The sequence below is a fragment of the Bacillus sp. 1735sda2 genome, from assembly GCF_024159245.1.
In the GTDB taxonomy this organism is placed as follows: Bacteria; Bacillota; Bacilli; order Bacillales; family Bacillaceae; genus Bacillus; species Bacillus pumilus_O.
The window spans coordinates 3,615,414-4,035,936 of the sequence record NZ_JAMYWZ010000001.1 but is presented as its reverse complement, the minus strand read 5'-3'; the positions used below and the strand labels follow the sequence as shown (position 1 = coordinate 4,035,936).

At 40.8% G+C, this 420,523-nt stretch carries 410 protein-coding genes, 4 tRNA genes, 5 pseudogenes, 4 riboswitches and 1 other annotated feature (1 of these 424 running past the window's edge); of the genes and pseudogenes, 298 read left to right on the top strand and 121 right to left on the bottom strand.

All coding sequences use genetic code 11. The features are described from left to right. Positions 1-620: 620 nt before the first annotated feature. From rpmH to NKR21_RS20975, 11 genes are all read left to right on the top strand, one after another. The gene (rpmH, locus tag NKR21_RS21025; RefSeq protein WP_008360908.1) at positions 621-755 is read left to right on the top strand and encodes a 50S ribosomal protein L34; all 135 of its coding nucleotides are present in this window, start codon (positions 621-623) and stop codon (positions 753-755) included. A 78-nt stretch (positions 756-833) separates the two neighbouring features. Then, entirely contained in the window at positions 834-1,193 is a 360-nt protein-coding gene (rnpA, locus tag NKR21_RS21020) for a ribonuclease P protein component (RefSeq protein ID WP_003214983.1), read from the top strand. A gap of 158 nt (positions 1,194-1,351) precedes the next feature. Then, positions 1,352-2,134 (top strand): YidC family membrane integrase SpoIIIJ, encoded by a 783-nt coding sequence (gene spoIIIJ / locus NKR21_RS21015; RefSeq protein WP_095117972.1) that lies wholly within the window; start codon positions 1,352-1,354, stop codon positions 2,132-2,134. After that, positions 2,131-2,754: an RNA-binding cell elongation regulator Jag/EloR gene (jag, locus tag NKR21_RS21010; protein ID WP_012011922.1), complete on the top strand. Its 624-nt coding sequence runs from the start codon at positions 2,131-2,133 to the stop codon at positions 2,752-2,754. The genes spoIIIJ and jag overlap by 4 nt, the downstream gene beginning before the upstream one ends. A 403-nt stretch (positions 2,755-3,157) precedes the next feature. Beyond that, positions 3,158-4,537, top strand: coding sequence for a tRNA uridine-5-carboxymethylaminomethyl(34) synthesis GTPase MnmE (mnmE, locus tag NKR21_RS21005; protein WP_144457386.1), 1,380 nt, complete (start codon positions 3,158-3,160; stop codon positions 4,535-4,537). Between the two features lie 17 nt (positions 4,538-4,554). Beyond that, positions 4,555-6,441, top strand: a complete 1,887-nt coding sequence (gene mnmG / locus NKR21_RS21000) for a tRNA uridine-5-carboxymethylaminomethyl(34) synthesis enzyme MnmG (RefSeq protein WP_144457384.1) — start codon at positions 4,555-4,557, stop codon at positions 6,439-6,441. 13 nt (positions 6,442-6,454) lie between these two features. After that, positions 6,455-7,174: a 16S rRNA (guanine(527)-N(7))-methyltransferase RsmG gene (gene rsmG, locus NKR21_RS20995; RefSeq protein WP_144457382.1), complete on the top strand. Its 720-nt coding sequence runs from the start codon at positions 6,455-6,457 to the stop codon at positions 7,172-7,174. 105 nt (positions 7,175-7,279) lie between these two features. Continuing rightward, positions 7,280-8,155 carry a nucleoid occlusion protein gene (gene noc, locus NKR21_RS20990; protein ID WP_034660661.1) on the top strand — a complete coding sequence of 292 codons (876 nt, stop codon included), beginning with the start codon at positions 7,280-7,282 and terminating at the stop codon, positions 8,153-8,155. 118 nt (positions 8,156-8,273) lie between these two features. Then, positions 8,274-9,098, top strand: a complete 825-nt coding sequence (locus NKR21_RS20985) for an orthopoxovirus pf05708 family protein (RefSeq protein ID WP_144457380.1) — start codon at positions 8,274-8,276, stop codon at positions 9,096-9,098. Positions 9,099-9,332: 234 nt separating this feature from the next. Then, the gene (soj, locus tag NKR21_RS20980) at positions 9,333-10,094 is read left to right on the top strand and encodes a sporulation initiation inhibitor protein Soj (protein ID WP_034620351.1); all 762 of its coding nucleotides are present in this window, start codon (positions 9,333-9,335) and stop codon (positions 10,092-10,094) included. Next, positions 10,087-10,941 carry a ParB/RepB/Spo0J family partition protein gene (locus NKR21_RS20975; protein WP_041816105.1) on the top strand — a complete coding sequence of 285 codons (855 nt, stop codon included), beginning with the start codon at positions 10,087-10,089 and terminating at the stop codon, positions 10,939-10,941. Before soj ends, NKR21_RS20975 begins: the two co-directional genes overlap by 8 nt. A 25-nt stretch (positions 10,942-10,966) precedes the next feature. Here the strand turns inward: NKR21_RS20975 and yyaC are convergent, their stop codons facing one another. Then, the gene (yyaC, locus tag NKR21_RS20970) at positions 10,967-11,593 is read right to left on the bottom strand and encodes a spore protease YyaC (protein ID WP_003215235.1); all 627 of its coding nucleotides are present in this window, start codon (positions 11,591-11,593) and stop codon (positions 10,967-10,969) included. A gap of 72 nt (positions 11,594-11,665) precedes the next feature. Here yyaC and NKR21_RS20965 point away from each other — a divergent pair, with 72 nt between their 5' ends. Continuing rightward, positions 11,666-12,721: a YkvI family membrane protein gene (locus tag NKR21_RS20965; RefSeq protein WP_144457378.1), complete on the top strand. Its 1,056-nt coding sequence runs from the start codon at positions 11,666-11,668 to the stop codon at positions 12,719-12,721. Between the two features lie 25 nt (positions 12,722-12,746). On the opposite strand, the gene NKR21_RS20960 is transcribed toward NKR21_RS20965, so the two are convergent. Further along, a complete protein-coding gene (locus tag NKR21_RS20960) occupies positions 12,747-13,157 on the bottom strand; it encodes a hypothetical protein (protein ID WP_144457376.1) in 411 nt (136 codons plus the stop codon). Positions 13,158-13,172: 15 nt separating this feature from the next. Continuing rightward, positions 13,173-14,492 (bottom strand): hydrolase, encoded by a 1,320-nt coding sequence (locus NKR21_RS20955; protein WP_144457374.1) that lies wholly within the window; start codon positions 14,490-14,492, stop codon positions 13,173-13,175. Positions 14,493-14,777: 285 nt separating this feature from the next. Here NKR21_RS20955 and NKR21_RS20950 point away from each other — a divergent pair, with 285 nt between their 5' ends. From NKR21_RS20950 to wrbA, 10 genes are all read left to right on the top strand, one after another. Then, positions 14,778-14,984, top strand: coding sequence for a DUF951 domain-containing protein (locus tag NKR21_RS20950; protein WP_012011910.1), 207 nt, complete (start codon positions 14,778-14,780; stop codon positions 14,982-14,984). Positions 14,985-15,200: 216 nt separating this feature from the next. Then, entirely contained in the window at positions 15,201-16,301 is a 1,101-nt protein-coding gene (gene ychF, locus NKR21_RS20945; RefSeq protein WP_012011909.1) for a redox-regulated ATPase YchF, read from the top strand. Between the two features lie 108 nt (positions 16,302-16,409). Then, entirely contained in the window at positions 16,410-16,697 is a 288-nt protein-coding gene (gene rpsF, locus NKR21_RS20940) for a 30S ribosomal protein S6 (RefSeq protein WP_003215073.1), read from the top strand. A 36-nt stretch (positions 16,698-16,733) separates the two neighbouring features. Beyond that, positions 16,734-17,279: a single-stranded DNA-binding protein SsbA gene (gene ssbA / locus NKR21_RS20935; RefSeq protein ID WP_003215157.1), complete on the top strand. Its 546-nt coding sequence runs from the start codon at positions 16,734-16,736 to the stop codon at positions 17,277-17,279. 43 nt (positions 17,280-17,322) lie between these two features. After that, positions 17,323-17,562 carry a 30S ribosomal protein S18 gene (gene rpsR / locus NKR21_RS20930; protein ID WP_008347556.1) on the top strand — a complete coding sequence of 80 codons (240 nt, stop codon included), beginning with the start codon at positions 17,323-17,325 and terminating at the stop codon, positions 17,560-17,562. A gap of 202 nt (positions 17,563-17,764) precedes the next feature. Beyond that, positions 17,765-18,730: an ABC transporter ATP-binding protein gene (locus NKR21_RS20925; protein ID WP_144457372.1), complete on the top strand. Its 966-nt coding sequence runs from the start codon at positions 17,765-17,767 to the stop codon at positions 18,728-18,730. Further along, positions 18,723-20,240 (top strand): ABC transporter permease/substrate-binding protein, encoded by a 1,518-nt coding sequence (locus NKR21_RS20920; protein ID WP_088002918.1) that lies wholly within the window; start codon positions 18,723-18,725, stop codon positions 20,238-20,240. The genes NKR21_RS20925 and NKR21_RS20920 overlap by 8 nt, the downstream gene beginning before the upstream one ends. 169 nt (positions 20,241-20,409) lie before the next feature. After that, positions 20,410-21,402, top strand: a complete 993-nt coding sequence (locus tag NKR21_RS20915; protein WP_186299656.1) for a ring-cleaving dioxygenase — start codon at positions 20,410-20,412, stop codon at positions 21,400-21,402. Then, positions 21,399-22,007 carry an alpha/beta hydrolase gene (locus NKR21_RS20910; RefSeq protein ID WP_144457368.1) on the top strand — a complete coding sequence of 203 codons (609 nt, stop codon included), beginning with the start codon at positions 21,399-21,401 and terminating at the stop codon, positions 22,005-22,007. The genes NKR21_RS20915 and NKR21_RS20910 overlap by 4 nt, the downstream gene beginning before the upstream one ends. A gap of 72 nt (positions 22,008-22,079) precedes the next feature. After that, positions 22,080-22,694 carry an NAD(P)H:quinone oxidoreductase gene (wrbA, locus tag NKR21_RS20905; RefSeq protein ID WP_186299398.1) on the top strand — a complete coding sequence of 205 codons (615 nt, stop codon included), beginning with the start codon at positions 22,080-22,082 and terminating at the stop codon, positions 22,692-22,694. A 44-nt stretch (positions 22,695-22,738) separates the two neighbouring features. Here wrbA and katX read toward each other — a convergent pair whose 3' ends face one another. Continuing rightward, complete coding sequence (katX, locus tag NKR21_RS20900; RefSeq protein ID WP_391509303.1) at positions 22,739-24,349, bottom strand: catalase KatX; 1,611 nt, start codon at positions 24,347-24,349, stop codon at positions 22,739-22,741. An 84-nt stretch (positions 24,350-24,433) separates the two neighbouring features. On the opposite strand from katX, the gene NKR21_RS20895 reads away from it, so the two are divergent. The 3 genes from NKR21_RS20895 (at position 24,434) to rsiV (ending at position 26,591) form a co-directional block, all read left to right on the top strand. After that, entirely contained in the window at positions 24,434-25,090 is a 657-nt protein-coding gene (locus NKR21_RS20895) for a hypothetical protein (RefSeq protein ID WP_144457362.1), read from the top strand. 148 nt (positions 25,091-25,238) lie between these two features. After that, complete coding sequence (locus tag NKR21_RS20890; RefSeq protein ID WP_144457360.1) at positions 25,239-25,733, top strand: RNA polymerase sigma factor SigV; 495 nt, start codon at positions 25,239-25,241, stop codon at positions 25,731-25,733. After that, on the top strand, positions 25,734-26,591 hold the full coding sequence (gene rsiV, locus NKR21_RS20885) for an anti-sigma-V factor RsiV (protein ID WP_144457358.1): 858 nt from the start codon (positions 25,734-25,736) through the stop codon (positions 26,589-26,591). Positions 26,592-26,638: 47 nt separating this feature from the next. On the opposite strand, the gene NKR21_RS20880 is transcribed toward rsiV, so the two are convergent. Then, positions 26,639-27,565, bottom strand: coding sequence for a manganese-dependent inorganic pyrophosphatase (locus tag NKR21_RS20880; RefSeq protein WP_144457356.1), 927 nt, complete (start codon positions 27,563-27,565; stop codon positions 26,639-26,641). A 302-nt stretch (positions 27,566-27,867) separates the two neighbouring features. Here NKR21_RS20880 and NKR21_RS20875 point away from each other — a divergent pair, with 302 nt between their 5' ends. Genes NKR21_RS20875 through rplI form a run of 3 tightly spaced genes read left to right on the top strand, consistent with a single transcriptional unit; the run spans position 27,868 to position 31,262 of the window. Next, positions 27,868-28,806: a YybS family protein gene (locus NKR21_RS20875; protein WP_041816396.1), complete on the top strand. Its 939-nt coding sequence runs from the start codon at positions 27,868-27,870 to the stop codon at positions 28,804-28,806. A gap of 30 nt (positions 28,807-28,836) precedes the next feature. Continuing rightward, positions 28,837-30,816 carry a DHH family phosphoesterase gene (locus NKR21_RS20870; protein ID WP_041816092.1) on the top strand — a complete coding sequence of 660 codons (1,980 nt, stop codon included), beginning with the start codon at positions 28,837-28,839 and terminating at the stop codon, positions 30,814-30,816. Then, positions 30,813-31,262: a 50S ribosomal protein L9 gene (rplI, locus tag NKR21_RS20865; RefSeq protein WP_012011896.1), complete on the top strand. Its 450-nt coding sequence runs from the start codon at positions 30,813-30,815 to the stop codon at positions 31,260-31,262. The genes NKR21_RS20870 and rplI overlap by 4 nt, the downstream gene beginning before the upstream one ends. 45 nt (positions 31,263-31,307) lie before the next feature. Here the strand turns inward: rplI and NKR21_RS20860 are convergent, their stop codons facing one another. From NKR21_RS20860 to NKR21_RS20800, 13 genes and pseudogenes are all read right to left on the bottom strand, one after another. Next, on the bottom strand, positions 31,308-32,516 hold the full coding sequence (locus tag NKR21_RS20860) for a CynX/NimT family MFS transporter (RefSeq protein ID WP_012011895.1): 1,209 nt from the start codon (positions 32,514-32,516) through the stop codon (positions 31,308-31,310). 21 nt (positions 32,517-32,537) lie between these two features. After that, positions 32,538-32,684 (bottom strand): YycC family protein, encoded by a 147-nt coding sequence (locus NKR21_RS20855; protein ID WP_144457354.1) that lies wholly within the window; start codon positions 32,682-32,684, stop codon positions 32,538-32,540. Positions 32,685-32,758: 74 nt separating this feature from the next. Further along, positions 32,759-33,493 carry an alpha/beta hydrolase gene (locus NKR21_RS20850; protein WP_144457352.1) on the bottom strand — a complete coding sequence of 245 codons (735 nt, stop codon included), beginning with the start codon at positions 33,491-33,493 and terminating at the stop codon, positions 32,759-32,761. A gap of 78 nt (positions 33,494-33,571) precedes the next feature. Continuing rightward, positions 33,572-34,537 carry an iron-hydroxamate ABC transporter substrate-binding protein gene (locus tag NKR21_RS20845; protein WP_144457350.1) on the bottom strand — a complete coding sequence of 322 codons (966 nt, stop codon included), beginning with the start codon at positions 34,535-34,537 and terminating at the stop codon, positions 33,572-33,574. 98 nt (positions 34,538-34,635) lie between these two features. Beyond that, positions 34,636-36,261: a helix-turn-helix domain-containing protein gene (locus NKR21_RS20840; RefSeq protein ID WP_119125657.1), complete on the bottom strand. Its 1,626-nt coding sequence runs from the start codon at positions 36,259-36,261 to the stop codon at positions 34,636-34,638. Between the two features lie 124 nt (positions 36,262-36,385). Beyond that, on the bottom strand, positions 36,386-36,613 hold the full coding sequence (locus NKR21_RS20835) for an MbtH family protein (protein WP_119125656.1): 228 nt from the start codon (positions 36,611-36,613) through the stop codon (positions 36,386-36,388). Then, a pseudogene (locus NKR21_RS20830) lies at positions 36,597-43,780 on the bottom strand (amino acid adenylation domain-containing protein). Before NKR21_RS20830 ends, NKR21_RS20835 begins: the two are co-directional and overlap by 17 nt. Positions 43,781-43,795: 15 nt before the next feature. Beyond that, positions 43,796-44,704: an isochorismatase family protein gene (locus NKR21_RS20825; RefSeq protein WP_119125654.1), complete on the bottom strand. Its 909-nt coding sequence runs from the start codon at positions 44,702-44,704 to the stop codon at positions 43,796-43,798. Positions 44,705-44,724: 20 nt separating this feature from the next. Next, a complete protein-coding gene (locus NKR21_RS20820) occupies positions 44,725-46,344 on the bottom strand; it encodes a (2,3-dihydroxybenzoyl)adenylate synthase (RefSeq protein ID WP_119125653.1) in 1,620 nt (539 codons plus the stop codon). Positions 46,345-46,368: 24 nt separating this feature from the next. Continuing rightward, entirely contained in the window at positions 46,369-47,550 is a 1,182-nt protein-coding gene (dhbC, locus tag NKR21_RS20815; protein ID WP_119125652.1) for an isochorismate synthase DhbC, read from the bottom strand. Positions 47,551-47,576: 26 nt separating this feature from the next. After that, positions 47,577-48,362: a 2,3-dihydro-2,3-dihydroxybenzoate dehydrogenase gene (locus NKR21_RS20810; protein ID WP_119125651.1), complete on the bottom strand. Its 786-nt coding sequence runs from the start codon at positions 48,360-48,362 to the stop codon at positions 47,577-47,579. 4 nt (positions 48,363-48,366) lie between these two features. Next, on the bottom strand, positions 48,367-49,251 hold the full coding sequence (locus tag NKR21_RS20805) for an alpha/beta hydrolase (RefSeq protein ID WP_144457348.1): 885 nt from the start codon (positions 49,249-49,251) through the stop codon (positions 48,367-48,369). Between the two features lie 578 nt (positions 49,252-49,829). Further along, a complete protein-coding gene (locus tag NKR21_RS20800; RefSeq protein ID WP_012011890.1) occupies positions 49,830-50,687 on the bottom strand; it encodes a hypothetical protein in 858 nt (285 codons plus the stop codon). Positions 50,688-50,796: 109 nt separating this feature from the next. Between NKR21_RS20800 and NKR21_RS20795 the strand changes: the two genes are divergently transcribed. The 3 genes from NKR21_RS20795 to NKR21_RS20785 all read left to right on the top strand — a co-directional run bounded on the left by NKR21_RS20795 (position 50,797) and on the right by NKR21_RS20785 (position 53,880). Next, positions 50,797-51,762, top strand: a complete 966-nt coding sequence (locus NKR21_RS20795; protein ID WP_144457346.1) for a DUF4885 family protein — start codon at positions 50,797-50,799, stop codon at positions 51,760-51,762. A gap of 210 nt (positions 51,763-51,972) precedes the next feature. Beyond that, complete coding sequence (dnaB, locus tag NKR21_RS20790) at positions 51,973-53,337, top strand: replicative DNA helicase (RefSeq protein ID WP_012011888.1); 1,365 nt, start codon at positions 51,973-51,975, stop codon at positions 53,335-53,337. A gap of 129 nt (positions 53,338-53,466) precedes the next feature. Next, positions 53,467-53,880: a VOC family protein gene (locus NKR21_RS20785; protein WP_012011887.1), complete on the top strand. Its 414-nt coding sequence runs from the start codon at positions 53,467-53,469 to the stop codon at positions 53,878-53,880. A gap of 30 nt (positions 53,881-53,910) precedes the next feature. Here NKR21_RS20785 and NKR21_RS20780 read toward each other — a convergent pair whose 3' ends face one another. Then, positions 53,911-55,116, bottom strand: a complete 1,206-nt coding sequence (locus tag NKR21_RS20780; RefSeq protein ID WP_144457344.1) for a cytochrome P450 — start codon at positions 55,114-55,116, stop codon at positions 53,911-53,913. A 106-nt stretch (positions 55,117-55,222) separates the two neighbouring features. On the opposite strand from NKR21_RS20780, the gene NKR21_RS20775 reads away from it, so the two are divergent. The 4 genes from NKR21_RS20775 (at position 55,223) to NKR21_RS20760 (ending at position 58,835) form a co-directional block, all read left to right on the top strand. Next, positions 55,223-55,834, top strand: coding sequence for a TetR/AcrR family transcriptional regulator (locus tag NKR21_RS20775; protein WP_012011885.1), 612 nt, complete (start codon positions 55,223-55,225; stop codon positions 55,832-55,834). 216 nt (positions 55,835-56,050) lie between these two features. Beyond that, positions 56,051-57,340 (top strand): adenylosuccinate synthase, encoded by a 1,290-nt coding sequence (locus NKR21_RS20770; RefSeq protein ID WP_144457342.1) that lies wholly within the window; start codon positions 56,051-56,053, stop codon positions 57,338-57,340. Between the two features lie 136 nt (positions 57,341-57,476). Continuing rightward, positions 57,477-58,610, top strand: a complete 1,134-nt coding sequence (locus tag NKR21_RS20765) for a DUF418 domain-containing protein (protein ID WP_144457340.1) — start codon at positions 57,477-57,479, stop codon at positions 58,608-58,610. 15 nt (positions 58,611-58,625) lie between these two features. Continuing rightward, positions 58,626-58,835, top strand: coding sequence for a hypothetical protein (locus NKR21_RS20760; protein WP_012011882.1), 210 nt, complete (start codon positions 58,626-58,628; stop codon positions 58,833-58,835). 230 nt (positions 58,836-59,065) lie between these two features. Here NKR21_RS20760 and NKR21_RS20755 read toward each other — a convergent pair whose 3' ends face one another. After that, entirely contained in the window at positions 59,066-59,590 is a 525-nt protein-coding gene (locus tag NKR21_RS20755) for a peroxiredoxin family protein (protein WP_144457338.1), read from the bottom strand. Between the two features lie 342 nt (positions 59,591-59,932). Between NKR21_RS20755 and NKR21_RS20750 the strand changes: the two genes are divergently transcribed. The 11 genes from NKR21_RS20750 to NKR21_RS20700 all read left to right on the top strand — a co-directional run bounded on the left by NKR21_RS20750 (position 59,933) and on the right by NKR21_RS20700 (position 68,068). Next, positions 59,933-60,008: transfer RNA gene (locus NKR21_RS20750), tRNA-Lys, on the top strand. Positions 60,009-60,014: 6 nt separating this feature from the next. Further along, positions 60,015-60,086: transfer RNA gene (locus NKR21_RS20745), tRNA-Glu, on the top strand. Between the two features lie 81 nt (positions 60,087-60,167). Continuing rightward, positions 60,168-60,244 (top strand) — tRNA-Asp (locus tag NKR21_RS20740). 27 nt (positions 60,245-60,271) lie between these two features. Continuing rightward, positions 60,272-60,344, top strand: a tRNA-Phe gene (locus tag NKR21_RS20735). Positions 60,345-60,692: 348 nt separating this feature from the next. After that, positions 60,693-61,400: a response regulator YycF gene (yycF, locus tag NKR21_RS20730; protein ID WP_003215017.1), complete on the top strand. Its 708-nt coding sequence runs from the start codon at positions 60,693-60,695 to the stop codon at positions 61,398-61,400. Positions 61,401-61,407: 7 nt separating this feature from the next. Beyond that, positions 61,408-63,246, top strand: coding sequence for a cell wall metabolism sensor histidine kinase WalK (gene walK, locus NKR21_RS20725; RefSeq protein WP_012011880.1), 1,839 nt, complete (start codon positions 61,408-61,410; stop codon positions 63,244-63,246). Then, entirely contained in the window at positions 63,236-64,615 is a 1,380-nt protein-coding gene (gene yycH / locus NKR21_RS20720) for a two-component system activity regulator YycH (RefSeq protein ID WP_144457336.1), read from the top strand. Before walK ends, yycH begins: the two co-directional genes overlap by 11 nt. Then, complete coding sequence (locus tag NKR21_RS20715) at positions 64,602-65,465, top strand: two-component system regulatory protein YycI (protein WP_144457333.1); 864 nt, start codon at positions 64,602-64,604, stop codon at positions 65,463-65,465. The genes yycH and NKR21_RS20715 overlap by 14 nt, the downstream gene beginning before the upstream one ends. Positions 65,466-65,471: 6 nt before the next feature. Next, positions 65,472-66,266, top strand: a complete 795-nt coding sequence (locus NKR21_RS20710) for an MBL fold metallo-hydrolase (RefSeq protein WP_012011877.1) — start codon at positions 65,472-65,474, stop codon at positions 66,264-66,266. A gap of 78 nt (positions 66,267-66,344) precedes the next feature. Beyond that, entirely contained in the window at positions 66,345-67,535 is a 1,191-nt protein-coding gene (locus NKR21_RS20705) for a S1C family serine protease (protein ID WP_391509408.1), read from the top strand. Between the two features lie 68 nt (positions 67,536-67,603). Then, positions 67,604-68,068, top strand: a complete 465-nt coding sequence (locus NKR21_RS20700) for a GNAT family N-acetyltransferase (protein WP_144457331.1) — start codon at positions 67,604-67,606, stop codon at positions 68,066-68,068. A gap of 42 nt (positions 68,069-68,110) precedes the next feature. On the opposite strand, the gene NKR21_RS20695 is transcribed toward NKR21_RS20700, so the two are convergent. Both NKR21_RS20695 and NKR21_RS20690 read right to left on the bottom strand, forming a co-directional pair. Beyond that, a complete protein-coding gene (locus NKR21_RS20695) occupies positions 68,111-68,989 on the bottom strand; it encodes an ABC transporter ATP-binding protein (RefSeq protein WP_144457329.1) in 879 nt (292 codons plus the stop codon). Further along, positions 68,990-69,679: an ABC transporter permease subunit gene (locus NKR21_RS20690; RefSeq protein ID WP_119125643.1), complete on the bottom strand. Its 690-nt coding sequence runs from the start codon at positions 69,677-69,679 to the stop codon at positions 68,990-68,992. It lies immediately after the preceding gene. A 192-nt stretch (positions 69,680-69,871) separates the two neighbouring features. Further along, positions 69,872-70,142, top strand: a binding site (T-box leader). 110 nt (positions 70,143-70,252) lie between these two features. On the opposite strand from NKR21_RS20690, the gene NKR21_RS20685 reads away from it, so the two are divergent. The 7 genes from NKR21_RS20685 to NKR21_RS20655 all read left to right on the top strand — a co-directional run bounded on the left by NKR21_RS20685 (position 70,253) and on the right by NKR21_RS20655 (position 76,948). Further along, complete coding sequence (locus NKR21_RS20685) at positions 70,253-71,113, top strand: SAM hydrolase/SAM-dependent halogenase family protein (RefSeq protein WP_012011872.1); 861 nt, start codon at positions 70,253-70,255, stop codon at positions 71,111-71,113. Positions 71,114-71,127: 14 nt separating this feature from the next. Next, positions 71,128-71,685 carry an ECF-type riboflavin transporter substrate-binding protein gene (locus NKR21_RS20680; protein WP_012011871.1) on the top strand — a complete coding sequence of 186 codons (558 nt, stop codon included), beginning with the start codon at positions 71,128-71,130 and terminating at the stop codon, positions 71,683-71,685. Positions 71,686-71,704: 19 nt separating this feature from the next. Beyond that, positions 71,705-73,420 carry an ABC transporter ATP-binding protein gene (locus NKR21_RS20675; protein WP_012011870.1) on the top strand — a complete coding sequence of 572 codons (1,716 nt, stop codon included), beginning with the start codon at positions 71,705-71,707 and terminating at the stop codon, positions 73,418-73,420. Then, complete coding sequence (locus tag NKR21_RS20670) at positions 73,411-74,241, top strand: energy-coupling factor transporter transmembrane component T family protein (protein ID WP_012011869.1); 831 nt, start codon at positions 73,411-73,413, stop codon at positions 74,239-74,241. Before NKR21_RS20675 ends, NKR21_RS20670 begins: the two co-directional genes overlap by 10 nt. A gap of 161 nt (positions 74,242-74,402) precedes the next feature. After that, on the top strand, positions 74,403-74,573 hold the full coding sequence (locus NKR21_RS20665) for a CxxH/CxxC protein (protein WP_008360116.1): 171 nt from the start codon (positions 74,403-74,405) through the stop codon (positions 74,571-74,573). A gap of 80 nt (positions 74,574-74,653) precedes the next feature. Next, complete coding sequence (gene rlmH, locus NKR21_RS20660; RefSeq protein ID WP_012011868.1) at positions 74,654-75,133, top strand: 23S rRNA (pseudouridine(1915)-N(3))-methyltransferase RlmH; 480 nt, start codon at positions 74,654-74,656, stop codon at positions 75,131-75,133. A 210-nt stretch (positions 75,134-75,343) separates the two neighbouring features. Then, the gene (locus NKR21_RS20655; protein ID WP_144457327.1) at positions 75,344-76,948 is read left to right on the top strand and encodes a DNA cytosine methyltransferase; all 1,605 of its coding nucleotides are present in this window, start codon (positions 75,344-75,346) and stop codon (positions 76,946-76,948) included. Positions 76,949-77,005: 57 nt separating this feature from the next. Here the strand turns inward: NKR21_RS20655 and NKR21_RS20650 are convergent, their stop codons facing one another. The 3 genes from NKR21_RS20650 to NKR21_RS20640 all read right to left on the bottom strand — a co-directional run bounded on the left by NKR21_RS20650 (position 77,006) and on the right by NKR21_RS20640 (position 80,251). Further along, complete coding sequence (locus NKR21_RS20650; protein ID WP_144457325.1) at positions 77,006-78,160, bottom strand: DUF262 domain-containing protein; 1,155 nt, start codon at positions 78,158-78,160, stop codon at positions 77,006-77,008. After that, positions 78,147-78,776: a hypothetical protein gene (locus tag NKR21_RS20645; RefSeq protein WP_144457323.1), complete on the bottom strand. Its 630-nt coding sequence runs from the start codon at positions 78,774-78,776 to the stop codon at positions 78,147-78,149. The genes NKR21_RS20650 and NKR21_RS20645 overlap by 14 nt, the downstream gene beginning before the upstream one ends. Before the next feature lie 293 nt (positions 78,777-79,069). After that, positions 79,070-80,251 carry an MvaI/BcnI family restriction endonuclease gene (locus tag NKR21_RS20640; protein WP_144457321.1) on the bottom strand — a complete coding sequence of 394 codons (1,182 nt, stop codon included), beginning with the start codon at positions 80,249-80,251 and terminating at the stop codon, positions 79,070-79,072. A 246-nt stretch (positions 80,252-80,497) separates the two neighbouring features. On the opposite strand from NKR21_RS20640, the gene radC reads away from it, so the two are divergent. The 17 genes from radC to NKR21_RS20560 all read left to right on the top strand — a co-directional run bounded on the left by radC (position 80,498) and on the right by NKR21_RS20560 (position 98,223). Then, positions 80,498-80,977, top strand: coding sequence for a RadC family protein (gene radC / locus NKR21_RS20635; RefSeq protein ID WP_234935774.1), 480 nt, complete (start codon positions 80,498-80,500; stop codon positions 80,975-80,977). Positions 80,978-80,993: 16 nt separating this feature from the next. Next, positions 80,994-81,503 carry a DUF1643 domain-containing protein gene (locus NKR21_RS20630; protein ID WP_144457317.1) on the top strand — a complete coding sequence of 170 codons (510 nt, stop codon included), beginning with the start codon at positions 80,994-80,996 and terminating at the stop codon, positions 81,501-81,503. A 4-nt stretch (positions 81,504-81,507) separates the two neighbouring features. Further along, on the top strand, positions 81,508-81,807 hold the full coding sequence (locus tag NKR21_RS20625; RefSeq protein WP_144457315.1) for a hypothetical protein: 300 nt from the start codon (positions 81,508-81,510) through the stop codon (positions 81,805-81,807). Positions 81,808-81,947: 140 nt separating this feature from the next. Continuing rightward, positions 81,948-82,634 carry a hypothetical protein gene (locus NKR21_RS20620; RefSeq protein WP_144457313.1) on the top strand — a complete coding sequence of 229 codons (687 nt, stop codon included), beginning with the start codon at positions 81,948-81,950 and terminating at the stop codon, positions 82,632-82,634. 138 nt (positions 82,635-82,772) lie between these two features. Further along, positions 82,773-84,485: a DUF927 domain-containing protein gene (locus NKR21_RS20615; RefSeq protein ID WP_144457311.1), complete on the top strand. Its 1,713-nt coding sequence runs from the start codon at positions 82,773-82,775 to the stop codon at positions 84,483-84,485. A 96-nt stretch (positions 84,486-84,581) separates the two neighbouring features. Beyond that, positions 84,582-84,707, top strand: coding sequence for a hypothetical protein (locus tag NKR21_RS21235; RefSeq protein WP_260858189.1), 126 nt, complete (start codon positions 84,582-84,584; stop codon positions 84,705-84,707). Further along, the gene (locus NKR21_RS20610) at positions 84,704-86,392 is read left to right on the top strand and encodes a recombinase family protein (RefSeq protein WP_234935773.1); all 1,689 of its coding nucleotides are present in this window, start codon (positions 84,704-84,706) and stop codon (positions 86,390-86,392) included. Before NKR21_RS21235 ends, NKR21_RS20610 begins: the two co-directional genes overlap by 4 nt. A gap of 151 nt (positions 86,393-86,543) precedes the next feature. Next, positions 86,544-87,242 carry a helix-turn-helix transcriptional regulator gene (locus NKR21_RS20605; protein WP_144457309.1) on the top strand — a complete coding sequence of 233 codons (699 nt, stop codon included), beginning with the start codon at positions 86,544-86,546 and terminating at the stop codon, positions 87,240-87,242. A gap of 21 nt (positions 87,243-87,263) precedes the next feature. After that, complete coding sequence (locus NKR21_RS20600; protein ID WP_144457307.1) at positions 87,264-87,929, top strand: EcsC family protein; 666 nt, start codon at positions 87,264-87,266, stop codon at positions 87,927-87,929. Further along, entirely contained in the window at positions 87,923-88,789 is an 867-nt protein-coding gene (locus NKR21_RS20595; protein WP_144457305.1) for a flagellar hook-basal body complex protein, read from the top strand. Before NKR21_RS20600 ends, NKR21_RS20595 begins: the two co-directional genes overlap by 7 nt. A gap of 210 nt (positions 88,790-88,999) precedes the next feature. After that, entirely contained in the window at positions 89,000-90,553 is a 1,554-nt protein-coding gene (locus NKR21_RS20590; protein WP_234935772.1) for a ribonuclease YeeF family protein, read from the top strand. Between the two features lie 15 nt (positions 90,554-90,568). Then, the gene (locus tag NKR21_RS20585) at positions 90,569-91,075 is read left to right on the top strand and encodes a DNA polymerase III (RefSeq protein WP_144457301.1); all 507 of its coding nucleotides are present in this window, start codon (positions 90,569-90,571) and stop codon (positions 91,073-91,075) included. Positions 91,076-91,688: 613 nt separating this feature from the next. Next, positions 91,689-92,498: a S8 family serine peptidase gene (locus NKR21_RS20580; protein ID WP_144457299.1), complete on the top strand. Its 810-nt coding sequence runs from the start codon at positions 91,689-91,691 to the stop codon at positions 92,496-92,498. Position 92,499: 1 nt separating this feature from the next. Continuing rightward, positions 92,500-93,360, top strand: a complete 861-nt coding sequence (locus NKR21_RS20575) for an SAR2788 family putative toxin (protein WP_024424012.1) — start codon at positions 92,500-92,502, stop codon at positions 93,358-93,360. Between the two features lie 6 nt (positions 93,361-93,366). Continuing rightward, complete coding sequence (locus tag NKR21_RS20570; RefSeq protein ID WP_144457297.1) at positions 93,367-93,948, top strand: Imm64 family immunity protein; 582 nt, start codon at positions 93,367-93,369, stop codon at positions 93,946-93,948. A 245-nt stretch (positions 93,949-94,193) separates the two neighbouring features. Continuing rightward, positions 94,194-97,286 carry an AAA domain-containing protein gene (locus tag NKR21_RS20565; protein ID WP_144457295.1) on the top strand — a complete coding sequence of 1,031 codons (3,093 nt, stop codon included), beginning with the start codon at positions 94,194-94,196 and terminating at the stop codon, positions 97,284-97,286. An 88-nt stretch (positions 97,287-97,374) separates the two neighbouring features. Further along, positions 97,375-98,223 (top strand): MBL fold metallo-hydrolase, encoded by an 849-nt coding sequence (locus tag NKR21_RS20560; RefSeq protein WP_144457293.1) that lies wholly within the window; start codon positions 97,375-97,377, stop codon positions 98,221-98,223. A 57-nt stretch (positions 98,224-98,280) separates the two neighbouring features. Here the strand turns inward: NKR21_RS20560 and NKR21_RS20555 are convergent, their stop codons facing one another. After that, positions 98,281-98,523, bottom strand: a complete 243-nt coding sequence (locus tag NKR21_RS20555; protein ID WP_144457291.1) for a hypothetical protein — start codon at positions 98,521-98,523, stop codon at positions 98,281-98,283. Between the two features lie 17 nt (positions 98,524-98,540). Further along, positions 98,541-98,789 (bottom strand): hypothetical protein, encoded by a 249-nt coding sequence (locus NKR21_RS20550; RefSeq protein ID WP_144457289.1) that lies wholly within the window; start codon positions 98,787-98,789, stop codon positions 98,541-98,543. A 392-nt stretch (positions 98,790-99,181) separates the two neighbouring features. Here NKR21_RS20550 and NKR21_RS20545 point away from each other — a divergent pair, with 392 nt between their 5' ends. Further along, a complete protein-coding gene (locus tag NKR21_RS20545) occupies positions 99,182-99,688 on the top strand; it encodes an LURP-one-related/scramblase family protein (RefSeq protein WP_144457287.1) in 507 nt (168 codons plus the stop codon). A gap of 88 nt (positions 99,689-99,776) precedes the next feature. Here NKR21_RS20545 and NKR21_RS20540 read toward each other — a convergent pair whose 3' ends face one another. Both NKR21_RS20540 and NKR21_RS20535 read right to left on the bottom strand, forming a co-directional pair. Beyond that, positions 99,777-100,082 (bottom strand): nucleotide pyrophosphohydrolase, encoded by a 306-nt coding sequence (locus NKR21_RS20540; RefSeq protein WP_144457285.1) that lies wholly within the window; start codon positions 100,080-100,082, stop codon positions 99,777-99,779. Further along, positions 100,075-101,721 carry a DUF2075 domain-containing protein gene (locus NKR21_RS20535; protein WP_144457283.1) on the bottom strand — a complete coding sequence of 549 codons (1,647 nt, stop codon included), beginning with the start codon at positions 101,719-101,721 and terminating at the stop codon, positions 100,075-100,077. Before NKR21_RS20535 ends, NKR21_RS20540 begins: the two co-directional genes overlap by 8 nt. A gap of 141 nt (positions 101,722-101,862) precedes the next feature. On the opposite strand from NKR21_RS20535, the gene NKR21_RS20530 reads away from it, so the two are divergent. Beyond that, positions 101,863-102,735 carry a LysR family transcriptional regulator gene (locus NKR21_RS20530; protein ID WP_253602564.1) on the top strand — a complete coding sequence of 291 codons (873 nt, stop codon included), beginning with the start codon at positions 101,863-101,865 and terminating at the stop codon, positions 102,733-102,735. Positions 102,736-102,778: 43 nt separating this feature from the next. On the opposite strand, the gene NKR21_RS20525 is transcribed toward NKR21_RS20530, so the two are convergent. Next, positions 102,779-103,675 carry a PhzF family phenazine biosynthesis protein gene (locus NKR21_RS20525; RefSeq protein WP_144457281.1) on the bottom strand — a complete coding sequence of 299 codons (897 nt, stop codon included), beginning with the start codon at positions 103,673-103,675 and terminating at the stop codon, positions 102,779-102,781. A gap of 242 nt (positions 103,676-103,917) precedes the next feature. On the opposite strand from NKR21_RS20525, the gene NKR21_RS20520 reads away from it, so the two are divergent. Both NKR21_RS20520 and NKR21_RS20515 read left to right on the top strand, forming a co-directional pair. Beyond that, positions 103,918-106,101, top strand: coding sequence for an Ig-like domain-containing protein (locus NKR21_RS20520; RefSeq protein WP_144457279.1), 2,184 nt, complete (start codon positions 103,918-103,920; stop codon positions 106,099-106,101). A gap of 81 nt (positions 106,102-106,182) precedes the next feature. Then, positions 106,183-107,193, top strand: a complete 1,011-nt coding sequence (locus tag NKR21_RS20515) for a hypothetical protein (protein ID WP_186299655.1) — start codon at positions 106,183-106,185, stop codon at positions 107,191-107,193. 49 nt (positions 107,194-107,242) lie between these two features. On the opposite strand, the gene NKR21_RS20510 is transcribed toward NKR21_RS20515, so the two are convergent. Then, positions 107,243-107,953, bottom strand: coding sequence for a GntR family transcriptional regulator (locus NKR21_RS20510; protein ID WP_144457277.1), 711 nt, complete (start codon positions 107,951-107,953; stop codon positions 107,243-107,245). Positions 107,954-108,138: 185 nt separating this feature from the next. Between NKR21_RS20510 and bglA the strand changes: the two genes are divergently transcribed. Both bglA and NKR21_RS20500 read left to right on the top strand, forming a co-directional pair. Continuing rightward, entirely contained in the window at positions 108,139-109,578 is a 1,440-nt protein-coding gene (gene bglA, locus NKR21_RS20505; protein WP_119125629.1) for a 6-phospho-beta-glucosidase BglA, read from the top strand. A 155-nt stretch (positions 109,579-109,733) separates the two neighbouring features. Next, the gene (locus NKR21_RS20500) at positions 109,734-110,714 is read left to right on the top strand and encodes a restriction endonuclease (protein ID WP_012011853.1); all 981 of its coding nucleotides are present in this window, start codon (positions 109,734-109,736) and stop codon (positions 110,712-110,714) included. A 4-nt stretch (positions 110,715-110,718) separates the two neighbouring features. Here NKR21_RS20500 and NKR21_RS20495 read toward each other — a convergent pair whose 3' ends face one another. Beyond that, the gene (locus NKR21_RS20495) at positions 110,719-110,880 is read right to left on the bottom strand and encodes a hypothetical protein (RefSeq protein WP_012011852.1); all 162 of its coding nucleotides are present in this window, start codon (positions 110,878-110,880) and stop codon (positions 110,719-110,721) included. Between the two features lie 161 nt (positions 110,881-111,041). On the opposite strand from NKR21_RS20495, the gene NKR21_RS20490 reads away from it, so the two are divergent. The 3 genes from NKR21_RS20490 to NKR21_RS20480 all read left to right on the top strand — a co-directional run bounded on the left by NKR21_RS20490 (position 111,042) and on the right by NKR21_RS20480 (position 114,856). Beyond that, positions 111,042-112,277, top strand: coding sequence for a TerD family protein (locus NKR21_RS20490; protein WP_144457275.1), 1,236 nt, complete (start codon positions 111,042-111,044; stop codon positions 112,275-112,277). Positions 112,278-112,715: 438 nt separating this feature from the next. Beyond that, the gene (locus NKR21_RS20485; protein WP_119125627.1) at positions 112,716-113,330 is read left to right on the top strand and encodes a hypothetical protein; all 615 of its coding nucleotides are present in this window, start codon (positions 112,716-112,718) and stop codon (positions 113,328-113,330) included. Between the two features lie 332 nt (positions 113,331-113,662). Continuing rightward, a complete protein-coding gene (locus tag NKR21_RS20480) occupies positions 113,663-114,856 on the top strand; it encodes an MFS transporter (RefSeq protein ID WP_012011849.1) in 1,194 nt (397 codons plus the stop codon). 222 nt (positions 114,857-115,078) lie between these two features. On the opposite strand, the gene NKR21_RS20475 is transcribed toward NKR21_RS20480, so the two are convergent. The 3 genes from NKR21_RS20475 to NKR21_RS20465 all read right to left on the bottom strand — a co-directional run bounded on the left by NKR21_RS20475 (position 115,079) and on the right by NKR21_RS20465 (position 118,640). Then, positions 115,079-115,981, bottom strand: a complete 903-nt coding sequence (locus NKR21_RS20475; RefSeq protein WP_144457273.1) for a quinate/shikimate dehydrogenase — start codon at positions 115,979-115,981, stop codon at positions 115,079-115,081. Between the two features lie 18 nt (positions 115,982-115,999). Then, the gene (locus NKR21_RS20470) at positions 116,000-117,181 is read right to left on the bottom strand and encodes an MFS transporter (protein WP_144457271.1); all 1,182 of its coding nucleotides are present in this window, start codon (positions 117,179-117,181) and stop codon (positions 116,000-116,002) included. A gap of 436 nt (positions 117,182-117,617) precedes the next feature. Continuing rightward, a complete protein-coding gene (locus tag NKR21_RS20465; protein WP_088001884.1) occupies positions 117,618-118,640 on the bottom strand; it encodes a LacI family DNA-binding transcriptional regulator in 1,023 nt (340 codons plus the stop codon). A gap of 216 nt (positions 118,641-118,856) precedes the next feature. Then, a riboswitch (glycine riboswitch) is annotated at positions 118,857-118,936 on the top strand. A 161-nt stretch (positions 118,937-119,097) separates the two neighbouring features. Between NKR21_RS20465 and NKR21_RS20460 the strand changes: the two genes are divergently transcribed. Then, positions 119,098-120,444, top strand: coding sequence for an amino acid permease (locus NKR21_RS20460; protein WP_144457269.1), 1,347 nt, complete (start codon positions 119,098-119,100; stop codon positions 120,442-120,444). A 116-nt stretch (positions 120,445-120,560) separates the two neighbouring features. On the opposite strand, the gene NKR21_RS20455 is transcribed toward NKR21_RS20460, so the two are convergent. The 3 genes from NKR21_RS20455 to NKR21_RS20445 form a co-directional block, all read right to left on the bottom strand. Next, positions 120,561-121,916: an IS1182-like element ISBpu1 family transposase gene (locus tag NKR21_RS20455; protein WP_253602405.1), complete on the bottom strand. Its 1,356-nt coding sequence runs from the start codon at positions 121,914-121,916 to the stop codon at positions 120,561-120,563. Between the two features lie 107 nt (positions 121,917-122,023). After that, positions 122,024-122,704, bottom strand: a complete 681-nt coding sequence (locus NKR21_RS20450; protein ID WP_144458516.1) for a DUF3169 family protein — start codon at positions 122,702-122,704, stop codon at positions 122,024-122,026. Then, positions 122,701-122,907, bottom strand: coding sequence for a helix-turn-helix transcriptional regulator (locus NKR21_RS20445; RefSeq protein ID WP_012011842.1), 207 nt, complete (start codon positions 122,905-122,907; stop codon positions 122,701-122,703). Before NKR21_RS20445 ends, NKR21_RS20450 begins: the two co-directional genes overlap by 4 nt. A 170-nt stretch (positions 122,908-123,077) precedes the next feature. Here NKR21_RS20445 and NKR21_RS20440 point away from each other — a divergent pair, with 170 nt between their 5' ends. Beyond that, a complete protein-coding gene (locus tag NKR21_RS20440; protein ID WP_144458517.1) occupies positions 123,078-123,701 on the top strand; it encodes an NUDIX hydrolase in 624 nt (207 codons plus the stop codon). Positions 123,702-123,712: 11 nt separating this feature from the next. Here the strand turns inward: NKR21_RS20440 and NKR21_RS20435 are convergent, their stop codons facing one another. Both NKR21_RS20435 and NKR21_RS20430 read right to left on the bottom strand, forming a co-directional pair. Further along, positions 123,713-124,195, bottom strand: a complete 483-nt coding sequence (locus tag NKR21_RS20435) for a DUF4188 domain-containing protein (protein WP_144458518.1) — start codon at positions 124,193-124,195, stop codon at positions 123,713-123,715. 4 nt (positions 124,196-124,199) lie between these two features. Beyond that, positions 124,200-124,751: a PadR family transcriptional regulator gene (locus NKR21_RS20430; protein ID WP_144458519.1), complete on the bottom strand. Its 552-nt coding sequence runs from the start codon at positions 124,749-124,751 to the stop codon at positions 124,200-124,202. 179 nt (positions 124,752-124,930) lie between these two features. On the opposite strand from NKR21_RS20430, the gene NKR21_RS20425 reads away from it, so the two are divergent. The 5 genes from NKR21_RS20425 to NKR21_RS20405 all read left to right on the top strand — a co-directional run bounded on the left by NKR21_RS20425 (position 124,931) and on the right by NKR21_RS20405 (position 131,379). Beyond that, a complete protein-coding gene (locus NKR21_RS20425; protein ID WP_144458520.1) occupies positions 124,931-125,824 on the top strand; it encodes a hypothetical protein in 894 nt (297 codons plus the stop codon). Between the two features lie 115 nt (positions 125,825-125,939). Then, positions 125,940-126,818 carry a hypothetical protein gene (locus NKR21_RS20420; protein WP_144458521.1) on the top strand — a complete coding sequence of 293 codons (879 nt, stop codon included), beginning with the start codon at positions 125,940-125,942 and terminating at the stop codon, positions 126,816-126,818. 348 nt (positions 126,819-127,166) lie between these two features. Next, entirely contained in the window at positions 127,167-129,029 is a 1,863-nt protein-coding gene (locus NKR21_RS20415) for a beta-glucoside-specific PTS transporter subunit IIABC (protein WP_144458522.1), read from the top strand. A gap of 4 nt (positions 129,030-129,033) precedes the next feature. Further along, positions 129,034-130,500, top strand: a complete 1,467-nt coding sequence (locus NKR21_RS20410; RefSeq protein ID WP_144458523.1) for a glycoside hydrolase family 1 protein — start codon at positions 129,034-129,036, stop codon at positions 130,498-130,500. A 30-nt stretch (positions 130,501-130,530) separates the two neighbouring features. Further along, positions 130,531-131,379: a PRD domain-containing protein gene (locus NKR21_RS20405; protein WP_144458524.1), complete on the top strand. Its 849-nt coding sequence runs from the start codon at positions 130,531-130,533 to the stop codon at positions 131,377-131,379. A 99-nt stretch (positions 131,380-131,478) separates the two neighbouring features. Here NKR21_RS20405 and NKR21_RS20400 read toward each other — a convergent pair whose 3' ends face one another. The 6 genes from NKR21_RS20400 to NKR21_RS20375 form a co-directional block, all read right to left on the bottom strand. Beyond that, positions 131,479-132,657, bottom strand: coding sequence for a response regulator aspartate phosphatase (locus tag NKR21_RS20400; RefSeq protein ID WP_144458525.1), 1,179 nt, complete (start codon positions 132,655-132,657; stop codon positions 131,479-131,481). 658 nt (positions 132,658-133,315) lie between these two features. After that, positions 133,316-134,077, bottom strand: a complete 762-nt coding sequence (locus tag NKR21_RS20395) for an ABC transporter ATP-binding protein (RefSeq protein WP_088001868.1) — start codon at positions 134,075-134,077, stop codon at positions 133,316-133,318. A gap of 13 nt (positions 134,078-134,090) precedes the next feature. Then, on the bottom strand, positions 134,091-134,537 hold the full coding sequence (locus NKR21_RS20390) for an FtsX-like permease family protein (protein ID WP_253602563.1): 447 nt from the start codon (positions 134,535-134,537) through the stop codon (positions 134,091-134,093). Between the two features lie 93 nt (positions 134,538-134,630). Next, positions 134,631-136,418 (bottom strand): ABC transporter permease, encoded by a 1,788-nt coding sequence (locus tag NKR21_RS20385; RefSeq protein WP_253602562.1) that lies wholly within the window; start codon positions 136,416-136,418, stop codon positions 134,631-134,633. Beyond that, on the bottom strand, positions 136,415-137,668 hold the full coding sequence (locus tag NKR21_RS20380) for an MFS transporter (RefSeq protein ID WP_144458526.1): 1,254 nt from the start codon (positions 137,666-137,668) through the stop codon (positions 136,415-136,417). The genes NKR21_RS20385 and NKR21_RS20380 overlap by 4 nt, the downstream gene beginning before the upstream one ends. Positions 137,669-137,737: 69 nt before the next feature. Beyond that, on the bottom strand, positions 137,738-138,388 hold the full coding sequence (locus NKR21_RS20375) for a TetR/AcrR family transcriptional regulator (RefSeq protein WP_012011826.1): 651 nt from the start codon (positions 138,386-138,388) through the stop codon (positions 137,738-137,740). Positions 138,389-138,549: 161 nt separating this feature from the next. Here NKR21_RS20375 and NKR21_RS20370 point away from each other — a divergent pair, with 161 nt between their 5' ends. The 4 genes from NKR21_RS20370 (at position 138,550) to NKR21_RS20355 (ending at position 142,653) form a co-directional block, all read left to right on the top strand. Next, positions 138,550-139,662 carry a CdaR family transcriptional regulator gene (locus tag NKR21_RS20370; protein WP_012011825.1) on the top strand — a complete coding sequence of 371 codons (1,113 nt, stop codon included), beginning with the start codon at positions 138,550-138,552 and terminating at the stop codon, positions 139,660-139,662. 117 nt (positions 139,663-139,779) lie between these two features. Then, positions 139,780-141,051 (top strand): GntP family permease, encoded by a 1,272-nt coding sequence (locus NKR21_RS20365; protein WP_144458527.1) that lies wholly within the window; start codon positions 139,780-139,782, stop codon positions 141,049-141,051. Positions 141,052-141,082: 31 nt separating this feature from the next. Beyond that, positions 141,083-142,222 carry a glycerate kinase gene (locus tag NKR21_RS20360; protein ID WP_144458528.1) on the top strand — a complete coding sequence of 380 codons (1,140 nt, stop codon included), beginning with the start codon at positions 141,083-141,085 and terminating at the stop codon, positions 142,220-142,222. A gap of 92 nt (positions 142,223-142,314) precedes the next feature. Beyond that, positions 142,315-142,653 carry a zinc ribbon domain-containing protein YjdM gene (locus NKR21_RS20355; protein ID WP_012011822.1) on the top strand — a complete coding sequence of 113 codons (339 nt, stop codon included), beginning with the start codon at positions 142,315-142,317 and terminating at the stop codon, positions 142,651-142,653. A 199-nt stretch (positions 142,654-142,852) separates the two neighbouring features. On the opposite strand, the gene NKR21_RS20350 is transcribed toward NKR21_RS20355, so the two are convergent. Then, a protein-coding gene (locus NKR21_RS20350) for an IS3 family transposase (protein WP_253602561.1) occupies positions 142,853-144,003 on the bottom strand; the annotation gives its coding sequence in 2 pieces (ribosomal slippage) (positions 142,853-143,730 and positions 143,730-144,003; 1,152 coding nt in all). A 134-nt stretch (positions 144,004-144,137) separates the two neighbouring features. Then, a complete protein-coding gene (locus NKR21_RS20345) occupies positions 144,138-144,422 on the bottom strand; it encodes a hypothetical protein (protein WP_012011821.1) in 285 nt (94 codons plus the stop codon). Positions 144,423-144,661: 239 nt separating this feature from the next. Here NKR21_RS20345 and NKR21_RS20340 point away from each other — a divergent pair, with 239 nt between their 5' ends. From NKR21_RS20340 to NKR21_RS20300, 9 genes are all read left to right on the top strand, one after another. Continuing rightward, positions 144,662-144,883, top strand: a complete 222-nt coding sequence (locus NKR21_RS20340; RefSeq protein WP_012011820.1) for a DUF6677 family protein — start codon at positions 144,662-144,664, stop codon at positions 144,881-144,883. A gap of 18 nt (positions 144,884-144,901) precedes the next feature. Next, the gene (locus NKR21_RS20335; RefSeq protein ID WP_012011819.1) at positions 144,902-145,426 is read left to right on the top strand and encodes a hypothetical protein; all 525 of its coding nucleotides are present in this window, start codon (positions 144,902-144,904) and stop codon (positions 145,424-145,426) included. A gap of 2 nt (positions 145,427-145,428) precedes the next feature. Beyond that, entirely contained in the window at positions 145,429-145,950 is a 522-nt protein-coding gene (locus tag NKR21_RS20330; RefSeq protein ID WP_012011818.1) for a tubby C-terminal domain-like protein, read from the top strand. A gap of 9 nt (positions 145,951-145,959) precedes the next feature. Continuing rightward, entirely contained in the window at positions 145,960-146,310 is a 351-nt protein-coding gene (locus NKR21_RS20325; protein ID WP_012011817.1) for a LytTR family DNA-binding domain-containing protein, read from the top strand. Continuing rightward, positions 146,303-147,196, top strand: coding sequence for an ABC transporter ATP-binding protein (locus NKR21_RS20320; RefSeq protein ID WP_144458316.1), 894 nt, complete (start codon positions 146,303-146,305; stop codon positions 147,194-147,196). The genes NKR21_RS20325 and NKR21_RS20320 overlap by 8 nt, the downstream gene beginning before the upstream one ends. Positions 147,197-147,198: 2 nt before the next feature. Next, positions 147,199-148,119, top strand: coding sequence for an ABC transporter permease subunit (locus NKR21_RS20315; RefSeq protein ID WP_144458314.1), 921 nt, complete (start codon positions 147,199-147,201; stop codon positions 148,117-148,119). A gap of 190 nt (positions 148,120-148,309) precedes the next feature. Further along, positions 148,310-149,239, top strand: a complete 930-nt coding sequence (locus tag NKR21_RS20310; RefSeq protein WP_144458312.1) for an ABC transporter ATP-binding protein — start codon at positions 148,310-148,312, stop codon at positions 149,237-149,239. After that, positions 149,236-150,189, top strand: a complete 954-nt coding sequence (locus tag NKR21_RS20305; protein ID WP_144458310.1) for an ABC transporter permease — start codon at positions 149,236-149,238, stop codon at positions 150,187-150,189. The genes NKR21_RS20310 and NKR21_RS20305 overlap by 4 nt, the downstream gene beginning before the upstream one ends. 27 nt (positions 150,190-150,216) lie before the next feature. Continuing rightward, a complete protein-coding gene (locus NKR21_RS20300) occupies positions 150,217-150,648 on the top strand; it encodes a DUF4064 domain-containing protein (protein ID WP_144458308.1) in 432 nt (143 codons plus the stop codon). A 245-nt stretch (positions 150,649-150,893) separates the two neighbouring features. On the opposite strand, the gene NKR21_RS20295 is transcribed toward NKR21_RS20300, so the two are convergent. The 7 genes from NKR21_RS20295 to NKR21_RS20265 all read right to left on the bottom strand — a co-directional run bounded on the left by NKR21_RS20295 (position 150,894) and on the right by NKR21_RS20265 (position 160,479). Further along, positions 150,894-152,222 carry a CitMHS family transporter gene (locus NKR21_RS20295; RefSeq protein ID WP_144458306.1) on the bottom strand — a complete coding sequence of 443 codons (1,329 nt, stop codon included), beginning with the start codon at positions 152,220-152,222 and terminating at the stop codon, positions 150,894-150,896. A gap of 294 nt (positions 152,223-152,516) precedes the next feature. After that, a complete protein-coding gene (locus NKR21_RS20290) occupies positions 152,517-154,583 on the bottom strand; it encodes a beta-galactosidase (RefSeq protein WP_144458304.1) in 2,067 nt (688 codons plus the stop codon). A gap of 23 nt (positions 154,584-154,606) precedes the next feature. After that, complete coding sequence (locus NKR21_RS20285; protein WP_119125608.1) at positions 154,607-155,815, bottom strand: glycoside hydrolase family 53 protein; 1,209 nt, start codon at positions 155,813-155,815, stop codon at positions 154,607-154,609. A gap of 11 nt (positions 155,816-155,826) precedes the next feature. Then, entirely contained in the window at positions 155,827-156,669 is an 843-nt protein-coding gene (locus tag NKR21_RS20280; protein ID WP_012011808.1) for a sugar ABC transporter permease, read from the bottom strand. 1 nt (position 156,670) lies between these two features. Further along, on the bottom strand, positions 156,671-157,909 hold the full coding sequence (gene ganP / locus NKR21_RS20275) for a carbohydrate ABC transporter permease (RefSeq protein WP_003214698.1): 1,239 nt from the start codon (positions 157,907-157,909) through the stop codon (positions 156,671-156,673). A 138-nt stretch (positions 157,910-158,047) separates the two neighbouring features. Beyond that, positions 158,048-159,313: a galactooligosaccharide ABC transporter substrate-binding protein GanS gene (gene ganS / locus NKR21_RS20270; RefSeq protein ID WP_012011806.1), complete on the bottom strand. Its 1,266-nt coding sequence runs from the start codon at positions 159,311-159,313 to the stop codon at positions 158,048-158,050. 170 nt (positions 159,314-159,483) lie between these two features. Further along, on the bottom strand, positions 159,484-160,479 hold the full coding sequence (locus NKR21_RS20265; protein WP_088004034.1) for a LacI family DNA-binding transcriptional regulator: 996 nt from the start codon (positions 160,477-160,479) through the stop codon (positions 159,484-159,486). Positions 160,480-160,651: 172 nt separating this feature from the next. Between NKR21_RS20265 and NKR21_RS20260 the strand changes: the two genes are divergently transcribed. After that, complete coding sequence (locus NKR21_RS20260; protein WP_144458302.1) at positions 160,652-161,551, top strand: LysR family transcriptional regulator; 900 nt, start codon at positions 160,652-160,654, stop codon at positions 161,549-161,551. 15 nt (positions 161,552-161,566) lie between these two features. On the opposite strand, the gene NKR21_RS20255 is transcribed toward NKR21_RS20260, so the two are convergent. From NKR21_RS20255 to NKR21_RS20245, 3 genes are all read right to left on the bottom strand, one after another. Then, complete coding sequence (locus tag NKR21_RS20255; protein ID WP_119125605.1) at positions 161,567-163,243, bottom strand: hypothetical protein; 1,677 nt, start codon at positions 163,241-163,243, stop codon at positions 161,567-161,569. A gap of 82 nt (positions 163,244-163,325) precedes the next feature. Next, a complete protein-coding gene (locus tag NKR21_RS20250) occupies positions 163,326-163,736 on the bottom strand; it encodes a hypothetical protein (protein ID WP_119125604.1) in 411 nt (136 codons plus the stop codon). Positions 163,737-163,748: 12 nt separating this feature from the next. Then, positions 163,749-165,233 carry a lipase family protein gene (locus tag NKR21_RS20245; RefSeq protein ID WP_144458300.1) on the bottom strand — a complete coding sequence of 495 codons (1,485 nt, stop codon included), beginning with the start codon at positions 165,231-165,233 and terminating at the stop codon, positions 163,749-163,751. Positions 165,234-165,362: 129 nt separating this feature from the next. Between NKR21_RS20245 and NKR21_RS20240 the strand changes: the two genes are divergently transcribed. The 6 genes from NKR21_RS20240 to NKR21_RS20215 all read left to right on the top strand — a co-directional run bounded on the left by NKR21_RS20240 (position 165,363) and on the right by NKR21_RS20215 (position 172,130). After that, positions 165,363-165,869, top strand: a complete 507-nt coding sequence (locus tag NKR21_RS20240) for a DUF1433 domain-containing protein (protein ID WP_144458298.1) — start codon at positions 165,363-165,365, stop codon at positions 165,867-165,869. Between the two features lie 98 nt (positions 165,870-165,967). After that, positions 165,968-166,903, top strand: a complete 936-nt coding sequence (locus NKR21_RS20235; RefSeq protein WP_144458296.1) for a nucleoside hydrolase — start codon at positions 165,968-165,970, stop codon at positions 166,901-166,903. 91 nt (positions 166,904-166,994) lie between these two features. Beyond that, positions 166,995-167,852 carry a MurR/RpiR family transcriptional regulator gene (locus tag NKR21_RS20230; protein ID WP_144458294.1) on the top strand — a complete coding sequence of 286 codons (858 nt, stop codon included), beginning with the start codon at positions 166,995-166,997 and terminating at the stop codon, positions 167,850-167,852. A gap of 184 nt (positions 167,853-168,036) precedes the next feature. Then, positions 168,037-169,581 (top strand): gluconokinase, encoded by a 1,545-nt coding sequence (gene gntK, locus NKR21_RS20225; RefSeq protein WP_012011796.1) that lies wholly within the window; start codon positions 168,037-168,039, stop codon positions 169,579-169,581. A 24-nt stretch (positions 169,582-169,605) separates the two neighbouring features. Next, positions 169,606-170,934 carry a GntP family permease gene (locus tag NKR21_RS20220; protein ID WP_144458292.1) on the top strand — a complete coding sequence of 443 codons (1,329 nt, stop codon included), beginning with the start codon at positions 169,606-169,608 and terminating at the stop codon, positions 170,932-170,934. Between the two features lie 89 nt (positions 170,935-171,023). Next, positions 171,024-172,130: a DNA alkylation repair protein gene (locus tag NKR21_RS20215; protein WP_144458290.1), complete on the top strand. Its 1,107-nt coding sequence runs from the start codon at positions 171,024-171,026 to the stop codon at positions 172,128-172,130. 33 nt (positions 172,131-172,163) lie between these two features. On the opposite strand, the gene NKR21_RS20210 is transcribed toward NKR21_RS20215, so the two are convergent. Next, on the bottom strand, positions 172,164-173,501 hold the full coding sequence (locus NKR21_RS20210; protein ID WP_012011793.1) for an amino acid permease: 1,338 nt from the start codon (positions 173,499-173,501) through the stop codon (positions 172,164-172,166). A 319-nt stretch (positions 173,502-173,820) separates the two neighbouring features. On the opposite strand from NKR21_RS20210, the gene NKR21_RS20205 reads away from it, so the two are divergent. Continuing rightward, positions 173,821-175,335 carry a methyl-accepting chemotaxis protein gene (locus tag NKR21_RS20205; protein WP_012011792.1) on the top strand — a complete coding sequence of 505 codons (1,515 nt, stop codon included), beginning with the start codon at positions 173,821-173,823 and terminating at the stop codon, positions 175,333-175,335. A 40-nt stretch (positions 175,336-175,375) separates the two neighbouring features. Here NKR21_RS20205 and NKR21_RS20200 read toward each other — a convergent pair whose 3' ends face one another. After that, on the bottom strand, positions 175,376-176,359 hold the full coding sequence (locus NKR21_RS20200; RefSeq protein WP_144458318.1) for a Gfo/Idh/MocA family protein: 984 nt from the start codon (positions 176,357-176,359) through the stop codon (positions 175,376-175,378). A gap of 144 nt (positions 176,360-176,503) precedes the next feature. Next, entirely contained in the window at positions 176,504-176,863 is a 360-nt protein-coding gene (locus tag NKR21_RS20195; RefSeq protein ID WP_012011790.1) for a MerR family transcriptional regulator, read from the bottom strand. Between the two features lie 309 nt (positions 176,864-177,172). Between NKR21_RS20195 and yidA the strand changes: the two genes are divergently transcribed. Then, entirely contained in the window at positions 177,173-177,985 is an 813-nt protein-coding gene (gene yidA / locus NKR21_RS20190; RefSeq protein ID WP_144458288.1) for a sugar-phosphatase, read from the top strand. Positions 177,986-178,050: 65 nt separating this feature from the next. Here yidA and NKR21_RS20185 read toward each other — a convergent pair. Next, positions 178,051-179,201 (bottom strand): IS3 family transposase gene (locus NKR21_RS20185; RefSeq protein ID WP_253602559.1). Its coding sequence is split into 2 segments (ribosomal slippage): positions 178,051-178,928 and positions 178,928-179,201, totalling 1,152 coding nucleotides; the frame shifts between segments, so codons are not numbered across the junction. Positions 179,202-179,393: 192 nt separating this feature from the next. Next, a complete protein-coding gene (locus tag NKR21_RS21315) occupies positions 179,394-180,314 on the bottom strand; it encodes a helix-turn-helix transcriptional regulator (protein ID WP_253602558.1) in 921 nt (306 codons plus the stop codon). 129 nt (positions 180,315-180,443) lie between these two features. On the opposite strand from NKR21_RS21315, the gene NKR21_RS20175 reads away from it, so the two are divergent. The 3 genes from NKR21_RS20175 to NKR21_RS20165 all read left to right on the top strand — a co-directional run bounded on the left by NKR21_RS20175 (position 180,444) and on the right by NKR21_RS20165 (position 183,761). Further along, positions 180,444-181,151: a class I SAM-dependent methyltransferase gene (locus NKR21_RS20175; RefSeq protein ID WP_144458155.1), complete on the top strand. Its 708-nt coding sequence runs from the start codon at positions 180,444-180,446 to the stop codon at positions 181,149-181,151. Continuing rightward, positions 181,148-182,245, top strand: a complete 1,098-nt coding sequence (locus tag NKR21_RS20170) for a saccharopine dehydrogenase family protein (RefSeq protein ID WP_144458153.1) — start codon at positions 181,148-181,150, stop codon at positions 182,243-182,245. The genes NKR21_RS20175 and NKR21_RS20170 overlap by 4 nt, the downstream gene beginning before the upstream one ends. A gap of 268 nt (positions 182,246-182,513) precedes the next feature. Beyond that, positions 182,514-183,761 carry an MFS transporter gene (locus NKR21_RS20165; protein ID WP_254109682.1) on the top strand — a complete coding sequence of 416 codons (1,248 nt, stop codon included), beginning with the start codon at positions 182,514-182,516 and terminating at the stop codon, positions 183,759-183,761. A gap of 141 nt (positions 183,762-183,902) precedes the next feature. On the opposite strand, the gene NKR21_RS20160 is transcribed toward NKR21_RS20165, so the two are convergent. Next, entirely contained in the window at positions 183,903-185,726 is a 1,824-nt protein-coding gene (locus tag NKR21_RS20160; protein WP_119125595.1) for an acyltransferase family protein, read from the bottom strand. 257 nt (positions 185,727-185,983) lie between these two features. Here NKR21_RS20160 and NKR21_RS20155 point away from each other — a divergent pair, with 257 nt between their 5' ends. The 6 genes from NKR21_RS20155 (at position 185,984) to NKR21_RS20130 (ending at position 191,873) form a co-directional block, all read left to right on the top strand. Next, positions 185,984-186,445 carry a stage III sporulation protein AH gene (locus NKR21_RS20155; RefSeq protein WP_144458149.1) on the top strand — a complete coding sequence of 154 codons (462 nt, stop codon included), beginning with the start codon at positions 185,984-185,986 and terminating at the stop codon, positions 186,443-186,445. A 117-nt stretch (positions 186,446-186,562) separates the two neighbouring features. Beyond that, the gene (locus NKR21_RS20150; protein ID WP_144458147.1) at positions 186,563-187,438 is read left to right on the top strand and encodes an aldose 1-epimerase family protein; all 876 of its coding nucleotides are present in this window, start codon (positions 186,563-186,565) and stop codon (positions 187,436-187,438) included. Between the two features lie 60 nt (positions 187,439-187,498). Continuing rightward, on the top strand, positions 187,499-188,443 hold the full coding sequence (locus tag NKR21_RS20145; RefSeq protein WP_144458145.1) for a DNA-binding transcriptional repressor DeoR: 945 nt from the start codon (positions 187,499-187,501) through the stop codon (positions 188,441-188,443). An 83-nt stretch (positions 188,444-188,526) separates the two neighbouring features. After that, the gene (deoC, locus tag NKR21_RS20140) at positions 188,527-189,198 is read left to right on the top strand and encodes a deoxyribose-phosphate aldolase (protein ID WP_119125591.1); all 672 of its coding nucleotides are present in this window, start codon (positions 188,527-188,529) and stop codon (positions 189,196-189,198) included. 166 nt (positions 189,199-189,364) lie between these two features. Continuing rightward, the gene (locus NKR21_RS20135) at positions 189,365-190,546 is read left to right on the top strand and encodes a NupC/NupG family nucleoside CNT transporter (RefSeq protein ID WP_144458143.1); all 1,182 of its coding nucleotides are present in this window, start codon (positions 189,365-189,367) and stop codon (positions 190,544-190,546) included. Between the two features lie 25 nt (positions 190,547-190,571). Further along, on the top strand, positions 190,572-191,873 hold the full coding sequence (locus tag NKR21_RS20130) for a pyrimidine-nucleoside phosphorylase (RefSeq protein WP_144458141.1): 1,302 nt from the start codon (positions 190,572-190,574) through the stop codon (positions 191,871-191,873). 52 nt (positions 191,874-191,925) lie between these two features. Here the strand turns inward: NKR21_RS20130 and NKR21_RS20125 are convergent, their stop codons facing one another. Then, positions 191,926-192,483, bottom strand: a complete 558-nt coding sequence (locus NKR21_RS20125) for a VanZ family protein (protein WP_144468100.1) — start codon at positions 192,481-192,483, stop codon at positions 191,926-191,928. A gap of 27 nt (positions 192,484-192,510) precedes the next feature. Next, positions 192,511-192,906: a hypothetical protein gene (locus NKR21_RS20120; RefSeq protein ID WP_144458137.1), complete on the bottom strand. Its 396-nt coding sequence runs from the start codon at positions 192,904-192,906 to the stop codon at positions 192,511-192,513. Between the two features lie 235 nt (positions 192,907-193,141). Between NKR21_RS20120 and NKR21_RS20115 the strand changes: the two genes are divergently transcribed. From NKR21_RS20115 to NKR21_RS20090, 6 genes are all read left to right on the top strand, one after another. Then, a complete protein-coding gene (locus NKR21_RS20115) occupies positions 193,142-193,585 on the top strand; it encodes a MarR family winged helix-turn-helix transcriptional regulator (protein ID WP_012011777.1) in 444 nt (147 codons plus the stop codon). Between the two features lie 14 nt (positions 193,586-193,599). Then, positions 193,600-194,238 (top strand): nitroreductase family protein, encoded by a 639-nt coding sequence (locus NKR21_RS20110; protein ID WP_012011776.1) that lies wholly within the window; start codon positions 193,600-193,602, stop codon positions 194,236-194,238. 25 nt (positions 194,239-194,263) lie between these two features. Further along, complete coding sequence (locus NKR21_RS20105) at positions 194,264-194,557, top strand: putative quinol monooxygenase (RefSeq protein WP_012011775.1); 294 nt, start codon at positions 194,264-194,266, stop codon at positions 194,555-194,557. 189 nt (positions 194,558-194,746) lie between these two features. Further along, positions 194,747-197,128 carry an immune inhibitor A domain-containing protein gene (locus NKR21_RS20100; RefSeq protein WP_088002684.1) on the top strand — a complete coding sequence of 794 codons (2,382 nt, stop codon included), beginning with the start codon at positions 194,747-194,749 and terminating at the stop codon, positions 197,126-197,128. Positions 197,129-197,334: 206 nt separating this feature from the next. Continuing rightward, positions 197,335-197,589: an ORF6C domain-containing protein gene (locus NKR21_RS20095; RefSeq protein ID WP_012011773.1), complete on the top strand. Its 255-nt coding sequence runs from the start codon at positions 197,335-197,337 to the stop codon at positions 197,587-197,589. A gap of 5 nt (positions 197,590-197,594) precedes the next feature. Further along, on the top strand, positions 197,595-197,966 hold the full coding sequence (locus NKR21_RS20090) for a DUF1304 domain-containing protein (protein WP_003215243.1): 372 nt from the start codon (positions 197,595-197,597) through the stop codon (positions 197,964-197,966). Between the two features lie 34 nt (positions 197,967-198,000). On the opposite strand, the gene NKR21_RS20085 is transcribed toward NKR21_RS20090, so the two are convergent. After that, positions 198,001-198,165 (bottom strand): hypothetical protein, encoded by a 165-nt coding sequence (locus tag NKR21_RS20085; protein WP_186299675.1) that lies wholly within the window; start codon positions 198,163-198,165, stop codon positions 198,001-198,003. Between the two features lie 254 nt (positions 198,166-198,419). On the opposite strand from NKR21_RS20085, the gene NKR21_RS20080 reads away from it, so the two are divergent. The 11 genes from NKR21_RS20080 (at position 198,420) to bglH (ending at position 210,845) form a co-directional block, all read left to right on the top strand. Continuing rightward, entirely contained in the window at positions 198,420-199,076 is a 657-nt protein-coding gene (locus NKR21_RS20080) for a type 1 glutamine amidotransferase domain-containing protein (RefSeq protein WP_012011771.1), read from the top strand. Positions 199,077-199,217: 141 nt separating this feature from the next. Next, positions 199,218-200,345: a hypothetical protein gene (locus NKR21_RS20075; RefSeq protein WP_144458135.1), complete on the top strand. Its 1,128-nt coding sequence runs from the start codon at positions 199,218-199,220 to the stop codon at positions 200,343-200,345. A gap of 56 nt (positions 200,346-200,401) precedes the next feature. Continuing rightward, a riboswitch (TPP riboswitch) is annotated at positions 200,402-200,505 on the top strand. Positions 200,506-200,592: 87 nt separating this feature from the next. After that, positions 200,593-201,279: a thiaminase II gene (gene tenA, locus NKR21_RS20070; protein WP_088002676.1), complete on the top strand. Its 687-nt coding sequence runs from the start codon at positions 200,593-200,595 to the stop codon at positions 201,277-201,279. Continuing rightward, complete coding sequence (locus tag NKR21_RS20065) at positions 201,276-201,875, top strand: ECF transporter S component (RefSeq protein WP_144458133.1); 600 nt, start codon at positions 201,276-201,278, stop codon at positions 201,873-201,875. Before tenA ends, NKR21_RS20065 begins: the two co-directional genes overlap by 4 nt. After that, the gene (locus NKR21_RS20060) at positions 201,850-203,448 is read left to right on the top strand and encodes an ABC transporter ATP-binding protein (RefSeq protein ID WP_144458131.1); all 1,599 of its coding nucleotides are present in this window, start codon (positions 201,850-201,852) and stop codon (positions 203,446-203,448) included. The genes NKR21_RS20065 and NKR21_RS20060 overlap by 26 nt, the downstream gene beginning before the upstream one ends. Next, positions 203,438-204,172 carry an energy-coupling factor transporter transmembrane component T family protein gene (locus tag NKR21_RS20055; protein WP_144458129.1) on the top strand — a complete coding sequence of 245 codons (735 nt, stop codon included), beginning with the start codon at positions 203,438-203,440 and terminating at the stop codon, positions 204,170-204,172. The genes NKR21_RS20060 and NKR21_RS20055 overlap by 11 nt, the downstream gene beginning before the upstream one ends. Before the next feature lie 151 nt (positions 204,173-204,323). After that, positions 204,324-205,163 carry a methyl-accepting chemotaxis protein gene (locus NKR21_RS20050; protein ID WP_012011765.1) on the top strand — a complete coding sequence of 280 codons (840 nt, stop codon included), beginning with the start codon at positions 204,324-204,326 and terminating at the stop codon, positions 205,161-205,163. A 172-nt stretch (positions 205,164-205,335) separates the two neighbouring features. Beyond that, complete coding sequence (locus NKR21_RS20045) at positions 205,336-206,151, top strand: YwqG family protein (protein ID WP_144458127.1); 816 nt, start codon at positions 205,336-205,338, stop codon at positions 206,149-206,151. Positions 206,152-206,386: 235 nt separating this feature from the next. Beyond that, the gene (gene licT / locus NKR21_RS20040) at positions 206,387-207,220 is read left to right on the top strand and encodes a BglG family transcription antiterminator LicT (RefSeq protein ID WP_012011762.1); all 834 of its coding nucleotides are present in this window, start codon (positions 206,387-206,389) and stop codon (positions 207,218-207,220) included. Positions 207,221-207,547: 327 nt separating this feature from the next. Continuing rightward, positions 207,548-209,455 carry a beta-glucoside-specific PTS transporter subunit IIABC gene (locus tag NKR21_RS20035; protein WP_012011761.1) on the top strand — a complete coding sequence of 636 codons (1,908 nt, stop codon included), beginning with the start codon at positions 207,548-207,550 and terminating at the stop codon, positions 209,453-209,455. Beyond that, positions 209,427-210,845: an aryl-phospho-beta-d-glucosidase gene (gene bglH / locus NKR21_RS20030; RefSeq protein WP_144458125.1), complete on the top strand. Its 1,419-nt coding sequence runs from the start codon at positions 209,427-209,429 to the stop codon at positions 210,843-210,845. The genes NKR21_RS20035 and bglH overlap by 29 nt, the downstream gene beginning before the upstream one ends. Before the next feature lie 54 nt (positions 210,846-210,899). Here the strand turns inward: bglH and NKR21_RS20025 are convergent, their stop codons facing one another. The 5 genes from NKR21_RS20025 to NKR21_RS21310 form a co-directional block, all read right to left on the bottom strand. After that, positions 210,900-212,024, bottom strand: a complete 1,125-nt coding sequence (locus NKR21_RS20025) for a 5-methyltetrahydropteroyltriglutamate--homocysteine S-methyltransferase (RefSeq protein ID WP_144458123.1) — start codon at positions 212,022-212,024, stop codon at positions 210,900-210,902. Between the two features lie 87 nt (positions 212,025-212,111). Next, positions 212,112-212,224: riboswitch (SAM riboswitch) on the bottom strand. Between the two features lie 80 nt (positions 212,225-212,304). Further along, the gene (locus tag NKR21_RS20020) at positions 212,305-213,624 is read right to left on the bottom strand and encodes a gluconate:H+ symporter (RefSeq protein ID WP_144458121.1); all 1,320 of its coding nucleotides are present in this window, start codon (positions 213,622-213,624) and stop codon (positions 212,305-212,307) included. A gap of 51 nt (positions 213,625-213,675) precedes the next feature. Further along, positions 213,676-215,097 carry a four-carbon acid sugar kinase family protein gene (locus tag NKR21_RS20015; protein ID WP_144458119.1) on the bottom strand — a complete coding sequence of 474 codons (1,422 nt, stop codon included), beginning with the start codon at positions 215,095-215,097 and terminating at the stop codon, positions 213,676-213,678. A gap of 7 nt (positions 215,098-215,104) precedes the next feature. Then, positions 215,105-215,998 (bottom strand): 2-hydroxy-3-oxopropionate reductase, encoded by an 894-nt coding sequence (garR, locus tag NKR21_RS20010; protein ID WP_012011754.1) that lies wholly within the window; start codon positions 215,996-215,998, stop codon positions 215,105-215,107. A gap of 198 nt (positions 215,999-216,196) precedes the next feature. Further along, positions 216,197-217,054, bottom strand: coding sequence for a MurR/RpiR family transcriptional regulator (locus NKR21_RS21310; RefSeq protein ID WP_176372673.1), 858 nt, complete (start codon positions 217,052-217,054; stop codon positions 216,197-216,199). A gap of 161 nt (positions 217,055-217,215) precedes the next feature. On the opposite strand from NKR21_RS21310, the gene NKR21_RS20000 reads away from it, so the two are divergent. Beyond that, positions 217,216-217,893, top strand: coding sequence for a DUF3298 and DUF4163 domain-containing protein (locus tag NKR21_RS20000; RefSeq protein ID WP_041816056.1), 678 nt, complete (start codon positions 217,216-217,218; stop codon positions 217,891-217,893). Between the two features lie 85 nt (positions 217,894-217,978). On the opposite strand, the gene NKR21_RS19995 is transcribed toward NKR21_RS20000, so the two are convergent. Then, a complete protein-coding gene (locus NKR21_RS19995) occupies positions 217,979-218,158 on the bottom strand; it encodes a hypothetical protein (RefSeq protein ID WP_041816054.1) in 180 nt (59 codons plus the stop codon). 288 nt (positions 218,159-218,446) lie between these two features. Continuing rightward, complete coding sequence (gene pepT / locus NKR21_RS19990) at positions 218,447-219,679, bottom strand: peptidase T (protein WP_012011750.1); 1,233 nt, start codon at positions 219,677-219,679, stop codon at positions 218,447-218,449. A gap of 226 nt (positions 219,680-219,905) precedes the next feature. Here pepT and NKR21_RS19985 point away from each other — a divergent pair, with 226 nt between their 5' ends. From NKR21_RS19985 to NKR21_RS19965, 5 genes are all read left to right on the top strand, one after another. Next, positions 219,906-220,229 (top strand): WXG100 family type VII secretion target, encoded by a 324-nt coding sequence (locus tag NKR21_RS19985; protein ID WP_041816052.1) that lies wholly within the window; start codon positions 219,906-219,908, stop codon positions 220,227-220,229. 4 nt (positions 220,230-220,233) lie between these two features. Further along, a complete protein-coding gene (locus tag NKR21_RS19980) occupies positions 220,234-221,430 on the top strand; it encodes a DUF6861 domain-containing protein (protein WP_144458117.1) in 1,197 nt (398 codons plus the stop codon). Positions 221,431-221,442: 12 nt separating this feature from the next. After that, on the top strand, positions 221,443-222,201 hold the full coding sequence (locus tag NKR21_RS19975) for a hypothetical protein (protein ID WP_144458115.1): 759 nt from the start codon (positions 221,443-221,445) through the stop codon (positions 222,199-222,201). 21 nt (positions 222,202-222,222) lie between these two features. After that, positions 222,223-222,750 (top strand): YfjD family protein, encoded by a 528-nt coding sequence (locus NKR21_RS19970; protein ID WP_144458113.1) that lies wholly within the window; start codon positions 222,223-222,225, stop codon positions 222,748-222,750. Between the two features lie 98 nt (positions 222,751-222,848). After that, positions 222,849-223,316: a helix-turn-helix domain-containing protein gene (locus NKR21_RS19965; protein WP_253602557.1), complete on the top strand. Its 468-nt coding sequence runs from the start codon at positions 222,849-222,851 to the stop codon at positions 223,314-223,316. A gap of 59 nt (positions 223,317-223,375) precedes the next feature. Here the strand turns inward: NKR21_RS19965 and NKR21_RS19960 are convergent, their stop codons facing one another. Then, positions 223,376-223,723 (bottom strand): helix-turn-helix domain-containing protein, encoded by a 348-nt coding sequence (locus NKR21_RS19960; RefSeq protein ID WP_003214932.1) that lies wholly within the window; start codon positions 223,721-223,723, stop codon positions 223,376-223,378. Between the two features lie 207 nt (positions 223,724-223,930). On the opposite strand from NKR21_RS19960, the gene NKR21_RS19955 reads away from it, so the two are divergent. The 6 genes from NKR21_RS19955 (at position 223,931) to NKR21_RS19930 (ending at position 229,663) form a co-directional block, all read left to right on the top strand. Further along, the gene (locus NKR21_RS19955; RefSeq protein WP_003215391.1) at positions 223,931-224,920 is read left to right on the top strand and encodes an asparaginase; all 990 of its coding nucleotides are present in this window, start codon (positions 223,931-223,933) and stop codon (positions 224,918-224,920) included. A gap of 28 nt (positions 224,921-224,948) precedes the next feature. Beyond that, positions 224,949-226,370: an aspartate ammonia-lyase gene (gene aspA / locus NKR21_RS19950; RefSeq protein ID WP_144458111.1), complete on the top strand. Its 1,422-nt coding sequence runs from the start codon at positions 224,949-224,951 to the stop codon at positions 226,368-226,370. A 143-nt stretch (positions 226,371-226,513) separates the two neighbouring features. Beyond that, positions 226,514-227,923 carry a Na+/H+ antiporter NhaC gene (nhaC, locus tag NKR21_RS19945; RefSeq protein ID WP_144458109.1) on the top strand — a complete coding sequence of 470 codons (1,410 nt, stop codon included), beginning with the start codon at positions 226,514-226,516 and terminating at the stop codon, positions 227,921-227,923. Between the two features lie 298 nt (positions 227,924-228,221). Further along, positions 228,222-228,647: a YwqH-like family protein gene (locus NKR21_RS19940; protein ID WP_050944558.1), complete on the top strand. Its 426-nt coding sequence runs from the start codon at positions 228,222-228,224 to the stop codon at positions 228,645-228,647. Between the two features lie 37 nt (positions 228,648-228,684). Beyond that, entirely contained in the window at positions 228,685-228,948 is a 264-nt protein-coding gene (locus tag NKR21_RS19935) for a YwqI/YxiC family protein (protein WP_012011741.1), read from the top strand. 289 nt (positions 228,949-229,237) lie between these two features. Beyond that, a complete protein-coding gene (locus NKR21_RS19930) occupies positions 229,238-229,663 on the top strand; it encodes a YwqH-like family protein (RefSeq protein WP_012011740.1) in 426 nt (141 codons plus the stop codon). A gap of 44 nt (positions 229,664-229,707) precedes the next feature. On the opposite strand, the gene NKR21_RS19925 is transcribed toward NKR21_RS19930, so the two are convergent. Beyond that, on the bottom strand, positions 229,708-229,911 hold the full coding sequence (locus tag NKR21_RS19925) for a hypothetical protein (RefSeq protein WP_041816389.1): 204 nt from the start codon (positions 229,909-229,911) through the stop codon (positions 229,708-229,710). A gap of 126 nt (positions 229,912-230,037) precedes the next feature. Here NKR21_RS19925 and NKR21_RS19920 point away from each other — a divergent pair. From NKR21_RS19920 to NKR21_RS19885, 8 genes and pseudogenes are all read left to right on the top strand, one after another. Beyond that, positions 230,038-230,676: pseudogene (locus NKR21_RS19920) on the top strand (IS3 family transposase); the annotation flags it as partial. Positions 230,677-230,850: 174 nt separating this feature from the next. Continuing rightward, positions 230,851-232,809 carry a BglG family transcription antiterminator gene (locus NKR21_RS19915; protein WP_144455228.1) on the top strand — a complete coding sequence of 653 codons (1,959 nt, stop codon included), beginning with the start codon at positions 230,851-230,853 and terminating at the stop codon, positions 232,807-232,809. 89 nt (positions 232,810-232,898) lie between these two features. Beyond that, the gene (locus NKR21_RS19910; protein ID WP_144455230.1) at positions 232,899-234,209 is read left to right on the top strand and encodes a PTS sugar transporter subunit IIC; all 1,311 of its coding nucleotides are present in this window, start codon (positions 232,899-232,901) and stop codon (positions 234,207-234,209) included. Between the two features lie 150 nt (positions 234,210-234,359). Further along, entirely contained in the window at positions 234,360-234,782 is a 423-nt protein-coding gene (locus NKR21_RS19905) for a mannonate dehydratase (RefSeq protein ID WP_238389126.1), read from the top strand. Continuing rightward, a pseudogene (locus tag NKR21_RS19900) lies at positions 234,779-236,195 on the top strand (glycoside hydrolase family 1 protein). Before NKR21_RS19905 ends, NKR21_RS19900 begins: the two are co-directional and overlap by 4 nt. A gap of 12 nt (positions 236,196-236,207) precedes the next feature. Then, on the top strand, positions 236,208-236,531 hold the full coding sequence (locus tag NKR21_RS19895) for a PTS sugar transporter subunit IIB (RefSeq protein ID WP_012011735.1): 324 nt from the start codon (positions 236,208-236,210) through the stop codon (positions 236,529-236,531). A gap of 19 nt (positions 236,532-236,550) precedes the next feature. After that, a complete protein-coding gene (locus NKR21_RS19890) occupies positions 236,551-236,880 on the top strand; it encodes a PTS sugar transporter subunit IIA (RefSeq protein WP_041816049.1) in 330 nt (109 codons plus the stop codon). Positions 236,881-236,945: 65 nt separating this feature from the next. Continuing rightward, positions 236,946-237,806 (top strand): polysaccharide deacetylase family protein, encoded by an 861-nt coding sequence (locus NKR21_RS19885; protein WP_144455232.1) that lies wholly within the window; start codon positions 236,946-236,948, stop codon positions 237,804-237,806. Positions 237,807-237,918: 112 nt separating this feature from the next. Here NKR21_RS19885 and NKR21_RS19880 read toward each other — a convergent pair. The 4 genes and pseudogenes from NKR21_RS19880 to NKR21_RS19865 form a co-directional block, all read right to left on the bottom strand. Beyond that, a pseudogene (locus NKR21_RS19880) lies at positions 237,919-238,166 on the bottom strand (VOC family protein). Positions 238,167-238,240: 74 nt separating this feature from the next. Continuing rightward, positions 238,241-239,332 (bottom strand): bifunctional diaminohydroxyphosphoribosylaminopyrimidine deaminase/5-amino-6-(5-phosphoribosylamino)uracil reductase RibD, encoded by a 1,092-nt coding sequence (gene ribD / locus NKR21_RS19875; protein WP_144455234.1) that lies wholly within the window; start codon positions 239,330-239,332, stop codon positions 238,241-238,243. Further along, a complete protein-coding gene (locus NKR21_RS19870) occupies positions 239,319-240,080 on the bottom strand; it encodes a GTP cyclohydrolase II (RefSeq protein WP_012011730.1) in 762 nt (253 codons plus the stop codon). The genes ribD and NKR21_RS19870 overlap by 14 nt, the downstream gene beginning before the upstream one ends. A 114-nt stretch (positions 240,081-240,194) precedes the next feature. Next, positions 240,195-240,947 carry a VOC family protein gene (locus NKR21_RS19865; RefSeq protein WP_253602556.1) on the bottom strand — a complete coding sequence of 251 codons (753 nt, stop codon included), beginning with the start codon at positions 240,945-240,947 and terminating at the stop codon, positions 240,195-240,197. A gap of 176 nt (positions 240,948-241,123) precedes the next feature. On the opposite strand from NKR21_RS19865, the gene NKR21_RS19860 reads away from it, so the two are divergent. The 15 genes from NKR21_RS19860 to cydC all read left to right on the top strand — a co-directional run bounded on the left by NKR21_RS19860 (position 241,124) and on the right by cydC (position 257,570). After that, positions 241,124-241,456: a winged helix-turn-helix transcriptional regulator gene (locus tag NKR21_RS19860; RefSeq protein ID WP_144455236.1), complete on the top strand. Its 333-nt coding sequence runs from the start codon at positions 241,124-241,126 to the stop codon at positions 241,454-241,456. Between the two features lie 370 nt (positions 241,457-241,826). Continuing rightward, a complete protein-coding gene (locus NKR21_RS19855; protein WP_041816047.1) occupies positions 241,827-242,285 on the top strand; it encodes an NEAT domain-containing protein in 459 nt (152 codons plus the stop codon). A gap of 20 nt (positions 242,286-242,305) precedes the next feature. Continuing rightward, positions 242,306-242,959: a heme uptake protein IsdC gene (isdC, locus tag NKR21_RS19850; protein ID WP_144455238.1), complete on the top strand. Its 654-nt coding sequence runs from the start codon at positions 242,306-242,308 to the stop codon at positions 242,957-242,959. Positions 242,960-242,977: 18 nt separating this feature from the next. Continuing rightward, positions 242,978-244,753, top strand: coding sequence for an NEAT domain-containing protein (locus NKR21_RS19845; RefSeq protein ID WP_144455240.1), 1,776 nt, complete (start codon positions 242,978-242,980; stop codon positions 244,751-244,753). A gap of 74 nt (positions 244,754-244,827) precedes the next feature. Further along, positions 244,828-245,715, top strand: coding sequence for a heme ABC transporter substrate-binding protein IsdE (isdE, locus tag NKR21_RS19840; protein WP_144455242.1), 888 nt, complete (start codon positions 244,828-244,830; stop codon positions 245,713-245,715). Between the two features lie 33 nt (positions 245,716-245,748). After that, positions 245,749-246,735, top strand: a complete 987-nt coding sequence (locus NKR21_RS19835; protein WP_144455244.1) for a FecCD family ABC transporter permease — start codon at positions 245,749-245,751, stop codon at positions 246,733-246,735. Continuing rightward, the gene (locus tag NKR21_RS19830) at positions 246,722-247,492 is read left to right on the top strand and encodes an ABC transporter ATP-binding protein (protein ID WP_144455246.1); all 771 of its coding nucleotides are present in this window, start codon (positions 246,722-246,724) and stop codon (positions 247,490-247,492) included. The genes NKR21_RS19835 and NKR21_RS19830 overlap by 14 nt, the downstream gene beginning before the upstream one ends. 26 nt (positions 247,493-247,518) lie before the next feature. Then, a complete protein-coding gene (gene srtB / locus NKR21_RS19825; RefSeq protein WP_144455248.1) occupies positions 247,519-248,271 on the top strand; it encodes a class B sortase in 753 nt (250 codons plus the stop codon). An 18-nt stretch (positions 248,272-248,289) separates the two neighbouring features. After that, complete coding sequence (locus tag NKR21_RS19820; RefSeq protein WP_144455250.1) at positions 248,290-249,228, top strand: ABC transporter substrate-binding protein; 939 nt, start codon at positions 248,290-248,292, stop codon at positions 249,226-249,228. Continuing rightward, positions 249,225-250,238 carry a FecCD family ABC transporter permease gene (locus tag NKR21_RS19815; RefSeq protein ID WP_144455253.1) on the top strand — a complete coding sequence of 338 codons (1,014 nt, stop codon included), beginning with the start codon at positions 249,225-249,227 and terminating at the stop codon, positions 250,236-250,238. Before NKR21_RS19820 ends, NKR21_RS19815 begins: the two co-directional genes overlap by 4 nt. A 7-nt stretch (positions 250,239-250,245) precedes the next feature. Further along, the gene (isdG, locus tag NKR21_RS21215) at positions 250,246-251,361 is read left to right on the top strand and encodes a heme oxygenase (RefSeq protein WP_391509401.1); all 1,116 of its coding nucleotides are present in this window, start codon (positions 250,246-250,248) and stop codon (positions 251,359-251,361) included. Positions 251,362-251,692: 331 nt separating this feature from the next. Beyond that, the gene (locus NKR21_RS19800) at positions 251,693-253,108 is read left to right on the top strand and encodes a cytochrome ubiquinol oxidase subunit I (protein ID WP_088002588.1); all 1,416 of its coding nucleotides are present in this window, start codon (positions 251,693-251,695) and stop codon (positions 253,106-253,108) included. Further along, positions 253,095-254,111, top strand: a complete 1,017-nt coding sequence (gene cydB, locus NKR21_RS19795; protein ID WP_012011719.1) for a cytochrome d ubiquinol oxidase subunit II — start codon at positions 253,095-253,097, stop codon at positions 254,109-254,111. The genes NKR21_RS19800 and cydB overlap by 14 nt, the downstream gene beginning before the upstream one ends. Further along, complete coding sequence (cydD, locus tag NKR21_RS19790; protein WP_144455257.1) at positions 254,111-255,847, top strand: thiol reductant ABC exporter subunit CydD; 1,737 nt, start codon at positions 254,111-254,113, stop codon at positions 255,845-255,847. Before cydB ends, cydD begins: the two co-directional genes overlap by 1 nt. Beyond that, positions 255,837-257,570, top strand: a complete 1,734-nt coding sequence (gene cydC, locus NKR21_RS19785; protein ID WP_144455259.1) for a thiol reductant ABC exporter subunit CydC — start codon at positions 255,837-255,839, stop codon at positions 257,568-257,570. Before cydD ends, cydC begins: the two co-directional genes overlap by 11 nt. Positions 257,571-257,627: 57 nt before the next feature. On the opposite strand, the gene NKR21_RS19780 is transcribed toward cydC, so the two are convergent. After that, on the bottom strand, positions 257,628-258,665 hold the full coding sequence (locus NKR21_RS19780) for a pectate lyase family protein (protein WP_253602555.1): 1,038 nt from the start codon (positions 258,663-258,665) through the stop codon (positions 257,628-257,630). Positions 258,666-259,139: 474 nt separating this feature from the next. On the opposite strand from NKR21_RS19780, the gene sigY reads away from it, so the two are divergent. The 13 genes from sigY to NKR21_RS19715 all read left to right on the top strand — a co-directional run bounded on the left by sigY (position 259,140) and on the right by NKR21_RS19715 (position 270,432). After that, positions 259,140-259,670, top strand: a complete 531-nt coding sequence (gene sigY / locus NKR21_RS19775; RefSeq protein WP_119125555.1) for an RNA polymerase sigma factor SigY — start codon at positions 259,140-259,142, stop codon at positions 259,668-259,670. After that, the gene (locus NKR21_RS19770; RefSeq protein WP_012011714.1) at positions 259,670-259,981 is read left to right on the top strand and encodes a YxlC family protein; all 312 of its coding nucleotides are present in this window, start codon (positions 259,670-259,672) and stop codon (positions 259,979-259,981) included. Before sigY ends, NKR21_RS19770 begins: the two co-directional genes overlap by 1 nt. Further along, positions 259,978-260,190 carry a transcriptional regulator gene (locus NKR21_RS19765; protein WP_088002567.1) on the top strand — a complete coding sequence of 71 codons (213 nt, stop codon included), beginning with the start codon at positions 259,978-259,980 and terminating at the stop codon, positions 260,188-260,190. The genes NKR21_RS19770 and NKR21_RS19765 overlap by 4 nt, the downstream gene beginning before the upstream one ends. Positions 260,191-260,504: 314 nt before the next feature. Then, on the top strand, positions 260,505-261,875 hold the full coding sequence (gdhA, locus tag NKR21_RS19760; protein ID WP_144455264.1) for an NADP-specific glutamate dehydrogenase: 1,371 nt from the start codon (positions 260,505-260,507) through the stop codon (positions 261,873-261,875). 83 nt (positions 261,876-261,958) lie between these two features. Beyond that, complete coding sequence (locus NKR21_RS19755; protein WP_003214702.1) at positions 261,959-262,072, top strand: hypothetical protein; 114 nt, start codon at positions 261,959-261,961, stop codon at positions 262,070-262,072. Positions 262,073-262,197: 125 nt separating this feature from the next. Then, positions 262,198-263,580: a copper amine oxidase gene (locus tag NKR21_RS19750; RefSeq protein ID WP_144455266.1), complete on the top strand. Its 1,383-nt coding sequence runs from the start codon at positions 262,198-262,200 to the stop codon at positions 263,578-263,580. A 69-nt stretch (positions 263,581-263,649) separates the two neighbouring features. Continuing rightward, the gene (locus NKR21_RS19745; protein ID WP_012011710.1) at positions 263,650-264,264 is read left to right on the top strand and encodes a class F sortase; all 615 of its coding nucleotides are present in this window, start codon (positions 263,650-263,652) and stop codon (positions 264,262-264,264) included. A gap of 237 nt (positions 264,265-264,501) precedes the next feature. Next, on the top strand, positions 264,502-266,448 hold the full coding sequence (locus tag NKR21_RS19740; protein WP_144455268.1) for a BglG family transcription antiterminator: 1,947 nt from the start codon (positions 264,502-264,504) through the stop codon (positions 266,446-266,448). Positions 266,449-266,567: 119 nt separating this feature from the next. After that, complete coding sequence (locus tag NKR21_RS19735; RefSeq protein ID WP_012011708.1) at positions 266,568-266,873, top strand: PTS sugar transporter subunit IIB; 306 nt, start codon at positions 266,568-266,570, stop codon at positions 266,871-266,873. Between the two features lie 14 nt (positions 266,874-266,887). Then, positions 266,888-268,237, top strand: coding sequence for a PTS cellobiose transporter subunit IIC (celB, locus tag NKR21_RS19730; protein WP_012011707.1), 1,350 nt, complete (start codon positions 266,888-266,890; stop codon positions 268,235-268,237). A 26-nt stretch (positions 268,238-268,263) separates the two neighbouring features. Further along, positions 268,264-268,590, top strand: a complete 327-nt coding sequence (locus NKR21_RS19725) for a PTS lactose/cellobiose transporter subunit IIA (RefSeq protein ID WP_012011706.1) — start codon at positions 268,264-268,266, stop codon at positions 268,588-268,590. Beyond that, positions 268,587-269,915 carry a 6-phospho-beta-glucosidase gene (locus tag NKR21_RS19720; protein ID WP_144455270.1) on the top strand — a complete coding sequence of 443 codons (1,329 nt, stop codon included), beginning with the start codon at positions 268,587-268,589 and terminating at the stop codon, positions 269,913-269,915. Before NKR21_RS19725 ends, NKR21_RS19720 begins: the two co-directional genes overlap by 4 nt. Positions 269,916-270,033: 118 nt before the next feature. Next, the gene (locus NKR21_RS19715; RefSeq protein WP_088002550.1) at positions 270,034-270,432 is read left to right on the top strand and encodes a hypothetical protein; all 399 of its coding nucleotides are present in this window, start codon (positions 270,034-270,036) and stop codon (positions 270,430-270,432) included. A gap of 318 nt (positions 270,433-270,750) precedes the next feature. Here the strand turns inward: NKR21_RS19715 and NKR21_RS19710 are convergent, their stop codons facing one another. Then, the gene (locus tag NKR21_RS19710; protein ID WP_003215056.1) at positions 270,751-271,842 is read right to left on the bottom strand and encodes a branched-chain amino acid aminotransferase; all 1,092 of its coding nucleotides are present in this window, start codon (positions 271,840-271,842) and stop codon (positions 270,751-270,753) included. A 366-nt stretch (positions 271,843-272,208) separates the two neighbouring features. Here NKR21_RS19710 and NKR21_RS19705 point away from each other — a divergent pair, with 366 nt between their 5' ends. The 5 genes from NKR21_RS19705 (at position 272,209) to ywaC (ending at position 278,452) form a co-directional block, all read left to right on the top strand. Continuing rightward, entirely contained in the window at positions 272,209-273,636 is a 1,428-nt protein-coding gene (locus tag NKR21_RS19705; protein WP_144455272.1) for a right-handed parallel beta-helix repeat-containing protein, read from the top strand. 115 nt (positions 273,637-273,751) lie between these two features. Further along, a riboswitch (SAM riboswitch) is annotated at positions 273,752-273,861 on the top strand. Positions 273,862-274,030: 169 nt separating this feature from the next. After that, the gene (locus tag NKR21_RS19700; protein WP_012011701.1) at positions 274,031-275,149 is read left to right on the top strand and encodes a sugar ABC transporter substrate-binding protein; all 1,119 of its coding nucleotides are present in this window, start codon (positions 274,031-274,033) and stop codon (positions 275,147-275,149) included. 69 nt (positions 275,150-275,218) lie between these two features. Further along, positions 275,219-276,715, top strand: coding sequence for a sugar ABC transporter ATP-binding protein (locus NKR21_RS19695; RefSeq protein WP_144455274.1), 1,497 nt, complete (start codon positions 275,219-275,221; stop codon positions 276,713-276,715). After that, complete coding sequence (locus tag NKR21_RS19690; RefSeq protein ID WP_012011699.1) at positions 276,712-277,725, top strand: ABC transporter permease; 1,014 nt, start codon at positions 276,712-276,714, stop codon at positions 277,723-277,725. Before NKR21_RS19695 ends, NKR21_RS19690 begins: the two co-directional genes overlap by 4 nt. A 94-nt stretch (positions 277,726-277,819) precedes the next feature. Next, on the top strand, positions 277,820-278,452 hold the full coding sequence (ywaC, locus tag NKR21_RS19685) for a GTP pyrophosphokinase YwaC (RefSeq protein ID WP_065097768.1): 633 nt from the start codon (positions 277,820-277,822) through the stop codon (positions 278,450-278,452). Between the two features lie 48 nt (positions 278,453-278,500). On the opposite strand, the gene NKR21_RS19680 is transcribed toward ywaC, so the two are convergent. Both NKR21_RS19680 and NKR21_RS19675 read right to left on the bottom strand, forming a co-directional pair. Further along, complete coding sequence (locus tag NKR21_RS19680; RefSeq protein WP_162900864.1) at positions 278,501-278,641, bottom strand: hypothetical protein; 141 nt, start codon at positions 278,639-278,641, stop codon at positions 278,501-278,503. A 19-nt stretch (positions 278,642-278,660) separates the two neighbouring features. After that, on the bottom strand, positions 278,661-279,746 hold the full coding sequence (locus NKR21_RS19675) for a Rap family tetratricopeptide repeat protein (protein ID WP_088002537.1): 1,086 nt from the start codon (positions 279,744-279,746) through the stop codon (positions 278,661-278,663). A gap of 527 nt (positions 279,747-280,273) precedes the next feature. Between NKR21_RS19675 and NKR21_RS19670 the strand changes: the two genes are divergently transcribed. The 3 genes from NKR21_RS19670 (at position 280,274) to NKR21_RS19660 (ending at position 282,477) form a co-directional block, all read left to right on the top strand. Continuing rightward, complete coding sequence (locus tag NKR21_RS19670) at positions 280,274-281,038, top strand: transporter substrate-binding domain-containing protein (protein WP_058013371.1); 765 nt, start codon at positions 280,274-280,276, stop codon at positions 281,036-281,038. Positions 281,039-281,107: 69 nt separating this feature from the next. Further along, the gene (locus NKR21_RS19665) at positions 281,108-281,752 is read left to right on the top strand and encodes an amino acid ABC transporter permease (RefSeq protein WP_041816038.1); all 645 of its coding nucleotides are present in this window, start codon (positions 281,108-281,110) and stop codon (positions 281,750-281,752) included. After that, entirely contained in the window at positions 281,749-282,477 is a 729-nt protein-coding gene (locus tag NKR21_RS19660; protein ID WP_088002532.1) for an amino acid ABC transporter ATP-binding protein, read from the top strand. The genes NKR21_RS19665 and NKR21_RS19660 overlap by 4 nt, the downstream gene beginning before the upstream one ends. A 79-nt stretch (positions 282,478-282,556) precedes the next feature. Here NKR21_RS19660 and NKR21_RS19655 read toward each other — a convergent pair whose 3' ends face one another. Beyond that, positions 282,557-282,940 (bottom strand): glyoxalase GlxA, encoded by a 384-nt coding sequence (locus tag NKR21_RS19655; RefSeq protein ID WP_012011694.1) that lies wholly within the window; start codon positions 282,938-282,940, stop codon positions 282,557-282,559. Between the two features lie 117 nt (positions 282,941-283,057). On the opposite strand from NKR21_RS19655, the gene NKR21_RS19650 reads away from it, so the two are divergent. Further along, a complete protein-coding gene (locus NKR21_RS19650; RefSeq protein ID WP_144455277.1) occupies positions 283,058-284,239 on the top strand; it encodes a class I SAM-dependent rRNA methyltransferase in 1,182 nt (393 codons plus the stop codon). 37 nt (positions 284,240-284,276) lie between these two features. Here NKR21_RS19650 and NKR21_RS19645 read toward each other — a convergent pair whose 3' ends face one another. After that, entirely contained in the window at positions 284,277-284,957 is a 681-nt protein-coding gene (locus NKR21_RS19645) for a CidB/LrgB family autolysis modulator (RefSeq protein WP_012011692.1), read from the bottom strand. Beyond that, positions 284,951-285,334 carry a CidA/LrgA family holin-like protein gene (locus tag NKR21_RS19640; protein WP_012011691.1) on the bottom strand — a complete coding sequence of 128 codons (384 nt, stop codon included), beginning with the start codon at positions 285,332-285,334 and terminating at the stop codon, positions 284,951-284,953. Before NKR21_RS19640 ends, NKR21_RS19645 begins: the two co-directional genes overlap by 7 nt. Positions 285,335-285,499: 165 nt before the next feature. Between NKR21_RS19640 and cidR the strand changes: the two genes are divergently transcribed. The 4 genes from cidR to NKR21_RS19620 all read left to right on the top strand — a co-directional run bounded on the left by cidR (position 285,500) and on the right by NKR21_RS19620 (position 288,393). Then, the gene (gene cidR / locus NKR21_RS19635; RefSeq protein WP_012011690.1) at positions 285,500-286,387 is read left to right on the top strand and encodes a cidABC operon transcriptional activator CidR; all 888 of its coding nucleotides are present in this window, start codon (positions 285,500-285,502) and stop codon (positions 286,385-286,387) included. A gap of 17 nt (positions 286,388-286,404) precedes the next feature. Next, a complete protein-coding gene (thiM, locus tag NKR21_RS19630; protein ID WP_012011689.1) occupies positions 286,405-287,220 on the top strand; it encodes a hydroxyethylthiazole kinase in 816 nt (271 codons plus the stop codon). Beyond that, complete coding sequence (gene thiE / locus NKR21_RS19625; RefSeq protein WP_012011688.1) at positions 287,217-287,885, top strand: thiamine phosphate synthase; 669 nt, start codon at positions 287,217-287,219, stop codon at positions 287,883-287,885. The genes thiM and thiE overlap by 4 nt, the downstream gene beginning before the upstream one ends. Positions 287,886-288,012: 127 nt before the next feature. Then, positions 288,013-288,393 carry a nuclear transport factor 2 family protein gene (locus NKR21_RS19620; protein WP_253602554.1) on the top strand — a complete coding sequence of 127 codons (381 nt, stop codon included), beginning with the start codon at positions 288,013-288,015 and terminating at the stop codon, positions 288,391-288,393. A 25-nt stretch (positions 288,394-288,418) separates the two neighbouring features. Here NKR21_RS19620 and NKR21_RS19615 read toward each other — a convergent pair whose 3' ends face one another. From NKR21_RS19615 to NKR21_RS19600, 4 genes are all read right to left on the bottom strand, one after another. Then, positions 288,419-288,757 carry a DUF4288 domain-containing protein gene (locus NKR21_RS19615; RefSeq protein WP_012011686.1) on the bottom strand — a complete coding sequence of 113 codons (339 nt, stop codon included), beginning with the start codon at positions 288,755-288,757 and terminating at the stop codon, positions 288,419-288,421. 491 nt (positions 288,758-289,248) lie between these two features. After that, positions 289,249-290,790, bottom strand: coding sequence for a solute symporter family protein (locus tag NKR21_RS19610; protein WP_012011684.1), 1,542 nt, complete (start codon positions 290,788-290,790; stop codon positions 289,249-289,251). Further along, on the bottom strand, positions 290,787-291,101 hold the full coding sequence (locus tag NKR21_RS19605; protein WP_012011683.1) for a DUF485 domain-containing protein: 315 nt from the start codon (positions 291,099-291,101) through the stop codon (positions 290,787-290,789). The genes NKR21_RS19610 and NKR21_RS19605 overlap by 4 nt, the downstream gene beginning before the upstream one ends. Before the next feature lie 425 nt (positions 291,102-291,526). Beyond that, a complete protein-coding gene (locus NKR21_RS19600; protein WP_012011682.1) occupies positions 291,527-292,195 on the bottom strand; it encodes a hypothetical protein in 669 nt (222 codons plus the stop codon). Between the two features lie 740 nt (positions 292,196-292,935). On the opposite strand from NKR21_RS19600, the pseudogene NKR21_RS19595 reads away from it, so the two are divergent. Both NKR21_RS19595 and NKR21_RS19590 read left to right on the top strand, forming a co-directional pair. After that, a pseudogene (locus NKR21_RS19595) lies at positions 292,936-294,063 on the top strand (response regulator aspartate phosphatase). After that, positions 294,053-294,298: a hypothetical protein gene (locus NKR21_RS19590; protein WP_144455279.1), complete on the top strand. Its 246-nt coding sequence runs from the start codon at positions 294,053-294,055 to the stop codon at positions 294,296-294,298. Before NKR21_RS19595 ends, NKR21_RS19590 begins: the two are co-directional and overlap by 11 nt. Before the next feature lie 279 nt (positions 294,299-294,577). Here the strand turns inward: NKR21_RS19590 and NKR21_RS19585 are convergent, their stop codons facing one another. The 3 genes from NKR21_RS19585 to NKR21_RS19575 form a co-directional block, all read right to left on the bottom strand. Beyond that, a complete protein-coding gene (locus NKR21_RS19585) occupies positions 294,578-295,246 on the bottom strand; it encodes a glycosyltransferase family protein (RefSeq protein WP_012011678.1) in 669 nt (222 codons plus the stop codon). Beyond that, positions 295,239-295,928: a class I SAM-dependent methyltransferase gene (locus NKR21_RS19580; RefSeq protein ID WP_012011677.1), complete on the bottom strand. Its 690-nt coding sequence runs from the start codon at positions 295,926-295,928 to the stop codon at positions 295,239-295,241. Before NKR21_RS19580 ends, NKR21_RS19585 begins: the two co-directional genes overlap by 8 nt. Positions 295,929-296,226: 298 nt before the next feature. After that, entirely contained in the window at positions 296,227-296,367 is a 141-nt protein-coding gene (locus tag NKR21_RS19575; RefSeq protein WP_003215413.1) for an anti-repressor SinI family protein, read from the bottom strand. A 456-nt stretch (positions 296,368-296,823) separates the two neighbouring features. Here NKR21_RS19575 and NKR21_RS19570 point away from each other — a divergent pair, with 456 nt between their 5' ends. Both NKR21_RS19570 and NKR21_RS19565 read left to right on the top strand, forming a co-directional pair. After that, positions 296,824-297,207: a GtrA family protein gene (locus tag NKR21_RS19570; RefSeq protein ID WP_012011676.1), complete on the top strand. Its 384-nt coding sequence runs from the start codon at positions 296,824-296,826 to the stop codon at positions 297,205-297,207. A 27-nt stretch (positions 297,208-297,234) separates the two neighbouring features. Beyond that, positions 297,235-297,492, top strand: a complete 258-nt coding sequence (locus tag NKR21_RS19565; RefSeq protein WP_012011675.1) for a hypothetical protein — start codon at positions 297,235-297,237, stop codon at positions 297,490-297,492. Positions 297,493-297,527: 35 nt separating this feature from the next. Here NKR21_RS19565 and NKR21_RS19560 read toward each other — a convergent pair whose 3' ends face one another. Then, entirely contained in the window at positions 297,528-298,373 is an 846-nt protein-coding gene (locus NKR21_RS19560; protein ID WP_012011674.1) for an AraC family transcriptional regulator, read from the bottom strand. A 176-nt stretch (positions 298,374-298,549) separates the two neighbouring features. Here NKR21_RS19560 and NKR21_RS19555 point away from each other — a divergent pair, with 176 nt between their 5' ends. The 8 genes from NKR21_RS19555 to qoxD all read left to right on the top strand — a co-directional run bounded on the left by NKR21_RS19555 (position 298,550) and on the right by qoxD (position 307,826). Next, a complete protein-coding gene (locus NKR21_RS19555) occupies positions 298,550-299,734 on the top strand; it encodes a galactokinase (RefSeq protein ID WP_012011673.1) in 1,185 nt (394 codons plus the stop codon). Further along, on the top strand, positions 299,734-300,726 hold the full coding sequence (galE, locus tag NKR21_RS19550; protein ID WP_012011672.1) for a UDP-glucose 4-epimerase GalE: 993 nt from the start codon (positions 299,734-299,736) through the stop codon (positions 300,724-300,726). Before NKR21_RS19555 ends, galE begins: the two co-directional genes overlap by 1 nt. Positions 300,727-300,760: 34 nt before the next feature. Then, on the top strand, positions 300,761-302,281 hold the full coding sequence (galT, locus tag NKR21_RS19545) for a UDP-glucose--hexose-1-phosphate uridylyltransferase (RefSeq protein WP_012011671.1): 1,521 nt from the start codon (positions 300,761-300,763) through the stop codon (positions 302,279-302,281). Positions 302,282-302,285: 4 nt separating this feature from the next. Further along, positions 302,286-303,368 carry a M24 family metallopeptidase gene (locus tag NKR21_RS19540; RefSeq protein WP_012011670.1) on the top strand — a complete coding sequence of 361 codons (1,083 nt, stop codon included), beginning with the start codon at positions 302,286-302,288 and terminating at the stop codon, positions 303,366-303,368. Between the two features lie 516 nt (positions 303,369-303,884). Continuing rightward, positions 303,885-304,841: a cytochrome aa3 quinol oxidase subunit II gene (gene qoxA / locus NKR21_RS19535; protein ID WP_088002709.1), complete on the top strand. Its 957-nt coding sequence runs from the start codon at positions 303,885-303,887 to the stop codon at positions 304,839-304,841. A 27-nt stretch (positions 304,842-304,868) separates the two neighbouring features. Next, positions 304,869-306,827: a cytochrome aa3 quinol oxidase subunit I gene (qoxB, locus tag NKR21_RS19530; RefSeq protein ID WP_144455281.1), complete on the top strand. Its 1,959-nt coding sequence runs from the start codon at positions 304,869-304,871 to the stop codon at positions 306,825-306,827. Then, positions 306,827-307,444 carry a cytochrome aa3 quinol oxidase subunit III gene (gene qoxC / locus NKR21_RS19525; RefSeq protein ID WP_012011668.1) on the top strand — a complete coding sequence of 206 codons (618 nt, stop codon included), beginning with the start codon at positions 306,827-306,829 and terminating at the stop codon, positions 307,442-307,444. The genes qoxB and qoxC overlap by 1 nt, the downstream gene beginning before the upstream one ends. 1 nt (position 307,445) lies before the next feature. Continuing rightward, on the top strand, positions 307,446-307,826 hold the full coding sequence (qoxD, locus tag NKR21_RS19520; protein WP_012011667.1) for a cytochrome aa3 quinol oxidase subunit IV: 381 nt from the start codon (positions 307,446-307,448) through the stop codon (positions 307,824-307,826). Positions 307,827-307,904: 78 nt separating this feature from the next. On the opposite strand, the gene NKR21_RS19515 is transcribed toward qoxD, so the two are convergent. Continuing rightward, positions 307,905-308,171, bottom strand: coding sequence for a spore morphogenesis/germination protein YwcE (locus NKR21_RS19515; protein WP_003215279.1), 267 nt, complete (start codon positions 308,169-308,171; stop codon positions 307,905-307,907). Positions 308,172-308,647: 476 nt separating this feature from the next. Between NKR21_RS19515 and NKR21_RS19510 the strand changes: the two genes are divergently transcribed. The 3 genes from NKR21_RS19510 to NKR21_RS19500 all read left to right on the top strand — a co-directional run bounded on the left by NKR21_RS19510 (position 308,648) and on the right by NKR21_RS19500 (position 311,776). Beyond that, positions 308,648-309,859: an FtsW/RodA/SpoVE family cell cycle protein gene (locus NKR21_RS19510; protein ID WP_012011666.1), complete on the top strand. Its 1,212-nt coding sequence runs from the start codon at positions 308,648-308,650 to the stop codon at positions 309,857-309,859. 110 nt (positions 309,860-309,969) lie between these two features. After that, on the top strand, positions 309,970-310,719 hold the full coding sequence (gene nfsA / locus NKR21_RS19505) for an oxygen-insensitive NADPH nitroreductase (RefSeq protein ID WP_012011665.1): 750 nt from the start codon (positions 309,970-309,972) through the stop codon (positions 310,717-310,719). Between the two features lie 55 nt (positions 310,720-310,774). After that, positions 310,775-311,776 carry an LLM class flavin-dependent oxidoreductase gene (locus NKR21_RS19500; protein ID WP_144455283.1) on the top strand — a complete coding sequence of 334 codons (1,002 nt, stop codon included), beginning with the start codon at positions 310,775-310,777 and terminating at the stop codon, positions 311,774-311,776. Between the two features lie 324 nt (positions 311,777-312,100). Here NKR21_RS19500 and NKR21_RS19495 read toward each other — a convergent pair whose 3' ends face one another. Next, entirely contained in the window at positions 312,101-314,527 is a 2,427-nt protein-coding gene (locus NKR21_RS19495; protein ID WP_012011662.1) for a S8 family peptidase, read from the bottom strand. A 500-nt stretch (positions 314,528-315,027) separates the two neighbouring features. Here NKR21_RS19495 and NKR21_RS19490 point away from each other — a divergent pair, with 500 nt between their 5' ends. From NKR21_RS19490 to NKR21_RS19465, 6 genes are all read left to right on the top strand, one after another. Further along, positions 315,028-315,306 (top strand): hypothetical protein, encoded by a 279-nt coding sequence (locus tag NKR21_RS19490; protein ID WP_012011661.1) that lies wholly within the window; start codon positions 315,028-315,030, stop codon positions 315,304-315,306. 52 nt (positions 315,307-315,358) lie between these two features. Continuing rightward, positions 315,359-316,192 carry a PRD domain-containing protein gene (locus NKR21_RS19485; protein ID WP_144455285.1) on the top strand — a complete coding sequence of 278 codons (834 nt, stop codon included), beginning with the start codon at positions 315,359-315,361 and terminating at the stop codon, positions 316,190-316,192. A gap of 254 nt (positions 316,193-316,446) precedes the next feature. Continuing rightward, complete coding sequence (locus tag NKR21_RS19480) at positions 316,447-317,835, top strand: sucrose-specific PTS transporter subunit IIBC (RefSeq protein ID WP_012011659.1); 1,389 nt, start codon at positions 316,447-316,449, stop codon at positions 317,833-317,835. A 19-nt stretch (positions 317,836-317,854) separates the two neighbouring features. After that, positions 317,855-319,312, top strand: a complete 1,458-nt coding sequence (locus tag NKR21_RS19475) for a glycoside hydrolase family 32 protein (protein ID WP_144455287.1) — start codon at positions 317,855-317,857, stop codon at positions 319,310-319,312. 188 nt (positions 319,313-319,500) lie between these two features. Then, complete coding sequence (locus NKR21_RS19470; protein ID WP_008359596.1) at positions 319,501-319,755, top strand: hypothetical protein; 255 nt, start codon at positions 319,501-319,503, stop codon at positions 319,753-319,755. A 148-nt stretch (positions 319,756-319,903) separates the two neighbouring features. After that, positions 319,904-320,980, top strand: a complete 1,077-nt coding sequence (locus NKR21_RS19465) for a chitobiase/beta-hexosaminidase C-terminal domain-containing protein (protein WP_144455289.1) — start codon at positions 319,904-319,906, stop codon at positions 320,978-320,980. A gap of 45 nt (positions 320,981-321,025) precedes the next feature. Here NKR21_RS19465 and NKR21_RS19460 read toward each other — a convergent pair whose 3' ends face one another. Both NKR21_RS19460 and NKR21_RS19455 read right to left on the bottom strand, forming a co-directional pair. Continuing rightward, a complete protein-coding gene (locus NKR21_RS19460; protein WP_012011655.1) occupies positions 321,026-321,835 on the bottom strand; it encodes a bifunctional hydroxymethylpyrimidine kinase/phosphomethylpyrimidine kinase in 810 nt (269 codons plus the stop codon). Positions 321,836-321,961: 126 nt separating this feature from the next. Then, positions 321,962-322,267, bottom strand: a complete 306-nt coding sequence (locus NKR21_RS19455; RefSeq protein WP_119125538.1) for a YflT domain-containing protein — start codon at positions 322,265-322,267, stop codon at positions 321,962-321,964. Between the two features lie 128 nt (positions 322,268-322,395). On the opposite strand from NKR21_RS19455, the gene NKR21_RS19450 reads away from it, so the two are divergent. Next, complete coding sequence (locus tag NKR21_RS19450; protein ID WP_012011652.1) at positions 322,396-323,223, top strand: glycosyltransferase family 2 protein; 828 nt, start codon at positions 322,396-322,398, stop codon at positions 323,221-323,223. Beyond that, positions 323,220-323,900 carry a uracil-DNA glycosylase gene (locus tag NKR21_RS19445; protein ID WP_012011651.1) on the top strand — a complete coding sequence of 227 codons (681 nt, stop codon included), beginning with the start codon at positions 323,220-323,222 and terminating at the stop codon, positions 323,898-323,900. The genes NKR21_RS19450 and NKR21_RS19445 overlap by 4 nt, the downstream gene beginning before the upstream one ends. A gap of 33 nt (positions 323,901-323,933) precedes the next feature. On the opposite strand, the gene NKR21_RS19440 is transcribed toward NKR21_RS19445, so the two are convergent. Next, positions 323,934-325,292, bottom strand: coding sequence for an aldehyde dehydrogenase (locus tag NKR21_RS19440; protein ID WP_119125537.1), 1,359 nt, complete (start codon positions 325,290-325,292; stop codon positions 323,934-323,936). Positions 325,293-325,462: 170 nt separating this feature from the next. Here NKR21_RS19440 and NKR21_RS19435 point away from each other — a divergent pair, with 170 nt between their 5' ends. The 3 genes from NKR21_RS19435 (at position 325,463) to NKR21_RS19425 (ending at position 327,578) form a co-directional block, all read left to right on the top strand. After that, entirely contained in the window at positions 325,463-325,795 is a 333-nt protein-coding gene (locus tag NKR21_RS19435; protein ID WP_012011650.1) for a YwdI family protein, read from the top strand. A gap of 33 nt (positions 325,796-325,828) precedes the next feature. After that, the gene (locus tag NKR21_RS19430) at positions 325,829-327,136 is read left to right on the top strand and encodes a purine/pyrimidine permease (protein ID WP_012011649.1); all 1,308 of its coding nucleotides are present in this window, start codon (positions 325,829-325,831) and stop codon (positions 327,134-327,136) included. Positions 327,137-327,206: 70 nt separating this feature from the next. After that, the gene (locus NKR21_RS19425) at positions 327,207-327,578 is read left to right on the top strand and encodes a DUF423 domain-containing protein (RefSeq protein ID WP_012011648.1); all 372 of its coding nucleotides are present in this window, start codon (positions 327,207-327,209) and stop codon (positions 327,576-327,578) included. 40 nt (positions 327,579-327,618) lie between these two features. Here the strand turns inward: NKR21_RS19425 and NKR21_RS19420 are convergent, their stop codons facing one another. The 3 genes from NKR21_RS19420 to NKR21_RS19410 form a co-directional block, all read right to left on the bottom strand. After that, positions 327,619-328,236, bottom strand: coding sequence for a cupin domain-containing protein (locus tag NKR21_RS19420; protein ID WP_012011647.1), 618 nt, complete (start codon positions 328,234-328,236; stop codon positions 327,619-327,621). A 129-nt stretch (positions 328,237-328,365) separates the two neighbouring features. After that, positions 328,366-328,908: a spore coat protein GerQ gene (gene gerQ / locus NKR21_RS19415; RefSeq protein WP_012011646.1), complete on the bottom strand. Its 543-nt coding sequence runs from the start codon at positions 328,906-328,908 to the stop codon at positions 328,366-328,368. Positions 328,909-329,131: 223 nt separating this feature from the next. Next, on the bottom strand, positions 329,132-329,806 hold the full coding sequence (locus NKR21_RS19410; RefSeq protein WP_012011645.1) for a YIP1 family protein: 675 nt from the start codon (positions 329,804-329,806) through the stop codon (positions 329,132-329,134). Between the two features lie 175 nt (positions 329,807-329,981). On the opposite strand from NKR21_RS19410, the gene NKR21_RS19405 reads away from it, so the two are divergent. From NKR21_RS19405 to NKR21_RS19350, 12 genes are all read left to right on the top strand, one after another. Further along, on the top strand, positions 329,982-330,752 hold the full coding sequence (locus tag NKR21_RS19405) for a glycosyltransferase family 2 protein (RefSeq protein ID WP_162900863.1): 771 nt from the start codon (positions 329,982-329,984) through the stop codon (positions 330,750-330,752). 6 nt (positions 330,753-330,758) lie between these two features. Further along, positions 330,759-332,171, top strand: a complete 1,413-nt coding sequence (locus NKR21_RS19400) for a capsular polysaccharide export protein, LipB/KpsS family (protein WP_119125536.1) — start codon at positions 330,759-330,761, stop codon at positions 332,169-332,171. Positions 332,172-332,192: 21 nt separating this feature from the next. Next, on the top strand, positions 332,193-333,371 hold the full coding sequence (locus NKR21_RS19395) for a DegT/DnrJ/EryC1/StrS family aminotransferase (protein WP_119125535.1): 1,179 nt from the start codon (positions 332,193-332,195) through the stop codon (positions 333,369-333,371). Next, positions 333,368-334,243: a GNAT family N-acetyltransferase gene (locus tag NKR21_RS19390; RefSeq protein WP_012011641.1), complete on the top strand. Its 876-nt coding sequence runs from the start codon at positions 333,368-333,370 to the stop codon at positions 334,241-334,243. Before NKR21_RS19395 ends, NKR21_RS19390 begins: the two co-directional genes overlap by 4 nt. A gap of 1 nt (position 334,244) precedes the next feature. Next, positions 334,245-335,369 carry an N-acetylneuraminate synthase family protein gene (locus NKR21_RS19385; protein ID WP_012011640.1) on the top strand — a complete coding sequence of 375 codons (1,125 nt, stop codon included), beginning with the start codon at positions 334,245-334,247 and terminating at the stop codon, positions 335,367-335,369. Continuing rightward, positions 335,359-336,099 (top strand): cytidylyltransferase domain-containing protein, encoded by a 741-nt coding sequence (locus NKR21_RS19380; RefSeq protein ID WP_012011639.1) that lies wholly within the window; start codon positions 335,359-335,361, stop codon positions 336,097-336,099. The genes NKR21_RS19385 and NKR21_RS19380 overlap by 11 nt, the downstream gene beginning before the upstream one ends. Continuing rightward, the gene (locus NKR21_RS19375) at positions 336,096-337,124 is read left to right on the top strand and encodes a PseG/SpsG family protein (protein ID WP_012011638.1); all 1,029 of its coding nucleotides are present in this window, start codon (positions 336,096-336,098) and stop codon (positions 337,122-337,124) included. Before NKR21_RS19380 ends, NKR21_RS19375 begins: the two co-directional genes overlap by 4 nt. Before the next feature lie 2 nt (positions 337,125-337,126). Further along, positions 337,127-337,867: a sugar phosphate nucleotidyltransferase gene (locus NKR21_RS19370; protein WP_012011637.1), complete on the top strand. Its 741-nt coding sequence runs from the start codon at positions 337,127-337,129 to the stop codon at positions 337,865-337,867. Next, positions 337,864-338,829, top strand: coding sequence for a dTDP-glucose 4,6-dehydratase (rfbB, locus tag NKR21_RS19365; RefSeq protein ID WP_106029496.1), 966 nt, complete (start codon positions 337,864-337,866; stop codon positions 338,827-338,829). Before NKR21_RS19370 ends, rfbB begins: the two co-directional genes overlap by 4 nt. Positions 338,830-338,832: 3 nt before the next feature. Next, on the top strand, positions 338,833-339,687 hold the full coding sequence (gene rfbD, locus NKR21_RS19360; RefSeq protein WP_144455291.1) for a dTDP-4-dehydrorhamnose reductase: 855 nt from the start codon (positions 338,833-338,835) through the stop codon (positions 339,685-339,687). Then, on the top strand, positions 339,680-340,135 hold the full coding sequence (locus NKR21_RS19355) for a dTDP-4-dehydrorhamnose 3,5-epimerase family protein (protein WP_088002438.1): 456 nt from the start codon (positions 339,680-339,682) through the stop codon (positions 340,133-340,135). Before rfbD ends, NKR21_RS19355 begins: the two co-directional genes overlap by 8 nt. Positions 340,136-340,237: 102 nt before the next feature. After that, positions 340,238-341,029 carry an SDR family oxidoreductase gene (locus tag NKR21_RS19350; protein WP_301287579.1) on the top strand — a complete coding sequence of 264 codons (792 nt, stop codon included), beginning with the start codon at positions 340,238-340,240 and terminating at the stop codon, positions 341,027-341,029. Between the two features lie 14 nt (positions 341,030-341,043). Here NKR21_RS19350 and NKR21_RS19345 read toward each other — a convergent pair whose 3' ends face one another. The 6 genes from NKR21_RS19345 to NKR21_RS19320 form a co-directional block, all read right to left on the bottom strand. After that, positions 341,044-342,237 carry a pyridoxal phosphate-dependent aminotransferase gene (locus NKR21_RS19345; protein WP_186299613.1) on the bottom strand — a complete coding sequence of 398 codons (1,194 nt, stop codon included), beginning with the start codon at positions 342,235-342,237 and terminating at the stop codon, positions 341,044-341,046. An 18-nt stretch (positions 342,238-342,255) separates the two neighbouring features. Beyond that, positions 342,256-343,677: an alanine--anticapsin ligase gene (bacD, locus tag NKR21_RS19340; RefSeq protein ID WP_144455297.1), complete on the bottom strand. Its 1,422-nt coding sequence runs from the start codon at positions 343,675-343,677 to the stop codon at positions 342,256-342,258. A 15-nt stretch (positions 343,678-343,692) separates the two neighbouring features. Then, positions 343,693-344,454 carry an SDR family NAD(P)-dependent oxidoreductase gene (locus tag NKR21_RS19335; RefSeq protein ID WP_012011630.1) on the bottom strand — a complete coding sequence of 254 codons (762 nt, stop codon included), beginning with the start codon at positions 344,452-344,454 and terminating at the stop codon, positions 343,693-343,695. After that, the gene (gene bacB, locus NKR21_RS19330; protein ID WP_144455299.1) at positions 344,451-345,158 is read right to left on the bottom strand and encodes a 3-((4R)-4-hydroxycyclohexa-1,5-dien-1-yl)-2-oxopropanoate isomerase; all 708 of its coding nucleotides are present in this window, start codon (positions 345,156-345,158) and stop codon (positions 344,451-344,453) included. The genes NKR21_RS19335 and bacB overlap by 4 nt, the downstream gene beginning before the upstream one ends. A 1-nt stretch (position 345,159) precedes the next feature. Further along, positions 345,160-345,762 carry a bacilysin biosynthesis protein BacA gene (locus NKR21_RS19325; protein WP_088002983.1) on the bottom strand — a complete coding sequence of 201 codons (603 nt, stop codon included), beginning with the start codon at positions 345,760-345,762 and terminating at the stop codon, positions 345,160-345,162. Between the two features lie 149 nt (positions 345,763-345,911). Continuing rightward, positions 345,912-347,144 (bottom strand): MFS transporter, encoded by a 1,233-nt coding sequence (locus tag NKR21_RS19320; protein ID WP_088002986.1) that lies wholly within the window; start codon positions 347,142-347,144, stop codon positions 345,912-345,914. A gap of 145 nt (positions 347,145-347,289) precedes the next feature. On the opposite strand from NKR21_RS19320, the gene NKR21_RS19315 reads away from it, so the two are divergent. Beyond that, positions 347,290-347,769, top strand: coding sequence for an Lrp/AsnC family transcriptional regulator (locus tag NKR21_RS19315; RefSeq protein ID WP_041816025.1), 480 nt, complete (start codon positions 347,290-347,292; stop codon positions 347,767-347,769). 12 nt (positions 347,770-347,781) lie between these two features. On the opposite strand, the gene NKR21_RS19310 is transcribed toward NKR21_RS19315, so the two are convergent. Both NKR21_RS19310 and hemQ read right to left on the bottom strand, forming a co-directional pair. Next, a complete protein-coding gene (locus NKR21_RS19310) occupies positions 347,782-348,942 on the bottom strand; it encodes an MFS transporter (RefSeq protein ID WP_144455302.1) in 1,161 nt (386 codons plus the stop codon). A 67-nt stretch (positions 348,943-349,009) separates the two neighbouring features. Next, positions 349,010-349,780: a hydrogen peroxide-dependent heme synthase gene (hemQ, locus tag NKR21_RS19305; RefSeq protein ID WP_012011624.1), complete on the bottom strand. Its 771-nt coding sequence runs from the start codon at positions 349,778-349,780 to the stop codon at positions 349,010-349,012. Between the two features lie 240 nt (positions 349,781-350,020). Between hemQ and pta the strand changes: the two genes are divergently transcribed. The 16 genes from pta (at position 350,021) to NKR21_RS19225 (ending at position 363,310) form a co-directional block, all read left to right on the top strand. Next, complete coding sequence (pta, locus tag NKR21_RS19300) at positions 350,021-350,992, top strand: phosphate acetyltransferase (protein WP_144455304.1); 972 nt, start codon at positions 350,021-350,023, stop codon at positions 350,990-350,992. A 115-nt stretch (positions 350,993-351,107) separates the two neighbouring features. Further along, a complete protein-coding gene (locus NKR21_RS19295; protein ID WP_088002994.1) occupies positions 351,108-351,959 on the top strand; it encodes a MurR/RpiR family transcriptional regulator in 852 nt (283 codons plus the stop codon). A gap of 144 nt (positions 351,960-352,103) precedes the next feature. After that, positions 352,104-352,775, top strand: coding sequence for an RraA family protein (locus tag NKR21_RS19290; protein WP_144455306.1), 672 nt, complete (start codon positions 352,104-352,106; stop codon positions 352,773-352,775). Positions 352,776-352,787: 12 nt separating this feature from the next. Next, entirely contained in the window at positions 352,788-353,663 is an 876-nt protein-coding gene (locus tag NKR21_RS19285) for a prephenate dehydrogenase/arogenate dehydrogenase family protein (protein ID WP_088002999.1), read from the top strand. Between the two features lie 41 nt (positions 353,664-353,704). Continuing rightward, a complete protein-coding gene (locus NKR21_RS19280; protein WP_144455308.1) occupies positions 353,705-355,039 on the top strand; it encodes a TRAP transporter large permease subunit in 1,335 nt (444 codons plus the stop codon). A 13-nt stretch (positions 355,040-355,052) separates the two neighbouring features. Beyond that, positions 355,053-355,319, top strand: coding sequence for a hypothetical protein (locus NKR21_RS19275; protein WP_144455310.1), 267 nt, complete (start codon positions 355,053-355,055; stop codon positions 355,317-355,319). Between the two features lie 174 nt (positions 355,320-355,493). Further along, positions 355,494-355,892: a YwqH-like family protein gene (locus tag NKR21_RS19270; RefSeq protein WP_144455312.1), complete on the top strand. Its 399-nt coding sequence runs from the start codon at positions 355,494-355,496 to the stop codon at positions 355,890-355,892. Between the two features lie 4 nt (positions 355,893-355,896). Further along, the gene (locus NKR21_RS19265; protein WP_144455314.1) at positions 355,897-356,175 is read left to right on the top strand and encodes a YwqI/YxiC family protein; all 279 of its coding nucleotides are present in this window, start codon (positions 355,897-355,899) and stop codon (positions 356,173-356,175) included. An 11-nt stretch (positions 356,176-356,186) separates the two neighbouring features. Next, positions 356,187-357,722, top strand: a complete 1,536-nt coding sequence (locus NKR21_RS19260; RefSeq protein ID WP_119125520.1) for a T7SS effector LXG polymorphic toxin — start codon at positions 356,187-356,189, stop codon at positions 357,720-357,722. Between the two features lie 11 nt (positions 357,723-357,733). Then, the gene (locus NKR21_RS19255; protein ID WP_119125519.1) at positions 357,734-358,129 is read left to right on the top strand and encodes a CDI toxin immunity protein; all 396 of its coding nucleotides are present in this window, start codon (positions 357,734-357,736) and stop codon (positions 358,127-358,129) included. 244 nt (positions 358,130-358,373) lie between these two features. Further along, positions 358,374-358,736, top strand: coding sequence for a hypothetical protein (locus NKR21_RS19250; protein ID WP_119125518.1), 363 nt, complete (start codon positions 358,374-358,376; stop codon positions 358,734-358,736). Between the two features lie 40 nt (positions 358,737-358,776). Continuing rightward, entirely contained in the window at positions 358,777-359,169 is a 393-nt protein-coding gene (locus tag NKR21_RS19245) for an SMI1/KNR4 family protein (RefSeq protein ID WP_119125517.1), read from the top strand. 156 nt (positions 359,170-359,325) lie between these two features. After that, entirely contained in the window at positions 359,326-360,171 is an 846-nt protein-coding gene (lipL, locus tag NKR21_RS19240; RefSeq protein ID WP_144455316.1) for an octanoyl-[GcvH]:protein N-octanoyltransferase, read from the top strand. 28 nt (positions 360,172-360,199) lie between these two features. Beyond that, positions 360,200-360,685: a tetratricopeptide repeat protein gene (locus NKR21_RS19235; protein WP_144455318.1), complete on the top strand. Its 486-nt coding sequence runs from the start codon at positions 360,200-360,202 to the stop codon at positions 360,683-360,685. Between the two features lie 118 nt (positions 360,686-360,803). After that, positions 360,804-363,080, top strand: a complete 2,277-nt coding sequence (locus NKR21_RS19230; RefSeq protein WP_144455320.1) for a glycosyltransferase — start codon at positions 360,804-360,806, stop codon at positions 363,078-363,080. Then, entirely contained in the window at positions 363,077-363,310 is a 234-nt protein-coding gene (locus NKR21_RS19225) for a DUF5970 family protein (protein WP_119125513.1), read from the top strand. Before NKR21_RS19230 ends, NKR21_RS19225 begins: the two co-directional genes overlap by 4 nt. Before the next feature lie 34 nt (positions 363,311-363,344). On the opposite strand, the gene NKR21_RS19220 is transcribed toward NKR21_RS19225, so the two are convergent. Further along, on the bottom strand, positions 363,345-364,145 hold the full coding sequence (locus tag NKR21_RS19220; RefSeq protein ID WP_144455322.1) for an RsfA family transcriptional regulator: 801 nt from the start codon (positions 364,143-364,145) through the stop codon (positions 363,345-363,347). Between the two features lie 238 nt (positions 364,146-364,383). On the opposite strand from NKR21_RS19220, the gene NKR21_RS19215 reads away from it, so the two are divergent. From NKR21_RS19215 to NKR21_RS19180, 8 genes are all read left to right on the top strand, one after another. Beyond that, on the top strand, positions 364,384-364,605 hold the full coding sequence (locus NKR21_RS19215; protein ID WP_003215259.1) for a YuzB family protein: 222 nt from the start codon (positions 364,384-364,386) through the stop codon (positions 364,603-364,605). A 170-nt stretch (positions 364,606-364,775) separates the two neighbouring features. Then, on the top strand, positions 364,776-366,077 hold the full coding sequence (locus NKR21_RS19210; RefSeq protein WP_007497716.1) for an HD domain-containing protein: 1,302 nt from the start codon (positions 364,776-364,778) through the stop codon (positions 366,075-366,077). A gap of 30 nt (positions 366,078-366,107) precedes the next feature. Continuing rightward, entirely contained in the window at positions 366,108-366,608 is a 501-nt protein-coding gene (locus NKR21_RS19205; protein WP_144455325.1) for a YwgA family protein, read from the top strand. Positions 366,609-366,834: 226 nt separating this feature from the next. After that, positions 366,835-367,641 (top strand): zinc-dependent metalloprotease, encoded by an 807-nt coding sequence (locus NKR21_RS19200; protein ID WP_144455327.1) that lies wholly within the window; start codon positions 366,835-366,837, stop codon positions 367,639-367,641. Between the two features lie 323 nt (positions 367,642-367,964). Beyond that, positions 367,965-368,282 carry an uberolysin/carnocyclin family circular bacteriocin gene (locus NKR21_RS19195; protein WP_107162921.1) on the top strand — a complete coding sequence of 106 codons (318 nt, stop codon included), beginning with the start codon at positions 367,965-367,967 and terminating at the stop codon, positions 368,280-368,282. Between the two features lie 85 nt (positions 368,283-368,367). Beyond that, positions 368,368-370,107: a hypothetical protein gene (locus NKR21_RS19190; RefSeq protein WP_144455329.1), complete on the top strand. Its 1,740-nt coding sequence runs from the start codon at positions 368,368-368,370 to the stop codon at positions 370,105-370,107. Continuing rightward, entirely contained in the window at positions 370,104-370,625 is a 522-nt protein-coding gene (locus tag NKR21_RS19185; RefSeq protein ID WP_144455331.1) for a stage II sporulation protein M, read from the top strand. The genes NKR21_RS19190 and NKR21_RS19185 overlap by 4 nt, the downstream gene beginning before the upstream one ends. Before the next feature lie 582 nt (positions 370,626-371,207). Continuing rightward, the gene (locus tag NKR21_RS19180; RefSeq protein WP_144455333.1) at positions 371,208-371,867 is read left to right on the top strand and encodes an ATP-binding cassette domain-containing protein; all 660 of its coding nucleotides are present in this window, start codon (positions 371,208-371,210) and stop codon (positions 371,865-371,867) included. A gap of 320 nt (positions 371,868-372,187) precedes the next feature. Here NKR21_RS19180 and NKR21_RS19175 read toward each other — a convergent pair whose 3' ends face one another. Then, complete coding sequence (locus tag NKR21_RS19175; RefSeq protein WP_003214939.1) at positions 372,188-372,373, bottom strand: 2-hydroxymuconate tautomerase; 186 nt, start codon at positions 372,371-372,373, stop codon at positions 372,188-372,190. A gap of 107 nt (positions 372,374-372,480) precedes the next feature. On the opposite strand from NKR21_RS19175, the gene NKR21_RS19170 reads away from it, so the two are divergent. Next, positions 372,481-373,143, top strand: a complete 663-nt coding sequence (locus tag NKR21_RS19170; RefSeq protein WP_012011600.1) for a site-2 protease family protein — start codon at positions 372,481-372,483, stop codon at positions 373,141-373,143. Between the two features lie 12 nt (positions 373,144-373,155). After that, positions 373,156-373,674 carry a YwhD family protein gene (locus NKR21_RS19165; RefSeq protein WP_012011599.1) on the top strand — a complete coding sequence of 173 codons (519 nt, stop codon included), beginning with the start codon at positions 373,156-373,158 and terminating at the stop codon, positions 373,672-373,674. 133 nt (positions 373,675-373,807) lie between these two features. On the opposite strand, the gene NKR21_RS19160 is transcribed toward NKR21_RS19165, so the two are convergent. Continuing rightward, positions 373,808-375,877, bottom strand: coding sequence for a transglycosylase domain-containing protein (locus tag NKR21_RS19160; RefSeq protein ID WP_144455335.1), 2,070 nt, complete (start codon positions 375,875-375,877; stop codon positions 373,808-373,810). Positions 375,878-376,101: 224 nt separating this feature from the next. Here NKR21_RS19160 and speE point away from each other — a divergent pair, with 224 nt between their 5' ends. The 5 genes from speE to argS all read left to right on the top strand — a co-directional run bounded on the left by speE (position 376,102) and on the right by argS (position 380,517). Further along, entirely contained in the window at positions 376,102-376,932 is an 831-nt protein-coding gene (gene speE, locus NKR21_RS19155) for a spermidine synthase (protein WP_012011597.1), read from the top strand. Positions 376,933-377,001: 69 nt separating this feature from the next. Further along, positions 377,002-377,874, top strand: a complete 873-nt coding sequence (speB, locus tag NKR21_RS19150) for an agmatinase (protein ID WP_088003052.1) — start codon at positions 377,002-377,004, stop codon at positions 377,872-377,874. 78 nt (positions 377,875-377,952) lie between these two features. Further along, positions 377,953-378,300, top strand: a complete 348-nt coding sequence (locus tag NKR21_RS19145; RefSeq protein ID WP_144455338.1) for a hypothetical protein — start codon at positions 377,953-377,955, stop codon at positions 378,298-378,300. A 124-nt stretch (positions 378,301-378,424) separates the two neighbouring features. Beyond that, a complete protein-coding gene (locus NKR21_RS19140) occupies positions 378,425-378,847 on the top strand; it encodes a YwiB family protein (RefSeq protein WP_012011594.1) in 423 nt (140 codons plus the stop codon). Next, positions 378,844-380,517 (top strand): arginine--tRNA ligase, encoded by a 1,674-nt coding sequence (gene argS / locus NKR21_RS19135; protein ID WP_144455340.1) that lies wholly within the window; start codon positions 378,844-378,846, stop codon positions 380,515-380,517. The genes NKR21_RS19140 and argS overlap by 4 nt, the downstream gene beginning before the upstream one ends. 50 nt (positions 380,518-380,567) lie before the next feature. Here the strand turns inward: argS and NKR21_RS19130 are convergent, their stop codons facing one another. Both NKR21_RS19130 and NKR21_RS19125 read right to left on the bottom strand, forming a co-directional pair. Next, the gene (locus NKR21_RS19130; protein ID WP_012011592.1) at positions 380,568-380,846 is read right to left on the bottom strand and encodes a YolC/YozM family protein; all 279 of its coding nucleotides are present in this window, start codon (positions 380,844-380,846) and stop codon (positions 380,568-380,570) included. 390 nt (positions 380,847-381,236) lie between these two features. Continuing rightward, positions 381,237-382,208, bottom strand: a complete 972-nt coding sequence (locus tag NKR21_RS19125) for a S66 family peptidase (protein ID WP_012011591.1) — start codon at positions 382,206-382,208, stop codon at positions 381,237-381,239. 156 nt (positions 382,209-382,364) lie between these two features. Here NKR21_RS19125 and cls (NKR21_RS19120) point away from each other — a divergent pair, with 156 nt between their 5' ends. From cls (NKR21_RS19120) to NKR21_RS19110, 3 genes are all read left to right on the top strand, one after another. Continuing rightward, the gene (gene cls / locus NKR21_RS19120) at positions 382,365-383,867 is read left to right on the top strand and encodes a cardiolipin synthase (protein ID WP_251183776.1); all 1,503 of its coding nucleotides are present in this window, start codon (positions 382,365-382,367) and stop codon (positions 383,865-383,867) included. Positions 383,868-383,977: 110 nt separating this feature from the next. Further along, the gene (locus NKR21_RS19115) at positions 383,978-385,693 is read left to right on the top strand and encodes an ABC transporter ATP-binding protein (protein ID WP_144455342.1); all 1,716 of its coding nucleotides are present in this window, start codon (positions 383,978-383,980) and stop codon (positions 385,691-385,693) included. Positions 385,694-385,963: 270 nt separating this feature from the next. Further along, positions 385,964-386,962 carry a S66 family peptidase gene (locus tag NKR21_RS19110; RefSeq protein WP_012011588.1) on the top strand — a complete coding sequence of 333 codons (999 nt, stop codon included), beginning with the start codon at positions 385,964-385,966 and terminating at the stop codon, positions 386,960-386,962. A gap of 26 nt (positions 386,963-386,988) precedes the next feature. Here NKR21_RS19110 and NKR21_RS19105 read toward each other — a convergent pair whose 3' ends face one another. The 3 genes from NKR21_RS19105 to cls (NKR21_RS19095) all read right to left on the bottom strand — a co-directional run bounded on the left by NKR21_RS19105 (position 386,989) and on the right by cls (NKR21_RS19095) (position 389,488). Further along, positions 386,989-387,243: a hypothetical protein gene (locus NKR21_RS19105; protein WP_003215306.1), complete on the bottom strand. Its 255-nt coding sequence runs from the start codon at positions 387,241-387,243 to the stop codon at positions 386,989-386,991. Positions 387,244-387,316: 73 nt separating this feature from the next. After that, on the bottom strand, positions 387,317-388,279 hold the full coding sequence (uvsE, locus tag NKR21_RS19100; protein ID WP_012011587.1) for a UV DNA damage repair endonuclease UvsE: 963 nt from the start codon (positions 388,277-388,279) through the stop codon (positions 387,317-387,319). 12 nt (positions 388,280-388,291) lie between these two features. Continuing rightward, a complete protein-coding gene (gene cls, locus NKR21_RS19095; protein WP_144455344.1) occupies positions 388,292-389,488 on the bottom strand; it encodes a cardiolipin synthase in 1,197 nt (398 codons plus the stop codon). 143 nt (positions 389,489-389,631) lie between these two features. Between cls (NKR21_RS19095) and NKR21_RS19090 the strand changes: the two genes are divergently transcribed. The 14 genes from NKR21_RS19090 to pyrG all read left to right on the top strand — a co-directional run bounded on the left by NKR21_RS19090 (position 389,632) and on the right by pyrG (position 403,944). After that, positions 389,632-391,743, top strand: coding sequence for a (Fe-S)-binding protein (locus NKR21_RS19090; RefSeq protein ID WP_144455346.1), 2,112 nt, complete (start codon positions 389,632-389,634; stop codon positions 391,741-391,743). A 102-nt stretch (positions 391,744-391,845) separates the two neighbouring features. Next, entirely contained in the window at positions 391,846-393,021 is a 1,176-nt protein-coding gene (locus NKR21_RS19085; RefSeq protein WP_144455348.1) for an acetyl-CoA C-acetyltransferase, read from the top strand. Positions 393,022-393,040: 19 nt separating this feature from the next. Then, entirely contained in the window at positions 393,041-393,904 is an 864-nt protein-coding gene (locus NKR21_RS19080) for a 3-hydroxybutyryl-CoA dehydrogenase (protein ID WP_012011583.1), read from the top strand. An 11-nt stretch (positions 393,905-393,915) separates the two neighbouring features. Then, the gene (locus NKR21_RS19075) at positions 393,916-395,028 is read left to right on the top strand and encodes an acyl-CoA dehydrogenase family protein (RefSeq protein WP_012011582.1); all 1,113 of its coding nucleotides are present in this window, start codon (positions 393,916-393,918) and stop codon (positions 395,026-395,028) included. A 16-nt stretch (positions 395,029-395,044) separates the two neighbouring features. Continuing rightward, positions 395,045-396,187: an acyl-CoA dehydrogenase gene (locus NKR21_RS19070; protein WP_088003341.1), complete on the top strand. Its 1,143-nt coding sequence runs from the start codon at positions 395,045-395,047 to the stop codon at positions 396,185-396,187. A 307-nt stretch (positions 396,188-396,494) separates the two neighbouring features. After that, positions 396,495-396,686, top strand: a complete 192-nt coding sequence (locus NKR21_RS19065) for a hypothetical protein (protein ID WP_012011580.1) — start codon at positions 396,495-396,497, stop codon at positions 396,684-396,686. A gap of 1,001 nt (positions 396,687-397,687) precedes the next feature. Beyond that, the gene (locus NKR21_RS19060; protein ID WP_025093875.1) at positions 397,688-397,978 is read left to right on the top strand and encodes an uberolysin/carnocyclin family circular bacteriocin; all 291 of its coding nucleotides are present in this window, start codon (positions 397,688-397,690) and stop codon (positions 397,976-397,978) included. A 151-nt stretch (positions 397,979-398,129) separates the two neighbouring features. Next, positions 398,130-398,306 (top strand): hypothetical protein, encoded by a 177-nt coding sequence (locus NKR21_RS19055; RefSeq protein ID WP_012011577.1) that lies wholly within the window; start codon positions 398,130-398,132, stop codon positions 398,304-398,306. Positions 398,307-399,001: 695 nt separating this feature from the next. Then, on the top strand, positions 399,002-399,448 hold the full coding sequence (locus tag NKR21_RS19050) for a hypothetical protein (protein ID WP_224925559.1): 447 nt from the start codon (positions 399,002-399,004) through the stop codon (positions 399,446-399,448). A 13-nt stretch (positions 399,449-399,461) separates the two neighbouring features. Beyond that, positions 399,462-399,992: a stage II sporulation protein M gene (locus NKR21_RS19045; RefSeq protein ID WP_012011575.1), complete on the top strand. Its 531-nt coding sequence runs from the start codon at positions 399,462-399,464 to the stop codon at positions 399,990-399,992. 30 nt (positions 399,993-400,022) lie between these two features. Then, complete coding sequence (locus NKR21_RS19040) at positions 400,023-400,637, top strand: ATP-binding cassette domain-containing protein (RefSeq protein ID WP_012011574.1); 615 nt, start codon at positions 400,023-400,025, stop codon at positions 400,635-400,637. Then, complete coding sequence (locus NKR21_RS19035) at positions 400,616-401,119, top strand: hypothetical protein (protein ID WP_012011573.1); 504 nt, start codon at positions 400,616-400,618, stop codon at positions 401,117-401,119. Before NKR21_RS19040 ends, NKR21_RS19035 begins: the two co-directional genes overlap by 22 nt. A 439-nt stretch (positions 401,120-401,558) precedes the next feature. Next, positions 401,559-402,098 carry a DNA-directed RNA polymerase subunit delta gene (rpoE, locus tag NKR21_RS19030; RefSeq protein WP_012011572.1) on the top strand — a complete coding sequence of 180 codons (540 nt, stop codon included), beginning with the start codon at positions 401,559-401,561 and terminating at the stop codon, positions 402,096-402,098. Between the two features lie 238 nt (positions 402,099-402,336). Next, complete coding sequence (gene pyrG, locus NKR21_RS19025; RefSeq protein WP_003215143.1) at positions 402,337-403,944, top strand: glutamine hydrolyzing CTP synthase; 1,608 nt, start codon at positions 402,337-402,339, stop codon at positions 403,942-403,944. A 42-nt stretch (positions 403,945-403,986) separates the two neighbouring features. On the opposite strand, the gene NKR21_RS19020 is transcribed toward pyrG, so the two are convergent. Then, positions 403,987-404,517, bottom strand: coding sequence for a DUF2529 domain-containing protein (locus NKR21_RS19020; RefSeq protein WP_012011571.1), 531 nt, complete (start codon positions 404,515-404,517; stop codon positions 403,987-403,989). A 180-nt stretch (positions 404,518-404,697) separates the two neighbouring features. Between NKR21_RS19020 and NKR21_RS19015 the strand changes: the two genes are divergently transcribed. The 10 genes from NKR21_RS19015 (at position 404,698) to NKR21_RS18970 (ending at position 415,090) form a co-directional block, all read left to right on the top strand. Beyond that, positions 404,698-405,072, top strand: a complete 375-nt coding sequence (locus NKR21_RS19015) for a response regulator (protein ID WP_003214681.1) — start codon at positions 404,698-404,700, stop codon at positions 405,070-405,072. Positions 405,073-405,250: 178 nt separating this feature from the next. Beyond that, positions 405,251-406,108 (top strand): class II fructose-bisphosphate aldolase, encoded by an 858-nt coding sequence (locus NKR21_RS19010; protein WP_012011570.1) that lies wholly within the window; start codon positions 405,251-405,253, stop codon positions 406,106-406,108. Between the two features lie 111 nt (positions 406,109-406,219). Further along, positions 406,220-406,858, top strand: coding sequence for a fructose-6-phosphate aldolase (fsa, locus tag NKR21_RS19005; RefSeq protein ID WP_003215343.1), 639 nt, complete (start codon positions 406,220-406,222; stop codon positions 406,856-406,858). A 247-nt stretch (positions 406,859-407,105) separates the two neighbouring features. Next, positions 407,106-408,395: a UDP-N-acetylglucosamine 1-carboxyvinyltransferase gene (locus NKR21_RS19000; protein WP_012011568.1), complete on the top strand. Its 1,290-nt coding sequence runs from the start codon at positions 407,106-407,108 to the stop codon at positions 408,393-408,395. A 32-nt stretch (positions 408,396-408,427) separates the two neighbouring features. Beyond that, entirely contained in the window at positions 408,428-409,393 is a 966-nt protein-coding gene (gene glpX / locus NKR21_RS18995; RefSeq protein WP_012011567.1) for a class II fructose-bisphosphatase, read from the top strand. A 363-nt stretch (positions 409,394-409,756) separates the two neighbouring features. After that, on the top strand, positions 409,757-411,040 hold the full coding sequence (rho, locus tag NKR21_RS18990) for a transcription termination factor Rho (RefSeq protein ID WP_003215202.1): 1,284 nt from the start codon (positions 409,757-409,759) through the stop codon (positions 411,038-411,040). A gap of 130 nt (positions 411,041-411,170) precedes the next feature. Next, complete coding sequence (gene rpmE / locus NKR21_RS18985) at positions 411,171-411,371, top strand: 50S ribosomal protein L31 (RefSeq protein WP_003215407.1); 201 nt, start codon at positions 411,171-411,173, stop codon at positions 411,369-411,371. Positions 411,372-411,458: 87 nt separating this feature from the next. Then, positions 411,459-412,061, top strand: a complete 603-nt coding sequence (locus NKR21_RS18980) for a thymidine kinase (RefSeq protein WP_003214626.1) — start codon at positions 411,459-411,461, stop codon at positions 412,059-412,061. 279 nt (positions 412,062-412,340) lie between these two features. After that, a complete protein-coding gene (gene malS, locus NKR21_RS18975; RefSeq protein WP_144455352.1) occupies positions 412,341-414,041 on the top strand; it encodes an oxaloacetate-decarboxylating malate dehydrogenase in 1,701 nt (566 codons plus the stop codon). A gap of 92 nt (positions 414,042-414,133) precedes the next feature. Beyond that, entirely contained in the window at positions 414,134-415,090 is a 957-nt protein-coding gene (locus tag NKR21_RS18970) for an AEC family transporter (protein WP_012011564.1), read from the top strand. Positions 415,091-415,124: 34 nt separating this feature from the next. On the opposite strand, the gene racA is transcribed toward NKR21_RS18970, so the two are convergent. Further along, a complete protein-coding gene (gene racA, locus NKR21_RS18965) occupies positions 415,125-415,673 on the bottom strand; it encodes a chromosome-anchoring protein RacA (RefSeq protein ID WP_012011563.1) in 549 nt (182 codons plus the stop codon). Between the two features lie 210 nt (positions 415,674-415,883). Here racA and prfA point away from each other — a divergent pair, with 210 nt between their 5' ends. The 6 genes from prfA to NKR21_RS18935 all read left to right on the top strand — a co-directional run. Beyond that, positions 415,884-416,951, top strand: coding sequence for a peptide chain release factor 1 (gene prfA / locus NKR21_RS18960; protein ID WP_144455354.1), 1,068 nt, complete (start codon positions 415,884-415,886; stop codon positions 416,949-416,951). Then, a complete protein-coding gene (prmC, locus tag NKR21_RS18955) occupies positions 416,941-417,828 on the top strand; it encodes a peptide chain release factor N(5)-glutamine methyltransferase (protein ID WP_144455356.1) in 888 nt (295 codons plus the stop codon). Before prfA ends, prmC begins: the two co-directional genes overlap by 11 nt. Before the next feature lie 138 nt (positions 417,829-417,966). Further along, positions 417,967-418,446 carry a hypothetical protein gene (locus NKR21_RS18950; protein ID WP_012011560.1) on the top strand — a complete coding sequence of 160 codons (480 nt, stop codon included), beginning with the start codon at positions 417,967-417,969 and terminating at the stop codon, positions 418,444-418,446. 119 nt (positions 418,447-418,565) lie between these two features. Then, positions 418,566-419,222, top strand: coding sequence for a stage II sporulation protein R (spoIIR, locus tag NKR21_RS18945; RefSeq protein ID WP_144455358.1), 657 nt, complete (start codon positions 418,566-418,568; stop codon positions 419,220-419,222). A 63-nt stretch (positions 419,223-419,285) separates the two neighbouring features. Continuing rightward, complete coding sequence (locus NKR21_RS18940) at positions 419,286-419,729, top strand: GNAT family N-acetyltransferase (protein WP_012011558.1); 444 nt, start codon at positions 419,286-419,288, stop codon at positions 419,727-419,729. Positions 419,730-419,890: 161 nt separating this feature from the next. Beyond that, a protein-coding gene (locus NKR21_RS18935; protein WP_144455360.1) for an L-threonylcarbamoyladenylate synthase crosses the window boundary here: on the top strand, positions 419,891-420,523 show its 5' portion. It continues 420 nt past the right edge of the window; 633 of the gene's 1,053 nt are visible here — the first part of the coding sequence; its start codon is at positions 419,891-419,893; the stop codon falls past the right edge of the window.

Sequence of the window (420,523 nt, the reverse complement as noted above, 5' to 3'; positions counted from 1 at the left end):
AAGGCTTCTCCCCCCTCCTTTTCTTTTTAAAATGACCAGTATCAAACTGTTATAGAACACGAAAAAGAGCAAATGGTCATCACCATTCGTGCACATACATTGTTGAAAACAAATAATATAGTAGAAAAACGTCTTTTCGACAAATCACACAGTCTGTGGATAAACAATTCAACAAGCTGTGTAATATCTTTCCACAGGTTGTCCACAATTTGTGGATAACATAAATAGGTCAGATAAGTAATTAAGAGTTAAAACACAAATATAATATCAAAATAAACAAGATGGCGCAATGGGTGTCACAAACTTATCCACACACTTTACATCCTGTTGAAAAATAATTATCCACATCAGTTATTTGTGTGAAAAAAATGTCGATAATGAATGTGGATAGTCTAAATATGCCGAAAACATATCCACATCCTTGTTTTGGAGACCTTTTAGCAGGAAAAAGAGAAGAAAATGTTAGAAACTAAAAAAGAAGGTTTCTTCGTTTGATAAATTATGTTATGCTTATAAGGTTGATAATAAGAGTTTTATCATTGATATTGACAATCGATGGGTTACACAAATATAATGAGTTAGACTGTCTTAAACAGCTATTCCTCAGGGAGGTGTCATACATGAAAAGAACGTTTCAACCAAATAACCGTAAGCGTAGTAAAGTTCATGGCTTCCGCAGCCGTATGAGTTCTAAGAACGGACGTCTAGTTTTAAAGCGACGCCGCAGCAAAGGTAGAAAAAAATTATCAGCTTAGGCCACTGAATAATGTCAGTGGTCTTTTTTACATAAAATCGTAAATGAACTGTCAGTTTTTATCGGAGTGGAAGAAAACATGAAGAAGCGAAACAGGCTAAAAAAAAATGAAGAGTTTCAAAAAGTGTTTAAAAAAGGTCAATCGATGGCGAATCGTCAATTCGTTATTTACCAGCTGGATCAACCAAATCAAGATGAACTGCGTTTAGGATTGTCTGTGAGTAAGAAGATTGGTAATGCAGTGATGAGAAATCGAATTAAACGACTGATCCGTCAGGTGTTTTTAGAGGAAGGTCATAAGTTAAAGCAAGAAAAAGACTACATTGTCATTGCGAGAAAACCAGCAAGTGAATTGACCTTTGAAGAAACAAAGAAGTCTCTCCAACATTTATTTAGAAAATCCGCTGTTTATCAACAACAACCGAAAAAGTCTTCGTAATAGAAACTTTCGTTGAATCAATTTTTAAAAGCGCTTCCTTCATCTAGTGAATTAAAATGAAACCACCACTTTGTAATGAAAAAATGTTACCATACTGATTAGGTGAGTCACTTTCGTAATCAATTCCAACTTAAATAAAGTTTGAAATAATGGGAGGAATCTTGTTGAAAAGGCGATTATTACTAATATTTAGCTTGATTGGCGCATTGGTTCTATTGGCAGGATGTACACAAATTAATGAACCAATCACATCAGATAGTAAGGGATTCTGGAACTCTTATATTGTTTACCCGCTATCTCAATTAATCACGTACATGGCAAATTTGACTGGTGAAAACTACGGAGTTGCGATTATTATTGTGACACTGTTAATCCGCTTGCTCATTTTACCATTAATGATTAAGCAGTTAAGAAGTACAAAAGCAATGCAAGCATTGCAGCCTGAATTGAAAAAGCTTCGTGAAAAATATAGCTCTAAAGACCAAAAAACTCAGCAGCAGCTTCAGCAGGAAACAATGGCTCTTTTCCAAAAAAATGGCGTCAATCCATTAGCCGGATGTTTCCCGATTTTAATTCAGATGCCAATCCTAATCGGATTCTATCATGCGATTATGAGAACAGCTGAAATTAAAAAGCATACTTTCTTATGGTTTGACTTAGGCAGTCCAGATCCATTATTCCTATTACCGATCATTGCGGGGGTAGCTACTTTCATTCAGCAAAAACTGATGATGGCTGGAAATCCTTCGGACAACCCTCAAATGGCGATCATGTTATGGGTTATGCCGATTATGATCATTGTATTTGCTATTAGTTTCCCAGCAGCACTTTCATTGTACTGGGTTGTAGGTAACATTTTCATGATCATCCAAACATTAGTGATTAAAACTCCTCAAGTAAAATTAGATACAAAAGAAAAAGCTGGCGGGAATAAAAAATGAAGGAAATAACTGCTGTCGGTCGCACAATCGAAGAAGCAGTAGATTCCGGACTTAAACAAATTCAGCTTCTAAAAGAAGAAGTAGACATCACAATTGTGGATGAAGGAAATAAAGGGTTTTTAGGATTATTTGGTAAAAGACAAGCTGTAGTCAAATTGGTAGAAAAGAGAAATGCTCTTAAATTAGCTACACAATATTTAGATAATATTGTTAAATCCATTGATCCTAAAGCGAAGATTGTGTCCAAACAGGAGCCGAAAAAGATTTCTTTCCACATTGATGGAGATAAAACGTCATTAATGATTGGAAAAAGAGGACAAACTTTGTACTCTTTAGAAACTTTGGTACAGTTAGTGTTTAATCGCTATTCTGATCAGTATCATCATATTACCATTGATATTGGAGATTATAGGAAGAAGCGACAAGAAGCACTTGAACAATATGCCGTCAAGACGGCAAACAAAGTTTTAAAAACGAAGAGAAAAGTTCACTTAGAACCAATGCCTTCGAACGAACGAAAAGTAATTCATGATACGATCGCTACTTTTTCTAAAGAACTAGCAACGGCATCGGAAGATACAGGTAGTAAGCGTCATGTAGTGGTGCTGTATAAAAAATAACAGAAAGACTAGAATTCAGCAAAGCTGGATTTTAGTCTTTTTTTATTGAAAAATTGTGTTTCTATAGAAGAATCATCCTTTATTTCTAAAAAGTTAGGGTGTAAGTTGAGTCGAAAATGCCATTTTTACAAGTAAACAAAGGCATCGGGGCGTTTAAATTTATCGGGTTTCGGTGTAAGATGTGAAGATAAGTTTAGAACGTCGTTATTCACATGTGGATAAGTTAAGTGTTAAAATAGATAGGATGCAAAGCTGTGGATAATTGGATAGAGGATACTTTCACTTCGCTTTCATTTATGGTATCTTTAAATTTTGGATTAAGCGTTTTTGATATAGAGATGGACAATGTCCATTTAATAGATAAAAGACTGTCTATTAAAGTAGAGAAAGAGGTGATTGAGCGATGGATACAATTGCAGCCATTTCGACACCGATGGGTGAAGGAGCAATTGCGATTATTCGTTTAAGTGGGCCTGAAGCGGTGCAGATCGCTGATAGGATGTATAAAGGACCTAAGGAGAAAAAACTTGTATCAGTGGATTCTCATACCATCCATTATGGTCATATTGTGGATGCAAGAACTGATCAAGTAATAGAAGAGGTCATGGTGTCAGTACTTCGAGCGCCAAAAACATTTACGAGAGAAGACGTTATTGAGATTAACTGCCATGGCGGAATTGTAACGGTCAATAAAGTATTGCAGCTTGCTTTAAGAGAAGGAGCAAGATTAGCGGAGCCAGGTGAGTTCACAAAGCGTGCTTTCTTAAATGGAAGAATAGATCTATCGCAAGCAGAGGCTGTCATGGACTTGATTCGGGCAAAGACGGATCGGGCGATGAATGTAGCGATCACTCAAATGGAGGGACGTCTCTCCGGTTTGGTTCAGCGACTGCGCGGCGAGATCCTAGAAACACTGGCGCATATTGAAGTCAATATTGACTACCCTGAGTATGACGATGTTGAAGAAATGACACATCGCGTCTTAGTGGAAAAAGCGACATCGGTCAAAAAAGAAATTGAGTCGCTACTCTCGACTTCTCAGCAAGGGAAAATCCTCCGTGAGGGCTTATCCACTGTCATTATAGGAAGGCCGAATGTTGGAAAATCTTCTTTGCTAAATAGCCTTGTACAGGAAACAAAGGCCATTGTCACAGATATTCCTGGAACTACGAGAGACGTTATTGAGGAATATGTGAATGTACGAGGCGTACCTCTCCGTCTAGTCGATACTGCGGGTATACGTGAGACAGAGGACATTGTTGAGCGTATAGGGGTTGAACGATCTAGACAGGTCTTAAAAGAAGCTGACTTGATTTTACTTGTGCTCAATTATAGCGAAGAATTATCGGAAGAAGATATTAAACTTTTTGAGGCTGTCTCAGGTATGGATATCATCGTGATTGTGAATAAGACAGACCTTGAGCCTAAGCTTGATGTAGAAAAGGTCAAGCAGTTAGCAAAGGATCGTCCGGTGGTCACTACATCATTATTACAAGAAAAGGGCATTGATGAGCTTGAAATGTCAATTCAATCACTGTTCTTCACTGGATCAATTGAAAGTGGAGATTTAACGTATGTAAGTAATACAAGGCATATTGCTCTTCTTCAGGCAGCAAAACAATCAATTGAAGATGCTCTTGAAGGAATTGAAATGGATGTACCAATCGACATTGTTCAAATAGATTTAACACGCTGCTGGGAACAGCTCGGTGAAATTATAGGAGATGCTGTTCATGAAAGCTTGATTGATCAGTTATTCTCTCAATTCTGTTTAGGAAAGTAAAGGGAGGAACATAAGAAATGGGTTATGAAGCTGGCAATTATGACGTCATCGTCGTGGGTGCCGGTCATGCTGGGGTTGAGGCTGCTCTTGCTTCTGCAAGACAGGGCGCTAAAACACTTGTATTGACTATCAACCTCGATATGGTTGCTTTTATGCCATGTAATCCGTCCGTAGGCGGTCCTGCAAAAGGGATTGTCGTTAGAGAAATTGATGCACTGGGCGGAGAAATGGCACGAAATATAGATAAGACGCATATTCAAATGCGCATGCTGAATACGGGGAAAGGACCTGCTGTTCGTGCTTTAAGAGCGCAAGCAGACAAGTTCCAATATCAGCATGAAATGAAAAAAACAATGGAAAATGAACCGAACCTGACAATGCTGCAAGGTATGGTGGATCATTTAATTGTAGAAGATGATGAATGTAAAGGTGTTGTTACACAAACAGGGGCAAACTATCGTGCGAAGTCTGTTGTATTAACGACGGGAACTTTCTTAAAAGGTCGCATTATTTTAGGGGATCTATCGTATTCAAGTGGTCCTAATAACCAGCAGCCATCTATCAAATTATCGGATCACCTAGCATATTTAGGATTCGATTTGGTTCGCTTTAAAACAGGAACACCTCCTCGAGTGAATAGTCACTCGATTGACTATAGTAAAACAGAAATTCAACCAGGTGATGACGTTCCGCGGGCGTTTTCCTATGAAACGGTTGAATATATTACAGACCAACTCCCATGCTGGTTAACATATACAAGTTTAGAAACACATCAAATTATTGATGAGAATCTTCACCGTTCTCCAATGTATTCAGGTATGATTAAAGGAACTGGTCCTAGATACTGCCCTTCCATTGAAGACAAAGTGGTTCGTTTCAATGACAAACCGAGACATCAAATTTTCTTAGAGCCAGAAGGTCGTAATACGCAGGAAGTGTATGTTCAAGGATTATCTACAAGTCTTCCAGAGGATGTACAGCAGCGCATGCTTTCTACCATCCCTGGGCTCGAAAATGTCCAAATGATGAGAGCGGGTTATGCCATTGAGTATGATGCAATTGTGCCTACTCAGTTGTGGCCTACACTCGAGACGAAGAAAATTTCTGGATTATATACAGCTGGCCAAATTAATGGTACGTCTGGCTATGAGGAAGCAGCAGGTCAAGGAATTATGGCAGGTATTAATGCAGGAAGAAAAGCATTGGGTAAAGAAGAAGTCATTTTAAGCCGATCTGATGCATATATCGGTGTTCTCATTGATGATCTTGTCACAAAGGGAACAAATGAACCTTACCGTCTTTTAACATCCCGTGCAGAGTATCGTTTGCTTCTTCGTCATGACAATGCGGATTTAAGATTAACTGAACTTGGCTATCATATTGGATTAATATCTCAAGAAAGATTCCAAGCATTCCAGCAGAAAAAAGAAGCCATTGAAGCAGAGAAAAAACGTTTATATTCAGTCATCATCAAACCTACAGCTGAGACACAAGAGTTTATTCGTTCACTTGGTGGAAGTGAGCTGAAGGACGGTATTCGTGCTAGTGATTTGATGAAGCGTCCAGAAATGAACTATGAATCAGTTGTGAGGTTAGCTCCTGCTGAAACACCGCTTCCTTCTGATGTGTGTGAGCAGGTAGAGATTCAAATTAAATACGAAGGTTATATCGAAAAGTCACTCCAACAAGTTGAAAAGCTGAAAAAGATGGAGAACAAAAAGATTCCTGATCGTATTGATTATGATGCCATCAAAGGAATTGCAACTGAAGCGAAACAAAAGTTGAAAGAAGTCCGACCGCTTTCTGTTGCACAGGCTTCTCGTATTTCAGGCGTTAACCCTGCTGATATTTCTATCCTTTTAGTATATTTAGAGCAGGGACGTATTGCGAAGATAGCAGAATAGAAAGGATGTCGGCATGAACATTGAACAATTTACAGCAGCACTAGAGGAGAAAGGGATCACTCTTTCTCCTGTGCAGCTTGAACAATTTGAAACTTACTTCCGCATGCTTGTAGAATGGAACGAGAAAATGAATTTGACGTCCATTACTGAAAAGGAAGAAGTGTATTTAAAGCATTTTTATGATTCCATTTCCGCATCATTTTTCATTGATTTTCACAAAGTGACGACGATTTGCGATATTGGAGCTGGTGCTGGTTTCCCGAGCATTCCTCTTAAAATTTGCTTCCCTCATCTACATGTGACCATTGTTGATTCTCTTCAGAAACGAATTACGTTTCTTAATGAGTTAGCAAAAGGGTTAAACTTACAAGATACTACTTTTTATCATGATCGTGCGGAGACGTTTGGACAACGTAAGGAAAAGCGTGAAAGCTATGATCTTGTCACTGCTAGAGCAGTTGCGCGTTTATCTGTCTTGAGCGAACTATGTCTCCCCCTTGTAAAAAAGGAAGGGCTGTTTGTGGCATTAAAAGCATCTGCTGCTGATGAAGAAATGCAAGCAGGGAAGAAAGCCGTTACTGTCCTTGGAGGAGAGGTTGTTGAAAAGCATTCCTTTGTTCTTCCTTTAGAAGAAAGCGAACGGAACATTATTGTCATTAAAAAGAAAAAGCAAACACCAAAAAAATATCCTAGAAAACCAGGAACACCTAATAAATCACCAATAGAAGGTTGATCATGTAAAAGGTCGGTTTTTCTTCAATATTTAAGATTTTACAGAAGGAAAAAACATGAGAAAATAGAATTATAAAAAGGTAGTTTTTAAAGGTGGTGTAGGTTCATGAAGCATTCACTCTCACGCTTCTTCGGGCTTGGTGACAAAGAACATCCTGAGCGTGAAACCGAAATAGAGGCAGAGATTGCTGAGCATGATACATTAAAGGAAGAGATACAGGAGCTCCCGGTTGACACAATTATGCCAAACCGTTTTCAGCCACGCACCATTTTTTCAGAAGAAAAGATACATGAGCTGGCCACGACGATTCATACCCATGGCATTATTCAACCTATTGTCGTCAGACCGACAGAAGAAGAAGGAAAATATGAACTGATCGCCGGTGAAAGACGATGGAGAGCGGTACAGACTCTTCAATGGGAGAAAATCCCCGCTATTATAAAAGATTTTACTGATACGGAAACGGCATCTGTCGCATTGATTGAAAATTTGCAAAGAGAAGAGCTGTCTGCTATTGAAGAGGCTCATGCCTATGCACGTCTTTTAGAGCTTCATGATTTAACACAGGAAGCGCTTGCTCAGCGTTTAGGTAAGGGACAATCTACTGTTGCAAACAAACTTAGACTTTTAAAGTTGCCTGAAGAGGTACAACAAGCCATTTTAGAGAAAAAAATCTCTGAAAGGCATGCACGTTCACTTGTACCCCTAAAGCTTCCAGAATTACAAATCGCACTCTTGCAGGAAATCATCGAAAAGCAGCTGAATGTAAAACAGACTGAAGAGCGTGTAGTGAAAATGCTTGAACAAAAAACAGATCGCAAACCGAAGCCAAAACGTAAGGCGTTTAGTCGTGATACACGAATTGCGATGAATACCATTCGTCAGTCTCTCCATATGGTAGAAGACAGCGGGCTTAAAATAAATACCGAGGAAGAAGAATTTGAGGAATATATCCAATTAACAATTCGGATTCCTAAATAGAAAAAAGCTGATGAGAGCCACTCGTCAGCTTTTTTTATTGATTCTACATTATATTTACTTATTATTCATAAATTGGTAGAATATGATTTTCGTAGAGGGAAGGAGGTGACATAACTCGATGAAAATGAAAAAGATGCATCTTGTTATTATTTGTTATTTACTGTTTTCTTTTTCTCTTTTTACAAATGAAACAACCATATTTGCTGTGAACTCGCCAACGGTTGCTCCAGATGAAAGCCCACTGACCAAAAAAGAACTGAACGTTCTGAAGAAACAAGGTGTTGTTTCAAAAGAGATCACGTTAGATCAATTAAATCATGAACATGAGTCTCAGGATGACACAATTGACTTGATTTCAGCTGGCGATCATTTGAAAGATTATGGCTTACAACAAAACAAGCAGGATGAGTTTGTGACGGATGAAAAGCCTCACACCATCAAGCACCTTTTAGGAAGGCCGTATCCTGGTACCAATATTATGCCTAAAAAAGGGGATATCTTGGTGACAAACACTGATGCTGTGAAGGGTATCGTTGGACATGCAGGTATCGTCATTAATGAGGAAAGTTTTGCTTATATTCCCTGGTTTCGACAGCATCCTCAGCTTGATTCCATTCTTAACTGGTTTCGCTATAATGCCAACACAAAGGTCATTCGGATTAATCAAAAGGAAACAGCAGACCTGGCAGGGGAATGGGCGCGCGATTATGTGAAAGCTCATCCAACCGCTCGATACTCCATCACTATGTCCATTCAATCACTGGACCCGACCTATTGTTCAAAGATTGTGTGGCAGGCCTATGCCAAAACAGGCGATGCTGTAGGTCATGCGACATTTACCATTAAGACACCCTATGGATTCTTAAAAAAGAGAAGCTACAAAACGGTGACCCCTAAGATCATTGTGAACGAAGGCCGTACAATCGGTGGATTACAATTTTGATAGATGCCCTCACTTTTGATGCAAGTGAGGATTTTTTATGTTGATTTTTTTCTTTAATAGTTATATTGATATATTTTTTACTGTGTTTAAATTCGTTTTTTCATGTGCGAAAATAGACATTTGCCGACGAATATATAATGGAGAAACAAAAAAAGCAAACGTTTCATACTTTTTTTGATAGAATAGGAAGTATGAATGAATGAGAAACTTGTTAAGTTGAAAGTGGGTGTCATCGTGGGAAAAATCATAGCGATTACCAACCAGAAGGGCGGCGTCGGGAAGACGACAACTTCTGTTAATTTGAGTGCGTGTTTAGCATACATAGGTAAACGAGTGTTGTTAGTTGATATTGATCCGCAGGGTAATGCCACGAGTGGTATTGGGATTGAGAAGGCCGACGTAGAAAAGTGCGTGTACGATATTTTAGTTGATGATGCAGATGTTCTTGATGTGATTAAGACGACAGAGGTCGAAAATCTCGATGTCATTCCTGCGACGATACAACTTGCAGGGGCTGAAATAGAGCTTGTGCCTACGATTTCACGAGAAGTGAGATTGAAGAGAGCACTTGAGTCTGTTAAGCAAAATTATGATTATATGATTATTGACTGCCCGCCATCACTCGGATTACTGACGATTAATGCGTTAACCGCATCCGATTCCGTTTTAATTCCGGTACAGTGTGAATATTATGCGCTTGAAGGATTGAGCCAATTATTAAACACTGTTCGTCTCGTGCAGAAACATTTAAATACGGATCTTGCCATTGAAGGTGTATTGCTGACAATGCTTGATGCACGAACAAATCTTGGGATTCAAGTCATCGAAGAGGTGAAGAAATACTTCAGAGATAAGGTCTATCAGACCGTGATTCCGCGAAATGTAAGACTGAGTGAAGCGCCTAGTCATGGGAAACCGATTATCTTGTATGATCCACGTTCAAGAGGTGCAGATGTCTATTTAGACTTAGCAAAGGAAGTGGATGCGAATGGCTAAAGGTCTTGGAAAGGGTATTAATGCACTATTTAACACTGTAGATTCAAATGAAGAAACGGTTGAAGAAATCAAAATAAAGGATTTGCGTCCGAACCCGTATCAGCCAAGGAAAACGTTTGATGAAGATGCATTGTCTGATCTGAAAGAATCTATTCAGCAACATGGTGTGTTACAGCCGATCATTGTCCGCAAATCGATTAAAGGATATGACATTGTAGCAGGTGAACGTCGTTTCCGTGCAGCTCAACAAGCTGGTCTGACAACGATTCCTGCGATCGTCCGAGAATTTTCAGAAACGCTGATGAGAGAAATTGCACTTTTAGAAAACTTGCAACGAGAGGATTTATCTCCATTAGAAGAAGCGGAAGCCTATGCTTCCTTGCTAGATCACCTAAGTGTGACGCAAGAAGAATTAGCGAAGCGATTAGGGAAGAGCAGACCGCATATTGCGAATCATCTCCGCCTTTTGACTTTACCGGATGAAGTACAAAAGCTGATTGCAGATGGTACGTTATCGATGGGACATGGAAGAACCTTGCTTAGCTTGAAAAACAAAAATAAGCTGGCGCCATTGGTAAAGAAAATCGTGGACGAGGGATTAAACGTACGTCAGGTTGAGAAACTTGTTCAGCAGTTAAACGAAAATGTTCCACGTGAAACAAAGAAAAAAGAAGCACCAAAGGATCGAGTTTTGAAAGAAAGAGAGTCTTTCTTACAAAACTACTTTGGCACTTCAGTGTCGATCAAGAAACAGAAGAAAAAAGGGAAAATAGAGATTGAATTTCTCTCCAACGAAGATTTAGAAAGAATCCTCGAATTGCTTTCTACGAGAGAATCATCAGAGTGACCATCTTGATACGAGATGGTCTTTTTTATATTCTCCCAGTGATATTTTGAATAGGAGCAAAGAGAGAACGACTTTTTTCTCTTGTCCAATCCATTTGATCAATATGAGATAGACTTTCAGAAAGTGTATTGGCCATAGACATGACAAGATGAAGGCGTGTGTTTTGGAGAACGAAGTATTCCATAAATCCGCTCACATTGACGATCCCATTAATATGAATATCTCCTACCTCTGGCAGCTCTTTTTGTACACCCGCTCCAGGCTTTAACGGTCCATCGCCAATTTGGAAGGAGCCTACACTTTTCACTCTTCCTAAACAGGCATCAATCGCTACAATAAATGGATGTTTATGAGCCTGTTCAATTTCAGCAAGCTTTTCTTTTAAATTAACCGCATGAACTGGGTCAGAGAGCGTTCCATATACATGCAGCTTTTTCAAATCAAGACCTGAAAGCTTTGTACCAACAAGTGGACCTAGAGAGTCGCCAGTTGAGCGGTCTGTTCCAATACAAACGATGGCAACGGGTCTTTTTCCTGCTTTCTGAAGATGCGAGAATAAAATACTTTTAAGCTGTTGAATGGCGTTTGTATCCGTATGGGACACGTATTCTTTCACCCTATTTCTAAAAAAAAGACCGTTCTTGCTATTCATAGGTCTCACTTCCTTGTCATAGTAGTTAGTAACAGTATACGGAAACAAGCTTAATTCTATACCTATGAGGTGATGATTGTGTGGAAGGCTGGTTCAAGGTGGACGCTTTTAATTTTAGGAAGCTTAATAGGAGCGGGGTATGCTTCCGGCCAAGAAATTTGGCAGTTTTTTGGCATTGATAGTGGACTAGCCATTCTACTGTTTACATTGATGTTCATGCTGTCTACCTATGTTGTGTTAAAAATTAGTTATGAGGTACGTGCCGATCACTTTGTGCCAGTGCTAGAGCGGCTTGTCGGTCCATGGCTGGCTAAAGTGTATGACGTTTTAATTGTCCTTTATTTATTCACGACAACGACAGTCATGATTGCCGGTGGTGGGGTGACGCTAGAGATGTATCATGTGCCATTTTGGGTGGGTATCGGTGCCTTTTGTCTATTTTCATTTATGATTTTTTTCTGGGATGTGAAAGGGCTCTTGTCTGTGAATGCTTTCATTATACCAATTTTGGTGGCGGGGCTCATCTATGCGTTTGTTTTTTATTATATGAACCATGATCATATGTGGCGGATTGATTTTGGACAGCAGTACAATTGGCCTGCCAGTATTGTCTTTGCTTCTTTGAATATATTATCTGTGGTCGCAGTGCTGTCTTCGGTGGGGAAAGAAATGAAGGGGCTTGGAGAGGCAAAAGTGGCGAGTATATTAAGTGGCCTGATTTTTGGGGTTATCTCGTACGTGTATAACGAAATACTGGTTGATATTTCTGGGAGCCTATCAGCAGAAGGCATTCCCTTGTTTACAGTATTAGAAGGAGCGCCAACATCATTGTTTGTATTTATGACCGTTGTCCTTTGTCTAGCCATTTATACGACGACAGCGGCAGGTTTATTTGGTTTATCCAGCCGAATGCTCTCTTTTGTACCATTGCCTCGCTGGTTGGTTGTGCTCGTAATGCTTCTGTTAATGGCGCCTTTGACATCTCTTGGGTTTGCCGATTTGATTGCTTTTTTGTATCCAATATATAGCTTGCTGAATCTGTATTTGCTTGTCTGTTTAATGCTATATCCGATTTTAAGTAAAAAGATATTTTCTCACCCTAAAAATTATATTGATAAAATAAAATAAGCACCTCTCTTTGGCAGAGCTGTGCTTATTTTATACGAATAGAATCAATGGCTTCTTTGATATCATCATAGACTGGCATTTGCTTAAGACGCTGAAAGCGTTCCTCTAGTTCTGAAATGGCTTGTCCTTTTAAGTGCTGAGAGATGTGTTGTTTGACAATGGTTGTCTGGTTGATCATGTCTTCTGTTTTAGACAATTGATACTCCAAGTGCACGCGAGTGTTTGCTAATTCGTCATGCAGTCGCATTTTGAGCAGCCGTTTTAGATCCTTTCGCTGTCCTTCTCTTCGTATGGCCTGAATGGCGGCTATCTCTTCTGGGGACTGCGTTTGTGTTTGTGGTGCTGATTGATTTTCAAATACAGACATGGAGCGGCGGGCACTCACATTTTGCAAGAAACGCTGGGCGTCACTAGGAGGTTTATTTTGATTGATCATGCGGCGACTCCTTTCTTAATGAATACCCATTTGCATCGCAAGGCGCCTATCTGCCTTGGCGTAATCATCACCCATTGTGTACATATGTCTTGAAAGGGTAGAAAGTTCTTGTTCGTAATCTCTCAAGGTGTACAGGGCATTCAGTTGTTTTTCATGTGAATAAAAGGAGGAATGAGGTTGTTCCATCCTCACTTCTTCTACTAGTGCTTCCACATCACTTGGACTTAATAAATCATAGTGACCAAAGCCGACGAGTCCTTTGAGCTCTTGTTTTACATGCTGGACGGCGTCTTTTACACTTTCATCGATCCCATCAATTTTATCAAATATAGTGTGTACTTCATGATCAATCACACTTTGGAGATCGTAGGATGAATTTTTTAGTAAATGGGATTTTATGATAATTTCTAGACCGCTTTGTGCATATGCACGTCCAGAATGGATTTCTTGCAACAGCATGGCTGTAAAACTTGTATTATGATCAAGTTGTTCATCTAAAACCCGGGCAGATCCATCTTTGTGGAATGAATACCCATTTTCTTTTAAGCTCCCAGAAATTAGAGCTAAAAAAGCATTTGTATCAAAGGATTCGTTCCATTCTATATTCATAGACGCAAAAGCTGATTTTAAAAAGGTGTCAATTTCTCTTTGTTTATATTTAACCGATTCTTGGACGGCGCCTTGTCGCTGTGGCGGCACGGTGTACTTAACTTGACCAACTCCATGATCATGACGATTGAGTAAACCTACATAATGACTAGGTTGGATATATTCAGTCAAGACCCGTGTATATTGATCTTGCTGCGCTTTATGCTGAATCGAAGGTGCCAGACTGCTCCAAATATTGGGGCTATCAAAGGTGACGGCTTTTTTGACAGCTGGTTGTTCTGTTGCAACATAAGCACAAACAGCACCGGCAAGGGCTTGTCCAGTGAGATAAATACCTGCATTGGGGTGCTTCTGACTGATTTGCTCTATGTATTTCTTCCCTTTATAAAAGACATGATCTTGATTGCTTTCAAAGGACTTCCTTTGAATGGGATAGGCATAATCTGTTTTAAGCAATGACTGTGCCGCGATGTGTACATCTTGTGGCGAGGTCACCGGCATTTGATTCGGCATCGGACAGTGAAAAGCGACGATGAACTCATCTGTTTTCTCCGGCTGCATCGTTAAACCATATAATTGATGATCGACCTTGAGAAAATCATGGACAGTGAGCGTTTGTTGACCTATTTCTATCGTATGGTGCTGCTGGTAATGATCTATGTTTCCAGCATGATCGGATATGATTTTATATTCTTTATCAGTTAATCTATCCTTTCGATTGACCATCGTACCTGCTCCCTCATATAACATTTATGCAGATATCATAAATCAAAAAATATGGAAAAACCACAGCGTTCTACCAAGAAAAACCTTTTGGCCTACAGTGTTTGTGACAATATTGAAAAAAAGCGGAGTTTAAGTAACTATTGGTCACAAATAAAATGATCTAAAAGAAGGGTTTTTTCTATAAACAAGAATAGGAGAAAAAGGGTCTTTGCTTTGTGCATTGCTCTTCATCGCCGTTTTTTTGTACAATAGATTCAATGAAGTGAGCAAGAGAGGTGAAAGCTGATGGCAGACAAAGCGTTTGGGTTACATGACGTCGTTGAAATGAAGAAACCCCATCCATGTGGTGTCAATCGGTGGAAAGTGATTCGATTGGGCATGGATATTCGTATTAAATGTGAAGGCTGCGGACATAGCGTCATGATCCCAAGGAGAGACTTTGAACGAAAAATGAAGAAAATTCTCGTCAAGCATGAGGAGCCAACTGCTTAAGTAGGCCTCATGCTTTTTTGATGAAATTTGTCTTTTGTATAGAAGAATTAGATGCAAATTCCCGTTTTAAAGGATTGATTTATTCTTTTTGGCAATGTTTCTTCTATTGATAATGCGTAACGGTTAGCTTGTCTTTTCATGTAAACCTACTTATAATTGCTCTAGGTTCATATTACGCAGTATAACGAGCACGTTTGATATAGAGGAGATGAAAGAATGGCTTTAACAGCTGGTATTGTTGGCTTACCTAACGTCGGGAAGTCAACGCTATTTAATGCAATTACACAGGCTGGAGCGGAGTCTGCTAACTATCCGTTTTGTACCATTGATCCAAACGTCGGAATTGTAGAAGTTCCAGACGAGCGTTTGCAAAAACTAACAGAATTGGTGCAGCCGAAAAAGACAGTTCCTACTGCTTTTGAATTCACTGATATTGCCGGTATTGTCAAAGGGGCTTCAAAAGGTGAAGGTTTAGGGAATAAATTCCTTTCTCACATTCGTCAAGTAGATGCGATCTGTCACGTGGTGAGAGCTTTTGCTGATGATAACATCACGCACGTATCAGGTAAGGTTGACCCTGTGTCAGATATCGAAACCATTAATTTAGAGTTGATTTTGGCTGATTTAGAAACAGTTGAAAAACGTTTGGCTCGTGTGAGTAAGCTTGCAAAACAAAAGGATAAGGAAGCGGTAGCTGAATTTGATATTTTGTCGAAGCTAATGCATGCATTTGAAGCTGGGAAATCGGCAAGATCTGTAGAATTTACAGAGGAGCAACAGAAACTTGTGAAACAGCTTCATTTACTCACATCTAAACCAGTTCTTTATGTAGCAAATGTGAGTGAGGATGAAGTAGCAGATCATGACGGCAACGAGTATGTGCAGCAAATCCGTGAGTTTGCTTCTGGTGAAAATGCTGAAGTCATCGTCGTATGTGCGAAGATCGAGTCTGAAATTGCAGAGCTTGAAGGGGAAGAGAAGCAGATGTTCCTTGAAGAGCTTGGCATCAAAGAGTCAGGTCTAGATCAGCTGATTCAAGCATCTTATTCACTTCTTGGTTTAGCTACTTATTTCACAGCAGGTGAGCAGGAAGTACGAGCTTGGACGTTTAAAAAGGGAATGAAGGCACCGGAATGTGCTGGAATCATTCATACAGACTTTGAGCGTGGGTTCATTCGTGCTGAAACGGTTGCATATGAAGATTTACTTGCTGGCGGGAGCATGTCTGCTGCAAAAGAGGCTGGAAAAGTCCGTCTAGAAGGTAAAGAATATGTAGTGAAAGATGGAGACGTTATTCATTTCCGTTTTAATGTATAGGTTCTTGTCATAGGCCAAGTAATTTGTTATAATATACAATTGTGAGTAATATAATTTATTGCTCCTTGCCCGTTTAGGGCCGCTTAGACCAAAAGGAGGTGCAATCAGATGAGAAAGTACGAAGTTATGTACATCATCCGCCCAACAGTTGACGATGAGGCTAAAAAAGCAGTTATCGAGCGTTTCAATAACGTGTTAACTTCTAACGGTGCGGAGATCACTGGAACAAAGGATTGGGGTAAACGTCGTCTTGCATACGAAATCAACGATTTCCGTGAAGGCTTCTACCAAATCGTAAATGTTCAATCTGACGCTGCAGCAGTTCAAGAATTTGACCGCTTAGCTAAGATCAGTGACGATATCATTCGCCACATTGTTGTTAAAGAAGAAGTATAAATCATTGAAATATATATTTAAAGGTGGTCTTTCAATATGCTAAACCGTGTTGTATTGGTCGGAAGACTAACAAAAGACCCTGAGCTTCGCTACACGCCTAATGGTGCGGCTGTAGCCACGTTTACTCTAGCTGTGAATCGTACGTTTACGAATCAATCTGGAGAGCGTGAAGCCGATTTCATTAACTGTGTTACTTGGAGAAGACAAGCCGAGAATGTGGCTAATTTCTTGAAAAAAGGAAGTCTTGCCGGTGTAGACGGTCGTTTGCAGACAAGAAACTATGAAAATCAGCAAGGACAGCGTGTCTTCGTGACAGAGGTTCAAGCTGAGAGTGTTCAATTTCTTGAGCCTAAGAGCGGCGGTGCTGGTTCAGGTGGATACAGCGGCGGTGGCAATAGCGGAGGCCAGTATTATGGCGGTAGCCAAAACGATCAGAATCCATTTGGAAATGAACCAAGTCAAAATCCATATGGCAATCAAAGCAACCAACAAAATCGTAATCAGGGAAATAGCTTCAATGATGACCCATTTGCGAATGACGGTAAACCGATTGACATCTCCGATGATGATTTGCCATTCTAATTGATCTGAAAAAACAATGACTAAAGGAAAGGTGTGAAAACAAATGGCAGGTGGACGCAGAGGCGGTCGTGCGAAACGTCGTAAAGTATGTTTCTTTACTTCTAACGGTATCACGCACATCGATTACAAAGATGTTGATCTTCTTAGAAAGTTTGTTTCTGAGCGTGGTAAAATTTTACCTCGTCGTGTAACAGGAACTAGCGCTAAGTATCAACGTAAATTGACATTAGCGATTAAAAAATCACGTCAAATGGCATTACTTCCATACGTTACTGGTGAGTAAGTCGTTGACTTAAAAGCGGAGAGCCTCGAGCTCTCCGCTTTTTTTTTATTGTCTCAAGAAGATCTCACCTGAACTGGCTAGAGCTGATTTTGGCGGGTATCCTAGGAGAAGTATGTAAAATAGACAGTTTGTTCTATACAAATATGGGGTCGATCTGTCATATTGGTAGTCAAGAAAATAATTGCAGTCAGGGCGTGGAAAGATGATTGAATTTAGGAAGGTATCAATGCAATTTTCAGATGAGCGTTATGCTGTTGAATCGGTTGATTTAGAGATTCAGAAGGGCGAGTTCTTTGTTTTCATTGGACCTAGTGGAAGCGGGAAAACGACGACATTGAAAATGATCAATCGTCTCATTTCTTCTACAGAAGGTGAGATTTACATAAAGGGTCAAAAAATAAATGATTATGATATGTACGAGCTGCGATGGGATATTGGGTATGTTCTGCAGCAAATTGCTCTTTTTCCTCATATGACCATTGAAGAAAATATTGCTGTGGTTCCAGAGCTCAAACGATGGAGCCGTCACGAGATCAATAAGCGAGTGGAGGAATTGATGCAGATGGTTGGACTTGATCCTGCTATGTATCGACATCGGAAGCCGTCAGAGCTATCTGGTGGACAGCAGCAGCGTATTGGTGTGGCACGTGCACTTGCAGCTGATCCTGAGATTATCTTGATGGATGAACCCTTTAGTGCGTTAGATCCACTAACGAGGGAGAAATTGCAGGATGATCTGCTTGATTTGCAGCGCCGTATTCAAAAGACCATTGTCTTCGTGACGCATGATATGCAGGAGGCGATGAGACTCGGTGATCGGGTTTGTATCATGAAGGAAGGGAAAGTGGTGCAGATTGGTCGTCCAGAGGAATTGGTTCAACACCCGGTCAATGCTTTTGTTCGAGAGTTTGTCTCAGGTGCTACTCGCCATGTAGGACAACAAGCGTTTGAGCTAGAGACCATGGCTAGACCAATGCCTCATGAGTCTCTTTTAGGCTATGAAGCAATCACAACACATGCCACGCTGAATGAGGTCTTATCCGAATTGGCAAAGCATGAGGAATTGGCTGTGGAAAAGGACGGGGAGCGAATTGGACTAGTGAATCGTCAAGCGGTGATTCAGTTTTTAGCTGATTCTCCTAAAGAGAGGGGCGAATCACATGAATGACTGGATCAATGTGTTATTGGATCGAAAAGAACAATTGGGTCATGCTTTACTTGAACATATTCAAATTTCGTTTATTGCTTTATTTTTAGCCATATTGATTGCCATTCCATTAGGTATCTATTTAACGAGGGTGCCAAAGCTTGCAGAATGGGTGATTGGGGTGACGGCGGTCTTGCAAACAATCCCGTCTCTTGCGCTGCTTGGCTTGCTGATTCCTCTTGTTGGGATTGGGCAAGTGCCTGCGATTATTGCGCTTGTCGTTTATGCCCTCCTCCCGATTTTAAGGAATACATATACAGGCATTCAGGAGGTCGATCCTTCGCTGAGAGAAGCGGCGCTTGCTATGGGAATGAATCACCGCAAACGATTATTAAAGGTAGAGCTGCCTCTAGCTATGCCAGTTATCATGGCAGGTATCCGAACCGGGATGGTTCTCATCGTGGGAACTGCCACTCTTGCCGCACTGATCGGAGCTGGGGGATTAGGAAGCCTCATTTTGTTAGGAATTGACCGAAATGATATGGCACTCATTGTCATTGGTGCTATACCAGCTGCCTTACTCGCACTCTTATTTGATGTGGTACTGCGCACGTTTGAGAGAATCTCTTTTAAAAAGACTGTGATCTCTGTGACGGTTTTTGCTGTGATTGCAGGAGCTATTGTCGCGGGCCCATCATTGTTTCAACAAGAAAAAAAAGAAATCACCATCGGTGGAAAGTTAGGATCAGAGCCTGAAATTCTAATCTCGATGTATAAACTTTTAATTGAACAGGATACGGATATTCAAGTCAATCTTAAGCCTGGTCTTGGCAAGACGTCTTTTGTTTTTCAAGCTTTACGGTCTGGTGATATTGACATTTATCCTGAGTTTACGGGTACTGCAATTTCTGAGTTCCTCAAACAAACAGCGAAAAGCACAGATAAAGAAAAAGTGTATGAGCAAGCGCGGCGCGGTTTGGAATCATCCTTTCAGCTCCGCCTTCTTGAGCCGATGGCTTACAACAATACGTATGCTTTAGCCGTGCCTCAGTCGTTGGCTGATCAATATGATGTATCCAATATTTCAGATCTAGGCAAGATCAAGAATCGCATAAAGGCTGGATTTACCTTAGAATTTTCTGATCGACAGGATGGGTATCGAGGTATTCAAAAGACCTATCAGTTTTCCTTTGATGATGTAGTGACGATGGAACCGAAGCTTCGGTATCGAGCGATTCAAAAAGGAGATATCAATTTAGTCGATGCCTATTCGACAGACAGTGAATTGAGGCAATACAAGTTAAAGGTGCTTAATGATGATCAGCATGTTTTCCCGCCATATCAAGGAGCACCGCTGTTAAGGCAAGAGACATTAACGGAGTACCCTGAGATTGAGACCTCTCTCAATAAGCTCGGGGGTCAAATTACAGACGATGAGATGAGAGAAATGAATTATGAAGTGAATGTGCAAGGTAAGGATGCATTTCAGGTAGCGAAAGCCTATTTAAAAAAGAAAAAATTACTGCATTAATCAAGGAAGAGCAGGTCTGTTATGTAAAAGCAGATCTGCTTTTTTAAAAGGAAAAACAAAAATCGTTGACTTTTATTTAAAAACATCATATCCTTAATTCGAGATAAATATATTTTTTTAATTTAATATCTCGAATTCGAGATAATATAAAGACAGCAGTCAAGACATAATGAATAGAGGCTTGTTACTTCATGATAGGAGGTCATTAGAAGTGAAGAAAACAGAAGGAATTCACCATATCACAGCAATTGTAGGGCATCCTCAGGAGAACGTTGATTTTTATGCAGGTGTTTTAGGACTTCGTCTCGTGAAGAAGACCGTGAATTTTGATGATCCAGGTACTTACCATTTATATTTTGGAAATGAAGGAGGATCTCCGGGAACGATTATTACGTTTTTCCCTTGGCCAGGTGCTCAAAAGGGACAAATTGGCGCGGGTCAAGTGGGGGTGACGACATATGTTGTACCACCAGGCGCTTTCTCTTTCTGGAAGGAACGTCTTGAGCAGTTTGATATTTCTTATGAAATGGTTGAACGCTTTGATGAAGCCTTTCTCTCATTTGAAGATCCACACGGCTTGTTGATAGAGCTAGTAGAACGTGCGGAGGGAAAACAAAATGATTGGACATTTAACGGAGTTACACCAGATGTAGCGATAAAAGGGTTTGGGGGAGCTGTTTTATTAACATCACAGCCAGAGCAAACGATGCAGCTGCTAGAACAAACAATGGGATTCGAACGAGTTGGAGCAGAAGAGGATTATGTAAGATTCCGTTCATTTGGTGAGATAGGCAATGTTATTGATGTGAACAAGACACCTGTTGCACGCGGACGTATGGGTGTTGGGGTGGTGCATCATATTGCATGGAGAGCGACCGATGATCAGGATCAGTTAGGTTGGCAAAGACATATTGCACAAAGCGGGTATCAAGTGACACCTGTGCAAGATCGAAATTACTTCAATGCGATTTATTTTAGAGAGCTTGGCGGCATATTATTTGAAATTGCAACTGATCCTCCAGGGTTTGCACACGATGAATCAGTGGAAACTATGGGTGAAGCATTGAAACTTCCACCACAATATGAAGCGCAGCGCAGTCAGATTGAACAAATTGTGCTACCGATAGAAGTGAGAGAGTTGAAAGGGAAAGGAGACGCATGATGAAACATCTTTTTCGTAAAGGAAAGAATGATCAAAGACCTGTTTTGTTATTACTGCATGGTACTGGCGGGACAGAAGAAGATTTATTGCCGCTTGCCGATTTGGTTGATGCTGACGCTTCTGTTCTTAGTGTGAGAGGAAACGTGTTGGAAAACGGTATGCCGCGATTTTTCAGACGTTTAGCAGAGGGTATTTTCGATGAGCAGGATTTAATTGAGCGGACAGAGGAACTGTATACATTTATCGGAGACGCAGCAGATAAATATGGATTCGATCGTCATAATGTCGTCGCTCTCGGATATTCCAATGGGGCGAACATTGCAGGAAGTCTTTTATTCCATTACGAGGATGTGTTAAAAGGAGCGATCCTGCATCATCCAATGGTTCCAAGACGCGGTGTTTCATTGCCTTCATTGGCGGGGAAACAAGTCTTTATCGCAGCTGGTGAAAATGACCCAATGTGCCGACCAGAGGAATCACAAGAACTCGAGCAATTGCTGCAAGGCGCAGGCGCTTCGGTCACACTACATTGGGAAAATCGCGGACATCAGTTAACGAGAGAAGAAGTCGATGCTGCGGCATTATGGTATCGTCGTCAATTTTAATGAAGGTAGGGAAAATAGGTGGGATTTTTACAGAAGCTTTTTGGACAAACCAAACAAAAGGAGATGGAACAAATGGAAAACGTAAAATTAGCAGTTATTTATTATAGTTCAACAGGTACAAACTATCAGATGGCAAAATGGGCAGAGGCTGGAGCGAAAGAAGCTGGCGCCGAAGTGAAAGTATTAAAGGTTGCTGAATTGGCACCAGAAGCAGTTGTAGCATCAAATCCAGCATGGAAAGCACATTTAGACGAAACAAAGGATGTTCCAGAGGTTCAATTAAGTGATTTAGAGTGGGCAGATGCGATCATCTTTAGCATGCCAACACGTTTTGGTAACTTACCGGCTCAAATGAAGCAATTTTTAGACACAACTGGTGGCCTATGGTTCCAAGGGAAATTGGCAAACAAAGCGGTAAGTGCAATGACATCTGCACAAAATCCAAATGGTGGGCAGGAGCAGACCATTCTTAGCCTTTACACAACAATGTTCCACTGGGGAGCGATTATTGCCGCTCCTGGTTACACAGATGACTCATTGTACGGCGCAGGGGGCAACCCATACGGCGTGAGTGTCACTGTTGACCAAAACGGAAAGATCCAAGAGGATGCAGAAGCTGCTGCAAAACATCAAGCAAAACGTACGGTCAATGTAGCAGAATGGATCAAAAAGGGTCAAAACGCTTAATGAATACAAAAAGAATGCAGCCTAGGCGCTGCATTCTTTTTTATTTAATAAGGATCTGATGGTGTGCTGTTGTTAATCGCATCATCCACGGCTTGAGCGGCGCCTGTAGAGCCTATAGGTCCGCTTGGCTGTTCTTGTTTGAAGGCTTTTAAGCCGTCAGCGACACGCTTTCCGTAGTCAGGGTCTGCCTTTGTAAAGTTTTCGATCATTTGCTCTTGAATGTCCTTTTGACAAGTCGCAAGAGTGTTGACTAAGTTCTTAATCAATTCCTCACGTTCCCAATCATTGAAGCGGCGATACGTTTCTCCGGCTTGTCCGAAGTTGTTTGGGCGGTCAATGGCTTCCCGTTTGACGTCACCCTCTACAAAAGGCGTATGATCCTTCCCGTCCTGCTTAGCTTCTTTTAGTCCGCCGAGGATCGATGGTTCATAATTTACATGGGGGTTTTGCCCTTTGCCTTGATCGACCTGGTATTCCATTTGCCCATCTCTTTGGTTCGTGGCGACATGCTTTTTCGGAGCATTGATCGGCAGCTGTAAATAGTTCGGTCCCACTCGATATCGCTGCGTGTCAGAGTAAGAGAAGGTGCGTCCTTGAAGTAATTTATCATCTGAGAAATCCAAGCCGTCTACAAGAACGCCAGTCCCAAAGGCAACTTGCTCAACTTCTGCGAAATAATTTTCTGGATTTTTGTTTAATACCATTCGTCCAATAGGCTTCCATGGATAGTCATCCTTGTACCATAGCTTGGTTGGATCAAGCGGGTCAAAATCAAGGTGAGGGTGGGCATCATCTTCCATGATCTGCGCATAGACCTCCCATTCAGGATGATCTCCTTGCTCAATGGCTTCATATAAATCCTGTGTGGCATGATTAAAGTTTTCACCTTGTATCGCTTGAGCCTGTTCTTGTGTCAGGTTGCGAATGCCTTGCTTCGGTTCAAAGTGATATTTGACCAGTACCGCTTTTCCTTCATGGTTCACCCATTTGTAGGCATGGACACCTGAGCATTGCATGTGCCGATAGGTTGCTGGGATGCCCCATGGTGAAAAGAGATATGTCACCATATGTGTCGCTTCAGGAGATTGCGAGACGAAGTCAAAAATACGTTCGCCGTCCTGACGGTTGGTGACAGGGTCTGGCTTAAACGCATGAACCAAATCGGGAAATTTCAAAGCATCTCGGATAAAGAAAATTTTCAGGTTGTTTCCAACGAGATCCCAGTTGCCTTCTTCTGTATAAAATTTAATCGCAAACCCTCTCGGATCGCGCAATGTTTCTGGAGAATGACCGCCGTGAATGACAGAAGAAAAACGGACGAAAACAGGTGTCTTTTTTCCTTTTTCCTGAAATAATTTCGCTCTTGTATAAGTAGAAATAGGTTCATAACCGAATGTGCCATAGGCTTCAAAATAACCGTGAGCTCCGGCACCGCGTGCATGGACGACACGTTCAGGAATACGTTCGCGGTCAAAATGACTGATTTTTTCTAGGAAATCGTAGTTTTCAAGCGTAGTCGGGCCTCTATTTCCGACGGTTCTCATATTTTGATTGTCTGTTACGGGGTGACCTTGCCGATTTGTCAAAGTGTCTTCTGGCTCTGAAGATGATTTAGGGTGTTGATCTTCTTTCAATTCGAATCCCTCCTTCAATATCTCCCTAACAATATGGTCATCTTTCTCCCTATTTCATACAAGGATTGATATAATGATTGAAAACTTTCACGAGGAGCGAACCTGATGATTCGATTACACTGCCTTCATGCCCATCCGTCTAATCAGTCTTATATAGAAGACGTGTTTGATGATCCAGATATTGAGTTGCATCACACGGTCGATTCATCATTTATAGAACGTGCCACACAAGATCCAGATTTTCATCCTCACAAGCAACAAGCCTATGCCATCAACAAACTGATGAAAGAAGATGAAGCTGACATCATTCTGCTCACGTGTACACAATACATTGCCGCATTAGGTGATCAAAAGCATCTCTTTAAACAACCAATTGTTCCTATCGATGAACCTTTATTTGAGCTGATTTGTCAGAGAAAAGGGCCGCTTCAACTGGTGTTTTCAAACCCGGATACAGTGGAGGGGACAATGGAGCGGCTTGAATCATATGCAAAAAAGCACGGCAAACAGATGGATGCAGAAGTTATGGTGATGGAGGGTGTCTTTCACCTTTGCCTAAACGGTGAATTGCACGCTTATGAGGAGGAAATTAAAAAGCAGCTCAGAAGATGTATGAAAGAAGATGGGGACATTTGCGTGATGCAGTTATCGATGGTTCATGCGGCACAGCAGATGGTAGAAGAGACAGGTGTTCCGATCATTCATCCGCTTTCTCCACTTAAACAGTATGTCCATCAAACAATATCTGCTTTGAAAGAGTGAACCTGCCTGGTTCGCTCTTTTTGTATAGAAACGGAAATGGAATGACATGATAAAAAATAATTAAGTGCAAACTATTTTTAAAAGGAGCGCGTCTATCCATTGTAAGAAATAACCGATGCGCATTTAAGATAAAGGAGCTCTTTGCAAAATGAAGAAACGAAAAATTGAGGATCAATTTGCTGATTACGTAATGGAGCATAAACACAGTTTTTATCGATTGTCCTATAGTTATGTCAAAAATCCAGAAGATGCGATGGATGTCGTTCAAGAGGCGATTCATAAAGCACTCAAATCTGTTCACAGATTAGAGGATGCGACCAAGATGCATAGCTGGTTTTATAAAATCGTGGTGAACGCTGCCCTAGACTTTTTACGAAAGAAGAAGCGGGTGCAAGTGACAGATGATGACACGCTTGAGTTCTTATCACAGGGTGAATCAGATGTTTATGAAGATCAAGATGTCAGACGAGCCATAGAGGATTTACCCGACATGTACCGGGTCATCATTATCTTGAGATTCTTTGAAGATTTAAAACTAGAGGACATCGCCCACATTCTCGAAGAAAACGAAAACACCATCAAAACAAGATTATATAAGGCGTTGCGGCTTTTAAAAGTAGAATTATCGCAGGAGGAATTATAAATGGATAAGCATTTGGAACAGTTAAAAGAGGAATATTTAGAAATCCCTATTCCGCCGGAATTTGATGCTATGGTTGAACGAACATTAAAACGAAAAAACAAAAAAACTCATTTTCAGCAATGGACGATCGGACTTGTTGCTGCGGCTGCTTTATTTGTCACGACTGTGAATGTCAGTCCACAGGCGGCAAGAGCGATTTCAGAGGTACCGATCATTGGCGAGCTGGTGAAAGTTGTGACATTCACTGAATTTAAAAAGAGCGACCAAGGAACGAATATTGACCTTAAAACACCACACGTTTCAGGGCTTGGGGACGGAAAATTACAAGACAGCCTGAATCAAAAATATTTAGCTGAAAACAAAAAGCTGTATCAAGATTTCGAAAAGGAAACAAAGGGTTATAAAAATGGTCATTTGAGTGTAGAGAGCGGATATGAAGTGAAAACAAACAATGACCAAATCCTTTCACTAGGTCGATACAAGGTAACGACTCAGGCTTCTGCGGCAGAGGAAATGACATATGATACGATCGATAAGAAAAACCATGTACTCATTACATTGCCAAGTCTGTTTAAAGATGATCGGTATATTGATGTGATTAGTGAAAATATTAAAGAACAAATGAAGAAACAGATGAAAGAGGATTCAAATAAGATTTACTGGATTACCAAGCAAGATACGGTTGATCCGTTTAAGAAGATTCAGCCAGACCAAAGTTTCTATATCAATTCAAAAGGCAAACTGGTGATTTCTTTTAATGAATATGATGTGGCGCCTGGTTACATGGGCGTAGTTGAATTTACGATTCCAACAAGTGTGCTAAAGGATATTCTTGTCAGCGATATGTACATTCATTAAAAGAAGAAAAAAGACTGCTGAACTTGTCAGCAGTCTTTTAATGTTTATTATGAAAGTGCGTCTGTCAGTGCAGGTACAACTTGTTTCTTTCTTGATACGACACCTTTTAGTAAAGCAGTGTTGTTTTCAAGTGTGACATGAAATGCTTTTTCTACTTTTGCCGCTTCTGCACCGAGAGCAAGTGCAAGAGAGTCATTTTCTAGGATGTCTGTGATCACTAGAACGAATAGATCAAGACCTTTCGCTGCGATGACTTCATTGATTTTCGCTTCAATATCAGTCTGTCTTGCTGTCACTTCTGCGATATCTACTGTATTGACTTGCGCAATTTCCACTTTGCTATTGCCTAGTTCGAATTCTTTTGCATCGATTGTAATTAATTCTTGAACCGTTTTTTGGCTTAGGTCAGCACCAGCTTTTAGCATGTCTAGGCCGTAAACTTCTGGATCTACCCCTGCGATTTCAGCTAGCTCATGCGCAGCATCAATATCCTGCTGTGTGCATGTTGGGGATTTGAATAGCAAGGAATCAGAAATGATTGCAGATAAAAGCAAACCAGCGATTTCTTTTTCAATCTTCACTTGGTTCTCTTTGTACATTTTGTTTAAGATTGTTGCTGTACAGCCAACAGGCTCAGCGCGATAGTATAGAGGTTCACTTGTTTCAAAGTTGGCAATACGGTGATGGTCAATGACTTCAGTCACTTGTACTTGATCAATATCGCTTACACTTTGTTGGAATTCGTTATGATCGACAAGAATGACTTGCTTTGTTTCATTTGCAGCCGTTTCAATGAAACGAGGTGCTTCTTGTTTAAAGAAGTCTAATGCGAATTGTGTTTCTCCGTTGATTTCTCCAAGTCTGACCGCTTCTGCTTCGACGCCGATTTTATTTTTTAGATCAGCGTAAGCGATAGCAGAGCAAATCGTGTCTGTGTCAGGATTTTTGTGTCCGAATACGAGTGTTTTTCCCATGTGAATTCTCCTTCTTACATTTATTGATGATGTTTCTATTCTAACAGCTTTTGTCCTTGAATTCAGGGTTTATAGCTAAGAATAATTTAAAAAATTGTAACATGCTGTTTGAAAAGTTGCATGTACGATTCTGTATCAGTGTTCCACGTGAAACGCTCTTAAGATAGCCTGCATTTTACTTGCGATTTACCGCTATGGTAAAATAAAGGTTGGGGTAAGACATGGAGTAGCTTACATCGTACGTATACATAGAAGGACACATTGAGCAAGATATAGTAAAAGGATTGGATAGAGGTGAAGGTGTGAAACAAACAAAAGCGTTAGTAGAGGGCGCTATCATGATCAGTATTTTCTCTGTCATGACGCTGTTTTATTTGTATGTGCCGCTATTATCCATTATTTTCTTTCTAGCTGCTCCGATTCCGATCATCCTCTATACAATCAGGCACGGCTTGAAAAAAGGAATTGCTGCTGGCGCTATCGGGATAGTGATCAGCTTTTTAATTGGGTCTATTAATGGACTCATGACTGCGCCCGTTCTGATTGCTGTCGGATTAGGCATGGGTGTTTTCTACAGCAGACGGCAGCCCGGGAATGCCATCATTGCAGGTGGGCTGATTTATTTATTCAGTTTTCTTATCTCCTTTATTGTCAGTGTTCAGCTTTTTCAAATCGATATCATGAATATTGCGAAAGAGTCGATTGAGCAAATGATGCCGATGGTAGAGAGTACTTTAAAGCAATCCGGCGCGTCTGAAAAGGAGATTGCCAAACAGCTCAAACAGTTTAAAGAGTTGCAGGATACAGCATTAAACGCTTTACCTGTAGCGCTTTTGATCACTGCTACTTTGATGGCTTTTGTGAATCATTGGTTCGTGCGGCCCTTGATCAAACGGTTTGTATCAGACATGCCAGTCCTTAAGAAATTTAAGGATTTGCGGCTGCCAAAAAGCATGGTATGGTATTATTTACTCACACTGCTTTTGATGCTGATTCAGACAGAAAAAGGCAGCTTTTTATGGCTCGTTCAATCGAGTGCGTTTAAAATTTTATTTATACTGGTGCTTATTCAGGGATTTTCTTTTATCTTCTATTATTGCCACGAAAAAGGCATCTCAAAAGCAGTCCCCATTTTCGCTATCGTGTTAGGGGTTCTCTATCCGCCAGTCGGTGTGGTTGTGCGTATCATAGGGATTGCTGACATAGGCTTTGATTTAAGAGAAAAAGTGAAAAACAAATAATTCACTCTGAATGTTGAGGAGTTGATATCAGTGCCAAGCTTCTATAGAAAACCTGTCATCAAGTATCCGATCATCGCTTTAATTGTCCTTGCGGTGGTCACAGTTCTCCTCAACCTTTATTATAATTGGATCATAGGAGCTGTTGGTCTTTTAGTCCTTGCAGGTGTGCTCTACTTCTTAAAGTGGGCAGATACGCAAGTTCAAAAAGAGATTGATTCATATATTTCAACATTATCCTATCGAGTCAAAAAGGTTGGAGAAGAAGCATTAATGGAAATGCCAATTGGTATTATGCTGTTTAATGACCAGTATTATATCGAATGGACAAATCCATTTCTCGCTTCGTGTTTTCATGAAAGCACGCTTGTCGGCAGATCCTTGTATGATACATTCGAGTCCATTGTGCCTCTTATTAAACAAGAGGTCGAGACAGAAAATGTGACGCTGAATGATCGGAAATTCAAAGTCATTATTAAACGGTCAGAACGCCTTTTATATTTCTTTGATGTCACAGAACAGGTACAGATTGAAAGACAGTACGAAAATGAACGAACGGTGTTATCTTATATCTTTTTAGACAATTATGATGATGTCACGCAGGGTCTTGATGATCAGGTGCGCAGCGCCATTAATAGTGAAGTGACGTCACTTTTAAACAACTGGGCACAGGAATATGGTATTTTCCTGAAGCGAATTTCGTCCGAACGATTTATGGCAGTTCTAAATGAAAGCATTTTAGCAGAGCTGGAAGCGTCGAAATTCTCTATTTTAGATGAGGTCCGTGAGAAAACAGGAGCGCATAGTGCGACGCTGACCTTGAGTATCGGGATCGGTGCATCCGTACCTTCTTTAAAAGAACTTGGGGCACTTGCTCAGTCGAGTCTTGATCTTGCCCTCGGACGAGGCGGGGATCAAGTAGCCATTAAGCAGCCGAATGGAAAAGTGAAATTCTACGGCGGGAAAACGAATCCAATGGAGAAACGGACACGTGTACGCGCACGAGTCATTTCTCATGCTTTAAAAGAAATTGTATCTGAAAGCGGCAATGTCATGATCATGGGGCATAAGTTCCCAGACATGGACTCTATCGGTGCATCCATTGGGATTTTAAAGGTCGCCCAGGCCAATGGGAAAGAAGGTTATATTGTCATTGATGCCAACCAAATTGGTGACAGTGTTCAACGCTTGATTAGTGAAATTAAGAATTATGAAGATCTATGGTCACGTTTTATCACCCCAGAGGAAGCCATGGAGCTTGCAAAGGATGACACGCTGCTTGTGGTCGTGGATACACATAAACCGTCTCTCGTCATGGAAGAACGACTACTCAATAAAATTGAACATGTCGTGGTCATTGACCATCATAGACGCGGCGAGGAGTTTATCCGTGATCCATTACTTGTCTATATGGAGCCGTATGCTTCATCCACAGCAGAGCTTGTGACAGAGCTTTTAGAGTATCAGCCGAAGAAATTGCGCATTAACATGATCGAAGCGACTGCGCTTCTCGCAGGGATCATCGTTGATACAAAGAGTTTCTCGCTGAGAACGGGATCAAGAACGTTTGATGCAGCCTCTTACCTTCGTGCGAAGGGGGCAGATCCTGTCCTTGTGCAAAAGTTCCTAAAAGAGACCGTGGATCATTACATCAAACGGGCAAAGCTCATTCAGCATACAGATTTGTATCAAAATCAGGTGGCGATTGCTTCATTACCGTCCGACAGCTCGGAGTATTATGATCAAATTACGATTGCCCAGACGGCTGATTCCCTGTTGTCAATGAGTGAGGTAGAAGCGTCATTTGCTGTCGCTAGGCGAGATGACAATACGGTGTGCATTAGTGCGAGATCATTAGGGGATATCAACGTTCAAATTATCATGGAAGCGTTAGATGGCGGCGGTCATTTGACTAACGCTGCAACCCAAATGTATGGTATAACCATTGAAGAAGCGGTAGAGCAGTTAAAAGCTGCCATTGATGAATATTTCGAAGGAGGGGTTCAAAGATGAAAGTCATCTTTCTAAAAGACGTAAAAGGCAAAGGGAAAAAAGGCGAAGTCAAGAATGTCGCTGACGGATACGCTCACAACTTTCTCATTAAACAAGGGTTAGCGGTTGAAGCAAACCCAACGAACCTAAGTGCATTGGAAGGGCAGAAGAACAAAGAGAAAAAGAATGCCGTCCAAGAGCTTGAACAAGCGAAACAACTAAAGGAAACACTTGAGGCGCTAACAGTGGAACTAACAGCAAAATCAGGTGAAGGCGGTCGTCTGTTTGGATCAATTACAAGCAAACAAATCGCTGATAAATTGCAAAAAGATCATCAAATCAAAGTCGATAAGCGCAAAATCGAGCTGAATGACGCCATCCGTGCATTAGGTTACACAAATGTACCGGTGAAGCTTCATCCAGAGGTACAAGCAACGTTAAAGGTACACGTGACAGAACAAGCATAAACAGAAAAGAACCCGTCTCACGAGGAGGCGGGTTCTTTTTTATGATCAATCTGAAATATAGACGCTTCGTCCAGCACGCATACCGGATAAAAACATGAAAAATAGAACGATGATAAAGATGATAATGGATGGCGTCCATGTATGTGTGACATCAAAAAGGATACCAATCATGAGTGGACCAACGGCGGCTAATAAATAACCGATAGACTGCGCCATTCCAGAAAGCGCAGCGGCTTGCTCCATATTGGTTGTCCGTAATCCGATAAATGTGAGGGCAAGACTGATGCTTGCACCTTGTCCAATACCGATCAATAAAACAGAGATCACCAGAATAGGCGTCGATCCTCCGAGAAGAAGTCCGATCATCCCAAGTAAATACACAAGGACAAGCCCGAAGACAAGCGGTCTTTGTGTTTTTAATTTTTCTGCAAAAACAGGTGCTAGAAAGGTGGATGGCAGCCCAACAAACTGCATAATGGACAGCATCCAACCGGCTGTTGATAGATTCATTCCATGTGATGTTAAGATATCAGGAAACCAAGCGATGCTGCTATAGAAAAGGAATGACTGCAGCCCCATAAATAAAGTTACCTGCCATGCGACACGTGAACGCCATATTGGCTGCTCTGTGAGCGAAATGCTTTTGACAGCCGCTGTGTTCTGATGAAGAAGCTGCGGAGCCCAGACCATCATCGCAAGAAGTGCAAGGCCAGCCCATACGAGGAATGATGTATTCCAGCCGCCAGGCATTGCATGGCTAAGCGGAACACTGACACCTGATGCAAGTGCCGCAAAGACGGACATCGAGGTCGTATAGACACTTGTCATTAAACCAGCATGTGCAGGAAATTTATGCTTCACGAGCCCCGGTAAGAGCACATTACATATCGCAATCCCGACACCGATAAGTGCGGTTCCGATCATTAAGAAGGTGATTGAACCAAACGAGCGAATCACAATCCCAAACAGAAGGACAGCGAGCCCTAGCCAAAGGGTTCGTTCGTTGCCCAGACGCTTTCCGATTTTAGGTGTAATGGGAGAAAGCAATGCGAATGAGAGCAGTGGTAACGTCGTAAGAAAACCTGCAAGTCCGTTAGACAACTGCAAATCGGAACGAATGGCACCGATGAGAGGGCCAACAGACGTAATGGCAGGTCGTAGGTTAAATGCAATAAGTAAAATCCCAGCAATCAGCAGGATGGTTTGTCCTTTACTGCGGGGATGTAAGGTTGATTGTTCTAGTTGTTGTTCCATGAATGTATACTCCTTTATTCTTTAAGAAGAACGATCTTTCTTCTGTTCAAGTTCTGCTAGTTTAGCGATTAAGATATGTTGCGGCATATGCATGATTTGTTCAATGGGTACATTGAGTGATGCCGCAAGTTTTTGTGCCGTTTCGGCTGAGATTTGTAAAGGTCTCATACGCAAATCTCCCTCCTCTTTCAATCTATAAGTTCCAATATATCATAACGGCTTTATGCCTTGCAGATAAAAAATTAGCGTTCTCTTTTATAAAACCACTTTAGGGCTGATAAGAAATTTTTTTGAAATTGTTTCGGATGATGGCCCTCTCCTTGTTCGATGTGATAGTGCAGCTGCCATTCCTGCATCCCTTTGTGTAATAAAAGGTCATGTAGTTGTCTATTGAATAAAGGCATGTGCTGTTGCGCAGATGTTTTGTCTTTACCTTCTTCACTGCCTACAGACAAATAAATAAGGTGATCCACATACTGAATACTTTGTTGTTTAGCAAAAGGTAGAAAATCTTGATACCAAAATGACCCGGAGATCGATGCGATGTTTTTAAAAAGAGCAGGGTGCATCAATAAAGTATAAATTGTAAATAGCCCACCTAATGAAGCACCTACGTGACTATGTTCTTGACAGGTCTGTTTGACTGGATATTCTCTTTTGATATATGGGAGCAAGTCATTTGCTAAAAACGACACATACGTCTGTGCCTCGCCTTTAAAGTCAGGAAACCCAGATCGCAGTGATGACGCCTTCCATGGTGTATATTCATTAAGTCGATTGAAGGGGTGGATGCCGACAATGATGATTGGAGAGATGGTTTTGGCTTCGATCAGTCTTTCGATCTCTAGCAGGTGTGTTCTAAACAAAGAAGAGCCATCTTGTACAAAGACAGCTGGAACATTAACATAGGTGTTCTGTGGAACGTAAATATCAAGCTGACGCCCGTTAAACTCGTCATATAGAAACGTTCCGTTCATATGTATTTCACTCCTCAAAATTCTCAACTACGCTGAAAAGAAGACAAAGGGCTAAACATTAACCCTTTGTCTTCTTTTTTAGTTGTTTTTCTCTAACCATTTGACAGCCTTATCAAGGAAGGTTGTTTTGCTTAGTGCAGTTCCTCCTTGGAGCATAGGATCAACGACATTTTCATTGATGTGCCCATTTTTCACAGCTTTTAGGCTTGTCCAAATTTTATTTTCCTCTAAGTCCTTTAATGCGTTAGGATTCGATGAGTTTTCCTCTTTAGAGAACTGAACAAAAATATAGTCAGGATTGAGTTCGCCCAGTCGCTCCAATGAGATCATTGCTTGTGCTTTGGCTTTTTTGATATCACTTGGTGCTGTAAATCCTAAGTCTCCATATAAGGTGGAGTTGAAGTATACGTCTTCAGGATACACGTACAGATCGCCTTGTCTAATGCGTAAAATGACAGCTGTTTTGTTGTTGCTTTTGTCTTTCAGGGTTTCTTTCGCTTGTGTGAGATCTTTCTGATAATCGGAAATGATGTTTTTGGCTTCTTTACTCTTTCCAGTTAGTTCACCGAGCAATAAAAGATTGCTTTCCCAGTCGGAAGAGACATGGGATACTGGGATCGTCGTTTGGACTTTTTCTAGTTTTTTAATTGTTGCAGGCGGGAACTTGGTTGATCCGAGTATCACGTCTGGTTTTAGTTTTAAGATTTTTTCTAGGTTCGGTTCTGTTTTTTCACCGATGCCTTCTGTTTTTGTTGTGATGTCTTTAAATAATTCAGGGAAAGTGCCACCTACAGTAGAAGCACCAATAGGCTCGATATCAAGTAATTTTGCATCTTCCATTGATTCTAGGCTTCCAGCTATGACGATTCGTTTCACAGGTGTTTTGAGTTTATACGTTTGATCTAAGTATTTGATGTTTGTTTCTGCTGCTTCAGCTGACTTGCTTTTGGTTGTGTTTGAAGCAGGTTTATTTTCTGCGGCACCACAGGCTGCTGCGATGATCGTCATGATACAAAGGATAAGCAATGCAAACCATTTTTTCATTTGTTTTCTCCTTTAACTGATAATTGTTCTCAATTAAAGATTGTAGTAGTCTTTCGTCCTTTTATCCATAGACAATGATCTGTCATATGATGGACTTTTTACGGAAAGAAAGATAAAAGGTCCTGAATGACTCGTTGATGACTGGCTGCTGTGTATTCACGCCAAGGGTCAGAAGTGAGCGGATAGACTGCTTGCTGCGTCACAGCCTTGAGATTTTGCCAAGCGTCTTGTTGCTTTAATTTTTGATAAAAAGCAATGGTTTTTGGCTCCTTATGTAACAAGAGGAAGATGGCATCTGGGTCTAACTGTTGTATGGAGCGAATGCTGATTTTTTTTTCTAATAGCTGACCATCATTCTGAAAAGCTGGCAGAAGGCCAATGTCCTGAAAAATTACTTCTGACATGGTGCGATTTACAGACAAGTAGAGCTGATCTTGAAAGATACGAAGAGGCAGGACGGTTTTTGGTCGATGATCAATAAGGCATGCCTTTTTCGCTTGAATGACTAGTTCCTCGTAATGAAGCAGCCATTCTTCTGCTTCCCTCGTTTCGTTTAAGAACATAGCTGTTTGTTTGAATTGAGCGCGCCAATCCAATTGTGTGAATGGAACAAAGTGAACAGGACAGATCGTTTTCAACACTTGTTTTTCTTCCTCTGTCACATGATCATTGGCAATGATCAGCTCAGGTTTTGTCTCCTTTAATAGCCGTAAATTGGCTTCAGCGTGCTCGTTGATCCGATGTGCACTCAGATGAATCGGAATTTCTTCTGCATGATGTTCAAAGTCATGTGCTGTCCATTTAGGGTGAAGAGGGGCAGCATACGGGATGATATGAATGGGTGTGAGCTGACCGAGTATAGAATGGCCATAGGCTGCAATTTTCCGCTGACGGCTTTTCATATAAGTAGAAGGAGTCATGCCCGTTTTTTTCTTAAAGATGCGGCTAAAGTAATAGGGATCTTGATAGCCAGTTTCCAGTGCAATGTCTTTGAGTTTTGCGTTGCCTTTTGCCATTAACTGTTTGGCTCTAGCCATCCTTTTCTTGGTGATATAATCGGTGACACTCACATTAAAATGCTTTTTAAATAGCTCACTGTAATGGCTGGCGCTGATGCCAGCCATTTGAGATAGACTTGTCAGGCTGAGGGGTTCTTCGGAATGTTGATCGATATATTGTTTTGTTTTGAAAAGGGCATGTGCTGTGTCACAAATATCTTCTTTATGCAGTGTGAAAAGCTGCATAATAAGCTGTTGAAAAAGAGTTTGGCTTCTAAAAAAGCTAATGGCTTCAGGTCTTTTCCATTCCTCTGTCATTTCTGGCAGTAAAGAATGAATCTGTTCAATTGAGCTAATATCGATAAATTGCCATACATTCAGTAAAGAACGGGCATGTTCAGTTGATACTTCCCGTATGTTTTGATCTTGCAGCATGTAAAGCTGAAAGCGAAACAGATAAAGCTCTTGTTTTTGATAAGGCTCTGTTTTCAACATAAATGTTTCTCCAGGAAGGATCGTATAGAGTGTCAGATGTTTCAATCGCCATTTTTGATCGTTCAATATGAGTAGACCTCTGCCGCTAATGCTGAAGAGGAAGCAGAATGTATCTGATAGCTGCTGCTCCGTATGCGGAAGCTCTGTATTATTTATTTTTTCAGTATATGTTAATCGATAGATGAATTGTTCGGCATTTGCCTTTGTACGTAATTGATTGTTGTTTTCCATTTAAACCACCTGATCTCTTATTGATTGATAAACATTCTCAATTAAATTGTAGCAGAATGAGCTGAAAGATGGTGATGTTTATTCTGTCAAAAAAGCACCCTGATCTCCATCAGGGTGCGATGATTTATTCCGTTTTTCCGTGCGCTAGTGCAGGTTCCTTTGCTAAGCTTAATGGCCGCAAGTCCTGCCAGTGTGTCTGGATATAATCGATGCAGGCATTTCTAGTGTCTTCACCAAAGACCTTTTCCCATCCATCTGGCACTGGTGCAAATGATGGCCAAAGTGAATGCTGTCCTTGTTCATTGACCAGCACAAGAAATACACCGTCTTCACGATCAAAGGGATTTGTCATTTGTCATCTCTCCTTTATTCTTAGTGCTTTGTTTGACCCGATGCAGTGCGTTGTCTAAGATGACACCAATTTCTGCTAAGGGTTTAGGCTGGCACATGTCTTTGTGCCGGCAATGAATGTCGTGCTGTTCGATTGTTCCGTTGATATAAGGTGCCCATGCTTCGGGATCAATTGGTGTAAACCAATCTGGGATAATGGTAGATCTAAAGAATAATATGTCTCCCTGATAAGTTTTTGGCTGATATTCTCCGAGCAATCGAACTGAATTCACATAGGTTTCTTTTAGATTTCTAATGGCATCTTCACTTAAGCTTGCTAGTGCACTGCCATCTTTTTTCAAAATGTCGACGGCACTTTTCATTGTGAGCGGTTCACCTGTTAAGGTATCTGGATCATAACCGCCGAGCGCAAGAAGAGCGATTAGTGCCTCTTCTTCATCAGGTGCTGCTTTAATCGGTAAGAAATGGTTTGGATAGGCATCCAGCATCGCAACGAGTGCAATTTCTTCACCTTGCTGCTGGAGCTGTGTAGCCATTGCTTGTACAACGTTTCCACCTAGTGACCAGCCAAGAAGATGATAAGGGCCTTTTGGTTGAATCGTTTGGATGTGCTTGATGTAATCCGCAGCCATATCATCTATTGTGTGCGGGTAGTTATCTTTTCTTGCGATTCCCCGTGCTTGTAATCCATAAATAGGGATGTCTTTTTCTAATGTATTCAAGAGACCGGCATAGCACCAGCTAAGACCACCTGCTGGGTGAACACAGAAGAGAGGATACCTTTCTCCATTTGTTCGCAGCGACAGCAAGATGTCTAGTGCGTTTTCATCGCTTCCTGTTTCTAGTTTCTCTGTCAAACTTGCCACATTTGGTGCTTCAAACAATGTTCCGATGCTTAGTTTGACACCAAGTGCATCACGAATGCGGCTGATTAAACGAACTGCAAGTAATGAATGCCCACCAATGTCAAAAAAACGATCGTCAATGCTGATTTTAGGCAAATCAAGAACCTCTTCAAAGAGATGACATAGGATCTCCTCTTTCGGGTTTCTTGGGCCGCGGCCATCCGCTTGCTGTAAATGCAATTGAGGGGCTGGCAGTGATTTTTGATCAAGCTTCCCATTTGCTGTAAGCGGCATGGCGTCAATCTGTACATATGCTGCGGGCACCATGTAATCAGGAAGACTGGCTGCTGCAAAATGACGAAGTGTCTCTGTATCGAAACGGATTTCTTCAGTTGGGACGATATATGCGACTAGACGTTTGTCGCCAGGCTGATCCTCTCGCATCATGACGGTCACTTGTGCAACTGCATCATGGCGTGCCAGAACGGCTTCGATTTCTCCTAATTCAATGCGGAAGCCGCGTATTTTTATTTGATGATCAGCTCTGCCAATGTAATCAAGAGCCCCTTCTTCTGTCCAGCGCGCAAGGTCGCCTGTACGATACATCCTTGTGCCAGGTGCTCCATAAGGATCGGCAGGAAATCGATCTGATGTCAGGTCAGGTCTGCCTAGATAACCTCTTGCAAGGCCAGCTCCAGCTACATACATTTCACCTGTTGTCCCAGGGGGAACAGGCTGCAGGTATTCATCTAGTACGTAAACGTGTAAATCAGGAATCGGTTCACCTATTAAACTGCTGGAGTTCTTTGTGATTATGTCTCGATTGAGTTCATTGTACGTAACGTGTACGGTGGTTTCTGTAATGCCGTACATGTTAATTAGCTTTGGCTTACAGTCTGAGTGACGGCTGTACCAATCTTCTAATCTGCTAAGCTCTAATGCTTCACCGCCAAAGATGACATAGCGGAGTGATAATGCTTGACCTAGTGTTTGTTGTTCCTTGTCTATCTGCATGAGCTGATAGAAGGCAGAAGGTGTTTGATTAAGCACAGTCACACCTTCCTCGACTAGAAGCTGCAGCATCTCTTCAGGAGAGCGAGAGATGGTATGAGGTACAATGACAAGCCTGCCGCCATATAAAAGTGGTCCCCATATTTCCCATACTGAAAAATCAAAGGCATATGAATGGAACATTGTCCAAACATCTTCTTCATCATAATGGAACCAATGTTCAGTAGATGTCAGAAGACGGATGACATTTTGATGTGGGATGACCACTCCTTTTGGTTTCCCTGTAGAACCGGATGTATAAATAATATAGGCTGGATGCAGAGAACATAGCGGTTCGATTCTGTCTATATCAGCCGGATTATGATTTGGCATAGTCAGCAATTGATCGCTCGTTTCTTTTTCGTCTAACAAAATCAAATCGCAATCAGCAGGGAGATGCACTGCATTTACTTTTGTTGTGATGCTGCAAACTGGTTTGGCATCTTGTATCATGTATGCCAGCCTGTCTGCTGGATAGTCAGGATCAAGCGGAACATAGGCTGCGCCTGCTTTATGAACGGCTAACAAGCTTACGAGCATGTCGATTGATCTAGGCAGGGCAAGTGCAACGAACTGTTCTGGTCCAACGCCTCTTTGTATTAATAAATGAGCAAGACGATTGGATTTGTTGTTTAACTCACCATAGGTAAGTTGCCTATTGCCATACGTTACAGCCACTCGATCAGGATATTGCTGCGCTGTTTTTTCAAATAAAGCTGGGAGACTATGTGCTTGATCTAACTGAGCGAATGTCTTTTTATCAGGGAGAAATGTTTGCCGCTCTTTATCTGATAAAATGTTCACTTGACCAATCGGCACATGTGGGCGCTCAGCTACCTCTGTTAAAAAGCGCTTCATTCTGTCAGCGATTGCTCGAATGGTGCTTTGTTTAAATACATCTGTGCTGAATTCAAACAAACCTGTTAATCCTGCTGCTGATCCAGTTTCAGTTCTTTGTTCTGTCAATTCGATGGTCAGATCAAATTTAGCTGACCCTACTGGTTTCACGTAAAGATCTGAGTCAAGTTGTGTCAGCTTCATTTCCGCCTTCGGTGTATTTTGGAAGGCAAGCATGACCTGGAACAATGGATTTCGTGATCTGGAGCGTGTTGGATTTAGGATTTCGACTAATCGTTCAAATGGCAGGTCCTGATGCTCATAGGCTGCTAAGTCAACGTCTCGCACTCGCTTCAATAGCTCACTAAAGGTTGGATTGTCAGCTGTGTTGGTACGCAATACTAGTGTGTTCACAAACAAGCCCACAATGTCATCAAGTGCATCGTCATTCCGCCCAGCAATCGGACTGCCAATTGGGATATCTGTCCCCGCCCCAAGGCGTGTCATTAACGCTGCAAGTGATGCTTGAAGCACCATGAACAAACTCACCTGTTGCTGCTTTGCAAGCTCAAGGAGGTTCTGATGTAAAGCGGGTTCAATCGTAAAGTCTATCGTCGCACCATTGAAGCTTCCTTCCTGTGGACGCGGGAAGTCATAAGGCAACTCAAGTTCTTCAGGCAGGTCATGTAAGGCACCTTTCCAATAGCTGAGCTGCTTGGCAAATAGACTATCGTTCTCTTCTTCACTGCCCAACAGCTTCTGCTGCCAAATAGCATAGTCAGCATATTGAACAGGTTCTGCTGGCAAGGAGATGGATTTTCCTTGTATACGGGCTTCGTAAGCAGCAGCTAAGTCTCGCGTCAATGGTGCAAGTGACCAGCCATCACCAGCGATATGATGTAGCAATAGAAGCAGTACGGTTCGGTTTGCATCAAGCGTGAATAATTCTGCTCGCAGTGCAGGTTCTTCTTCAATTTTAAAGCTATAGCGAATGGCTTCGTTTAACTGATTCTCAATATGTTGATCGGTTGAAGCTGTGACATGGAGTTCAGGCTGGACACTTTTCTGATGTAAAATGACCTGTCTTGGCATGCCGTTCTTATTTGGAAAAATGGTTCTAAGGGTTTCGTGTTTTTCAGTGATATCTGCCAAAGCACCAATGAGAGCTGTTTGATCTAGTGTACCTGTCAGTTGAATGACAAGTGGAATATTGTAAGTTGGACTGGGCCCCTCAAGGCAATGAAGGAACCAGAGCCGTTTTTGGGCAAATGATAACGGAATCTCATCTGGCTTGTCTTCAACCTGAAGTGGCGGCCGAATGTCCTTCGCTTTGTCAATGTGCTGTGCAAGCTCAGCGACTCGAGGAAATTCGAAAATGGTACTCATGCTTAGGTCTGCACCAAGTGTATCGCGTATACGTCTAAGCAGACGAGCGGCGAGTAAGGAGTGTCCTCCTAAGTCAAAGAAACTATCATCTATGCCAATTTGAGATAGGCCAAGGGTTTCTGCAAACAAACTACATAACATGTCTTCTTGTGGTGTTCTAGGGGTCCGCTCAGAACTAACTAAAGACATATTTGGTATTGGTAATGCTTTGCGATCGATTTTGCCGTTTGGTGTAAGTGGAAGTTCTGGCAAAACGACAACAGCAGAAGGCACCATGTAATCAGGAAGTAATGAAGCCACAAACTGTCTGAGCTCTGAAGGGTGCAGAGAAGAGCCGTCTGTGAGTACAACATATGCACAAAGAAGCTGCTGCCCAGGTTGATCCTCACGAACGATAACAGACGTATGCTTTATGGATTGGTGCTGCATCATCACGGTTTCGATTTCACCTAGTTCAATACGGAAGCCGCGGATTTTAATTTGATGATCGGCACGGCTGATATAATCAATTGAACCATCTTCACGCCATCTGGCTAAATCACCAGTACGATACATTCTCGTACCTTTTGTGCCGAATGGATCAGCGACAAAACGTTCAGCCGTTAAATCATATCGCCCAAGATACCCTCTGGATACTCCTTCACCTGCAATATAAAGTTCACCGATTGATCCTGCTGGGACTGGGTTTAGTCCTTCATCTAAAATGTAAATGCTCGTATTCCAAATGGGTTTACCGATTGCCGGCCCGCTATTCTCTCGATGTGCTGTGACATTTTCCATCGTAGACCAGATCGTCGTTTCTGTAGGTCCGTACAAATTAGTAATGTCGCATTGAAGAGATTGCAATGTGTGCAAAAGGGAAGCAGGGAGTGCTTCTCCTCCAACAAGAACACGCATACCTGTTATCACGTCAGGGTATTCATCTGCCAACGCATGCCACAACGTTGGTGTTGCCTGCATGATTGTGACGTGATGAGAACGAATCATGTCTGAAAGCTTTGCTGGTTCTTGTATGGTTTCTTTTTTTGCCAATAAAATAGCAGCCCCATGTAAAAGCGGGAGGAACATTTCTAGCCCGGAAATATCAAAGGCAATGGTCGTTACCGCTAAAAGCTGGTCTTCTTGATCTAATAAAAATGAATCTTGCATGGACAATATAAAGTTGATCACATTTCGTTTTGTTACAACAACACCTTTTGGTTTTCCTGTCGATCCTGATGTGTAGAGGATGTAAGCCGGGTGATGCGGGGAGCCTTCGCTCCAGGTCGGATTGAGATGCGGACTGCCTGCTATCTCCTGATGAACAGTTGCATCATCCAGTTGAACGATGTGCGGATGGTCCAAACCGTCTGCTCTCTCTTTGATTGTGAGCAAACACGCCGGTTTCGCATCCTCTAGCATATAAGTGACACGATCGTTAGGATAATCAGGGTCTAGTGGCAGATATGCGGCTCCCGTTTTGACGACGGCTAATAGACTGACGATCATATCGATGGACCGAGGCAGAGCAATTGCGACAAATTGTTCTGGTCCAATGCCGTGTTTTTTCAAATAATGAGCTAATTGATTAGCCCGCTGATTTAGCTCTTCGTAAGTCAAAGTGATTCCTTCAAACTGTAATGCTTGTGCTTGTGGTGTATTGCTCACCTGTTTTTCAAATAGTTCCCGTAAAGATTCCTTTGGTAATTCTCGTTTTGTATCATTCCAGTGCTTGAGGATGTTCTCTTTTTCTTTAGACAAAAGAAGATTGAATTGACTGATCGTCTGATCGTGCTCTAGTCCGGTTATTTCCTCCAGCAATTGAAGAAAACGCTGCTGATGAGCGTCAACTGCTTGCTCTTTGTAAACGGCAGGGTTTGCATCAAAGTCGATTTGAAATCCGTTCCCATCCGCGCGGTCGTATATGTTGATCGATATATCATCCACGGGTCCTGCTGAGAGGTTATGGGCTTGACCCATGCTCTGATCGAACATGAGATCATAATCAAATGGCATGATATTGATCTGCGGGCCAAATAATCGCTGATTTCTTCCGATAAGTTTAAAGTCTCTCCGCATGTCCTCGTGACGATATCTTTGATGAGGGCGAATGGCTTTTAGTTCATCAGATACTTGGCGAACAAGTGATAATAGTGTCATTTCTGGTTTGCATGTTAAACGAAGCGGTACCAGATTCATAACCATTCCGGGTGTTTGTAAGGCGCACGATCCAAGGCGCATCATAACAGGTAATCCTAAAACAATATCATGTGCACCAGTCATACGATGCATATATAAAGCGGATGCAGCAAGGATCATTTCATGCCACGTACCACCGAAGGTTGAAGCATTTTTTTTCATTTTGCTTACCTTTGCGGCATCGTAGCTCGCCGTTTTTCGGATAAAATGATCCGACTTCTTGGGGCAAGCTCAGCAAGGCTGACAATTTCCGGTTGATCAGCAAAGCGACTTTTCCAAAACGCTTGATCATCTTCATATCGATTGGACTGTTGATAGGTGAGCTCCTCTTGGACTACGTCATGTAAGGATCCAAATGTTTGAGGGGGCATAGGTGTCCCTTTCGATAGAGCTGAATAGATCTCAGCAACACGACGCGCAATGAGCGAAAAGGCGAATCCATCAATGGCAATGTGATGAATGCGCTGATACCAGATAAATCGATCGTCAGCAAGTTGAAAAAGTACTTCACGGAATAATACATCTTTCTCTAAAGAGACTGGCGTTGAAAGATCTGCCCTCATCCATGCTATAGCCGCATCAAGCGGCTGTTTTTCATTTTGTAAATTGATTGATTGGAATGGAATTTCTTTCTTAGATGTCAACCATTGCTTTGGACCGTCAGTATCCTCAACGAATCGCATATACAAAGAATCTGTTTCTAAGACAGTTTTTCTAATGGCTGCTTCAAAGTGTATGGGATCAATAGGACCTTTAATATCTATATACTCTGCTGTATTGAAAATAGGATTAGATGGATCAAGCTGCTGCGCATACCAAATGCCTGCTTGGGCACCGGTTAGTGGGAATGAATCGACTGACTGGATCGACAAGGGTCTATACCTCCTTTACAAGTAATCGATATTTGGAATAGATGGCTGTTTTTCTGGGAAAAGAAGAGTCCGCCAATGAGCGAGCGTTGGATTTGCTGCAAGCTCAACGAAATTGACTGTCGCTCCTTGCTGTCTCCACTTTTCCGCTAGGCTCATCATTCTAATAGAATCAAGTCCAAGGTAGACGAGATTCTCGTCAAGCGGTATTTCATTCGGCTGAATTTGAAGATGCTCAGCTACTTGCTGAAGAATGGCTTCAAAGGATAGATCATCACTTTCTGCTTCCAATCCTGATAAACGACGAATGAGTTGATTTGTTGTTGTGGTGACCGCACAGCGTTCAGCTGCATAGGTCATGGCCATTTTGTGATGTTTCAATGAAAAGTCAGCGACGGCATCTGCGACAAAGAAGGTTTCAATATCGAGCATGAATGCTTCTGCGGCTGTCAACATACAGCCAATATGTGCATATACGCCAGTAATGATCAATTGATCACGCCCGCCCTCTTGAAGAATATCCAAAAAATTAGATTTTTTGAATGCGCTATAACGCCATTTTGTCAGCATTGTATCTGCCTCAGATGGAGCAAGCTGATCAATGATTTTTGTCAATGCTTCATCATCACCAAGTCCAGGTCCCCAAAAATCTGTTAATAGGGCACGATCCTTCGGGTCTTGGTCACCAGGCTGAGCTGTATAAACGACTGGAATGCCAAGTTCATTGCATGTGTCACGTAATTGTTCAATATGCTGAACTAACTCTGTGATCGGTGATGTATCTTGTTGAAAAGCATTTAAAAAATATTGCTGCATGTCATGTATCAGCAGAACAGCACGTTTCGGATCCGGTATCCAGTTCACTTTATTTTCAGGTAAATCATGTGTGCTTGGCATTGGATATGCAGGAATAGTAGGGATTGCCATGGTTTTCACTCCTCTTTTTTTTATACGTTGGCAGTATGGATTGCAGCTAATTCTCTTAATGCTTTTTTACTGACTTTGCCTACACCTGTTTGTGGGAACGCATCGATCCATTCAATGCGGTCAGGAATTTTATAGGCTGCGAGCCCTCGTTCTCTTAGAAATGATTTTAAGACATGCGGTGCTGGTTTGTTGTTTCCTTTCGCGATAACAAAGGCACATGAGCGTTCGCCAAGAAATGGATCCGGCATGGATACCATGGCGGCATCATGAATGTCAGCATGCGCAAGTAAATGGTTTTCAACTTCTTCAGCAGCAACCTTTTCACCGCCACGGTTGATTTGATCCTTGTCTCTACCTTCTACAACAACATTTCCTTCTTTGGTTAATCGTACGATGTCACCTGTTCTATAAAAGCCATCGGGTGTAAATGCTTTTTTATTTTGTTCATCGGCTTTATAGTAGCCGCGAATCGTGTAAGGTCCTCTTGTTAAAAGATGTCCAGCCACTTCATGCGGGACGGGCTTGTCCTCATCATCAACCACTAGTACCTCATCATATTCAGACATCGGGCGTCCTTGTGTATGAATAATGACATGTTCAGGATCACCTAATCTGGTATAGTTGACCAGACCTTCTGCCATGCCAAAAACTTGCTGTAACTTACATCCAAGGGCAGGCATCACTCGTTTTGCTGCCTCAGCACTGAATTTAGCACCACCGACTTGTAAGACTTCAAGACTCGATAAGTCATCTGATCGATGAGGAGCGGCTTCTAGCCAAATCAATGCGATAGGTGGGACGACAGCGGTAATGGTCGCCCGTTCTTTTTCAATGAGTGGAAAGACGACATCAGGGCTTGATCCAGGTGCAAGAACGACTCTTCCGCCTGCGTATAACGTCCCAAGGACTCCAGGCGAGCTTAATGGATAGTTGTGCGCAACTGGAAGTACAGCTAGATACACACTTTCTTGTGTGAGCTCGCACACCTCATTGCTTTTCCAAAGACTATAAATATAGTCATCATGCGTGCGAGGAATAAGCTTAGAAAGGCCTGTGCTGCCTCCAGATAACTGAAGAAATGCAATATCGCTTGCCTCTACATGAATTTGGGGATCAAGTGCTGGGTCCTTGCGCAAATCATCTAAGCCAAGGAATTCCTCAGCTTCCCCTGCAACAATGACATGAGGTAATGAGGGAAGCTTTTCTTTCACTTGACGTGCGAGCGTTCGATAATCAAAGCCGCCATCGATATCTGGTATGACATATGCGTCTGCTTCGGCAAACTCAATAAAATAAGTGATTTCACTGCTTCTATGAGACGGCAGAGAGAAGACGGGTAAAGCACCGATACGAAATAAAGCGAAAATGACCTCAAAAAAAGCAGGAATGTTCGGAAGCTGCACGACAACTCGACTTCCTTTTTGAATTCCAAGCTGATGAAAACCGGCGGCAAGACTGCTGACGCGCTCATTAAGTTCTTGGTAGCTCATGTGCGTATCAGCGTATGTAATCGCTGTTTTATTTCCTAATGATGCGGCGCGTTCACGAAGCATACCGCCAAAGGTTTCCCCACGCCAACAGCCGTTTTCACGGTAGCGTTTTGCAAATTCTTTTGGCCATGTAGGTGGTTGAACAAACATGTTTTTGTCATCTCCTATGTATTTTTATAGCTGATGGATGCCCATCGCACGAAGCATCGTGTTAAATTTTGCAGATGTTTCGGCTAGCTCATCCTCTGCTTTTGATCCTTTGACCACTCCTGCACCAGCAAAGAGGCGAAGGGAGTGACCCTCAGCTTCTGCACAACGAATGGTGACAATCCAATCACCATCACCATTATTATCTGCCCAGCCGATCATTCCTGTAAAAAATCCTCGATCGAAGGGTTCAATCGCACGAATGGCTTCACGTGCATCTGCTGTAGGTGTTCCGCATACTGCAGGTGTAGGATGAAGGCTAATCGCTAAATCAATAGAGGACACACTAGAATCTGTTAATTCACCTTTGACCACAGTAGACAAATGCCACATCGTTTCTGTTTGTATGACGGATGGTGATGCTGGCACATCTAATGTATGACAATAAGGAGTAAGCGCTTTAGTGACAGCTTCGACAACCACTGCGTGCTCGTGTAAATCCTTCGCTGAAGTAAGGAGTTCATCATGACGACGCTGGTCTTCTACTGGATCTGAACTGCGCGGCCGAGAACCAGCGAGTGGATTGGAAATCACAGATGAACCAGTTTTTGAAAGAAGCAGCTCAGGGCTTGCCCCAAGAAGTATGCGCTTTTGGGAAGCCTTCGGGTCAGCTATATTTGCAGCAAACGTATAGCCAGTCGTATTATGACGAGCCAGTCGTTCGAGTATTGTTTTCGTATGAATATCTCGATTTGCTTTGAGATGGAGAGATCGAGAGAGTACGATTTTGCTAAGCTCTCCGTTCTCAATTTTAGCTAATCCTTCGTTCACACCTTCCATGTAGACATCTGGAGCAGGGACAGGTGTCACCTCATAGGATGGCGATACCGCTTCTGACTCCTCATCACCTTGTTGAAATTCGAGTGGATCACTAAACTGTACATGGACTGGTACATTTAAACGAACGGGCTGCGCCGGATCAAATGGGACAGCACCAGCCACAATCGGTGTTTGAATTCCAGCTTGTTTGGCATCGTCAAATACATGCGCTACCCTTGTGGATAGTTCATTTAGCTGATTGGTTTCAATATGCTGGAAAATCCCTTCTGCAAGTATCGTGCGTTTAGGGGAAGCAAGGAAAAAAGCACCTGGCTGATAGTCTTGAAGCAACTGTACTTTTTCTTCTGACGACAATAATGAATGTTTCATGAAAAGGCCTCCTTTTGAATGAAATGCTAGATTCCGAGTGTTGCGCCGCCATCAATTGTGAGATTCTGCATCGTAATATGATTGGATTGCTCAGATGCAAAGAAAATGACTGCATCAGCGATGTTTTGAGGATTAGCGATTTTTTGTAAAGGAATACCGGTTTTATACGTCTCTAATGAGCCTTTAATCACCTGATCTTCTCCTTGTTCATCAGCCCATAAAGCCCATTGCATAGGTGTTGCGGTAGAGCCGGGAGAGACGACGTTGCACCTGATCCCGTAGGCTGCCAGCTCTAATCCAAGCGTTTTTGTAAAGGAAGTAGCTGCTGCTTTTGAAGCGGCATAGGCAGCCATATTCATTCTAGGAATGGCACCTGCGTTAGAGCTGACAGTCACAATGACCCCTTCTGATCTTTTCATCATGTATTTGGAGACAGCTTGAGATACGTAAAAGACACCGTGTGTGTTAACTGCGAAAGTTTGTTGCCAGTCGTCTGCACTAAGCTGGTCGATAGAACCCATTCGAAGAATGCCTGCTACATTGACCAGTAAATAAATGGGTCCAAGCTGCTTTTCAATTTGATCAACAATGTGCTGAACAGAAGTTTGATCGGTGATGTCACCTGGATAGGCAAAGGCACGTATGCCTTCATCATTCATTTGCCTGACGGTGCTTTGCAGCTGATCTTCATTTGCGTCAACTGCTGCAATAATCGCACCTTCCTCGGTTAGTCTTTTTGCGACTGCTTGTCCAATACCTTGTCCTGCGCCTGTGACCAGGGCTATTTTTTGAGATAGACCACTGTTTTTCATGTGTTCACTGCCTTTCCTTCATGTCTGTGGGTGTGAAAGGATCATCATGATAGAGTGCAAAACGAAAAGCGTCATTCATCAGCACCGGTAAAACGGACGTATGTCCTTCTTTAGGGAACTCGTGATAGGCTGTATGCAAGCCATATGAGGATAAAGGCAGCATACGATTTGCTAGTGCATGTGCATGATCATTCATTTGACATGGATGATGTTTTTCTAACTCACCTACACCTACAAGCAGCCTGACATCGATAGGCACCTGACGTATATGATTGATGAATTGGTGTTCTTTTTCTAAAAATAATTTTTTGTTCCAGTGGATAGAAGGACTGCCTGCAATATATGTCTGATAAGCATCAGGGTGCTCAAATAGTGTGTGTAATACAAAAAGACCGCCAAGAGAGTGCCCAAACAGTGTTTGACGACTCTGGTTGATCGGAAAGCGCTGCTCGATATAAGGCTTTACAACCTTTTCTAAAAAAGAAAAGAACGCAGATGCGCCGCCATATGTATGGGTGGAGAAATCCTTTCTTTTGCCACCAATGGAAGCGTCAGGGCCGGTTAGAGTGAGATCATAATGCCTGAGCGGATGATAGGGCGCGTCTGTCTGATAGCCAATTCCAACAATGATGGCAGGTACAACACCTGTTTTTTCGGGTTTTCTTGACTGTAAACGAATGGCTTCGAACATTGTGCCAAAAATTGAATTCCCATCAAGCACGTACATGACTGGAAAACCAGCCGCTGGAGGAGTAGTATTCGGTTTAAATATAAAAAGTCTGTATGGGTGTGCTGTGATATCCAGTTGCTCCGTCCCAGGTATAAAAAAAGGACGGCTTTCTCCGAAAAATGAATCCTCAGTACCCATTCCTTCGGGGCTTTTGGACATAAGTGACAAGTCTCCTTCCTCAAATTCGACTCTCATTCGATGATAAAAGTAGGCTTACGGATATTGATGAGTGTAGAAATTAAAGAATGGTTTCTTCAAATGAAAATGATTCTCAACTATCCGCAAGCAAAACAAATGATAATGGTTATCAATTATGAAGTCAAATGTTCATAATGTTGTGTATTTGATTTTTTTACCATAATATTCAGAAAATAAAGGGCTAAATTACTAACAAATGATTTGAAAAAGGGAATATCGGACCTTGTCATTTAAAAATAGGAGAAATGTCAAAAGACCTTGACTGCCTCGGATTTTTTACCATTTTCTTCTGTTTGATACAGGAATATATATAGGTTTTTCTTCTTGAAAAGATTTTAAGGAAAAATAAGTCTATAGACCTAATTGTATTTTTGGAGAAAAAGAGGAGAATTTTGAGAAAAGTTGGTGATCCCATATCTCAAAACTTATTCAATATTATGCGTAGCTTTTTTAGAGTGGAAAATTATACAATTAAAAAAGTAAGGGCTGTACCCTTACTTTTTGGTCAATTGGTGTACATGTCTGGAAACACCATTAAATTAGAATCCATCTGTGACATCATATTCGTAACGGATATCGGCTTTGACATTGCTCATAGTAGATCTTGCTGTAGCCTTTGCATTGTACTTAAAGCTCCATTTTTGAGCGACTTTTAATTGATTTTCCAGAGAAATACGGTAAGAACCACTTGTTGCAGATGAAACAATGGATTCGTTCCAAATCTTGTTTGCATCAGCCATCAGCTTGTGAGTGACATTTCCTTGGTTAGGCGATTGGGTACTAGTTGTTGAAATGGATTTAACGATTGCATTTTTAGGGATAGAAGAGTTCTTCGTTAAATCCATTGAAATGACAGAAGAATCAACTCCTAAAAAATTCAAAGAAGTATTCCCCATGTTGGTGGCGGCTCCCGTAAAATTGAATGTTCCATTTCCAGATTTGATGCGATCTTGAATGGAGACAGTAAAATACATATTTCCTGTATATGTACCACGGGTCACTTTCACAAAATAAGTTTCTGAAGTAGAAGTAACGTCACCAGTATTTGCAAAAATAAAGGGCGTTACCGAATCTGGATTAATCACTTCTGTTTTTACATCAGTATATTTCGAGTTATACACCTCGATTTTCATCCCAGTATATTGCTTATTATACGAACTTCTGACATAAACTCTTTCACCTTTATTGATCGTAAATTGATAATACGCTTCATTTTCACCTTCAGGTAAGATTGTCGTATCTGGACGACTATATTTCCAATATCCCATTGAGCTTGCTGTGTTAGGACTGTTATTCCCCGTGATCGCTGCTTCTGCTGAATTAGATGCAAAAAAACTAGTAACAAGCATTAATAATAACGCAGGTAATAAAAAACGTTTGAAGATAGTATTTGTCATATTTTAACCCTCCTTGTAATAATTACTATATCGGATCAAAACTAACAAATTTTAACTTAATTGCCGATATATTTAATAATCACAAATTTTTTTAAAAAGGAGAATCAAAATGAATATTAATACGTCGTACACAGCAGGTGCTTCAAACAATCAGAACCGAATAGACTATAAAGGTCAATCAGCTATTAAAAGTACAAATGAGGTGATGACCGAAGCTGATAGACGAATGAAAATATTAGATGAAAAATACGAAAAAATTAATGAACAAAATAAACGATTCCAAGACCCTCATGGTCATATATTTGATAAGTATCGAAATCCACATTCCCCTTATTATAGAAATGATTTAACCAAACCAGAAAGAGAAGCTGCTTACTCTATGGAAATTGGTTGGGCTAACCACGGGAGAGGGGGGTATTATAATTTTAATGACGCCATCTTCCGTAACGAAAAACGGTACGATCCTACCCAAGAAAGTGTAGAAAAGAAATTATTCAACCGACAAAAGGTCAACGAACAATTACAAGATTTGTTCTCTAAAAATGGTATAACCATTCCTAAAAACATGAATTTCACTTTTACCATCGACCCAAATCATTTCAAATTAGTGGTGGGTGGTTCAACAGATGAATCGCTGACTAAACAAATAGAAGACCTATTAAATACAAGCAACAATACAAGAGAATTATTTTTCCATATTATGAAAAGTAGAAATGATGATTCGACTCAATTCACGCCTGATTCTCTTGCTAAATTCCACCTTGTGAATCAAATCAAAACGGTGACAGGCTACAATTTAAAAGACTTAAATATTGTAAACGGTCAATTTGTAACGGATAAAGGGGTCAATATTTTTGATATATACAAAGAAGATCTCCTGAAAAACCCATACACAGCAGAACATGCACGAATTGCCGCTTCACATTACGGAGCACAGCTATTTGATCTAGCCAAAAACGGGTTTGATTCTATTCCCGATTTGGTGTTATCTATTGGTTATCAAAACGGGTCGTTACATGACATTGGGCAAAAAGAAAATTATGGAGTGAAGAAAACGGTAGAGAACAAAAGGTGAACGTCAACAGATACAAATCCCATTAGCGACAATGAAGGACTCTATAACAATTGATGTTACAGAGTCTTTTCTATTGAGATGCGTTGGTTGGCTGTTCAACGAAACCTCCTCATGGTAATTTTGACTATAGACGATGTTTTTCACTTTTTTATTGGTGAAAATGTTAAAATGATGAGTAGCGTATTTTTTTATGAAAGGACGGTGCTTGGCATGACGGAACTTCTCGATGACCGGCTGCCGCCGCAAAATATAGAAGCCGAGCAGGCCGTATTAGGTGCTGTTTTTTTAGAACCATCTGCGCTCACGCTCGCTTCTGAGGTATTAATTCCAGAGGATTTCTATAGAATGTCGCATCAAAAGATTTATAATGCGATGCTTGTACTTGGTGATAGAGGGGAACCGGTCGATCTTGTTACGGTGACATCTGAACTGGCCAATACAGATTTACTAGAAGAGGTAGGCGGGATTTCGTATTTAACCGATATTGCGAACTCTGTCCCAACTGCCGCAAACATAGAATACTATGCAAAAATTGTAGAAGAGAAATCCATTTTAAGACGTCTGATCCGCACGGCGACAACCATTGCACAGGATGGATACACGCGTGAGGATGAAGTAGAGGATCTGTTGAGTGATGCTGAAAAGACCATTATGGAAGTGGCGCAGCGTAAAAACTCAGGAGCTTTCCAAAACATTAAGGACGTGCTTGTTCAGACATATGATAATATTGAACAGCTTCATAACCGAAAAGGCGATATCACAGGGATTCCAACAGGTTTCTCCGAGCTTGATCGGATGACAGCTGGATTCCAGCGAAATGACTTAATTATTGTAGCAGCTCGTCCATCAGTAGGGAAAACGGCTTTCGCATTGAACATCGCACAGAATGTTGCGACCAAAACGGACGAAAGTGTCGCCATCTTTAGTTTAGAGATGGGATCTGAGCAGCTAGTTATGCGTATGCTATGTGCTGAGGGGAATATCAATGCACAAAACCTAAGAACCGGTAATCTGACAGAAGAGGACTGGGGCAAGCTGACAATGGCAATGGGCTCGCTATCTAATAGTGGGATTTTCATTGATGATACACCAGGAATCAGAGTAAGTGAAATTCGCTCAAAATGCCGCCGCTTGAAGCAAGAAAACGGTCTTGGAATGATCTTGATTGACTACTTACAGCTTATTCAAGGGAGCGGACGATCAAGCGATAACCGTCAGCAAGAGGTTTCTGAAATCTCTCGGGCATTAAAATCGCTGGCAAGGGAGCTTGAAGTTCCAGTTATTGCTTTGTCTCAGCTTTCACGTGGAGTAGAGCAGCGTCAGGACAAACGTCCGATGATGTCTGATATTCGTGAATCAGGAAGTATCGAGCAGGATGCCGATATCGTGGCATTCCTTTATCGTGATGATTACTACGATAAAGAATCAGAGAATAAGAACATTATTGAAATCATCATTGCCAAACAGCGTAACGGCCCAGTGGGTACAGTATCACTGGCGTTCGTCAAAGAATATAACAAATTCGTCAACCTGGAAAGAAGGTTTGACGATGCGGGTGTTCCGCCCGGTGCTTAAAGCCCAGCTCAAGAAGCTGGGCTTTTTTTAATGGATCTACATCGAAAGAATGATTGAAAAACGATCGAAATGAGGAGGAGAGAAAGATTGAGAAATCGTATACTAAAAGAAGAAAAGGAGTGATGACTGATGAAATTTCAACAGTTCGAAGCCGCTCAATTACGCATCGCACGCCCAACCGTCAACATGGAAGAGGTTGTGTCCTTTTATGAAGAAGGCTTAGGGCTCAAACGAATAGGCTCGTTTGATCAGCATGAAGGATATGATGGTGTCATGCTGGGGCTCCCTCATCAGCATGTTCATTTAGAAATCACAAAGCATGAAGAAGAAGAAAGTTTGCCCGCCCCGCATCCAGAACAGCTTCTTGTGTTCTATATTCCGGATGCTGAGGAATTTCAGCAAATGAAAGAGAGGTTGCTCTCATTTGGCGGACGGCAAGTCACCTCTACAAATCCATATTGGGAACGGGGTGGAGCAACCATTGAAGATCCAGATGGGTATCGCATTGTGCTCATGAACACAGATGGCATCACCCCTGTTTAAAAAGACTCCCATGCCCGGGAGTCTTTTCTGTTATGAACGAGGTGTGACACGCAGTTTCAGCTCTTTCAGTCCATACATGCTGCTGCTTGTCATCGGAACATAAGAAAGGAGCTCTAGCGCCTCATATCGTTCTATGAAAATCTTTATAGCTGTACATGCTTCAAGACGTGCTAGTGGTGCGCCAAGGCAGAAATGGATACCGTGCCCGAAACCAATATGAGGATTAGGATGGCGGTGTATATCGTATTCATGTGCGTTTGAAAATTGACGCTCATCTCGGTTGGCGGAAGCAAGAAACACAATCACATTGTCGCCCCTTTTCAACACTTTCTCTCCAAGTTCTGTATCTTTTGTGACATAACGAACAATCGCAGGAGCTGGTGCACGAAAACGGACAGCCTCTTCCACCGCACGTGGGATGAGTTCAGGAGATTGGGCGAGCGCTTCATACGCACCAGGCTGTTCTAACAAGCTGAACATCATATTGGAGATCAAGTTGGTGGTTGTTTCGTTGCCGGCTAAAAGAAGAAGATTACAAAATGGAATGAGTTCATCTGCTGACAGTTTGTCTCCATTCTCCTCCGCTTGAATGATGAGGGAAATTAAATCATCACCAAGGTTGTGATGTTTCTTTTCAATGGTGTCTGCAAAAAATGCCATCATGTCAGCTTCCCCTTTGTCACGTGTTTTCTGCCATTCAGCTACATCCTTCTCACTTTCACTTTTAGGCATGCTGACGAGAATATCTGACCATTCTTTAAAAGATTGTTTATGCTCTGAGGGCACACCTAAAAGCTCTGCAATGACAATGACAGGAAGCGGATAGGAAATGTCTTGCACTAGGTCAATCTCTTTTTTTCCTTCAAGTTGTGCCATCAGTTCATCCATTAATTCATGAATACGAGGCTCCCACAATTTCATGACTCGAGGGGTAAAGGCTTTGCTGACAATGGAGCGGATGCGAGTGTGATTGGGAGGGTCCATCATCACCATTGTTTTCATCAGTGAATGCTTCCGCTGGTTTTTAGGAGGCTGACTCGAAAAGGTATCTTTATCGATTGTCACGCGCCTTGCTTCCTCGTAGGTGAATACACTCCACGTTCGGCTGGCTTCGTCAAAATGAACAGGTGATGTCTTGCGCATGTTGGCATACCAATCAAATGGGTGATACGGGTCCTGCTTGTTTTTTCCTCTTAATAACGTTTTTTGCACGGCACTTGGGGACGTTGTTTCCATGATCATCACTCCTTATAGTTTGTCAGATGCTTCCTTTTTTTCGTTGTGTTAGATTAAAGTTAATTCATCAGCCTGGAGGATTCAACCAACAGAAAAGCGAAATCTGTTGAAGAAAGTAGGAAGGGGAGAGCGGCTTGTGGCGGATTGCTACAGAGGGGATAAGCGCGCAACGGAATCAAAGCAGCAATTAAGAAAAGCATTATTTCAATTATTAAGCGAGAAAGAATGGGGGAAGATTTCTGTACAGGATTTGACGAAAGTGGCAGGCATCCACCGCACAACCTTTTATCAGCATTATGAGGATAAATTTGATCTTGCCCAGCAGGTGATGGATGAGATGTTTGATGTGATGAAGTGCGCCATTTTTGCGCCTGTACAAGAAGATGATTTAGAAAAAGAGCATCCGGCATATGTATATATTTTTCGATTTTATCAGCATTTGCAAGAGCATGAAAAGGAGTATCAAATTCTCTTGAAACGAGGGCGAGAGCTTAATATTCATGAAACGGTTCGGGCTTTTTTTGAAGAAAGTTTTTCTTTGGGAAAAGAGGGGGTTGCAGGCTCAAAGCCTGATCCGCAACTCGTTCCTATCGACATGCAGAAGCAATTCGTTATTTCTGCTTACATTGGAACGGCTGAATGGTGGCTGAGGACAGGTAGACCGTATTCACCAGAATTTATGGCAAATTCGATGATTCATTTAATTGAAAATCAATAGAAAGTAAGAACTATCAAAAACATTGGTTTTACTCAAAATCTCCCTTTTTAAGCGCTGAAGAAGTGAGTAAAGCGCTTTTTCTCATATTTAAAACGAACAAAATTTGATTTCGAGATATTAATGTTCGGCTTTCACGTTGACTTTTTCGGTTTGCATTGATAAAATAAATGTGTTTGAAAGAGATAACGTTTTGAAAGGTTAACGGAGGTGCACGATATGTCTTCAGTAGTCGTAGTAGGTACGCAGTGGGGTGACGAAGGGAAAGGGAAAATTACCGATTTCCTTTCAGAAAATGCAGAGGTGATTGCCCGTTATCAAGGGGGAAACAATGCAGGTCACACGATCAAATTTGATGGAGTGACTTACAAGCTACACCTCATTCCGTCCGGTATTTTTTATAAAGAGAAAACTTGTGTCATCGGTAATGGAATGGTAGTTGATCCTAAAGCGTTGGTCACTGAGCTTGCGTATCTTCACGAACGGAATGTGAGTACAAATAACCTCAGAATCAGCAATAGAGCCCATGTGATTTTACCTTACCATTTAAAATTGGACGAGGTAGAAGAAGAGCGGAAAGGGGCTAACAAGATCGGTACGACGAAAAAAGGAATCGGACCAGCTTATATGGACAAAGCAGCTCGTATCGGTATCCGTGTCGCAGATCTATTAGATCGTGAAGTATTTGAAGAGAAGCTTGCTCGTAATCTAGAAGAGAAAAATCGTCTTTTAGAGAAAATGTACGAAGCAGAAGGCTTCAAGATTGAAGATATTTTAGATGAGTATTATGAATATGGCCAGCAAGTGAAAAAATATGTCGTAGATACATCTGTTGTCTTGAATGACGCACTAGATGAAGGCCGCCGCGTGCTATTTGAAGGTGCACAAGGTGTTATGCTTGATATCGATCAAGGGACATATCCATTTGTTACGTCATCTAACCCAGTGGCTGGGGGAGTGACGATTGGTTCTGGTGTAGGACCAACGAAGATTCAACATGTGGTCGGCGTGTCAAAAGCGTACACAACACGTGTTGGAGATGGCCCATTCCCGACAGAACTCCATGATGAAATTGGTGATCAAATCCGTGAGGTTGGCCGTGAATACGGTACAACAACTGGACGCCCGCGCCGTGTTGGCTGGTTTGACAGTGTTGTTGTCCGCCATGCTCGTCGTGTGAGCGGGATTACAGATCTATCTCTTAACTCAATTGATGTACTGACAGGGATTGAAACATTGAAAATCTGTGTCGCTTATAAATTGAACGGAGAAATCACAGAAGAATTCCCAGCAAGTCTAAATGAACTAGCGAAATGTGAGCCTGTCTACGAAGAAATGCCAGGATGGACAGAGGATATTACAGGCGTGAAGAATTTAAGCGAACTGCCTGAAAATGCCCGTCATTATTTAGAGCGCATTTCACAATTAACAGGTATTCCACTTTCCATTTTCTCAGTCGGACCAGATCGTTCTCAAACGAATGTTGTCCGCAGCGTGTACCGTCCATAATCATAGACTGATCAAACACCAGTAAAATTGCACATTTTACTGGTGTTTTTTTGTTTAAATATTTCTTAATTTCTGTAGAACAGGCTTCCGATCATTACCAAAATATGATAACTGTATAGGGGAAAGGGGCGTTCTAGTGAAAGAAAGAATAAGATTATTAGATATTTTAAGAGGTTTCGCCATATTAGGCACATTGGGGACGAACGTCTGGTTTTTTGCGTATGCAGGGGATACCTTTGCGACAGATCAGATTGCAGATGAATATGAGAATGGCAGTTTTTTAGAAAGCCTTGTTTCCATGTTCGTCTATGGGAAAATGCTCTCGCTGCTCACCATCATGTTCGGTGTAGGACTAGAGCTCAAATACCAGCAGGCCAAAAGAAAAAATACGCTTTGGCCGGGTACATATTTATGGATTCTTTTATTTTTATTTATCGAAGGCTTTGTCCATTTTGCACTTGTGATGGAATATGATGTGCTCATGAGTTATGCTGTCACCGGTTTGCTTGTGGCATTTATTTTACGAGGAGGGAGCAAGCGTATCAAAAGAGGCATGATCTTCTCTGGAGTCATTCATCTGCTTGTTCTGTCCAGTCTGATGGTGTTCGCCCTCTCTGAAATGGAAACAGCATCGTATGATCAAGGGAGTGAACCCGCGCTGGAAGAGCAGATGCCAGAGACATGGATCTCGCAGGTTCAAGAACGATTGCAACACTTTTTCATGTACCGGGGGGAAGCGATCTTTATCATTCCAATGAACACATTTTTGTTTTTATTAGGTGTGCGGATGATGAGAGCCGGTGTATTTTCTGCAAATGAACGCGGGCAGTCTCTACGGAAAAGACTATTCCGAGTCGGTCTGTGGGTGGGGTTGCCGCTGAATGCACTTGTCTTCGTTCCGAACGAACTAGTGGAATTCGTGGTGCGCTATGCGTTTTCGCCATTCCTTTCTCTTTTCTATATTGCTGTTATTGCGAAGCTCCTGGCTCACACAGAGTCATGGTTCATGTGGAATTGGCTTGAATATGTAGGGAAAATGGCGCTTAGTTGTTACATCCTGCAAAATGTCATCTGCTCGGTTCTTTTTTATAGCTGGGGATTGGGTCTTGGCGGACAAATCAACGCTCCTCTTATCGTATTGGTATGGCTGTTGATTTCTCTTCTGCAAATTACCATATCAGCGTTTTGTCTAAAGGTTTGGAGAATCGGTCCAATGGAATATATTCGTTCGCGGGCACTTCGCCGGGTGACGATGAAGAAAGCAGGATAAAGGGGAATCGTGACAATGTTTTTCAAAAAAAGTACGAAAAGAGAACAAGCGAATGCGCGTAAAGCAGCTGTGTCAGCATTTATCTTTTATCTTCTCGCATTAGGAGGACATGCGCTGTACTCTTATTTCCAGGATGATAAACCGCCAGTCACCTTTGTGATTCTCATGGCGGGTCTCCTTGTATTTTTCACCTCAGATTGGCTATACAATAAGAGACGTTCATAAAAGAAGCACTCATGACGAGGGCTTCACAGCGTGTAGACAAACCCTCGCATTCTTTGTCAGTCCTGCGCGTTGGTGCTCACGAATGTCAAATTCGCTCCGCGCCACTGCTCGTCCTTCCTAGACTGCAAAGGTTTTCAGACCACGCTGAAAAGAAGACAAAGGGCTAAAATAAAGATCATTTTAGCCCTTTGTCAACAATCTGAGAAGCCCTCATGACGAGGGCTTCTTTCTTATTTCACGCTTTTATATTGACCTTTTAAGTTTTTGCGGATGTACTGAATGATTTTGCGCAATTCGTTGGCATGCGGTCTGCCAAACGGACTTGTTTGCCTTTGCTGATAGAGGACTTGGCCCTTTTCGTTTAGTAAGAAATAGGCTGGTTCTCCGTGCACTCCGTGATCATCATAAGGAGCATCTTCCCCGTGATAGTGGACTTCATATGCTTTTAATGAAGTGAGCTCCTTGTCAGACATGATGGGGAAGGATAGTCCTTCTTTATCGGCAAATTCCTTCAAGTCATCAGAATGATCTGTTGAAATCGCCATTAAGTGGATATCCTTGTCTTGAAAGTATGATTGCTGCTGTTCGAGCTCTTTTAATTCTTCTACACATACTGGGCACCATGAGCCTCTAAAGAAGACAATCAGGTGCCAGCTTTGATGCTCCTCTAAATGTTTGTGAAAATCAATATGTTCGCCCTGAATGGTTGGGAGTGAAAAATTGGGCATTTTATCTCCTAATTTAAATGAACTCATACTGCTTCCTCCTTTTTCAATCACAATGTCACTTGTTTCATGTATAACCAATTTCGATCGGTCTAAAACGTTTCTATGTGCTTGAATAGGCAGAGGTCATAAAAAGAGGCAGTGAAAATGAAGGCGGTTGCATGTATAAGGGATTTGGCAGGAGATTTCAAATCCGACACTTTTTTTAAAAAAATGTCGAAAAACGTATTGCCATATGTAATTACTCTATGATATTATAAATCTCGTTGTTGCAAAGGTCTCTGAAACTTGTTAGGATGCGATGTTCCAGCTTTTTTAAAGCGATTGGTTTGACGCAATACAACTTCTTCAGAATTACTTTTCACAAACCGAGAGCCATTAGCTCAGTTGGTAGAGCATCTGACTTTTAATCAGAGGGTCGAAGGTTCGAGTCCTTCATGGCTCACCATGTATTGGCCCGTTGGTCAAGCGGTTAAGACACCGCCCTTTCACGGCGGTAACACGGGTTCGAATCCCGTACGGGTCATTGATTTACTTTAGCGTTAAGCTAATTTTTCCTCACTTGCTTGGAAGAGCACCACGATTGCTTTTTCGGGCAAGTTACTGAGGTCCGGTAGTTCAGTTGGTTAGAATGCCTGCCTGTCACGCAGGAGGTCGCGGGTTCGAGTCCCGTCCGGACCGCCATTTATATTTATTCATCTTTTTGATGATGGCTCGGTAGCTCAGTTGGTAGAGCAACGGACTGAAAATCCGTGTGTCGGCGGTTCGATTCCGTCCCGAGCCACTTCCAAACGCATCTGCAATCGCAGGTGCGTTTTTCTTATGAAAAGAAGGCATAAAAAGGGAGAAGCCGGACCTAGGTAGGGCCCGGCTCCATAAGAAGAAGACGTTACATTTATATAGACGATCGGTGACTGGAAAAGTTTCAATAAAAAAGGAAAAAAACCATCATTTTTTTGAGCATCGTCTTCCTATCCAACGATTGCTAGAAAAGAAAGCCGTTATTATTTTTATCTTTGCCACGTAAAACGTTATAATAGACAGTGAGCCTTTTTTGCTCAAATGAAAAAGGTCTGATGAAACATGCAAAAATGGAATGACATAGATGCTAAAAATGCAGGAGGAAATCACAATGGAAAAAAAGATTCTTGTCGTAGATGATGAAAAGCCGATTGCTGATATATTGGAGTTTAACTTAAGAAAAGAGGGCTATGAGGTTCATTGTGCATATGACGGCAATGAAGCCCTTGAAATGGTAGAAGAAATCAAACCAGACATTATTTTGCTAGATATCATGCTACCGAATAAAGATGGCGTTGAAGTATGCCGTGAAGTGAGAAAGAAATATGACATGCCGATTATCATGCTGACAGCAAAAGACTCTGAAATTGATAAAGTCATCGGTCTTGAGCTTGGCGCAGATGATTATGTGACGAAGCCATTTAGCACGCGCGAGCTGCTTGCCCGTGTGAAGGCGAATTTAAGAAGACAAATTGCTACGCCGCAGACAGAGGAAGAATCTGAATCAAATGATATTGAAATTGGATCACTTGTCATTTATCCAGATGCGTATGTGGTGTCTAAGCGCGAGGAAACGATTGAATTGACGCACCGTGAGTTCGAATTGCTTCATTATTTAGCGAAACATATCGGACAAGTGATGACACGTGAGCACTTGCTGCAAACCGTATGGGGCTACGATTACTTCGGAGATGTCCGTACAGTAGACGTCACCGTCCGCCGTCTTCGTGAGAAAATTGAAGACAATCCTAGTCATCCGAGCTGGATCGTGACAAGACGAGGCGTCGGCTACTATTTAAGAAACCCAGAGCAGGACTAAGATTCTTATGAGTAAAGTAGGTTTTTTTCGCTCGATTCACTTTAAATTGACCTTAATTTACGTGCTGCTGATCATCGTCGCCATGCAGATCATTGGCGTGTACTTTGTGAAGCAGCTAGAGCAGTCCTTAATTAATTCATATGATAATTCCTTGAATCAGCGAATCTACTCGTTATCGTATTATCTAGAACAAGATTCATCGAAAAGTAAGGCAGAATTAAAAGAGGATGCTCAAAAGATATTAAACGACTTTAACAACAAAGATGAGTCTAATGAAATTTCTGAAGTCAGCTATATTGACGAAAGCAGAGAGGTGATTGCCTCTGTGAATAACGGCAGTCAAGAGATTGCCGGCAAGAAAATCACAGATCAAATCATTAGCCGGATTTTCGCAGTAGGCAAAGACTACGAAAAGAAATTCTATGACCCGGAATCCAATAAACGGGTGCGTATTTCTGCGACAGCCGTGAAAAATGAAAACCAAGAAACTGTCGGTGTGATTTATGTTGTGTCTTCGATGGAGAGCGTGTTTAACCAAATGCGAACCATTAACACCATTTTGGCGACGGGTACACTGATCGCCCTTGGGACGACCGCACTACTTGGGATTTTCATCTTTAGAACCATCACTCATCCTATTTCGGATATGAGGAAGCAAGCAATTGAGCTCGCCAAAGGGAACTTTTCCAGGAAGGTTCGAAAGTATGGACATGACGAGATTGGCCAGCTTGCGACAACCTTTAACCATCTGACGAGAGAGCTGGAAGAAGCGCAGCTCATGACAGAGGGAGAGCGGAAAAAGCTATCTTCTGTCATTGCCTATATGACAGATGGCGTCATCGCTACGAATCAAAATGGTGCTATTATTCTATTAAACAGCCCGGCATTAGAGCTGTTAAATGTTTCACGTGAAACAGCACTAGAGATGCCGATTACGTCCTTACTGGGCCTAGAGGACACGCATACCTTTGAAGATTTAGTCGAAAATCAAGATTCCATGCTGCTAGAAATCGAACGCGAAGATCAGCTGTCTGTTTTGCGTGTGAATTTCTCAGTGATTCAGAAAGAGCACGGGAAAATTGATGGATTAATTGCAGTCATTTACGACGTCACGGAGCAGGAGAAAATTGATGCAGAACGCCGCGAATTCGTTGCGAACGTATCGCATGAGCTACGCACACCGCTAACGACGATGCGAAGCTATCTTGAGGCGCTGGCTGAAGGCGCAATTGGAGATAAAGAGCTTGCACCAAGGTTCCTTAGTGTGACGCAAAATGAAACAGAACGCATGATCCGACTTGTCAATGACTTGCTACAGCTATCTAAGTTCGACAGCAAGGATTATCAATTCAACCGTGAGTGGACGAATTTTATCAGATTTATCTCATTGGTCATCGATCGTTTTGAAATGACAAAAGAGCAGCATGTTGAGTTTATCCGCAATCTTCCACAGCGTGAAATATATGTGGAAATCGATCAAGATAAAATCACACAAGTGCTCGATAATATCATTTCTAATGCGATGAAATACTCTCCAGAGGGTGGACATATCACGTTTACCGTTGATTTGGATGAGGAGAAGAGTCTTGTATTATTCAGCGTCAAAGATGAAGGAATCGGTATTCCGAAGAAGGATATGGATAAAATCTTTGAACGTTTTTATCGAGTGGATAAGGCGAGAACAAGAAAGCTTGGCGGAACCGGCCTTGGCCTTGCGATTGCAAAAGAAATGGTTCAGGCTCATGGCGGAGACATTTGGGCTGACAGCATTGAAGGAAAAGGAACCACAGTGACCTTTACCCTTCCGTACAATGAAGAACAAGAGGATGATTGGGATGAAGCGTGAGACCTTTAAAACCATAATATTGACAATCCTAATTGCGATCAGTCTTGTGTTTACGTGGAATATTTGGATGTTCCAGCCCGTCATGCAGGACCAGGCAGATGCCGGCACTCAGGTCGTAGAAACAAAGAAGATATCAAGCGATGAGCCTAGAAGCCTCATTGATGTCGTGAAGCCGCGGGAGATGTTCATCCATTCAAATGGGGAGCATTTGAAAGTGGATCAAAAGGAACTCTTTCAAAACTTCTGGAATGATGTGAGCCTTTGGGATGTGAAAGAGATTTCGGATGTGTCAGATCAATATTCGGAGCAGAAATTTAAGAATTTCTTCTATGGAAACGGAGGACAGGGGAAGACATTGGATCTTGTGTTCAATGACCCGATTCCGATTGATATATTCCAAGCGCTGTTTAAATGGCCGAACAAGTCCATCGAATACAACTCGTTTGATCGGATGATTGTGCCGTTCTCCCAGCAGGATAAGGCCAATAAGAAAGTTTATTTGGTTTCATACAGCAAGAAAACGGTGCTTGAGCTGACAATAGAGTCTGCTAACTATCGAAATCTCATGGACAGTATCGCAGCCGCTCAAAACGAGATGCCGCGCTACGATCTCTATACGTTCTCTGCGAATTCGAAACGAGATTTCCTCCTTCCGAGAAAGCAAGAGCAGCTTGAATCGAAAATGTTCTTTATCGAAACGATTAAGACAAGCAAATTCAAGGACGCTCTGTTTACGGACCCGAGTCTTGTTGGTGAGGAGTCTAATTTAAACCGAACGGTGTACACAGATGGCACAAGCCGTCTTGAAGCCAATCAAAAAGACCACCGCATCCAATATCAGCACCGCAACATCAACAGCAGCACCGTTTTCCAAACGGGCGATCTGATTAAGCGAAGTGTGAAGTATTTCAATGATACGGGGAGCTTTACCGATGACTATCAATACTTTGGTATTAATAGTAACCAACAGCTTTCCTTTAATATGTTTATGGATGGTCTGCCGATCGTCAACAGTACAAAGCACCCATTTGGGATGACCTCGCTTGAAGTACAGTGGGCGAATGACGACATCTTAAATTACAAGCGTCCAAACTATATTCTAGGCAACAAGGCGAGTCAAAGTGAACAGGTCAAGCTGATGAACGGGACAGAGTTGAAAGACTTAATCGTCAAGCAGACGAAATATGATGACCTTGAGAAAATTGAACAAATTTTCCCAGCCTATCAAGCTGTTTCCACCGCATCAGATCAAGATCAAGCGATGTTTGTCTGGCTGGAGCCAGTATGGTGCATGAAATACAACGGCAAAACCGTGATTCTATCGCATGATTTGTTGACAGAGGGGAGCGAGAATCATGGAGTGGAATAAGACCAAAACGATCTTTATCCTAGCCTTTCTCGTTCTCGATATCTTTCTAGGTTTTCAATACTTTGAAAAGCGATCAACTGATCATTTTGCGATTATCGAAAAAACGGATACGCTGGAAGAAATGAAGGCAGACGGGATCAAATATGGCAATCTATCAGATGAAGCGAAGATTGGCTACCGCATTACAGCTGAAAAGAAGCAATTTACGAAAAAGGATGTCGACGAATTAGCTGATCAAAAGGCGAAAAGCACATTCCCGAAAACAGACAAAGATGATCCTGTCACGCTACTTGAAATGACCTTCAATAAACCAGTGGCTTTGCCGAAAAAAGATATGAAAACAGCGGCGGCAAACCTGGTGAACCAGCGTTTGCTAGATGGGAAGAATTATAAGCTGTGGAGTATTGATGAAGAGACAGGGAAAATCGTCTTTTTCCAAACGTATAAAGGGAAATACATTTTCCAAGAGGGGCTTGATGACTCCGAAACCATCGGAAAAATCACCCTAGATCTAAATGATAAAAATGAGGTCGTATCATATCAGCAGTCGATGGTGATATCGATTAATGAAGTGAGAAAAGAAACCCTTGTGCCAGCGCTTGAAACTGTGAAGGACTTATATACGCAAAACATGCTGAGCCAAAACACGACCGTGAAAAAGGTAGAGCTAGGCTACTATACGCAATATCCAGGTGCAAGCACGCAGGTTATGGTGCCTGTATGGCGAGTCGAGCTTGAGGGCGTATCAACTGGTTCAAAGAAAAAGACAGAAGAAGAATATTTGATCAATGCCATTGATGGCTCAACACTTGATCATATAGAGAAAGATGACAAATCTTCAATGGAGTGAGAGAACATGAGCTTGCAGTTCAGTGTACTAGCGAGCGGAAGTACGGGGAACGCTTTTTATTTAGAAACAGGCGAGCATGCCTTTTTAGTGGATGCTGGTTTAAGCGGCAAACAAATGGTCGAGCTTTTGAGTCAAATCGACCGAAAGCCCGAAGACTTGGACGGCATTTTTGTGACACACGAGCACTCAGATCATATTAAAGGGCTCGGTGTCATGGCAAGAAAGTACAAGCTCCCTGTCTATGCAAATGCGAAAACATGGAAGGCGATGGAGTCCCACATTGGGAAGATTGATACAGAGCAAAAATTCCATTTTGATATGGAAACTGTCCAATCCTTTGGCGGCCTCGATGTTGAGTCCTTTGGCGTCTCACATGATGCGGCTGAGCCCATGTTTTACGTGTTCCATTATGGAGGGCGCAAACTTGCCCTAATGACGGATACAGGCTATGTGAGTGATCGTATGAAAGGCATCATACAGTCAGCCAATACATTTGTATTTGAGAGCAATCATGATGTCGGTATGCTGCAAATGGGTAGATACCCGTGGAGCATTAAGCGCAGAATTCTGAGCGATGTCGGACATGTTTCAAATGAAGATGCCGCTCTTGCGATGACAGATGTCATTGGAGATGCCACCTCACGCATTTACTTGGCTCACTTGAGTCAAGACAACAACATGAAGGATTTAGCCCGTATGGCGGTCCAGCAAACGCTTGAGATGAAAGGCTTTGTTGTCGGGGATGGTTTTGATTTATATGATACGGACCCGAAAAAAGCAACCCCGCTTTGCGCCGTATGATTTTTACAATCGTATGATTAAGATAAGAGCTTCTTACCAACACTATATACATCATCTATTCACTGAAAGGAAGGAAACATAGTGGATTATCGCGATGTAGAGTGGAAGCCGAGACGAAGCAGAAAAGGATATTTCCTATCTGGTCTGATCGGTGTATTGGTAGGAGCTTTTTTAATGGGATTCTTTTTCCCCTATGTATCAGGACAGAGCGGCAGTCCCTTTGGGTGGCAGCAGAACGGAGATGGGCAAGCAGCACAGGGCCCTTTAAAGACCGTCAATGTGAATGTCAATGATGCGGTCACAAAAGTCGTATCGAATATGTCAGATACGGTTGTCGGCGTTATTAATATCCAAAAGTCGAGCTTTTGGGAAGAAGGCGGAGAGGCAGGCAGCGGGTCAGGTGTGATTTATAAGAAAAAGGGTGACACCTTTTATATCGTGACCAACCATCATGTCATCAAAGGTGCCAACCAGCTTGAAGTGAGTCTTCAGGATGGGACAAGAATTGGCGCCAATCTTGTCGGAAGCGATCAGCTCATGGATTTAGCGGTTCTCACCGTCAAAAGTGATAAGATCAAACAAACCGCAGCCTTCGGTAATTCAGACCATGTGAAGCCCGGTGAGCCAGTGATCGCCATTGGAAATCCATTAGGGCTTGAATTCGCAGGCTCTGTCACACAAGGTGTCATTTCAGGAACGGAACGTGCGATTCCTGTAGACTCGAATGGAGACGGACAGGCGGATTGGAATGCGGAGGTACTGCAAACAGATGCCGCCATCAATCCAGGGAACAGCGGTGGTGCCCTGATCAATATGGACGGAAAAGTGATCGGTATCAACTCAATGAAGATTGCCGAATCAGAAGTAGAAGGCATCGGACTGTCTATCCCAGCGAACCTCGTCATCCCTGTCATAGAGGATTTAGAGCGCTACGGAGAGGTGAAACGTCCGTACCTAGGTGTTGGCATGAAATCATTAGCAGATATTGCGAGCTACCACTGGGAGGAAACATTGAAGCTGCCATCTAACGTCACATCAGGCGTTGTCGTGATGAGTGTCGAGCCTCTGTCTCCAGCAGGAAAAGCAGGGCTAAAAGAGCTGGATGTCGTCACCTCCTTTGATGGCAAGAGTGTACAGAATATCGTAGACCTTCGTAAGTATTTATATCAAAAGAAAGTCGGCGACAAGGTAAAGGTACAGTTTTACCGAAGCGGAAAGAAAAAATCAGTAGAAATCAAACTTTCTCAAACCGACCGATTCGGCGGATGACCAGTTCCTTGAGGGGACTGGTTTTTTTTGCATGCTCATCATATGATGGAGAAAAGGGGGCGATACGATTGGTTACACTACAGCCAATGTCACAGACGGATTACGATGTATTGATGGAGAAGGCCATTCAGCGGTACGCAGAAGAAAAGGTACGCGCAGGGACTTGGGAAGAGGAAGAATCACTTGCAAACGCCGAAGAACAATTTGATCGGCTCCTTCCTGAAGGTCTACTGACAGAGCATCATGAGCTATGGAATCTCTTGAATGGAGAAGAGGCGATTGGCTGGGTTTGGCTTTGTTATGACCCCAACCACCCACAGAAGGAAGGATTCATTTATAACTTTTTCTTATTCGAAACGTATCGAGGAAAAGGCTTTGCAAAGCAGGCCATTGCAGCATTAGAAGAGGAGGCAAGGTCATTAGGAGTGCAAAAACTCTCGCTTCATGTCTTTGCACATAATCAAATTGCCCGTTCTCTGTATGAGAAGACAGGATTTGAAGAAACCGGAATCTATATGAGTAAACCTTTATGAAAAAGAAGAAGCACCGTGCGGATCGCATGCGGTGCTTTTTTATCAGGAGCTCATGGCATCTTCAGCCGTGACTCTGTATATATCGACTTTGCATTTCACGAAAGCGCGAATGATCGCTGGAACTTGAGCTTCTGAACGAATTAACAATGAGGTCTCGTCATCACTGATCACAAGATCTGTTCCGACAGTTTGTAAGTACTGCGTGAGAACAGGCTTCACCTCATCATCAATCCACGCATGCTTGAAGGTTGCACGTATGTTTGAGGATGTGATGGTTTTCTCTTGAGGATGTGTATGGGGGGACACTAATTTTCCTTCAGAAATAAAAGCCGTTTTGGTACAAATACTATTTGTGAACCTTGGGCGGTCAGCCGTTAAAAAGACGGTTTTCCCTTCATGTTTTAACGTGTCAATGACCTGCTGAATGTGCAAGATCGAATCTGCGTCAATATCGGCAAAAGGCTCGTCGAGTAAAACAAATTCAGGTCGATGGGCGATAGCCTGCGCCATGCCGAGTCGTTTCTTCATACCAGGTGTGAAGGAACCGACCTTTTCCTGATGATAGTGATCTAAGCCGACAAATTCGAGCAGCCCTTCATAATCACTCGTTTTCTGGCGCGTACCGGTGATTTTTGATAAGTAGGCAAGATGTTCAAGTGCCGTCAGCCCTTCATATAAATCCGTATATTCAGGCAGAACACCGATATGCTGCCTCACCTTTTTTAAAGAAGGCATATCCATCATCGTAAACGTTCCAGAGGTTGGCCGGCAAATTCCCGTAATGATATTGAAAAACGTCGTCTTTCCAGACCCCTTCGGTCCAATGAGTCCGAAGATATCGCCTCGATTGACATCAAGAGTAATGTGATCTATCGCGACTTTTGTCCGATATTTTTTTGTGAGTTCTTTTGTATGTAGCATTTAGACATCCCTCCTTTGAAATAGGAGTGCTGTTCCAATAAGTAATACAACGGTTAAAGCTGCATTCATGAGTACATAAGTCAGCGGTTCACTCAAGCGCGCATAATAATAAGGCGTCATATATTGGAACCAATGAATCAATCGTTCTGAAGAAAGAACAGATATCATACTGACGATCGGGAAAAGAAAGGAAAACAACATCCCAACAAACATTGATTTCTGAGGGGTTGGAAAGAGCATGGACAAAAATAAAGCACATGAGATACCGACACTGATAAAGGTTAAGATTTTTAACGCATCAGAGAACAAAAAACGATGTGAAATCACCATATTCAGTACGTATGTTGTCATAATACAGCTGAGCCAAAATAGCATCAGTCCAAGATATTTACCGATAATAATGTTCAAACGGGTGGTTTTACTAACGAGAAAACGAATGGTTTTCAAATGGATTTCTCGGCTCAAAATATCATGAGACAATAAGAAAATAAGGAAGAAACCAAATAGAGACATCACCAGTTCATTCCCAATGGAATAAGGATCCTTTGCCTGCTCCCATTTGTCCTGATGAGCAGCAATAAACGGTAGAGTTGAAACAAAAGTAGATAAAATGAAAATAATAACAATTGTTAAAATAGATTTTGTGCTTTTGAAGAGCTGCTTAAACTCATTCATACAGATGGTCCACACACGCTGTACCTCCCTTCATCTTTATTATACCGCTAGAAAAGAAAGACACCATATCTTGCTCTTTAACATTTGCTTAAATTTTATAAAAAGCAGACTCTTCCAGCAACAGTTGACTAACTTTTGAAAATGTTCAGAAAAATATCTTGATTTATCAAAAAACATCATGTATGATAGCTTTAATTCAAGATAGTTAAACAGGCAATGACGAGAGAAAGTACAATCATCAATTTTTCCACAGAGAGCTTCGGTAGCTGAAAAGAAGCAAAAATAATGATTCGAAAAATGGTCTCTGAGCCTCGTGCTGAACATATCTATGATATTAGTAGGACACGACGAGAGTTGGTACTCGTTATCAAAACCACAGTATATGAGCCAGATTGGAGCTTTGTACTTGTAGAGGCTGTTTAGCGCGAGCAAACAGTAAATAAAGGTGGTACCACGAGACAAATACCTCGTCCTTATGATTCAAAGATAAGGATGGGGTATTTTTTATTGTCCACTTTTTTCATACAAATGTTCAAATGTTCCACGTGAAACACCACATCCATTTTTTCAAATGAAAGGGAGATTGACATGAGTGAACATGCATTGGTTTTACAATCAGATTTCGGCATTGATGATGGAGCGGTCAGCGCTATGTACGGAGTGGCAAATACGGTCAGCAGCAGCATCCGCCTTTTTGATTTAACACACAATATTCCGCAATATGACATTTGGGAGGCATCCTACCGCTTGCTCCAAACCGTCACGTACTGGCCGGAAGAGACGGTATTCGTATCCGTCGTTGACCCAGGCGTTGGGTCAGAAAGAAAGAGTCTTGTCGTCAAAACCACAAGCTCGCACTACATCATTACCCCAGATAACGGGACACTCACACACGTCGCACAGGATATAGGCATTGTAGAAGCCCGTTATTTAGATGAAACCATTAACAGACTGCCGAAGTCGGGAAAATCACATACATTCCATGGGAGAGACATTTACGCATATACAGGTGCGAGAATTGCTTCAGGAGTGATTTCTTTTGAAGAGGTTGGGCCAAAGGCGAATATTGATGATATTATTCACCTTCCAGTCGTACAGGCTTATGCGAAAGAAGAAGTGATCACAGGGACAATTGATATTTTAGACGTGCGGTTCGGAAACCTATGGACAAACATTCATCACACGCTATTTGAACAGCTTTCAATCAATTATGGGGATGCAATAGAAGTTACCATTGCCAACGGGCCAAAAAATGTGTATAAAAATATCATGACCTATGGACGATCTTTTGCCGATTTAAAGGTAGGCGAACCACTCGTATATGTCAATTCACTCGATCATTTAGGCGTGGCGATCAATCAAGGGTCATTTGCAAAGGCTTATAACATCGGTACAGGCACAGGCTGGCGCCTTTCGATTCGCAAAGCTCCGCGCATTATATACGAATAAGAGGAGGATACATCATGGCAGGTAAACAACTTTCAACGAAAACTGTCGTTGCCATCGGAATTGGCGCAGCCGTCTTTGTCATTTTAGGACGCTTCGTCTCCATTCCAACTGGGATTCCGAATACACAAATTGAGACATCGTATGCATTCCTTGCATTAATGGCCGTGCTATTTGGTCCTGTTGCAGGTGCACTGATTGGATTTATTGGTCATCTCATTAAAGATGCGACCACATTCGGCCCTTGGTGGAGCTGGATTATCGTTTCAGGTGTTGTTGGGTTATTGATCGGCTTCATTTCGAACCGTTTAAAAGTAGAAGAGGGCGACTTTGGCTGGAAAAAGATCACGCTCTTCAACGCCGTACAAGCAGGCGCACAGGCATTGGGCTGGTTTGTCATTGCCCCAGTACTCGACATTGTGATCTATGCAGAACCTGCGAACAAAGTATTTGTTCAAGGCATCGTGGCAGGAATCTCAAACATCATCACAGTTGGTGTACTAGGCACCATCATCATTGCGGCTTATGCGAAAACAAGAAGCAAAAGCGGCAGTCTATCGAAAGAAACATCATGAAGCAAGGTGGAACACATAAATGAAGAAACCGATGATTCAATTCGAACATTTCGGATTCCAATATCGCAGTCAGGCAGAACCGACATTGAAAGATATCAACCTGACCATCTATGAAGGTGAAAAAGTCCTCATCGCAGGCCCGTCTGGTTCGGGAAAAAGCACACTAGCCCATTGCATCAATGGGCTAGTTCCTGCGTCTTATAAAGGCTCTATGGAAGGAAGTCTTCACATCGGCGGGAAAAATGCAGAGAAAGAGAACATTTTCTCTCTTTCACAGCTCGTCGGAACGGTGCTTCAGGACCCTGATGGACAATTCATCGGGCTGACCGTTGGAGAGGACATCGCATTTACACTTGAAAATGATCAAGTCACACGTGTAGAAATGAAAACACGTGTCGAAGAAGCGGCAAAATTAACAGAGGTAGACGGCAAGCTGTCATCGTCTGTACATGAGCTGTCAGGCGGTCAAAAACAACGTGTCGCCATCGCAGGCGTCCTTGTCAATGATGTCGACATTTTGCTGTTTGACGAACCACTTGCAAGCCTTGATCCCGCTACAGGTAAAGAAGTGATCGATCTCATTGATCGACTACAAAAACAAACAAAAAAAACGGTCGTGATGGTCGAGCACCGATTAGAGGATGTTCTTTTCCGCCAAGTCGACCGCATCATCGTCGTCAATGATGGCACGATTGCAGCAGACATGACACCAAATGAATTGCTCGCCTCAAATGTATTAGAAGCGGCTTATTTACGTGAGCCTTTATATGTAAAAGCCATGAAATATGCAGGCATTCCGATTGAAGCAGGAGATCAAATTGCGAATTTACAGCATCTCACTTTAAATGATGAGGAAAAAATGAAAATCGAGCAGTGGATGGAAGAGTCTGAGCCATCAGCCGAGCAGAATGAAGCGCAGGATTTACTAGAAGTGCGTGAGCTTAGTTTTGACTATCCGACAAGACCCAACACACTGAACAACATCTCTTTTACCGTCAAAAAAGGAGAAATGGTCAGCATCGCTGGAGCCAATGGCGCAGGCAAGACGACACTATCCAAGGTGCTCTGCGCGTTCGAAAAGCCAACAAATGGGACCATTCATCTGTATGGCGATGACATCACAGGAGATACCATTAAACAGCGCTCCGAACGAATCGGCGTCGTCATGCAAAACCCGAATCAAATGATTTCTAAACAAATGATTTTTGATGAAGTTGCATTTGGTCTCGTTTTAAGAGGCGTAAAGGAAGACGATATCAAGGAACGGGTGGAGCGAGTTCTAAAAGTATGCGGCTTATATCCATTTCGGAACTGGCCGATTTCAGCCCTCAGCTTTGGACAAAAAAAGCGCGTCACCATCGCATCTATTCTTGTATTAGAGCCAGAAATCATCATTTTAGATGAGCCAACCGCAGGGCAGGATTTTAGACATTACACAGAGATGATGACGTTTTTAGAGCAATTAAATCAGCAGGGCGTCACGATCTTGATGATCACCCATGACATGCATTTGATGCTCGAATACACAACAAGAACCATTGTCATATCAGATGGAGAAAAAATCGCAGATGATACACCTGCCAAAGTACTGACAGATCAGCTACTTGTTCAAAAGGCGAGCTTAAAGGAAACGTCGCTATATGAACTGGCGCTGAAAGCAGACTGGCCAAATCCAAATGAACTCGTGGAACGCTTCATTGAGGTGGACAGAAAGGAACGAATGACATGGCTGTAGACATGCTGTCTTATATTGATCGCCCGTCGCCGATTCACCGGCTGACAGGGGCAACCAAACTCATTTGCTTTATCCTCTGGTCATCCGCAGCGATGCTCACATATGATACAGGCGTATTAGTGTTTATGCTAGTTGCCAGTATCGTGTTCTTTCAATTATCGAACGTACAATTTCGTGATATCTCTTTCGTAGTGATTGTCCTGGCGGTTTTCCTTGTCATCAACAACATCGCCATTTACATCTTTGCGCCTCAGCAAGGTGTCGCCATCTATGGAGCGAAGCACGAGCTGTTTCATATTGCAGGCTGGTACAATGTCACACTTGAACAGCTTTTCTATCAGTTGAACATTACACTGAAATACGTGACTGTGATGCCAGCAGCGCTTTTATTTATTGTGACAACAAATCCAAGTGAATTTGCCTCATCGCTCAGCCGAATCGGGGTCAGCTACCGGATTTCGTATGCGGTAGCGATTGCTCTGCGCTATATTCCAGATATTCAGCGTGATTTTCGAACGATCGCGATTTCTCAACAAGCAAGAGGTATTGATTTATCGAAGAATGAAAAACTGGGAAAACGGATTAAAAATGCGCTGTCGATTGTGATGCCGTTGATTTTTTCTAGCCTAGAGCGGATTGAGACCATCAGCAATGCAATGGAGCTGCGCGGATTTGGAAAGCATAAAAAGCGCACATGGTTTACGGCGAAAGACTTTCAAAAAGCAGATTATGTGGCGTTCATATTTGTTGGTGTGGTACTGATCGTATCACTAGTGATTACATTTGTGAGAGGAACGAGATTTTATAACCCGTTTCTATAGAAGGAAGCCTTCACAAGAGTGGAGGCTTTTTTATTTGGTTTGTGGATAAAAGGTGTGGAAAATGGTAAAAGACTATTAACATGTGAATAAATCGGTTATATTGAACAATGAGCGAAACACTTGTGAATAACGAGACAACATATTGGAGGAATTAGAAACTTATGAACAAATCACTTTATGCTTGCGCAGAACATATAGAAACCGTACTAGACATGTACATAGATGATCACGAAACGCCACCAGAATTCAGAAAAATCGAACATACACACAGTTTATCCACAACCTGTGAATTGTGCGATGAACCTGCAATATATATAGTGGGGAACGAATGATCGGACACAAAATACACAAATTTTATCCAAAATTGTTGATAACTTATATGAATAACTTGTTCTTAAGGTGGGGATGACCTGTGAATATATCAATTATCACAGTAGGAAAATTAAAAGAGAAATATTTAAAGCAAGGCATAGCCGAATACACAAAACGATTACAGGCTTATGCGAAAATCGACATCATTGAACTCGCAGACGAAAAAGCACCAGAACACCTCAGTGAGCAAGACATGAAAATCATCAAAGACAAAGAAGGCGAACGCATCCTAAGCAAAATCAACCCAGACGCCCACGTCATCGCACTCGCCATCGAAGGAAAAATGAAAACTTCCGAAGAATTAGCCGATACAATAGATAAGCTGGCAACATACGGAAAAAGCAAGGTGTGTTTTGTGATAGGCGGGTCGCTTGGATTAAGCGATGCTGTCATGCAGCGTGCGAATGAGAAGTTGTCGTTTTCGAGGATGACGTTCCCGCATCAGTTGATGAGGTTGGTGTTGGTGGAGCAGGTTTATCGAGCGTTTCGGATTGTGCGGGGGGAGCCTTATCATAAGTAAATGAGGTTTTTATTTAAAACAATCAAAGAAAGAAAACATACAAAATGTACATTTTGTATGTTTTCTTTTTTTTACGCAATTTTTGTATGAGAAATGGAAACTTCCTAAAAGTAATTCTCTATTTTTAACAAATATTGATATTGAAAAGTCAATATTTAATCCTGGAAATTTTTTCGACAATATGATACATTATATCAGAGGTGAAAAACCATGTATGCAATAGACTTATTTTGTGGAGCTGGTGGATTTAGTGAAGGAATTCTACAAGCTGGATTCCACATCGTTTTTTCAAGTGATAGAAGTGCACACGTTATGGAAACGTATAAAAATAGGCATAAACAATTAGGGTTAATTCAAGGGAAGAATACACATTTTGAGTTGGCTGATATAAGAGAACTAGAAGGAGAATATATTTTAAAAAGAATTAATGAACTTTCTGATTTTAAAGATAAGAAACAAAGCTTTAAAAAGGGGGATATTGATGCTATTTTCGGGGGACCACCATGCCAAGGATTTAGTATAGCAGGAAAAAGGGACAAGTCTGACCCAAGGAATATGTTATTTAGAGAGTATCTAAGAGTAATTAAAGATATACAACCCAAATATATAGTGATGGAGAATGTTACTGGATTTATGAGTATGCAAGTTAATCCAGATTTCAAAAGCTTTAATAATGTTAAATATAGAGATGATGAATTAGTGAGTACAGTTGTTCAAACAGAGCTAGAAGGGTTCGGTTATACTGTCTTAAAGCCTAAAATTTTAGATGCATCCGATTTTGGAGTACCTCAACGAAGATTAAGAGTAATAGTACTTGCTTATAGAAAAGATGTTACGCCAATAGAATACCCTATTCCTACTACTATTAATGAAAACGAAAAAATAACAGTTGAAGAAGCATTGGCAGGAGTAAGTATTAGAACAAATAAAATGAATTATGCAATTGCATCAAGTAATGGACGTACACCACATTTTGAGAGTTTAGAGCCAGTTCCTAATTTTGTAAAACACTTTAATGTGGAGGAATCCAAACATAATGCGGTGATACAAGAGCGTTTCTCATTGTTTCATCAAGGTGAGTCTGTAATTAATCTGAAAAGTAGGCTTTTGAAGAAGAAAAATAATGGGGAATTGATTTTAGATTTACGTAATTATCCGAACCTTCTTATTGAGACAGTATTCACGATTAATAAAGAATTTAATTTAAACATTTTGAGACGAGAATTGAATAATAATAAAATGAAAATGGAGAAGAATTTAATCGTAAGTTTATATAAAAGGATTATAAAACTATGGGATATAGAAGTAGATTCTAATTTATTTTTAATTGAAGCTAAGAAGCCAATTGGTAAAATGAAAATGGAGAAGGACGCTTTTACTTCAATTTTTAATGTTGCAAAGAAGGAATTTAATAGGATTTTTACTAAAGAGGAATTGGTAACGTTGTTCCTAAATGATTCATTAAACACTAAGACTATTAATATTGACTGGAATGAAATATTGAATGCTCTTTTGACCAATAAGAACACTAGGACTAGACTAGATTCTCAAAAGACTGGACCGACAATGGTAACTTTGCCAGATGACTTTATTCATCCTACATTGAATAAAATATTGAATGTAAGAGAGATGGCAAGAATACAATCCTTTGATGATAGTTTTGAATTCTTAGGAAAACGAACAACTGGTGGAGATAAGAGAAAAGATGAGGTACCACAGTTTACGCAAGTAGGTAATGCTGTTCCACCACTTTTGGCTTTTGCTATAGCACAATCAGTACGAAATGCTCTAGAAGCGAAAAAACAATTAATATAAATAAAATAAACGATTTGCTTGCAATTTAAGAGGTGAAGCAAATCGTTTATTAAAATATTATAAAATACAATTTTTGATGATAGAATCTAAATATTCATTTCTAAGCTTTCTTTGTTTTTTATCCATGGTACTATTTTTAGCTGCTGAAATATAGTCATCTGGTAAGTCTGAACAAAAAGTTTCGAGTTTCTCGTTAAATTTATCAATATCAAGATGGTCCAAATATTCATAATTGAGAAGTAAAGTTAAAAAAAGTGAAAAAGCATTACTTCTAAGGTAAAAGTATTTCTTTTTGCGAAAACCAGATACTTCAGGTATTTCTATATTATTGAATACATCAATAGCCTTAACAAATTTTATATAAATTAGATTTTTTTGTTTTAAAACTGTATCTGTGAGAATTTCAATTTCTTCATCTTCTAATACTCTTCCATGAAACTCTTTATTTATTAAAATTCCTATTAGGTCAATAACATCTTTAGTGTTAACGTTTCTCTTGATTTGTTGAATAGAATATATTTCTTCATTTAAGAAAAAGGTCTTGAATTTGGTGAACTCTTTTTTTTCAGCCCAATCTTTAAAGTCCCTTATAATAAAAGGATTTTCTCTGAAATGAATCGAATTCTCATTAGCAATTTCGTCTTCATCTAAATCATCGCTTAAGCCTTCCACGTCTTCAGAAGCTAAAATCTTATCGTTACTGATTAATCTAGCTAAGAAGACAAATTCATTATCAGAGAACTTTGATAATGTTTTTTCTGTGCTCGTTAGTTCATAGTTTCCTATGTTTAACCTTTGAAAAATCTTACTTATTTCAGTTATATCTTGTTCAGGATTATATTTTAATCTAACTGTTCCAATTTGATATTTAGAAAAATTTATCTTTTCCCTTTCTTCTAAATCTTTATATAATTTGTTATCTACTTCCAAATTATTTGATAAAAATTTCTCAACAGTTCTCATTCGTTGCTGCCCATCAATAATATGTAGATATTTAATATGGGTTTCTAAATCAATCTCGCCTTCTGCTACAAATATCATAGGACACGGTAATCCTAGCAGTATAGTTCTAATAAATTCCTTTTGATGTTCAGTATCCCATACGAAGTTACGTTGGTAGTATGGGTCATAAACTAAAGTTTTATTTCTCATTTTGACAAACAGTTCACCTAAAGATTCAGATTTAATTTCAAATTTTTCATTTAAGTCCATCTTGAATTACCCTCATCTCATAAAATTGACGTATTTGTTTATCTAAACGCATTATGAAACTTATTTCGTTTAGGTAAACAGCAGCACTTATTTTAATATCATATTCACTTTTCATATCTTCTGAAAAATCTTTAAATAATTTCCTGTCCCTGTAGCATCCAAGACTGTCAGGTCTTATAAAACCAGATATTAAATTTTTTCTATAGTAACTAAAATAATTTAATACATTTTTTTTGCCCATAAATTTATCAGGTTTAAATTTGGTTTTATCCTGAAAATTATTAGTTTCTATCAGAGTATTTGTTGAAAGCTTATTAAACAAGTAAGAATCTATAATTGCTAAATCAATATCAGAATCATCTTGAACGTATTTAATTTCCCCATCACCATTTTTATCCATAAAACTAAATCCTTGATGTTTAGAACCAATTACTTTTATACGATGAAAAGAGGTGTTAAATCTTTTTTGGGCTTCATTTATAATATCACCCAACTCTTCATGATTAACATGTAAGGTAGGATAAATAAAATAAAGGCGTTTTAAGTAATCTTCTAGATTGTTTGTTTCGTTTATTTTGAAATGTTCCAAAGTTTTGTCAACATAAGAGTCTATCAAAACTTTTCCCCCTTTAACAATGTCCAGTAGTACTTATAGGTTATACCTTAATTAAACCACAAAAATAAAGTTAAGTTAAATTATTCTGTAAATTGTAAATAAAAGTACAGATGATTATATAAGAATTGTATTTCGATTTCAGAAAAGGCGGGCATGCTTATACTCCTATTATTTACATAGCCATATTTACAGGTTACTGGGAGCATGCCCAGAGATATAAGCTCAAGTTGTACTATAATTATTTAATTGGGAATGATGTATCAGTAGATAAAGTTATTGATACATCATTCCCTTTATAGTTTAACTGTTTCTATTTCATTAAAGAGTAAGTGCCGGTACTTTGGTAAAACTCTAAAGCAATGACCTTTGTCTTTATAACCAGTTCCGTCTTCCCTTACTCGTCCACGCCAATCATAAGTTACTTTGCCTTGAGAAATAAGCATTAAAAATGAACTGAAAACTGGTGTTTTGGTGTAACTGGCTTGTTTATAGTGAAAATGGATTTTACCATCTATGACTAACTCTTCTGCTATTAACCAAACTGTTTCAGGATGCTTTGCATACAACCTCTTTCTAATTTCATCCAATTTCCACGAACATGTGACTCTTTTCTTACCAGTTTCCATATTAATATAGTGTTGGTGAAGAAAACCATTTTCTTCATCCAATTCAAGGTACAATCCTTGATTATTTTTCTCGTGGTTTACTGTTACGAAAAGGTCAACATACCCTTCGTACTTATTAGAAGGATAACCATAAGTTAATAACATTTCAGGGGAAGAAGAAACTGAACTAATAGACCAGTCTGGCACCATTGAAAATAAAGTATCTTTTGATTTCATACCCTCTCTTTTTGCCTTTAACTCAATTTTAGATTTGAAATCAGCTAGCTTATCACTATTAGGGAGAATCCCTAATTCCCGTTCTAAGGTTCTTCCTACATCTTTTGCTGCACGAGAGTATGGAGATTCACTAATAACAGGTCCCTTTGCTTTTAAGGCTGCAACTAATTCAAATAGTTCTTCTTTTATTTTAAGATTTTCCTCGATGCCAAAGAAATCTTCAATGATATCTTGTTGGAATCCTGATTGTGTTAATGGGATAACCACTAGCGTATTATTGAAAACTGTCAGCAGTATCATGTCGCCTTCATTTACATATTTTTTTAGACCATACACCCAAAATCGTGGGTCACCTTTTTTGGTGTGCGGACGATAAAAACTTACCTGTTCTGTCTTGGCATCAGATGAAAGCAGAATAACATCTTTCATAATTTTACTATCCGGACCACGTCCAACATGGGCATAATCAACTATTCCGCCTTCTTTGAGAATGCCTCTGATTAAGGCTGATGCATCAATAATTGACTTATGAAGCATTGTTCCAGTAAGTCTAACTAATGCATACTCCTCTGAATGTACTTTTAATATCTTCTGAATCAACAATTGTTCTCTAGGATTCGGGTTGAATTCCATTTTACTCCCACCTTTGTAATGTTGGTTTTTTCGTGTTGGTTAAATAAATAAAAATCATGTGGGTTATTTATTAATAATCATTTCTTTTATTTGTTATTATATATAGGTTTTTATCTGTTGTAAAGTGAAAAATGTAAAAAATACCTGTGGTAAAATATGAATTCTGTTGGTGGTGAAATATGCGTATTTAATTAGCGCTTCAAATATATATTATTTTTTCGATAATATATAAGGATGGTGTATAAAATGGAGTATGTGGATAAGGGAAAGAAGGATAAGTGTGAACCAGCAAAAAGAGTTAATATTATTTCATTAAAATTAGTAAAGGAATCAAGTCTGCTTTACAAAGAAAGGTCAGTTAGGTCTCCTGAAGATGGGTACCAATTAATGAAGTTGCTCCTTGCAGATAAAGACCGTGAGTATTTCATTGTCGCTTCCCTTGATACTAAAAACCAGCCAGTATCAATCAATGTCTGTCACATTGGAAGCTTAAACGCTAGCATAGTACATCCTAGAGAGGTAATGAAGTCAGCGATCCTAAGTAATGCTGCATCAATAATTGTTGGACACAATCATCCATCGGGGGAAGCCGAACCAAGCAAAGAAGATATAGAGGTTACTAAGAGGTTAGGTGAAGCAGGAAAAATTATTGGTATAGACGTTCTTGACCACATTATTGTTGGTGACGATACATTCGTTTCATTGAAAGAAAAAGGCTATATCTGAAAGGAGTAAAAAAGCAGTGAGAACAACAAAAAGCACGGTAAAAACAGAAGTCATCTACGATGACGAAATGAAAAACAAGTTTTTGATTAGAAAGGAATGGAATCTCGATGAGAAAAGAGCTCTCGTCATCATGAAAAGGGTCGGACAAGCGGATGAAATCGTCTTAGATAACACAACGATGTATGTTATGAATAATATCTCCAATTTGGGGTATGGTGCTGTGGAAATTGTAAATGTTTTCTCTACAATTAAAGGGAAAGAAACAAAAGAAGCTATTAATGCCAATTTAAAATGCATACAAAAAGCAGTCCAAAATTCGGATGATGTAATTATCGCGATTGGGAAAGGTGCCGATATCAATAAGAGAGCGATGAAAAGACTAGATATGATTTTAGCTTTATTACTTGATAACAAAGCAAATGTTTTAGAGATAGAATCTAGTTCTGGAAGGAGAGGTTTTCATCCTCTATATCCAGCATTAAAGAATCAATGGAAGTTAGTTCCCTATAGTAGAGAGAAGGTGTGAGTAATTGGAAATAGAGCAATTACTTCATTTATTTAAAAAGAGGTTTGGAGTAACAATAGAATTGAACAATTTAGGAAACGAGACAGTATTGCTGTATCATGACGAACTTGATAATGCCCTTTTTCCAAGTCATGTTTTAGAATCACTTCCGAATCCTGTTTTAATTCACACATACATTTATAAAGAAGAATCAGAGTGGTTGATAGGTATTGCTTCCAAGGCAATAACGAATCAACCACTCTATTTAGTTTGCTTAAAAGATGGGAGAAGAATATACGATAAAAAAATAGCTGTTATTTTATGAGCAATCAAAAAATAACTAGAGATGATGGTTTGTGATTAATGCATAAGAAGAAGCAAACCATCTCATTCTTTAAATTAAAAATAAGATCTTTGATTTTTTGTGTTACTATAGTCACAGTATATTTAAAGGAGAGAGAATTTTTGGTGGCCTATGGTATTACTGAGTTGACTAAAGAGATATATAAAGAAGATTATTCAAAAGAGAATCATTTAAGAAGTTTAGAAGCAGATCGGAAAAAAATTGAACGGTTTATAATTAAGATCGAGTTTTTTATGGGGAGACAACGAAAAAAAGGGGAAAAATTACGAATAAACAAAGAAAATTTTAAGATATATGCTGAGGTTATTAAAGTATTTTTTAAGCCTGAAAATGAAAGAGTCTTCAACTTTTTCAAGAAAGTATTGAAGATGCAAATGGATAGCACTCTATCTGGAAAAGATAAATTCAACAAATATGAAGAAGATAATTATCAAGATTTATTTTATCAAGTGCATGAAATTATTGGGAATGCACAAGAAAAGTTCACACACAAAGCATTTATAGATACTAACAAGGAACATAAAGAAAATTTACGTTCTAATAAATACACTTCTAAAGCTAGAAACAAAATTAAGGAATTTGAAGCAACTATGTTTACAGACCTCTTTACTGAATTAAATATGAAGATAGATTATATTGAGCCTAAGATAAACTTGCTTGAGTTATATGAACATGAATTTAATGAGGCGAGAAAAAGATTTTATGAAAGTTTAGAAGAAACTCGATTAATGGAAATAGATATGAAAAAAGCAGCAGGAATAATGCAAGACATAAAAAGACAATCATAATAGGGTTGTCTTTTTTTGCTGTATAGTTACCTGTCAAGGACAATTTTTGATCAAAAACCTATAAAAAAAACGTCCGTGTCATTTTTTTTGTTTGATTATACAATCAGCTATACAGTCAAACATTAGGAGGAAACGTTAATGATACGTAAAAGTTGTGAACCAGCTATACTAGTACCACCCAGTGAGGACATTGAATTATTCCCTTATCGTGTTCAAGGGAATCAGTTATTTAAATTTGATAAAAAAACGGAGGAATACAGATATATCTCCAAAGCAGCTAAAATTAAATCCATAGAACGCTGTTTAGAGACAGGCGAATTAAAAATGAAAATCAGTTTTTGGTCAATTGATTGTTGGATCATAATGGATATTGAAAGATCGGATTTAGATGGAAAAAACACAAAGAAATTTTTGAATCAAGGCATGGATATTATTGGTGATAAAAAGACAAAAGAAGTCTTTTCATTCCTTAGTGAGCACGAGAAGAGCATTCATCCAAGATATTTCCATACAGGATTAGGATGGGATCGAATAAACGGATTTATGAACTATAAAAGCCATTCACTTATCGATAATAATGGAATTGAATCAAGGTATTCGGGTGAAATCAATTTACAACCAAAGGGATCTCTTGAAGGGTACGAAGATTTATTAAAAGAGTACGTTTTAGGACATGCTCCTCTCGAGCTAATGTTTTGCATAGGTCTCTCTGCTTCATTGTTAGGATTTCTTAATCAGTCAGGTGAATCATTATGGGATTGGTCGCTCATGTGTCACATCCATGGGTTCTCATCTACTGGCAAGACTACCGCTAGTATGCTTGCAGTATCACCTTTTGGTAATCCTAACAATAATCATCAAGGTCTTATCCGTTCTTTTAATGGAACAAAAAATGCTCTCATCTCCTCGTTGACTGGCAACTTTGGAATGCCAATCGTCTTCGATGAAACAACGATGAATGAGATGGAAAGCAAGAAATTAAGCTCCCTTATTTATGAATTTTCACAAAATCAAGAGCGAACACGCCTTAATCAAGATTCCACCATGAAGAAAAGTGGCACGTGGTGTACAACGATTATAACCACTGGAGAGCAATCCATTATTAATAGAGCAGAAAAAAATGCTGGGCTTCGGGTTCGATTGTTTGAATTTGATGGGATCAACTGGTTTAAAGATGCCAATCATGCAGAAAATGTGAAAAAGGCAGTGAAACAAAACTATGGATTCTTTGGAGAAGCATTTGCAAGACTCCTTAATCGTTATCCATCTAGGGAATTGGAAGAGTTGCTAGAAAGAAATAAAGAAGAATTAAAAAAAGAGATGCCTGTTAGTCATTTAGTTGACCGTATTTCTGGAAAAATGTCTCTTATATTAACAACTGTTGATCTTTTAGAAAAAGGATTTGGATATAAATTATGTCGTGATCAGATTAAGAGTATGCTAATTGATCAAGAGAATAAATCTTGTGCAGATCGAAATATTGGTGAAAATTTTCATAGACAGTTTATGGACCATGTCATTCAACATAGTAGAAAATATTATCAAAAAGGGTCTAGTGGAGGTGTCTCTGAAGTTTGGGGCACAATTGAATACGAAAAAGGTAAAACATACGTATACACTTTGTCCAACGTATTTAAAGAAGCTGTAACTCAATTGGGGTATCCAAATGACAAATTGGTACTACATGCATTAAAAGAAAAAGGTGTGCTACATCACGAAAATAACAAACTGAAAATTCGGAAAAATATAAAGGGAGCGAGTAATCAATCAAAAAATGGTGTTTATACGATCTGTATTGTTTTTTCTGAGGATATTTTATCTTTAGAAAAGCCATATGAGAATTTTATATGAGAAGCAGCAGGGGGGATTTTCCCCCATTCCCCCTTTTATTTAACTGAATGAATTAATATATTGTTCAAATATATATCATAAAAAAGGATGAGGATAATGGATTTATTTTACGAAGATAAGAATAAAGATTTTGATATTGTTATAGAAATGATGACTCATGTTGTAAGAGAAGCGATTAGTGATATTGACAAAGAATCAACGAAAAGTGAGGAAGGAAGATGAATAATTCGACAAGACCAATAATGGATCTAAATACGACATTAGAACGGAAAAAGGCTGCGTTATATGTGAGAGTATCAACAACAGAACAAGCTGAGGAAGGGTATAGCATTGAAGAACAGATTAGAGTTTTGAAAGAAATGTGTGATCGTGAAGGATATGAGGTATTCAAAATTTATGATGATAGAGGTATAAGTGGCAAATCAATAAAAGGCAGACCTGCATTACAGCAATTACTTAGAGATGCAAATGAACATGCCTTTGATATGGTTCTTGTTTGGAAAATGAATCGATTTTCAAGGAAAACGTTAGATTTGTTAACTATCGTTGATTTGTTAAAGAAGAAGCATATTTCATTTCGTTCTTTAACAGAGCGTCATGAAACCGAAACGCCATCTGGTGTTATGCAATTCCAAATGATGGCGATTATAGCCGAGTTTGAAAGAGCGAACATAGCAGAGAACGTAAAGATGGGAATGATTGCAAGAGCAAGAGAAGGATCATGGAACGGTGGACAGGTTCTTGGCTACGATGTGGTTGGTCATTTTGATGATAACCGTAAAAGAAAACAATCTAAATTGGTCATTAATGAGGAAGAAGCGTCAATAGTAAGAGAAATATTTCACATGTATAACACAGGTCATGGCTATAAATCTATTGCTAATCATTTGAATAAAAAAGGTTTCACAACTAAAAAGAATAAATCATTTTCAATATCAGCGATAAAAACAATTTTAACAAATCCATTATATGTAGGCATGATTCGTTTTAATGTAAGAAGAGATTGGGAAGAAAAGAGACGCAATAATATTAATCCTCATCCAGTCATAGAGAAAGGCAAACATCAGCCAATCATTACCGAAGAAACATGGGAAAAGACAAAATCTATTATGAAAAGTAAATCGGGAAAACCAAATCGAATCCATAATGGCAAATTCCCTTTAACGGGCATTATGAAATGTCCTGTTTGCGGGTCAGGAATGGTTATAGGAAGAACAACCAATAAGAGAAAAGATGGAACAAAAAGAATATTAGAATATTATGTTTGTGGTGCGTGGAAGAATAAAGGGTCTACTGTATGTCAATCAAATGGAGTGCGTGCTGATTATGCAGACAAATATGTTTTGAATCAGATTTCTAAAGTGGCGAATAATGAGAAGGTTATTAATGCTATTCTTTCTAAACTCAATAATAGTGAAAAGAATGAAATGCCTGAATTAGAGAAACAATATAGACAGTTGAAAATTGATCTATCAAACCTGCAATCAAAGAAACAAAAAGTAATTGGGATTTACGAGGACGGGACAATTACTAAATTAGATTTGCAAAATCGATTGAAAAACATCAATTCTGATCAAGAAAAGCTAGAGGAAAGAATGCGCCTCATTACAGAGAAGTTAGGTGAAAGTCACACGAAACCAATAGATTATAATGTTGTATCAGCCATAATGAAAGAGTTTCATACGAGATTAAAAAAACAATTGACCAACGAACAAATGAAACAGTTAATGAGGTTGATGATTGATCAAATCACAATATCTGATAAAAGGGAAATTGAAAGTATTCAAATAACGTTGAATCATCGAGTCTTAAAATATTTTCATAACGAAAAAGGAGTAGCGGAGTCATCCAATGAGGATGATTTTGCTACTCCTTTTTCTATTTGTTTTGATATCTGTCATTTGTGAGAGGAAGTGATGTTTGAAGGTATGTTTCAGAATCATAGGGGGAATGGGGGAATTTTAAACAGTCTAATGATTTTTTGGAATGGACATGTTGTGTCCATGTATTTGGTTATAGTAAAAAACAACCAACATAATTGCAGAAAAGGTGTATGTGTTGAAATTTGAAAGAAACAAAACTAATCGGATGCTGTTCTTGTATGAAAAACTTTTAAACAAAGAAGTGATTAAAAAGCAAGTTGAATCAGATCGTTTTCAAGTGACGCTCAAGACGATACAAAGAGACGTTGCTGATCTGAAATATTATATTGAAAGGTTTCATTATCAATTAGAACTCATCTATGATCGGCGTTTAGGAGGCTATACTCTATCAATAAACGAGAGTATGCAATTACATAAAGGTGAAATGATGGCTCTCTTTAAAATTGTGTTAGACAGTAGCAGCTTAACATCAAATGAATCAAGAAAATTATTAGAAAAGATTCTCTTCTCAATCCCTATCCAAGATCAACAAACAACTCAATTTTTTTCAAGGTACTTGCATGAATGTGATACTGAAAAAGATGCAACGTCAGTATTGAACACCTTAAAATTGTTGACTGAGGCAATTGAAAAGAAAAAATGGATACAATTATTAAGCTCAGAAAAGGGAAAGATAGTCTTTGCACCAGTAGATATTCTATTACACCAAAACTCTTTCTATCTTACAGGATTTTTGAAAGAAAAAATAACAAAAGAGCGTTTACCAAATGTTTTTCTCATACAGAAGGAGATGAAGATTGATGTATTATCGGAAAAATTTCAGGTTCCTTCTCATTTTAGAGTTGATGGGGAAATGCTAAAGAAAATGATTTAGATATAGAAAGGTGTAAATTCTATGGGGAAAGAATTAACTCAACACAAAATGGTGCAGCTACTTGACTGGTGTTTTGAGAAATCATTGAATGGTTTTTCAACCTCACTTTCTGCAAAGCAGTTAGCGGAAGATTATTTGAAAAAGCATCGATCTAGAGAAGATGCAGTAAGCGCTTTAATACGTTGGCAGACCGCAAAAGTCGGTGCAACTGGGTTTTTAACTGGTGTGGGTGGTGTAATGACTCTGCCTGTTGCTGTCCCAACAGATATGGTAACTAATTTATATAATCAAATTCGTATGATTGCGTGTATTGCTTATTTAAGAGGATACGACTTGCAAGACGATAAAGTGAAAACATTTGTATACATTTGTTTAATTGGAAAAAGTGGAATAGAACTAATCGAAAAATTGAGTTTAACTATAGGAGGAAAATTGGTTGTAACTACAATACACAAAGTCCCTAGACAACTACTAGTGAAGATTAATCAAAAAGTTGGTTTTAGACTTGTAACAAAGTTCGGATCAAAAGGTGCTGTTAACTTAATTAAACTTGTCCCAATTGCTGGTGGTGTGATTAATGGTTCGTTTAATGCTAGTGGAAATATGATCATTGCAAAGGTAGCAAAAGAAGTATTTGTTCCTTTTGACACATTACGAGAAAAAGCAGAGGGGGAAGAGACGTGTTAAGGTCAATGTATTCTGGTGTTTCTGGTTTAAAAGCCTTTCAAACAAAACTTGATGTTATAAGTAATAATGTTGCCAATGTAAACACTGTATCTTATAAGAAAGATCAGGTTACTTTTAAAGATATGATGAGCCAAACACTGGAAACTGCTTCATTAAACAAGAATTCTAAACAAGTTGGATTAGGTGTATCTGTAGGTGCAATTCATACTAAACATGCTCCAAACAGTCTTGAAACCACGGGAAGAACACTAGATGTATCTATCCAAGGGGAAGGGTATTTTATAGTTCAAAAAGGAGCGGATGATACAAGAACATTTACAAGAGCAGGTAACTTCTATATTGGAGCTGATGGTGTACTTGTGAATCAAGATGGTGTTCCGATTAAAGGATTAGCTAGAAATAATCAAACAGGTGAAATATTGCCACCATTTAATAACACGATTCTTCTAGAATCTATTATAATTCCAAAGCCATCTGATTGGGATGCTACTTCTGGAGAGGAACGCCCAAATGTTAATATTCAATCAATTGGGAAAGATGGAACGGTTTATTATACGATTGTCGGTGATGAAGGTACATTAAGAGAAGCAGGACCTATTGTTCTAGCAACCTTCAATAATCCAGCAGGACTGGACAAGATCGGTGGAAACCTATATCGTAAAACTGCAAGTTCTGGTGATGAGCAATATGATCCAAATGATGATAGCAAATTGAGATCAGGTACATTAGAAATGTCTAATGTAGATTTATCGGATGAGATGACCGAGATGATTATCTCTCAACGGGGGTTTCAATCAAACGCAAGAACACTGACAACCTCTGATGATGTATTGGCTGAACTTATGCAGCTTAAGAGATGATGTGAAGTAGGAAAAAGTCGAATCCAGTGAAAACCTAAAAGTCACAAAAGGCTGCACAGCTTTAGCGTGTGGCTTTTTGCTATTTTTGTTAATGAACTCGAAATATTTCCAATTAATAGATAGAGATAGTAAAATAATACATGTGAATTAAATAAAGGGTGGTGACTTTCCCTGAATAAAATACTTGATGCAAAAGCACTTACAAAAGCCATGGATACAAGAGCAAAACACTATCAGGAACTTCGCGAACAAATGGTCGATTTAAAAAAGGCATTACAAGGTGTCGCAAACCTCGGTGATGACTTCACTGGGAAAGGTGCAGATAACATTAAAAGCTTTTATAAAGAGCTGTCTGGAAATGTAGACATGTTTATTAGCTTTATCGATAAGCAAAAAGCCTTTCATGAGGGTGTTTCTGGGACACTAGATGATACAAACTTTGGCGGCGATACCTTTGTAGAAGAACACTTTTTAGACAACGCAGTACATATGGGCATCAAGAATGCCAAAAGCATTGTAAAGGATCAGAAAAAGGCACTCAAAACAATTTTTGAAGACATTGATGATCTCATTTCTCTAGAGGTATTTGATAGCCAAACCTTTGATGAAAAGATTGCAGATGCGGAAGACGAGCGAAAAAAGACGGTTAAGGATTTAATAGAGCTTGATCAAAATTTAAAAGATGAATATGCTTTGTCAGAAACGGAACAGCAGGCTACAATGGCATTGTACGCTAAAATGATCAATGCGACAAATGACGGAAAAGCGATTTCGCCTATGAATTTTGACAAAAAAGCGTTTCAAGATAGTGAAATCTACAAGGCAAAAAGCGATATTGAAAAGCAAACTTCTGAATATCTGAAAATCAAAAAAGAACAAGGAGAAGCACGCAAGATAGCAAAGGAACAAGAAGCACTCGCCAACCGTCCTTGGTATGAAAAAGCCCTGGACTATGGAGGAAACATCGTGAATGAACTGACTGGCGTGAACGATGCAAAACGTGCCGCAACAGGCGTTGACCCAATCACAGGTGAAGAGCTCACCGCAGGACAGCGAGTCGCTGCAGGCGGCATGGCAGCAGCGGGTTATATCCCAATCGTCGGTTGGGCAGGACGCATTTTCAAAGGCGGGAAAGCTGTCTATAAAACCACCCAAGCCACATCAGCCGCAGTTAGGGCAGTCGACATCTACAAGACGTCCCAAAAGTCCTTTGATACCTTAAAAACATCTCAAAAAGGTTTATATGGCCTTACCGCCACGAACGGCTTCAGCGAAGCTATTACGGGCCGAGATATGTTTGGAAACAAGGTTTCAAAAGAACAGCAGGAAGCGAGTATGAATGCAGCACTTGCAAGGGTTTTGCCGTTTGGGGTGAATGGGTTTCAGGGGAAAATGGGGATTAAGGGGAGTGCTCCAGTACCTACAAAGCCAAATGGTGGTACTAACCCTAAAGATTTTGTTAGTCCACATTCTGAAAAACATATGTATGACTCAAGTAGACCGTCAACTCCTAATAGGTCTCAATATGGTAAAGATGTAGATGTTTCTAAGTTAAGGGAAGAAACAATGGCTAACCCTGATAAGGCTTATTCAAACTGGCCAAATCCTAATAATCCGAATCCCAATAAAATAACCAAGTATTATAAAGAATTTGATGGGAATATCAGTACACCTGATACACCAACTGGGAGTCATAGGGTATTTGAAAACTTAGATGATCCAACAAGAAGTTCACACTTCCCTTACGTTCCAAGAAATAAATAGAGAGAAGGTGATTACATGAGTGACTTACTATACCATGCATATTTTCCCGAGAGTCATGAGTTTCATGTTTCACAGCAGGAAGTCATGAACAGTGGCATTAAATATTCTACGAAGTCAAATCATAGATATAGTAATGGTGGAAGAGTGAAATTAGAGAGAACAGAAAACTTAAGACCTTCGGATATTCCTAAATGGATTAATTTCAAAGAAGCAATAGGCGCTGATATAATCAATCGTTTTTCCGAGTCTTTTTGTTTCCCTATATTTACGGACAAGATATTTGTATTTGATAGTGAAATTTCACTTTCTATTTATGATCAAGCATTCTATGAAGATATGAAAGAGTTTGATGAGGAAGCTTTAAATTTTGATACTGGAGAAACGATTGATTATTGGATTGAGCAGTACTGGAAAAGTATGATCCCACTTAAAGATTATTTGAAAAAAAGACCTTATCCAAAGCCAGAGATATTAATATTTGAACCTGTACCGAAGGAAATCATTAGTTTTTGTGAAGAGTGATAAGCACTTTCTAATTTAAGTGTAGTTCTAGAGATCTTCTAACATAAAATAATTTTAGAACCTTGGTAGAGGTTAGTCTCCACCAAGGTTTTTTAATAACCTCATTTAAAGGCATCACGGTGAGCCTTATCATAAGTGAGTGAATTTTATTAGTTTTTAATATGCTTATGTCTATTCCTTCAAAAGAATTATCTCAATAATCAAAGGAAAAAGTTTTAAATAAACTATAAAAGATGTTCAGGAGTTTTTCAAAGCTTCTGAACATCTTTTTATGTTTGATTAACGACAGCTACAAACAAAGGAAATTGTCCAAAATCTTTGTTTGAAATTAAAAGTAATTAAGTTAATAATTACGTTCATTAAATAACTAATTATGGATAAAAATATTGAATTTGCCATTATGTTAAGTTATCATATATTTGAAGTTAAGTGATTCTTAAGTCATGAATAGGAGGTTTTATATATAAGAATAAAAATTCACACGTTTATAATTAGTATAATAGTTTTAGTTTTCTTAATTGTTTTTTTTGTATTTAATAATTTAAACAATACGAATAACGAGAGTGAGAAAGCTAACTTCAGTGAAGACATAAAAGTCCAATGGAATATTAAGTTGCTCGATCCATATATGAACAGTGGAAGAAGCGAAGGAAGAACTAAAGTTAAAATAGCTATCTTAGACAGTGGTATTAATCAACAACATCAGGATTTAAAAGGTATTGTTAAAAAGGAATATAATGCTGTTACTCCCAAAAGACCTGTCACCGATGATTTTGGTCATGGCACTGCCGTGGCAGGAATCATTGGAGCAAGACAATCTAATAAAGGTATAACAAGTTACAATCATTCAGGTGTGAAGCTTTATGATGTTAAGGTTTTAAATCAACAAGGTAAAGGAGATGTTGATTCTTTAATAAAGGGTATTGAATGGAGCATAAAAGAAGGTGTACATATAATCAATATCAGTTCAGGTGTAGTTACTAATAAAGCTAAATTAAAGTCATCCATTGATAAAGCAGTGTCACATGGAATAATTATAGTAGCTGCAGCAGGTAATACATATGGAACTGGTGTAGAGTATCCAGCGAAATACACAAATGTGATATCAGTTAATTCTATTAAAAAAAATCTTAAAAGGCCAAGCTCAGCAGCAAGAGGAAAGATAGATTATATTGCACCAGGAGTTGATATACTCTCTACTAATCTTAGGGGGGAATATAGTTTGTTTACTGGAACCTCCTTTGCAACCGCACATGTTACTGGTGTAATTTCACTGTATGTTCAGGATTACTTGAGTAAATCTAAGAAGTTAAATGTTGATGAACTTATGAAAAAGTTGAAACAAGAATCCCGAAAAGTTCAATCTTTAAATGATGATGAGCAAGGGAACGGATTAATAATCTATAATCATAAAGGAGCCTAAAATGAATTATAAAAAAATAATAACTATATTAATAGTGACTGCGATGGTAATTGTAAATTTACCAATAAATCAAGCCGAAGCAATTAGTGAAAGTAATGAAGTAAATAATCAATTGTTAGAAAATCAGTTTGATGAGATTAAGCAGGAAGTCTATGATGAATTAAATATTGATTATACTGATGAGTTGGATATTAATTTAATTGACTTAGAAGAAGAATCACTTCATATTGAAACTACCTTTAACTCAGAAGATCTTGAAGTTAAGGGTGACCTTGAAATGAGCTTAGAAACGGAAGAAATGAACTTTACGTCATCTATTATTGATGAAAATGGTAAACTTATTAACAAAGAATATGACATTGCCGTTGAAGAGGCGGATAATGAAACGTTTAAAGCTACCTTAACAGATAAAGACTCTGGTGAAAAATACACTGTTAATTCTGAAGAAATTGAGGCTTCTATTTTACCAGCTATTATTTTAGGTGTGATTATCAGAACTTCTGCTAAGATTGCTTTTAAGATGTATACAAGAAGTCAAATTTTAAGAGCTGTTACTGCAGTTACGTTTAAATCTGTGCAGCTACAAAAGAAATTTAAACATGCTGTTGATTTTGGTGTAAAAGGATCTTATAGCAAGGCAAATGCAAAAAAATTTGAAACAGCTCTAAGAAACCACGTAAGTCGTTCAAGTCATGTATATAGAACAAAGCATAGTGGACAATCAGGTTACGTTATGATGCATTTAAAGGGGAATAAAGCTGCATTTTTCAAGCAGAATGGTGAATTTATTACTGGTTATAAGCTCTCAACGAAACAAAAAAATAACTATGTTAGAATCGGTGAGTTAATAGTTAAGAGGTGATTAATAATGAGTATAGGTGGATCTGTAAATATTGGTGTTGTTTTTCGTGAAAATGATCATATTCAAATCTTTCAGTCTTTCGTAAATTCCTTAAAAAAAATGGACGTGTCCTTTAAAAAAGTAAAGTATAGTATAGATACAGATGGAAAAAATTGGATTGAACAAAGTATTAGTAAAAATATCATCGAAGATTCATATTTGTCTGGTCACTATACAGAATTTGAAGTATTAAATCTATTAAATAGTTCTAAACCAGTAAGATTAACAATTCATATAGAAGATGGATACTTTGGTTTCTTACTAGATTTTAACTGGGAAGAAGTAGCCTCTCAAGAAGTATTTATTCTTCAAAATCAAATGATACAGTTTTTAATCGAACTTTATCAGGATCTCTCTTATCATCATGCGTTCATTGGTCACGAAATTGAAGTTGATGTCCATCCAGATGATTTTGAAGATTTCATTGGAGAAGCTAATTATCCAGTTGGGATTATTGGTAAAACGGATAGATTAGCTATTTATTATGGTTCTGTTGGAATGGATGGTTTATCTGCTCAAAAAAAGAGAACAGAATTAGTTAATTTATAGATCAAGCAAGCGTCATTCAATTCTATTGAATGACGCTTTATTTATTTAATGGCGTTAATAAAACCATCTATAGAAAGGTTATTATAAAAAATTTGAAATATATTTAGTTTATATTTTGCTGGTTCATATAACTGCAATATGGAATTGAGCGACACTGGAAAAGTATGTTATTATTTAATATTAAAGAGTCAAAAACTATTCAAAAGTATAATTATTTAAATATGCTCGATAACAGGAGATATAGCATGAATAAAAAGGAAGATATTCTAAATGCATGGATTACAATAGAGCAGTTAGCAGAAGGTTCAATTAATAAAAATGGTAAATTATTAAAGACATTTCATCGTATTGAAAAAGATTGGCAACAATTCTTTATGAATTTTTTATATTATCAAAAACAACATAATAATATGTCAGATAAAGCCTTTAAAAAGTCTGGAATCGTATTTTACTTTGGTATTTTCAATTTCCAAGAAGTTGTTGATATTTTGAGAGAAAAATATAATATTGAGAAAACTTATGAGGAAATAAGTAATTCGGAAAAATTTACTTTCGCTTTATATTTTGATCATCAACTAAATCTGGTGGCTGATAAAGTGTTTTTAACAATGAGCGGTTATATTCGCGAACATGACCATTTACCTGATGATTTTTTAAAAGTTGAAACTTTATTTAGAGAAGAATTAGATCGAAAATTTGAAGAGGGTTTTCATAATGTGTTCTCTGAACTTATACAAAAGTATCATGTATCAATAGATAATTTCCGTTATAAATTCATACGACATCTGGATAATGAGGATATAAATCTACATTCATTCTTTATTGAAGATTTAAAAATGGCAAAGTTAATTGATACTGAAAATATAAACAGATATTTTAACGGGTTTACTGGAAATAGAAGAAATCTAGACAGTCATAAAGAGTCTGAACATTTTAACGCTTATATTTTTGAGGAAATTGCTTTAAAACCAAAAAATTATCCGTTAGGACGTTTTCCATCAAACCCTGATTATGCACTCTATTTTATGCAACAAGCAGCTGTCAATTTAGCTTTAAACGACAAAAACGATATCCGAAGTATTAACGGCCCACCAGGAACAGGCAAGACAACATTGTTGAAGGATATTTTTGCTGATTTAGTCGTACAACAGGCTCTAGCTATTTCAAATCTTTCTAATAAAGTGATTCAAGGCAGTCTGGCCTATTGGCAAAATGCTAAACTTGGCGTGTTACCACGATCTATTTCTGATAAGAATATTATTGTGGCAAGTTCAAATAATGGAGCAGTCCAAAATATCGTTAATGAATTACCGGTGAAAGAAGAGATTCCTAAATGTTTTCAAGATCAATTAGAGAAAGCAAATTATTTCAAAGATATTTCTAATTCTCAACTAAAAGGAGAAGGATTTGGGAAAGATCGATACATTATAAGTGAACTGCTCAATGATAAAAATTGGGGTGTTTTTTCATTAGAAGGTGGAAATTCAATCAACATGAATAAATTGTTTCTCAATATAGAGGCAATTGAAAAAGATTTAGAGGAAGATGATCAATCGAATACTGGAGTATATCAGGAATTCAAACGGCTTTATAATAAATTAAAAGTTGAAAGAGACAAAGTAGAAAAATATAGCCAAAAATTATATAAAATACGAAAACTAAAGATCAAATATATAAATCAAGTTAAAGAATTTGAAAATGAGAAAACAGAAAAACATAAAGTTTTGACTAGTAATGAAAAAGAAGCAAAAGCTGAATTAGAGAGACTTAGAGAAGAGGAATTAAAATTTCAAAAAGTTTTATCTAATGTTTCTGTTGAACTTGAAAATTTATCAAGGGCAGAAGTACAAGCTGAACGAAATTATCATGTTCTTACTTCACAAAAGCCTAGTTTTTTATGGTTTCAGAAAATATTTAATAAATCTAAAATCGAACATTATTTCAAAAAGCTAAGCAGCGTGAATAAACACTTAAATGATCTAACTCAACAAAAAACAACGCTTACAAATGATTATAGACAGCTTGAAAAGCATCTAGCTAAAAATGCTGTTAAAAAAGAGTATACTCAAAAACAAATGATGGAAAGAAAATCTACCTACGAACGATGGGTGAATGCTAAGAATAATGATTTGGGAAAAATGAAAAAAGAAATTGATGCATTTGAAAAGAACAAGTCACAAAATGAAATTAAGGAAATAGACTTTTCTTTATCATACGAAGAACTCCAAAAGTCTAATCCTTGGTTTACAAAGGAGTTTCGTATTTTACAATCAGAATTATTTATTTCGGCTTTAAAAGTTAGAAAGCAATTCCTCAATGAGAATGTAAGAAATTTAAAAGCAGCAAGGATTATCTGGAATAAACAATCAAATTACATTGCGAAAGAGAATGGCCATGAGATAATTTCAGAAGCATGGCAATGGATCAATTTCGCTGTGCCAGTTATCAGTACTACTTTTGCAAGTTTTGGTCGAATGTTTAAAAACCTCAAGGAAAATTCAATAGGCAACTTATTTATTGACGAGGCTGGTCAAGCATTACCGCAGGCTAGTGTAGGAGCCATTTTTAGAAGTAAAAAAGTAATGGTTGTTGGAGACCCCTCACAAATAAGGCCCGTATTAAATTTAGATCCAAATGTTTTAACTTTGATTGGAAGACACTATAACGTAGACGAAAAATTTGTATCTGCTAATGCATCCACTCAAACAATAGTAGATGATACTAGTCAGTATGGATTCCAAAAAAACGAAGACGAATGGATTGGAATTCCACTGTGGGTACATAGACGTTCAAACTATCCAATGTTCACGATTTCTAATGAAATTTCTTATGATGGTTTAATGGTACAAGGAAAAAATGAAGATGAGGTGCAGGGGAGATCAGAGTGGCTTCATTGTGTGGGAAAGGCGAATGACAAATATGTTAAAGAACAAGCTGAGTTACTAAAAAATCAAATTACTAAGCAGTTACAAGCAAATACAGATTTAGCTGATGATATCTATGTAATATCTCCCTTTAGAAATGTTGCTTATCAAATTACAAGAGTTTTAGATGAAATTTGCTTTACTAAACGAAAAGACGGTAAACCAACAAATGTAGGTACTGTTCATACTTTTCAAGGAAAAGAAGCGAAAATTGTCTATTTTGTCCTAGGAACAGATTCAAATAGCAGTGGAGCAGCAAAATGGGCTGTTTCAGAGCCTAATATAATGAATGTGGCGGCCACTCGAGCTAAAGAAGAATTTTATATTATTGGTGATAAGAAATTGTATGCATCTCTTGGAAGTGACGTTGCAAACAAGACTATTTCAATTATTAATGACTATAATAATAAGTGAATTTCAAACTTATAACAATACGTACAACTGGCTTGTAACCGGATGCGTAAGTATACTTCAATATACAATCTAAGAAAGCAGGCACACCATGCACACAATCAAAAAAATAGGCCAAACCTTTGCCTACATCACACCAGTATCACTTACCGACCGCCCCATCCTAGGCATGGTCGTAGGCAATAACAAAACATTAATGATCGATGCTGGTAACTCGGAAGATCATGCGAACTATTTTATCCAAAAAACTTTAAAACACGAGAACGCCACGCCCGATATGGTGGTCCTCACGCATTGGCATTGGGATCATATTTTTGGTCTGCCAGCGCTGCCTGATACGGTTTCAATTGCTTCTGCAAAGACCAGAAAGGAAATGGAGAAGCTTCTTCCGTTTTCGTGGTCTGATGAGGCGATTGATGAGCGGGTGAGGGAAGGAACGGAGATTGAGTTTTGCGCGAAGGCGATAAAAGAAGAGTATCAGGGTCATCGAGATATTCAGGTGGTTTTACCGGATGTGACGTTTGATCGTCGGATGGAGATTGATCTTGGCGGGGTCACTTGTGTTGTGCAGCATGTTGGGGGCGATCATGCCGCAGATTCAGTGATTGTGTATGTGAAAGAAGAGAAAATCCTGTTTCTTGCTGATTGTATTTATCCGAAAATGTATGCCGAAAAAGTACATTATACGGTGAAAGAAATCTTGCGTCTTTTAGATGAGTTAGATGCTTTTGATGCCGAAACGTATATTCCTTCACACCAAAGACTGTGGTCAAAAGAGGAGTTTCGTCAGGAAACAGACAAGCTTCGGATGATGGCGAATTACACTGATCTATTTAGTGGAGATCAGCAGAAAATCACGAATGAATATCAAAAGTACGTGAACAGAGAACTGAAAGAAGATGAATTAGAAACTATAGAGTACTTTGTAGATGGGTATTAAATAATAAATAAAAAAGTCTCATTTGAGTGATTTTCCTCAAACGAGACTTTTTTATTTCTATGGTAACCCTACAAAGTCTTCTGCATCACGAACTGTGACAGACATATTTTTAGCATTAATAATAATGACACAATCCCAAGTTGGCTTAATTTGCAGTTCATCATTTTCATCAATACGGATAATCCCTTTAAATTCAACAGTCTGTTCTATAAAGACCATTTTCTTTTCTGTATCATCTTTGACAGCTGTTACATGTTCAGGATAGTGAACTGTCCAATCATAAAAAGTGGTTTTCTTCATAGTTCCTCCTGCTTTTTTCATTCGTACACTTCTCCGAATACTTCTTCTGTTTGCCGGATTGTTAGAGATTTGTTGGTTGGATCAATTGAAATGACACAATCCCAAGTCGGTTTGATTTGTAGCTCGTTGTTGTCATCCATCCAAATGATGCTATTTAGTTCAATGGATGGCTCTAAAATGACCATCTTCTTTTCATGATGATCTGTTATTGCCGTTAAGTCTGCTTGTAATTGAATGGTCCAATCAAAAAAAGTGATCTTTTTCATTGTATCTCCTCTCATCATCGCTTATATTTCCATTATAACTTGAGTGTCTTCTGATACAATTTTTTATCAAATCTTCTAATACTAGAGAGGTAACTTACAGATGGACAAAATACCTGACCCATACGCCACCTTCAAAACCAAAATATCCAACTATCCAATCGAACAAAATCATTGGCAAGCCTTCAAAGATGGAACAAAGATTAAACAATTAAAAGCAGGCACATGCATGATCAAAGCTGGCGATCCAGTGAAGCATGAAAAAGAATCTCTGACATGGTTCAGTAATCGAAAACCACCTGCTATTAGGTGGTTTTTTTTGTACATTCTATTTTTTGGTATAATCAGGGGTAAGGGAAGAACGGATAAATTTTTGAACTGAATCGGAGGTATTTATGAAGCAGCTTTATATGAAGCAAAAGGTATTTAGTCTGAGCGGTAGGTTTACGGTAAAGGATCAACAGGAGAACGATGTGTATGTGGTCGAAGGTAGCTTTATGAAGATGCCGAAGACGTTTACCATTCTGAATACAGAACGAGAAGAAATTGCTGTAATTACGAAGAAAATGTTTAGCTTTTTACCGAAGTTTTTAGTAGAAGTTGGTGGTCAAGAGGTATTGACGATCAAAAAAGAGTTTACATTCTTTAAAACAAAATATTCAATTGATGCCGCGGGTGTAGAAGTACAAGGTAACTGGTGGGATATGAATTTCCAAGTGCTCCAGAACGGCGAAGTGATCGGTCAGGTGAAGAAGGAATGGTTTACATGGGGTGACAGCTATAAGGTTGATATTTTAAAAGAAGAGATGGAGCCTATGATGATTGCACTCGTTGTTGCAATTGATTGTGTGAAGGCGGATGAAGCGGCGTCTAGGTCTTCGTCGTCGGCAACAACGAATTAGACAAATATGTTCTTAAAGTATAATGAAATGAAGAAGAGAGGTAGGGCATTACTCTTCTTCATTAATTAGTAGAACGAATCATGTTTCTTTACTTTTCAATGGGGTACTTCTCTCCATTTTTTATTAATTTTCCTTCAATTATTTCTTTCACATTTAGATGAAGATCTGAACAAAGCATAAGAGAATATATTAAGATATCTGCTATTTCCTCTTTGATATTTTCTTCGTTGGCCTCAAGGGCTTCTTCATTACTTTTCCATTGGAAGTCTTCAAGCAGTTCAGCTGCTTCTATCGAAATTGAGATGGCCAAGTCTTTTGGATTATGATATTGTCTCCAGTTTCGATCATCTCTAAATTGGTTAATCGAATGTATTAATTCTTTGATCTCAGTCATATTTGCCTCCCTCATTTAACTCTTGTAATTTCCTTCTCAATTTTTCATCTGTTGCATAAATGTAAAGACCGTAGATGCCTCTTTTCATCAGAACGTTAATTGAGTTTAGTATAATCTTTTCTTTTGCCTGTTTGATTTCCTCTTCTGACATGTCACTTCTGGATGTGAATGCACCTGTATCTTTATAATTTGACGTGTCAATGAGAAGTTCATCCTTTTCTTCATCATAGCTGATAGAAGGGCCAAGTATGACGCCGACATAATTTAAATCAAATCCTTGAACTGTATAGATTGAGCCCACTTCTCTAACTGAATCTGCATGTTCAGCCCATGTCCATTTATCATTTGTAAAATTCCATGGCATATTGATACCGTCTTCATCTACAATATAGGCAGCTCCATCTTTTTTATGTAAAAAGTCAAAGGTAGATACAATGCGGGATAAGCCTACTTCATTATCTTTTTCTTGAATGGCAGTTTTAAATTGATTAGGATTCTCAAAAATTTTGAGTTCGAAAGATTCTTGTTTTTTAGGCAGAGTTAATAATCGTTTTGAGACAAACTGATCAATCCATTTCAACGTTTCAGTATCAGCATGCATACGCATCTGTTCTGTAAGTTTCACAGTCTTGGCATGGTATCTGTTTGTTATTTCCTCGAGTAATTTTTCATTCCAGTAGCTCTTAATTTTGAGTACCTGTTTTGGATCAAAAATGACAATGGTAATTTTACTTCGTTTGATAATCTCCTCTAGTTGGTTTTGATAATGGAAGTTATTGTACTTATCATCTTTTGTTAATAAAAGGTGGGCTTCATCAATTAATACGATGTCAGCCATATCACCTGACTTTGTCATCTGATTGATAAACGAGGTTGGTCTCATAATTTGTTTCTTCTTCAGATTTGGCAGACTTTTTGCGATATTTTGATATGTTTTAAGCATTTCCGCATGATTCACAAGTAAATAATTATTCTTTTTGTTTAAGACAGATTCCATATCATTTGATAAGTCTTGAATCGTATTAAAGAGAGAACTTAGTAAAACACTCTTCCCAGTTCCTGCATCACCCTCTATCGAAATCACATGGTGACCGGACTGTTTGATATGTTCTTTACAAAAAGATAAGATTTCATTTTTAATTTCTACTTGTTGAGGTGATAATTCTTTATAGGGAGATAGTTTATAAATATCTCTATTTTTTAATGCATCAATTGAATGAGTAACGATCTCCTCTTTTTGAAGTTGCGTCCATATCTCATTAAAGACAGATTCATTGTAAAAGTCTTTCTGATAATAATGGTGCATCTCCCTCGATCGCGTCTGGCTAACATTTTTTAATTGAAAACGATTTTCCGCAATAAAGTAGTTTATGAGATTTGTCTCAATATTATAAGAGGCAGATTGATGAAAGCGTTCATGTCCGATCAGAAGGGTTTTGGTTAGTTTATTCTTATTCTGGTCTTTCAAATGATCTTTCAAACGCCTGCTAGCTTGGACTGACTGACCTATATAAGCAGATGGTCTCTTCTTTTCATCATAAAGAATATAGACAATAGGTTGATTATGAAATACGGTGGTTCGTAAAGATTGAATTTGATCTGTCATAAAATCGCGTTTTTCAATAAAAAGTTCACTCATTTAGCAAGCCCCTGTAGTCTTTTTGCCTATTATCGTATCATAAATTTAGCAAAATATCTCAGTGATTATAGGTGGATATTGAATTCCTCGACAAATTAGACATGTTGAGTTATTTTTCAATTTACAATATGAAAATACGAGGTGAGCACACTGATCACATTCCAATACAAAGTATTTCTAACAGTCGTCGAGTGCGGCAGTTTTACAAAAGCCGGGGAAAAGCTTGGTTTGACGCAGTCTGGAGTCAGTCATAATATTGCGAAGCTTGAGTCGGAATTAGGGGTTGTGCTGCTTCGGCGAAATCGAAACGGGTTGTCGTTAACGGATGCAGGTGAGCGGGTGATGCCGCATATTCGGCAAATCATTCATCATGCGTCATTACTTGAGCAGGAGGCGGCGCTAATTCAAGGGATGGAAGTGGGGAGTATCAAGATCGGAACGTTCTCTAGTTTTTCTTCAAAAATGCTTCCGCAGCTGATCCACCTTTTTATCAAAAGGTATCCCAATATCCAAGTAGAGTTATATGAAGGTGGTTATGAGGAGATTGAGGAATGGATTGCGTCTGGCACGATTGATGTTGGTTTTTTAACGCAGCCATCGAGAGAATTCGAAACCATTCCACTTTTCCAAGATGAATTGGTGGTGCTCATGCAAGAGGATCATCGCTTCAATACGAAGAAAGTGATAGAAGTTGACTCGTTACATGATGAATCATTCATTATGCCCAAGGCAGGTTGTGACCTGCTCATTAAGAAACTATTAAAAGAAAGAGGCGTGAAGCCTCATGTTTTATTTGAAATTGGAGACAACAATACGCTCATTTCGATGGTTCAAGAAGGGCTCGGAGTGACCATCATTCCGACATTAATTTTGCCGCCGCAGATGTCTCATACGAAAGTGATTCCACTTGAGACAAGCGTATATCGTGAAATCAACTTGGCGTTCAAGTCATTTAAAGTAGCATCGCCATCGGCCAAAAGATGGATCGAAGTCGTCAAAGATCATTTTAAGTAAATTCAGCTTGAACGAGATGTCTCCCATTCAAGCTGATGATTTATTATATGGTCAACACGCCGCGAATAGTGATAACCGCTGATCCTGCCACTTTGATCACAGGTTTTGATTCGTTCGGAATAACCGTAATGCGAAGGATGCCGGGTCTGCCAATGGCATCCCCTTGAGCAATGTTCAGACGAGTGGTTTCTTGCTGAGAAATGATACCCTCTACATAAAGATAACCAGCCAATGCCCCGTTTGCTGCCCCCGTCACCGGATCTTCGGGTATCCCAATCCCAGGTGCAAAATCCCTCGTGTAAAGATCAATTTCTTTTGCGGTATGAAATGTATAAAGGTGAGTCGTTGTGATATTCTGCTCTTTATTCATTTTCCCTAAAGCCGCTAAGTTCGGTGCCGCTTGGTCAATGTCCTGTTGGTGCTTCATCGGAACGAGAAGATGCCAGTTTCCGGTGTTTGCTAATTTGATAGGATAAGATGGATCAATGCGATCACTGCTCACACCAATCATGTCACTAAGCTCTTCTAAATCGATCATAAAATCTCGCGTTTTCGGCGTCACCTGCGACATTTCCACATCGATGACTTTGCCATTTTCTTCGTGCCATACAACAGGAACATGGCCAATCTTCGTTTCTAACACGACCCCTGTTTTCTCTTTTGCCAGCCCAAGCTCCGTCGCTAAAAGCCAAGTCAATCCAACAGTCGCATGCCCGCAGAAATTGACCACCTCTGTCGGTGTGAAGTATTTGACCCGATAATCAGCTTCTTTATCATGTGCAGGCAGCAAGAAGACAGATTCAGGTAAGTTCAACTCTTTGGCGATATTCTGCATCTCATCCTCCGTTAAAAGATCACCATCCAACACGACCCCAGCAGCATTCCCTCCAAATTTTTCAGTTGTAAACGCATCGACATGATACACCCTAATGTCTCTCATATAATGAATCCTCCTATAGAATCTTGTTACGTTTATCATAAGTTTGATCATTCCATTCGTAAAATGAATCTTTTTGATACTTTAAATCGGAAGTGTTCATGTAAGGGAGCGAAATTCACAGTATCTATTAAAATAGTAATTAGATAAGCCTTTAGTCACATTATTAACTCTTGTGCCTACATTGGATGAAATGTATAATATTTGTATATTAAAACATTAATAGGAAAAGAGAGGATATCTTTATGAAAATAGTCCTGAAAATAGTAGTTTCTATTCTTTGTATGATGATGTTAACTTTCAATATACAAGAAAATGTGAGTGCCGCAGAGGGTGGAACGAAAACAACAGTTGATCGTTATCAATATGGTGATAATTATCTGACAGGTAAAACAGCGCCAAACGCAATCGTTGCATTCGTAGATTGGGGTGTTCCGAGTAACTGGAAATCTAAATATATGCACTATGCAAAAGCAGATAGTAACGGAAACTTTAAGTTGTTTTCTTGGAACATTAGTTCAGGCCAAACGGTGGGGTTAGATACGTACGACCAAAATGGGACAAAGCTTTCTTCAAACAAAGTGTATGTATTCAAGGAATCGTTTACCTCATTAGATCCGATATATGATACTTCTCAGGAGCTAACTGGGAAAACTGTGAAGAACACAAAAGTAGAGGTCATGAAAGATGGCAAAGTGATTGCATCAGGCACATTCAATGATGCCATTCAATTAAAGCTGCCTGCCCTAAATGCAGGCACATTCCTAACAGTGAAAATGACGACTGGCAGCAATATCGACGTTTACAAAAAAATTGTGAATCCTAAGAAAATCTCACTTATTCCTACGACGAAATGGTCGAAATCAGTGAAAGGCCAAACGGGAATTCCTTATGCAAAGATCGTCTTTAAAAATCAAAAATCAGGTGACATCATTCAATCGATGACTGCAGATGGTGATGGCAATTTTGAATTGAGTGTGGACAATAACACAATAAAAGCATTGGATCAAAGTGAATTTCAAGTGATGGAACCCTCTTATGATAATGCTTTGTATGAGACCACTTTCCGACTTAGATCAACCGCTCCGACGATTGATCCATTTACTCAGCTTTCTACTTCAGTAGCTGGGACCGCAACTCCTAAAAGTATGATCAATATTTTAGATGGAGAGGGGAGAGTCATTGGGGAAGGTCAGACAGACGCTAATGGCGTCTATGATGTTCCTGTTTCAAAGTTAATCGGTGGTGACTTAATTACAGTCAAGTCGTTCATGGCAGATAACCCGAATGAAACGAATCAATCTCAGGAAGATGTACAGAAAGTTTTTGTGGAGGAAATCGATGACTCAAGTGATACCATTAACGGCATCAGTACGTTTGGTGATCAAGCTGTTGTAGAGGTGCAAACTGATTCAGCGAATAACACAATAAGAGCAATGTCAAAACTCAGTTCAAGTATAACGAAAAAGAAATATGGACCGTTTGCCATTACTCCGGGGAAAAACTTCAAATTAAAAACAGGGAAATTAATGAAAGGATCTAAAGTAACCATCACGTTGCAAAGTGGAAAGAGAAAGGTTGCCCTGCCAGCTGTTACCGTTAAAAAAGTTGTCACATCCCCACTTCTATCATCTCAAGTGAAGGTGACAAACAACAAAGGCAAAAACGATACAGTGACGATAAAAGGAATCAAAAAACAATCCGTCATTAAAATCTTTAAACAAGCTTCTGGTGGAAAAGCAATTGCTCAACAGACTGCATCTAGCTCGAACGTGACGATTTCCTTGAAGCAATTAGGCCAAACAAATGGAACACTTTATATCAGTATGAAAGAGCCTAGTTTAAAAGAGAGCAATCGAGTATCGATTCGTTATCAGGGTGAAAAATCAGATGTTTTAAAAGCCAACCAAGTCAAAATCAATAATCTTAAAAATAAAAAAGACGTCATTACAGTGAGTAAGATCAAGAAAAAAGATGTCATCAAAGTTTATTCAACAAATGGAAAACTACTTGCCACATCAAAACCAGCGAACAGTTCATCTATCAAGCTGTACGTTAAACAAGTAGGGGCTAAGAGCGGTAAAGTGTATGTGACTCGTAGCGGAGATAAGATGCTGGAAAGCGGAAAGCAAGCCATTTCTTTTAAGGGTGAACCATCTGCTGCGCTAAAAAGCAATCAAATCAAAATCGTGAACAACAAGAAGAAAAAAGACGTTGTCACGATCAGTCAATTAGCGAAACAAGATGTGGTCAAAATCTATCATTCATCAGGGAAGCTGATTGGAAAATCAACGGTTTCTAAAGGCAAGACTGTGAAAGTCACTTTTAAACAACTTGGTGCCAAGGGTGGAAAGCTTTACTTCACCGTCACTGGGAAAGGCATGTCAGAAAGTAATAAGACAGTAAAGAAGTTTCAAGCTGAAAAGTAGTGTGCTCAATCGCCATTCATTTAGGGTGGCGATTTTTAAAAAGCTAAATGATACAAATTTCATTGATAGGAGCGTGTTTTTTTGAAAAAAATAAAGATTATCATTTCAATGGCTGTCATCTTTTTCTGCAGTATATGGTCTACTACTGTACAGGCTCAATCAGGATATTTCAATACGTATACAACGTATTCTGCAATGTCTGGTTCTGGGTTTTACACTTCTATGCAAGGGATGGCTGTAGATCGTAATAATAATACGATTTATTCAGCAAAAATAAATACGTCAAATCATCTGACACAATTGTACTCGACAAAAATGAACGGCTCGTCCAGCAAAAGAATGGTTAAGCTTCTTAAAAACTCTGACACCAACAGTACTATCAATGATTTAGGACATGCGAATGACCTAGCTGTGAAAGCTAAGAAAGGTGATGAACAAGTTAGCTTGTATGTAGCGCCGATGACCGATGGTGTAAAGTATGTAAAAAAAATAGTGAAGTTAAGTGTGAACACGAAGAAAAATACGTACAAAGTGGCTAAATCCTATGTCCTGCAGTACCAAGGGGCGAATTTATCAATTAGTGGCATCACATATTCTGTAGGAACCGATAAGTTTATTGTAAGGTCTGGCAATCGCTTTTTTATTGGGAATTTTAATGACAAAAAAGGACAGTTTGAATATGAGGCAACATTTGCATTAAATTATACAAAAGCTGTCGTAAACCGATCAGTGGTCGATGTGTCCAAATACATTCTTCAAGGAATCTCATTCTACCAAGGAACATTATATGTGCCTTTATCTAAACCGGATACTAACGGAGGAGCTTCTAATGTGAGTGTTATTCTCACATATCCGCTAAATATTAATCAAATGATCAAAGAGCAAAAGGAGACAGCTACAAAGGATTTTTCAAAAGAATTGTTTACGAGAAAAGATCTTTCATTCCGAATTACGAGCAGTGCATTTACTCTTTTTGAAATAGAAGCTGTCGATTTTGATGACGGAACATTATATTTTAATACGAATCGTGGTAAAAAAGGAACACAAGAAGATATGATAGCAACGTTTAATGACTATAACTATTACAAATAAATTGTCCACTTTAAAAGACCCCTTAGCCATGAGGGGTCTTTTCCATCCATCACCCATAATAATTATTCGCCTGAATAAAAAACTGGGATTGCATGTAGTTATATGTGATTTTTGAGAAGTCGAAAGGCTGGCCGTTTGTGAGATGAAAGACGGTTTCGACGCGGAGAGCGGGGTCGTCTTGTTTAAGGCCGAGGTGTTTTGCTTCGGTTTCATTCAGTTTTCCTACTTGTAAGTACATATCCGAGAAGCCGACTTTGAGCCCGAGGCCTTCACTGATAAATTTAAAAACAGAATCGGCGGCAATTTCTGTGTTGAGATAGGGAATGATGGTTTTTCGGTAATAGGATTCTTCTAGACATAAGGTTTGTCCATTGATATAACGGGTGCGTTTGAGATAAAAAACATCCTCATCTTCTTCAATATTCAAATTAAGCGCTGCTTCTTCGGGCGGTTTGATGGTGTCTAGCATTAAAAGCTCTGAAGTCAGTTGAAATTCCTCTAAATCTTTTTTAAACCCTTGGTTGGATAAAAGACTGATGTAGCCTTTGCGTCTGTGTCTTCGAACAAAGATGCCGCTGCCCCTCACTTGATAGATAATTCCTTTTCTTTCGAGTAAGTCTAATGATTTAATAATGGTGCTTTTGCTCACAGCAAATTGGCTCATGAGGGTTTCGAGTACAGGAAGCTTGTCTCCTTGCTGTAGCTCATGGGTGACAATATATTTTTCAATATCGCTCGCAATTTGTTGATACTTTAACATAGCTATTCCTCTTTGTTTTCACGATTTATTGTCTTTGATTATAGCACATACCGATTTTTCTTTGATATGCTAAATGAAATTATATATGTATTGATAAATTGTACCGGTATAATTATAATGTACATATACTAGTAGTGATACAGCCAATGGACGTCATGATAACAATTGTGAAATAGGAGGAATAGATAATGACATTACCAAAAGATTTCCTATGGGGCGGCGCATTAGCTGCACATCAATTTGAAGGTGGATGGAATGAAGCAGGAAAAGGTCCAAGTGTTGTGGATGTAATGACAGCCGGAGCCCATGGAGTGCCGAGACAAATTACGGAGACGATAGAAGAAAGCAAATTTTATCCGAACCATGAAGCAATCGATTTCTACCATCGTTACAAGGAAGATATCGCGATGTTTGCCGAAATGGGCTTAAAATGCCTTCGTACATCCATTGGCTGGAGCCGGATTTTCCCAAAGGGAGATGAAGCGGAACCGAATGAAGCTGGTTTACAATTCTATGATGATGTATTCGATGAACTGCTCAAGCATGGCATCGAGCCTGTAATTACACTGTCTCACTTTGAGATGCCGCTTCATTTGGCAAGAGAATACGGCGGATTCAGAAGTCGAAAAGTGGCGGAATACTTCGCGAAATTCGCTGAAGTGTGCTTCAATCGTTACAAGGACAAGGTCACGTACTGGATGACATTTAATGAAATCAATAACAAAATGGATGTCAACAACCCGCTGTTCCTATGGACAAACTCAGGAGTATCTATCAAAGAAGGCGAAAATGCCAAAGAAATTATGTATCAAGCAGGACATCATGAATTACTAGCAAGTGCATGGGCAGTAGCAAAAGGCAAAGAAATCAATCCTGCTTTTCAAATTGGTGCAATGGTATCTCACGTACCAATCTATCCGTATTCCTCAAATCCAGAGGACGTCATGCTTGCTGAAGAATATATGAGACAACGCTATTTCTTCCCAGACGTACAAGTTCGGGGCTACTATCCAAGCTATGCACTCAAAGAATTCGAACGCGAAGGCTATCAAATTCCGTTTGAAGAAGGCGATGAAGAAAGCTTAAGAAAAGGGAAAGTAGATTATCTTGGCTTTAGCTACTACATGTCGACGACGGTTAAAAGTGATGCAGTGTCTGATAACGACGGAGACATTGTCAACGGAGCCCTTCCGCATGGAGTAGACAATCCTTATATCAAATCAAGTGACTGGGGCTGGTCCATTGACCCGACAGGCTTAAGATATACGCTGAATCGTTTTTACGATCGCTATCAAATCCCGCTCTTTATTGTTGAAAATGGATTTGGTGCCATTGATCAAGTGGAGGATGACGGTTCCATTCATGACCCAGAACGAATTCAATATCTCGCTTCTCATATCGAAGCACTGAAAAAAGCCATCGAATACGACGGTGTTGACCTGATTGGCTACACACCTTGGGGTATCATTGACATCGTGTCTTTCACAACAGGTGAAATGAAAAAACGCTACGGCATGATCTACGTTGACCGCGACAACGAAGGCAACGGCTCAATGGAGAGACTCAAAAAAGATTCGTTTACTTGGTATCAAAACGTCATTGCCACGAATGGTGAAGAAGTGTAATAAAGGAAAAAATAGAAACCCGAATGAGCGTGGTATATGCTTGTTCGGGTTTTTGCACTCTTTCGGAAAAATTGGTGTGTCTATCCTTTTTTTCACTAGATAAAAGTCTTATAATTTAGTAAGAAAGAAGAAGAGTGGAATAGGAGAGATCATAAATGACGAAATGGTGGATGATTCGTGCAGGCGACCAGAATGATTTAATTCCGATGTGGGAAGAAAAAGGCTTAGCATCAATCGGTTGGCCGAAATTAGGTAATCCAAAACAATATCAAACAAAGCAAGAGATGAATGCCCGAGCTGATGTCATCTTTGCCGAGAGCAAACCTTTTACGAGGAGAAGCTGGGTTAGTCAGGTATGGAGGTTTAGTAGAGAAATTCAAAAGGGAGATCGAATTATTACATACATAAAAGAAAGCCGTGAATACCGAGTTGGTACGGTGACTGCTCCACATTTTTTTGATGAAGCAGCAGGGGATAAAATGTATCCAAATCATATTCAAGTCAACTGGGAACCAATCGCAGTGAAACGAGATTCTCTTAGCCAATCAGCTAAAAACAGCCTCGGTTCTATATCCACAGTTTTTCGTGTAGATGATTGGGGAGAAGAAATTGAACGCCTACTGAAAAACCCTACTTCTATACCGGCATCCGAAGATGAAACCGAAGAAGATGAAATTATTGAAGATTTAGTCAGCAAAGCAACTGTGATGATTGCAGATAAGGTGGATAAATTAGACCCGTGGAAGATGCAAGACTTAGTCGGGGGCCTACTGCAAGCCATGTCATACAATGTTCGTGTAAGTCCAAAAGGTCCTGACGGCGGTGTAGATGTATTAGCTTATAAAGATGCATTTGGGTTTGAAAAACCTATTATTAAAGTACAAGTCAAGCATCGAAAAACTTCAGCTAGTGCACCAGAAGTGCAACAACTATTAGGAGCCAACCCCATGAATGCAAATAGTTTATTTGTTTCTACTGGCGGATTTACCTCTCATGCAAAAGCTGTTGCAAAACATAATGAAGTTCATCTATTGGACTTAGAAGAACTCGTCAATCTTATTGTACATTGGTATGAGGAAATGCCAACAGAGACAAGATCTTTATTACCTTTGAAAAAAGTGTATGTGCCAGAGTAATTTTTTATTGTTTAAGTTTTATTAATGCCTGAATACAAAGAAAAAAGAGAGTAATGACGACAAAATAGTTCATTGGATTTTGAAAGATCTCCATGTTCAAGGATATTTGAAGAAGAATCCAAAGGACGAATATGACCATAACAACAGGAATGATTTTTTTATACATATTGATTCTCCTTTTGAGAGTGGTTTGTTTTTAGTTAGCATTGTCTCATATCGCTGCAGTGGTTGAAAAGAGATAAAGAAATGAATAGGTTTCATTACATTATTTGGTATAATTGATCTATAAAAACGTTAAATGGTAGATAAAGAATAGGAGTTGTTGTAATGAATCACACTCTGCAAATGGGAGCCAATACCGTACTAAACTCTCCAAAGGGGCAGGTATCCATCAGCTATGAAGGATCATCTGACATTGATATTTCTTTAACGGCATTTCTTTTAACAGATTCGGATCAGGTTGAAGGAGATCATGGCATTATTTTTTACAATCAACCAGAGAGTGCTTCAGGTGCAGCGGCACTTTTACCAGCAGATGTATCAGGTCAGTTGAAAAGGCATCAATTGAATTTTGATATGAGCAAAGTGCCAGCTGGAATCACAAAGATGGCTATTACATTAACAGAAGATCAAGGAACAGGCTTTTCTCAAGTGAAGCAATTGCAAGCAGAAATTCGAACAGACGACGAAGTGTTTTATCTAACACCAGTAAACTTTACGAATGAAAAGGGCATTGTCGTAGTGGAGCTGTATATAAGAAATGGTGATACGAAGGCACGATCAATCTGGCGGGGATTCGATTCTGGGCTGGAAGGGCTATGCAAGCTTTATGGTGTGGAGGTTGAGCCAGATGAACAGGAGATGTCTACACCACTAATGGCTCCTGAAAAACAACCAATTGATGATCCTGCTCAAACGAAGGCAACAGCTAAAGAGCAAGTCGCTGCACCTATCAGTTTAGAAAAAGTTCAAGGTAAAATAAGTCTAGACAAAGGTCATAAACCGATCATCATTGAGAAAACGCCTGAGATCACAGCGACAGTATCTTGGGAGTCTGGCACCGATTATGATATTTATGCATTGGTCTACACAAAGTCAGGAAAGCAAGTAGATGTGGCTATGTTTGGTGCGAAAGGAATTCCTGCTCTCAAAAGTTACGGCAACGGAGCTGTTGAGCATATGGGAGATGTCGGTAGAGACCATGAATCAATGAAAACAGAAGTGATTAAACTTCGGTTAAATGATGATATCCTTGCTGTCGTTCCAGTCGTTTATTCTGCTCAATCAAACGGGACAGGTTCTTTTTATAGATATAGAGTATCTATGAGTATCGATAATCATCAAGGAACGTCTGTGACGATTCATTCCAAACATGCCAATGACAATGATCGTATTTATTCTTGTGTGCCAGGTATGCTTCAAAATACAAATGATGGTGTAATCATCCGCCCACTTGAGCTTTACAGCAAACCAAACTCTGAGCGCAGACCGAAATTAAAAATGAAGTCTTCTAATGAAATTGAGGTATTGATGGATAAAGGACCTGTCAATGATTACAAATAAAACGGATGTATGGCTATCTCCAAAAAGGTGACTTCTATGAATAATAAGTCTAAAAAAATTGAAACTCTAAAAAGAAAAAGCAGAAGAAAGCACTTCATGAATGAAGCTATATGACACTTCCAGAAAACGCATTTTTATTGGATTATGCATAGAACGAACGGAATATTATCATGAGCTAAGTATTTGGGGTGTGTAAGAAATAACAAATTTGGGTGCACAGTTTGCATAAACCATAGCTTTTTTATTTAACTTTTGCTTGAATAGTCCCAAAGTTATATTTTTTGGTTCGATTAAACAATTATTTGAGTACAAATATCTAATTTTTTGTTAAAAATTTCTTCTGCCAACCGATATAGATATTATCATCCAAAAATGTTCGTTTCAGGAAATTGAATTTGTGATGAAACACTATATCGTTATGAGGGAAGGAAGTTTAAAATGAAGTTTTTAAAGAAAAGTTGGAAGTATATTGTAGTAGCCATTGTTGCTATGTTTATCGGATCGGCAATGTCTGGTTCCTCACCATCAAAAGCAAGTGAAAAACTAAAGAAAGAAAACGAAACTCTGCAGAAAAAAGTAGATGAGTTAGCTCCATATGCAAAGTTAGCCGAAGCTGATGCAAAAGAAAAAATGGAGAAAATAGAAAAGAAAAAAGAAGAAGAAGCAAAAGCTAAAAAAGAAGAAGAGAAAAAGAAAGAAGAATTAGCAAAGAAAAAAGCTGAGGAACAAGAGAAAAAGGGTTACGATACTGGTATCACTTACGATCAATTGGCTAGAACACCTGAAAAATATAAAGGAAAAAAAGTGAAATTTAAAGGTGAAGTTGTCCAAGTCATGGAAGGTGACGGTACGACAGAAATAAGAGTAGCTGTAGATGAATATTACAATGATATTGTTTATGGCGCTTATCAAGCTGATCTCGTTAAATCGCGAGTCTTAGAAGGAGACGTAATTACTTTTATGGGTACTTCTGAGGGTGTCATTACATATGAATCCACGACAGATGGTAATATTACAATTCCAAGCGTAAATATTGAGAAAATCGAGAATTAAGGTTTTCTATCGAACACTTAAAAAGTTTTTACTTGGATTAAGAGTCAACCGTCAAAGTTGGTAGACGATCAAAAAGGAGTGGACACCTGCCACTCCTTTTTTTGTATCAATTCCTCTCAAATTTAAGCAATTCACTATCATTACCTTTCACATTCATATAAAATAAGATCAGTGAAAAATTGAAGAAATGCTTGATACATGAAGGGCATGTAAGCGGTGAGCTGCATGACATGATGAGATGTATGAACGTGAAGGCTGTAAAGCTGTTCTTCCTCACATATAAGATCTATAAATGGTCACTTCATTGCGATGGTGTTGAGGGGTGTGTCAGGATGAGGAATCCGTATGTGAGAACGGCTTCTAGTCTATATATGAATTACTTTTTATTAGGTATGGTCAATATCATTTTGGCTTCCAATATGCCATTTTTAATCAAACAGTTAGATACAAATAGTGCAGGAATTAGTTATATGATTTCGGCTCTTGGCATTGGTAGGGTGCTCACGTATGGTTTATCGGGTGTTCTATCAGATCGTTTTGGGCGAAAGCCTGTCATTTTGGTTTCGGGTGTGCTGATGGCTGTGTTCCTCATCGGAATTCCGTTGTCTCCAAATTATCAAATCGCGTTTGCATTTGCCATTTTGGCAGGGGTCGCGAATTCGGCAATGGACGCAGGAACGTATCCTGCATTAATGGAGGCTTTTCCGCAAAACTCGGGATCTGCGAATGTGATGGTGAAGGCCTTTATATCCATTGGGGCAACTATTTTGCCACTTGCGATTTTCTTTTTGGCAGAGCATGATTTGTTTTATGGAATGGCATTTTTTGTTCCTGCTCTGATCTATCTTGTGAATGTCTTGATGCTATGGACCTTGCCATTTCCAAATCATCGCAAGGTGGAACAAGTCCAGGTAACGGAGCAGGACGGACTTCCGCGCTTCTCGACAGAGCCTACATTTTGGAGAGAAGGGGTGGCGCTCATTATGATCAGCTTTACGTCAAATGGGTTATATGCGTTGCCGCAAATATGGCTTCCTACTTACGGTGAGGCCATATTGGGTATGACATCGGGCAGTGCTGTGAAACTGCTCAGTTACTATAGCATGGGCGGGCTGCTGTCTGTCGTGATGCTCGCATTTCTGTTGCGCCGTTTTGTCCGTCCGGTCACTGTGCTGCTGATCTATCCAATCATTACACTAGTTTCTATTTGTGTACTCTTGGTCGTGAAATCCCCGGTCATCGGAACCGTCAATGCTTTTATATTGGGATTTTCAACAGCAGGAGTTTTTCAGCTGACGTTAACTGTGATGGCTGAATTTTTCTGGAAAAACAAAGGGACGATGACAGGGATTATTTCCACAGCGGGTGGCGTGTCGGCTATCGTCATCCCAGTCGTAACAGGCTTAATTCAGAGTCACTCGTCCATTTTACAAATCTTTATGTTCGATGCAGTTGTGGCTGTTGCGGCCATTATCGGCGCATTGTATATCCTGTATCGATACCGTCAAATCATGGTACATGATTAAAAAAAGACGACCCCTGTCGGAAATCGTCTCAGCGTGAAGACAAACCCTCGCATTCGTTGTCAGGGTTGTCGACGGTGCGAATGTCAAATTCGCTCCGCTCTTCCTAGACTGCAAAGGTTTTCTCTCACGCTGAAAAGAAGACAAGGGCTAAAATGATCTTCATTTTAGCCCTTTGTCAATAATGTAAGACGACCTCCGCATAGGAAGTCGTCTTTTTTTGTTTTAGAAACGGTCATTTTCAAAAAGAATTTGTTTTACTTGATCAACTGGCATATCTTCACCAGTAAAGAGTTTGTAAGCAAGAGCACCTTGCCATAGCATCATTCCAAGACCGTTAATGGTTTTGGCGCCAGCTTCCTGTGCTTGCGCAAGAAGCTTTGTTTTTTGCGGGTTGTATACGACATCTGTCACGATCAAATCTTCACGAAGTACATCAAGTGTATCATCGATAATGCTGAGTTGATCTAGTGGTTTCATGCCAAGGCTTGTCCCATTTGCCAGGATTGCACTTTCTGCTACTTCACGACGGAACGCGTCTTTGTCTTCAAGTGGGAAAATGTTAGCTTTCACGCCAAAGGATTTCATTTCATTGTTGATGTAATTTACATTTTCTTCGGCTTGAACAAAGTATTGATCTTGGCGAGCAAAAATACTAATTTCACGAATACCAGATTGTGCAAGCTGAATCGCAATCGGAGTCGCCGCACCACCAGAGCCAACGAGAGTGACCTTTTTACCGGCTAATTCAACGCCATGTTCAACCAAGTTTCTCACATATCCAAGACCGTCTGTGTTGTAACCGATGAGCTTACCATCCTTGTTGACAACGGTGTTACTTGCACGTGTGTATTTTGCAGAATCGTCTAGTTCGTCTAAGTAATCTAGTACTTTCATTTTGTTCGGCATTGAGACGTTAAATCCAGCTGCACCCATTGCTTTCATACCATATACGGCTGCTTCTAGTTCATCATTCCCTACTTCAAATGCAAGATAAGCATAGTTGATACCTGTTAGTGTATAGCCAAGGTTATGCATCCGTGGTGAAAGGCTGTGCCCGATTGGTGTAGCTAGAAGACCGACTAATTTTGTTTTTCCATCAATATTACGTTCATGTATGTTTGTCATGATTGACATCTCCTTCAATTATCTAAATAATTTTTTCATGCGCCCAAGAACAAAGACCGCTAGCAATACGCTCATAACCGCAATGATCATATCGAAAAATAACGTCATTTTAATATCGTACGTGCTGACCAATCCACTTGTAATGAGCGGCACGAGGATAAACGCAGAGCTTGCCGCAATGTTGACATAGGATGAAGCCGTTGCTTTGTTTGTCGGGAATAGTTTCATCATGATACTCATCGCTAGCTGGAAGATTCCCGCTGTAAATAGCCCTAAGAAAAAGGTGCTGACAATGACAATGCTGTATGTTTCGATTTGGAAAAGTGAAACCATTGCAAGGAACGCCCCAATTGGATAAATGATCGCTACCATAATCGGTGAAATGAATTTATCTAAAACGATCGACAGCAAGAGAACAGATACCAGTGCACCGATACTAAAATAAGATAGAAGCTGTGTGGCTTGTTCTGTGCCAAGTCCGATTAGTTTTGACCCGAGCTGCGGAAGCCATGTCTGCCATACGACAAACAATGCAGTCGACGTGAATCCCATGAGTACAACAGCTAAGCCTTCGCCAAGCATTTTTGGTTCTTCCTTCAGCTGCTCCTGTACTGGAAGAGCGTCTTGTGAAGAAACTTGCTTATGATTCGGGAAGGGCATAAAGATTAAGTAAATCCCAACAAGTAAATAAAGAAGCCCTAGTCCAAAGAACGCCCAGCCCCAGAAGATGTCATGTGCCACTAGGAACGCCAAGATAAATGGAAGAACTGTCGCCCCAATGGATACAGACGCTTTCACTAAAACAGACGCAGAACTTGCTTTTTTCGGAAATGACTCAGTCAAAGCAGGATAGGTTCCTGAATCAAGCAGTGAATTTGCAATACCTGCTGAAATCGCAAGGATAAATGCCAGTGTATAACTCGTTGTCGTTGGAATACCGATTAAGAATAATAAGTAAAGAAAATTCCCTGTAATAATGACAGGCTTACGTCCCCAGCTGTCGGCTAACCGGCCTGAGAAAAAGAGTGCAATGAGTTTACCAATTCCGATCGCCGATACAAGCAAGCTAATTTTCGGAATATCTACATGGTAGCGTCCAGATAAGCTGTCCATGTTGGAAGCTATAATAATATTGATCATGCCAAGCATGAAGTAGTTTAAGTACATACCAATTGATGATTTAATATAAGGATTTTTCATGTTCCCACTCCTATATTTGAAACCCCTTTAAGGTCAAATTCTTTGTCTACCCTTTGTTATTTCCTTACATGTACATAAGTCCATCACAACACCCCTTGTGTGATTGATGAGAGTAAATTAATGAATATTCATCTCTTCTTTCATTAAGTACATCGTTCTACTAAAGTGTAAAAAATAATAACAGTCTTGATTAGAAAGTGAAACTTCATGATTTGATCAGAATCATAAAATATCGTTCTCAACTGTTTTTTGATAGAAATAACGATATGATGAATTAGGTATAACGATATACTAAAAGAAGCAACGAGATAAATATACTCCTGTGTTTTAAATGTGTCAAGTTTATGACTTTGTGATTTAAAAAAAGAAAAATGAAACAAAGAAATCGTTGACTTGATCAATAAAAAAAGAGAATTGCTGCACACAATTCTCTTTTTCATGATGAGGGAGCGGTTTCTCTAATATGAAGTTGAGGCTTTAAGATCAATCTTTGCAGCTCTTCATCCTGTTCGTTCATTTTATGATATAAAAGGTTCGCTGCTTTTACCCCGATGGATCGGGGGAAGGAGGAAACAGTGGTGAGCGGCGGATGGTACATCTCCGCTTCAGGAACATTATCGAATCCAACCACATCGATATCTTCACCAGGCTTAATGTCCCGTGCTGATAATTCTTGAATGACTCCAAATGCGACTAGATCACTAAAACAAAAAATAGCAGTAGGAGGCTCAGGCTGATCCATCACTTGGGCAAGTGCTTCTTTCCCGCCTTCACGAGTAGGTTCTATGTCTATAATAAGAGAATCATCAATCGTCAGATTTTCTTCGTCATGGGCTTTTTTGAAACCTTTCATCCGCTCAATCCAAGTTGATGAGGTCTTGATGCCGCCTAAGAAGGCGATACGCCGATGCCCCTTTTGAAGAAGATGACGAATCGCCATCCAAGCACCTTGTTCATAATCAACACCGACATAGTCACATTGCACATCTGATAATTCTCGATTTGCCAGTACTTTTGGGGTGCGAATTTGATTTAATTGTTTGACCGTGCGTGCAGAGCTTTTTGAAGCTGGGTTTAAAATAATTCCACCCACTCGGTGCTCTACCATTGTGGAAATGAGCCGCTCCTGCTTATCGACACTGTCAAAGGTCGTACCAAGTAGAACAGTATAGCCCAGTGATTCAAGCGTGGTTTGCACGCCAATTAAAAACTCAGACATAAAGGTATTAGAAATATCCGTGACAATCACACCCACGATATTTGAGCTTTTTGATCGCATGTTGGCAGCAACACGGTCGTAAACGTATCCTAAGTCCTCCATGGATTGCAGTACTTTTTTTCGAGTGGCTTCAGAGATTCTAGGATTATTTCGAACAACAAGTGATGCCGTTGAAGTCGAAACACCGGCATGCTTGGCGACTTCCTGTAATGTGACGCGCTGTTTGTTCATTTTCTTCATTTGATTACACCAACTTCCTTCGCCGAACATCTTTTGATTTATTATACATGAATCAAGAGGGATTGATGAAGTGAAGTTATATGGCTACAACCGTTACTCATAAAAAATTTCCATTGACAGGTTTCTTTTAGAGGCGTAAAATATGAAATTATTCAGAAATAGCAACATTTTAATAAAATAACGAAGGCTATGATTGCTGTGGGTCACACTATAGCAGGAGCAGCTTCTGGAGAGACCGCATGTATGTGCGGCGCCGAAGGGTTCACAATCTCAGGCAAAAGGACAGAAGAGTACGAAATATTGTATTTGTAATGCATGGATGATGCCGTGTATTGCTTTTCTCTATTTTGCTATTCTTTTATGACCGTGAGATTGGAGCGCATCCAATCTCTTTTTTTATGGACTTTTTGAGAGTTCATTATTTCAGTATAAGATCGTGTCGTAGGAGGCGTTAGCGTTGGAACAACAAGAATTAAAACGAGATTTATCAAACCGCCATGTTCAGTTGATTGCAATTGGTGGAACCATTGGAACTGGGCTGTTTTTAGGCTCTGGAAAGGCCATTCAATTGGCAGGTCCATCGATCATTTTTGCTTATTTAATTGTCGGAATGGCGATCTTTTTCGTCATGAGGGCACTTGGTGAATTGCTTTTATCGAAGACAGGCTATCAGTCATTAACCGATATTGCAGAGGACTACCTTGGTCCGTGGGCTTCCTTCGTGACAGGGTGGACGTATTGGTTTTGCTGGATTATGACCGCGATGGCGGATGTGATTGCGGTCGGAGTGTATGTGCAGTATTGGTTTGACATCCCGCAATGGATTCCTGCTATCATTTGTTTGTTGATTTTACTAGGGTTTAATTTATTAACGGTGAAGCTTTTCGGAGAAATGGAATTTTGGTTTGCACTTATTAAAGTGATTACGATTCTATTGCTGATCGGCGTTGGAATTGTTCTTTTAATCATTGGTTTTCAAACAGATACAGGGCCGGTGACGGTAACGAATCTTTGGTCACACGGCGGACTATTCCCGCATGGTGTCACAGGCTTCTTACTGTCATTCCAAATGGTCATCTTTGCATATGTGGGAGTGGAACTGGTCGGTGTGTCCGCAGCAGAAACAGCCAATCCGCAAAAAAACATCCCGTCTGCGATTAATAAAATTCCATTAAGAATTCTTTTTTTCTATGTGGGCGCCATTTTTGTCTTACTATGTATCAATCCATGGACTGAGCTCAGTGCATCAGAAAGTCCTTTTGTAAAAACCTTTGGTCTGATTGGAATTCCAGTAGCAGCGGGACTTATTAATTTTGTTGTCCTAACGTCTGCGGCTTCTGCTTGTAATAGCGGTATGTTCTCGACGAGCCGAATTTTGTATAATCTCAGTCATCAAAAACAAGGCCCATCTTCCTTTGGCCGTCTGAACAAGCACGCTGTACCAAGTAATGCACTATTCGTTTCAACGATTGTAGTTTCGGTCGGTGCTCTTTTAAGCAAGCTGATTCCAGAGCAAGCCTTTGGTATTGTTACAACCATCAGTGCCATTTGTTTCATTTGGGTATGGAGTATTATTTTAATTTGCCATTTGAAATATAAGAAGACACGTCCTGAACTGCATAAGGAGTCTACCTTTAAAGCACCGTTCACACCTTTTGTAAACATTTGTGTTCTTGTCCTTTTTGCTGCCATTTTAGTGATCATGCTGTTTGCGGATGCAACACGTCCGGCGCTCTTGTTAACACCAGTTTGGTTTGGTTTCTTATTATTGATTTATGCACGAAAGAAACGCCGTGCGTCATAATAGATAGAAAAAAGCACAGCCTTTGCAGTAGGCTGTGCTCAGACCGTAGACAAACCCCACCTTTACTTCAAGTAAAAGTGGGGTTTTCACATTTTTTTTGAAAAACATCATGTGTTTTACGCTGGACATGGTACTTTCCATGTCCAGTTTGCTAGTTTTTTAAGGTTCATGGCAGCGAAAGTAAGCATCGCTTGCATTGAAACTTTTTTTAGTCCACGAAGTTTCGTCCAACGCATACCATGCTTTTCTTTTGCATCCGCAAAAACGCGTTCAATCGTTTCTTTCCGTTTTGCGTAGATGCTCTTATTTATTTCAGTGAGTCTCAGATTGTCTGCTTCATCTAGATAATCCTGCCAAATATGCCGATGAATTTGTTTGGTGTGGTTTTGACTTTGGGTACAGTTATCTAAAAACGAACAGGACTCACATACTTCTGAATCGGATGCATATTGCTTATAGCCTTCTCTAGTCGTTGTACGATAAGAGAGAATTTGCCCGTTGGGGCAAATGTAACAATCAAAATATGCATCATATACGTATTCATTCTTTTTCAAATAACCAGCTTTTGTTCTTGGACGAGTGTAGGGCATGACAGGTCTTATCTCTTGATCCATTAAGAACTTAGCGATGTAAGGTGTTTTATATCCAGCATCTACTGCGACTACATTTGGTTTTCCGACTTTCTCTGTCACTTTTGATACGAGTGAATCCAACATACGACTATCATGAACATTTCCGCCTGTGACCAGCGAGCCTAAAATAAATCCTTTTGAATCACAAGCCGTATGAAATGAATAAGCAAATGACTTTTCACGTTCATCCTTTACATAATAGCCACTCTCTGGGTCAGTTGTACTGACCTTAATTTCTTTTGTTTCTTCTTTATTCTGTAGGGGTAAGGGCTTTTTTCCATGTTCCTCACGATCAATATTGATCTCTTCATGAAGCTGATTTTGATAACTTCTTGTCTCAACTCGAACGATTTTCTTTTCAAGTTTTTTCTTATTGGCGTTCGCTTTGACATGAGTCGAATCAATGAAGGCGATAGACGGGTCAACGAGCCCTTTTTTCATCGCTTCTCTTAAGATTCGATAAAAAATTTGTTCGAATAAATCTGTATCGTGGAAGCGTCTCACGTAGTTTTTACCGAAGGTAGAAAAGTGCGGAATTTTCTCCGAAAACCCATATCCAATAAACCAACGATAAGCCACGTTGGTTTCAATTTCTTTAATGGTTTGACGCATAGAGCGAATACCAAATAGATATTGGATTAAGACCATCTTAATGAGAACAACAGGATCAACACTTGGTCTACCATTATTAGAACTATAATGATCTTTGACAAGATCATAAATGAAATCGAAATCGATTGCTTGTTCAATTTTCCGCACAAGATGATCTTCAGGCACTAATTCATCTAAAGCCACTACTTCTAATTGATTTCTTCTTTCTTCTTCACGTTTCGATAACATGTTTATCCCCCACAGATTATTGTTATTACCCTTATTATACAAAAAAGCTTGTAGACTTTGTCTACAAGCTGAGCACAGCCTTTGCAGTAGGCTGTGCTTTTGTTCATTCAACGATTTCTAATCCTGAACATATAATTGGCATTCAAAAGGATTAAAACAATTCCAATCACGATGATTGAGAAGAGCTGAGAGTGATTGGCTCCAAGGGAATACACAATCAAAATAAACATGGCACCGGTCAATAAGATGTTCATCATTTGATACGTGTGAAACAGTCCGCCAAGCATCACATGCTTTTCACCTTCATCAGAAATAGCAAGCAGTTTTTTATTATAATCTTTGTCAGTCGGGCTTGGGAGATTGCGATTAGGGTAGACAAGTTTTAGAACGGATAACGCTACATAAGAACTGATAATGGTAATGATAAATAAAGCAACATTGACGAGAATCAGCCAAATAGGAAGTTCGGTAACGATAGCCATACCGATGGCAATAATGGATAAAATGGTACTCACTGTATTGGCTAAAGTCGAATCAGTAAAGGTACGATACTGTTTTGCTTCGAGTTCATCCTCTTCATCTCCAGAGACCGAAAGTGATACTCTTTTCTTCATACGTGAAATCCCTGAAAAACAATAAACAATCAATACAATCGTCAAGCCGCTGATGACAAGAGTCGCTTCAAATGCGACATCAAGAAGGGTCATCTCAAATTCAGCTGCCAGCAGACAGTAAGCGCCGAGAAAGCCAAGGAGAGCACCTAATAGCATTTTGTATACAGTTTTCATGATAGTTCATCCTCCTCGAATAGAAAAATACGTTCAATGGGTTCCTGAAAAATTCGTGAAAGCTTAACAGCGAGCAAGAGAGACGGCATTAATTCATCTCGTTCCATTAAGCTGATGGTCTGACGAGAAACCTTTGCACGATTGGCAAGTTCAGTTTGGTTCAAACCATCACGCGCACGAAGCTCTTTTAATCGATTTTTCATTCTGTCACCTCAATTTTGATCTGAATCTTTCTTTGATTGTAAAGCATCTTATTCAATTTGACAAGTAAAGTTGTCAAATTGATAAAAATAATTGTCAGAAAGATCATCTTTCTTCAAAAGATGAACCATGATACGCTAAAAGAAAGAGAAACAGAAAATAGGTGATGTCCGTGTTCATTGACCAATTAAAAAATGACTTACATCAATCTCAACCTTTATTTATTGGAGAAGAAACAGCGTTCAAAGCTGCAGTCCTTGTCCCTTTGGTGCAAGTAAACGGAGAATGGCATATTTTATTTGAGGTGCGATCGCTCATCATGAGAAAACAGCCGGGTGATATTAGCTTCCCTGGTGGCAAGCTCGACGGCAGCGAAACAGCACAGCAGGCTGCATTGCGAGAAACACATGAAGAGCTTGGCATTCCGCCAGAATCGGTGGAGATTCTTGGACAGCTCAGCCCTTACATTGCATCTCCGTCCTTCGTGGTCTATCCATATGTCGGGATCATTGATGAACAAAAATTAAAACACTCCTTCAATCAAGAAGAAGTAGAAGAGACCTTTACCGTGCCTTTATCATGGTTAAGTCAATATGAGCCATACTTACATCATGTATCCGTTCAGCCAACACCAGCTGAGGATTTCCCTTATGAAAAAATCATGAATGGTGAGAAGTACCGCTGGGGGAGTCGTTCGATAGAGGAATGGTTTTATGATTATGAAGACTACACCATTTGGGGATTAACAGCCCGCATATTAAAACATTTTGTGACCGTCGCAAAAAGAAATTCCTAGAGGTTCGCTCTCTAGGAATTTGTTGTTTTCAGCCGTTCTTTTGCTGTTTGTTTTCCTTTACCAATTGGGATAGGCGCTCTCGCTTGGCTCAGTCCATAAGAAGGCATGTTCACATAGACGGATTCATATGAGCCGGCTTGAATTTGATAAGTTTCATGATAAATACCCACTGCGTCATTGTTCTGAGCCCTCTGATGGAAGTTCTTCCAAGCTGCCAAATGTTTTTCCATCTTTGCATAAGCCAGAAGGTCATCTGTTGATCTCCAATATTGGATCATCGCTGTCGTGCGTAAGCCCAAGTAATTCTCTGTCCCGAGGAAACCAAGCTCTTCTTGATGGGTATACAGCTCTTTGATCATACCAGGCATTGACATGAACACAGGCATCCATTGATGAACCGCCCAGCGTTTATTGATCCGCATGCCGATAATAAACACAACAATCGAGTCAGAATTCTCCGTTGTAAACCTGCCAGTACGTATGTCTTTTTTCATACATTTACCCTTCCTTCTTCATCAAATGGGATGTCTCCACACACCAATCAATTCCTGCTTGAGCCACTCTTTTTCCGTAATCTAATGTAAACAGCCAATACTTCGCATCTGCTTCATCGGGATAAAGCTCTTGAATGTTTTCTTCAATCGAAACATAGGTCTCATAACGGATACGAAGCTGTCTTTCATAATCCTGCAGAAGCACCAGTTTTTTCTCAATCGAAAGATATTGACCGAAGAATAACTTTAATAACACTTCATTTCGTTCTGTTGGTAACTGATCAAGAGGCTTTGCCAGCCATTGCCTTAACGTCTCCAGCCCTTTTTCAGTCAGATGATATTCCCGCTTGTCAGAGCGACCTGACGAAGAAGCAGGTGAAACCTCAGCAAGCCCTTCCTCGACTATTAACTTTAAAGCTGGATAAATTTGTCCATAACTAATTTTCCAAAAATGATGCAAGCTTCTATCAATTAATTGCTTCACTTCGTACCCTGACTTACAATCTGTCGTTAAAATACCTAAAATTGCATACGTCGTATCATTGTATTTTTTCATTTCAGCACACCTATCTAAAAGATATATCATTTAGATATATAATAAACGATGTATAGCTGCAGACACAAGATGTATAAGAGAAAAAAATGCTAGAAAGGAGGTGAAAAGATCACTGATTTGTTAATCCATGAAATGAATCATTCATATTGATTGAACGATGATAGTTTGGAGGGGGATATATGAGTAAATCGAAAATTTGGCTCATGGCTATTCTGGCGGTACTCATGATTGGTGGAGGCGGCTTTATAGCATATCAAGCAATCGCAAAAAAGAGTGGTTTAAATCACCCCTACGCCTTTGCATATAAGACAAATGATCGTGTGAACTGGTTCAAGGTAACAGAGAGAAACGGAAAAGTAACAGGTCATCTGAATGAAACCATTTTAGAGGAAAATCCGAAAAGGCATTATGATCCCAATATATTTATCAACAAATATCAATTAACCGGAAAATCAATTGAAAACGGTTACGAATTTCATGTAAAGCAAGGGGAAGAAATGGTCACATATGAAGTTCACCTTGCCGAAAAGGATCTTTCTGTGAAAAAACAAGGTGAAAAGCAAAGCATCACATACAAAGCAGTTGATCAAAAAAAACTACGTGCTGTTCAACAGGACATTCATGATCGATATGAGAAACTGATGGATGACACGGAAAATAGATTTCATGATTATGTAAGAAACTTCATTAAGAAAGTAACAGGCGCTTATGGTTATCTGTATACGGCGGAGGATGGTTCATACCAACTATTTCTAAAGGTAAAACGAATGTATATGCAGTCTGAATGGGCAGGTTCTTTTCTGATGAGAAAGGTTCCAGGAGATGGTGGTGAACCTTATAAAGAAACGAAACATACAGCCGGTGGAGTTTCAGATGGGATGATGTTTGATTTGAGTACTTATCCTGCAATTGAAAAGGGTTTTATTTTAGGGGAAACTGACCGAGATGCAACATCAATTAAATTTCCTTTTAAAATGGCAGGCGGGACAATAGAATTTAAAGCGGTCACGAAAGAGGAATATCAAGAACAAACGGAAGCATTCAAAAAGCAGGCGAAAGAATGGCAAAAGTAGATCGTGTTGGAACAGATGAATGTTGTGAATGGCATTTCAGGGCGATAAGAATTTAGTTGAATATATTAATAGGGATAATGAATATTTTTTAAATCATATATTAGTGGAGGTACGTATGAGTAAATTGAAAATGTGGATCGTGTCTATCCTAACAGTGCTAGTCATTGGTGGAGGCGGCTGGACAGCATATCAAGCAATCGCACAAAAAAATTCATTGAACCATTCCTATGCATTTGCGTATAAAACGAAGGATAGAATGAGCTGGTTTAAGGTATCTGAGAGCAAAGGGAAAGTAACAGGGCATTTAAATGAAAAGTATGTAGAAGAAGTGAGATGGGATCCGCATATCTATAAAAAACAATTTGTCGTAGCCGGCAGCTCAAAAGAAAATGGATATGAATTCAAAGTCACACAAGGTAAAGAAACGATCGTATACGAAGTTCATTTTTCAGGAAAAGGCCTTTCAGTGAAAAAACAAGGCGAAAAGAAAAGCACGATTTATCAGGCGATCAATCAAAAAAAGCTAGATAAATATCAGAAAGATATTCAAAAACGGTATGATTATCTATTCGATACCGCGGAGGATAGGTTTTATGATAGTATGAGAAACTTCAAGGAGAAAGTGGCAAAGGTATATGGCTTTCTCTATACGGCAAAGGACAAACAATTATTTTTACAGGTGAAAACCATGCATATTGAGATTGGATGGACCGGCTCCCTTCTAATCACAACTGTTCCTGAAGAAGACTGTAAGCCTTATAAAGAAATGAGATTAGAAGTCTCGGGTGAAACGGATGGAAGAAGTTTCGTAATGGGCCATGAGCCATCAATTGAAGATGGGATCATTAAAGGTTCCACTGATCGAGATGTAAAATCAATCAAACTTCCATTTAAAATGACAGGCGGTACCGTAGAGTTAAAAGCGGTCACGAAGAAGGAATATCAAAAACAAGCGAAAGCATTCAAAAAGCAGGCGGAAGAACAGAAAAAATAATAAATGGTGAAAACCAGATGAGTAAACTTATCTGGTTTTTTATAATAGAGATAGTTCTTATTGATGATAAATGGATATCGTTGTACAAGGAAGCGAGAAAGGTTGCTTCAATTAAATCAAAGAAAATCAATTTAGGTATATAGACCTTAATAAATTTCAGAAAAATAAATGTTGACGCTTTCATATAATCGATATATACTAAAAATAAATCCAATATAAATAAATTAGACATGTGACTGGTCATGCAGGCAGGATCTAAAAACGATGAATTTCTTTAATTTGTCGTTTTAGATCCTTTTTTTATTGCCAAAATATAGGTCTCATGTACGAGAAAAGGAGGAGAAAAAAATGGATTACACACAAGTCGCCAAAGACGTTTTACAGCATGTAGGTGGTAAAGAAAACATTGCGCACCTTGAGCACTGCTCAACAAGACTTCGCTTCACACTAATTGATCAGAAAAAAGCAGATGTACCAGCATTAGAAAAAACACCAGGTGTCATAGCTGTCAGAATGTCAGGACAATGCCAAGTGGTCATTGGGAATGACGTGATTGAAGTGTATCAAGAGGTAACAAGAATAATGGGCAGCAGCAGCTCATCGGGGCAAGTCGTGCCATCCAATCAGCCAAAAGAAAAAAGAAAAGTAGGCACAGTTCTATTAGATTTCATTGTGGGTGTCTTCCAGCCGCTTGTTCCAGCTATCGCAGGCGGAGGGATTTTAAAATCATTTCTTCTCCTTTTCTCTCTATTAGGCTGGATGGATGCAAAAGGCCAAACCTATCAAATATTGAACATGGTAGGGGACGCGCCGCTTTACTTCCTGCCATTACTAGTCGCTGTAACAACGGCAAATAAACTAAAAGTAAACCCACTGGTCGCATTATCAGCAGTCGGTGCGCTTCTTCTTCCGAACATGACGGCTATGCTTACTGAAGGTGCGCAATTGTTGTCGTTCGACGTGAAAAATATAGCTTATGCGTATCAAGTATTCCCAGCAATTCTTTCTGTATTGCTTTACGCTCAAATGGAAAAATTCTTCACACGATTTTCACCAAAACCAATTCGGATTTTCTTTGTCCCAATGATGTCATTAGTCATTACTGTACCAGTTACGTTACTGTTATTAGGACCACTTGGTTTTACAGCAGGACAAGGGTTTTCATCCGTTATTCTTGCGATGTTTAATACAGTAGGCTGGGTAGCTGTCGCGATTTTAGCAGCAGTCCTTCCATTCATGGTCGCATCAGGTATGCACAAAGCAATGGTCCCTTATGCAGTCACAACGATGGGTACCCTTGGGAAAGAAGCACTTTATCTGCCAGCATCACTTGCGCATAATATTGCGGAAAGTGGAGCGTGTTTTGCTGTAGCACTACGCACAAAAGACAAGGTACTCAGATCAACAGCTATTTCGGCAGGGATTTCAGCATTTTTTGGTATCACAGAGCCTGCTTTGTATGGTGTCACACTTCAAAATAAGCGAGTCCTTGGAAGTGTCATGATTGGTTCGTTTGTTGGTGGGACCTTCATTGGATTAATTGGGATACAAGCCTTTGTACTTGTTGGTCCTGGATTAGCAAGTATGTCGATGTTTATATCAGATGAGCTCCCACGAAATCTAATGTTTGCTGTCATTGGAGCAGTCATTTCCTTTATTGTCGCTTTTATCGCTGCTTTTGTATTAGGTAAGGATAAAAAGGTAGAAGAAAAGACAAATGATCAAGCTGCATTTGCTGAACAAATTGGAGCAGGTGAGACATTCAAAAGTCCTGTGATTGGTCAAATGATCTCTCTATCTGAAGTAAAAGATGATATTTTTTCTTCAAAGGTCATGGGAGACGGAATTGCCATTGTCCCTTCAGAAGGAGCGCTTTACGCACCAGTAGATGGTGAGGTGACCATGCTGTTCGAAACAAATCATGCACTTGGTATGAAAACGGACCAAGGCGTTGAAGTATTATTCCATATCGGCATTGATACCGTGCAATTGGAAGGACAGTTTTTTCAGCCAAAAGTTCAGGCAGGAGAACGTGTTCAAGCAGGAGATTTACTGATTGAATTTGATGTAGAAAAAATCATAGCAGCAGGTTATGATCCAGTTACACTTGCTGTCATCACAAATACAGATCAATATGAAATAAAGGTACAGCCATTACAAGAGGTCAATCGTCAAGATACATTGATGGTTGTTACACAATTAGGAGGCTAAATATATGACAACAATTAAAGGTTTTCCAAAAGGGTTTTTATGGGGCGGCGCCATTGCCGCCAACCAGGCAGAAGGCGCCTGGAATATAGATGGAAAGGGACCATCAGTTGCAGATATTGCAATGTATCGTTCCAACTTAAGTGTAGAAGATTATGAAGGACATCTTGCTGTGACTTCTGAAAATATAGAACGTGCAATAAATGACCCAGATGATAAAAAATACCCTAAACGCAGAGGTGTTGATTTCTATCACCACTATAAAGAGGATTTGGCTCTATTTGCTGAAATGGGCTTTAAAACACTTCGCATTTCTATTGCGTGGAGTCGTATCTTCCCTACTGGAGAAGAAGCTGAACCAAATGAAAAAGGTCTGCAATTCTATGAGCGTGTATTTGCCGAAATGAAAAAACTTAATATAGAACCGATTGTGACACTCTCTCATTATGAAATGCCTTTAGCCCTTAGTGTGAAATATAACGGCTGGGTGGAAAGAAAAGTGGTCGATCTCTTCGTAAAATTCGCTAATGTTTGTTTCGAACGCTATCAACATGATGTGAAATATTGGCTCACCTTTAATGAAATTGATAGTATTCACCGCCACTCATTCATTACAGCAGGAATTATTCCTGATCGTTGCCCAGAAGGTAAAGTAGAAGAGACCGTGTATCAAGCACTCCATCATCAATTTGTTGCGTCTGCTCTTGTAACAGCTGATTGCCATCGTATTATTCCAGGTAGCCAGGTTGGGTGTATGCTGACAAAATTGACAACGTATCCGCATACGTGTCATCCGAATGATGTGGAACAAGCTTTAAAACAAAACTTAGAAAACTATTTCTATGCAGATGTTCAGGTGTTTGGCGAATATCCACCACTGATTACACGGATGCTTGAGAGAAAAAATATTCATATTCAAATGGAAGCAGATGATCTCAACATTCTAAAAGAAAATACAGTCGATTTCATCTCATTTAGCTACTATATGTCTTTAACTGAATCAGCTCAAGAAGGGTTAGAGCAGACAGAAGGGAATACGATTCGTGGAGTCAAAAACCCTTATCTGCCTTCAACTGACTGGGGCTGGCAAATTGATCCGGTTGGTCTGAAAATTTCTTTAATCGAACTGTACGATCGCTATCAAAAACCTCTTATCATTGTCGAAAATGGAATGGGAGCTAAGGATGTAGTTGAAAGTGATGGCTCTATCCATGACGACTATCGGATTAACTATTTTAAAGAGCATTTCCGTCAGATGAGAGAAGCGATTGAAGAAGGCGTCGATCTTTTTGGATATACGAGCTGGGGCTCAATTGATATTATTAGTGCAGGTACATCACAAATGTCAAAACGCTATGGCTTTATTCACGTAGATCAAGATGATGATGGGAACGGCACATTAAAACGATCTCGAAAAGACTCATTTTATTGGTACCAAAAAGTCATTGAGACAAATGGTGAATCGCTTGATTGAACACCACAATCATGAAAACAGGTGATGACGATGTTTAAAATCAAAAAAGTTTTAAACTCGAGTGTGGTCCTGGCTGAAGATCAGAACCAACAGGAGATGGTTTTGTTTGGCCGTGGGATTGGCTATGGACAGAAACCGGGTCAAATGATAGAAGAGAAAAAAGCGGACCAAGTCTTTATGTCAGTCGATAACATGAGAGCAAAGGAATTTCTTCAATTGTTAGATTCAATGCCTCAAGAGTTTATCGATTTAACTCAGCGCATCGTCCAATATGCAGAAAAACGGTTAAATTCAAATCTAAATTCAGGTGTTTATTTTACCTTAATGGATCATTTGAATTTTGCTGTTGAACGACATAAAAAGAATATTAATATTACGAATCGTGTGTACTGGGAAATCAAAAATTACTATACTGAAGAATTTGAAGTAGGGAAGTACGCTCTTGAATTAGTTAATGATACATTGAGCATACAATTACCAAAAGAAGAAGCAGCAAATATTGCCTTTCACTTAATCAATGCATTAGGTGAAGAATCCGATTCAAAAGATAGCATGAAATATGCCAAAATGATCGGAAGCATTGTCAATCTTGTGCGCTATACATTGAATATGAAAATGGATCAGGAGAATATTCATTACAGTCGATTCATTACACATGTGAAGTTCTTTGTAGAGAGATTTTATGCAAATAAATTACTCTCGGATCAAGAAAATGAGTTGTTTGAACAAATTGCACACTTGTATCCTCAAGCGATGGATGTTGCTTTTAAAATCAAAGATTATATTAAACAGGTGCATAGTATCGTGATTCCGAATGATGAGCTTACGTATCTTGCGGTACATATACACCGCCTCATGTCTTATCAGCAATTGAAATAATGGTGGAACCACTTGCCTTTTGACCAGGCAAGTGGTTCTTTGCTGTGATCAGTTTTATATTAAGTTCCGATAGGTCGTTCTGTTGTGCCAGGATTCGTGTCATTTAACGAATTGAAAGACACTGTTTGTCCGAAAACGACAATGGTTAAAGCGATGAACAATAAACTCATTTTTTTCATTAGAATTCCTCCATTCAAATATAGGATGGTTCATGTGATAGGCTTCCTTCAAAAAGAGATAGGCTTGATGAATGGCACCTAAATCTTCAAAGTGTTTTGCAGCCAGTGCACTTAATTCACATGCACCTTCAGCATCCTTTAATTCTTTTAGAATGCTGATTTCCTCGAAACAGGCTTGAGCTTTTTGAGACATATCCTCAGTAAAATATAGATGGTAAAGCAAATTCATTTTTGCTGTATAGATGGGGCATTTCTCTGATTCGTGTTTTTGGTTGACTAATTCGAAGTAATAGAGAGCTTGTGTTCTTTCATCAATAGATAAAAGTTCTTTGACTAACATAAACATGGTGTGATGGAAATAGCATGATGAGAGGTAGTTTTCATCACTTAGAGCCTGTTCTAGGGCATCGATACATTTTTTCGATTCTCCAGCTTCAGCATACAGAATACTGATATTATGAAAAAGCTGTGAAGCTAGAAAACGATCATTTAGACTGTCAGCGATGTGTAATGCTTTTTTATAGTAGTTTTCTGCTCTTGTGAAGTCGCCAATATCCATATAATTAGCAGCGGAGATGACAAAGGCTGACGCTAGTCTTCTTTCATATCCCTCATGACTTTTGAAAATATCTACAGCATTCTGAATATAGTGAAGAGAAATTAGGCTTTGACGAAGTAGCATATATAAGTTTGCGATTTTCGTATGGAATTCAGCTACTTCTATTTCATCCGGAATGTTTTGTAGTTTTTTCTCAGCAATTTTAAACAGTCCAATGGCTGATGCATAGTCTCTGTTATATGAAGCGTAAAGGGCTTTGTATAGGTAAAAATAGTATTCAATTAAGTCGTTTGTTTTAGATGGGCAATCTAGCTCTGTCTGTTCTTTCAGTGTTTTACCTCTGCGTTCATATATCATGAGTTTATACTTGCCTTCTAGCAATGAATAATAAGTCAATACCTCCTGATTTTCTTCCATTTCTTGAAGCAATTGCTTTAATTCTGTGTACATTGCGTTAGCACTTTGTACATCATGTTTGCGAATCGCAATTCGCCAATCATTTAAACGGTTCCCCACCTGTTCAGCAGAAATGATAGTCATGAAATTTCACCTCTTTAAGATCCTTTCACCTGTTTCACTAAAAAACGATATCACAATTTTTGGAAGAATATAATCGTTTCTGTGAGGTGATTGCCAAGAGGTAATAAAAAGGACCAATGGTCATGTGATGAACGAAATTGTAATGGTGATTGAATGTTTTTACAAATGATTAAAATCTTTTTTTAATTGTCTAAAAGAGGAGTATATACAATAGGTTTTATGATTATGATCGAAAATATTATTGGTATATTGAAAATAAAGGGATTTTAGGTGATCGGTGGGTAAGTTGGGAGGTCGATCTATCAAAGAAAATCAGTTATGATGATGCTAGATCAAATTTGGAATAGAAACTGATAGAAGCAGACAAAAGTAGCTATTAATCACAAAAATTCGTCTGCTTGAAAGGATGTTGATATGAAAAAAAGATTTAAAATCCTAAACTGGCAAATCACATTGGTCATTGCGACGCTGTTACTCGTTTTAGTGACTCTGTATGTGTCAAAGAGATACTTTTATAGCAAAGAAATAGAATTACTGACAGAATCTTGTCAACAAGTAGGCGGTAAAATCATACTAGAAACTAATAGTTTATCTATGGATTATTCATTTGAGTGCCAGGAAAAGTAAAACAGGCGAAAAATGCCTGTTTTACTACAACTTAAAACCCCAAACCTTGGAGCCATTGATTTAATCGGGTCTCCCGTTTCTCGGCACTTGCCGCATCAAATTTCCCTAAATGTAAGCTGGCTGTTATTTCTCCGTCATTCATAAACATGATTCTTTCAGAACGAAGAGCAACCTTTGGGTCATGTGTGACAAGCAGTAATGTCGCCCCTTCAGAATGGATTTTCGAAAAGATATTCATCACTTCCTTCGTTGCATGGGAGTTAAGAGCACCTGTTGGTTCATCAGCGAAAAGAATGTCTGGTTCATTCATCAGCGCTCGACAGATAGATGCTCTTTGAAGCTGACCTCCTGAAACTTCTGACAAATATCTATCTGCTAAATGGTCAATATCAAGTTTCTCCATTAAATATCTAGCTCGTTCATTTACTTCTTTTCTTGGCTTTTTCTTTGTTAAGTAAGCTGCAGTAATGATGTTATCAAATAGATTAAGGTTTTTTAGTAAGTGGCTGTGTTGAAAGACAAATCCCATTTCTGTTAAACGCAGAGCAGATAACTGTTTATCTGTCATTTCTGATAGTAAATGGCCCTTATATTTGATCTCTCCTGTTGAGGCTGTTTCTATCCCACTAAGCTGATAAAGCAAGGAGGTTTTCCCGCATCCGGAAGGTCCCATAATCGTCACAAATTCCCCAGGATTTATCGATAAATGGATATCTTTAAGGATGATTTGTTTCTGTCCTTTTAAAGAATCAATTTGCAAAGACAATCGCTTTGTTTCAATCAAATGTTCCATGTGAAACATCTCCTTATGAAAGTGTATGACGTGAAGTTTGACTAGTAAAAAATGTCTTCAATAACGAAGCGCTTAAAGCTAAGCTGACAATCAACAGTGTGATGGGGTATACAACTGAGACCCATTGTGGTGCCAGCCATTGAAGGCTTGATGCCCCTAAGGATGCTCCACCTATACTCATTAAAGCTGGTCCAATCGTGTGGACAGCGATAGTGCCAATCAATGCGCCCAAAAAGATAACGGCAATAAAACTTGTCATATACTGCCCTATTACATCTTTTTTAGAAAATCCAATCGTTCTTAACAAATGGTTTCGACTGGAATCTTTTGCTTTTAACATGTGTAGGAACATGATTAACATCAAACTTGCGGTGCCAAAAGCAGCTAATGTAGATAAAAATGCAATGACTTTTACTAAAGATGCTGTACTGCCGATTGTTTGATGAACGTATTCTTTCATATCTGTCACTTTTGCAGGGGATATCTCTTTTTCAAGTACTGTTTTTTTCTCTTCAATTTCTACTTCTTGGTTTAGTTGGATTTGAATGGTTTTCTAAAGGGCTGATTGAGGAAATGGCTGTGATATTGCTTTTGCTGTTTTCCCACCGTTCGTGACATCCTGATAAATGCCAGTCACAGTCTTTTCAATTTCATGCCCGTTTGATACAAGAGTAATTTTTTCTCCTACCTTTTTCTGAAGTGAATCTGAACTGAGCACTGATAAGGCAATGTCTTTCTTCTTTAAAGGCTGTCGCCCTTGTAAATAGGTAAGAGGAAATGCAGAGAGATTACCTGTTTCTAAATAGAGTGTTTCTAATGAATTCTCCTTTGATTTTGCCTGGAGAGAAGTTGTTTCATATATGGCTGATGCATGAATATCTCGATCTTCAAGAATCATTGATTCTATTACATTTGTTTTTTCCTTTAAATGACTTCCTTGTCGTATATCGATTCGGAGGTCACTTTGACCAGAGCCAAGATATGTGATGAAATCCGGCGATTGTAATGTATGCCATAGCTGAATAGGTAGCAGCATCAAAAATGTACAAAGGGCGATAATACAAGTAATCGTTGTATACAACTTCTTTCGTGATAACAGATCTTTTAAACCAAGCCACATATTGACTGGTATGAACCTATTTTTCTTGAGATGCAAGGGTATTTGTTTTTTATCATTCGTTGAAATAACGTTGCCTTGAAGTGCTTGAGCGGCTGATACTCGACCAAACTTTCTTAGGACATTATAGCTGCCAGAAATGATGATCGTTGCTATGACAATAGAAACACAAAGCGGAATGAACCAAGTAGTAAAAGAAGGCTGAATTCCCATGTAACGCTGAATATTGGCTGTAAATATATCACCAAATATAAGCGTTAATCCATATCCTGCTATACACCCTACACAAGCAAGCAAGGCATACTTTCCAACGTATAATTGCTTGATTCTTCTTAAGGGAATCCCAAGCACCTTCAATATTCCAAATTCACGTTCGTCTTCTTCTATAGAAGCCGTCATAGCAAGGTGGAGAGAGAGAAGAGCTATTCCGATGAGCAGCATGCAAACAAGTAGGAGAATGGCGATCACCATTCCATCTGTTAATGCGTTTAGCATACGCAGCAAAGGTAAAGTAACAGCTGGACCTTGTTGTGGAAGCTGGGATGACTGGTAGATTGCTTGAAAAGCATCTGCCTGGGCGGCATCATGCAATAAAAATTCAATCAAATATTCCTTTTTATGAAACACTTGATTCATTGCGTCCCAATCTTTGTGATGAAGAAGGAATCTTTTCGAACTAACAAGACTGGGGTTCATTTGTGCATCACGCAAGAATGCTTTGATGCGGAAAGAGAATTGATTAGCCCCTTTCCCGATCAGTAACGTTTCTCCTATTTTCAGATGATACCTTTGCTGAAAGTAAATAGGCACTGCGACTTCACCTTTACTGATAGTGAGCTTTTCATTTTGTTCATTTAAAAGAAAATCAAAATAACGATTCTGTTTCACAAATAAATGATCCATCACACCTGCTTTGGCGGGTTCGTTTCCGAACTTGATATTTGCATGTTCAATTGGAATCATTGGGACGATTTGATGTGCCTTAACCATATTCTGCTTGCTTGAAAAAGTCTCAATATCGTTTTCCTTTAGGCTGCCTTCATGCATTTGGACAAAGTCTGGTGCCTTGGCTGAATGGAGCAGATTAGAAATGGAACCATTCAGCTGTACTGTCATTTGAGCGGCACTTGTTGCTAGAAATGATGTCATCATAATGCATATTGTTAAACCGATGGAAATGAGACGGTGGCGGGTTAAGTCCTTCTTTATAAACGTCAGTCTCATGAGGCTGATTCCCCTTCATGTTGCAACATATTTTTTGTTAAATAGGCAAGGACAAACATGAAAGTACTGACTATTAGAACTGTCACATACATGTTTGCTGAAAACGTATTGAACAAGAAACCATACATCATTTGACCAAGTGGAGCAGCACATTGAGAAACCATTGTCAGATTGGCCATCACTTTTCCTAATTGATTATTTGGCGTTTTCTTTTGAACATGTGAAATCACAACGATTGAGATCATTGTAAGAAGCATAGCAATCGGAAGACATCCTGCTAGAAAGAGAAAATAAGCTGGATAAGTGCCAAAGTGAAGAGCTGTGTTCGATGTTGAGAATGCGACAGGTAGCAAAATGATCGCGATGACGATCAGCCAGCGATATAAAGTAGAGATACGCCAATGCTTTGCTACAATTCCAACTAGCAGAGCCCCTGCGATGACGGCGAACTCAATCAAGCCCATGCCTACTCCATACATGATGTCACTGCTTTTCATTGTGACCCTTAAAATAATCGGACCACCTACGATAAAAAATGGTGTGAGGATGAAATTTAACATTGCAGCAAGCAACATGGCTCTTTTTAAAAATGACTGCCTGCCAATATAGAAAAATCCTTGTTTCATATCTTTTAAGAGCACTTTGCCCATAGGTTCCGTTAAGGGGCTAGGTGAGAAGGATATGTTTAACCGTAAAAGCATGCATGCTGATAGAAAGAACACGATGGCACTGGCACCTATGATGGATTGACTTCCAACCAGTCCGTACAGTACCCCACCGATAATAGGAGCGAGGACACCTGAAAGTGCCTGCACGCCATTGACAATCCCGTTTGCTTGTTCTAATTGTTCCTGTTTTACTAACTGTGGAATGCTGGACATCACAGCGGGAGCATAGAACGTACTCATCACACCAAGAAGCACCATGACCGCTCCGATCATAATGAGTGAATCATTGCCTGAGAATAACCAAAAATAAAAAGCCACAATCATGATGCCAGTGAGAACATCAAATAAAATCATCAAGTTCCTTCTGTTAAACCGGTCAGCAATTGCGCCTGCTAAGGGCGAAAGAAGGAGTGGTACATTGGATAAAGCGAATAGTAAGGCATATAAGTCAACACGCTGAGTCATATCTAGCACGTGTAAAGATAGAACAAACCGAATTAAGGAAGACCCAAAAACGGAAATAATCTGTCCGAGCACGAGGTAAATAAAGTGGGATGAGCCTCTTTTAGATAATAAAGACAAGGGTATCACTCTCCTGTTAGACCGACCGTCAGTCTATAATGTATGCAGGATTGGTATTGAAGTGACCAATCACTGATTATGTTCATCAAGTTCTCCAGTTAAACGTTTCAGAAGAAAGGAGAAACTCCCTTTTTCTGCATGTAATGAGGATTCGAGGATATCGATAAAAGCTAGTGCGCGCTGCATACTCTCTTCGGCTGTCCATTGAAAAAGGCCCTCATCAAATATGACTTGTGCAGAAGCAAGAAGGAATTCCACCGTTTCTTGAGGGTACTTTGTATTAAATGTTCCATCTTCCACACCTTGCTGAATGACATCAGCTAAAACGGGTGAGAGTTCTTTAATCGCTTTAATTAAGCTTTTTTGGTGCATCTCTGCATTAGAAGGCTGGTGAAATTGTTCGATCATGCCCTGTTTATTGCTTCCTTGCTTTGGCGATTGCGACATGATAATGCGAAATAGTTTGTCGACCACTGGAAGGTCTGGATCAGCTGCAATACGTTTTGCCACGATGATATCTGCTTTAATGATCCTGTCAATAATGGCATCCATCACTTCTTCTTTGGATGAAAAGTAATAATAAAAAGTGCCTTTTGCAATGCCAACAGCTTTCAGAATATCGATAATCGTTGTTTGCTGATAGCCTTTGGTAGAAAAAAGCTCTTCGGCTGCGTTTAAGATGTCATTTTTACGTTCTTCAGGATGTTTAACGGTTCTCATAAAGCCATCCTTTCTTTTGACTAGACTGTCAGTCGGTCCTTTGATTTGATTAAACACTTTTCAAAGTACCTTTGTCAATGACTTATTTTTAAACACTTTGCATTTATTGTGCAATGACACTATGATACATTGAATGAAAACACCCTCAGGAGAGATGCCTCATGCAATTTTTAACCACTGAATTGGCACAAGAAATGGTTGAACGTACGATGCGTATTTTAGATAAAAATATCAATGTAATGAATGCGGATGGTGTCATCATTGGTTCTGGTGAACGAAACAGGATTGGTCAGAAACATGATGGTGCACGACTTGTGCTAACAAGCGGGAACAGTATGGAAATTGACTACAAGGCGTCCTTACAATTAGAAGGAGTCAGACCAGGAATCAATTTGCCCATTTGCTTTCGTGAACAAGTAGTTGGTGTGATCGGCATTACAGGTGAGCCGGAGAATATTCGGCATCATGCTGAGCTGGTGAAAATGGCAGCTGAGCTAGTGTTAGAGCAGTCTTTTCTGCTCGAACGAGTGCAGTGGCGGCAGCGAATAGAGAGTGAAATTGTCAATCAGTTAATTTCTGATTCGGACGTTGGTGATTATCAGCTAAAGAACCGAGCTGCATGGCTAGGAATGGATTTAGATAAGCGCCGGATGGCCATCATTTTTCAGCCAGTTCCCTCCTCAGAAGACGCTGTGCATAAAATGATGCATGCGATTCAATACGATAAGAATGCAGATGATTTGCTTGGTATGACTTTTCGTCATGAATTGGTTCTTTTAAGGGAGCCGATCTCTGATCATCGTTTAAAGCATGTGGTTGTGCAGTTGCAAAGAACAATGGAAAATGCAGTAGGGGGCCAGGTGCTTGTGGGGATAGGGACTGTCGCCGCTGACATAAGCCGGCTGTCATTGTCCTTTGAGCACGCAAGAGATTCCTTGCGATTGGGGAAGGCTCTTGATCCGGAGGAAAGTATTTATTTTTTTGAATCTTATCAGTTGGAAAGACTATTCATCACTGCAGGAGTTGTTGAAGAAAACGTTAGTTGGACTGACTTTTACAAGCCATTAACGCAAGAAGTGGAGCTTGCCCACACATTAAGCATTTACATTGAAGAGGGTGGTGATTTACAAAGAATTGTTGATCGATTATATATTCACCGGAATACATTGAGATATCGTTTAGATAAGATACAAGCTTTGACCGGAAAAGATCCCCGTCATGTAAAACAGTTGATGGAGCTTTATATGGCGCAGTTGATGAATCAATTATCTTGATTGTGCATTTGCACAATAAGATGAAGTGATAAATGAAAAAAGTTCATCTAGATTCACAACCCGATTCCATATAGTAAACGCTTACAATGAAAGAAAGACATTTTGGGGGGATCGAGGATGAATGGAGATGTGACTGTAAGTACACTGGGAGCCATTATGGCACTGGTTATTGCGATTGTTCTTATTTTAAGAAAAGTATCACCTGCGTATGGAATGCTGGCAGGTGCATTTATAGGCGGTTTAATTGGCGGCGTAGATATTGCTCAGACTGTGAATGTCATGATGGAAGGTGCTAAGGGCATGATTCCGGCTGTCCTTAGAATTATGGCGGCAGGGGTGCTGGCTGGCGTTTTAATTGAGTCGGGTGCAGCTTTATCTATCGCTGAGACGATCGTGAAAAAGCTTGGAGAGGCGAGGGCGTTATTAGCACTGGCGCTGGCAACCATGATTTTAACGACAGTGGGCGTTTTTGTAGATGTAGCCGTTATCACTGTAGCACCTATTGCACTTGCGATTGCCAAACGGGCAAAGCTCTCAAAAACGGGAATTCTACTTGCTATGATTGGAGGCGGGAAAGCAGGGAATATCATGTCCCCCAATCCGAACGCCATTGCCGCTTCTGATGCGTTTGGTGTACCGCTTACTTCATTGATGGCAGCAGGTATCATTCCGGCTATATTCGGCTTAGCTGTCACATACGTGTTGTCCAAAAAGCTTGCTAAGAAAGGATCGCCTGTACTTGAAGAAGAAGTTAATCAAAGCCAGTTTCAAGTACCTGCCTTTTTACCAGCGGTGGTCGGTCCACTTGTCACCATTTTATTGTTGGCTTTAAGACCGCTTTTTCAAATGAATATAGACCCAATGATCGCCTTACCGATCGGAGGCATTGTAGGCGCTCTTTTCATGAAAAAAGGGAAATTTATTAATGATTATGCGATGTCCGGGCTGAACAAAATGTCGGGTGTAGCGATTATGTTATTAGGGACAGGCACATTAGCAGGCATTGTATCGAATTCTTCCTTAAAAGATGTGTTTATTCAAGCACTTGATGCATCGGGATTACCTCCGTATTTGCTTGCACCAGCTTCAGGGATTTTTATGTCAGCCGCCACTGCTTCGACAACAGCAGGAACAGCAGTAGCGAGTGGCGTATTCAGCGGTACATTACTTGGCCTCGGCGTATCGGCTCTTTCAGGGGCAGCGATGATTCATGCTGGTTCAACTGTGCTTGATCATATGCCGCACGGAAGCTTTTTCCACGCAACAGCAGGAAGTGTTCAAATGGATATCAAAGAGCGCTTGAAGCTCATGCCATTTGAATCGTTAATTGGTTTGACATTAGCCGTCGTATCGACCATTATATTCGGCGTTTTCAAGTTGTTTGGCTGATGACATTTGATAAGAAACGAGGGGCTTTAGGATGAAAATTGTGATTGCACCAGATTCATTTAAAGAAAGTTTATCTGCATATGAGACAGCATGTGCCATCGAGCGAGGATGTCAAGCGATTTTGCCAGATGCTGAATATATCAAACTTCCCATGGCAGATGGAGGAGAGGGAACTGTTCAATCGCTAGTTGATGCGACGGGTGGGCACATAATCAATCATGTGGTCACAGGCCCGCTTGGTGACCCCGTCGATGCCTTTTTTGGCATGTTAGGAGACGATGAGACGGCTGTTATAGAGATGGCCGCAGCCTCTGGGTTACACCTTGTTCCACAAGAAAAACGCAATCCATTACTCACGACATCGAGGGGAACTGGGGAATTAATGCTTGCGGCGCTAGATCAAGGAGCAAAGCATGTCATCATTGGGCTTGGCGGAAGTGCAACAAATGATGGCGGCGTAGGGATGATGCAAGGATTAGGTGCGGCTTTTCTTGATCAAGCAGGACAGGAGCTGTCGCCAGGCGGTGGGACCCTTCATCAATTAGCTTCAATTGATCTAACTGGACTTGACCCTAGACTGCAATCCGTTCGGCTGGAGGCAGCCTGTGATGTGGATAATCCTTTAACGGGTGAGAGAGGAGCGTCTGCTGTATTTGGTCCTCAAAAAGGTGCTGATGAAGAAATGGTTCAAGTGCTAGACAAGAATTTAACTCATTTTGCCCAAATAGCAGAAAAGCAGTTTAATGTATCTTTTGAATATGCAGAAGGGGCAGGAGCGGCAGGAGGACTTGGTGCGAGTTTATTAGGCTTTTTACACGCTGATTTGCAGCGAGGAATTGATATTGTGCTCAAGGCAGTTCAGTTTGATGATGTCATCAAGGGGGCAGACCTAGTGATTACTGGGGAAGGCCGAATTGACCAGCAAACCATTTATGGAAAAACCCCAATTGGTGTAGCCAAAGCAGCAAAGCAGTATCACCTGCCTGTGATCGGCATCGCGGGCTCTCTCTCAAAAGATAGTGCAGTCGTACATGAGCATGGCATTGATGCCCTTTTTAGTATCGTTCCAGGTGTAACTTCTCTTTCTGAGGCGATGAGAGATGGGGCTATTCATGTAGAGAGAACCGCTCGAAATATTGCGGCTACTATCTCAATTGGAAGAAATAAGTAAGCGGTGAAAAATGTTTCCTTTTCTATCACATTCTTTCTATCGAAATGTGGTAAAATTGTATGAAATGAAATAGAAAGTTGGAGGAAACACAAATGTCTAATCTACCAAATTGTCCTTCATGCAGCTCAACGTATACTTATGAGGATGGCAGTCTGCTAGTTTGTCCTGAATGTGCGCATGAATGGTCACTTGAACAAGAACAAGCGGCAGAGGAGCAGCTTGTGGTCAAAGATGCGAATGGAAATCTGTTAAGTGATGGGGATACAGTCTCTGTCATTAAAGATTTAAAAGTAAAAGGTTCTTCTTCCGTTTTAAAAATAGGGACGAAGGTCAAAGGCATTCGGTTAGTTGAAGGCGATCATAACATTGATTGTAAAATTCCTAGCTTTGGTGCAATGAAGTTAAAATCAGAGTTTGTGAAAAAAGTATAATGACAAAACAGTAAGTTTATCTGCATTTTATAAATGTTATTTCGTTCATGAAAAGCAAAAATTTCAGTATAAGAACGGAAGGTCTATTTTATTTGTGAGTCAATTATTTAAAAATAAAGATATGTTTGCTGTTAGCGAACAAAAAAACACCTAAGTTGTGGGACTGATCCCCGTTTTTGAGACAGGAATCAAAACACCTTTATACAGCCAATTGCCGATAGTTTATCGGTGATTGGTTGTTTAGTTTCGTTTGAATACGAATGTTGTTATAATAATAAATGTATTCTTTGACAGTGCGTTCTACGATGGTGGTCGTAGTGCGATCAATCCTGTTAAGATAGAACGTTTCAGACTTTAGTGAGGAATGAAACGATTCGATGGAGGCATTATCAGCGGGCGTCCCTTTACGGGACATGCTCATGGTAATGCCTTTTATATGAACAGCTTTTTGATACTCGTAAGATGTATACACAGAACCTTGATCGCTATGTAACACGCAATTCTCAGGTAGTGCTGGGAGCTGATTAAGTGTGTTTAAGATAAAGTCTGTGTCCAGCTTATCACCAATCGTAAAAGCAATCACTTCTCCATTATATAAATCCAATATACTGGAAAGGTACAATTGTTTCTGTCCATAAGGCAAATACGTGATGTCCGTTACTAATTTTTCAAGAGGGCGATCAGACTGAAAATTCCGATCCAGTATATTACCGACTACGGCATAAGGCTGCCCATTCTTCTTACGCTTTTTCATTTTAACCCGGCATTGCCACTGGTTTTTCTGCATGATACGTTGAACAGTTTTATGGTTAATACGCATTCTCATTTTTAGTATGGCTGTGATTTTCCGATAAACATATCGATATTTGTGCTTTCGGCACAACGTGCCGACCTGTTTCTCTAGTTGTCTTTTAGAATGAGTCTGAGTCAAATCCTTTTTCCATCTATAATACGAAGTACGTAAGATACCTAAATGGACACAGATGTCCTGTACCGTCATCGTTTTGCACAATTCTTCTACCAGTTTGATTGACGTTTCCTTATCAACTTCCTTTCCAATTCGTTGTACTTTTTTAAAACTTCATTCTGTTGACTCAAATAGCGATTTTCTGCCTGTAGTCTCTCTAATTCAGAAGAGTACTCCGGACCCTTTCCATAGGTATATTGTTTTCCAACAGGTTGTTCGAACCTGTGTGTATCCCCAGCTTTATGCCATCTCACCCATGTCTGAACCTGCGTCTTATTCTTGGTATTCAATTCCTGCATGATCTCTTTCATAGGTACGCCTGCCAACCTCATTTCCACAGCCTTCTGTATGACTTCAACCGGATAACTCACTCTTGTCCCCATAGAAAAAACACCTCCATGTTTTATTTCGGATCACAACGATCCGTTTTCAAACTTGAAGGTGTTTTTTATTTGTCTCATCTTATGGGGTCAGTTCCTGTTAAACAATTTAGGTGTTTATGCTTTTCTTTAAAATATTATAATAAAGTAGAAACTTCCCATAATGCTTCTATAACTTTAGTGAATTTTGCGCCAGGGACAAAAGTGAGAATTAAATTACCAATATCTAGAATAGCTCCACCTAAGTCTGCCCATGAGAATTTGCCATCAAATGACCTATAGATGATTTTAAGTTTTGTGGTTAAACTGTCTAATAATCTACTAACATCCCCAACAATATTAAACTTCCTCTTCAGTACTGCAACGATGCTGTTTGCTAACCCCGCGGCACCTGTACCAGACACAAAAAAATTATAAAACATCTTAAACCCCTCCTTAATATTTATTTGCAAATCTATTATATACACAATAAAAGAAGGAAAAGGATAATATTCCCGAAAGCCCTTTAAAAACCTCTGAAATGCCCTTATTTACTGATGTAAAGTAAATTTAAGCTTTAAAGTTTAAAACATTCTTAAAAATTTCAGAAAATATTGATTATGTATTGAATACACATTTATTATAAAAAATGTAAAATATATTTATGTGAAGGAGTTATGAAATGAAAAATGTATGGGTTGCAGGATTTTTATCTCTTTTGATGCCAGGTATCGGTCACCTTTATCTAGGAAAAGTTTTAAAGGGTGTGGTGTTAATCATACTAAATATTGTATTTATCACGACTATGTCAACTCTAGTAGGGTTACTCTTTTTTCTTGCGAATTGGATTTATGCCATTATCAATTCAGTTAGGATGGTGAGGTTCATCAATAATAAAAGTTAACATATGGAGTGTGTGAAAATGGATATTAAAAGATATATATCACTATATTTTATTTTAAGTATAACTATTATCTTTATTATTAATATTTTTATAGATCATAATACGGAAATTAGTGATATAGCAGAGTTGAGTTTTATGGATGTATTTTATATAGCTATGAATAATATTTTTTTCACAATTTTTGCGTTTATTCTATCTCTATTCGGATTATCATTTATTTTCATTTTTAAAATTATATTTTTAATTGGTTATGGACCTTCAATAGCTGGTATTAACCCTATAATATATTATTTCTCTTCAATATCTCATGGTTTACTAGAACTTTTTGTAGGGTGTTTACTCTTTTGTTTTTCAATACAGTTTTTGAAAATAATTATTGACTATACAAAGGGATATGTAATGGTAGAAACTATTAAGTATTTTCTAATCAAAACAGTAAAATATACAATCCCGTTTGTATGCCTTGTTATTTTTATGGGGGCATTGGTTGAAGTCTATATTTCTAATAAATTAATTAAGTTTATATTATCAATAGGGGGATAAGAATGGAATTTGGATATTTTAAAAAGCCGGTTATGAAAAAAACGACCAAGTGTATACCTGTTTTTAATAACGAAGATATCAAAATAGGATTAATACAAAGGTTTTATAAAAATAAAGCTGAGAGAATTTTTGATCATATATTGGATGAATTCTTTGTGAATGTTGAGGTAATGGATGCAAACTCAAATACTATTGTAAAAGCTACTGAAAATATCTCCCTAAAATCAATGTATCGTTCAAGTTGGATCATTGATTGTAAGGATAAAGGAAGGTTAGTTTTAGAAGATAGAACTAAAATTAAAACAAATCCAATGATGAAATTAATAATAAATAACGATATTTATTATTTAAAAAAAGATTTCGCAGATAAACGTGTTAGATTAGAAGACTCAAATCAAATTATAGCTGAAATTACATATGATAAAATTCTGCCTCCTGCAACAGTTAGTATTGAAAAAAAACATAGTGACTTATCTGTACATCTTATTGCATGCCTCTATTATATTTTTATGTTAAGAGAGTAGGGTTAATTAATGATTAAGATTGTTGATAAAAAACTTATTATAAAAAAGAAAAGAAATATCCATTTTATCCCTCTTGGGGAAGTGTTATATTTCGAGAAATTTAATCATAAGACATATGTGCACGTAGAAAACAAGAATGAAATTTCATTAAATATGTCTTTAAAAGAATTAGAAATTATTTTACCAAGTAATTTCAAAAGAACTCATAGATCGTTTCTTATTAACAAGGAATTATTAGAGGGGTTAATATTTTTAAATGAAAAGTCATATGAGGCAATTTTTCCGAATAATAAAACAGCTCTAGTTGTTAAAGATTGTTTGAGTATGGTAATGCCTGAAGGAGTTATCAATCATGATTGAGGTAGAAAAAGTTACAAAAAACATTAAATCAACTGAAATACTAAAAGGCATATCTTTTAGTTTAAGAAGTGGAGAGATATTAGGTTTACTAGGTCCAAACGGAGCTGGGAAAACCACTTTGATGAGGACTATTTTGGGCCTTACATCAATAAGTAAAGGAGACATAAAATTTAAAGGTAATAGTATTATGAAGAATAATAATTTTTTTTTAAGAGAAGTAGGTGCTTTAATTGAGACCCCTAAATTTTATCCTGATTTATCTGGATATGAAAACTTATCTTATTACAATATATTAAATAATAGAAAAGCTGATGTACACGAAATAATGAACTCTCTTGGATTAGGAGATTATAAGTACCTTAAAGTAAAAAAATACTCTTTAGGTATGAAGCAAAGGCTTGGAATAGCCCAAGCAATTATGCATAAGCCGCAAGTTTTAATTTTGGATGAACCAATGAATGCGCTCGATCCATCAGGAATAAAATTCTTAAAAAAATACATAAAAAAATTTGTTGAAAATAAGGGATCAGTTATTATATCGAGTCATCTAATTTCTGAAATTGAATCCATATGTGATAAAGTCCTTATAATTGATAAAGGAGATGTGAAAAAAAGTATAATCATAGATGGGGATTTTTCTCAATCCGGGATTTTTTCTATTCAAGTTGGAAAACTGGATTTAAATGAGGCTTATGATTTATTAAAAGAATTTACTAATAAAGCCATAATAAATAAGAGACGATCAACTTTAGAGCTTAGCTGCTCTAAGGATAGAATACCTAAGTTAATTTATACGTTATTAAGAAAAGATATCCCAGTTTATGAAGTAAGGAAGTTAAGAACACCTTTGGAAGAAGTTTATTTCAATAGTATAGTGGGAAGTTAGATATGATATTAATTTTAAAGGCAGAGTTTTATAAACATTATAAAATTAAATACAATTTTCTTTTTCTTATTTTCATCATTCTTTGTGTAGCTGTTAGCGGGTTAGAGCTATTTAATCAGCCTTCAATGGATTGGAAACAAGATCTAAAAGAAAATATAGAATTAGATGAGAATCTCCTAAGATCTTTAGAGAATAAAGATTCTAATTATTATTTAGAGATTGATAAAAAAATTAAATTAAATAAATATGCTTTAAAAAATAATATTCCTCCGTTTAAAGACCATAATTTTTTAGGTTTTATAATGAAAAATATTAATATATGCCTTTTGATAGGGGTATATTCTATATATTTTTCAAGTATTTTATTTTCTAAGGAATTTCAATTGGGAACTTTTGAATATCTCTTTATTAGGCCATATAATCAAAAGAAAATACTCGTCGGTAAATTCCTTTTTATTCTGATTTATTCATTGTTTCTTTTCTTTTTTCTATTTATCTGTTCAATATTGGTTGGTTTAATCATACATGGTGTTGATTTTAATAATCTGATATATTTAAGTTTTGAAAATGAAAAAATAATAGAGAAGAACGGTTTAACAATTTTAATTTTTACATATACTATGTTTTATCTGAGTTCTATCTCTTATACAAGTTTAGCTTTTATGCTAACAAACGTTTTTAAGACAGGTGGCCTACCTTTTAGTATTACTATATTAAGTATGCTTTTTGGACAAAATATAATAAATTCATTACCAAAATGGATATCTGATTTATCCTTATTTTCAAATGCAAATATTTTAACTCATTCGGATACTCTAAATGATACGACTAATTCCACAATAATTATAATTTTATATATAATAGTTTTTTTATCAATATCTATCTATTTCTTTGGAAAGAACAAAGATTCAATTAATAAATAGTTTTTTCCTTGAAATGATTACCTTAACCCTACCTTAAAAAAGGCAGATGATTCGCTAAATTTTGGTTCATCCCCTTCACAACTTTTGGGCATTGCTGTACCATATGGAAGTGTTCTTCTATTTTTAACGAATCATGGTGTTATCAGGAAATAGATGATAGATGATACTTAGACAAAGAAGGAGAGGTAACGTGACGAACGTTTTAGAACTGCATAATGTATCTAGGCATATTCACGGGAAAAAGATCGTTCAAGACTTGAGCTTTTCTGTCCAAGCGGGCGAAGTCTTTGGCTTCTTAGGACCAAACGGCGCAGGGAAAACGACAACCATTCGTATGATGGTCGGTCTTTCTCCAATTACATCTGGTGACATTCTGATTAATGGTCATAGTATTCAATCTTCATATCAGCATGCCATCCAAGATGTTGGTGCTATTATTGAAAACCCAGAAATGTATAATCATTTAACAGCTAGACAAAATCTTGTTCACTTTGCCAGAATGAATGGGAAAGTGGATGAAGGGCGAATTGATGAGCTGCTAAAACTAGTCAGCTTACAGCACGTGAAACATAAGCGTGTCCGAACATTTTCATTAGGAATGAAGCAGCGTTTAGGCATTGCGCAAGCACTGATACATAGACCGAAACTGCTGATATTAGATGAGCCGACCAATGGACTTGATCCAGAGGGAATTCGCATGATACGAGATTACTTGAGAAGGCTTGCAAAGGAAGAAGGGCTAGCTGTCATTGTTTCAAGTCACCTCATGTCAGAAATGGAATTGATGTGTGATCGTTTTGCGATTATCCAAAAAGGCAAACTGATTGCGATTGAGGATCAGCGTGCAGAGACGAACCAGGACGAATTGGTCAATTATCGAATGAAGGTTGCATCTGGTGAGCTGGAAGAAGCGAAGAAGCTCATTGGTATATTTGAGGAAGGCACGACTGTAAGAGAAGAGGAGCAGTATTTATTCTTCTCCTTGGCAGAAGAGAAAATGCCGGAATTGATTCGTCACTTGAGCGGCGCGTCCATTCATTTGTACGAAGTCAAAATAGAAAAACAAACCTTAGAAGATAAGTTCTTAAGCTTAACAGGTAAAAAGGAGGCAGACGTATGATTCGCCTCATTCAAAACGAGTGGATGAAGATCAGTTATCGTATTGGAACTTGGATTATGGTTGGACTTCTTATTTTAGGTATGATTGCTACACTGATCTTTGTTGTGAAAACAAATGACAAAGATCAAGCTTCAGGTGATTGGAAAACCCAGCTAGAAATGATGAATAAGGAAAACAAGAGGGAGCTCAACGAGACAGAGAATGGTTTCTTTAAAAGAGAGCTTGAAAAAGAGATCGCTATTAATGATTATCGAATCAAGCAAAACTTGCCGCCAGCTGATCAGTTTAGCCACAGTGTGTGGGATTATGTGAAAACAAACGCCAATTTACTCCAGCTTGTAGGTGTGTTTGTGATCATTATTGCTTCCACTATTGTGTCGGCTGAATACAAGCATGGTACAATCAAATTATTATTGATTCGTCCACCATCAAGGCTAAAGATCCTATTATCTAAATATATTACAGTACAGCTGTATGCTCTTTTACTTGTTGTAGTGCTATTTATCTTGTCCTTCATATTGGGTGCTATTTTCTTTGGACTTAATACTGATTATGTGAATTTGGTCTATCAAAATGGTGAAGTGATTGAACGTTCGCAGTTTGCCAATATGGTCTTTTATTATCTTGCTCATTGTGCAATGTTTGTCGTTTTGGGAACCCTTTCGTTCGCCATTTCTACAGTATTTAGAAGTGAAGCTATCTCCATAGCCATTAGTGTGTTAGCTTATATTGTGGGTGGATCAGTTACAGGTATTTTAATGCTCTTCTTTGATTGGTCAAAATATTTGTTATTTGCAAACGATCCATCGCAATACTTTATGGAACAGGTTACTCTTATCGAAGGTATGTCTCTAGGATTCTCACTAATCGTCCTAGTCATCTATTGGGCTATTTTCTTAGCCATTGCCTTAATTGTCTTCCAGAAACGAGAAGTGAAAACAGGTAGTTAAATTTTAAAATTTTTAGGAGGTTTACACATGATTAGACGTAAAGGTGAAAAGATTATGGGGATTATCAGTATTGTCCTCAATGTCATTGGTGTTGGAATTGGAGCATTATTCCTCTCCATAGGTCCATCAGTGTATGATCAAATCAATGAAGTGTTACAAGAGGAAGGAGAAACATTACCAATTGAAACGCTTCAGGCTTCGGTTAATGCATTTGGTACTCAGTACATGGTTGTTTCCGCAATTGCAGCAGTGCTATCGATTGTCGGTGTGATTCTCTTGAAAACAGACCGCCGTGCCGTGATTTCAGGTGTTCTTTTCTTGGTGTCTGCTGTGACTCTTTTGATTGGAACAGTTGGCCTTGCATTCGTTCCAATGGTTCTATTGTTTATCATTGGATTGATGTCTCTTATTAGAAAGCCGAAAACAGAAGACATTCACACAAATGAATATCCTTCATAATACAAAGAAAAAGACATGCGTCGTTGTACGCATGTCTCAGCGTGTAGACAAACCCTCGCATTCGGTGTCAGTCCTGCGTGCTGGTGCTCACGAATGTCAATTCGCTCCGCGCCAGTACTCGTCCTTCCTAGACTGCAAAGGTTTTCTATCACGTTGAAAAGGAGACAAAGGGCTAAAATCAAGATCATTTTAGCCCTTTGTCAACAATCTGAGACATGCGTCGTTGTACGCATGTCTTTCTTTTTTTAAATGATACCGATCAGCATCGCCACAAACAGAAGGATAATACTGAATCCCCACATCCAAAAGAAGGAGTAGCGGATATGTTTCCCAATATCGACCCCTGCCAGGCCTACAGCGAGCCAAACAGCAGGCGCAAGAGGACTGACAAAGGTTCCGATAATATTCCCAATCATCATGGCATAAGCCGCTGAAGTACCAGATACGCCAACCTCAGATGTAATAGATTCAACAATTGGCAAAAGGGCGTAATAATAGGCATCTGTACTAGTCAGCATATCGAGCGGTACCCCAAGCATTCCGACGATAATATGTAAAAATGGCAGTAAGAAAGCTGGTAAAATGTGAATACTGTCGACCGCAATGGCTTTCAGCATCCCTGTACCTTCAAGAATTCCTAAAAATGAACCTGCGGAGAAAATAACAGCCGCCATCATTAGAGCACTAGGTGCGTGCGCCTTAATTCTTTCCATCTGTAAATTCACATTCGGAAAGTTAATCAACAGTGCCAGTGACAGGCCAATCATAAACATATAACTAGCAGGAATCACGTTGAACACGAGAAGTACTACAACACACACAAATAGAATAAGGTTCACCCAGATGAGATGATAACGCTTTAAAGAAGCGTCTCCTGTTTCGCTAATAGACTGAATGGCACGATCCCAATCGGCGCCTTCTAGTTGAACAGCAGCTACTTCGTTTGCAGCAATTTTCACCCGAATTCGTTTTTCTTCCCTCTTTCCTAAAATGAACGCCATTCCTAACACGAGCACCACCCCAATGAGCTGAATCGGAATAAGCGGCACCCAAAGTTCAGATGGATCCATATTCAAGACGCTTGCTGCCCGTCCAGTCGGACCAGCCCAAGGAATCATATTGGTTAATCCAGCACTCGTCCCAATTAATAACAGAAGCAAATAAGGACTCATATGTAATTTTTTATAAAGCGGTAGCAGTGCAGGTACAGTTAATAAAAAGGTTGTAGCCCCTGCTCCATCTAAGTGAGCAATGATCCCAATTAAAGCTGTTCCCATTGCCACTGTGACAACATTTCCTTTTGTCAGCTTGATTAATGCTTTAATTACAGGTTCAAAGAACCCTGTATCTTGTAAAATGCCGAAAAATAAAATGGCGAAGATAAACATGGTCGCCACCGGCAATACTTTGATAATTCCTTCTTCAAAAAAGGTTTGAATGTCATTTATCCCAAATCCCGCAATCAGTGCTCCTATTAAAGGCACCATGACCATAGCGACAATTGGACTTGCTTTCCCCCAAATCAGCAATACAACAATCGTTAAAATAATCAACAATCCAACAAACGTTAACATAAGACCCTCCCCCTACAATAAACCGTTTACATTTGTTTGCTCTTTTTATCACAATGCAGTCCCACAGCTGCATTGAAAAAAAGGGTATCAAAAATATGAGCATTAGGCAACCGCTTTCATACCTATACAATGGTAAAAAAGGATGGTGAATCCATTCGTGACGCGGTGTCAAACATGTCAAAAAATTTAGATAAAATATAACGCTTCAAATACATTTCTACTAATAAATATAATTATATGGGTATTTAAGATCATTAAAAAAGAAGCGTCCAATGAATGAACACTTCTTTTAAATTATTTTTTCAAGATGAGGTACTCATAAGGGTCAAGCTGAAGCTTCTCTGGCACTTGCTCGTCAGTCAGCATATTTTCATAGCTTTCCGCTGAATCTAGTGATATGTTCTGCTGCTCTTCTGTAAAATTCATCATAAATACATAGTCCTGCGACCCATCTGTTCGTTTTTGGACACTGACTCCCTCTGGAATCACCGCTGATAGGACGGGCTGTATATCCATTCCTACGATGAGGTCCTCGTAAAACTCATCATAAAAAGCTTGCTCATTTTCGGAAGCCATATAGTATGCCTTTCCATCTCCAAAAGAATGAACAGTCAGGGCTGGCTGTCCTTCGTAGCATCCATTCTCAAAATGCCCTAACACAGAGGCTGTTTCAGGATGTATGGATTCGCAATATTGCCCGACATGATAGGTGCGTCCATTCCCTGTGGTCATTAATACATGTTCATCTGGCATCAATGTGTTGATTTCTTCCGCCCAAATGCCAAGTACATGGCGGAGAGGACCCGGGAAACCGCCGAGGAAACAGAGGTCATTTTCGTCGACCATACCGCTCCAATAGGTTGCGATAAAAATACCGCCCGTTTTAACAAAGGCTTCGATTTTTTCTGCAACGCCTGGTTTGATCATGTAAAGCATTGGACCAATGAGCACACGATAGGACGAGAAATCCTTTTCCATGCCGACAATGTCAACAGGGATGCCTTTTTTCCAAAAGCTTCGATAGTGAGTTTGACAAGCCTCTACGTAGCGTTTGTTTGTATTATTTAAGCCTTGTGCATCATCAATGGCCCAGTGGTTTTCCCAATCGTATATGATGGCGACTTCTGGTTGAACGGAAGTCCCTGCGATGGGCTGCAAATGCTCCAGTTGTTTCCCTAGATCAGCGACCTCTTGAAACACGCGCGTATGTTCATGTCCAGAATGATCAACTACCGCACCATGGAATTTCTCAGATGCACCACGCCCTTGGCGCCACTGGAAGTAAAGCACGGAGTCTGATCCGTGAGCAATCGCCTGTATAGCAGAAAGATGTGCCATGCCTTTGTGTTTGACCTTATTCACTTCATGCCAGTTCACAAGGCTCGGTGTACTCTCCATCACGAGAAATGGCTGACCGTCCTTTAATGAACGATATAAGTCGTGAACGAAGGCAACGTTTGACGCCAATTCAGCCGTTGTTTCCCTGCCGCTATGCCATGCTGGGTAGCTATCCCATGAAATCACGTCGACTTCTTTGGCAAATTGATGATAATCCAGTCCAAGAAATGGTCGCATATGCGGGTAGTCGCCCATAAAGTTGGTGGTCACTGGGATGTGAGGCGTCAATTCCCGCAGCGGTTCAATTTCATTTTGATAAAAATTGATCGTTTGCGCTGTGACAAAGCGTTTCCAGTCTAGATTCATCCCGTGTATCATGTGCTCTCCGTGCGGTGCAGGTGACTCAATTTGTGACCAATCACTATACGTGTGGCTCCAAAACCCCGTCCACCATGCCTGGTTTAAAGCTTCAAGGTCATGATTGTACTTGTCTTTCAAATACCCTCGAAATGCTTCTTGGCAGAGGTCGCAATGACATTCGCCGCCGTATTCATTCGAAATGTGCCACATGATCAGTGCTGGGTGATCCTTGTAGCGTTCAGCGAGCAAACGATTGAGTGTATTCGTTTTTTCTCGATAAACCGGTGAGGTAAAGCAATGATTATGGCGAAGTCCATGTAAATTACGCTGACGGTTCGCTTCGACGCGCAATACCTCAGGATATGTTTGTGACAGCCAAGCAGGTCTCGCCCCGCTTGGCGTTGCAAGAATGGCATGTGTCCCCTGTGCTGCCAAGCGGTCCATGATGTCATCCAGCCATGCAAAATCATACTGACCTTCTTCTGGCTCTAGCTTACTCCATCCGAAAATGTTGATGGAGAATGTTTGACAGTGTGCAAGCTTCATTAATCGAAAATCTTCGTCAATGATCTCCGGCATATGAAGCCATTGATCTGGATTATAATCGCCACCATGCAAAAAGCCTTTCACATTTGGGTGAACGAGTGGGTAACGCTTTCCCATTTTGTCACGTCCTATCCTTATAATTACGGTGTCATTTGTTTAAATACATCTAGTGAAGGCAGTGCTTTTCCGTTGAAATCAAACATCGCTTGATTTTCCCAAGCATTTCCGACTGTACCGGTCGTTTGAATATAAGCTAGCCCATATTGACTTGACCACGGGGCGCCTTTCGCTGGAATCCAAAGCGGTTCCCAATAAAAGAATCCTTTCCCGCGATTGTTTTTCACTTGTGAAATTTTTTCTGATAGATCTCGTATAAAAGATGCCTGGCCTTGAGGTGAAGCTGGGTAGCCAGCAGTATTGACTGAATCTTGATTAAATGAGTTTTCTAGGTTGTCACCATTTGCTGTTGTAAAACCGTAGGCGGTTTCTACCACGATGACGTCTTTTTGATAGCGGGCGCCCATGTCATTCATATTGTTAGTAAGACCGCTAAATCCCCCGTCCCAATACGGGTAGTAAGATAAACCGATCGTATCGAATGAGACACCTCTTTTGGTGATTTCATCAAACCACCAGCGGGAGGCTCCGTTGTCCCCACCATGAGCAAGGTGAAGCATGATGTTGATATTTGAATCGACAGAACGGACAGCATTTGTACCAGCCTTTAGCAAAGCGGCGAGCCGGTCAAATTCACCGCCGCCTTCACCCCAGCTTTTGCCGTTCGGCCACAACATGCCTGAGTTCAATTCATTCCCGACCTGTACCATGTTCGGCAGCGCATTTTGGGCTTTCATCGTTTTGAGTACATCCCCTGTGTAAGTGCCAACCGCTTTTACTAAATCGTTTTGTGAAAGAGATGCCCAAGCTTTTGGTTTGAACTGTTTACCAGGATCGGTCCAGAAATCACTGTAATGAAAATCAAGCAACACTTTCATATTTTGTGCTTTTGCGCGTTTTGATAAAGCGATGGCTGTATTAAGATCATTTGTCCCGCCATTATAGGCACGACCTTGGTTGTCGTATGGATGGTTCCACAGTCTAATGCGCACATAGTTGACGCCTTTTTCCTTTAATAGCTTGAGCGGGTCAACCTGTTTTCCGTTCTGGTCGAAGTATCTGCCGCCGCTTCTCTCCACTTCCGCAAGCATGGAGATATCTGCTCCTTTAGTGAAATCACCTTGCAGTCCATTGATTGGCTGAACTGAAATGGCATCCGCTTTTGCTTCAGGTAAAATTCCTAACCCCATTAAAAAGAAAACGACAACCGTCACAAGCATCCATTTCTTCATCAAATCTCCCCTTATCCTTTTGTCCCACCTTGTGTGAGGCCGGACACAAATTGTTTTTGTAACACAAGAAACAATAAAGCGACTGGAATCGCAATGAGTAAAGCCCCGGCTGCAAAGGTCGTGTAGCTGGCCCCCATTTTGTCTGACACTAGATTGTACAGACCGATCGGGAGCGTATACATTTCGGGTGAGCGAACAATGACACTGGAGATAATGAAATCACCCAGTGGTCCTGTAAATGAGTTGATGGCGACAACCGCCAAAATGGGCTTAGCAAGCGGCATAATAATTTGGATGAAAATTCGAAAGTGCCCTGCGCCATCCATTCTGGCTGATTCATCGAGATCCTTCGGAATGGCATCAAGATAGCCTTTCATTAAATACGTATTCATCGGAATTTGTCCGCCTGCATAAATCAAAATCAGTGCAAGATGGCTGTTAATCAGTCCAAGCATTTGAGCCAAAACGAAAATCGCAATCAGCGCTGAAAATTGAGGAATCATTTGCAGCAGCAAAAAGAGCATCAGCCCATTTTTCCGTCCTTTGAAACGGAATCTAGAAAAGGCATAGCCTGTAAAACTAACAAGAATCAGCGTTAACAACATTGTGGCAATACTGATCTTCATGGAGTTCCAATACCATTTTGCATAAAGTGCACCTTGACCGAAGAAGAGCTCGGTAAAGTGACTGAACGTTGGATTCTTCGGAAACATACTTGTGCTCATCAGGCTGTTTCCAGGATTAAAGGAAGCACCGATTGTCCAAAGCAGTGGATATAGAATACAAATGGAGGCAATGAAAAGGATAAAATAAGTAATGCTCAGGCGAATGAGCTTGTTTTGTTTTGATCCCATATCACATCATGTCCTCCTCTTTGAATGAATTCGTTCTCTTAAACTGCCAGAGTGCAATGGCAATGACAAAGATTGAAAGTAAAATCGTGACAGCCGCAGCGAGTGCATATTGAGAGGACTGCATCGTGAGTTTATAAATCCAAGACACCAAGATGTCCGTTCCCCCAGCGGTTGATCCTGCAACAGGCGGTCCCCCGCCATTAAATAAATAGATGATATTAAAGTTGTTAAAGTTAAACGTATATTGTGTGATGAGGATGGGAGCAATGGAATAGAGAACAAGCGGTAATGTGATGGACCGGAATTTCTGAAAAAAATTGGCTCCATCAATGGTCGCTGCCTCATATAAGTCCTCGGGAATCGCCTGCAACACGCCTGTTGTCATAATGAAAACGAAAGGAAATCCAAGCCAAGTCTGCATCGCAATGAGGGCAATTTTGCTCCAAAATGGATCTGTCAGCCATGGTTTTGGATCAATCCCTATCGATGCAAAAAGTGTATTGTTAATGGCCCCAAATGTATCATTGAACAATCCAGCAAACACCAAAATCGTCACAAAACCTGGAACAGCCCATGGAAGAATCAAAATGGTTCTAAAAAACCGTTTTCCCTTTAAATCCTTCTGATTGAGCAGAACCGCTAAAAAGATGCCGAGGGCACATTGAAGGGTCGACGCAGCCAAGGTCCATACGACGGTCCAGCCAAGTACATCAATGAAGGTGTCTCTCCAAATATCAATGGAAAAGATATTTTGAAAGTTCTTAATCCCTACCCAGTCAATCAGATTGGCAGGAGGCGAGTGGTATAAATCATAGTTTGTAAAGGCAAGCGCAAAGCTGAACATAATAGGAAAGACAACAGAAAATAGAAGTAAAAAGAAAGCAGGAGTGCTCATTAAGTAAGGGAAGCCTTGATCGATGAGCTGATGATATTGAGCACGGATGGAATGAAGTGGTACCCCTTGATCCCGTTTCTTTCCATTCATAAAAGCATCACGCATCATGAGGACGTAAAAGCCGATACCAAAACCAGCTGTTAACAGCGCAATGATCCCCTTCGCTAAAAGAAAAACAGAGTTGTCACGAGGCAGCATCGTCCCCAGTGTGAACAGTCCCCAGAAGCCAATATTGAATAAATCATAAAATACAATCAAAAAAGAGACGCCGAACAGGAAAAAGAGTGCCCCTTTGCCGTACTGTTTGTTGTATATCTGCCCCATTCCGGGTATAAAGGAGAACATTAGCGCCCGTCTCCGGTGTGTCTTTGATTCCACTATGTGTGTGCGGTCTAGTTCAAGGTTACCCGTCACGTCTAACACCTACTTCATATGAAATTAGATCAACTACGGGCAGTTTGATAGACTACCCGCATTTGATGGTTATTTGGAGTGATTTGCTTTAATTTGAGAGTCGATTTGATTGACCGCATCATCAAATGCCTTTTTCACATCTGTACGACCAGTTGCAATGAGTCCTAAAGCACTATCAATCGGTTTCCACACTTCTGCCATTTCAGGATTGTTCGGTGTCAGTGTGGCATATTTCGTTTGTTTTGAAATTGCATCTGCGTTGGCATTTTCTGTGATGACTGGATCTTTCATCAGCTTTTTCACTGGTGGAATTTCCTCTGTCACTTCAAAGCGCTTCTTCGCATTTTTTTCGTTCGTGATAAATTCAACAAATTTCTCAGCAAGTTCTTTATTTTTAGAATAAGAGGAGACGTTGTAGCTCTTGACACCTAAGAATGAGCTCATATGTTTTCCGTTAGGGAGTGTTGGCAGTTCGGTCACACCGTAATCAATCCCAGCTTCCTTATATGGACCGAATGACCATGGACCAGAAATGACAGCAGCGGCCTTTTTCTCTGTGAATAAGGAGTTGAGGACATTGATTCCTTGTTCCCCAATGATGCCTTTCGGGAAAAGTCCTTCGCTAAAGAATTTTTGAACATATTCTCCACCTTGGACAGCACCATCGTTGTTCAAACCAATATCATTCACATCATAAGAGCCGTCGCTTTTCTGCTTGAAAATATAGCCCCCAGATCCGCCTAAAACACTTTGTGCGTAGTAAATCTCATCCCATTTTGCAACAAAGCCGTACTTTCCGTCTTTTGTCAGCTTTTTCGAAAGATCATACCAGCCATCAAGTGTCGTTGGTGCCTTTTTGACAATATCTTTATTATAAAAAAGCACCGTCGTTTCAACGGATTTAGGAAGACCATACAGCTTGCCGTCTACCGTTTGTGATTGAATCGATTCGTCTGTGAAGGAGTCGATCACTTTTTGATCTGGCTTCATTTCCTGTAATAGCCCCTCAGTGACAGCTGATCCAATTTGATCGTGAGGCATCGTGATGACGTCTGGACCTGTCCCAGCTGCTCCATCTAGACGCAGAGCTTCAATTTGATCGGCATAAGCTTTTTCGACCACTTTGATTTTCACATCATGTTGTTTTTCGAATTCTTTTACAGCGTCTTGAATCCCATCAGATTTTTTGACGTCTTCCCACACTAGCAAGGTCTTTGTACCTGTAGATGCTGGCTGTGATCCGCTTGAATTGTCATCTCCTGGTCCGCAAGCCGAAAGCAGAAGTACAGCAGTCCCAACGACTGCTGATAATGTCGCCCATTTTCCCTTTTTCATGAATAATCCCCTCTCGTTCTTTTTTCACAGATGATAAGAAAACGCTTTCTTAATGTGAGAATATCAACTTAAGTAAAAAAAGTAAACATATTTTATTAAATTTATTAAGTAAAATTTTTTACTCACATAAAGAAAAGAAGCCCTCGACATTGGACGGGGCTTCCAGTTGTTTATATCGTACTTTTTCGAAAGACTGGTTCTGAGGCAATCAGTACAGTTTTCGGTAATGTTCTGCCGTCTACAAGTCTTTCTAACAGTAAATCGATTGCTGTTTCACAAAGCAAAGACGTGTGGATATGATACGTGGTGAGCGGTGGTGACACATATTGAGACACATGAATATCGTTGATACTAAAGACGCTCACGCGGTTCGGAAGAGGAAATCCCCGTTCGTTTAATGCTTGTAAACAGCCGATGGCAAGAGGGTCACTAGCGACACAGAATGCGGATGGCAAGTCATCGCCAAGCTCATCAATCGCCTTCATCATCAGCGCATAACCTTCATCCACTGAGAAATGGTGACCGACATAGACCAATCGCTCATCAAGAACATTGTGAGCCTTCATATAATCACGGAAGGTTGTTTCGCGAATATCAGGAATATGCATATTCGTATTCAGGTCTAAGTCTGTGCCGCCAACGAATCCAATGGATGTGTGTTCTTTTTCAATAAAAGAATCGATGATCTTTTCAACAATTCTTTTCAGGTTGGGCTTTACTGAATCAAAACGATCTTCATCTGGTGACGTATCAATAAAAACGATATGTTGGGTGATTGCATATAATTGATCAAGCTCTGACTTTTTAAATCGGCCGATGGCGATGATTCCTTCTGTAGAAGGATCAATGGAGTGAAGCCCATCAGATGGATTGTAAGCGGTGACATTTAAACTCCGAGTATTCGTAAGTTCCTCGATGCCTAGACGAATGGATTTAAAATAAATATCTTCAAGCTCTTCCTTTTCGGTCATCCAATAGAGAAAGGCGATTTTTTTTAATGAATGTTTGAATGTTTTCTTTTGATAGGACAAAGCTTCAGCGGCGGCGTATACTTTCTCACGTGTTTGATCCGTGACAGATAGGTTAGGATCTTGGTTCAGTACGCGAGATACAGTTGCAATGGATAATCCAGCTTTTTCAGCAATGTCCTTTATTTTAGCTGCCAAATCAGCACCTCCTATAGAAAATATCTCCTTCTAGTATAGAGTCTTTAAAAAAATTAGTAAATATTTTTATTAAATTGTTTTCAGTTAAGCGCTTCTTTACGCACTGGGAAGGAATTAGTAAGATATATATATGAAAGGTTTTGGATTAAGATTTCTGATAGGAGAGGGACCGATGTATTACGATGCACTGAAGACATTTGTGACAGTTGTGGAAGAGAAAAACTTTACAAAGGCAGCCCAAAAGCTGCGAATTTCTCAGCCAAGTGTCAGTCTTCATATTAAGAACTTGGAGCAGGAATTCCAGACCGTTCTGCTGAATCGTTCGCCAAAGCAATTAACTGTTACACCAACTGGGGATATGCTGTACCATCGATCAAAACAAATCATTCGTTTATATGAACAGGCGAAGCAGGATATTTATGAGCATCATCATCTAGCAAGAGGGAAGCTGACAATCGGGGCGAGTTTTACGATTGGAGAGTACGTGCTGCCGCAAATATTGGCAGAGTTTCATCAGCTCTATCCGCATGTGGACATTGAGGTGGTCATTGATAACACAGAGGCGATCGCCAGTCACGTCCGCTTATTCCATGTCGACATCGGTTTAATCGAAGGACAGACGAATGACAAAGAATTGACAGTAGAAACTTTTCTAGAAGACGAGCTTTATATCGTTGCACCATTAGATCATGCCTTTGCTAAGAAAAAGGATGTCACGATTGATCAATTGCAAAACGAAACATGGATCACGAGAGAAGAAGGATCAGGCACCGGAGAATACTTGCAGCACGTCTTGAAATCAAATGGACTGAAAGCACGGACGTTTGTGACGTTTAGCAGCAATCAAGCGATTAAAGAAGCTGTGATTCATGGAATGGGGCTTTCTGTTTTATCGAAATATGTGCTCCAGCGAGGCAGCATTGGCGGTGAACTGGCTGTTATTTCTGTGAGAGGAATGGATTTTAAACGAAAATTCTCTTATGTCGAGTCGCCCATGACAGGGGGAAATAAAAATAAAGAATTGCTTGTAGAATTGTTAAGGAAAGAGAGAAAAGACGCTTCTCCTCAGTAGGAGAAACGTCTTTTTTTATAATCCTTTGATGTTGATTTCATCAACTGGAAGGAAGATTTCACCTGTATCTGTGTATTTCATGGTAACCTGGTCGCCTTCTTTTAAATAAATGACGAGAGGTTCTTTTTCGGATGACATGGTGTAGCTTTTTCCATCGTCTAGTAGGAAGGTGACGGTTGTATAATCGCCGGTCTTTTCTTTATACACTCGTTTGACTTTCCCTGTCGTTTCTTTCTTTTCCTGCTTAGAGGAACTGTTAACGGTACCGCCGCCTTTTTGCAGAGCTGTCTTATAGGCTCTCAATGCTTCGTTTGGTGTAGAAGCGTACGCAGCGATTTCAGGATTGGCTGCAGACACGATAAAGTAGTTTTGCAGGAAGCCATTTGAATCGAGAACCGGCGTGAGCCAGCTGGCTTCTCCATAGAAATTATACAGAATCGGCATGCGGCCTTTCCATTTCTTTTCGATGAAACGTTTCTCAATAATTTGCAGAGCGCCTTGAGAATCCATGTAGGACGCTTCAAGATTTCCGGTATAATAAGTCGCTTTTCCTGTTCGGGCATTTGTCAGGGCATATCCAAGCATCGAATCAACGCCCTCTTTCGGACTTGTGAAATCTGTGAAGTAGTACATATCTCCTTTTGAATCAAATACTGGACTCACATTGGCTTCTGTTCCTTCATCTGAAGGCAGCTTCACATCTGACTTTCCAAACATACTGTTCCAGAACCCGTGAATATAGTTTCCGAAATAGCTATTTTGCAGACTAACGGCCTCTGGTGAAACAGCGCCATCAATAAAAGCAGGTACTTGATCTAGCGAATATTTCTTCGTTGCACCTGTTTTGGCATCAACAACGACTACACCGGAAGCTTTAAAGCCGTTTCGAGCAGAGATGAAATCGCCATACGTGCGAATGTAATAAGGCTTTCCATCATCATTGATCTCCAGCTGTGTATCGCCGTAGAAAATCAAATCAGGGTATTGAAGGCGAATATGCCGCTCAATTTCTTTGTTGAAATAAGAGGAAGGTGTGTACACCATCTCTGTTTTCACAAACTTTGGATTGGCAGATGAGTCAGTCGCACTTAATGTAAAGTAACCAGGCGTACTCCCTGAACGAATCCATTTAAAGAAATCCGAGAATTCCACTGGGGCGATGTATACATACTCACCGTTGACCTTCTGGATTTGCAGGCTGCCAAGCTCATAGTAGCTTGTATTCGGAACCTGTCCGAACGATTTCTTCATTTTGTTTCGCGCAAATTGAGGCGGGACACTCGCAGGTGTTTCCGTCTCATCAAACGCTTTGATTTCGACCTTTTGATCCATTTTGGAGACATCAAATTTCTCATTCGCATTAAATAGAAAAGCTGTCGCCATATAAATGCCGAGCAGTAATAGAATAAGAAACAGCACGCCTTTAATCTTACGCTCCAATCCAACTGATAAAAAGGCGCCTGCTGCTGTCACAACAAGTCCAATCAACCAGAGGGATGAAGGATTGCGATCCAAATTGGTGATGTAATAGAATACAAAAATTCCGACCATAAACAGTAAAGCAATGCCTGCAATCCACATCAGTGGAACCTGCTGTTCTGCCCCTTTTTTTCTAACGATCAACTTGAGCGGCGTGAGCAAGAGGGTCAAGATAAGACCGATCACAACCGAAAATAACAAAATATATCCCACAAACAGATCTCCTTTCAAATCAATCACTCTTTTAGTATATACGAGTGAGACGGGGAAAAGATTCATCGAACAGAAGGTTCAGCTAAATGCCAATCGAGTCGATGGCGGATTGAACATCTTCTTTCAGTTCGTAAAACTTAAGTCTTTGTTCGATTTTCTCTGTTAAGGCGTCAATGGCTTGTCCTGACATATGTGAATGAATACGCTTGTGATGTTTATACACTTTGTTCTGAAGTTCATCAATGAGATCTAAAATTTTTCCCGCTTCTTGTCGGTCTTCTGCAAATTCAAGTTGAAGCTGATGCCGGATGGCTCTAATTAGCGCTGTTTTCTGCTCTTCTTTGATCTTTGCTTTCAAAGCAGCCAGCTCTGCAGGTGTCATGTCCTCAGTGTGAAAGTTTGCTTGAGAAAAAACGGAGCTTGATGTATGCGTATCTGTCATTCGTTGCAAAAAACGGTCTGCATCTGTTGGTTGTTTCTTTGAAAATTCCATTCCTCGTTCTCCTTATGAAATGCCCATATTCTTGGCTAAGGCTGTATCTGCATCATGGTATTCTTTTCCTAGCTGGCCCATATCATCTGATATTGAGTCCAACCACCTTTTTATATTCATCGCGCTATCAATCGCTGTATCATACGCTTTGACGGAATAGAACTCATTCTCAAGTCCCTCCGTTTTTAAATGACGAATCACGGCATCCACATCAGAAGCCGTCAGCTGATCATAGGAACCAAAGCCAACGATCTGTTTGTATCTCGAGCGTACCCGTTCCACAGACTGATCCACTTTGTCATCGAGCTTCTCGATTTTGCGAATAATTTGCTGTATATGGTGCTCGGCATATGTCGAGAATTTACGACCTGTGTTCATGAGAACATGGGACTTGATTAAAATTGCCACCACACTTTGCGAATGAACATTTGACTGACTCAATTGATGTAACATGGCGGCAGTGAGAGAAGGTTTTTTTCTCAACATATCATCAATGGTTTCAACGGAGCCATCTGATGAAAAGGCATACCGATCTAAGCCATGGCTGCCAGCAATGGCTTCAAGAAACAAATTTGCATCCAATGAAGGATTAACGCTCATTGCCCGATTGAGGAGATTTTTCATAAATTGGACGGCTTTGGAGGGGTCCTCGGAGTAATCGACGCCTTCAGGTAAAGCGGCATCATACATCACTTTCACACGACCGATTTCTGTCGTATGTCGATTTAAAAGAGAAAGCCCGTCATTGAGATTGATATATTCTGTTAATCTACTACGGTAATCACCTTTTAATGCTTTGGCTTGAAGGCCATCCGATAGATTGGGGTAAATATTCGGATTCTCAAAGGTGACCCCGCCTTTAATAAAATCATTTTTAACAAGAACATAGGACGCATTCGATCCGCCAAGTGAATGCCCCGTCACATACATCTTGGCATTTGGCATTTTCTTATGTATTTCTTTCGCATACCGATCCGCTTGAACCATTTGATTCTCTGCACCATGTTCAAAGGGAATATTCCTAATCAAATACTTTGTATCTGATATCAACCAATCTTGCACAATCTCATTTGTATAGGTCGTTGTCCCTGTCGCCACCTTCGTCGTGATTTCCTTTGACGTCTGTGACTGACGAAACGGAGGCAGCTTCGTCAAAATGGTAGAAAGAAGATCATCTGACTCTTTTTTTCCATGTTTTTTAATGGTATCTTTATATTGGCCAGCGCCAATCGGTTCTGACCCGCGGTAGGCGATGACTGCGTTTTTGATTTTGGTGAGGTCTTTGCCTTTACCGGATCTAATAAAGTCATCTTTTGATACAAGAGTTAGTGAGTTAAGCCCTTTTTCTGTTTCTTTATAGTCAACGACATACATTTTTCTACCATTGCTAATTTCTATCTCTTTATAGTTCTTATAATTTTTAATAGCATAAGATTTTGATGATATTTCTTTATAGTCTTCGTCAGTAAGCTTAAATCCATTTGAATTTGTGGTCAATATTAACACTCCTGTAATATTTATCTTTGGTAATTATATTATAGAGTGGTATAAATAGCTATTGTAAATCTATAGCTTATTATACAAAAAACAGCTGTATTATATCAATAAAAGGTGGATATTGTATAAATGAAAAATGTAATTAGAATTATATGTATTCTAGTACTCATCGTAGTTATCTCTGTGATTTTAATTATTCTACAATTTGATAAAAGAAAAGAATTAAACGAAGTGGGGGGGGAAAATAACGTGGAAGAAAGAGTAAAGAGTGATCAAGAATTAGCAGAAGAGTTTGCAGAGAAGATGAAACCCAAGATTGAAGAACACTTACAGAAAAGAGATATTCATCATTTTATCAAAACCATAACATTTGAAAAAGATGTGACCATCAACCCTATGGGAGATATTACGATTGATGGATATGTAAATGATGAACCGGAGAAGTACGGATTCTCAGCTTCTTTACAATATAGAGCTAAAAAAATAGGTTCAATGAGTTTTGACTCTGATTTATCCGACCGCTTCATAGATTGGGAAGAATATAAGGATGAGCCGGAAATAATAGAAAATTACCTTAAAAGTTTCACCAAGAAGGAACGTGAACAGTATCTGAAAGACATTGGAGAAAAAGAGTAAAAAAACATTCGTTAACCGTTTGTTCTCTAAAATGATGACCAAAGCAATATGCTATCATTCCCCTAACAACACTTTCAAATAAGGGAGAGATTTCAATCATGGCAAATAAAAAGAAATTGATCTTAGATGTAGATACTGGAATCGATGATGCGATTGGGATTTTGCTGGCGGTGAAAAGTCAGCAGTTTGATATGTTGGGGATTACAACGGTGTGTGGGAATGTGTCTGTCAATGCGGCTACATTGAATACGTGTAAAGTGCTTGAGCTGGTTGAGGCAGATGATAACCCTGTCATCAAAGGTTCAGCAACGCCTCTTTTAAGAGCGCCTCATTATGAACATCGGGTACACGGAGAGGATGGGATTGGCGGTGCTTTAAAGGATGTCGAGCCTAAGAAGACCGCAGATGCTGGTTTTGCGCCTGATTTTATCATTGACCAAGTGATGCAGTATTCGAAGCAGGTTACGCTTGTGTTGACAGGACCTTTAACGAATTTAGCCCTTGCAGTGAAAAAGTGTCCTGAGCTGATTCATCATGTGAAAGAAGTCATTTTTATGGGTGGTGTCGTGCAGGGTCAGGGGAATGTCACGCCGGTAGCGGAATTTAATACATATGCAGACCCAGAAGCGGCAAAGCTAGTGCTGGATGCAGGGTTCCCTACATTAACTCAAGTGGGATTAGATGTCACGAGAAAGGTCTTGCTTACGGATGAAAGAATCGATGCGATTCAGAATGAAACGTTAGCCCATTACATTAGAGAGAGCACAAGCATTTACCGGCAGCGCTATTTTGAGCGGAATGGTTTGTGGGCGTGTGCCATGCATGATCCGCTTGCTGTCAGTCTCGCCATTGACAAGCAACTCGTGAGCACACAGGCTTTTCATGTGGACGTCGAGACGAAGAGTGAGTTTTGTGATGGACAGATGATCTGTGATTTTCAGCATCAATGGAAGAAAGAGCGCAATGTTCAAGTATGTACGGATGTAGATGCTGACGCTTTCTTTGATTTATTGATCAACACAATGAACGCTTAAAAAAGAAGTCTGTGCAAACAGGCTTCTTTTTTATAAGATGGGAACATGAGGAAATGTATGCGTTCACATCAATAGGGAGGAGTGAAGTCAATTGGCTTCTGTTAGTTTAAGTAGTATTGAAAAAATACGAGCAGCAAGCAGAGGATTGCCGCCAAAGCTCAAAGCAATTGCAGAGCATATTACGAGTGAGCCCCGCGACATCATCCATTTGTCTATTGTCGAGCTTGCGAAAAAAACTGCAAGCTCAGAGGCAACGATTTTTCGTCTTTGTAAAAGGCTTGGATTTGAGGGCTTTCAAGATTTGAAGATTGCTATTGCCCAGGAAATAGACCAAACAAAGCCTAATTATGTAGATGAAGAAATGAGTCCTGATGATGATATGGCTGTTTTTATGCAAAAGGTTTTTCAGACGAATATATCTGCATTAAAGGATAGCTTTCAATTGTTGAATCCAGAGGATGTAGAAAAGGCCATACAAATCATTCATGAAGCAAAACGCTTAGAGTTTTATGGGAGTGGTGGGTCTGGCCTCATTGCGACTGACGCTTTTCATAAATTTATGAGGACTGGCATCAACTGTATTGTTCACACAGATTCCCACTTTCAAGCAATGTCTGCTGGTCTTCTTGATCAGCATAGTACAGTGATCGGTATTTCTCATTCTGGACGTAATAAAGATTTGCTCGATGCGATGAAAACTGCAAAGAGCAAAGGAGCTAAAACCATTGGTATTACAAGCTATCAACGCTCTCCATTGAGCCAGCTTGCGGATGTCACGTTGTATACAGCAACGCAAGAAACGGCTTTTCGAACAGAAGCGATGTCCGCAAGACTTGCTCAGCTGACGGTCATTGACGTTCTATATTTTGCACTTGCTCACTTAAGGCAGCAGGAGACCATAACAAATTTAAAGCAAATGCGTGAAACCATTTCACAAAAAAGGGTGTGATGGTTCCAAAAATAAATTTTTCTGATAATAAAAAATGCTGTTGTGGTAACGATTGTGAGCTTTTTACTGAAAATAATTTTCTTTTCAGTCGTTGAATGTCGAAAAAATTATTTTTATAATGGGATTTAACAGGCAATTTAAAACTACATATGTGACTTCAAATCAATGATTGGGCGTGATACAGATGAAGGGGAACCAAGCGGTAATTGGTTTGGATATTGGAACAACAAGTACAAAGGCGGTTCTGTTTGGACCTCAGGGGAAAGTATTAGCGAAGCATTCAGTTCCTTATGAGCTCATTCAGCCCCAGCCAGCATGGGTTGAGCAGGACCCTGAGAAGATATTAGAAGCCGTCATTGCAAGTGTAAGAGGTGCATTGACGAAAGCAGCATTTGATAAAGAAAATCTGATAGGCATCGGAATAAGTACAGCGATGCATTCCTTAATTGTGATGGATCAGGATGGAAAGACGTTAACGAACAGTATCATTTGGGCTGATAACAGAAGTGCAGAACAAGCGAAACGAATCAAATCAGATATGGATGGCTTCCACATTTATAAAAGGACAGGTACACCGATCCATCCAATGTCACCGCTTTCAAAAATACGGTGGATGAAAGAAATGGCACCGGATGTCTTCAAGAAGGCAGCAAAATTTATTTCGATCAAAGAATATATTCTTTATCATTTCTTCGGTCAGTATGTCGTCGATTATTCAATCGCTTCAGCAACGGGACTGTTCCAATTGGAAACGCTTCAATGGGATGAGAAGGCGCTTCGTATTGCTGGAATTGAAGCGAGTCAACTATCTGAGCTTGTTCCAACGACGTATCAACTGAGAGGACTTCAGCCAGAGATTGCACTGCGCATGGGCATTAGAGAAGATACACCATTTGTCATTGGTGCGAATGATGGTGTTCTAGCGAATTTAGGTGTGGGTGCGATTGGTCAAGGAGAGGTGGCTGTTACGATTGGGACAAGCGGTGCGGTCCGTACAGTTGTAGACAAACCAATTACAGATGAGCAATCAAGAACGTTCTGCTATGCCCTGACAGATAAGCATTGGGTTGTAGGAGGACCGACCAATAATGGCGGGATCATGCTGAGGTGGTTGAAGGATGAATTCGGGTCGTCAGAGGTGGAGGTAGCAAAGCGTCTAGGGGTGGACCCTTACGATCTGATGATGGACATCGCGGAAAAGGTTCCAGCTGGTTCTGAGGGTTTGCTGTTTCTACCATTTTTATCTGGTGAGCGTGCACCTTATTGGAATCCAAATGCGAGAGGCACCTTTTTTGGAATTGGCCTTCAGCATAAGCGGGAGCATTTTATTAGAGCGGTGTTAGAAGGCGTCATTATGAGCGTTTTCTCGATCGGTGTTGCCTTAAGAGATTTAACCGGTTCAGCAAAGGATGTCAGAGCTTCGGGCGGGTTTGCACGATCTCCGCTATGGCGGCAAATTTTAGCGGATACGATGGGTAGAGAAGTGCTAGTTCCAGAAAGTTACGAAGCGTCAGCACTTGGGGCGGCTGTCCTTGCACTTTATAGTTTAGGTCATATGGAAGAGATAGAAGAGGTTCAAGAGTGGATTCGAATCTCTGCTCGTCATGAACCTAATATGAAAAACAATGAAACTTACATAGAGCTGTTTTATTTATATGAGCGCCTCTACGACAAACTGAAGGATGAATTTGATGTCATTAGCGCGCTGCAATTAAAACAAAATCGTTAAACATCAGGGAAAAGGTGGGAGAACATGCTTTTATTCATCGTGATTGCGGCGATTGTCCTTTTACTCATTCTCATTACAGTCGCTAAGTTGAATCCGTTTGTGAGCTTAATTATTACTTCGATGCTCGTGGGCTTTGCGACGGGGATGGATTTGCAGGAAATCATTCAATCAATTAAAACGGGATTAGGCAATACGTTATCATTGCTGGCTATTGTTCTAGCGCTTGGTACCATGCTTGGAAAAATGATGGCTGAATCAGGGGGAGCAGAACGAATAGCTCAAACTTTAATCGGCCGGTTTGGAACGAAAAATGTACATTGGGCAATGATGTTTGTTGCATTTATCGTGGGGATACCTGTCTTTTTTCAGGTCGGTTTCGTTCTTCTCATTCCTTTACTTTTTACAATTGCCATTGAAACAGGCATTTCGCTTGTGACCATTGGTATCTCGTTAATTGCTGGCTTGTCTGTTGTGCATGGGTTAGTTCCACCTCATCCAGCGGCAATGGCAGCCGTTGGCATCTATCATGCCAACGTGGGGAAAACCATTTTCTTCTCTATTATTGTGGGATTGCCGACAGCGATTATTGCTGGACCGCTGTATGGTAAGTGGATTGGAAAACGGATACATAAACCTGTTCCGGAGATGCTGAGAAAGCAATTCACTGAACGAAATGAGGATCGAAAACTCCCAGGCTTTGCGAATACGATGTTTACCATATTGGTGCCGGTGATTCTGATGCTTCTTGCCACATTGGCGGACATTATCTTACCAGAGGGCAATATGTGGTTCCAAGTATTCAAGTACATCGGAGATCCAATAACAGCACTGCTGATTGCAACAGTTTATTCTTTCTTCAGTCTTGGTTTTATGCAAGGGATGAGCCGTGACCGCGTGCTTTCCTTTAGTAATGAGTGCTTAGGTCCGATCGCTTCCATCTTGCTTGTCATTGGAGCAGGCGGCGCTTTCAACAATGTGCTCATTGATTCAGGTGTCGGTGATTATATTGCAGATTTAGCCAAACACTCGCCGATTTCACCGATTTTGCTTAGTTGGCTAATTGCTGCGGTGATTCGGGTGGCAACAGGATCTGCGACGGTATCCATGATGACGGCTGCAGGGATTGTAGCGCCAATTGCAGCAACGATGCCGGATGTGAGCAGGGAACTACTTGTGTTAGCAACAGGAGCGGGTTCGTTAATTTTATCTCACGTCAATGACTCTGGTTTTTGGCTGATCAAGGAGTATTTTGGTATGACCATAAAAGAGACGTTTATGACATGGACGGCTATGGAGACGATCATTTCCGTTAGTGCTATTGCATTTATTATGATCATTAATATGTTTATATAGCGAACAAGCAGTCTGATTCTTTGAGTCGGGCTGTTTTTTTGTGTAATGATACCACTTTCTTCGGATTGGGGTAAAATAATGATATTGAGATGTGGGAGGCGGACACGATCGAACCATTAAAACATGTGTACAATGAATTATTTATCAAAGATTTAGCAGAGAAACTTGCACTGGCTTCGTCTGAATTTGATGCTGAGCCATTCAAGCGGCTCGTATTTCAAGAGGATTGGCAGCAGCTTGAGTTAAAGGGGCGGATGAGACGAGTCACTGAATCGATGCATGCCTGTCTGCCGGCAGATTATGAGAAGGCAATTGAGATACTGCGTCAGGCAGCCCCGCATTTTTCAGGGCTTAGTGCGCTCGTCTTTCCAGACTACGTCGAGACATACGACCTTGCACATTGGGACCTCTCGATCAAAGCGCTCGAATTTTTCACACCCTTTTCCACTTCTGAATTTGCTGTTCGGCCATTTCTGATTCAAGATCAAGACAAAATGCTGGCGCAAATGCTCGTATGGTCTCAGGATCAAAATGAGCATATACGGAGGCTGGCTAGTGAAGGGTGTAGACCACGTCTGCCATGGGGCTTATCTGTCCCTTCACTTAAAAAGAACCCCTCGGTCACGCTACCCATTTTGGAAAACTTGAAGGCAGACCCGTCGCGTTATGTGCAGAAAAGTGTAGCGAATCATTTAAATGATATTTCTGCAATTCAGCCAGATCTAATGAAGCAGACGGTTCAAAACTGGTATGGAACCAACGAACATACCAACTGGATTGTCAAACATGCATCCCGTACTTTACTCAAAAAAGGAGATCCAGCTATTATGGCGTTGTTTGGCTATGGGGACGATCCCTCCGTTCAGGTAATGGATTTGAAGATTGTACAAGATCCTATTCAGATCGGTGAGAAAATGACTTTTCATTTTACCCTACAAGCCGATAAGCCGTTAAAGCTGCGTGTAGAGTATGCCATTGACTATGTCAAAGCTCAGGGGACCCGCAATCAAAAAGTATTTAAAATCACAGAGTTTGAAACAGACACAACGTTACATAGAGAATTCGTCAGATCACAATCTTTTCAAAATATGACGACGAGAAAACATTATGAAGGAACCCATACACTAACAATCATCATCAACGGTATTCCAAAAGCATCGATTGATTTTGAAGTAACAGAAGACAGCAACTCATGAAAAAAAACCCGCCTCAATGGCGGGTTTTAGCGTTTAAGCCTTCTTTTTCATTAAGAATGAAGCAATGATGGCTGCGATTAAGAAACCGATGCTGATAATCGAGCTAGGCAAGTTTTCTTGTCTGAATAGAAACATCACAAAACTCACACTTAATACAAGACCTGCAAACAACGTTAAGTACGGAAATAGCCACACTTTGAAATACGGCTCCTGTGGATATTTCGGACGAAGTTTCAGATGTGCCATGCAAATGCTAATCCAAATGAGTGAAACAGCAAAACCAGGAATAGCTAGCATATAACTGAAAATTTGCTCTGGATATAAGTAAGCAAAGAATGTTCCGATGAGAAGAAACAGAACGGTTACCCATAAACTCAAAATAGGCACGCCTCTTTTGTTAACCTGTGCCAGCTTTTTCGGACCGCCATCTGATTTAGAGAGAGAATGCATCATTCTCGTTGTTCCATAAATGCCAGAATTCGCCGCCGATAGAACGGCTGTAATCAATACAAAATTTATGAAGTGAGAGGCGCCTTGCATACCGGCTGCTGAAAAGACTTGAACAAATGGGCTGTTATTTGGATCAATTTGATTCCAAGGAATGAGTCCACAGATGATTAAAATCGGCAAAGTGTAAAATAAGATAATACGCCACATCATACTTTTAACAACACCAGGCAAGACCTTTTCGGCATCCTTTGTTTCTGTAATGGTCAGCCCGATCAATTCAGAGCCTCCATAAGAGAAAATAACGACTAATAAAGAGGCGAAGATCGCACCCCATCCGTTCGGGACGAAGTTTTGATAGTTGGTGAGTGCAGATGTGCTTTGTTCGTTCGGAATGATCCCAAATAATAGAGCTGCACCAAGAATAATAAACACAATAATAACGAAAATCTTCATTCCAGCGAACCAAAATTCAATTTCACCAAAGTATTTTACATTATTTAAGTTAATTCCGATGACTAATAGTGAGCAGAGTAAACATAGTGACCATAGCGGTACGTTCGGTAACCAGTATTGAAGCAGGCTACCTGCCGCAATAATCTCGATGACACACACAGTGAGCCACATGAAACAGTAAACCCAGCCGACAACAAATGAAAAACGTTGACCAAGCGCAATCTGTATCAGGTCGCGAAGGTTATTTCCCGGATAGACAATCGCCATTTCAGCTAAGGCTGCCATTACGATGAGCAATAATAATCCGGCAAATACATAGGAAAAGATGACCCCAGGACCGGCTAAACCGATTGTATCGGCACTTCCTTTAAAGATTCCTGTACCAATGACCCCGCCCAATGCAATCATGCGAATGTGACGCGGTGATAAAAGCTTTTTTAATTCTTGTTGTTCCTGATTCGCGCTCATGACGTTCTCCTTTTTAAAAAAATGCTTATGTTCCATTTTCTTTTTTCGGGACGCCACTGTCAATATAAAAAAAGAGATTTTTCAGACAAAAGAGGCGGTTGATTCTATTAAATGAACCGTTTTCTTCCATAAATCCTTTCCGTGACCTATCCCCAAAATCTGAAACTTCGTGAAAAAATGAACATTTGCCTTCATTCTGACATAAACAATTTTCAGTTTTTGTCGATATATCTTCTGTATTACTAAAGTCCTAATAAAGAATTGTTTATAACTGTAAAATATTTCAAAAAGCATGAAAGAATGAAAGGAGTTATGAAAGATGTTTATGAGAAAAGGAAATGATTCATCGTCGGGAACCCTTTTAAATGAGAGTAGTCGATTAGTAGAACGAATTGAGAAGGGAGACCTTTCAGCAAGAATAGATACTGCTGCATTTTCTTCAAGTCAAACGATTGAAGCAGTAGCCCAAATAAATGAAGCTTTGGAAAAGATGCAGGAAGCAAATGAAGATATTCAAATGCGGATGAATTTGGTGACAAAAGCTATTCAAGTTGGTTTATGGGATATGGTCGTGATCGCTGGAGATCCGGTCAATCCAAAAAATGAATTCACATGGACGGATGATTTCCGTAAGATGCTAGGCTTTCAAAACGAGCACGATTTTCCAAATGTTTTAGACAGCTGGGCATCTCGAATTCATCCGGATGAACAAGAATATACCTTAAATGCATTTTCTACGCATTTATTGGATCATTCGGGACGTACACCATATGATATCGAATATCGCTTGAAGTTGAAAAATGGAGATTATCGCTGGTTCAAAGCAACTGGCACAACCATTCGTGATCGAAATGGTGTCCCTCTTCGTGTGGCGGGAGCTCTTTTTGATATTCATGATCAGAAATTGAAAGAAGAAGAACTACAAGCATTCGTGACGAGATATGACTTGATCAACCGTGCGCTTGTGGAAGCTCCTTGGGACATGGTCGTAGAGGCCGGCGATCCAGTCAATCCGAATAACGAGTTCTGGTGGTCTCCGCAGTTCAGAAAAACGCTTGGTTTTACGGACGAAAAGGATTTCCCAAACGTATTAAGCAGCTGGAGCGACCGCCTGCATCCTGAGGATCAAGAAAAGGCTCTTCAAGCTTTTGCAGATCATTTGAATGATCACTCTGGACGCACGCCATTTGATATTGATTACAGATTGCAGAGCAAAAATGGCGAGTATCGCTGGTATCATGCTGGTGGTGAAACCATTCGTGATGAAAAAGGTGTTCCTCTTCGTGTCGCTGGTACCATTCGTGACATCACGTTAGAAAAAAACAAAGAGAAAACAGCGAATGAAATGGCGTCACAAGTAGAACAGCTTTCAAGTTCAATCAGTGAGATGGTATCAGGAATCAGCTCTGTAACAAATCAAGCGCAAGAGCTTGCTGTTGCACAAGAGCAGTCAACATCTGCTGCCAATCTAGCAAAAAATAGTGCAGATGAGACGAAAAATATTTCTGACTTGATCAAAGAAGTAGCGAACCAAACGAACCTGCTTGGTCTAAATGCTGCGATTGAGGCAGCAAGAGCTGGTGAACAAGGAAGAGGATTCTCAGTCGTTGCAGATGAAGTACGTAAACTGGCGCTTCATAGTGCCAATGCAACAGAGAATATCGAATCTAGTTTAACGGATATGAAAACACAAATTGATGAAATTCTTGATAATATCTCGAATATGACAGCTCTTACACAAACACAGGCTGCTTTAACAGAGCAAGTGAATGCTGCAGTCGATGAAGTGAACCACATGTCTCAGCGCCTTGTTGCCTATTCGAAGAGTATTTAATCATTAAAAACCGCCCTCACATCAGAAGGCGGTTTTTTTATTACAATTGATCTGCTGGGAAAACAATACCTGCATCTTTTCTTGCAGCATCAAGGACTTTCATGACAGAGAGACTTTCATCAAGCCATGCATAGCACTGTTCATGATTTTTTGTTTCAATGATGTGCTGAAAAGCCTCTGCTTCATAAAATAGGCGGTTTGAATTTGTTTGTGCATTGAGTGAGATCACCTGATCATTCACATGGAGCAGCACTTCCTCGCAGCCATTCGCTCCATTTTTTACATGAATGAAGCCTTTTTCTCCTTGAATCAATGCAAAATTCATGCTGCTTGTATCCTTACTTCCGACACTTGTTGCAATGAAATCATTGTAGGTGAAAGTCAAAACACCAGATGTATCTATGCCATTTGGGTGACGGTTTGCTTGGTAGCGAACCTGCTCCGGTGATCCGAAGAGATTCATGATGAAATGGACATTATAGATATTAATATCCATCAATGCTCCTCCTGAGAATTCAGGGTTAAAGACATTTGGCGTTTCGCCGGCTAGCAGTTGATTATATTTGCTTGAATATTGACTATAGTTGCATTGAACCAGTTTGATTTTGCCTAATTGATGAAGGTGTTTTTTGATGAAATGATAGTTTGGCATATGAACGGTCGTAATGGCTTCAAATAGAAGAAGCTGCTTTTCCTTTGCGAGAGCGATTAAGGCTTCCAGCTCTTTGACATTAGAGGTGAAAGGCTTTTCGCAAATCACATGTTTTCCTTTTCTTAATGCAGCCGTGGCATGCTCGCTATGTAATCGATTCGGTGATGCAATATAAACGGCTTCAATGTTTGGATCTTCTAGCATAGCCGTTAAATCTGTATAAGTTGTTTTTACACCAAATTGGTCGGCGAGCTTCTTTGCCGTTGCTTCCTTTCTTGAATAGACGGCATGACAAGAAGCGCCGTCAAGCTGTTCAATTGCTTGCAGGAAGCTTTCCACAATCACACCTGTTCCAATGGTTGCAATGTTCATTCTATTCAAAACCCCTTCCACTTGTTTGATATCAAGTAAAGCTGTCTTTAGTATAACTGATGTTTGCATCGCACGCGCACTTGGCACCTGGGCGGAGAGGGGCGCCAGTGGCAAACACTGGCACATCTTTGGCAGCCCTTACAATTAGCTGATGTTCGCTAATGTTTGTTTAGTTAACAATTGAATGGCAGCTTTCCTCTTCTTTAATTCATGAATGGAGTGTTGAATATCCTCCACTTTTTGTTCGAGCAGCTGTTCAGCTTCTGTCTTTGATTGTTTTTCAAATAACGATTTGATAATTTCGCGAATTTCTTTGAGTGAGAAATCTAGCTTTCTTGCTTCTGTGATAAAGGAAAGCATAAGTACATATTTTTTATCATATAAACGATAGCCGTTATGTGCTCTCTTTGGTTCGGGGAGCACACCCTCATTTTCATAAAAACGAATGGTTTCAATATGCACACCAGACATTTTTGACAATTTACCTCTAGTAAACGTAATCATTCCCTGCACCTCCTTTCTTTGCTATCCATCATACAATTAGAATTGCTAGTTTCAAAATATTCAGCGGTGAACATTTGTTTTCATTTCTCCGTTGGAATAGGGCAGAAACTCTATTTACAGCAGAATGAATAGAATACGATATAATAGAGAAGGCATTTGACAATTTTGTTACAGGTGAGAACAAGTAGACAGCGTGATGAAAAAACGATAGGCTAAAATAGGTAAATAGTAATGATATAACCTGTCATCATCTAGATGATGGCTCAAAATAGTGCAGCACATGTTTTGCTGAGAAAAGGGGACCAGTGAATGTATAAATTAGTTGCAATTGATATGGATGGTACGTTATTAAATGATCAACATATGGTGCCGGATGAGGTGTTTGAAGCCATTCAGCAGGCGAAAGCAGAGGGAGTTAAAATCGTATTATGTACAGGACGGCCGATTGGCGGAGTGCATCGCTATTTAGATGATCTTCAGCTCAATCAAGAGGGAGATTATGTGATTGCCTACAATGGGGCGCTTGTCCAAAACAGTTACACAAATGAAGTGGTGTCAGAACTGACGTTATCCTATGAGGATTTAACTTCTTTATATAAGCTGAGCCGTGAGCTCGATACACCGATGCATTATTTCGATTCCGCTCATTTGTACACACCGAATCGAGATATTAGTGAGTACACAGTACTTGAATCCTATTTAACAAAGCTGCCGCTTAAATATTTACCTGTTGAAGAGGCAGATCCTTCAATGAGACTACCGAAGATGATGTATATTGATCACCCAGAACGGTTGGAAAAAACGATACAAGCCATTCCATCTGAAGTAAAAGACAAGTATATGATGGTGAAAAGCACAGATTTCTTCCTTGAAATCCTGCATCCTGAAGTCAGCAAAGGGAATGCCGTGAAGCTTCTAGCGAAAGAGCTGGGGATTGCTCGTGAAGAGGTCATGGCCATTGGTGACAATGGAAACGACGTATCGATGCTGGAATTTGCGGGATGCGGCGTTGCCATGGGAAATGCCATTGATGATGTCAAAGCAGTAGCAGATGTTGTGACAAAATCCAATAATGAAGCCGGAGTTGCCCATATCCTGCATGAATTAGTTTTAGGAAAATAAACAAAAAGAGCGGTCTACCACTAAGGGGACTGACCCCCGTTTTTGAGACAGGGATCAAAACACCTTTATACAGCCAATTGCCGATAGATTATCGGTGATTGGTTGTTTAGTTTCGTTTGAATACGAATGTTGTTATAATAATAAATGTATTCTTTGACAGTGCGTTCTACGATGGTGGTCGTAGTACGATCAATCCTGTTAAGATAGAACGTTTCAGACTTTAGTGAGGAATGAAACGATTCGATGGAGGCATTATCAGCGGGCGTCCCTTTACGGGACATGCTCATGGTAATGCCTTTTATATGAACAGCTTTCTGATACTCGTAAGATGTATACACAGAACCTTGATCGCTATGTAACACGCAATTCTCAGGCAGTGCTGGGAGCTGATTAAGTGTGTTTAAGATAAAGTCTGTGTCCTGCTTATCACCAATCGTAAAAGCAATCACTTCTCCATTATATAAATCCAATATACTGGAAAGGTACAATTGTTTCTGTCCATAAGGCAAATACGTGATGTCCGTTACTAGTTTTTCAAGAGGGCGATCAGACTGAAAATTCCGATCCAGTATATTACCGGCTACGGCATAAGGCTGCCCATTCTTCTTACGCTTTTTCATTTTAACCCGGCATTGCCACTGGTTTTTCTGCATGATACGTTGAACAGTTTTATGGTTAATACGCATTCTCATTTTTAGTATGGCTGTGATTTTCCGATAACCATATCGATATTTGTGCTTTCGGCACAACGTGCCGACCTGTTTCTCTAGTTGTCTTTTAGAATGAGTCTGAGTCAAATCCTTTTTCCATCTATAATACGAAGTACGTAAGATGCCTAAATGGACACAGATGTCCTGTACCGTCATCGTTTTGCGCAATTCTTCTACGAGTTTGATTGACGTTTCCTTATCAACTTCCTTTCCAATTCGTTGTACTTTTTTAAAACTTCATTCTGTTGACTCAAATAGCGATTTTCTGCCTGTAGTCTCTCTAATTCAGAAGAGTACTCGGGGCCCTTTCCATAGGTATATTGTTTTCCAACAGGTTGTTCGAACCTGTGTGTATCCCCAGCTTTATGCCATCTCACCCATGTCTGAACCTGCGTCTTATTCTTGATATTCAATTCCTGCATGATCTCTTTCATAGGTACGCCTGCCAACCTCATTTCCACAGCCTTCTGTTTGACTTCAACCGGATAACTCACTCTTGTCCCCATAGAAAAAACACCTCCATGATTTATTTCGGATCACAACGATCCGTTTTCAAACTTGAAGGTGTTTTTTATTTGTCTCATCTTATGGGGTCAGTCCCGTTCCAAGGTAGCCGCTTTTTTTATATGTGAGAGAAAAAGTAAACAAGCATCCGTCTGCTGCTCAAATCTGTCTTTTGCAGCATCGCCTTTACGTGATCATGGACGGATAAATAAAGTACTGGCAATTTCCTTTGTAGACTGTCCTTTTAATAAGCAGTCGAGAACGTTCATTTCTCTTTCTGTCAGCTTGTACGTTTTTGCCTCATAAGGAAGAATATCATGGGTTTGAGCTCTCTTGATGTGAATGATCACAGCCTCTTCCTGACCTGCTGCCTGCGCTAATCGAAATGCTTGAAGAGAGAGGAACAACCCCGTAGGCAATCTCGTCATGCTTGCCGCGGTTTGCTCAATATCGCCGTATAAAAGTTTTGCCCCTAATGCCCTAAACGGGCGCGGCATGATCGTTTTGTCATGGATTTGTTCAAAGGCTTGAAACGTCTGAAGCCAATGAAGACCTGTCTCATTTCCATAAAGAAGGTTGTAATCGTGCGAAAGAATGAGGAAGCCTTGTTGCTCCGCCGCCGCGTCTTCTTCCGTATCTCTTTTCTTGAAAAGTTCATCTCTTAGCTTGGCTGCAAGTCTTGGCGTTTGTTCGATGACCGCTTGGATCTCTTTTTCTTGAAAAGGTTGCTTGTCCTTTAGACGATAGAGGCTGGCAATGCCCCAGCATTCCCCTTGGATCACAAGAGCTGCCCGCAATTCATCAGACCATCCATTAGGTAACAAAATGTCTTGGTAGCGCTCACTACTAAGGTATTCTCCGCTTTGGACAAGGCTCGCAGCATGAACGGGGCCTTTGGCTAGCGTTTCATGCTGATGTACGTCCCTTTTTAAAAACTCATTTTGAAACAGCTGGTTATGAATGTCTTCAATCGGTTCATCTGTGAAGGAACCTGTCGAGAGGAGAGTGGCTGGATCAATGGTCGTGATACAGGCTGCATCAAAATCAAGGACGGCAGCAAGTTCGTCCCGAATGTGTTGTCTCAGCTGCTGAAAATGAGTGGCTGGATTGGTCACAGGATCTCCTCCTCAAAAATCCCCACTTTTAGGGATCGTGTTTTCTGTTGTCTCTTTTTACAATAAAGATGTCATATCGTTAGTGTACAGGAAACGATGTAAAGCGGAAAGGAATTGGAGGAGAAGGACATGAAAGAAAACCAGCATTGGCACGATCCCGTGGCTGAGTCATATGCAGCGACGATTGCCTATAAAGTACCCGGTTATCAGTTATTGCATGAGTTGACAATAGATGTACTAGAAACTGAATTAAAGGGAGCGGCTTCCCGCATCCTGACTGTTGGAGCGGGTGGGGGCGAAGAGATCATCAACATGTTACAAAGAAAAGGAGATTGGCACATCACTGGGGTCGATCCGTCTCCTTCTATGCTGGACATGGCGAAACAGCGGGTGGCACAGCTAGAAAAGGAGGCGCGTGTCACATGGCATGAGGCCTCATTAGATACGGTTTCAGCTGAACCTGTTTACGATGCAGCGGTGAGCTTGCTTGTTATTCATTTTATAGAAAAGCGTCAGCTCTTTTTAGAGGAGGTTGCCCTTAGGCTTCAACCAGATGCGCCGTTTATGTTGGCATTTATACAGGGCGAGATGAAGTCCCATGCATTTCAACAGGAGCTTCACATGCTTTCTCTGTTCATGCAGCGACAAGGCTTAGAAAAAGATGTGTTTACGTCCTTTAAAAACATGCTGGGACACACGACACACCCTGTTCCCGAGGAAGAAATAAAAGAGCATTTAATCAAAGCAGGATTTAAAGACATCAGACCTTACTTTCAGGCAGGAATGATCAAAGGTCTTGTTTGCAAGCGAGGTCGTAGAGAGGCGGATGAGAAATGAGAACACAGGTGATGGTGATAGGCGGATATGGACATGTTGGACAACAAATATGTCTTCAGCTAAGCGAAGTGTACCCCGGACAAATTGTTGCGGCAGGCAGAAGCTATGAGAAGGCAGTGAAGTTTTCACGCCAGACAAAAGGGAAGGTTCTTCCCTATCAATTAGATGTGAGTGAGCCGTTATTTTCGGACTGGATGGATCAAACAAGGCTGGTAATTATGTGCCTTGATCAAGAAGACCCGTCATTTGCTGAAACAGTTCTCCGGTCAGGTATTGATTATATAGATATCTCTGCAAAAGGAGCGTACATGGAACAGGTGGCAAAGCTGGATCAGCAGCACATCGGTGCAACGGCTTTACTCAGTGTCGGGCTTGCGCCTGGCCTTACGAATTTATTGGCAGCGAAAGCATCATCTATGCTCTCAACAGTGGATCAAATAGATATAGGGATTATGCTTGGATTGGGTGATCAGCATGGGAAAGCCGCCATTGAATGGACGCTTGACAATGTCCATACTAACTATATGCTTACTGAGCATCATCAACGTAAAAGAGTCAAAAGCTTTACTGGAGGCAAGCGTATAGATTTTGGGGTGAAACTTGGAAAGAGGCAAGCCTATCAGTTCTCTTTCTCTGATCAGCAGACATTGCCTACGACGCTCAGCGTGCCTTCTGTGACGACAAGGCTTTGTTTTGATTCTCGCGTGGCAACTCGGGCATTTGCCTTCACAAGGAGCCTTGGAATGACGTCACTTCTCACTGTTCCGAAAATCAAGGAAAGAGCCATTTCCATGATTCAATCGGCTCAAATGGGAACAGATCAATATGCAGTGAAAGTGGAGGCGACAGGGATGGAGAGGAACAAGGTTCATCAAGCAGCGCTTGGAATAAAAGGGCATGATGAGTCTCAAGCCACAGCTCAAGTCGCCTCTGCTGCAGCACTGCATTTATTGAGCAGGAGTTTTGAGACAGGTGTGTTTCATATCGAACAATTATTTTCATTAGCGTATGAAAATGGTAATTTTGCGTTGGTGGATCAAAAAACGAAGGAAAAGCGTGTGTTAGCGCTGAAAGCCAGCCTTTTAACGGCATAAAAGAAGACTAGCAGGTTGCTAGTCTGGGTAACGAGATGAAAACATCTTCACTCTAAGATATGCGTCAGTTCAAAAGAATAGATCAGTCATGTGGCAGCTTTATTCATGTTCTCCTTGAAAAATAAGTTGTCCTCAATGTAAATGGCCGAGAGTGAAAAAGATTCGAATCGAGGATTGTAGGCTGAAAGGCTGAACTGATATAATGGTTACATTTTGCAAATAAATCTCAAGTGGGTGTTTACAAGTGTTAGATACAGAACAAGATGTAATGAAGAATTATATAGATTCACCTCAAAAATTGAAAAAATTATTTAAACGAGTATTGTTCGTTGTCAGTCTATCGCAAATATTTGGAGGGGCTGGTATAGCTGCAGGAATTACGGTAGGTGCACTTTTAGCTCAACAAATGCTTGGAACTGAAGCCTATGCAGGAGTCCCAATCGCTTTATTTACTTTGGGGTCAGCTGGGTCAGCTTTCATTGTAGGAAAGCTTTCGCAACGTTATGGACGGCGCATCGGTTTATCGGCAGGTTTTGTTGCTGGAGGGCTAGGAGCAATTGGTGTAGTGATTGCAGCTATGATGAATAGTGTCATTTTACTATTCGCATCGCTCTTCATTTACGGCGCAGGAACAGCTACAAATTTACAAGCTCGTTATGCTGGGACTGACTTAGCGAATTCTAAACAACGTGCAACTGCAATTAGTATGACAATGGTCATGACAACATTTGGAGCAGTAGCAGGTCCGAATTTAGTTGAAATGATGGGGGAATTAGCAGTATCAATTGGTGTTCCAGCACTTGCGGGTCCCTTTATTTTATCAGCAGCAGCATTTATTGTAGCAGGTCTTGTCCTTTTTATTCTGCTGCGTCCTGATCCGTTAGTCATTGCTCAAAAAATAGCAATTTACAAAGCAGAGCATGGGCATGGAAATCAACGAGATTCTGCTGATCAAAAAATAGATAGAAAAGGGCTTACAGTAGGTGCCACGGTTATGATCTTAACTCAAATCGTCATGGTTGCACTCATGACTATGACACCGGTGCATATGCAGCATCATGGTCATGGATTAGCCGAAGTGGGCATTGTGATTGGTTTTCATATAGGTGCGATGTATCTTCCTTCACCTATCACGGGTGTACTTGTAGATAAACTAGGACGAACAGCTATGAGCATAGCGTCGGGCATCACATTGTTACTTGCTGGTTTATTAGCAGCATTCGCACCAAGTGATTCAATGATTCTATTAATCATTGCTCTGTCTTTACTTGGATTGGGATGGAACTTTGGTTTAATTAGTGGTACTGCTCAAATAGTTGATTCTACAGAACCATCAACCCGGGCAAAAACCCAAGGAACACTCGATGTTTTTGTTGCGTTAGCAGGTGCTTCTGGCGGCGCTCTTTCAGGAATGATCGTTGCGAATACGAGTTATGCTGCATTATCTTTAAGCGGAGGAATTTTATCGTTAATTCTCATACCCGTCATAGTTTGGTCTTTTAAAAGTAAAACATAATGCAGCTCCGAGCTGCAGATGCTCCTGCAATCCATCACAAAAAAAGACATGCCCCGAATCATCATGGGAAAGCATGTCTTTTTTAATTTTCTATTATTAGTAGAGCAATTGCACAAATTGCTTCACAGGATGCTAGTCTTCTTATGATGAAGATGACACATCTCCTTTTTTCTTGATACTCGCTGTAATGAGCTGTGTCAATGTGTCAGAGCCTTTAGTTGAAAGGTGAACACCATCAGGCTGAAAATAAGATGGCTGTCCGGTAGCGGCTGAATGCCAATCGACTAGGGTCACATTGGCATGTTGATCGGCCACTCGCTGAATGACTGCATTCACATCATTTTCCCAAGACCTTGGGACTCTTGTGTTCACAAGGAAAATATGCGCCTTTGAAAATTGCTGAATGAATGCTGTCAATGTGCCCTCAGTAAAATAGCCATTCGTGCCAAGCTCAATGATAACAGCGGCATTAGATTGATTAAATGAAGCATACTGAGGAGCGATGCTGACGGCTTCGTTCATTTGTCTGCCAACCTTTGCATCGATAGTGACTTGTGCATATGCCTTTTCAAGATTCGTTGCTATGTCTAGCATGACGGAATCACCAATAGCAAGAATTTGGTGAAACTGCTTCTGATCTGCTGTTTTCTTCTCGTGTTTTTCTTTCTTTTTCTTCGTTTTTGATTCCGTAGAGTCGCCTGCTTTTTTCGGTGCCGTCTTAATTTGTGTCACTTCCTTGGCATGTGGAGACGTATGAGATGAGCTGGACATGCCAATGGTAAATAAAATGATAAGAGCCGCAGTGATTCCAAGGAACACTTTATGAGACGTAGACCATTGTTTGTATCCCTTTTTCCAAATAGACCAAGAGGCAAAATATTGTTTGAAGCCAAGCCGGCGAATCGGCTGCTCGATGAAGCGGTAAGAAGCCTCTGCAATGAGTAAAATGGCAATGATCTGCAATGCGACACGTCCCATAGAAGGCTGTCCAATTTCAATGACAGGGGTGGTCAGCACGATGATGGGATAATGCCACAGGTAAATACCATAAGAACGCTTTCCAAGCCAGACGAGTGGCTGATAGGAGAGCCATTTTCCTAGTAGGCTTGCAGGGTGGCAGATGCACGCAATTAAAATGGCTGCATTCAGACAGAATAAAAGCATGCCGCCTTGATAGAGAAAGCCGTCAAATTCGTCCACTGCATAAACACATAGAAGAAAAACTGCAAACGATCCAAAACCAGCGATATGTAAAATACGCCTGCCAACAGGAAGTAGCTTTTTGCTGGACAGTCTTTGCATGGGCCATACAAATGCTAGGCTGCACCCAATCAGAAGCGCAAATGCACGAGTATCTGTTCCATAATAAACCCTACTTGGGTCCATATCTGGTGAATAAAGAATCGCCATCCATAAGGCGGAGACAAGCGCAAGGCCAAAGGTGATCATTGGCAGGTGGGATCTATTTTTTACCCATTTTAGCCCTGCAATCAATAGTACTGGCCAAATGATATAAAATTGCTCTTCGATCGCCAAAGACCATAAATTTTTCAGTGGAGATACAGCATTGAAGCTATCAAAATAAGACAGCTGATGGAAAATGTACCACCAGTTACTGACATAAAAAAAGGACGATAAGGCATCGCCACGAATGGACAAAAGTGCATTCGAACCCGCAATCGCACACCAGCTGACGGTTAAGAAAATCATCACGTATGCAGCTGGAAGGAGCCTTCTGATCCGGCCCATCCAAAATGGCAAAAGCTCTTGATAGCCCAAATCCTGTTTATGTAACAAGATCGTCGTAATCAAGTAACCAGAGATCACAAAAAACAAATCAACGCCAAGAAACCCGCCGCTCGCAGGTCCAATATGTAAGTGATAAGCAATGACCGCCAATACAGCAATGGCTCTTAGCCCATCTAATCCTAATATATAACGTAAACGATTCTCCTTGCTGTTCATGAAAATGAATCCCCCATTAATGACAAGCATCTTTACTTAAATTAAGAAAACTAATAGATAGTATATATAATAGACGTGTATCCATAGCATTTAGTTTGATTTTTTTAATAAAATTTTAAGATAAACGGAAAAATATATCACTTTATTATATTATTACATCAATATAAAATGGAAGTTATTGAATTCATCAATTGAGAGACACTGGGGCACATAAGTTACGTAAAACTTAGTAGGCGTTCGGATATAGGAGGGTTTTGATGTTTGTTTTAAATCGTCAACCAAAAAAGAAGGAATACAATGCGCTCATCGATTTATGTTGTGAAGTATGTGATGAATTCCAATTAGTTTTTAGAAAAGATTTAGCTGATTTTGATGATTATCGTGAAATTCTAAATAAACTTTCACCATCTCTTAAAGAAATGAAGGAAGAGTCTGAGTGGGCTACTACGATTCTAGGAGATGGTCAAACAGCTTATGTTTATTATTATTATGCCAATGAACACACAAAAAATTTGTTAAAAGAACTTTCGAACTCTCTATACGGGTGGGTTCACCCTAATTTACTGGAGGATTTATCATTCTTCAAAAATGGAAAAGAGTGGATGGTTTCAAGCTCACATGAAGAGGAGAGCTATATTTTTCCTGAAAACGAAGAAGAAATTGAGAGTTTAAAACAAATCAAAGGTCTTAAATGGACTATACAAGAAGATGATGAATAAGTTATTTTAAAGGCTTTCCCCTAGAAGGGAGAAGTCTTTTTTATTATAAATAACTCTTTTATACTCAAAACCAAAATCCCTGTCATAATAAAAGAAGATGGAAAGGGGATGTGTGAAATGAGAAGACTTGAAAATAATCATTTATTGATTCAGATCAATGAGAGAGGTGCCGAGGTCAGAGAGGTGCTTCATAAGGAAAGTGGACGTCAATATATGTGGTCTGGCGATCCTGCATACTGGGGCAGGGTGTCGCCTGTCTTATTCCCGATTGTTGGGCGATTAAAGAATGACCAATATAAGATAGATGGTCAAACCTATGAGCTCACGCAGCATGGATTCTTGCGTGATGTTGATTTTGATGTACATGAAGAAACGAAACATACAGTGACTTTTCAATATGAATCAAAAGGTCGTCATATCGAGCAGTATCCTTATGAATTTACCGCCCGTATTCGATACGAGCTGTCGGAAAATGGTCTGATGATTTCCTGGGAAATTGATTATGCTGGAGATGACACGATGTATTTCTCTATTGGAGGTCACCCCGCATTTCGAGTCCCGCTTGTTGAAGGAGAACGTACAGCGGATTATACCCTGACATTGACGCCTTCTACTGAGCATCTTCCTGTCCAATATGAACTGAAAAATTCACTTATCAGGGAGAAAGAAAAAGGGATTCAGTTTGAACCGATTCAGCTTCGACCAGAGCTTTTTCAGCATGATGCGATGATCTTTCGTCATATCAATCGAGTGTCATTGACGTCTCAGGCAGGTCACGGGGTTGAGGTTGATCTCACTGGTTTTCCGTTCGTTGGCATTTGGTCACCTTATGATCAAGAAAAAGGCACAATGGCTCCTTTTGTTTGTATTGAGCCTTGGTACGGTATTGCCGATGTTGAAGGGACGAATGGACAATACAAGGAAAAGTTTGGTATTCAAACTTTAGGGAAGAATGAGACGTTCCAAGCCGCCTATACGATTTTCTTCAAATGAACATTTGTGCATGATGAGTTGAACAATTTGTTATGATAGAAGAAAAAAGGAGGCGTACGAATGGATCGGGAGAAACAACAACTGAGTATTGAAGCGGCAAGGCTATATTATTTATCGGATTACAGCCAGCAGGAAATTGCCAAACAGCTCGACCTGTCGAGACCAACTGTATCTCGGCTGCTTCAATATGCGAAGGAGAAGGGGTACGTCCAGATAACGGTAATGGACCCGTTTGAAGATTTGAATGAGTTGTCCTCATTGCTCAAGGGAAAATATGACCTGCTCGAAGCTCATGTGGTGTTTTCGCCAAAAGATGATTATCCAACGATCACCGAATACTTGAGCCAATTTGGTGCTGAGTACTTGCAAAGCACAGTAAAAGACGGTGATATCGTTGGTGTGAGCTGGGGAACCACTATGTATCAAATTGCTCAAAAGATGCAACCTAAACAGGTCAAAGGTGTAGAGGTTGTCCAGCTGAAGGGTGGGATTAGCCACTCCCATGTGAATACATATTCTGCGGAAACCATCCAGCTGTTTGCAGAGGCCTTTCAAACAGCACCGCGCTATTTGCCGCTTCCTGTTGTATTTGATAGTGCTGCCGTCAAGGAGATGGTTGAACAGGACAGACATATTCAGCGCATCATTGAAATGGGCAAACAGGCGAATATTGCTGTGTTCACTGTTGGAACGGTAAGAGATGAAGCCCTTTTGTTTAGACTTGGTTACTTCCGCGAAGAAGAAAAAGCACTGCTCAAAGCATCCAGCGTCGGAGACATCTGCTCGCGCTTTTATGATCAAGAAGGAAAAATTTGCAGTGAAGCGATTAACAACCGTACGATTGGCGTGGAGCTTAATGATTTAAGGACAAAAGAACGTTCTATTCTTGTTGCTGGCGGACATCGCAAGGTAGCTTCTATCCACGGGGCACTAAGAGGAAAATATGCGAACGTCTTGATTATTGATCAGCATACAGCAAAGGCTCTTTTAAATGTCACAAAATAGATGAACAAAATTTCATAACTGTGTTTACAATTGTTCATAGGTCATATATGATGAAAGTATCATAATTAAAAGGAAGTGTAAGCATGACGATAGCAAAGCTCATTGATCATACAGCACTAAAACCAGATACATCGAAAGCTGCAATTATGCAGTTACTTGAAGAAGCAAAGACTCATCAGTTTGCATCCGTATGTGTGAATCCAACATGGGTATCTCTTGCGGCGAAAGAACTAGCAGGAACAGGCGTTGACGTTTGTACAGTCATCGGTTTCCCGCTAGGTGCAAACACAACAGCAGTGAAAGCATTCGAAACAAAGGATGCCATCGAGAATGGTGCAACTGAAGTGGACATGGTTATCAATATTGCGGCATTGAAAGACGGCGAATATGATGCAGTTGAGCAAGATATTCGTGCAGTTGTAGACGCGGCAAAAGGGAAAGCACTTGTGAAAGTTATTATTGAAGCGTGCTTACTCACAGATGAAGAGAAAGTCAAAGCTTGTGAGCTTTCAGTGAAAGCTGGCGCTGATTTTGTGAAAACATCGACTGGATTTAGTACAGGCGGTGCCACTGCTGAGGACATCGCATTAATGCGTAAAACAGTAGGGCCTGACATCGGTGTGAAAGCATCCGGCGGTGTGAGAACAAAAGAAGATGTTGAGGCAATGCTAGCTGCAGGCGCTACCCGAATTGGTGCGAGTGCAGGCGTTTCTATTATCAAAGGGGATCAATCAGCTCCTTCGAAAGACTATTAATTCATACGATCCTATGGTAGGATAACATTCGTGACTCATAAATGATGAAAAAGTCATATGCGGAAGGATCTCGCTTCTGGGAATTTCTTCCGCACTTTGTTTGAAAAATAGGGTTTGTTCCATACAAGCGCATTAATGTAAACGAATTCATTCGAGGAGGAAAAACATGAAATACGTGATTGGTATCATCGGTTTGCTGGTGATTCTCGCCATTGCATGGCTAGCTAGTAACGGCAAAAAACGGGTAAAATTCCGTCCAGTAATTGTCATGATTGTACTGCAATTTATTTTAGGTTATATTCTGCTCAATACAGGTGTTGGGAACTTCCTAGTCGGAGGCTTTGCAAAAGGATTCCAAATGCTACTAGGCTATGCCGGTGAAGGAATCAACTTCGTATTTGGCGGATTAATGAATGATAATGCATCAACTTTCTTCATCAACGTCTTACTGCCGATCGTCTTTATTTCGGCATTGATCGGTATTTTGCAGCATTGGCGTATCCTTCCACTTATCGTACGCGGAATCGGTTATCTGCTCAGCAAAGTAAACGGTATGGGCAAACTAGAATCTTACAACGCAGTAGCGTCTGCGATTTTAGGTCAATCAGAAGTCTTTATTTCCATTAAGAAACAGCTCGGATTATTACCTCAGCAACGTCTTTATACATTATGTGCATCTGCCATGTCGACCGTATCGATGTCGATTGTCGGTGCGTACATGCAAATGATTAAACCAGAGTACGTGGTCACAGCACTTGTGCTGAACCTATTTGGTGGATTTATTATCGCGTCTATTATCAATCCATATGAAGTAGCTAAGGACGAAGACATGCTTGAAGTCGTTGAAGAAGAAAAGCAATCCTTCTTTGAAATGCTTGGCGAATATATTATGGACGGTTTCAAAGTAGCGATTGTTGTCGCTGCGATGTTGATTGGATTCGTTGCATTAATTGCCATGATTAATGGAATCTTTACAGCTGTTATCGGTGTGTCTTTCCAAGATGTACTTGGTTATGTATTTGCCCCATTTGCTTTCATTGTTGGTGTACCTTGGAGCGAAGCAGTACAAGCAGGAAGCATTATGGCAACGAAAATGGTTTCCAACGAATTTGTGGCAATGCAAATCCTGTCTGGCGATGCTTTCCATTTCACTGCTCGTACAGAAGCGATTATCTCTGTATTCCTTGTATCATTTGCGAACTTCTCTTCTATCGGTATCATTGCTGGAGCAGTCAAAGGCTTAAACGAAAAACAAGGAAACGTGGTTGCACGCTTTGGATTAAAGCTTCTATTTGGTGCAACACTTGTCAGCTTCTTAACAGCAGGCGTTGTCGGTTTGATTTACTAATTTAAAAAAAGGAATGGTGAAAACAATGAGAATGGTAGATATCATTGCGAAAAAACGTGACGGAAAAGAATTATCTTCAGAGGAAATTTCTTTCTTTGTCAAAGGATATACGGACGGAACAATTCCTGACTACCAAGCAAGTGCCTTGGCTATGGCGATTTTCTTCCAAGATATGACGGATCAAGAACGTGCAGACTTAACGCTCGCTATGGCGAACTCAGGAGACACGATTGACCTGTCTGCCATTGAAGGCATTAAAGTAGACAAGCATTCAACAGGCGGTGTAGGTGATACAACAACGCTTGTACTTGCACCTCTTGTGGCTGCACTTGATGTACCTGTAGCGAAAATGTCTGGCCGCGGCCTTGGACATACAGGCGGAACAGTGGATAAGCTTGAAGCGGTAAAAGGCTTCCACGTAGAAATCACAAAAGACGAATTCATCGAGCTTGTGAACCGTCATAAAGTAGCGGTCATTGGTCAATCAGGCAACCTCACACCAGCAGATAAAAAGCTTTATGCCCTTCGTGATGTGACAGGTACTGTGAACTCAATCCCGCTCATTGCTAGCTCAATTATGAGTAAGAAAATTGCTGCTGGCGCAGATGCGATCGTATTAGATGTGAAAACAGGTGCAGGTGCTTTCATGAAAACACCTGAAGACTCTGAGAAACTTGCAAAAGCCATGGTCCGCATTGGAAACAACGTTGGCAGACAAACGATGGCTGTCATCTCTGATATGTCTCAGCCGTTAGGATTAGCGATTGGAAATTCCCTTGAAGTGAAAGAAGCCATTGACACACTTAAAGGCGAAGGTCCTGAAGACTTAAACGAGCTTGTGCTCACATTAGGAAGTCAAATGGTCGTTCTTGCGAAAAAAGCAGAAACGCTGGATGAAGCAAGAGAAAAGCTGATTGAAGTCATGGAAAACGGCAAAGCACTTGAGAAATTCAAGGAATTCTTAGAAAACCAAGGCGGAGACGGCTCGATTGTAGATCAACCAGAAAAACTGCCGCAAGCCCCTTACCAAATCGAAGTTCCTGCAAAAGAAGCAGGTGTGGTTGCTGAGATCGTCGCAGACGAAATCGGTGTTGCCGCAATGATTCTTGGAGCAGGACGTGCAACAAAAGAGGACGATATCGACCTATCAGTTGGTATCATGCTGAACAAAAAAGTTGGCGATCGTGTTGAAAAAGGAGATTCACTCGTAACACTTCATGCAAATCGAGAAGATGTTGCGAATGTCATGGAGAAAATTTATGACAACATTCGCATCGCAGATCATGCGGATGCACCAACTCTCATTCACACGGTGATCACAGAATAAAGAAAAAAGGACAAAAGTGCTTCGTCGCTTTTGTCCTTTTTTGCTAAAAATATTAACGTAGTGTTAAGTTGTACTTATCTAATGAATTCTTTGAATACTTATAAATTATTACTCCAATTAAAGTACCTAAAGTATTTGTTATGATGTCATCAACATCAAAACTTCTATAATTGTAGCCTACAATCAAATCTAAAACAAATTGTATCAATTCAATACTCAGGCTCACTAGGAAACCTATATAAATAACCTTTCGTAATTGGTTAAATGAAAAAAGAATAGGCAGAATAAATCCAAGTGGCACGAATAGAATAACGTTTCCAATGATTTGTTTTATAAATGTTGTCAGTCCAAATTCAAGTGTGACAATTATTGTTTTAAAAGGTATAAAATTATGAATAGAACCTAAATTGTCTTCTATCATAATTTCTATTAACTTCTTTTGATAAGGAAATGGGAAAAAAGTTAGTGAAACAAGACTAGCAATATATAAAGAAAACAATATATAGTATAGAAATAAGATTTTACTTGTAGTACCGCGCATAAATTTATATACGAAGATCACTAAACTAATCCCACATATAATGAAGTAGGGTAGAAGAGGATTTAACATATGAGACTCTCCTTGCATCTAAGATTATCAGTAACTAAGAGAACCTTTACCAATGATCCTCTTATAATTATAATTTTTCCATATTTCGTAGCTATATGTATGCCCTTTTTTTACAGAATAGTCAGTATCTGTATACGGTGAACCTTTACTGGATTTTTCAAATCCTAGACGAGTAACTAACTGAGCATTACTCCACCAGTTCTTTTGTTCATATACATGAATGGTAAAATAGGTATCTCCACCCCAACTTGTCATGTTTATCTTTCCAGTTACAGAATTTTTAGTTGACTTGTATTTACCAATATATAATTGGTGGGTCATATCAAATTTGAAATCTTTAGTTGCTGCTTGAGCTACTATTGGCGTAATCATAATTAAACAAATCATAAAAACAGTTAAAAACTTAAGAAAATTCTTTTTCAAAATAATCATCCTTTATTATATTTTAGCTTACTTTTATAATAATTACATTTTATGATAATAAAGTCAATATTTTTCGGTTGGAATTAAATATTAAATACTATACTTTTTATTTATTTTGATAGAGTAGATTTACCTTATGAAACAAACTTCTTGCAATCATGAAATAATGGGTGTATATTAGTTGATGAGTCAATGATTGATATATCAACTAATTGATCTGAATAGAAAAGAGGGGATGGCATTGACTGCATTTTGCTCTGAAGAAGCAGAGGTATTATACCGTTTGCAGTGCGTGAACCGTATGATGGGCGTGAAGTTCGAAGCATGCACGGGCATCAGCCAATCAAGATTAGAGTTGCTCTCACTGTTATTTCAAGCAGACGAAATCAGCCAGTCAGATTTGCAGAAAAAAGTAAATATTGATAGTGCGGCTGTGACGCGTCACTTAAAACAGTTAGAAACAAAAGGAATGGTCACGCGCAGAAGAAAGCCAGAAGATAATCGAGTCACACTTGTTCGTCTGACAGATGAAGGAAGAACAAGAATCGAAGCTTCTAAAAAAGAAAAAGAACGATTTATCTCAGAAATGCTTGAGAACGTAAGTGACGAAGAACGAAAGCTTCTCACTGATGTGCTCAGCCGAATACAACAAAACATCGAAAAGATTCAAACAACTTAAAGGAGTGTTTCAACATGGCTACAACATTAAAAACAAACGATTTTATGGAAATTATGAAAGGACGCCGTTCTATTCGTAATTATGACCCAGCTGTGAAAATCAGCAAAGAAGAAATGGCAGAGATTCTAGAAGAAGCAACAACTGCACCATCATCAGTGAATGCACAGCCTTGGCGCTTCATGGTCATTGACAGCCCAGAAGGAAAAGAAAAGCTTGCACCACTTGCAAAATTCAACCAAACTCAAGTGTCAACATCAGCAGCTGTCATTGCCGTATTTGCAGATATGAAAAGCAATGAATACTTAGATGAAATTTATTCAAAAGCAGTAGAGCATGGCTACATGCCTCAAGAAGTGAAAGAAAGACAAATTGCTGCACTAACTGCACACTTTGAGGTACTTCCAGAGCAAGTCAACCGCGAAACAATCTTAATTGACGGTGGAATTGTGTCTATGCAGCTTATGCTTGCAGCACGTGCACACGGCTATGATACAAATCCAATTGGTGGTTTTGATAAAGAAGTCATCGCTGAAACATTTGGCTGGGATAAAGAACGTTATGTACCAGTGATGCTATTATCAATTGGGAAAGCTGCTGACGAAGGTTATGCATCTTACCGCTTACCGATTGAACGCATTACAGAGTGGAAATAATATCTATTAAAAAGGGGACTATCATATGATTATTATTCATGCAGGAATGACCATTCATCCAGAAAAAGAAACTGTATTTCTAGAAGAAATCAATGCATTAATGACAGCTTCACAAGCGGAAGAAGGCAATGTATCCTACAAGCTGTTCAAGGATACAGATAAGGAAAATACCTTCTTAATGGTAGAAGTGTGGAAAGATGACGCTGCGGTTCAGAGCCATAATGCGAGTGCACATTTCCAAGCTTTCGTCGCGAAGGCAAAAGAATTCTTAGCCGCTCCACTTGACGTTGTTGCCTTTCAAGGTCAGCAACTTTCATAGTAAAACAACAAACACCCTAGGCGTTTATCGTCTAGGGTTCTTTTATTTTCGACACATTGTTCCACCCATTTCATTCCCGTATTGTGCATTTTCCACAAAGTTTCTGAAAATAAAATGTTTTTCGACTTAAGTATATTGGAATATGCTAGAATTAGATATTATTTATTACCAAATTAGGGAGGAACCAAAATGAAAAAAGGGAAATGGACGAGTATTGCACTAACGGCTGTCCTCAGTTTAGGCACATTGGCAGCTTTCAGCACCCCTCTATCTGCCCACACCACAGAGAAATCAACATCCTCAGATGGCGGTCATTATTCAGGTGTTCCATTTGACGCAAGTGTCGTGAATGAAGACCGTCTCATCAAAGCCTTGAAAAAACAAGGAAAGATCAAAAAGAACGCCAATGAAGCAGAAACCCAAAAAGCACTAAAGAACTATCTAAAGAAAAAAGAAGAATCCGCTATGAAACAAAGTGCAAGCACCTTAACAGAAGAGCCTGAATTTCTGAAAGAATACAAACAAAAGGTACATAACAAATTAGCCAAAAAGAAAAAGTTAAAGAAGCATAATGGAAAAGAAAGCAATCATGTAAAACCGGTCAAAAAAGAAAAGTATAAAGGCGAAGTTCGCAATGATAAGGTATTGGTTTTATTAGTAGATTTTAAAGATTATAAGCATAATAGTATTAAAAAAGAAGAGACTGATATGTACTATGACAAGTACGATCAACAGCACTATCAAGATATGCTTTTTGGAAAAAATGGCTACATCGGTCCAGATGGGAAACGAAAAGTATCCATGAAGCAATATTATGAGAAGCAGTCTGGTGGTAGTTACACGATCAGTGGAACGGTTGCTGGCTGGTATACAGCGAAGCATGAAGCAGCCTATTATGGCGGGAACGTACCTGATGAATCAGGCAGTGACGGTAGACCGCGTGAATTGGTGAAAGAAGCACTAGAAGCTGCAGCAAAGGACCCTAATATTGATCTTAGTGAATATGATCAATGGGATCGATATGATATGGATGGAGACGGCGTTTATAACGAACCAGACGGCATCATTGACCATTTGATGGTCGTTCATGCTGGTGTAGGTGAAGAAGCTGGCGGCGGACAGCTTGGCTCTGATGCGATTTGGTCGCACCGCTGGTCACTTGGTGATGTATTTGAAATTCCAAACACAGAATCTGAAGTTGGACAAGGCGGAAAGTTAGGTGCGTTAGATTACACCATTGAGCCTGAAGATGGTGCGGCAGGCGTATTCACACATGAATTCGGACATGACCTTGGTCTTCCTGATGAGTACGATACACAGTACACAGGCGGAGGCGAGCCCGTTTCCTACTGGTCGATCATGTCAAGCGGAAGCTGGGCAGGTAAAGTCCCTGGAACGGAACCAACAGGCTTTAGTCCATATGCGAAAGAAATGCTTCAAAACTTGCATGGCGGTAACTGGCTTACTGGACAAACCATCGATGGTAAAACATTAAAGAAAAGCAAAACAGTGCTGATTGATGAAGCAGCAACAAAAGGAACGAACCATGATGCGGTTCGGGTAGATTTACCAGATAAAGAGATTGAGGTCACAAAACCTGCTCAAGGACAACATGCGTACTTTAGCGGAACGGGTGACAATTTAAATGCGACCATGACGACAACAGGTATCGATTTGTCGAAAGGGAGCAAAGCAGAGCTGACATTTAAAGCATGGTACGATATCGAAGAAGATTATGACTATGCATATGTAGAAGTTCGTGAAACAGGAACCGATCAGTGGAAGACGATTGCTGGTAACATCACAAACGATCGAAATGAAGCTGGAGCGAACGAAGGCAATGGAATTGACGGAAAATCAGATGGATGGGTAGATGCAACCTTTGATCTTTCTGCTTATGCAGGGAAGAAAATCGACCTGCAATTCCGTTATACAACCGATGCAGGTTATTCACTGCCAGGCTTATTTGTAGATGATTTAAACATCACTGCAGATGGAACGAAAGTATGGTCAGATGATGCCGAGGGCACGTCTACTTTCACTTTTAACGGATTCTCGAAATCAAATGGAAAACAATATGCAGCACAATACTATTTACTAGAGTGGCGCTCTTATGCTGACGTCGATAAAGGCTTAAAGCATATCAAACGCGGGGCAAGTCTCATGAGCTATAATAACGGTTTGGTCGTGTGGTATGTCGATCAATCCTACAGTGATAACTGGGTAGGAAAACACCCAGGGAACGGTTTCCTTGGTGTAGTAGATGCAGATCAGCAAGTATTGAAGTGGAGTGACGGCTCTATTGCTGCTACAGGTTTCCAAGTACATGATGCTGCATTTTCTTTGAACCCAAGTACGAAGCTCAATATTGATTATACAGCGACAACTGGCTTAACTTTGGTAGATCGCTATATTCGTCCGACTCGTACATTTAGTGATAAAAAGAATTATGTGAATCCAAAAAATCCAGATGCAGGACGTGATGTGCCAACATACGGTCTATCCTTTAAAGTTGTTGGACAAAGTAAGGATCGTTCTGTTGGAAAGGTATTAATTTCTAAAAGTAACTAAACAGAAAGCCGGATTCTACCATTGAATCCGGCTTTTTGATATGGTCATAAACTGATTTTGATGAAGAGAACGGTTTTCGATCGAATGTCTGTTCTTTTTTATTTTGATATCCGAATGAAATCATTATATAATAGGGACTGGAAGGTTTTTCTTTCATACATGGTTCTTTTTAGCTGTTAAAACAAAGGAAAGGATGAGCGTTACCAATGAGTTGTGTCACTGCTAAGCAATTAAAGGTGATAAGAGGGACGATGCAGACTTTTTGCAGCCATTTGGAGTATGATGGTCATGGTAAGCTTCATATCAATACCATCATGGCTTTTATTAAAAAGGAATTTGGTGTGAGGAAAATGAAAGACATTCCACAAAGCCGCTTTACTGAAGCACTTGAATTAATACAAGACTTTGATTTATACACGGATAAAATAGAAATTCGTGATCGTCTATCAGAAAGGAATTAACTAAATTGAATATTTTAGCAATAATACTAGTAGGAATTGTCGCATTAGAACACCTTGTCATTATGTTATTAGAAATGTTTTTTATGGAATCAAAGATGGCAAAAAGATCCTTTAAGCTGCCAGAACACTTGCAAAAGGATCCAAATGTAAAAGTGATGTTTGCCAATCAGGGGCTTTATAACGGGTTTTTGGCTGCTGGACTCATTTGGGGGCTCATTCTCGGATCGAATACTGTTGGATATATGATTCAGCTATTTTTCATTCTTTGCGTGATCATCGCTGCGGTATTCGGCGGTGTGACATCTAATAAATCAATCATCGTCAAGCAAGGCGTACCAGCGCTGCTTGCATTAATTGCGCTTATCCTGGCAATTTAGCCATGAATAAAGCCGCCCTAGTAAAGGGCGGCTTTTATCTTTTTCGAAGACCTATTAAACGAATAATGGAGGTCAGACATAGCGCAACGGCTACAGCCAAAATAATTTTTCCGTACATGACCCCTGTTAAATTCATCAAAAAGACGGCTAATATGATACAGAGCGTGATGATGATCATCACAATCGAATAGGTTTTCATCTACTTTCCACTCCTTTAAAAGTCCCCTCACATCCGTGAGATCTATCCATTTTACCTCATATGATATCACTCAATGACAATTTTACATGAAATTCCCTATCAATAGAATGTGACATATAGATTAGATTTGATGTCATGCCATATTTTTTAGAGAATCGGGTATACCATAAAGAGCTGTACTAAAGTTGAATTGCTTGATATTTAATTGTGCAAAATGTAAAATAACCACATGATAAATCGAAAGGATGATCAAGATGAGTAAGAAAGTGTTATTAGTATCCACAAGCAGTTCAGAAATGAACGGACATCCAACAGGCTTATGGCTAGAAGAATTGGCAGAGCCATTTCATATTTTTAAAGAAAATGAATTAGACGTTCAAATTGTCTCGATTCAAGGTGGAACTGTTCCTATTGATAAAAATTCCATTCCAGAAGGTGTTCCAGCGCAATATCAAGATGTATATGAATTACTTCAAGACACAAAGGCGCTTACAGATGTGAACCCAGCTGATTATGATGGCATCTTCTTTGCAGGAGGACACGGCCCAATGATCGACTTTGCATCTAATCAACTGGTAGCCGATGCAATCTTAGCAATTTCAAACAAAAATGGTGCAGTCGGTGCTGTTTGTCACGGCGTTTCAGCATTCGTTGATGTGAAGGATCAAGATGGCAAATCATTCATCGAAGGCAAAAACATCACAGGCTTTACAAACGAAGAAGAGGAAGCTGTTCAGCTGACATCAAAGGTTCCATTTTTATTGGAAACAAAACTTCGTGAGCAAGGGGCAGCGTTTGAAAAAGGAGATGCCTTTGCACCATACGCAGTAGTTGACGGAAAAATCATTACTGGACAAAATCCAGGTTCCAGTGCAGAAACAGCACGCCTGTTTGTTAAAACCATTTCATAAAGTCATCAAAAACCAGTCGTAGAACATACGGCTGGTTTTTTTGTCATAAAGATTTCCTAAAAAAGACCATAACAACGAACGAAATAATGGTAAAATATTCACAGGGTATAAAACCTAATTTAGGAAAAAGGGGATGTTCCTGTGAGAGCTTTTTATGGAAAAATGACTGCCGCTTTATTATCCATTCTACTCGTCACAACAGGTTTATTTTCACCAGCATTAAAAGCAGAAGAAGCACCGAAAACAGATGGTAAATTATCACCACTGACGGAAAAAGCCATTCAGCAAGTGCAAGACTCGTTTTTGAAGCAGGATGAAGGAACCGCTATCAAACAGAAACAGTTAAAAAAATCTTTTAAAGTAGATAAGAAAAATGGAATCAGTATCAAACGAAAAACCGCTAAAGATGGCAAGATGCGTACATCTTCCGTTCGCTCCATTGATGGATTAGCCATCAACCAATCAGTTGTCTTATCAGAGGACGACCCAGTCGATTTATGGTTGTTAAGTACGACTTCACCTCAGGCACTCATCAGCCGAATTACCTCTTCAAATCCCGATTATTTCGTACAATTATTTGTTGTTGATTATGAAACTGGACAAGCTTATCCGACGGACTTGATTCAGCCAGCAGGCAGTCTCCTTGGTTTGACCAATTTACCAGCAGGTGACTACGCATTCGGTATCACAAGCGGTGGGGATTTTGGAGACTCTTACACGTTACAAGTGAATGCAAAAAACCCACCCAATTTCACAGGGGCTGTTTCCCTTTCTTCCACCTTGCAATACTTTGTAGCTGAGTATGCCGATGGGAATGTTATCGCTAATGGTACAAAAGTGTATAACAAACAATCTAAGACCGCCGATTACAAATGGGAACGTGTATTTTATTTCCCATATGACGGAAAATACGAACAGAGAACTCATTCTGTTGACAGTGTGAAAGTGAAAAGTATTTCGGCACCAGTATCGTACTCTGCTCCTTATGCGAGTTCATCTGAGGCCATTCTCGTCTACTTAGATGTGGAGACATTATTTATGTATCATGAATCATCGTTTGCTAGCGGACAATTCTACCATAGTAGCTTTGTTGATACACTTGGAAAGACAACGCCAAGACGTTTAGATATAGATGACATGACAAATTACGGCGATCATATTTTAGCTGTTGATTTGAAAACAGGAAAGCCAATTGATTTCTTCAGCGTCCTTAATTTTTACTATGCTGCAGGGATCGAGAAGCTGCCTACGATCAGAACGTTGAATTAAGAAAAGCGGTTGACAGCAAATCTACACATGTGTAGAGTAAAGATAATTAAATGACAAAAGTCCACTAGGGGAGTCATGTATGACTGAGACAAGAGAAAATCTTGGACCCTTTGAACCTGATCTAGTTTGTACTAGCGGAGGGAAGTGGAGCTGGACCTCGTCTTATTCATGATTGAATCGATAAGAAGGCCGCTCCATTTGGGGTGGCTTTTTCATTTATTCTACTGAAGAAGAGGAGGCTTTTTTTATGACGTTTTCAGCGCAATTAAGAGAAGAAACAGAACCATTATTTGAAGCCATTTATCAGCATCCGTTTGTCAGGGGACTGGCAGAAGGAAAGCTGGAAAAGAAGCAGATCATTCATTACGTCAAACAAGATGCAGAATATTTACAGGCTTTTATTAAAATTTATGCAGCGGCTCTTAGCAGATGTACAGACAAAGAAGATATTGCTTTTTTCCATCAGCAGATTGCGTTTGTACTAGATAGTGAGACACACCCTCACCAAAATCTTTGCCGAGTGGCAGGTGTATCATATGATGGGCTCCAAGGTGCCCCGCTTGCTCCGAGTGCTCATCACTATATTCATCACATGCTACAAGTCGCCAAGGAAGGCACGCTTGGAGAAATGATCGCTGTACTGCTTCCATGCCCTTGGACATATTGGGAAATTGGGAAACGAATGCTCACAGATGTGCAGCCCGACCCGTCACATCCGTTTTATGAGTGGATCACATTTTATGGAGGGTTAACCGACTCTATTACGGTGGAGCTCTGTAAGCGGCTCGATCAGCTGGCGGAAGCAGCAAGTGAGAAGGAAAAGGAAAAAATGAAACAGCACTTTATCTTAAGCTGTCAACTAGAGTACAAGTTTTGGGACATGGCGTTTACGGTGGAAGAGTGGCCAGTTCCATTGGAGGTGCATTCATCATGACATGGAAGATGAAAGAAGTTGTCCTTGCTGTCATTTTATCCGTTGCATGCGGTGTCATCTATTTAGGGTGGTCCACACTTTACTTGCCCATTACAGCACTTGTTGGCCCAGCAGGAGGGAACATCATGTTTGGCATTTGGGTGATTGCTAGTCCAATCGTCGCGTATATCATCCAAAAGCCGGGAGCTGCCCTGATCGCAGAAACAGCCGCTGCCGCTGTGGAACTACTAACAGGCAGCCACTTTGGTCTTTCAGCCTTGCTGATTGGTGTATGCCAAGGACTTGGGGCAGAAATCGCCTTTGCTCTTTTTGGATATAAACGATATCGTATGTGGACACTGATGCTGTCAGGTGCCTTTGCGGCTGTTGGAGCAATGGCTTACAGCCTCGTTGCAAATGGCTTTGGTTATTACACACCTCAAGTTCTACTCATCACACTCATAACTCAAATCATTAGTGGAATGATACTGGGCGGATGTTTAGCGAAAGTTGTGGTAGACACATTATCTAAAACCGGTGTACTGAATCAATATGCCATCATGAAAGAAAAAAGAAACAAAGGTGAACAGCATGAATTCATTTCTCGCGTGCAATAATCTCACTGTCCGTTTTTATGAACAGCCTCAGCCCGTTTTGCATCAAGTCTCTCTGTCCATTCAAAAAGGAGAAAAGGTGCTTATTTTAGGACCAAGCGGTAGCGGTAAATCAACGCTCATCTCTGTTCTGGCTGGCATCATTCCAGAACATTTAGAAGCGGATATGCAGGGCGAAGTGATATTGCAAAGACATACAGGCGTCATGTTTCAGGACCCTGATTCCCAGTTTTGTATGCATCGCGTCAATGAAGAAATTGCCTTTAGCTTAGAGAACCGCTCCGTCCCTCGCGACGAGATGGATGATATCATTCAACAGCTCATGCAAAAAGTCCAACTCGAAGTCGATCCGAATGCAGACATCCACACATTATCTGGCGGCATGAAGCAGCGATTGGCGCTTGCCTGTTTACTCGCATTAGAGCCAGATGTGCTGTTCTTTGATGAACCGACCGCACAGCTTGATCCAGCAGGCAGAATGGAGATCTTTCGGCTTCTACAGCAGCTTGCAGCTGATCAGCGACAAACCATGATTTTTGTAGAGCATGTGCTAGATGGTGTCATCGAATGGATGGACCGGGTGATTTTATTAGACGATCAAGGCAGCATCTTAGCTGATGGATCTCCAAAAGATGTATTGACGACATATGAAAAAGAAATGAAAGAGGCAGGGATATGGCGGCCGAAATTATTTCCCGAGAAATGGTCCACAATCCTTCAAGATCCATTTCATCCAATGAGTCATACGTTTATGCAAACCTTTGAAGCAAGAAAAGAGCAGCATAAACAAGTGCCGGCGACTGAGCGGGAGACCATCATGCGTTCAGAAGATCTTCAATTAAGCTACGGGAAAAAAAGAATTATGAGTGATCTCCAGCTTGATATTAAAACAGGGGATTGGGTGGCGATCATTGGGGAAAATGGAAGTGGGAAAAGCACATGTCTTAAACATTTGGTTCGTTTAGAGTCAACGAAAAAAGGCCACATTTTCTTAAAAGACACACTCCTTAAAAAGTGGTCAGACCGAGAACTATATGAAAAAGCAGGCTTTGTGTTTCAAAATCCGGAGCTTCAATTCATACAAGATACAGTGTTCGATGAAATTGCATTTGGTGGAAGTCAGCGGAATTGGCCAGAGAACGTTGTACAAGAAAAAACCATTCAGCTATTGAAAGAGTTCGGTTTAGAAAAGCATGCAAAAGCTCATCCTTTCACTTTAAGCTTAGGTCAAAAAAGAAGATTGAGTGTGGCTACAATGCTCCTTTTTGATCAGGATGTCTTATTGTTAGACGAACCGACTTTCGGACAGGATGAAAGAACAGCGAAGGAATTAATCAGGCGCTTAAAAGAACGTCAACGCCAAGGCACCACTATTTTAATGGTCACACATGATATGGACCTTGTCGATGAGTGTGCCAATCAAGTGCTTCTTTTTCATCAAGGAAAGCATGTGTATGAAGGTACGCCTTATGATCTATTTTCAAATCAGGAACTTGTCGATGCTTATCAGCTGAGAGCCCCGTTGCATTATCAATATATGACTGAAAGAAAGGACGTGCTGACGATTGCAAAGTAATCATTCCTTTCTTTCCACTGTGAATCCAGCTATCAAATTACTCGCCCATCTGCTAGCGATGTGTTGTCTCATGACGATATCTGATCCTAAAACAACCTTCATCATCTGGCTGTTTGCACTTGCTATTGGACTTGTCTTAGGCGGATGGAATTTGAAGTATCTTTTCACAAGACTTGTCCCTTATCTGCTCTTTTTCATTCTCGTGTTTTGGATGATGGCGGCCTTTGGCAAGGGGGATCATACTGTTTGGAAATGGGCATGGTTTCATATGACAGAGGAGAGTTTAAGAAATGGACTCACCATCGCTCTTAGAATGCTTGGCTTTGTGACATTTGGTCTTCTGTTTACGTCCACAACAGATTTGACAGCATTTATGATGAGCCTCATTCATCAGTGCAAAATGTCGCCAAAATGGGCGTATGGGATGCTTGCAGGCTTCCGGTTTATTCCGTTATTTCAAAGTGAATTAAAGCAAATGAAGGCAGCACATAAAATTAGAGGCTATAAGCAAAAAAACAGTTGGAAAGCCTTTATACGTTATGCACTTCCTCTTTTTACACAGGGCGTACGAAAATCAGAACGTTTGGCCATTGCGATGGAAGCAAGAGGCTTCACGGGTGAGAGGGACCGGACGTATTATCATGTCATCAGCACTTCATGGATCGACTATATGTATCTTTTGCTCATCGTTATCAGTGTCTTGACATGCATGTCCTTTTTTTAAAAACCTCCCCACATTCTCTTGATAGAATGTGGGTTTTTTATATGCCTTAGGTCATTTGATTGATATTAGTACACATTACAGGCTGTAATAGATCTTATAACGAACCGATAAAGAAGATGTACTGAGAAAAAGAGAGGATGAACGTGAGCGAATGTCACAGAGAATTGATAACATAATAGACGCTTTACCAATCATTGGACTAGCTATGAGAGAGCAACTAACCTTTTCTATTTTAGGGAAAGAGAAGGTTCTTTATTATCAGCAACACGGAAACATTGACCTAGGGTTTAAAGCTGGAGATATTGTAGCTCCAGGGTTCGAAAACTTCTCTATGTTGAAAAATGGGAGAGAGCCATCGTTTATCCAAATTCCGAAAGAAGTGTACGGTATTCCAATGGATATTGTAGCCGTTCCAATTAAAGATGAAACGGGTCAAGTAGTCGCTGCTTTCTGCGTGGCCTATGACCAGACCAATCAACAACGATTAGATGACATCATGACAGAGAGCAACCAAGCTTCCGAAAAACTAGTCGCAATGGTACAGCAAGTGGCTGCACATTCAGAGGAACTACAAGCGACAAGTGAACAAATTCTACAAAACACGAAAACCACTGTAGAAAATTCCTCTAAAATCAATCAAGTGTCCAATCTTATCAAAGGTATTTCTGATCAAACGAACTTACTTGGACTCAACGCATCAATTGAGGCTGCAAGAGTAGGTGAAGCAGGAGCAGGATTCGGAGTGGTTGCAACGGAAGTGAGAAAGCTGTCAACTCATGCGAAACAAGCGACGACTGATATTGAAACAGCGCTAAAAGATGTGCAGGGATCGATTAAAGGAATGGAAGAAGAAATAGGACAAATTGTCGCTTCTTCTGAGCATCAAGCAGAGCTTGTAGGCACATTTACAAAAATTATTGAAGGGCTCCATGAAACAAATGAAACGATGAAATCACTCGCAGAAGACTTAGTGAATTATCAAGTGAAATAAAAAATAGATCGACCAAAACCTCCAAATCAATCGGAGGTTTTTTTCATTTGAAGGTGAGAAAGTTGTTAGGATATTGACCGATTTATCGCTGACAGGTAGAGTACACTTCTGTATGATAGAAAAAGAGATACTAGTCTGGTCAGGAGACCTAATCATAAGGAGGAAGACCATCGTGACACAATCAGCGAAGCTGCAAGAAATCATAGCACCTTATCGTAAAATGTTAGATCAAACGGAACAGCCAATGATTCAACTACAGATGAAACAAGGAAAAACAGGACCTTACGACAGCAAAATTGCAGGTGATCCTTACTTCCCTAAAAACGATGAATATCCAGTTGATGGTGAAGGTCACCCTATGAAGCTTTTGGCACAAATTAATTTTGGCCAGCTTCCGAAGCTGAAGGATTATCCCGAAACAGGACTTCTGCAAATTTTTATTTCTGTGCATGATGATCTTTATGGGATGAATATTGACCATAAAACAGAACAAAAAGATTTTCGGATCAAATTTATTGAGGAACCTTTCTTGGCAGAAGAAGAGTTGTTGACTGATTTTTCTTTTGTGAAAATTCCTGATGATTTTTATTTTCCTGTGACGAAGGAAGGCGCCATTACAGGTGAACGGTCAAGTGAAACCATTAGTGTAGGAGATTTCCGCTTTGAGAAAATCATAGGTAAGCACACCTGGGACCTATTTGAAGGTGTAGAAGGCATTGATGGAGATGAAGCGGATGCCTTGCTAGATGAATTTTATGAAACAGAGAGTGGCTTTGGTCACAAATTGGGTGGATATCCAGGCTTTACACAAGAAGATCCGCGTACCTATGTAGATCAAGAACATACCGTTCTGTTATTACAAATTGACTCAGATGATGAAGTAGATCTAATGTGGGGAGATTGCGGAATCGCCAACTTTTTCATCAAACCAGAAGACCTCAAACGAAAAAATTTCGAGAATGTTGTCTATAATTGGGATTGCTCCTGATTTTGTAAAAAACACTCTTTAAACACTCTTTATAGAGTGTTTTTGTGTATGTTTTTAGACTTTTTTGCCCCTATTTCGTCATTTTTGAGAGGTAATTTGTCATTCTTTCTAGTTGACCGTATCAAAAAAAAATGTAAAATCATCTTAAAGTCCTCTTTTTTGAAAATAATAATAACATGACATATTAGTCTACAATGAGATGCTCGAAAAAGCGGAATGTACTGGGGGGTATCAATTGATCATTTCGAAAGTAATCAATAATAATGTGGTCAGTGCGTATGATGACGAGCAGCATGAGCTAGTCATTATGGGCAGAGGAATCGCTTTTCAAAAGAAAAGTGGAGATCCGATTGACGAAGAACGTATTGAAAAAGTATTTTCCATTCAAAATAAAGATATATCAGAAAAATTCAAAACCCTGCTTTATGATATTCCAATCGAGTATATGCAAGTGTGTGAGGCGATTATTGATCATGCGAGAACAACCCTTAATAAAAATTTGAATGACAGTATCTATGTGACACTGACAGATCATATCACCTTTGCTATTGAACGTCATCAAAAAGGTATGGACATCAAAAATGCTCTGCTCTGGGAAATTAAGCGGTTGTACAAAGATGAGTTTATGTGTGGTGTAGAAGCGCTTCGGATTATTCAGGACAAGCTCGATATTCATCTTCCTGAGGATGAAGCCGGTTTTATTGCGATGCACATTGTCAATGCAGAACTCAATGAAGAAATGCCGAACGTGATTCAAATTACCAAACTCATTCAAGATATTTTAAATATCGTTAAGTATCACTTTCAAATTGATTTAGACGAGGAATCATTAAACTATTTCCGATTTGTCACGCATTTAAAGTTTTTTGGACAGCGTCTTTTTAACGAAACACAAATGGAAAATCAAAATGAATTTCTGTATGAAGTCGTAAAAGAGAAAAACACTGCAGCTTTCCAATGTGCTGAGAAAATTAACGATTATGTTCAAAAAGAATACAACCGAAGCCTCATAGAAGATGAGATGCTGTATTTAACTTTGCATATCGACAGAGTGATAAAAAGAAAATAAATTTAAAAAGAAAGCGTTGACATCATAAAATTAACATGATACTTTATAACTATAAACAACATAACCCACAATCTTTTAGGATTGTTACTGGTCAAGCAGGCAAAACCTAAATCATTGTCCCTATCTTTGATAAGGCGTGATTTAGGTTTTTTTGTATCCAAAGACTTATAAAAATTAAATAACGATCAATCGCTATGAAGGATTGTTACTGGTTAAGCAGGCAAAACCTAAATATCGATTAATGTCTGAATCGCTATTTTTCGGACATTAATGGATGTTTAGGTTTTTTCTATATCATGATTTAATCAACGATTGGAGGGTAATACAATGAACCACAAACAAACAGCAAAAGAAGTTCTAGAGCTTGTCGGCGGTGAAAAGAATGTTAAGCAGGTCACGCATTGTATGACAAGACTTCGCTTCAACTTATACGATGAAAGCAAAGCGGATAAAGAGAAGCTGCAATCAACAGATGGTGTCATGGGTGTGAATCAAAGCGGAGGTCAATATCATGTCATTATCGGCAATGATGTTTCAAATGTCTATCAAGCGATGATTGCTGACTCAGGCCTATCAACAGATGTAAAGTCAGGCGGTACAGAAGAAGCAACAAAACAAAATGTGATATCTAAGCTTTTCGATTTTATCTCTGGTGTCTTCACACCGATTCTTCCAGCCATTGCGGGAGCCGGGATGATCAAAGGGATCTTGGCACTCATGCTTACGTTCCAGTGGATTTCAGATAAAAGCAGCACATATGCCATTTTAACAGCTATCGGAGACGGAGCCTTTTACTTCTTACCGATTCTGCTTGCTGTAAGCGTAGCCAAAAAAATTGGCACAAATCAGTATATCGCTGCTGCCATTGCAGCAGCCGCACTGCACCCGCAGTTAACGGCTTTACTAGGCGCAGGAAATACAGAATTTCTAGGCTTACCAGTGGTTGCCGTTGTGTACTCTTCATCGGTCATTCCGATTCTACTTACCATCTGGCTCGGCTCATATGTTGAAAAATTCGCAGAAAAGTATAGTCCGAAATCATTAAAGATCATCCTTGTTCCAACGGTTACACTTCTTGTCGTAGTACCAATTATGCTGATCGCGGTAGGACCGCTTGGTGGAATTATCGGAAATGGTCTTTCAGGTGGAATTGATTTATTGTTCAAACATGCAGGCATTTTGGCCGGACTCTTGATCGGCGGCTTCATGTCACCATTGATCATTACGGGTATGCACTATGCACTGCTTCCAATCATGATCAACAACATTACGTTAAACGGTTTTGACTTCATTCTTCCAATGATGTTTGTAGCGAATATGGCACAAGCAGGCGCAGCATTCGGTGTGTTCTTAAGATCAAAAAACAAAACATTCAAATCATTGGCGATGTCTACAAGTATTACTGCATTAATGGGTATTACTGAACCTGCTATGTATGGTGTGAACATGCGATTGAAAAAACCGTTCCTTGCAGCCCTCATTGGTGCAGCAGTAGGCGGCGTGTTCATGTCGATCTTTAAAGTAAAATCATATGTGATATCTGGATCAGCAGGTCTCCCAGGTCTCCCAACATTCATTGGCCCAACATTTGTCTACTCTATCATTGGCTTAGTAATCGCCTTTGTCGTAGCAACGATCATGACACTTGTTCTAGGATTCAAAGATGTACCAGTGAAAGATGATACAAAAGCAGACAAACCAGAAGAAAAGAAAGACACAGTAATACTTCAAAATGAAGTAGTACAAAGTCCACTTGAAGGTCAATTAAAGCCGCTAAATCAAGTAAATGATGCAACATTCTCTAATGAAATCATGGGGAAAGGTACAGCCATTGTCCCAGCAATTGGACGTGTAGTAGCACCATTCAATGGCAAGGTTGAAACCATTTTTCAAACGAAACATGCCATTGGCTTAAAGAGTGACCAAGGCACTGAGCTTCTCATTCATGTTGGAATAGATACGGTGAAGCTCGGCGGAAAACATTTCACAAGTCATGTAGAGTCAGGTGATTTTGTACAAGCAGGAGATGTACTCGTTGAATTTGATATCGAGGGCATTCAACAAGAAGGCTATGATGTCACCACACCAATTATTGTGACCAACACAAACGATTTTGCACAAGTTGATGCGAAAACAGAAGGCACGATTTCAGTACAAGAGACACTGCTCACAGTCAGTGTAGAAGAAAATGAGGAGGGCATTCAACATGAACAAGTTAGAAAAAACATTTCCTAAAGGTTTCTTATGGGGCGGCGCTGTTGCGGGCAACCAAATTGAAGGTGCTTATAATAAAGATGGAAAAGGCTTATCGACAGCAGATGTATCACCGCACGGGATTATGCATCCATTCGATGAATCAATGAAAGACTTAAACTTATATCATGATGCAATTGACTTCTATCATCGCTATAAAGAAGATATTGCACTCTTTGCAGAAATGGGATTCAAATGCTTCAGACTCTCTATTTCTTGGCCACGTATTTTCCCAAATGGCGACGATGCAGAACCAAATGAAGCTGGCCTTGCTTTTTATGACAAAGTATTCGATGAACTGCTTAAGCATGGAATTGAACCAGTTGTCACAATTTCTCATTATGAAATGCCGCTTGCACTTGTGAAAAACTACGGCGGTTGGAGAAACCGTAAGCTTGTCGATCTTTATGAAACATACGCGAAAACGTTGTTTACTCGCTATAAAGACAAAGTGAAATATTGGATGACCTTTAATGAAATCAATGTCGTGTTACATGCGCCTTTCACTGGCGGCGGACTTGTATTTGAAGAGGGTGATGACGAGAAAAGCATTCAATATCAAGCAGCGCATCACCAATTTGTTGCAAGTGCTTTAGCTGTCAAAGCAGGCCACGAAATCATTCCTGATGCGAAAATCGGCTGTATGATTGCAGCGATGACAACTTATCCGTACAGCTCAAGACCAGAAGATATGTTTGCTGCAATGGATCAGGATCGTAAAACATTGTTCTTCTCAGATGTACAGGCAAGAGGCTACTATCCAGGTTACATGAAACGATACTTCCAAGAAAATGGAATTCATATTGAGATCCAAGATGGTGATGAAGACATCCTAAGAAACCATACAGTAGACTATATTGGCTTCAGCTATTACATGAGCTTTGTGACAAGTACAGATCCAGAGGTTCTTGGACAAGTCACTGGTGGTAACCTATTTGAAGGCGTGAAAAACCCTTATCTAGAAGCAAGTGATTGGGGATGGCAAATTGATCCAAAAGGACTTCGTACAACACTAAACCAACTATATGACCGCTACCAAAAACCATTGTTTATCGTAGAAAATGGACTGGGAGCTGTCGATCAAGTAGAAGAAGACGGATCCATTCAAGACGATTACCGAATTGATTACCTCAGAAGCCATTTGCTAGAGGCGAGAGAAGCCATTGCAGACGGAGTAGACTTGATGGGTTATACAAGCTGGGGGCCAATTGACCTTGTTAGCGCATCAACAGCTGAAATGAAAAAGCGCTACGGCTTCATTTATGTCGATCGTGATAACGAAGGAAAAGGTACATTAGATAGAAAGAAAAAGAAAAGCTTCGATTGGTATAAACAAGTGATTGCGACAAATGGCGATCATTTAGATGCATAAAAGAAAAAAGACAAACCGTTCATACTGCGGTTTGTCTTTTTTTCGTCATTTGGACTATGAAGTCCACACTTGATCCGCAATCTCAATCACATGACGAAGCTTTTCCCATTGCTGCTCTTCTGTTAACAGATTGCCTTCCTCTGTTGAGGCGAACCCGCACTGTGGACTCAAGCAAATCTGGTTAATATCGACGTATTGAGCTGCTTCCTCGATTCTTTTTTGAATCTGTTCAGCCGGCTCAAGCTCACCGTATTTTGAAGTGACAAGGCCTAGTACGATTTGGAGGCTTGGGTTCTTTACATAGCGAAGGGGTTCAAAACCGCCAGACCGATCGTCGTCGAATTCTAAAAAGAGACCATCTAGATCTAAGCCGGCAAAAATCGTCTCTGCCGCTGCTTCATAACCGCCTTCAGCTGCCCATGTCGATTTAAAGTTCCCACGGCAAATGTGCATAGTGATCACCAAGTCCTCTGGACGATCGGCAACTGCTTCATTGATTGTTTTCGCAAAAGACTCACGCAGTTCATCCTCTTCTCGGCCAAAGGCTTTGATTTGTTCATGCCCTTTTTCAGAAAAGAACACGGCCCATGCTGTATCATCCAGCTGTAGATAACGACAGCCTGCATCATAAAAGGCACGGATGGCTTTCTTATATGCCTGTGCCACATCATGGTGGAATGCCTCTAGGCTGTCGTATACTCCTTCTTCAAGCTTTCCACGGAAAAAGAGCATATTTGGACTTGGAATCGTCATTTTAGCGGTATGATCACCAGCGATGCTGTGAAGGAATCGATAATCTTCCAGCATTGGATGATCTGTAAAATCGATCTTGCCCGTTACTTTGATTCCTCGCGCCTTTGTCGTCGTATTGTGGAATTGAATACCTTGATCTGCTTCAAATCCTTCAACTCCATCGAGTCCCTCAAGAAAGTCAAAATGCCACCAAGCACGTCTGAACTCTCCATCTGTGACAACCTCTAATCCAATTTCCTTTTGTTTCTCCACAATACGAGTGATTTCTTCGTTTTCAATTTGTCGGAGTTGCTCTGCTGTCAGTGTACCGTCTGCCTTTTGCTTGCGTGCTTCCTTGATACGTTCTGAACGAAGTAAACTGCCTACTTGATCTGCGCGGAATGGCGGTTTCGTTGTTTTTTTTCCAATGGTTTGTACTTGTGTCATGTTGAATCCCTTCTTTCTACAGGTTAAAAATCAAATAAAAAAGCTCTCCCTTGGATAAGGAAGAGCATCATATACTGAGAGAACTCTGCCTTATCTTCAAACAAGCATCTGCTTGCTTAAGGAATTAGCACCATTCTGTTCCGAGGAACAGCGGTTGCCGGGTTTCACAGGGCCAGTCCCTCCACCACTCTTAATAAGGTTACCTTTGATTCAATTTTCTTAATAAACATAATTATTCAACTTTTACGAGAGAAAGTCAATGGTTTTTACAGTTAATTTTCTATATGAACAAATCAGCGACGAGAACCCCCGCTAGTCCGACAAGTGAAAGAACGGTCACCATCAATGTCCACGTTTTAAAGGTTTGGGCCATGGACAGGTTAAAGTATTCTTTATAAATCCAGAAACCCGCATCATTCACGTGAGAGAACGTAATGCTGCCGGCACCTGTTGCGATCACCATTAACTCTGGGCTCACACCTGTGAGTCCAATCAAAGGAGCAGAAATGCCAGCCGCTGTGAGTCCGGCGACAGTGGCTGACCCTAAAGATACACGAAGGACTGCAGCAATCAACCAGGTGAGAAGCAGTGGCGAAAGTGTGCTTCCTTGCATGATTCCTGCAATGTATTGATCAACACCGCTATCAATGAGCACCTGTTTAAAGGCGCCGCCACCTGCAATAATTAATAAAATCATCGCAATAGAACCGATAGAATCTGTGATTGATTCCATCACATCCTGCATGCTCTTTCCTCTGCCAAGTCCAAACGTGTAGATAGCAAGAAGGACGGAGATTAACAGTGCAATTGCCGGCTCGCCTAAAAACTCAGCGGTTGGCAGTAATGGGGAGGACGGGAAGAAAATTTCTAAAACTGCTCTGAATGTCATGAGTAATACAGGCAAAATAGCGGTGAAAATGCTGATGCCGAAGCTTGGCATTTCTTCTTCTGTAAATTCCTTTGGATTAAATAAGTTCATTGGAATATGTGCGTGTAACTGATCTTTTTTAAATAATTTCGTAAAGAGAAGTCCGCCTACTAAAACAGCAGGAATCGCTAAAATAATCCCAACTAATAAGGTTTGTCCCATGTTTGCTTGAAAGACATTTGCAATGGCAGTCGGCCCTGGGTGAGGAGGGAGGAAGCCATGTGTGGTGATGAGTGCAGCGACGAGCGGCATACCCACATAAAGCACAGGAAGTCTTGCAGCTTGAGCGATCGTAAAGACTAGTGGAATTAAGATAATGAATCCGGTTTCATAAAATAGAGCAATTCCGATCACAAACCCAGTCAGCATCGTTGCCCATTGAATCTTTCCAATACCGAATCGATCAATGAGTGTCATCGCAATGCGCTGAGCTCCGCCAGAATCAGCCATCAATTTACCAAGCATCGCACCAAAACCGAGAACGAGTGCGAGATGACCGAGCGTACTGCCGAGTCCTTTTTCGACGGAAGCAATCGCTTCAAGTGGTGACATTCCTTCTAAGACAGCGACAATTAAAGAAACAATAATCAAAGATATGAAAGCGTTTAACTTAAAGACAACCATAAGTAAAAGCAATAATAAAACGCCAAGTCCGATAAACACTAACGACATGGTCTTTCCTCCTTTGTGGTGCATAAAGGAGTGTATAAACACCCCTATGCTTTATCCTTCAAGTATGTCTACAGCTTCTTTTAACGTATTCCTTGAACCAACATTTCCCGGGAAAATCACATAAGACATGAAAGGGAATTTACTATCTTCACCTGTTTGCCAAACGGGAATGCCTGGTTTGATCTGCCCTGCTACGGTTGCGCGTTTCACGTGAAGTCCTCTAGTTCCAATATCACTGGAGGTAATGCCACCTTTGGCAATGAGATACTTAGGGCGAATTGTAAGACGCTGGACAATGCTTGTCACAGCATCACTAATTTTTACAGAAAGCTTTAATTCTTCCTCCTGTCGATCATCCCCAAGATCAAGCCGTTCTCTTCTTGTATAAACAGCCACAGATTGACCAGATACTAATAATTCTTCAGTTTGCTGAATCACACGGTCAATTTCTTGTTGAAATGCTTCAGGCTTCAGCACGAGGTGTGTATTGAATTCGATAAAAGCTACCTCTTTATTTTGTTGAAGCGCTTTTAATTGATCTGTTGTCTTCTTCACATGAGAACCAATCATAATGAGACCACCGTGTGGGCTTTGTTCTTGTATCAAGTCATGTCTTGTTAATAAGGCACGATCCTCTATACCGCCAAGAACTTTTGTAAGTGCCGCTGCACTTCTGAACATAAGTTGCTTTCCTGCTTGAATGGCTTCTATGAGAGCAGTGACAAAGACTTTGACATCGTCATAGTCCACAGCGTTTACAACCACTTTTTTAAAATCAGTCACACTCAAGAGCTGATTTTTTATTTGATTCATTCGTAAAGCCCGTAGATCATCTAACGAAATGTAAGTGGTGTTCTCTTTCGTGAAAGATCCGTCTGACTTTTCTTCAATCCATTCTCCGAGATGAGATGACTGAAAGCCGAATGTGCGATCTTGTGCAAATTCTGTGTTACCAGCAGGAATTAATTCTTGTCCTTCTTGGACGTAATGAATATTGTTGATCGTCAAGCGTCCACCTTCTTGGAAAAAAGGAAGAAGGATTTCTCCATCGAATTGGCGGGAGCTTTGCTGTTCAATCGTGGTTCTGAGTACTTCTGTTTCCAGCGGGAAGTGTCCACGAAGAGTGGAATCTCCTCGGCTGACAATGATGAAATCCTGATCAATCCGTTCCGCTACCTTTACAATTGTTGAAGCGATTGTTTCGTGTACAGCGATCGTTTCCTTCTCAGTCATACTGCGAGAATTGGTCAAAATAAAAAACATGCGGCTGTCTTCAAGAAAACCAGCTTCGATGCTTTCTTCTGACCAATCTGTGAAAACAGAGACGCCATGTACAGTTTGAATCCCTGTTGGATCATCATCTAATACAATGACTTTATGATGAAAGCTGTTCAGTGCTTGTTCGTATGCTGCTTGAATGATTTTTGAATCCGCTTTCGGAAGAGCATTCAGTATGTCAGTGCTTTTCTTCATGACCATCTCATCCTTTCTTCACTTCGACATGAGCCATTTTTTCGTAATATTGAACGATGCCGCCATGGTCAAGCCCAGATTTTCCGTCGGCTTTGAGCGCGTGGAAGATTTCGAGCAGCTGACTAGAAAGAGGGAGAGGAACGCCGATATCGTGAGCCGTTTCCATCACATTGGTTAAATCCTTTAAGTTAATGTCGATACGTCCGCCTGGTTCAAAGTTACGTTCTAAGATGAGAGGGACTTTTGCATCAAGAACGGCACTTCCTGCCAGCCCACCGCGAATGGCTTCATACATTTTGTCAATGGCAATGCCCGATTTAGCAGCAAGAACGAGCGCCTCGGACATAGCGGCAATATTTAAGTTGACGATGATTTGATTGGCGAGCTTCGCTGTTGTTCCGCTCCCATTTGTGCCAACTAATACAACCTCTGTGCCCATCGCAAGCAGGACATCCTTCACTTGCTCAAAGATGGCTTCTTCGCCGCCAGCCATGATGGCAAGTGTTCCGTCTATTGCCTTCGGTTCTCCGCCGCTGACAGGTGCGTCGATAAATTCCACCTGATGCTGTTTTGTAAGAGCAGCTAAAGCTCTAGAAGTAACAGGGGAAATTGAGCTCATATCTACGACAATCGTTCCAGGTTTAGCTGTAGTTAAAATGCCATGATCACCTGAAACAACAGCCTCTACGTGCTCTCCTTTAGGAAGCATTGTGATAATGATATCGCTTTCAGAAGCGGCATCAGCTGCTGAAACAGCACCTTTTGCTCCGGCTTTTTGTAACGCTTGAATCGCTTCCTCATTTAGATCGAAAACAGTCACAGTATGACCGGCTTTTAATAGATTAAGTGCCATAGGCTTTCCCATAATACCTAATCCAATGAATCCAAGTTTCTTTGTCACATTGAACGCCTCCTATATAGAAAACCCTTACAAAGAGCGCTTTCTTTTTCGTTTGTTAGTATATATACTATCCTATTTATTTGATAGTAGGAAATAAACTATTGTTCATTTAATGTACATGACGTGATAGGAACGTGTCAACGGAAAATATGAGAAAAGTCACAAAAAAAGACCGGAATCAGCTCCGGCCTTTTGCGTTCATGTTTTATTTTTAGCTACGGCTAATCGAGATCTTTTCACATTTTCAATGGCATTTGATCCTAATTCTAAAACAGCGGCAACGTATAGTACATCGATGATCACAAGCTGGTTAATACGGGAGATCATGGAGTCAGATCGATAGGTTGTCTCCCTAGAAGAACTGAGCAGATGAAAGTCAGATCGCTTTGCGAGTTCTGATTTCGGATAGCTGGTGATAGAGGCAATTTTTGCTCCCTTTTCTTTAGCAAATTGCACGGCATCGAGAATTTCTCTACTCTCTCCTGAATGGGAGATCGCAACGATAAAATCGTGTTCCGTGGCGTGAGTTGCAATCATGTTCATCATATGCGGATCACTGCATAGACTTACTTCAAAACCAAGCTGGAGGAACTTATGATAAGCATCCCCGGCAATAAAGCTGGACGCACCGGCTCCAAAAAAGACGGTTTTATGTGCCTGTTTCATTTGTTCAATAAATTGCGTGACGGCATGGTCTTCTACTATATGTTTCATATCTTGAATAGAGTTTGTTGTTAACTCTATGACCTTATGTTTAATGTCAGCTACACTATCGGATGCCTCGATTTCACCGTATATGGATTGGGGTGTATTGGTTGCTATATCCTGTGCGACATGGACACGAAACACTTGGTATGATTCATAACCAATTTTCCGTAGAAACCGAAAGATCGTCGTTTCACTTGTATTGCATTCAGAAGCGAGTGCACTAATGGAATGAAGCACAACCTTCTGAGGGTTTTCTAAAATGTAATTGGCAATCTTTTTCTGGGTCGGAGACAAACTATGAAACGTCGTCCGAATGTGACTAAAAATATTCTCTTCTATGATAAACACCACACTTCATCTAGCATTCTACATTAAGCATACAGGAACTTATGAAAACGGTAAACAAACCCGAAGTGGGAAAATGAAGAATAATATGGAAATACTGCTTCTTTTGGTTCTTTTGTCATGGTATACTCAATTGGTAATAGACAAAAATGGGGGTTTTTACTATGACAATGAAAAAAGGCCTAACAATCAGTCTGCTCATTTTTTCACTGATTGTTTCGTTGTTTGCGCCAGTTGGATCTGCGGATGCCAAACAAGCAAAAAAAGCGAAAGTAAGCACACACTATTATAAAAAGAAAAAAACGTTTAAATATGCACAAGTGAAAAACCTAAGTAAGGCGCATATGAAAACCATCAATCGTGATTTAAAAGAAGACATCGCGTTCTCTTATTCTACTTACTTATACTTAAAGGACGAAGCGAAAAAGGATGGTTTTGGGAAGATCACGTACGAAAGATCGTTTAAAACAAAATTTAACAATGGGAAGAAACTCAGTATCTTAAACTATGACTACATGAATGATGGTGGAATGCACGGCGATACGATGGTTTCCAGCATGAACTATGTGCTAACGAAGAAAAAGACAAAGCAAGTGTTCTTGACAGACGTTGTGAAAACAAAGAAAAAGCGTACGAAAGTAAGAGATTATATTTATAACTACACAAAGAAACATAAAAGCAAATTCTATGCGAACCTGAAAAAAAGAGACATTGAAATCAACTACAACACGCAGTATTACTTCACGAAAAAGGGAATTGCTGTTGTCTTCCAGCCATATGAGATTTCACCTTACTATGTAGGGATACCGGTGATTCAAGTTCCTGCGAAAGTATATAAATAAAAAGAAAAACGACCACTGTATTTGGTCGTTTTTTTTGCTATTTACTCAATGAAAAAGAGCCCCTGATGAGGCTCTTTTTTTAGATTTATACTTGTTTAGGTGCCTCGTTTAGTGGGTGACGGCGTTTTCCGTTGTAGTGGCGGCGCATACGAAAGATTTCAAACTCCGAAAGCTCTGCGCTTTTTCGTTTTGGTGTGCGGTTATCTTTTTTGAAAGAGAATAGTAAGTAGCAGCAAAGTGAAGCGATAATCAATAAAATCATCATATGACATTCCTCCAATTCATCCTATTCTTTAAGTGTAGACAGGGTGAGTGTTGTTTATAACTGAAAATAAGCAGCAGAATCGGTTTAGTTCTTAAGATTTAGACGATATGCTAATTTAGGTCTAAAATACTGGTTGTTTTTAACTATTATATTTCCAGTTATTGCACTCGTCAAGAAGAATTTTTCTGGGGTTGTCTCTATTAGTACGAATAAGTGTCATAAAAGTTTCAGAAAATTGTAAACTTTTATTAAAAAACCGTTCCCGAACAGGAACGGTTGTAAACATATCTATGCTTTTTCTTCAAATAAACGGGCAATTTCTACGATAACTTCTGTTGCTTTCACCATGTTCTCGACAGAAATAAATTCATATTTACCGTGGAAGTTTTCCCCGCCAGTAAAGATGTTTGGCGTTGGAAGACCTTTATATGAAAGCTGGGAGCCATCTGTACCGCCGCGGATTGGTTCGATCACAGGTGTCACTGAGCGGTTTTCCATTGCTTCATGGGCAATATCCACAATGTGTTTCACCGGCTCAATTTTTTCTCTCATATTATAATATTGATCTTGAATTTTGAGATTGATGCTGTTTTCTCCGTAAATGGCTTTTAAGTCACTTGCTATTTTTTCAAATAGTGCTTTGCGATCGTTAAATTTGTCTTTATCAAAATCACGAATAATATATTGAAGCTCTGCTTCTTCGACTTCTCCTACAAACTTCGTGAGATGGAAAAACCCTTCATAGCCTTCTGTGTATTCCGGTGATTCATCAGATGGTAGCTTGTTGTGGAAGAGCATCCCAATCTTCGCAGCGCTGACCATTTTGTCTTTTGCTGTCCCAGGGTGGACATTGTTTCCTTTAATTGATACTTTCGCACCTGCTGCGTTAAAGCTTTCATATTGCAGCTCCCCGAGTGGTCCTCCGTCAATTGTATACGCATAGGAAGCGCCAAAGGCTTCCACATCAAATTTGTGCGGCCCTCTGCCAATCTCTTCATCTGGTGTAAAGGCGACGCGAATTTTGCCATGCTTGATTTCTGGATGCTCAATTAAGTAATGCATAGCGGTCATAATTTCTGCGATACCTGCTTTGTTATCCGCACCAAGTAAGGTTGTGCCATCTGTTGTGATTAGCGTATGTCCTTGATACTTTTGTAAATTTGGAAACTGTGTTGGAGATAAAACGATATGTAAATCTTCATTTAAGGTGATGTCGCCGCCTTGATAGTTTTCATGAAGCTGCGGTTTTACATTTTTTCCGGTGAAGTCAGTCGCTGTGTCGATGTGAGCCAGGAAGCCAATAGTCGGCACGTCTTTGTCTGTGTTAGACGGGATCGTCCCCATGACATATCCGTTTTCATCCATTGTTACTTCTTGAATCCCGATGGATTTCATTTCTTCAACTAGTTGTCTAGCTAAGTTCAACTGTCCTTCAGTTGATGGGCAACTTTCCTTATCTGCATCCGACTGTGTATCTACCTTCACATAACTTGTGAATCGCTGAATCATTTCTTCTTTCATGTATACGTCACTCCTTTTGTAGAATACGTTCATTTTATCACGTCTTGAATGCGCTTCATAACAAGAAAGGCTTTCTCTGGCAATTAGAGAGGAAAAAGACCTACTTTCATTTTATGATGTGTTGAATGGTTCTTTAGGGTGATTTTTTTGGGTGTCTTTTTATTTATAATGAGGACATATAAAATCATCCATTTGTACGTTAAATTGGGAGAAAGGGGTGCGAAAGTTGGATTCTAGTCAAACGCTGGCACTCGCTCAAAAGTTTCAGGAAGCAGCTGAGGAGATTCGGCAGTCAAAGCAGTTGCTGGAGAATCGGCTCAAGGCAGTAGGATCAGGCTGGCAAGGAGAAGCAAGGAATAAATTTGATCAAAGCTTTGAAGAAACAACAGCACGCTATGATCAATTTGAAAAGGACTTGCTTGAAACAAGTCAGGAACTGCGCGATGCAGCGGTCAAAATCGAGGAACGGAAAGCTGAAATAGCCAGAATGGAAGAGCTTGAGCGAAAGAGACGAGAAGAACGGAGAGAAAGAAACCGAGAAGGGAGATGATGTGATGGCACGTGACATAGTGGTTGACCCAGATCAGCTGACAGGGCTGGCGAATGATGTTGTAGGCGAACTTTCTGCCATAGAAACGAAGCACCGCGATTTACATAGTGAACTGGATGGTCTTATTTTAGGCTGTGATCCGCGGTATAGAAGCTGTTTTTCAGGCGTCGGGGATGCATGGGGAGCAGGACAAGCTTTGATCAGTAAATTGAGTAGTGATGATATTGCGATTCGTCATGCAAAAGATAAAATGGTCGAAGCAGATGATATTTTACGGAAATTGTACAGTATCTATGATCAATATGGAACACTCACGAGCTTAGCTGGTATTGTGATGATGCAGGCGAAATACTACGGGCTTGGGATGACGACCTTCATTAAAGAAAATGGCCGTTATGCAGCGCAGCATTCAAAGCTACTGCTTGATTTGACGAGCCGGGTAGAAGGAACGAGATTTGACCGACTAGCAAGGATTTGGCTAAGCAATAAAGAATTATTAAAACGATCAAATTGGTCGATGGCTGATTTGGTCCATAAGAAATTCACAAAATTTTATCCTGATGATACAGTTGCATTTACGAATAGTGTCCGTGATTTTACAAAAGGAAGTATCAATTGGAAGGACACGGCTGCGATCAAGTCTGTTTTGAAAAATGGATCAAGATTTGCCAAAGGAAATGCCATCATTGCAACGGTAGTCACTGGTGCAACGGAAACGGTCGGCTGTGGTTTGAAAATTGCAGAGAACTATGCAGAATTCGGTGATCAGCCAGAAGTCCTGAAGCGTGAAAATGCGAAGGCTGTTGGAAATGCAGTGAACAATACGGTCTTTATCGCTGGCGGGTCTGTCGCAGGTGCCGTTGTCGGAGGAGCTCTTGGAAGCTTCGCAGGACCGATTGGAACTGTCGTTGGAGGAGCCATTGGTTCCGCAGTCGGTGGTTTTATAGGAGAAAAAGTTGCCAAGCTGACATCAGGATTTGCTGAGCAGGTTGCAGTGAAATTAAAGGACCCAATTCATGCAGTCGTGGATAAAGGGAGACAAGCATTCGAGCTTGCGGGTCAAGGTGTGAAAGCAGTCAATGACACCATTAATCAGGCAAATCAGGTGATACATAAAGGGATAGAAAAAACAAAAGAAACCGCAGATTCGCTCATAAAAGGTGCAGGCGATTTCTTTAAGGGTGCATTTTCTTTTGGATAAGGAGAGATCAAGTTGGATCAGCTAAGTCTAAGTATTGAGGAACTCATCTTTAGTTTTTACAGTGAAGGCTATTTTGAACAGGGCATGTCCTTAAAGGAAGCCTATTACCCTGATGTAGAGGACGAGCGATTAGGTTTTTTATTTGAAATTGCGTGCCGCTCTTTGCTCGCAAAAGGTGTACTTGAATTTCAAAACAGACAATATCGTTATAAAGCGGAATACCGTCATTTCATTCAGGCGATGAATGATGCGTCTCACACCATCAAGGCGTCTCGATTTGGGGATGAAGATGAAGAAATTAGTACTTCCTTTCACACGACACAGATGGGCGTATATGCGCATCATACGCTGTATGATCAACAAGTCCATCAGATTCAAAAACTGAAGGACGATCAGCAGGCAGAGGAACAAGTGACTGCCTTTTTCAACCTACAGATGAGTGATCACCCTGAATCTGTCATGACCCTGCAAGCAGAGGAATTTGAAAAACTATTAGAGCAAGCAAGTGAGGCGAAAAAAGAGTGGCCCTCCTTCCTTCCTCGAGCAGAGAACGAAGAACTCGTGCAGTCATTTGTTTCGGATGTACAGACGAGAAAAGGAAAGATGGACTCCCTAATGAAGGTCGTCTACGACAAAAATAATACGCCTGATGTGGAATCTATGTTATTTGTTATTCCAGGTGAGAAACAGTCGTGGCTTGTGTCGGGAATAAAAGAAAGTGAATTTCGCGTGGAGACGGCTCATAGAGACGGATTACGTTCTATATTCTAATGGAGAAAAGGAGAATGACGCTTGAATACAAGTGAAGGAATAGAAGTGAGAAGCAGGGCCTTTTTAAGGGTATGGGCTTTTTTAGCAACAGGCGGCTTCGGTATCATCGGTATTTGGTTGTTTTCAGAAGCTCTAACATTTGAATCGAATTATACATTGTTTTTATTTTTAGGCGGACTATTAGGCATGGTCTATGGCTCGATCTCTTTTTTGATGATTCTGCCAGCTTTTACGAAGAGGGGAAATGTGATTTTTCGCATTCAGCGCGGAAAAAATGGTGCTGTGCTGCATCGTGAGCGGACGATTCCTTTTCAAGACATTCAATCCATTGATATGCGTAGGCATCGGTACAGTGTAAGAGGATTTCTCTTCATGGATGTGCTCATTCGGAAAATAGATGGGAAATTGATCAAAATTCCAGCGTACAGTATTTTAGATGAAGAAGTATTCGAGCAAACCGTCAAACAAGAGATCTATCCATATTTAAATCAGGAAGCCCAAGAGAACTGGAGACAGCAGCATGGTCAGGTTGAAGAACAGATCAAATAAGTATTATTTGCCAATATCCTAAAGGATAAGGCGCCACTTTTTCGAAAAAATCGTGTATGATGTCAGTAAAGACTGAAGACTCGGAGAGGTGATGAGAGATGGATAAAGAGATGGTAATCGACCTCGTCACAGAACAAATGGCACGAATTCGAAAAGAAAAGAATTATACGCAGGACCGCATGGCTGAGGTACTTGGTTTATCGAAGCGTCATTTGCAACAGGTTGAAAAAAATAGGCTTCGCCTCAACTTGACGCAAACTGCGGCCGTATGTGCATTATTCAGGGATAGTGACATTTTAAAAGGGACACTTGGAGATGATCCGCTTGAGATTCTGGAAGTCGTTGCACATGATGAATTGCATTTATCGGTGGAACGTACGATCGGCGGAAAGGTTTGGTGGCGGACATCTATCAAAAAAGGCACATTTCGTCTTCAGCAAAATGTGCTGAGTCAGCATTACCGCATTTTAGATGATGAGAATTATCGCTATTATAGTTCGTTTAATAAAGAAGAAGCGAAGCGGCGCTTAGAGGAACTAAGTCAGCTGTCTTCTCCTTATTCATAAGCAGTTAAAAAAAGAGAGGCACCCGGTTGGTAGGGGCCTCTCTTTTTTGTGTTTTAGTTTTATACTTTTAGGGTGTTTTTCGCCCGAATAAAGGCAACAAGCTGTTTGATTTCTTCATCATTTAGGGGAACACCGTCTACAAGAATGGTTCCTTCTTTTGCTTCCGTCAGTTCAATTTTGATATCAGAGATTTTACGTTGTATCTCTGGCTCGTCCGTTCTACCAAGTAAAAAATCAATGGACGTATCATACAAATCAGCCAGGCGCTTCACTGCTTCAAGCGAAGGTCGTCGGTACCCAGATTCGTAACCGGCATAGGTGCTTTTGGCGATACCTAGGCGATCTGCCGTATGCTGGAGAGACCATTTTTTCTTTTTTCTAAGAGTGGTTAAACGATCGAGTATCATTACATGAACGCTCCTTTATATACAACAACAGTATATCATATTTTGTGATAGAATGTACGCGTTATGCGTAATAATTTCTTGATTAATTCGCGTTATGTGACTATAATGGCAATGAAGGTACGCGTAAAGCGTATATTATAGAATAGCACAAGCTGGCTTATAATATGTGTGACAAACGTAGTAATTTTACTGAAAGAGGTGGACCTGTTGAAGAAATTATTGCTTTTAACCACTGGTGGGACGATTGCATCTGTAGAGAGTGAAAATGGTTTGGCTCCAGGTGTTAAAGCTGAGGACCTTTTAAGCTATTTAAACGAAATTAATGCAGAGTACACAATGGACACAAAGTCCCTAATGAGTATAGATAGTACAAATATGCAGCCTGAATACTGGGTAGATATCGCAACAGCCATTTATGAAAATTATGATCAATATGACGGCTTTGTCGTCACTCATGGAACCGATACAATGGCCTATACATCAGCAGCACTATCTTATATGCTGCAAAATCCGGATAAGCCAATTGTCATTACAGGCTCACAAATCCCGATTACGTTCAAGAAAACAGATGCGAAGAAAAACATCACTGATGCGATTCGCTTTGCATGTGACGGCGTAGGCGGCGTATATGTTGTCTTTGATGGCAGAGTGATTCAAGGGACACGCGCAATCAAATTAAGAACGAAAAGCTACGATGCATTTGAAAGTATTAACTATCCATATATTGCATCGATTGAAAACCATCAAATTGAATACAATAGCAAAGTAAAAAGATCGTCAATGAAACCGCTTAAATTAGACGCATCCTTAAACACCGACGTTTGTCTCTTGAAATTGCACCCAGGTCTAAAGCCTGAATTCTTAGATGCAATCAAAGGTGTATACAAAGGAGTCGTTATCGAAAGCTACGGCAGCGGCGGAATTCCTTTTGAAGGAAGAAACCTTTTAGAGAAAATCAACGAATTGCTCGAAGAAGGCATTTCTGTTGTCATCACAACTCAGTGTCTTGAAGAAGGAGAAGACATGAGCGTGTATGAAGTAGGACGCAAAATCAATCAAGAACTGGTGGCACGTTCACGAAACATGAACACAGAAGCCATCGTGCCGAAACTCATGTGGGCATTAGGTAAAACAACTGACCCAAGAGAAGTGAAAAAGATTATGGAAACGCCGATCGCAGAAGATTTAGTGATTTAACTATTCTATAGAAAGCAGGTCATATCAGATGGTTCAAGCAACTTATCGCTATGAGAAGGATTTTCTTGGAGAAAAAGAAATTCTAGCAGACGTGTATTATGGAGTTCAAACCCTTCGTGCAAAGGAAAATTTCCCGATTACGGGATACCGCATGCATGAGGAACTGATTAGAGCCTTTGCCATCGTGAAAAAAGCAGCAGCTCAAGCCAATATGGAAGTTGGACGTTTATATGAAGGAATTGGAAATGCCATCGTACAAGCTTCTGATGAGGTCATTGAAGGCAAGCTGCATGAGTACTTTATTGTAGACCCAATTCAAGGCGGCGCAGGAACGTCGATGAATATGAATGCCAATGAAGTCATTGGAAACAGAGCGCTAGAAATCATGGGACATCCAAAGGGTGAATACATCCATTTAAGCCCAAACACACATGTTAACATGTCACAATCCACGAATGACTCGTTTCCAACAGCTATCCATATTGCTGTATTGAAGCAATTAGACATTCTGCTTGAGACAATGCAAACGATGCAGGACGTATTCCAAAAGAAAGCGAAAGAATTTGATCATGTGATCAAAATGGGACGTACGCACCTGCAGGATGCTGTTCCAATTCGTTTAGGACAGGAATTTGAAGCTTACAGCCGCGTGCTCAGCCGCGATATTAAGCGGATCAACCAATCAAAGCAGCATTTATATGAAGTTAACATGGGTGCAACAGCAGTTGGGACAGGCCTAAACGCAGATCCTCGTTATATTGAGATCGTCGTGAAGAAGCTAGCCGATATTTCTGGTCTTCCGCTTGTAGGCGCAGAGCATCTTGTAGATGCAACGCAAAATACAGATGCTTACACAGAGGTGTCTGCTGCATTAAAAGTGTGCATGATGAACATGTCTAAGATTGCCAATGACCTTCGTCTAATGGCTTCTGGTCCACGTGCAGGTCTTGCTGAAATTGCATTGCCAGCTCGTCAGCCAGGATCATCCATTATGCCTGGGAAAGTCAATCCAGTTATGGCAGAGCTCATTAACCAAATCGCATTCCAGGTCATTGGGAATGACCACACCATCTGTCTTGCCTCTGAAGCAGGTCAGCTTGAGTTAAATGTGATGGAGCCTGTTTTGGTCTTTAACTTACTTCAATCTATTAGTATAATGAATAACGGCTTCCGTTCATTCACAGATCATTGCTTAGTGGACATTGAAGCAAATGAAAAACGTTTGAAAGAATATGTAGAAAAAAGCGCAGGCGTGATCACTGCAGTGAATCCTCATTTAGGCTATGAAGCAGCGGCTAGAATCGCTAGGGAAGCCATTTTAACAGGACAATCGATCAGAGATCTTTGCTTGCAAAATGATGTGTTAACAGAAGAAGAACTTGATATTATTTTGAATCCATTCGAGATGACAAAGCCTGGAATTGCGGGTGCAGAGCTCCTAGAGCGATAATAATATCAAAAATTTTATTTTATTAATATGTAGAATTGCCTGTGAAATAGAGAAAAACAGGCAATTCACTTTCTTTCAAATTGACACACTTTTTTCACAATATTTTGAAAACGCTTAACGCGTACACAAAGGGAGGAAACACAATGAAATCACCACGTCTGCCGTCTATGTTAGAAGTCGTGTCTGTACTTGGCTTGTTTTTAGCAATTGTTTTATCTTTTACTCTTTATTTCAAATTGGATATTCAACTAGCATTGTTTATCTCATGGTTTATGGTTATCGCATTAGGTATTCGATTGGGGCATTCCTATAAGGATCTTCAAAATGCGATCACAAAAGGGATATCGAATGGTTTAGAAGCCATTTTAATTTTAATTGCAGTAGGTGCACTTGTTGGTACATGGATTGCAGGTGGGGTTGTACCTACGTTAATCTATTATGGTTTAGAGTTTATTCATCCTAATATCTTCTTATTAGCTACGCTTGTCATCTGTGCTCTCATGTCCATTGCAACAGGAACCTCTTGGGGGACGGTTGGAACGGCAGGGATTGCGATGATCGCAATTGGTGAAGGGCTTGGTATTCCACTTCCGATTGTGGCAGGTGCCGTCTTATCTGGTGCTTATTTTGGAGATAAATTATCCCCATTATCAGATAGTACAGTGCTCGCTTCCTCACTTTCAAAAGTGGACGTGCTGGCGCATGTTCGAGCGATGATGGTTTTATCCATACCAGCCTTTGTTATAACAGCCATTATGTTTACGGTTACAGGCTTTATGTATGGAGGACGCAACATTGATCAAGATAAAGTAGAGTTTTTGAAAAATGCTCTTCATGATACATTCACCATCAACATTTGGATGGTCATCCCAGCAGTAGTGGTTGTATTACTGCTCGTATTTAAGAAACCTTCAATGCCTGTTATAGCTATTGGTGCTCTTTTAGGATCTATTTGGGCGATGGCTTTCCAAGGAATGAATCCAGCAGATGCGATTGGTTCAGCATACAATGGCTTCTCTATTAATTCAGATGTAGATTTCTTAAATACGCTGTTAAATCGTGGTGGTATTGTGAATATGCTTGGATCTTTAGTGGTCATTATTCTCGGGCTTGGGTTTGGTGGCGTACTTGAATATCTAGGCGTTCTAAAAGTAATTGTTTCTACTTTTGAGAAAAAATTATATAATGCAGGAAATGTAACTCTATCTACACTTGTTGTAGCATTCTTTGCAAATATTTTCGGATGTGCAATGTACGTTTCATTAATTCTTACACCGAAGATTATGGAAAAAAGCTACGATAAATTGAAAATAGACAGACGTGTTCTATCTAGAAACGCTGAAGTCGGTGGAACGATGACGTCTGGTATGGTTCCTTGGTCAGATAACGGGATTTATATGGCGGGAATTCTAGGCGTATCCACATTCTCTTATTTACCATTTATGTGGTTGAGCTTTGTGGCCATAGGTCTTGCTATTATTTACGGATATACTGGGAAATTTATCTGGTACGTTAAGAATCCACCACAAGAATCAGAAGAATCGGCTTCATAAGCCGTTTCCAAAAGCCGCTCCTCTAACGGGCGGCTTTTGTTTGTCCTAGGTCTGTATGACTATATGTAACATATCACAAATAATCAGGATGTAAGACCCCCTATAAAAGGGGGCTTAAGGGGTAATGAGAAGCAGAATGAAAGCATATTTATCCCATAAAAAGGGCACAAATCCCTATTCAAACGTGAGTCTTTGAACCTTATAATAACAATATTGGAAAAAGTGCTATTCACCTTACGCTCGTTTAGAAGAACTCTAAGCAGCGTTTTTATTTTTTTGTCAGGAGGAGGAACCCATAATGAGCTTATCGGATATGCTGTCTGCCCTAAACGGTGGCATTACAAGTAAAAAGGCAGAAATCGAAGAGAAAATCGCTCGACTGAAAAAGGCGAAAAGTAAGGTCGAACGTGAACAAGATGCGGCAGAAACAGACTTGAAGCAAATCAAGCAGCCAAAGCTTGGGACCTCTTGGAAAGGTGAGCGAAGCCAAGATTTCAAATCAGAACGAAATGAAGCCCATGATGCGTTGCAAACGATTGTGAACGATAAGTACCCACGCTATGTGAGCCGCATCGAATTCAAAATTAGTACGTTAGAAGCTGAACAAGCAGCGTTATCCTTTGCTAGTTCCCTAGCTGGAGACGCCGCACGTCTTGCTGAAAAAGGAGAAGACGCAGTGGAGGACGCCAAACGCTTGATCTCAAAAGCATGGAGCAGCTTATAAGCCAACTTCATGCTGAACAAACTTGGAGGATATCACGATGGGACAAATTAAGTTAAACTACCAAACAGTTATGAATCAACTAGACGAAGTCTCCCAAGCAGTCGAAGCTTTAACGATGAAAAAAGCAGCAGATAAAGCAGGTGAAAACAGCCTTGAATTTGTGACCAAGTGGACGGCACGTGAGGCAGAGGTGAACGAAATGGTCTCAAGTTTTAAAGAAGCTTTAACCAAAAATGTTCAGGATACACGCTCGAATGTGAAAACCTTAAAAGAACAGGATGAAGCGATTGCGGCAAAATAAATGCAATCGTTTTTCTAATGGGTTTCATGTTTCATGGGATGAAGCAAAATATAGATCTAAAGACACATATATCATTCGGGATATACGACCTTGTATTATTCCGTTTTTCTTCCAAGCGCGTCACTAAAAGGACACCTTTTCCCTATTTAAGACTGAGGCTTTTCACCTTATACTATACTTAATGAAAGCAAAACGATAGAAATGTCAGGTTTGGAAAAATCAAGTGAGTCGATCATTTCTAATGCTCTGACGCTGTGCTTTCGTATGAGGTCCGATAGAGGTGGATGACATGAGTTTATCCGAGATGCTACACCATCTGCATATGGGAATTGAAAACAGACGTGCAGAATTTGATGAAATGATCTCTCGGTTAAAGACAGCCAAAAGCAATATTCGAACAGAACAAGATCTTGCGCAGTCAGATATAAAGGAAATCAAGAAGCCTGCTCTAGATTCGTCATGGAAAGGTGAGAGAGGAACTGACTTTCATCACCACCGAAAAGACGCCTACCAAGTCATGCACGACATCGTAAACAATGAGTATGAAAAATATATCTCCGAAATTGATCAAAAAATCTTGCACTTTGAATTGAAAAAAATGGAGCTGGCTGTCGCCAGTAATTTTGCCGGAAGAGCCCAGGACGTGATGGAAAAGGGCGAGGATTTTGCGCTCGATGTTAAACATCTGATTGAACGGGGCTGGAAGGCTCTTTAAAATAATAAAACAGCCATCTCATCAGCGAGCGGCTGTTTTTTTGTTTAGTCACATCCACCACCACTATCACCAGAATCTCCTCCCCCGCAGGAGACATCAGAAGCGTGATGACTATAAGAATCAGTATAGGTACTTGTTGTTGAACTGTGATGAGAGGAACGTTTAGCAGATGTACGTTGATCCTTTGGTGTGAACAGATGAGCAACGATTGCGCCTAAAGAAGCCAATATGATGATAACCACAAACATAAAAGAACCCATGATGTGGAACTGACCCCATAAGATGAGACAAATAAAAAACACCTTCAAGTTTGAAAAAGGATCGTTGTGATCCGAAATAAAACATGGAGGTGTTTTTTCTATGGGGACAAGAGTGAGATACTAAAAATGAGAATGCGTATTAACCATAAAACTGTTCAACGTATCATGCAGAAAAACCAGTGGCAATGCCGGGTTAAAATGAAAAAGCGTAAGAAGAATGGGCAGCCTTATGCCGTAGCCGGTAATATACTGGATCGGAATTTTCAGTCTGATCGCCCTCTTGAAAAATTAGTAACGGACATCACGTATTTGCCTTATGGACAGAAACAATTGTACCTTTCCAGTATATTGGATTTATATAATGGAGAAGTGATTGCTTTTACGATTGGTGATAAGCAGGACACAGACTTTATCTTAAACACACTTAATCAGCTCCCAGCACTGCCTGAGAATTGCGTGTTACATAGCGATCAAGGTTCTGTGTATACATCTTACGAGTATCAGAAAGCTGTTCATATAAAAGGCATTACCATGAGCATGTCCCGTAAAGGGACGCCCGCTGATAATGCCTCCATCGAATCGTTTCATTCCTCACTAAAGTCTGAAACGTTCTATCTTAACAGGATTGATCGTACTACGACCACCATCGTAGAACGCACTGTCAAAGAATACATTTATTATTATAACAACATTCGTATTCAAACGAAACTAAACAACCAATCACCGATAAACTATCGGCAATTGGCTGTATAAAGGTGTTTTGATTCCTGTCTCAAAAACGGGGGTCAGTCCCTGTATCCCTCCTCTTGTTTTCTATTCATACGAATGAGCCATATCGTGGTTCCCGATTTGAAAGAAAAACTGGGCAAAGAGTTCTACTTTCGTTTATGATGATAGGCAAAAGTAAATGCCAAGGGAGGAGAGATCATGCTATCTCTACGTCAGGAGGAGCTTTTGAAACGACTGATGCAAGCGGAACAGGAACTGACTAGTGAAGAAATTGCCCGCATGATTGGTGTCACATCAAGAACCATCCGAACAGATATGAAAGCGCTTAAATTTACTTTAGCTGAACATGGAGCCGTACTCCATATCAAACGCGGGGCAGGGTATACATTGACCGTCGAGGATTATGGGTCTTTTCGTACATTTTTGAAAAAATCATTGGGAGAAAGAAATGAAAACAAAGAACAGATCATTCCCAATCAGCCTGAAGACCGTGTAGCCTATCTTTTGAAAAGGCTGCTTCTATCAGAAGACTATATAAAGTTAGATGCGTTGGCAGAGGAATTGTTTGTGAGTGAATCGACAGTGAAAAATGATTTGAAAGCGGTCAGACATTTATTTTCATTACATGGACTTTCTGTGTCTCATCGTCCTAAATATGGCTTACGGCTGACAGGGGAGGAAATGAAATTAAGATATTGTATGGCTGAGCATGTGTTTCAAAAAGCGCATGCGAACTCTACGCTGTTACCTGAAGAAACGTATCAATTCATTCAGGGTATCGTGCGTTCACGTACAAAAGCTAGCGGACTTTATCTGTCAGAGATTGGTTTAAGTAATTTGGTCACCCACATCGCCATTGCATGCAAGCGAATTGAAGAGAAAAAAATAGTCATGATGCCAGAAACGGAATTGAAAGAGATTCAAGTCCAGCCTGTTTTCCAAGTAGCTCAACAAATGGCAGAAGATATTCGGCATGTGCTAGGAATTGAGTTTCCATTATCTGAAATGGCGTATATTGCAATTCACTTGATGGGAGCGAAGATGATGGCTTACGGAGATGCGGGTCATACGCTATTTCATCTTCTAGAAGAAGATCACTTTCGCTTCATTCACCAATTGCTTGCTTATGTAGAGGAGCACATGTCACTTAATATTCAATTTGATAAAGAATTAATCGTTGGATTAAGTCTTCATTTACGTTCTGCTATTCATCGTTTTAGGTACGGTATGAACATTCGTAATCCTTATTTAACGGACATTAAAAGGCATTATCCCATTGCATTTGAAGCTGGTGTTTATATGGGGAGATGGCTGAAAGAAAAAGAGGGAATTGAGATTCATGAGGATGAGATTGGGTATTTGGCGCTTCATATCGGGGCTGCAATCGAGCGAACAAAATCACAGCACGTGAAAAAGAGATGCCTAATTGTATGTGCGACGGGTGTCGCCAGCAGTCAGCTCCTTCTTCATAAGCTGAAAGCAGCTTTTAGCGAAAGGATGGAAATCGTTGGTACTGCAAGTGTTGGGGAAATGTCTTCGTACGATTTGAGAAGCATTGATTTTATTATTAGTACCATTCCGCTTCAGAACACGTTGCCGGTGCCAGTAGTTGATGTACATACGATTCTAAGTGACGATGATATTGTTCGGCTGAAACGGTTTGTGCAGGGTGCGCAGGATACAGGGGTTTTGCGATATGTGAGTCCGGCGCTGACATTTTTTCAGCAAGACCTTCAATCAAGAGAAGAGGTTCTGCAATTTTTCGTGAACGTGCTCAAGGAACAGGATCGCATCCCAGAAGAGTTTGAACAATTATTGCTGGAAAGAGAGCAAGTGTCACCGACATCGTTTGGTCATTTGGTTGCGATTCCTCATCCGATTAAGCCAGCAACAGATGACACGTTTTGTGCGATCTGTACGTTAAAAAAACCGGTGCTGTGGGGTGAAAATCGGGTACAAGTCGTTTGTTTGTTGAGCATCCAGAAGACGTATCAAAAAGAATTACAGTCACTTTATCAATTTCTTGTACGGCTGACAGAGCGCAAGGAAGTGGTAGATCAACTCATCAAGGCCGCTTCATTTGAAGAACTGACGGCGGCGCTACAAGTATTGGAGCATCCGAATGAAAAAAAGGGACACTCATTTCCGCATCTGTGAGGAAAAAGATTAGATGTTAATGAAAGCGCTTTTAAAATAACATCAAAAAGGAGGATGATCACGAGTTTTTGCAAAGGGGGAGACAGATCATGAGCTTCAAGGAGAAAGCGGCAGACGTCATGGGGAATGTGGCTTATCGTATCACGAATCAGAAATATATTATGGCGATTAAACAGGCATTTGTCACACTGATGCCAATCATCATTACAGGGGCTTTTGCTGTATTGGTGGCAAATATGATTATGAGCCCAGAAACAGGGCTTGCTCATTTTGAGATGTTCAGATTTTTAGCGGAGCTTCAGCCAATTATGAAGGCAATCAATTATGCCACGCTGAACTTTTTAACGATTGGGGCTGTGTTCCTCATCGGAATAGAGCTTGGGAAAATCAACGGACACAAGTCTCTGTTCCCAGGGCTGATGGCTTTGATTTCATTTATTTCTGTTATTCCAACGACACTTCTTCTTGAAGTGGATGGATCGATGCGTGAAGTTGTAGATGTACTGGCAAGGCAATTTTCCGATCCAAAAAGTTTATTTTTAGGGATGATCATAGCGATCGTATCTGTAGAAATTTTTTGTAAGCTGACTAAGGTGAAATGGCTGCAAATCAAGATGCCAGATTCTGTTCCATCGAATGTGGCAACATCTTTTTCGTCACTTTTTCCTTCGATCATTACGATTACGATCATTAGTTCCTTCGGCTTTGCATTTCATCGTTTAACAGGCATTTATTTGCATGAAGCAGTGTATAACGTGGTGCAACGTCCGCTAGAAAGTGTTGTACAGGGTTTGCCGGGAATTTTAACCTTGATGTTTGTGGCGCAATTTTTCTGGGTGATCGGCATCCATGGCAATCAGATGATTAAACCGATCAGGGAGCCACTCTTATTAGGATCGATTGCAGTAAATATGACAGCATTTCAAGAAGGAAAAGAGATTCCAAATATCATCACGATGCCATTTTGGGATGTGTATATGAGCATCGGTGGTTCAGGTGTGACCATTGGGCTTTTGATTGCGATTTTTATTGCTGGAAGAAGGGAAGAGATGCGAAGTATTGCCAAGCTCTCATCTGGTCCAGGTCTCTTCAATATCAATGAACCCGTTATTTTTGGCTTACCTGTCATGTTAAACCCTGTGATGGCAATTCCATTTATCGTCACACCCCTTGTGACAGGAACGATTGGTTACATTGCGACAGCTACAGGGTTTGCTGGAAAAGCCGTCGTGATGGTGCCGTGGACGACACCACCGATCGTGAATGCATGGCTGTCCACCGCTGGCAGCATGGGGGCTGTCATCACACAGCTCATCTGTATTGGGGTCGCAGTCTTCATCTATTTGCCATTTGTTCTCTTGTCTAACCGCAAACCAGAAACGGCACCAGATTCAGAGTAAAAGGAGTGACATGAATGAACATGCAATTCAGGTGGTACGGAGAGGATGATCCCGTCTCACTCTCCCATATACGCTAAATTCCAGGCATGAAAGGTATTGTGAGTGCCGTCTATGATGTACCAGCTGGTGACCTGTGGCCTGAGGAAAGGATTGCTTGAGAGACATGAACTCGTATTTGAGGTGGTAGAAAGTCTTCCTGTCCATCAAGACATCAAACTCGGTAGACCAAAGAGGGACGTTTATATCAAGCATTATCAAGAAAACATTCGACGAGTAGCGAAGCACGGTGTGAAAGTCATTTGTTATAACTTCATGCCTGTCCTCGATTGGACACGAACGCAACTCGACTTTTCATTGGCTGATCGATCAACGACCCTTGCCTATTTTCAGCATCAACTAGAACAAATGGACATAGAGAAAGACCCATTTTCGCTGCCAAGATGGGATACCTCTTATACACAGGAGGAAATGAAACAATTGATGGCTGATTACAGGGAGCTTGGGGCTATATATTTGCAAGGGATTTGGGAAGGACTTCACGTTCAAACGAAGAAAGGGAAGGTGGCAACATGAACAGAATCGAGATTCCAAGAGATTTTATCCTAGGTGCTGCGGCCTCTGCTTGGCAAACGGAGGGATGGAAGGGAAAGCAAGCGCATCAGGACTCGTACATCGATTTATGGTATAAGAACGGATATCACGTATGGCACGAAGGATATGGGCCGGCTGGTGCGACGAACTTTTACGAGCGCTATCCAGAAGATGTAGCCCTCATGAAAGAAATTGGCCTGACTCATTATAGGACATCGATCAATTGGTCGAGATTTTTTATCGATTACGAGAAGGGGATTGTGGATGAGGATTACGCCCGTTACGTTGATGATTTGATCAATGAATTAATTGCGTCAGGTGTAGAGCCGATGTTTTGTTTAGAGCATTATGAGCTTCCAGCCGTGCTGCTTGAAAAGTACGACGGATGGTCATCAAAGCATGTCGTCGAGCTTTTTGTTCTCTATGCGGAAAAGGTGTTTGAGCGATATGGAGACAGGGTCAAGCATTGGTTTAGCTTTAATGAACCGATTGTTGTCCAAACACGCGTGTACCTAGATGCTATTCGCTATCCATTTGAGCAAAATACGAAGAAATGGATGCAGTGGAATTATCATAAAGCGTTGGCAACAGCAAAAGTGGTGAAGCTGTTTCGAGAGATGGGATTGAAGGAATTGGCAGGTGCAAAAATTGGGGTAATTCTCAATCCAGAAGTGACATATGCAAGATCTTCTGCTCCGCATGATCAAGAAGCGGCACGGATATATGATTTGTTTTTCAATCGAGTGTTCTTAGATCCCTCCATCAAAGGGGAGTATCCAGAGGAATTGCTCGATCTGTTGAAAAAGCATGAGATTCTTTTCGATGCGACAGAGGAAGAGCTTCAGATGATCAAGAATTATACGGTCGATGTCGTCGGGCTCAACTTATACTATCCTCATCGTGTCAAGGCGCCGAGTAAGGCGTGGAATGAGCACACACTATTACGATATGTTTGAGCTTCCAGGAAGAAAAATGAATCCATTCAGAGGCTGGGAAATCTACCCGGACATTGTCTATGATATGGGCATGAGAATAAAAGAAGAATACGGAAATATTGAGTGGTTTGTGGCCGAAAACGGCATGGGTGTAGAAAAGGAAGAACGGTTTAAAAAAGAAGACGGTATTATCGATGATCAGTATCGCATTTCCTTTATCAGCCAGCATTTGAAACGGGCAATTCAAGCGAAAGCAGAAGGCTCAAATTGCAAGGGCTATATGCTGTGGGCTTTTACGGATAATGTATCGCCGATGAATGCCTTTAAAAATCGCTACGGATTAGTCGAAATCCAGCTGGAGAATGAACGGAATCGTCAGTTGAAAGCATCAGCGTATTGGTACCAGACATTAATTAAAACAAGGGAACTGAAGGTCGAAACAGAAGTCAACTATCGATAGGAGTGTTGCGATATGAAACGAATCATTCTCGCTTGTGCCGCAGGAATGTCTACGTCCATTGTAGTGTCCAAAATGAAGGCAGCCGCAGAAGCTAAGGGGCTGGAATATGATATATACGCCATACCTGAAGGGGCTATTGCGGATGAATTAGAAGAGCATGGAGAAGATGTGCAGGTGATTTTACTTGGACCACAAGTTAGCTTTATGAAAAAGGCAGCAGAAAAAACAGCGGCACCTTACCAAATACCTGTCGATGTCATCAATGTGAAATTATACGGAACAGCGAACGGAGAAAAAATACTAGAACATGCTCTGAAACTAGCAAATGAATCTTAAGTAATTGGAGGAGAAGCAGATGACGGTATTAGAGGAAATGCAGGGAGCAGCCTTTCAAATCATTGCTCATGCGGGCGAGGCAAGAAGTCATTATGTCGAAGCCATTCGTCTAGCAAGAACTGATGATTTTGAAAAAGCACAGCAGTTGATTGAAAAAGGGGAGGAAGCGTTTCGAAGCATCCACAACCTGCACTTGTCGCTAATCCAAAAAGAGGCGGCAGGTGAGCAGCTTCCCTTTTCTTTACTGCTAATACATGCAGAAGATCAAATGCTCACAACAGAGACCATTCATCTGCTTGCCATCGAAATGATTGAAATGTGTAAAAAAATGAACACCCTGTCAAAATAGATATCAGCTAGTAACCAATTTCTGTTATAATCATTCGATAGATAGAGAGAAAGCAGGATTGGTGAATGAAAAAAACATGTATGTTGATGACGGTTGGTCTTTTGGCGCTGCTCATTTCAGGCTGTATGGGAACGAAGGAGCAAACGGAAGGAAACCAGCAAGTGGTCAAAGAGGAAAAAGGTCCATTACAATTAAAAGAAACAGAAGAGATTCAGCAGGCAGAAGCGATAGAGGTTGATACACAAAACTGGATTGAGCAAAAGGAGCCGGTAGAGCTTCCGATTTTGATGTATCACAGCATCTCCAGTGGTAACTCGTTACGTGTGCCAAAAAGCGAGTTTGCATCTCATATGAAATGGCTGAAGGACAACGACTATGTCACACTGTCGCCAGAAGAGGCGTACCGCGTTTTCACAACAAATTCGAAGCCAAGTAAGAAGAGTGTCCTCATTACATTTGATGATGGATATACCGATAACTATACAAAGGCATTTCCGATTTTAAAGCAGTATGGAATGAAGGCAACGATTTTCATGATTGAGCAATCCATTGGCCGTCCGAACCACTTAACAGATGAACAAATGGATGAAATGATAAAAAATGGGCTATCAATTGAGAGTCATACAAGTCATCATTTAGAGCTCAATCGATTATCAAAGCAGCAGCAGGAAGAGGAATTAAAAGGATCAAAGGCATTCTTTGATCAACGTTTTTCTCAGCGTACGAGAATGGTGAGCTATCCTGTCGGGCGCTATAACGAAGACACGCTGAAGCTGGCGAAAGAAGCAGGTTATCAAATGGCTGTCACCACTGAACCTGGACATGCGAAGAAGGAACAGGGCATGATGTCCTTGCACCGTGTGCGCGTGTCACCGGGACTTTCACCCGAAAGCTTTGGCAGGCTGGTAAAAGGGAATGAACGATAAATGTTTCACATGAAACATTTTACGACAAGTTTCATGGTGATGATGGGTGAATCGACATTGGCGGTTCAAAACCGAAACAGAACTTTTGTAAAAGGAAGTTCTGTTTTTATGATCATTCATCAAAAAATTCCATATGCGCTCTTTCTTGCTTGTAATAATCAATTCGATCCTGCATAGTACCTGTATGAACCTCAAATTTATGTCCGACAGGGTCTGTAAAGTAGATCAACTGATGATCATTTTCATCTCTTGGGCGACCTGGCACATATAAATCTATATCCTTTTTCACATTCAGAGCAAGCCGTCTTTTTTTCTTTTTACTAATAAAGTGGCGTCAAATACTTTGGTGTAAAAATCAATTGAGGTTTCTAAATCAGAAACAGAAAAATGCCAATTGAAAAAGCCTGTAGACGGGGTCTACAAGCTTTTTTTGTTTATTGATAAACGGGATAGCCCGTTATTTTGATATCTTTCCCTAGTGTTTCTACTGAGAGTTGATCGAGTTCAATGGCGTCACTCATGAGGCGTATGCCTTCGCCTCCAAAAAAGGAAGGAGAAAGCCTTCCGCCAATCAGTTTAGGTGCCATATAAATGACTAATTTATCTACAAGCTGCTGTTCTAAAAATGAAGCATTGATCTGGCCGCCGCCTTCAATCATGAGGGAGGAGACATTTTTTTCTCCCAGCATTTGAAGTACTTCTTGAAGGGGCACCCGCGTCTCGCTATCTGTTACAAAGACGCTGACGCCGGCTGCTTCTAAAGCGGCCCGTTTTTCCTCATCTGCTTGTTTTGTTGTAAAGATCCATGTTGGTGCCATCTGATCCGTGACGATCTTTGCTTTCAGCGGAGTTGATAGCTTAGAGTCTAATACAATGCGAATCGGATGATTTCCATTTGGAATCCGTGCAGTGAGTGAAGGGTCGTCATGAATAACCGTTTGAGCACCGACCAAAATCGCATCGTTGATATTGCGGATATGATGAGCATCATAACGGGATGTCTCAGATGTAATCCATTTGCTGTCAGACGTAGCAGACGCAATTTTTCCGTCTAATGTAATACCCGCTTTGAGTGTCACGAAAGGTGTTTTTTTCGTAATAAAATGATTAAACACTTCATTCATGAGAATGGATTCCTGTTCAAGTACGCCTGTAATCACTTGGATGCCAGCATCTTGTAAAATGGCAATTCCGCGGCCAGCGACAAGCGGATTCGGGTCAAGAGCTGCCACGACAACGGTTTCGACGCCTGCTTTCACAAGTGCCTCCGCACAAGGACCTGTACGGCCATGGTGAGAACAAGGCTCAAGGGTCACATAAATGGTGGCTCCTTTTGCCTTGTCTCCGGCCATTTTAAGTGCATGAATTTCAGCATGTGGTTCACCGGCTTTCATGTGAGCACCGACACCAACAATTTCATTCTCTCGCACAATCACAGCCCCGACGAGCGGGTTTGGAGATGTCTGACCTTTCATTGCCCGTGCATTTTCAAGTGCTAGATTCATATATCGCTCATGATGTGGCAATCGTACGCACCTCTTGATCCGCCTTCATATGACCTGAGCGGTTAATTTTTGTCTGTAAGTATTTTTCATTGAACTCAGAGACATCACCCCAAAGTGGAATCCGTCCAGAAAGAGAAAGACCTGCATGGCTGATGGCGTCTGTCTTTTTCGGATTATTGGTAATGAGTCTAACTGGCTTTGTACGAAGTGTTTGAAGAACCGCGATGGCCTCTTCATATTGACGCGTGTCATCTTCAAAGCCAAGTGCTTCGTTCGCTTCTACTGTATCGTAGCCGTTTTCTTGAAGGATATAAGCCATGGCTTTCGTGAAAAGTCCAATACCGCGGCCTTCATGGTTGGCTAAATAAAACAGGGCACCTGCACCATTGTCCTCAATCATTCGCATGGACTGCTTCAATTGGAATCCGCAATCGCAGCGCTTGCTTCCGAAAATATCACCAGTGTGGCAAATGGAATGCATGCGGATAAGGGCTTCGTCAGCGTGCTCGAAATCTCCATACACTAGCACGCTTGACTGCTGATGATCGGCAAGCTGGCGGGACGAGAGGCTTTCAATTAAAGCTTCATCTGACAATGGTTCTAACCCATCATCTTTTAACCATGAATACCAGTTGAACATCACTGTTCTGCCGTCTAAATTCACTGGCAATTTAATGGGTCCAGTGATATATATATACCCGTCTTCTTGCTGTACTCGTTTGATTTTATCTTTTAAAATGGCTGTTTTAAGATCTGTGTGTTTGTCCATATTCTGCACCTTCTTTTTTGTCTGTTTCTTCAATCTGTAAACGAACGAGAACGCCAAATGGATCAACGAATTCGTTACTTTTCCCAACTGTTTTCACTGGAGCGCCTGCTTTTGTTAGGCGCTCAACGACGGACTGTCTGCCTCTTGTGGGAATACGAGTGTATAGCTTCTAATTCCTGAAAAACGTGGATCAATGGCTCCCTTTCGCCCACGTCCCCATGCATTAAAGGCAAGGTGATGGTGGTACACACCAGCTGCGATAAATACACTTGCTGGTGGAGCCATTCGAATATGAAAACCGAGCGTATTGACATAAAAGGAATCAGCTTCTTCTGGGTTCAGATGGAAATGTAAGTGTCCCATCACGGTACCAGCCGGAAGTCCTTCCCACGTCGTATCAGCGGCTTCTTGTAGGAGACCATCTCCATCAAGAGGTGCATTTCCGCCACCTTTCAGTTCTCCATGCTCACCTACCCAAACGTCCTCAGGACGATCAGCATATATTTCTACGCCAATGCCGTCAGGATCACTTAAATAAATGGCTTCACTAAAAAAGTGGTCGCTTGCTCCAATTAAAGGATAGCCTTTTTTGATCACATGTGCCAGCCATGTGCCCAGGTTTTTTCTGGTAGGTAATAAAACAGCAAAATGATAAAGTCCTGGCTCGTGATCAGGCTTCTCCTTGAGCTGTGCATCTTCTTTTAACAAAAGAATGGGTTCCTTTGCATTGCTGCCAAGTGTCACTGTGGAATCTGTCTTTTCTAATATAGAAAATCCTAAAATATCTGTATAAAAAGGTATAGAACGCTCAAAGCTGGATACATGTAATTCTGTTACACCCAATCTTAGCTCCTCAATTGTCTTCAAGCTCGGTCATCTCCTTCATGATATATGCATCGGCATGTTCAAATGTTTTTGAAAATCTATAAAAATGAATACCTTGTTACTTTTAGTAACTAAAATATATAATAGTTAGTGACTTATTTCAAGTAATTAATTATGTTATAATGAAAAAAAGAGGAAAAAGCGGGAGGGAGTAAGGTATGGCTCAAGAAGATGGCTGTCCAATCACAGATGCCATGGAGATTCTAGGCAAGAAGTGGGTCATTCTCATCATCAATCAGCTTCTGACAGGCCCTAAGCGTTTCTGTCAGCTTGAAAATGAAATGAACATCAGTGGCAGATTATTATCTGAAAGGCTGAAGGATTTAGAGGCTGAAGAACTCGTTGAGAAAAACGTATACCCTGACATTCCAGTACGGATTGAATACGAATTAACAGCGCAAGGGAAGAAAATAGAGCCGATTATTCGTGAAATGTATGCTTGGTCTTTAGAACGTAAAAACAGCAAAAAAGGGGAACATGTCCCTTCCTAATCGATTTCGATCAGACTGTCTGATCGGAATTTTTTTGTGCGATTTTCCAGAAATCTAAGTCAATAGTATGAAAAATGATGTTGACAATAAATTCACCCATCATATAAGATCAAGAAGAAGAGGGTTCTTTTCCCTGTAATGGAATGGAGGTCATGCCATGGAATCATGAATGGGACAGATTGCCTAAAACACATGTCAATACATCATTTAGAAACAGACATCTTTGGCTTTTAAGAAGCAAAGATTTATTTTTTCAACTCAATTGATAATGATTATCATAATCATCTATAAGTGTGATCCAGCGCTTATGAAGGTTATTTTTTTTATTGTCCGTTGAGAATAATTATCAATATCATTTAGAAGGGTTCATATGAAAGTCATTCGTTCAACATCACACGCATTATTGCTTTTTAGTTTTGTTCTATTATTTGCTCTAGCCCCGATTAGCTCAGCATCAGCAGCTGGTTTAGCAGATGGTCAACATTCAGCACAATATGTGGTTTGGAAGGCAGATAGCGATTCGACTTCAACAGCGAATACGTATTTTGAAAAACCAGCAAAGCTTGTCGTGAAGGATGGAAAAATCAAAGCACAAGTGACGTTAACAAATAGTTCTTGGATCACTAGCTTTAAAACACTTGAACAAGGTGTCTACAAAGATGCAAAGGTAATCAGTACAAATACAGCTGCCAATAAGAGAACAGTAGAATTCAACGTGAACAGCCTGACAGAAGTCGTACCAGCAAAAGTGAGCGTCACTGTACCGGCCATCGGATATACAGGTAATTACGACATCCGACTCAAGTTTGATGCAGCATCTGTTCAATAAAAAGGGAGGAAATTCGCTTGATGAAAAAAATGATGAGGCTATCAGTCTTCATGACCGCTTTATTATTGGCATTTATGCTGCCTTTTTCAAACGCACAGGCTGCCACGTTAAAGGATGGTACATACTCCGTCAACTATAATGTGCTCAAGGCTGAAGGAAATGCGGTCTCCATGGCAAATGATTACTGGCTGAAGCCAGCAAAAGTGATTGCAAAAAACGGTAAGCTGACAGTACAAATGACCATTAAAAATAGCAGCTGGGTGACGGAATTTAAAGTGCCCGGAAATGGCGGCTATGTCGATACAACGGTTCTCTCAACCAATAAAAAAGCCAACACAAGGATTGTTCAGTTCCAAGCACAGAGCTTGTCTAAACCAATCAAGTCAAAAATACATGTCAATGTAAAATCTGCTGATTATGATCATGATTATACCATTCAGCTGAAATTTGATGAGAGCAGCATGAAATCACTTTCGTCTAACAGCACAAACAAATCAGCGGGTGAGGCAGAAAAGCAGCAGCCATCAAAAGAATCAACGAAAACATCTGATTCATCCACGACAAAACAAGAAGAGAATCCTCAAACTGGTGATACAAACCAGACAGGGTGGCTCCTTGTACTTGCTCTATGCTCAGGTGGATTTTTAGCAAGAAAGTGGATCATCAAGCATTAAGGAAGGAAGTGTCACCATTTGAAACGTCTTTTACATCTAAAGGCAGCCATTCTGCTCGTTTTATTCAGTTTGTTGACTGCATTTCAGATTCCTCAAGGAACGGCTCAAGCTGCATCATTTGTTGATGGTGAATACACAGTCGGGTTCACTGTTTTAAAAAATGGCAGCACAGAAGCGTCCATGATGGATACGTATACAGAAAAGCCAGCTAAGCTGATTGTGGAAAATGGCAAAACGACTGCCTATGTCACCACTGAAACCGTTAGTGAGGATGAAACTGCCAATACACGTGTGATCAAATTTGATGTTGCCGACTTATCAGCCAAATTAAACGGCTGGGTGAAAATTTACTGGGATTTAGGCGGCCTTATTTATGACGAAGCATATGACGTACAGCTTGCATTCGATCAAAGCAGCCTAACGCTCGTTACACCTGCAAAGCCAGACGATAGCGAAACAAAACCAGATGACCAAACTGGTACAAAGCCAGACGATAGCGAAACAAAGCCAGATGATCAAACTGGCACAAAGCCGGACGATAGCGAAACAAAGCCAGATGACCAAGCTGGCACAAAGCCAGACGATCAGCAGACGACACCAGGTAATAACAATGGCACAAAGCCAGTGGATTCTACACAAAATCAACTGAAAGATGGCGAGTACCGCATCAATTACAGTGTGCTTAAAGGGGATGAAGATGAGTCATCTCGGATGAATCAATACTTCTCACATCCTGCATCCTTAACCATCAAAAATGGAAAACGAACCATTTCCTTTACGGTGAAGGACGATACGTCTGTCGCTTCCTTGAAAACAGAGAAAAACGGTTCTTATCAAGAAGTGAAGACTGTCAGTACAGATAAAGCAAAGAACACAAGAGTGGTATCATTTGATGTCGCAGATTTGAAAAAAGCGGTCAAAGGAAAAGTACACGTTGTCGTAGCAGCCGCTCACTATGAGCAAACCTACGATATTCGTTTTCAATTCGATGCAAAGAGTATTGCGCCACTTAAAGGCGGACAGGTAGAGGAAGAAACGCCTGCTACGCCAGAAACGCCTGCTACAACAGAAACACCAAAACCAAACACACCATCACCAGAAACAAATAACGACGGAGCTGCTCAAGAGACGGATCAGCTTAAAGACGGTGTATACAAGCTTCCTTTTTCTATGAAGAAAGCAGACAAGGATGAGCTTTCTCGTATGAACGATTACGTCGTGAGTCCTGCGACACTGGTTGTGAAAAATGGCCGCCATTTCGTTTCATATACAGTGAAGAATAGCTCAGCCATCACGTCCTTCCAAGTAGGAACAGGCGGCAAGTTTGAGGAGACGCTTGTTGCAAAAACAGACCAAAAATCAGATACACGAGTGATTCAATATGAAGTCAAAAACTTAAGCACGGCTCAGGGAGCACGCGTGAAAATTGATATTCCGGCTGCGAATTATCATGAGCAGTACGATGTCCAACTTGTCTATGACACGAAAGGGATTGCTCTTGGTGAAGGAAGCGGGATTCGAACGGTCATTGGAGACGATGAGAGTGTCGGCTTTGTCAAAAATCCAAATGATCGCGATTCTCAACCAAATCAACCGAATCAACTTGAGAATTTAGTGCCAGAGGAAACAGGCGCAGAACAGTTAACTTTTACTCCATCAGATGACCAAACCAAGTCTGAGACTGGACAGCTGAATCCAAAAACAGGAGATACCTCTCTTCTTTGGGTGTATATTCTTTTATTCGGCGGGTCATTATTCATACTCGTTAGAAAGTATCAAACAAGAACAAGATAAATGGTTTAGTTGAAGTGAGATGCGCCGAGACCATCGACGCATCCACTCTCTTTTTTCGAAAGGGGGCTTTTGTTTTGAAGCATCGAATGTTATGTACCTTGATCGCTGCCCTCGGTGTGTGCGTGATCTTATCGGGCTGCTCACAGTCAGCTGAAAGCTCAGCAAAAAGCAAAAAAAGCGTAGAGTCAAATGCGCGCATTGTGGCAACGACTGTAGCCGCTGTGGAGATCATGGATGCCTTAGAGATCGATCTTGTCGGGGTGCCAACTAGCCAAAAATCCTTGCCAGCTCGTTATAAAGGACTGCCGGAAGTCGGTAATCCAATGAGCCCAGACATGGAAATCATCCAATCACTTCAACCGACAGATGTCCTGTCTGTGACAACCCTTCAATATGATTTAGAGACACCCTTTCAGCAAGCAGGTGTCCCTGCTACATACTTAAATCTTGAGAGCATGGCTAACATGGAGAAGGCGATCACGAAGCTCGGAGATCAGTATGACAGAAAGAAACAAGCCAAGCGCATCGTGAATGATTTTGAACAAAAAAAGAAAGACATACAAGAGAAGACGAAGGGAAAACGAAAGCCATCCGTTCTGATTTTACTTGGTGTACCAGGCAGTTATTTGGTGGCGACAGAGCATTCATATATTGGTGATCTTGTACGTATCGCAGGCGGGGAGAACATTGTCAAAGGTGAGAAAATGGAGTATTTGGCTTCCAATACGGAGTATTTACAAAAAGCCAATCCAGATATCATCCTTAGGGCCGCACATGGGATGCCAGATGAAGTCGTCCGCATGTTTGATCAAGAATTTAAAACGAATGACATTTGGAAGCATTTTCATGCAGTCAAGCAAAACCGGGTGTATGACCTCGAAGAAAGCTTATTCGGGACAACAGGCAATTTAAAGGCAGCAGAAGCACTAGATGAACTAATGCGTATGCTGTATCCGTCATAAGCGGCGAATCTGAATGATAAAAGGACGTTTAAGATGAAAAAAACAGGGATTTTATTTCTGACAGTCAGTGTCTTACTAGTGTGCGTGTTTATTTATTCCGCCATTACTGGGAGCATTCATGTCACCCCGATTGAATTATTGGAAGGGCTCATCACCGGTCAACATGCACAGGTAGAAATCATTAAAGATCTCAGAATTCCTCGCATGCTCATTGCCATGTTTACAGGGGCCGCCTTATCAGTCTCCGGTGTACTGCTACAGTCGGTCATGAGGAATCCATTAGCTGATGCCGGCGTCATTGGGATTTCATCAGGAGCCAGCTTCTTTTCTTTAATGGCCATAACAGCACTTCCTCAATTTTATTTCTACTCTCCTTTATTTTCGGTGTTAGGCGGAGCCATTGCGTGTTTCCTCGTGTATGTTCTGTCTTGGAAGGGTGGATTAAGCCCCATCCGTATGATTTTGGTTGGGATCGCCATCAATGCCATGTTTACTGGAATGGCTGAAGCATTTGTGACCATTTGCAGTTATTTCAATATCACGATCAATCAGTCAGGACAGTCGAATCTCACGATGAAAACGTGGGGAGATGTCCGTTTAATCGGAGTCTATGGTGTCGTCGGTCTTGTCGTAGCCCTTTTCTTTAGTAGGTGGTGTAACCTCTTGGCTCTTCAGGACAAGACAGCGAAAAATTTAGGATTGCGTGTGACCAGAATGCGCCTTTTAATTTCCATTACAGCTGTATTGCTTGCGGCGGTGACAGCAGCGGTAGCGGGCGTGATCGCGTTTGTCGGTTTGCTTATCCCGCACATTTCAAGAAGACTTGTCGGCTCGGATCACCGGGTACTCATTCCATTTTCTGCGTTAGGCGGGGCTTTGCTGATTCTAACGGCTGATACACTCGGCAGGACGCTTGTCGCGCCAAATGAAATTCCTGCTTCTACGATCATGGCCGTGATTGGCGGACCATTTCTGATCTTTTTACTAAGAAGGGGGGATCGTCTCCATGGACATTCGTGAGGTGTCATTCTCATATGACCAGCAGAAGGACATCGTTCAATCGGTCACAACAAAGATTGAAAAAGGGAAAATCACAACCATTATCGGTCCGAATGGCTCGGGTAAATCCACACTGCTTTCATTGATGGCGCATAACCATGCGCCAAACAAAGGGCAGATTCACTTAGACGGCCAAGCGCTGAATGCGTTTAAGCCAAAGGAACTGGCAAAAAAGCTCGCTGTCGTTCATCAGCAAAATGAAGCACCGCTTGATTTAACGATCGAAAGGGTCGTGGCATTCGGCAGAACGCCGTATCAGACGATGCGCGGAGGAGACAAGGAAGAGGATGAGAGAGCGATAGAGTGGGCGCTTTCTAGTACAAAGCTAACGGAAAAACGAAAGGTGCCGCTCGCCTCACTGTCAGGCGGTGAGCGGCAGCGAGTATGGATTGCGATGGCACTTGCGCAAAAAACGCCGATCCTTTTCTTAGACGAACCGACAACCTATTTGGATATCTACTATCAATTTGACATTCTTGAGCTGATCCGTGAGCTCAATGTCGTACATGGACTAACAATCGTTATGGTGCTGCACGACATGAATCAGGCTGTCCGCTACAGCGATGTCATCATTGCGATGAAGGATGGGCGTATTATCAGTGAAGGACAGCCAAACGATGTGTTAACAGAAGAGAATGTGCGGCACATTTATGATGTGTCCGTCACGATTAAACAGGATGCAGAAACAGGGATGTACATCGTGCCTGTTGGTATATAAGCTGTGCAAAAAGCAGGTGAGACAGTGTGAAAAGAGGAAAACGGGTCTGGCAGCGGATGCTGACAATCGTCTGTTTAGGTGTATTCATTTATAGCGGTTCGGCCATTGGCTTAGAATTGTTCGGCTATTATCAAAATCGTCAGGTGCTTGCAAAGGCTCAGACGATGTACGGACATGAGCCAGGAATGAATGAACGCCGGAAGCCAGGAACCATTCGTACGTCATTTGATGAACTGCGGAAGGTAAACGACGACATTGTCGGCTGGATCAACATGAAGGACACAATGATTCAGTACCCAATCGTCCAATCTCGCGATAATGCGTTCTACTTAACCCGTAATTATTTAAAAAATGACACCAGGGCAGGCAGTATTTTTATGGATTATCGCAATGACGTCTTGCATGAAAGCCCGAATACTGTGGTGTACGGGCATCGAATGAGGGATGGGTCCATGTTCGCTGGACTCACAAACTATTTAAAAAAGGATTTCTTCGATGAACATCGGACATTTCAATACGATACGCTGTATCGAAGCTATGAGGCGGAGATTTTTGCCGTGTATGAAACAACGGTGGACTTCGATTATATTCAAACCGATTTTCAAGATCTTGGCGAATATGCGCACTACTTGCAAGCTGTGCGGAAAAAATCAATCTATCAAACGAAAACAGACGTGTCCACAGATGACCTCATCCTCACTCTATCGACCTGTGATCATGTGCTTGCACCGAAAAACGGGCGTCTCGTGGTACAGGCAAAGCTAAAGAAAGTTTACTAGAAAAGGAGAGACAGGCGGTTGAAATTCTCACATGTGATCTTCATGGGTCTTGTCTTGATGCTTCTCCTCGGCGGATGCAGTCAGGCAGCACCCGTAGAGAAAGGGAGCGGACAAGGTGCGCTGAAGATAAAGGACTTTGCCGGCAGAACACTGTCGTTTGAAAACTCCCCTCAGCGTATTGTCTCATTATCGACTGGAGACATGAGCATCCTATATGCCTTAGGAGGCGAGGTGGTCGGTCGTCCGTCCGCCGAATTACCAGAAAGCTTACAACAGGCTACATCTGTCCAAACAATTGGTACAACACATCAATTTGATGTAGAGCTCATCACAAGCTTAAAGCCCGATGTAGTACTTGGGAATGAACAATTAAACAGCAAGGACATCTCTACAATAGAAGGAATTGGTTCACAGCTTCTTTTGACAAGTGCCAATTCAGTAAAGGACATCCAGCGACAAATTACGTTATTCGGAGATTTGCTAGGAAAGCAGCAAAAGGCAAAAGCGCTTAACAAGCAAATCGATCAGCGGAAAAAGCAGGTCAAACAGCCTCAGAAAAAAGTGAAGACACTCGTTGTATACGGGGCACCTGGCACATATATGGCGGCGCTACCTCAATCCTTGAGCGGAGATTTACTGCACATCGCTGGAGGGACGAACATTGCGGAGAATGAACCGGCACTCGAGAAATTCCCTCAATACGCTCAAATCAATGCAGAGAAGGTCATCGAAGCTGATCCTGATCTTATCCTGCTTATGACTCACAGCAATCCTGAAGATGTGAAAGCGGGCTTTATGAGTGAAATGAAACAGAATGCCGCATGGCACGATGTGTCAGCCGTCAAACATGGACATGTCGAGATTCTGCCTAGTGATCTATTTGGGACGAATCCAGGTGCAGACGTGATGAGAGCGATTGATGAACTAGAGAAAAGATTGAAGCGATTGTCATCATGAAAATGAATGCAGAATTAGATTTTCAAAAAAGACAGTCGAGGCGAAGATGGCTGATACCTGGGCTGTTCATTTCGTTAGTTGTAGGTGCATGTCTAGGACTTGCATTAGGTTCTGTTCAATTAACAATGCAAGACTTACTGGCTGCTTTGACGGGCTCAGGTCAGCCTGTCCATGAGAAAATAGTGATGGATTTACGCCTGCCGCGCGTTCTCATCGGTTTCATCGTTGGAGCTTGTCTCGCAGCATCAGGGGCGATTTTACAAGGAGTCGTCCGAAATCCACTCGCAGACCCTGGCATCATCGGTGTGACAGCTGGCGGCGGATTGGCTGCTGTACTCAGCATGATCGTGTTTCCGCAATTCACGTATCTGCTGCCAGCCTCTGCTTTCCTTGGCGCTTTATTAGCGGCACTTGTGGTGTATATGCTCTCATTTGATCAAGGGGTTTCCCCGCTGAAGCTGATTTTGGCGGGAGTGGCAGTCAATGCCCTGCTTGGGGCGGTGATGAATGGGTTTATGGTGCTTTATAGTGAGCGTGTGCAGGCTGTCCTGCCTTTTTTATCAGGAGGATTAAATGGACGGAGCTGGCATCATCTAAGCTTCGTGTCGCCCTATGCGCTCGCTGGGTTGTGCCTTTGTTTTTTTGCCATCAAGCCGGCAAATCTTCTTTTGCTTGGCGATGAATCAGCTCAGCTACTCGGTCTCAGAGTAGAGCGCACACGGTTTTTCTTAATTGCACTAGCGGCACTTTTAGCTGGTGCAGCAGTAAGTGTGAGCGGCTTAATAGGCTTTGTCGGACTGGTCGTTCCTCATTTTATCCGTCTTTTAATTGGAGATGACTACCGGTACCTGCTGCCAATTTCAATGCTGGGCGGAGGCGTGCTTGTGGTTTTTGCAGATACAGCGGCAAGGGTATGGTTTACGCCAGTTGAACTGCCTGTCGGTATCTTGCTTGCCTGCATCGGTGCACCTTTCTTCCTCTATTTATTAAAAAAGAAAGGGAGGGGTTAAGTTGGATGTGATCGCTATGGATGACGTGAGTCTCAGTCAAGGAGGCTTTCAGCTCTCATCTATATCAGCAGCTGTTCCTAAAGGAAGCGTGACAGGCATTATTGGACCGAATGGATCAGGGAAGTCGACTTTTATTAAAGCAGCCGCACGCCTTACATCAATCGAAAGCGGCATGATATACATTCATGATATACCGCAAAAAGAGATGACGGCTCAGGAGATTGCAAAGGAGATCGCCGTTCTCATGCAGACGAGGACAGCTATTCCATCTATGACCGTACGGGAGCTGGTCGCACTTGGACGCAGTCCGCATCGTTCGATCTGGAAAAAAAGCTCGAAGACAGATCAAGAAGCGATTGAGTGGGCGCTTGATGTGACCAATAGCCGTATCAATGAAAATAGAATGCTGCATACATTGTCTGGCGGAGAAAGGCAAAAAGCGTATATTGCGATGGCGCTTGCTCAGAAGACAGAGACGATTATTCTGGATGAGCCGACAACTTACTTAGATATTGCGCATCAGCTTGATTTACTAGAGCTACTCAAACAGCTGAATAAGACGCATGGAATCACCATTTTAATGGTTCTTCACGACCTGCAGCAGGCAGCAAAATATTGTGACTGCCTTATCGTGATGAAGCGTGGTCAGATTTATCAAATAGGGACACCAAAAGACGTATTAACAGAAAGCTTTTTCAAAGAGGTCTTTGGGATTCAGGCTGAGGTTCACTTAGATGGTGAGCATCCGCTGATTATTCCAATCGCTTCGATCCAACAACAAAAGGGAGATGAACAAAACATGATCATTGTTAATAACCAGGTAAGAGTAGAAAAAGGCAGTGCCGACCACCTCGTCAAACGTTTTAACAAGCAAGGACAGGTAGAATTCATGGAAGGATTTTTAGGCATGGAAGTCTGGGTCACACAGCAGACAACCGATTACGATGAAGTGACCATTCATACACGCTGGAATCGAAAAGAAGACTTCGTGAACTGGACAAAATCTCAGGCATTTGGTGATGCGCACGCTCATGGAAAAGCGAAACCTGAAGGCCTATTGAAAAACAAAATTACGTACTATGAAGTACAAGTGACTAGACCGGCTTTACAGAAAAAAGCCTAAAAAAGAAACAAAGCGCTGCAGCTCACGTGCAGCGCTATTTTTTTGCGTTTTTTTACTTTCTGTCACATTTCTTTGACAAAGTATTCAAACAACTGACACAATACCATCCAATTTTTAGGTAAAATTTACTTTATTTTTGAAGCGTATGGGTGTAAAGTACAGGTATAAATAACTAACCGAATGAAAAGCAAGAGTAAAATTTCACCGAGTAAACCATTTCAAACAGGCTATTATTTGTGAATCGTTGAACAAATAGTGAACATTTTGTGAAATGGTGAGCATAAATATTTCAAATCATTCGGCATGTGAAAGTAAGGGAGGATGTAAGGCTGTGAGTGAGCTGTTTTTAGCAAGATTTCAATTTGCTTCAACGACATTATTTCATTTTATTTTTGTTCCTATGTCAATAGGTTTGGTGTTTATCGTTGCATTGATGCAGACCCTTTATGTCGTCAAGAAAAAAGAGATTTATAAAAAAATGGCGAAGTTTTGGGGTCATCTATTCTTACTCAATTTTGCAGTAGGTGTGGTGACAGGGATTCTCCAGGAATTCCAGTTTGGGATGAACTGGTCAGATTATTCAAGGTTTGTCGGTGATGTATTTGGTGCACCGCTTGCCATTGAAGCACTGCTTGCCTTTTTCCTTGAATCTACATTTATTGGACTTTGGATATTCGGCTGGGATCGCTTGCCGAAGAAGATTCATTTATTGTGTATTTGGCTTGTTTCCCTTGGTACGATCTTTTCGGCGTTTTGGATTTTACTCGCCAACTCATTTATGCAAGAACCAGTTGGATTTGTGATTAAAAATGGCCGTGCAGAAATGAATGATTTTGGCGCTCTTGTAACAAACCCGCAGCTTTGGGTTGAATTCCCGCACGTTCTGTTTGGTGCGCTGGCTACAGGTGCATTCTTTATCGCAGGAGTTAGTGCCTATAAAATGATCAAAAAACAAGAAATCGCCTTTTTCAAAAAATCATTCCAGATTGCGATGGTTCTCGCTTTAATTTCTGGCTTAGGTGTGGCGTTCTCTGGACATGACCAAGCGAAGCACTTAATGGAATCACAGCCGATGAAGATGGCAGCAAGTGAAGCCCTTTGGAAGGATAGTGGAGATCCAGCGGCTTGGACACTATTTGCCAATATTGATACAGATAAAAAAGAAAACTCTGCGGAGATCAATATTCCGTTTGCTTTAAGTTACTTGGCTTATTCAAAATTTAGTGGAGATGTGCCAGGCATGCTGACCCTTCAAAAAGAATATGAAGCAAAGTTTGGTCCTGGAGACTATATTCCGCCAGTAAAAACAACGTTCTGGAGCTTTAGAATCATGGTTGGTGCCGGCATGCTGATGATTTTTGCCAGTATGATTGGCTTGTACTTAAGCTTTAGAAAAAAACTCGAAACGAACAAATGGTTTTTACGCTTCATGGTAGGGATGATTGCATTCCCGTTCATTGCGAACTCAGCTGGCTGGATCATGACCGAAATTGGGCGTCAGCCGTGGACGGTCTTTGGAATGATGACGACGGCTCAATCGATTTCACCAAACGTATCGTACGGCATGCTGTTATTCTCAGTCATTAGCTTTACGACGATTTATCTGATTCTTGCCATCTTGCTTGCCTACCTATTCATTCGAGAAATTAAAAAAGGTGCACATTCGGAAGAGGATACAGATCAAAAGGATGAAACGGACCTGTCTACAGATCCATTTGATGGAGGCGCATATCATGGCATATCTTAACGAGATTTGGTTTATTCTTGTCGCAGTATTGTTTGTTGGATTTTTCTTCTTAGAAGGATTTGATTTTGGTGTTGGGATGTCCATGCAGCTACTTGGTAAGGATGCGCACGAACGCCGCATTTTAATTAACACGATTGGACCTTTCTGGGATGCGAATGAGGTCTGGTTGATTACAGCTGGGGGCGCAATTTTCGCTGCTTTCCCGCACTGGTATGCCACGATGTTCAGTGGATACTATATACCGTTTGCGGTTCTCCTCTTAGCGCTCATCGGGCGCGGAGTTGCCTTTGAATTCCGAGGGAAGGTTGAGAAAGCCTCTTGGATCAAAGCTTGGGACTGGGTCATTTTCTTTGGCAGTCTGTTGCCACCGTTTTTACTCGGTGTGCTATTCACAAGTATTTTACGCGGGATGCCAATTGATCAAGACATGAACATGTACGCTGGTTTTACGGATTTTGTGAACCTTTATTCAGTGATTGGCGGATTAGCTGTAACGGTTCTTTGCCTTCTGCACGGATTGATTTTCGTCACACTTCGTACAGAGGGTGATTTAAGAGATCGTGCGAGAAAGCTTGGCAAGCGTGTCCTGCTGATTGCGCTGCCAGTACTTGTCCTATTTGTTGGTGTATCTATTATGGAAACAGACATTTATACGGTACGCCCGATCATCACCATTCCGTTAACTGTTCTCATCGTGGTTTGTTACGTAGCGGCGCTATTCTTTATGAAAAAAGAACGTGATGGCTGGACATTCCTATTCACAGGTGCGGGCATCATGGTGACAGTGACGATGCTTTTCACTGCATTGTTCCCGCGCGTCATGATTAGTTCAATCAACCATACATTTGATTTGACCATTCAAAACGCTGCATCTGGATCTTATTCACTGACGGTCATGACGATTGTTGCCATTTCTTTGCTGCCCTTTGTGCTTGGTTATCAAATTTGGAGCTATTACGTCTTCCGTAAACGTGTAAGCGGTAAGGAGCCAATGACCTACTAATGGATAAACGTTTGCTTCAATTAAAAGGAATAAGAGGGCTTCTTGCCCTCTTAGGTATTGTGTCACTCATCCAAGGAGCAAGTATTATTTTCCAAGCACAGTGGCTGGCACATGCCATTACTACGCTGTTTGACGGGAAAAGCCTTTCGCAGGCAACGCCTTATGTCCTGCTGTTTCTTGCTGCCTTTCTTGTGCGGCACGGTCTCACCTTGATTCGGGAGAAGGTCATGTTTACCTACTCTTCCCGAATTGGAGCAGACATCAGAAAACAGCTGTTAGACCAACTCTTTCGTTTAGGCCCAGCTTTCACAAAGAAAAAGGGTACAGGAAAACTTGTCACATTAGCGATGGAGGGAATTGCTCAATATCGTCAGTATTTACAGTTGTTTTTACCGAAAATGGTCAACATGGCAGTGATACCGGCAATGGTCCTCATCTATGTTTGGACATTAGACGACACATCTGCTGTTATTTTAATCGTGACGCTACCGATATTAATTATCTTTATGATTTTGCTAGGTCTTGTCGCTCAGCGTAAAGCGGCCAAACAATGGAGATCGTATGAGAAATTATCCAATCATTTTACTGATTCTCTCCGCGGCCTTGAAACGCTTCGTTACTTAGGCATTAGTAAAAAACATTCTCGCAATATCGGAGAAGTGTCAAAGCGATATCGAAAGGCGACCATGAGTACGCTGAAGGTCGCATTTCTTTCATCATTTGCGCTTGATTTCTTTTCCATGCTGTCGATTGCTACCGTCGCTGTCTTTCTTGGCTTACGATTAATTGAAGAAGAGCTTCTCTTATTGCCGGCTTTGACGGCGCTCATGCTGGCACCAGAATATTTCCTGCCAGTACGTGAAGTGGGAAATGATTATCATGCCACGCTAAATGGAAAAGAAGCGAATGAAGCGATGCAGGTCATTTTAGAAGAAAAGGGCTTCCGCACGCAGGAGACACAATCAGTGCAATTGAACGAGTGGAATGAACAGTCTGCACTCACCCTGCATGATGTGAGTGTCCAGCATGACGAACATGCTCCTTATTCAATTCAGGATGTAGACCTCACTGTCAAAGGGATGAAGAAAATCGGAATCATTGGTGCCAGTGGTTCAGGGAAATCGACGTTAACCGATGTGCTTGGCGGCTTTGTTGAACCGACTTCAGGTCAAATCACACTAAACGGCAATCCACTTGTGCATTTACAGATGAAGGAATGGCAAAAGGAAGTCGTCTATATGCCGCAGCACCCTTATTTATTTCACATGACATTAAGAGAAAACATTCGTTTTTATGAACCGCATGCAACAGATGAAGAAGTGGAAAGAGCTGCCAGTGAAGCGGGCTTATCTCAGCTCGTGGCGCAGCTACCAAATGGCTTTGATGAGGTCATTGGAGAACAAGGAAGAGGACTAAGCGGCGGACAGGCACAAAGAATTGCGCTTGCGCGAACGGTGCTGGGCAAGCGGTCCATTATGCTGTTAGATGAACCAACGGCACATCTCGATATTGAGACAGAGTATGAATTGAAGAAAACAATGCTTCCGCTGTTTGAAGATAAACTTGTGTTCTTAGCGACACATAGGCTCCATTGGATGCCAGATATGGATGAGATCATTGTCATGGATGAAGGAACAATTGCGGAAATGGGTACACATGAATCATTAATGCAAAGAAAAGGCGTGTATTATCAATTGGTACAGGAGCAAATGGGGGCGGTCACACATGGTAAGTAAAGGCTGGTTTATACCTTATATCAAGGAGAATCAAAAGCTGTTTGCGCTGGTTTTATTTCTAGGGGCAATTGCAGTATTCTCTGCTTCTATGCTGATGTATACGTCAGGATTTCTCATTTCAAAAGCTGCCACAAGACCTGAGAATATACTTATGGTCTACGTCCCAATTGTAGCTGTCCGTACCTTTGGTATTTCACGCTCAGCTGCCCGTTATGCAGAAAGATTGGCGAGCCACCAGCTCATTTTGACCATGATTGAAAAAATGCGTGTCCGCCTATATGACATGGCTGAACGAAGTGCGAAACAGACAAAGCTAGGTACAGGTGAAATGCTAGGGCTCTTGTCAGATGATGTTGAGAGACTACAGGACGCCTATTTAAAAACCATCTTTCCATCCATCGGTGCACTGCTTTTATACGCAGCATCCATTGGGGCACTTGGTCTATTCTCGTGGCCTTTTGCTGGCTTAATGCTGATTTATATGGCACTTCTTGTATTTGTTTTCCCATACGTCACAGTGCTAGTGAACCGGGCGAGACAAATTCAAATGAAAAAAGGCAGAAATGAACTGTATAGCCATTTAACAGATGCCGTCATGGGCGTGAGTGATTGGCTGTTTAGCGGCAGGCAGAAAGATTTTGTGGATGAATATGAAAAGAAAGAAGCGCAGCTGTTAGCGCTTGAAGCAGCCAAGCACCGATTTATCCGTCTGCGCCAGTTTTTGGCACAGCTTATCATTGGAGGAGCTGTTGTGCTTGTCGTGTATTGGAGCGGTTCCGTCGTCCAGTCAGGCTCGATGTCACACACCCTAATTGCAGCCTTCGTGCTTGTGCTTTTTCCGTTAACAGAGGCCTTTCTTCCACTTTCAGATGCAGCAGGTGATATTCCGGTCTATCAGCATGCTGTCAGCAGATTACATCATTATGAAAAGCTTTCGTATGAAGGAGAATCTGAGCGCAAGACAGTTGACCAGTCGGCTGTTTCTCAAGATAAAGCTGTTTCTTTTGAACAAGTGTCCTTTGGGTATGATTTGCACCAACCCGTGCTAAAGCAACTCTCATTTTCACTAAAGCAAGGGGAATCACTTGCTCTCTTAGGGAAAAGCGGTGCAGGAAAATCGACTATTTTGAAATTGTTAGAAGGAGCTGTCGTGCCAAATCAAGGAGCTGTCAGCATTCAGGGGAAACCGGTCGAAAGCATTCGAGAGAATGTGTCTACCTATGTGTCAGTGCTCAATCAGCAGCCGTATTTATTCGATACCTCTGTTTTAAACAATATTCGCTTAGGCTCTCCTCATGCGACAGAGGAACAAGTAAAAGAAGCAGCGAGACAAGTGCAGCTGCACGATACCATCGAATCTTTGCCAGAGGGTTATCACACCGGTGTGCAGGAGACAGGGATTCGTTTCTCAGGGGGAGAAAGACAACGGATGGCATTAGCCCGTATTTTGCTGCAAAACACCCCGATTGTTGTATTAGATGAGCCCACCGTTGGACTTGACCCACGTACAGAGCGTGAGTTGCTTGAAACCATTTTCCGTGTGTTGAAAGGAAAAACGGTCATTTGGATTACCCATCATCTCACTGGCTGTGAGGCATGTGACCGCATTATGTTTATTGAAGATGGTCAAATTGAGATGCAGGGGGAGCATCAGGAACTACTGAAAGAAAACCCGCGCTATCAAAAATTGTATGAGATGGATCGGCCGTTTTCTACAATATAAATAGATGAAATGACAAGAACGTTCGGACAGAGATTTCTGCCCGAACGTTTTGTGGTTTTAAGGGTTTACTTTTCCAACACCAGCATTTGATACTACTTCTGATTTGACATTGTTCACGTTAAGCAAAGAGTAGTTATAAGGAGGGTTGTACGTACCTGTAGAAGACGTTGGCAGACTGCCTGAGCTGTTAATATATGAGTTGTTGATGACATGCCATGTACCGACTTGACGGCTGTCCCAGCTACCAATCGCATTTTTTGTATTTTCAAATACGTTGTGCTCAATTCTCATTTTTGCGCCCATACGAGAGTTAATCGCTGTTGTATGGATACCTTTATAGTAGTTGTTATACACATGACCTTCTCCGAAGCGCATAGATGGTACACGAGAGTTCAGGTTTTCAAAACGGTTGTTGTGGAATGTAATTTTTCGGTTGTAGTTGTCGTTATCAGAGCTGCCCATGAGCATCGTTTTCCAGCTGTCATGAACATAGTTCCAAGAGAAGGTAATATAGTCGGAGTCATTTTTCACATCAAATAATCCATCATAATCATCTTTACCAGAGTTTAATGTATTGTACAGTTCATTATGGTCGACCCATACGTTTTTAGAAGCGCCTTCGATTCCGATGGCATCCTTGTCACCGATTTTGCTGTGATGAATTTTCAGGTTGCGGATGATGATGTTATTGGCACGCCATACTTTAATGCCAATGCCATTAAATTCACCTTTCGTGCCTTTGCCGACGATCGAGACATTGTTTGTATCTTTCACATCGATTTTATTGGCAGATGTATTAGAAGGGGTAATCGTCCCGTCGACAACAATTTTTAACTTTTCGTTTTTTCCTTTACTTTTGAGGGCAGCCAATAATTCATTTCCGGTTTTAACTGTGGCGGTTTTACCACCTTCACCGCCCGTTGTACCACCATTTAATGTGGAGAATCCTTGTTGATTAAAATTGGCCATAATAGAAGGGCTTTCAGGGTACTTTGCTGCCGCTTTTGCCTCTCCATTAGGTGCAAATAATGAAGTCACGAGACCAACCGCTAACACACCAGCTAACATTGGAACTTTTTTCTTCAAAGTCAACATCTCCATTCATTTTGTTTTAATGTAAACGTTTCCAAAAATAAGCTGCAATTCAACTGCTACTCCTTCCTTCGCCAGTATCGCCTTTTTCGGAATGTAGGAAGAGCATAGCACGCAAAAAGGTATCATCGGCTAAGAATTGGCGCTATGTATTCCGTGATTTTCTAGAAAACTGAGGCCATGATTATTTTATTTTTGTCTAAATGAGACAAGGATCATTGACGATAGGTATTGGGATGACCTAGTGATTATGAAAGAGAGCTTGTCCGCTTGATAGAAAATCAGAACGAATCATTTTGTGAGAGACGAAGGAATGTCATAATCATTTCATAAGAAAAAACTGGATATTTAACGCTTCAATTACTGGACCAACAGGGAGAAAAGCAAACAAGCTAAAAAAATAAAGTCTATTTTGAACGATATCGTCATACGTGTCGTCTCATGAATAAGAGAAGAAAAAAGGAAGGAGGGGTGTGTTTGGAGCAGACAGAAGAGACACTATTGATTCAGCGGGCAAAACAGGGGGAAGATGCTGCATTTACAGCCCTATATCGTCATCATTATTCCTTTCTTTACCGTTATATAATGAAGCTCACCCTTCAACAAGAGCTTGCAGAAGAAATCATGCAAGAAACGATGCTGAAAGCGTACATGAAACTCTCTTCATTTAGAGGAGATTCCTTATTCTCAACATGGCTCATATCCATTGCATCTAGACAATTTTTGGATCACCAGAAGAAAAGAAAACGTGAACAATTGAGGGAAGGAAAGGCAAATCAAGAGACGATGCGCCGTTTTAAATGGGAGATTCAGCAAAAGGGCCATACTTGGCACGAGATGTGGGATGCTCTAAACGAATTGAAGGCTCAGGAGAGAGCGCCGATTATTTTGCACTATTATTATGGCTTTACTTATCCAGAGATTGCTTCAATGCTCGGTATGAGAGAAGGCACTGTGAAGTCGAGGGTTCATCATGGGTTAAAGAAAATTCGAAAGGAGTGGTCTTAATGAAGGAAGATCAGTTCACAGAACGTTTAAAGGAAGAGTTACAGCAACTAGATGAACAAATTGAAGTGAAAGAGCCAAGTGAACAAGCTGTCATGATGATGCTGAAGCAGGCGAAGGAACAAGAGAAAAGGCGTTTTAAACAAGAAGTGCTGGCGTATGTTCTCATCAGTCTGACCATTCTCACACTATTTGTCGCTGCCATCACCCATTTACCTTTTATCTTCATTCTTCTTCAAGTCGTGAGTGTGCCGCTCTGCGTCGTTGTCGGCATCAAGGAATATCAACATATTAAAGGAGGGTCTTCCTTATGAGTCAGACGGAGATGATCATCTTATTGTGCGCATTGCCGTTACTATTTGCGCAGGGCCTGCTTTTATTTATGGATGCGAAGAAAAGAGGGCGTTATAAGTGGTTTTGGGGCATTGTCGGTTTAATTAACTTCCCATCGTCTTCTATTTTATATTGGCTTTGTGTCGTGTACCCTGATCGAAAAAAAGAAGAGAAGATCCGAAAAGATTGAGCTGCCGGCCTATAAAACTTTAGGCCTTTTTTTCGTGTTGAAGATCAACTAGAAATCTTTCATGGTTCATCTAATTGTCAAAGAGTGCGGGATATATAGTGTCTAAAAGATGATTTCTAGCTCAATAGTCATTCTGTAAGAGATACTTTCTAAAAACGATGACGGCGGCTGTTTGATCCATCTCAAATCGGCATCATTTTCATCTGTTATCAGTATTGATCAGTTTTTACAAATGGTGTTAAATTAATCTCAATATGCGTTAGAAAATCTAACAGGATAAATGTGTGAAGATATACAAAGGAGGCAGATGAGCCATGTTGACCTTAGATCGAGCAGCACAAACAGCACAAAGCTACATCGACCGTGTGTTAGAAGAGGTGGAAAAACGAAATCCTGGTGAAGAGGAATTTCAGCAAGCCGTAAGAGAAATTCTAGAATCACTTGTTCCCGTTTTTGCAAAGCATCCAGAGTATGAAAAACAAGGCATTTTAGAACGACTCATCGAGCCTGAACGGCTTGTGGTATTTCGCGTACCATGGGTAGACGATGAGGGGAAAGTACAAGTCAACCGTGGTTTCAGGGTTCAATTCAATAGTGCCATCGGTCCTTACAAAGGAGGCATTCGTTTCCACCCATCTGTCAATGCAAGCATTATCAAGTTTTTAGGATTTGAACAAATCTTTAAAAATGCACTGACTGGTATGCCGATCGGTGGAGGAAAAGGTGGATCAGATTTTGATCCTAAAGGGAAATCAGATGGAGAAATCATGCGTTTCGTTCAAAGCTTTATGAGTGAACTCAGCCGATATATTGGGCCTGATCAAGATGTGCCAGCAGGTGATATTGGCGTAGGGGCACGCGAAATTGGTTATATGTTCGGGCAGTACAAGAAAATGCGTGGTGCTTATGAAGTAGGTGTGCTTACAGGGAAAAGCCCTGGATTTGGAGGCAGCTTAGCCAGAAAAGAAGCAACAGGCTATGGACTGGTGTACTTTATGGAAGAAATGTTAAAAGCGAATGGACTTCAATTTGAAGGGCGTTCAGTTGTCGTATCTGGCTCAGGGAATGTGTCTATTTATGCGATGGAGAAGGTCATAGAGCTAGGTGGTAAGGTTGTAGCATGCAGTGATTCAAGCGGAGCGATTTATGATCCACAAGGCATTTCATTAGAAACAGTGAAACAACTGAAAGAAGGAAGCAATCAACGAATTGGGGCATACATAGACATTCACCCGCATGCTGAATTGATTGAAGATTGCGAACAAATTTGGTCTGTTCCTTGTGACATTGCGCTTCCATGTGCAACGCAAAATGAAATATCTGAGATGCAGGCACAGCAGCTCGTGGAAAATGGTGTCATTGCGGTAGGAGAAGGAGCGAATATGCCCTCTACTCTAAAGGCAGTCAAAGTTTTTGAACAGAATGATATTCTATTTGCGCCGGCAAAAGCGGCAAATGCAGGTGGAGTAGGTGTCTCAGCGCTGGAAATGGCGCAAAATAGTGCAAGAATGTCTTGGACATTTGAGGAAGTAGATGATCAGCTGAAACAAATGATGCAGACGATTTATCGTCAGTGTACAGAGACAGCAGACGAATATGGACACTCTGGAAACTTAATCGTAGGCGCAAATATTGCAGGATTTCGTAAAGTGGCAGATGCGATGATCGCTCAAGGCGTGATTTAACTCCTGCTCTCCCGCACCTGTTTATTTCATGACAAGATGGGGAATCTTCCTTGTAAGAATGACAATAAGGAGGCGCGGGAGAAATGAAAAAATGGCTGAAACAAATTTTTAAATGGGCACCTGTGATTTATCCAGTGGTGAGAAAAATATATAAAGAGCGGAAAGCATCTAAACGTCGTAACGTATCAGCCGGATAATCCGGCTGTTTTTTATGCACACATACCGGTTGTGCAATGAATGAAAAAAAAGTTAGATTTGAATGATCCAAGTCATGCCTCACTCCGTTAAGTACATAACAAACGGAAAGAGGAGGCAATAACAGATGAACATGAAAAAAGCGATTTTAACTATCCCGCTTAGTGCAGCATTACTATTTCCGGCAGCTCATAGCGCAAGTGCACACGAAGGACATATGCAAGGAGAGGCAAAGAAGATGTCTTCGTCACAAGAGGTGTCAAATAAAGCAACCGATCTTCGAGCAACTCTAGATCAGCTGTTTTCAGAGCACGCTTATTTAGCAGTCATCACAATGCAAAAGGGAATTGACGATAGCAAAGATTTTAAACAAGCAGCGGCAGCGCTAAATGACAACACAAATGTCTTATCGGAAGCCATCGCTTCTGTGTACGGAAAAAAAGCAGGGAAACAATTCAAAGACATTTGGTCAAGTCATATTGGCTACTTTGTTGATTATGTACAGGCAACGGCAAAGAAAGATGAAGCAGGTAAAAAGAAAGCAGTTAAGCAGCTTGACCAATATCGCATGAAACAAGCCGATATGCTCGATCAAGCAACAGACGGTAGATTGAAAGCTAGCGAACTAGAAGAAGGCTTAAAAATGCACGTCAATGAACTGCTAAAAGCGTTTGATAGCTACACTGAAAAGGATTTTGATACGACCTATGAAACGGTTAGAAAATCTATTCATCATATGTTTGAAGTAGGAAAAGGCGTATCGTGGGCGATCACAGATCAATTTCCTGGGAAATTTGATCACAAATCCGTCGACACACCGGCCGCAGACCTTCGTGAAGATTTAAACTACTTGTTCTCAGAGCATTTGGCGCTTGCAGTCGTTGCTATGCAAAAAGGAAATGATGGCAGCAAGGACTTTGATCAAGCAGCGGCAGCTTTGAACGAAAACACAAATGATTTATCAGATGCGATTGCCTCTGTTTATGGCAAGGATGCCGGAAAACAATTCAAAGATATTTGGTCAAGCCATATCGGATACTTAGTTGATTATGTCAAAGCGGATGCATCAGGAGACAAAGAAGCGAAAGAAAAAGCGGTGAAAAACTTAGATGCGTATCGAATGAAGCAAGCGAAATTTTTAGATCAAGCAACAGATGGACGTTTGAAGGCAGCCGATTTAGAAGCGGGCTTAAAAATGCATATTGATGAATTGATCAAAACATATACGTCATACCATAATGGCGATTACGATCAGCTTTATCCAACAGTGCGAGAAGCGTACGGTCATATGTTCATGGTCGGTCAAGATGTCGCAGAAGCCATTGTTGATCAGCATCCTAAAATGTTCAAATCCAAGATGCCTAATGAAATGCCGAAAACAGGTATGGGAGGTACAGCCGGTCCTTTAGGTATGTCATATGAAGCCTTTGCGGGATTAATTGCAAGCTTGATCCTAGCCGGTGGTGCAATGGGTGCGTTCTTCCTTATTCGCCGCAAGACATCAAATTAAGCTCATATCAAAACAAAGGGGGAACGTGCACAATCGTGCCGTTCCTTTCTTCAAAGGAGGCAGACTGACTTGAAAAGATGGCTGTTTGGTCTTCTGATGCTTCTCATCATCACGGGCTGTGCATCAAAATCAATGGATGATTCGTCATCCGCTAAAACAACCTCATCTCCTGAAAAAATCACAACAAACCAAGCCGCAAAACAGTCTCATTCAAAAGCTATATTAAAAGACGAACCGTCCGGTATTGTACCGGCTGAAATTGCAATTCCGGCGATTGGTGTCAAAGCAAAAGTAGAGAAAACCACCTTATCTAAGGATGGCAGTATGGGCGTTCCTAAAAAGACGGACAACACAGCTTGGTTTAAAGATGGTCCAAAGCCAGGAGATAAAGGGAACGCCGTCATGAATGGTCATGTTGATAATAAATGGGGACCTTCTGTTTTTTATCGACTAAAGGAGCTAAAAAAGGGAAACAAGGTAATCGTGACGTCCTCGTCAGGGAAAAAGCGAACTTTTGAAGTCATCAAAGTGCAAAGTTATCCTCGTGAAGAAAAGCCTAATGCATTTTTCGGGTATGCTTTTACACGAAATCTCAATTTAATCACATGTACAGGGACATTTGATCATGCAGCTGGGACTCATGAAAAAAGATTGGTTGTCTTTACGCAGCTGATCTCTTCATAAAAAAGGCGATGGCACGAAGGTGCAGCGCCTTTTTTTCATGGTTTCCAAACGGTCCTATAAAAAGATTCATAGGTCATTAGATATGGTTTGTTGTATAAGTAGGGGCGTTTGTCATATAAATGAGTTGGCAATTTTTATTTCTTTTCAGTAGAATATGAGTAATGAAGAGAACTGCAAGCGTATACAACCTGTCCAGACAAGGCAGATTCTCCACCCTTACATAAGGAGGCCGATCTGATGCTGAGTAAAAGACTGGCGCACATTTTAAGTCAGTTAATGGCAGCGGAGACCCCGCTCACAAGCGCTGCGCTTTCTGTCAGCTTACAAGTGACAAGCCGCACCGTTCGTACAGACATCAAGGAACTGAACGACCGTCTCGCTCCTTACCAAGCGGCTGTATCAGCTGTTCGAGGAGCTGGTTATGAGCTGTTGATCAACGATGAGAATGCCTTTCGCCGTTTTATGAAAGAAGAGGTCGAACAGGAAGAACCGCTGGCTGTTCTGCCGGAGGAGCGCGTTCGGTTTATTTTAAAAAAACTGCTTCTTGCAGAGTCTTATGTGAAACTGGAAGATTTACAGGAGCAGCTGTTTATCAGTAAATCGACGATGAGTAACGATATGAAATGGGTCAAACGCAAGCTTGAACCCTTTGATCTAAAGCTGGAAGCAAAGCCGAATAAAGGCTGCCGGATCAAAGGATCGGAGATGAAAATCCGTTATTGTATGTCAGAATATTTATTCAATGAACGCCGTTCCTACCAAACGATGCTGAATACAGCAGTGACCATTTTGCCAAAACATGAATTGGAATTGATTCAGAAAACAATCATTGATTATATCAATGAAGAAAGAATGAATCTATCAGACATTTGCATGAATAATTTAATCGTTCATGTTGCGATTGCCTGCAAACGGATTAGACACGGAAACTATGTATCTGTTTTGCCAGAAGAAATCAATGAAATTCCACGGGCAAAGGAATACAAGGTCGCGAAAAAAATGGTGGAACGTCTTGAAGGACTGCTGGACGTCTCTTTTCCACAAGAGGAGATCGTCTATATCGCCATTCATTTGTTAGGAACAGCTAAAATGGTGCAGTCCTTTTCATCGAGCGGTCAAAAACAAATTGTGGATGATGACACGAGCCGTCTTGTTCAGCTTATGTTGAAAGCGATTGACCAAAAATTGCAGCTGGATTTAGCAGGAGATGCAGAATTGCTGATTGGGCTCAGTCTGCACTTAAAGCCAGCCATGACTCGGTGTAAATATGGGATGAACTTAAGAAATCCGATGCTGGATGAAATAAAGGCGGGGTATCCACTTGCTTTTGAAGCAGGGATTGTCGCTAGCCGGGTAATTGAAGAAGAGACGGGGCTATGTATCCATGAGAATGAAATCGGCTATATCGCGCTTCATTTTGGTGCGGCTTTAGAGCGGAGAAAAATGGAGATTCCGCCGAAGCGATGTCTCATTGTTTGTGCATCTGGTGCAGGGAGTGCGAGGCTGCTGCAGGATCGTCTGCGATCACAATTTGGGTCAAAGCTGACCATTTTAGGCACAGCAGAGCTTTATTCGCTTCCGCATGTCTCTTTACATGCCCTTGATTTGATTATTACAACGGTCCCGATTCAGATGGATATCCCGATTCCCGTCATACAAGTGAATACTATTTTGGGAGGCGGCGACTTTTTAAAAATTGAAGAAGCCCTGACGAGTGAAACAAGGGTGACATTGGCCTCTCAATATATGAAAAAGGAATTGGTCTTTACAAAGCGTGCCTTTCAAACAAAGGAAGAGGTCATCGCCTTTCTTACAAAAAAAGTCATCGATATGGGATTAGCACCAGCAGAGCTTACACCTTCTGTGATGGAAAGAGAAGAGGCTGCTCCTACATCCTTCGGGCATTATACAGCCATTCCGCACCCAATGATGCCGCTGACAGAAGAGACGTTTTGGGCGATCTGTACACTAGAAAAACCGATTATATGGGGAGTGAAAAAAGTTCAATTTGTCTGCTTGCTTTGTGTCGAAAAAGAGAATGCAAAAGACTTAAAAGGGATGTATCGTCTACTGGGTGAGCTTGTGCACAATGTGAAATTCATTCAGCACCTCATCGCCTGTGATACATTTGAAGACATGCTCGATATCATGTATAAGAAGGCTCCTTCGTACAAGAATTCATAGTGTGATCTTAACTTTTTCCGCTTCCTAAAGGAAAAAGTATAGGTGTTTATGAAAGCGTTTTCATAATATGATGAATGTGTAAAGAAAAGCTACACACTTTCAAAAGGGGGCGTTTACACATGAACATCTTATTGGTATGTGCAGCAGGTATGTCTACAAGCTTACTAGTTACAAAAATGGAGAAAAGCGCGCAAGAACAAGGAAAAGACTATCGTATTTGGGCAGTATCCGGAGATTCAGCAAAAAATCATATTGATCAAGCCGATGTGCTTTTATTAGGACCACAGGTTCGATATTTATTACCACAAATGAAAAAGCTAGGAGAAGAAAAAAGTATTCCAGTCGACGTCATCAATACCGTGCATTACGGCGTATGTAATGGGGCTGAGGTTTTAAAATCTGCTGAACAGTTAGTGAACGGATAAAGGGGGCGGAAGGGATGAATGGATTCAACCGATTTCTAGAAGAGAAGGTCATGCCGTTTGCAGGGAAGATTGCCGCTCAAAGACATTTACAAGCATTGCGTGACGGAATTGTTTTAACCATGCCTCTCATTATTGTCGGTTCACTGTTTCTCATTTTAGCCAACCTTCCGATTCCAGGATACAGCGATTTTATGGCAAGTATCTTCGGAGCAGAATGGGCCACGAAACTATCCTACCCTGTGAATGCAACCTTTGACATTATGGCACTTGTTGCAACCTTCGGGATTGCCTACAGGCTAGCTGAAAAGTATGCAGTGGATGCCCTATCATCTGGTGCGATCGCTGTTGCAGCTTTCCTTTTGGCGACACCATATCAAGTTCCTTTCACACCTGAAGGCTCAACAGAAGCCATCTTAGTAGGTGGGGGAATTCCAGTCACATTGATGGGCAGTAAAGGGTTATTCGTTGCCATGATTATTGCCATGCTTTCAACTGAAATTTACCGATTCATCGTCCAGCGGAATATCGTCATTAAGATGCCTGATGGTGTACCGCCAGCAGTGAGTAAATCGTTTATCGCACTTATTCCAGGTTTTGTGGTCATCACGCTAATCTGGGTCGCTAGACTTTTGATTGAGATGACACCATTTGAAAGTATTCATAATATCATCACGGTCTTAATTGGCACACCGCTTTCCATTCTTGGTGGAAGCTTAGGCGGAAGTATTGTCGCCATGGGCGTGCAAATGCTTCTCTGGGCTTGCGGTATTCATGGAGCAACCATTGTCGGCGGCGTCATGGGACCAATTTGGCTCGGTGCGATGGATGAGAACCGTCTCGCATTCCAAGCAGGAGAAGTGCTGCCAAATATCTTCACAGCGCAGTTCTTTGAAATCTTCATCAATGTCGGCGGAAGCGGTGCAACGCTTGCCTTGGTGCTGACGATGATCTTACGTGCCAGAAGTAAACAAATGAAACAGCTTGGCCGACTTGCCATTGGGCCAGCTATCTTTAACATCAACGAACCGATCATTTTCGGAATGCCGATTGTCATGAACCCAATGCTTTTGATTCCGTTTATCCTTACGCCAATCATGATGATCATTACCACATATATCGGAATGAGCACAGGGCTTGTCGCAAAACCGGCGGGGATTGCGGTTCCATGGACGATGCCGCCTATTATTTCAGGCTATCTCGCCACAGGAGGCAAAATCTCTGGTGCTGTCATGCAGCTGATTAACTTGGCGTTGTCATTCGCTTTATACTACCCATTCTTTAGAATGTGGGATAAGCAGAAATTGAAAGAAGAAAGTGAACTAGAAACAAAAGCCACAACTGATGAAAATGTCGTCAACATGTAATAGAGGAAACAAGGGGGATGCGGCCGATGGAAATGGAACAAATTGTGTTTCAACTCATCTTACACGGCGGGAATGGCAGAAGCTCAGCGATGGAGGCCATTACATGTGCAAAGCAAGGAAACTTTGATGAGGCGAAGCTAAAATTGCAGGAAGCACAAGACGCGTTAAATGAGGCGCATCACGCACAAACAGAGCTGATCCAAGGAGAAATTAGAGGAGAAAAGACCGACATCAGTCTCTTAATGATCCATGCACAGGATCATCTCATGAACGCAATGACTGTCAAGGAGCTTGCGGCGGAAATCATCGAGCTCCATGAAAAAATGAAGCAACTCGGAGGTGTCAATTCATGAAAGAAGGAATCAAAATTGTCACAATAGGCGGAGGATCGAGCTATACGCCTGAGCTTGTCGAAGGATTTATCAAACGGTATCATGAATTGCCAGTAAAGGAATTATGGCTAGTGGATATTGAAGTGGGTCAGGAAAAGTTAAACATTGTGGGTGCTCTTGCGAAACGCATGGTCGAAAAAGCAGGGCTACCGATTGAAGTACACCTGACGCTTGACCGCAGGGAGGCCCTGAAGGACGCAGATTTTGTGACAACACAATTTCGTGTAGGGTTGCTTGAAGCACGTGCAAAGGATGAGAGAATCCCGCTGAAATACGGCGTCATCGGTCAGGAAACGAACGGACCAGGCGGTTTATTTAAAGGTCTTCGAACCATTCCAGTGATTCTCGACATCGTGAAGGATATGGAAGAGCTTTGTCCAGATGCATGGCTTGTGAATTTTACAAATCCAGCAGGGATGGTCACAGAAGCTGTGCTGCGCTATACGAATCTAAAAAAAGTAGTCGGACTATGCAATGTTCCAATTGGGATAAAAATGGGGATTGCCAAGGCGCTTGAGGTGGATGTTGAACGGATCGAGGTACAGTTTGCAGGCCTCAACCACATGGTTTATGGATTAGACGTGTATTTAGACGGGGTCAGCATTATGGATCAAGTGCTCGATGAATTAGGAAATCCGAATAGTCAGTGGTCTATGAAGAACATTGAAGCGAAAAACTGGGAACCTTCTTTTGTGAAAGGCTTAGGAGTCATCCCATGCCCGTATCACCGCTATTACTATAAAACAAAAGATATGCTGGAAGAAGAGCAAAAGGCAGCCCAAGAAAAAGGAACAAGAGCAGAGGTTGTGTTGCAGGTCGAGCACGAATTATTTGAGCTCTATAAAGATCCCGATTTATCAATTAAACCTCCGCAACTCGAAAAAAGAGGCGGGGCGTACTACAGTGATGCGGCATGTAACTTAATCAGCTCCATCTATAATGATAAGCATGACATCCAACCAGTCAATACAGTGAACAGAGGGGCCATTGCCAGCATTCCGGCTGATTCAGCGGTTGAAGTGAACTGTATCATCACCAAGGATGGACCAAAACCAATTGCGACGGGTGATCTGCCTGTAGCTGTGAGAGGGCTCGTTCAACAAATCAAATCATTTGAGCGTGTGGCAGCAGAAGCGGCAGTCACAGGAGATTACGAGACGGCTCTTGTAGCAATGACGATCAATCCGCTTGTCCCATCTGACGAAATTGCAAAGCAAATTTTAGATGAAATGCTCGAAGCGCATCGTGAATATTTACCGCAATTCTTCAAATCAGTTAAAGCATAAAACAAATGGCCCCTTTATGGGGTCGTTTTTTTATCATTGCACCATATAGAAATTCAAAAAAGAAGTGTATGATAGTAAAAAACAACATGTATGGCTTCAAAGAAAGGACGGTTTGAGTATGGTTGCAATTGGTTTAATGCTTTACGGCTTTGTCGTTCAACCTCTGTTGAGTTATGGCACAGTGGTCTTGTTTTTGTATGGCATCATCGCTTCATTTATTGGTCTTATTCGTCATAGACAGTATGTGTGGATTTATGTTCTTCGCCTGCTCGTTTGTTTTACCATTCCAGTAACCAACCTGTTGATGTATTTCGCCACAATTGGTGGAGATGAAAGAGACTTTGATTTTCAGCCGATGCCGTTTGTTTATTATCTTGTTTTTATCATAGAAATTATCATCGTCTTTTTACCAGAGATCTTTTTACTGATCGAAAAAAAGAGGAGCATCAAATGGAAACAGTGGATATATGCAGGGGCGATTGTGGGTGTATCTGTCTTGTTTTGGTGTACGATTTGATAGAAGGCTGACTGGATATCTAAGGCTATTTCGTCTTTTTGCCACGTAACCTCTTTCGTCTAACCTTTACAAAAGTAATAGAAAGAACAAGGATAGAAATTCCGAGAAACTTAAATAGAACACGGGTGTGAAACGGTGAATCGTCGAAACCAGTAGCGACGATCATTGAACCGATACAGATCCCAATGAACGCTAGTAGATAAGTAAAAAACATACCATCACTCTCCTTAATCATATGTATTTACCATTATAAGGTATATTGGAGAGGTGAATAAACAAAAAAAGAACCCTTCATGATTGAAAGGTTCTTTTACATGTTTAAGCTTGTTTGACGACCGAGTCGACTTCTACTGTCCAGCCGAAGATATCTGGTTGTGTGCCTTTTTGAATACCAGTAATGGCTTCATACAATTTCTTTGATACTTCACCTGTTTGACCATCTTGAATCACATATGGCTGATCGTGATAAATTAATTCCCCGACAGGAGAGATGACGGCCGCCGTTCCAGTTCCAAAGATTTCTTCAAGCTCACCTGATTGATGTGCTTCAATTAACTCATCAATCGAAATTTTACGCTCTGTCACTGGAATTCCCCAATGTTTTAATAGCTCAAGTACAGAGTTACGGGTGATGCCTTCTAAAATGCTGCCGTTCAATTCAGGCGTCACGATTTCCCCATTGATCTTAAAGAAGATATTCATACTTCCGACTTCTTCAATATACTTCTTCTCAACACCATCAAGCCAAAGAACTTGTGAAAAACCTTTCGTTTCAGCCACTTGCTGTGCCTTAAGGCTTGAGGCGTAGTTTCCAGCTGTTTTGGCATTTCCTGTTCCGCCTTTAACGGCACGGACAAACTCGTTTTCAACGGCAATTTTGACTGGATGGATGCCTTCTTTATAGTAAGATCCCACTGGAGATAGGATAATCAGCAGCTTATACGTGCTTGACGGTGCAACGCCTAAATACGGCTCAGTGGAAATAATGAATGGACGGATATACAAGGAAGTGCCCTCTGCATCAGGTACCCAATCCTTATCAATGCGAATGAGTTCATTTAAGCCCTCTAAAACCGTTTCTGTATCAATTTGCGGGATACACAGGCGGTCATTGGATCTGTTTAAGCGCTCCATGTTCTTTTCCGGACGGAATAAGAGAATTTTCTGATCCTCGGAAACATAAGCCTTCAAGCCTTCAAAAACAGATTGCCCATAATGGTAGACCATCGAAGCTGGGTCCATTGGAATAGCCTGATAAGGGATAATTCTTGGGTCATACCAGCCTTGATCAATGGAATAATCCATCACAAACATGTGATCTGTGAAGATTTTTCCGAATTCAAGTTGATCAGATTGAGGTTTTGGTTTTTTTGTTGAACTAAGTTCAACGCGGATGGGTTGTTTTGGCATCGTAAATCTCCTTGCTGTTTGATTATTTGAAAATTCTAATAATATGAAATAATTATGATTCTATTCTATACCTTCACAAAATATTAGCAATAGGTTTTCTGGAATTCAGACAAGAAAAATCTGTTAAAGCGCTTTCCTTCTCTCTGCCGTCAGTCTGCCTCATGTCACCCCTTTTTAATAAAGAAATATAATCCAAATACATTATTAACTGATTAATCTGACAATTTAAAAGCGGATAAATTTCCTGTAAGATATTCTTTCAACCATACACCTTTTGACCAGTACATTGCAAGGGGCATTCTCATATTTTAATCCTCTTTTTTTTAACCGATAAAGAAAATAGAAGTGAAAGGAGCAAACAACAAGATGAAACGAGCGATACCAGGTATTTTACTTATTTTATTCATGACCGTCATCAGCTTCGGCTGTCAAGCGATGACGGAGGAGGCTGGCGCTAAGCAAAGCATAGCCTATCACGTAGCGACAAACGGAAACGATAAAAACCCAGGAACGAAGCAAAAACCTTTTCGCACGCTGAAAAAAGCGGCAAGTATGGCGAAAGCTGGGACAACCATTTACGTGAGAGGCGGCACATATAAAGAGAAATTGATTTTCCGCCATTCAGGTACAAAGAAAGCACCAGTTATCTTTCAAGCTTATGGAAAAGAAAAACCTGTTATTAGCGGGGCTTCACTTAAAGGAAATCAAGCAGATGGCGGTCTTGTCACGATCGATCAAAAAAGTTACATTACCCTCAAAGGTCTGACGGTGGGACATCTCAAGACGAATAAAGAAGACCTGACCCCAGTCGGTATTTTCATCAAAGGAAGCGGGAAAGGCGTCAAACTTCTCAACAACCGAGTGTATGACATTCAGACGACACACAAAAATGGGAATGCGCACGGTATTGCGGTCTATGGAACAAAAGCTCCAGCGGCCATTGAAGATATTGAAATCAAAGGAAACACTGTTGAAAAATTAAAGCTTGGCTTCAGTGAAGCGCTTGTGCTCAATGGAAACGTCACTAAGTTTCGTGTGACACATAACACGGTTCGCCACACGGATAATATAGGTATTGATTTAATTGGTTTTGAGAACGTAGCACCTTCTAAAAAGTACGATCAAGTCAGAAACGGTGTTGTATCAAGAAACAAAGTGTACGAGATTACGAGTGTAGGAAATCCAGCCTATGGCAAAGACATCTCCGCTGGTGGCATTTATGTGGATGGCGGGAAGGACATTGTGATTGACCATAATATCACACATCACAATGACCTTGGAATTGAAGTCACAAGTGAACATAAAGGAAAAATGGCAGATCGTATTCGCATTGAACACAATCAAGTGTATTTGAACCGTTATACAGGCATTTCAATTGGCGGTTATGATAAAAAGCGAGGCGGAACAACAAATACGACGATCTCACATAATATTTTATACAAAAATGACACAGCTGGCTTAGAAGGCGGCCAATTGTTGATGCAATATCAAGCCGTGAACAATCGAATCACGAGCAATATCATGACAGCGAGTGCCTCGCATTACTTAGTCGTGAATCTTTATGGAGTGAATCAAAAGAATATCTTCCAAAAGAACGTATATGATGACCGCAAAGGTGCGAAGGCATCACAGTGGGTATGGCGCGGGAAATGGATGGAGGGCTACAAAACGTATCTCTCTAAAAGCGGACAAGATAAAGGATCAGCACACCTCAATCCACAATTTGTGAATGAGAAAAAATATGATTTTCGCCTGAAGAAGTCATCACCTGCTAAGAAAATCATCGGAAATTAAGCATGTGTGAACGCAAACGCATTGTTTTAAATTTTCAAAAAAATCATTGACATTGATGTGACATCACATTAAAGTAAAGAAGACATTTCAACGAAAACAAAATTTCATAACGGATCTCTTATCAAGAGAGGCAGAGGGACTGGCCCTATGACGCCCGGCAACCGTTTCTACTATAGAAATTGGTGCTAATTCCTGCAAAGCTGTGACAGCTTTGACAGATAAGAGAGGAAGAATTCCCGATACATGTTTCATGCAACGGTGATCAAGCCTCTCTTTCTAAGAGAGGCTTTTTGTCGTCTCTTTTTCAAAAGGAAGAACAGTTTACTGGCGTTTCCCCACATTTTTACCTAGTTTTCCGATGTGAAAAATAAAAACAACTTGAGGAGGAACAGCAATGAAGCGTAAGTATTTTACATCTAGTCTTATATTATTAACGGTATTGACTGTCCTATTAACAGGCTGCGGCACTGGATCGAGTGCGGGCTCAAAGGCAAATGCGAATGAAAAAGTCTCTTTTGACAATGTACCGAAGCGATTCGCAAAGGGACAGGGAGCAAAAATTAAAGTCATCCGTAAAATCGGCGGAGATGATCATACAGCACAGTTTTTAGCTGGGACAAAGGCAGAAGGTGAAGCGCTTGGCTTTACGGTTGATGTCTACACCGCAAATGGAGATACAGCGAAGTTCCATGACGCCATCTCTCAGGCGCTGGAAGAAAATTATGATGGCTTTATCATCTCTCATGGGGACGACGAGGCGACCGTCGCTGACGTGAAAAAGATTACGGCAAAGGGCATTCCGGTCGTAGCGTTCGATTCAAATCCTAAACTGAAAGGCATCAAAGGGGTTACAGTGACGTCTCAAGATGACGAACAATTAGCGAAAAAATCACTAGACGCACTCGTGTCTGATTTTAAAGGAAAAGCCAATATTGCGTACCTCTGGGTAGATGGATTCCCGCCAATGGTGAGACGGAACAAGGTTTATCAAGAAACGCTCAAACAACATTCAGGCATCAAGGAACTTGACCGCTTTGGTATTGCCTCCTCTGATACGTCTGTTCAAACACAAAATGCAGTGGCAGCGATGCTAAATAAATATCCAAAGGGTAAACTTGATGCTATTTTTGCCACGTGGGATGCCTTTGCCATTGGCGCAGCAAGAGCGCTAAAGGAAGCAGGAAGAACAGAAGTGAAGATTTATGGGATTGATGTGTCAAATGCTGATCTTCAAGAAATGACAGCAAAAGACAGTCCGTGGAAGTACACAGCAGCAGTTGATCCGAAGCTCATTGGCGCAGTTGACGTGAGAATTCTTGCGAAGAAAATAGCGGGCGAGAAAACCCCGTCTTCCTATGACCTTGAGGCCTCTCTCATCTCACAAAAACAGCTTCAACAATCAGGAAAAGCCATCAATATGGTCAATCTTGCAGACGAAGTGAAGGGATTCGGCTCATCAACTGCCTTTGAAGAAGATTGGATGAAGACCTTGAAGAAGCATTATACAAAATAAACGTCGTGCACTCTCTTCTATAGAGGGTGTTTCGTTTTTCAGATGATGATCATGAGAAGGAGGACACCTATGACAGCGCCGTTAGTTTGTATGAAGCATATTTCGATTGAATTCCCAGGAGTAAAAGCGTTAGATCAAGTGAATTTCACATTAGAAAAAGGGACAGTTCATGCACTGATTGGAGCGAATGGTGCTGGGAAGTCCACGTTAATGAAAGTTCTTTCTGGCGCTCATTCCCATTATGAAGGAAGCATCCAAATCAATGGTCAGGCGGCATCAATTCAAACCCCAAAGGATGCGGCCTCATATGGTGTGCAGACGGTTCATCAAGAAGTGGATACAGCTCTCGTTCCTTATTTAAGTGTTGGAGAGAATATGATGATGCATCAGCTTGAGAAAAAAACATTTGTCGGCTGGAAAGAGCTACACCGTAAGGCAGCTCACCGATTAGAAGAATTGGACATCGACATTTCCACAAAACGCCTTGTGAGTGATCTGTCCCTTGCGGAAAAACAGATGGTGCTCATTGCCAAGGCTGTTTCAATCAAATGCAGCATTTTAATCTTAGATGAACCAACTGCCCCGCTTAGTCATACAGAAACAAACAAGTTATTTTCGATGATTGATCGGCTGAAACAGAATGGAACGGGTATTGTGTTTATCTCTCATCGCATGCCTGAAATTTTCACCATTTGTGATGAACTGACAGTGATGCGAAATGGAACCGATGTCGCAGCTCATCTTGTTCAAAATACAAATCCCCAGCAGATCATTGAAGAAATGCTAGGAGCGCCATTAGAGGAGCAATTCCCGCTTCGTACACCTTTGAAAGACGCACCTATTGTCCTTGAAGTGAAGCAGCTAAACGACCAGCATAAATTACGCAACATTCATCTTCATGTGAAAAAGGGAGAAATTCTCGGAATTGCAGGCCTTGTCGGTGCAGGAAAAACGGAATTATGTAAAGCACTTTTCGGCGCCTCAGAAAAAACGACGGGGACTGTACAACTTCATGGTCAAACCGTACGCTTCACATCGCCTCATCAAGCTGTGAGAGCTGGAATGGCCCTTGTGCCAGAAGAAAGGAGAAAGGAAGGGGTTCTGACAGAAGAGAGTGTGGGGTGGAACTTAACAGCAGCAAATCTTCGTTCATTCTCACGTGTGTTCAGCTTCTTACATCGTTCAAAGGAAAAGCGGAAAGCAGACGAAATCGTCAAGCGACTTGGTGTGAGAACCCCATCTCTTGAAGCAAAGGTGAAGCATCTATCCGGTGGAAATCAACAGAAGATTGCCATTGGAAAATGGCTGCTGGCTGAGGCGGATGTCTATCTCTTTGATGAACCAACTAAAGGTGTTGACGTTGGAGCGAAAAAAGATATTTTCACACTGATTGCAGAGCTTGCCGCCCGCGGGAAATCTGTGATTTATGCGTCAAGTGAGCTGTCGGAGATTGCAGGGATCGCAGACCGCGTCTATGTGCTGTATGATGGCAGCATTGCCCGGGAAATGACGGCCCCAACGACTGAGGAAGAGCTTTTATATCATTCAACAGGAGGACAATCATGACTGAACGACAAATTCTAGCCCCTGTGCAGCAAACGAAAAAACAGCGGCCATCCTTTCATCTATTTGATTTCTTTTATCGATATGGCACGATTTTAACCATTGTTGTATTGATTGTGGTATTTGCGGCAGCGAATCCAGCGTTTTTACAAACAGGGAATATCATCAATATCTTACGGTCTATCTCGATTGTGACCATTATTGCGGTGGGCCTTACCATCTCATTGGCAGTCAACGGCTTTGATCTATCAGTCGGATCAGTCGCAACGTTATCAAATGCAATCGTGATTTCTATGTTTGTGTGGTTTTCGCAAAACCCGCTGATTGCGATCCTTTCTGCGCTAGCGGCTGCCCTTATTGTTGGTTTACTCAATGCCTTGATGATTGTCAAAATGAAAATTCCAGATATGCTCATGACATTAGCCATGATGTTTATCATTCAAGGATTGGCTCAGACGTATACGAAAGGGGCGACCATTTCTGAAAACATGGTGCTGCCTGACGGTACATTCTCAACGGGTACAATTCCCGCCTTTTTTAGCAAAATCGGACAGGTGCCATATATTATTCTCTTAATGGCAGTGATTGTGCTATTTGCACATATTTTCATGACCTACACAAAGCACGGACGATTTATGTACATCATTGGTGGGAATAAGGAAGCGGCTCGATTGTCCGGGATACATGTAAATAAATATAAAATCGCGGCATATCTGCTCTCGGCTTTATTTGCAGCAATCGGTGGTATTGTGCTGGCATCAAGGGTGATGACAGCGGAAATAAATGCAGGCACACCTTATTTAATGGATGGCGTAGCAGCAGCTTTTATCGGTTTTTCCGTCATGGGAGCAGGAAAACCAAATGCATTTGGTACTTTTATTGGGGCTGTGCTCATCGGAATTTTGCAAAATGGGCTTGTGATGATGTCTGTCCCTTATTACGCGATGGATATTGTGAAAGGCTCTGTACTCGCGCTTGCGCTAGCGTTGACGTATTACAAACAGCGAGGCTGACGATGTATTTTTTAAAACCTTTCGAGTCTCGTCTCCGTCTAGTAAACGGAAAGCGGTGCAGCCGCCGTTTCCCAAAAGGAGATGACAAAAAGAAATGAATATGTCAGCAACTCATGTAGAAGATTTGAAAAACGTCATGGAAGACTGGAAAAATGAATTATTAGTATATAAATTTGCATTAGATGAAATGGATACGAAGTTTTCAATCATTAGCCAAGAATATAATTTAATCCATGGCCACAATCCAATAGAGCATACAAAATCACGGATCAAATCCTTTGAAAGCATTGTAAATAAATTAGCAAGAAAAGGATGCGACATCACAACACAATGTGCCAAGGAGTATATTCATGATATCGCAGGTGTCCGCATCATCTGCTCCTTTATTCAAGATATCTATAACATTATCGATGTATTGAGGCAAAGAGAGGATCTAAAAATCCTTGAAGTGAAAGATTACATTCAACATCCAAAACCAAATGGCTACAGAAGTCTTCATTTAATTGTGGAGATTCCTGTGTACTTAACGAATCGTGTGGAGCATGTGAAGGTTGAGATTCAGGTGCGGACCATAGCGATGGATTTTTGGGCGAGTCTTGAACATAAAATCTATTATAAATTGCAAAACGATGTTCCTCATCAGCTAACCGATGAACTGAAGGAAGCGGCTGATATAGCCCATTACTTAGATGAAAAAATGCAAAATATTAAACGAGAAATTGATTAGTGCATAAAAAAGAGCAGCTGCGATATTCACAGCTGCTCTTTAACATGTTTAAGGATTGGTACCGCGGTCTCTCTTTTGAATCATATCTTGAGATTGTGCAGATTGGCTATCTTTTTGGATAGAAGCGCCAATGGAAGCACCAGTTATCAAGAGTGTCAAAACCGCAGTTGTGATAAGCCATTTTTTCATCATACATCACTCCATATTCTTAACAAGTTTTTAAGGATAACGCCTTGTTCCAGAAATAAGTAGATTCTTCATGAAGTCCAAGATCTGTTAAGTAAGCAGCTGCATCCTGACAGATGGCTTCAAGATCGACAAGAAAATTCATAGATTCTAATTGATCACAATAAGACTTGATTTGCTCTATCATGTTGTCTTGCTGAAGCATAAGTGTTTCTAAAATAGATAATTTAAGTGAAATGTTTCGTTGTTTTAAATTTTCTGCTTTTTGAAGTGAAAGCTGTACATAGTAGTGGAACAAACCAGGCTTTTTCAGCTTGAATAGTGCTTTTGTGTAGGCATACATGGCAAGTAAGTAGCCGCCTGGAGAAGACGTTTCAAATGTCTCGATCAATAAAGCCTTTTCTAGGAGCGGCACAGCTTCACTGTATTCATTTCTAAGACTTTTAATAAAAGCAGCATTGCAATACGCATGACCAAGTAAATCTGGGTCTTCCATTTGTTCTAGTGAATGAATCACTTCTTCAAATAATGATTCTGCCTCATCATATTTTGATTGATCAGCATAATTCAAAGCGAGCATCATTTGACAGCTGATTGACTTTTTTACATAACATGGATCTGCGTCATAAATAGATGAAGCCATTTTCAAGTGGTGTATGGAGAGGAGCGTGGATCTTATATTATAGTAAAGACAGCCTGTTTTATAATGAAATTCTGCTTTCTCAATGTCATCGTGGACGAGATCTAATTTATCCTCTGCCAATTTTAAAAGGTGAAATGCCGTATCCTGATTGCCTCTGCGCATTTCATACATCCCTTTAAAGAAATAGAAATAGTAGCTGAGCATGTCATCTGTACGGATTGCATTTTCATCAACAAAAAGACTATGATCCAACGAAGCTGTATCTTCGATGAGATCTTTAAAACGGTACTCTAGCAATTGATAGTAAAGTAAGACGTCTTGATTCTCTTCCATGTGATCAAACGCTTGAAGAATCTCTTCCTTTAGCTGGATCGCACCTTGTATTTCTCTTTTTTTCATCATGACATACCAGTCATTTAACATATTCGCTACATCAACGGACGACAAAACACCTGTTTCTGACAATTTATATCCTCCTTTCTTCATCTATCACTCTAGTTCGATTTCCGTTCATCTGAATTCACTTTCCATATTCAGTATCTTCTTATATTTTAAGCGCTCTCTCGCAATTTGTAAAACATGTTTTTTGATGTAAATTCAACCAGTTGTGAAAGAAATAGGGATTAGGTGTCTTTTTGTATACGCTTACATATTTTTAGGTAAAAAGAGGATATTAGAAAAAATATATTGCAATATCAATAGAGAGAAGAAAGCCATTCAAACGTCTATCTTCGCATGTTAGAAAAAACGGCGGTTTTCAAGGTGATATCTCGTTTTTTGTGAGATTATCTCACATCATGATTGTGAATTGCTTTTCTTTTAGAATAAAATGAGTTATTCGCAAAAAAGTAAAATTTAAAGAGACTATTGATCTAGGATTGTATGGATCTTTGGTATTGATAAAAAATATCACACACTATAGATTTAGCGTGGTATATTATTAATGGTATTGCGAATATTTAGACAAAACTGACAATAGGGGGTCGTGTTTTATGAAAAAATCGATGTTACTGATCATGGGACTCATAGTTGTGCTCGTCATGGCAGCCTGTGGATCAAAATCGGACAGTGGTTCGGGAGAAGGCAAAGACACATATAAAATAGGGATAGATGTAACATATCCGCCGTTTGAATTTGAAAAGGGCGGTAAAACTGAAGGGATTGACGTAGATCTAATTAACGCCATCGCGAAAGACCAAGACTTCAAAGTGAAGCTGGAAGCTATGGATTTCTCAGGCATTATCCCCGCAATGCAGGCAGGCCAGCTTGATGTAGGGATGGGCGGAATGAGTATTACAGATGAGCGTAAGAAGAAGGTAGATTTCTCAGACCCATACTTCGACGCTGGACTGACAGTTGTTGTGAAAAAAGACAGCAGCATTAAATCAATTGATGATTTAAAGGGGAAAAAGCTAGCTGTTAAAAATGGGACGACGGGTGCAAAATTTGCATCGGATAACGCAGATAAATATGGGTATGAAGTGGTTCAATTTAACGACAGCCCATCGATGTTCCAAGAAGTTTCAAACGGAAATGCAGATGCTTTAATTGAGGATTATCCTGTCATTACGTATGCAATCGCACAACAAGATTTAAAATTGAAAACAGTTGGAGACCGATTGAATGGCGACCAGTATGGTATCTCTGTCATGAAGGGGAAAAACCAAGATCTATTGAAAAAGATCAATAAAGGTCTAGAGAACCTAAAGAAAAACGGTGAATATGACAAGATTATTGATAAATATTTGAAGTCATAACACTAGCGAGGCGCGCTCCGAGCGCGCTTTCTTTATGATACGCCGTATGTGAATTAGGGAGGGAGAAACATGGACACGATTGTTAATGCATTTCCGTATTTAATGGATGGGTTGCAAACCACTTTATATATCTTTGTTGTTGCCATCATTTTAGGGTTTATCATCGGTTTAATAGTGGCATTATTCCGTCTATCACCTTTTAAAATCTTAAATTTCATCGCGCTTGTCTTTGTCAATGCCATTCGAGGCACACCATTTATCGTACAGCTATTCTTCATTTACTTTGGTTTGAATACACTTGAATTCATATCGCTTGATCGAGTGCCGGCAGGGATTATTACAGTAGCAATTAATGCAGGGGCTTATTTCTCAGAAATTATTCGTGCTGGGATTCAGTCCATTGATAAAGGACAAACAGAAGCTGCACGTTCCTTAGGTTTTACAGGGGGACAAAACATGCGTTTTATCGTGCTTCCGCAAGCATTTCGCCGTATGCTTCCAGCAATTACAAACCAAGCCATTATCAGTTTGAAGGACACGTCTCTCTTATCAATTATCGGAATCGCCGATATTATGCAGCGGGGTCAAGTACAAGCATCGGCAACATTTGATCCTTTGAATGTCTGGCTCATTGTCGGTATCATTTATTTCGTGATCATTTATTTACTTTCTCTACTGGCTAGCTATGCAGAAAGGAGATTTGATATCAAATGAGTATGATTACAGTGAAAAATTTAAAGAAATCCTTTGGAGATCACGAAGTGTTAAAGGATATTAATGCAGTCATCGAAGAAAAAGAAGTAGTGTGTGTCATTGGACCTTCTGGGTCAGGCAAAAGCACGTTTCTAAGATGTCTCAATAAATTAGAAGATATTACGGCTGGTGAAGTTGTTGTCCACGGACATACGATTACAGATCCAAAGGTGAATATCAATAAAGTACGACAAGAAGTGGGGATGGTGTTTCAGCACTTTAATTTATTTCCTCATAAAACCGTTTTAGAAAACATCACGATCGCACCGGTGAAGGTAAAAGGCACCGACAAGAAGGCGGCAGTCGATAAAGCGATGGACCTGCTTGAAAAGGTAGGCTTAAAAGACAAAGCCAAAAGCTATCCTAACCAATTATCTGGTGGACAAAAACAGCGTGTCGCCATTGCTAGAGCCTTGGCAATGGACCCGAAAGTGTTATTATTCGATGAACCGACATCTGCTCTTGACCCTGAAGTGGTCGGAGATGTATTAGCAGTGATGAAACAATTAGCCGTCGAAGGCATGACGATGATTGTGGTCACACACGAAATGGGCTTTGCGAGAGAGGTTGGAGACCGCGTGATCTTTATGGATGGCGGATATATTGTCGAGGAAGACAAGCCGGAAGCTCTCTTTGGAAACCCGCAGCATGAGCGTACAAAATCATTTCTTAGTAAGGTGTTATAAAAAAAGAGTAAGGGCATATGGATGCTCTTACTCTTTTTTATGGGGCATAAAGGGAATCGGCCCCATTTCCTAGGAAATATTAGCGCTGGAAGAATTCGATCCATTCTTGGTCTGGCCCTCTGAAAAAGAAGTAGCAGTATCCATTTGGTAATGTCGTAATTTCTTCATCAATCAATTCAATTTGCAGCTTTTGAATACGATTGAATTCAGCATGAATATTGTCTGTTGTAAAGGCAAGATGGTGTACTTTTCCTTCAGATGGCAGATCGCTACTGTACCCTTGGATGAGCTCAATTTCCGTTTCTGCCTCATCTTTAAAGCCGAGAAATGCAAGCTCAATCACTCCGTTTGTATGAGTGATGCGATCCTTTAATTTCATGCCCACGACTTTTTCATAAAAATCAATGGACGTATCAATATTGGAAACCATAATACCTGTATGATCTAATCGTAATGTCGTCAAAAAAGAGCCTCCTCTATGGTGTGTTGATATTTTTCTCCTCATCTTATCATAATAGAAGTAACGTATACATTCATATGATAGGATAGAGAGAGTCAATTTAGGATAAGGATGACACAAATGAAAAAAATCTCATTAAAACAAACATTTGCAGAACAACTCAAAAAAGGATATCCGCTCATTTCTAAAGATGCTGTATCGCATGTAAGCAGTGTGAAAGAAGGCGAACTGATTGAATGGGTGGATGAGCGAGGCGCCTTTTTAGGAAAAGGATATTATGGTGTGCAAAATAAAGGGATCGGCTGGGTACTTACTTTTGATGCCAACGAAAAAATAGACCATGCCTTTTTTGTCTCCAAGCTTGAGCAGGCAGCGAAAAGCAGAACGCATTTATTTCGTGATGCACAGACGACTGCTTTCCGTGTGTTCAACGGAGAGGGAGATGGAATTGGTGGATTCACGATTGATCATTATGACGGTTTCTATCTCATACAGTGGTATAGCGAAGGAGTGTATACATTCAAGGCGGAAGTATTGGCTGCACTTGAGCATGTATATCCAGACTATAAAGGCATTTATGAAAAGAAACGATTTGATACGTCGGGACAGTATATAGAAGATGATGATTTTGTAAAGGGAGAAAAAGGTGAATTTCCTCTTATCGTCAAAGAAAATGGTATGAACATAGCGGTTTACTTAAATGATGGTGCGATGACAGGTATTTTTCTTGATCAACGTCATGTGAGAAAAGCAATTCGAGATCGTTATGCAAAAGGAAAGACCGTGCTCAATACATTTTCTTACACAGGTGCTTTCTCTGTAGCAGCAGCACTTGGCGGAGCGAGCCGGACGACAAGTGTAGATGTCGCAAACCGCAGTTTGAAAAAAACATCTGAACAGTTTGAAGTCAATGATATAGATGTGGATGGGCAAGATATTAAAGTTATGGACGTCTTTAAGTATTTTCCGTTTGCTGCGAAAAAAGGATGGACCTATGATCTTGTCATATTAGACCCGCCTTCCTTTGCACGCACGAAAAAACACACATTCAGTGCAGCGAAGGACTATAAGAAGCTATTAAAAGAAGCCATCCAAATCACCGCTGAGAACGGCGTCATTGTGGCATCAACGAATAGCAGTGCATTTGGTATGAAGAAATTCAAAGGATTTATTGCGCAGGCCTTTAAAGAATCAGGCCAAACCTATCGTATCCTTGAAGAATATACACTTCCTGAGGATTTCCGTACGACGAAAAATTATCCTGAAGGAAATTATTTAAAGGTTGTCTTCATACAAGCATAAGAAAAAAGCCATTTTCCGATAAAGGAAATGGCTTTTTTTATAAGGCAAACGACATGAGGATAGGCGCTGCACATAAAGTAATGATGGCTGAAATAATCATGGATACGCTTGAGATCGTCCCTGAGACGGAGCTCATTTCAAATGCCTTTGATGTTCCTGCCCCGTGTGCACCTGTACCAAGCAAGACGCCCATGGCAATGTCATTATCGATACGGAAATAACGAATGATCATTGGACCGATGATTGACCCAAACAGTGCGGTTAAAATGACGAATACTGCCGTAACGGACGGCATTCCGCCAATCATTTCTGACACACTCATCGCCACTGGCGTTGTGACCGACCTTGGGACAAGACTTTCAATAAGGCCTGTATCCAAGTGGAACAACTTCGCGATAAATGCCGTAGATAGGATGGCAATGACAGAACCGCAAGCCACATTCAAAATAATTTCCACTGCATGCTTCTTCAGAATGTGAAAATACTTATAGAGGGGAATGGCAAAAGCAACAGTCGCAGGCTGAAGCATATTCGTGAGCCATTTCCCGCCTTGATTGTATGCGTCGTAAGGAATGTTGACGATTAAAAGCAAGACGACAAGGACAAGCGGTGTCACAAGTAACGGTGAGACATAGACCTTCGGGTGTCGTTTATATACCGCTTTTGATCCGAGATATAAAAGAACTGTTAAGATCAAAAATAGTACGCCAACTAACATAGCTTTTTTCGCTCCTTTCTTTTCGCAATCATTTGCGTCATGATACCAGTCGAGAGCATGACGACAAAGGTACTCAGTAAGACGACAAGGACAATACTTGTACCAGATTGAGAAAGCAATGTTCCATAATCAATAACACCAACGGCGGACGGGATAAAGAATAGTAGCAGTTCTCCGAGCAGCCAGACGGCACCAAGTTCAATCCATTTTAATTGAATAATTTTAAAATGAAGTAATAAGAAAATGACCAGAATGCCTAATATCGTGCCCGGAATTCTTAAATGCAAAAAGGCCGCGAGCACATTCATCAATTTCGCAAAAACAAACAAAGCCATAATCTGAAGGACAGCAATCAGCGGCGTTTTGAGCAATTTCACTTTCTGTTCACTCCTTTTTCTATATAAATTGTTCACTGTTTCACAAAAACATGACAACGTTCCAATTGATTAGCTTACTTTAAAGTGTACAGCACGTTCAGTTATAGGTAAAATACATATATCGAATAATTAGTATTCCTTTTGTCTATAGGAAGGATGAGTCATGTGGACATTAGACATTTAACATATTTCTTAGAAGTGGCAAGGTTAAAAAGCTTCACAAAAGCATCACAATCTCTTTATGTGTCGCAGCCTACCATATCCAAGATGGTCAAAAACCTTGAAGATGAGCTAGAGGTGCAGTTATTTTATCGGAATGGCAGACAGGTTGAAATGACAGATGCTGGACAAACGATGTATACCCAGGCGAGTGAAATCACACAATCATTTCAAAATTTAACAAGCGAGCTAAATGATTTAATGAATGTCAAAAAAGGGCATATTCGCATCGGGCTGCCACCGATGATTGGATCGAGTTTTTTCCCGAATGTCATGGGAGAATTTCGCCAGCAGTATCCAGATGTCACATTTCAATTGGTGGAACACGGCTCTATTAAAGTAGAGGAAGGGGTCGAAGATGGTTCGTTAGATATTGGTGTCATTGTTCTGCCTGCAAATGATAAAATCTTTCATACGTACACCATTATTAAAGAGGACATGAAGCTCGTGACGCATCCATCACATCCGATGGCAGGTCGAGATAAAGTTGATTTAGCTGATTTAAAGGAAGAGTCTTTTATTTTCTTTCGAGAAGACTTTGTTCTGCATAGCCGGATATTGAATGAATGTATGAATGCGGGCTTCCGACCCAATGTCATTTATGAGACATCTCAATGGGATTTCATTAGTGAGATGGTAGCCGAGAACTTGGGAATTGGCCTTCTGCCTGAGCGGATCTGCCGTGATCTTGATCCTGAAAAGGTGAAAGTCATTTCCTTAAATACATCGATCCCGTGGCATTTAGGAGTCATTTGGCGAAAGGATCGCTATTTGTCGTTTGCGGCAAGAGAATGGTTAAAACATACGAAATCCTATGTATGGGGAGCAGAGTAAAAGGGAGGACGATACGGATGAAAACAAGCATCGCATCTCATTTATTGGAGAAGGTTCGAGCGGAAAATCCACTTGTTCATAATATCACCAATCAAGTCGTGACGAACTTTACAGCGAATGGTCTGCTTGCTTTAGGCGCTTCGCCGGTCATGGCAAACGCCAAAGAAGAAGTGGCAGAAATGGCGCAATTAGCCGATGCGCTTGTGCTAAATATTGGCACACTGACCAAGGAGACGGTGGAGTCCATGATTCTGGCTGGACAATCTGCTAATAAAAAGGGGATACCTGTTCTATTAGATCCTGTCGGCGTTGGTGCGACAACGTTTCGTTTGAAAGCGGCAAAACAGCTGTTAGAGCAAGTGAACATAACCGTTGTCAGAGGGAACGCTGCAGAAATTGCTCATTTACTTGAAGTGGATGGCTGGGAGTCAAAAGGCGTGGATGCGAAAGCGGCCAACGGAGATGTATCGGCACTAGTCAAACAAGCAGCGAAGACACTTCAGACGGTTGTGGTGATTACAGGGGAAGTCGATGTAGTGTCAGATGGAGAGGACGTGTTGTCTATTCATAATGGACATGAATGGCTCACCAAGGTGACGGGAACAGGCTGTTTACTGACGTCTGTTATCGGGGCATTTTGTGCAGCAGGTGAAAGGCCGCTTCACGCATCGGCAGCTGCTCTATTGTTTTATGGTGTCGCAGCTGAAAAGGCAGCTCAGTACACCCAGAATAAAGGGCCAGGTACGTTTCAAATGGAATTGCTCAATGCACTCTCACACACAACTGGCAATGATGTGTTGACGCTAGGGAAAATAGGGAGGAATGTCACATGACAAAAACTGATCAACAGCAAATCAAACAGCAATTATCGGTTTATTTTATTATGGGAACAGCGAATACAAGCCGGCAACCGCTTGATGTGTTAAAAGAGGCGATTCAAGGCGGAATCACCATGTTTCAATTTCGAGAAAAGGGCGAGGGAGCCTTGCAAGGAGAAGAGAAGAAACAATTGGCTCGTCAACTTCAAGTACTTTGCCAAGAAGCGAATGTTCCGTTTGTTGTAAATGATGATGTGCAACTAGCGATAGATCTAGATGCAGATGGCGTACATGTTGGACAGGAAGATACAAATGCAGAAGACGTCAGACAAAAAATCGGGGATAAAATATTAGGTGTATCTACGCATAACCTAGACGAAGTGAAACAAGCCATGAAAGACGGTGCAGATTATGTCGGCATGGGTCCAGTCTATCCAACAGAAACGAAAAAGGATACACGCAGTGTCCAAGGAGTCTCATTGATCACTGAAGTGCGTCATCATGGACTTCATATTCCGATTGTTGGCATCGGGGGTATCGCATACGATAATGCAGCACCAGTCATACAAGCAGGAGCAGATGGTATCAGCATCATCAGCGCCATTAGCCAGAGCGCTGATCCTAAGAAAGCAGCAGAAGAATTAAGAGCACTTGTTACATCAGAAAAAGCATTACTTTAATACGGAAGAGACATGGATTGACTCAATTCATGTCTTTTTTGATTTCGGGGATAATAGACAGGTGAGAAACAATTGTGTACAATCAAATTGTTCGATTTTTATCGAAATGACAGGTAAATAAAGGAGAATGAACAATGGAAGTGCTCGATATGTTTTTCGCCGCTACGATGAAGCTGGAAAAGGGCAAGAACAAATGGATGATTTGCTCGCATTGTTTTCTGACGATGTCATGATTGTCTTAAATGGTGCAGAGAAGCCAGGTATCCAAGCGTTTACACAGTTTTTAAACACATTTTTCCACGTGCATGAAGACATCAAACATATGTGGGATGGATGGGAAAAAAGAGAAGATGGCAAGTATGAAACCAACTGGGCCGTGTGTGGAAAACTTTCGGATGGCCGTGTTTATACAGCAGAAGGAATTGATATTGCAGAACTAGACGACAAAGGAAAGATCGTTTATTTAGAAAACGTACCGAAAATTCCAGAGTTATTTCAGCGCTATTAAAAAGCCGGCTCATCAGCCAGCTTTTTTATTTGTCTAAAGAATAAGCCTCGATGGCTTCTTTTGCCGATGTTTCTTTATCAAAAATAAGGTGGCGGCTATACACTTCACTTAAATGCAGCGATTCTTGATCTAAGTGATCTATAAGCTCAAAGACATCTAATATGGCTGCTAATTTTATGGTCGTTTGTCCACCTGCAGCATTCTCAAAGGTTTCTTCTGGAAAGCTTTTTTTGACGATATCTTTTACTTTACGATGGTTTTTTGCTCGCACCAAAATGATTCGTTCTTCAAATATTTTATCGGGCATATTGCTTGGTGATGAGATGGATTCAAATAATAACTTGGCAGAATATAGCTGACGCATAAGTAATGTCACTTCTTTCTTGCAGCTTTTCATTGTACACGCGTGAAATGATTTCCAGTATGTGACTAAAATGATAACATATGAATGACGTAGTGTAGGAGAAATAGATCTATAACGGGGGGATAGTCATGAAGAAAGTGATTGATAACAGAGGAGAAACACATGAAATTTTGTTGATCATCGTCACCTTATGCTCTCTTATCACGTGTAGAAAAATTGCGAGATTAGAAAAGTATAAAGATAAGTTGAAGGGTCAATTTATACCTTACTAAGGAAAAGAAGAACACAAAAAAGCCGGCTCCAGCGTGTAGACAAACCATCGCATTCGGAATCAGTCCTGCGTGCTGGTGCTCACAAATGTCAAATTCGCTCTGCGCCAGTACTCGTCCTTTCAAGGGCTACAAAGATTTTCTATCACAATGAAAAGAAGAGAAAGGGCTAAAATCAAGATCATTTTAGCCCTTTGTCAACAATATGAAGCCGTCTCTTCCTTATGAATCAGTATCCATATGCATCCCTGTATGTGCCTTTACTTGAATTTCCGTAAAGGTGTCTTCATCTGCTTTTTCAGAAGAGAAGATCGTGCCTAAGTATGCGGCAAGGAATCCGAGCGGGATCGAGATAATGCCAGGGTTTGACAGCGGTATGAGCGGATCTCCTGTAAAGATAGCTGCTCCCGATGGGTCCCAGACGCTTGGGCTGAGCGAGACGATGATCAGTGCGCTCAACAGACCTACTAAGCTCCCTGCAATGGCACCCGTAGAATTAAATCGTTTCCAAAAGACAGTGAAGATAATCAATGGTAAATTTGCACTTGCTGCCACTGCGAACGCAAGTGACACAAGGAAAGCAACGTTTAACGATTGGGCAAATAATGCAAGAATAATAGAAAGAATGGCCACGCCGATAGAAGCAAAGCGTGCGGCCTTCACCTGTTCCCGTTCACTCGCTTTCCCCTTGCGGACGATCTGACTATAAAAATCATGCGCAAAGGCAGACGCAGCAGATAGGACGAGACCAGTTACGACCGCCAAAATGGTCGCAAAGGCAATAGCGGAAACAAAGGCAAATAACAGATCTCCTCCAAGGGCTTGGGCGAGCAGTGGGGCAGCCATATTTCCTGCTGCATCTTCTGCTGTAATCGCGTCTGTTCCAACGAAGGCAGCTGCACCGAAGCCAAGGAAAACCGTCATTAAATAAAAAATACCGATGATCCACGTAGCGGATAGAACAGATTTACGCGCAGAAATGGCATCCTTCACCGTATAAAATCGGATCAAAATGTGCGGCAAACCTGCTGTCCCAAGCACTAAAGCAAGGTTCAAAGACAAGGTCTCTAAAGGCACATCATATTTATTTCCCGGGTGAAGAAATGATCCACCGAGCGGGGTCGCTGTTTTCATCTCCTCAAACATCTTGAGCAGGCTAAAATCAAACTTTGCAAATACAAGCAGTGAAATAATCAGTGTTCCTAGCATGAGAAGCACAGCCTTTGTGATCTGTACCCAGCTCGTTGCGATCATGCCGCCAAACACGACATAAATGGTCATCAAGACACCAACGATTAGCACCGCAATCCAGTAATCAATGCCAAGAAGCAGCTTGATTAATGCACCTGCCCCAACAAGCTGTGCAATCATATAAAAAGTAGAGACTGTGATTGTGTTAAACGCGGCTACCCCTCGAATGGCAGGGCGTTTAAATCGTGCAGCAATCATATCAGCCATCGTATATTTACCTAGATTTCGAAGCGGTTCGGCCACAACGTAAAGAACGACAAGATACGCCACGAGAAAGCCAATGCTATAGAAAAAGCCATCAAATCCATTCAAAGCGATCATTCCAGCGATTCCTAAAAATGATGCAGCAGACATATAGTCTCCGGCGATGGCAAGTCCGTTCTGAAACCCAGTCAGACCTCCACCTGCTGTGTAAAAGTCGCTCGCATTGCTCGTTTTTTTCGCAGCAAAATACGTGATGACCAATGTGAGCCCTACGATCGCTATGAATAAAATAAAAGCGGTCATGCTCATTCGTCATCACCTCTCGATTCAATTTTTAAAGCGCTTACATATTTGTCGAACTGAGCAGCTTTCTTCGCATAAAGTCCACATAATACCCAGGTCATCACAAATTGTGTGAGGGCGAATAACCACGCCCATGAAATCGCGCCAATTGCCGGCGTGTTCAAAAAGGTGAAGTAGGATGTAGCAACCGGAAGTGAAAAGTAAAAGAGAAAAAAGAAAATCGTCATCGGTACGATAAATCTGCGTTTTTCCTCGAGAAGTTTTCGAAAATCCTCTGAAGCGGCAACCTTCTTATAGTGAACTTTTTTGTCTGCCATTGTTTCCTCCTTTGTACGAATTAGGGACAAGGTACTCCAATGCATATGAGACGATCTGGTTGTTTATGACAGTATATCATAAAAAAGGCACCCGGAAAGGGTGTTTGAGCCTAATTAAAACATGACTTTATCTTCAGGTATTTTTTGCTTCGCACTGGCTTACCCGGATTTCTGTGGTAGCGGTAAGAAATATAAAAAGTCATAAGGACATTCATCTGAATCAAGGGCTGCACAGTTTATCGAAACACAAAAAAGTACGAACGAAAAATAGAAGATTATCAAAAATTTACAGGTAATATTCCTCCATGTCAGGAGGAGTGTTATAACTGCTCCACTACTTGATCCAAAAACAACCGAGTTGGCATGTTGACATTAAGAATTACATAAACATGAGAAAAAGCAGGCTAATGAAGCCTGCTTCTTTTTTAATATTTTTTCCCAAGACGTGTCGTATGTGAAACTGTTTTAACATGCTTTTTACGCTTTGAATCTTTGTAGACAGATAAGACAAATTTGTTGTTCCAGTAGCCGTTTTTCGGGCTGTAGTACGTTTTGAATGTGTAATGAAAGACTTTTTGACCTGTTGATCCTGAAGCGGATGTTACTGCTGTAGCTATTATGGCTACTGCTTTCAGTGTCAAGACTGCGCCAGCTATAGCACCGGTCCCCGTTGGTAATGCTAAAATAGCACCTGTGACAAGAGCGACAATAGCAACAGTGATGTTGAATTTGTTTTTATAGTTTTTTACAAGTCTCCATTGGTAATCTTTGTTTGTTGTGCTAATCTCGCTGTCTTCATTGATTAATTCTTTTCCAGCTTCTTTAAATTCCTCTAACTCAACTAATTCATTGTTGATACGAAGTTCTTTTTTTGCTCGGTCAAAAGAGACGGTATCAACTCGTTCGCCATTATCAATCGTTATTGTTTGAGTGCTGCCTTTGGTCACGGAATTGAAAGTATGTACCTTACCTTCAATTTCAGTTTGATAAGATTCTTTAATTTCTTGAGGTTGGTGGGTTATTGCTGCTACGGTTTGTAATGGAACTGTTAGAAATAACGTCAGGCCTAAAAGCACGATTATGAACTTTTTCATTTTGGATATTTCCCCCTTGTTTTTTGTGCAATAATGTACATATGGATAAAAAATGCTTTTCTTTTAAAAAAAGTTAATTTAGGAGTGATTGATGTGTTTTGGAATTGGGTAGTGGGCATGATCGGGATAATCCTAGGAGCTTGTATCTTTGCAACGGAGTTCGAAGATGCTACTTTCTTCACTCGCTTTATGTTCAAGCTTATTGCGATTTTACTTCTTGTGTTTTCAGTGACTTTTATTAAGTGGCGGCGGAAAAAAATAAAACAGCATAAGTCATAGTACTCCCTCCTTTTTCTTGACATGTTTTCATCCTAGCATTGATTGATTCACCTTTGGGAATTCAATGGAAAATTTCTTTTTGGGTTGCGGTGACCGCATATAGGTTCTTTAATATGGTCTTCACTTGATAATAAAGAACAGGCTACAGAGCCTGTTCTTTTGTTTCTTAAAAAACATTGAGTCTATTTCAAAAACACCACCAAGAGCGTTTATATTCGATACTAAGCACCTTTATTTATGCTCGGGGATTTTCCATAATGTGATACTGCAAATGCGCTTATATGGGATTTAAATGGGTTAACAGCGATAGCATTTAAAAACCGATATGTCTAGTGTCCTACTTGCTTAAAAAACGTTTGCGAGATACCGAAAATTTTACATATCGAGGGAGAAACAGGGTTTTATTAGGAAATCTTGTGCTAGCATTTAGTTAAAACTGGTTTTGTAAGGGGGGATTGTAGATGGCGGCTATACCGTCTCCAGTTGTAGCGGTTAAAATCAATGAATGGTACAAGCATATAAAGAGATTCAATGTAAAAGAGTCTGAGGTTCTAAGGGAAGAGGTTAGGAAAGAGATCGATGCCATGGAAGAAGATGAGCAAGCGGTTCTTTATTTTCAGTTGATGGAGTTCCGTCATCAATTGATGCTTGATTATGTGCAACCTTCTAAAAAACCATTGGAGCCTTCTGAATATTTGAAAGCTGTAGAAGGACAAGGGAAAAAGATGGCGGGCTTTCTTGAATACTATTTCAACTTTTTCCAAGGGATGTATGAATTTAGAATGGGCGAATTTGTTAAAGCCATCATGTTCTATAGGCGAGCTGAGAAACGTTTGGAACAAGTGGCTGATGAGCTAGAGAAAGCGGAATTCTATTACAAGATGTCCGAAGTGTTTTATCACATGAAACAGACACATATGTCTATGTATTACGTCACTCTTGCTTATGATACCTATAAGGCTTATAAGACGCATTCGATTTATATGGTTCGTGAAATTAATTGTTTAACTGTTATGGCAGGTAATTTCATTGATTTTGAATGCAGAGAAAAAGCGCTTCCTCATTTAATGTCAGCTTTAGAAAAATCTAAGGCAATTTCTAATAAGCCAATGATTGTGAAGTCATTATTTAATATTGGGTGCTGTTATAAAGGATTAGGTGATTTTAATAGGGCGCTAGCTTATTTTAATCAGGTTATTCTAGAAGGAGAGCCTATTAATGCTATAGAGTTGCTATAGGTTTATTACGAATTATCGTTATTTCATTTGAGTCAAAAGGAATTTATTGAGGGTGAAAGATTTTTCAAAAGAGGCTTGGAAGAAGCGAAGAATAGAAAAAATGATCTATTTTTATCGTTGCTGATGTTATTGGAAATTTTATTTTTAAAAACAGCAAACTTAAGTGAAGTCTTGAACTCGTTGGAAAAATTAGAGAATGAGAGGGGTTATCCATACATGGAAGACCTAGCGCTCGAAGCGGCTCGGTACTATAATGAGAATGGGCGTATGGATGAATCTGTAAAAATGTATGAAAAAGTGATGTACGCCCGAAAACAAATCCAAAGGGGCGACTGTTCATATGAATGTTAAAACGGTTCTTACTGGTTTTTTGGGTGCTACAGCATTGCTAGGTGTGATCTCATTATCATCTGTCGATTTTGATGTGAATTCAAGAAATGCTACTTCTCCAGAATCCACTGATCTGACTGTAAATGCTACAGGCAGTAGCGTTACTACTGAGGGTTTTGCTGTGAGGAATGGAACCCGTTCTAGTGAAAATCTTGATGTTCGTTTTGGAACACGTGATTCTAGGTTATCTACTTGATGAATTAAACTGACCTTTAGGATTTGTCAGGCTGTCGAGAAAATCTCGACAGCTTTATTGTCCCAGAAAGGTTATCGATTCTATAAATCAGATCCGAAAGCTTGTGCTCCGTGTCCTTTTCTTGAAAGCTGCACAAGATTTCAAAAGCACCAAAAGGTCATTTCAAGACACGTGTGGGAAGCCTTTTTCATTCTCACCTTACATCATGACATGGAAAATAAAAAGAATGTAGAAAAACATGAGTTTCTCTACATTCTGTGCACCCGAAAAGGGTGCTTTCTATCGATAATTTGCAAGAAATGTTTGTCTCGCTTTTTCATATGCTTCCGCATCAAAATGATCTCCGCATTTGTGGATGCACCAAGGCTCTTCTTGCCTTGCAATGCCAACCTCATAGCCTTGTTGCATGAATTCAAAGGATTGCGAAACATCATAAAAATGAAAACCATCAAAGAGATCCTCACGCCACTTTACATCATACTGCGTCGCCATAAAAAGACCATCAATCGCTGAAGCGTTGATATAATCTTGCGCTTCGGCCTGTTGACGACCATTTTCAAATGAAAGCAGTTGATAGGTGTCGTGACGATATTCAATGACTTTCCCCCTGCAATCAGAACTCTCCCACCAGATCCCATTGTCAGGCACGCTTTCTGCACCTATGACCCCAACCATCCCAAGTGATGGATGCTGTAAAAAAAGCGGGATCAACTCAAGAAGCATATGCTGTTTGACAATCAATGTATCTTGATGAAGATAAATTTTAAACTGAGCTGGATGAGTGATGGCTTCATTATAAGCAGAGGTCATACTGGATGCATGTCTAATCGGCAAAACCTCCACATGATATCCATGGGGAGCGGGAAGTGAAGCGAGCTGCCGAAAGCAAGCCTGAAACATCGACTCATCATTTACACATAAAACAAACAGGATGGTGGGGTTACTCATGAAGCTGAACCGCCTCAACTACATACTGATAGGCGGTAGCGGCCTCATGAAAATCTGAACGAATGCCATGCTTCATGAGTAATTCATGTAAATCACTCATCACGCTCTCATAGGAAGGATGCTGTACGCGAATGGTTTCGAGTTCGCGAATACGGAAGCCTGCTGATTGAAAGAGTGCATGAATTTCATGAAGAGTGAAGAAACGCAAATGAGTTTGATCCATTAATCCTGCATCTGTATAAGTGAATCTGCCGGCTAATAATTCTAAAACGGTTGATATGTGACCGATATTCGGAATGGATGACAGAATGGCTCCTTCTTTTTTTAGGAAAGGTTTGACCTTCTTTAAAACGGCCCACGGGTCCAATAAATGTTCAAGGACATCTCCGAAAATGATGCAGTCAAATTGTTCCTGTTCGTAAGGGAGCGTCATCTGTTCAATATTTCCGCATAGCACATGATCTAGCTCTTGTTCAGCCTCTTTTGCTGCATCCTCAAACGATTCAATTCCATAAATGGTCCGTCCTTTTTGTTTCAGGACTTTTCCAAGCTTGCCTGTGCCGCATCCGATATCCAATAAAGACGTCCATTCCGCGCGGATACGGCTGACAATGACCGGGTTCACGCCATGATAATACTGATCCTTTTTTTGGTGATAATAGGAAAGGGACTCTGAACTCACGCTCTACCCACCTTTCTGCTTTCTCATTGCTTTCATGCTTAATATATGGGTGGGGAGCTTGGTTTTATAACGAGAGAAGGACAATTTTCATGAATGGTGGCTAAAAAGGGATCATATAAAGAACGGGAAACGGACTGTCCTCCTAATATAGAAAGACAGAACCCCATGAGTGGAAGGGATTGGTATGAAGGGGTGTTCTACTGTAGCGTATCGTCATGAAAGGATTTTTAAAAGGTCAATTGACAAGTCAGAACTTTTAGCCAAAGCAGTCTGAAAGACAAAGGATAACGGCGTTGATTTACGGTTTGTTTATCATCTTCTGATCACCGTTGGATGTTAAAAAAGCTTGTATTTCTTCGATGGCTAGTCCAATTTTTTTCGCTTCCTGAATCAAATAAACCCACTCTTCGTCAACTCTTCTTTTCACTTGCGTATCCATAATATCCTCCAGTTCAATAAGACATATTCATCTGCAACCAATGACTTGAACAAACCGTCTAGTAACTGTACGTGTGGATGAAAACAGCGCAAAATAGATTTTGTCGAAAAATGATGACATTTAACCTATTTTGTAAAATCTATCACCTACCACGTTCCTAAAAAAATGACTAAAAAACCCATAATTATTGATTTCTTACTTCTAATAATAAACAATTGTACAGTCAGTTAAAAGATTATAAATTAAAATAATGAAAAAGACCTAAATCATTTGGCTTATATAAACCAATTAGGTTGACATTTGCCATCGAGTAGAACAAATTTCATCTGTGCAGAACGTACATATTGTTCGTTTGGGAAGTTCTTCTCAAGATGGTATTCTAAAAGAAACAGAAACCACCAAGAAGGAATGAAGAAAGACATGTATAGCCTTTTTCAAAAGTATCAAGAAGTTGTCATGTATCTTGTGATGGGTGTGTGTACAACCATCGTCAACATAGTCAGCTTCTACTTATTCGTTGAGATGTTTTCCATGGATTATAAAACAGCTACAGTTGTTTCATGGGTATTTGCTGTTCTCTTTGCTTATATCACCAATAAGAAGTATGTCTTCAAGCAAAAGGCTCGTGATACGAAAAGCCTTATGCGTGAGCTTTCTTCATTTTTTAGTGTTCGTCTCATGTCTCTAGGTGTCGATCTGGGGCTGATGATTTTATTTGTGAGCCAAATGGCGCTCAATGAAACGGTCGCAAAAATTCTTGTCAACTTTGTGATTGTGGTCGTGAATTACGTCGCCAGTAAATGGTTCGTCTTCAAGAAAACAAAAGAAGATGCGATTTAACATATGAAAAAAGATAGGTGATGTGAAATGAGCAGCAGGCCAGACGAATTATATGACGTCATATATCAGCAAACAGAAAAGCAGCATGAACAAGTGTTGAGGCTAGTCAAAGAAATGACCGCACATCCAGAATCGTTTTCGGAACAAGAAAAGGAAAAGATCAACCGAATGGACATTGCGCTTCAAACAGCAACGGACATTTTGGAAAACTTAATGACACCTGACACGCAAATGTCCATTGTTTTAAGACAAGGGAGAATTCATGTTGACCTGACGAAAGCGTAAAAGAAGCAGCCAATTGTGAAAGCGGCTGCTTTTTATTATGCATCGCTTGTTTCCCGCAGTTGCTTTGGAGACATGCCGATTTTCTTTCGAAAGACTTTATTCAAGTAATTCGCATTTCTATAGCCGCACTGTATGGCGATTTCTTCAATCGAATATTTTGTTGTTTTCAATAACGTTTCCGCCTTTTCTAACCGAATATTGGTTAGGTAGTGAATAGGTGTGAAGCCAGTGGCCTTTTTGAATTCCCTCGTAAAATGACTTTTGGATAAACGTGCCGCAGCTGCCATATCGTCTGGGCCAATTTCTTCGTGAAAATGATGGCTGGCAAACAAGGCAGCTTGAACGATGGGCTCGGGCCATTTCTCCATTTGTCCCTCAAGCTTTGGCAAATATGAATACAGTTCCATGACAAATTGATAAGCAAGGCTAGACCCCTCAAATGGATTGGTAATCCGTCTTTCACTGGCTTCATCATAAATGGTCTTGAGCAGGCGGATCGGTCTGGAATTCGGATGAAAACGCATGACCTGCTTTCCTTGGTCAATAAATTGGTCAAAGCAAAGATCGCAGGATTCCCCGTAAAGCGTTAAATAGAGAAATTCCCAATGCTCACTGTCTTCTGGAAAATAATATTGGTAGGCACTAGGGCTTTTCACGAGAAAGGCCTGACCCGGCAATACTTTGAAACGTTTTTCTCCGATTTCAATCATGCCATGTCCAGACAGTGTGAGCTGAAAAATGCACTTGCCCTGATCCTTCCGCTCCACGCCATTCCAGCTATATAACGAAGAAGATTGAACTTCCCAGCCAACAGACCAGATTTGTGCCGGCAATGTCACATCAGAATGGTGAAAACGAAATGCAAATGCTTCTTTCTTCAAATTGGAAACCCTCCTTCACAGCAAAAAACAACCTTTTTCTATTTATAATCATGTTACACCTCATATCACATCGTACCATTCACAGCAAAAAAAGGGTATTTTTTAACGATTTTTTTACCATTGAACGGATGTTGCTGTGACAACTAAAATAAATAGTATCAGAAGAGAAAAGGGGAATGGATATGATCGGTACGTTACGCGCGGCATTTCACCAGCAATTTGGAGATAGAGAAGAACTTCGCTATTTTTTTGCCCCAGGAAGAGTGAACTTGATTGGTGAACATACAGATTATAATGGAGGACATGTGTTTCCATGTGCGCTTACTCTCGGAACGTATGCTGCTTGTGCAAAACGTTCAGATGGCCGCATAAGAATGTATTCCTTGAACTTTGAGGGCGATGGTGTGAAAGAATTCAATCTTTTTGAAATCGCTTACGTAGAATCGGACGGCTGGGCAAATTATCCGAAGGGTGTGTTCAAACAGTTTATAGAAGCAGGAATGAAGATAGAAGAAGGCTTTGACATTGTGTACAGCGGCAATATTCCAAATGGGGCAGGTCTGTCTTCCTCTGCCTCCATAGAGCTTGTCACCGCTGTTCTCATCAATGAATGGCATTCATTCGGCGTTTCAAATGTCCAACTCGCTCTTCTTTCTCAGCGTGCAGAGAATGAATTTATTGGTGTCAATTGCGGGATCATGGATCAGTTTTCGATTGCCCTTGGAAAAGAAGATCACGCCATTTTGCTCAATTGTGATACCCTTGCCTTCGAATATAGTACGTTTCGACAAGAAGGACTTGCGCTTGTCATCGCCAATACAAATAAAAAGCGGACACTGGCAGATTCCAAATATAATGAGCGCCGGGCAGAGTGTCAATCCGCTTTAAATGATCTACAGAAAAAAATCGACATTACCCACTTATGTGAGCTCACTGCGGATGAATTTGCAGAGGTTGCCCACTTGATTGAAGATGACATCTGCCGCAAACGGGCAAGACATGTCGTGACGGAAAATGAGCGGACCATAAGAGCGATAAATTTCTTGAAAAATGATAAAATTGAAAAGTTAGGCGCACTCATGAAGGCTTCTCATCTTTCATTAAAGAATGATTATGAAGTAACAGGACTTGAACTAGATGCACTGGCTGAAGCCGCTTGGCGGCACCCGGGAACGATTGGCTCCCGTATGACAGGTGCAGGCTTTGGCGGATGCACGATCAGCATTGTGAAAGAAGAGCAGCTGGTGTCATTTATAGAAGAAACTGGTGCGATGTATCAAGAGAAAACAGGCATTCAAGCCTCCTTTTACACAGCTGGAATTGGAGGCGGCGCAAGAGAACTCACGAAGGAGGAAGTGTAATGACAATTTTAGTTTGTGGAGGAGCAGGGTACATCGGCAGTCATGCGGTGGCGGCTCTTCTAGCGAAAGGCGAACGAGTAGTGGTAGTGGATAATTTGCAGACAGGCCACAAAGAAGCTGTTTTGGAAGGAGCTGTCTTAGAGAAGGGGGATTTACGAGATCACGCTTTTTTAAGACAGGTGTTCAAAACGCATCAAATAGAAGCGGTCATGCACTTTGCGGCAGATTCACTTGTTGGGGAGAGTGTGACAGACCCGCTTAAGTACTATGACAACAACGTTGGCGGAGCAACTGCTTTACTACAAGTCATGAATGAATTTGATGTGAAGCACATCGTCTTCTCTTCCACTGCTGCTGCATACGGTGAACCGAAGCGGGTACCGATCGTTGAAACGGATGAAACGAACCCAACAAATCCTTATGGAGAAACGAAACTAGCGATTGAAAAAATGCTGAAGTGGTCTGAAGAAGCGTATGGAATAGAATACGTAGTGCTTCGCTACTTTAATGTAGCTGGTGCCCATACAGAAGGGCTTGTCGGAGAGGATCATCAGCCTGAGACGCATCTCATTCCAATTATTTTGCAAGTTGCTTTAGGAAAACGAGATCAAATCATGATTTATGGTGATGATTATGAGACAGAGGATGGCACGTGTATTAGAGATTACATTCATGTGATGGATTTAGTAGAGGCACACATCCTAGCTGTTGACCGCTTGCGTGCTGGAAAAGGCAGTGCGACCTACAACTTAGGGAATGGAACAGGTTTCTCAGTGAAGCAGGTCGTAGAAGCCGTCAGAAAAGTCACGGGGCATGCCATCCCGGCACAAGTGGCAAAAAGGCGCGCGGGAGATCCAGCAAAGCTGATTGCTTCTTCTGAAAAAGCGCTGCAAGAATTAGGATGGACACCTCAATATGCTGACCTTCACACGATCATTCAGAGTGCGTGGGATTGGTTTCAAAAGCATCCAGATGGCTATCAAAGTGAATAAAACGTAAAGACAGGCAAGAGAGGGGGCAAAGGGAATGGCGATTGATATTTTTGAAAAGCTGGAACAGCTGATTCAATATGGGATCAATAAAAAGCTCATAACATCACTAGATATCGAATATACGAGAAATCGATTGCTTGAGGTGCTCAGGCTTGATGAAGCGGAAACAAGAACAGTCCCAGGAGAAGAAGACCTTGAAGACATCTTAATGCCAATGCTCGATTGGGCAGTAGAAACAGGGCTAATTCCTGAGGGGACGGATACGTATCGTGATTTACTAGATGCGAAAATTATGGGCTGTTTGGTGGCTCCTCCAAGTGTTATCTATGCGAAGTTTGAAGAAAAGCGCAAGCAGGAGGGACCGAAGGCTGCTACGAGCTGGTTCTATGAGATGCAGAAGCATGCCCATTACATTCATACAGGCAGGATCGCCAAAAATGTACAGTGGTTTACACCAACAGACGATGGCGTGCTGGAGATCACCATTAATCTATCAAAGCCAGAAAAAGATCCTAAAGCCATCGCTCAAGCGAAGAAGCTCAGTCAAAAGCAATATCCCCTTTGTCTCCTTTGTAAAGAAAACGTTGGGTTCGAGGGCAGGGTCAATCATCCAGCGAGACAGAATCATCGGATCATTCCTGTGTCACTCTCAGGCGAATCGTGGTTTCTGCAATTTTCACCTTATGTGTACTACAACGAGCATTGCATAGTGTTCAAAGGCAAACATGAACCAATGAGCATCACCAAAAAGACCTTTGAACGACTGCTTTCCTTCATATCTATATACCCGCACTATTTCATCGGGTCAAACGCCGACCTTCCGATTGTCGGAGGCAGTATATTAAGTCATGACCATTTTCAGGGCGGTGCACATGAATTTCCGATGGCAAAAGCAGAGATGGAAGAAGTCTTTTCTCTCAAAGCCTTTCCAAATGTGCGAGCTGGTATTGTGAAATGGCCGATGTCTGTGATCCGCCTTCGAAGCAGTGAGCAGCAGTCGCTCGCAGACGCAGCAGATTTTATCTTACATGAGTGGAAACTGTATTCAGATGAAGAGGTGGGGGTGATCGCTCATACAGGAGAGACTCCTCACAATACCATTACTCCTATTGCTCGGCGTCACGGGGATGACTATGAATTAGATTTAGTGCTGCGTAATAACCGGACAAACAAGCAGCACCCGGACGGCATTTTCCATCCGCACGAAGAAGTTCACCATATTAAAAAAGAGAATATCGGATTAATTGAAGTCATGGGCCTTGCTGTGCTTCCTGGTAGATTAGCAGAGGAATTAAGCCAATTAAAAGAGGCTTTACTATCCGAAAGTCCACTTGAAGAAATCAAAGCCCGTCCTGAAATCATGAAGCACGAGGCTTGGGCAAAGCGGATGCTTGAAGAGAACACCTTTACAGAGGATAATACTCAAACCATTTTACAAAAAGAACTTGGTGTTATTTTTTCTCGAATTCTCTCACAGGCAGGTGTGTTTAAAAGAACTGAGCAAGGGAAAACAGCTTTTAACCGTTTCATTCAAACACTTCAAACAGGCAGGTGATTAGATGATTGAACAAGTAAGAGAGCTAATGGAAGATAAGCAGCTTGATGGTGTTTTGATTCAAAAACGAAATAACTTCTCATGGCTGACAGGCGGAAGAAGGAATCATATTGTGTTAAATACGCCAGAGGGTGTGTGCCAGCTACTCGTCTTAAAAGACGACATCGTTCTCATTGTGAATCAAATGGAAGAAAAGCGGATCATTGAAGAAGAAATGGCGTACGTCGATCATCCGTTTCAAGTGGTCACAATGGATTGGTATGAGGATGAGACCCCATACATTCAAGAACTCACAAAAGGTAAACGAATTGGGACGGATATTCAAATGGAAGGATTCGAATGGATCGAACCGGATTTGTCGCATGTTCGCTCGATCCTAACTGCTTCACAGCTCAGACAATATGAAAAACTCTGTCATGAAACAGCAGTCATTGTAGAAAGTGTCTGTCAAGAAATCGTTCCAGGGCAGACCGAGCACGAAATTGCTTCGCTTGTTGCTCAAAGAGCCATTGCTCAAGGGATGACGATAGAAGTCCTGCTTGTGGCAACAGATGATCGGATCCATCAATACCGTCACCCGATTCCAACAGATAAAGCCCTTCAAAAGCACGCGCTTGTTGTTCTCTGCGCGGAGCGTCACGGGCTCGTTGCAAATGTCACAAGGTCTGTTTACTTTGGTCAGCTTCCGAAGGAGCTTGCAGAGAACAAAGAGCGGCTAGCACGAATTGACACGGTCATGAATGCCGCCACACGTCCTGGGAAAACATTAGGTGATGTTTTGAAAGCAGGTATTGCTCAGTATGAAAGAGAGGGCTTCCCTGATAGCTGGAAAAAGCTCCATCAAGGGGGAAAAACGGGATTTGTATCTAGGGAAATCATTGCCGTTCCTTCAGCAAAGGAAGAAATTCAGATGCATCAAGTGTTTACATGGAACCCTTCATTGCCTGGACTGAAATCAGAGGATACGATTGTGGTAGAAAAAGAGGGCAACCGTTTTTTAACGTATACAGGCAAGTGGACGTACATGGACATTGAACATGAAGGGAACATCTATAGACGACCTGACATCTTAGTGAGAGATGAATAAATGTAGATTGCCGGCGCTGAGCCGGTTTTTTGCTGGAAGTCTTTAGAGAGATTCTACTAATTCAGCATCATTACCAATTCTTACAGCGTATACACAGAGGATCGATACTTTCTTTTCTTGTGAACTTGCGTTAAAATGAGTAAGGTTTTTGTTAAATGTGGGGATACCTATTTCGAAATTGTTTACCTAGATAAAATTTCATTAAGTTAAATTGAAATTTGACCAAACTTTTTTATTGTGGTAAACCTAAATTTGACAAAGTTCTTGATTGTTTGTCCTTTGCCTTCAACTCTCAACTTTTCAAAATCCTAGAAATTTATTGTGTGTGCAATAATATAAATTTATGTCGAATTTATGACATTTTAATAGAAATCTGTTGAAAAATAAATGAACTTTTGAAAAAAGGGAAGCTAACTCTAACAGATTTTGATAGCATTACAAAGGGAAGAAAAGTTTTCGAAGGCAGATGGCTTTTCACAATTATTCAGCAATTTATACATTATCTAAGGAAGGATGGTGATCTTCTTGTTCAGAGCCATTAAACCTATGCTTTTATTAGCGATGCTCGTGAGTGTTTTTCTATTAGGAGGTTGCAGCAATATCGCTGTTTTAGATCCTAAAGGACCTGTCGCAGCACAACAAAAAGACTTAATCCTTTTATCCATCGGATTCATGCTCTTTATCGTTGGTGCGGTATTTGTATTGTTTACCATTATTTTGGTTAAATACCGTGAGCGTAAGGACGTTGGAAACGCCTCTTATAACCCAGAACTACACGGGAATACGCTTCTAGAAGTTGTCTGGACAGTGATCCCAATATTAATCGTTGCTGCCCTTTCAGTTCCAACTGTAAAAACCATTTACTCTTTGGAAGAGGCACCTCAAGCAACAAGCCATAAAGATCCTCTTGTCGTTTATGCTACAGCTGTTGATTGGAAATGGATTTTCAGCTATCCAGAGGAAAATATTGAGACAGTGAACTACTTAAACATTCCAAAAGATCAGCCGGTTTTATTCAAAATCACTTCTGCTGATACAATGGCATCACTATGGATTCCTCAGCTAGGCGGGGAGAAGTATGCGATGGCTGGAATGGAGATGGAACAATATCTTCAAGCTGATCAAGTTGGCACATATGAAGGAAGAAACGCCAACTTCACAGGCGAGGGCTTTGCTCAACAAAAATTCAAAGTCAATGCGATGAAGCAGTCTGACTATGATAAATGGGTAAGCAAAACGAAAAAAGAAGCACCGAAGTTAACGAAGAAAACGTATGACTACTTGATGCTTCCTGATGCTGCAGATGTGCAGACATTCTCATCAACACATTTATCCTTTGCGAAGCATGGAGAGGATTCTGAATACGCACTCCAAGCACGCAAACGTTTAGGTTACCAATCAGTTTCTCCGCATTCCAAAACAGATCCTTTCGAGAATGTGAAGAACTATAAAAGAAAACTAGATAATGAATAAACTGACTAAGGAAAGGAGGAGGCCGTTATGCATTTGAAATGGGATGAGTTTTTTGTAACTGGAGACCCATTAATTCTTGGTGCGCAAATTTCTATCGCTCTTACTTCCATTGCTATCGTGTTTGTTTTAACCTACTTTAAAAAGTGGAAATGGCTCTGGAAAGAATGGCTAACATCAGTTGATCATAAAAAGCTTGGGATCATGTATATCCTTGCTGCTGTGATTATGTTCTTCCGCGGTGGGGTAGACGGACTGATGATGCGCGCACAGCTGGCGCTTCCTAATAATACGTTTTTAGATTCCAACCACTATAATGAAATTTTCACAACGCATGGTACGATCATGATTTTATTCATGGCGATGCCATTTTTAATTGGTTTAATCAACGTCGTTGTACCTCTTCAAATTGGTGCGCGTGACGTTGCATTCCCTTACTTGAACAACCTGAGTTTCTGGACATTTATGGTCGGAGCGATGCTGTTCAACATTTCCTTCGTTATTGGAGGATCACCAAGTGCAGGCTGGACGAGTTACATGCCGCTCGCCGGAAATGATTTCTCACCAGGACCTGGACAGAACTATTACTTGCTCGGGCTCCAAATTGCAGGTATTGGTACACTTATGACGGGTATTAACTTCATGGTGACCATCTTAAAAATGCGTACAAAAGGTATGACGCTCATGCGTATGCCAATGTTTACATGGACAACATTGATCACGTCTGTCATCATCGTATTCGCATTCCCTGTACTAACAGTTGCTTTAGCACTTATGACATTTGATCGTTTATTCGGTTCTGCATTCTTTACACTCGAAGCAGGCGGTATGCCAATGCTTTGGGCGAACCTTTTCTGGATTTGGGGACATCCTGAGGTATATATCGTTATCCTGCCGGCTTTCGGTATTTTCTCAGAAATCTTTGCGACGTTCTCAAGAAAACAGTTGTTTGGTTACAAAGCGATGGTTGTATCGATTGTGGCAATCTCTGTTCTTAGTTTCCTTGTGTGGGTTCACCACTTCTTTACAATGGGGAACAGTGCAGCGGTTAACTCATTCTTCTCGATTACAACAATGGCGATTTCCGTACCAACAGGTGTGAAAATCTTTAACTGGCTCTTTACGATGTATCGAGGCCGTATCAGTTTTACTTCACCAATGCTTTGGGCACTTGGTTTCATCCCGAACTTTGTTATCGGTGGTGTCACTGGGGTTATGCTTGCGATGGCAGCTGCGGATTACCAGTACCATAATACGTACTTCCTAGTATCCCACTTCCACTATGTATTAATCGCAGGTACTGTCTTTGCATGTTTTGCTGGTCTTGTTTTCTGGTATCCAAAAATGTTTGGTTACAAGTTAAACGAAAGAATCGGCAAATGGTTCTTCTGGGTATTCATGATCGGATTTAACATCTGTTTCTTCCCGCAGTACTTCTTAGGACTGCAAGGAATGCCAAGACGTATTTATACGTACGGACCAGAAGATGGCTGGACTGCACTAAACTTTATTTCAACAATTGGTGCATTTATGATGGGTGTCGGATTCATCATCCTTTGCTACAACATTTACTACAGCTGGAGACACGCGAAACGTGAAGTGTCTGGAGACAGCTGGGGAGAAGGACGTACTCTTGACTGGGCGACATCTTCTGCAATTCCGCCGCATTATAACTTTGCAGCACTTCCAGAAGTGACAACACCAGATGCATTCCATAATTGGAAGCAAAACAATGTAGACGTTCATCCTGAGAAAGAATTCAAGAAAATTCACATGCCGCACAATTCAGGTAGACCGCTTATCATGTCTGCATTCTTCGGACTTGGAGCATTCGGTCTTGTATTTGAATGGTACTGGATTGGCGTTATTGGCTTAATCGGTGTATTCGCAACAATGATTTTACGTTCATTTGAATATGATGATGGCTACTATATTCCTGTTGAAGAAGTGATTGAAACAGAGAAAAAGAATAAGGAGGCGCAAAAGTAATGGGACATAATGATAGCAGCTATGCAAATGCACCGCTTGAATATCAGTCTGAAACGGGACGTTTAAACATTCTTGGTTTCTGGATATTCCTTGGCGCGGAAATCGTGTTATTCTCAACACTTTTTGCGACCTACTTTGTTCTTCATGGCAGAACAGCTGGCGGCGTTTTACCAGCTGAGCTGTTTGATATGAAGCTTGTATTGATCATGACATTCCTGCTATTGGTTAGTTCATTTACATGTGGGATTGCTGTTCATGAAATGCGCCGTGGAAGTACAAAAGGGGTTGTCATTTGGACGATTCTTACACTGCTTCTAGGTGCAGGATTTGTTGGATTTGAGCTTTTTGAGTTCTTCCATTATGTACACGAGGGTGCGAGCATCCATACAAGTGCGTATTGGTCTGCATTCTTTGTACTCTTAGGAACTCACGGATTACACGTATCTATCGGTATCTTCTGGATTACCGGGGTCTTGTTCCAAATTAAAAAACGTGGATTAACTCCACAAACAGCATCGAAGATTTTTATCTCAAGTCTATACTGGCATTTCCTTGATGTTGTATGGATCTTCATCTTCACAGCTGTTTACTTGATCGGATTAGGGGGGCTTTTGTGATATGGCTGGAAAAACACATTCCTCAGCAGAGCACGAACACTTCCCTTGGAAACACGTAGTTGGCTTCATTCTATCCATCGTGCTAACCGTTTTAGCATTCTGGATTGCTATTGGAGCTGAAATTGGCAGTTCTGCAAAACTATGGATTATCTTTGGTTTTGCTTTCATTCAAGCGTTCTTGCAGCTATTCATGTTTATGCACATGACAGAAAGCGAGAACGGAACTGTTCAAGTCGGAAATACATTGTTTGGTCTGTTTTGTGCGATTATCTTCGTTATCGGATCTGTTTGGATCTTTGCGGCTCACTACAGCCACGGAGAGAACAGCAAAGACGGTTATTCACCTTCTGCGCCAAAGCAATCTGAGCATTCAGAGAAATAATAAAAAACCACTCATCTTTTAAAGGTGAGTGGTTTTTATCTTTGATGTTGATAACGCCCTTCAATAAGTGGGCGTTATTTATCTGGTGCTACTGAATCTTTTACGAATGAATGGAAGTCCATAAATGAGGAACGCTGCAATGTGTGCCAAAATGACGTTAATGGCAAAGAATGCGATCATGAAGGTATGTCCTGCTGGAGATAAACTGCTTGTCATGTAAAGACCGAAGAAAATCCACATAATCATAATGGGTGGAATAGAAGCAAGTGCAATTTTTCTGTTTTCCAACCATAAAAACAGGGGTGTAGCCGTTGCAATACATAGGTACGCAAAGAACATATCCATCGTATCCAACTCCTTTGTAAGTTGATGTTCAATTCAAATGAGAGGTCAGGATGCAATTGTGTCTGTTTTTAGGAGATATTGTGAACATTTTGTTACAAGTATTATACCACAATTGACTTTGAAGTAAACTCAATAATTGGAAAATGGGCCTTATTCCGTAGAAGGTGGATTTTTCTTTTTCTCTTCGTACAGCTTATGTTGGTTTAATAATTGCTTGTCATATCGCCACATAGGTCATTGAATTTTCCCCTTAATATCTGTAAAATAATCTTTTTAAAGGACTCATGATCGGTTGAATGAAAAGAGTATAGAGGAATTTTTTCCTATTGTTAGGATGAAAAGTATTTCATTTTTTGAAAAATGATTGGAACCTTTCGGATGTATCTTCCGTCATATTTAAGGTGAGTTGCTTTTGTGAAAATTTCAATCTAATATAAATAAGGGCTTTTATGTTTTGTAATAAGGGTGGTTAGTTCATGAACAAGAGGAATACATCTCCATACTATCAAGGGGATTTAATTTTTATATTTTTAGCCTTCTTTGCCATTAGTGTCATTGCGATTTATGCTGCGGGTCAATTTGGGCAGTATGGATCTAATGCATGGACGAGGCAGATTATTTACTACATGGTCGGCGTTATATGTATTGTAGCGATAAATTACTTTGATTTGGAGCAATTAGAGAAGCTAAGTCTCTATATTTTTATAGGTGGTATACTGCTGTTACTCTTTCTGAAAGTTGCTCCTGCAAAAATTGGAAGCCATGATTTTGCCCCAATTAAAAATGGTGCAAAAAGCTGGTTTGTAATACCAGGAGTTGGAACACTTCAGCCTTCAGAGTTTATGAAAATTGGTTTGATTATGATGCTTGCATCTGTCATCGGTAAGTCAAGCCCTAGAGGAAAACGGACATTAGAGGATGATATCTTCCTACTATTAAAAATTGCCGGGGTATCAGCCGTTCCAGTTGGGCTAATTTTCTTACAGGATGCAGGTACAGCAGCTGTTTGTATGTTTATTGTCGTTGTGATGGTGTTTTTATCAGGGGTCAATTGGAAGCTGATTTCTCTCATCGGTTCTGTGGTTGTGCTTTTAGTTGCCGCTGTGTTAGCCGTGATCATTCTCTTCCCTGATGTTGCGAAAACAATTGGTATTCAGCAGTACCAGATTAACCGGATTACGGCTTGGCTGCCTGATAGCTCTACATCAGCCAACCAAGCGCAGACTCAGGATTCGTCTGGGTCTGATAAATATCAAGTAGACCAGGCCATTATGGCTATTGGGGCTGGACAGATTTTTGGGAATGGGGTTAAAAACTTAAAAGTCTATGTCCCAGAGGCACAAACAGATATGATTTTCTCCATTATAGGAGAAGCCTTTGGTTTTATTGGCTGTGCGTTTGTTGTGATCATGTTCTTCTTCTTGATCTACCGGCTTGTCGTGCTGATTGACCGTATCCATCCTTATAGCCGATTTGCGTCATTCTTCTGTGTAGGATATACAGCACTTATTGTAATCCATACGTTCCAGAACATTGGGATGAACATCGGCGTAATGCCTGTAACAGGGATTCCGCTCCTATTTATCAGCTTCGGAGGAAGTTCTGTCTTATCTGTTCTCATTGGATTCGGAATTGCTTATAACGCAAGTGTTCAATTAACGAAATACCAAAGTTATTTATTTAAATAAAACGGGTAAGGGCAGTCTAAGCATAGACTGTCTTTTTTCATTCGAGTTTTAATTTTTGAAAAGCCATATGTCTTTGTCTTATGATAGGAGAAGTGAAGGAGGTCTTCGAATTGAACAAAACGATAGAAACGATATTAAATCATCGGTCCATCCGTTCGTTTACAGACGAGCGTTTGTCCGAAGAAGAGGTGCTGACACTCATTAAAAGTGCACAGGCTGCTTCGACATCAAGCTATGTACAGGCGTACAGTATTATTGGTGTGACAGATCAAAAGAAGAAGGCCAAGCTTGCTGAACTGGCTGGGAATCAGCCGTACGTTGAGAAGAATGGGCATTTCTTTGTCTTCTGTGCAGACTTGAAACGCCATGATGATATTGCAAAAAAAGCAGGGAAGAATCATCAGGAGGCGCTTGAGAATACGGAAGCCTTTCTCATTAGCGTCATTGATACGGCACTCGCTGCACAAAATATGAGTATAGCCGCAGAATCAATGGGACTTGGGATCTGCTATATTGGGGGTCTGCGCAATCAACTGAGAGAAGTCTCTGATCTGCTTGAAACACCATCATATGTGTTGCCGTTATTTGGTCTGGTTGTCGGACATCCAGCAAGTCAATCGTCACAAAAGGAACGGCTGCCAGTTGAACTCATTTATCATGAAAATTCATATCAGCAAGATGAAGCGCATGTGGATCGTTATTTAAAAGAATACGATGATCGTATTTCATCCTATTATGAAGAACGAACAAACGGAGAGAGAACAGATACTTGGTCTAAGCAGATGCTTCGCGGCTTTAGTCAGCCAAAGCGTGCCTTCCTTGGGGAATTTGTAAAAGAGAAGGGCTTTAATCGAAAATAAATAGAAATCCCCCTTTCGATGGAGAGAGGGGGATTTCTGTAAGAGGTGTAGTAAGATGAAATTAAGTATACTGGATCAATCTCCTTTAATTGGAGATGCAACTCCTGCTGAAGCCTTGAAGCAAACGGTTGAATTGGCAAAACAGGCAGAAAAGTGGGGCTATCACCGATTTTGGGTATCAGAGCATCACTTTTCAAACCGGCTTGCAGGATCGAGTCCAGAGGTGCTCCTCGGTCATTTATCAGCCGTTACGTCACATATACGTATTGGCTCAGGCGGTGTGATGCTGCCGCACTACAGCGCGTATAAAGTAGCAGAGAACTTCAGGGTTCTCGAGGCTCTCGCTCCTGGCAGAATCGATCTTGGGATTGGACGTGCTCCTGGCGGTATGCCGATTTCTTCCATTGCTCTTCATCATGGTGAACGAAAACGTCTAGGTGATCAATATCCTGAGCAAGTAGAAGAGTTGAAGGTCTATTTACACGACCTAGCAGATGAATTTTATCCATTGCCTCATTTAACCGCTTCTCCGAAAGTAGAGACTGCACCCGAGGTATGGATGCTTGGTTCCTCTGGAGGAAGTGCAAGACTTGCGGCGAAAGCAGGTGCAGGCTATACGTTTGCTCTATTTATCAATGGTGAAGGTGGAGAAGATTCTGTAGAACAATATATCAACCGGTTCGAACCATCAGCATTCGGTGAGGAGCCGCGCGTTAGTCTGGCGGTCTTCGTTTTATGTGCTGAAACTGAGGAACAGGCAGAAAAACTGGCAGTCAGTTTAGATTTATCTTTACTTGCCAATGAACAGGGGCAAAACCTCGGGGGATTTCCTTCATATGAAAAGGCACAAGCATATTCCTATAGTCCATATGAACAAAAACGTGTGGCTGCCAATCGTCAAAGAATGGTGGTTGGGACGCCATCTTCTGTGAAAAAGCAGCTGACGGCACTAACGAAGGCTTATCGTACAAATGAAGTGATCGCCGTGACCATCACTCACCGCATGCAAGACCGGCTCACATCCTATCGTTTATTAAAAGAAGCCTTTGATGCATAACGTATGTATGTCTAGTTAGCGTCCACGTAGCCAGTAGAGAGGGAAGAGAAGCATCATGATGAAAATAAACGAGGCTGTCATAAGTAAACTAAGTGGGTAAATGAAGGACACATAGACTGTCAGCTCGCATGCTTGATGAAAAGGACGAGGATGTTTCGCATATAAAAGGGTGAAAAAATACAACAGGGTGATCGTTAGAAAAAAAGCAGTAAAACAAGAAACGATCCATAGCAATATCAACATCAGTCTCTCTTTCCTCCATATATGTTCGAAAAGCCTTGATGAGCTGATCCGCTCATACAAGGCTTTTCTTGTGATTCACATTTATTCAGGGTAAATATCGAAAGGTTCCTTCGTTTGAACAGTGTCGGATTTTCCTTTCAAACTTGCATACGCAAGCATTGTATACTCACCAGATTCGAGCTTTTGACCTTGATTGATTGTGCCATTCCATTTTACGCGGTGTTCTCCTTTATCAACATGTTGATAAACACCTGCTTCACCTAAATACTCTCCATCTGTCGAGTAGACGAGGAATGCAAGGTTTTCAGCTCCGCCAGGCAGATAGCTGCTAATGACATAGCTTCCAGCACGGTTATCCGGCTCTACAGAAACCGAAGTGACGCGCGGATAATCAGGTTCTTTTACAATCAATAAAGTCGGAATCTCTGTGACCTTTCTGCCATTTTCGCGAAGGGTAATGCTACCTTGGTACGTTCCTTTTTTGGTTTTACCGTATTTCACTTGTACGGCGGAAGTAAAGGACCCTGTGGAATTCCCTTTGACAGTGATTTTCTTCGTTCCGTTTGTGCTGATGCCGCTGCCATCGAATTTGTAATCAATGGTGTATGTTTTCGGTGCTTTTGAAAGGTTCTCTACCTTGAATTTCTTCGTTTTGATTTGAACGCCTTTTTCTTTCAAGAAAGTGCCATAAGAATAACTCGCATCAGAAACGATAGATGACGCTTGGAGTGATTCGATAATTCGAACACTGCCTGTCCCTTGTGTGTTGTGAGGGAATGGGTTGCCGTTTGCATCGAATAGTTTTTCTGCTGTATTCATCAGCAATGCTTTAATTTGTGCTGTTGAGTAAGATGGTTTTGCTTGCTTAATGATCGCTGCAACCCCAGCCACATGCGGTGAAGCCATGCTTGTTCCTTGCTTTGATCCATATCCGTAAGGCTGAGAAGGATCGTGCGTTGGGATTGTACTTACAATGCTGACCCCTGGCGCTGATAAATCAGGCTTAATCATCCACGTATCCACAACTGGTCCGCGAGAGGAGAAGTCAGCGACTTGCTCACTAAGCTCTTTAACAAATTGAATGGAGAAAGTCGTTGTATTATTTCCAGCCTCAATGGCATTGACAAGCGCCGTTCCTTCAGCTTTTGATAGCTTAATCGTTGGAAGAGCAAGACCTGGTACATCGACTGGAATTTCCCCATCGGTGTTGTTAAACATCACAACGCCGATTGCACCAGCAGCTTTTGCATTGTCGACTTTATCAACAAAGGCAATCGCTCCTCGCTCGATCACGGCAACCTTTCCTTTCACATCAATGTCTTCAAATGCTTTTTCGTCACCGATCCCTGCATGGACGAGTGTGACTTGTTTTTGGTCAAGTGCTTTTAAATCACTCTCTTGGTAGTAGCCCATCACTTTTGCAGTAGAATAGTTCGGGAATGTCACATTGTAAAGGCTGTAAGGAAGCTGAGTTGCTCCGACAGATATGGCATCTCTTGACGTGCCGGGAGATCCGACTGTCCAGCTGTTCGGACCGCTGTTTCCATTCGATGTGACAGCGACAACGCCTTCAGACATGGCCCAATCAAGTGCGATACTTGTAGCATAATCAGGGTTATTCACACTGTTTCCGAGAGAGAGGTTCATAACATCTGCTCCATCAGTAACAGCACGGTCGATGCCTGCAAGAACGTTTTCAGTTGTTCCAGAACCGCCTGGTCCAAGTACACGGTATGCAAGAAGTGTGGCATCCTTGGCGACACCTTTCATTTGTCCATTGGCAGCAATTGTCCCTGCAACGTGTGTGCCGTGGTCTGTCGATTCACCTCTAGGGTCTCCTTTAGGTGTCTCTTGCGGAGAATAATCGTTATCAACAAAATCATAGCCTTTGTATAAACCAAAGTTTCCTTTTAAATCAGGGTGGGTATAGTCAACTCCAGTATCAATGACAGCGACTTTTACCCCTTTTCCAGAGTAGCCGGCATCCCAAGCTTTTGGTGCACCGATAAACGGAGCGCTTTTATCCATAAGAGGGGAGACATCTTCATTTGGAAGCTGAATGCTTTCCTTTTTCACTTCATCTGTTTGATATGTAACGTCCGGATAAACGGCTTTGACTCCGTCAACTGCGAGCAGCTTCGGAATTTCGTTTGCAGGAAGTTTCATAGAGAAACCAGAGAAGACTTTTTCATATTCTTGACGAACACTCGCTTTATCAATTTCTTTGAGTGCTTCATTTTTTACTTTTGTTCGAGATTTTTTGAGGGAGGCTTTTGTTTGAGCTTTGCCTTCTTGCTTTGCTTCAACTAAAGATTTTTCCTTTAATTCAACAATGACAGTGGTATGTTTTCTAGATTTGACATTGATTTCACCGAAGATTTCTGCTTTTTCCAGTTCCACCTGTTTGTTCGATGGAGCGGCAGCAGCCTGTTGACCTGTAAAGAATGTGGATAAAACAAAAATAGTGGAGAACAATAGAACGGAAGAACGAGAGATAACCTTTTTCATTAATTTTCCCCTTTCTAGATGTGTTTTTAGGGAGATAGCCTTTCTTTTTGTAGATAAATAGGAAAGATTCACTGCCCGTTATTAAGTATTCAATACGATGAAAACAATTCCTTTACTAAAATGGTCTTATTTTACATAGTTATAAAGAACTATTTTGTTTATAAAGTCTCACTTATGCACAAACTCCTGTTGATAACTCAATTATTCAGATATATATATGGAAAACAAAAAAATCTCATACACAAAATCTAGTAATGGGGTGTTGATATGTGGATAAATCCTGTTGATAAGGTGTGCTTATCTTTTGGATATAGTGTGTATAAAATTTTTATTGAAACATCCTCGTACATGATGATCTTCTGCACTTTTCAACAAAACTTCTGAAAACTAGTTTGTTTTTTCACCCAGATTGTGACAAACCTCTCTTTTTTCTCGGGATATGATAGGAGCAGTTGTTTTGCTAGAACTGCTAGATTCTAAGAAAAGCGGAGGGATGTTCAGTGAGGAAATTCAAAAACTGGTTGAGTGTATGGTTTGGTTTCATGATGAATGTGCTTGTGAATCCTGGTGTGATGATGAAGCAGCAACGTTTTCAGGCAGCTGCAGTGGATGATCGTTTCTTTCAAATCGTGAAAGAGAGAGAGCTAGAGAAGCTGGCAGAAGTAAAGAACAAGAAGCGCAGGTCAGAAAGAGCGTTTAAGCAAAGTCTGATAATGCTTGATGAGAAGACGACGAGAGAGGCGCGTGCTGGTCCGCTCTTACCTTTACATGGGAGATGAAACAGGGTAAAATCCCACATAAGAAACGTTATCTGGTGGGAGAGGATACCCCTTGAAGATATATAAGATATTGAATAACAATGCAGTGGTTGTAAAGGAAGGTGATCAGGAGAAAATTGTGATGGGGCCCGGAATTGCTTTTCAGAAGGGGAAAAATGACGTCGTTCCCGTTCAAAAAATAGAGAAAATCTTTGTTGTGCGTGAAGAAAATGAGAAATTCAAACAAATCCTTGCAACATTGCCCGAAGCGCATATTGAGGTGGCAGAGCATATCATCAGTTATGCAGAGGGTGAACTGAGGATGCCGCTTAGTGATCATATCCACATATCACTGACTGACCATTTATCCTTTGCCATTGAGCGCATTCAAAAGGGCATTGTGCTATATAATAAATTGCTTGGTGAGATCAAAGTCTTATATAAGCAGGAATATGATATTGGGAAGTATGCCATTCGTTATGTAAAGGAGCGGCTCGGGGTTGAACTGCCGGACGATGAGGCAGGGTATGTAGCACTCCATATTCATACGGCCAAAATGAATACGGAGTCTATGAAAAAGACCGTGAAATATACAACGATGATCAAAGAAATGATCGAGCATATAGAAAGCTATTTTCAGTATTCAATTGATGAGGATAGTATTTCCTATCAGCGGCTTGTGACACATTTGAGGTATGCATTAGGCAGGTTGGAATCAAATGAGGCATTTCAAATCATGGACGATGACATGCTGAGTTTTATCCAAACAAAGTATGATTTGGCTTACCAGTGTGCACGTGGACTCGCTGATTTGTTGAAAAATGAATATGGACTTTATCTCCCTGAATCGGAGATCGGCTACATCACGCTGCATGTCCAGCGTCTGCAGGATGCCGAATTGGTTTAGTGGTTGTGCCTGCATGCAGGCTTTTTTTTATGCACACTACTTTAATTAGTGTATATGGGTCAATAGATTCGAAAAAAGAGGTTGACGCAGGTCACGCTCTTATATTATGATGAAAGCGTAATCAAAATTTGATATCGTGGGATTGTGACTGTCAGGCAGGCAAGACCTAAAATTTGCGTAACGAGGGGACGTGTATGTCCTTTTATCGTTGGTGAATTTTAGGTCTTTTTTGCTTTAAAAAAGGAGGAGACAACATGGATTATCAAAAAACAGCCAAAGAATTAACAGAACTATTAGGTGGCAAAGAAAATGTCATCAGTGCCACGCATTGTGCAACAAGACTCAGATTGGTGATGAAAGATGAAGAGCTAATTGACAAAGATGCCATTGAGGAACTTGAAGGGGTAAAGGGGGCTTTCTCAAGCTCGGGGCAATTCCAAATCATTTTTGGAACGGGAGCAGTCAACAAAGTATATGAACCTTTTGCACGTGAGACTGGCCTTGAGACAGACGACGAGAAACAAAAACCTGTGAGCCATGATGAAGCAGTGAAACAAAAAATGAATCCACTTGCACGTTTTGCAAAGACATTATCAAATATATTTGTGCCGATCATTCCAGCGATTGTTGCAAGCGGTTTATTAATGGGCTTATTAGGCATGATGAAAGCCTTCAAATGGGCTGACCCAAGCTCCGCGATTTTTCAAATGCTTGATATGTTCTCAAGCGCAGCCTTTATCATTTTGCCGATTTTAATTGGGGTCAGTGCAGCGAAAGAGTTTGGTGGAAATCCGTATTTAGGAGCCGTTATTGGGGGGATTATGATTCACCCGAACCTGCTCAACCCGTGGGGACTGACAGATGCGAAACCAGAGTATATGCATTTATTCAATTTTGATATTGCTCTTCTTGGTTACCAAGGAACAGTCATTCCAGTGTTATTGACTGTGTACATCATGTGCCTTGTTGAAAAGAATTTAAGAAAAGTGGTTCCGAACAGTATTGATTTACTTGTGACCCCATTTGTGACGGTGATTGTGACTGGATTTGTGACGTTTATTGCTGTTGGGCCGCTTGGAAGAATGCTCGGTACAGGAATTTCGAATGCACTGACATTTATTTATGATCATGCAGGGTTCTTAGCAGGACTCATTTTCGGAGGAGCCTACTCACTCATTGTGCTCACAGGGGTTCATCATAGCTTCCATGCGATTGAAGCTGGACTGTTGAATGATATTGGACGTAACTATTTGCTGCCAATTTGGGCGATGTCTAACGTAGCACAGGGCGGGGCAGGTTTGGCGGTCTTTTTCTTAGCGAAACGAGCGAAAACAAAGGAAATCGCACTACCTGCAGCTTTCTCTGCTTTCCTAGGGATTACCGAGCCTGTGATATTCGGTGTCAATCTCCGCTATCGTAAGCCGTTTATCGCCGCGATGATTGGAGGCGCATTAGGCGGGGCATTTGTTGTTTTCACAAAGGTAGCCGCCAACGCCTATGGTTTAACTGGTATTCCGATGATTGCGATTGCAGCGCCATTCGGTGTGCAAAATGTGGTGAATTATGTGATTGGTATGTTAATCGCTGTTGCGGTCTCATTTACTCTCACTATCATGTTTAAAGTAAAAGAAGTAGAAAAATAATCAAGGAGTGGTCACAGTCATGACAACAACTGACGCAGCACTTCGTCAAAAGGTAGTAGAACGTATTCGAAACTATGAGCATTTGGTGAAAAAAGATGTGTATCGCCAGCATTTTCATTTAATGCCGCCGGTTGGTCTTTTAAATGACCCGAATGGGTTGATTCAGTGGAAAGGGGTTTACCACATTTTTTATCAGTGGCAGCCATTCAAAACGGGTCACGGCGCAAAATTTTGGGGCCATTACACATCGACAGATTTAGTGAATTGGCAGCACGAGGAAGCCGCCCTTGCGCCAAGTGATTGGTTTGATCAAAACGGCTGTTATTCTGGCAGTGCAGTCATTGACGATGGACATATGTATGTGATGTACACTGGCAACGTTCGCGATGAACAAGGGAACCGCGAGACGTATCAATGTTTAGCGGTTTCAGAGGATGCCATTCATTTTCAGAAAAAAGGAGTCGTGGCGACGCTTCCAGATGGATTCACTGCCCATTTTCGTGATCCGAAAGTATGGAAGCGAAATGACCAGTGGTACATGGTTCTAGGTGCACAAAGCCTTGATCTGAAAGGGAATCTCGTCTTGTTTACCTCTGATACTTTAGACAATTGGACGTTTCAAGGCATCATTGCAGGCAGTGGGAAAAATGGATTAGAGGATTTCGGCTATATGTGGGAATGTCCAGATCTATTTGAATTAGATGGACGGGATGTATTGATTGTGTCGCCGCAGGGGCTCGAGCCGAATGGCTTAAAATATCATAATACACATCAATCAGGTTATTTTGTTGGGAAATTGGATGACCATACCTATCAATATACGCACGGAGCGTTTGAGGAGCTGGATCGAGGCTTTGACTTCTATGCGCAGCAAACCTTTCTAGACGAATCAGGCAGACGCCTTTTAATTGGATGGATGGGAGTGCCTGATCAAGGAGAAGAGCATCACCCAACGATTTCTTATCAATGGATACACTGCCTCACCATTCCAAGAGAGCTACGTTTAGATGAAGATGGACATCTGATTCAAAAGCCCGTCACTGAGCTTCAGGCGATGAGAACCAACGAACAAGAGCATGTTTTCCATATCAAACGCTCTGTTCAATCGATTCCTGTAGATGATATTACGAGTGCAGAGTTATTCATTGATCAAATTGATACACAAAAAGGGTTTGAATGCTGTATTCGTGCGAAAGCCCGTATCATTTATGATAAAGATGAGGGCAAACTGACATTAGAGAGAGATCGATTTGAAGATCGAACAAAAGAAGTTCGAGAAGTGGCAATAGAGGAATTACACGACCTTCACATCTTGATCGATGCATCTTCAATTGAGATTTTTGTAAACGGAGGCAGAGAAGTATTGACTGCTCGTTACTTTCCTTCCCCGGGAAATAAATCAATCTCAATCAGTGGCAGAAATGAAACAAAACTTAAACTAAAAACATGGCATTTACAAAGAAAAGTAGATCAATGATCTGCTTTTTTCTAGTGAATTCAGCCTGTATCTTAGGGGCTATATCATGTATATACAAGCGTTGTCAGAAGCGGTTTGATGACGTTTTACATATATGATAACAGGTGGAATTATGGTATCATTTTAAAATATATACAGCTGAGGCTGACGTTTATCCAAATGCGATAGGACAAAAAGGGGTTGTTTACTTGAATTCAAAACAGCAGCCGACGACTAGAAAACGCTTGGAGACAATGGCAGATCATGTTGAAGATAAACGTGAAGAATATAAAGAGTTGCTCATTCAAGTCCAATCTATTCTCGGTGAACCTTCTCTAGAGCAGGAAGAATTAAAAGAGAAGCTGTCAGATACGTATAAACAAATGAAAGAATATGCCTTATTTGTTGAATCTATTGAAGCCTTTATTCGAAAAATGGCGAAAGAATCTGATCAGCAAAAGTAGGTATGAATGTATCGTGAAGAAGTATACCTGTGTATGGGTATGCTTTTTTTAGTCAGATCATTAAAAATTAAAATGAAAGCGTTTACATTTCTTTTGTCATGATACAAAATAAATGAAAATTCATCTCAGCTTATACAGGAGGAACGATATGAACCATGCAACCAAGAAATATTTGATTACCGCTATCATTGTCCTTTTTTCTATGAGTTTTCTTAGTCCTTCCGTTTCATCTGCTCGAACCCCGCACACGTCATTTTTTACACCTACCGCTTCCTTACCATCTGGTCAATATTATCGTGCACAAGAGGTGGCTCTCCATTCTCCAGTGCCAAAAGCTACTTTGTATTACACAACAGACGGCAGTCAGCCGACATCTCAAAGTCAGCGGTATAAAAAGCCTATTCATATTGATACCAATACAACTTTAAAAGTAAGCGCTTACAAAAATAAGTACTACCTAGCTACTTCTACGTACAAATATCGTTTTGTCACACGAGAGGATATTGCATCATCTTTTTTATCTTTTGAATATCAAGGAATGCCTTATCGGTTGTACATTCCGAAAAACCATAAGAGAGGTAAAGCTTATCCTCTAGTCCTATTCTTACATGGAGGCGGGGAAAGGGGGACCGATAATCAAAAGCAGTTACTTGCGAACGATGGTGCAGTTTTATGGGCTTCTCCTGAAGTTCAAAAGAAACATCCTGCATACGTACTAGCACCTCAGGCGCGAAATACTGTGGATGGGGGCTTTGCTTTAACAAGAAATACGCAAAATGAAATCGATCTGAAAAATGTATTTCAATTTTCACCAGATTTACAAAAAGCCTATGAAGTGCTTCAGCATGTGTTAACTTCTTATAAGATTGATCAGAAAAGGATTTATGCGACTGGTTTATCTCAAGGCGGATTTGGCTCGTATCAGTTGAATATCACATATCCTCGTTTGTTTGCAGCGATGATTTCTATTGCCGGTGGTGCTGATCCAAGCAAGGCGGGAATTTTAGCACACAAGCCAATATGGGCATTTCATGCAGAGGATGATTCCATTATCCCTATCAGCTATGCGAGAAATACAATTCAGGCTATTCAAAATGCTGGTGGAAGGCCAATTTATACGGAGTATGAAAGCAAGTATGGGTATGATCATGCATCATGGACGCCTGCTTATGAGACCAAAGGATTAACCGATTGGTTATTTGCACAGAGACTCAGCTTACGATAAACAAAAAAACCGATTCATCCAAAAGACGAATCGGTTTTTTCTATTCTACTTATCAAAACGATGAGCAGAATGCTTTGTTGGTCCGATGTATTCATTTAGCTGGAAAGAGCCTTTGATGGCAGCTGTGATGAATTCTTTTGCTGCATAAATGGCTTCTTTCACGTCTGAGCCGTTTGCCAGTTCAGCTGTGACTGCTGCTGAGAATGTGCAGCCCGCGCCGTGTGTGTATTCTGTGTCGATCTTATCTGTTTCAAGTCGTTCGAAGGTTTGTCCATCATAAAGCAAATCGATCGCTTTATCTGGGCTTAGCTTACCGCCTCCAGTGATGACCACATACTTGGCACCAAGTTCGTGAATGCGTTTTGCTGCTTCTTCCATTTGTTCAATCGTTTTGATCTCACCGATTCCGCTTAATTGACCTGCTTCGAAAAGATTAGGCGTAATGACGGTTGCCAGTGGCGTAAGCTTTTCGCGCAGTGCTTCAGCGTGCTCTGGATATAGCACTTCGTTCGCACCCTTACAAACCATAACAGGATCAATGACGACATTTTTTAGGTCGTATGTTTTGATGGTGTCCGCTGCAAGTTCGATCACGTCGACTGTTGGGAGCATACCTGTTTTCAGCGCATCTACCCCAATGCCTTCTACAATGGTAGAGAGCTGCGCACGGATCGTCGCCGTATCAATTGGAAACACCTGATGATCCCAATGGTTATGAGGGTCCATTGCAACGACAACGGTTAAAGCTGTCATCCCATAGACGTTTTTCTCTTGAAACGTTTTTAAATCTGCTTGGATACCTGCACCGCCGCTTGAATCCGAGCCTGCGATGGTGAGTGCTTTATTCATAGACATAGTTGCTGAACCTCCAATGTGATGTGTAACAGTTACTGTTCTATCCCTTATTATAATCAGCTTTTCCATTTATCACAATGAAACGACATAAAAAAGCGTTCCACCCTAGGAAGAACGCCTTTCCCCTTATCTTTTACAAATCACCAATTTCCCCATTTTCAGTTCGTCTAAAAGTGTTAAGGCTAATTCCTGATCGGCGCCAACTGACATCATTTTGGCCATGAGCTCGTCATCCCGAGTGCGGATGACATTGGCCATTTGATCTAAAATCCCTTGATCGACCGCTGTCATGCTTTTGGCATTCGTATGCTCTGTGACGGTATCAGAGCGTTCTGGATCGTACGCAAAAACAAAAATATCATCCTTTGCTGAACGTATTTGTTCAATGGTCTGTTTTGCTTCTTTGCTATTTTCTACTGTGAAATGTTCCATCGTCATCACTCCTTTTCATCAAAAATTCCCATTTTTCCGTCACATCAAACCGCCTTTTATATCATGAGAAGAACGTCATTTTATGTTTTAATGGAAAAAGACGAATCTATTAAAGGAGTAAGCTGAATATGAAGATTTCCTTATTAATTGTGACACATAACCGGCTCAGCGCACTGTGTGAGCTGCTTGAATCTATTACGAGACAAACCGTACAGCCCTTTGAAATTGTGGTTGTGAATGATGCAGGAGAGCGTGTCGAGGTCATTCAGGAACTCTATCCCGAACTTCCGATCCGCTTGATCCATTTAGATGAGAATGTCCAGCATGTGAATGCTAGAAACGTGGGGGTGCGGGAGCTGACAGGCGATGTCATTATGCTTAGTGATGACGATGATTATTTTACACCTTGTCATATTGAACGGATGAGTAAGGCGCTGGAGGATGCCGATTTTGTCTTTTCTGATGCAGAAATTGTGTCATTTGAAAAAAAAGGCACGACCCGCTTCCCGGTGTCAAGACGTCTGTTTGCGTATACAGCTGCTATTGAGGATATGCGTGTCTTTTCTACATATGTTCCTTCCGGCAGTATGTACAAACGCTGTATACACGATGAGATTGGCTATTTTGATCCAGCGATGCATCATTACTGGGATTGGGACTTTTTCTTACGTGTCACGCAGCATGCCCGGGTCAAACGAGTGCCTGCTGCCAGTGTGATCTATGCGTTCTTTGACGGCGGTGGAAATCAGTCTAGTGACCTTGGTGAGACAAGAAAGAACTATTTAGATGATTTAAGTGAAAAGCATGGGCTGGGCGATTTGCCGACAGCGAACTTTGCTGTCTTATTAGAAGAACCAGCGATGAAAAAGCGAGAATCAGAGAGTGAGATTGTGTGGGATGGAAAACCGATGATCTCAAGACTGGCACAGCAGACACAAGGAGGAGAACCCCAATGAAGCCATTTTTAAATGATAGCTGGTGGGCTGTGATGAAAAGTGAATTTGAACAGCCATATTATCAGGAATTACGTGAATGGATGAAGGAAGAATATCGCACGCAGACCGTTTTTCCGAAACCGGATGACGTTTATCGTGCGCTTCATTTGACATCATATGAAGAGGTCAAAGTGGTGATTTTGGGACAAGACCCTTATCATGGCCCAGGACAGGCACATGGATTAAGCTTTTCTGTCCAGCCTGGCGTGAAGCATCCACCATCGTTGAGAAATATTTTTCAGGAGCTAAAGGATGATCTTGGCTGTCCTGTTCCAAATCACGGCTCACTTGTGAGCTGGGCAGAGCAAGGTGTGCTGCTCTTAAACACTGTGTTGACCGTAAGAAAGGGCGAGGCGAACTCGCATAAAGGCAAAGGCTGGGAACGTGTGACAGACCGTGTGATAGATGCGCTGAATGAACGTGATCAGCCCGTCGTTTTTGTGCTGTGGGGAAGACATGCTCAAAATAAGAAAGAACGCATTGACCAAAACAAGCATTACATCATTGAGTCACCTCATCCAAGTCCTTTTTCAGCAAGAAACGGCTTTTTTGGCAGTCGTCCGTTTTCAAAGGTAAACGCGTATTTAAAGCAAATGGGGACAGAAGAAATTAATTGGTGTATCCAAGATATTGAATAAAAAGAGGACGAGGGGATAGACCCTTCGTCCTGTTTATTTTAAAAATTTACGAACCAAGTCGAGTCCGTTTTTCGCATTTGGATAACGGAAGGAAAGATCGAAGCGATTGGTTTGGCGTAGAACGCTTTTTTCATGCGTAAAGGTAAAAAAGCTTTCTTTCCCATGATATCGTCCCATGCCGCTTTCACCCACGCCTCCGAATGGCAGGTAAGGAGTAGCGACATGCATGAGCGTGTCATTGATACATCCTCCGCCAAATGAGAGATGGTCTAGAATATAGGATTCTGTTTCTTTACTTGTTGTAAATAAGTAAAGCGCAAGCGGCTTCGGTCTTGCTTTGATCATATGAGTTGCCTCGTGCAGAGAATCGAAGGTCATGACAGGCAGAATCGGTCCGAAAATTTCCTCCTGCATGACGGGATCTTCCCATGTGATGTGGTCTAAAATGGTCGGTGCAATTTTGAGCTCGTCTTCGTTGCGCTGTCCACCCGTAACGACCGTTCCATTTGAGAGGAATTGTGAAAGCCTGTCAAAGTGACGCTGGCTGACATTTTTCCCAAAGTGCGGATGTGTTTCGGGTTGTTCACCATAAAAGTCACGAATGCAGGCTGTCATTTCCCGTAAAAGTTCCTCTTTTATGGATTCATGAACAAGCAAATAGTCTGGCGCAATACACGTTTGACCGGCATTGGTAAATTTGCCGAACGTGATTCGTTTTGCCGCTAATTTGATATCTGCATCAGGCATGACGATGCAAGGGCTTTTTCCGCCAAGTTCGAGTGTGACAGGAGTCAAATGCTTTGCGGCGGCTTCCATGACGACTTTGCCGACTGCCACACTTCCTGTAAAGAAGATATAATCAAAGGGCAGTTTCAACAGCTCTGTACTCACATCTACACCGCCTTCTACGACAGTGGCATGGTCTTCTTGAAATACAGGTTCGATTATTGCACTGATTACTTCTGAAACTTGCGGCGTCAGCTCAGACGGTTTTAAAATAACGGCATTCCCCGCAGCAATGGCACCAACTAATGGAGAAAGAGCCAATTGGAAAGGATAGTTCCAAGGAGCAATGATGAGCACACTGCCATAAGGTTCCTTTATAATCATGCTTTTCGACCCGATATGAGTGAGAGGCGTGCGCACGCGTGTTGGCTTTGCCCATTTGTGGAGGTGCTTGATGGTATGATTGATTTCTTCATACACCATCCCGATCTCAGTTGTATAGGCTTCCTGTTCGGATTTATGTAAATCATGGGCCAAGGCTTGTAAAATATCCTCCTCATGCTGTTTGATGGCTGCTTTTAAGTCTTTAAGAAGACGGATGCGTTCTTCAACCGACGGCTTTTGAAAGACTTTTTGTTTCTGAAAAAGAGCAGTGAGCTTATCCATTATTCAATCCTTTCATAAACGATACTGTTTCTTTTATTATGTGTGAAGGGCTATGTCGGGTCAAATAAGAGAGGCGGGAGCAGACTGCTTTGAAAAAATGAACCCATTTCGGTTGTTCATTTGGTAAAATAATGTTGAAAAGAGACTTTTTTAGATTGGAGGGTCTACCCTTGAATATTCATATATCAAGCCTGCTCCAAAAAATGGATGAAGCGGTTCAAAAGGCGAAACAAAGTGGAAATGATGAAGAGGTGAAACGTCAAGTGGCGGCGATTTCTTCACTATGTGATGTCATACTCGATGCACCATCACAGGTGCAAATGCCGCAAACGCCGGTGATCTCGCCACCTTCTTCGATACAGACACCGTCCGCGCCGCCCGTATCCTCAGATCAAGCGATGCTTGAGAAACTGATGGGTGCGAGTGGTGCGAAGAAATTTCAGCATCAAGAAGAGGGGCAAAAAGAGAAGGATGGGAACGGCGACTCTATCTTTGATTTTTAATGGTCTTGTCACGACAAAGGGAAGGTGATCGGTTTGAAACTATTTTTGGGCGCCATTCAGTGGATGGCATTTTTTATCGCAGCTTCTATTGCTGTACCAATTGCGATTGCACAAGCATTTGAATTGAACCAAGTGCAGTCAGCGGAGCTGATTCAAAGTACATTCTTTTCACTTGGTCTTGTGGCGATGGTGCAATGTTTATGTGGCCATATGCTACCGATCAATGAAAGTCCAGCGGGGCTTTGGTGGGGTGTGTATACCCTTTATGCAGGTATGACAGGAACCATCTTTGCGACGTATCCTGAAACCCTGCAAGCCTTACAAGGAGCTTTAATTTTTAGTGCTGCTTTCTTTTTTATTTTTAGTTTATTTAAAATCATTAATTGGCTCGCGTCGTTATTTACGCCAGTCGTCACAGGTATTTATTTGCTGCTATTAGTTGTCCAGTTAAGTCAGCCGATCATGAAAGGGCTGATGGGCATCGGCTATCGGGGAAATCAGGTGGATGGACTAGTCTTTTGCTTGTCGATCTTAATTATTGTCCTGACCTTCATGATCAGCCGCTCAAAATGGCATTACTTAAGGCAGTTTTCTGTGTTGTTTGCCCTTGCAGGAGGTTGGTTGTTATTCGCTCTACTCGGGCTGGCAAAGCCGGTTCGAATTCCAGAAAAAATTATTGAGTTTCCGAAGATTTTCCCATTCGGAACGCCAGTCTTTGACAGTGGATTGCTTGTCACGTCCTTTTTCATTACGATATTACTCATTGTGAATATGCTGGCAAGTATTCGAATTGTGGAAAGTTCAGTGAAGGCATTTGGTGAACTGCGTGAGCGGAAGAGAGCTCGTCCGGCTGGTTTTGTTGCAGCATTTGGTCACTTACTGAGTGGATTGATCGGAGCGATTGCGCCTGTACCTATTTCCGGGGCAGCAGGATTTATCCAGACAACGAAAATTCCATCGAGAAAGCCTTTTTTCATAGGAAGTTTGCTCATTGTACTCATTAGTTTATTCCCACTGCTCATGAGCTTTTTCTCCGCATTGCCATCACCTGTGGGGCTTGCTGTAAACTTTGTGGTATTCTCCTCAATGATTGGAATTGCGATGTCTGAGTTCGATCAGTATGAGAAAGAAGAAATTCCGCGGATTCGCTTTGTCTTAGGAATTGCCGTTTTAGCAGGTGTAGGGGCGATGTTTGTACCGCAGGGAGCCTTGAAAGGCATGCATCCTGTGCTTATTTCATTATTAAGCAATGGACTTGTTCTAGGAACACTCATTGCGATCGCGGTCGATCAAGTTCTGTTACGAAAGAAAAAGAAATCCGACAATCTCGTGTCAACGTAAAGGGAAAGTTGAATATCGTCTGTCACCCGCGCTATGATAAACATAATTGACGAGATAAGGAGAATGACGAATGAAACTATTTTTCATTTTAGGTGCGATGAATGCGATGTTAGCTGTTGGACTCGGAGCCTTCGGTGCGCACGGTCTTGAAGGGAAAATTCCTGAAAAGTATATAGAGATTTGGAACAAAGGGGTTCAATATCAAATGTTCCATGCGATAGGACTATTTATTGTCGCTTTTCTTGCAGATAAGCTGTCAGGTGTTTCTCTAGTTCCAACCGCTGGCTGGGTCATGCTTGCAGGCATCCTTTTCTTCTCAGGCAGCCTTTATGTCCTAGCATTGACTCAGGTGAAGATTCTAGGTGCCATTACCCCAATTGGTGGGTTGGCATTTATCGCTTCTTGGATCATGCTTGTTATTGCAGCAGCAAAAAATTTATAAGCCAAAAAACCGATGCTTTGAGAAGGGCATCGGTTTTTTCTTAATTCCAGTAAGGAGCGTAATTCGGTGGTGCTTGATAATATGGAATGTAGTGAGATGGAGGGACAGGGTTCGTTTGTACTTCCTCTTCCCTGTGGCAAAATGGCCCGATAAAAGCACTTGGCTTCACAGGCTGAATCGCCTGTTTCCACTGTGTTTCGTTCATGCAATACGTATGTGCCATGATGTGAGCAGGGGTGAGGGTGAGAAGGTCTGAGCCTAGGATCACTTCTGGCGTAGATGCGTTAAAAATGGCTAACAAATGAGTTCTGTCTTGAAGGGCAACTTCGTAGTGCCACCAGCCTTGAGGTACGTTTGCCACCTGTCCAGGGTTGATGGTATAGGTGTGCAGTTTTTTTGTAAATGGATTCAGCATCGAGACGGCAGCAGAACCGGCTATACAATAAACAAGCTCTGCGGCATTTTGATGATAATGAGGCTCTACGACTTTGCTTTTACTCAAATATATATCCAGCAGCGATACTTGATCCAACGAATTTAATTGTTTTTTCCCTAAAACGTTAATCAGGTTATGCTGATCGTATTTCACAAGTGGGCTTTGATTCAGATCGTATGAATATTTCACATTTGGCGATGTATAATCTAGCTCAACAGTCATGAATGTCACCTCTAGGCGTTTGATAAAAACTACTAGGCATCTTATGAGCAGTTCTCTAGAGGTGTGACAAAAACCTACTCAAAAGAAAAAAGCAAGGGCACCTGCTCCTTGCTTTTTGTGTGGCGTTATCTACCTCGGAGAATACGTGGACATAGAGTATGGATAGTCGTATTGAATTTCCCCATCAAACGTAATGTAATCAAGATAGATCGTTAATAGTAAGTATCGTGTTCCCGTCTTGTTATCGCTAATAATAATGTGGTCACGTCCTGCAGCTTCAATGACGCCTCTGAAAATCTTCGAGTTCCACTCCTTACTTGCCTCAAACGTCATATAAATCGTGGCTACCTTGCCGCGGTTCAATCGTAAAATATTTTCAATATAGGACTGTTCGATTGGCAGCTGACCAGTGACATTCTGCTGATAAATGGGTCCAGAAGGAATTTGATACGGCTGCCCGCTGCTCTGCATGCCCTGCCCCCCTTGTGAAGAACCAGTAGACGGCATTGGTGAAAATCCCTGCTGCATTTGTCCTTGCATTTGACCCTGCGTTTGGGGAGGGACTGAATAACCCATCTGCTGCGCAGGATACGGATTTGCTCCATATTGTTGCTGGCGAAAATCTTGACCTTCGAAACCCGAACCTTGCCCAAATTGATTTTTCAATTTCATAACGTTCCTCCTCTTTCCTCATGGTGTTCTAAACAGAAGGCGCTTAAGCACCTGTTGTTTCCATAGCATTCTTTCTCTCTTTCACACTATGAGACAGGTGGGCAGAATATGTACATTGAACGAAAAAAAGGAACTGCGGTGCAGTTCCTTAGGCGCGGGCAAACCCTCGCATTCTTTGTCAAGTCTGTGCTTCGTTGCTTACGAATATGATGTGAAATCTTCCTTACATCATCCAATTTACAGCGCGCTGGACATCAAATAAAAGAGTCATGATAAGAAAAAATACCGCAAGCGGTGTGATCACAATGAGAAAGGCTTGCCATAATCTGAGCTTCATCACAGCGACAATGCCTAAAACGGTCATTCCAAATATCCACGTCTTCGCATAAGCATCAATCAGAGGCAACAGACTAAGATAATACCAAACTCCATAATGCTGATCTAAATAGGGTGAGATTTTGACAAACGTATACGGACCGAGCAATCCGATCGTAAAAATCCAACTGAGTGCAAATAAAGAGGAAGGGAAAAAGATTGTCAGCGTGCAGGCTTTGAGTACATCTAGATATGCCGTTTGACTGCCGAAAAAAAGACGCCCTAACCACTTTAGGATGAGTACACCGAAAAAAAGACCGAGATTGCCTGCTAGAATACCATATCCCGCACCTTGTAACAGAATAAAAGGGAATGGAATATGATTGCCCATATAATCGCTAAAATACCCTTCGTAGACCCAGCCTGTACCAGCGATACTTGCAAGGAGCATCATCAGCCAAATGGGAATAGAGGAATGTTGATATGAGCGAATAATCGTTTTTGTTGCGACGAAAATTTTGAAAAATCGAAAAAAACCTTTTGCTTCCTCTTCTTGGGAGTGATCATTCTTCATAGATTCCAATGTTCTTTACTCCTTTAATACACACAAATGATTACTTATATTACCAAAAAGTTCGCGTTTTTCAAAGGTAGATCAATAAAAAAATACAATTTTATAAAAAATAGGTCACTCTACAGTCTCTTTAAGAGGAGACACATATGATAACCATAGTTTGAAAGAGACCGAGGTGAAAACTTTGACAAAAGTAACTGTCATTATGACGAGCTACAACAAGGCGGCTTACGTCGGCAGATCGATTGAAGCGATTTTGCAGCAGACGCTGTCAGACTTTGAACTATTTATCATGGACGATGGTTCAAACGAAAAAACCCTTGCTGTAATTGAGCCCTTTCGCAAAGATCCCCGTGTTCATTTTATCCAAAGCGGTGTCAAATCGCTGGAGGAGAGAACAGCGAAAACCCGATACGCTGTCCTCATTAATCAAGCTTTAGAACTAGCAAAGGGGGAGTATATTTCCTATGCCACAGATGACAATGTCTATGCCCCGGACCGTTTAGAGAAACTCACACATTATTTAGATGCTCATCCAGGTGAAGATATTGTCTATTCTGCTTCAAAAGTAATCTATTTAAATAGCAAAAAAGAGCCAGTTAAGGAAACGATTCGACCTGCGCAAGCGGTGCAATGGAATGCACCTTGTGCCATAGATCATTGCTCAGTCGTTCATCGTGCTTCTATTTTAACAAAAATCCATGCTGAATTTGGGTCTTACTGGGACGAGAGTCCGCATTTTTATCGAATAGGGGATGCTCGGTTCTTTTTTCGATTAAATCATTTTTATCCGTTCTATCCCTATGATGAAGTGTTAGATACAAATTACATCACAGAGCAGTCGATTCACTATCAGTTGGCGGAAGAAGAGAAAAGTGCTTTTATTCAAGCACTTCCTGAGCAGTCTACCTGCTGGGAACTCCGCCACATATTAAAACAAAAACATGGGAGGTGACCTTAAGTGTCGCACTATATTCATCATTATTGGCAGGTGTACTTTGAGTTTGTAAATCTCATGAAGGATTTGTCCTATCGACAAATTCCCCTTGGATTGATCAGCAATTTCTATCAATATATCAGTCCTGAGGTAAGGGAACGTATGGAGGATGAAGCATTCGGTCAAGAATTGACAACCGATTGTCCGTTGCCGGGAGAGATTCAACCATTTTTTGATCAACATAAGCAGCAGATCAAGCGTATTGCGTATCATCCGGCGAATGGAAAGGTCTTGCTTCATTTTGAACATCTGCGTTTTACTGAACAAAATTACACTCGGTTCCATCCAAATCAAACCGTGGTGCTTGCTCGCTGGAAGAAGGCAGACTATTTCGGTTTACCTGTCATCAGCAAGCCGGAATTAGCGGGAGAGGTTAATAAAGAAGCCCATGCTGAATATATTGAGAAAGCAAATGCTCTCCTTAAACCTTACGCAAAGCACCCCGTCTTTGGCGATGTCTTTTTTAGAGAAAAGCTTCGGAAGGACATTGTGCAATTTATTGATGTCATTGACCAGACAGAAGTGCTATTTCAGATGGAGCCAATTGCAGCCATTATTGTGGGGACAACGGAGGATGCATACAGCCGCGTACTTGCATTGCAAACTGTGAAACGCCAGCTCACGAGTATCTGTCTTCAGCACGGCGCGCTTATGGGAGACGAAGCCTTTTTACCGATTTTTACGACGTGCCACGGGGTGTTTGGAAAGTATGAAAAAGACTGGTATGTAGACAAAGGCTGTCAACCGGAACAGGTGGAGGTCACAGGTCATCCAAGGTTTGATTTGGTGAAGGATCGAACGCCGCTTCAGCAGGAACTCATCTTTCGTAAATTAAACTTCAATCCTGCCAAAAAGACCGTACTTGTGGCGACGCAGCCGTTTTCAGAAGCCTTCTATGGTGATGTGCTTAAAACAATTGCAAAACGGAAAGACATTCAGTTGATCATGAAGCCGCATCCGTGGGAAATTGCCCGAAACCGATTAAATGAGTATGTGTCCATTGAACGCGCAGGAAATCATGTGAGACTGATTAAAAAAGAAATCGACTTGTATGACCTGCTGCCATATATGGATATGGTCATTACGCTTACATCAACCGTCGGTCTTGAAGCAATGCTTTTTGAAAAGAGTGTGCTGATCGGGAAAATGACAGAAGGCAGAAGATACCCTTATTACGAGTCGCTTGGCAGCTATCATATGGAAAACCCTGTTGAACTGGCTGAGAAAGCCATTCGTATTTTATCGGATGATCAAGAGATGAAGCTGGCAAAGCAGCAAGGAGCTAAGTTCATTAAACAGCATTATCCGCATGCGCGATCGACCGATGTGCTGCTTTCTCTGCTTAAAACAAAAACAGGTGTAGATTTTCAGAGATGAAGATAGGGGTGTTCAAGCGATATGGAAAAAAAGAGAGAACAATTTCTTCCTTATGCCCTGCCGTTGATTGAGCAGGAAGAAATTGAGGAAGTCATTGGAACATTAAAATCAGGCTGGCTGTCAACCGGACCAAAAGTCAGACAGTTTGAAGAAGAGTTTCGGAAGCTGACTGGTGCAAAACATGCGATTGCTGTCAATTCATGTACAGCTGCTTTATTTTTAGCCTTAAAAGCTAGAGGGATTGGGAATGGGGATGAGGTGATTACAACGCCTCTGACATTTTGTGCAACAGCCAATACGATCATTCATACAGGGGCAGCTCCTGTATTTGTCGATATTGACCCAGCGACACTCAACCTCGATGCAGAGAAACTAGAAGAGGCGATTACACCATATACAAAAGCCATTGTCCCTGTTCATTTTGCTGGCCAATCGTGCGATATGGACCGGATTCTAGCCATTGCTAAAAAGTACGATCTATTTGTGCTCGAGGACGCCGCTCACGCCCTGCATACGACGTATCACGGGCAGCCGATTGGAGCGATTGGAGATGCGACTGCCTTTAGTTTTTATGCAACGAAAAACATAGCGACCGGGGAAGGCGGCATGCTGACGACAAATGATGATGCACTAGCCGATCGAATTAGAAAACTAGCACTCCATGGGATGAGCAAGGGAGCATGGAATCGTTATGGAGAAAAAGGAACGTGGTACTACGAGGTCGAGGAACCTGGCTATAAGATGAATATGTTTGATGTGCAGGCATCGTTAGGACTTGTCCAGCTAAACCGTCTAGATGATATGCAAGCACGGAGAGAACTAATTGCGAAAGCATACAATCAGGCATTTCAAAAAGAAACAGGGCTGATCCTACCGCCTGTCCATCAAAAGGGCAGACATGCATGGCATTTATATGTACTGCAAGTGGACCCGAAAGAAGCATTCATCACACGTGATGAGCTGATTGATCGGTTGCAAAAAGACTATAAGATCGGCACGAGTGTTCACTTTATCCCTGTTCATTTGCATCCATACTATCAACAAACCTATCATTATTCACCAGAGGATTTCCCTGAGTCACTCGCATACTACAAGCGGACCCTCTCACTGCCTCTTTACCCAAGTATGACAGATGAAGATGTGCAGGATGTCATCGCTGCGGTGCTGTCTATTTTAAAAGAACAGAAGGCATCTTTATGAAGGTCGTTCATGCAATAGACGATCAGGTGTTATCCGTTTGGCTTGAGAAATACGGTCAACAAATTGAACAAATGAAAGGCTTCAAACAGTTTGGCCTTGTTAGTGGCGCCCAGCTCAAAGCGGTGCTGTTATACGACTGGTCAAAATGGGAAAGCGGCATATTTGATCAGCATATTTTTCATGTGAAGTTTGCGGCAGCTGAGTCAGCATCTGCTTTTCAGGAATTGATGGAACGCTTCATCAATTGGATGAGATCAGAAAAATGCGATTTTTTCTTTTTACGTCTTGAAGCGGCAGATGTTGAAAAAAACCGCATCGCCCAAAGGCTGTCACATGTGTACTATGTGGGCGGTCTCACTCGTCTTGAAGCACCGCCTGTTCACATGGAAATGCCATCAACAAGTGAAGATGTGGTCATCAGTCTGCCGGATGAAAAGGAATACGATGAGGCGGTGTCACTCGCTTATCAGGCTTTTGTGAAAAGCCGGTATGCACTTGATCCTTTTTTAGACCAGAATGCGGTCCAGCATTTCTTTCAAGAATGGATGAAAAATAATTTGCTCGGACGTGCAGATATCAATCTCGCAGCAAAGGTGAATGATGAAATCGTTGGTTTGATCCAAGGGTTGATAAAGGACGATGAATTGGTGCTTGATTTACTTGCCATTAGACCAGATGCACAAGGAAAAGGACTCGGAAAGAAGCTGGTGATGGCAATGGTGAAAGCCTCTTATGAGAGAGGGCACCGATTTATGTCGGCCGGAACTCAGATGCATAACACAACCGCCATTCAGCTGTACGAAAAGCTGGGCTTTAGAACAAAAAATTCTTTTTTGTATTACCATGTATGGCCGAAAAAAGGAGAGAGGTAAGATGGCGCATTTCTACATTGGAGATCGCAAAGTGGGGGATGGTGCGCCTGTCTTTATCATTGCAGAGGCAGGCATTAACCATGATGGGAAGCTGGATCAGGCGCTTGCTTTAATTGATGTGGCAAAAGAAGCAGGTGCCGATGCAGTGAAGTTTCAAATGTTTCAAGCTGATCGGATGTATCAAAAGGAACCGGGTTTATACGAAACAGCCAAGGGAGAAGAGGTGTCCATTTTTTCCTTAGTCGAACAAATGGAGCTGCCGCCAGAATGGTTACCGGTGTTATTGTCACGCTGCGCGGAAAAAGGGCTGCTCTTTTTAAGCACAGTGTGTGACGAGGAATCTGCGGATTTATTAAATCAAACCGATCCGCCAGCTTTTAAACTGGCATCCTATGAGATCAATCATTTGCCTCTTTTACGTCACACAGCTTCTTTTCAAAAGCCCATCATTTTCTCAACTGCCGGCGCCACTATTGCAGATGTTCATGAAGCATATGAGGCGATTACAAGCGAGCAAAACGATCAGGTCGCCATCATGCATTGCGTGGCAAAGTATCCAGCACCTAGAGCTTTCACGAATCTTCGTGTGCTCCAAACCTTAGCCTCCGCTTTTCCTGAGGCGGTCATCGGCTTTTCTGATCATAGTGAACATCCTACTGAAGCTCCTGTTGCTGCTGTGAAACTTGGGGCAGCCATGATTGAAAAGCATTTTACAATAGATAAGACACTTCCTGGCGCCGATCACTCCTTTGCGCTCGATCCAGAAGAATTAAAGGAAATGGTTCAGCATATTCGAACGGCGGAAAAGAAGCGAAATCAATCAGAAACTGATGCTCATTCTGTGTCAGAGGATCTCCTTGGCAGTTCTTTTAAAACGACAACAGCCATTGAAGGGCAGATTCGTGAATTTGCGTATCGAGGGATTTTTACGACAAGAGGGATTGCAAAGGGCGAGACATTGACCGAAGAAAATCTAGCCGTATTACGTCCAGGACAAAAAAGCCAAGGTCTTCATCCGCGGTACATGGAGATTTTACTGGGGGCAAAAGCTGTCAGAGACATTCCAGCCCATACAGGGATTTCGTGGAAAGATGTGCTCATGCAGGAGTCTGCAAATGATCAATGATGTGCTCTTTGTCATACAGGCTAGAATGGGCTCAACAAGACTGCCAAAAAAGGTGATGAAGCCGATCGGTGGTATGGCATTGATCGATTTTATCGTTGAACGGGTAAAGCAATCAGACCATTACAATCACAAAACGCAAAACCTCATGATCGCCACAACAGTCGAAGCAGAAGATGATCTATTGGCTCATTATTGTTTATCAAAGGGCTATAAGGTATTTCGTGGCAGTGAGATGGATGTATTGCAGCGCTTCGCAAAGATAGCTCAACATTTTGAACCACAAATCATTGTACGTTTAACGGGAGATAATCCATTTATAGATCCAGAGCTTTTGTCGAAAATGCTTGAAGAACATAAACAGAAGAAGGCGGACTACACGTATACGACCGGAACACCACTCGGTATTTCCGGGGAAATGATCAACGCAACTATTTTACGTGAAATCGACAATTTTCCCCTTACGCAACCAGAGCGTGAGCATGTCACGCTGTATATCCGAAAGCACCCTGAGCAATTTCAACTGCAATTATTCACACCGCCCAAAGAACTCGCATATCCTGCTTATCGATTCACGATTGATACAGAAGAAGATTACGTATTTGCCACCCGTTTACTTGAAAAAGCCGGTGGGTCTAATGCGGTGCCTACAGCTGAACTCATCACCATTTGTGAACAGGATCCTGATATGGTTCGGTTGAATCAATTTGTGAAGCAGAAGGATGCTGAATGAACAAAAAAATCATGATTGTTGTGTACGGTGGTTTTTTAAGAGGAATGGGGCATGTCGTTAGAATGAAACGGCTGGCAAAGGAACTGATTCAAGAAGGAAACGACTTGTATTTCTATACAAATGAACAGGTTTGTGTAGAAATGCTCTCGCATTCAGCGTGGCATGTTCATTTGGTGAAGGAATCAAATGTAATCCTTCAGATAGAGCAGGACATAAAAGAGATAAATCCTGATCTTCTGTTGATCGATGTCCTTCATTGTGAACTTCAGCTCCTTCGATCGATCAAAGCATCCTCCAGCAATGCAAAATTGGTCTTATTTGAAGAGGAAAGAACAGAAGCTTGCCAGCTTGCTGATGCTGTTGTAAACGGCATTTATGGTGGACTGGATGAAAAGCACCTGCAAGTAAATGGCACGGACTACTTTTATGGAACACCTTATTTATTGTTAGATCACGAGATCAGCAAATTAAAAGACACATATGAGGTTCGCAAAGAATGTAAGAAAGTAGTGATCAGCCTTGGAGGCAGTGATCCTGAAGGGTTATTAACAAAGGCTGTATCAGCACTTCGCGAAGCCGGCCATTTACACATTCTAGCGGTTACAGGAAAAGCCTCTCGCATCGAAGAAAAAATCAAGGCTACACATATTCAATTCATTCGCCATACGGATCAATTATCTGCCCATCTTGCCGAAGCCGATCTAGCGATTGTTGCTGGTGGGATGACGTTATATGAGGCCGTTTGTATCGGGGTGCCTAGCATTGTCCTTTCACAAGTAGACCACCAAGCAGTAACAGCCACTCGTTTTGCACAAAAGGGAGCCTGCTATCATCTTGGGTTAGGTCGCCTTGTGGATGAAAAGGATATATGGCGTGCTGTTCGAAGGCTGTCCGGTAGCTATTTTCTCCGTAGGAGCATTCACCTTAATGGACGGTCACTCATTGATGGAAAAGGAACCGAACGAGTGAAAAACATTCTTATATACCTCATGAATCATCACCAAAAAGAACATAAGGATGTGTAGATGTGAAGGGAGTTATTTTAGCAGGAGGAAAGGGATCACGACTGGCACCCTTAACAAAGATTTTCAATAAACATTTATTGCCGGTTGGCCCATATCCGATGATTTATTGGTCATTGTTCAAATTGAAAGAAGCGGGAATTTTAGATGTCATGGTCATATCACAAGCAGAACAAATCCCGTTGTTTCAAAAACTGCTTGAAGGTGATCAGGAACTTGGGATGAACATCGTGTATCAAGTACAGCCTGAAGCTTCTGGAATTTCAGACGGTTTGTCCTATGCAAAGCCATTTGTAGAAGGTGAAAAGTTTGTACTCATGCTTGGTGATAATGTATTTGAAGATTCTCTGAGCCCTTTCGTTGACGCCTTTCAGCGGCAAGAAAGCGGTGCGAAGGTTTTGTTGAAAGAAGTGACAGATCCAAAGCGGTTTGGCATTGCAGAAATTGATGCCGTCCACCAACGAATAGTATCAATTGAGGAAAAACCGGAGCATCCGCGTTCATCCTACTGCGTCACGGGTATCTATTTTTATGATCAAGAAGTCTTTCAATATATTGAGAAAATCTCGCCATCAGATCGAGGCGAATTAGAGATTACAGATGTAAACAATCTCTATATCTCAAATAGTCAGCTGACCTATGATATGTTAAAAGGGTGGTGGATTGATGCAGGAACACATGAATCTCTCCACCAAGCATCAACGAAAATGTTTGAAACGATGAAGAAAAAAGAGGGATACGAATGACGAAGTCTTATTTAATTACAGGCGGAGCGGGATTTATTGGACTGAATTTTGTGAAGCTGCTGCTTCAGGAAACAGATGTCCGGCTCACTGTTTTTGACAAGTTAACATATGCCAGTCATCCAGAAGAGATGGATGAATTATTAAAGCTGTCTCATTTTCGTTTTATTCAAGGAGATATCACCCTTCAACATGAGCTGGATCAAGCGTTTGATGAAGTCTATGATGCTATCATTCATTTTGCAGCGGAATCCCATGTTGATCGCAGTATTGAATCGGCAGAGCCGTTTATTCAAACAAATGTGCTCGGCACTTATCGTATGCTGGAGGCAGTCTTAAAAGGAAAGGCGAAAAAGCTTATTCATATTTCAACAGACGAAGTATATGGAGATTTGGAGCTAGATGACCCAGCTTTCACAGAACAAACACCACTTTCACCGAATAATCCTTATTCTGCAAGCAAGGCAAGTTCAGACCTGCTTGTGAAATCTTATATCCACACTCACCAATTACCCGCCATGATCACAAGATGCAGCAACAACTACGGACCATATCAGCATGAAGAAAAATTAATACCGACGATTATTAGAAAAGCAATCAATGGAGAAAAGATCCCGATTTATGGGGACGGCCAGCAGATTCGCGATTGGCTGTATGTTGAGGATCATGCGAAAGCTGTAAAGCAGGTCCTTGAAAACGGAACAGCTGGGCAAGTGTACAATATCGGCGGTGGCAACGAGAAAACGAATCTTGATTTGACCAAGACCATTCTGACGCAGCTCGGGATCAGTCATGACCGTATTGCGTTTGTTGAAGACCGAAAAGGACATGACAGACGGTATGCGATTGACGCCAGTAAACTAAAACGAGAGCTTGGCTGGACGCAGTTGACGTCATTTGAAGCAGGTATTGAAAAAACGATCAATTGGTATCGTACCAAATATGATCAGAGCGAAGAAGGGTGACGGATGAAAGTTTTAATCACCGGTGCAGGCGGGCAACTAGGGAAAGAATTGAGCAGACAGCTCAAGGAGAAAGACATCACCGTCATTGCCTTAACGAGAAGCATGCTCAATATCGCAGACCAGCAAGCAGTCAGACACGCAATGAGACATTTTCGACCTCATATTGTTGTCAGTGCAGCAGCATATACCTCTGTAGATCAGTGTGAAACAGAAACGGAAAAGGCGTATCTTGTTAATGGCATTGGCGCCTACTATACAGCGCTTGAGGCTAAAAACATAGGGGCTGATGTGTTACATGTCAGTACAGATTATGTGTTTGACGGGCAAGCAGATACGCCTTACAAAGTTGATGCACAAGCAGATCCTCAAACCATTTATGGAAAAAGTAAAAAGCTTGGTGAGGAATTGATTCATCTTGTATCAGACGAAGTGAAAATCATTCGTACCTCGTGGCTATACGGACATGAGGGACAAAATTTTGTGAATACCATCCTTCGGCTCGCAGAAACAAAGGATCAATTGCGCATCGTGAACGACCAAATAGGTTCACCTACTTATACAAAGGATGTCGCAGAGGCCATCATTCATTTGTTTGATCAACAGGCAGGAATTTATCATGTCAGTAACAGAGAAAGCTGTTCCTGGTTTGACTTTGCGTCAGAAATTGTGGCAAAAAGCGGCCTGTCTACGACCATTGAGCCAATTTCCACGGAAGAGTATGGATTCCAAACGCCTCGCCCAGCCTATTCTGTATTAGACCTTCAAGCGATTGAAGCTACAGGTTGGCAGCCGAGACATTGGAAGGATGCGCTTCATGAATATTTGCAGAAAGAAGGGAGATGGCATCAGCATGATTGATGGTGTACAAACGAAAAAACTCATGAAACATTGTGATGATCGCGGCTTTTTTGCAGAGCTCATTCGAGATGATGAGCCATTGCTGAAACGTTTTGGGCAGGCATCGTGGTCGAAAAGCTTTCCAGGAGTGATCAAAGCCTTTCATTATCATGAAAAGCAAGATGACGTTTGGTTTTTCCCAGTAGGTCATGCTCAGGTCGTTTTATACGATTTGCGTGAGGACTCTCCTACAAGGGGGCAAACCGATGTGTATTATATGGGGGAAGATAATCCAATGCTACTCCTTATCCCAAAGGGTGTCGCACATGGTTACCGGGTACTAGGTGAGACACCATTGCAAATTGTGTATTTCACGACAGAATCCTATGACCCGAAAAACCCAGATGAAAAGAGAATCGCTTGGAATGACGAGACAATCGGATTTGATTGGGAAACGACATTTAAATAAAGAACAGAGACCTTTCGCAGGAGAAAGGTCTTTTTTTGTTGAAATACATTCTATAAGTGTCATTTTATGTATTTTTATAAGTTGAGCAGAAAAGGGATGTGGATGAGTTTGTCTAAAAGAATTGCATTTGTAACAGGGGCAAGTACAGGGATTGGAAAGGCAATCGCCATAAAGCTTGCCGCCCAGGACCATATAAAGGTCATCATCAATTCTAGAAATCAATCCTCACTAGAAGATACGCGGCAGCACATTGAACGTATGGCAGAAACAAAGGAGCCGGTGTCTCTTTTCTGTGGCGATATGTCACATGAAGGAGTGCGAGCTGAGGCCTTTGCGGCAATACATAAAGAGTTTGGCAGACTGGATGTGTTGATTAATAACATTCCAGGAGGGAAGCCAGATACTTTTGATTCATGTGAAAGCGAGCAGATGCTGGCAGCATTTTCTCAGAAAGCTCTTGCGTACATTGATATGATGAAACGCGCGGCAGTGATGATGAAAAGACATGAATATGGACGGATCATTCAAATTGTTGGGAACCTTTGGAAGGAACCTGGTCATCAAATGTTTACGAACAGTATGATGAATGCAGCCATCATCAATGCTAGTAAAAATGCAGCCTCGCAGCTTGCACCTTCAGGGATCACAGTGAATTGTTTAAACCCGGGATTTATTGCTACAGATCGGTATGAACAATTTATCGAAAACATGATGCGTGCGCAGTCATTATCACGCGAAGAAGCTGTACAGGCTGTTGCATCAGGGATCCCGATGCAAAGAGTAGGTTCAGCGAGTGAAATGGCTTCATTGGCGACATTTATTGCATCAGAGGAAGCCTCTTATGTCACTGGACAACAAATATCTGTCGATGGTGGTTCGATGAAAAGTATATAAATATGAAAAACCCGCTATATGCGGGTTTTTTGATGAAAGCAAATCGGCAGGATATGCAGCCGATCGATAAAAAGGGCAAGCTGTTCAATTGGCGCCACCATTGAGATGCGGACATGACGTCTTCCGTGTGTGCCAAACACACCCCCAGGGGTCACGACGACATCTGCATGCTCGAGTAAATAGTCGGCAAAGGTATGGGAATCCTCGAATTCATCAGGAATCGGTGCCCACAAATAAAAGGCGCCGGCTGGACGTTCAATGGTCCAGCCAAGCTGCTTCTCCGCTTGACGGATGAAGAAAGCCATTCGCTCAAGGTAGACTTCTTTCAAAGATTGAATATGAGAGTTATCACTTTGTAAAGCGACGGTGGCGGCATGCTGAAATCCACCATACATACTGACAAATACATGATCTTGGAAAGCGTTAATGGCATGAATGATGTCCTCATTGCCTACAGCAAAAGCGACTCTCCATCCTGCCATATTGAATGTTTTGGATAAAGAATATAGTTCCACGCCTACGTTTTTTCCAAGAGGAGCTTTTAGAAAGCTTATAGGTTTTTGCTCGTAATGAAAGGAGCCATAAGCAAAATCATGAATCACATGAAGACCGTGAGTAGAGGCAAATGCCGCAGCCTCTTCAAAAAAAGCCTCATTTGCCACCGCACCTGTTGGGTTATTCGGATAATTTAAGAAAAGGACCTTTGCCTTTTTTAACACGCCTGGATCAATTGATGAGAAATTCGGCAAATAGCCATTTTCCTCTTCTAGCCGGATGCAGTATGGCTTTGCATCTGCCATTAAGATACCTGAATGATATTCTGGGTATCCAGGATCGGGGACAAGGGCAATGTCCCCTGGATCAAGCAGACACTGACTCATTACATAAAGGCCTGTTTTTCCTCCAGTGAAAAGGGCAATTTCCTTCTTCGGGTCAACCTCGATACCGAATTCCTTTCTGTAGAAATCCGCAATGGCTTGCTTGAAAAAGTCAAAGCCTCTAAAAGGTGCATATTGCTGAAATGGCAAAGAGCCTGCTGCTTCTTGAAGGGCACTCACAATATGTGCAGGGGTCGGAAGATCGGGATTTCCCTGACCAAGGTTAATGATGTTCGCTCCCTGTAGTGTTTTATGCGCTATTTTCTCAAACACGGTTCCAAATTTTTGTTCTGGCAGCCGTTCAATCATGTTAGATGGTAAGATCTTCACCACGATATCCTCTCTTTCTTATCCCTTCACTAATTCATCCATTAACTGAATGGATGCCTGCTTTTGAATGTTACGGATGGAGGCGGCAACATCCTGAGATGACGACCCTTTTAATTCAAGAGACACGATGCCATTAAAGGCTTCAAATAAAGACAAATCGACAAAAGTTCCTTTAGGAGGAGTGGATTCACTGATGATGACAGTATCTCCAACTAAAGTGTCCTGCGGAATATACACATGATCAATGGTGATGTGTGTGACCTCAGGTGGAATGTGTCCGCTCTCTTTGAAATGCTGAGGGTATAAATGACAATCTGCTACATAATGCGTATGACCAGAAAGTAGTTCTTTTGGCAAATCAGCTTTTTTTCCATCGACTAATACATCAATGAGCAGCTTGGCCATATCGACCCCAAAGACTTTTTTGATATTCGGAATCATATTCCAGCCAGCAAATCTAGCTGCTGATTCAATTAATCCAGTTTCCCGATGTTTCATAAGCTTGATCTCTGTATGAGTGGCGCAGTTTTCAAGTCCTAACCCCTCATTTGCTTTTTTTGCTGCCTCAATGATGAGGTGCTGCGCTTCATTGTCTAGGATCGACGGAGTGATATGAGCTGTTTCTGTGAATCCGACTTGAGGGGTCTTATCATGAATGACAAATGGGATATATTCTCCCTCAACAACTAATCCTTCTACACTGACATAATCAGAATAGCCGTCGTCTTGATACCAATCCTCGTAAGAACCCTCTAAGTACGTTTCAGCGACAAACGGTGCATCATACGTCACAGCGTTTGGAACGGGGATGGTTTGCAAATAGGATTGTACGCGTAAAAAGAGATCATCACTGCCGGCACGATCATGAAAAAGGGTCACGCCAATGGAGCTTGCTAAATATGTAGGCTTTAAAATAAGCGGTGTCCCGATATACTCAATAGCTTGCTGAAAATCAGCTAAAGTTGTGACAGGCTTAGTTTTCACTGCTTTGACCCCAGCCTCGTTGAATGCAGCCCTCATTTGGCTTTTATCACGCGCTAATTCAGCTGCCTTTACCCCGGCGCCGCGCAGCCCAAGTCGCTCTGCAGCTTTTGCCATTGGTGCAATGAATAATTCATTATTGGTGGTAATCGCATCTGCTTTGAAAAAGGAAGCGACACGAACGAGGTCATCGACCACCTCTTCCTCTGATTTCAGATAATCATCATGTGCCCAATAAATCGAATCAGGGTGTTCAAAAGAAGGATTTGTATCAAAATAATCCCGATCTTTGATGACCGCAATAGAGTATTTTTCGATTAGCTCAGCGTGTCCCTTTGTAATAGCAAAGGGTCTCGGGATATAAGAAACGATATGATACGATGCAGCCACGCTTTCATAAAACATATGGGGGGGGCATCCTCCCAGATCAGCAATGACAAGTACGGTTTTTTTACTCAATGAAAGCACTCCTTTTTATCTAGCGGTGTAACCGCCATCTGCTGTGACAACACTTCCAGTCATATAGCTGGATAGATCAGAGGCGAGAAACAGCATGACGCCCGCAATTTCTTCTGGTTTTCCGAGACGACGTAATGGATTCACCTTTGCTTTTTCCTTCTTAACAACCTCAAGACTTTCTGAATGATTGTCTACAAAGGATTTTTCATTTAATGGCGTATCAATAATACCTGGAGCGATACAGTTCACCCTGATTTGATGGGCGGCATAGTCGACCGCCATCGATTTGGTCAACTGGATGACACCGCCCTTTGTTGCGTTATAGGCAGGGATGTCAGGCCAGCCGACAAGACCTCCGACAGATCCAGTATTGATGATACTTCCGCTTTTCTTTTCAAGCATATGTGGCAAAGTATGCTTACTCATGAGAAAGACACCCGTCAGGTTGACCTGCACAATGTGATTCCAATCCTCTAGCGTCATCTCGTGAACAGGCGAGACGATTTCAATGCCTGCATTGTTAATCAGTACATCGATTGTTCCAAACTGGTTCAGCACAGACTGAACGGTTTTTTGACAGTCAGATTCATTCGTAATATCTGTTTTGAAAAACGCAAGATGCTCGTGCGGTAATGATTCAACGAGTTGTTTGCCGCTTTTTTCATTGATGTCGGCCACTGCGACTATTGCTCCGTGCTCAAGGAAAAGCTTGACTGCGGCAAGCCCAATCCCCGATGCACCTCCTGTAATCAAGACGACTTTTCCGGCAAGGTTCATTTCTTCACCTTCGACTCTTTTGGCTTCAACCGATTATAGCGGGGAGGAAAGAAGAGATTAATAGATTTTGAGGCTTCCGGCTTTGGATTTATCGCCCCGTGATCTTCCTTAGGGTCACAGAAGTAGGTAGTACCAAATGCCATTTTCTCTGTAAAGCCTTCAATGGTCATATCATAACCTCCGCTGATGCAAATGCCGATTTGTTCATTACGGTGTTTGTGAAAAGGCATTTCTCCGCCATTTCCAGGAATGTTGGCAATCATGAGCTCCATCCAATCCTCAACAAAGAAGGTCACTTCCATGCCAGGTAGTAAATCCCGTGTTTTGAAAATGTCTAAGAAATAAGTAGGAGGCGCTGTGTATTCCTCGCCATCTTTTAATCTTTTAATATCAATAGCAATCACTTCTTCATCTGTTAGGTTAGAAGCGCCGTGAGGGATAAAAGGTGGTGCGATATAGGCTGATTCTAAAGGGGTGAGTAATTGGATCGATGGGCCGACCGTCATTTGAAGCTCGCCTTTTAATACGATGCCGATTTGTGCTTCGGGATGCTCGTGAGGTTCAATGATCGTGTGAGGAGGGACGTATGAGATTAATACTTCCGTATCACCTCTGACTGTGGAATATTGTGTGACACCATTCTCCCATTCTATTTTCTTGGCTTGTGGAAAATATCGTTCTTGCGTCTTTTGTTCAGTTTGCATATTATATCTCTCCTTTTCCGAATATGGACCAGCTCATAGGGATGCTTTTAAACGTTCGAACGAAGGTGAGGCCATATGTGGCTCTGGCTACCTCATTGGTTAAAGCGAAATCAAATTCGCCGTCTCTTACTTTTTGTGCGGCAGTACTTGTTGAATTGACTAGCTCAAATTCAGCATTTTGGTGAATGAAATATTGAATCAAATTGACAGGTGCAGGGTGAGAGACAATTTTTAAATGGTGGAGCATTTGTTCATGAAATGGAAAATCTGGTCTGACAGCCAAACCGTACATGGGTGTGTCACATCTGAAAATTTGTAAAAGCTGTAGGTCAGGTCTCATGTAGAAGTGTTTGATTCCTTCGTATGCGTGTGGAACGAGAGTGTATTGGAGTGCGTGAGAGAGAGTATGTTCAATGCAAGTTTCGAACGAGTCGTAAAGGGATAGTTTCGTTTGAGTGCCGAGTGTAGTGGTGGAATGAGAGATGAAATGTTTTGCTGCGTATTCACTGCTTGTCCCCTTAGGGCCTAGTGTATTGACTGTAAACATCTTAGGTGAAACGATGGGCTCTTCTTTGAAATGAAAAACATCATTCTTTAAGATCATGTTTACCATCCAATCTTTTTCAAATTTTTACTAGATTATAAAAAATAAAATTGGCAATTGTCAACAAAATTTATAAAAAATGTATTTTATGATGATATTAAAAATTGATCTAAAAAACTGCACATACCTTGATGTGCAGTGGGTGGAGCTTACGTTTCAATTGTGTTTTTATGTTTCTGCTGTAAGGTTCGTTCACGTTTATAGCTGACGAAGCTAATAAGAAAACCAACGAGCGTAATGAGAGCACATAGAAGCCCTACCGTATGATAGCCGAAATGGACATAGACTGGTCCCATCAGAGCGGAACCAAGCATAACGGCAAGATTTGACGCAAGGCTGTAAAATGCCATCACTTTGCCTCGGTGGGTTTGGGAGCAGTCACTTAAAACAGTGCTCAAAAGCGTGACAGATAAACTTTGCATGGCACCCCAAATAAATAGGGCAAAAATCAGCAATGTCCATGAGAAAGGAGCATAAGGAAGTAAGGCGAGAACGAGTGTAATGCCGCCCAGCACAAAAAATAGAGAACGAGTTTTGCCAAACCAGTCTGCTAATTTCCCTGTAAATACACTCATAGAAAAGCCGACGCCATAAGCCATGATCAGAAGGCCAGCGGTTGATTGTCCTCCAGAAAACAAACTTTGCAAATACGCTCCTAAAAATGAGTACATGCCATAAAATCCAAGCATATTACAAAATGTCACAGTCAAATAGGCGGGGACACGATCAATTTTTAAAGCTCCCCATAAAGAGCCGGCTTTCTCCTTAGCTTGAGGTGTTCCTGTATTCGCTGTGGCGGTTTGTTTACGAGATTCAAGGATGACGAGTAGCAGGACAAAGAGACTCATGAAGGCGAAAATCCAAAAGGTCCATCGCCAGTTTAAACTCTGCCCGATGAAGGCGCCAATTGGTACACCAAGGACAAGAGAAAGAGACCAACTCGACACAATGAGTCCCATCACTTTGCCTCGATACTCATAAGGCACCCGGTCGCCCACAAGCGCATAGGCTGTTGGCACAAATACACCGGTCGCAAGCCCAGAAATAGCACGGCCGGCAAAAAACACGGCCAAATTCGGGGCAGCCGCACACATCACGGTCCCAATCAAAAAGAAAGAAAGACCGATGATCAGACATAGCTCCCTTGAATACCGGTCCCCTAAAGGAACAAGCAGTGGGGCTCCAACCAGCACAGCTAACCCATAAATGCTGATGGAAAGAGCGAGAATATCAAGAGAGTGCTGAAAGGAGTTTGATAAATCAGGTAGCAGTGGTGAAATCACCAGTTCTTCCGATCCCGCCGCAAAGACGCCAAGTGTCAGCGCAATGGCAAGTGTGATGGGAAATGTTTGAGAAGCCTGGCTGTCTAAAGATTCTTTCATCAGGTGATCCCTCCATACTTGCTTTTTCATTCAATTCCGTTAAAATAAATTCTACCATTATTTAGTTTTATTTTACATTTCGCATCATAAGTATTATCATAAAATACTTTTCAAATGGAACGATTTTTGGATAGGAGAGGTACGAATGAAAATCACCGATGTTGATGTGCATATTTTAAATGAATTGAAAGAAGATGCCCGCTTATCTATGAGGGAATTGTCCAAACGAGTCAATTTATCCGCCCCTGCGGTAGCAGAAAGAGTGCGTAAATTAGAGGATGCAGGGATTATCGAAGGGTATTCGGTTCAGGTGAACTATAAAAAATTAGGGCTTATGATTGACTGCCTGCTGGAAGTCACAGTGCTAAACGGGGAGTATCAACGTTTTGTGGCTTTTATGAATCAGCACCCACGCGCTTTTTTTGCGTATCGAGTGGCAGGGCAGTCATGCTTTTTCATTAAGCTGTCAGTCGCGTCCCTTGAAGAAATTGAAGCCTTTATTCAGGCAGTGTCTGGGTTTACAAAAACCGTATCTCATATCGTCTTATCCGAGCACTCCTTTTCCCACCCAGTTCAGGAACGTGTGAAACAAATAGAAGAGCCAGAAATGACCGTGATGAAATAAAAAGGACCTGCCTCAGGTCCTTTTTGTACGTCTGTCTGACTGATCGCTCATGATTGTAATGATGAGTCCAATGAAGGTTACAGCTGCAGCAAATAACGGTACAAGCTGTAAATGTGTAAGCTCGATAGCAAGACCGCCAAGCGCTGCACCGCCGGCATTCCCGATATTAAAGGCAGAATGACTAAGCGTTGATGCGAGTGTCGGTGCTTCATGTGCCATGTTCATTGTGCGATATTGCAATGTAGGAACAAGAATAAATGAAATGATTCCCCACACAAAAATGGTCAGCACAGCAGGCACTTTGAATTCTGAAGTGATTATAAACAATAATAGGACAGCTATCAGCAGAATCAGTGACACGATAATACTTGGCATCAGCTTCCAGTCGGCAAGCTTTCCACCAACTAAATTTCCGATGGTGACCCCAAGTCCGAAAAGAACAAGGATGAGCGTCACCCCATTTTCCTGAAAACCAGTCACTTGTAGCAGGATCGGGCTAATATACGTAAAAGCTGTAAATACACCTGCAAAACCAAAGATCGTCATTGCAAAGGAGACGAGTACTTGTGGCTTTTTCAAAACAGACACTTCATTTCGAATATCCAGTACTTCTTCCTTCGATTGATTGGGTACTAAGCTGATGATACCGATTAAGGAAATGAGTCCAATGACGGCAATGACGAGAAATGACATACGCCAGCCGAATTGATTTCCAATGAAGGTACCGAACGGTACACCCAGTACATTGGCGACCGTCAGTCCTGTAAACATGAAGCTGATCGCACTTGCACTTTTCTCCTTAGGCACAAGCCGTGCCGCCATGATCGCTCCGACACCAAAGAAGGTCCCGTGAGCAAATGATGTTAAAATACGTGCCGCCATTAATAGACCATAAGAGGTTGATACAGCAGCGACAGCATTTCCCGCCACAAACAGGATCATTAATAAAATGAGAAGACGTTTCCTCGACATTTTCCCAGTCGATAACGTTAAAATAGGTCCGCCAACTGCCACACCAAGTGCATATCCAGTAATCAGCTGCCCTGAAGCAGAGATAGATACATTAAGGTCGTTAGCAACGTTTGGTAAAAGTCCCATAATAACAAATTCAGTCATGCCAATCGAAAACGCACCGAGCGTTAAAGCAAAAATAGCGATGGGAAAGTTTTTCATGATGTGATCACCCTTCTAAAAAAATACATAAAAAGGCTTCGGAAAGATCCGAAGCCTTAAGAGTTTATCATACATGAAAATAAGACGCCAGCTGCTCGTTTGCTAATCGGTTTCCGACAAAGAAGGAACCGAATTCGCCGTAGCGTGCACTGACTTCATCAAAGCGCATTTCATAAACCAATTTTTTGAATTGAAGCACATCGTCAGAGAATAGAGTGACGCCCCACTCATAATCATCAAAACCGACGGAGCCTGTAATGATCTGCTTTACTTTTCCAGCATAGCTTCGGCCAATTAAGCCGTGGCTTCTCATAAGTGATTTACGCTCATCCATGGAGAGCATGTACCAGTTGTCATTGCCGGAACGTCTTTTATCCATTGGATAGAAGCACACGTATTGAGAAGAAGGGAGCTCTGGGTATAGACGCGCACGTACATGCGGGTTCTCGTAAGGATCTCCGCCATCTCCGCCTCCTGCTAAGTAGTTGCTAAGTTCAACAACTGAAACGTACGAATAAGCTGGGATCGTAAACTCTGCTAGTCGTGTCTTGTTGAATTCAAGTTCAATTTCACCCAGTTCTTCCATGGTTGGACGCAAAATCATGAGCATAATATCTGCTTTTTGGCCGACAATACTATAGATTGTTTGGCTTCCAGTCTTATCGTGCTCAGCTATTTTCCATTTTTCTAATAGACCTGTGAACTCATGAAGAATCGCTTGACGCTCATCACTTGTCAGCAGCTTCCAAGCTGTCCAGTCAAAGGTTCTAAAATCATGTAGTGCATACCAGCCGTCTAGTGTTTGAGCTGCTTCATTGGTTGTATGTTGTTCGCTCATTTATTTCACTCCTATTAACAGTTTTCCATCTGTTCCAACTATAACATAGTTTGTCCAAATGAAGATGTGATCAAAACTTGAACGGCGAAGTGAGTTATTATGGAAATTGATTTAATTAGTTTGAAAAATAAGAATTTAATTTGTAAGCGCTATAATGTAAGTTGGTAGTTTGAATTTATGTAGAAGAAGAGTATGCTTAAAAAAGAACGCTTTTTTTGTAAAATCAAGGAGGGTATATAAGTGGCAGATATTTTTTCAACAGTTCAGGAAAAGGTTGCAGGTAAAGGAGTAAAGATCGTTTTTCCTGAGGGAATGGACGAACGCATTCTAACAGCCGTTCAAAAACTAGCAGATGGCAAAGTCTTGCAGCCAATTGTTGTAGGTAAAACACAAGAAGTTGAAGCAAAAGCAAAAGAATTAGGTCTTACACTTGATGGTGTTGACGTGTATGATCCTCATACATATGAAGGTTTTGAAGAGCTTGTACAAGCTTTCGTCGAAAGACGTAAAGGCAAAGCAACAGAAGAGCAAGCAAGAAAAGCATTACTAGATGAAAACTACTTTGGTACGATGCTTGTGTACAAAGGTCTTGCACACGGACTTGTGAGCGGTGCAGCACATTCAACTGCTGACACAGTACGCCCAGCACTTCAAATCATTAAAACAAAAGAAGGCGTAAAGAAAACTTCTGGCGTCTTCATCATGGCTCGTGGCGAAGAGCAATATGTGTTTGCTGATTGTGCAATCAACATTGCACCAGACAGCCAAGATCTAGCTGAAATTGCCATCGAAAGTGCAAACACAGCCAAAATGTTCGACATCGAACCACGTGTGGCAATGCTTAGCTTCTCTACAAAAGGCTCAGCAAAATCAGACGAAACAGAAAAAGTATCTGAAGCAGTTCGGATTGCAAAAGAAAAGGCACCTGAGCTTGTACTTGATGGAGAATTCCAATTCGATGCAGCTTTCGTTCCTTCAGTAGCAGCGAAAAAAGCACCAGATTCCGTTATTAAAGGCGATGCTAGCGTATTTGTTTTCCCTAGCCTAGAAGCTGGAAACATCGGCTACAAAATTGCACAGCGCTTAGGTAACTTTGAAGCTGTAGGTCCAATCTTGCAAGGCTTAAACCAGCCAGTAAACGACCTTTCAAGAGGCTGTAATGCCGAAGACGTTTACAACCTTGCGCTTATCACAGCAGCTCAAGCACTATAAAATAGTATCATCGTTAAAGCAGTCAGCGCGATAGATTCGTGTTGGCTGTTTTTTTATATTGGTCAAATGTGTACAATAAAGAGAGATAAAGTCGATAGGATGGGCAGGTGCTAAAATGGAGGATTTAATACATAAGCTTCAGCATAAGGTCGCAGAATTAACCGATGCACAGAGGAGAATTGCAGATTATATCGTACAACATCCAATGGAGGTCGCTTTTTTAACTGTCGATAAACTGGCGTCAAAAGTCGGGACGAGTACAGCAACCATTATGCGATTCTCTGCTGCTGTGGGGTATTCCGGTTTTTCTGAGTTTCAAAAAGAGCTCCAATCAGCTATGAAGCATAAAGCCGATCCTCAAACGAGACTTGAAGCGAATCTTAAGCATTCAAATAAGAGTCAGCTCCTGCATAACCATGTAGAACTGCAATTTCAAAATATCCAGTACGCCTTGGACAATATCACGGAAGAAACCTTTCAGCAAATTGTTGGGAAAATAGCTAGCGCGCGCCATGTTTTGTGTACAAGTGTCCGAAGTGGAAGGCCTGTTGGCGAATACATGTCGTTCGGAATCAATCGGCTATTAGGCAATTGCCAGTATATTGATGCAGATCAAAGTGACTGGGTGGATGATTTGGTTCATTTCAACTCAGGTGATTTCATTATAGCTGTCAGCTATCCGCGCTATGCAAAGCGTATGAAGGATTTGATGGAAGCAGCGAAGTCTTATGGGGTGGAAGTGCTTTTAATCACAGACAGCTACAGCTCACCACTAACTAAATATGCACAATATGTATTACCATGTTCCTCAGCAAGTGTAGGCTCTCATAACTCTGTCGTATCTGCTATCTTTATCGTCGATTTCATTTTAAGTGCATTAGCGATGAATGATCCAGAAAGAACCAAACCACGTTTAGATCAAATCAATCATATGTTAACGAAAATGAGTTATCACACAACACATTAGTCGTGTGATAACTCATTTTTTATTTTTTTTGAAAGCGCTTTACTATTTGAAAATGAGGTGGTATGATCATATCACAAAAGTAATATATATTACTTTAAATTAATTAAATGTAATGGATATAACTCAAAGGGGATGATGGAAACAATGAGTACTGTTCATTTCGTGTCAAATGATCTTATAGCTAGGGCAAGAAAGCTTAACTCGACCTTGCTGTCAGACGTGATGGGATGCACCGGCGCGATGGATCATCAAATCAAACCAGTTGCGAGAGGCATGAATATCGTCGGCACAGCTTTTACCGTGAGCTTACGGCCAGGGGATAATTTGTTTCTTCACCAAGCGATTTATTCTGCGCAAGTAGGCGATATACTCATCGTTGATGGGAAAGATCATAAGGGTCATGCATATTTAGGGGAATTGATGGCAGGTGCTGCAAAGGCTGTAGGGATAGAAGGAATCGTGATCGACGGTCTTGTCCGCGATAAAGTCGCTTTAGAGGAATTAGCTTTTCCAATCTATAGTAAGGGATTCATGCCGAATGGACCCTTTAAAGATGGACCTGGTGAATTGAATGAAATCATCTCGTGTGGAGGGGTCAAAGTATCACCAGGTGACTTGGTCGTTGCAGATGATGATGGAGTAGTGATTGTCCCGAAGGAGAAAGCAGAAGTGATGCTGTCTCTGGCTGAAGAGAAACAAGCATATGAACATCAAAGATTAAAAACCATTCAACATTATATAAGCGAAGAAAAGCAGGATATCAGTCTCCTAGCACCTGCATGGCTAGAGGGCAAAATGAAAAAATTCCAAGGATAGGGGGGATCTGTGATGAAGATAGGCTTTATCGGTTATGGAGAAGCGGCATATGAGCTGTCAACGGGATTGAAAACAGAAGGATTAAATCATTTTTATGCGTATGATGTACTATTACAGAATGAGAAACTAGCTGGAACAATCCAAGAAAAAGCAGCTCGTACAGGCGTAGAATTAACAAATAATGTGAATGAAGTCATTGAGAAATCTGACATTATCATTGCGGCTGTGCCAGCGAATAAAACCTTAGAAGTGGCTCAATCGGTATTAGGAAGTTTGAAAAAAAATCAAGTATATGTGGACGTATCGGCATCAACTCCAGACATCAAAAAACAAGTGGCAGACGAAATGAAAAAGCAAGAAGCTCTATTTGTAGATGCCGCCATGCTAGGACCTCTCCCAGTTAACAAACACAAGGTTCCGATCACGGCAAGCGGTAGTGGAACAGATCGATTCATTGAATTAACGAAAGAATACGGTATGAATATTACAAAAATCAGTGATCAGCCCGGAGATGCTTCAGCCTTAAAGCTAATACGAAGCATTTATATGAAAGGGATTGTCGCTTTACTCATTGAATTTTTGGAAATTTCTAAAAAATATAATGTCGAAGATCAAGCAATTTCTTCACTTAGCGAAACGCTGGACAGCAAAAGTTTTGAAGAGACGATGAATCGTCTTGTAACAGGAAGTGCCTTACATGCAAAAAGGCGAGCGATCGAATTACTTGGCTCTATTGAAATGCTGGATTCAGCTCATATTGATGCGAGCATGTCACGGGCAGCACAACAGAAGCTAGAGAAATTAGCAGACTTTCAATTCGTTGAACGGTTTAATGGGGAAAAACCCGCCAGCTGGGAAGAAGTCATTGATGTGATGCAGCAAGGGTGATGTAAGCGTTTTATTATATGAAGGGGAGGCGAAGAAACGACATGGGTTTTATTGCATTGATTGTATTCATAGCCGTCATCATTATATGGAATGTCATCGTGAAACGAAATATGGGAGAAGCCATGCTGTTAGGCTTTATTGCAACCACTTTGTTTGGTGGAATGGATGCGCTTAGACTGTTTTGGGATGGTTTACTATTTGCATCCACTTATGAGGTGCTTTATGCAGCCGTTGCGTTTGTATTCATGGCTTATTTAATCGAGAAGCTGGAATTAATTCACGCACTCTTGCGCATCCTGAATTCGGTCATCGGTAGACTTCCAGGTGGCGCAGCTTATATGAGTACGTTAGGTTCAGCAGTGTTAGGTGCTCTTTCAGGTTCAAATTCTGCAAACACAGCCGCCACTGGCTCTATTACGGCTTCTTGGATGATTAAATCAGGATGGAGCCGAACCCATACGGCCACGATTCTAGCCGGGAATGGCGGACTTGGAGCCGCGCTGCCTCCAAACTCTTCTATGTTTATCATGCTCGGCTTTGCACCAGTTGCAGCCCTTGTCTCTGAAGGTGATTTATATATTGCTCTTTTAATAGGAGGACTGTATCAAGTCATATACAGGTTTATTTTGGTGTATATTCTGGTGAAAAAAAATAAAATCCAAGCGATGCCGCCAGATGATATTGTTCCCTTTGGAGAAGCTGTGAAACAGGGATGGAAATCGATTTTTATTTTTTTCGGTGCCTTGATCCCGATCATCATCACAATTGGTCCGCTGGCAAACTACTTAAAAAGTAATCCAAATATTGGACTAGAGGCCATGGATCAAATTTCTTTAATTACGTGGATTCCAATTCTCATGATGCTGATTAGTTTAACAATTGGAAGAAAAAAGGCGTCTGCACTAGATTGGTCTCAGTTTTTCAAGTCGGCCATTCCTAAGTTTACAACGATTGGGGCCTTGATGCTGTTTGCTGTTGCTGCTAGTCAGGTGCTTGCTGAATTAGGACTCGCAGAAGATTTGACGCAAATCACATCAGTACTTGCCATTCCGAAGTGGCTTATGGTGCTCATTGTTGGTGTTCTTGTCACGCTGGTGGCTGGACCATTATCTTCAACTGCCACATTAACAGCTGTTGGACTTGTCTCATTTTCAGCTTTAATCTCAGTCGGAGTAGATCCGGTTGTCGCAGTTGTCGCCATTCTAGCCTTTTCATCAACAGAAGGCGCTTCCCCGCCTGCATCAGGATCCATTTTCATCGCCTCTGGTCTTGCAGGAGCCCGTCCGGAGAAAACATTTATTCCGCTCATTCTTTACTATATGCTGCCGATTGTAGGAATTGGCTGGCTCATCGGAATGGAAATACTTCCAGTATAGAAAGGAGTCCCACATGAGAGCATTGATGGAATGTTTATTTAAAGTGCTGCTTGTCCTTTTCTTAACGTCAGGTACCATGTTGGTATTCGGTCAAATACTTGGGATTCTCTTGCAAAATGGAGATTTGATCATAGCAATTACGAACCTATTCAAAAATCCAACACTGGTGTTAAGCGCTTTTTTTAGTCTTGTCGGTTTTTCTCTTCATTATATTCCTGAAAAGAAAGATACATCATTAAGCGATCAACCATCAGCATCAGCTGGTGATTCGGTCAAATAAGCGTCAAAAGCTGGATTCAGTTGGTGAATTCAGCTTTTTTGTGCGTGTGGAATAGGTATAAAAACCCAATACCGACGATTCATTTTTCGTTGAATTCGTTTTCAATCATATGCCTCTTGTGCTAGGAAATGGTAACATGACGGAGGACTATTTGAGGAATAGAGGTGTTTGACGATGTCTGGAGCTATCATCGGTTATACAACAGCCTTGTATTCGTTAAAGGCAGACATATCCATAAAAAAAGAACAAATCATAGAACTGACCATGTGTCGAAAAGAAATAAAAGAAGCAAAGTCTGCTCTGGCAGATGCTAACAAGAAAATCACTCATCCAGATCTGACATCACATACATGGTTTGGCCATTTGGCAGACACGTTTGATGACATTCGTGACGGAATGGCATCCGCCAGTCAAAAGATAAAAAGTGTACAGATCACCAATCTAGTGAACCGAATTGATGAAAGAATCAGCGACTTAAAATCAGAGATCCATTCATTAGAACATGAAATTCATTCGGTTGAAAGAAAAATAGAGAAAGAAAAGCAGAAACAACTGAAAGAAAAAAGAGGGTAGTCACATGAGCAGAGAAATTAAAATAGATGCCAGTCAGGTCAAACGAGTATTACAGCATGCAAAACAATCAGGCGCTCAAATGAATGCAACACATCCAACAACCATCAAAGGGAGAAATCAGCTCCTGACGGCAGACACATTAGAAAAAATCAATCAGCAGCTGAACGAATTAAGTAAATCTTACATAGACATTCTTCAGAAACAGCTTGTACAAACAGAACAAGCGGTGAACACCATGATCGAAACGGACAAGGCGCTTGCTTCTAGCAGTAAAAGAAAATAAAGGAGAACGCAATGAAAACCCTTGACGCTTTTGCGCTAATAAACGGAATTGACCAAACGCTGAATACATTAAAGCAGCAATCACAACAGATTAGCTCCATAGAAAAACAAATCCAACAGATCATTTCACTTGATGGCGCACTAAAGGGAGAGGCGGGACAAGGCATCCGGTCCTTTTATACAGAATGTCATATTCCCTTCCTACAATTCTTTCAGGTCGTCATTGAGGAATACAGCACTGCGCTGAAAAACACAAAGCAGGCGCTTCATGCACTTGAATCAAATCAAAACGGCTTTATATCACAAGCATTTATTGAAAACGAACTTGATCAAGGCTTAAAAAAAGCTGAACGAACGATTTCTGAAATCGTATCAGAGGTGAACCACGCCATCGGCAGAATTGGTCATATTGTTCATTTGCCGAATGTAGACGAATCAACTTTTCAGCAAAACTATCAAAAAGCATGGCTCAATACCTCAAGAACCATTGGTCTGCTTCATGCATTTGACAGAGAGCAGACAAGCGCTTTGCAAGAAACAAAAAGTTCCCTTCAAACAATGAAGCAATACATCAATACGTTAAGTGCCATGTTCACCGGCCCAAAAATCGACATCACGAGCTATCAAAAAGGGTCTATTTTCAAAAATGGAAAAGAAGAAAAAATAAGCAGCACCATCAATGGATTGAATGACAAAATAGACAACCCGAAAGACAACCCTATGATGATCATGCTGAAGAAGCTGAGAGAGAAAGAACGGACGAATGTGGAGACGGTTGTTCGGGAAACGCCGTTTAGTAAAATCAAACAAACCACCTTGACCTTAAATGGAAAAGTATACAACTTAAATGAGTATAAAAAGATCAACTTTGAACATGCCAAAACGGTTGACGTCATGCGAGACGGAATGCTGTATCGGTTACGAATATCAGAAAAAAACAAAGTAACGATTGAGAGCGTTAAACCGATTTCTGAAGTGAAAACAGGCGATCAACCCCAAAATATCTTAAATACAGCGGTTGAATTTACCGGAATAAACGACGCAATTCGGGTTATTACAGGAAGAGATCCAATAACAGGTGATAAAGTCGCGGATATGGATCGTTTGGTATCAGGGGTGTACATGGTTCCAAGCACCAACATTGTTAAAGTGGGGAAATATGTTTTTAAAATTATTAAAGGGGAGAAAGTAGCTAAGAGGGTTGAGAAGACAGCAAAGGGTATTGGAAAAGGAGAACAATTATTAGATAAAGTTAAAACATATGAACAAGCTAGAAATAAAACAGTAGACATAGTTGGAGACCTAGGACCCAATTCACAACCATATACAGGTACGCTTAAGTCGAGTGCTGGATATGGTAAAGTTGTTGGTAGACAGTCCGCTGACGGAAAAGTAAGATGGAGATTAGATTATGACCCTAAAAAGGGACCACATATAAATATTGAAGATTTTCGTAATGGTAAAGGGGCGAATGCCCGAAAGATTGCTATTCCATTTGAGGGTAATGAAAACACTTTTAAATCTTTATTAAAACATTTGAATAGATAAGGAGATTTTAGATGAGTTTATTAGATGAGTGTATTGAGGCACTAGGTGAGGATGTACATATTTTATATAAAGGTAATAGAGAGCAAATATTAAATGATTTTGAAAATTCCTTTCCATTTGCTGATTGGGGGCAAATTGAATGGAAGAAAGTATCTTCTTATGAGCAAGTGGATACATTCGATGAAATACGATCCTTTTTAAATCAAAAACTGAATGAGTACAGTGATATTGTTTATGTAATTTGGGATGAAGGGACATTGCCAATTATTCAAACTGCTTTAGATAAAGTATTTGAAGCTATAGATGATGTTACAGCTGTCAGTTTTGATACGTGGATTTTTTCCCCATCTTCTGGATATGCGATTGAAGTTTTTCATGATGGTGAAGTAAAAGTAGGATTAAAATAGAATAGATGCACCCTCAAAGAATTAATTTGAGTCTCTTTGAGGGTTTTGAAATGTTTCTATGAATGGTCATTCTAAGTTTGAACAATATATCTGGTTTTACTTTTTTCTTTGCTAATCAATCCGGCCCACAGACAATCATCACTATTTGACTTACTACAAGCATTTTAACTTACCCTGTGCTGAAGAACTTTCTGAAAAGTACCAAGTTAGGGGTGAAAACAAAGAAGTAAAAAGGGTGATCATATTGAAAATAAAAAAAATAAACTGGATTTCACAAGAAGCCTCAGAAGCTGAAGTGATTGTAACAGATGGCGATCTGGAAATAATGTGTTTTGCTCAACCATTAAATTACCATGAAGAAAATGAACTATTAGAGCCTATTTATTGTTTAGATGTCTCAAACTTAGTGAAAGCTGAATTGTCAGAGTTTAGAATTGAAAAATTAGATGATCATTTTAGTTATAGTTTCTTAGGACAATTAATTGATAAGCGTGATGAAAAAGTGAGAGTAGGCGGACTTTTATTAGAACTGGATTACAATATACCAGGAGATATAAATGAAGGCGATTTTATAAGTTTTAATTGCCAACGATTAGATGTTTATTAGTAGAAGGTGAAGTCTTAAGAGTATCGGAGGCTCTCAAATTATGATCAATTTCCTTCAAAACCCAAACAATCACCTGAACGAATCAGCAAGTGACAAACAAATCAAAAAGGCAGAATCCCAACTAAACATGGTGCTGCCTCATGCTCATAAGACCTTACTTAAACAGACAAATGGATGTTCCGTTGGAGGCGATGTCCTACTATATGGCACTGAGGACCTTGCGGAACGCAATGCAACGTGGGAAGTTCATCATTATGCCAACGGCTATGTAGCCATTGGCGACGATGGTGGCGGACAAGTATTTCTCATGCGTCAGACCGAAGAAGAAAAACGCGTATGGATTGTGGACGCTGGTGTGATGGACCCTCAGCATGCAGAGTTGGTGACGGAAAACTTGCTGGAGTGGGTGAGTGGAGGATGTATCGTTGAATGAACACAGCTTTCAAATGTATGAATCACTGAAAAGTAAAACTGAATTATCCAACTGAACGCTCTGTGACGTCAAATGTCATGGAGCTTTTTTAATGATCTCTTCGATTCTCCCCATGTTATAATAAACACAGTTTATGAACGAGAGGATATGCAGGACATGAAAAATGAACCTATTGAGTTACTGACACAGCCGAAATGGCGAATCATAGATCAATCGAGCCTCGGTCTTTATGTGGACCCGAAGCAATCCTTTGCGATGGATGATACGCTTTGTGCGTCGGTCGGGAAGGGACTCTCACCAGCGACAGCGCGTTCTTGGGTGCATCACAATACAATTGTGCTTGGGATTCAGGATACAAGACTTCCTTTTCTCCAAGATGGTGTAAAGCTCCTCGAAGAAGAGGGCTATCGCGTCATTGTACGCAACTCAGGCGGCCTTGCTGTGGTGCTGGATGAAGGTGTCTTGAATGTGTCGTTAATCTTTGCGGAACAAAAAAAGGGCATTGATATTGACCGCGGGTATGATGCGATGGTGGAATTGGTCTGCCGGATGCTGTCTAAGTATGAGGTGGACATTGAAGCTTATGAGATTGTCGGCTCTTATTGTCCGGGCAGTTATGACCTAAGCATCAATGGAAAGAAATTTGCAGGCATTTCTCAGCGTAGATTACGCGGGGGAGTTGCTGTGCAAATTTATTTGTGTGCAGATGGAAGCGGGCGGGAACGTGCTGACTTGATCCGCCGTTTTTATGACGCCGCCTTAAAGGACAAACGAGAAGAAGTGAAGGCCGTATTTCCTGATATACAACCTGATACGATGGCGTCTTTATCAGAATTAACTGGAGAACCAATTGATTATGCGCTTCTTATGCGTCTTTTACTAGAAGAGCTTCAAACGTTAAGTGATCAGCTGACAGCGTCAGGACTGAACGCAGATGAACAGCTAGAATTTGAAAAAAACATGACGCGGATGATTGAGCGGAATGAAAAGGTGTTCTCTTAAAAATCTTGGAAAGCATAGAGGTGAAGTGATGGAAACCAAGCTCGAGAAAGCCATTGAACTTCGAAAAAGTGGACACCTTCAAGAATCAAATGAAATGCTCTCTCATCTTGTAGAGAAGTATCCAGACGATGCCTCTATTCATTATCAATGTGCCTGGAGTTATGACTTGCTAGGAGAGGAAAGGCAAGCTGTCTTTTTTTATGAAAGAGCCATTGAGTTAGGATTGTCTTCAGAAGAACTAGAAGACGCTCTACTAGGGTTAGGAAGTACATACAGAACCTTAGGAGAATATGAAAAGTCCAAGCACATGTTCCTAAGAGGGATAGAAACTTATCCAGATAACAAAGCCATACAAACGTTTTATGCCATGACTTTGTATAATTTGAAAGAACATAGCAAAGCAATGGAAATGTTACTGAACTGTTTAACTGAAACGACAACAGATCCTACTATTTTGAGTTATCGAAAAGCGATTGATTTTTATTCGAATCAGTTAGATAAATTGTGGAAATAAACCATTTAATAGAATAGTCAAGTAGAAACGGAGGGGCACTTTAATGGAAGAATCCCCTCCTTCGTTATGTTGTTTTTATGCGATAGTCATTTATGACATAAGAAAGAAGGAAAATGTATTGTCATTATTCACCACGTATTACCCGCTGTTTATGCTTTGCGTTTTGTCTGTGTTGTATGTAATGTATCGTATTCAACCGATGGCCTCTACGGTTAAAAAAATCATCATTGTGCTCTGTGTGTTCACAAATGCCGCTTATATTTGCTGGCGTCTTTTCTTTACACTGCCTCATGAAGGTACTTTTAATATTGTGATGGGTATTTTGCTTGTTGCTTGTGAATGCATTGGATTTTTACAGCTGCTTGTGTTTTATACACTTGTTTGGAAACCTTCCAATCGGAAGCAAGTCATGATCAGTGATCTTGACAGGCTACCAACAGTTGATATTTTCATAGCTACATATAATGAACCAATTGAAGTGCTGAAACGCACTGTTGCAGGTTGTGTGAATCTCTCTTATCCAAAGGACAAAGTCCACATTTATTTATGTGATGATGGAAAACGGGCGTCTGTAGAGCAGCTTGCTTCTGAGTTTGGTGTTCATTATCTGACGAGAACCGATAACAAGTTTGCGAAGGCGGGTAATTTAAACCATGCGATGTCTCAAACGAATGGGGAGCTGATTCTCACACTTGATGCCGATATGGTTCCCCTTCCTGCCTTTTTAGAAAAAACAGTGCCTTATTTTCATGATGGAGCGACGGCGTTTGTTCAAGTTCCACAGGCGTTTTATAACGAAGATCCTTTCCAATATAATATGTTCTCGAAGGATCGAATTCCGAATGAGCAGGACTTCTTCATGCAAACCCTTCAAGCTGGGAAGGATCGGTTTAATGCTGTGATGTATGTCGGTAGTAATACTGTCTTTAGAAGAATGGCCTTAGATGAAATTGGTGGATTTGCTACTGGGGTGATTACAGAAGACATGGCGACAGGAATGCTGCTCCAAGGCAAGTTCAAATCTGTGTCTGTCGGAGAAGTATTAGCCGTCGGTCTGGCACCTGAAAGCTGGCTAGATCTGTTAAAGCAGAGAGATCGGTGGTCAAGAGGGAACATTCAGTGTGCCCGTAAGTTTAATCCTTTGAAGGTTCGCGGCTTAACGCTGATGCAGCGAGTTCTTTATTTAGATGGTATTGTGTATTGGTTTAACGGTTTGTTTAAAATGATTTACATTCTCACACCGATTTTGTTTTTATTGTTTGGTATTCAAAGTTTCTGGGCAGATTTCCAGTCCATTTTCATGTTCTGGCTACCGGCGTTCTTTAGTTCCTATTTAGCATTTAAACTGGTGTCGAATCAAAAAAGAAGCATGTTTTGGAGTCATATTTATGAAAGCTCGATGGCATTTCACCTAGCTGGTGTGGCTTTAAGTGAGCTGTTTTTCAAAAAGAGAGTCGAATTTCTTGTCACACCAAAGGGAATTCAAACAGACAAAAGACACTTTCATTTGAAAACGATGATTCCCCATTTGATCTTTTTGCTGCTCTCATTGCTTGTCCTAGTGAAAATAGGATACGATGTGAAGGTAAACGGAACGATGAATGCTGATCTCACGTTGATTAATATATTTTGGGTGTTGTATAACGGTGCAGGTCTATTCATGGCACTGCTTGTGGCGTTTGATCGTCCGCGTTATCGAAAATCAGAGCGGTTTATCATTGAAAAAGAGGGACAGCTTCGTTCTGATCATCAAGATCAGTCGATTGCATGTTTCCTGCTAGATATGAGTGATTCAGGAGCGCGACTCTCCATTCCATTGGATCAAGCTTCTTCTCTTTATCAAGGACAACAGCAATTATTCTTTACAGAGGATGAAAGCGTGACGTGTGACGTCGTCTGGAGCTATCCAGAGGAAGACAAGCTGATGGTAGGTGTTGCTTTTACTGACACACAAAAATCAGAGTATCTATCACTGATCCGCTTCCTATTCACACGAGAGCATGTAGCCATTACGGATCGTGAGAAAAAATCCTATGCTGTTCGGACGTTTCTCCGCTTTATAAGAGAAACAGAGAAAGTGCCAAAGGCTATACGGCGAAAATGGATGAGAAAACCTTTAAAAGGTGTGACAGGCACGTTATCATCTGAGGACAAATTAGAAGAGAAGGTGCCGCTTGTCATACACGATATTAGTGTATCTGGGTGTAAAATCGAGTCTGAAGCTGTCATTGAATTACATGAGAAAGTACGGATCACCATTGATGCAGAATCTCTGACAGATCAGCCGGCGATTGCCGTTTGGACTTCAAAAAAACGCGGCCGCACAATGGTCGGACTCAAATTTGTTCAACCTGACATCAAGCAGATAGAAGAAAGAGAGGGAGTAGTTTCTTGAAATCAAAAAACGGCGGTTACCTCTATTTACTATGGCTTCCTATTATCATAGGAGCTGGCTACGGCATTTCGCTTTTGGTGCCGTTTCTTCAGCCTGTACTGACACTTGGCATCGCAGGTCTGTACATTTTTATATTTGGTGATTTTCAGGTGAGACAAGTCAGGTATATTTTTATGTTTGTCTTTTTGATTAATGTCCTATTTAGTGTGATGCTATTTTTAGGCATTTAAAAAAGTGCTTCCCGCAGATGGGGAGCACTTTTTGTTATTCTGCCATTTTTTCGAGGTTGCCGTTTCGGTCCATTTTAAAGGTTGGAGCGGCAGTGTCGTCCTCTTCAAACAAAACTAGTTTTCTTGCACGGTTCATGATTTTGACGAGTGTTTCATAATCTTCTTGAATGGTGAGCTGATCCTTTTCAAGCTTTTTCACTTCTGCTTCTAGCTGCGTGACTTTATGTGAAAGTTCGTTATTTTCTCGTTTTAACCGGCTGTTTTCCATGCGTAAGGCAGAGGATTGCTGTCCATCGCCTTCATAGCGGCGCAAGAAATCAATGACATCTTCGATGGTTAACTCCTGTTGCTGCCTAAAAGGATTGGCTTCTGGTTTTTTCTCTACGACATGAGAAGCCTGTGACAATAAATGTGATAAACTAGCTAACTCTTCATTGTAGCTTTGGTCTACAAACTGGAGCTGCTCTGCTGTTTCAGATGCTGGTGCAAACGTTTCTTCCTTCGCTGGCTCCAGCTCCTGTGAGAATTCCTCTTGCGTGACCGTTTCTTCTACTCGCGGCTGATAGAGTAATCGTTTCTTTGCAGGCTGGCCGTTGCCGAGCGCACGCATGCGTTGTTTCCGCTGTTTTTTAGCAAGGGCTAGAGCTTTTTCATATTGATGCCTCACAACAGCATTCCATCTAAAACCGCAAGCAGCTGAGGTGCGATTTAGTTTATCTCCTACTTCTTCAAATGCATTCAGCTGTGTGCTGCCCTCTCTCACGTGACGTAAGACGGTTTCCGCCAAAAGGAGATCATCTTCCTCTGACCAAGCATCTTGTCTTTGTTTTGACATGTTTAAACCCCCATATGATTTGATGGTATTAGATTAGCCAAGTTCAAGAAGGTTTATACAAGTTTGCTAAAAGGATAGTGGAAAATACTAGCTTTTATATGAGCACGTCTCAGCAATTATCATGCGTCTTGCAAGTCCAGCCGCTTCGATGTACAATGTTGGGTGGTATATTATGACTCTTGGTTGTCCAACTGTTTCATATAAAATGAAGTTCATCATTGAAAGGAAGCGTAAGACCATGGCTAATGAGTTTCGCGTATGTGACGATTGCGATGCGACGAACCTAAAGACGTTGTTGCCTCGACTCAAATCGGTTGACCCTGATGCAAAAATTGAAATTGGCTGTCAATCCTATTGTGGTCCAGGACGAAAAAAGGCTTTTGCGTTTGTAAACAATCGCCCATTATCCGCACCAACAGAAGATGAGTTACTCGAAAAGGTTCAAAAAAAAGTCAAATAAATGTCACTGAATGTGTTCAGTCGACCTAAAAAGAGGTCCGTCCCTGTCAGGTCGGGCTTTTTACGTCCGTGCAATCGTTGAGAACACATTCACGAGCAAATTCAAGGATGTTTTCGGGAAAAGTTACCCGATATAATAGAAACACGTCTTAAAAAAAGAGGGACGAAACGATGGCGTATCCAAAAGGGAAATTATCTGAGGAAAAGGTATTTAAAGATCCTGTGCACCGTTATGTTCACGTACGGGACGCATTAATATGGGATTTAATAGGAACAAGAGAATTTCAGCGCCTGCGCCGAATTAAACAGCTAGGAACCACTTATTTGACGTTTCATGGTGCAGAACACAGCCGTTTCAATCATTCGCTCGGTGTATACGAGATTGTGAGACGGATTGTGGATGATGTATTCAAAGGACGGCCGGAATGGGATGAGGGAGAACGCGAGCTTGTCCTGAGTGCGGCCTTGCTTCATGACCTCGGACATGGACCATTTTCTCATTCCTTTGAAAAGGTCTTCCACTTAGATCATGAATCGTTTACAAGAGATATTATTTTAGGGCAAACCGAAGTCAATGAAGTGCTTCGCCGGGTGAGTGATGATTTCCCTAAGCATGTAGCAGAAGTCATTGCGAAAACGTATCAAAACAAACAGGTGGTCAGTTTGATCTCAAGTCAAATCGATGCCGATCGTATGGACTACTTGCAGCGTGATGCCTACTATACAGGCGTCAGCTACGGCCATTTTGATATGGAGCGTATTTTGCGCGTAATGCGTCCTAGAGAAGATCAGATTGTGATGAAGCAGAGCGGGATGCATGCGGTCGAGGATTATATTATGAGCCGCTATCAAATGTATTGGCAAGTCTATTTCCACCCCGTGACACGCAGTGCGGAAGTCATTTTAACGAAAATTCTCCATCGTGCAAAAGAGCTGCATGAAACGGGTTATATTTTCACACATGCCCCTGTTCATTTTTATTCGATTTTTGAGGGAAATGTCACCACAGAGGACTATATTAAACTGGATGAATCTATTGTCTTATTTTATTTTCAGGCGTGGGAAGATGAAGAAGATCACGTGCTGGCTGATTTGTGCCGCCGTTTTATGAACCGTCGATTGTTCCAATATACAGAGTTTAATCCGAATGAAGAAATGACGAAATATTTCAAGCTGACCGCCTTGTTCAAGGAGGCAGGCATTGATCCTGACTATTATTTAGTCGTCGACTCTTCCTCTGACTTGCCATACGACTTCTACAGACCAGGTGAGGAAGAAGAGAGACTGCCGATTCACCTTTTGACGCAAAGTGGTCACATTAAAGAGCTGTCGAGACAGTCAGATATTGTTGATGCCATTTCCGGTAAACGAAGAACCGATCATAAACTTTATTTCCCGATGGACTTAATTGTAGATATGTCGGAAAAAGCTGAAGAAAAGAAGGCGATCATGAAGCTGCTTGGATTGGGATAAGGAAGTACTGAAAAAGGAGATGTCGGGAATTTGTTGAAAGAGCATGCAAAGTTGATGAAGGTATTCTCTGAATCTGGGGAAATCGTTGGACGGAAGAAGCTGCAAAAGATGATTTACATAGCAAAAAAGCTAGATTTGCCTTTTTACGAGAAATACGATTTTCACTTTTATGGCCCCTATTCAGAGGAGTTGACGCTCAGAATTGAAGAGCTGTGCAACCTTGGATTCTTGGACGAAATGAAGGAAAAAAAAGGCGGATACTATCAGTATCGTTATTCGCTGACGGACAATGGGAAAGAGTTTCTCGATCAGTGCGAAGTGGACATGCCTGACCTCAAAGTGCTGACGCAGCAGATGAACGAGCAGTCGTCTCGTTTCCTAGAGCTCGTCTCTACGATTTTATACTTTGATGATCTGCCAAAAGATGAGGTAAAGGAAAAGGTCTTCACCATTAAAAGCAAGCAGCGCTATACGGACGAAGAATTTGAGGATGCTCTTGCTTATATTGCTCAATTGAAGGAATTGAACTAGCTTCACAAAAGCCCCGCATTTAGGGCTTTTTTTGTTTTTGTAAGACCTAGACCAAAAGCGCTAATTTTCGATGAAATGTGTACTGAACGATTCAGAAAATTAGTGAATATGACGTATTTCGACTTTCTTCCTGTGTATCTAATTCCCTGTTTTTTGACTGAATAGAAGGAAAATGGTGAATTTTCAGTGAATATATAACTTTGTGAAAATCAAAGGAGGGATAGGAATGAAAAAGCGTTCAGTCTTTTTGTCATTTTTATTGGTAGGTAGTTTGTTACCGGGAGTAAGTTCAGCTTCAGCACCAGTCGCGAGTGCTAGTCATGATCATGGTCATACGCCATTCGAAACACATATTAGCGAGGGGTTGCCAAAGGCAAACGATTTTAAAGATTTGACGAAAGCACCTCCAATTGAACGAGATGTGACAACAAAGGTATTAGATGAGTCTGGTAAGCAAGTAGGCTCTAGAACCTTTAAGGCGAATACAGGGGATTCTATTTCAACAAAGGCAAGCACAGGCAGTCAAAAAGTAACGGTTTATGCTGTAGCAGATGCGCAGTATCGTGCGAAATATAGTGACTGGCAGACGCGCATTGTCAGCATCATCGAGCAAGCGGACGTCACCTTTAACCGTGATCATGATGTCGACTTTGTCGTACAAGCAGTAGGATCTTGGACATCTTCTGGATCAAATGCAGAGCAAATTTTATCTAACCTGTCGCGCAGCTTTGATGGCAGAGGATACGATTTTGTCACTGGCTTTACAGCTAATCCAAACTTTGATGCGGGCGGAATCGCGTATGTATACAATAGTGCACCGCGCGGAAGTGCATTCGCCGTTAACCTTGATCAAGGAACAGCGAATACTGCAAAAGCGGCTACGCATGAATACGGTCATAACTTTGGCTTACCACATGACCCTCAAGGCAGCGGCATTGTCTGCTTAATGAATTATGATTATTCCTACACAGTCGATTTCTTTGATGCGGCTCATAAAAATCAAGTGAACCGTAACAAAGCGTGGTACAGATAAGAGCTAGTATGATTTAATTCAAGAACAAATCATAAACTATTGTCAAAGGGTTAGAGTGAAGTTATTTTAACCCTTTGATTTCTCTTAAAATACTTATTAGAAAATAAATATATTTTGATTGGATGTTCAGAATATATAATTTGACAATGATCTCGCATCTAAAGTGTCTAAATACTATTTATAATAATGTGGTGAGAAAGATCCTTATCTTAAATAAGGTTTTATTTTGAAAAAAAGTTAAATTTTAGTTGTTATTTAAAGTAAACTATGATTAAATTCTATTATGTTTCAAATCTATAATCAGATGGAGGGGGTGAAATAAAATGACAGCAAGAGTGAATGCTTTCAAAATCTCAGGCTTACTTTTAGCGAGTATTGCATTATTATTTGCTTACTTTTTTGTGATGGGGAACTTACCTATTGCTTATCTGACTAAAGAGTTTGGTATTCCGTCAGCAGTAGGTAGTACAATTACTTGGTACCTAGACATGGGGGCAACAGCTTCAGTCATAATCGGTATATTATCAGGTTTTTTAACCGGGGGATTAGGACTAATTGCAAATGCCGGCAGACAAGCACTTACAGTCTATCTTAAAGAACAACTTAGAGAAAGAGGCAAAAAGGCCTTTATTGCTTGGTAAGGTAAAATTATTCTAATAAGAGGAGAAGTCCTCTTATTAGAATGAAATGAGATCATTAGGGAATATTATTTTAGGAGTTATTCATGTGATAACAAGATACATAAATATTTTAAAAATCCATTTGATTATGCGTGCTGAAAAAGACTATTCCTTTTTACTAAAGTTTATTCCTTTTTTTAAGAGGATAAAAAATATTGCTATATTTAAGATGATTATTCACACTATTTTTTCAATCATCCTAATCCTTTTTTTATATAACAAGTACGGTGTTTTTGTTGATAAATGGAATGAAATGTTCTTATTTGGGATATTCCTTTTATTATTCCTCTTAGCTCTAACTAGTGGAATTTCAACATATAGAAGGACCCATTTTTCAATATATCAGGATCTATTGAGTACAACTCCACTAAGTCAGCGACAAATATATGTTTTACTACTGACTGAAGAACTGCTTTGGTTTTTGATGCAATATGGAAATATTTTAATAACAGCAATTGTATGTCTCTATTTTATTTTGAAAATACCTTTAAGTTTTTTTTTATTGCTAAATTCCAATCTTATTTTGTTTATTTTCTTCACATTTATAATTTCGAATCTTTTAATGGGGAAGTATCAAACATATAAAATTAAAAATAAAATTGGTTTCTTTAGATTTGTTATATATATGTTTTTTTCCTGTGTTTTAATGACTCTTGGATACATAATGAGTCATCAATTCGCAAAACTAATATTTGCTTTAAGAGAACCATTTAAAAATGTAGAACAGCTATTAAATGATTCCTATTGGATTCGTGTGAAAAATATATTTGTTCAAGAATTCAAGGGGAATTTTGTTTATTTTAAAAAAATTATTGCGAGTATTTACGACGGTATTATATATTCTATTAACCTACCAATATTAATATTGGTATTCTTTGCTTTAACGATGTGTATTGTCTTTATTACACGTTATTTTTATCCAAATTATTATAAAAATGAACAAATAAAATCTAAGCAGGAATTATTTGATTGGTTAACACTTTATATAAAACTAGTAAATAAGATTTTCAGAGCAGAGAATAATTTTCTGTTTAAAAAAGAGCTTATTAATTTAGAAAGAAAACGTTGGATCGTATCACCAGGAGTCTTTTCTATTATTATATATTCGTTAGAAGGCTTTTTTTATTGTGGGGTTTTATTAGGGATAGTGGAAAACTCTGATAACAGTTCATTCATTATGGCAATGCTACTTCTCTTTAATGTTTTAACAATAATTATTCATTGCTTTGAAGTTTCTTATGAGTATCCTCAAGTATTCTTTTTAGGTTCTGAAGGTAAAAGTATCCATTTGTTAAAAACGTCTCCAAATGGTGTAGAAAAATTATTTGAATCTAAAATAAAATTGTTGGAAGTATGTTTATTTATACCTCTTGTTATTAATATCATCATATCTTTAATTGTTATCAATTTAATGAAAGAATTGAATTTGATATCTTGTTTGCAAATATTTATATTGTTGTTTGCTGTGTATAAAATATCACCACTCATTCAATTGTATATGGCTCCTTTATTTTCTAAATTTTCTTTTGATGATATACAGGAAGTTGGAAGTACATACGATGAAAAAATATTGCATATTAAGTCTCAAAGTCTACCAAGAAACTTTATACTAGTTCCACTTTTAATTTTTAGCTTCATAAACATATTTGTACCTATTTATAAATGGATTCATTATATTGACTGGTACTATTTTATTTATTTCATGTTATCAATGATTGTGTTTAAAATAATATCTAAAAAAATTATTGAAAAGGGAATTGAGAAGATAGAAAGAGGTATTTTTTGACTAAATTAATTAACATCTTAAAAAGATGGAAGAATATTTATATTTTATTCATAATAATATTTTTTGCAGGTGTTTTGGGTGGTATATTTTTTCGAAAAGGAGGTTCGGTTCAATCTAATTCTGATAGTGTATATTATGGAAGCATATTTCTAAATAATCTAGATGTTGGTTTACTTTGTCTAATTGGTGGACTATTTACGTGTGGTGCTATTCCTATATTTGTAATGTGTATGAATGGTTATGTTGTCGGTAATACAATTAATAGTTTGATAATTAAAGGAAATATAGAATCTTTGTTTACAGGATTACTGCCACACTTTTTTATTGAGTTGTTTGGTTTGTTATCCTTCTCAGTCCTTGGAACGTTTACAGGAGTGATATTTTTGAGATTTTTTCAAGGTGAAATTCGTAAAGTTAATTATTTAAAAATGATTAGAGAGGGTTTCATAATGCTCTTCATCGCAACATCATTTTTATTTCTTGGAGCGATAATTGAAGATTTTGTGAGTTGGGTTTGAATATAACTAGGTTAAAAATTTCATTTTAGGAGGAAAAGATGCAACTTGTTTTTAAACCCCAGAATTATTTAACGTTAAATATAGAAAAAGTAACTAGTAGATCAATATTGTTTCAAAACTTAATCATTATTTTATTCAATATGTTTTTTGTAACTTGTATTATCGTGCAAATTCTCCCTAGTAGTGAAAATTACAACTTCTTCGCTCTATATGTCTTTATTGCTTTTGTGTTCACACCTTTTTACTTAATCATTAATTTTATTATTTCTTTGGTGTATTTAATAGTCATGATTTTTTTCCACCCTACATTAAAAATAAGTCATTTCTTTGTTGTCATTTTGACTTACAACTCATTAATATTTTTTGGGAATTCAGTCGGTATAAATTTAATATTTATGTTTGAAAATTCTTTTATCATGTTCATGGTGGTTCTTTTAACTTTCATAACAGTAGTATGGGCTTCTCGAGTTTTGTTTTTAGGATTACTCAAGTTTGTTGGATATTCTAAGAAAGCAAGCTTGAATTTTTGTATTGTACTTTTCCTCTTTAACCTTATATCTTTTGGGGGTGGATTCTTAATTAATGTCTAAATTGCTAAGTTTAAAAAAGGTTAGTTTTTATTACAATAAAGGTAAGCCAATATTAGAGGACATAAATCTTGATCTCTATGCACATGAAATTATTTGTATTTTAGGCGCAAATGGTGCTGGAAAGTCTACTTTATTAAAGGTGATCGCAGGTATTGCTGAATTTCAAGGTGAACTTCATTTTAAGAATAACCCCGTTGATAATTTAAATGAATATAAAAGAAATATTGCTTACATTCCAAGCAATCATTTACTATATGATATTCTTACAGGCAAAGAGAATTTAGAGTTAATCAGAAATCTTTGGGATGTACCTAAAAAACTATTTTGGGGAAATGTTAGTTTCTATTCTGATAAACTAGGTATGAATCAGCATTTAGAAACTAGGATTAAGCATTATTCTGAAGGAATGAAAGATAAACTTTTCTTCATTGGAAGTATTTCGAAACAACCAGATCTTCTTTTATTAGACGAGCCATTCATGTCTTGGGACATCCAATCACAGAAAACGGTAATTGATCTTATTAAAAAATACAAAGAAGAATATGCAAAATCTATCATTATAATCACTCATTCTGAGCACTTAAGAGAGACTCTAGCAGATAAGGCTTATCTAATTCAAGACACTAAACTTATTAATACTTTTTCTAGTTAGGGGTTATTAAATTGAGGAACTTATTTATATTATTATTAATAATTTCAATCACTGTCATAGCAATTGTTGTATTTACAGGTGGTTATAAAATTATTGTAGGTAAATTGATTATTGTTTTTTCATCAACTTTAGCTGCTACAAGCATTATGAAAATAGTTGATAAAAAAAATCATAAGAGAAAGGGCTAAAATGAACTTTATTTTATCCCTTTCTCTTCTTTTCAGTATGTGACACTCATGATCACAGTGCTCAGGACTGCGGGGATGTCTACAAGCTAGCTGAAGGCAGGCTCTTTTAAAAAAAGTCGTCTGTTAAGATGCTTAAAGATCGCTCATTCGTTTTCCTGCTACGGCATAGTGTTCTTTTTTCATTTCTTCAATAATAACAGAGACTTTTTCTGCACCTGCGCCTGTTGTTTCAACAACAGCGTCAGTGACTTTCTCTACAAGCGCTCTTTTCTGCTCGTCTGTTCTTCCTTCAAGCATTTGTACGGTGACAATCGGCAATGCGAAAACCTCCTTTTTCCTTTAATGCTACGCTTCCCTTTAGTTTAAGGGACTTCTTATAGTATACTGAATGAAGTAAATCATTGTATAGAAAGAAAGAGGGATTCATGCCTTTGAACCAATTTCTTGTGTATCCATTAGAACTGATTCCATATGTCGCCATTACACTTGTTGTTGCATTTACGATGCACGAGTTGGCGCATGCATATGTTGCGTATCGTTTCGGAGACCCAACAGCTAAGAACCAAGGGAGACTCACATTAAATCCGTTGAAGCATCTTGATGTATTTGGGACGATTTTGATCTTTGTCGCTGGGTTTGGCTGGGCGAGACCTGTGCCGGTGAATCGTTACCATTTTAAAAACCCGCGCTTAGCAGGAATCTGCGTCTCGATTGCTGGCCCTTTAAGTAACTTGGTGTTGGCGTTTCTAGGCTGTTTCGTGTACGTGCTTCTTCAGAAATTTGGCGGGGAGTCGCTCATGCGCTTTGAGCCTGGAGTGGATTATTTCTTCCGAATCTTTATAAACTTGAACGTCATTTTGTTCCTATTTAACTTATTGCCAATTCCGCCGCTGGATGGGTATCGTATTATTGAGGACGTCGTTAGTCCCCATATCCGTGCGAAAATGACGCAATTTGAACAATATGGGATCATTATCTTTCTCATATTCGTGATTACGCCGCTAGGACAGTTTGTTTTTGGTCCATTGATCGGAATGCGGGATCAAATCATATACTGGTTTAATCTTATTTTGAAGCCGCTGCTTTAGGAGGTTTAATGAATGGAAGGTAAAAAGAAGAAACCAATTGGTTTTAATATCATTAAAAAAACAGATGCAACAGACGGACACGGAGGCTTTGGAGCGGGTGCGCTCAGCCTAGATAACATTTCGCCGGTGATCATTGATGTAGAGGAAAAGGAAGCTGTCATTGATATTGGTGCTATGCATGCAAGAAGTGCCGTTGAAAAAGGAATTAAATTTCTGAAAACAAAAGAAGAAGTGCCGAACGGAAAACCGTATTGGCTCGTATGGGTGACCATTGACCGCAGAGAAGAAGGTCCTTACTATGCGGGTGTCACGGCTTGCGAAATGACCGTTGATCGTTCAATCCGCCGAGGGTATAAGTCGCTTCCAGAGCATGTGAATTTAATGGATAAATCAATGAAGCGAAAAATCGTTGTTAGTCATATGGATGATGTATCGAAAAAGGTACTGGCTGATTTCTTGAAGAGTCATAATGAAGCACTTTGGGAAGCATCCACAGATGAATTAAAAGAAGGATTGGCTGTCCCTGAATAATTGTGAAATTTTTGTGAAGAATGGCGAATTGCTACCAATTCCAGCTGATTTTTGAGTAAACTGGTGTTAAAGCTAGGACATGGAGAATCCCGAGATGCAAATCTCGGGGTTTTTCATGTCTTTTTTTCTTTTTTTAACGTTTCAGCCACTTTTCCCACCATTTCTTTGGCTTTTGATCTTGAACTGGATGATCCTCAGAAGATTTATTCTCAGCGCCGTAGCACACACCTGTCGGCTCCGTTCCTTCTATAAAATAGGTAAATACCTTTGATTCACATCCTGGGCCTGCCAGATCGCCGGTTTTTGGATTGATATACACACCTTTTACGCCGTCTGGTGGCATGAAGGAGGACGCTGGCTGTTTAGAGAGGGCTGATTCCATAAAAGATGCCCATATCTTTTTTGCATAGGCTGTTTCTTCGACCGAGTCAATGGTTCGCCCTTTATCATAGCCTGTCCACACACCTGTCACGAGCTGGGGAGAGAAGCCGATCATCCAGCTGTCGGCTCCTGTCGTCCCTGATTTTCCTCCGTATGTTCGCGTGAGATCCTTCATAATGGTGCGACCAGTGACACTCGTATAGCCGTTTAACTGATCATTGAACATTCCTGACATCATGTCGGTGGTGACAAAGGCTGCTTTTTCATCTAAGACTTGCTCTCGTTTTTGTTTTTCTTCAAAAAGTACGTTGCCTTTTGCATCCGTTACTTTTGTAATAAAGGTGGGTTTGACTCGTTTTCCGCCATTGACAAGCATGGCATAAGCATTTGTCATTTCAATTGGTTTGACAGGGGACGTGCCTAAGGCTAGTGATGGCACTTGATCTAGTTTTTCGTTGATGCCAAATGTTTTCCCGGCACGTACAAGCTGCTCCATTCCTAAAAATAGATGGGTTTTCACAGCGTAAATATTATCAGACAGCGCCAAGGCTTGAAGCATCGTAATGCCGTCATTGGCGTAATAGCCATGATAATTGCTTGGCGAATAAGCAGCACCGCTTCCTTGATCATCGAGCTCAAAAACTGTTTCTTCACTACGCATGACGGTTGCTGGTGTAAACCCATTTTGTAAGGCCATGTAATAGAGAAGTGGCTTCATTGTTGAACCGGGCTGTCTTTTCGCTTGTGTGACCCGGTTGAATGGACTTTTTTCGTAATCTCTTCCTCCGATGAGGGCGAGTACATGACCTGTTTGGGGATGGATAGCAGTAAAGCCGACTTGGATGTCTGATTTCGAATCGATTGTGCTTTTTAACGTCTTCTCAGCAATTTTCTGTAATTCCGGATGTAAAGTCGTTTGGATATGAAGGCCATAGGTTTCGATCTGTTCCTCAGTTAGCCCCAAGGTTTGCTTCAACTCACGAACCACATCATCATAAAAATACGGTGCTTGCTTTGCTTGTAGCTGCTTCTTTTGCAAAGGACGATAGGACAGTTTTTCTTTCGCGGCTTCAGCGGCTGCCTTTTTCGTAATCATGCCGTCCTCTTGCATGTGCCTCAAAATCATATTCTTTCTTGCACCGGCTTTCTCTTCATTCACATAAGGGGAGTAGAGAGAAGGGCCCTTTGGGATACCGGCAAGTAAGGCAGATTCAGCGAGGGTCAAATTCTTCGCTTTTTTTCCGAAATACAGACGGGATGCCGCTTCCACGCCATAAGCTCCATGACCATAATATATGGTGTTCAAGTATCCTTCTAAAATCTCATCTTTTGTATAGTTTTGTTCTAAGCGAATCGTGTAAAAGGCTTCATTCCATTTCCGCTTCCACGTTTTATCATGATCTAAATACAGATTTCGTGCATATTGCTGGGTGATCGTGCTGGCTCCTTGTACTTTAGCCATGGCGCGAATATCAGCCACTGCAGCTCCTGCCATTCGTTTCACATCAAAGCCATGATGCTCATAAAAGGTTTTGTCTTCAACAGCCACAGCTGCCTGCCTGATATGAGGAGACATGTCCTTTAACGGCACCCAATATCTCTTTTCTCCAAAGCTAGATTCTCCAAGCTTTGAACCATCGGCTGCATAAATCGTCGTAGATTGGGGAACTTGAACAGAAGGGGCGCCTTGCCATTTGGCGATTAAAAGAATCGTCAAAAAAACAGTGCCTGCAAATAGAAAAGCGAGCAAGCCTATAAAAAAACAGGCTCGAATCGTTTTCACGGTCATGCGGATTTTTTTATTACTCATGATTGTGTCCATGCCAAGCCCCCATTTTGACGGTTTTTTATCAGTATGGAACAAAGAAAACCGTTTTAAACAAATGATTGAAAGAGCGTGCATGAAAATTGAAGAGAACTCATGCGGTTCTTTACAATTTGATATGAATCCACTATACTTTTTTCTTGGACAATCGATATAGTCATAGCCGATAAAGGCGCTAACAATAGATGTTTGTTTATTATTGGATGAGAGGAAGATGGACAATGAGCGAACTTTGGTATACAGAGAAGCAAACGAAGAATTTTGGTATTACATTGAAGGTGAACAAGACCCTTCACACAGAACAAACAGATTTTCAGCATTTAGAAATGGTGGAAACAGAAGAGTTTGGCAATATGCTGTTTTTAGACGGTATGGTGATGACATCTGAGAAAGATGAGTTTGTATACCACGAAATGGTGGCACATGTTCCTCTTTTCACTCATCCAAACCCGGAAAATGTTCTTGTTGTAGGCGGAGGAGACGGCGGTGTCATTCGTGAAATTCTCAAGCACCCAAGTGTGAAAAAAGCGACACTTGTTGATATTGATGGAAAAGTCATCGAATACTCGAAGAAATTCCTTCCTTCAATTGCTGGGAAGCTAGACGATCCTCGTGTAGATGTCAAAGTCGGAGACGGCTTTATGCACATTGCTGAAGCTGACAATGAGTACGATGTCATCATGGTGGACTCAACTGAACCAGTTGGACCAGCTGTGAACCTGTTCTCTAAAGGATTTTACGCAGGAATCTCAAAAGCACTCAAAGAAGACGGTATTTTCGTGGCACAAACGGACAACCCTTGGTTCACACCTGAGCTGATTACAAATGTACAACGTGATGTGAAAGAAATTTTCCCAATCACGAAGCTTTATACAGCGAATATTCCAACGTATCCAAGTGGACTTTGGACATTTACCATTGGTTCAAAAAAGTATGACCCACTTGCTGTAGAAGACAGCCGTTTCTTTGATATTGAGACGAAATATTACACAAAAGAATTGCACAAAGCGGCATTCGTTCTGCCGAAATTTGTGAGCGACTTAATCAAATAAATCAAGCGAAGTGGAAATGCGCAAATGACCGTTTGCGCATTTTTTGAAGCGTAAAAGGAGGAATCTTGCATGAGATTCGACGAGGCTTATTCAGGAAAAGTGTTTATTGGAAGTCATCCGACATGGGAAGATGCAAAGGTCATTTTATACGGGATGCCGATGGATTGGACCGTCAGTTATAGACCAGGCTCACGTTTTGGCCCAAACCGTATTCGTGAAGTATCGATCGGTTTAGAGGAATACAGTCCTTATTTAGATCGTGAGCTACACGAGGTACCATTCTTTGATGCCGGTGACATTCCACTTCCTTTTGGAAATGCACAGAAAAGCTTAGACTTAATTGAAGAGTATGTCGACAGCATTTTAGAAAAAGGGAAGTTTCCATTAGGAATGGGCGGCGAGCATCTTGTGTCTTGGCCGGTTTTCCGCGCGATGCATAAGAAATATCCTGATTTGGCTATTATCCATATGGACGCACATACGGATCTTCGTGAGGAATACGAGGGTGAGCCGCTGTCTCATTCAACCCCGATTCGTAAAGTAGCAGGACTCATTGGACCTGAGAATGTGTTCTCTTTCGGCATTCGTTCTGGGATGAAGGAAGAATTTGAATGGGCAAAAGAAGCGGGCATGCACATCTCTAAATTTGAAGTGCTGGAGCCATTGAAGCAAGTATTGCCAAAGCTGAAGGGACGCCCAGTGTATGTGACGATCGACATTGATGTACTCGACCCAGCTCATGCACCTGGTACAGGCACGGTAGATGCTGGCGGTATTACATCAAAAGAGCTGCTTGCATCTATTCATGCGATTGCAGGATCTGATGTGCAAGTAGTCGGTGCAGACCTTGTTGAGGTAGCACCTGTATACGATCATTCTGACCAAACAGCGAATACAGCGAGCAAGCTTTTACGCGAAATGCTGCTTGGGTTTGTGAAATAACACCTTGATAGAGGAGCTTGTCATCTCATATGGACAAGCTCTTTTTTTACATCGATCAAAAAATAAAGGAGGCAGTTCATGTTTTCTTCTATATTGATGGTGCTTCTCGCTTTTTGTGTGTTAGCGGCGGGTTTTCTCACGCTGAAACGAGAGCTCGCAGCTGAGCCGCCTGTTTTTGCTTCGAAAAAGGAAGCGAAGGAAGAGATGTTGGGGCTGTTTCAGGATCGAGGCTTTTTCTATCTGACGGCCATTGCGCTATGCATGCAGGTGGTATGTAAGCAGGCGCAGATCGTGCCATTTGATTTTTTTCAGGCATTTTTGGCAAGTTCAGGCGTACAAGCTCTTTTTTATTTCATCAAAAGAAAAGACTTGGGCATAAAGGCTGGATTGGTGGTATTAGTGAGTTTCGTGTTCCTTTTTTTCTAAAGGGATGGTGTAAGATCAAAAACGAAGTTTAATCGCAGTGAATAAGAGAAATGATGGGATGATAGGCAATCATGAATATGGTATACTATTTTAGTTAAACGGGTCTTAGCAAAGGAAGTGCAAAATGACACAAAACCAAATTTCAATTCATGTAAAGTCAGTGATGAAACCAGAGACGGAGCCGGCTGAAACGATCGAATTCCGCACGACTGGAACGTATCAAGAAAAGAATGAAAAAACGTATCTCACTTACCATGAAGAACATGAAATGGGTCAAGTAAAAACCGTTGTGAAAATGAGTGAAAAAGAAATTTTTGTCATGAGATCAGGGGCCATTCAAATGAAGCAGCGCTTTCTCATCGGAGAAACGACCGTCACACATTATACGATGCCATTCGGTACACTACAGCTTGATGTGCACACACATGGCATTGATCTGGATGTGGACAAGGGACTGCTGCACATTACGTACGATATGCTGACAGGGGAAGACCAAAAGCATTTACATACATTATCGATTTCATATAAGGAGGATTTACGTTCATGAATATCGCAGAACAGGTCAAAGATGCGTTAAAAGAAGAAATTATTGCGGCAGTCGTCAAAGCAGGACTTGCTGATGAAAGCCAGGTACCAGATGTCCTTTTAGAAGTGCCGAAAGACAAAACCCACGGTGATTACTCCACCAATATGGCGATGCAGCTTGCCCGCATTGCAAAAAAAGCACCTCGTCAAATCGCAGAGGACATTGTCAAAGCGTTTGATAAAGGGAAAGCTTCTATTGAAAAAATGGATATCGCAGGTCCAGGGTTCATTAACTTTTATATGAACAATCAGTATTTAACAAAGCTCATCCCTGCTGTCCTTGAAGCAAAGGAAGCATATGGTGAAACGAATACAGGCGGCGGCCAAAAAGTGCAAGTTGAATTCGTCTCAGCCAACCCAACAGGTGACCTTCACCTTGGACATGCCCGCGGAGCAGCTGTAGGTGATTCTCTTTGCAACATCCTTGATAAAGCAGGGTTCGACGTGAGCCGTGAATACTATATCAACGATGCAGGGAATCAGATCAATAACCTCGCTTTATCTGTAGAGGTACGTTACTTTGAGGCGCTCGGTCTTGAAAAAGAGATGCCTGAAGACGGGTACAGAGGAGAAGACATCAAAGGCATCGGGCAAAAGCTGGCAGATGAATTTGGTGACCGTTTCGTGCACGAGTCAGAAGAAGAGCGTATGAAGTTCTTCCGTGAATACGGCTTGAAATACGAATTGGAGAAATTACGTGTAGATCTTGAGAATTTCCGTGTCCCATTTGATGTATGGTATTCAGAAACCTCTTTATATGAAAACGGAAAAATCGAACCAGCGCTGGAAACGCTTCGCGAAAAAGGCTATGTCTTTGAAGAAGATGGTGCAACGTGGCTGCGTTCAACTGATTTTGGCGATGACAAGGATCGCGTGCTCATTAAAAAAGACGGCAGCTTCACTTACTTGCTTCCAGATATCGCATATCATAAAGACAAATTGGACAGAGGCTTTGACCAGCTCATTAACATTTGGGGCGCGGACCATCACGGCTATATCCCTCGAATGAAAGCGGCGATTCAAGCACTTGGATATCCGGCTGGCAAGCTTGAAGTAGAAATCATTCAGCTCGTTCATCTATACAAAAACGGTGAAAAGATGAAGATGAGTAAGCGTACAGGAAAAGCCGTCACCATGCGTGATCTGATTGAAGAAGTAGGCCTAGATGCCACTCGTTATTTCTTCGCGATGAGAAGTGCGGCGACACATATGGACTTTGACCTAGACTTAGCGATTTCTACGTCTAACGAAAACCCTGTGTACTACGCACAATATGCCCATGCGAGAATTTGCAGCATGCTGCGTCAAGGTGAAGAAAAAGGCTACGAGCCAAATCTTGAAAAAGCAGATTTCTCTCACATTCATTCAGAAAAAGAATACGATCTTCTGAAAATCATTGGCAGCTTCCCAGAAGTGGTAGCAGAAGCAGCTGAAAAGCGTATTCCGCACCGTGTGACGAACTATATTTATGACCTTGCATCAGCCCTTCACAGCTTCTACAATGCCGAAAAGGTCATTGATGTAGAAAATGAAACAAAAACAACAGCACGTCTTTCACTCATGAAAGCAACACAAATTACGCTTGCGAATGCATTAAAACTAATTGGTGTATCGGCTCCGGAAAAGATGTAATTATACGAAAAACCCACTCTAAACAAGAGTGGGTTTTTCGTTTGTATTTTTCATCGTTCAGCTGTTAGATCACTTTTATGTCTCTGGAAAATCTCAATTTCGTAAACCTCTAATGCTTGTTTAGGAAGTTGCTTTTCTAATGCAGAATGCAAACCTGCCATATCTTTTGAAGTATCGATGCCAATGGATATTGTGGGCTCTGTCTTGATAATCTGATAGTTAAACAATTTATACTCTTCCCATAATGAGTCCAATACGTGGATGACCTTATCATCTAATTCCTCTTCAGAAAGGGTGAGAGTTTTTGAAGTGAAACTTAATCCAATCATACAAAGAGATTCAGAATCTGTTAAATAAAAAACATCCGCTATCTACTAGAGACAGCGGATGTTGAACATTACCCAAGCGTATTAATAATATTAGAAATAGAATCAAATAATTGGCTAAGTACATCAGAAAACATAGTTTGTATCCTCCTTTCGGCAAGCATGTAGTATGTGTGCGTTAATGGGATTAACCAAGTGTGTTAATAATGTTAGAGATAGAATCGAATAATTGGCTAAGGACATCAGAGAACATGTTTTTGCCTCCTCTCTTTTCTTTTTACATTTACTTAACGAAGGGGATGAAGGGTTGGATCACTTTTTCTAAAAAATTTTTAAAAAAGAGGGTGGCATAGAAAAAAGCACCACAATTCGAGTGCTTTTTTCTTTTATTAGTTATGAATGAATGCGCAGCTTCACGTCTCCATTTTCACACGCTAGCTGAACGTTTCCGCCAATCGGTAAGGTGAAAACCGGCTGCGTATGTCCGATATCGACATCGTAGATCACGGGAATGTGTTTAAGCATCGGGTGTTTATCTAAAATGAACTTCAAATGTTCTTCTGTCATCTTGGATTTCTTCTGAAAGCGTCCGATGATCAACCCTTTAATGGACTCTGCATGCTGCAAGAGGGAAGTGAGGTCTCTGGCGAACATTTCAGGGAAGGCCAACTCATCATCCTCCACAAATAAGATGGCGTCCTTGATTTGAGGCATAAACGATGTCCCTTGCAGTAAGTTCAGTGTACAAAGGTTCCCTCCATACAAGGTGCCTTCGGCTGTTCCTTCCTGATAGATTCCCCATCTCGTCGGATGAAACTGTCTGTTCGCTTGATCAAGATACCACGCATCATCACTCCACTTGGTCGAAGGGGTCACATCAAAAGACTCACCGTCATTCATCAAGCAGGCTTGAAACATAGCCGTCTGCTCCTCTTGCCCCTGCTTCATTTGAAAGCTGGAGAAATGGGGTCCAGAGTATGTCACCATCTCACATTTGGCTGTAATAGCGCTTGCGAGTGCGGTAATATCACTGTATCCGCAAAGAACTTTAGGATGCTGACGGATCAAGTCGTAATCGATGTAAGGCAAAAGTTCATTGCAATTGAAGCCACCAATGGCGGTCAAAATACCGTCGACCTCATCATCTGTGAATGCCTTATGCAAATCAGACAAGCGGTGTTCAATAGATGATGAGGAATGAAGATCACATTCAAACACGTGCTGTCCAAAAGAGACAGTGAAACCTAAAGCCTCTAAACGTTTTTTTGCTTGAGCGATTCCTTCTTCTGATAAAATGCTGGCACTTCGGCTTGGGGCAATGACACGAAGATGACTGCCTTTTCTTAAAGGAGAGGGTGTATACATAAACAAATCTTCCTTTCCATCACATATTTATCCATTATATCGGATCAAATGACCCAAGTCTGTAAAAGCTAGAAGAAAGGCATAGGTCGTGCGTTTCATACAAGCTGTGCGAAGGGTATGGAAGAGAAAAGACAGAAACGAATGAGGGCGGAGAATGTGAAAAAAAGACGACTGGAATTTTTATTTTTATATTTTATGATATTCGGGGCATATGTGGTGTATTGGTGGCCGGTTCCAGCGTGGAGTGTTCAACTGTACGCAGCGATTTATATCGCCATTATTTTATTTAGTATCATCTCACTCATGCTAGAGAACCGTACATCACAGCACACACTCTTATGGATGTATGTGCTCATCTTTTTCCCGATCATTGGCTATATGTTTTATTTGTTCTCGGGACAGCTCTATGTGAAAGGTCATTTATTCAAATCAAAAAGAATGTACAACCGTGAAAAACTACGCAGAATATCTGAGCTTGAGAGCAAGCCTGATGAATCAAGTTTAACCGAAAATCAGCGGACTTTTTTTCATTACACAGAAAAGGCAACAGGCATGCATGTGAACACAAATAGTGATATGGACATTTTAAAAAATGGGGAGGAGACGTTTCCCCGTATTTTTGAAGAGTTAAAAAAGGCAAAATCGTTCATCCATATAGAATATTACATGTTCAAATCAGATTTCCTTGGACACCGGATGATGGAGATTCTGATAGAAAAAGTAAAAGAAGGGGTAGAGGTTCGCTTCATCTATGATGCGGCTGGCAGCATTCGCTTCTCCCGAAAAGATATTAAACGCTTGAAGCAGGCGGGAGTCAAGGTTGCTCCTTTTCTGCCTTTAAAATATGGTTTCTTTAATCAAAAATTCAATTTCCGTAATCACCGAAAAATTGTGATCATTGATGGGGAAACTGGATTTGTCGGCGGGTTAAATGTCGGAAAAGAATATGTCGGACGTGATGAAAACATCGGTTTTTGGCGTGATACGCATACGATGTTAAAGGGCGAGGCTGTCCAAACCCTTCACTCTGTTTTTATGCTCGACTGGGAGTATGTATCAGATGAAGTATTAATTGACGATCCGAAGTATCATACGCCTCATCCTGTGACGGGAGAGGATGTCATTCAGGTTGTACCAACTGGACCTGATATGAAAGAAAGTATGAGTGATTTATATGATGCACTCATCTCAAATGCGAAACAATTTGTCTGGATTGCGACACCTTATTTTGTCCCGAATGAATCCATACGTACGGCATTGAAAATTGCTGCAACAAGAGGGGTGGATGTTCGGGTGATGGTTCCGGAGATCAATGATGGCTTTCTTACACAATACGCCACAAGGTCCTATTTTTCTGAGCTTCTAAAAGAGGGTATCAAGGTGTATCACTATCAAAAAGGCTTCATGCATCAAAAAGTGATGATCGCAGATGGAGAACTTGCCTCTGTCGGCACCGCAAATGTGGATATGAGAAGCTTTCAGCTCAATTTTGAGGTCAATGTCTTTACGGCCGCGAAAAAGCCCATTGAGCAGCTGATGGCCCATTATGAAGAAGATATGAAAGAATGTGAGCAAATGGGACCTGTTCATTTTTATAAAAGAGGCTTAAAAGAGCGATTAAAGGAATCATTTGCTCGGTTGTTTTCTGGTGTTTTATAAGGCTTTCCAGTCGAAGAAATCATTTCCTCATCTAGTATAGTATTTTGTTGAGGATTCCTCTATAATTGAAAATGATTATCAATTATAGAGGAAATGAGGTTCTTTTACATATGCTAAAACGCTTTTTCGCCTATTACAGGCCCTATCGAGGTCTGTTCTTTTTAGATTTCTTTTGCGCTGTTGCCGTTGGATTGATGGAACTAGGTTTCCCGCTTATCGTGAACTACTTCATTGATACATTGTTACCAACAGGGAACTGGACAATTATTGTCTGGACGGCACTTGCCCTGTTTGTCATTTATGCCCTCAGCTCGGTTATGCAATTTATTGTGTCGTATTGGGGGCATATGCTTGGCATCAATATTGAAACAGATATGAGGAAAAAGCTGTTTGATCACTTTCAGCGCCTATCCTTTAAATTCTTTGACAACAACAAAACGGGTAAGCTCATGTCACGGATGACAAACGACCTCATGTACATTGGAGAGGTGGCGCATCATGGTCCTGAAGATTTGTTTATAGCCATTATGACGATTCTTGGTGCCTTTTCAGTCATGCTGATGATTAATTGGCAGTTGGCCATTTTAACGTTCCTCATCATGCCTGTCATCATTTGGCTCGTCCTTCATTTTAATAAAAAGATGACAAAGGCGATTACACAGCTCAACAATGACATTGGAGACTTTCATGCAAGAGTTGAAAACAATATCGGAGGCATTCGTCTTGTTCAAGCCTTTGCTAACGAACATTTCGAGAAAAAGCGTTTTGCTGAAAACAACAACCGTTTTCGGAAAGCGAAGCTTCTTTCCTATAAAATTATGTCGGTCAACGGATCAATCAGCTATATTCTGACACGTCTTGTGACACTGTTTGTCCTTCTCGCAGGTACATGGTTTGTCCTGCAAGGTCAATTAACGGCAGGTGGCTTTATCGCATTTGTTCTGATTACGAATGTTTTATTTAGACCGATTGATAAAATCAACACGGTCATTGAAATGTATCCAAAAGGCATTGCGGGCTTTAAAAGCTATGTTGATTTGCTAGAAACAGAACCGGATGTGAAGGATACAGAGGGAGCACGTGATGTATACGGATTGAAAGGTGAAATTGAATATCGAAACGTAACATTTGGCTACGATGAACACAGTCATGTGTTAAAGAATATCGATTTGAAGATCAAACAAGGAGAAACGGTTGCGTTTGTCGGACCTTCAGGAGCAGGAAAATCAACGATTTGCAGCCTGCTGCCTCGTTTTTATGATGTGGATGAAGGGGAGATCACAATAGACGGTATAAGTACAAAATCGATGACGTTGTCTTCTTTAAGGCAGCAGATTGGTATTGTGCAGCAGGATGTCTTTTTATTCTCAGGCACCATTCGTGAAAACATTGCGTACGGCAATCTAGAAGCCAGCGATGCAGAGGTGTGGGAGGCTGTACGTCGTGCGCATTTAGAGGAACTTGTCCAGCGTTTCCCAGAAGGGTTGAATACGGTGATAGGTGAGCGCGGCGTCAAGCTATCAGGCGGCCAAAAGCAGCGCTTGTCCATTGCACGGATGTTTCTGAAAAACCCTTCTATACTCATCCTAGATGAAGCCACATCAGCACTGGATACAGAAACAGAAAAAGCCATCCAGGACGCGCTGAGTGAACTAGCCGTCGGCAGGACAACACTCGTCATCGCCCACCGCCTAGCAACAATTAAACACGCCGACCGTATCATCGTCGTGACAGAGGAAGGCATTGAAGAGCAAGGCCGCCACCAAGATTTAATTCAAATGGGTGGCGTATACAGCAGACTGCACGAAGCGCAGTTTGGTCATTAAAGAAAAAGTCCTTTTGATAAAGGGCTTTCAGCGTGTAGACAAACCTTCGCATTCGTTGTCAGATCTGCGCGCCGGTGCTCACGAATGTCAAATTCGCTCCGCGCCAGTGCTCGGCCTTCCTAGACTTCAAAGATTTCTATCACGCTGAAAAGAAGACAAAGTGCTAAAATAAAGATCATTTTAGCACTTTGTCAACAATCTGAAAGCCCTTTTGATAAAGGGCTTTTTTTGTTAGGATAGAAAAAACTTGTGAAGGAAGGATCTGATGGAATGAAGGGGCTTCGGCGATTACAAAAAGGCGACAAGATCGGTATTTTTTCACCTTCAAGTCCTGCATCAGCGACCTCGCCTCTTAGGTATGAGCGGGCGAAGAAGTGGCTTGAGCAAAAAGGATTCATTGTGGTACCAGGATCATTAACAGGGAAAGAAGATCACTACCGTTCAGGTACAATTCAAGAACGAGCCAATGAGCTGAATGAGCTGATGGCTAGAGACGATTTGGCGTGCGTTATGTCAATGATTGGCGGGACAAATTCAAATAGTTTGCTGCCTTATCTAGATTTTGAGCTGCTGAAGCCACATCCGAAAATCATGATCGGTTATTCAGATGCGACAGCAATTCTTTTAGCCGCTTACGAAAAAACGGGACTGCCTGTATTCTACGGACCGGCGCTTGTCCCATCTTTTGGAGAGTTTGAACCGTTCGTCGCTTATACGTATCAGTCGTTCGAAGACATCCTCATGCAGTCACAAACTATTCCTTATCAAATCAAAAAACCACCTTTTTGGACGGATGAACGAATCAATTGGGAAGAAAAAACGCGTGATAAAAAGCAGCGCCCGAACGATTGGCTGTGCGTCATAGAAGGACAGGCAGAAGGTAGGTTGATTGGCGGAAACCTCAATGCAATGTATGGCATATGGGGCAGTGAGTTCATGCCAGCAATCCAAACAGGAGACATTCTCCTCATTGAAGATTGCATGAAAACCGCTTCAGTTTTAGAAAAAAACTTCTCTTTATTGAAGGTAAATGGAGTATTTGAGCGGGTATCAGGGATTCTTTTGGGGAAACATGAGCTGTTTGATGATGAGGGGACAGGCAAAGAACCTTACGAAATGTTACTTGAGGTGCTAGGAGAGACAAAAAAACCGATCATCGCAGATTTTGACTGTGCCCATACGCACCCGATGCTCACGATGCCAATTGGGGCACAAGTGAAAATGGATGCAGCTTCAAAACAAGTGTGGTTGACGAAAGAGTGGATCTAAAAAGAGCAGCCAGGAGCTGCTCTTTTTTATGAAACCTTCTCTTTTTCAAATGGCTGCAAGAGGTCTTGTGCTTTTTTTCCCTCTACGACAATTAAGTAGTCAGATTCTAAATGAGTGAGCCTGAATGTTTCAAGCTCTACGATATTTTTGATGTTACACATTGTTTTCTTAGAATATACATATAGACGATGTTGAGCCTGGTGGCATTTTTCATAAAGAGAAATAAGCTTATGTAAATTTAATGCTTTCGCAGCGATTTGGATTGAATAGATCTGAGACATCTTCATATCCTCCTGTTGATTACTTTCTCACAATAGCTTTGTTACCCCTGTTTGCACAGAAATAAACCTTTCTCTATGGTTTCCACTCAATGGTTCCTCCGCCCACTCGCTTGTTGCCTCTTATTGCAGACAGCTCTTCGACCAGTCGGAGCAGGGCTTGATCCTTTAACTTCGCCTCAATCATAAAATCTACATCACGCCCACACGGTTTTAATGCATGAAAAAGCGGTAAGACAAAGGACATATCTACACCATCTGCATGACTACGTATAGCTTTCTCTGATTTCGGTGAGGATAAATGAATTTTAGGCGGAATGCCAGTGCTCGTCCAAGTGTCGAACATTCTTGGCAGGATGTCTTCAAGCGCGGCATTGTCATCTTTATTGGCCACGTGATGATGGTAATCAAACACAAAGGGAATACCATGCTTTTCACATACACCAAGCGTTTCTAACGACGTATACGTTTTGTCATCATTCTCAAGCGTCATCCTCGCCTTGATATGCGCTGGAAGCTGTTTGATATTTTCATCAAATCGTTGAAGCGCCGAGTCTTTATCACCGTACGCGCCGCCAACATGAATGTTCATATAGCCTTCCTTTTCGAGCTTCATCGCCTCAAGCATTTGATAATGGTACGTCATGTCGATCACGGCATTTTCTGTGATTGAAGGTTTAGGGCTAGTAAACAAGGTGAATTGATTGGGGTGAAAGCTCACCCGAAGCCCATGCCGTTTCACCAAATCACCAATTTCAAGAAACTCCTTTTGAAAAGGTGTCACAAAGTCCCAGCGTACCTCAGGATGGGTCGCAAGCGGAACGATCGAACTCGAAAAACGGTAAAGCGGGATATCATGAGAAATGGCGAAATACAGCGTTCTTAATGTATTCACGAGATTGGCCTTTGTTGTACGTAATAACGCCTCTTTTCCTTCTTCCTTTGAGAGCTTGCTGTATCTTGCAAAGGTCAGCGACTTGGCAGGAGAAGCCTCCCACAAGGTGACGGCATTGGATACATAACCAAATCGATAACGCATAGGTCATCTCCTTTATAAAAAATAAGAAAACATGGCGGCAGCCCATTCAAGCATACGTGACAAAAGCGGACGCTGTGCCAATTTCTCTTCTGTCATAAGCTCAGACACTTCTATGTGCTCGCGAATTTTCCCCTCTACGTGTGAAGTAAAGTCGACATCATCAATAGCGACGTCAACTTCCTCGTTTAAAAACAAGCTGCGTTTATCAAAATTTGCCGTACTGATGATACTGCGTCTCTGATCAATCAGAATGGCTTTCGCATGATAAAATCCTTTATAAAAACGATAAACAAGGCAGCCAGAGGCAATGAGATCCTTTAAATAATGAAATCCAGCCTCTTTAACAAGTGGATGATCTGCTTTCATTGGGATGATGATTTCAACCGTGACGCCTCGTTTTCGTGCATCAAGCAGTGCATTCAGTAGAGGAGCAGATGGAATAAAGTAAGGCGTACAAATGATGATCTGTTTCCTCGCCTGCTGAATATCTTTGAGAAATAAAGCCTCTAAAGAGAAACCAGCAGTCGCGCGTGTTGTGCATTGTAGTGTTCCCTGTTCCAAAGCAGGAAAAACATCATATTGCAGCTGGTGAATGCCAGATGTCCGGTATAAATCATTCAAAAACACATGCTGGAGATCTGCAACAACTTGCCCCGTCATGCGCAAATGATAATCCTTCCATATGCCAAACCGTCCCTTTTTCCCAACATATTCATCACCAATATTAAATCCGCCAATATAGCCAATCTTTCCATCAATCACCGTGATTTTACGATGATTTCTCATGTTTAACCGATAAATCAAAAAAGGGAAACGAGGTTTATTTAAAAAGTAAAATTGGATGCCACTTTTCTCCAGCATGTCAATGGACTTTTGATCAAACGGATAGGACCCTAATCGATCGGTCAGTAAAAAGACGGAAACTCCTTGTTTCGCTTTTGTTTTCAAGGCTTGTAACACCCTTTGACCAATCTTGTCGTTCTTTACAATAAAGAACATCATATGAATAGAAGAAGAGGCGTGCTGTATATCGGTGAGCAGCTGATTAAAAAGTGGTTCACCATCATGATAAAAGACGGCATCACCGCTTGTTTGGTCAAAAGATCGTTCAAAAGCGCGGGTAGAAAAATATTTCTTTCCCATATAAAGGTCTAACAATATGAGACATACGATGACAATGAGTACGAGTAGGATGATCAATGCGATCATGAAGCTTCCTCCTTTTTTGCATATTTCAATAGTGTACCCAAACGCGCAAAAAATATTGACTGAATACTCATTCATTATTTATGATAGAGGTACAACATGGAAACGGAACAAAGTGGGTTTTGGGGAATGAAAGGGGGAGCAAGATGAATAGCCTTTTAATCATGAACATGATTGCATTTGCGGCGGTGACCGCTTACGCTGTGTATTTGTTTATTTATCTCATTCGAACACGAGCAGCGTACATTCGTCTTGGCAAAAAAGAAGAGTTTCAACAAGACATGAAAAAGCGCTTAGAGCGTGTTTGGGTCAATGTATTTGGGCAAAAGAAGCTGTTAAAGGACAAGAAGAGCGGCATCATTCATGTGCTGTTTTTCTACGGATTTATCCTTGTGCAGTTCGGAGCCCTTGATTTTATTATGAAGGGACTCGTTCCAGATAGCGGACTTCCTTTAGGTCCGCTTTACGGTGTCTTTACTTTTTTCCAAGAGGTGGTCACACTACTCATTTTAGTAGCCGTTGTTTGGGCGTTCCATAGAAGGTATGTAGAAAAGCTTGTCCGTTTAAAGCGTGGCTTTAAATCCGGTCTAGTGCTTTTATTTATTGGCGGCTTGATGCTGACCGTTTTACTTGGCAACGGGATGAATATCATCTGGCATGGACACTCTCTATCACCAACTGAGCCAATCGCATCCAGTATTGCATTCTTGCTGGGCGGTATTTCACCGCTTGCGGCAACGGTTGTTTTTTATGTCGCATGGTGGGTGCATCTTCTGATTTTGCTGACATTCTTAGTGTATGTCCCGCAGTCAAAGCATGCTCACCTCATTGCAGGACCGGTGAACGTATTTGCGAGCAGATTAGACCCGCCAGGCAAGCTGCAAAAAATTGATTTTGAAGACGAGACACAAGAGACTTTCGGTGTGGGGAAAATTGAAGACTTTCGTCAGTCACAGCTGATCGACCTTTACGCTTGTGTGGAATGCGGGCGCTGTACAAATATGTGTCCAGCAACAGGTACAGGGAAAATGCTGTCTCCAATGGATTTGATTTTAAGGTTAAGGGATCATTTAACCAATAAAGGAGCGGCCATTACTTCGAAGACGCCTTGGGTACCGCAACTTGCCTTCAGGCAGACAACAGGAAATCAGCTGGCGCTTCAGGCGAGAGGAGCAGGTGCAGAGGAATCGGCTGCCAGCTCGATGTATCATCCTTCTCTTATTGGTGAGGTCATTACAGAGGAAGAAATTTGGGCATGTACGACGTGCCGAAACTGTGAAGACCAGTGCCCTGTCATGAATGAGCACGTCGACAAAATTATTGATATGCGCAGATATCTTGTGCTGACTGAAGGGAAAATGGACGCAGATGCACAGCGTGCGATGACAAGCATTGAACGCCAAGGGAATCCGTGGGGATTGAACCGAAAAGAAAGAGAAAATTGGCGTGAACTGAGAGAAGATGTACACGTGCCGACAGTAAAAGAGCTGAAAAAAGCAGACCAAACTTTCGATTATTTATTCTGGGTTGGTTCAATGGGGGCATACGACAATCGAAGTCAAAAAATTGCGCTTGCCTTTGCAAAGCTTCTCAACGAAGCAGGCGTCTCCTTTGCCATCCTAGGCAATAAAGAGAAAAACTCTGGCGATACACCAAGAAGGCTTGGAAACGAATTTTTATTCCAAGAGCTTGCGACAAAAAACATTGAAGAATTCCAGAAAAACGGTGTCACAAAGATCGTCACGATTGATCCGCACGCATACAATTTATTTAAAAATGAGTATCCAGACTTCGGTCTTGAGGCAGAAGTGTACCATCATACAGAATTACTAGCAGAGCTAGTGAAAGAAGGGAAATTAACGCCTGTACATGAAGTAAAAGAGGTCATCACCTTCCACGACTCTTGCTACCTAGGCAGATATAACGAAGTGTATGATCCGCCGAGAGACATTTTAAAAGCCATCCCTGGAGTGACGCTGAGAGAAATGGAACGTCATCGTGAAACTGGTATGTGCTGCGGTGCAGGAGGGGGCTTAATGTGGATGGAAGAAGAGACAGGTACCCGGATTAACACTGCCCGAACGGAGCAAGCGTTACAAGTGCAGCCATCCATCATCAGTTCAGGATGTCCTTATTGCTTAACGATGCTGGGAGATGGGACGAAAGCGAAAGAAGTAGAAGAGCAGGTAGGTACATTTGACGTCGCTGAGCTTCTTGAAAAATCAGTGTTTGGCGAGGCTGGAAAGCAGGTTTCGTAAACAAAACAGGCCGATGAATAGAATGTTCATCGGCTTATACATGACGCTGTGCATCAGCTGATTAGATAATATGTAAGCGGTAACAAATGGGAGGGGACATACATGAGCAAGACGGTCATTGTATCTGGAGCAAGAACACCATTTGGAAAACTAGGCGGTGCTTTGAGCGGGTTGACTGCCGCAGAACTAGGCGGAGTGGCAATCAAGGCTGCGCTGGAAAGAGTGCCAGGTTCAAATCATGTGGATGAGGTCATCATGGGAAGTGTTTTGCAGGGAGGACAAGGACAGATTCCTTCAAGGCAAGCAGCAAGACATGCTGATCTTCCGTGGTCCGTTCCGACGCAAACCATCAATAAAGTCTGTGCATCAGGAATGCGCAGTGTGAGCACAGCAGATCAAATCATCCGAGCTGGAGACGCGGAGGTCATCGTAGCGGGCGGTATGGAATCCATGTCACACGCTCCTTATTTACTAAAAAAAGCGCGCTGGGGCTACAAAATGGGAGATAGTGCGGTACAAGATGCGATGATTTTAGATGGATTAACCTGTTCATTTACAGGCGTCCATATGGGGGAGTATGGGAGCATGGCTGCGAAGGAACTTGGAATTACGCGCGAAGAGCAAGACCTTTGGGCGTTAAGAAGTCATGAACGGGCGATTGAAGCGCAGAAAAACGGCTTTTTTGAACATGAAATCACCCCCGTCACCGTCAAGACAAAAACGGGAGAGCGGCTGATCACAGAAGATGAATCCCCGCGGCGTGATACGTCATATGAACGACTGTCAAAGCTCATGCCTGTTTTTGATCAAACTGGTACCATTACCGCTGGAAGTGCACCAGGTATCAATGATGGCGCAAGTGCGCTACTTTTAATGAAAGACACATATGCAAAGCAGCATGATGTCAAGCCATTGGCAGTCGTGCTTGGTCATGTGCAGATAGCCGTAGAGGCAAAGGATTTTCCAAAAACACCAGCCTTTGCTATCGAGAAGATTTTACAGAAAACAGGGAAGCGTCTAGAGGATATTGATCTATTTGAAATCAATGAGGCATTCTCAGCCGTGGCGCTGGCGTGTGAAAAAATCACGGGGCTGGACCGGCGGAAAATGAATATCAATGGTGGTGCAGTTGCGCTTGGTCACCCTATTGGGGCAAGCGGAACACGTATCATATTGACCTTGATTCATGCATTAAAACAAAGAGGTGGCGGTATTGGCATTGCGGCGATTTGCAGTGGAGGCGGTCAAGGAGATGCCATCATGATAAAGGTAGATTAAAAGGGAGGCGTTCATCGTCATGAGTACAGAAGAAACCGTCATGGTCGTTGGAGCTGGACAAATGGGATCAGGCATTGCCCAAGTCTTTGCACAGTCTGGCTACACAGTCCTGCTGCATGATGCATCTGAAAAGCAGATTCATCGAGCCATTTCCTCCATGACCAAACAACTGACGAAACGAGCAGAAAAAGGAAAGCTAGCCCATCAGGCAGTCCGAGATATTACACAGCGGCTTGCCGTATCAACAGATTTAACGGACGTGCAGCAAGCTCACTTAGTGATTGAAGCTGCATCTGAACAAATGAGTGTGAAAAAACAAATCTTTGAAACACTTGATCAATTTGCAGAGGCGAAGACGATATTTGCAACAAACACATCTTCCTTGTCGATCACAGAATTAGCAGCTGTTACAGGAAGACCGGAGCAAGTGATTGGCATGCACTTTATGAATCCTGTCCCTGTCATGAAACTCGTTGAGGTCATTCGAGCGCTGCAAACGAGTGACGACACGTATCAACTCGTTTGTGAAACAGCAAAGGCATTAAACAAAACTCCAATTGAAGTGGAAGACTTCCCAGGGTTTGTATCAAATCGTATATTGATGCCAATGATCAATGAAGCCATCTATACCCTTTATGAAGGCGTGGCAGATGCAGAAAGCATTGACGGTGTTATGACGCTTGGAATGAATCACCCAATGGGACCGCTTCGTCTCGCTGATTTCATCGGACTAGATACATGTTTATTTATTATGAATACCCTTCATGAAGGACTTGGGGATAGCAAGTATCGACCTTGTCCTCTTTTGAAAAAATACGTGAATGCAGGCTGGCTGGGCAAAAAGACAAAGAAAGGTTTTTACACATACCACGACCACTCATAGGGGGAGTCAAAATGGATGTTTTGCTTACGGATCAACAGCGACTCTGGAGAGAACAGGCAGCAGAATTTGCAAGACAGCGTGTATTCCCGGAAGTGGAAGCCATGGAACAAGGTCAGTTCCCAAGGACACTTTTAGCTGAAATGGGACGACAAGGCTTTCTAGGGATTCCAATACCATCTTCTTATCAAGGCTTAGGAGCAGATTTTACAACGTATATCATCGCCATTCATGAATTATCTAAAGTGAGTGCGACCATCGGCGTCATTGTGTCCGTCCATACATCTGTTGTGACGATGCCTATTTTGGCTTTTGGAACGAATGAGCAAAAAGAATCCTATGTTCCGCAGCTTGCATCCGGGCAGAAACTGGGCGCTTTTTGCCTGACTGAACCGAAGGCAGGCTCAGATGCCTCTAGTATTCAGTTAAGGGCAGAGCGGACAGAAGACCATTATGTGTTAAATGGTACAAAAATGTTTATCACAAGCGGCGGGGAAGCAGAACTGTATCTTGTCTTTGCCGTGACAGATCCTGCTTCTACGAAAAAAAATATATCGGCATTCATTGTTGAGAAAGGTACACCAGGATTTACGATCGGAAAAGATGAGAAAAAGATGGGACTGCATGGATCAAAAACGGTCACGCTTCATTTTGATGGTGTGCGGATTCCAAAACAACAGCTGCTCGGAGCAGAAGGAGAGGGCTTTCACATCGCCATGTCTAGTTTAAATGCGGGAAGAATCGGTATCGCGGCTCAAAGCCTTGGGATAGCTGAAGCTGCTTTAACGGAAGCAGTGACGTATTTAAAGCAGCACCCAGCAGGTCTAGAAACGACCATTCGGCTAGGGGATTTGGCGGCGAAGCTTGAAGCTGCCAAGCTATTAGTCTATCAAGCGGCTGCTTATAAAGAGGCAAATCGTCCGGTGACAAAGGAAGCATCCATGGCAAAGCTATTTGCGTCAAAAACGGCGGTTGAGATCAGTACAGAAGCGATCCATTTACTCGGCATGGACGGTTATACGAATCGCTATCAAGCACAACGTTACTTTCGTGATGCGAAAGTTTGTGAAATCTATGAAGGAACAAGTGAAATTCAAAGGCTGGTCATTTGTAAACAGCTAATATGAAACGAGGTGGCTCATGATGCAGTTTCAATTAAGTGATGAACATGAAATGATTCAAAAAATGGTGAGGGATTTTGCGAAAAATGAAGTAGAGCCAACAGCAGCAGAGCGAGATGAGACAGAAACGTATGATCCAGCTATTTTTCGCCAAATGGCAGAGCTCGGTTTAACGGGGATTCCTTGGCCGGAAGAGGTTGGCGGGATCGGTAGTGATTATTTAGCCTACGTCATCGCAGTGGAGGAGCTTTCAAGAGTGTGTGCCTCTACAGGCGTCACGCTCTCCGCCCACACCTCTCTCGCCTCGTGGCCCATCTATACTTTTGGAACAGATGAACAAAAAGAGACCTATTTAAAGCCGCTTGCAGAAGGACAGAAGGTAGGGGCATATGCACTCACTGAGAGCGGGTCGGGTTCGGATGCCGGCGGAATGAGGACGACGGCAGTAAAGGCAGGCAGTGAATACGTCCTGAACGGTGCGAAAATCTTTATTACAAATGGGGGCATTGCGGATTATTATATTGTGTTTGCTGTGACAGACCAAGAAGCTGCATCTCGAAATACGACAGCCTTTATTGTAGAAAAAGAGACACCGGGCTTCTCGGTCGGTAAAAAGGAAAGCAAACTGGGCATTCGCTCATCGCCAACGACTGAAATTCGATTTGAAGATTGCCGGATTCATGAAAAGAACCGGCTCGGACAAGAAGGAGAAGGCTTTAAAATAGCAATGATGACCCTCGATGGCGGCAGAAACGGCATTGCTGCACAGGCTGTTGGGATTGCACAAGGCGCTCTTGATGCGGCAGTCCATTATGCGAAGGAGCGCAAGCAATTCGGCAAACCAATCATTCAACAGCAAGGAATCGCGTTTAAGCTAGCAGATATGGCAACCGCAATTGAAGCCTCCAGGCTACTCACTTATCAGGCAGCATGGCTCGAAACGAAAGGGCTCCCGTACGGAAAAGAATCAGCTATGTCCAAGCTCTTTGCTGGAGATACAGCCATGAAGGTAACAACAGAAGCCGTCCAAATCTTCGGCGGCTACGGGTATACAAAGGATTACCCAGTCGAACGATACATGCGTGATGCGAAAATCACCCAAATTTATGAAGGCACACAGGAAATCCAGCGCCTAGTCATCTCGCGCAAACTACTAGATATGTAGAAACAAAGCAAAGACCACCTGACGTGAGGTGGTCTTTTTCGGTGTGGATCATGAAGTGTTTTTGCACTAGCACCATCCAAAATTCACATTAACGTATGAGTGATTTGTAACTGATGAAGTAGTGAGTATTGGTACATGTGAATTGGCAATATACCTACTAAAGAATTAGACCTCAAGAATAATATAGCGATAACCCACATACAAGGTAATAGTCAGGTTTTCCTGAATTTAAGATGATTTCCAGTATTGAGCCATATTATATGAGCATTATGTTAAAATTGAGAAAATAAAAATATGGGAGGTTATTATGACCACAATTACTACTATCTTAGCGATTGTAACTTTGGTGATATGGATCATGGTTTCCGCAGAACTATCAAAGTCTTCAAAGAAAGATCAAAATGAAAAAGAAAATAGCCGTAGAAAATTAATTGTTTTAATGTTTGCAGGCATTATATTGACGATAGCAGTAGTCATCTCATTACTTCAGAAATTGTAGCTTTAAAATACGAAAAAAGTGATTGTATAAAAAAGTTCATCTCGTTCACTAATGTGTTTAAACTTTGCAAAAATGTCACGGTTCAGCCTCATTTCTAACGTGATGGTTATGATTTTTCCTACATAAATAAGCAATTCTTTTTTTGTCCGAATAGTGAATCTCCTAAAGAAAATCCAGAAAAATGAATATACGGAGGATTCATGCAAAAAGCAGCCATTATTTTTCATCATACGTTCAAGGATTTGAATAAAGGGTATCAATTTTGATATCAAACGGAAGTCGAGACAACTCAATATGAGTGTCTCGATTTTTTTGGAATTGAGGAAATTGATTCAATTTAACTAGGTAATTTAATCCATTATCTTCTTTTTTGACTTGGATTCGTAGGGACTTATGTTGTGTTTTGGAAAATAGTATGTTTATCACATTTTCTAAATGTTACAATTTTTCAAAAGCTATGATAGGAACTGAGCTATATAAAGCTATTGATATATTTCCAAAAATAAATCACTTTCTCATACAGATACGGTTCTTCACAGGGTCAATATGTATAACTGTACTTCCCATTCATTCATCACTTCTCTTGAATTCAAAATAAAATCAACTCTTTTTTCACATTCATAATGATGATTCAGTTAATTTTTGAATCTGGGCTCCAATTGTTGAAGAATATTTCAGTAATAATTGAAGGACTACAACGAGCATCTCTTAAAAAAATTCATCATGAAAGTTTACCTGCCTCTAAAAAGAAGGCACTGAAAATTCGAAATGAATTTTGATAGTGTTTATCAGAAATTCTGACTAGATTTGAATGAATCAGAGCATTTTATGCTATTACATAAGTGCCCAGTAAAAATGGAAAATGAACGTAAATCCTGATAAAAACTGATTACAAATACCGTTAATTAAATAAATGTTACAAATTTTCCAAAAAATTATTGAAATGTAATTTAATTCTTGCTAGACTAAAGAAGTAGTAAATAATCGAAGGAGGTCATATTATGACGAAAGCAACAGATTCTAAGTTTTATGCTTTATTATCGCTATCACTTCTTGCGGTAACATTAGTAGCTTTAGTGATTGGTAATGGTTCTTTGATTGCAGCAAATCTAGGTGTTAGTACTGCAACTGCGGCAACAGTAGTTAATTTCTTAGATACTTGGTCCTCAGTAGCGACAGTCATTACAATCGTTGGTGTTTTCACTGGCGTAGGCACAATTAGTTCAGGTGTAGCTGCTACTATTTTGGCTATCCTTAAGAAACAAGGAAAAGCAAAAGCTGCTGCTTTTTAATCTAAAAAAAAATCATCTCAATCTTTAATTGAGATGATTTTTTTTCCAAAAGTCAGGTGAAATGGCGCTTATATAGATAATGATTTAAAAACTAATTTAACGTTTTATGCCCATGCGGCTTGTAATAAAACATGAATTAGGAGGAAATTTCATGATAAAAGCAAATAAACTTGGCTCATTCTCACTATTGTTATTTGCAGTGACAATAGCATCTTTATTCGTTGGAAATGGTTTTTTGAGAGCAGCCAATCTATGTGTTACTGTGGCTGCCGCTGCTATTATGGTTGTACATAAAAAACAAGGGAAAGCGAAAGCTGCTGCTTTTTAAGATGACTTATACATAAAACTAATAAACTATTTAAAATATATGATCAAAGTATAATGGGGTATCTCATTTATATTGGGATGATTCTTTTTTCTTTCATTGTGGTGGGAGCGTTGATTTTCTATGGGAATGAGATTCCTAGCGCTTACCTAAACAGCTTTGTTTTTATTTCAATATACATTGTAGCTACAGCTAATATTAATCGTTGTGTATTACCGTATAGAAGACAGCAGCCTGGCTTGGTCTTTGTCTCTAAACAATTGTTGTTGAAACATTTATTCTTTACGATAAAAAAAGGATATTCAGTTCAATTACTTTTGGCTTGTTTCATCGCTTTAACCTTTTTGCTAGTTGAAAATCAATATGTCATTATGATACTAGCTCTTGTGGTCGTAATGCTTTCTTTTGCATCTCAATTATTGTCTGGTCTATTCAATATCATCAATAGAATACTCCTTTTGTTACAATTTTGGTATATCATAACGTCCGTTTTTGAAGCAGTGATCATACTGCAAATAGTACAGTCTCTTCTTATTTATATTTACATAAGTAATTCTCATAGGATACCTTTGACAACTGGGCTTTCCTTTCTAAAAAGTGCGAATAAGCAACAGAGGTCTGGAAATATTCTGTATTTATTTTTGTCTTATATCACTAGTAATAAAATATTAATGATCTTAATAGGCGCTTTAGTAGCTGTGCTTACTTATTTCGCCCAATCTTTCTTAACGAAAATAGAAAATCTGCCTGCGCTCATTTTGGTCTATATCAACTTTATCACGATCTTAGAAATCCTAATAGGTTCGAAAAAGGAAGAGATTGTGCTTGATAAAGCAAGAGTCGAGACGCTACAAGCTTCATTGATTGTGAGTCCGTACGAGAGATTTAAATCCAGTACGATTTATTTACTATGTCTTGTACTGATTTTTGTCAGTGTGTGTGGAATTGTCGGAGTAATGATAAACACGTCCGATATCTCCATTATTCTTAAAAATACGTTATCGCTTCCTTTAATCATCTTTATCGGGGTCGTATATTTCAGAAAAACAGAACTATTAATCAACGATTATGAACATAAGTTACTGAAGCTATCCTTGCCGATTTTATTACTCATATGTATAACAATTTTCACAATTACTTCATGAAAAGAGGAGGAAAATGATACATAAAAGATTGAAATATTTTCTGTGGTACTACTCTATCTACTGTATTTTGCTGATAGGTACAGGGATTTATCTTGGGAATATAGTCAACAAAGATTTATTTGAAGCCACACCGCCAACATCGGGCCAGGAATTTATGTCTGTAGTCCTACAACATAACTTAACGAACTTTGCAATGTATTTACTAGGTTTCTTGTTGTCGCCTTTATTTCAAATAATGGATTTTGGAGGTTCTTCCTTCGTTATTACGATGGGTTTTAGAACACTAGGAGCACAAGAAGCTTTAAGTAAACTAATTCCTCATGGGCTATTAGAATTTCCAAATATGTTGTTTTATCAAGGAATAAGCCAGTATGTGCTTTTCACCCTCATTTATACGAAATCAATGAAAGCCGCTTTAGGTGTCATGAAAAAAATGATTCCTTATTATCTACTATCGTTAGTCATCCTAATAATCGCTGCTTTTATTGAAGGATATGATTCTTTATTATTTTCTATCATGATCAATCATAGATGGTTTTATTGAAGACTCTATAAGACGGAGAAGGGGATTCAAGTGGGATTAGAATTTGTAGAATGTACGAAGAAGTTCAAAAACAATACCATACTAGATAAAGTGAATTTTTCAATTCCAACAGGCCTCTTTCATTTAGTGGGACGAAATGGTGCAGGTAAAAGCACTCTCCTTAAAATGCTAGCTGGTCTAGATAAGAGATACTCTGGGGATATTGAGACAAACAAAGAATCGACTCTTTATTTAAATGTTGATCCAATTGGCATTCATCCATTTACAATTAGAGAAAACCTAGAGATTCTGTGGAATACCTTTCATATTGTACCGACTGAAGAACAATTGGGTATTGTGAATGATTTTTTTGATGGTAACCTAGATGGTTCGTATAGCAGAGCATCTACGGGTATGAAAGCGAAGGTAGGATTATCTTTATTGTTCGTAAAAGATTGGAAAACCATTCTAATTGACGAAACTATGTCATCTCTAGATTCAGAGAGTATAGATATGCTATCTGAGAGGCTAGTGAATCTTTCTATTAAAAAAATTTCCACCATCATATATGTTTCCCATAGCATGGTGAATAAACGCTTAAACGATCATTCAAGCATTATGAGTATAGGGGATGGGAGGCTATTATGGAACAACGTCCAAGAATAACATCACTGATATCATTAATCATTTTTATTATGGCGAATTATTATTTCGTTACTTTTGCTATTGAATTGAATGGCTACATTTCGAAACTAGATGATTTAAGAGCTTTGTTAGAGGATATGCCTTATGAAACGATGCTGAATCTAATTGTTGTCATTACAACAATTCTCACCAGTATCAGTCTCTTAGTACAATATCTCATCGCTAAATTCTTATTAATGCTCTTTTCTCCAGAGGTTAAGGGTCATTTGTTTTATGCTCTAATTCCTAAGATTATCATTATGTTTATTAATGTAATATGTATGGGGATCTTGCAAATACAAAGCTTATGGCTGTACCTCTTCACGGCACTTATAGGAGCAGTGTTCATCTTATTCTTTTTTCAATATAAAAAAGCGAACTGGAAAGCATCGATTCTCTTTGCGGCACCATTTATTATCGATGCTCTCATTTCCTTAGGAAAAGAAATAGTCGCTGTAATGTAATGAATAATAAGTAGAGCATGAACTTTTAAGTGAAACAAAGCTTGCGAAAAGAGTAACGGTATTCGCATAAAAGTGAATTCAAGGTAATTTGAGAAAAAGGTTTTATTTTCATTAAAGGTACACGTCAACTAAACCCGTTGACGTGTACCTTTTTATACGCTTTATAATAAATGGACAATCACATTTTTTCGTATGGAATGAATAGAACGTCATATAAAAAGCATGCCGGACACAAAAGTTAGACCCATTTTACCCAAATGAAGAACCATTAGGTGAGCCCCTTGAGAAAAAATCAAAAATTAACATGATTAAAGGTGGCATAAACTCCCCTAATTTGTTTATAATGAGAGGTATGGTTTGTCGTAAAAATAAGGGATAAACACTTATTATTTCACTGATAAATGGATACATACATGTAATAGAAAGGGAGTGTCTGACCTTGAGTTTGAAAGAATACTCACAGGAGCAGCTCAAGCACATGTCTTTAGTTGAACTTGCTTATGAAATTTTCAGAGACAGCAAAACACCGATTACGTTTTCCGAGTTAATAGATGAAATGGTCCGTTTACAAGGAATTCAAAAATCTGATCTTGATGATCGCCTTGCTCAATTTTATACAGACTTAAATATAGATGGCCGCTTTATTTCGTTAGGTGATCAGAGATGGGGACTTCGCAGCTGGTATCCAGTTGATCAAATCGAAGAAGAAGTTCAGCCAGCTGTGAAAACAAAAGCGAAAAAGAAAAAAACAAAAGCAGCTGTCGTTGAAGAAGACTTCGATGAAATTGAAGAGGAAGAGGAAATCGAAGAGCTTGAAGAAGACCTTGATCTTGTTGAAGACGACGATGATCTCGACCTAGACGATGATGAGGAAATCGAGGAAGAGATAGAAGACTTCGACGAAGATGATGACGAAGATGATGACGGCTTAACAGAAATTGACGAAGACGATTTAGACGATAATGAGGAAGAGAAATAACCCTCATAAACCGGTCCTTAAAACAGGACAAAACCGTCTTGACTTTCGAGAGCGAACTATGTAGTATGTATTTTGGGCTCTCTAAAAAGAGTACGTAAAGATACGTTCATTTACGCTCCCTTTCATTTATTTGAAAGGGAGCTTTCTTATTTTTCAAGAGATTTAGGGATACACTCTAAAAAGGATGAAGCTGTGCATGCCTAGTCATGCAAGGGTAAAAAAGAGAGGAGCATACGAAATGACAAAGTATATTTTTGTAACAGGAGGAGTTGTTTCCTCACTTGGAAAAGGGATCACGGCTGCCTCGTTAGGCCGCCTTCTGAAAAATAGAGGGATGGATGTCACCATTCAAAAATTCGATCCATATATCAACGTAGACCCAGGGACGATGAGTCCATATCAACACGGTGAGGTTTTCGTCACAGATGACGGTGCTGAAACAGACCTTGACTTAGGTCACTATGAGCGCTTCATTGATATTAATTTAAATAAGTACAGCAACGTCACAACTGGTAAAATATACTCTACTGTTCTGAAGAAAGAGCGCCGCGGCGACTATTTAGGCGGAACGGTACAGGTTATTCCCCATATTACAAATGAAATCAAAGACCGCGTGTACCGTGCCGGAAAAGAAACAGGTGCAGATGTGGTCATCACAGAAATCGGCGGAACAGTTGGAGACATCGAATCCCTTCCTTTCCTAGAAGCGATTCGACAAATGAAGAGTGACATTGGCCGTGAAAACGTCATGTACATTCATTGTACCCTTGTTCCTTACATCCGAGCAGCAGGCGAGCTGAAAACAAAACCAACACAGCATAGTGTAAAAGAACTTCGCAGCCTTGGGATTCAGCCAAACGTGATTGTGGTCAGAACTGAAATGCCAATGACCCAAGACATGAAGGACAAAATTGCGTTATTCTGTGATATTGATACAAAAGCTGTTATCGAATGCCAAGATGCAGACACGCTATACTCTATTCCGCTTGATTTACAAAAACAAGGATTAGACAAGCTTGTATGCGAACATATGAAACTTGATTGCCAAGATGCAGACATGACGGAGTGGACAGCGCTAGTCGATAAAGTGCAAAACCTCTCAAAACAAGTCACAATTGGTCTAGTAGGGAAATATGTTGAACTGCAAGATGCATACATTTCTGTTGTTGAATCACTTCGACATGCTGGTTATGCATTTGATGCAGACGTTCAAATCAAATGGATCAATGCTGAAGAAGTGACAGCAGAAAATATGGCTGATTTCGCACAAGATGTAGACGGCATCATCGTTCCTGGAGGCTTCGGAGACCGCGGAGTGGAAGGGAAAATCATTGCTACACAATATGCCCGTGAAAACAAAGTGCCTTTCTTCGGAATTTGCTTAGGAATGCAAGTTGCGTCGATTGAATATGCACGAAACGTACTAGGCCTTGAAGGAGCTCATTCAGCGGAAATTGATCCTGAAACAGCATTCCCAATCATTGACCTTCTTCCAGAACAGAAGGATGTAGATGATCTAGGCGGAACACTTCGTCTTGGTCTATATCCATGTAAATTAAATGAAGACTCCAAAGCATTTGCAGCATACAACGATGAAGTGGTCTACGAACGCCACCGCCATCGCTATGAGTTCAATAACGAATTCAGACAGCAAATGGAAGCTGCAGGATTTGTCTTCTCTGGTACAAGCCCAGACGGACGTCTTGTTGAAATTATCGAGCTGAAGGATCACCCTTGGTTCCTTGCTTCTCAATTCCACCCAGAATTCGTCTCAAGACCGACAAGACCTCAGCCATTATTTAGAGATTTCGTTGGTGCTTCACTGCAAGCATCTGAATCAAAATAAAACAAAAAAACTGCCGAGAATATGATCTTCTCGGCAGTTTTTTTATTCATATTCCTCAACGATTTCTTTCACAGTAAACGATAGAGCGTGGTAGACGTATAAACATGTCATTAAAGCAGGATAACCGAACCTTGTCCCGTCATCAGCAGGCACAAGTGGCTTCTTAAGCTGGAAATCAATATGGACATCACAATGCTCTTCAATCATGGACGGCTCCTTTTGTGCGGGCCCGACACCAACAACAGGCGTCCCTTGCGCGTGCAGCTCTTTTACAAGAGATTCAATCTCCTCGTCTTCTGGTTCTGAATAAAATAGTAGCACTCTATCGCTTGGATGAAGCAAGCTGCGCTCTGTTTGATCAAGCGGCAGTACTTTCGCACATGGAAATGGCTCCTTGCTTTCAGTTGCCTCTAGGGCTACAGCAGCCAGTTCATTCTTTCCGTGAAAATATACACCATGTCCACTGACAACGGCCTGTGCAAGAAGGCGTGCACCATCCTCTATCGCTTCAGCCTGCTTTTCTCCAATACGTGAAAAAATACCTGATAACTGAGTCGTGAAAATTTTTAACAAGACGGATTTCCTCCTTCGGTCAGATCATTTTATAATAGAATATAAAGAGAATATTAGGAAAAATGCTCAGAAAATGTCGTAAAGTAAACTATTATAAATAAAGGAAATGTGAAAATCAAACAGAATTATTTAACAACAGCTCTTTTTATGGCGAAAAATGAAAGCAATGGGGTGTAACAGATGAATGAGAAAATTTTAATTGTCGATGATCAATATGGTATTAGAATATTGTTGAATGAAGTGTTTCATAAAGAAGGTTATCAAACCTTCCAAGCAGCCAATGGGCTTCAGGCGTTAGATATTGTGAAAAATCATAGACCAAACCTTGTGTTGCTTGATATGAAGATTCCCGGAATGGATGGAATTGAAATTTTAAAACGCATGAAATTAATTGATGAAGACATCCGTGTCATCATTATGACAGCCTATGGCGAATTAGACATGATCCAAGAATCCAAAGAACTCGGTGCTTTGACGCACTTTGCGAAACCTTTTGATATTGATGAGATCCGAGATGCTGTCAAAGAATACTTGCCGCTCGAAACAAACGGTTAGATGGAAATGATTGAATCGAGTCATTCTGTTGCCGATTTGTCGAATAATTGGTATCCTAGATAAGAAGAAGAAAGCGATCTGACTTTGAAAGTTTACATATGGCGAGAAATTCTGGTCATGCTAGGGTGGAGAGCTTTTTTTAGTAAGCAAATTAGCTACATAGGGAGGATTTTTCATCATGCCTTTAGTTTCAATGACAGAAATGTTGAAAGACGCAAAGGAAAAAGGTTACGCTGTTGGACAGTTTAACTTAAATAATTTAGAATTCACGCAAGCGATTTTACTAGCTGCTGAAGAAGAGAAATCTCCAGTTATCTTAGGAGTATCTGAAGGAGCAGGACGCTACATGGGCGGCTTCAAAACAGTTGTCGCAATGGTTAAAGCGTTAATCGAAGAATATAATGTAACAGTTCCTGTTGCGATTCATTTAGATCACGGTTCAAGCTTTGAATCTTGTGCAAAAGCAATCCATGCAGGATTTACTTCTGTCATGATCGATGCTTCTCACCATCCATTCGATGAGAACGTAGCAACAACTGCGAAAGTAGTTGAGCTTGCACATTTCCATGGTGTATCTGTAGAAGCTGAGCTTGGAACTGTTGGCGGACAAGAAGATGACGTCATCGCTGAGGGCGTTATTTATGCTGATCCAAAAGAGTGCCAAGAGCTTGTAGAACGTACTGGCATTGACTGCCTTGCACCTGCATTAGGTTCAGTTCATGGTCCATACAAAGGTGAACCAAACCTTGGTTTCACTGAAATGGAAGAAATTGGTAAAATGACAGGTCTTCCACTTGTTCTTCATGGCGGAACAGGTATCCCAACTGCTGACATCAAGCGCTCAATTTCACTTGGTACAGCAAAAATCAATGTAAACACTGAAAACCAAATTGCTTCTGCGAAAGCAGTTCGCGAAACACTTGCTGCAAAAACAGAAGAGTATGATCCACGTAAATATCTTGGACCAGCTCGTGACGCAATTAAAGCGACTGTTATCGGCAAAATGCGTGAATTTGGTTCTTCTAACCAAGCATAATTTGATGAGAACCGAAAGCCGCCTGAGTCACAGGCGGTTTTCTCCATATCTTGAGAAAGCGCAATCAAATTTACATTTCAGACAATTTATTGATAGGAGAGTGGCACAGTTATGTTATTTTTCGTAGATACAGCGAATATCGCAGACATCAAAGAGGCGCACGAGCTTGGCATTTTAGCAGGCGTCACAACAAACCCTAGTTTAGTAGCGAAAGAAAAGGACGTATCATTCCATGACCGTCTTCGCGAAATCACTGACGTGGTATCAGGTTCTGTCAGTGCAGAAGTTATTTCCCTCAAAGCAGAAGAAATGATTGAAGAAGGAAAAGAGCTTGCTGCCATTGCACCAAATATCACGGTGAAAATCCCAATGACAACAGATGGTCTTAAAGCTGTCAAAGCGTTAACAGACCTTGGAATTAAAACAAATGTCACTTTGATTTTTAGTGCAAACCAAGCATTGCTTGCAGCTAGAGCTGGTGCGACGTATGTCTCTCCATTCCTCGGCCGCTTAGATGACATTGGCCAAAATGGTCTCGATCTCATCAGTGAAGTGAAAACCATTTTTGATGTTCATGGTTTAGATACACAAATCATTGCTGCATCCATTCGTCATCCGCAGCACGTGACAGAAGCTGCGCTTAGAGGTGCTCATATCGGCACAATGCCGCTGAAAGTCATCAAGCAGCTGACGAAACACCCATTAACGGATGCGGGCATTGAGCAATTTTTAGCAGACTGGAATAAATAAGTGATTGTGGCAGGCAGGATTGTCTCCTGTTTGCCGCAGTTTTTCTTAAAAACGCTAAGAAATGTTTTGTGCAAAGAAGAGAACATCACAGCCTCGCAAAGCTTCGATTATTTTTCTTCCGACAAATTTCGTTTAACCTGTATTCTTTCTCTTGATATTGGCTAAATTTTGGACAAGACCTTTTAAAGCGCGACATCCACAAACAGTATAACTCCAACAGTGATCTTCTTTAAGAAGGGAGACAAATATGGAAAAGTTAAACATTGCCGGCGGTGACCCCTTACGCGGGACCGTACATATTAGTGGTGCGAAAAATAGTGCAGTGGCACTGATTCCTGCCACGATTCTCGCTGATTCTCCAGTAACGATTGAGGGCCTTCCGCATATTTCAGATATTGACACATTACGAGATCTGTTAGAAGAGATTGGCGGAAAGGTCACATTTGAAAAAGGCGAAATGGTCGTCAATCCTGCTTCCATGATCAGTATGCCGCTTCCTAATGGAAAAGTGAAGAAACTGCGTGCGTCTTATTATTTAATGGGCGCTATGCTGGGAAGATTCAAGCAGGCTGTCATTGGGCTGCCAGGAGGATGCCACTTAGGACCTAGGCCGATTGATCAGCATATCAAAGGGTTTGAAGCACTCGGAGCCGAGGTGACAAACGAGCAGGGTGCCATTTATTTGCGCGCTGAAAAATTAGTTGGAGCCCGTATTTACCTTGATGTGGTCAGTGTAGGTGCGACCATCAATATCATGCTGGCAGCTGTACTGGCTGAAGGAAAAACGTTAATTGAAAATGCCGCAAAAGAACCCGAAATTATTGATGTAGCCACATTGCTTGCGAGCATGGGAGCCAAAATCAAAGGTGCGGGTACTGATGTGATTCGAATCGAAGGTGTAGAATCTCTTCATGGCTGTAAGCATTCCATCATCCCTGATCGTATAGAAGCAGGCACTTTTTTAATTGCCGGTGCTGCGATGGGAGATGAAGTTGTACTTGATAATGTGATCCCAACTCATTTAGAATCAATTACGGCGAAACTTAGAGAGATGGGGTTCACCATTGAAACAAGCAACGATCAAATGCTGATCGTTGGCAGAAACGAAGGACTCAAGCCTGTCGATATTAAAACCCTTGTGTATCCGGGCTTTCCAACGGACCTTCAGCAGCCGATGACGGCGCTGTTAACAAAGGCGAAAGGCACGAGTGTGGTCACAGATACGATCTACTCAGCCCGCTTTAAGCATATTGACGAATTGCGTCGAATGGGTGCAAACATGAAGGTCGAAGGAAGATCTGCCATTATTACTGGACAAACGCAGCTTCAAGGAGCAAAGGTGAAAGCAAGTGACCTGCGTGCAGGTGCTTGTCTCGTGGTTGCAGGGTTAATGGCAGACGGTGTGACCGAAATCACAGGGCTTGAACATATAGACAGAGGATATAGTTTGCTTGAGAAGAAGCTTGAAGGCTTGGGTGCAACCATCTGGCGTGAAAAGCTGAGTGACCAAGAAATAGAAGAACTTCAAAATTCATAAGGCTTTGACTGTGAGAGGAGATTTGGACAAAAATGGAAAGAAGTTTATCGATGGAACTAGTACGGGTGACAGAAGCAGCTGCATTAAAATCTGCTCGTTGGATGGGAAGAGGATTAAAAGACGAAGCAGATGATGCTGCAACAAGTGCAATGCGTGATGTATTTGATACCATTCCGATGAAAGGAACAGTGGTCATTGGCGAGGGGGAAATGGACGAAGCACCAATGCTTTATATTGGGGAAAAGCTTGGGAACGGATACGGACCTCGTGTGGATGTAGCTGTTGATCCTTTAGAAGGAACAAATATTGTGGCAAGCGGCGGCTGGAATGCCTTAGCTGTTATTGCGGTGGCAGATCATGGCAACTTGCTGAATGCACCTGATATGTACATGGATAAGATCGCAGTAGGTCCAGAAGCGGTAGGCTGCATCGACATTGAAGCGCCTGTCATTGACAATCTTCGTGCTGTAGCAAAAGCAAAAAACAAAGATATTGAAGATGTGGTTGCAACGATTTTAAACAGAGATCGACATGAGAAAATCATTGCTGAACTGAGAGAAGCAGGAGCAAGAATCAAACTGATCGATGATGGTGACGTTGCAGGAGCCATTAATACAGCATTTGATCATACAGGTGTTGATATTCTATTTGGTTCAGGCGGAGCGCCAGAAGGTGTCCTTTCTGCTGTTGCGTTAAAGGCACTTGGTGGTGAAATCCACGGAAAGCTTCTTCCTCAAAGTGAAGAAGAACTCAGACGCTGTGAGAAAATGGGGCTGGATGTTGGCAAAGTCTTAAGAATGGAAGACCTCGTGAAAGGCGACGACGCCATTTTTGCTGCGACTGGTGTAACAGACGGTGAGCTATTAAAAGGTGTTCAATTCAAAGGCTCTGTTGGAACAACACATAGTGTTGTGATGCGTGCGAAATCAGGTACAGTTCGTTTCGTAGATGGCAGACACAGCTTAAAGAAAAAACCGAATCTTGTCATTCGTCCGTAATCTGAAAGCGGGTATTCATTACCCGCTTTTCATATAGGTGTCAAATGTATATCATTTTCTTTTTAAAGTTGAATATTCTCTGCAAATGAGGTAAAACTAAAGAGTGCTGCGAAATTTTCTGCGAATTTACTTCTTTTAAGCTTCAACAAGTTTAAATACTGCCGCATCATGACGATATACTCATTATCCTTCTCTATGTTGACAAAGCTCAATTTCACATTGTTCCTATCTTTACGATAAAACGAGTGGGAGCGTTACCATGAGAGCGAGGTCATTCCAACAAAACGGAATTAAAAGCTAATCAAATACAATGGTCATGCATTTGTAATGAAATACATTGACTAGAAAAGTGTGGTGTCCATATTGAAAGATGTTTCGATTTCATCTTTGGAAAATATGAAATTAAAAGAGCTGTATGAGTTAGCAAAAAAGTACAAAATCTCTTATTACAGCAAACTAACAAAAAAAGAATTGATTTTTGCCATCTTAAAGGCGAATGCTGAGCAAGAGGATCTCTTATTTATGGAAGGGGTTCTTGAAATTATTCAGTCTGAGGGATTTGGTTTCTTAAGACCAATTAACTACTCTCCAAGTTCTGAAGACATTTATATTTCAGCTTCACAAATCAGACGCTTTGATTTACGAAACGGAGATAAGGTGTCTGGAAAGGTACGACCTCCAAAAGAGAATGAACGCTACTATGGCCTCCTTCATGTCGAAGCGGTAAATGGGGACGACCCAGAATCAGCTAAGGAACGTGTTCACTTTCCTGCACTCACGCCGCTATTCCCTGATCGTCAAATGATTCTTGAAACACAGCCTAATCACCTGTCTACTAGAATTATGGATATGATGGCACCAGTTGGGTTTGGGCAGCGTGGTTTAATTGTTGCACCGCCTAAGGCTGGGAAAACCATTTTGCTCAAAGAAATTGCCAACAGCATTTCTGAAAATCACCCAGAGTCAGAGCTAATTGTCCTGTTAATTGACGAACGCCCGGAGGAAGTAACAGATATCGAACGTTCTGTTGCAGGGGATGTTGTTAGTTCAACCTTTGACGAAGTACCGGAAAACCACATTAAAGTAGCAGAGCTTGTATTAGAGCGTGCCATGCGTCTTGTTGAACATAAGAAAGATGTCATCATCTTAATGGACAGCATCACAAGGCTTGCTCGTGCATACAACCTTGTCATCCCGCCAAGCGGCCGAACGCTTTCCGGCGGTATTGATCCAGCGGCTTTCCACCGTCCAAAACGCTTCTTTGGTGCTGCGCGTAACATTGAAGAAGGCGGAAGCTTGACGATTTTAGCCACTGCGCTTGTTGATACAGGATCACGTATGGATGATGTGATTTATGAGGAATTTAAGGGAACAGGGAACATGGAGCTACATTTAGACCGCTCTCTTGCAGAAAGAAGAATTTTCCCAGCAATCGACATTCGTCGTTCTGGAACGAGAAAAGAAGAACTGCTTGTACCAAAAGAGCATCTTGATCGTTTATGGGCGATGAGGAAATCGATGTCAGATACACCTGACTTTGCTGAGAAGTTCATGCGCAAAATGAGAAAGACAAAGACAAATCAAGAATTTTTCGATATTTTAACGCAAGAATGGAAACAAGCGAACATGTCTGCATCTAGAAGATAGCTTGTTGAAAAAATACATTTGCAATCATAGACTCACACTGTTATAATTTCATCATGTGCGTTTCAGAATTTATTCTGAGATATTAACTCTGTTTCCGAATTGGATTCAGGGCGGAAGGAGATGACAGTAGATGAAAACAGGAATTCATCCTAACTACAAAAAAGCTACAGTCAAATGCGCTTGTGGAAATGAGTTTGAAACTGGATCAGTAAAAGAAGAGGTACGCATCGAGATTTGCTCTGAGTGCCATCCTTTCTATACAGGCCGTCAAAAATTCGCTTCTGCTGATGGACGTGTTGACCGCTTTAACAAAAAATACGGTCTTAAGTAATAATAGATACAATAAACAGGCAGGAATCCGTTCTTGCCTGTTTTTTTACGTGGATTGATGGAACTTTAAAACGGGGGAGAAGACCTTATGTATGTGATGAAACAAAGCGGTTGGCTTGAAGTCATCTGCGGAAGTATGTTTTCTGGAAAGTCGGAAGAATTGATTCGGAGAGCCAAAAGGGCCACCTTTGCCAAACAAGAAGTAAAAATATTCAAACCAGCGATTGATAACCGATATAGTACTAGCTCAGTTGTTTCACATAACGGTTCATCGGTCGATGGGATTGCAGTAGCCTCACCAAAAGACATAATAACGCACATATCAGAAAGAACCGATGTCATTGGCATAGATGAGGTGCAATTTTTTGATGAGACAATCATTGACATTGTCACTCAATTGGCTGATAAAGGTTACCGAGTCATTGTTGCAGGCCTTGATCAAGACTTTAGAGGAGAGCCATTTGGTGTTGTTCCGCATTTAATGGCATGTGCAGAGCTTGTAACAAAACTTCAAGCAGTTTGTTCGGTATGCGGCTCCCCAGCGAGTAGAACACAACGCTTAATCGACGGTAAACCCGCATCCTATGATGATCCCATTATTTTAGTAGGTGCGCAGGAATCATACGAAGCACGATGCAGACATCACCATGAAGTACCAAGGCTTGACGTTGGTACAACACTTGACAATTAAAAAAATAGCAAATGCCGCTGTGTTTCGTTTTTCGAGATTTTGGCTGAACACCCATCATTTGTACTTAAATAAATTAAATAACGCTACGAAAAAATTATCTAATTTTCAACGCTTGCGTTTTAGCATAAGCAGGCATAAAATGACTAACTGTAGTGTAAAGCATTTTAACGAAAAGTTCGATTTCTTGTCATAATTTTTTTGATTAAGGATTTTCCTCCTTAATCGTTCTTTAAATTAATAGTTCACTTTATTTATATTTTAGAAAGAGGGTAGTTTTTGATGAACAACGTGAAGAAAACAAAAGAAGGGTACCTCGAAACCACTTTGACAGGTAAAGATGTATTATCGATTCCAACGTTGAACAAAGGCGTTGCTTTCTCTGAAGAAGAAAGACAAGAGCTTGGACTAGAAGGCTTACTTCCTCCAACTGTTCTCACTTTAGAACAACAAGCGGAGAGAGCGTACAAGCAATTCCTAGCACAGCCAGATCGTCTTCGTCAAAACGTATACTTAAGTGATTTGCAAAACCGTAACGAAGTATTGTTCTATAAGCTTATATCAGACAAGCTTCGTGAAATGCTTCCAGTTGTGTACACACCAACTGTTGGTGAAGCGATTCAAGAATACAGCCATGAATACAGAAGACCTCATGGTGTCTATCTTTCAATCGACAACATTGACGGCATTGAGAAAGCATTTGAAAACTTACATGCAACAGCAGGAGATATCGACCTAATCGTAGCAACTGACTCTGAGAGCATTCTTGGAATTGGTGACTGGGGTGTCGGTGGTATCAACATCGCAATCGGTAAATTAGCTGTTTACACGGCTGCAGCAGGTATTGATCCAAGCCGCGTGATTCCAGTCGTATTAGATGTTGGAACAAACAATGAAAAATTATTGAATGATCCATTATACATCGGAAACCACCACAAACGTGTACAAGGTGAAAAATACGAGGAATTCATTGATGCTTATGTAAAAGCAGCGCTTAAATTCTTCCCGAAAGCATTACTTCACTGGGAAGACCTTGGAAACAAAAACGCACGTAACATCATGAAAAAATACAATGATAACATCTTAACATTCAATGATGATATTCAAGGTACTGGTGCCATTACTTTAGCGGGTGTTCTTGCGGCTGTCAAGAAAACTGGTACTCAATTGAAAGATCACCGTGTGATGATCTTCGGAGCTGGTTCAGCTGGAATCGGAATCACAGATCAAATGCGTGACACAATGGTTCTTGAAGGTCTAACTGAAGAAGAAGCAAACAATGCTTTCTGGACATTAGACTACAGAGGTTTATTGACAGATCAATTCGAAGATGAAGTGTTTGATTTCCAAAAACCATACCTTCGTTCTTCTGATGAAGTAGAAGGCTGGGCACGTGATGAAAAAGGCCAAATCTCATTTGCTGAAGCTGTTCGCCAGGTGAAGCCAACGATTCTAATTGGTACATCAGGTCAAGGCGGCGCATTCACTGAAGAAATCATTAAAGAAATCGCAGCTCATACAGAGCGCCCAGTGATCATGCCAATGTCTAACCCAACACCACTTGCGGAAGCAGTTCCAGAAGATCTATTCAAATGGACAGACGGCCGTGCACTTGTTGCAACAGGAAGCCCGTTCGAAAACGTTGAGTATAACGGAATTGAACATGAAATTGGACAATCAAACAATGCGTTCGTATTCCCTGGACTTGGTCTTGGTTCAATCGTAACGGAATCAAAAATCATCACAAAAGGCATGTTCGTTGCTTCAGCGGATGCGATTGCTGAAATGGTTGATCATGATAAACCAGGTGCTGGTCTACTTCCAAGCATTGATAAGTTACAAGAAGTTTCTATTAAAGTGGCTATTGAAGTAGCAAAAGCAGCAATTAAAGATGGTGTCGCAAGAAAAACACCTGACGACATCGAACAAGCTGTGAAAGATGCAATGTGGATTCCTGAATATAAAAAAATTGTAAGAGCATAATAAAATGTGTAACGCGGCATTGTTTCGGGTAATCTAAGCAATGCCGCAACAAAATAAAGAAACATGTAAAGGATTCAAGGAGGAATAGTAAGATGGACTTTTTAAATATTTTGATCCTCCTAGCACCGATTTTTTTCGTTATCGCGCTGGGTTGGTTCGCAGGGAACTTCGGCAGCTATGACGCTAAATCTGCAAAAGGTGTAAGTACACTTGTTACAAAGTATGCTTTGCCAGCGCACTTTATCGCCAGCATTCTGTCAACACCAAAAGATAAATTCTATAGTCAAATTCCATTTTTCGTTGCATTGATTTTCGGAATCGTTGGTTTTTATATCATTATCCTTTTAGTTACGAAATTTGCGTTTAAATATGATTTAACAGATTCATCTGTTTTCTCGTTAAACTCAGCACAACCGACCTTTGCATTTATGGGGATTCCGGTCTTGGGCAGTTTATTTGGGGCTCAAGAAGTTGCAATTCCGATTGCTATTACCGGAATAGTTGTAAATGCATTGCTTGATCCAATTGCGATTATTGTGTCAACTGTCGGTGAAAAAACAAAAGGAAAAGCCAAAGATGGCGAAAGTTTCCTAAAAATGACGACAAAAGCGATTTTGCACGGTTTATCAGAGCCGCTTGCACTTGCACCACTAGCTAGTATCATCCTTGTACTCTTAGGATTTAAACTACCTGAAATTGGACATGAAATGCTAGAGGAAATTGGAAGTGTGACGTCAGGGGTTGCGCTATTCGCAGTCGGTGTCACTGTAGGTATTCGAAAAATTAAACTGAGCTTACCTGCTTTCAGTATTGCACTATTAAAAGTAGCTGTTCAACCGCTTCTTATGTATCTTATCGCCATTCTTATGGGTCTTTCGGCTGATGAAATTACAAAAGCTGTATTGCTTGTTGCCTTCCCAGGTTCAGCTGTTGCAGCGATGATCGCGACACGATTTGAGAAACAAGAGGCAGAAACGGCATCCGCATTTGTGATCAGTGCCATCATGTCACTCATAACATTACCGATCATTATTGCGCTTACCGTATAATATAGTAGAAGGCTGCCTCATGAGGCAGCCTTTCTTAGCGAAATGAATGAAACAGAGGGAAGAGCACACGCTTTTTTTTGATGTCAGGTTGCGTGATTTCCTTTTTTTCTTCTATTTGAGAGGGTTGTTTTAATCTTTCGGTCAGACGCTCAAGTTTAGTGGTGAGATCTTCAATTTCTCTGCGGTGCTGGAGCAGCTGGTATGATACACCTTCGTCCGCTTTTTTAGCCAATTTCCGTTCAAGTTCTTGCAGTCGTTTTTCTACATCAGTGCTGTGCAATTGCTGCTGAATGAGCTGATTCACTTGCTTTTCTAATGCTTCAATCCGTTTAGTAGAGACATCAGTTTCTACAGCAGGCGATAACTGTTGAACGGTTTCTGAGTGGATTGGCAGTCGAATGTCTTGAAGGATCACACCCTCACTCATTTGGTGTTTGACTTCTTTGAGCAGTTGTACAATATCTTCATGGAATTCATAATGTCCAAGTTCATTCCGGGCGACAGGGATGTTGAGCTGTTTGACCCAACGCTGAATCGTTTTTGAAGAAACGCCAATTTCTTTTGCAACCTCATTTGTATTCAAACCAAATGCCCTCCCTTTTTTCAATTATAAGTACCATTCTCTTCAAGGAGGAACTGTTCCTTCACGTTAGACAAAACAAGTAACCAATCGGCAAAGATCGTGTTTTCTAGCGGAAAATTGCAGAGAATCAATTGTTTTGGAAATTTTTTTGACTGTCATACCCCGCTATACTATAATTAGACTGTTACGCACAAAACAGAGGTGAAGACCATGTTAGACCGTTTAAAATCAATTGAAGAACGCTATGAAAAGTTAAATGAATATTTAAGTGATCCTGAAGTGGTGAACGACCCTACGAAACTTCGTGAATATTCGAAGGAACAATCTGATATTCAAGAAACTGTTGAGGTATATAGACAATATCGTGCGGCATACGACCAGTTGAGCGAAGCGAAAGCAATGCTGGAAGATAAGCTGGATGCCGAGATGCGCGACATGGTCAAAGAAGAAATTTCAGAGCTCACAGAGGAAACAGAACGTTTAGAAGACGAGCTGAAAATCTTGCTGATCCCGAAAGATCCAAATGACAATAAAAACGTTATTGTGGAGGTTCGTGGTGCAGCAGGAGGAGAAGAGGCCGCGCTTTTTGCAGGAAACCTTTACCGTATGTACAGCCGTTATGCTGAAATGCAGGGCTGGAAAACAGAGGTCATGGAAGCGAGTGTGACTGGAACTGGCGGTTATAAAGAGATTATCTTTATGATTAGCGGGAAAGGCGCATATTCGAAACTAAAGTTTGAAAACGGCGCACACCGCGTGCAGCGCGTTCCGGAAACAGAATCAGGTGGACGGATTCATACATCAACAGCGACAGTGGCTGTCTTGCCTGAGGCTGAAGAAGTTGAAATTGATATCCATGAAAAGGACATCCGTGTAGATACTTTCACATCAAGTGGACCTGGCGGACAAAGTGTTAACACAACCATGTCTGCTGTTCGATTAACTCACCTTCCAACAGGAGTGGTTGTATCCTGTCAGGATGAGAAATCACAAATCAAAAACAAAGAGAAAGCCATGAAAGTATTACGTGCGAGAATTTATGATAAATTCCAGCGTGAAGCACAGGCTGAATATGATCAAACACGTAAATCTGCTGTTGGAACAGGGGATCGTTCAGAGCGTATCCGTACGTACAACTTCCCGCAAAACCGTGTAACAGACCACCGCATCGGATTGACGATTCAAAAGCTTGATCAAATTTTAGAAGGAAAACTTGACGAGGTCATTGATGCATTAATTATGGAAGACCAATCAAGAAAGCTTCAAAATGCAAAATAATCAGCGAACCATCTTTGAAGCCCTTAAATGGGCTTCTTCTTTGTTAACGGAAGCCGGTAGAGACCAAAACGCAGCAGAGCTTCTTTTGATGCATGTATTGGACCTAAGCAGAAGTGAACTTCTTGCACGTTTTCATGATCAGTTGCCAGATGAGCAAGATCGGTTATTCCGCGAGTTTGTCACGCAGCACAAGAAAGGCGTGCCAGTTCAACATCTAATAGGTATTGAATTTTTTTACGGCCGTCCCTTCGAGGTGAACAAACATGTTCTCATTCCTCGACCTGAAACGGAAGAGGTCGTTTTGGCGGCGCTGAATTTGATGAGTGACATCTTCCCGCACGATCAGCCGCTCAAAGCAGTGGACGTGGGTACAGGAAGCGGGGCAATTGCGATTACGCTCGCTCTTGAGAAAGAAACACTATCTGTCACAGCGACGGATATTTCACATGAAGCCCTTGCGGTAGCAAAGCGGAATCAACAAGCGCTTGGTGCAGATGTCCATTTTTTACAAGGGGACTTACTCGAACCGATCAAGGATCAAGGCATCAAAGTGGATCTGTTTATTTCCAACCCGCCTTATATTGCGGCAGACGAAATGGGCAGTTTGTCAGAGGTGGTCACGAAGCATGAGCCAGTAAATGCGCTGACAGATGGACGTGATGGTTTGTGGTTTTACAAGCGTCTCGTTCGTGATCTTCACCATGTACTTCATGAGCAGGCGGTCGTTGTCTTTGAAATCGGACATAAGCAAGGGCAAGATGTAAAAACACTTCTCTTGCAGTCATTTCCCGCGGCAGATGTCCGCATCGTCAAGGATATTAACGGGAAAGACCGAGCTGTTTGTGCACACATCAAAACGGAAAGTCCGGCTGAATAAAGTCGGACTATTTTATTATGTAAAGATGAAACTTATGGTAAAAGAGAAACGTATATATAGAAGAATGAACATTCTGATCATGATTTTTTTACATAAATTTGTTTTGAAGGAGCGAATGGTGTGAACAGAAGGTATGCGATGGTGTTGGTCATCGTCAGTGTACTATTGATTGTGAGTGCTTGTGGCAAACCGAGCTTTAAAAAAGAAGCAGCAGCATTTGGAGAAAGCTATAAAAAAGCACAATACACAGTGAATCGAACAGATGACCTAACTGACATGAAGGAGAAGTTGAAGTCTTATTTAACCGAGCATGAATATCAAGAATATACACAAGACAGCATGTTCCCGAGCGTATTAGAAGCAGCAAAGGATCAAGATTGTCAAATTAAGCTGAAGAAAATTACGTTTACGCCTTCAGATGAAAGCGATGACAGAATTGAATTTAACTATGAAATGATGATTCAATTTATTAATCAAAAAGGAAAAGTCAAAAAAGAAATCAAGAAAAAAGGAGCAATGACTGTCATCAAAACAGATGCAGGGCTAAAAATTAGCCGAGATTGGGATGGAAGACTGTACCCTTCCGATTACCAATCCTCACTCCAAAGCCGTTCTTAATGGAACGGTTTTTTTTCATTTGACTTACAATCTATTAAAAAAATCATCTTTTCTGTTTATGAGATGGGTTTCCTGGACACAATGTTTGTAGCGAAGAGAAAAAGTGGGGGGAACACATCATGTTTAAAAGTAAAATGATGATATGTCTTTATATGTTTCTATTATTATGCGGTGCTTTTGCAAACCTTGGCAAGGAAGAGACAGCGGCTGCTTCTGCGAATCAGCCTGTTGTGATACCAGATGAAGCCATTCGATTACGCATTTTAGCAAATAGTGATCGTTCACAAGATCAGGATGTGAAAAGAAGCATACGTGACGAAGTCAATGCCAATATGACGGAATGGGTCAAAGACCTTACATCTATTGAAGAAGCAAGACGTGTGATTCGGTCCAAGCTGCCAGAAATCAATCGTATTGCCAAAGCGAAATTGAAGGAGCAGCACATTGATCAATCCGTATCAGTCAGCTTCCAAAAAGCCTCATTTCCAACAAAGCTTTATGGAAATTTCGTTTATCCTGCTGGGAAATATGAAGCCATTTTAATTACGCTAGGAGAAGGGGATGGAGCCAATTGGTGGTGTGTATTATTCCCGCCGCTTTGCTTTATCGATTTTTCAAATGGAGAAGCCATCGCATCGCCAGAGGGTGATGAAGAGAACGAAGTGACAGCCCAGCAAACAGATGAGTCTGTGAATGAAGCGGTCAAAGAAAAGAAAGAAGAGACGAGTGAAGTGAAATTCTTTTTATTTGATTGGGTCTCTAGTCTTTTCTCCTAAAAAAGGTATAAATCTGTTTTTACCTCATAGAGTTGAAGTAAGAGATCAAAAAGAGGTGAAAGCATGTATTATCAGTTAAGAATAGCCACAGAAGAAGATGCCCCAGCCATTAATGCTTTTCTTGAAAAAGGACAAGCGAAAGGCGGCGTCACACTTGCAGAGCGTACGACATTTGTTGTTATGGAAGATGCGGACGGTCAACTGGCAGGGTGTTTAGGTCTTGAGCAACTGAGTGAACAAGAGGGCTTGCTACGGTCTCTTGTCATATCAGATAAACTAGGTCAAGGACATATCGTGTCTTTATTCCAAAGTGTTCAAACGCTTGGAGGAAAAATAGGTGTGGATACGTTTTATGTCGTTGCCAACCACTCCTCCTCACATGATTTTTTGGCATTAATGGGCTTCACGGCTTTAGAGGATATTCCGGAAAGCATGTGGGTATCTGCACATGCAAAAGAGATCTTAGCGAAAGAACAGGCTGTGGTCCTTCAAAAAAAAGCCAGTTAATCACAATATATTGAACTTATACACATACTTATCCACCGTTAAACAAGCGTTATCCACAAATTGTGGACAACGCTTGTTTTATTGATCATCATCTTTTATACTTTCAAAAGGATAATTGAGATATATCAACAGTTTTATCTTTTTTAAAAGGAGTTTGTATGATGTTAAATACAAAAAGGTGGTCTGTGGATTTAGAAAAGGATTTATCCACATACTATCCACAAATTGAACAGGCAGCGTTGTTATTGAAGCAAAACGAAGTAGTCGCTTTTCCGACAGAAACGGTGTATGGACTAGGGGCTAATGCAAAAGAGACAGAAGCTGTCATGAAAATATATGAAGCGAAAGGGCGTCCAAGTGATAATCCATTGATTGTCCACATCGCGGAGGTTGAGCAGCTACATGAATTTGCACAAATAGAAAGTGGAAAAGCAAAGGCATTGATGAAAGCCTTTTGGCCGGGTGCTTTAACCATTGTGCTTCCGTGTAAGCCGGGCACTTTATCAAAGCAGGTCACAGCGGGTTTATCCACGGTCGGTGTGAGAATGCCTGACCATCCGATTGCGCTTGAGCTTATCCGAACGGCTGGTCTGCCGATTGCCGCTCCAAGTGCCAACCGTTCAGGTAAACCTTCTCCGACACAAGCTGACCATGTAGCAAGTGATCTCGATGGGAGAATCGCTGGGATTGTCGATGGTGGTTCAACTGGTATTGGCGTTGAGTCAACGGTCGTATCCTGTGTGGATGAGATTCCAGTCATCCTAAGACCGGGCGGAATTACAAAAGAAGCTTTA

Bases quoted from the DNA above. Each gene is read 5' to 3' on its own strand.
- NKR21_RS20810 (WP_119125651.1), bottom strand. From the start codon at position 48,362: ATGAAAAACAGTGGTCTATCTCAAAAAATAGCCCTGGTCACAGGCGCA.
- NKR21_RS20175 (WP_144458155.1), top strand. From the start codon at position 180,444: ATGAAAGAAAACCAGCATTGGCACGATCCCGTGGCTGAGTCATATGCA.
- NKR21_RS19115 (WP_144455342.1), top strand. From the start codon at position 383,978: ATGCTAAAACGCTTTTTCGCCTATTACAGGCCCTATCGAGGTCTGTTC.
- NKR21_RS20080 (WP_012011771.1), top strand. From the start codon at position 198,420: ATGAGTAAGAAAGTGTTATTAGTATCCACAAGCAGTTCAGAAATGAAC.
- NKR21_RS19355 (WP_088002438.1), top strand. From the start codon at position 339,680: ATGATTGATGGTGTACAAACGAAAAAACTCATGAAACATTGTGATGAT.
- NKR21_RS20570 (WP_144457297.1), top strand. From the start codon at position 93,367: ATGAGTATAGGTGGATCTGTAAATATTGGTGTTGTTTTTCGTGAAAAT.
- NKR21_RS19210 (WP_007497716.1), top strand. From the start codon at position 364,776: ATGGCGTATCCAAAAGGGAAATTATCTGAGGAAAAGGTATTTAAAGAT.
- NKR21_RS19540 (WP_012011670.1), top strand. From the start codon at position 302,286: ATGATTGAACAAGTAAGAGAGCTAATGGAAGATAAGCAGCTTGATGGT.
- NKR21_RS20115 (WP_012011777.1), top strand. From the start codon at position 193,142: ATGGCATTGACTGCATTTTGCTCTGAAGAAGCAGAGGTATTATACCGT.
- NKR21_RS20205 (WP_012011792.1), top strand. From the start codon at position 173,821: ATGTTTATGAGAAAAGGAAATGATTCATCGTCGGGAACCCTTTTAAAT.
- NKR21_RS19940 (WP_050944558.1), top strand. From the start codon at position 228,222: ATGAGCTTATCGGATATGCTGTCTGCCCTAAACGGTGGCATTACAAGT.
- galT (WP_012011671.1), top strand. From the start codon at position 300,761: ATGGCGATTGATATTTTTGAAAAGCTGGAACAGCTGATTCAATATGGG.
- NKR21_RS20370 (WP_012011825.1), top strand. From the start codon at position 138,550: ATGCAATTTTTAACCACTGAATTGGCACAAGAAATGGTTGAACGTACG.
- NKR21_RS20850 (WP_144457352.1), bottom strand. From the start codon at position 33,493: ATGAACGGAACGTTTCTATATGACGAGTTTAACGGGCGTCAGCTTGAT.
- NKR21_RS20695 (WP_144457329.1), bottom strand. From the start codon at position 68,989: ATGCTACATACAAAAGAACTCACAAAAAAATATCGGACAAAAGTCGCG.
- NKR21_RS20565 (WP_144457295.1), top strand. From the start codon at position 94,194: ATGAATAAAAAGGAAGATATTCTAAATGCATGGATTACAATAGAGCAG.
- NKR21_RS20670 (WP_012011869.1), top strand. From the start codon at position 73,411: ATGGCTGTAGACATGCTGTCTTATATTGATCGCCCGTCGCCGATTCAC.
- NKR21_RS19245 (WP_119125517.1), top strand. From the start codon at position 358,777: ATGATCAATTTCCTTCAAAACCCAAACAATCACCTGAACGAATCAGCA.
- NKR21_RS20575 (WP_024424012.1), top strand. From the start codon at position 92,500: ATGAATTATAAAAAAATAATAACTATATTAATAGTGACTGCGATGGTA.
- NKR21_RS20520 (WP_144457279.1), top strand. From the start codon at position 103,918: ATGAAAATAGTCCTGAAAATAGTAGTTTCTATTCTTTGTATGATGATG.
- NKR21_RS20610 (WP_234935773.1), top strand. From the start codon at position 84,704: ATGAATAATTCGACAAGACCAATAATGGATCTAAATACGACATTAGAA.
- prmC (WP_144455356.1), top strand. From the start codon at position 416,941: ATGCAAAATAATCAGCGAACCATCTTTGAAGCCCTTAAATGGGCTTCT.
- bglH (WP_144458125.1), top strand. From the start codon at position 209,427: ATGAACAAGTTAGAAAAAACATTTCCTAAAGGTTTCTTATGGGGCGGC.
- NKR21_RS19195 (WP_107162921.1), top strand. From the start codon at position 367,965: ATGACAGCAAGAGTGAATGCTTTCAAAATCTCAGGCTTACTTTTAGCG.
- NKR21_RS20210 (WP_012011793.1), bottom strand. From the start codon at position 173,501: ATGAGCGCGAATCAGGAACAACAAGAATTAAAAAAGCTTTTATCACCG.
- mnmE (WP_144457386.1), top strand. From the start codon at position 3,158: ATGGATACAATTGCAGCCATTTCGACACCGATGGGTGAAGGAGCAATT.
- NKR21_RS19015 (WP_003214681.1), top strand. From the start codon at position 404,698: ATGAATGAGAAAATTTTAATTGTCGATGATCAATATGGTATTAGAATA.
- NKR21_RS20285 (WP_119125608.1), bottom strand. From the start codon at position 155,815: ATGAAGAAATGGATGCTTGTGACGGTTGTCGTTTTCTTTTTAATGGGG.
- NKR21_RS19450 (WP_012011652.1), top strand. From the start codon at position 322,396: ATGAAGATTTCCTTATTAATTGTGACACATAACCGGCTCAGCGCACTG.
- NKR21_RS20895 (WP_144457362.1), top strand. From the start codon at position 24,434: ATGATTCGATTACACTGCCTTCATGCCCATCCGTCTAATCAGTCTTAT.
- NKR21_RS20960 (WP_144457376.1), bottom strand. From the start codon at position 13,157: ATGATCAATCAAAATAAACCTCCTAGTGACGCCCAGCGTTTCTTGCAA.
- NKR21_RS19105 (WP_003215306.1), bottom strand. From the start codon at position 387,243: ATGTCTCAGATCTATTCAATCCAAATCGCTGCGAAAGCATTAAATTTA.
- NKR21_RS19080 (WP_012011583.1), top strand. From the start codon at position 393,041: ATGAGTACAGAAGAAACCGTCATGGTCGTTGGAGCTGGACAAATGGGA.
- tenA (WP_088002676.1), top strand. From the start codon at position 200,593: ATGACGTTTTCAGCGCAATTAAGAGAAGAAACAGAACCATTATTTGAA.
- NKR21_RS19755 (WP_003214702.1), top strand. From the start codon at position 261,959: ATGAAAAAATGGCTGAAACAAATTTTTAAATGGGCACCTGTGATTTAT.
- NKR21_RS20770 (WP_144457342.1), top strand. From the start codon at position 56,051: ATGTCTTCAGTAGTCGTAGTAGGTACGCAGTGGGGTGACGAAGGGAAA.
- argS (WP_144455340.1), top strand. From the start codon at position 378,844: ATGAATATCGCAGAACAGGTCAAAGATGCGTTAAAAGAAGAAATTATT.
- NKR21_RS19570 (WP_012011676.1), top strand. From the start codon at position 296,824: ATGTATCTTGTGATGGGTGTGTGTACAACCATCGTCAACATAGTCAGC.
- NKR21_RS19725 (WP_012011706.1), top strand. From the start codon at position 268,264: ATGGAAATGGAACAAATTGTGTTTCAACTCATCTTACACGGCGGGAAT.
- NKR21_RS20845 (WP_144457350.1), bottom strand. From the start codon at position 34,537: ATGAAAAAATGGTTTGCATTGCTTATCCTTTGTATCATGACGATCATC.
- yidA (WP_144458288.1), top strand. From the start codon at position 177,173: ATGTATAAATTAGTTGCAATTGATATGGATGGTACGTTATTAAATGAT.
- NKR21_RS20435 (WP_144458518.1), bottom strand. From the start codon at position 124,195: ATGAAAAAAGACATACGTACTGGCAGGTTTACAACGGAGAATTCTGAC.
- NKR21_RS19575 (WP_003215413.1), bottom strand. From the start codon at position 296,367: ATGGATACGCAAGTGAAAAGAAGAGTTGACGAAGAGTGGGTTTATTTG.
- NKR21_RS20805 (WP_144457348.1), bottom strand. From the start codon at position 49,251: ATGTCCAAAAGCCCCGAAGGAATGGGTACTGAGGATTCATTTTTCGGA.
- NKR21_RS20125 (WP_144468100.1), bottom strand. From the start codon at position 192,483: ATGTTAAATCCTCTTCTACCCTACTTCATTATATGTGGGATTAGTTTA.
- NKR21_RS20015 (WP_144458119.1), bottom strand. From the start codon at position 215,097: ATGAAGAAAAGCACTGACATACTGAATGCTCTTCCGAAAGCGGATTCA.
- NKR21_RS19890 (WP_041816049.1), top strand. From the start codon at position 236,551: ATGACGGTATTAGAGGAAATGCAGGGAGCAGCCTTTCAAATCATTGCT.
- NKR21_RS20050 (WP_012011765.1), top strand. From the start codon at position 204,324: ATGTCACAGAGAATTGATAACATAATAGACGCTTTACCAATCATTGGA.
- rfbD (WP_144455291.1), top strand. From the start codon at position 338,833: ATGAAAGTTTTAATCACCGGTGCAGGCGGGCAACTAGGGAAAGAATTG.
- NKR21_RS19690 (WP_012011699.1), top strand. From the start codon at position 276,712: ATGACTGAACGACAAATTCTAGCCCCTGTGCAGCAAACGAAAAAACAG.
- NKR21_RS19265 (WP_144455314.1), top strand. From the start codon at position 355,897: ATGAGCAGAGAAATTAAAATAGATGCCAGTCAGGTCAAACGAGTATTA.
- NKR21_RS20545 (WP_144457287.1), top strand. From the start codon at position 99,182: ATGAAGCAGCTTTATATGAAGCAAAAGGTATTTAGTCTGAGCGGTAGG.
- NKR21_RS20105 (WP_012011775.1), top strand. From the start codon at position 194,264: ATGATTATTATTCATGCAGGAATGACCATTCATCCAGAAAAAGAAACT.
- NKR21_RS19855 (WP_041816047.1), top strand. From the start codon at position 241,827: ATGAAAGTCATTCGTTCAACATCACACGCATTATTGCTTTTTAGTTTT.
- rpmH (WP_008360908.1), top strand. From the start codon at position 621: ATGAAAAGAACGTTTCAACCAAATAACCGTAAGCGTAGTAAAGTTCAT.
- ssbA (WP_003215157.1), top strand. From the start codon at position 16,734: ATGCTAAACCGTGTTGTATTGGTCGGAAGACTAACAAAAGACCCTGAG.
- NKR21_RS20415 (WP_144458522.1), top strand. From the start codon at position 127,167: ATGGATTACACACAAGTCGCCAAAGACGTTTTACAGCATGTAGGTGGT.
- NKR21_RS19705 (WP_144455272.1), top strand. From the start codon at position 272,209: ATGAAACGAGCGATACCAGGTATTTTACTTATTTTATTCATGACCGTC.
- deoC (WP_119125591.1), top strand. From the start codon at position 188,527: ATGACGATAGCAAAGCTCATTGATCATACAGCACTAAAACCAGATACA.
- NKR21_RS20060 (WP_144458131.1), top strand. From the start codon at position 201,850: ATGAATTCATTTCTCGCGTGCAATAATCTCACTGTCCGTTTTTATGAA.
- nhaC (WP_144458109.1), top strand. From the start codon at position 226,514: ATGAAATCACCACGTCTGCCGTCTATGTTAGAAGTCGTGTCTGTACTT.
- NKR21_RS19130 (WP_012011592.1), bottom strand. From the start codon at position 380,846: ATGATTGGATTAAGTTTCACTTCAAAAACTCTCACCCTTTCTGAAGAG.
- NKR21_RS20315 (WP_144458314.1), top strand. From the start codon at position 147,199: ATGATATTAATTTTAAAGGCAGAGTTTTATAAACATTATAAAATTAAA.
- NKR21_RS20340 (WP_012011820.1), top strand. From the start codon at position 144,662: ATGAAAAATGTATGGGTTGCAGGATTTTTATCTCTTTTGATGCCAGGT.
- NKR21_RS19590 (WP_144455279.1), top strand. From the start codon at position 294,053: ATGAATGTTAAAACGGTTCTTACTGGTTTTTTGGGTGCTACAGCATTG.
- NKR21_RS20290 (WP_144458304.1), bottom strand. From the start codon at position 154,583: ATGGGAAAGCGTTACCCACTCGTTCACCCAAATGTGAAAGGCTTTTTG.
- noc (WP_034660661.1), top strand. From the start codon at position 7,280: ATGAAGCATTCACTCTCACGCTTCTTCGGGCTTGGTGACAAAGAACAT.
- lipL (WP_144455316.1), top strand. From the start codon at position 359,326: ATGAAAAATGAACCTATTGAGTTACTGACACAGCCGAAATGGCGAATC.
- NKR21_RS19870 (WP_012011730.1), bottom strand. From the start codon at position 240,080: ATGGACAAACACACAGATCTTAAAACAGCCATTTTAAAAGATAAAATC.
- NKR21_RS20390 (WP_253602563.1), bottom strand. From the start codon at position 134,537: ATGAAAGAATACGTTCATCAAACAATCGGCAGTACAGCATCTTTAGTA.
- NKR21_RS19260 (WP_119125520.1), top strand. From the start codon at position 356,187: ATGAAAACCCTTGACGCTTTTGCGCTAATAAACGGAATTGACCAAACG.
- NKR21_RS20680 (WP_012011871.1), top strand. From the start codon at position 71,128: ATGGCAGGTAAACAACTTTCAACGAAAACTGTCGTTGCCATCGGAATT.
- yycH (WP_144457336.1), top strand. From the start codon at position 63,236: ATGAAGCGTGAGACCTTTAAAACCATAATATTGACAATCCTAATTGCG.
- NKR21_RS20035 (WP_012011761.1), top strand. From the start codon at position 207,548: ATGAACCACAAACAAACAGCAAAAGAAGTTCTAGAGCTTGTCGGCGGT.
- NKR21_RS19395 (WP_119125535.1), top strand. From the start codon at position 332,193: ATGGAAAAAAAGAGAGAACAATTTCTTCCTTATGCCCTGCCGTTGATT.
- gntK (WP_012011796.1), top strand. From the start codon at position 168,037: ATGAAGGGGAACCAAGCGGTAATTGGTTTGGATATTGGAACAACAAGT.
- NKR21_RS20685 (WP_012011872.1), top strand. From the start codon at position 70,253: ATGAGTGAACATGCATTGGTTTTACAATCAGATTTCGGCATTGATGAT.
- NKR21_RS19375 (WP_012011638.1), top strand. From the start codon at position 336,096: ATGAACAAAAAAATCATGATTGTTGTGTACGGTGGTTTTTTAAGAGGA.
- NKR21_RS20020 (WP_144458121.1), bottom strand. From the start codon at position 213,624: ATGTCGTTAGTGTTTATCGGACTTGGCGTTTTATTATTGCTTTTACTT.
- NKR21_RS19960 (WP_003214932.1), bottom strand. From the start codon at position 223,723: ATGATACTCGATCGTTTAACCACTCTTAGAAAAAAGAAAAAATGGTCT.
- NKR21_RS20600 (WP_144457307.1), top strand. From the start codon at position 87,264: ATGGGGAAAGAATTAACTCAACACAAAATGGTGCAGCTACTTGACTGG.
- NKR21_RS19475 (WP_144455287.1), top strand. From the start codon at position 317,855: ATGACAACAACTGACGCAGCACTTCGTCAAAAGGTAGTAGAACGTATT.
- NKR21_RS19695 (WP_144455274.1), top strand. From the start codon at position 275,219: ATGACAGCGCCGTTAGTTTGTATGAAGCATATTTCGATTGAATTCCCA.
- NKR21_RS19445 (WP_012011651.1), top strand. From the start codon at position 323,220: ATGAAGCCATTTTTAAATGATAGCTGGTGGGCTGTGATGAAAAGTGAA.
- NKR21_RS20860 (WP_012011895.1), bottom strand. From the start codon at position 32,516: ATGGAACAACAACTAGAACAATCAACCTTACATCCCCGCAGTAAAGGA.
- NKR21_RS20170 (WP_144458153.1), top strand. From the start codon at position 181,148: ATGAGAACACAGGTGATGGTGATAGGCGGATATGGACATGTTGGACAA.
- NKR21_RS20640 (WP_144457321.1), bottom strand. From the start codon at position 80,251: ATGGAATTCAACCCGAATCCTAGAGAACAATTGTTGATTCAGAAGATA.
- NKR21_RS20335 (WP_012011819.1), top strand. From the start codon at position 144,902: ATGGATATTAAAAGATATATATCACTATATTTTATTTTAAGTATAACT.
- uvsE (WP_012011587.1), bottom strand. From the start codon at position 388,279: ATGCGTTATCGATTTGGTTATGTATCCAATGCCGTCACCTTGTGGGAG.
- NKR21_RS19925 (WP_041816389.1), bottom strand. From the start codon at position 229,911: ATGTTTGTGGTTATCATCATATTGGCTTCTTTAGGCGCAATCGTTGCT.
- NKR21_RS19710 (WP_003215056.1), bottom strand. From the start codon at position 271,842: ATGCCAAAACAACCCATCCGCGTTGAACTTAGTTCAACAAAAAAACCA.
- NKR21_RS18970 (WP_012011564.1), top strand. From the start codon at position 414,134: ATGGACTTTTTAAATATTTTGATCCTCCTAGCACCGATTTTTTTCGTT.
- NKR21_RS20135 (WP_144458143.1), top strand. From the start codon at position 189,365: ATGAAATACGTGATTGGTATCATCGGTTTGCTGGTGATTCTCGCCATT.
- rpsR (WP_008347556.1), top strand. From the start codon at position 17,323: ATGGCAGGTGGACGCAGAGGCGGTCGTGCGAAACGTCGTAAAGTATGT.
- NKR21_RS19715 (WP_088002550.1), top strand. From the start codon at position 270,034: ATGGTTGCAATTGGTTTAATGCTTTACGGCTTTGTCGTTCAACCTCTG.
- NKR21_RS20325 (WP_012011817.1), top strand. From the start codon at position 145,960: ATGATTAAGATTGTTGATAAAAAACTTATTATAAAAAAGAAAAGAAAT.
- NKR21_RS20155 (WP_144458149.1), top strand. From the start codon at position 185,984: ATGTTTGTTTTAAATCGTCAACCAAAAAAGAAGGAATACAATGCGCTC.
- NKR21_RS20550 (WP_144457289.1), bottom strand. From the start codon at position 98,789: ATGAAAAAGATCACTTTTTTTGATTGGACCATTCAATTACAAGCAGAC.
- NKR21_RS20410 (WP_144458523.1), top strand. From the start codon at position 129,034: ATGACAACAATTAAAGGTTTTCCAAAAGGGTTTTTATGGGGCGGCGCC.
- NKR21_RS19815 (WP_144455253.1), top strand. From the start codon at position 249,225: ATGAAAATGAATGCAGAATTAGATTTTCAAAAAAGACAGTCGAGGCGA.
- NKR21_RS20345 (WP_012011821.1), bottom strand. From the start codon at position 144,422: ATGTTTTATAATTTTTTTGTGTCTGGTACAGGTGCCGCGGGGTTAGCA.
- NKR21_RS19045 (WP_012011575.1), top strand. From the start codon at position 399,462: ATGATACATAAAAGATTGAAATATTTTCTGTGGTACTACTCTATCTAC.
- NKR21_RS20985 (WP_144457380.1), top strand. From the start codon at position 8,274: ATGAAAATGAAAAAGATGCATCTTGTTATTATTTGTTATTTACTGTTT.
- NKR21_RS19700 (WP_012011701.1), top strand. From the start codon at position 274,031: ATGAAGCGTAAGTATTTTACATCTAGTCTTATATTATTAACGGTATTG.
- NKR21_RS20785 (WP_012011887.1), top strand. From the start codon at position 53,467: ATGAAATTTCAACAGTTCGAAGCCGCTCAATTACGCATCGCACGCCCA.
- ychF (WP_012011909.1), top strand. From the start codon at position 15,201: ATGGCTTTAACAGCTGGTATTGTTGGCTTACCTAACGTCGGGAAGTCA.
- yyaC (WP_003215235.1), bottom strand. From the start codon at position 11,593: ATGAATAGCAAGAACGGTCTTTTTTTTAGAAATAGGGTGAAAGAATAC.
- NKR21_RS20910 (WP_144457368.1), top strand. From the start codon at position 21,399: ATGATGAAACATCTTTTTCGTAAAGGAAAGAATGATCAAAGACCTGTT.
- NKR21_RS19895 (WP_012011735.1), top strand. From the start codon at position 236,208: ATGAAACGAATCATTCTCGCTTGTGCCGCAGGAATGTCTACGTCCATT.
- NKR21_RS19060 (WP_025093875.1), top strand. From the start codon at position 397,688: ATGACGAAAGCAACAGATTCTAAGTTTTATGCTTTATTATCGCTATCA.
- NKR21_RS20710 (WP_012011877.1), top strand. From the start codon at position 65,472: ATGAGCTTGCAGTTCAGTGTACTAGCGAGCGGAAGTACGGGGAACGCT.
- NKR21_RS20360 (WP_144458528.1), top strand. From the start codon at position 141,083: ATGAAAATTGTGATTGCACCAGATTCATTTAAAGAAAGTTTATCTGCA.
- NKR21_RS19930 (WP_012011740.1), top strand. From the start codon at position 229,238: ATGAGTTTATCCGAGATGCTACACCATCTGCATATGGGAATTGAAAAC.
- NKR21_RS20395 (WP_088001868.1), bottom strand. From the start codon at position 134,077: ATGGAACATTTGATTGAAACAAAGCGATTGTCTTTGCAAATTGATTCT.
- NKR21_RS20800 (WP_012011890.1), bottom strand. From the start codon at position 50,687: ATGACAAATACTATCTTCAAACGTTTTTTATTACCTGCGTTATTATTA.
- NKR21_RS19055 (WP_012011577.1), top strand. From the start codon at position 398,130: ATGATAAAAGCAAATAAACTTGGCTCATTCTCACTATTGTTATTTGCA.
- speE (WP_012011597.1), top strand. From the start codon at position 376,102: ATGAGCGAACTTTGGTATACAGAGAAGCAAACGAAGAATTTTGGTATT.
- NKR21_RS20300 (WP_144458308.1), top strand. From the start codon at position 150,217: ATGATTAGACGTAAAGGTGAAAAGATTATGGGGATTATCAGTATTGTC.
- NKR21_RS19290 (WP_144455306.1), top strand. From the start codon at position 352,104: ATGAGTACTGTTCATTTCGTGTCAAATGATCTTATAGCTAGGGCAAGA.
- NKR21_RS20780 (WP_144457344.1), bottom strand. From the start codon at position 55,116: ATGGAAACAACGTCCCCAAGTGCCGTGCAAAAAACGTTATTAAGAGGA.
- NKR21_RS20840 (WP_119125657.1), bottom strand. From the start codon at position 36,261: ATGGAAAACAACAATCAATTACGTACAAAGGCAAATGCCGAACAATTC.
- NKR21_RS20650 (WP_144457325.1), bottom strand. From the start codon at position 78,160: ATGGACTTAAATGAAAAATTTGAAATTAAATCTGAATCTTTAGGTGAA.
- celB (WP_012011707.1), top strand. From the start codon at position 266,888: ATGAATGGATTCAACCGATTTCTAGAAGAGAAGGTCATGCCGTTTGCA.
- NKR21_RS19910 (WP_144455230.1), top strand. From the start codon at position 232,899: ATGAGCTTCAAGGAGAAAGCGGCAGACGTCATGGGGAATGTGGCTTAT.
- NKR21_RS20355 (WP_012011822.1), top strand. From the start codon at position 142,315: ATGTCTAATCTACCAAATTGTCCTTCATGCAGCTCAACGTATACTTAT.
- NKR21_RS19680 (WP_162900864.1), bottom strand. From the start codon at position 278,641: ATGAAAAAATGGCTTATCACAACTGCGGTTTTGACACTCTTGATAACT.
- NKR21_RS20455 (WP_253602405.1), bottom strand. From the start codon at position 121,916: ATGTTATCGAAACGTGAAGAAGAAAGAAGAAATCAATTAGAAGTAGTG.
- NKR21_RS19010 (WP_012011570.1), top strand. From the start codon at position 405,251: ATGCCTTTAGTTTCAATGACAGAAATGTTGAAAGACGCAAAGGAAAAA.
- NKR21_RS19295 (WP_088002994.1), top strand. From the start codon at position 351,108: ATGGAGGATTTAATACATAAGCTTCAGCATAAGGTCGCAGAATTAACC.
- NKR21_RS19085 (WP_144455348.1), top strand. From the start codon at position 391,846: ATGAGCAAGACGGTCATTGTATCTGGAGCAAGAACACCATTTGGAAAA.
- NKR21_RS20955 (WP_144457374.1), bottom strand. From the start codon at position 14,492: ATGGTCAATCGAAAGGATAGATTAACTGATAAAGAATATAAAATCATA.
- walK (WP_012011880.1), top strand. From the start codon at position 61,408: ATGAGTAAAGTAGGTTTTTTTCGCTCGATTCACTTTAAATTGACCTTA.
- NKR21_RS19310 (WP_144455302.1), bottom strand. From the start codon at position 348,942: ATGAAAAACTTTCCCATCGCTATTTTTGCTTTAACGCTCGGTGCGTTT.
- NKR21_RS20320 (WP_144458316.1), top strand. From the start codon at position 146,303: ATGATTGAGGTAGAAAAAGTTACAAAAAACATTAAATCAACTGAAATA.
- isdC (WP_144455238.1), top strand. From the start codon at position 242,306: ATGAAAAAAATGATGAGGCTATCAGTCTTCATGACCGCTTTATTATTG.
- pepT (WP_012011750.1), bottom strand. From the start codon at position 219,679: ATGAAAGAAGAAATGATTCAGCGATTCACAAGTTATGTGAAGGTAGAT.
- NKR21_RS20890 (WP_144457360.1), top strand. From the start codon at position 25,239: ATGAAGAAACGAAAAATTGAGGATCAATTTGCTGATTACGTAATGGAG.
- NKR21_RS20510 (WP_144457277.1), bottom strand. From the start codon at position 107,953: ATGTTAAAGTATCAACAAATTGCGAGCGATATTGAAAAATATATTGTC.
- NKR21_RS19480 (WP_012011659.1), top strand. From the start codon at position 316,447: ATGGATTATCAAAAAACAGCCAAAGAATTAACAGAACTATTAGGTGGC.
- rnpA (WP_003214983.1), top strand. From the start codon at position 834: ATGAAGAAGCGAAACAGGCTAAAAAAAAATGAAGAGTTTCAAAAAGTG.
- NKR21_RS20130 (WP_144458141.1), top strand. From the start codon at position 190,572: ATGAGAATGGTAGATATCATTGCGAAAAAACGTGACGGAAAAGAATTA.
- NKR21_RS20330 (WP_012011818.1), top strand. From the start codon at position 145,429: ATGGAATTTGGATATTTTAAAAAGCCGGTTATGAAAAAAACGACCAAG.
- NKR21_RS19425 (WP_012011648.1), top strand. From the start codon at position 327,207: ATGAAACTATTTTTCATTTTAGGTGCGATGAATGCGATGTTAGCTGTT.
- NKR21_RS20495 (WP_012011852.1), bottom strand. From the start codon at position 110,880: ATGTATAAAAAAATCATTCCTGTTGTTATGGTCATATTCGTCCTTTGG.
- NKR21_RS19615 (WP_012011686.1), bottom strand. From the start codon at position 288,757: ATGCGTCAGCTATATTCTGCCAAGTTATTATTTGAATCCATCTCATCA.
- NKR21_RS19770 (WP_012011714.1), top strand. From the start codon at position 259,670: ATGAAGGAAGATCAGTTCACAGAACGTTTAAAGGAAGAGTTACAGCAA.
- NKR21_RS19735 (WP_012011708.1), top strand. From the start codon at position 266,568: ATGAACATCTTATTGGTATGTGCAGCAGGTATGTCTACAAGCTTACTA.
- NKR21_RS20445 (WP_012011842.1), bottom strand. From the start codon at position 122,907: ATGAAAAATCGATTAAAAGAGCTTCGTGCGCGTGATGGTTTGAACCAA.
- NKR21_RS21235 (WP_260858189.1), top strand. From the start codon at position 84,582: ATGGATTTATTTTACGAAGATAAGAATAAAGATTTTGATATTGTTATA.
- NKR21_RS19075 (WP_012011582.1), top strand. From the start codon at position 393,916: ATGGATGTTTTGCTTACGGATCAACAGCGACTCTGGAGAGAACAGGCA.
- dnaB (WP_012011888.1), top strand. From the start codon at position 51,973: ATGACGGAACTTCTCGATGACCGGCTGCCGCCGCAAAATATAGAAGCC.
- NKR21_RS18950 (WP_012011560.1), top strand. From the start codon at position 417,967: ATGGTGTTGGTCATCGTCAGTGTACTATTGATTGTGAGTGCTTGTGGC.
- NKR21_RS19515 (WP_003215279.1), bottom strand. From the start codon at position 308,171: ATGGATATGTTCTTTGCGTACCTATGTATTGCAACGGCTACACCCCTG.
- NKR21_RS20480 (WP_012011849.1), top strand. From the start codon at position 113,663: ATGAGGAATCCGTATGTGAGAACGGCTTCTAGTCTATATATGAATTAC.
- NKR21_RS20525 (WP_144457281.1), bottom strand. From the start codon at position 103,675: ATGAGAGACATTAGGGTGTATCATGTCGATGCGTTTACAACTGAAAAA.
- NKR21_RS19125 (WP_012011591.1), bottom strand. From the start codon at position 382,208: ATGTATACACCCTCTCCTTTAAGAAAAGGCAGTCATCTTCGTGTCATT.
- NKR21_RS20915 (WP_186299656.1), top strand. From the start codon at position 20,410: ATGAATAGAGGCTTGTTACTTCATGATAGGAGGTCATTAGAAGTGAAG.
- jag (WP_012011922.1), top strand. From the start codon at position 2,131: ATGAAGGAAATAACTGCTGTCGGTCGCACAATCGAAGAAGCAGTAGAT.
- NKR21_RS20150 (WP_144458147.1), top strand. From the start codon at position 186,563: ATGAGAAGACTTGAAAATAATCATTTATTGATTCAGATCAATGAGAGA.
- rpsF (WP_003215073.1), top strand. From the start codon at position 16,410: ATGAGAAAGTACGAAGTTATGTACATCATCCGCCCAACAGTTGACGAT.
- NKR21_RS19995 (WP_041816054.1), bottom strand. From the start codon at position 218,158: ATGATGATTTTATTGATTATCGCTTCACTTTGCTGCTACTTACTATTC.
- qoxD (WP_012011667.1), top strand. From the start codon at position 307,446: ATGGCTGGAAAAACACATTCCTCAGCAGAGCACGAACACTTCCCTTGG.
- NKR21_RS20375 (WP_012011826.1), bottom strand. From the start codon at position 138,388: ATGAGAACCGTTAAACATCCTGAAGAACGTAAAAATGACATCTTAAAC.
- NKR21_RS19200 (WP_144455327.1), top strand. From the start codon at position 366,835: ATGAAAAAGCGTTCAGTCTTTTTGTCATTTTTATTGGTAGGTAGTTTG.
- cydC (WP_144455259.1), top strand. From the start codon at position 255,837: ATGGTAAGTAAAGGCTGGTTTATACCTTATATCAAGGAGAATCAAAAG.
- NKR21_RS20975 (WP_041816105.1), top strand. From the start codon at position 10,087: ATGGCTAAAGGTCTTGGAAAGGGTATTAATGCACTATTTAACACTGTA.
- mnmG (WP_144457384.1), top strand. From the start codon at position 4,555: ATGGGTTATGAAGCTGGCAATTATGACGTCATCGTCGTGGGTGCCGGT.
- dhbC (WP_119125652.1), bottom strand. From the start codon at position 47,550: ATGAAACATTCATTATTGTCGTCAGAAGAAAAAGTACAGTTGCTTCAA.
- NKR21_RS20590 (WP_234935772.1), top strand. From the start codon at position 89,000: ATGGATACAAGAGCAAAACACTATCAGGAACTTCGCGAACAAATGGTC.
- NKR21_RS19600 (WP_012011682.1), bottom strand. From the start codon at position 292,195: ATGAAAAAGTTCATAATCGTGCTTTTAGGCCTGACGTTATTTCTAACA.
- NKR21_RS20760 (WP_012011882.1), top strand. From the start codon at position 58,626: ATGTTTTTCAAAAAAAGTACGAAAAGAGAACAAGCGAATGCGCGTAAA.
- NKR21_RS19965 (WP_253602557.1), top strand. From the start codon at position 222,849: ATGGATAAAGAGATGGTAATCGACCTCGTCACAGAACAAATGGCACGA.
- rsmG (WP_144457382.1), top strand. From the start codon at position 6,455: ATGAACATTGAACAATTTACAGCAGCACTAGAGGAGAAAGGGATCACT.
- gdhA (WP_144455264.1), top strand. From the start codon at position 260,505: ATGTTGACCTTAGATCGAGCAGCACAAACAGCACAAAGCTACATCGAC.
- NKR21_RS20925 (WP_144457372.1), top strand. From the start codon at position 17,765: ATGATTGAATTTAGGAAGGTATCAATGCAATTTTCAGATGAGCGTTAT.
- NKR21_RS20220 (WP_144458292.1), top strand. From the start codon at position 169,606: ATGCTTTTATTCATCGTGATTGCGGCGATTGTCCTTTTACTCATTCTC.
- NKR21_RS20095 (WP_012011773.1), top strand. From the start codon at position 197,335: ATGAGTTGTGTCACTGCTAAGCAATTAAAGGTGATAAGAGGGACGATG.
- glpX (WP_012011567.1), top strand. From the start codon at position 408,428: ATGGAAAGAAGTTTATCGATGGAACTAGTACGGGTGACAGAAGCAGCT.
- NKR21_RS20420 (WP_144458521.1), top strand. From the start codon at position 125,940: ATGAGTAAATTGAAAATGTGGATCGTGTCTATCCTAACAGTGCTAGTC.
- NKR21_RS20825 (WP_119125654.1), bottom strand. From the start codon at position 44,704: ATGGCAATCCCTACTATTCCTGCATATCCAATGCCAAGCACACATGAT.
- NKR21_RS20465 (WP_088001884.1), bottom strand. From the start codon at position 118,640: ATGAAGAAAATGAACAAACAGCGCGTCACATTACAGGAAGTCGCCAAG.
- qoxC (WP_012011668.1), top strand. From the start codon at position 306,827: ATGGGACATAATGATAGCAGCTATGCAAATGCACCGCTTGAATATCAG.
- NKR21_RS19325 (WP_088002983.1), bottom strand. From the start codon at position 345,762: ATGATCTTAAAGAATGATGTTTTTCATTTCAAAGAAGAGCCCATCGTT.
- NKR21_RS19665 (WP_041816038.1), top strand. From the start codon at position 281,108: ATGGACACGATTGTTAATGCATTTCCGTATTTAATGGATGGGTTGCAA.
- NKR21_RS19660 (WP_088002532.1), top strand. From the start codon at position 281,749: ATGAGTATGATTACAGTGAAAAATTTAAAGAAATCCTTTGGAGATCAC.
- radC (WP_234935774.1), top strand. From the start codon at position 80,498: ATGGAGTATGTGGATAAGGGAAAGAAGGATAAGTGTGAACCAGCAAAA.
- NKR21_RS19585 (WP_012011678.1), bottom strand. From the start codon at position 295,246: ATGAGTAACCCCACCATCCTGTTTGTTTTATGTGTAAATGATGAGTCG.
- malS (WP_144455352.1), top strand. From the start codon at position 412,341: ATGAACAACGTGAAGAAAACAAAAGAAGGGTACCTCGAAACCACTTTG.
- NKR21_RS20145 (WP_144458145.1), top strand. From the start codon at position 187,499: ATGGATCGGGAGAAACAACAACTGAGTATTGAAGCGGCAAGGCTATAT.
- NKR21_RS19740 (WP_144455268.1), top strand. From the start codon at position 264,502: ATGCTGAGTAAAAGACTGGCGCACATTTTAAGTCAGTTAATGGCAGCG.
- NKR21_RS18940 (WP_012011558.1), top strand. From the start codon at position 419,286: ATGTATTATCAGTTAAGAATAGCCACAGAAGAAGATGCCCCAGCCATT.
- NKR21_RS19495 (WP_012011662.1), bottom strand. From the start codon at position 314,527: ATGAAAAAGGTTATCTCTCGTTCTTCCGTTCTATTGTTCTCCACTATT.
- NKR21_RS20835 (WP_119125656.1), bottom strand. From the start codon at position 36,613: ATGACAAATCCCTTTGATCGTGAAGACGGTGTATTTCTTGTGCTGGTC.
- NKR21_RS19455 (WP_119125538.1), bottom strand. From the start codon at position 322,267: ATGGAACATTTCACAGTAGAAAATAGCAAAGAAGCAAAACAGACCATT.
- NKR21_RS19440 (WP_119125537.1), bottom strand. From the start codon at position 325,292: ATGGATAAGCTCACTGCTCTTTTTCAGAAACAAAAAGTCTTTCAAAAG.
- NKR21_RS20470 (WP_144457271.1), bottom strand. From the start codon at position 117,181: ATGAAAAATCCTTATATTAAATCATCAATTGGTATGTACTTAAACTAC.
- NKR21_RS20950 (WP_012011910.1), top strand. From the start codon at position 14,778: ATGGCAGACAAAGCGTTTGGGTTACATGACGTCGTTGAAATGAAGAAA.
- NKR21_RS19070 (WP_088003341.1), top strand. From the start codon at position 395,045: ATGCAGTTTCAATTAAGTGATGAACATGAAATGATTCAAAAAATGGTG.
- NKR21_RS20675 (WP_012011870.1), top strand. From the start codon at position 71,705: ATGAAGAAACCGATGATTCAATTCGAACATTTCGGATTCCAATATCGC.
- NKR21_RS19650 (WP_144455277.1), top strand. From the start codon at position 283,058: ATGAAAAAAATCTCATTAAAACAAACATTTGCAGAACAACTCAAAAAA.
- ywaC (WP_065097768.1), top strand. From the start codon at position 277,820: ATGAATATGTCAGCAACTCATGTAGAAGATTTGAAAAACGTCATGGAA.
- NKR21_RS19065 (WP_012011580.1), top strand. From the start codon at position 396,495: ATGACCACAATTACTACTATCTTAGCGATTGTAACTTTGGTGATATGG.
- ganP (WP_003214698.1), bottom strand. From the start codon at position 157,909: ATGTTCTCCTTTATACCCGGAATGGGGCAGATATACAACAAACAGTAC.
- NKR21_RS19165 (WP_012011599.1), top strand. From the start codon at position 373,156: ATGGAAGGTAAAAAGAAGAAACCAATTGGTTTTAATATCATTAAAAAA.
- speB (WP_088003052.1), top strand. From the start codon at position 377,002: ATGAGATTCGACGAGGCTTATTCAGGAAAAGTGTTTATTGGAAGTCAT.
- NKR21_RS20305 (WP_144458310.1), top strand. From the start codon at position 149,236: ATGATTCGCCTCATTCAAAACGAGTGGATGAAGATCAGTTATCGTATT.
- NKR21_RS19280 (WP_144455308.1), top strand. From the start codon at position 353,705: ATGGGTTTTATTGCATTGATTGTATTCATAGCCGTCATCATTATATGG.
- NKR21_RS19465 (WP_144455289.1), top strand. From the start codon at position 319,904: ATGAACCATGCAACCAAGAAATATTTGATTACCGCTATCATTGTCCTT.
- NKR21_RS20490 (WP_144457275.1), top strand. From the start codon at position 111,042: ATGAATCACACTCTGCAAATGGGAGCCAATACCGTACTAAACTCTCCA.
- NKR21_RS20450 (WP_144458516.1), bottom strand. From the start codon at position 122,704: ATGAAAACTGTATACAAAATGCTATTAGGTGCTCTCCTTGGCTTTCTC.
- NKR21_RS20560 (WP_144457293.1), top strand. From the start codon at position 97,375: ATGCACACAATCAAAAAAATAGGCCAAACCTTTGCCTACATCACACCA.
- NKR21_RS20555 (WP_144457291.1), bottom strand. From the start codon at position 98,523: ATGAAGAAAACCACTTTTTATGATTGGACAGTTCACTATCCTGAACAT.
- NKR21_RS19555 (WP_012011673.1), top strand. From the start codon at position 298,550: ATGGATATGATCGGTACGTTACGCGCGGCATTTCACCAGCAATTTGGA.
- NKR21_RS19350 (WP_301287579.1), top strand. From the start codon at position 340,238: ATGAGTTTGTCTAAAAGAATTGCATTTGTAACAGGGGCAAGTACAGGG.
- NKR21_RS20400 (WP_144458525.1), bottom strand. From the start codon at position 132,657: ATGACTATCATTTCTGCTGAACAGGTGGGGAACCGTTTAAATGATTGG.
- cydD (WP_144455257.1), top strand. From the start codon at position 254,111: ATGGATAAACGTTTGCTTCAATTAAAAGGAATAAGAGGGCTTCTTGCC.
- prfA (WP_144455354.1), top strand. From the start codon at position 415,884: ATGTTAGACCGTTTAAAATCAATTGAAGAACGCTATGAAAAGTTAAAT.
- NKR21_RS19605 (WP_012011683.1), bottom strand. From the start codon at position 291,101: ATGGCAGACAAAAAAGTTCACTATAAGAAGGTTGCCGCTTCAGAGGAT.
- NKR21_RS19090 (WP_144455346.1), top strand. From the start codon at position 389,632: ATGAATAGCCTTTTAATCATGAACATGATTGCATTTGCGGCGGTGACC.
- NKR21_RS19335 (WP_012011630.1), bottom strand. From the start codon at position 344,454: ATGAACCTTGCCGGAAAAGTCGTCTTGATTACAGGAGGTGCATCGGGG.
- NKR21_RS19160 (WP_144455335.1), bottom strand. From the start codon at position 375,877: ATGGACACAATCATGAGTAATAAAAAAATCCGCATGACCGTGAAAACG.
- NKR21_RS20280 (WP_012011808.1), bottom strand. From the start codon at position 156,669: ATGGGATCAAAACAAAACAAGCTCATTCGCCTGAGCATTACTTATTTT.
- NKR21_RS19885 (WP_144455232.1), top strand. From the start codon at position 236,946: ATGAAAAAAACATGTATGTTGATGACGGTTGGTCTTTTGGCGCTGCTC.
- NKR21_RS19500 (WP_144455283.1), top strand. From the start codon at position 310,775: ATGAAATTAAGTATACTGGATCAATCTCCTTTAATTGGAGATGCAACT.
- NKR21_RS20195 (WP_012011790.1), bottom strand. From the start codon at position 176,863: ATGATTACGTTTACTAGAGGTAAATTGTCAAAAATGTCTGGTGTGCAT.
- NKR21_RS20160 (WP_119125595.1), bottom strand. From the start codon at position 185,726: ATGAACAGCAAGGAGAATCGTTTACGTTATATATTAGGATTAGATGGG.
- NKR21_RS20025 (WP_144458123.1), bottom strand. From the start codon at position 212,024: ATGACACAAGTACAAACCATTGGAAAAAAAACAACGAAACCGCCATTC.
- NKR21_RS20920 (WP_088002918.1), top strand. From the start codon at position 18,723: ATGAATGACTGGATCAATGTGTTATTGGATCGAAAAGAACAATTGGGT.
- NKR21_RS19720 (WP_144455270.1), top strand. From the start codon at position 268,587: ATGAAAGAAGGAATCAAAATTGTCACAATAGGCGGAGGATCGAGCTAT.
- NKR21_RS20965 (WP_144457378.1), top strand. From the start codon at position 11,666: ATGATTGTGTGGAAGGCTGGTTCAAGGTGGACGCTTTTAATTTTAGGA.
- NKR21_RS20655 (WP_144457327.1), top strand. From the start codon at position 75,344: ATGTATGCAATAGACTTATTTTGTGGAGCTGGTGGATTTAGTGAAGGA.
- NKR21_RS19180 (WP_144455333.1), top strand. From the start codon at position 371,208: ATGTCTAAATTGCTAAGTTTAAAAAAGGTTAGTTTTTATTACAATAAA.
- galE (WP_012011672.1), top strand. From the start codon at position 299,734: ATGACAATTTTAGTTTGTGGAGGAGCAGGGTACATCGGCAGTCATGCG.
- NKR21_RS20855 (WP_144457354.1), bottom strand. From the start codon at position 32,684: ATGAGACCTTTACAAATCTCAGCCGAAACGGCACAAAAACTTGCGGCA.
- rsiV (WP_144457358.1), top strand. From the start codon at position 25,734: ATGGATAAGCATTTGGAACAGTTAAAAGAGGAATATTTAGAAATCCCT.
- NKR21_RS20165 (WP_254109682.1), top strand. From the start codon at position 182,514: ATGAAGAATTATATAGATTCACCTCAAAAATTGAAAAAATTATTTAAA.
- NKR21_RS19780 (WP_253602555.1), bottom strand. From the start codon at position 258,665: ATGTTGACTTTGAAGAAAAAAGTTCCAATGTTAGCTGGTGTGTTAGCG.
- NKR21_RS20715 (WP_144457333.1), top strand. From the start codon at position 64,602: ATGGAGTGGAATAAGACCAAAACGATCTTTATCCTAGCCTTTCTCGTT.
- bacB (WP_144455299.1), bottom strand. From the start codon at position 345,158: ATGCAAACTGAACAAAAGACGCAAGAACGATATTTTCCACAAGCCAAG.
- NKR21_RS19935 (WP_012011741.1), top strand. From the start codon at position 228,685: ATGGGACAAATTAAGTTAAACTACCAAACAGTTATGAATCAACTAGAC.
- NKR21_RS19565 (WP_012011675.1), top strand. From the start codon at position 297,235: ATGAGCAGCAGGCCAGACGAATTATATGACGTCATATATCAGCAAACA.
- NKR21_RS19110 (WP_012011588.1), top strand. From the start codon at position 385,964: ATGAAGGGGCTTCGGCGATTACAAAAAGGCGACAAGATCGGTATTTTT.
- NKR21_RS19145 (WP_144455338.1), top strand. From the start codon at position 377,953: ATGTTTTCTTCTATATTGATGGTGCTTCTCGCTTTTTGTGTGTTAGCG.
- pyrG (WP_003215143.1), top strand. From the start codon at position 402,337: ATGACAAAGTATATTTTTGTAACAGGAGGAGTTGTTTCCTCACTTGGA.
- NKR21_RS20585 (WP_144457301.1), top strand. From the start codon at position 90,569: ATGAGTGACTTACTATACCATGCATATTTTCCCGAGAGTCATGAGTTT.
- NKR21_RS19385 (WP_012011640.1), top strand. From the start codon at position 334,245: ATGGCGCATTTCTACATTGGAGATCGCAAAGTGGGGGATGGTGCGCCT.
- cydB (WP_012011719.1), top strand. From the start codon at position 253,095: ATGGCATATCTTAACGAGATTTGGTTTATTCTTGTCGCAGTATTGTTT.
- NKR21_RS20385 (WP_253602562.1), bottom strand. From the start codon at position 136,418: ATGAGACTGACGTTTATAAAGAAGGACTTAACCCGCCACCGTCTCATT.
- NKR21_RS20365 (WP_144458527.1), top strand. From the start codon at position 139,780: ATGAATGGAGATGTGACTGTAAGTACACTGGGAGCCATTATGGCACTG.
- NKR21_RS19035 (WP_012011573.1), top strand. From the start codon at position 400,616: ATGGAACAACGTCCAAGAATAACATCACTGATATCATTAATCATTTTT.
- NKR21_RS20100 (WP_088002684.1), top strand. From the start codon at position 194,747: ATGAAAAAAGGGAAATGGACGAGTATTGCACTAACGGCTGTCCTCAGT.
- NKR21_RS20500 (WP_012011853.1), top strand. From the start codon at position 109,734: ATGACGAAATGGTGGATGATTCGTGCAGGCGACCAGAATGATTTAATT.
- NKR21_RS20260 (WP_144458302.1), top strand. From the start codon at position 160,652: ATGTATTACGATGCACTGAAGACATTTGTGACAGTTGTGGAAGAGAAA.
- NKR21_RS20200 (WP_144458318.1), bottom strand. From the start codon at position 176,359: ATGAACATTGCAACCATTGGAACAGGTGTGATTGTGGAAAGCTTCCTG.
- NKR21_RS19380 (WP_012011639.1), top strand. From the start codon at position 335,359: ATGATCAATGATGTGCTCTTTGTCATACAGGCTAGAATGGGCTCAACA.
- rfbB (WP_106029496.1), top strand. From the start codon at position 337,864: ATGACGAAGTCTTATTTAATTACAGGCGGAGCGGGATTTATTGGACTG.
- NKR21_RS19170 (WP_012011600.1), top strand. From the start codon at position 372,481: ATGCCTTTGAACCAATTTCTTGTGTATCCATTAGAACTGATTCCATAT.
- gerQ (WP_012011646.1), bottom strand. From the start codon at position 328,908: ATGAAATTGAAAAATCAATTTGGGCAAGGTTCGGGTTTCGAAGGTCAA.
- NKR21_RS19765 (WP_088002567.1), top strand. From the start codon at position 259,978: ATGAGTCAGACGGAGATGATCATCTTATTGTGCGCATTGCCGTTACTA.
- NKR21_RS19390 (WP_012011641.1), top strand. From the start codon at position 333,368: ATGAAGGTCGTTCATGCAATAGACGATCAGGTGTTATCCGTTTGGCTT.
- NKR21_RS20110 (WP_012011776.1), top strand. From the start codon at position 193,600: ATGGCTACAACATTAAAAACAAACGATTTTATGGAAATTATGAAAGGA.
- NKR21_RS20065 (WP_144458133.1), top strand. From the start codon at position 201,276: ATGACATGGAAGATGAAAGAAGTTGTCCTTGCTGTCATTTTATCCGTT.
- NKR21_RS19980 (WP_144458117.1), top strand. From the start codon at position 220,234: ATGGCACGTGACATAGTGGTTGACCCAGATCAGCTGACAGGGCTGGCG.
- yycF (WP_003215017.1), top strand. From the start codon at position 60,693: ATGGAAAAAAAGATTCTTGTCGTAGATGATGAAAAGCCGATTGCTGAT.
- NKR21_RS19835 (WP_144455244.1), top strand. From the start codon at position 245,749: ATGAAAAAAACAGGGATTTTATTTCTGACAGTCAGTGTCTTACTAGTG.
- NKR21_RS19620 (WP_253602554.1), top strand. From the start codon at position 288,013: ATGAACAATGGAAGTGCTCGATATGTTTTTCGCCGCTACGATGAAGCT.
- NKR21_RS20755 (WP_144457338.1), bottom strand. From the start codon at position 59,590: ATGAGTTCATTTAAATTAGGAGATAAAATGCCCAATTTTTCACTCCCA.
- NKR21_RS19670 (WP_058013371.1), top strand. From the start codon at position 280,274: ATGAAAAAATCGATGTTACTGATCATGGGACTCATAGTTGTGCTCGTC.
- NKR21_RS19460 (WP_012011655.1), bottom strand. From the start codon at position 321,835: ATGTCTATGAATAAAGCACTCACCATCGCAGGCTCGGATTCAAGCGGC.
- NKR21_RS20880 (WP_144457356.1), bottom strand. From the start codon at position 27,565: ATGGGAAAAACACTCGTATTCGGACACAAAAATCCTGACACAGACACG.
- NKR21_RS20795 (WP_144457346.1), top strand. From the start codon at position 50,797: ATGAATATTAATACGTCGTACACAGCAGGTGCTTCAAACAATCAGAAC.
- NKR21_RS20085 (WP_186299675.1), bottom strand. From the start codon at position 198,165: ATGAAAACCTATTCGATTGTGATGATCATCATCACGCTCTGTATCATA.
- NKR21_RS19220 (WP_144455322.1), bottom strand. From the start codon at position 364,145: ATGTCAAAACAAAGACAAGATGCTTGGTCAGAGGAAGATGATCTCCTT.
- hemQ (WP_012011624.1), bottom strand. From the start codon at position 349,780: ATGAGCGAACAACATACAACCAATGAAGCAGCTCAAACACTAGACGGC.
- wrbA (WP_186299398.1), top strand. From the start codon at position 22,080: ATGGAAAACGTAAAATTAGCAGTTATTTATTATAGTTCAACAGGTACA.
- NKR21_RS19315 (WP_041816025.1), top strand. From the start codon at position 347,290: ATGAAAATCACCGATGTTGATGTGCATATTTTAAATGAATTGAAAGAA.
- NKR21_RS20535 (WP_144457283.1), bottom strand. From the start codon at position 101,721: ATGAGTGAACTTTTTATTGAAAAACGCGATTTTATGACAGATCAAATT.
- NKR21_RS19215 (WP_003215259.1), top strand. From the start codon at position 364,384: ATGGCTAATGAGTTTCGCGTATGTGACGATTGCGATGCGACGAACCTA.
- NKR21_RS19235 (WP_144455318.1), top strand. From the start codon at position 360,200: ATGGAAACCAAGCTCGAGAAAGCCATTGAACTTCGAAAAAGTGGACAC.
- NKR21_RS20485 (WP_119125627.1), top strand. From the start codon at position 112,716: ATGAAGTTTTTAAAGAAAAGTTGGAAGTATATTGTAGTAGCCATTGTT.
- NKR21_RS20250 (WP_119125604.1), bottom strand. From the start codon at position 163,736: ATGGAATTTTCAAAGAAACAACCAACAGATGCAGACCGTTTTTTGCAA.
- thiM (WP_012011689.1), top strand. From the start codon at position 286,405: ATGAAAACAAGCATCGCATCTCATTTATTGGAGAAGGTTCGAGCGGAA.
- NKR21_RS19915 (WP_144455228.1), top strand. From the start codon at position 230,851: ATGCTATCTCTACGTCAGGAGGAGCTTTTGAAACGACTGATGCAAGCG.
- NKR21_RS18980 (WP_003214626.1), top strand. From the start codon at position 411,459: ATGTATGTGATGAAACAAAGCGGTTGGCTTGAAGTCATCTGCGGAAGT.
- NKR21_RS20475 (WP_144457273.1), bottom strand. From the start codon at position 115,981: ATGACAAACATACATGAACGTAATATTGATGGAAAAACAAAATTAGTC.
- NKR21_RS20430 (WP_144458519.1), bottom strand. From the start codon at position 124,751: ATGAAAAAATACAATGATACGACGTATGCAATTTTAGGTATTTTAACG.
- rplI (WP_012011896.1), top strand. From the start codon at position 30,813: ATGAAAGTCATCTTTCTAAAAGACGTAAAAGGCAAAGGGAAAAAAGGC.
- NKR21_RS19645 (WP_012011692.1), bottom strand. From the start codon at position 284,957: ATGTTAGTTGGCGTACTATTTTTGATCTTAACAGTTCTTTTATATCTC.
- ganS (WP_012011806.1), bottom strand. From the start codon at position 159,313: ATGAAAAAGGGAAAATGGGCGACATTATCAGCAGTCGTTGGGACTGCT.
- NKR21_RS19750 (WP_144455266.1), top strand. From the start codon at position 262,198: ATGAACATGAAAAAAGCGATTTTAACTATCCCGCTTAGTGCAGCATTA.
- NKR21_RS19270 (WP_144455312.1), top strand. From the start codon at position 355,494: ATGTCTGGAGCTATCATCGGTTATACAACAGCCTTGTATTCGTTAAAG.
- NKR21_RS20665 (WP_008360116.1), top strand. From the start codon at position 74,403: ATGAACAAATCACTTTATGCTTGCGCAGAACATATAGAAACCGTACTA.
- NKR21_RS20000 (WP_041816056.1), top strand. From the start codon at position 217,216: ATGACAATGAAAAAAGGCCTAACAATCAGTCTGCTCATTTTTTCACTG.
- NKR21_RS20540 (WP_144457285.1), bottom strand. From the start codon at position 100,082: ATGACTGAGATCAAAGAATTAATACATTCGATTAACCAATTTAGAGAT.
- NKR21_RS20820 (WP_119125653.1), bottom strand. From the start codon at position 46,344: ATGTTTGTTCAACCACCTACATGGCCAAAAGAATTTGCAAAACGCTAC.
- NKR21_RS20425 (WP_144458520.1), top strand. From the start codon at position 124,931: ATGAGTAAATCGAAAATTTGGCTCATGGCTATTCTGGCGGTACTCATG.
- spoIIR (WP_144455358.1), top strand. From the start codon at position 418,566: ATGTTTAAAAGTAAAATGATGATATGTCTTTATATGTTTCTATTATTA.
- thiE (WP_012011688.1), top strand. From the start codon at position 287,217: ATGACAAAAACTGATCAACAGCAAATCAAACAGCAATTATCGGTTTAT.
- NKR21_RS19275 (WP_144455310.1), top strand. From the start codon at position 355,053: ATGAGAGCATTGATGGAATGTTTATTTAAAGTGCTGCTTGTCCTTTTC.
- qoxB (WP_144455281.1), top strand. From the start codon at position 304,869: ATGCATTTGAAATGGGATGAGTTTTTTGTAACTGGAGACCCATTAATT.
- NKR21_RS19255 (WP_119125519.1), top strand. From the start codon at position 357,734: ATGAGTTTATTAGATGAGTGTATTGAGGCACTAGGTGAGGATGTACAT.
- aspA (WP_144458111.1), top strand. From the start codon at position 224,949: ATGGTTCAAGCAACTTATCGCTATGAGAAGGATTTTCTTGGAGAAAAA.
- NKR21_RS19000 (WP_012011568.1), top strand. From the start codon at position 407,106: ATGGAAAAGTTAAACATTGCCGGCGGTGACCCCTTACGCGGGACCGTA.
- NKR21_RS19510 (WP_012011666.1), top strand. From the start codon at position 308,648: ATGAACAAGAGGAATACATCTCCATACTATCAAGGGGATTTAATTTTT.
- NKR21_RS20405 (WP_144458524.1), top strand. From the start codon at position 130,531: ATGTTTAAAATCAAAAAAGTTTTAAACTCGAGTGTGGTCCTGGCTGAA.
- NKR21_RS19285 (WP_088002999.1), top strand. From the start codon at position 352,788: ATGAAGATAGGCTTTATCGGTTATGGAGAAGCGGCATATGAGCTGTCA.
- fsa (WP_003215343.1), top strand. From the start codon at position 406,220: ATGTTATTTTTCGTAGATACAGCGAATATCGCAGACATCAAAGAGGCG.
- cls (WP_144455344.1), bottom strand. From the start codon at position 389,488: ATGATCGCATTGATCATCCTACTCGTACTCATTGTCATCGTATGTCTC.
- NKR21_RS19140 (WP_012011594.1), top strand. From the start codon at position 378,425: ATGACACAAAACCAAATTTCAATTCATGTAAAGTCAGTGATGAAACCA.
- NKR21_RS20235 (WP_144458296.1), top strand. From the start codon at position 165,968: ATGGCAAATAAAAAGAAATTGATCTTAGATGTAGATACTGGAATCGAT.
- NKR21_RS19420 (WP_012011647.1), bottom strand. From the start codon at position 328,236: ATGACTGTTGAGCTAGATTATACATCGCCAAATGTGAAATATTCATAC.
- NKR21_RS19830 (WP_144455246.1), top strand. From the start codon at position 246,722: ATGGACATTCGTGAGGTGTCATTCTCATATGACCAGCAGAAGGACATC.
- NKR21_RS19860 (WP_144455236.1), top strand. From the start codon at position 241,124: ATGGCTCAAGAAGATGGCTGTCCAATCACAGATGCCATGGAGATTCTA.
- rpmE (WP_003215407.1), top strand. From the start codon at position 411,171: ATGAAAACAGGAATTCATCCTAACTACAAAAAAGCTACAGTCAAATGC.
- NKR21_RS20240 (WP_144458298.1), top strand. From the start codon at position 165,363: ATGAAAAATGTAATTAGAATTATATGTATTCTAGTACTCATCGTAGTT.
- NKR21_RS20215 (WP_144458290.1), top strand. From the start codon at position 171,024: ATGTGGGAGGCGGACACGATCGAACCATTAAAACATGTGTACAATGAA.
- NKR21_RS19320 (WP_088002986.1), bottom strand. From the start codon at position 347,144: ATGAAAGAATCTTTAGACAGCCAGGCTTCTCAAACATTTCCCATCACA.
- NKR21_RS20295 (WP_144458306.1), bottom strand. From the start codon at position 152,222: ATGTTAACGTTTGTTGGATTGTTGATTATTTTAACGATTGTTGTATTG.
- NKR21_RS20615 (WP_144457311.1), top strand. From the start codon at position 82,773: ATGATACGTAAAAGTTGTGAACCAGCTATACTAGTACCACCCAGTGAG.
- NKR21_RS19610 (WP_012011684.1), bottom strand. From the start codon at position 290,790: ATGAGCATGACCGCTTTTATTTTATTCATAGCGATCGTAGGGCTCACA.